Here is a 457,331-nt window from a genome sequence, read left to right as displayed (position 1 = left end):
CAAACTCGGGTGCGTCTCTAACTACGGAGATTCGCCTGGTGCAGATGGCCGGTCCCGGTCAGCCGCTTCCGGTCACGCCGGATCCGGCCATCTGCTCCGACAGACTCGTGGCACTAGTATTAGTTCCTGAATCTGCAATTTCATCAAACCAAAGCCCCCCAAGTAGACTTACTGGAGTTTCTGCCGCGACAAGCGCGGTCGAAGGGTAAGTCATTTGAAAACGTTCTAGGAGGAACCTGTGGCAAAGGCAAAGTTCGAGCGGACTAAGCCGCACGTTAACATCGGCACCATTGGTCACGTTGACCACGGTAAGACGACGTTGACGGCCGCGATTTCCAAGGTGCTGTACGACAAGTACCCGGCCCTCAACGAGCAGCGCGACTTCGCGTCGATTGACTCTGCTCCCGAAGAGCGCCAGCGCGGCATTACCATCAACATTTCCCACGTTGAGTACCAGACCGAGAAGCGCCACTACGCACACGTAGACGCTCCGGGTCACGCTGACTACATCAAGAACATGATCACCGGTGCTGCACAGATGGACGGTGCAATCCTCGTGGTTGCCGCCACTGACGGCCCGATGGCTCAGACCCGCGAGCACGTCCTGCTCGCCCGCCAGGTTGGTGTTCCCTACCTGCTGGTCGCGCTGAACAAGTCGGACATGGTTGAGGACGAAGAGCTCCTCGACCTCGTCGAAATGGAAGTTCGCGAGCTGCTTTCGGCTCAGGGCTTCGATGGCGATGAAGCTCCGGTTGTACGCGTTTCCGGCCTGAAGGCTCTCGAAGGCGACCCGGTGTGGGTCAAGTCCGTCGAGGACCTCATGGAAGCTGTCGACGAGTCCGTTCCGGACCCCGTACGTGACCGTGACAAGCCGTTCCTGATGCCGATCGAAGATGTCTTCACGATCACCGGCCGTGGCACCGTTGTTACGGGCCGCGCCGAGCGTGGAACCCTCGCCATCAACTCCGAGGTCGAGATCGTCGGCATCCGCCCGGTCCAGAAGACCACGGTTACCGGTATCGAGATGTTCCACAAGCAGCTCGACGAAGCATGGGCCGGCGAGAACTGTGGCCTCCTGCTCCGCGGTCTGAAGCGCGACGATGTCGAGCGTGGCCAGGTTGTCGTCAAGCCGGGTTCCATCACCCCGCACACCGACTTCGAGGCTAACGTCTACATCCTCTCCAAGGACGAAGGCGGACGTCACAACCCGTTCTACTCCAACTACCGCCCGCAGTTCTACTTCCGCACCACGGACGTAACCGGCGTTATCACCCTGCCGGAAGGCACGGAAATGGTTATGCCCGGCGACAACACTGAGATGACCGTTGCGCTCATCCAGCCCATCGCCATGGAAGAGGGCCTCGGCTTCGCTATCCGCGAAGGCGGCCGCACCGTTGGTTCGGGACGCGTTACCAAGATCCTCAAGTAATACTTGCTGATCTGTGTTTAGATCCCTGATCGGTTCAGCCGTCTGACGGCCTCCGTGAAGTAAAGAACAGCCCCGCTGCATTAGCAGCGGGGCTGTTCTTTTTTGTGCCGCCTCACTGCCGCAGGACCAACGCCCCTTTCGGCGCCCGGCGTCGGGGCCCACGATGGTGTGATGAACGTAGTGGTCAGGACTGCCAGTGGTGAGTTGCGCGGCAGCACCGCCGCGGGCGTGCACTCCTTTCTCGGGGTCCCCTACGCCGCGCCGCCTTTCGGCGCGAACCGGCTGCAGCCGCCGCAGCCGGCCGAGCCGTGGTCCGGCGTCCGGAACGCCACGATGCTGGGGCCGGAGCCCCCGCAGGTGGCGCCTCCGCCCACCGGCGGTACGGTCACCGGTGCCGCGGAAGACTGGGCGGACGTCAGCTCCGCCTTCGCCGCGGTGGATCGCGCCGCCCCGTCTGAGGACTGCCTGAACCTCAACGTCTGGACGCCCGATCCCGGCGCCGCGAAGCTCCCGGTGATGGTGTGGATCCAGGGCGGCATGTTCGAACTGAGCTCGACGGCGGCCTACGACGGCAGCCGCTTCGCCCGGGACGGGGTGGTCTGTGTTGTCATCAACTGGCGTCCCGGCGCGGAGGGATTCCTCTACCTCGACGACGGCATCGCCAACCTGGGCCTGCTCGACCAGGTCGCGGCGCTCCAGTGGGTCCAGGCGAACATCGCCGCCTTCGGCGGGGACCCCGGCAATGTCACGGTGTTCGGCGAGTCCGCCGGGGCGATGAGCATCGGCATGCTGCTGGCGATGCCCCTGGCCGAGGGGCTGTTCACCCGGGCCATCCTGCAGAGCGGCGCAGCCCACCAGGTCACGCCGGCCGGGGACGCGTTGCGCATCGCCGGGTACCTGGCCGGCAGGCTCGGGGTGCCCGCCACCCGTGAGGCGATCGCCGCCGTCGGAGTCCAACGGCTCCTCGAGGCGCAGACGGCGCTCAAGACCGTGTTGCTCGCCGACCCGGACCCGGAACGGTGGGGTCAGGCCGTCGTGGCGAGCACCATGCCGTGGCAGCCGGTCATCGACGGCGACATCCTGCCGGGCCCGCCGATCGAGCGCATCACGGCGGGAACCGGGGGAGAGGTGGACGTCATCATCGGCACCAATACCGATGACTGGCGGCTGTGGCTGGTGGCCAGCGGTGCGATGGCCCGTATTACCATCGACATCCTGTCCGGTCCGGTCCGTGCCTACGGCTATCAGTCCCTGGCGGCCTACGGGCTGCAGGCCGAACAGGCCCTGTCCGCCTACCGGATGCGATACCCCGAAGCGACGCCCGGTGATCTGCTGGCCGCTGTCCAGACGGACTGGTGGATGCGGATCCCCGCCATACGGCTTGCTGACGCCCACGCCGCCGCCCATGCGGGCGGGGGCACGTACATGTACGAGTTCGACTGGGCGGCGCCGGGCCTCGGCGCGGTCCACGCCGTCGAAGTTCCCTTTGTCTTCGACACAGCTGCCCCGGACGCCCCGCTCTTCGGGCCGTTGCTGGGAAACGATCCGCCGCAGGACCTCGCGCGCAGCATGCACGCCGCGTGGGTTTCCTTCGCAGGCACCGGGGACCCTGGCTGGCCACGGTATGACCTTCGACGGCGGGCCACCATGCGGTTCGGCGCTGTCTCCCGGGTTGTGGAGGATCCCCGGCCGTGGGAGCGCGCCCTGTGGGAAGGCATCCGCTGACACAGGTCCGGTGATCGCTGCAGAGGCCGCCCGGCACCGGGCAGCGAGCCGGGGGCCATGGTTGACCAGGGCCGGGCGCTGATATCGTTGCTTCCAAACGAAGGGAGCTCACAATGGGCTGGTTTATTTTCCTGTTGGTGGTCGTTGCCGTCGTCGCCGGCGTCTTCTGGGCCAAGAAGCACTTCCGCCACGAGATTGAGCGGGCCAAGCGCATCAACCGGGCCAACAAGAACCAGTAGCCCGCAGGCTCAGGCCCTGCGTGCCCGGCTGAGGGCCTGGTACCAGTAATAGGAATCCTTGGGCGTGCGTTCCTGGGTGTCGAAATCCACATGGACCAGGCCGAACCGCTGCGAGTACCCGGCGGCCCATTCGAAGTTGTCCATGAGGGTCCAGACGTAGTAGCCCAGCAGTTCAACGTCCTCAGCGATCCCGCCGGGAGCCGTGGCGTCCAGGGCATGACCCAGATGGGACGCGATGTAGTTGATCCGGTCGGCATCGGCAAGGGGACCGGACACATGGTCCGGCTCGGGGAAGCTGGCCCCGCTTTCCGTGATGTACAGCGGTGGCAGCGCAGCCCCGTACCTGTCTTTCAGCTCCCGGAGCAACGGGCCCAGATGGTCCGGCGCCACGGGCCAGCCAAAACCCGTGGTGGTGTATTCCGGGAACGCAGCCATATGGAACGGCATCTTGAGCATCGCCTCGGCACTGCCCACGGGGCTGTCGCCCGAACCGCGTCCGGTGGCGACTTTGACGGGGTAGTAGTAGTTCAGCCCGTAGAAGTCCAGGGGCTGGTGGATGGTCCGCAGATCGGCGTCGGAGATTTTCCCCAGCGACCGGAACCACGGCCTGGCGACGAGCGGAACCGTGGGGTACCGGCCCAGGAGGATCGGGTCCGCGTAGACGCGGTTCAGGGTCAGGTCGAAAATGCCGGCCAGGAATTTGTCCGACATGGAGCGGGTTGCGGGCCGTACCGGGGAATGCAGGTTGGTGACGCCCACGGCCCCCGTGACCGCCTCCGCACGCAACGCCTGCACTGCGAGGCCGTGGGCGAGGAGCTGGTGATGAACGGCCGGCAGGGCGTCGAAGAGCAGGTCATGGCCCGGGGCGTGGACGCCGAGGGCGTAGCCGTTGAGGGTGACCGACACCGGTTCGTTGAGGGTGACCCACTGGGCCACGCGGTCGCCGAAGCGCCGGCCGGCCGCCGCGCTGTACTCGGCGAAGCGTTCCGCCGTGGAACGGTTCAGCCAGCCGCCGCGGTGTTCCAGCGGCAGGGGGGTGTCCCAATGGTAGAGGGTGGCCATCGGGGAGATGCCGGCCCCGAGCAGCTGGTCGATGAGCCGGTCGTAGAAATCCAGTCCCTGGTTGTTGAACGGTCCGGTGCCGTCGGGCTGGATCCGCGGCCAGGAGATGGAGAAGCGGTAGGAGTCGATGCCGAGGGTGCGCATCAGCTCGACGTCCTCCGTGGTGCGGTTGTAGTGGTCGCAGGCCACCGCGGGGGAGTGGCCGTCCTGGATGCTGCCGGGTTTTTCGACAAAGGCGTCCCAGCCGGAAGGCCCGCGGCCGCCGGCGGCGAGGGACCCTTCAATCTGGAATGCGGCGGAGGCCACGCCCAGCTGGAAATCCGGGCGCAGGCGCGCGGCCAGGGCCTGAACTGCTACGGAATCCTGCACAGACATGACCCCATCATCCCCACGCTGTCCGCGGAAGGCAATGATCGGAACGCCGGTTCCGCCGTCGTCCGGGCCCCGGCGTGCACTCCGTACGGGTGCCGGGACCACCCGCGACCGGCCGCTGATTGGCTTATGCCCGTTAATTCCGGCATACTAGATGAGTTGTTCAAGCGCTCTTTCGCGTCCCGATCCGGATAATGCCGGGTGTCAGGGTCCAGGTAGGAGCCCAAACATAACCCACTCCCCATGGAACTGCGGTCGAGTACGCGTGCACAGCGCGACACGCCCGACCGCGGGGGTCGGTTACGCCGGCAGGTTGAGGAACCCGGATTCATCCGGATTCAGCTTGTGCGGCGGGTGGTAGTTAAGACTTCAAATGCTTCGGCAGCCACACAACGCGTAAGTAAACAGGGCAGCCCCAAACAGGGGAAGCACAGACTGAAAGAGAGTCAGGCGACATGGCGGGACAAAAAATCCGCATCCGGCTGAAGTCATATGACCACGAGGTCATTGACGTTTCAGCACGGAAGATCGTTGAGACGGTCACGCGCGCAGGCGCCACGGTAGTAGGCCCTGTGCCGCTGCCGACGGAGAAGAACATCTACTGCGTCATCCGCTCTCCGCACAAGTACAAGGACAGTCGTGAGCACTTCGAAATGCGTACTCACAAGCGTCTGATCGACATCATCGACCCCACGCCCAAGGCTGTTGATTCGCTGATGCGTCTCGACCTGCCGGCCGACGTGAACATCGAAATCAAGCTGTAGGGAGGTGCTGAGAGACTATGACCGCAACCCGTAACGTAAAGGGCCTGCTGGGCACGAAGCTCGGCATGACCCAGGTCTGGGACGAGAACAACAAGCTCATCCCCGTCACTGTGGTCCAGGCTGACTCGAACGTCATCACGCAGCTGCGCAATGCAGACACTGATGGCTATGTCGCCGTTCAGATCGGCTACGGCCAGATCGATCCCCGCAAGGTCACCAAGCCGCTGGCTGGTCACTTTGAAAAGGCAGGCGTCACGCCTCGCCGCCACGTCGTAGAACTGCGCACTGCAGATGCTGACTCTTACGAGCTGGGCCAGGAGCTCTCCGTAGAGCTCTTCGAAGCCGGCCAGAAGATCGACGTCGTTGGCACCACCAAGGGTAAGGGCTTCGCCGGTGTTATGAAGCGTCACGGCTTCCACGGCGTTGGAGCTTCCCACGGTGCCCACAAGAACCACCGTAAGCCCGGTTCAATCGGTGGCGCATCCACCCCGAGCCGCGTCTTCAAGGGCATGAAAATGGCCGGCCGCATGGGCGCCGTTCGTCACACCACGCTGAACCTCACGGTCCACGCGGTTGACGTCGAGAAGTCGCTGCTCCTGATCAAGGGCGCCGTCCCCGGCGCCCGCGGCCAGGTCGTACTCGTACGCACCGCCGTGAAGGGAGCCTAGTTCAATGACTAGCACTGTCAAGGTTGACCTGCCTGCAGAGATCTTCGACGTACAGACCAACGTGCCGCTGCTGCACCAGGTCGTCGTTGCACAGCTCGCTGCTGCTCGCCAGGGTACCCACAAGACCAAGACCCGCGCCGAAGTTTCCGGTGCAGGTCGCAAGCCGTTCAAGCAGAAGGGCACCGGCCGCGCCCGTCAGGGTTCAATCCGTGCTCCTCACATGACCGGTGGTGGCGTTGTCCACGGCCCCACGCCGCGTGACTACAGCCAGCGCACCCCCAAGAAGATGATTGCTGCTGCACTGCGCGGCGCTCTCTCTGACCGCGCCCGTAACGGCCGCATCCACGTTGTCGCTGAACTGGTAGCCGGCACCAAGCCGTCCTCCAGCGCCGCACTGGCAACTCTGCGAGGTGTCTCCGAGCGCAAGAACCTGCTCGTCGTCATCGAGCGCGCCAACGATGTTGCTGCACTCTCCGTGCGCAACCTCACGGATGTTCACGTTCTGTACGCAGACCAGCTGAACACCTACGACGTTCTCGTTTCCGATGACGTTGTCTTCACCAAGGCTGCCTACGAAGCATTCGTTGCTGACCGGGCAGTGGCAAAGAACCAGGAGGATGCCAAGTGAGTGCAGCCACCCTCAAGGATCCGCGCGACGTCGTGCTTGCACCCGTCGTCTCGGAAAAGAGCTACGGCCTGATCGACGAGGGCAAGTACACCTTCCTGGTGGACCCCCGCTCGAACAAGACCGAGATCAAGCTGGCCGTGGAGAAAATCTTCTCCGTCAAGGTCGACTCGATCAACACCATCAACCGTGCCGGTAAGCGCAAGCGCACCAAATTCGGATGGGGTACCCGCAAGAACACCAAGCGTGCAATTGTGAGCCTCAAAGAAGGCACTATCGACATCTTCGGCGGTCCGCTCTCGTAGCGGAGACCACTTTAACGAGGAAATAAATTATGGGAATCCGTAAATATAAGCCGACTACCCCGGGCCGTCGCGGCTCGAGCGTAGCGGACTTCACTGAAATCACGCGGTCGACGCCGGAAAAGTCGTTGGTACGTCCCCTCCCGAAAAAGGGTGGCCGTAACAACACCGGTAAGATCACGACCCGTCACAAGGGTGGTGGCCACAAGCGCCAGTACCGTCTGATCGACTTCCGTCGTCACGACAAGGACGGCGTCAACGCCCGCGTTGCCGAAATCGAGTACGATCCGAACCGCACGGCTCGCATCGCCCTCCTGCACTACGTTGATGGCACCAAGCGTTACATCATCGCCCCGAACAAGCTGGCCCAGGGTGACACGGTAGAGGCAGGTGCCGACGCTGACATCAAGCCCGGCAACAACCTTCCGCTGCGCAACATCCCGGTCGGTACCGTAATCCACGCAGTTGAACTGCGTCCGGGTGGCGGCGCCAAGATGGGCCGCTCCGCCGGCGCATCGATCCAGCTCGTTGCCAAGGAAGGCCGTTTCGCCCAGCTGCGTCTGCCCTCCGGTGAAATCCGCAACGTTGACGTGCGCTGCCGCGCAACCGTCGGCGAGGTCGGCAACGCCGAGCAGTCGAACATCAACTGGGGCAAGGCCGGCCGTATGCGGTGGAAGGGCGTTCGCCCGACCGTCCGTGGTGTCGCCATGAACCCGGTGGACCACCCCCACGGTGGTGGCGAGGGCAAGACGTCCGGTGGACGTCACCCCGTCAACCCGAACGGTAAGCGCGAAGGCCGCACCCGCCGTCCCAACAAAGAGAGCGACAAGCTTATTGTTCGTCGCCGTCGTACTGGCAAGAACAAGCGATAGGAGCCTGGACACATGCCACGCAGCCTGAAAAAAGGTCCTTTCGTTGACCAGCACCTCTTTGTGAAGGTAGCCAGGGAAAACGAAAAGGGCACCAAGAACGTCATCAAGACCTGGTCCCGCCGTTCGATGATCGTCCCCGACATGCTCGGCCACACGATCGCCGTACACGACGGACGCAAGCACATCCCCGTGTTTGTCACTGAGTCGATGGTCGGGCACAAGCTCGGCGAATTCGCTCCCACGCGGACATTCCGCGGCCATGTCAAGGACGACCGTAAGGGCAAGCGCCGCTAGGCGCCTGCACTTACGTCAAAGACGAGAGAAGGAAAGCAATGGAAGCCAAGGCAATTGCGCGTCACATCCGCGTAACGCCTATGAAGGCCCGGCGCGTCGTCAACCTTGTTCGTGGTAAGCAAGCGAATGAGGCTCTGGCAATTCTGAAGTTTGCCCCGCAGGCAGCTTCGGAGCCGGTTTTCAAGGTAGTTCAGTCGGCAATCTCCAACGCCCGGGTCCTCGCGGACCGCGACGGCGTGGCGTTTGACGAAGGTGACCTCATCATCAGCGAAGCGTTTGTTGATGAAGGCCCGACCATGAAGCGGTTCCAGCCGCGTGCCCAGGGTCGTGCATTTCAGATCAAGAAGCGCACGAGCCACATCACCGTGGTAGTCGCTACCCCGGAGAAAGAGGAGGCTCGCTAAGTGGGACAGAAAGTTAACCCGCACGGGTTCCGACTCGGCATCACCACCGATCACGTATCGCACTGGTTTGCTGACAGCACCAAGGCCGGCCAGCGGTACAAGGACTTCGTTCGCGAAGACATCCGCATCCGCCAGCTCATGTCCACGGGCATGGAGCGCGCCGGCATCGCCAAGGTTGAAATCGAGCGCACCCGCGACCGCGTCCGTGTGGATATCCACACGGCACGTCCGGGCATCGTCATCGGCCGCCGCGGCGCAGAAGCAGACCGCATCCGCGGCGAGCTCGAAAAGCTCACCGGCAAGCAGGTTCAGCTGAACATCCTCGAGGTCAAGAACCCCGAGATGGAAGCACAGCTTGTTGCCCAGGGCGTTGCTGAGCAGCTGACTTCCCGCGTGGCGTTCCGCCGTGCGATGAAGAAGGCCATGCAGTCCGCACAGCGTGCAGGTGCCAAGGGCATCCGTATCGCTTGCTCGGGTCGACTGGGCGGCGCAGAAATGTCCCGCTCGGAGTTCTACCGCGAAGGCCGTGTGCCCCTGCACACCCTCCGCGCGAACATCGACTACGGCTTCTACGAAGCCAAGACCACCTTCGGCCGCATCGGCGTGAAGGTCTGGATCTACAAGGGTGACGTCACCGCCAAGGAACTGGCTCAGCAGGCAGCTGCTGCTCCGTCCCGCGGCCGTGGTGCCAGCGACCGCCCGGGCCGCCCGGGTGGCGCTGACCGTGGTGACCGCCGTCGTCGTAACGACCGCCCGGCAGCCGACGCAGCACCTGCTGCTGAAGCACCGGCAGCTGAGGCAGCTGCTGCCGCTCCGGCACAGGCTGTAGAAGGAGGACAGGCTTAAATGCTTATCCCACGTCGAGTCAAGCACCGTAAGCAGCACCACCCGGGTCGTTCCGGCGCTGCCACGGGCGGCACCCAGGTCTCCTTCGGTGAATGGGGTATCCAGGCTCTGAGCCCGGCATACGTCACGAACCGTCAGATCGAATCTGCCCGTATCGCGATGACCCGCCACATCAAGCGTGGCGGCAAGGTCTGGATCAACATCTACCCGGACCGTCCGCTGACGAAGAAGCCTGCCGAAACCCGCATGGGTTCCGGTAAGGGTTCTCCGGAATGGTGGGTCTCAAACGTCAAGCCGGGCCGGGTTCTCTTCGAACTCTCCGGTGTCAGTGAAGAGGTAGCTCGCGAGGCCCTGCGCCTGGCAATCCACAAGCTGCCGTTGAAGGCACGCATTGTGCGTCGCGAAGGTGGTGAGTAGAAATGGCAGTAGGATCCAAGGAACTTGCATCCGCACAGCTGGACGGTTTCGACAACGAGCGTCTCGTTGAAGAACTCCGCAAGGCCAAGGAAGAGCTGTTCAACCTGCGTTTCCAGTCCGCCACCGGTCAGCTGGAGAACCACGGTCGTCTGCGCGCGGTAAAGAAGGACATCGCCCGCATCTACACCGTTCTCCGTGAGCGCGAACTGGGCATTCGTGCCGAGGTTGCCGCACCGGTTGTGGAAGCCAAGGAAGAGAAGAAGTCCAAGAAGGCTGCAACCAAGAAGGCCGAAAAGGCTGAGACGGTTGACACCGAGGAGGATGCCAAGTGAGTGAAAAGGACGAGAACGTGACGGAAACTGTTTCCGACGCAGCCAAGGCTGACGAGCGCGGTTACCGTAAGACGAAGCGCGGCTACGTCGTCTCGGACAAGATGGAAAAGACCATCGTTGTCCAGGTCGAAGACCGCGTGAAGCACGCCCTCTACGGCAAGGTCATCCGCCGCAACACGAAGATCAAGGCTCACGACGAAGAGAACAGCGCCGGCATCGGCGACCTCGTTCTCCTCGCCGAGACCCGCCCGCTCTCCGCTACCAAGCGGTGGCGCCTGGTGGAGATCCTCGAGAAGGCCAAGTAACACCTGCAGCCTCCCCGCCAGGGGACCTGCGCCGAAACCCCCGTTCCCTCCTGGGAGCGGGGGTTTCTCCGTTCCCGGGGTATGGGCCAGCTGTGATATGGGGATATGCCCAAAACGTGCTAAGATTTTGAGTTTGTATGGCGCTATCTGTGCGCTGTCATCAAACCTCGTAAACAATCGTGCCACGGCATAGTGCCCCCTTGCGCCCCGACTCGTCGGGATCCGGTTGGGAAGCAAATGTTTTTGGCACGGGAGTTTAGGCCTGGTCTGGCAAAATCCAGGCAGGTCAAGAGACACCCCGATCAACCGTTCCGCAAGGCTCATTCCGTAGGAAGAATTTCGGTCTGAGAACCAGCGCGACGCAAGGAGTAAATAGTGATTCAGCAGGAGTCGCGACTCAAGGTCGCCGACAACACGGGTGCTAAGGAAATCCTTACCATTCGCGTTCTCGGTGGATCTGGCCGTCGCTACGCAGGCATTGGCGACGTCATCGTCGCTACCGTCAAGGACGCAATTCCGGGCGGCAACGTAAAGAAGGGCGACGTCGTCAAGGCTGTCATCGTCCGTACCAAGAAGGAACGCCGCCGTGCGGATGGTTCCTACATCAAGTTTGACGAGAACGCAGCTGTGATCCTGAAGAACGACGGTGACCCCCGCGGTACCCGTATCTTCGGACCGGTTGGTCGTGAACTTCGCGATAAGAAGTTCATGAAGATCGTTTCTCTGGCTCCGGAGGTGCTTTAGTCCATGGCTAAGATCAAAAAGGGTGACCTCGTTCAGGTCATCACTGGCGCCAAGGCTGAACGCGGCGGCGACAAGGGCAAGCAGGGCAAGGTTCTGCGCGTATTCCCCGAGACCAACCGCGTGCTGGTCGAAGGTATCAACCGCGTAACCAAGCACACCAAGGTCGGTCAGTCGCAGCGCGGCACCAAGACCGGTGGCATCGAAGTCGTCGAGGCTACGATCCACATCTCCAACGTGGCTCTGGTTGACCCGTCCACCAAGAAGCCCACCCGCGTCGGTTTCCGCACCGAGACCGTTGAGCGCGATGGCGTGAAGCGCGAAGTGCGCGTCCGCGTGGCCAAGAGCTCAGGGAAGGACATCTAATGACTGAGACTCTCGAGACTCCGGCAAGCAAGATCGTTCCTCGTCTGAAGACCAAGTACGCGGATTCCATCAAGAGCTCGCTCGTTGAGGAATTCAAGTACGAGAACGTCAACCAGGTTCCCCGTCTGGTCAAGGTCGTTGTGAACATGGGTGTTGGAGATGCCGCCAAGGACTCCAAGCTGATCGACGGCGCTGTCCGCGATCTGACCCTGATCACCGGCCAGAAGCCGCAGGTAACCAAGGCCCGCAAGTCGATCGCACAGTTCAAGCTGCGCGAAGGCATGCCGATCGGTGCACACGCAACTCTGCGTGGGGACCGCATGTGGGAATTCCTGGACCGTCTGGTCACGCTGGCTCTGCCGCGTATCCGCGACTTCCGGGGCCTCAGCGGCAAGCAGTTCGACGGCAACGGCAACTACACCTTCGGTCTGACCGAGCAGGTTATGTTCCACGAGATCGACCAGGATTCCATCGACCGCGTTCGCGGCATGGACATCACCGTCGTGACCACTGCCAAGACCGACGACGAAGGCCGCGCGCTGCTCAAGGCGCTTGGCTTCCCGTTCAAGACCGAAGATTAATCTAGCTACGTAAAAGGTCCGCCCGCGCTGGTTCCGAGCTTTGCTCGGGAGAGCAGCACGGCGGAAACCGTTATGAGGAAGGGCAAGAGCCCACCATGACAATGACAGATCCCGTCGCAGACATGCTTACGCGTCTGCGCAACGCAAACTCGGCATACCACGATTCCGTGTCTATGCCGTACAGCAAGCTCAAGGCACGCGTTGCCGACATCCTGAAGGCCGAAGGTTACATCGCCTCCTGGAAAGAAGAAGACGCTGAGGTTGGCAAGAAGCTGACCCTCGAGCTCAAGTTCGGTCCGAACCGCGAGCGTTCCATCGCTGGCGTTCGTCGTATTTCCAAGCCGGGACTGCGCGTTTACGCAAAGTCCACCAACCTGCCGCACGTGCTCGGTGGCCTGGGTGTCGCAATCCTGTCCACCTCTTCCGGCCTCTTGACTGACAAGCAGGCCGGCAAGAAGGGCGTGGGCGGCGAAGTCCTCGCTTACGTCTGGTAACGGGAAAGGAAGAGAATAATGTCACGTATTGGACGTCTCCCCATCACCGTTCCTGCCGGCGTTGAGGTCAAGGTTGACGGCTCTGTCGTCAGCGTCAAGGGTTCCAAAGGCGAGCTGAGCCACACTGTGGCCAGCCCGATCGAGGTTTCCCTGGAAGATGGCACCCTGACTGTCGCCCGCCCGAACGACGAGCGCGCCTCACGTTCGCTGCACGGCCTGACCCGCACCCTGATCGCCAACATGATCCAGGGTGTCACCGCAGGCTACGAGAAGAAGCTTGAAATTGTCGGTACCGGTTACCGCGTTCAGGCCAAGGGTGCTGACCTGGAGTTCGCTCTGGGCTACAGCCACCCGGTCAACATCACGGCACCGAACGGCATCACCTTTGCAGTAGAGACCCCGACCAAGCTCTCTGTTTCAGGTATCTCCAAGCAGCAGGTCGGCGAGGTTGCTGCCAACATTCGCAAGCTGCGGAAGCCGGACCCCTACAAGGGCAAGGGCATCCGTTACGCAGGCGAAGTCATCCGCCGCAAGGTCGGAAAGGCTGGTAAGTAACCATGGCGATCGCAATTAACAAGAAGCGTACGAACAAGAGCAAGTCTGCCCAGCGCAGCCGCCGTCAGCTTCGTATCCGCAAGCGCATCTCCGGCACGGCTGTACGTCCTCGTCTGGTCGTCAACCGTTCCGCACGCCACGTATTCGTCCAGGTTGTCGATGACACCAAGGGCCTGACCGTGGCAAGCGCCTCCACTTTGGAAGCCGACCTTCGTGCATTCGACGGTGACAAGACTGCCAAGGCCAAGCGCGTTGGCGAACTCGTCGCCGAGCGTGCCAAGGCTGCCGGTATCGAAGCAGTTGTCTTCGACCGCGGTGGTAACAAGTACCACGGCCGGATCGCCGCCGTCGCTGACGGCGCACGTGAAGGTGGGCTGGCACTGTGACCGAAAATAACGAAAAGGACATTCAGGTGACTGAAGCTGTAGCTGCTCCGGCAACTGAGACCGCTGCGCCTGCTACCACTGACGACCGCCGTGGTGGCGCTCGTCGTGGCGAGCGTGGCGACCGCGGCCAGGGCCGTGGCGACCGTGGTGGCCGTGGTGGCCGCGACGGTGGCCGCGAAGCCGAAAAGAGCCAGTTCGTAGAGCGCGTCGTAACCATCAACCGCGTTTCCAAGGTCGTCAAGGGTGGTCGTCGCTTCAGCTTCACCGCCCTCGTCGTCGTCGGTGACGGCAACGGTATGGTCGGCGTCGGCTACGGCAAGGCTAAGGAAGTTCCTGCTGCCATCGCGAAGGGCGTTGAAGAGGCCAAGAAGTCCTTCTTCCGCGTTCCCCGCATCGGCAGCACCATCCCTCACCGCGTTCAGGGTGAAGCCGCCGCAGGCGTTGTTATGCTGCGTCCGGCTTCCGCCGGTACCGGTGTTATCGCCGGCGGTCCGGTCCGTGCAGTACTGGAGTGCGTGGGTATCCACGACATCCTCTCCAAGTCGCTCGGTTCCTCGAACGCCATCAACATCGTTCACGCGACCGTTGATGCGCTGAAGCGCCTCGAAGAGCCGGCAGCAGTGGCAGCACGCCGCGGCCTGCCGCTCGACGAGATCGCCCCGCCGGCAATGGTGAAGGCTCTCTTGAACCAGAAGGCAGGTGTCTGAGTCATGGCTAAGAACGTGCTTGTCTCCGACGCAAAGTTGGAGATCACTCAGCTCAAGTCCGCCATTGGCGGCAAGCAGAACCAGCGCGACACCCTGCGGTCCCTCGGCCTGAAGCGGGTCGGACACACCGTTGTCCGCACCGCCGACGCCGTGACCGTTGGAATGCTCAACACGGTTCCGCACCTGGTAAAGGTAGAGGAGGCGAAGTAAATGGCAGAGAAGAAAACCGCCGAAAAGGCACAGGGCGCCACTGCTGAGAAGCAGAACGCACTGAAGGTTCACCACCTGCGTCCCGCCCCGGGTGCCAAGACCGCCAAGACCCGTGTTGGTCGTGGTGAAGGTTCCAAGGGTAAGACCGCCGGTCGCGGTACCAAGGGTACGAAGGCCCGCTACCAGATCAAGGCTGGCTTTGCCGGCGGCCAGCTGCCGCTGCACATGCGCCTGCCGAAGCTGCGCGGCTTCAAGAACCCGTTCCGGGTTGAGTTCCAGGTTGTAAACCTGGACAAGCTCAACGAGCTGTTCCCGGAAGGTGGCGCAGTCACCGTGGAGAACCTGGTCGAAAAGGGTGCCGTTCGCAAGAACCAGCCCGTCAAGGTGCTGGGCACCGGCGACATCACCGTCAAGGTTGACGTCACCGCCCACGCATTCTCGGCCAGCGCCGCAGAAAAGATTGCTGCAGCAGGCGGAAGCACCACCGCCCTCTAAGGAGGCGGCGGGGCAGATGCCCGTTGTGAAACTCCCGGTAACCGGGGCTTCGGCCCCGGTTACCGGGAGTTTTTCTGTTTTTCCGGCCCTGCGATTGTTCGCAGGGCGCGTCCACCCGTTAGACTCGGTTGTTGGGTTTATTTGACCTATCTCACACGACTTTACTTAATACTCAGGAGGACGCTTGCTTAGCGCATTTGGCCGGGCCTTTCGCACGCCTGATCTGCGACGCAAGTTGTTGTTCACGCTGGGAATCATCACAATCTTCCGCTTGGGTGCTTTCATCCCCTCGCCTGGTGTGAGCTACCAGAATGTCCAGCAATGCTTGCAGACCGGTGAGACCTCGGGCGGTATCTACCAGCTCGTCAACCTGTTCAGCGGCGGTGCTTTGCTGCAGGTGTCCGTTTTCGCCCTGGGCATCATGCCGTACATCACGGCCAGCATCATCGTGCAGCTGCTCCGGGTGGTCATTCCCCGGTTCCAGCAGCTCTACGAGGAGGGCGCTGCGGGCCAGTCGAAGCTGACGCAGTACACCCGTTACCTCACGATCGCCCTAGGCCTGCTGAACGCCACAACCCTGGTTTCGCTGGCGCGCTCCGGCCAGCTGCTGCCGAACTGCCAGCTGCCGATCATCCCGGACGACAGCATCGTCACCACGATCCTCATCATCATCACGCTGACCGCCGGCACCGGCCTCATCATGTGGATGGGTGAGCTCGTGACCGAAAAGGGTGTCGGCAACGGTATGTCGCTGCTCATCTTCACGTCGATCGTTTCCAGCTTCCCCGGCTCGCTCGGTGCCATCTGGACCTCGCAGGGCCCGGGCACCTTCTTTATGGTCCTCGTCATCGGCCTGCTGACCGTGGCCGCGGTGGTCTTCGTGGAGCAGTCCCAGCGCCGCATCCCGGTCCAGTACGCCAAGCGCATGATCGGCCGCCGCACCGTGGGCGGCACCAGCACGTACATCCCGATCAAGGTGAACATGGCCGGCGTCGTGCCCGTCATCTTCGCGTCGTCGATGCTGTACCTGCCGGGCCTCATCTCGCAGTTCAACCAGCCCCAGCCCGGCGAGCCGATTGCACCCTGGGTGGAGTGGATCAACAACAACCTGGTCCGCGGCGACCAGCCGATCTACATGGTGCTCTACTTCGCCATGATTGTGTTCTTCACGTACTTCTATGTTGCGATCACTTTCAACCCTGAAGAAGTTTCTGACAACATGAAGAAGTACGGCGGCTTCATTCCGGGTATCCGTGCCGGCAAGCCGACCGCGGACTACCTGCAGTATGTGCTCTCCCGGATCACGCTCCCCGGCGCCATTTACCTGGCATTTGTGGCACTGATCCCGCTGGTCGCCCTGGTCCTGATCAACGCCAACCAGAACTTCCCGTTCGGTGGCACCTCGATCCTGATCATGGTCGGCGTAGGTTTGGAGACCGTCAAGCAGATTGATGCGCAGCTACAGCAGCGTCACTACGAAGGGCTTTTGCGATGACGAGAATGTTGATTATCGGACCTCCCGGATCCGGCAAGGGAACGCAGGCGGAGCGCATTTCTGAGCGCCTCGGCGTCGTTGCGATCTCCACGGGGGATATCTTCCGCGCCAACGTCAAAGGTGAGACGCCGCTTGGCCTCGAAGCCAAGAAGTACATGGATGCGGGCGACTTCGTCCCAGACAGCGTGACCAACAAGATGGTCCGCGACCGCCTCAGCGAGGACGACGTCGAGAACGGCTTCCTGCTGGACGGTTACCCGCGCACCACCGCGCAGGTGGACTACCTCGACGGGATCCTCGCCGACGGCGACCAGAAGCTCGACGTCGTCCTGCAGCTCACGGCCGACGACGAGGAACTGGTGGCCCGCCTGCTGGGCCGGGCCAAGGAAACCGGGCGCACTGACGACAACGAAGCCGTCATCCGGCACCGCCTTGACCTGTACCACGGCCAGACGGAAGCCGTGGTGGCCAAGTACGCCGACCGTGGCATCCTGACCCGGGTGGACGGCATCGGCGGCATCGACGAGGTCACCGACCGCGTCATGCAGGCCATCAAAGAGGCCCAGTCGGCCTGACCGGCCCGCGAACTTCGAGGCTCCTCCCGGAACACCGGGAGGAGCCTCAGCCGTTTGGCCGTCCGTCTCCCACGGCGGCACAGCCCCATTGAAAGGAAGTTGCGGATGGCATTCGGCCAGCCACGCATCGAATATAAAACGAACGCCCAGATGCGCTCCATGCATGAGGCCGGGCTCGTCCTCAGCCGCGCCCTTGACGCCGCCGTTGCGGCCGCCGCGCCGGGGAAGACCACCAAGGACCTCGACGCCGTTTTCGCCGCCGTGCTCAAGGACGCCGGCGCCACGTCCAATTTCCTCGGCTACCACGGTTTCCCCGCCACCATCTGCACCTCGGTCAACGAGGAAGTGGTGCACGGGATCCCCGGCAGCCGCGTCCTGCAGGACGGTGACATCCTCTCCATCGACGGCGGCGCCATCCTGGACGGCTGGCACTCCGACTCTGCCCGCACCGTGATCGTGGGCACCGCGGACCCTGAAGACCAGCGGCTCTCCGACGTCACCGAGGCGGCCATGTGGCACGGGATCGCCGCCCTGGCGACCGGGAAGTTCGTCGGCGACATCGGCAACGCCGTGGACGACTACGTCTCCTCCGTGCCCGGAAAGGCCCTGGGCATCCTCGAGGACTACGTGGGCCACGGGATCGGCTCCGAGATGCACATGGCCCCGGATGTGCCGAACTACCGCACCAACCACCGCGGTCCCAAGATCCGGCCCGGGCTCTGCCTGGCCATCGAACCGATGCTGGTCCGCGGGAGCATCGAAACAGCCGTGCTGGACGACGACTGGACCGTTGTGACCACGGACAGCAAACGGTCCTGCCAGTGGGAGCACTCCGTCGCGGTCCACGAGAAGGGCATCTGGGTGCTGTCCGCCCCGGACGGGGGAGCGGCGAAACTGGCCCCGCTCGGCGTCGTGCCCGTCCCGATTCCCTAAGGCCCCAACGCGGCGCACCCACCGCGGCGCGACAGCCGAGGTTCCGGAAGGCGCACAATGGACCCATGACTGCAATTACGGACGTTCCGGGACTGAGGGTGGGCCATGCCGGCCGGGCCGGCGACGGCTGGCTGACCGGGGTGACCGTGGTGCTGCCTCCAGCCGGGACGGTGGGGTCCGTAGATGTCCGGGGCGGCGGTCCGGGGACGCACGAGACCGACGCCCTTGATCCGACCACCCTGACCCATACCGTGGACGCCGTGGTGCTCACCGGGGGAAGCGCCTTCGGCCTCGCCGCCGCCCACGGCGCCCAGCAGTGGTGCGAGGAAAACGGCCGGGGCTTCGCCGTTGCCGGCGGAGTGGTCCCGATCGTTCCGGCCGCGGCGATCTTCGACCTCGGCCGCGGCGGCGACTTCGCCGCCCGCCCCGACGCGGCCATGGGCTACGCGGCCACGGCGGACGCCGCCGCCCGCAAGATCCAGCACGACGTCGAACGCGGCAACGTAGGCGCCGGTACCGGAGCCCTCATCGGCCGAGGAAAATACAAAGGGGGAGTAGGCACAGCCTCCATCACCCTGGAAAACATCTCCGGCGAGGGCTCTGTTGTTGTAGGAGCGCTAGCAGTAGTCAACGCGCTGGGACTGCCCTTCGGCACATCGAGCAAGCGGACGGAACCCGGCAGCGTGCGTCTAAGCGACGAAGGAGCGAGCACGCAGAGGGTTGCGGCTGCTGGCTCGGGAGGCGAGGCTAAAGTCGCAGACGACGGCGCCGGCGCTACGGCGCCGCCCGCGCTCAACACGACCCTCGTCGTCGTCGCCACGAACGCCATCCTGGACAAGGCCGAATGTAAACGCACGGCATCGGCCGCCCACGCAGGCCTGGCCCGGGCGCTGGATCCCAGCCACACCCTGGCGGACGGGGACACCGTCTTCTGCCTCGCCACCGGAGCGCTTGCGCTGGACCGCAGCAGCGAGGCCGCCCGGCAGGTGAGTCTCATCACCCTGCAGAGCGCGGCAGCCGACGTCGTGCGCCTCGCCATCCTTGACGGGATCGGCTGCGCGGAGTCCGTGAGCACGCCGGCGGGCGAATTTGGTGCATACGGCCGCTGAGTGCGCTACGATTGCTGGATTTAACATTCGGCCCGTAATGGCGTAGTGTTGTCTGTTGGTTGTCTGCCCTGTTGTGCCCTTTTGTGGCCGGGAGGCTTCAGCCAATCAATCAAAAAACGTCCGCGGTCATTTTCGGTGCAAGCCGGAGGGCTGCGGCAAACGACAGTTAGCGGAGGGTATGGCCAAGAAGGACGGGGTCATTGAGATCGAGGGCGTTGTGACTGAGGCGCTGCCCAATGCGATGTTTCGCGTTGAGCTCACCAACAAGCACATCGTTCTGGCACACATCTCTGGAAAGATGCGCCAGCACTACATCAGGATTCTCCCTGAGGACCGGGTAGTGGTGGAGCTGAGCCCGTACGACCTGACACGTGGTCGTATCGTCTACCGCTACAAATAAGCACTGGGCGGCCAGAGCAACAGCCGAAGGCCGGTCCAGCTGACCAACTGCAACACGCAAAGGAATGCCATGAAGGTCAAGCCGAGCGTCAAGCAGATCTGCGAAAAGTGCAAAGTGATCCGCCGTAATGGCCGGGTCATGGTGATCTGCGAGAACCCGCGCCACAAGCAGCGCCAGGGCTAATTTCCCTTTCGGGAAATCCTGGGTTGCTAACCCACGCAAGTAAATAAAGGCAGCACAAGCTGATCTGGGACATTGAGCACTAACGAGTCCGGACAGCTAACCCCCGGTCGGAGGCTGGGGCCGTACGGAACGTGCGGGTGTACTGCCTACGACCTCCGGTTTATTCAAGGAGCACTGCCACTATGGCTCGTCTCGCTGGCGTAGACATTCCCCGCGAAAAGCGGCTGGAAATTGCGCTTACTTACATCTACGGCGTGGGCAAGACCCGTGCACACGAAACCCTGGCTGCCACCGGCATCAGCGCGGACGTTCGGGTCAAGGACCTGTCCGACGCCGAGCTCGTCCAGCTGCGTGACTACATTGAAGGCAACTACAAGGTTGAGGGTGACCTTCGCCGCGAAGTAGCAGCAGATATCCGCCGCAAGGTTGAAATCGGCAGCTACGAAGGTATTCGCCACCGTAAGGGCCTGCCCGTACGCGGTCAGCGCACGAAGACCAACGCGCGTACCCGCAAGGGCCCCAAGCGCACCGTCGCAGGCAAGAAGAAGACGCGCTAGTCCCTGAGGGACTAACTCGGCTTCCCCCGATAACTTTCTGTAGGAGAAAAAATGCCCCCGAAGACTCGTGGCGCGGTTCGCAAGCCGCGTAAGAAGGACAAGAAGAATATCGCGCTGGGCCAGGCGCACATCAAGAGCACCTTTAACAACACCATCGTTTCCATCACGGACCCGAACGGTGCTGTCATCTCCTGGGCTTCGTCCGGTGAGGTTGGTTTCAAGGGCTCACGTAAGTCCACCCCGTTCGCAGCCCAGATGGCCGCCGAAGCCGCCGCAAAGCGTGCACAGGAGCACGGCATGCGCAAGGTTGACGTGTTCGTCAAGGGACCGGGTTCCGGACGCGAAACGGCTATCCGTTCGCTGCAGGCCGCTGGCCTCGAGGTTGGGTCCATCCAGGATGTCACCCCCAGCGCCCACAACGGCTGCCGTCCGCCGAAGCGCCGCCGCGTCTAAGGCTTTCCAACGCACCGGTGCTTGCCCGGACCCTTACCGGTCCGGGCAAGCCCGGCCGCGTTAAGTCTTCAGACCGATCTTTCCACCACCTGTGTTGCGTCATATAGCGGATGCTCGCCGAAAGGAAACCTAAGTGCTCATTGCACAGCGCCCCACCCTCTCCGAAGAGGTCGTCTCCGACAACCGCTCCCGTTTCATTATTGAACCGCTGGAGCCCGGTTTCGGTTACACCCTCGGAAACTCCCTCCGCCGTACCCTGCTCTCCTCCATCCCCGGTGCCTCTGTCACGAGCATCCGGATCGATGGCGTGCTGCACGAGTTCACCACGGTTCCGGGTGTCAAGGAAGATGTCACTGAGATCATCCTGAACATCAAGAACCTGTCGGTTTCCTCCGAGCACGATGAGCCGGTTGTTGCTTACCTGCGCAAGCAGGGCCCGGGAGTCGTCACCGCCGCGGACATCGCTCCGCCGGCCGGCGTCGAATTCCACAACCCGGATCTGCACATTGCCACGCTGAACTCGAAGGGCAAGTTCGAACTCGAACTGACCATCGAGCGCGGCCGCGGCTACGTTTCGGCAGCTCAGAACAAGTCCGGCGACTCCGAGATCGGCCGCATTCCGGTCGACTCGATCTACTCGCCGGTCCTGAAGGTTACTTTCCGCGTGGAAGCTACCCGTGTTGAGCAGCGCACCGACTTCGACAAGCTCATTGTCGACGTCGAGACCAAGCAGGCCATCGCCCCGCGCGATGCCGTTGCTTCGGCAGGTACCACCCTGGTGGAACTGTTCGGTCTGGCCCGCGAGCTGAACACCGCAGCTGAAGGTATCGAGATTGGCCCGTCGCCGACGGACGCTGCCCTGGCAGCGGACATGGCCCTGCCGATCGAGGATCTGGACCTCACCGTCCGGTCCTACAACTGCCTCAAGCGTGAGGGCATCCACACCGTGGGTGAACTCGTGGCCCGCTCCGAGGCCGACCTCATGGACATCCGTAACTTCGGTGCGAAGTCCATCGATGAGGTCAAGGCAAAGCTGGTTGAACTGGGCCTGTCCCTCAAGGACTCGCCTCCCGGTTTTGACCTCGCAGCACGCGCCGCAGCAATTGAAGAGGACGACGCCGCTTTCAGCGACGACGAGCTCTAACAAACAGATCTTGGCCAGCGGGCTGATGCACCACGGTGTGCGCAGCCCAACGGCTTCCATATGAGGAGAAACTATTATGCCTACCCCCGCTAAGGGTCCGCGCCTCGGAGGCGGAGCGGCTCACGAGCGTCTTATGCTCGCGAACCTGTCCGCCGCACTGTTCGAGCACAAGCGGATCACCACCACGGTGACCAAGGCCAAGCGACTGAAGCCGTACGCCGAGCGTCTGGTGACTTTCGCCAAGCGTGGCGACCTGGCTTCCCGCCGTCGTGTGCTCGGCCTGATCAGCAACAAGGGCGTCGTCCACGAGCTGTTCACCGACATTGCCCAGGCAGTGGAGAACCGCAACGGCGGCTACACCCGTATCACCAAGATCGGCAACCGCAAGGGCGACAACGCCCCCATGGCTGTCATCGAACTGGTCCTTGAGCCGGTTTCCGCCAAGCAGGCAGTTGTAGCCGAGGCTACCTCCGCTGCCAAGCGCGATGCTGACAAGAAGGACGCCGAGAAGGCAGAAGCCGCTCCGGTTGAGACCGAAGCCGCTGAAACCGAAGAGGCTCCGGCGGCTGAAGCTGCCGAGACCGAGAACGAAGCAGCAGCTACCGAAGAGGCCCCGGCCGCCGAGGAAGCAGACGCCAAGTCCGAGAAGGACGCGAAGTAATTCGCTGATTTCTTCGCATAGACTTAAGTCTATGAACCACCAGAAACCCGCGGTCCCCGTTACAGGGGGCGGCGGGTTTCTGCGTATCCGGCTGGATCTTGCCTACGACGGCGGACCTTTCAACGGGTGGGCCGTCCAGCCCGGCCGGCGTACCGTCCAGGGCACGTTGGAAGAGGCTTTGGCGCTGCTTATCCGCCGGCCCGTCAGGGTCACCGTGGCCGGACGGACCGACGCCGGTGTGCACGCCCGCGGGCAGGTGGTCCACGTGGACCTCACCGAGGCGGAGTGGCTGGGACTGAACCGCGGCGTGGAGCTGGATCCTTCGGTGGCGCTGCTGCGGCGTCTCCGCGGCGCGCTCAGCCGGGGGCTCGGAGACCTCACCGGGGCCATTGAAGTCCACCGCGTCGCCATCGCACCTGTTGGCTTCGATGCCCGGTTCTCCGCGCTCTGGCGCCGCTACAGCTACCGGATCGCGGACGGCCAGGCCCGCTGGGACCCGCTGGGCCGCACCTCAACGCTGTGGCACAAGGACCAGCTGGACGTCGGGCTCCTCAACGAGGGCGCGTCGCAGCTGCTGGGACTCCAGGATTTCCGCTCCTACTGCAAGCCGCGGGAAGGCGCCACCACCATCCGGGAGCTGCAGCGCTTCGAGTTTGCCCGCGGCGCCGACGGCGTCCTGGTGGCCACGGTCCAAGCCGATGCGTTCTGCCACAACATGGTCCGCTCCCTGGTCGGATCGGCGCTGTACGTCGGTGCCGGCGTCGAGAAACCCGGCTGGCTGCACGAACGGCTGCTCGCCCGGCAACGGGACGCCCGGTCCGTGCTGGCCGCCCCGCACCCGCTGGTGCTGGAGGAGGTGGCCTACCCGTCGGCCAGCGGGCTGCTGGCCAGGGCCGAGCTGACGCGCGCGCGGCGCGAGTAACCCGGGCGCCGGTAACCCGGGTGCGAGTAGCGCCGTCCGGGCCGGAGGCCTAGAACGACGGCGGCCCCGCCTCCGCGGGCAGCTCCACGGTGAAAGTACTTCCCCGGCCCGGACGCGAACTGCAGGAAATCGACCCGCCATGCCGTTCCACGATCGCCTTGGTGATGGACAGGCCCAGCCCGGCCCCGGGAATTGAGCCCTCACGGACCGCCGGGCTGCGGAAGAACCGGGTGAAGACCCGTGCGGCGTCGGCCGCCGTCATCCCCATGCCGTCATCCGCCACGTGCAGCAGCACCCGTTCGCCGGCCGTGCTGGCGGAGACACGCACGGTGCCGCCGACGGGGGAATACTTGATGGCGTTGGAGACGAGGTTGTCGAGGGCCTGGCCGATCCGCAGGGGATCAACGTGCGCCCAGAGCGGGGCGGGAAGGTCCATGGAGAGCGCAACCCGGGAGGCCTGGGCGTGCGCCTGCGCCGAGCCCAGGGTGGCTTCGACCAGGCTGGACAGGTCGGTCCGGCGCGGATGGACGTGCACCGTTGAGTTGGCGGACATCAACAGGTCTGAGACGAGGGCCAGCAGCCGCTCAGCGTTGCGCTGAGCCACCTCGATCCGGCGCACCGTGGTGGTGGAGAGCTCCGCAGGGTCGCTGAGAGCCAGGTCCAGGTTGCCGATGATCGAGGTCAACGGGGTCCGGAACTCGTGGGAGACGGTGGACACGACGTCGTCCTTGACCGCCAGGGCATCGACCAGACCGGTGACCTCGTTGAAGACAACCACGGCGCCCCGGAAGCCGCCGGCGTCGTCCCGCAGCGGCCGCGCGCCCGTCGACACCACGCGGCTCCCAGGCGCCTCGCCGAAGCGCACGAGGTAGTCCGCGAAGGACTCGCCGGACGCGGCCCGCCGGATGGGACGCCGGTCGAGGGGGAGCGGGGTGGCCTGATCCTGCCCGGTCAGCAGGAGCCGGGCCTCTCCGGCCTCGTGCGCGGCGCCGGCGGGGGCCGCAGACTCTTCGAGGGCCGACTGCCAGCTGTTGGTCAGCAGGCGCCGGCCGGCGGCGTCGACCGCAACAATTCCGACGTCGACAGTGTCCAGGATGGTGTTGAGCAGACGTTCGCGTTCCCGGCTGTCCGCGAGCAGCGCCTGCAGCTCCGCTTCCTTGGCACCGGTCCGGCGCTGTTCCTCGCACAGCCGTGCCCTGGCACGGATCAGCGCGAAACAAACGGAAAGGGTGATGCCCGCCGCGAGCACCACGGCGGCGGTCAGGCCCGGGGCATCGAGAAGGCCCGTCCAGCTGGCAGCCGCCAGCCCGGCTGCAGCTGCCATCCCTGCGCCCGCCAGCAGCAGCGGGAGGTGGCGCACCACCCACGCGCGCGGACCCAGGGCGTTGCCGAAACCGTCCGCACTCCGGACCAGCCGCTGTTCACTCACTGAAGCCGCGCTCCCTTCCTGCTTCAGTTTTACACGTGTTGTCACACAAACTTGACACAAAGTTGAGTATTCTGGCTTCTGTTACTGCGCCGTAACCGGGTTTTATCCCCGGCCTAGGTATTCTGACAATGCCGGGTGGGGGCCGGGCGATGATCCCTGCCGGCGCATCCGCGTTGGGAGTGGAGCAGGACCAGATGTGAGGGGGGCCATGACCGATCTTGGAGTCGCCGTCGTCGTTGAAGACGATGTGGACGTTCGCAACCTTGTCGAAGCCGTGCTGAGCCAGGCGGGATTCGAAGTCCATTCGGCCGGGGAAGGCCGCGAAGGGGTGGACACAGTCCGGCGCCTGGAGGCCAACGTGGTCACCCTGGACGTGGGGCTCCCTGACATCGACGGCTTCGAAGTCCTCCGCCGAATCCGCCAGTTCAGCGATGCCTATGTGGTGATGTTGACAGCACGCACTGACGAACTGGACACGCTCACGGCGCTGCACACCGGGGCCGATGATTTTATGACGAAGCCGTTCCGTCCCCGCGAGCTGCGCGCCCGGGTGGCTGCCATGATGCGGCGCCCCCGCCAGGACGCCATCAGCGGAGTTGCGCAGCCGGGGGCTGCCGCGGAGTCCGCTGCCCCGCCGCGGGACGCCGTGCTCCGCCACAACGGTCTGGCCTTGGACCCGGACAGCCGCACCGTGGCGGTGGACGGTGCGCCTGTCAGCCTGACCCGCAGCGAGTTCGACCTGCTGCATGCCCTGCTCAAGGGCGCCGGAGCGGTCCGGTCCAAGTCGGACCTGGTCCGCGTGGTGCGGGGCGAGTACTACCGGGCGGATGCTTACATCGGCGAATCCGACGAACGTGCCGTGGAAGTGCATATCGGAAACCTGCGGCGGAAGCTGCGCGAGGATCCCCTGCAGCCCCGCTGGCTGCAGACCATCCGCGGTGTGGGATACCGGCTCGCCCCGGAGCGGGACTAGCTCTCCCAGAGAATGTAGCTGTATTGCAGCTCGTCCACCGTTTCGCTGCCGCTCTCGGCCACCTCGCCCAGGAGGGTGCCGGCCCGGTCCATGTCGCCGCCGCGGACTGCCGCCTCCAGCTCCCCGGCAAGCCGGGCGAGTTGCACGCCGCCCACCATGGCGGAGGACGTTTTGAGGCTCAGCACGGCCTCGAGGGAGCCTGCCTGGTCCCGGCGGTCCAGCGCCGACGCCAGCGCGTTGTAGCGCTGGTCCCACATCCTGGCGTAGTCCCGGGCGAACCCCCTGGCCACCGACGGGCTTTCCAGCTGCACGCCCAGGTCCTGCAGCGCCGCGGGGTCCACAAGCGGCGCTGCCTCAGGGACGGCAAGCCCTGATCCGCCGGCGGCTGCGGGGGCGAAAGTGATGTTGGCGTCGCCGCCGTCTGGGGCACTGAGAAAGGACATGCGACCACGGTACTTCCTGCTTCGGCCCAGACCCCGCACTCCGGGTGATCCTGCGGAAAACTTGTGGCATTCCGGCGACGGCGGCGCTACGGGCCGCTGAAGGTCTCGATCGCGTTGATCACGGCGGGGCCCAGGATGGCGATGAAGAGCACCGGGAAGATGAAGAAAAGCAACGGGAACAGGATGGTGACAGGCAGCTTCATGGCCTTTTCCTCGGCCCGCTGCCGGCGCTTAACCCGCATGACTTTCGCCTGGATCCGGAGTACCCGGCTGATGGCGATGCCGTAGGTGTCCGCCTGGACCACCGCCTGGACGAAGCTGCGCAGCTCCGGGATGTTGGTCCGCTCGGACAACGCCAGGTACGACTCGCGGCGGCTCCGGCCCACCTGCATGTCCTGCAGCGTCCGCACGAGTTCCTCGGCGAGGGGGCCTTTGCCGTTCTCGCCCGCGCGGGCCATGGCTCCTTCGAAACCCAGGCCCGCCTCCACGGAGATGAGCATCTGGTCGAGGGTGTTGGCGAGTTCCAGCTGCATGGTTTTCTGCCGTTCCTGGCCCTTGCTGTACAAGAGCAGGTCCGGGATGAAATAGCCCAGGAGTACTACAAAAACGCCCACCAGCTTGATGATCGGCGTTGGGCCGCTGGAACTGATGTAGAAGCCGAGCAAGGCGCCCAGCAGCCCCAGCAGCGGCTTGGCCGCGAGCACCCGTCCCAGCGGGAGGGAGACGGGACGTCCTGCGAGGGACAGCAGCTTGTCGAGCCTGCGCACGTACCCGGCGGGCGTCAGCCGGTAGCCGATCCGCTCCAGCAGCCTGCTCTGGTTCTGCTCCGTATGCCCGGCGGTGTCCGCGCCGAGCGCCAGCATGGTGCGGATGGCCCGCTGGGAGGGACGGTCGACGGACAGCAGCGACCACACCAGGTATCCCAGCGGAACGGAGACCAGCAGCACGGAAAGCAGGACAAGGGAGTTCACGGCCGCCTCAGAACTTCAGGTCGATGATCTTGCGCATCCACAAGCCGCCGATCGTCATCAGGATGACGGACGCCACCATCATGCCCCAGCCCAGCGGGTGGGTGAACATCACGTTCATGTAGCCGGGGTTGACCAGCATCAGCATGACCACGATCCCGATGGGCATGGCCATGAGGATGTAGGCGGAGAACTTGCCCTCCGCGGCGAGGGACTTGATGTGGCCCTTGATTTCGCTACGCTCGCGGATGGTTTCGTTCACCTGGTCCAGCACCTCGGCCAGGTTTCCGCCCACTTCGCGGTTGATCTGGATGGCCTGGGCAATCCAGACGAAGTCCTCGTTCCGCATCCGCTCCGCCGTGTCGTTGAGGGAGGACTGCAGGTCCCGGCCCAGGCTGGTTTCCGTGACCACGCGGCGCATCTCTTCCGACGTCGGGCTCAGCGATTCGGTGGCGGCGGCGTCGATGGCCCGCAGGATGCTATGCCCGGCGCGCAGGCCGCCGGCCAGTAGCTGGAGGGTATCGCCGAGCTGCTGGTCAAAGGTGTTCCGGCGTTTGCCGGCCAGGAAGCCGAGCACCAGGTGCCCCGCCAACGGGGACAGTAGCACGAAGAGAACCGCCAGCAGCGGGCCGGCCACCACCAGGCCGGCCAGCGCTCCCACCAGGGCGCCGGCCAGCACCAGGACGAAAAAATCGGCCTGGCTCATCCGCAGCCCGGCGTTTTCCAGGGTTTCCCGGTTGAAGAGCCGGACTTTGCGTTGGGAGAAGAAGCCGTCCACCAGGTTCACGGCGGAGCCGGCGAACCGGGTCAGCTGGGAGTCGGGCTGGTCCTGGACTGGCCTGCGCCGGTCCAGCGGCACGCCGGTTCCGCCCGCGGCCAGCAGGGCGTAGCCCAGCAACAGCACCGCCATGAACAGCAGCCCGACTCCGAGAGGCAACAGGGTCATCCGGCGCTCACACCCGTCCGGCGGCGGTCAGCGGGGCGGCAAACACGGCGGGGGAGACGTAAATGCCCAGATCCTCGAAGCGGTCAATGAATCGGGGGCGGATGCCGGTGGGAACCGGTTTGCCCAGGAATCGGCCGTGGGGGTCGACGCCGGCCGAGTAGTCGAAGACGAACGCGTCCTGGAGCGTCACGATGTCCCCTTCCATGCCCTGGACCTCCGTTACGTGGGTGATCCGGCGGGTGCCGTCGCGGAGCCGGGAAATCTGGACGATCAGGTTCACGGCAGAGGCGATCTGTTCCCGGATGGCCCGCAGCGGCAGGTCCATGCCGGCCATCAGCACCAGGGTTTCCAGGCGGGCGACGGCGTCGCGGGGCGAGTTCGAGTGGACCGTCGAGAGGGACCCGTCGTGGCCGGTGTTCATGGCCTGGAGCATGTCCAGGGATTCGCCGCCGCGGACCTCGCCCACCACGATCCGGTCGGGGCGCATACGCAAGGAGTTGCGGAGCAGTTCCCGGATGGTCACTTCGCCCTTGCCCTCGGTGTTGGGCGGGCGGCTCTCGAGCCGGACCACGTGGCGCTGCTGGATCTGCAGTTCCACGGCGTCCTCGATGGTCACGATCCGCTCGTCGTCGGGCAGGAAGGAGGAAAGCACGTTGAGCAGGGTGGTCTTGCCGGTGCCGGTGCCGCCGGAAACGATGATGTTCAGCTTCGCCTTCACGCAGGCGTTCAGCAGTTCGGCCATCTCCGGTGTGAGGGTGCCGAATTCGATGAGGTTCCGCACGGTCAGCGGCACCTTGCTGAACTTCCTGATGGTCAGCGAGGACCCGCCCACGGCGAGCGGGGGGATGACGGCGTTGACGCGGGAACCGTCCTCGAGGCGCGCGTCGACCAGCGGGGAGGACTCGTCAATCCGGCGGCCCACTTTGGAAACAATCCGCTCGATCACCTTGCGCAGGTGGTCTTCGGAGCTGAAGCGCGATTCGGTCAGCGTCAGCTTGCCGTGCCGCTCCACGTAGATCTGGTCCATGCAGTTGACCATGATTTCCGTGACGGCGGGATCGTCCAGGAGGCGCTGCAGGGGGCCGTAGCCCAGCACGTCGTCGGCGACATCCTGGACGAGGCGGGAACGTTCCTCGGCGGAGAGCGGCACCTGTTCGGCGTCGATGATCCGGATCAGTTCCTCCCTCGCGGAGGTGCGCAGCTCGTCCTCCTTGACGGCGGAATCGTTGAACCGGGTGCCCATCCGCTCGAACAGCGCGGTCGCGGCGCGCTCCTTGAGCGCTGCGAACACGTCCACCGGCTGCTGGGCCCTGGACCGGTACCCCTCAGCCGGTTCGCTCACTGCGGCAGCAGCTGTGGCGGGCTTCCGGAGTTCGACGACGGCGGCGGGTGGCGCCGTCGTCTCCGCCCGGGAGGGTGGCTGGGTCCGCTCGGACTGCGGCATGGACGCGGCGGCCGGGGGCTGGGTGCCCTCGGCCGTGCGGAGCCGTTCGGAGAGCTTCACTTAGACCACCACCCTGCGGTGCAGCTTCTTTTGCGCCGTGGCGCGCCAGGCAGGATCGAACCGTGACACCAGCTGCTTGAGTCCCTTGACGGCAGGGTCCTTGCGTCCGTCCTGCAGGACCGGGATGCCGCGGTTGGTGGAGAACGCGACCGCTTTGGAGCGGGGGATGCTGACGTCCACGGGTGCGCCGATGGTGGCCTCCACGTCCTGGACGCTGAGGCCGGACTTGGCGTCGGCCATGTTCAGGACCACATGCCGGGTCTCCGGGAGCAGGTCCAGCCGGCGGAGGATGCCCAGGCCCGAGCGCAGCCCGCGGATACTCGGGACGTCCATGGCGGTGACCCAGACGACGTCGGTGCACCGTTCCATGGCGGCCAGCCCCACCTCGGGCAGGCCGGGGGCGGTGTCCACTACGACGTACTGGAACTGTTCCGCGAGTTGTTCCAGGAGGCGGGAGACCTGCTGCGGAGTGATGTCGTCGGCCTCCTCCGGGCTGCGCGGCGCGCAGAGGGCGTAAATGTTGCTGGGGTGCACGGTCAGGAACGCCTTGAGGACCAGGGAGTCGTGGCTGGCGGCGGCCGAGACCGCGTCCGTCACGGTGTGCTCGGGATTGAGGTACAGACCCGACGCCACATCACCGAACTGCAGATCCAGGTCGACGATGACCACCCCCATCGGCGCCACCTTGCCCAGCCCGATGGCGATGTTGGTGGCGATGGTGGTTTTGCCCACCCCGCCCTTGGGGGAGAAGACCCCCACCACCAGTCCCTTGGACCCCTCGGCGTGGGGGACGGCGGTGGTCCGGTTCCGGCTCGCATACGACTGGCAGGCCCGCTCCAGCAGCATCCGGATCTGGGCCGGATCCGACTCCGGGCTGAGGATGTCCCGGATGCCCGCGCGCATGGCGAGCAGGACAAAGTCGGGGTCCGGGTCGCCCACCAGGACCACACTGAGCTCCGGCAGCTGCACATCGAAGACCACGGCGAGCCGCAGGGCGTCCTCCACCGGGATGTCCGGTCCCAGGATGAGCACCTCGGGGCGCTCCTGGTTGAGGTTCGCGAACAGCTCGCCGGGGTCCGCCGGATTGACGAACGCAAAGGTCTGCAGCCCGCCCGGAAGCCCGCCGGCCAGGGCCTGCCGGACGCGGGAGTCGAAGTCGGTGTTCGGGGTGATCAGCACAAAGCGGCTCACTTGTAGACCTCCGGTTTCGTCATGATTCCTGGCCGGCCGCTGTCCGTCGCGTTGAGCGGTTCCTTGCTCAGCCAGAGGCTTGCGAATTCTGCGGCGTAGATGATCTTGGTGGCATCCACGTCGTTGACCGCCACCGTCAGCATGAGGGACCCGGTGGGGAGGGACATGTCCTCAGCCGGAGGCGCTGAGCCGTTCGCTGACGGCTGCGGTGTCGGTGAGGGTGATGGAGCCCGCTGCACGGCGGTCACGAGGACTTTGTGGATGGAAAGCTGGGTTGTCTGTTTTTCAGGCTTGGCCTCGAGGCCCCCGTCCTTCAAGTTAATGAAGATTCCGACGCGGTCGCCCGGAGCTATCCTGCCGCCGACCACGCGCTGGGGTTCGAGCTGGAAAGAAACCTCCTGCAGCCCCTTGGGTACCTCCACGGCGCCGCTGGCTTTGAGCTCTTCCGGGGCGATCAGCCGCTCGGCGACGAGCTGCTCGCCCGGGAGCAGTTCGACGGCGGTGACCTTGCCGGCGGAGTCGTCGAGGTTTTTCAGCGCTGATTTGGTGACAGCTTTGCCGGGAAGCTCTTCACTGGCCACAAACGTTTTCAGCGCCTCCACCGGGGTGCCCGCAGGCACGGCTTTCTTCACCACGAGGACGGCGACCGGGTCCAGTCCCTGCACGGCCCTCGTGTCGGCACCCTGTGCGTAGCTGACCACAAGGAGGGCTCCGACGATGGCGAGCACCAAGGCCGCGATTCCTGCCAATAAGCGTGACTTCAAAAAACTGCTCCTGAACCGGTGGGGGTGGACTGCTGGCTGAAACGTGTCACTTGGTAAGGCGGACGATGGTGGCACCGTTTTCGTCAACCGGCCCCAGGGAGAACCCATCAGCCAGGGACACGTATTTGATGAAGCTCCCGATAAATCCGCGGCAGTTCCCGTCGCAGGCCACCGAGGCGGGGACGTGGGCGGTGGTGTTTTGGAACGAGTTCGGCAATTTGTTGTCGCCGCTGAAACTCCAGCCCTTGACCTTGAACGCGGCGAAGGAGATGAGGCCGTAGATGGCTCCGGCCCCGGTGCCGGTCACCCTGTCGAAGACCGGCAGGAAGACAACAACATCGCGGCCGGCCGTAATTTCCGCGGCCCAGTTGCTTAGGGTTGTTTGGCATGAGCCCGGGGCGCTGTTGCCGGGATCGCTGCCGCCTTCCGCGACGGCAAGATCAATCAGGGCCCCGCAGATTCCGGGATCGCTGGTCAGCCAGCCGAAGCCGCCTTCAACCGCGGCGCCGGAAGGTCCGTACATGCAGTCCGCGTTGGCGTTGCTGCCGTGGTTCTGCAGGCGCTGGAGGGTGCCGTCGACGTGGCTTTTTACCTGGCAGATCGAGAAGGCAACAGGAAATGCCGTCGGGCCCGACTTCGGGCTGCCCCACGTGACCGTGGATGCGGCGGTGACCTCAGCGGTATTGACGCCCAGTGCGCGCGCGAAGAAGAGCGAAACCTGGTTGGGTTCTTTGCCGGCCTCCTGGGCGCCGGCGGTGACTGTGACTGTGCGGGCTGTCTTGTCCAGTGCGAGGGAGGAGATGTTGCTGATGCCGTCGCCGGCGTTGCTGCTGGCCAGGCCGCGCGCCAGCGTGGACGAAGCGGAACAGTCGGCGTCGTTCACGTCCTTGGCGCACTTCTGCGCGACGGCGATGGCCGCGGCGTCGGAGCCGTTGCGCAGCTGCGTCCGCTCGGCATAGAGCATTCCGACGTCCACCGCGATGGCGGCGAAGCCCAGCAGCGCCACCATGAGGATGGCCACGAGGACGCTGATGCCGCCGCGCTCGCCGTCCTGCCGGGCGGGCGACTTTCTCAACCGCCGCACAGCATCACCCCCCGGCCTTCCATGGCAAACGGCCCGGCGATTCCGGTCATGGTGGACAGGTTGTAGGTGATTCTGAGGGTCATCTGGGCGCCGGCGGTGCAGTTGGTGGGGCTAAGAATGATGCTGGCATCTGTCAGCGCGGGGTTGAGCCCGCTGGCCGCGGTTTTCACTGCGGTGCGGGCGGCGGTGGCGTTGTTGTTGATTGCCATGACGCGGACGCCTTCGCGGGCCGCGCTGGAGAGTGTGACCTGGGCGTTGTAGGCCCGGCCGAACTCCATGATGCCCAGCAGCAGCATCACCAAGACCGGTGCCAGAAGGGCGAACTCCACGGCGACGGCGCCCCGTTCCGTTGTTTTGGACATGGGGACCGCCTTCCATGAGGTTGCTGGTTGCTGGCACCGAAGCAGTCAGGGCTGGGAAAGGCCGGAGCCAATCCCCACCCTGACTTTCGAATGGTCGGCTAGCGCTAAACGCAGCCACCCTTGCCGTCGGCGCCGCCGGTGGCCGAGAAGGTCTTGCCACCCTGCACTGAACACGCCACGTCCTGAAAGGTCTTGTTGATGTTGGAGCCGAGCAGCGTTACGGCGACGATGATCACGACGGCGATGAGCGAGACCATGATGCCGTATTCGACGGCGGTGGCGCCGCGCTGGTCGCGGCGAAGGCGGGTTGCGAGGTTGGAGAAAAAGGAACGCATGGGTGACTCCTGAGCGAGTTGGGAGGCTGGCCCTGCACCAGCACTGAGAGGAACTTAGCAACGGGCGACACGCCGAGGAATCGACCTTGACGCATCCTGTGCCAAGGCTTCCCAAACTGCACGTTTCCTGTACATTCCCTGCGCAGATTCTGCGCTCGGCCCCGCAACGGACTGCCCGCGACGCGGACGGCAACCTGCCGCGGACGCAGGAGGACCCCCTCGGCTCTGGGGTCCAAGGGGGTCCGGTCTGGAGGGCAGTCCCTGAGCACGGACTGCGGGCTACTTGCTGGCGAAGACTTCCATGATGCTCAGTACCGACGGTCCGAGGACCACGATGAAGAGTGTGGGAAGAATGAAGAAGATGAGCGGGAACAACATCTTCACGGGCATTTTCATGGCGTGCTCCTCGGCCCGCTGGCGACGCTTGACGCGCATATCTCTCGCTTGTGACTCCAGTACCTTGGCGATGGCGATGCCATAGGCGTCGGCTTGGACCACCGCCCGGACGAAGGACCTCAGATCGGGCACATCAACCCGCTGGGCCATAGCCACATATGCTTCCTTGCGGGAGCGCCCCACCTGGATGTCCTGCAGGGTTCTGATCAGCTCATCCGCGAGCGGCCCCCTGCCGTTCTGGCCCGCTCGTGCCATGGCTGACTCAAAGCCGAGACCTGCCTGCACGGAAATCAACATCTGGTCCAGGGCATTGGGGAGTTCGAGCTTGATGGCCTGGCGGCGCTTCTGTGCATAGTTCCGGACAAGTATGTCGGGCAGGAAGTAGGCCAGCGCCGTTACGCACACCATCAGCAGCACCTTGGGGGGCGTGGGCCCTGAGGCGACAATCAAGATACCCATCACGGCTCCGGCGAAGGCCAGCAGGGGTTTCACCATCACCACCCGGGCCAATGGCCAATCCTTGGGACGGCCGGCACCGGCGAGCTGCCTGTCCAGCCAAACCGCATAGCCCTGGGGCATCGCCTTCCTGGACAATGCTGCGAGCTGCTCATTGGCCGTGAGGGTGGACTCGCCGCCGCCGGGACGTCTACCCAGGTTCGACTGGACGTTCCTCAGCCCCGCACGATCTCCCGTGAACGCGAGCCACGTCATGACCGAGACGGGAAGGATGACCGCCAGAATGGCAGCGTAGGCAATAGTTTGCACGGTTCTCTCCTTCTCAGAATTTCGGCTTGATGATGCGAGTGAGCCAGAATCCGCCACCGGTGAGGAGCACCAAAGCGGCCGCGATCATCAGATAGCCCGGGAGCGTGGCGAGGAAGACCTGCTGATAGAGCGGGTTGAAGAGGGCGAGGCCGGTAAACATCACGAGGGGAAGGGCCATGAGCACGATCGCAGACATCTTCCCCTCCGCACTGAGCGCCCGGATCTGGCCGCGGATCTGGTTTCGATCCCTAATGGTTTCGCCCACATGGTCGAGCACCTGGGCCAGGTCACCGCCCACTTCCCGGTGAATATCAATAGCGCGCGCAATGGCGCCGAAGTCCTCGTTGCCTGTCCGGCGGGCGACGTCGCTCAACGCATCGCCGAGGTCCCGCCCGATCCGGGTCTCATTGACCACCCGGTTCAGCTCCTCTGCCATCGGCGCCTCATTTTCCTGGGCCGCCGCATCGACCGAACGCAGCAGACTGTGACCGGCCCGAAGGCCGCCTGCGACCATCTGCAGGGTATCGGGGACCTGTTCATCGAATTTCTTCCGCCGCCGCGCGACCAACAAATTCAGGAACACGATGAGGCCAACGGGAGTGAGGACCACGGCGACGACGGCCAAGCCCGGGCCGCCCAGGAGGAACCCCAAGACGGCGGCGACGAAGGTCACGGCCCCGGCCATGAGCAGATAGTCACCCGGCTGCTTCTTGAGGCCGGCCTCCTCAAGCTTCTCCCGGCTGAGGGGGCCGGAGCCCTTGCGACGGATCCCCTTGTTCAGGGTCTGCACGGCCTGGTCCGTGAGCTTCGTCAGGTTCGACGAGTGGATCTCCGCGACGTCAGGACGACGGCGGGAGAGCTCCACCTGCCGGGATCTGAAAACGATGGCGACAGTAATGGCCAATGCTGCGTAGACCAGCAGCAGTCCGGCCACGAAAGCCAGGGGTGAAAGTTCCGGAAGCACCGCTACCGCCCCCTGACGGGCTGTGCGGCGCCGAACACAGCCGGGGAAATGGCGATCCCAAGTGCGGCAAAACGATCCGTGAACCGCGGGCGGACGCCGGTGGGTACAGGTTTGCCGAGAAAGCGTCCGTTCTCGTCGACTCCTGCCGAATAGTCGAAGACGAAGGCGTCCTGCAGCGTGACGATGTCTCCTTCCATGCCCTGGACCTCCGTGATGTGGGTGACGCGTCGAGTGCCGTCACGGAGCCGGGAAATGTGGACAATGACGTTCACTGCGGAGGCGACCTGCTCGCGGACGGCCCGGAGCGGAAGGTCCATGCCTGCCATCAGCACCAGCGTTTCGAGCCGGGCAATGGCATCGCGCGGCGAGTTGGCATGCACCGTGGAGATGGATCCGTCGTGGCCGGTGTTCATGGCCTGCAGCATGTCCAGACACTCGCCGCCGCGGACCTCGCCGACGACGATCCGGTCCGGCCGCATGCGCAGCGAGTTGCGTACCAGATCACGGATGGAGACTTCGCCCTTGCCTTCGATGTTCTGTGGACGGCTCTCCAGCCGGACCACGTGGTCCTGCTGGAGCTGGAGCTCCACGGCATCCTCGATGGTGACAATCCGGTCCGTGGCGGGGATGAAGGAGGAGAGCACGTTCAAGAGGGTTGTCTTGCCCGTGCCGGTTCCGCCGGAAACGATGATGTTCATCCTTGCCAGTACGCAGGCTTGAAGCAGTTCGGCCATCTCGGGGGAGAGGCTGCCCATGCTGATCAGATTTTGGACTGTTAGTGGATCCCGGCCGAATTTTCGGATCGTTAACGCGGGACCATTCACCGCGAGGGGCGGAATGATGGCGTTAACGCGTGAACCGTCGGCCAGGCGGGCGTCCACGAGGGGCGAGGACTCATCGATGCGACGTCCTATGCGTGACACGATCCGTTCGATGACCCGGCGCAGCGCTTCGTCCGAGGTGAACTTCGTATCCGTCCGGTGGAGTTGCCCGGCACGCTCAACATAAATCTGGTCGAAGCGGTTGACCATGACCTCCGTGACGGCCGGATCATCCAGGAACCGCTGAATCGGCCCGTGCCCCAGGACGTCATCCGTGATTTCGCGGATCAGGCGTTGTCTCTCCAGCGCCGTGAGGGGGATTTGTTCCTCCTCAAGGACCATCTTGAGCTCGTCCTTGACCGACTGATGGAGTTCTGCCTCCTCGATCGAGGAGTCAGTGATCCGGCCGCCAAGCCGCTCGAAGAGTGCTTGACTGGCGCGTTCCTTGAGGGCGTTGAGCGCTTCGCTGGCAACAGACGCTGTCTGCTGGACCTCGACGGCGTCAGTCTGCAGTTCAGCTGCCTCCTTGGCCTCCAGGATCCGGCCAAGGGTTGCCGGCGCTGGCTGGAGCTGGGAAGCGTCTGGCTCGGCCGGTGCCTTGTCCATGGATGGGGCGGGCCCGGCCCCTCCGCGCAATTGCTGGAGTCGGTCTGTGAGGCTCACTGGAATACCGCCCTTCTGTGCAGCTGCTTGTGAGGTCTGGCTTCCCACTCGGGTTTGAACCGGTCGACCAGGCGGCGAAGACCCTTTGCAGCAGAGTCCCGGGTGCCCTCCTGGAGCACGGGAACGCCCTTGTTCGTGGAAAACGGGAGGCTCTTGGAGCGTGGCAACACCACATCCACGGGCGCCCCGATGGTGGCTTCCACGTCCTTCAAGCTCAGTCCGGCGCGCCGGTCGGCCATGTTCAGGACGATGTGGCGCTGCTCCGGAACCAGCGCGAGCTCCTCCAGGATCTGGAGGCCTGCCCGCAGCCCCCTGATGCTGGGGACGTCCATGCCGCAGATCCACACCGCGTCCGTGGCCTGTTCCAGCGTGGCCAGGACGTGCTCGCCGAGACCGGGGGCGGTGTCCACCACGATGTAGCGGAACTCTCGCCGGAGCTGCTCCAAAAGGTGCGAAACCTGCGCGGCCGTGATCCGGTCCATCTCCACGGGGGAGCGCGGGGCGCACAAGGCGTAGATGCCGGCCGGGTGGACCGTCAAATAGGTCTTGAGGACCATCGAGTCCTGGCTGGCGGCGCCGAGTACCGCGTCGGTGAGGGTGAACTCCGGTTCCAGCAGCAGGCCACTGGCAACGTCGCCGAACTGGAGGTCGAGATCGACGATGACAACACTCATAGGGGCTGCCTTACCCAGTCCGACAGCGAGGTTGGTGGCTACCGTCGTCTTGCCGACGCCCCCCTTGGGCGACATCACTGCGATGATCCGGCCACCCCCGCCGTTGTCCACATGCTCCGAGGCCTGGGGTGCCAGACCTCTCCTGCGACCTGCAGCCGCGAGGCTGGCCCGTTCCAGCATGACGCGGATGGTGTCCGGGTCGGCGCCCGGGTCCAAGAGGTCGCGGACGCCGGCCCGCATCGCCTGGAGTACGGTTTCCGGGGTGGACGGCGCGGCAAGGATGACGCTTATCTCGGGGTACTGAAGGTCCACCACCGAGGCGAGTTTCAGCGAACCGTCGACGGAGATGCCGGGACCAAGGATCAGGACCTCGGGCGGTTCGCCCACCATTTGGCGGAGGACGTCCCCGGGGCCGTCAGGAAGACGGTCGCTGTGGAACACCTGCAGTGAGCCGTGCATGCCGGCTGTGGCGAGTCGGACCAGCCGTTCAAAATCCGCATTGGGCGTGATGAGTACGTAGCGGCTCATCGGAACAACCTTGTGGTGTCTACGTAGGATGCCCCGGCTTCCACTGCGTCACCGGGCTCCTTGGAAAGGTAGACCCTGCCGAACTCCGCGGCGAAGACAATCCGTTCGGCGTCGGCCGAGTTCCTGGCGATGGTGATGAGGTAGGTTTCGTCGGTTTGGGCCTTGGAAGCCGTCGTGGACGATACTTGGCTGGTTCCCGACGCCGTGGCGGAGTCGCCGGTCTGCGCTGCAGTACCGTTGCTGAACTGTGCCGCTGTCACCAGTACCTTGTGGAAACTCAGCTGCGTCTTGCTCGACTTCGCACCGGTCTTGCCGTCGGTGGCCTCTTCCAAGGACAGGAAGACGCCCACAGTGTCGCCGGCGTTCACTTTGCCTCCGGCCACGCGTTCAATTGGCAACTTCAGTGTGAGCTCCTGCAGCCCGGCGGGAACCTGGACACGTGACGGGCCGAGGAATGACTTCTCTTCGACCATCCGGGTGGATAGCAGTTGTTCGCCCGGCACCAGCGCTACCGCTGCAACTTTGGACCCCAGGGTCGCCAGGTCCGTGACGTTGTTCTCGGCCAGCGCCACCTTTGGGACGGACTTCTTGATGACCGAGGACGCGATCTCTTCAGCCGGAGCTCCAGCCGGTATGGCTTTCTGCACCACGTAAATTGTTTCTGTTTCCGTGCCGGCCATTGCGCGCTTATCCGCGTTCTGAACGTATGAGACGAGTAACACGGTTCCGATAATTGCCACAAGTAATGCGGCGATGCCTCCCAGCAGGCGTGTTTTCATTTCCTTACCCCTTTGAAATTACCTATTTGATAAGCCGAATATTTACGGATCCCAGGTCCGCTCCGGTCCCCCCGGTCCCACCGGCGGAATCAATGGATTCAAATTTCACAAACTGACCGATGATGCCCCGGCAACTTCCGGTGCATGCGTTGGCGGGATCTCCCACCCAGGGCATCGTTTCCCGGAAGACCTCCGGCGATCCGCCGCCCGAAAACGCCCAGCCGATGAGCCGGAAGGTGGCATAGCCCCGGATGTGGAACCAGCCGCCATGGCCCGTTCCCCCGGCGTCGTCGTAGACCGGGAAGGTGGCCTCCACTGTGCCGCCGGCCGCGATCGTGTCCTTCCATGCCGTGACCGTCGCGTCGCAGGCACCGGGGTAGTTCGCGCCGGTGTCGGTTGGAACAGTGTCATCGGCGTCGGTCGCGGCCAGGCAGGGACCGCCCGTGTGGTCAAGCCAGCCGAAGCCGCCGGGGATGACATGGCCCGCGGTGGAGGTGCACGTGCCGCTGCCTGGCTTGTACTTGATCAACTGGATATCGCCGGTGACTTCGGCCCCCGAGAGGTCGTACTGGCAGTCCGAGATGGCCAGCGGGAAAGCGGTGGCACCGCCAATCGGCTCGATCACCGCGGTGGCACGTGCACCCACCGTCACCGGTGGGGCATTCAGCGCGCTGGCGAATATCTTGGTAAGGAAACCTGCGCCGCTGGTTCCATTGAGGGTGGACGTCACCACGGTCACCTCGTTGGGGACGGACAAATCCACCGAATCGACGGTCGTGGCGCCGTCGTTGGAATTTCCGCCGGTCATGTCCTGGGCCCAGAGGATGGCCTTCGCCGAGCACTCGGTGGGTGTGCTGTGGCACTGCTGTGCGGCTGCCATTGCTCCGGCGTCGGCTGCGTTCTGCAACTGCGCGCGTTCGGCGTAAATCTGGCCAACGTCAACAGCCATCGCGCCGGTGCCAAGCAGGACCAACATCATCGCGGCGACCAGGACGCCAGTTGCGCCGCGTTCTTTGTCGATGCCGTGCTTCAGCCGCCGCATCGCATTGCCCCTTCGCCCTCGAGGTTCAGGCTCGCGCCGAACAAGCCGGTCAGGGCGTCGGCTGTGTACGTAACGGTGACGGCAGCGTTGCCGGGAGCTCCGCCGCAGACACCGGTGAAATTGAAACCGAAGGATGCGGCATCGAGTCCTGGCGCCCCCGCAACGCCGGCGGCGATGGCCGCGCCCTGGTCATGCTCTACCGCCATGGTTCGCGCCGCCTCCCGGGCGGCTTGGGTGACCGAAATCTGAAGGTTATACAGGTGCGAGAATTCGACGATCCCGCCGACCAGGAGCAGCAGGATGGGAGCCACGAGACCAAATTCGACGGCAGCGGCCCCCCGCTCGCGCCCTTCAACGCCCGCGCGGGGCGCCCTTGATTTGCTGCGCTTCATTGGATCCCCCCAGGGATAGATGCAGCTGATGATTAAGCAATGTGCCGCGCCCGCGAGATACGGACGCGGCACATTTGGTGTTGCAGAGACCTGTTGCGTGAGCTGCTGCGGCTAGTTGCGCCAAGCGCGGACGTTGTCGCCCAGTTCTGCAAACCAAGCGCTCAGCTGGTTGCCAAAGATCGTCGCGCCGCCGATAACAGCGAAGGCGATGAAAGCAACCAGCAGCGAGTATTCCGTCGCGGTGGCGCCCTTTTCGGACGCGAGCTTGTCCTTGACGCCGGCAACAAATGCGAGCATTGAAACCATGAGACCAGTCATGTGAATTTGTCCTTTTCCAGAGTATTGAATGTGAAACGAAATTCCAGCAATTCCCCTTTGCTTATTCGCTGGAGTTCCGTTGGCACAACAGTGGCACGGCAATTAACGGCACAGCAATGCATCGGGTTACTCGAGTTTCAGGCAGCAAATTGAGGGCATTACCTAGGCCCATTTCAATGTGTACTCAGTTGGATGCGGCGGCGCAGCGGCAACTACTTGTTTTGATACGCACGCTTACTAATGCGGCCAGAGGTGCAGTAGTGACTGGAGTTACGGAAGTAGCAGGATGATGGCGAGTCCGGCTGCCAGCATCGAGGGCCCGTAGGCCACCTCGTGGGGCTTGTTTCCGCGGTTTTTCACAATCAGGACGGTGGAGGCGATGCCGCCCGCCACGAACGCCAGGGCACCGCCATAGAACAGCTGCGACCAGCCTAGGTAGCCTAAGTACAGTCCAAGTGGTGCCGCGAGCTTCACGTCACCCATTCCGAGGCCGTTTCTGCTGGTCAAGGCCAAAACCAGGTAAAAAAAGAACAATATTACGGACCCGGCGGCTCCGCGCAGCATGTCGCCGGCAGCTCCCGCGGTCAGCGCGGCGAAGCCCAGGAGGGCCAAGCCCGCCCCGAACAAGGGTCCAACAAGCCGGTTCGGCAGTAAATGGTGCACCATGTCGATGCGCGCCAAGGGAACAGCGAGTATGCCCAGTAATACGTAGGCGGGGAGTTCCGCAGTCGCGCCGAAGCGCCACGCCAGCAGGGCCGAGAGGATAAAGGTGGCCGCCGCCGTCGTGATCCCCGAGCGCCAGGAGGCGCCGCCGGCCAGCCGCGGAAGGGCCCGCCGGACGAGGGAATCGGCGATGAGCCCCAGGCACATGCCGGCCAGTCCGATCCCGGCAATAAACAACGGCGAGGCGGAACCTGCGGCGGCTGTGTCGAACACGGTTCCTCCAAGGATGCGGCGGGCCGGGGCGGGCTGGATGCATCCGGACACCCCATTTTGACCCAGTGACACGTCTTCCGCTATTCTTGGTAGTCGTTGTGCGTGTCCTTCTCGATGATGCGTGCCCGCTTGGGAATCCGGTTGCAGGATAACTACCCAACGTGCACATTCGAGACTTCAGGATGACTGGTTACATAGAGCCCTCACCTCTGTTCCGGTAGCGCATAGATAGTAGGTGCACCTTCGTGTGACGCCTAAAACAAGAACGCCAGAACAAGAACGAGGCAAACACCGTGCGTACGTACACCCCGAAGCCCGGCGATATCAACCGCCAGTGGCACGTCATTGACGCCACCGACGTTGTCCTTGGTCGTCTTGCCAGCCAGACCGCAATCCTGCTGCGCGGCAAGCACAAGGCCACCTTTGCGTCCCACATGGACATGGGCGACTTCGTCATCATCATCAACGCTGAAAAGGTTGCCCTCACCGGCGCCAAGCTGGAGCAGAAGCGCGCATACCGCCACTCCGGCTACCCGGGCGGCCTGACCTCCGTCAACTACGCGGAGCTGCTGGAATCCAACCCGGTCCGCGCCGTGGAGAAGGCCATCAAGGGCATGCTCCCGAAGAACTCCCTCGCTGCACAGCAGCTGGGCAAGCTCAAGGTTTACAAGGGTGCAGAGCACCCCCACGCCGCCCAGCAGCCCAAGACTTTCGAAATCACCCAGGTCGCCCAGTAGTCCTGGCCACCAACCAACTTTTAATCAAGGAGAATCGTGGCTCAGAACGAAGAACTGACCACCGAAGCCGTTGAGGCTGAGGAAAACCTGACCAGCTACACCTCGGAAAGCGGTGCTGCAGAAGCAGCTGCGCCGAAGAAGGAACGCCCGGCACTGACCGTCGCCGGCGCTGCAGTTGGCCGTCGTAAGGAAGCTGTTGCACGCGTTCGCGTTGTACCGGGCTCCGGCAAGTGGACCATCAATGGCCGCGAACTGGCCAACTACTTCCCGAACAAGCTGCACCAGCAGGACGTCAACGAGCCCTTCAAGATCCTTGATCTCGAAGGCGCCTACGACGTTATCGCCCGTATCCACGGTGGCGGCATCTCCGGCCAGGCCGGCGCTCTGCGCCTCGGCATCGCCCGTTCGCTGAACGAGATCGACGTCGACAACAACCGCGCCACCCTGAAGAAGGCCGGTTACCTGCGCCGCGACGCACGCGTCATCGAGCGTAAGAAGGCTGGTCTCAAGAAGGCCCGCAAGGCTCAGCAGTACTCCAAGCGCTAACAGCGCTTACCAAGCGCTAATCCCGCTTTCGAAAGCCCGTTCCGCCCTTTGTGGCGGGGCGGGCTTTCGCCGTTTAACCAGCGGCGACGCCGGCATGCGGGCGTCGCAGCGGGCGGTCCGGCGGATTCGAGACCGGATACGGCCGCTCGATCGTCTAAACTTGGTCCGATGTCTAGATTATTTGGAACAGATGGTGTCCGGGGCCTGGCAAACGGCCTGCTGACGGCAGAGCTGGCGTTGCAGTTGGCTCAGGCCGCCGCCGTCGTGCTTGGCCATGAGCGCAATACCAACGGAACGCGGCCGCGTGCCGTTGTTGCGCGCGACCCGCGCGCCAGCGGTGAGTTCATCGCTGCTGCCGTGGAGGCGGGGCTCTCAAGCTCCGGGATCGACGTCTATGACGCCGGCGTGCTCCCGACCCCGGCAGCCGCCTACCTGGTGGCGGATCTGGATGCCGACTTCGGCGTGATGATCTCCGCATCGCACAACCCCGCCCCGGACAACGGCATCAAGTTCTTTGCCCGTGGCGGCCAGAAACTCCCGGACGCTGTGGAAGACGCCATCGAGGAGCAGCTCAGCAAGGAGCCCTTCCGCCCGGTCGGGGGAGATGTGGGCCGGATCCAGCGCTTCTCCGACGCCGAGGACCGCTACATCGTCCATCTGCTCGGCACCCTCCCGCACCGCCTGGACGGAATCAAGGTGGTGCTGGACTGCGCCCACGGCGCGGCGAGCGGCTGTTCCCCTCGGGTCTTCAAGGACGCTGGCGCTGAAGTGATTCTCATCGGAGCGGAACCCGACGGCTTGAACATCAACGACGGCGTGGGGTCCACCCATCTGGGGCCGCTGAAGCAGGCGGTCCTGGAGCACGGGGCCGATCTGGGGATTGCGCACGACGGCGACGCGGACCGCTGCCTGGCAGTGGACCACGAGGGCCGCGAAGTGGACGGCGACGAGATCATGGCCATCCTTGCCGTGGCGCTCAAGGCGTCAGGCAAGCTCAACGACGACGTCCTCGTCGCTACGGTCATGAGTAACCTTGGACTCAAGATCGCACTCCGCGAGGCCGGCATCAGCCTGCGGGAAACCGGCGTCGGTGACCGGTACGTCCTGGAGGGGATGCGCGAAGGCGGCTTCAACCTCGGCGGCGAGCAGTCCGGACACGTGATCTTCGCAGACCACGCCACAACGGGCGACGGCGTCCTCACCGGCCTGCAGCTTGCCGCTCAGGTGGCGCTCACCGGCCGCCCGCTGAAGGACCTGGCCACGGTGATGACGAAGCTCCCGCAGGTCCTGATCAACGTCAAGGGCGTGGACCGCACCCGCGTTAAGGGCGACGAGACCGTTGCGGCGGCCGTAGCCGCCGCCGAGGCAGAACTCGGCGACACCGGCCGCGTGCTCCTGCGCCCCTCCGGTACAGAACCGGTGGTTCGCGTCATGGTGGAAGCAGCGTCCCAGGAGACCGCCCAGAACGTAGCCGAACGCCTGGCGCAGGTGGTCCGGACCGAGTTGGCACTGGAGCTTGTGGCCGACTGAGCCGGCCTACAGACAAAAACAGCAATGGCGCGTCCCGACGGGGCGCGCCATTGCTGTTGCCGGTTCAGGGCACTACCGGTACGCCGGAGCCGCCTCAAGGCCGAAGTATTGCTCGAGGGTTGCGATTCCCCGCGTCTTCATCTCACCCGCCGCCTCCACGCCGACATAGCGCAGGTGCCAGGGCTCGTAAAAGTAACCCGTGATGTCGTGAAGCATCCACGGGTAGCGCACCACGAAGCCGAACCGGTGGCCATTGGCCTTCGCCCAGACCGCCGCGGGTTGATCGGCGAAGCAGGGCTGGAAGCTGCAGGCCCCTCCGCCGTCGCCGATGTCGAACGACCAGCCGGTCTGGTGCTCTGAGTAGCCCGGCCGGGCTGACGCCGTATCGGCTGCCGCCTGTCCGCGGGAGTTCACATAGCCGTTGTACGTGGAGGTCTGGGTAGCGAAGGACCGGTAACCGCTGGCCAGCGTCATGGTGACGCCGGCTCCGGCTGCGGCCGCGAACATCTTCTCCGCCGCGGCCGCCGTCGTGCTGTTGAGCAGCGCAGCCTCACCGGACGTGGCCACGCGTACGCGTGGCCGGACGAGGTTGGCCGGTACGTAGGCGGCAGGGCTCAACGGACGGTGTTTGTTCACCACCACCCATGGGCTCGCGGGGTCGGTCAGTGAGTGCCGGGGTTTGGCTGTGGAGCGTGCCGGCGGTGTTGCCCCGGGAGCGGGGGCCGAGGGGCTGGCCGACGGGGACCCAGCCGGCGTTGCGGTGGCAGTGGCCGCGTCAGTGGCCGTGGCGGACGGCGTTGCGGTGACGGGCGTCGCCGTCGCGGCCGGTGAGGCTGCCGCAGCCGCGGACGGGGTGGGCCGGGCGGCTTCCGGGGCGCAGGCGCTCAGCGCGGCGAGGCCCGACCCTGCCAGCAGCAGGCGGCTGAAGGCCCGCCTGCTGGCGGTGGGATTGACCGGCTCCGGTGCCTCCGGATGCTCCGCTGACCCGTCGTGGCACACGTGTGCTAGACCTTGCGCAGCAGCATGCGGCGGATGGAGTGATCGGCGTCCTTCGTGAGGACCAGCTGCGCCCGGCCGCGGGTGGGAAGCACGTTCTCCTCGAGGTTGGGTTCGTTGATGCGTTTCCAGATCTCGCGGGCCGTCTCTTCCGCCTCGGCGTCCGAGAGCGTGGCATAGCGGTGGAAATAGGACTCCGGCTGGGCGAACGCCGTGGTGCGGAGCTTGCGGAAGCGGTCCACGTACCACTCCTCGATGTAGGACGTTTTGGCATCAACATAGATGGAAAAATCGAAGAAGTCACTCAATGCCAGGCCCTGCCGGCCGTCATGCCGCGGGCGGGCCGGCGCCAGGACGTTCAGCCCCTCGACGATCAGCACGTCGGGGCGGCGCACCACCACTTCCTTGCCCGGGACGATGTCATAGGTCACGTGGGAGTACCAGGGCGCCCGGACTTCCTCGGCGCCGCCTTTGATTTCGCTCACAAAACGCAGCAGCGAGCGGCGGTCGTAGGACTCGGGGAATCCCTTGCGCTCCAGCAGCTGCCGCCGCTTGAGCTCCGCCAGCGGGTACAGGAAACCGTCCGTGGTGATGAGCTCAACATTCGGCGTCCCGGGCCACCGGCGGAGCATCTCGCGGAGCACGCGGGCGATGGTGGACTTGCCCACGGCCACCGAGCCGGCGACGCCGATCACAAACGGTGTGCGCTGGGTCTGCTCGCCCAGGAAGGTGGTGGTTGCCGCATGGAGCTGGCCTGCCGCCTCGACATACAGGTGCAGCAACCGGGACAGGGGCAGGTAGACCTCGCGGATTTCCTTCATATCAAGGGGATCGCCGAGGCCGCGGAGACGGAGTACGTCCTCCTGGTTGAGGGGCTGCTCCATCTGGGCAGCGAGCCGGGACCAGGTCTGCCGGTCCAGCTCCACGAACGGGGAGCCGCCGTCGCCGTTCGCTTCATTGCGTTGCAAAGTCACCCTAGAGATTCTGCCCTCCGCCGGGCCGAGAGCGAAATGGGGGTGCCCCGCCCTGCCCCCGTTGGTGCGGGGGACGGCGCGTTATGAACGCGGATTCGACGTCGGCAGCCGGGGAAACCCGCTACGCTTGTGTCCATGTGTGGAATCGTTGGATATGTGGGCCACTCCGCTGGCCGGGTAAATACTGGACACAATGCCCTGGACGTTGTCCTTGAAGGACTGCGGCGACTGGAGTACCGGGGCTACGACTCTGCGGGTATCGCAGTGGTTGCCGACGGAACCATTTCGTCCCGCAAGAAGTCGGGCAAACTGAGCAACCTGATTGCCGAGCTCGAGGCCCACCCCCTGCCGGAAGCGCTGACCGGCATCGGCCACACCCGCTGGGCCACCCACGGCGGCCCGACGGACCAGAACGCCCACCCGCATCTCGCCGATGAGGGCAAGCTGGCCGTCATCCACAACGGCATCATCGAAAACTTCGCCGAGCTCAAACTGGAACTCACCCGCAAGGGCGTGACCTTCCTGTCCGAAACCGACACCGAGGTCGCCGCCGCGCTGCTGGCCGACATCTACCGCAACCAGCTCGGGGGCGACTCCGCCAACGGCGGCCTCACCAAGGCCATGCAGCTCGCCTGCCAGCGCCTCGAAGGCGCCTTCACCCTCCTCGCCGTGCACGCGGACCAGCCCGACGTCGTCGTGGCCGCCCGCCGCAACTCCCCGCTGGTCGTCGGCCTCGGTGACGGCGAGAACTTCCTCGGCTCCGACGTCTCCGGCTTCATCGACTACACCCGCCGCGCGGTCGAACTCGGCCAGGACCAGATCGTGACGATCACCGCCGACACCGTGGAGATCACGGACTTCTACGGCGCCCCGGCCGAAGGCAAGGAATACCACGTCAACTGGGACCCCGCCTCCGCGGAAAAGGGCGGCTTCCCGTCCTTTATGGAAAAGGAAATCCACGACCAGCCCGACGCCGTCCTGCAGACGCTGCTGGGCCGCTCGGACATCAACGGCCGCCTGACCCTCGACGAGCTCCGGATTGATCCGGAACTGCTCAAGAGCGTCACCAAGATCATCGTCCTCGCCTGCGGAACCTCCGCCTACGCCGGACAGGTCGCCAAGTACGCGATCGAGCGCTGGTGCCGGATCCCCACCGAGGTGGAGCTCTCCCACGAATTCCGCTACCGCGACCCGATCGTGGACGAGAACACCCTGATCGTCTCGATCTCCCAGTCCGGCGAGACCATGGACACCCTGATGGCCGTCCGGTACGCCAAGGAACAGGGCGCCAAGACGGTCTCCATCTGCAACACCAACGGCTCCACCATCCCGCGCGAATCCGATGCGGTGCTCTACACCCACGCCGGCCCGGAAATCGCCGTCGCCTCCACCAAGGCCTTCCTGGCGCAGATCACCGCCGCCTACCTCCTGGGCCTCTACCTGGCGCAGCTGCGCGGCAACAAGTTCCAGGGCGAGATCAAGGACATCCTCGCGGACCTCAACAAGATCCCCGCCAAGATCCAGCAGGTTCTCGACAACGAAGAGCAGATCAAGGAACTCGGCCGGTCCATGGCCGACGCCAAGTCCGTACTGTTCCTGGGCCGCCACGTCGGCTTCCCGGTGGCCATGGAGGGCGCGCTCAAGCTCAAGGAGCTTGCCTACATCCACGCCGAGGGCTTCGCCGCCGGTGAACTCAAGCACGGCCCGATTGCCCTGATCGAGGAGGGCCAGCCCGTCTTCGTGGTGGTTCCCTCACCCCGTGGCCGCGACTCGCTGCACGCCAAGGTTGTCTCCAACATCCAGGAAGTCCGGGCGCGCGGCGCCCGGACGATCGTCATCGCGGAGGAGGGGGACGAAGCCGTCAAGGCCTACGCCGAGCACGTCTTCTACATCCCCGAGACCCCGACGCTGCTGGCTCCGCTGCTCAGCACGGTCCCGCTGCAGATCTTTGCCCTCGCCCTGGCGTCCGCCAAGGGCTACGACGTGGACCAGCCTCGCAACCTGGCCAAGAGCGTGACCGTAGAATAACGCCATGATCGTTGGCATTGGCGTAGACGTCGTAGACATTGACCGGTTCGGCCGGCAGCTGGAGCGCACCCCCGGGCTGCGCGACCGGCTGTTCGTCCCCGCGGAACGCGAACTGAACACGCGCTCCCTGGCTGCCCGGTTCGCCGCCAAGGAGGCCGTTGCGAAAGTCCTCGGCGCCCCGGCGGGCATGAACTGGCAGGACTGCTGGATCGGTCTTGACGAAAACGGGCCCACCGTCCAAGTCAAAGGCACGGTGCTGGCCGTGGCGGAGTCGAAGGGCGTCAAGCGCTGGCACCTGTCGATGAGCCACGACGGCGGCATCGCCACCGCGACGGTCATCGCCGAGGGCTGAACGCCCCTGCCTGACCAGAACCGGACATCCCGCAGCGACTGCACCGCGAATGGACTGAAACCATGATCAGCGCCTACACCGGAACCCAGATACGAGAGGCTGAAAAGCCTTTTCTGGACACTGGTATGGGCGCTGTTCTCATGCAGCGGGCAGCTTACGGGCTGGCCAACGCCGTGGTCCGCGAACTGCGGGCCCGCGGGGTGGGTCTCTACGGCGCCAGCGTCACGGTCCTCGCCGGCAAGGGCAACAACGGCGGGGACGGGCTTTTCGCGGCCGCCATGCTGGCCCGCCGCGGCATGCGGACGACGGCGGTCCTCACCGCGGGGGAGGCCCACCCTGACGGTCTCGCGGCCCTGTCAAAGGCCGGTGGACGGGTGATCCGCCTGACGCCGAACACCGTGGCCGCCACGGCGGCGGCCGCCGCGCAGGCCAGTGTCGTCATTGACGCGGTGCTGGGTACGGGCGCGCAGGGCGGCCTGCGGGGCCCCGCGGCGGAGCTGATCGAGGCGCTGGAACGCTCCCGGCCCGGATTCGTGGTGGCCTGCGACGTTCCCAGCGGCGTGGACTCCGACACCGGAGAAGCGCATTCCCCTGTCCTCCGCGCGGACCTGACTGTGACGTTCGGGGCGGCCAAGGCGGGCCAGCTGGCCGACCCGGGCGCGGACTTCGCCGGCCGCGTCCATGTCATTCCGATCGGCATCAAGGCCGCCCTCCCGGAGCCGGCCCTGCGCCGCTACGAGGCGGCGGATCTGCCGTTGCTGCTCCCGCGCCCCGGACGGCGCTCCCACAAATACTCCCGCGGCGTCCTGGGCGTGGTGGCCGGCTCACAGCGGTACCCCGGCGCGGCGGTCCTCGCCTGCCGCGGCGCGCTGGCGGCCGGCGTGGGCATGGTGCGCTACCTTGGCCCCCCGGACGTCGCCGACCTGGTCCGTCAGTCCTGCCCCGAAGTCGTGTGCGGCACCGGCAGTCCCGCGGACACCCACGTCCAGGCCTGGCTCCTCGGCCCGGGGATTGATGAAGAGGCCCACGAGCAGCTGGAGCGCGTCCGCGGCGCCGCAGCCACCGGGCTGCCGGTGGCCGCCGACGCCGGGGCGCTCCCCGCCCTGCCCCGCGCCCTCGCCCCGCAGTTCGTGCTCACCCCGCACGCCGGCGAACTCGCTGCGTTGCTGGCACGGTACGGCGCGGATCCCGGCCGCGACGGCGTGGAAAACGCCACGCTCGCTGCCGCCCGGCAGGCCAGCGGGCTGACCGGAGCCACCGTCCTGCTCAAGGGCGCCACCACGCTTGTGGCCTCTCCCTCGGGGGCGGTCTTCAGCCAGGCCGAGGCCACCCCCTGGCTGGCCACGGCCGGCAGCGGGGACGTCCTGGCCGGGATCCTGGGAGCTCTGCTCGCGCAGCTGGCCGGGAGCCCCGAAACCCAAGCGTCGTCCCTCGGCGTCGGCGGTGCTGACCGCTGGGCCGGCATCGCGGCGCTGGCCGCCAGCGTCCATGGCCGGGCCGGAAGCCTCGCCTCGGGCGGCGGGCCGATATCGGCGTCGGACGTGGCAAAATCCGTGCGGGAGGTTATGACGACGCTGTAACAAATCCAGGCGTTTAGTGCGCCGAATCAATTAGTAACCCTACTTACAAGTAGTCTGTCTAGAGAATTTTCGCCACGCACGAGGAGTACACATGGAAGTCTGGCCCGGAACGGCTTACCCGCTGGGAGCCACTTTTGACGGCACCGGCACCAATTTTGCGCTGTTCAGCGAGCGTGCCGAGCGCGTGGAGCTGTGCCTCCTCGCCGATGACATGAGCGAAACGCGGATCGAGCTGACCGAAGTGGACGGCTACGTGTGGCACTGCTACCTGCCGCAGGTCCAGCCCGGCCAGAAGTACGGCTACCGGGTCCACGGCCCGTACGAGCCGGAGAACGGCAACCGCTTCAACCCGAACAAGCTGCTGATGGACCCCTACGCCAAGGCCGTCCAGGGCCAGATCGACTGGGACCCGGCGCTGTTCACCTATGAATTCGGCGACCCCGACTCCCGGAACGACGCCGACTCGGCGCCCCACACCATGCACGGCGTGGTGATCAACCCCTTCTTCGAGTGGGACGGCGACCGCCAGCTGCGGATCCCCTACCACCAGTCCGTCATCTACGAGGCCCACGTCAAGGGCCTGACCGAGCTGCACCCGGAGGTCCCCGAAGAGCAGCGCGGCACGTATGCCGGCGTCGCGCACCCGGCCGTGATCGAGCACATGAAGAAGCTTGGCGTCACGGCGATCGAGCTCATGCCGGTCCACCAGTTCGTCAACGACGGCACGCTCCAGGAGAAGGGCCTCAACAACTACTGGGGCTACAACACCATCGGTTTCTTCGCCCCGCAGAACACCTACAGCTCCTCCGGCGACGTGGGACACCAGGTCCAGGAGTTCAAGGCGATGGTCCGCGACCTGCACCGGGCCGGCATCGAAGTGATCCTGGACGTGGTCTACAACCACACCGCCGAAGGCAACCACCTTGGGCCCACCCTGTCCTTCAAGGGCATCGACAACCAGGCGTACTACCGGCTGGTCGACGACGACATGAAGCACTACATGGACTACACCGGCACCGGAAACTCCCTCAACGTCCGGCACCCGCACTCCCTCCAGCTGCTGATGGACTCCTTGCGGTACTGGGTCACGGAGATGCACGTCGACGGCTTCCGCTTCGACCTCGCCTCCACACTGGCCCGCGAGTTCTACGACGTGGACAAGCTCTCCACCTTCTTCGAACTCATCCAGCAGGACCCGATCGTCTCCCAGGTCAAGCTGATTGCCGAGCCATGGGACATCGGCCCGGGCGGCTACCAGGTGGGCAACTTCCCGCCGCAGTGGACCGAGTGGAACGGCAAGTACCGCGACACGGTCCGCGACTTCTGGCGCGGCGAGCCCTCCACCCTGGGCGAATTCGCCTCCCGCCTGACCGGCTCCGCGGACCTGTACGAAAGCTCCGCGCGCCGCCCGGTGGCCTCGATCAACTTCGTCACCGCCCACGACGGCTTCACCATGCGCGACCTGGTCTCGTACAACGAGAAGCACAACGACGCCAATGGTGAGGGCAACAACGACGGCGAATCGCACAACCGGTCGTGGAACTGCGGTGAGGAGGGGGACACGGACAACGACCAGGTCCTGACCCTCCGCGCCCGCCAGCAGCGCAATTTCATCGCCACCCTGCTGCTCTCGCAGGGCGTCCCGATGCTGCTGCACGGTGACGAACTGGGCCGCACCCAGCAGGGCAACAACAATACCTACTGCCAGGACTCCGAACTGAGCTGGATCCACTGGGAGGCAATGGACCAGCCGCTGGTGGAGTTCACCGCATTCGTCAACAAGATCCGCCGCGACCACCCCATTTTCCGGCGCAGCCGCTTCTTCGACGGACGCCCCGTGCGCCGCGGTGAGGGCGAGAAGCTGCCGGACATTGTCTGGCTGAAAACGGACGGCACCGAAATGCTGCCGGAGGACTGGGGCAGCGGCTTCGGGCGCACTATCGGCGTGTTCTACAACGGCCACGGCATCCAGGAGCAGGACTCCCGCGGCCGCCGGATCACCGACGACAGCTTCGTGCTCGCCTTCAACGCCCACGACGACGACGTGGACTTCGCCCTGCCGGCCGAGGAGTACTCAAAGTTCTGGGACGTCCTGGTGGACACCGCGGACCAGGCTAACACCGAGGAACCGCTGAAGGCCGGATCAGTGCTGAAACTGGCCGCCAAGTCCATGGTGGTGCTCCGGACCCACTCCGGCCCCGAGGTGGAAGTGGACTACTCCGCTGCCGCATCACTGGCCTCCATGGCCGAGCACGAGGACGCAGTCGAGGAAATGGTGGAGGCCCAGGACGAGGCCGCCGAAGCCGTCTCGAAGGCTGCCGCCAAATGAGGACCCCGGTCTCCACTTACCGGCTGCAGATCCGGCCCGGCTTCACCCTCCAGGATGCTGCCGAGACCGTGCCCTACCTGAAGTCGCTCGGCGTGGACTGGATCTACCTCTCCCCGATCCTCACCGCGGAGGAGGGCTCGGACCACGGCTATGACGTGACCGACCCCTCCGCGATCGACCCGGACCGCGGCGGCCCCGAGGGCCTGGCCGCCGCGTCCCGGGCAGCCCGGGAAGCCGGTATGGGCGTGCTCGTCGACATCGTGCCCAACCATGTCGGCGTCGCCACCCCCGTCCAGAACCCGTGGTGGTGGTCGCTGCTCAAGGAAGGGCAGCAGTCCCGCTATGCCCAGGCGTTCGACGTCGACTGGGACTTCGGCGGCGGCCGGATCCGGATCCCCGTGCTGGGATCCGACTCCGACGTCGACGCGCTGGAAATCAAGGACGGAGAGCTGCGGTACTACGACCACCGCTTCCCGCTGGCCGAGGGAACCTATACCGCAGGTGAGCCCACTGCGGACGACCCCCGTGCGGTCCACGACCGGCAGCACTACGAGCTGGTGGGCTGGCGCCGGGCCGACAACGAGCTGAACTACCGCCGGTTCTTCGCCGTCAACAGCCTGGCCGGCATCCGGGTGGAGCTCCCCGAGGTCTTCGACGAAGCCCACGCCGAGATTGTCCGCTGGTTCCGCGAAGGCCTGGTGGACGGACTCCGGATCGACCACCCGGACGGCCTGGCGGACCCGGAGGGTTACCTGCGCCGGCTCCGCGAGGTCACGGGCGGCAGCTACCTGCTGATCGAAAAGATCCTCGAACCCGGTGAGGTCCTGCCGGAGAGCTTCGACTGCGAAGGCACCACCGGCTACGACGCCCTCGCGGACGTGGACCGGCTCTTCGTCGACCCTTCCGGGCAGGAAGCCTTGGACGCCCTCGACGCCGAGTTGCGCGGCGGCCAGGCGGCGGACTACGAGGACATGATCCGCGGCACCAAACGCCGGATCACCGACGGGATCCTCCACTCCGAGATGCTCCGGCTGGCGCGGCTGGTGCCGTCCGGCACGGGACTCGCGGTGGAGGCGTCCGCCGATGCCCTCTCCGAGATCATCGCTGCCTTCCCGGTATACCGCAGCTACCTGCCCGAGGGTGCGGACGTGCTGAAGGAAGCGTGCGAACTAGCCGTCCGGCGCCGTCCGGAGCTGTCCGACGCCGTCGGGCTGTTGCTGCCGCTGCTCCTCGACGCCGGCCCGGAGCCGGGCGCCGAGCTGGGGCGCCGCTTCCAGCAGACCTCCGGCATGGTCATGGCCAAGGGTGTGGAGGACACCGCGTTCTTCCGCTACACCAGGCTGGGCACCCTGACCGAGGTCGGGGCCGACCCCACCGAGTTCTCCGTGTCGCCGGAGGAATTCCACCACCGGATGACGCGCCGCCAGGCCGAGATCCCGCTGTCCATGACCACGCTGAGCACCCACGACACCAAACGCAGCGAGGACACCCGCGCCCGGATCTCCGTCCTCGCGGAGGCGGAGGGGGAGTGGAAGGCCTCCCTGGCCCGGCTGCAGGAGCTGGCGCCGCTGCCCGACGGGCCGCTCGCCAACCTGCTGTGGCAGGCCATCGCCGGCGCCTGGCCGGCGGACCGTGACCGGCTGCAGTCGTATGCGCAGAAGGCCGCCCGCGAGGCCGGCAACTCCACCGACTGGCTGGACCCGGACGCCGCCTTCGAGGAGAAGCTGGCCGCCGCCGTCGACGCGGCCTTCGACAACGCTGAGGTCCGCGCGGAACTGGAGTCCCTTGTGGAACTCCTGGCGCCGTATGGTGCCGTCAATTCGCTCGGGGCCAAACTGGTGCAGCTGACCATGCCGGGAGTCCCGGATGTCTACCAGGGCACAGAGTTTTGGGACCGCTCGCTGACCGATCCGGACAACCGGCGGCCGTTCGACTTCGGTGCCCGGCGCACGGCCCTGGCCGCGCTCGACGCCGGCGACCGCCCGGCGTCGTACACCGACGAGGCGGCGAAGCTCCTGGTCACCTCGCGGGCCCTGCGCCTGCGCCGCGACCGCCCGGAGCTGTTCGCGGGCTACCGGCCCGTCCCGGCAACCGGCGCGGCTGCCGGGCACCTCGTCGGCTTTGACCGCGAGAGTGCCGCCGGCCCGGGTGCCGTCACGCTCGCCACCCGGCTGCCCCGCGGACTGGAGCAGCAGGGCGGCTGGCGGGACACCGCCGTCGAACTGCCCGTGAACATGACGGACCAGCTGACGGGGACCACCTTCGACGCCGGAACGGTCCGGGTTGCCGACATCCTGCGCGACTATCCGGTGGCGCTGCTGGTGCCCACCTCCTGACCGCACCGACTGACGTACCGACACATTCGGGGAACGGAAGAATGCCATGACCTTGCCTGCACACGGATCCGAACGCTTCGACGTCTGGGCGCCGGACGCCCGGGCCGTCACCCTGCTCGCCGACGGCCGGGAGTACCCGATGCACCAGGCTGACGGTCCGGCGCGGCCGGACGGCACAACACGTCCGGACGGCGCCGGCTGGTGGACCGCCGCGGACGCCCCCGCCGCCGGGGACGTCGACTACGGCTACCTGATCGACGGGGACACCACACCGCTGCCGGACCCCCGGTCCCGGCGGCAGCCGGCGGGAGTCCACTCGCTGTCGCGGACGTTCGACGCCGGCAGCCACGAGTGGTCGGACGGTCAGTGGCAGGGCCGCGGGCTGCAGGGAGCGGTGATCTACGAGCTGCACGTGGGGACGTTCACCCCCGAGGGGACGCTTGACGCGGCCGCCGGGAAGCTGGACTACCTGGTGGACCTCGGCGTCGATTTCGTGGAGCTGCTGCCGGTGAACGGCTTCAACGGCACCCACAACTGGGGCTACGACGGTGTCCTCTGGTACGCCGTACACGAAGGCTACGGCGGACCCGCCGCCTACCAGCGCTTCGTGGACGCGGCCCATGCCGCCGGGCTGGGCGTCATCCAGGACGTGGTCTACAACCACCTTGGACCCAGCGGGAACTACCTTCCGCGCTTCGGGCCGTACCTGAAATCGGGGGAGGGCAACACCTGGGGTGACTCGGTGAACCTCGATGGCCCCGGCTCAGACGTCGTGCGCGCCTACATCCTCGAGAACGCCGCCATGTGGCTGCGGGACTACCACGTGGACGGGCTCCGGCTCGACGCCGTGCATGCCTTCAAGGACGAGCGGGCCGTGCACCTGCTGGAGGAGTTCGGTGCGCTCGCGGACGGAATCTCCGCCGAAACCGGCCGCCCCGCCACGATGATCGCCGAATCGGACCTCAACGACCCGCGGCTGCTCTACCCGCGGGACGTCAACGGCTACGGGCTGGCGGGGCAGTGGAGCGACGACTTCCACCACGCGGTCCACGTCAACGTCAGCGGCGAGGCCACGGGCTACTACGCCGACTTCGAATCTCTCGAGGCCCTGGCCAAGGTCCTGGTTGACGGGTTCTTCCATGACGGCAGCTACTCCAGCTTCCGCGGCCGGCACCACGGCCGGCCCATCAACACGGCCGCGGTCCACCCGGCGGCGCTGGTGGTGTGCAGCCAGAACCATGACCAGATCGGCAACCGGGCCACCGGCGACCGGCTGTCCCAGTCGCTGGGGTACGGGCAGCTGGCGCTCGCCGCCGTCGCCACCCTGACCTCGCCGTTCACGCCGATGCTGTTCATGGGCGAGGAATACGGCGCCACCACGCCGTGGCAGTTCTTCACCTCGCATCCGGAGCCGGAACTCGGCAAGGCCACCGCGGAGGGCCGGATCAAGGAGTTCGAACGGATGGGCTGGGACCCCGCCGTCGTGCCGGACCCGCAGGACCCGGAAACCTTCGTCCGCTCCCGGCTCAACTGGGCCGAAGCCGCCGACGGCGACCACGCCCGCCTGCTGGAGCTGTACCGCCGGCTGATCGCGCTGCGCCGTACGACGCCTGAGCTGTCCGGCCTGGGCTTCGAGGACACCGCCGTGGCGTTCAGCGAGGCCGACCGCTGGCTCCGCCTGCGCCGCGGCAGCGTGGAGGTCGCGATGAACTTCTCCGCCGAACCGCGTGTGCTGGCCGTGGCCGGTGCCTCGATCGCGCTTGCCACCGACGACGCCGTGCGCCTGGACAGCGGCCGACTGGACCTGCCTGGCCACAGTGCCGCCATCATCTCGAAGTAAAGACAGGACGTTACGAAATGACTTATGTTGCAGCAGATACCCGCTATGACTCCATGCCCTACCGCCGCGTCGGACGCAGCGGGCTGAAGCTCCCCGCCATTTCGCTGGGCCTCTGGCACAACTTCGGCGACGACAAGCCCTTCGAAACCCAGCGCGCCATCCTGCGCCGCGCCTTCGACCTGGGCGTCAACCACTTCGACCTGGCCAACAACTACGGGCCGCTTGCCGGTTCCGCTGAGACCAACTTCGGCCGGCACCTCCGCGACGACTTCGCCCCCTACCGCGGCGAACTCATCATCTCCACCAAGGCCGGCTACAACATGTGGCCGGGCCCGTTCGGCGAATGGGGCTCCAGGAAGTACCTGCTGGCCAGCCTGGACCAGTCACTGAACCGGATGGGCCTGGACTACGTGGACATCTTCTACAGCCACCGCCCGGACCCGGAAACGCCGATGGAAGAGACCATGGGTGCCCTGGACCAGGCCGTCCGCTCCGGGAAGGCCCTGTACGCCGGGATCTCCTCCTACACGCCGGAGCAGACCCTAGAGGCCGCCCGGATCCTCAAGGAACTCGGCACCCCGCTGCTGATCCACCAGCCCAGCTACTCCATGCTGAACCGCTGGACCGAAAACGGCAGCCCCAACCTCTACGAGGTGCTGGAACAGGTGGGAGCGGGCTCCATCGCGTTCTCGCCGCTGGCGCAGGGCATGCTGACCGACCGCTACCTGGACGGGATCCCGGCCGATTCCCGCGCCGCGCAGGAGAAATCCCTGGACGGGGACAGCCTCACCGAGGACAAGCTGGACCGCGTGCGGGGCCTGCACCGGATCGCCGAAAGCCGGGGGCAGTCCCTAGCGCAGATGGCCATCGCGTGGATCCTGCGGGAGCAGGGCAAGGGCAGCTCCGTGACCTCCGCTCTGGTGGGCGCATCCAGCGTCGGCCAGCTCGAGGACACGCTGTCCGCGATCGACAACCTCCACTTCACCGCCGAGGAGCTGACAGCGATCGACGAGTTCGCCGTCGAGTCCGACATCAACCTGTGGGCCCAGAAGTAGCCGGCCCCGCCTCCCGGTAATACAGGCGGCGCGGCGGTCCGGGAACAACCCGGGCCCCCGCGCCGTTGACTAGAATGCTAATGGCGCCGTACGGCGCCGTGCCCGCTGCCGCCGTCGTGCATCAGAGCTCTTCCGCGCCGGGCATCAGAAGTTGTCCCCAAAGGAGTTCCGTGTCTTCACATCCGATTCGTGTTGCAATCGTCGGCGTAGGTAACTGTGCCACTTCGCTGGTCCAGGGCGTTGAGTACTACCGGGACGCCGATCCCCAGGCCACGATCCCGGGCCTGATGCACGTGGAGTTCGGCCAGTACCACGTCAACGACGTCCAGTTCGTTGCCGCATTCGACGTCGACGCCAAGAAGGTGGGCCAGGACCTGTCCGCCGCCATCCTGGCCAGCGAAAACAACACCATCAAGATCGCAGACGTCCCGCCGACCGGTGTGACCGTCCAGCGCGGCCCCACCCTCGACGGGCTCGGCAAGTACTACCTCGAGACCATCGAGCAGGCCCCGGAGGAGCCGGTCGACGTCGTCCAGGCCCTCAAGGACGCCAAGGTTGACGTGATGGTCTGCTACCTGCCGGTCGGCTCGCAGGAAGCTGCGGAGTACTACGCCCAGTGCGCCATCGACGCCGGCGTGGGCTTCGTCAACGCGCTCCCGGTCTTCATCGCCGGCACCAAGGCGTGGGCGGACAAGTTCACCGCCGCCGGTGTCCCGATCGTGGGCGATGACATCAAGAGCCAGATCGGCGCCACCATCACGCACCGCGTTATGGCCAAACTGTTCGAGGACCGCGGCGTGACCCTGGACCGCACGTACCAGCTGAACGTCGGCGGCAACATGGACTTCAAGAACATGCTGGAACGCGACCGCCTTGAGTCCAAGAAGATCTCCAAGACCCAGGCCGTGACGTCCAACGTGGAGGCCCATCTGGCCGCCAAGGACGTCCACATCGGCCCGTCGGACTACGTCCAGTGGCTTGACGACCGCAAGTGGGCGTTCGTCCGCCTCGAAGGCCGCAACTTCGGCGACGCCCCGGTGTCGCTGGAATACAAGCTGGAAGTTTGGGACTCGCCCAACTCAGCCGGTGTGATCATCGACGCCATCCGCGCCGCCAAGATCGGCCTGGACCGCGGCATCGGCGGCCCGCTGCTCTCCGCCTCGAGCTACTTCATGAAGTCCCCGCCGGAGCAGTTCAACGACGACCTCGCCCGCGAAAAGGTCGAGGCCTTCATCCGCGGAGACCTGGAGCGCTAAACCCGCCCTCCCCCCGGTTGCCCTATCACTTACGGTCCCCAAACCCCCGGTTTGACCGCCGTAAGTGATAGGGCAACCGGCGTTTAACGGGTGCGGAGGGCCGCCCGGACCCGTTGGACCGCGCCGCGGAAGTCATCTGCCAGATCGTCGGCATTGAACTTAAGTAGCGCCAGCCCGCAGCATTGAAGGTCTCGTCGCGGCGGTTGTCGCGAGACTGCTGTTCGCGCGTCAGGTGGTGGCCGCCGTTGTACTGGATCGCGATCCGCTGGCTGCGGTAGCCGAGGTCGGCTGCGGGGGAGTGCGGGTCGCCCGGCACCATCCGGAGTTGCAGCTCGGGCTCCGGCAGCCCGGCTGCGATCAGCGCGAGGCGCAGGAGCCGGGACCCGCCCAGCGTCGCGGCCCGCGCCTCATAGACGGTGAACGGGGCTGAGGTGAGATGGGGCGGCAGCGCTGCTGGGGGTCGCATGCGGGCCATTCTTATCCGAACGCCGGATCCCCGCTCCCGTTATCCACAGGCGCCCGTTGCGCTATCACTTTTGGTGCCCATCGGCCGGGAATGGCAACCAAAAGTGATAGCGCAACGGGTCTAGAAGAGGCCGATGGGGTTGCCCTCGGCGTCGACGTCCATACGCATCGCGGCCGGGACCTTCGGGAGCCCCGGCATGGTCATGACCGCGCCGGTGAGGGCCACGATGAAGCCGGCGCCGGTCTTGGGAATGAGGTCGCGGACGTGCACCGTGAACCCCTTCGGGGCGCCGAGCTTGGTTGCGTCGTCGCTGAAGGAATACTGGGTCTTCGCCATGCAGACCGGGAACCCGGACCAGCCGTTCTTCACGATCTCCGCGAGCCGTTTGAGCGCCGGGACGGAGAAATCGACGCCGTCGGCGCCGTAGATCTCCTGCACAATCGTCCGGACCTTGTCCTCCACCGACATCTCCAGCGGGTAGAGGTGCCGGAAGGTGTGCGGCGCGTCGATGGCCGCGGCGACCTTCGCCGCGAGGTCATCGCCGCCGTCGCCGCCGCCCCCGCGGCCCCAGACGTCGGCCACGGCAGCCTGGACGCCCTCGGCGGCGCACCAGTCCAGCAGCCAGTCGAGCTCCTCCTGGGTGTCCGTGGCGAACTTGTTGACGGCCACCACCGGTGTGATGCCAAACTTCTCCACGTTGCGGACATGGCGCTGAAGATTGACGACGCCGGCGGCCAGCGCATCCAGGTTGGGTTCCTTAAGCTGGTCCTTGGCGACGCCGCCGTGCATCTTCAAGGCCCGGATGGTCGCCACAACGACGACGGCGGACGGAGCCACGTCGGCGACGCGGGACTTGATGTCCATGTACTTTTCCGCACCCAGGTCGGCGCCGAAGCCGGCCTCCGTGACGACGATGTCCGCCAGGCTGCGGGCCGTCTGGGTGGCGATCAGGGAGTTGCAGCCGTGCGCGATGTTGGCGAACGGCCCGCCGTGGACCAGGGCCGGCGTCCCGGCAATGGTCTGCACCAGGTTCGGTTTGACGGCGTCCTTGAGCAGCATGGTCAGCGCGCCCTGGACACCCAGCTGGGCGACTGTGACGGGCTTCCGGTCGTAGGTGTAGCCGAACGTGATCCGGCCCAGCCGGTCCCGCAGGTCAGCGAGGTCCGTGGCGAGGCAAAACACCGCCATGATCTCCGAGGCCACGGTGATGTCGAAGCCGTCCTGCCGCGGGATGCCCTGGGTCGGCCCGCCCAGGCCGATCACCACTTCCCGCAGGGACCGGTCGTTCATGTCCAGCACCCGTTTGAAGGTCATCCGCCGCGGATCGATGTTCAGCTCGTTGCCCTGGTAGATGTGGTTGTCCACGAGGGCCATCAGGGCGTTGTTCGCCGAGGTGACGGCGTGGAAATCCCCGGTGAAATGCAGGTTGATCTCGTCCATCGGCAGCACCTGGGAATAGCCGCCGCCCGTGGCGCCGCCCTTCATGCCCAGGATCGGACCCAGCGACGGTTCACGCAGCGCGATCATGACCTTGTGACCGGCGCGGGCCAAGGAGTCCGCCAGCCCCACTGTTGTGGTGGACTTGCCTTCGCCGGCGGGCGTGGGCGACATCGCCGAGACCAGAACCACCTTACCGGGGGCACGCGGCGGGCCGCCCGCCGTGGTGCCTGTGAGCTTTGCCGGATCGATTTTCGCCTTGTACCGGCCGTGGAAATCCAGGGCCTCGGCATTGATCCCGGCCGCGGCGGCAATCTCCTCGATCGGCCGCATGGTGGCCCGCTGCGCGATCTCCAGGTCGCTCAGCGGAGCTGTCCCGGGGCCCGGGGATGTGGCGGTTCCAGGGATCGTGGTTTCAGACATCGTTGTCCTTTGGCTCGTGGCGTCGGTGGGTGTTCCGGCCGGTGGGTGCAGGCGGTGGTTACCGGCCTACGGTTCCGGGCTGGGGCGTGTGGCCCACCGGAATGGTCAGGTTTCCAAAATACTGGCTTAAGGCGGTGTGGTAGCTCTCCAGCGTGATCGCGGCGGTGCGTTGCCAGCCGAACTCCTGCGCGTGCAGGGAGGCGGCGCGGCCCATGTCCTCACGGGTTGCCGGGTCGTCGTAGAGGGCCTCGAGCGCGTCGGCCCAGTCGGCCGCCTTGTGGCCCTCCACGAGCAGGCCGGTCCGGCCGTCGTAGATGGCACGGGACAGCCCGCCCACCTTGGTGGCCACCACCGGCGTTCCGCAGGCCTGGGCTTCCAGCGCCACGAGTCCGAAGGATTCGCTGAAGGACGGCATCACCACGACGTCGGCCGAACGGTACCAGCCGGCCAGTTCCGGTGCGCTGACCGGCGGATGGTGCGTGACGACGTCGTCCAGTCCGGCGGCGCTGATCAGCGACTTCAGGTCAAAGTCCTTGGATCCGCTGATCGCGCCGACGATGGTGAGCTGCAGGTCGATGTCCGGGCGCCGGGCCCGCAGCAGGGCGGCGGCCTTGACCAGGATCTGCGGTCCCTTGAGGCGCTGGATCCGGCCGGCGAACAACAGATGGAAGCGGCCCGGCGGGACCCCGTGGGCGGCCCGGGCCCGGCTGCGGAACGCCGGCGTGAAGATGTCCAGGTCCACGCCCGGCGGGGCGACGTCAATCTTGTCGTTGTCCGCGTTGTAGTGCGAGACCAATTCCGCCGCCTCGGTGCCCGTGTTGGCGATCAGCCGGGTGGCGCCGTCGACAATCCGATGTTCACCGTCCTCGCGGCGCCGCGGTTCCGGCTGCTCACCGGAGACCAGCAGCAGGTTCTTCACCTTGGCCATGGTGTGCATCGTGTGGACGAGCGGCAGGCCCCACAGTCCGGCGAGCTCCAGCCCGGCCACGCCGGAAACCCAGTAGTGCGAATGGATCACGTCGTAGCGCCCGTGCGGCTGGAGCTGCCGGATCCGGTCGATCTCGGCCACCATGCTGTGCAGCAGTTCCGGCAGTTCCTCCTTGGGCAGCTTCCGGGGCGGTCCGGCCAGGACGTTGTGCACGCAGACCCCGGGGGCGGGATGTTCGACGGCGGCCTGCGCGGCGGACGTGGACCGGGTGAAGATCTCCACTTCGACGCCGGTCTGGGCCAGGGCCGCGGCGAGGGCACGGATGTAGACGTTCATGCCGCCGGCGTCCCCGGAACCGGGCTGCTCCATGGGCGAGGTGTGCAGGGAGAGGAAGGCGACGCGGCGGATCAGCGACATTCTTCTCCTCCTCCCTGGAACCGGCCCTGCCAAGGCACGTCCGGATGAACACTGCCGGAACTGCATTTCGGTAAAACACTACTCCTGAAGTTCCCGCGGGTTCACCGGCCGGCGGGCGGCGCCGGTCACAGGGCCGGGCATACTGCTAACGTGACGGCTGTGAGCACCAGCGACAAGACAGCATCCGCGGCCCCGGGCTGGGTCATCCGGCCGGCCACCGGCACGGACTGGCCGGCAATCTGGGAGATCCTGGAGCCCGTCGTCCGGGCAGGGGAGACCTTCACCTGGGACCGGGACACCACCGAGCAGCAGGCCCGCGAACGGTGGTTCAAGCAGCCCCCGGGCCAGACGTTCGTAGCGGCAGGCCGGGGGGAACTCGAAGGAGTCATCCTGGGCACCGGCGAGCTGCACGCGAACCAGGGCGGCGGCGGAAGCCACGTCGCCAATGCCGGGTACATGGTCCACCCGGCGCACGGAGGCAAGGGCGTGGCCCGCGCGCTCTGTGCCTATTCACTCGACGCTGCACGGGCGGCCGGATTCCGGGCCATGCAGTTCAACGCCGTGGTGGAAAGCAACGTCCGGGCCGTCGCGGCCTGGCAGTCCATGGGCTTCGAGGTGCTCGCCACCATCCCTGAGGCATTCCTGCACCCGCGCCTGGGCTACGTGGGTCTGCACGTGATGCACCGCGAGCTGTAGGAGAGCGTGCCGACCCTCAGTGGACGTAGGGTCGGTCCGGTTCGGTGGTGGGAGTGATGGTGGCAGCCGTCATGAGCACCGAACCGGCATCAGCGTCGTCCGGGTTAGGCCCGAATCCGCCGGTCACGGTGACCCAGTTCCCTGGCTTGTGGTCTGCCTGCCAGCCGGGCTGGCGGACGGGAACGCCCACCGGCTGGGCATCAACCGTGCAGCAGTTGACCACAAAGCGCGTCACATAGAAGACGTTGGCCGGGTCCTTCTGATCCGCGGTGATGAACCCGGTGACCGTGGCGGTCTTTCCAGCGAAATAGTCCTCCCCGGGACTGTAGCGGAGCAGCGACGCCCAGTCCCTGACGTTGAACCCGCTGGGCTCCTCCTTGAGAAGCTGGCTGGTCTGGTACTTCCCCAGCGTGCCCGAGACGTTCAGGTCGCGCTTCTTGGCGGCGTCGGCAGTCAGCGTTGAGGGCGGCAGGAGCAGCAGTCCGACGACGGCGGCGATCACCGTGAGGAGGCTGCCGGCGGCCCGCAGCCGGCCCGGCGTCGGCATATGCGAGCCCGGATGCGGGTCCGGATGCCCGCTGTGCTCCGCGGGCTTCAGGACAAAGCCCACCACCGAGACCACGGCTGCGATGACCGTCATTGTGACGGTGAACGGAACGTAGCGCGGGTGGATGTACAGCTCCAGCTTGCCGGTGACTGTCAGCCAGAGTGTGGCGGCTATTCCGATGAGGCTCAGCATCACACCGTGCCGCCCCGTGAACCCCCTAAGCAGCAGCAAGGTTAACCCCCCACCCGAGGACGGCAGCGCAGAGCGCGATGATGGCGGTCAATTGCACCAGGGTTCGGCCCGTGAAGGTGGTTCGCAGCAGGGCGAGCATCTTCACATCGATCATCGGCCCCAGCACCAGAAACGCGACGATCGCGCCGGGCAGGAAGGTGGCTCCAAAGGAGAGAATGAAAAAGGCGTCCACGGTGGAGCAGATTGAGACCACGAAGGCCAGCAGCATCAGGGCAAGCACCGACCACCAGGGGTCGCTGCCCAAGGTGACCAGAACGTTCCGCGGTACACCCACCTGGATGATCCCGGCCAGGCCCGCGCCAATGAACAGTGCAGGCATCATCGTGTTTGTTTCGCGCTGGAACAGGTCGACGCTTTGCCGCAGCTTCCCGTGCGGCCGGTGGTGGGAACCGTCGCGGTGCAGGCTGCCTCGAACCGGGCGGTGAGCAGGCGGTGCGGTTCGCGGTGGCGGCTGTAGATCCAGCCGATGAGGTTCGCGATCAGAAATCCGCCCGCGATCCGCCAGAAGAGAATGCCGTTGTCCCACCCGAACGCCTGCTGGGTGGTGATGATGGTGACGGGGTTCAGAATGGGCGCTGCGAACAGGAAGGTCATGGATTCACCTACGCTCAGCCCTTTGAGCATCAGTCCCCGGGCCATGGGCACGTTTCCGCATTCGCAGACCGGCATCAGCATTCCCAGCAGCGACAGAACCATCCGGCGCAGGACCGGGCGGGCAGGGAGCCAGCGAAACAGGACATCCGGCGGCAACCAGACCTGCACGAGGATCGAGACCAGGATCCCCAGGAACACAAAGGGCAGAGACTCGATCACCACGCTGATGGACAGCGTAAAGAAATCCTGGACGGCGCCCTCGATCCCCGCCGTCGACCACGGGACAAGCGTTCGGGAGAAAAACACGACGACGGCGACCAGGCAAAGCACCAGTAGCAAGGAAAGCCGGCGGTACACGGCCTCCGAGCGGCGTGCCCTCCCGATTGCCTGCAGTTCTGTGTCGGGCTCAGACGCAACAGGTGACGGTGTGCTCTCCGGACCCGGCTGCCCCATGCAGCGAGGCTAACGGCAGGACAGGTATCAGGGCAAGGAACCTCTCTCCCTGTGCACGCGCCCCTTGCGACGGCGGGTGAGCGGAGCAACTGGTTGTCAATTTACCCAAGACATTTTCTTCCGTGGCGAATAGGCTGAGCCCTTGGGGGCCGAGCGAGGGAGACTTGGATGCCCGGGAGCAGTCATCCGCCTGTGCCGCACGACATGCGGCGGCCATCACGGCGGCCTGCAATCCGGCGCCGGGTGCCCGGTTGGCTCTTGGCCGTGCTGCTGCTGGTTCCGTTGCTGGTCATTGGCGGGTGCACTCTGACCCGGGGCAGCGGCGAGCCTTCATCAGCGGAGCAACCGCCGTCGGAGTTCGTCACCGCCGCCGGCCGAGGCCTCGTCCTCGAGGGCCAGACGACGAGGCTGAAAGCGGTGAACTTCTCGAACCAATACCACCGGGACCAGGACGGCGCCGAGCTTCTTAGTTCTCAGCACCATTCGGAGACGGACTTCGAGCGCGCGAAAGCAATCGGATTCAACAGCATCCGGTTTGCCTTTGACGGGGACTGGTACGTCGACTCCCCGGACGTTTTCTTCGAGTGGATGGACCAGAACGTGGCGTGGGCCCGGCAGCACGATCTGCGCCTGATCCTGGATTTACATACCCCGATCGGCGGCTTCTGGCTGGACCGCACCAGCGACGCGGTCAGTTTCGACCTTTGGTCCGATCCCCGGCTGCAGCAGCAGAACGCAGACCTGTGGCGCGACATCGCCGCCCGGTACAAAGATGAACCGGCCATCGCGGCCTACGACCTGCTCAATGAGCCGGTGACCACAGACGCGACAGGGGAACAGTGGCAGCAGCTGGCGCGGCAGCTGGTGGCCGCGGTGCGGTCCGAGGACCGGAACCACCTTTTGGTGGTTGGCGGGATCTACGGGGTCAACGGGCGTTACGGTACAGCGGGAATCGATCAGCACTTTCTTGTTGACGACAACAACGTGGTCTACGACTTCCACTTTTACGAGCCGAACGAGTACACGCACCAATACGCGTCCTGGATCGAAGGCCCGGTTAAGGACGGCGGCCGCTATCCCGATCCCAACGAGATCCTTTCGACCGGCGAGCGGGTTCTGCTGCCGCAAAGCCGCATTGCAACAACGTTTCTGCCGACCGGCACGTCAGGCTGGGCAGCGTATGACAGCGGCATCATAGAGATCGAGGACAGTAGCGCGGTAGCAGCGGTCCCCCTGCTCACCGCCCAGGGCGGGATGCGCGGAACGGCCGGGTTCGATGCGATCACGGTGACGGAATACGGTCCCGACGGCACCGAAATCCGGCAGATCATCAACGACCAGCTGGACAGCAATGCGACGCTGGACTGGCATCAATGGCAGTCCGGCGGGGACCCGGCGGCTTTGCCGGAGTTCGCGCGGGAGACGGCCGGGTATCAGGACGGCGGCAGCCTGTCCATCAGCGATGCCGCTGACGCCGAGACGATCGCCGGGTGGAGCAACGACGGCCACCTGTTTAAGGTGGTGCCCGGAAACAAGTACCGCATCCAGGGTTACATGCGGGGTGAGGACATTGCCCCCTCAACCGGTGAGGCCCCGCGGATCGGTCTCCAGCTGGACGTGTACGCCGAGTCTCCCGGAGCAGCCGGAAACGGGTTCCTCGAACGCGACAAAGACTATTTGGCCCACAAGATGGCGGAACAACTGCAGTTCGGCATCGACAATAACGTACCGATGTCGGTCATGGAGTTCGGCCTTGTCCGGCAGGCATTTGAAATGGAGGGCAAGGGCGGAGACCAGTGGGTCACCGACGTGCTCGACCTCCTGGATGAGAACGGCCTGAGCTTCGCGTACTGGGAATACCACGGCACCCAGATGGGGCTGTACCTCAGCGGCACAGGCTTGCCGGGCGAACCCAATATAACGCTCCAGGAGACGCTCGCCCGCGGCCTGCGCTGAGCTGCCACCGGGAGTGTTAGGAATTGGCTGAGGTTGTGTCGCTGTCGCTGCGCCAGAGATGCAGGAGTTCCGGGAAGGCGGCCTCGTAGCCTGCGAGGAGCTTCGCCGCGAGCACGTCCGAATCGACCAGGGGGTGACGGGCGAAGGCGGCGAGGGCCGCCTCGCGCCGCCGCGACCCGGCCGCCGGCCCGGTGGCCTGACCTGTGGCCTGAACGACCAGGCGTTCAACGTCCTTGACCCGCTGCATCAAGGCCAGCTGTCCGGGGGCCGGGCGGTCCTGCGGCAGCGGCGCCACGCCGTCGGGCGTCACCTTGGAGGGGACCTCGACGACGGCGTCCGCCGGCAGCCCCGGGATGGCCGGGGCGCCGTCGGCTGTGATGTTGGGGGTGTTCAGGATCAGCTCCGCCGGGCCACCCCCGGAGAGGGCGCGCATGACTGCGAGGGCGACGCGCTCATAGCCGCCCCCGGCCAGGTCCGCCTCATCCCGGCGCTCGCCGGCGGGGCGCGCCTCCGCGAGGTAGCCCTCTTCACGCGAGCGGCGTGCCGCGTCCCAGAGCGGATAGGCTTGCCGCCCCGCCGCGGCGAGCCGCGGATAGAGCTCGGTCTGCTGCCGGTCGATGGACTCGCCGCGGGTGGTGGGGGAAGACCGGATGCCAGCCAGGGCATGCGCAGTCTCGTAGTAGTAATAGAGGTACTCGTTGGGCAGGCAGCCCAGGCCCGCCACGAAGGACTGCGGAAACAGCCGGCCCTCCTCGAAGCCGGACAATGCGTCCGAGTCCGCCAGCAGCCCGGGGAGCATGTCCCGGCCGCCGGACTCCAGGCGGTACAGCCAGCCGAGATGGTTTAGCCCGTAGTAGCCCACGCCGTCGAGCCGGCCCACAGGCAGCACGACGCCGGCAGCGTGCGCCGCCCGGTACACCAGCCCGCCGGCGGAATCGCAAATGCCCACCACCTGGCGGCCGAGCACCGGGACCAGGGCTTCGGTGACCATTCCGGCCGGGTTCGTGAAGTTCAGCAGCCAGGCGTCCGGGCAGTGGCGCCGCATTTGGGTGGCCAGGTCCAGCATGCGGGGGATGGACCGCAACGCGTAGGAGATGCCGCCGGCACCTGTTGTTTCCTGGCCCAGGAGCCCCAGGTCCAGGGCCACCCGCTCATCGGCGGTGCGGCCGGCTGTCCCGCCGGGGCGGATCGCGGCAAATACCACGTCCGTCCCGGTCAGCGCTTCGGCCAGGGATGTGGTGGCCCGGACCGCGGGCGCGGCGGCGCCGGGCGGTTGCAACGCCGCGAACGAGCCCAGGACGGCCTCGATCGCGGCGAGGCGGCCGGGATCGACGTCGTACAGCACCAGTTCCCGGACCAGCCCGGCGTAGGGGCCCGCACAGAGCGCCCGGTAGACCAGCGGTACCCGGAATCCGCCGCCTCCGGCAATCATCAGCCGCATGCAGACAGTCTATTCACAGTGCCCTGTTCCGGCCCGTTTAACGCCTTTCCTGCGGTACCGGGACGGCGTAGTGTGCCATACATGGACGCGATACCGACGCGGCGTTTTGATCCGCTTTCCGCCGTCCGGACTCCGGCGGCCGGGGGCTTCGATTTGCTGCTGACGGGCACCGTTTTCCAGGACATCATCTTCACCGGCCTGCCGCACGCCCCGGTCGCGGGCACCGAGATCTGGAGCGACGGGATGGGCAGCTGCCCGGGAGGGGTGGCCAACCAGGCCATCGCGGCGGCACGGCTCGGGCTGCACACCGGGCTGGCGGCCGCGTTCGGCGATGACGGCTACGGCGACTACAACTGGAAGATCCTCTCCGCGCAGGAACACGTGGACCTGTCCCTGTCCCGGCGGGTGCCGGGCTGGCACTCGCCGGTCACCGTGTCCCTGAGCGTGGAGCACGACCGGTCCATGGTGACGCACGGCCACCCGGCCCCGGTGAGCTCCAGTGAACTGATCGGCTGTCCTCCTCCGGCGCTCGCCGCCGTCGCCGAGCTCGGCGAGGAACTGGAACCGTGGGCGCTCGACGCGTATAAGGCAGGGGTGCGGCTGTTCGGCGACGTCGGGTGGGATCCCACCGGTGTATGGTCCTCCACCCGGCTGGACAACCTGCAGTACTTCCACGCCTTTATGCCGAACCAGCACGAAGCCATGGCCTTCACCGGGAACGACAACCCCTGGGCTGCCCTCTACGCCCTGGCGGACAGGGTGCCGGTTGCCGTCGTGACCCTCGGGTCGCAGGGGGCCATGGCCGTGGACTCTGAATCGGGCGAAGAGGAGTGGGTGCCGTCGCTGCCGGTGTCCGCCTTCGATCCCACCGGCGCGGGGGACTGCTTCGGCGCCGCGTTCATCGTCGGCTGCCTGGCGGGTTGGCCGCTGGGCGACCGGCTGCGGTTCGCGAACCTCTGCGCGGCGCTGGCCGTGCAGGAAGTCGGCGGCTCGCTGGCCGCGCCCGGCTGGGGGGACATCGCGGACTGGTGGCAGCGGGCCAACGCCCGCAAGGAACGGCAGAGCAGCCAGTGGCTCCGGCGTTACAGCTTCCTGGAGGACATCATCCGTGATGTGCCGCAGGAGGCGCAGCGGCGGGCGACGGCGACCATCGCGCACCTGTCGGATGCGTAAGTAGGCGGGGCTCCCGCGCTGGACATGTCCTCCGTGCGGGGCAGGGAATGGACATAGTGGCGTTGTGCTCAGTCGTGGGCGCGACCACTGAGCATGTCCCTCTGCGGAGTGGCGCGACCACTGAGCATGTCCCCCGGGAGCAGGCCGGAGCCGCCGCGGTGGCCCGAATTAAGCCGCATGCGCCGCCACCCCTAGAATCGTTAAGTGACTTACCCAGCAGCAACAGGTGACTTCCGGCCCGCTCCGGACGCGCCGTCAGCGTACGCCGAGGAACGCTCGGCAGTGATCGACCTCGAAGCCATCCGGCACAATGTCCGACGGCTGGCGGCCGTGGCATCACCGGCCCAGGTGATGGCGGTGGTCAAGGCCGACGCCTACGGCCACGGTGCCGTTCCCGTAGCGCGCGCGGCACTCAGCGCCGGCGCCAACTGGCTGGGCACCGCCCACATCACCGAGGCCCTGGCCCTGCGCGCCGCCGGCATTGAAGCGCCCCTTCTGGCCTGGCTGCACACCCCGGAGAGCAACTTCGCCGCCGCCGTGGCTGCAGGCATCGACATCGGCTGCTCGGGCTGGGAACTGGAACGCATCGTTGCGGCCGCCCGTGAGCAGGAACGCCCGGCCCGAGTTCACCTCAAAGTGGACACCGGACTGGGCCGCAACGGCGCCACCCTGGACGCCTGGGACGGCCTCGTCGGCGAAGCCATGGAATACCAGGACCAGGGGCTGCTGCGGGTGGTGGGCGTCTTCTCCCACCTGGCCGTCGCCGACGAACCCGAGCGCCCGGAAACCGACGAGCAGCTGGACGCCTTCCGCGAAGCCCTCGCCATCGCCCAGGACGCCGGGGTGGATCCCGAGGTGCGGCACCTCGCCAACACGCCGGCCACCCTGTCCCGGCCCGACACCCACTTCGACCTGGTCCGCGTGGGGCTGGGACTCTACGGCCTGTCGCCGTTCGAGGGGCAGAGCTCGGCGGAGCTGGGCCTGCAACCCGCCATGACGGTCCGCACCGTCGTTTCGCACTGCAAGGATGTCCCTGCCGGCCAGGGCGTCTCCTACGGGCTGAACTACCGCACAGGCAACACGAGCACGCTGGGGCTGATCCCGCTGGGCTACGCCGACGGCGTGCCGCGGATCGCCACCGGAGGACCGGTCCGTGTGGCGGGCGTCAACTACCCCGTGGTGGGTCGCATCGCCATGGACCAGATGGTGATCGACCTCGGCCGGCTCAACGTTTCGGCCGGCGGGCCCAGTGTCCTCGGCGCGGAGGCCATTCTGTTTGGCAACGGCGACGACGGCGGGCCCACCGCAGAGGACTGGGCCCGGGCAGCCGGCACCAACAACTATGAGATCGTGACCAGGATCAGCCCGCGGGTGCCGCGCCGCTACATCAACGAAGTGCCCGCCAGCGACGGGTCCCGGCCGTGAGCCAGGCGGCCTGGGAGCGGACCCTGGATGTCCGGACCGCGGACGAGACCCACGCCCTGGCGGCCGGTCTGGGCGCCCAGCTGCAGGCCGGGGACCTGCTGGTCCTCACCGGTGAGCTGGGAGCGGGGAAGACCACTTTCGTCCAGGGCCTCGGGGAGGGCCTGGGTGTCCGGGCCGGCATCATCTCGCCGACCTTTGTGCTGGTCCGCATCCACCCGAACCTGCCCGAAGGTCCCCGGCCCGGCGGCCCGGACCTGGTGCACGTGGATGCCTACCGGCTGGGTTCGGCCTCGGAAATCGATGACATCGACCTGGAAAACACCATGGACAGCGCCGTGACCGTGGTGGAGTGGGGCCGCGGACGCGTGGAGCACCTGAGCGAGAGCCGGCTGGAGGTGGACCTGCTCCGCAGCCTGGGTGGCAGCACCCCCGATCCGGAAGCCGCGGCTTCGGGCACCGCGGCCCATGAAGCCGCCGCTCCTGGGGCGGCCCGCCCGGAAAACAGCGTGGACACCCCGGCGGCACCGACTCCCGAGGTGCTAAATTTCGACACCGACGACGACGACGAGCCCCGCACGATCGTGATCCGCGGCTTCGGTCCCCGCTGGGTGGACCCGCCCGTCCTTCCTGCGCCCGCGCCGCCGTCGCCCGCTGTGCCCGCGCCGCCGTCGTCCGCCGCGTCCGCTGCGCCCGTGCCCGCCGCGTCAGATGAAACCGCGCCGCCCCTGCCCCGCTCCCTGGAAGGGAACTGATGCTGATCCTTGCCATCGACACCTCGGCCGTGGCCAGCGCCGCGCTGGTCTCCGATGACACCATGGAATCCCTCGTGGGCAGCTTCTCCACCGAGGACACCCGGAGCCACGCGGAGGTCCTGGCACCGGGAATCGAGGCGCTCCTCGCAGACTCCGGCCTGACCGGGGCCGACGTCGACGCTGTGGTCACCGGGGTGGGGCCCGGCCCGTTCACCGGGCTGCGCTCGGGCATCGTCACCGCCCGCACGCTCGCCTTCGTCTGGGGCAAGCCCCTCTACGGACTCATGAGCCTGGACGCCATCGCCCTGGAAGTGGCGGAGTCCACCGACGCGGCGCCGGAGTTCATCGTCGCCACGGACGCGCGGCGCAAAGAGGTCTACTGGGCCCGGTATGCCCTCAGCGCCGGCCAGCTGCCGCGGCTGCTGGACGGCCCGCACGTGGGCTTCGCCGCGGACCTCCCCGAACTTCCGGTCTACGGCGCCGGCGCCGGGCTCTACGCCGACGTCGTTAACGCCGTCCCGGGTTTCAGTTCCCGCCAGCCGGAGGCACTCTCGCTGGGCCAGTTCGCCCTCGCCCGGCTCGACACGGGGGAGCAGCTGCTCGACTCCACTCCGCTGTACCTGCGGGAGTCCGACGCCCAGGTGCCCGGCCCGCGGAAGAGGGCGCTGTGAACGCCGGGTCCGCAGGACGGCACGCAGGACAGAACGAAGGACAAAGCCCAGGACAAAATGCCGGACAGGACACCGGCCCGGCACAGTTGCCCGGCGGGGTGACCCTGCGGGACATGACTGCCGCGGATATCCCCGCCGTGCATGACCTGGAGCGCAGGCTGTTCCCGGTGGACGCCTGGCCGCTGCACATGTTCTCCGCCGAACTGGCGCAGGCCGCGACGCGGCACTACGTCGTGGCCGAACTGGCCGGACGGATCGTGGGCTACGCAGGGCTGATGTGCATCCGGCCCATCGCGGACGTCCAGACCATAGCCGTCGTCCCGGAACAGGAAGGCAAGGGGATCGGCTCGGCGCTGCTCACCGAACTCATCCGGGAAAGCCAGCTGCGCCGGGCCGACGACGTGCTCCTGGAAGTCCGCGCCGACAATCCCCGCGCCCAGCAGCTTTACCGCCGCTACGGGTTCGAACAGATCCACGTCCGGCCCCGGTACTACCGCGACGGCGTCGACGCGCTGATCATGCGGCTCCGGCTCGGCGCTCCCGAACCAGACACGACGCCCACGGAAGCAGGCCGCCCATGAACAGCCCACAGCACGACGGGCCGCTGGTCCTCGGCATCGAATCCTCGTGTGACGAGACCGGCGTCGGCATTGTCCGCGGAACGCAGCTGCTGACCAACACCGTGTCCTCCTCCATGGACGAACACGTCCGGTTCGGCGGCGTGATTCCCGAGATCGCCTCCCGGGCACACCTGGACGCCTTTGTCCCCACCCTCCGCGAAGCCCTGGCCGAGGCCGGTGTGACGCTGGAGGACGTTGACGCCATCGCCGTCACGTCGGGGCCGGGACTCGCCGGAGCCCTGATGGTTGGGGTGTGCGCGGCCAAGGCGCTCGCCGTCGCCACGGGCAAACCGCTCTACGCCATCAACCACCTCGTCGCGCACGTCGGCGTCGGGCTGCTTCAGACGGACGACGGCGGCCCGCAGGCCTTTGCGGCGAACGCGAACGCTTTGCCGGAAAACCTGGGCGCCCTGCTGGTCTCCGGCGGGCACACCGAAATCCTGCGGATCCGGAACATCACCGCGGACGTGGAGCTGCTCGGGTCCACGATCGACGACGCCGCCGGCGAAGCCTACGACAAGGTGGCGCGGCTCCTGGGCCTGGGCTACCCGGGCGGGCCCGCCATCGACAAGCTGGCACGCACCGGAAACGCCGAGGCCATCCGCTTCCCGCGCGGCCTGAGCCAGCCCAAATACATGGGGACCGTGGAGCAGCCCGGCCCGCACCGCTACGACTGGTCCTTCAGCGGACTCAAGACCGCCGTCGCCCGCTGCGTGGAGCAGTTCGAGGCCCGCGGCGAGGCGGTGCCGGTGGCGGACATCGCCGCGGCGTTCCAGGAAGCCGTGGTGGACATCATTACGTCCAAAGCGGTGCTGGCCTGCCGGGAGAACGGCATCACCGAACTCCTGCTGGGCGGCGGCGTGGCGGCGAATTCACGGCTGCGCCAGCTCACGGAACAGCGCTGCAGCGCCGCCGGCATCCGGCTGACCGTCCCGCCGCTGGCCCTGTGCACCGACAACGGCGCCATGGTGGCGGCCCTCGGCGCCCAGCTGGTGATGGCCGGGATCGCGCCGAGCGGCATCGGCTTCGCGCCGGACTCCTCGATGCCGGTCACCACCGTCTCGGCCTGAGGCCTTGCGAAGCGACGGCCGGGACTAGGACTAGGCTTCGGGGCCCTTGCGCATCTGCTTGACCAGGTCCAGTACGACGGCGCGCAGGTCGCCGCCGTGCTCGGCCGCCACTCGCCGCTGCCGCTGGTATCCGGCGCCGCGCTCGACGATCTTCAGGACGTCGGCCAGCTCCGCGGTGCAGCCCAGTTTCACGGCGACGGGTTCAAGACGGGCCACGGTCTCACGGATGTGGTCGGTAACCAGCTGCTCGTTGCCCGCGGCGTCGAGGATGATGATGGCGTCCAGGCCGTAGCGGGCCGCGCGCCATTTATTCTCCTGGACATGCCAGGGCGGCATGGTGGGGATGGTGCCGCCGTTGTCCAGGGTGGTGGAAAACTCGTCGACGAGGCACTGCGTCAGGGCGGCGATGGCGCCGACTTCCTCGAGCGTGGCCAAGCCGTCGCAGATGCGCATCTCGATGGTGCCGAAGTGCGGGACCGGCCGGATGTCCCAGCGGATCTCCGAGAGCGAATCGATCACACCGGTGGTGAACATGTCCTGGGCGTACGCCTCGAAGTCCTCCCAGCTGGAGAACTGGAAGGGCAGCCCGGCGGTGGGCAGCTGCTGGAACATCAGCGCCCGCTGGGAGGCGTACCCGGTGTCCTCGCCGCCCCAGAACGGGCTGGAAGCGGAGAGCGCCTGGAACTGCGGGAAGTAGTTCACCAGCCCGTCCAGCACGGGGAGGACCTTGTCGCGGCTGTCCAGGCCGACGTGCACGTGGACGCCGTAAATCACCATCTGGCGGCCCCACCACTGCGTGCGGTCAATGAGTTTGGCGTAGCGTTCCTTGTCGGTCACCGGCTGCAGCTGCGGCGGGCTGAACGGGTGGCTGCCGGCGCAGAAGATTTCGACGCCCATGGGATCAGTGACGTCCCGCACGGCGGCGAGGGAACTGCTCAGGTCCGCTTTGGCCTCGGCCACGGTGTTGCAGATGCCGGTGACCAGTTCCACCGTGTTCAGCAGCAGCTCCTGCTTGATGTGCGGGTGCTCGTCGTCCTCGTTCAGCTCGGGATGCTTCGCGGCGACACCGCGGAGAACCTCCTTGGCCACAGACGCCAGCTCCCCTGTTTCGGCGTCCACCAGGGCGAGTTCCCATTCCACACCAAGAGTTGATTGCCTGGATGAAGCGAAATCAATCTTCATGTGGTCCCTTCATTGTTTAGCTGTCCTTTTGCCTGCCCCGACCTGCAACGTCACGGGCGGAGTCGCCGGACAGTTGGCGAGGCAACAGTGGTCCAAGTCTAGTGCAGGGGTAACATCGAGCTGGTGGCCAGATTGCAGAGAACACGTGAAAGTGTTCACAAAAGTATTCGGACCGCAGCGGTACTGACGGTAATTCTGGGGCTTGTCCCCGGCATCGCCTCCTGCTCCGGGCCTCCGACGCCGGACCCCTCGGGAAGTTCCGCGGCTCCCACCCAGACCGGACCCGCCCGGCAGCCGGCGAACCCGCCGGCGCCGTCCGCCCGCGGAACCGCCACCCCGGGCGCCACGCCGGGCGCCTCATCCTCCGCCGCAACCCGGCCGCTTGGCTGGGGGCCCCAGCAGCGGGACGCGGACGCCGCGGCCAAAGCTGTCGCCGCGATGACCCCCGAGGAACGGGCGGGGCAGGTGCTGTTGCCGTTCTACACCGGACTCGACCACAACGCCCACGCCGCGGTCATCGAACGCCTGCACCTGGCCGGTTCCATCATCATGGGCGACAACGTCCCGGGCACGCCGGATGGCAAAGTGGACACCGCGGCCATGGACAGCGTGACCGGCCGGCTCCAGGCCGCGGCCCGCGCCGGCGGCCGCACCTGGCCGGGCCTGATCGGCGTGGACCAGGAAGGCGGAGTGGTGGCCCGGCTGCGGGCGCCGCTGACCGAATGGCCCGCCCCCATGAGTTACGGCGCGGCAGGCAGCGGACCGCTGGCCGCCGACGCCGGCCGGGCCATGGCCTCTGAACTGGCCGCCCTCGGCTTCAACACCAACTTCGCCCCGACCACCGACGTCACCATGGGCCCGGCCGACCCGACCATCGGCGCCCGGTCCATGTCCGGGAACGCCAAGCAGGCGTCCGGCTTCGGCGTTGCCTTCTCCCAGGGGATGCTGGCCGCCGGGCTGCTGCCGGCCGCGAAGCACTTTCCGGGCCACGGCTCGGTGACTGTGGATTCCCATGCGAGGCTGCCCGTCCAGGGCGCCAGCCTCGCCCAGCTCCGCGCGAAGGACCTGCTGCCCTTCCAGGCCGCGATCGACGCCGGACTGCCGATGGTCATGGCCGGCCACATCGCCGTGCCGGCACTCGAACCGGGCGTCCCGGCGTCGGTGTCCAAGCCGGCCTACGCGGAACTGCGCAGGATGGGGTTCGACGGCGTGGCCGTCACCGACGCTCTCAACATGGGCGCGATCCAGAAACAGTATCCCCACGACTCCGCCGCGCCGCTGGCCCTCGCCGCGGGGGCCGACCTGCTGCTGATGCCTTCGAACGTGGAGTCGGCCCACGCCGCCATCATCCGCGCCCTGAACAGCGGCGACCTGCCGCCCGAACGGCTCGCCGAAGCGGCGCAGCGCGTCGTCACCATGATGATCTGGCGGGGCCGCGCCGGCGTAAAACCTGGAACGGACCCCGGCAGCGGCGCCGAAATGTCGCATAAGGTCTCCAAAGCGGCCATTACCGTCCTGTCCGGGCCCTGCGACGGGCCGATCGTGCCGGCCAGCGTCCGCGTGACGGGCGGCTCCGCCCAGGACCGCTCACGCTTCGCCGCCGCAGCCCGGAACGCCGGGATCGGCATCGGTGAGGGCCCGCTCGTGTCCCTGATCGGCGCCGGCGGCGCACCGGCCAAGCCGGCGACGGCGGATGTCGCGGTGGCCCTGGACGCCCCGTGGCAGCTGGCAAGCTCCCTGGCCCCCGCCAAAATCGCCGTCTACGGCCGCAGCCCCGGCGCATTCGACGCGCTGGCCGCCGTCCTTGCCGGGCACGCCAAGGCGCCCGGAAAGCTGCCGGTCGCGGTCGGGTCACAGCCGCCGGGGACCGGCTGCGGCTAATCGCGGCGGGCGGTGCTGGGTGTCACGCGGGACTGGTATGTAGCGGCCCTGGCGTTTAATGGAGGGGTGCCCATCCTGAATAAAGACATGACCCTCTGCATCTCGCTCTCGGCCCGGCCGAGCAACAACGGGACGCGCTTCCACAACCACCTGTATGAACAGCTCGGCCTGAACTGGATCTACAAGGCCTTCGCCCCCACTGACCTCGCGCAGGCGATCGCGGGCGTGCGCGGCCTCGGAATCCGCGGCTGCGCCGTGTCGATGCCGTACAAGGAAGACGTCATCGCCCTCGTGGATGTGATGGACCCGTCCGCGAAAGCCATCGATTCGGTCAACACGATCGTCAACGACGGCGGCACGCTCACCGCGTACAACACCGACTACACGGCGATCGAGCAGCTGCTGCAGCGCAACGCCGTGCCCTCCACCCACTCGGTGCTGCTGAGGGGCGCCGGCGGCATGGCGAAGGCCACGGCCGCCGCCCTGCGCGACGCCGGCTTCCGGGACGTCACGGTCATCGCCCGCAACGAGGAAGCCGGACGGGCGCTGGCCGGTCTCTACGGATTCGCCTGGCGCGCCGACGTCGATCCGTCCAGCGCCGCGGACATGATCATCAACGTGACGCCTATCGGTATGGCAGGGGGTATGGCCGGGGGAGCGGAGGCCGAAGCACTGTCCTTCCCGCAGGCCGTCATCGACGCCGCGAAGGTGGTGTTCGACGTCGTGGCGCTGCCGGCCGAGACGCCCCTCATCATAGCTGGCCGGGCGGCCGGCAAGACCGTGATCACCGGCGCGGAGGTGGCGACCATCCAGGCCCTGGAGCAGTTCGTCCTGTACACCGGGATCCGGCCCAGCGATGAGCAGGTCCGGGCGGCCGAGGACTTCATGCGGGCCCAGTAGCCCTGCGGGAACCCCCGGCTCCCGCAGCCCGGACCTCTGGTGTTCGGAGAGTGGCCTAAACCGGCTCCACCGAAATGGCCACCCGCTCCTCGCCGATCCTGGTGAGGACCAGGGTGGCCGTTTTCTTGCCCTTGCCCTTCCCACCGGGGAGCAACTGCTTGCGGAGCTCCTCCGGGGTCACAGACGTGCCGCGCTTCTTGATGTCCAGCACCCCGATGCCCTGGTCCTTGACCCAGGCCTTGAGCGCCTTGACGTTGTACGGCATCACGTCCAGGACCCTGTACGCCCGGGCGAAGGGGGTGTCCCGCAGCTCCGGGGCGCAGATGTAGGCGATGTGCTCGTCCACCAGGTGCCCGCCCAGCTGGAGAGCGACGTCGGCCACCAGGCCGGCGCGGATGACGGCGCCGTCGGGCTCGTAGAGGTACCCCTCAACCGGCCCCACCGGGGCGGCCGGGCCGCCGTCGAAGTCCTCGGCGCTGGTCAGCTCCGCGGCGCCGCCGGGGCCGAGCAGCAGGGCAGCCCGCCGGATCCCCGGACGCCTCACCGCGTTGAACCACAACGCCACTTCGGTGACGTCCCCGCCCACCGACACCCACTGGGCTTCGCAGTCCTTGGGCACCGAATCGTGGGGCATGCCCGGGCCCATCTTCACGCCCACAGCCAGGCCGGCGGCAGCCAGCGACTCTACGAAGGACAGCGGCGGGGAGAAATCCTCCGGATCCCAGAGCCGCTTTGTGCCCGAGGTGGAGGTGGTCCGGCGCGCCGGGTCCAGCCAGACCCCGTCCACGCCGTCGAGCGCCACCGTCGTCGCGTCGGAATGGACCACGGTGGCGTTCCGGAACGGGATGAGGTTCATCATGGCGCACGCCGCGGTGGTCTCGTCCTTTTCCACGGCCGTGACCGTGATGTCCAGGGAAGCGAGCGCCATGGCGTCGGCGCCGAGGCCGCAGCCCAGATCCGCCACATGCCGCACGCCGGCTTCGGCGAAACGCTGGGCGTGCCGGGCCGCCACGGTGAGCCGGGTGGCCTGCTCCAAACCCGCCTGGGTGAAGATCATCTGCCGGGCGAACTCGCCGAACTTGGCCTCGGCCTTGGTCCGCAGCCGCGACTGGGTGAGGACGGCGGAGACCAGCTCGGGGGAGTGTCCGGCCTTCCGGAGGGACGCATTGAGCCTAAACGCCTCGTCCTCGCGGTAGGGGCCCAGTGACGCCAGCAGCTCCCAGCCTTCGGGGTTCAGAAGCGGGGCGATCTGGTCCTGCGGTGCGTCAGCCATGGGAACAAGCCTAGTTCAGCGCACGGTGGCGGCTGCGCGCCCGATAGGGTTGACGGCATGGAATACAGCGGCACGGCAAACAGCGGCACGGACGAAAACTACCCGGAGGGCGGCGTCGCGCAGCAGGACAGCGACGGGGAACGTCCCGCCCGGCGGGGACTCGCCCGCTACGCCCGGCCGGCGCTGGTTGCGGGCGCCGTCATCGCCGTCGTCTGTGCCGCACTCCTGGTCATCATCTTCTTCCTCGACTCCTTCAATGCCACCGTTTATTCCGTCGGCGGCAAGGACGTCACGGACGCCACGGACGAGGCGAGGGCCATCCGCGACAGCTACGCGGCCGCCCGCATCGGCGGCATCATTTTCCTGATCACGGGGATCGTGCTGGCCGCCGCCGGAGGCCTGCTGGTGTACCGGCACCGGAACGAGTCCGGCTCCGGCGACGAGGACAACGGCGAGGACGTGGACTTCGCGGACCTCGGCGGGCGGTAACAAGCCGCCGCCGCGGCCCTTCACCGGCGGACATGCCCAGTGCCCGGCGCAGCGGGTGAGCACATTACCGAAATGTCCATTGGCCGCGGCAAAGGATGAGCATGTCCCCCCGGTGCACCCCCGCAACCGGTGGACATGTTCAGTGCGTGGGGCTGCGGGTGAGCACATCTCCTTGGCCCCCGAGTCCACCGGGAGCGAATTTCTGGCACTCGCCTTGACCGAGTGCTAACTCCTTACATAGAGTCGTCATTAGCACTCTCCCTAGGAGGGTGCTAACACCTGAAGCTTCACAGCCAGGCGGCTGCCGGCACCGCGACGACGGTCTGTACGCCTTGGCACCACAGCTTTAAAGTCCACGAATTTGCTGACGAAAAGGAGAGGTCCTTGTCGGTCTCTATTAAGCCTCTTGAGGATCGTATTGTTGTCCGCCCGCTCGAAGCCGAGCAGACCACGGCTTCCGGCCTGGTTATCCCGGACTCCGCGCAGGAAAAGCCGCAGGAAGGCGAAGTTGTCGCCGTAGGCCCCGGCCGCTTTGACGACAACGGCAACCGCGTTCCGATCGACGTCACCGTTGGCGACGTCGTCATCTACTCCAAGTACGGCGGAACTGAAGTCAAGACCGGCGGCACCGAGTACCTCGTGCTGTCCGCCCGCGACGTCCTGGCGATCGTCGTAAAGTAACTCTCTTGGACCCCGCGCCGCCGATCCTTCTTTGACGGGTCAGTTGCGCGGGGTTCTGTCTTGAAAGGACAAAACCATGGCAAAGCAGCTTGCGTTTAACGACGCTGCCCGCCGGTCGCTTGAAGCCGGCATCGATAAGCTCGCCAACACGGTCAAGGTGACGCTTGGCCCGCGCGGCCGCAACGTCGTGCTGGACAAGAAGTGGGGCGCACCCACGATCACCAACGACGGCGTCACCATCGCCCGTGAAGTCGAACTGGACGACCCGTACGAGAACCTTGGTGCGCAGCTTGCCAAGGAGGTCGCCACCAAGACCAACGATGTTGCCGGGGACGGCACCACCACCGCCACCGTGCTGGCACAGGCCCTGGTCAAGGAAGGCCTCCGCAACGTTGCGGCCGGCGCCGCCCCGGGACAGATCAAGCGCGGCATCGAGGTCTCTGTCGAGGCCGTCGCCGCCCGCCTGCTCGACAACGCCCGCCCGGTCGAAGGCACCCAGGTCGCCAACGTCGCCTCCATCTCCGCCCAGAGCGACGAGGTAGGCGAACTCCTGGCCGAGGCATTCGGCAAGGTCGGCAAGGATGGTGTGATCACCATCGAGGAGTCCTCCACCACGCAGACCGAACTGGTCCTCACCGAGGGCATGCAGTTCGACAAGGGCTACCTGTCCCCGTACTTCGTCACCGACGCAGAACGCCAGGAAGCAGTCCTCGAGGACGCACTGATCCTCATCAACCAGGGCAAGATCTCCTCCGTCCAGGACTTCCTGCCGCTGCTGGAAAAGGCGCTGCAGAGCTCCAAGCCGCTCTTCATCATCGCCGAGGACGTCGACGGCGAGGCACTCTCCACGCTGATCGTCAACCGTATCCGCGGCACCCTGAACGTCGTTGCCGTCAAGGCCCCGGGCTTCGGCGACCGCCGCAAGGCCATGCTGCAGGACATCGCGACCCTCACGGGCGCACAGGTTGTCTCCCCGGAACTGGGCCTCAGCCTGGACACGGTGGGCCTGGAGGTGCTGGGCACCGCCCGGCGCATCACGGTCACCAAGGACAACACCACCATCGTTGACGGCGCCGGATCGGCAGAGGACGTCGCAGCCCGGGTTTCCCAGCTGCGCGCCGAGCTGACCCGCACCGACTCCGACTGGGACAAGGAAAAGCTGCAGGAACGCCTGGCCAAGCTGGCCGGCGGCATCGGCGTGATCAAGGTTGGCGCAGCCACCGAGGTCGAGCTGAAGGAAAAGAAGCACCGCATCGAAGATGCCGTGTCCTCCACCCGCGCCGCCCTCGAAGAAGGCATCGTGGCCGGCGGCGGCTCCGCCCTCATCCACGCCCTCAAGGCGCTCGACGAGGACCCCGCCGTCCAGGCACTCGAAGGTGACGCGGCCGCGGCTGTCGGCATCGTCCGCCGGGCACTGACCCAGCCGCTGCGCTGGATCGCCCAGAACGCCGGGTTCGACGGCTACGTCGTCGTGGCGAAGGTGGCCGAGTCGGCGCTCAACCAGGGCTTCAACGCCAAGACCGGCGAATACGAAGACCTGATCGCTGCCGGCGTTATTGACCCGGTGAAGGTGACGCGTGCGGCCCTCCGCAACGCGGCGTCCATCGCGGCACTGGTTCTCACCACGGAAACCCTCGTGGTCGAGAAGCCGGCTGAGGAAGACGAGCACGCGGGGCACCAGCACTAAGGACTCCACGTAATGAAAGGACCGGATCAGCGTCAGCTGGTCCGGTCCTTTTATTGCCGGGGCCGGCCAGACGTGGGCTGGACGGCGATGGGTCCGGTCCCGCTGTCCGCTGCATGGACAAAATTCCCGGGCTGTATAGTTGCTTCCGCTGTCTTGCGTTGTTTAAGGGGTTTGTATGTCTGGAGCGGGAACGCTCGTCTCGCCGCGCGAAACGGGCGCGCGGCACCGTTCCCGCCGGGCCACCAAGTTCAGGCCGGAAATCCAGGGCCTGCGATCACTCGCCGTGCTGATGGTGGTCACGTACCATATCTGGTTTGGCCGGGTCTCGGGCGGGGTCGATGTTTTTCTCCTGATCTCGGCGTTCCTGATGACTCTGCAGTTCATGGGCCGCTACGAGAGCGGCTCGCAGATGGCACTGATCAAACACTGGCTCCACCTCTTCCGGCGGCTCCTGCCGGCGGCGGCCCTCGTCATTCTCAGCGCACTGGCCGCCAGCTATCTGCTGCTGCCACGGACCAGTTTTCCGGACGTGGTCTCCCAAAGCTGGGCGTCGCTGTTTTACGTGGAAAACCGTGTGCTGCAGGCTGACGCCGTCGACTACTACGCGGCAGACCACGCAACGGCCAGTCCTCTGCAGCATTTCTGGTCTTTGTCCATCCAAGGGCAGGTCTTCATCCTGTGGCCGCTCATCTTCGCCGGCGCCGCCTTCCTGGCCCGCAGGTACAGGCTCCGCTACCGGGCACTTCTCAGCTATATTTTCGCCGGCATCTTCCTGGCCTCGCTGGCGTTTTCTGTCTTTTTCACGGCCACGAGCCAAACTCAGGCCTACTTTGACACCGGCTCGCGTCTCTGGGAGTTTGCGCTGGGCACGCTCCTGGCGCTGTTCCTGCCGGGCCTGGCCTTTCTGTCCCGGCCGGTGCGCGTGTTCCTCGGTTGGGCCGGCGTGCTGGCCATGCTCAGCTGCGGCTTCATCCTGGACGTGGAGGGGGCCTTCCCCGGCTTCGCGGCGCTTTGGCCCACGCTGGCCGCCGGCTGTGTCATCCTGGCCGGTCAGACGCAGAGCCGCTGGGGAGTGGACCGTCTTCTGAGCGCCGGTCCGCTGGTGAAACTGGGGGACAACTCCTATGCCCTGTACCTGTGGCACTGGCCGGTGCTGGTGCTGGCCCTGGCCTGGAGCGGCAAAGAGCAGGCGGGTTGGCTTTCGGGCAGCGTCATCATTGCCGTGTCATTGGGGCTTGCCTTCCTCACCACCCGTTTCGTCGAGAGACCGTGGCGGTCATGGGCTTGGCCGGAAGCCCGACGGCGGCGCGCGGCACTCGCCGTCGCCCTCTGCATCGCCGTGGTTGCCGCGCCCCTGACGGCGATTCAGCTGCGCCAGCACTCCCAGGCCCAGGCCGTCCTGGCGCAGGCGGAACGGAACAACCCGGGCGCTTTGGCGCTGCTGCCCGGTTTCGTCAGCCGGGCCGACAGCGACACCGCGCTGTTGCCCATCCCCGCGCTGCTGCCCAACGACTGGGCCACCCTGGGCGGGCCGTGCAGCGACGACCTGGAGCCGGTGAATGTGACGCTGCGCAGGAGCTGCGGCCAGAACGAGGCGCCCGCGGACGCCGCCAAAACGGTCCTCGTGCTGGGTGATTCACATGCCCAGCAATGGCTCGCTGCCGTTGATGCCGTGGGCAAGCAGAACGGCTGGCGGGTGTATTCGCTCCTCAAGGGCGGCTGCCGGTTCAGTGTCCAGGCGGAAAGCACCGGCTCCGACTGCCAACGGTTCAACGCGGCCGTCCGGGACGAGGTGACGGCCAATCCGCCTGATGCCATCATCACGGTGGGCACCGTGGCCGCGCCCTCCTCTCCTGCCGAACGGCTCACCCCGGGCCTTGAAGCCACCGCAGCGTACTGGAACGAGCGCGCTGTTGACGTGGTGGCCATCCGGGACAACCCGCGATTCAACTTCAACATTGCCGAATGCGTCGTGGACAAAGGTCCGGGGAGCCCGGACTGTCTTCGCGCCCAGCGCGACCTGCTCGCCGCGAAGAGCCCCCTAGCCGCCCTGGAGGGCCGGGTGCAGGGGCTGGCGGCCGTGGACATGACGGATCTGATCTGCGACGGGAAAACCTGCCCCGGGGTGGTGGGCAACACCTACGTCTACAAGGACAACAACCACCTGAGCCGAAGCTACGTCGCCTCGATGTCCTCCATATTTGGCCAGCGGCTCTTTGAGTCGACGGGCTGGAAATAGCGGGCTGGCTCAGCGCTGGGTCCGCAGCGCCATTCGCTTCAAGCGCGACGCCGCGGCATCCGGCAGCCGTTTGGTGATGAGGCGGTAGAAGATCAGGACCGAAACCGCCGCGGCCACGATGCCCAGCAGGTTCAGGGCCAGTTGGAGGGCGGAACCGGCCGCTTTCTCAAATTCTCCCAGCACCAGCGCCACAGCCACGAAACCGGCCGCGGGCACCGTGGTCACGGAGATAAAGACGCCGGTCAAGGCGGCGGACCGCCGGCTGATGACGGACAGCATTCCGGCGATGCCGGCAAGTACAGCGACAATCAGCGAGTACGGGCCCGGGTGGTAGATGAAATCCGCGGCAGAGCCCCGGTCCAGGACATCGGCAGGGAACAGGCCCAGCGGCACGGAGAGCCACGCCGTGAAGGCCGCCGCCAGCATCGCCACCGGGAATCCGACGCCGAGGGCCAGCGCCGCGCGGCGTCCCAGCTTCCATTGCTGCTGCACCAGAGCCACGGCCAGCGCAGCCAGCGGGCCGAACTCCGGGCCGACAGCCATCGCGCCGACGATCAGGATCGTGGAGTCGGTGACGATGCCGATCGCCACGAGCTGCGTTGCCAGGACCAGGAACGCCAGGAAGCTCCAGGTCAGCCGGGAGTCTTCGCCGGTCTGCCGGGACACTTCATCCCAGATCACGGCGTCGGCACCTTCGCCGGGCGCCTCCGCGGTGGCCTTGTCCGCCCGGTCGGAGAGCACAAGGTCGGGCATCGTGACCGAAATCGAGCCCTGTTCCTGGACATCGAGGGCGTGGAGCTTCTCCACCAGGGGCTCCACCGACTCCCGCGCCAGCAGGACGTGGATGACGTCCCCCGGCGGAACAACGGACGCACCCTGCTGGCGGGAAACTTCCGCAACGCCAAGCTCGCCGGTGGAACATTCCATCACGGCGTCGGACAACGTTTCCGGAACACAAATGCGCAGCTGTGCGATCACGATGCGGCCTCCTCAGACTCGTTACAGGGTAGCCTCCGGAGCTCTTGATCCAGGCCGGCGAAGCCGTCCCGGCGCCGCCGTGATTGGCCAGGCAAGTCACAGATCGGTAACATTAAGACTTTGGAATCCGGCCTGAAGGGGCTTCTTGTGTCGAACGTGCGAACCATAGCCAGTCCGCGGGCAGCGGACGCGGGTTCCCAGGCGCGCGCGAAATCAAGCTACCGTCCCGAGGTCCAGGGCCTGCGCGCCCTCGCGGTCCTGATGGTGGTGACCTACCATGTGTGGCTCGGCCGGGTCTCCGGCGGCGTCGACATCTTCCTGCTCATCTCCGCGTTCCTCATGACGCTCAGCTTCGCCCGCAAGGTGGAGGCCGGCAAACCCCTGCGCCTGGCCAGCCACTGGCTCCACCTGCTCAAGCGGCTGCTTCCCGCCGTCGTGGTGGTGATCCTCGGTGTCCTTGCCGGCACCCGGCTGATCCTGCCCCAAAGCCGCTGGCCGGACGTGCTGGACCAGGCCTGGGCCTCGCTGCTGTACCGGCAGAACTGGCTCCTGGCGGACACCGCCGTCGACTATTACGCGCAGGACCATTCAGGCGCCAGCCCGCTGCAGCACTTCTGGTCGCTGTCCATCCAGGGCCAGGTCTTCCTGCTCTGGCCGCTGGTGTTTGCCGGCGCGGCCCTGCTGAAGCGCGTCCTGCGCCGCTGGACCGCGGTGGACGAGCACGTCAGCTACGCCGCCCTGCTGGCCGCGGCGTTCGGCGCGATCTTCGTGGCCTCCTTGGTTTTCTCCATCGAGCAGACCGCCACCAACCAGGCCTACGCCTACTTCGACACCCGTACCCGGCTCTGGGAATTCGCTCTCGGGTCGCTGCTGGCGCTCGCGCTGCCGCACCTCAACCCCGGAAAAACCTTGCGGGTCATCCTCGGCTGGACCGGCCTCGCCGCGATGCTCTCCTGCGGCCTGCTGCTCACCGTGGACCGGTCCTTCCCCGGCTTCATCGCCCTCTGGCCGACGCTGGCCGCGGCTGCCATCATCGTGGCCGGGCAAAGCGGCAGCCGCTTCGGAGTGGACCGGTTCCTGACCTGGAAGCCGCTCGTGGCGCTCGGGGACAACTCCTACGCCCTGTACCTCTGGCACTGGCCGCTGCTGGTGCTGGCCCTCGCCGCGACGGGCATCACGGCCCCGAACCTGATCCAGGGTCTGGCGATTGTCGCTGCCTCGATCGTGCTGGCCGTGCTGACCACCCGCTTCGTGGAGAAGCCGCTGCGCGAATGGCACTGGCCCCAGGGCCGCGCCTGGCGCACCGCCGTCGTCATCGCGGCGTGCGGCGCACTCCTGGCCGGGCCGGTGTCCGTGTGGCAGAGCAAGATGATGGCGGACGAGGCAGCCGCCGCCGCGCAGCCGAGGGAACTGACCCCCGGCGCCGCCGCCCTGAAGCCCGAAAACGCCGGCAAGCCGACGCCGGAGGCCAAGATCATCCCGGCTCCGCTGGCCATGAAGAACGAATGGGCCGACATTGACGGGCTGTGCACGGACGGCAACGTCCCCAGCGACCCCCTTCTGGCGGGCTGCCTGCAGAACAGCCGCCCCGACAAGGTCACCAAGCGCATCGTGGTGCTCGGCGACTCCCACGCCCAGCAGTACATGGCGGCGCTTGGCCCGATCGCCCGCAGCCACGGCTGGGAAGTGGTGGCCCTCCTGAAGGGCAACTGCCGCTTCGGCGGGGAGTCCCCGGACCGCGACGCCGAGTGCAACGCCTTCAACAAGGCCAGCGCCCAGTACGTCCTGGACCACAAACCCGACGCGGTCTTCACTGTCGCCTCGCTGACGCACAAAGAGGCGCCGTTCGAAACCGAGGTGCCCCAGTACCTCGAGGGCATCAAGCCGTTCACCGATGCGGGCATGGAAGTGGTGGGCATCCGCGACAATCCGCGTTTCCACCTGAACATGCCCGAGTGCGTCCAGAAGCACGGGCCCGACGCCGCGGAGTGCAACGTGCCGCTGCAGGAGTCACTCGCCGGGTCCTCGCCCCTGGACGCCTACCGGGGGAAGGTGCCCGGGCTGCACCTGATGGACCTGAGCGACTTCATCTGCGCCGACGGGATCTGCCCGGCCGTCGTCGGGAATGTCTACGTCTACAAGGACGACAACCATCTGACGAAGACGTATGTCCAGACCATGATTCCCATGTTCGAAAAGCGGCTGCTCAAGGCCACCGGCTGGAAGTGACGCGAAGGCGTCCCCGGCCGGTGCCGTTGCTCACATTACCGCCCCGGAATATGGGGATCGCCGCCAAGGTTCTAGTATTTATTCAACACTTCTGCACAGGCCATGCCCGTAATGACGGGCTGGTCATCTGTTGCAATCCCTACCCGTGACCCCGTAACCAAGGTAAGAGGCGCACTCATGACCCAGCCCGAACACAACCCCTTCGGCTTCATCGGACTGACGTATGACGACGTCCTGCTGTTGCCCGGCCACACGGATGTCATTCCCTCCGAGGCCGACACCTCCTCCCGGATCTCCAAGCGCATTTCGGTCCAGACGCCGCTGCTGTCCGCGGCGATGGACACCGTTACCGAGTCGCGGATGGCGATTGCCATGGCACGCCAGGGCGGCCTCGGCGTGGTGCACCGGAACCTCTCCATCGCCGACCAGGCGGACCAGGTGGACCGGGTCAAGCGCAGCGAATCCGGCATGATCACCAACCCGCTGACCATCGGCCCCGAGGCCACACTGGCGGAGCTGGACGAAATCTGCTCGCACTACCGGGTTTCCGGCCTGCCGGTGGTGGACGAGGGCATGCGGCTGCTGGGCATCGTCACCAACCGCGACACCCGCTTCGTCCCCGAAGCGGACTTCCCGCTCCGCCTGGTCAGCGACGTTATGACCAAGATGCCCCTCGTCACGGGCCACGTCGGCATCAGCCGCGAGGAGGCCTCGCACAAGCTGGCCACCAACAAGATCGAGAAGCTCCCGCTCGTTGATGAGCAGGGCCGGCTCAAGGGCCTCATCACCACCAAGGACTTCACCAAGGCCGAGCAGTACCCGCTGGCCACCAAGGACGACGAGGGCCGGTTGCGGGTGGGCGCGGCCATCGGCTTCTTCGGCGACGGCTGGGAGCGGGCCATGGCCCTGATCGATGCCGGCGTGGATGCCCTCTTCGTCGACACCGCCAACGGCCACTCCCAGGGCGTCCTCGACATGATCCGCCGGCTGAAGTCCGATCCCGTGGCAGCGCACGTGGACATCATCGGCGGCCAGGCGGCAACCCGCGAAGGCGCCCAGGCGCTGATCGACGCCGGTGCCGACGGCATCAAGGTGGGCGTGGGTCCCGGCTCGATCTGCACCACCCGCGTGGTCGCCGGCGTCGGCGTCCCGCAGATCACCGCGATCTACGAATCCGCCAAGGCCGCCATTCCCGCCGGCGTGCCGCTGATTGCCGACGGCGGACTGCAGTACTCGGGGGACATCGGTAAGGCCCTGGTCGCCGGGGCGGACACCGTAATGCTCGGCTCTCTGCTGGCCGGCTGCGACGAGTCCCCGGGCGATCTGATCTTCGTCAACGGCAAGCAGTTCAAGCTGTACCGCGGGATGGGGTCCCTCGGCGCCATGCAGACCCGTGGCAAGAACACCTCCTACTCCAAGGACCGCTACTTCCAGGCCGACGTCTCCGGCGACGACAAGCTCATCCCGGAGGGCATCGAGGGCCGGGTGGCGTACCGGGGCCCGCTGGCCTCGGTGGCGTACCAGCTGGTTGGCGGCCTCCGCCAGACCATGTTCTACACCGGCGCCCCGACCGTGCCGGAGCTCAAGGCCCGCGGCAAGTTCGTCCGGATCACGCCGGCCGGGCTGAAGGAGTCCCACCCGCACGACATCCAGATGACGGTGGAGGCACCGAACTACGGTTCGCGCTAACCCGCGTTGATATGCGACACGCAGGCCATGGGGAGCTCTCCCCATGGCCTGCTCGTTTCTGTGCACGGTAGCGTCGGGTGAGAACGGCGGTCCAGGGATTTCCTGGTCCGCCGACCATTCACTCCAGGAGATTCATGCGCGGTGGGAGACAGCGGTTCGCCCGTCCCTTGGTTTGGTGTGTGCCCCTTGCTGTCAGCCTGTGCTTTGGCTTGTCAGGCTGCGGCGCCGGATCCGGAACACCCGGGGGTGAAACGATAACGTTGGATACCGCCAAATCCAAGGTCTTGGCTGTGCAGCACAGGATCATCGAAATGGTGCCGGCCGAATCGGTCGTCTCGGTGTTCGAAAACGACACGTCCAGCCTGATGCCCTGCCGGGGCGAGCAAAAGAAGTGGGTGGGGGCCGGCGAGGTCGAGCTGCGGCCGGGACTCGACCGAACGGAGTTCCTGGACGACGTCCGAGACTCCGTCGGCGGCCGCGAACGCTGGTCCGCGACGGATGGAACGGACAAGGACGGGGATCGTCGGGTGGTTCTTCTCCATGAAGACGGCACCCAGTTGCTGGTGTCCCTATGGGACGGTCCGGAGAGCCTGCGGATCGGTAGCTTCAGCGCCTGCTTCGACTTCCCGGAATACCAGTACGGAGAGAAGTACTAGCGGCCGGGGAGACAGCAAACCTGTATGCCCGCTGGCGGCCCCCGCAATTAGGCTGGAGGCATGTCTGAACTCCTGCCCGCGCGTGAGCCGAAGCGCAAACTGGCTCTGAGGCCTTACGCCCGGGCCGTGGCACAGGTGCTGCGCGTCAGCTTCCGGGCCTCGCCCGCCGCCGTCGTGATGAAGGTCCTGGGGTCGCTGATCTCGGCGCTGCTCCCGCTGGTCACCACGTACTTCGCCGCCCTCACGACGACGGCCCTCGCCGCCGCTTATGCGGGTGACGCCGCGGCGGGGCAGCAGGCGATTGTCTACGTCATCATCACCGCGGCGCTGGGTTTGTTCTGGGGCGCGTTCAGCAGTGTGGACCGGTACATCCAGCAGCTCATGAGCTTCAAGGTGGGCGCGATCGTGGGCGACCTGATGTACGAGCGGTTCCTGGCCCTCGAATTCTGGCGCTACGACGACAAAGAGACGGTGGACCTGTACGACAGGGCCAAGCGCTTCTCCGATTCCTACGCCCGCGTCCTGGACCGGATCGCCGCCATCTTCACCCAGCTGGTTTCGGTCATCCTCGCGGTCGGCGCCCTCATGCTGGTCAGCTGGTGGATCGCGGTGATCGTCCTCGTGGCGATTGTGCCCAGCGTGTACCTGCAGTTCAAGCTCTCCCGCGAGCAGATCGCGCACTGGAACACCCAGATCGATTCGCGCAGGCAGCGGCGGATGATCGAAACCAACCTCCTGCGGCCCCAGCACATCGCCGAGATGCGCCTCTACGGAATCGTCGGATACCTGATGGGGCTGCGGTCACGGCTGCGCGACGCGGACGAACGGAGGCGGCTCGATTTCCAGAAGCGTTACATTCCCAAACAGCTCGCCGCGGACGCCCTGCAGTACGGCGCGGAGGTGGTGTCACTGATCTGGGTGGTGGGGCAGATCATCGCCCGGGCGCAGCCCGTGGGGCAGTTCCTCTACGTCCAGCAGATCGTCAGCCGCGCCCTGTCCACCGCCAACAGCCTCGTCTCCTCACTGAGCTCCATCGACGAGGACCTCGCGAACCTCAAGGACTACGAGCTCTTTATGGCGATGCCCGTGCACTCCGACAACGCACCGCCCCTGCTGCAGGCACCCACCACGGTGGAGCTGCGCGACATCCGGTTCACCTACACCGGCAGCGAACTGGAGGTCATCAAGGGCATCTCCCTGACCATCCGCGAAGGCCAGCACATTGCGATCGTGGGGGAGAACGGCGCCGGCAAGTCCACCCTGATCCGGATCCTCGCGGGGCTCTACCGGCCGGACTCCGGACAGGTGCTGCTCGACGGCGTCGACCTCGCCGCCGTCGACGTCAAGTCCTGGCACCGCCATCTGGCGGTGCTCAGCCAGGAGTTCCTGAAGTATGAGTTCGCCACCGCCGCGGAGAATATTCTCTTCGGCGACGTCGAATCACCGCGCGACGACGAGCGCATCCGCCGCGCGGCGGCTGACGCGGAGGCCCTGGAGTTCATCAACAAACTGCCCAACGGCCTGGACAACCACGTCAGCAACTGGATGGAAGACCCCCGCGGGCGGAAGGGGAGCGGGTTGTCCGGCGGGCAGTGGCAGCGGCTCGCGATGGCACGGAACTTCTACCGGAACGCCTCCTTTATGGTCATGGACGAGCCCACCTCGGCCATCGACGCCCTCGCGGAACACCGGATCTTCACCCGCCTCTTCGCCGACCGCAGCAGCACCATCATCGCGATCAGCCACCGCCTCGCCACCATCGAGAAGGCCGATATCGTCTACATGCTCGAGGACGGCCGGATCGTGGAACAGGGCACCCACAAGGAGCTGGTGGCCCTGCGGGGCCGCTACTTTCGGATGTTCGAATCCCAGCTCACCGTGGACGAGACCGAAGGCCTCTGACGGGCACGAAGAATGGGCATGCCCTCCGCCGGCGACGTCCGGTGGACATAGTTGCCCTATGCCCACTCCGGGGCACAAAGAATGGGCATGCCCTCCCGGCGGGGAGGACATGCCCATTGTTGGCGGCGCCCGGTGGTACTACGAGGTGGTCACCGAGGTGTCGTCCACGAAGAAGTAGGTCTTGAGCGAGGAATCCTCCACGCCAAGGAAGCGCAGCGTGACGGACTTTCCTTTGAAGGAGGACAGGTCCAGGGTCTTCAGCACATAGCCGGTGGACTTGTTCAGATTGGAGTAGGTGGCCAGGGTGGTGGTGACGCCGCTGCTGATGGCCTGGATCTTCAGCGTGTCATAGGCGGTTCCGGTGGTGGTCTCGTCGGTCAGGGTCTTCAGGTAGAAGGACAAGGTGGAACCGGTGACGGAGGACGGGATGGAGATAGCTTGGTCGAGCGTGTACGACGTCGACGACCCCCAGCCGTTCAGGCCGGCGAAACCGCTGCCGGTGCGGGCGTTCGTTCCGGTCTCAAACGTGTCCGTCCGGTTCGAGGTCCAGGACGCCGGGCCGCTCTCGAAGCCGGGGTTCAGCAGCAGGTTTCCCGACGGCGGCGCAGTGGTGCCGCCGAGCAAACCCATGGTGGCCGTGGCATCGGAGAGGCCGGCGCCGCAACCCTTGGTGCAGCCGCCCGGCATGGCCCGGGTGCCCTGCCGGAGGGTGGACTCGACCTGGGCCGGAGTGAGGGCGGGGGACTTGGATTTCATCAGGGCCACGAGGCCGGCGACGTGCGGGGTCGCCATCGAGGTGCCCTGGTAGCCGGCGTAACCGGCGCCGCCCGGCGTCGTGGTACCTGTGTTGATCGTGGAGAGGATGCCGCCGCCGCTGACCCCGGTGTCGCCGCCGGGAGCCGTGAGGTCCACCGTGGCGCCGTAGTTGGAGTAGTAGGACAGCGCGCCGCTCGGGTTGCTGGCCGCGACGGTCACCACCGAGGCGCAGTTGGACGGGCGGAAGCCGGACGCATCCTGGTTGCTGTTGCCGGCCGCCACCACCACGGTGGTTCCCCGGGACACGGCGGCGTTGATGGCGGCCTGGTAGGTGGTGCCGCAGGCGCCGGAGCCGCCCAGGCTCATGTTGATGACCTTCGCCGGGTTGGCGTTGGCGGGGACGCCGGAGACGGTGCCGCCGGAGGCCCAGATGATGGCGTCGGCAATGTCGGACAGGGACCCGCCGCACTTGGCCAGGACCCGGACGGGGACCACCTTGGCGTTGGGCGCCACGCCGGCCACGCCGGTGGCGTTGCCCGTCACGGCGGCAACGGTGCCGGCCACGTGGGTGCCGTGCCAGGAGGAGTTGGAGGCCGCGGACTGACCGCATTCGCCGGCGGCGTACCAGTCGCCCTGATCCTGGGCGTTGGCGTCCCGGCCGTTCCCGTCGCGGGCCGCTGTGGCGTCCGAGACGAAGTCGTAGCCCGGCAGCACGTTGCTGTCCAGGTCCGGGTGCGCCGTGATGCCGGTGTCGATCACGGCGACGGTGGACCCGGAGCCGGTGGAGACATCCCAGGCGCCGGGAATGCGCATGCCGTTCGCCGCGGTGAAGTCCCACTGCTCGGCATAGCGCGTGTCGTTGGGCGTCAGCACCGCCGTCATGCGGGCATCGGGCTCGACGGCGTTGACCTGTCCGGACGCGGCGATCCCGTTCATGAAGTCCCTGGCGGCCTGGTCGGAGAGGGCCTCGTCGGAGGCGATCAGGGTTCCTCCGGTGGCCAGGGCGCGCAGCTCCTTCACGCTGACCCCCTGTTCCCGGGCCGCCTTGCCCCAGGCGTTCGCGCGACCGGTGGGGGTGGCGTTCCCCGGGGTCTTCTTGAAGCTCACGATGAACTGTGTGTACGCCTCGCCCGCGTTGACGTCCGGAGCCGGGACGGTCTCCGAGGCGACCGGTCCGGTGCCGGGGGCGGCGAGCACCGGGCTGACGGCGAGGGTCATCGTGCCAACGACGGCGGCCAGCGACAGGGCCAGGACTCGGGACTTCCTGAGTGATGCACTTCCCATGGGTTCTGCTTTCTTTAACCGGGCACTGAGGAACGCCCGGAACCGGTGTGGAGGCCGGCGGGCGAGATCCCCGGCGGGCCGAAAGTAAACGTAAAGGCATTTTCACAATTTGTAAACCATTGACAAGAAGTGTCAAGTCAGTGTGAACTATCGATTACTTTGGTCGCGCCGGTGGCCCTCCGGCCGCGTTAGCGGCGTTCAAGCCACTGCGCGTACAGTATGGGACTTTTGATCATGAGCTGGCGCGTGTAGGCAAGGCCCGCGGCCAGGCCCAAAGGCCAGGTCGCCAGCATCCCCAAGAGCGGCAGAGATCCGGGTGAGCCGCCCTTGGGCGTGAAGAACACCAGTGCACCAACACCCAGCGCGCTGGCGATCAGGATGGTCCGGATCATGACGGGGGTGGTCCGGATTCCCTGTTTCACCCGGCGGATATCCGATGGGGGTTTGGGAGGTGTGCGGGTGAACCGCTGCCCGGCCGTGAGGGCCCAGCCCAGGGCCGCGGAGACCGCACCCAGAATGGCTAGGAAAATGCCCGTTTCCGCGCTCTGGCCGACGGCTAGAGCGAGTCCGGCCTGGACCGCGCCGGATACAGACAGGACAGCGGGGTACCACCAGGCGGAGAAGACCCAGGACCTGCGCTGGGCCAAACCGAATGCCGTGCCGTCGCGGTCCACCGCTGTGTCCGTTCCCGTGATGTCCGGCGTCATGTTTTCCCCCAATGTTGTTCCGGCGCTCCGCCGGACTCCGAACCCAAATTAGCCCATCCCTGTCAGCCCTGAGATGGGTACTTCTTCCCATCGGCTCCGGCCTGAAGCACGGTGGTCCGGACGCGCGCAAGACTGGGCTCCGGGGGCACACTGCTGAAACCGAACGTGACAGCGGGCCGGATGGCGGCCAGGGCCCCGGCGTCTCCGCCGTCCCAGCCGACGCTCGCCGAGTCGATGCGGTGCAGGTCGGTGACGCCGTAGTACTCCTGCCGCCCTCCCTTCGCCGCGCCCGCGGTGCGGACCCCGTCGCTGAGCCGGGCTGCGAGCGGGCTGACGGCCCGCAGCCACCGCGGATGCACGGCCACCGGCCGGGGGACCAGCCTGGCAAAGGCGCCCAGGCTTGTCCGGGCCCCGACGGCGGCACGGATCCGCAGCGGACCGGCGTCGACTCTGAGCATGTGCCCGCTGCGGGATGCCGCGACGTCGACCACCCGGGTTTCGTCGAAGTTGTAGACCTCAGCAATGAAGTCGCCCACTTCGGCGGTCGGGGCGAGCAGGATCCGGTGGCCGGAGGGCAACGCCACCATGGCGTCGGCAAAGGCCCCGAAGGGGGACTGCTGCCAGAGGCCCACCACCACGCGCAGGCCGGACTCCGTCCCGATCCCGGCGATATGGCCGTCGAAGACCCAGCGTTTCGTCATCCGGTCAGAGTACCGCCGGCCGCGGCGCAGCCGTCACGCCGGGCCGCAGCGGAACGGCCGTCGGCCTCGCGCGCGCTCACCGGCATAACCCGCTCACAGGGATAACGCGCTCACTGGGATAGCCTAGAGCAGTGACTTACGAGATTGAGATTGGCCGAGGCAAGCGTGGGCGTCGTGCCTACTCCCTGGATGACATTGCGATCGTCCCCAACCGACGTACGCGTGACCCCAAGGATGTGTCCGTCGCCTGGCAGATCGACGCCTACAAGTTCGACATGCCGGTCATCGCCGCGCCCATGGATTCGGCCATGTCGCCGGAGACTGTCATCGCGCTGGGCCGCCTCGGCGGGCTCGGCGTCCTGGACCTCGAGGGCCTCTGGACCCGCTACGAGGATCCGCAGGCCGTGCTGGACCAGATCGGCGCGCTCCAGGACGAGACCAACAGCCCGGCCGTCACCCGCCGGATGCAGGAGCTCTACCAGGCCCCGATCCAGCCGGAGCTGATCACGTCCAGGCTCGCCGAGATCCGCGCCGCCGGTATCACCGTGGCCGGCTCCCTCACCCCGCAGCGGACCCAGGAACACTACAAGACCGTCGTGGCCGCCGGCGTCGACATCTTCGTGATCCGCGGCACCACCGTCTCGGCCGAGCACGTCTCGAAAGACCACGAGCCGCTGAACCTCAAGCAGTTCATCTACGAACTCGACGTTCCCGTGATTGTCGGCGGGGCCGCCGGCTACACCCCGGCGCTGCACCTCATGCGCACCGGCGCCGCCGGCGTGCTGGTCGGCTTCGGCGGCGGCGCCACCAGCACCACCCGCCGCGCCCTCGGCATCCACTCGCCCATGGCGTCCGCCATCTCCGACGTCGCCGCCGCCCGGCGCGACTACATGGATGAGTCCGGCGGCCGCTACGTCCACGTGATCGCCGACGGCGGCATGGGATCCTCCGGTGACATCGTCAAGGCCATCGCCATGGGGGCCGACGCCGTGATGCTGGGCAGCGCCCTCGCCCGCGCCGAGGAAGCCCCGGGCAAGGGCTGGCACTGGGGCCAGGAGGCGCACCACCTTGAGCTTCCCCGCGGCGACAGGGTCAACGTCGGCACCGTCGGGCCGCTCGAAGAGGTCCTGTTCGGGCCGGGTCACCACACCAACGGAACCTCCAATCTGATCGGTGCGCTGCGCCGTTCGATGGCGACCACCGGCTATTCGGACCTCAAGGAATTCCAGCGCGTCGACGTCGTGGTGTCGCCCTACTCCGGCAACTGATACCCCCCTGCCCATCCGGGGAAGTTGGAAGTAGTGTGGTGCACTACGAGCTTTGATCCCGATGGAGGCGTAAAATGAACAGTTTTCCCGGCGGTTCTCCCAAGACCGGTGGTGCCTTGGGGCCTGCGGAACGCGAAGCTTCACTCGCGGTACTCAGGGGCACCACGGAACCGGGCAAGGAGCTCGACATCCTGATCGTCGGTGGCGGAATCGTGGGGACAGGTGCCGCCCTGGACGCCGTCACGCGCGGCCTCAGCGTCGGGATTGTCGAGGCCAACGACTGGGCCGCGGGCACATCCTCCCGCTCGTCGAAGCTCATCCACGGCGGCCTCCGCTACCTGGAAATGCTCGACTTCGCCCTCGTCAAGGAGGCACTTCACGAACGCGGACTGATTCTCTCCGCGCTGGCCCCGCACCTCGCCCGCCCCGTCCCGTTCCTGTACCCGCTCACCAAACCCTTCCTGGAACGTCCCTACGTGGGAGCCGGCATCGCCCTCTACGACGCCATGTCCATCTCCACCGGCCAGCGCCGCGGCGTGCCGTTCCACAAGCACCTGAGCCGGCGGGGGACCCTGCGGGCGGCGCCGAGCCTCAAAGACGATGCGTTCGTCGGGTCCATCCGGTACTACGACGGACAGGTTGATGACGCCAAGTACTGCGCCAACCTGGTCCGGACCGCGGCCTACTACGGCGCCCACGCGGTGAACCAGATGTCCGTCGTCGATTTTCTCCGGGAAGGCGAACGGGTGGTGGGCGCCAAAGTGGTCAACCATGAAGACGGCTCCACCTTCAACATCAAGGCCAAGCAGGTCATCAATGCCACCGGCGTGTGGACGGACGAGACCCAGGCCATGGTCACTGACCGCGGCCAGCTCAAGGTGCGCGCCTCCAAAGGCATCCACCTTGTAGTGCCGCGGGACCGCTTCCAGTCGACAGTGGGTCTGATCCTGCGGACCGAGAAATCCGTCCTCTTCGTTATCCCCTGGGGCCGGCACTGGATCATCGGAACCACGGACACTGACTGGCACCTCGACAAGGCCCACCCTGCCGCGTCGAGCAAGGACATCGACTACATCCTTGAGCATGTGAACCAGGTCCTGAAACGCCCGCTCACCCGCGAGGACGTCGAAGGCGTCTACGCCGGGCTCCGCCCGCTGCTGGCCGGCGAAAACGACTCCACGGCCAAACTCTCCCGCGAACACGTCGTGGCACACCCGGTGCCCGGCCTCGTTGTGGTGGCCGGGGGCAAATGGACCACCTACCGGGTCATGGCCAAGGACGCCGTGGACGAGGCCACGCGCAGTATGGACGAACGCGTCCCGCCCAGCTGCACGGAATCCATTCCGCTGCTCGGCGCCAGCGGCTTCAAGGCCGCGTGGAACCGCCGGAACCGGATGGCCGAGGAGACCGGCGTCCATGTGGCGCGGATCGAGCACCTGCTCAACCGCTACGGGGCAATGGCCCCCGAGGTGCTGGCCCTCATCGCGGGGAACCCGGAGCTGGCCGAGCCGCTGCCCGGCGCCGACGACTACCTGGCGGCCGAAGCCGTTTACGCCGCCACCCATGAAGGCGCCCGCCACGTGCAGGACGTCCTGACCCGCCGGACCCGGATATCCATCGAGGCCTGGGACCGCGGTGTGTCCGCCGCACCGGTAGTCGCTAAACTGATGGGAGAAGTCCTCGGCTGGAGCGATGCCCAGCGCGAGAGCGAGATCAAGCATTACCTGGCCAGGGTCGACGCCGAACGGCTCAGCCAGGAGCAGCCGGACGACGAATCCGCCGACGCCGCACGAATGGGCGTCGAGGACATCGTTCCGCTGCGTTGACCGGCAGCGTCCGCCGGCAGCCTCCACCGGAGACTGCCGGCGGACTGACGCCACTTCGAAGGGATACCTGTTGGCGGAACCACTGGACCGGTATGACGCCGGGCTCACCACCCCCGAAATGGTGATCCTCGAGATGGACGCCACCGACAAGATTGATGCAGCCGCCCAGCTGGCGGAACGGATGCATGCCGCCGGACGCATTTCCGATCTTGACGGCTTTCTTCAGCACGTCAATGCCCGTGAACACCAACTGGCAACGGGTCTGCCAGGCGGCATCGGCCTGCCCCACGCCCGCAGCGAATTCGTCACCCGGACCTCCATCGCCGTCGGGATCACGAAATACGGCAAGGCGCTGGACTTCGGCGCCGCGGACGGCCCAGCGACGGTGGTCCTCTTGATCGGCACGCCGGCCAGTTCCTTCTCCGACCACCTCGAAGTGCTCGCCACCCTGGCCCGGTCGTTGTCCAAGGAGTCGTTCCGCGAGTCGCTCCGCCGCGCCTACGACCCCGAAGTGATCGCGGAACTCATCAATTCCAGCCTGGTCTTCTTCGACCACTAAGCTCACTCCGGCCCTGGCGCTGCAGGCCCGTTTCGCTGTTCTACACGCGGACGAAGTACGGTTAAGGGGTGCTGAAAACTGCCCTCAAACCCCGCTGGATCGCCGGACTGGTGTTCGCGATCGTCGTTTCCGGGGTGTTTGTGCTGCTCAGCCAGTGGCAGTTCGGCCGTTCCACCCAGCCGGAAGTGACGGTCGCCGCCACCACCGAAGAACCCAAACCGCTGACCACGGTGCTCCGGCCCGGGGACTTCTTCCCTGGCTCAGTCGCTGACCAGATGGTCACGGCCACCGGGACGTACGATCCGCAGAAGCAGGTCCTGGTCCCGGGACGCTTGAACGGCGGCGCCACGGGCTACTGGATCGTCTCGGCCCTGGCCGTGCAAGACGCCCCCGTCCTGACCGGAGCCGGCGCCTCGCCGCAGACCTGGATCCCGGTTGCCCGCGGCTGGGTTGCCGAGCCCGCGGACGCCGCGGCGCCGCCGTCGGGAGTCATTGAACTGACCGGACGGCTGCTGCCCTCCGAGGCCCCGCTGCCGGGGACCGACGCCGGACCCGGGCGGGCCAGCGCCGTCTCCGTTGCGGAGCTCATCAACATCTGGGACGTCAGCAGCTACCCGGGCTTCGTCACCGCGAATGCGGAGCTGTCCGGCGGCACCGACGTCAGTACCGCCGCGTCCGGCGGAGAGGTGAAGCCGCTGAACATCGGCCCGCAGCCGCCGGCGGAAAAGATCAACTGGCTCAACCTCTTCTACGCCGCCGAATGGGTGGTGTTTGCCGGCTTCGCGCTGTTCATCTGGTGGCGGCTGGTGAAGGACGACTACCGCCGCGACCTTGAGGACGCCCTCGACGAAGAGCAGGACGCCGCGGAACAGCCCGGCCCCGACCCCCTCGAACCGCACCCCACCGACCCGAAAGTGCAATCATGATCGAGCCCCAGCCGGCCATCCAGCCGCAGCAGCCCAACGCAACGGGAAACGCCCCCGGCAAAAAGCGCCGCTTCGGCGGAACCGAGGCCCAGATCCGTTCGGCGCTGAAGTTCTACAAGGTGCTCGCCTACATGACCGGCACCATGCTGCTCCTGCTCTGCGCCGAGCTGATTGCCCGGTACGCCTTCGGCCAGTACCTCTTTCTGGGCGGAACCAACGCCGTTACCGGTGAGCCCTTCGGCTTCGGGTTCGCCGACGCCGAGCCGCCCGGCGTCATCGGTGGCGTGAATCTCTCCGTTGCGGTGCTGATCGTGCACGGCTGGATGTACGTTGTGTACCTCATGTCCACCTTCCGCCTGTGGTCGCTGATGCGCTGGCCGTTCCTGAAGATGATCGTCCTGGCGCTCGGCGGCGTCGTGCCGTTCCTGTCCTTCGTGGTGGAGAAGAAGTTCCACGCCGAGGTGGAGGCCGAGCTGGCCGCGAACCCGCAGGCCCCGCAGCGCTACTGAGCCGCCGCCGGAGTGTGGCTGCCCCGCCGGTTCCGGCCGCCGTCGGGCTCCCGTGTGAGTTCGCTTACCCGGCGGCCGTTTGCGGGCCCGGACCGGCTTCTCAATGTGCAGGCGGACGGCGCCGCAAAGTAGGCTAGTGGGGTGACTACTCCCACTGCATCCCAGACGTCCCACAAGCCCGTGCTGGTTGTTGACTACGGTGCCCAGTACGCGCAGCTGATCGCCCGCCGCGTCCGGGAAGCGAACGTGTATTCGGAAGTGGTTCCGCATACCTACAGCACCGAGCAGCTCCTGGCCAAGAACCCTGCCGCCATCATCCTCTCCGGCGGACCCGCCAGCGTCTACGCCGAGGGCGCGCCCAGCGTCGGCGCGGACCTCTTCGAGGCCGGGATCCCGGTCTTCGGCATCTGCTACGGCTTCCAGGCCATGGCCAACGCCCTCGGCGGCAAGGTGGCCCAGACCGGACTGCGTGAGTACGGCGCCACCGAGACCACCACAATCGGTGAAGGCCGCTCCATCCTGGACGGCATGCCCCAGCACCAGAGCACGTGGATGAGCCACGGCGACTCCGTGCACGAAGCGCCCGAGGGCTTTGAGGTCCTCGCCACCACGGCAGGCGCCGACGTCGCCGCCTTCGCCAACGAGGAGAAGAGCCTCTACGGAGTGCAGTGGCACCCCGAGGTCAAGCACTCGGCCTACGGCCAGCAGGTCCTGGAAAACTTCCTGTTCAAGGGCGCCAAGCTGGAACCGAACTGGACCACCGGCAACATTCTCGAGGAGCAGGTGGAGCGGATCCGCCAGCAGATCGGCGATGCCCGGGTTATTTGCGGCCTGTCCGGCGGTGTTGACTCCGCCGTCGCCGCCGCCCTGGTCCAGCGCGCTGTCGGCGAGCAGCTGACGTGTGTGTTCGTGGACCACGGACTGCTGCGCGAAGGCGAAGCCGAACAGGTGGAACGCGACTTCGTGGCCGCCACCGGCGTCAAGCTCTACGTTGCCAATGAGCAGGAGCGTTTCCAGTCGGCCCTTGCCGGAGTCAGCGACCCCGAGACCAAGCGGAAGATCATCGGCCGCGAATTCATCCGCGCCTTTGAGGAAGCCGAGCTGGCCATCATCGCCGAGGCGGCCGCCCACGGCGAGAAGATCAAGTTCCTCGTGCAGGGCACGCTGTACCCCGACGTCGTCGAATCCGGCGGCGGCGAGGGCGCCGCGAACATCAAGAGCCACCACAACGTGGGCGGACTGCCGGAGGACCTGCAGTTCGAACTTGTTGAGCCGCTGCGCGCACTGTTCAAGGACGAGGTCCGCGCCGTCGGCGCCCAGCTGGGCCTGCCGCAGGAAATCGTGGGACGCCAGCCGTTCCCCGGACCGGGCCTCGGCATCCGGATCGTCGGCGAAGTCACCAAGGAGCGGCTGGACCTGCTGCGCAAGGCCGACGCCATTGCGCGGGCCGAACTGACCGCCGCCGGACTCGACAACGAGGTCTGGCAGATGCCGGTTGTGCTGCTGGCGGATGTCCGCAGTGTGGGCGTGCAGGGCGACGGCCGCACCTACGGGCATCCGATCGTGCTGCGCCCGGTCTCCTCCGAAGACGCCATGACGGCTGACTGGTCGCGGCTGCCCTACGATCTGCTGGCCAGGATCTCCAACCGCATCACCAATGAGGTGGACGGCGTGAACCGCGTGGTGCTGGACGTGACCAGCAAGCCGCCGGGAACCATCGAGTGGGAATAGTCCGCTAAGGGCGAGTGAAGTGGCCGGTCTCCTGGGGAGGCCGGCCACTTTACGTCTGTCCGGACGCCGGGCGGGACCGCGCCCGGCCGCTTTGGGCAGCGGATGTCGATCCTGCAAATTCCGGTCGAATTTGCGTCCCGCCAGTGTTGCGGAGCCGCACCGGCACCGGTTTCGGGCTACCCTCGAAAGCATGCCGGTATGGTCCAGGACGTCCCGCGCGAGCACGGTATCCGTGAGCACAGTAAACGCGAGCACAGAAAAGAAGGCTGTAGTGTCAGTTGGTCAAGGCCACCCCGAGGGCTCCGAGGAGCTCAGGAAATGGCTGGCGGGGCTCAAGCCCGTCACCGGAGCAGACACCATGCTGCGCTTCACCAAGACGCCTGAGGGCTCGATCGACCTGACCCACGCCCATCCGTCCGGGCTGGCGCAGCTGATGGCCGGCCGGCGCACCCGGCTCTCCACCCTGATCCGCGACCACCAGCAGTACATCATCGCCGCGCGGGCCTCCCGCAACCTGCGGTCCAAGATCTTCGAACTCTCCAACGACCGCGGCATCGACGCCGGCTACTTCTCAGCCGGCACAGTCGTGTGGACGTCCGCCGTCGGAGGCAAGCCCCAGCGCGTCTCCGCCCCGGTCATGCTGGCAGCTATCTCCCTCACGGCCCGGCCGGGCGAGGACGACTACGAACTGCAGCTCACCGAACAGGCCAAGATCAACCCCGCGCTGATCCGCCACCTCAAGTCCATCCACGGCATCGTCTTCGACGTCAACGCCATCACCCGCATGGCCTACAGCACCGCCCGCTTCGACCCGCAGCCGGTCCTCGAACGCCTGGGCACGCTCATCCAGCCGATCCACGGCGCCGAGGTGGAGCACAACCTGCTGGTCTCCACCTTCGCCGACTTGTCCGGGAGCCTCGAGGACCCGTGGATCAACGCTAACCATCCCCTCGTGACGGCGCTGGGCCGCGCCGCAGCCGGCGTGCCGGTGGAGGTCCCCGAACTCAAAACAGGGCGTTTCCCGAGCACTGACGAGCGGGATCCCGCCGATGAACTGCTGCTGCTCGACGCCGACACGGACCAGCAGTACGTCGTCGACGCCGTCCGCGCCGGAGACTCCCTCGTGGTCAGCAGCCCGCCGGGCACCGGCCAGACGCAGACAGCCATCAATACCATCGGCGCCCTCATCGATCAGGGCAAAACCGTCCTGGTGGTGGGGGACCGGCGCGCCAGCCTGGGCGAGATCTCCGCCGAGCTGGACACCCTCGGGTTGGACTCCACTCTCTTCCAACTGGCCGGCAACACAACTCCACTGCAGCTCAAAGGCCAGCTGGTCCGGGCCATTGTGCGCAACGAGAAGTCCCTGGAACCGCAGCTCAGCAACCTGCACACCACCCTCACCGAACACCGTCACGCCCTGCGGGACCATGTCGCTTCGCTGCACAACGTTCGTCAGCGATGGGGCTGCTCACCCTACGAGGCCATGCAGTCCCTGGCCGAGCTCACCGCCATCCAGCCCGCGCCGGCCACCACCGTCCGGCTCAAGCGCAGCGTGCTCGACAGCATCCGGGACCGCGAGGAACTGGCCGGGCGGCTGCACAGGGCGGCCGAACTGGGGAGTTTCAGCCGCGCGTCCACGACGAGCCCCTGGCATGGCGCCCGCCTCCTCACCCGCAAGGAAACCCAGGAAGCCCAGCAAGTGGCCACCTCCGTGGCCGGTAAGCTTCCGGAACTGCGCGCCCTGATGAACGGCGTCGCCGAGCACGCCGAGATCCGGCTTGGCCGCACGTTTGCCGAGTGGGGCGACCAAGTTGAGCTTCTTCTCGCCGTTCGTGGAAGCCTCGACAAATTCACCGCCGACATCTTCGACCGCCCCGTCCACGACCTCATCTCAGCCACGGCGACCTCCTCCTGGCGCCGCGAACGGAACATCGAGATGCCGTCCATGCAGCGCTCCCGCCTGCGCCGCGTGGCGAAGGAATACGTCCGCCCGGGCGTCCACATCGCCGACCTGCACAGCTCTCTCGTCCTGGTCCAGGAGCAGCGGGCCGCATGGTCGGATTACGCCACGACGCAGCGCCACCCGGCGGTCCCGTCCGGCCTGGCCGAAATCATTGCCCTGTACCGCGAGCTGGAAGCGGAACTGACCGAACTGGGCCAGGCCGTCCGGCACACCGCGGACGGCGGCGAGCTGCACACCACACCCTACGAGGAACTCAAGGAGCGGCTGGAGCGGCTGGTTGCCGACACCGCGACACTCGAGACCCTGCCGGAGCGTACCCTCTTGGTGGAGAACATGCGCGAGCACGGCCTCGGCGAACTTCTGGCCGACCTTGCCGAGCGCGAAGTGCCGGCCGGTTCCGTGGCCGCGGAGCTCGAGCTCGCCTGGTGGCAGTCCGCCCTGGAAGCCATGATCAGCGGGGACGACTACCTGGCCATGTCCGACGGCGACGCCCTGCGACAGCTCGAAGCCGAATACCGTCTCGCGGACAACGCCCACATCGCCAGCGGCGCGGCCCGCCTGCGCTGGAATCTCGCCGAACGCTGGCGGGCCGCCATCGCCGAGCACCCCCGGCAGGCGGAGCTGCTGCGCAGCCTGCTCAAGGACGGCCGGGTCACCCTGCCGGCCCTGACCGGGCAGGCCCCGGAACTGCTGCCCATGCTGGTACCGGTGTGGTCCGTCAGCCCCTATCTCCTGACGGCGGTCCTGCCGGTGGAGCAGCGGTTCGATGCGGTGGTCATCCTCGATGCCGAGGCGACGTCGCTGCAGGCAGTCCTGCCTGCCGTCGCCCGCGCCACACAAGTCATTGCCTTTGGCGACGACAGGATTGCCAGCCCGCGGACCTTCACCGTCAGTGTGGAGCGGCTTGCCGCCGGCGAGAGCTCGCACCAGGGTGTCGAGAGCGCGTACAAAGCCCTGTCCACGGTGCTGCCCGTATGGAATCTGCGGACTGTCTACCGCGCTGTCGACGAAGACCTCGTTCGGCAATTGAGCAAGGGGTTCTACGACGGCGGGCTCCGCCGGTTGCCGGAAGGCCAGTCCGCCACGGGCCTGGACCGCGCCCTGACCGTCGAATATTTGCCGGACGGCACGGGACTGCCCAGCGCCGACCACGACGGCGTCGAATCCGTGGTGGCCGAGGTGAACCGGGCGGTGGAGCTTGTCTTCGAACACGCCCGGTTGCGGCCCCGGACATCGCTGGCCGTCGTCACCGGAAGCCTCCGCCACGCGGCCCGGATCGGTGAATCCATCCGGCTGCAGCTGCCCAACCATCCGATGCTGGCCAGCTTCTTCACGGCCGGCGAGGAATCCTTCCGGGTGGTGGACCTGGACCGCGCGCAGGGCCTGGTCCGCGATCATGTGATCTTCTCCCCGGGTTACGGCCGCACCCCGCACGGGCGTGCGCTCCACAGCCTGGGCCCGCTGTCCGCGGATGGCGGACGGGCCAAGTTCGCCCTTGCCATGACGCGGGCGCGCCGGTCGCTGCACGTGCTGAGCTGCTTCCGCCCCGAAGATCTGGACGTGACCCGGCTAAGCAACGGCGCGGTGGACTTCTATGAGCTCCTGGACCGGGAAATCGCGGGCAACTCCGATCTCGGCAGCCCGGCTTCGCGGGCGGCCGCCAGCGAACAGGCACTCGGCGCGGACCCCCTGGTGGCGGACCTCGGAGACCGGCTCCGTGCCCGGGGCGCCCGGGTCTGGCACCAGTACGACGGGGCGCTGAACATGGTTGCCGCGGCCGACCCGCTGAGCACCCTGGGACAGGACGACGCCGAAATTCCCCGGCCCGTTGCGATCGAGTCCGACGGCACCGAGCACTACCGCCGGATGACCGTCCGTGAACGCAGCCGGCTCCGTCCTCAGCTTCTGGAGCGACTCGGCTGGCGTTACATGCCACTATGGACCATAGAGGTTTTCACCGATCCTTCGGCCTGCGCCGACCGGATTGGCGGCTACCTGGGCTTGGAAAAGCCGGCCGTGACGCACCGGAAGCAGGCCTCGCCGGGATTCTTCGACGACGATGTTGAGAACCTGGCCGTCAACGAAGCGCAGGCCTCCGACGGGCGGGCCCGGTCCGTATGGTCGGAGCGCGCGTTCGAGTACAGGACAGATCAGGGCAGTAAGGAGGCCGGCGGCATGAGTGCAGACGGCGGCACGCGAAACAGCGAAGACATCCACGATAACGGGAACGGCCAGAACAACGGGACCGGCCGGGATAACGAGTCGAAGCCGGCCGCGCCGGTGTCAGTCCCGGCCGGGCTGCTGCCGAACAAGGCCGCTGAAGACGATCCGCGCCGCTGGGGCGACGAGCCCGGCGGCTACGACCACGACTCCTGGCTTCAGGAACAGAAGCCGCCGCACTGGGGCTAGGGACCTCACGGGCCCGCGCCGCGGCGGAGCGGGCTTCCGCCGACAAGGACTGCCGGTAGCTCCGGACGGACCCGTCACCCGGGCGCCCTGTTATCCGGGGCCGGCCCGCACCAGGACGAAGAACAGCTTCCCTTGGGTGGATGCGCCGGCGAGGCGGCGCGTCTGATCGGCGTCGGCCGCCACGACCATCAGGCCCTCCGCTTCCCCGGAGGCCAACCATTGGCCGGCATCGCCGCCGTTCCCGGAAGTCCACAACACGGGCACCGCGGCCGCCAGCAGGCGGGACGCCGCGGGCTGGTCGAAATCGTCGCCGGTCGTCATGACCACATCGACGAGCTGTCCGGGCGAGAGCAGCCGGATGGAAGCAGGATCGGCCATCCGGAGCGGCACGGCCGCAGATCCCGGCGGGCTCCCCGCCAGAAGACCGGGTCCAAGAAGCTGGGCATCGGCAATCAACTGACCCTTGCGGAGCGCCACTGCAAGCTGCCGTCCTCGCGGGGGATCGTTGCCGCCAAAGCTGCCCGCCGGCACGAGGCCCCGCGGGATGTCCAGCATCGTCAGGTCGTCCGGGCCGAGGGTCTTCCCGGCCGGCAGGTCCCTTGCTGCAGCGAAGGCGGAGACCGTGTGAGCCGGGGCCGGCGTCAACTGCTGCACCGTGATACCGGCCGCGATGCACAGCAGCAGCGCCACCGTCAGGCGGCGGTTGCGGTCAAGCCAGCGGACCAGCCGCCGGGAAGGCCCGCCGTCGGGTAGTCGCCCCCGCGGTGAAGTGCCGGAGCCCGGTCGGCCGGGCCCACGCCCTTGGGACCGGCCGATCCTGAGCGCCGACGAGGGGCGGAGGGCGCTGCGGACCAGAACGCCACGCAGTGAGACACCGAGCGGTAAGACACTGAGCAGTGAGACACCGAGCGGTGATACACCGCGCGGTAAGAGATCACTCGGTAAGCCAAGCGGGATGTCCGGCCGGAGAATGAGCGGCGGGACGTAACGCGCAAAGGTGGTCATGGCGCGACACTACGCACCATCACTAGAGCCGCGCAGGGGCCGTCTGGGCTATGTGGAAAAGGCCTGTTGCTGCGGCGGACGGGCAGCCATCCGCTGCGGAGCCGCAACCCTGCGGAGCCGCAGCCTGGCGGAAAGTCCTAGCTGGCGGAGGCGGCGGCGGGCGCCGGAGTCGCTGCCGGGGCGGGAGCGGGGGCCGGGGAGACGGTGCTGCCCTTGGCATCACGGGAGTCGGTCCGGTAGAAGCCGGAACCCTTGAAGACGACACCAACGCTGTTGAACTTCTTGCGCAGTGTCCCCTGGCACTCGGGGCAGGACGTGAGGGAGCTGTCGGTGAACGACTGCACGATCTCGAAGGCGTGGCTGCAGTCCTTGCAGGCGTATGCATACGTGGGCACTGGAAATCCTCCTCTGGGACAAACGAGCAGGTCCCGTGCTGTCCGGTCGGGATAATCGCCGCAATGGTTCTCGGCGGAATCCGTCCCTTAGCAGTCGCAGGGCCTGAGTGCCAATTCTATCACCCCCGCCGTGCGGACCCCATGCGCTATCCCTCCAGCCGCAGCAGGCCGCTTGGGGTCAGGGCGGCCGCGACCTTCCGGTCGAAGGACTCGGCCGGGATGCTGCCGGCAGGCAGCACCTCGGCGTCATACACGACGGCGGCCGTCGGCACCGGGGGCAATAGCCCGCCGTCGGACGCCAGGGGCCGGGAGGGCAGGAGGGCGGCCAGCGCCGCCAGGAACTTGTCGTAATATCCGCCGCCCTGACCGATCCGGTTGCCGGAGAAGTCGACGGCGGTGGCCGGCAGGAAGATGCCGGTGGCGGACCGCATGACGGTTGTGTCGTGGCGTTCCCCTGCGGGCTCCTGGATCGGTGCGTACCGGCTCCGGACGGATGCTGAGGCCGGCGTCCAGTACACCCAGCTCAGCGCCAGATCGGGTTCGCAGACCGGAAGGAGGACGCGGTGCCCGGCGGCATGCAGCGCTGTCAGCAACGGCAACGTGGGCGGCTCGACGCCGACGCCGAGATAGGCGGCGAAGGTGCCGGGTTTGCCGCCGGACAGGTCGGCTGCCCAAGCGAGTCCATGCCGCGCGATGGCCTCACCGGCGCCCTCCAGCCCGGCGCGGTTCTGTGTGGCACGACCGGCCCGGTGCCCGGCCCGGATTTCCGCTTTCGTCAGCATGCTCCCTGGTTCCTCCGCCTCTTCTCGCTCCGCCGGGCGCAGCCCGGGAAAACAGACCTTTGTCGGCGGCTGAATGATTACCGAATGTTTGGTCTCTCCGTTAGATTAGTCCAGTGACTACACTCAACTCTCCCGTCCGCAAGGCCGTCATTCCCGCAGCCGGCCTCGGCACCAGGTTCCTTCCCGCCACCAAGGCCATGCCGAAGGAAATGCTTCCGGTTGTGGACAAGCCCGCCATCCAGTACGTCGTGGAGGAAGCCGTCAACGTCGGCCTCAACGACATCCTGATGATCACCGGACGCAACAAGCGCGCGCTGGAAGACCACTTCGACCGCGTTCCCGCGCTGGAAGCAACTCTTGAGGACAAGGGAGACACCGCCAAGCTGGAGTCCATCCAGGCGGCGAGCAACCTGGGGGACATCCACTACGTTCGCCAGGGCGATCCCATGGGCCTGGGCCACGCCGTACTCCGGGCCAAGCAGCACGTTGGCTACGAGCCGTTCGCCGTCCTGCTGGGCGATGACCTGATCGACGCCCGTGACGAACTGCTCAGCACCATGATCGACGTCCAGGCCAAGACCGGCGGTTCGGTGGTTGCCCTGATCGAGGTGGACCCCTCCCAGATCAGCGCCTACGGCTGCGCCGACATCCAGGCAGTCAACGGCGAAGATTACGTGCGCATCAACCACCTCGTTGAGAAGCCCGACGTCGCCGACGCCCCGTCCAACCTCGCCGTCATCGGCCGCTACGTCCTCCACCCGGCGGTCTTCGAGGTCCTGGAACACACCGCACCCGGCCGCGGCGGCGAAATCCAGCTGACGGACGCCCTCCAGGAACTGGCCGCCGGCGAAGGCGAAGGCTACGGCGTGTACGGCGTTGTGTTCCGCGGCCGCCGCTACGACACCGGCGACAAGCTCAGCTACCTCAAGGCCTGCGTGCAGCTCGCCTGCGACAGCGAGGATCTGGGTCCCGGCCTGCGGGAATGGCTGCCCGAGTTCGCCGCCAGCCTCGCACCCAGCCTGACCAAGTAAATCCCGTGGGGGGCAGCTTCAACTGGCCGGCGACTCTTGAATGCGGCGACCTTGTGCTGCGCCCCATCCGTTACCGGGACCGCAAGGAATGGACCGAGGTCCGCTCCCGCAACAGCGAGTGGCTGGCCCCCTGGGAAGCGTCCAACCCCGCCCCCGGGGGCGGCCTGCCCGATTACCGCCAGATGGTGCGCTCCCTCAAGGCCCAGGCGGCCCAGGGAACGGCGCTGCCGTTTCTGATCACTGCCTGGACCCCCGGTTTCCGGGAGCCTGTGATCGTGGGCCAGCTGACGGTGTCCTCCATCGTGTGGGGATCGGCCATGATGGCCACCCTCGGTTACTGGGTGGATAAGGACCGGGCAGGGCAGGGCATTGCCCCGACGGCGGTGGCGCTGGCCACGGACTACTGCTTCCAGACCCTTGGCCTGCACCGGATGGAAATCAACATCCGCCCGGAAAACGGGCCCAGCCTGCGGGTGGTCGAGAAACTCGGCTTCCGCGACGAGGGCTACCGGCCGCGGTTCCTGCACATCAATGGCCAGTGGGCAGATCACCGGAGCTTCGCCCTGACGTCCGAAGAAGTGCCGGAGGGGCTCCTGGCAAGGTGGCAACGGAACCGCCACGCCTGAGCGGTCAGACCCCGTCCTGACCAGCACAGATGTTATGAATACAGTCAATTGACACTTGTCCCGCGACACACCGGGGACAATGCGGCCCGGCGCCCTGCATTGCTCATACGGTTTTGATGTGGACTTCCCTCTTAGCAGCTCTGTGATCCTTGTCATTGCTGTTGCGCTCTGGATTGTGTGGGTTGCTCCCTACATTCTCCGGAACGGGCGCCACCAGCTGCAGCCCGCAGGTGATTTTGTGGCGGACCTCATTGATCCAGAAACAGCCCCGCAAGCCGGACACGTCATGAAGATGGCGGCCCAGCAGGAGAAACCCATGACCCCTACCCAGTCCACCGTGTCCGGCCCGGGAGTGTCCGGGTTCGGCCGTGGCAGTCAGCCCGCATCCACCGCTCCGGCTTTCAAAATCCGTTATGGCCGGTTGACGCTGGCGTTGGCGGGGCTCCTCTCGCTGCTGACGGGCCTCGTGTCCGCAGTCCTGCGGATCTTCGGCCCCGGTCCTCTGTGGCTGCCCGTTGTCGCTTTTCTCGGCGCCGCGTTCGCCGTCGTCCTGCTCCGCCGGCTCGCGGTCCGGGACCGCCGCCGCAAAATGAACGCCGCGTTTCGAGCGGCCATGAGCGCACCGGCACGCCCGGCCCGGTCCGTGCCGGAGCGCACGCCTCGTCTGGACCCGGCAGGGGAGCCCCGCGAACGCGCCGACAGCCCGCTCTTTGACGCCCAGGCTGACGCCGCAGAGCGCACTCCGGCACCCAAGCCCCTGACCGCCCAGGAACTGCGCCAGGCAGCCCTGGCTGAAGCCGTGGCCTCGGGAGACACCTCCGTCCGCCCCGCCGCAGATTTCCCGGCCGCCGAAGAATCCAGCTGGGAGCCGGTGGAGGTCCCCAAGCCCACCTATGTGGAGGCGCCGAAGGCCGAACGGGCCGCCCCTGAGCCGCTCGACCTGCCCGAAGCCCCGAAGGCCGTCGGGAAGCCGTCGCTCAAGCAGGGACTCCCGCAGGCTCCGGCAGGCACCACCGGGCCGGACAGCGAGCAGAAGCCCCTGGGCAAGGCGCAGAGCGCCCTGAGCAACCTGGACGACGTCCTGCAGCGGCGCCGGGCCTAAGTTTTCCGTCGGGCCCCGGGCAGCCAGACATGGCCGCCCGGGGCTTTGCTGTGTCCGGGGCGCCGCTGTCCTTCAGGTCAGTACGGGCCCCTTAGTACCGGCCCATGAGAATCCGGCTCGCTCGGGGAGACCCGGAACCGGGCGAACCCGGTAGCCTCGGGGCATGACAAGAATCTGCGTTGCCGGCGGAACCGGCCAGGTGGGCCGCGAAGTGGTGCGAAGGGCGGTCGCAGGCGGGCACAGTGTGGCAGCCCTCTGCCGGCATCCGCCGCCCGCCGGTGCCCCGGCCAGGGTCGACGGCGCGGACTACTTCCCTGCCGATGTCACCACCGGCGAAGGGCTCGCTCCGGCACTGGCGGGAGCCGACGTCGTGATCGATTGCCTGGAAGGGCGCTCCGGGAAGGATCGAAAGAACTTCGCCGACGGCGGTGCACGGCTTCTCGCCGCCGCCCAGGACGCGGACGTGTCCCGCGCGGTGATGCTGTCCATCGTCAATTGCGACCGGAGCAGCTTCGGCTACTACGCCTCGAAGGCGGCCAAAGAACACGTCTTCGAACGGTCCGGCCCGGACACTGTGGTGATCCGGGCGACGCAGTTCCACTCCCTCCTGGCGGCCATGTTCGGGGCCGGCGCGAAACTGCGGATCATTCCGACGGTCAAGGGTGCCCGGTTCCAGCCGATCGCGCCCGACGACGTCGCCGCGGCACTGCTAGAGGCCGCGCTGGAGCCGCCGGCGGGCATGCGGCACAGCGTCCGGACCATCGGCGGGCCCGAGATCCAGGACATGGAGGAGTTTGCCCGGCAGTGGAAAGCCGTCACTGGTTCCCGCGGCCGCCTGGTGCGGCTGCCGCTGCCGGGGGCCATGGGAAAGTACCTGCGCGCCGGGCTGAACCTGGTACCGGAGGAACGCCACGCCGGTGAGACATTCAGCGGCTGGCTGGCAAAGAACGCGGATAGTTTGTAGCCTAGGGACACCGGCAACGCCGTTCCTTCGGGAACGGCGTTGCTTCGGGGCTATAGCTCAGTTGGTAGAGCGCTTCGTTCGCATCGAAGAGGTCAGGAGTTCGAATCTCCTTAGCTCCACAAATTTCCAGGGTTTCAGGACCCTCGGCCCCGTGGAATTGACCAGGAACTTGTCCGGACTGATCCACGAAATGCCCGCCCGGCACGGCGCGACACCCGGTGCTATCTTCCCGCACCGCCGGTAGGTTACGATTTCCGCAACCGGGCAATGCCGGCAAAATATTGGGGGAAAATTGTACGCGAAAGTTCTTGGGGCCGTGCTCGGCCTCGGCATCATCAGCGGCGCCATCGTGGCCGCCGCACCGGCCCAGGCTGCCACTGTCGGCGGCGTGTCCGTTCCCGCTCCCGCACAGTCGCCGCCGCTTGGTATGACCACAGCCATCAGCCGGGTCGCCGTCCAGTACAACCTCGGCTCGCCCCTGGGTCCGACAGTTACCGGGATGAAGGACGGGGGCGCGTACCGGCAGTTCCAGCGCGGCTTCGTCGTCTACTCGCCGGCGACGGGCGCGCAGGTCTCCCGCGGCGCGATCCGGACCGCCTACGCCAAGCTCGGCTACGAGAAAGGCCGGATGGGCTATCCGACGTCCGGTGAGCTGCTCAGTGCCAACAAGACCATCACCTACCAGCGCTATCAGCACGGCACCATCGTTTGGAACGCCAAGGCCGGCGCCCACGCCATTTTCGGGGCCATCGGCACCAAATGGGTGGCCGCGGGCGGCGCCAACGGAAGCCTGGGGTACCCGACATCCGACGAAACCGGCCTCAATGGCCGCGGAGCGTCGCAGTCCTTCCAGGGCGGCACCGTCGTGTGGTCGTCCTTTACCGGCGCCCACATCATGAAAGGAGCCATCCGTACCGTGTGGATCAAGAACGGCGCGCAGGCCGGACAGCCGGGCTACCCCGTCACCGACGAGCAGGCTCTTCCTCTCGGAGGCGTCATCCAGTTCTTCGAAGGCGGGGCATCCATCACCTGGACCGCCAAGGGTGGAGCCGTCGTCAACCCCGGGGTGCCGCACTCGAATATCTGACAAACCGGGCACAGCATCAGGCCTAGCGGCACTCGGGAATCCCCGCAGACATCAGTATCTGCGGGGATTTCCCACGCCCGGGTAGATATGCTCCAGCGCCAAGGCACACCGGCCCCGTGGAATGCACCCACGGCTACCCAGAACCGCCGCCAGATCGCCACGGACAAAAATGTCGGCGTCTGTATGCTGTGCCCATGACGTCACCACAGATCTATGTCAGTTTTCCCGGCACGGCCCGTGAAGCACTTGGCTTCTACGCGGACGTTTTCGGCGGGGAGCTCTCTTTGTACACGTACGAGGAGTTCAGCCGCAGTGACGGCCCGCCGGATGCCATTGCTCACGGAGTGCTCAACGGCGTGGTTGCCTTGGCGGGATCGGATGCGGCAGCAGGCCAGACAACTGTCCGGTTCGAAGGCCTCATGCATTCGTTGCTGGGCACCGCCGAACCGGCAGTTCTCCACGAGTGGTTCGACAGACTCGCCGTTGGCGGCCGGGTGATCGACCCCCTGGCCGCGAAACCCTGGGGCGCCTCGGACGGTCAAGTCATGGACCGGCACGGACTTCACTGGCTCATCGGATACGAACCTGAGCCCTGAGCTATAGACGAGGGCCCGCGTCCGGGGTGGGCTTAGGCTGAGCACATGACGCCGGCACCCTCCCCGACTCCCGTCCCCGTCGAGGTCTTCGTCCACTCCGGCCCGGCCGAGTGGTGGCAGATCCTCGCCGCGCTGGGTCCCCTGGCCGTTCTGGTTGGCGCCGTCATCGCCGGATTCATCGGCTGGTCCACCCTGCAGCAGCGGGCGGTCGCGGACAACCGTGCCGAGTGGTGGAAACGGACGCAGTGGGCGCTGGACGCCGTCTATTCGGGAGACACGAAGCGGGGCACGGTGGGGCTGAAGGTCCTCTGGGTGCTTGGTGACAGCGAGCTCGCCGGCAGCGGAGAGCTCGCGGTCCTTGAAGCAGCCTGGGAGGAGCCCCTCAACGCCGCCGAAAGGCAGCTCGCCGTCGAAGGCGTGACGGCGCGCGCCCCCGGGGCCGTCGACAAGGACGAACGAACGATGGAGATCGCCGCCGCGCGGCTGCGAACACTCACCGACCGCCGCCTCGGCAAGCAAACCCCCGAATGGGTCACGGCGCTGGCAGGGGAGTAGCCCCGGATATCCTGTCCTATGACACGAGGAGAATCATGACCACCCTGAAAGAACGCCTGCACGCCGACGTCGTCAGCCACATGAAGGACCGCAACAAGATCGCCCTCACTACGGTGCGCAATGTTCTGGGCGAAATAGAAACGCGGGAGAAATCCGGCAAGACTCCGATCGTGCTGGACGACGCCCAAGTGACGGCCCTCCTCCAGAAGGAAGCAGCCAAGCGCCGCGACACCGCCCGCATCTACACCGAGGCGGGGGAGTCGGAGCGGGCCGCTGCCGAAATCGCCGAAGCCGAAATCATCGAAGCCTACCTGCCGCAGCCACTGACGGCGGCGGAAGTGGAGGCGATCGTCGACGAGGTCATCAGCTCCGTCACGGCCGACGGAACCGAACTGACCATGCGTCAACTGGGTGCGGTGATGAAGCCTGTGACCGCCAAGGTCGCCGGCCGCTTCGACGGCAAGGCCGTCAGCGAGATCGTCCGCAGCCGCATCACGCCCTAGGGACGCGGATCCGGACCGTAGCGGATATGCGCCGGCACCCGCCTGTATCCTGAGTAGGTACGCCGGTGGCAGCATCCGGCGCCGCGGAATTCCGCTGTAACCGTCAGTCTCCGATCAGCCTCCCTCGGACTCTGGGATTGGAACCCTCTTATCGCTACCGCCGTGCCGGGCCCCGCAAACATCCCTGCGCCCGCCTCCAAGCCCCCGCAGGCAGCCGCGGCCGGTGAAGTGGCCGTCGTCAGGTGGGCCGACGCCGGCCACAGCAGGACGGCTCGATGGCGGTCGGCGAACGGACGGCCCGTGCCCTCACGGATCGAAGCGGTCACCGACTCCCTGACGGCCGATGAAGCACACCGGATGGCGTCCCAGGGCATCGCGATGCTCTGGCAGGGTGACTTCCACAATGCCCGGCAGATCCTCAACGCCATGGACCGGCGGCTGGGTACCGGGAAGAAAAAGGCCGCGGACAGCCCGGCCGATGAGTTCTACCGGCACCGCCAGGCCCGCTCGCACCGCGCGCGCATGCTCGGCCTGCTGCTGATCCCGCTTGATCCGGGCCCGGTGGTGCCCCTGCGGCGTTCCCCGGACATCCAGCAGGCCGCCGAGGAAGCCTATGGGGACATCGGGGAACCTTCGGTTGTCTCCCTCCACGAGCTTGTCGGGGCAATCGGCGCCCACCAGTGGCGAAAGAACGGCGTCTACGTCGAGGCCCTGCAGGGCCGCATCCATCCGCACTACGGCACCTTCTTCCCCACCCGCAGCGAGTATGTCGACCTGGTGGCCGCCGCTCCGCTGCCTTCCGACACACTGGCGTTCGACGTCGGGACCGGCACCGGCGTGCTCGCCGCCGTTCTGGCCCGCCGTGGCGTCAAACGCGTGGTGGCCACCGACAATGAACCCCGCGCGATCGCCTGCGCCACAGAGAACTTCCGGCATCTGGGCGTTGAAGACCGGGCGGAGGCTGTCCTGGCCGACATGTTCCCGGCGGGCCGTGCGCCGCTCATCGTGTGCAACCCTCCGTGGATTCCGGCCACACCGCACTCCTCGCTGGACAACGCGGTGTACGACCCCGGCAGCCGGATGCTGTTCCGGTTCCTGAACGAGCTCTCCGGCCACCTGGAGCCACGAGGCGAGGGCTGGCTGGTCCTCTCGGATCTTGCCGAGCACCTGGGCCTGCGGACCCGTGACCAGCTGCTGGGTGCCATCGATTCCGCCGGGCTGAAAGTGCTGGAACGGCTCGACACCCGGCCAACCCACCCCAAGGCATCCGACCGGAACGATCCCTTGTTCGCGGCCCGGGCGGCCGAGGTCACCTCGCTGTGGCGGCTCGCCGTCCGCTAGCGTCCCGCTCCGCCGCCCGCATCATTGCCCTTCCCAACCCGACTTGAGAGATTCAAACTCATGAGCCTGATCCGCCTGCAAGACGTCAGCGTGCGCTTCGACAACACCCAGATCCTCCGGGAAGCGTTCTTCCGCCTCGAAGCGGGGGACCGGGTTGGCCTGATCGGCAAGAACGGATCCGGCAAAACCACCATCCTCAAGCTGGTCCTCGATCAGGTGGCACCGGACACGGGCACCGTCACCCTGGAACCGGGGACCAAGGTGGGTTACTTCTCGCAGTTCTCCGAACTCGACGGGGACGCCACGATTCTTGAAGTCCTGGACGGGCTGTTTTCGGAGATCAAGGCCGTCGAAGCCGAACTGGCCGCCATCGACGCGGCCATCGCGGCCGATCCGTCGGACGCCGAACTCGACCGGCTCATCGGCCGGCAGGCTGAGCTGTTCGCGGAGATGGAGCGGCTCGACGGCTGGGACTACCCGCGCCGCATCGACACGGTCCTCACCACCCTGGGCTTTGATGAGGCCCACCGCACGTGCGCGATCGACGCACTGTCGGGCGGCTGGCGCAACCGTGCGGCCCTCGCCAAGATCCTCCTCGAGGTCCCCGACGTGCTGCTGCTGGACGAGCCCACCAACTTCCTGGACGTGGCCGGCGTCGAATGGCTCGAAAGCTGGTTCCGGGACTTCAAGGGCGCCGCGGTCATCGTCTCGCACGACCGGAAGTTCCTCGACGCCGTCGTCACCCGGATCATCGAGGTGGAGAACTTCCACCTGCATGAGTACCCGGGCAACTTCGGCGAATACGTCGTCCAGAAGCAGTTCCGGCTCAAAACCCTGGAGCAGCAGTTCTTGCACGAATCCGAGCTCCTGGCCTTCGAAGCCGAAGGGATCGCCGATCGCCGCGAAGCGGCCAAGGCGGCCAGCCGCGGGCTGGGCAACCAGCTGGCGAAGATTAAGAAGTCCCGCACGCCCCGCCCCGTCGACCAGATCGTTACCGAGATCTACGGCGGCCTGCACGTCAAGGACGTCCTCTGCCGGGTCGAGGGACTCGGCAAGTCCTACGGCGACAAGGTGCTGTTCGACGATCTGAGCTTCGAGATCCGCCGCGGCAACCGGATCGTGGTCCTCGGCTCCAACGGCAGCGGCAAGTCCACCCTCCTGAAGGTGCTGACGGGAGAAGAGCAGGCCGACACCGGCGACGTGGCCTGGGCCAAGGGGCCCGGCTTCGTCTCCTACAACCAGATGCTGGCGGACCTCGACGACGCCGACACCGTGTCCCACGCGGTCAACGCGCTGCCCGACAGTCTGGCGTTCAGCGCCACCAGGAAGTCCGTCAACCGGTTCCTCGCGATGTTCCAGTTCTCCGAGGCGGACCTCAAGCAGAAAATCGGCAACCTGTCCGGCGGACAGAAGGCACGCGTCGCCATGGCGCAGTGCCTCCTGTCCGGCGCCTCGGTCCTGTTGCTGGATGAGCCCACCAACCACCTGGACATGTCCAGCACCCAGGTCATGGAACGCGCACTGGTGCACTTCCCGGGCGCGGTGGTGGTGGTCAGCCACGACCGGTTCTTCAGCGAAAAAATAGCCAACCGCCACCTGGTGTTTGGGGCTGACGGCGCGGCCCCCGGGGAAATCGACGTCCGGGCCGCCTAAGGGCGGTCAGCCCGGGCCTGCAGCGGACTCAAATCGACGACGGCGTCGTCCGGAGAATGCGACCGCAGCCCCTCAGCGCGCCGTCCGCGCGGGATAATGGAAGCATGACCGAACAGGACCAGGACCGCGATCCGTGGGATGAGTTCGACAGCCGCAAGCCCGCGGGACCGGACCGCGTGGAGGGCTACCCCGGGGGCGAACCCCTGGGCTTCGGCTTCCGCACCGGAGTCCGCAGCGCCAAGGTGGCCATCGGCTTCGCCATCTACGCCCTGGCGCTGGGAACCACCCTGGTGGTGATCGGATCCGTCGTCTTCATCGGCGCAGGCCAATGGCTGCTGCTGGGGCTGATGGTCCTGGCCGAGGCGGTCTTTGTGCTGGCCTTCAGCCGCCTGGTCGCGCAGGCCCGGCAGCGCCGCTGACTGCGCTCACGACGCCGGGACTCCGCCCCGCCCAGCCGACGCGGCGGGCCCGGTCGCGGGGCCTTTGCTAGAGCCAGCCCTTGTTTTTGAAGATGCCGTACATCAGGGCCGCCGTGGCGATCATCAGCCCGATTGCCATCGGGTAGCCGAAACTCCACTGCAGTTCGGGCATCGCGTCAAAGTTCATGCCGTAGATGCCGGCAACGAATGACGGCGCAAAGAGGATGGCGGCCCACGACGAGATCTTCTTGACCTGCTCGTTCTGCTCGGCGCTGGCCTCGTTCTGGCGGTTGGCCGTGAGCGTGCCGTCAAGCGTGAGGGCGTTCTGCAGGAGGTCCCGGAAGGAATCGGCCCGGGAGATAAGCCGCTCCACGTGGTCCTCGACGTCGCGGAGGTTGTGCTGGAGCTCGGAATTGACCTGGTACTTCTCGAAGCCGCGCCGCAGCAGCTCGATCATGGCCGGGAGCGGATGGATGGCGCGCTGGAACTGGATGACCTCGCGGGCCAGTTCGTAGATCCGGCGGGACACGGTGGAGTCGCCGCTGAAGAGCTGGTCCTCGATCTCGTCGATGTCGTTCTCCAGCCCCGCCACCACGGGCACGTAGTCGTCCACCACCTGGTCCATCAGCGCGTAGAGCACAGCCTCCGGGCCGTGGCACAGGAGGTCGGGGCGGCGCTCCAGCTTCCGCCGCACCTGGGCCACCCCGCCGGTCTCGGCGTGCCGGACCGTGACGACGAAGTTTTTGCCGGTGAACACGTGAAGCTCGCCGAACTCCACGGTTTCCGTCTCATCCAGGTACCGTGCCGGGCGCAGCACGGTGAAGAGATTGTCGTCGTAGCGTTCGAGCTTGGGGCGCTGGTGGGCCGAAATCGCGTCTTCCACGGCGAGCCGGTGCAGCCCGAACTCTTCTGCGACGGCGGCCATTTCGTCCTCCGTGGGCCGGTAGAGGCCGATCCACGCCATCCCGCCGTGCCGGTTCAGGGTCTCGAAGGTCTGCTCGAGGCTCTGCGGCTCGGCGGTGCGGACGCCATCCACGTAGACGGCGTTATCGATGATAGTCACGGGCTCATTATCCCGTCTTCCGCGGCCGCCGCCGCGCGGGCACCGTTGGCCACGGCCGGCGGCTGGCCCGGGAGATCACTTTGACCGGGCGGGGGTCAGGGAGCTGCCCTGGGCCAACCGGCTGATCAGGGGTTCGGTGCGGTACTGGATGTGCGTGTGGAGGGCCAGGACCGTCTCGGTGCGGATGACGCCCTTGATCCGGAGGATGGAGCGCAAGGCGGCCTGCAGGTTGTGTGTGTCGGTGGCCACCACCCGGCACCACACATCCCCGCGTCCGGAGATCTCGTGGACTTCCAGGACCTGTGCGATCAGGCGCAGGGCGCCCACTACGCCGTCGAGTTCCCGGTGGTTGACCTCGATCGTGACGAAGGCGACGACGTCGTACCCCACCGCTTCAAGGTCGATCTCGCGGCCGCCGTCGTGCAGCAAACCGGAACGCTGCATGCGCCGCACGCGGGACTGCGCGGTGTTGCGGGCAATGCCCAGGGTGTCGCTGAGTTCACCGATCTGGATCCGCGGATCCCGGATCAATTCCAACAGGATTTTCAGGTCGGTAGGGTCCAGGCTGTTCAAATCATCACTCCGGCTCACTCTGACAGTCATCGATTTACTGTTTTGATCAATTTTGCCACGCATTTCCGCCGCGACGATCAGCAGTGCCTCATTGTGGACGTATCGAATCTTCACGGGCTGGCGATTCCCCCACCACAGGGAACACGCGGCCCGCTTCCACGCAAGGGCACGGACATGACAGTCTTCAGCGAACTCCGCATGCGCCCGGCCACGGCAGAGCGCTGGGGCTGGGACGCTTCCACCACCGCACGGCTGGTGATGGCCGGCGTCGTGATTTTCACACTCCTGGTCGGCGCGAATCTCGCCACCCCGCTGTACCCGCTGCTGCAGGCCAAGCTCGGGATCACCGCGCTGGATGTCACCGTGGCCTTCTCGGCCTACGTCCTGGCGCTGGTGGGCACCCTGATCCTGGCCGGCCACTGGTCTGACCACATCGGCCGCCGCGCGGCCCTGGTGCTCGCCGTGCTGGTTGGCCTCGCGGGCGGCTCCGTCTTTGCCACTGCGGACAGCCTGCTCGCGCTGTGCGCCGGCCGGGCCCTGCAGGGCATTGCGGTGGCCCTCGCCACCGGCGCCAGTTCGGCGGCCCTGCGGGAGCTGCTGCCCAGCCGGCCCGAGTGGGCCTCGAGGTTCACCCTGCTGGCGTCCGCCGGCGGCGTGGCGGCCGGTCCTGCCATCGGGGGAGTGCTCTCGCTGCTGCCCGGTCCCACGTCCACGCCGTATTTCCTGCATTCCGTGGTCCTCGCTGCGCTGCTGGTCCCGCTGTACCTGCTCAAGGCCCGGCCGGCGATCACCTCGAACGCCGGTCCGCAGCCGCTGCGCGTATTGGCGCCGCGCCGGCCGTCGGTGTCCAGCGAAGCCCGGGGCGCCTTCTGGCTGGCGGCCTCGGTGGGGTTCCTCAGCTTCGCCGTCTTCGGCTTCTGCCTCTCCCTTGCCCCGGGCTATTTCGCCCAGATTGTCCAGGCGGATTCGCGGCCGCTGATCGGCCTGCTGGCAGGGCTGACCCTCGGGTCCTCCGCGCTCAGCCAGCTGCTCGCCGTGCGGGGACGCTTCGTGGTGCCGGTCGGACTTGCCGTGCTGGCCGCGTCGGTGCTGCTGATCGCGGCGGCTGCCCCCTGGAACAGTCCATGGCTGCTGATGATCGCGAGCATCACCGCCGGCATCGGCCAGGGCGTGTCCTTCCGGACCGTCTTCAACGATGTGGCCGGAAAGGTGGAGGCCTCGCGTCACGCGCAGATCATCAGCACCGTCTACGTCATTACGTACCTGGGCAGCGCCTTTCCCGTCATCGGGCTGGGGCTCGCCGCCGGCGTCGTCGGCCTGCAGGCTGCGGTTGCCGGGTTCGTCGTCGTGTGTGCGGTCGCGGCGGCGATCCTCGCCGGCATCACGCTGCGCGCGGCACTGCGCCGCGGCTGACGGGCCCCGGGCGTTTCTAGTCGGGCAGCGGGCCCTGGTTGCCCTGGATGTGGTCGAACACGAGGGTGGTTTCGGTGTGGCCCACCACCGGATCGGTGGCCAGATTATCCAGCACCCAGTCGCGCAGGTCCTCGGTGGTGGCCACGGCGATGTGCAGCAGATAGTCCACCGAACCTGAGGTGTGGAAGGTCGAGAGAACGGCCGGAAGTTTGGGCACCCGGGACGTAAAACGGTCAATCTGCTCGCGGTCATGGGCGCGGAGCCTGACGGCGATGAGGGCCTGCACGGAGCGGCCGATCGCGGACAGACTCAGCTTCGCCTCGAAGCCCTGGATGATCCCGCGGTCCGAGAGGGCGCGGGTGCGCATCAGGGCCGTGGACGGGGCAATCCCCACGAGTTCAGCCAGCTGCTTATTGGAGATGCGGGCATCGGCGACGAGTGCCGCGAGCAGGCGCTCGTCGATAGCGTCCAGCGGCTCGCCGGCTCCCGCTCCCGGCCGAAGATTCTTCGCACTGCTACTCACGGATCCTCCTTGAAGTGTTGTCAGTTCATCATAAACGGCACATTCCACCACTTCCATTCACGGCCCCTACAAATCTCCGAATTATTGCCAGATACTTGCGGCATTCAATGGTGAATATTCATAAGGAGCAACGTGCTTTCTCAAGATTCGCTGGCCGTCCACGCCGGCCGGACCGGCCTCACTGAACTGGGCGTGCACGCAGTGCCGATCGAACTTTCCACCACTGCGCCGCTTCCCTCCGTGCACGACGGCGGCCTCGCCTATGAGCACATGGCCACCGGCGGCACGCACATGGAGGGGCAGAGCACCGTCTACCAGCGGCTCTGGAATCCCACCGTGGCACGGTTCGAAGAAGGCGTGGCCGTCCTCGAAGACACCCCGGAGTCGGTGGCATTCGCAACCGGCATGGCGGCGCTCAGCGCGGTCCTGCTTGCCGTCGTCGCCACCGGAAAGAAGCACGTGGTCGCCGTGCGGCCGCTGTACGGCGGAAGCGACCACCTGCTGGCCTCAGGCGTGCTCGGCAACGACATGACGTTCACTGACCCGGACGGCGTCCATTCCGCGCTCCGGCCCGACACAGGCCTGGTGATCCTTGAGACGCCAGCCAACCCGAGCCTAGAACTCGTCGACATTGCCCGCGTGGCCGCCGCGGCAGACGGCGTCCCGCTGCTGGTCGACAACACCTTCGCCAGCCCGATCCTCCAGCGGCCCTTCCGCCACGGCGCGGCCATGGTCCTGCACAGCGCCACCAAATTCCTCGGCGGCCACGGGGATGCCATGGGCGGTGTGGTGGCCGCGGCACCGGAATGGACCACGAGGCTGCGCCAGATCCGGGCCGTCACCGGCGGCATCCTCACCCCCTGGCCGGCCTACCTGCTCCACCGCGGGCTGGCCACGCTCCCCGTCCGGGTGCGCGCCCAGCAGGCCGGCGCGCAGAAGGTCGCGGCGGCCCTGGCCGAACACGGGCTGGTCCGGCGCGTCTTCTACCCGGGGCTGCCCGAGTGCGATCCGCAGGGTCTGATCGGGACGCAGATGTCCGGCCCCGGTTCGCTGATCGCCTTTGAAGTGGGCACTGCCGGGCACGCGGAACGGATTCCCGGTGCGGTCAGCATGATCACGCACGCGGTCTCGCTCGGCGGCATCGACACCCTGATCCAGCACCCCGCCGGACTGACCCACCGGCCGGTGGCCGCCGAGGCCAAACCGCACGCCAGCCTGCTGCGCGTGTCGGTCGGACTGGAGGACCCGGCCGATGTGGTGGCCGACCTTGTGCAGGCCATCGAGGCTACGCGCTAGCACGGCTCGCTTTAGCCGGGTGCTCCGGCCGCAGACGCCTGAGCCGCAGCCGCCTCACCTGCGGGCGCCGGGCGGGCGGGATGCACGACGGCGGTGATCACCGCCGTCGTGCAGGCCAGTCCGATGACGGTCAACGCCAGCGCCGTCCAGCCAAGCGACTGGAACACCAGCCCGCCGGCCCAGCCGATGACGCTGGATCCGAGGTAGTAGGCGAGGTTGTAGAGGGACGCCGCCTGGGCCCGGCCGGTTGTGGCGATCACGCCGGTCCAGCCGGCGCCGATGCTGTGCGCCGCGAAGAAGCCTCCGGTGAACAGCAGCAGGCCGGCCATGATGAGTGCCAGCAGCTGGGTCAGCGTGAGTGCCAGGCCCGCCACCATCAGGACCGTTCCTGAGATCAGCACCGTGCGCCGCCCGAACCGCGCCGCCAGGCCCCCGGCCCAGCGGGAGGAGACTGTCCCGGAGAGGTAGGCCAGGAAGATCAGGCTGATGATGGTGGCCGGCAGGCCGAAGGGCTCCCCGGAGAGCCGGAAGCCCAGGTAGTTGTAGACGGCCACAAAGCCGCCCATCAGCAGGAACGCCTGGACGTAGAGGGCCAGCAGGCGCGGGTTCCGGCCGTGGCCCGCCAGCGTCCGGACTGCCCCGCGGAAGCCGCTGGCCGCCGCGGCCGTGAAGCCCCGCGCCTGCGGGACCAGGAGCAGGAACAGGGCCGCCGCGACGCCTGCCAGGACCGAGACGGCCAGGGCCGCGGCCCGCCATCCCCACAGTTCACCGACCACACCGGCCAGCAGCCGGCCGGCGAGTCCGCCCAGTGTGGTCCCCGCAACGTACGTTCCGGCCGCCAGCGCGGCGTGGGCCTTGTTTACCTCCTCGTTGAGGTAGGCGATCGCTATGGCCGGGATGCCGCCCAGGGCCATGCCTTCGAGCATCCGCAGGCCCAGGAGCATCGGGAAGCTGGTGGCGAGCGGGACCAGCAAACCCAGGACCGTGGCGGCGGAGATGCCCCACATCATGGCGCGGACGCGCCCGATCCGGTCGGCCAGGAAGGACCACGGAAGCACCGTCACGGCCAGCCCCACGGTAGCCAGCGAAATCGTCAGTGCCGCATCGGCCGCCGTGACCTGCAGATCGGCCGCCATCATGGGCAGCACCGCCTGGGTGGAATACAGCTGGGCAAAGGTGGCCACGCCGGCGAACGCCAGCCCCGCGAGAATTTTCCGGTAGGCGGCGGATCCCTTGGGATGTCCCGGCCAGACGGGAAGCCCGGCGTCGGACACCGTGCCGGTGGGCGTCATGCCGGAGCCGGGGCGGGCCGCGGTGCAGGTGCCGGCCCCGGTCCCGGCGGTGTCCGGCGGGACCGGGGCGGGGGCAGCGGGGCGGCGGGGGAGCGGAGGTCGTGGCATGTCCCCAGACTAGGCTTCCGCCGAAGATGCCTCCAATGCATGATTCTCATAGAATTCATAGCAAATGTGGAACGAATTGGAGGGCGGACCATGGACGTTGAACACAGACAGCTGGTGCAACTGCTGCCGCTGCTGCCTCTCCTGGCCGAGCTCGGGCGCACGCAGCACGTCACCGCGGCCGCCGACCTGCTCGGTGTGCCGCAGTCGACGGTGAGCCGCGGCATCGCCCGGGCCAGCAGCATCATCGGGACAGAACTGCTGATCCGTGACGGCCGCGGCGTTCGGCTGACCCCCGCCGCCAAGGCGCTCCTGCCGCACATCGAGGCCGCGCTGGGCGAGTTCCAAGCCGGGCTGGACCTCGTCCGGCACGAGTCGGAGGTGGTGCGCGGCCGGATTGCCGTCTCCTTCCAGCACACCTTTGGCGAGGCGATGCTGCCGCTGCTGATCAGCGCCTTCCGCAGCCGGCATCCCCAGCCGGCCTTCGAGCTCAGCCAGGGCGCCCGGGACGGTTGCCTGGCCGAACTCGCCGCCGGCGACGCGGACCTGGCGCTGACCGCCCCCGTGGCGGCGCCGAGCCGGCTGATCTCCTCGGCAGCGCTGTACCGGGAGCCGCTGCGGCTCGTCGTCCACCACCGGCACCCCCTGGCCAAGCGCCGCCGCGCCCGCCTTGATGAGATCCGGCAGGACCCGTTCGTGGCCATGGGCCCCGGCTACGGCATGCGCTCGCTGACCGACGCGCTGTTCCGGGAGGCGGGGTTCCGGCCCCGGATCGCCTTCGAAAGCCAGGACTCCCACACGGCCCGCGGACTCGTCTCGGCAGGACTCGGCGTGAGCATCCTCCCGCCCGGGGAGCTGGCCCCCGGGCGCCATACCCCGGCCCCATCCGGCGATCTCGGCTGGGTGGAGCTCGCCCTGGATTCGGGCCTGGCCTTCCGGGAGATCGGCCTGGCCTGGCGGGAACGCCGCGGGACAGCCGACGCCGAGCCGGACCCGGTACGGCTCTTCCGGGAGCTGGTGCTCAGCGAGGGCCCCGCACTGCTCGCCGGCTTCGTCCGCGGACGCGCGGGCACCTGAGCCAGCCCGTGCCGCGGGTTCGCCGGAAGCATGACACACAGGGACGTTCCGGCGAACCGGCAATGCTCCGGCGAATTCGGCGACCTCGGGGTGGTCGGCGGCGCGAAGGGGCAGGGCGGTGGCCGGAGGCCTCGGCGAATTCGTCAGCCCAGCAAATCCGCCATGACCTCCGCCACGGAACCGGCCCGCGCCTGCCGCCAGCCCGTCCCGGCCCAGAGGTTCAGCCGCTCCGCGTCCCCGGCGGCCGCCGCAGCCGCGCGCAGCGGAGCGGTGAGGTGGTGCACGGCGGGGTAGGCCTCGGGCGCGTCGGGATGATCCCGGACAAACTCGTTAACCAGGGCCCGGGCCCACCGCCCTGTGAAGGCCCTCGTCAGCCGGGTCTCCGTGAAACGCGGGCTGGCGAGGGCGTCTTTGTGCAGCTGCCGGGCGCCGCTCTGCTCGGTGCGCAGGAATGCGGTGCCCACCTGGGCCGCCTCGGCCCCCGCCGCGAGGACCGCGTCCAGCCCGGCCCGGTCCATCACGCCGCCGGCAGCGACCAGCGGGAGTCCGACGGCGGACCGCACCCGGGTGACCAGCTCCGCCGTCGTGCCCGGACGGAAAGCATCGTGCCGGTCGGCGTATGGCTGGAAGGCCGCGCTGTGGCCGCCGGCGCTCGCATGCTGCACCACCAGCGCATCGACGCCCTGCCCGGCGGCCTCGAGCGCCTCGGCAACAGTGGTCACAGTGGCGAGCACGGTGGAACCTGCCCGCTGCAGGGCACGCACGACGCCGGTCCCGGGCAGCCCGAACGCGAAACTGACCAGTTCCACCGGGTTCTCCCGCAGGGCGTCGATCTTCCCGTGCCAGTGGTCGTCGTCGTCGAGCCGCAGCGGCGGGACCTCCACGCCGTACCGCCGGGCGTCCGGCTGCAACCGGGCGCGGTATTCCTCAAGCTGCGCCAGCACAGCCCGGGAAGGAACCTGCTGGGCGGGATCGGGAACGAAGACATTCATGCCGAAACGTGCCCCGGCGGCGCGGGCACTGCTGATGTCCGCCTGCATGGCTGCCACGGTCTTGTAGCCCGCGGCCAGGAAACCCAGTCCGCCGGCCCCATATACGGCTGTGACGAAGTCCGGGGTGGAGGTCCCGCCCGCCATCGGCGCCGCAAAGACCCTGGTACCAAAGATGCCGTGCGACATTGCTCACTCCTGTGCGTGATTCAGTAGGCTGTTCCGGTGACCCATTCTGACATCCCCCCTGCGGCGGACACCGTCCCCTCCGTTCCTACCGGCGCCGTGATCGGCCTCGACATCGGCGGAACCAAGACCCGCGGTGTCCGGTTCGAGGACGGTGCCGTTGTGGCCGACGAGTCGGTAGGCAGCTCCAATGTCCAGAACGTCAGCCGCGAAGTGGCGGCACTCAATCTCGCCGAGCTCTTCGCCCGGATCGGCGGCGGGACCGTCTCCCGGGTCTATGCGGGAGCCGGCGGCATCGATACCGACGCCGACGCCGAGGCCCTCGCCGCCCTGATCGCGCCGCATGTGCCGGGTGCCCGGATCACCGTGGTCCATGACTCCCGGCTCCTGCTGGCCGCCGGGGGAGCAAGTACCGGCGTGGCCGTCATCGGCGGCACCGGCTCGGCCGCCTGGGGCCGGAACAGCCTCGGCGAGGAGGCCCGCGCCGGCGGCTGGGGCTATCTGCTGGGGGACGAGGGCAGCGGGTACTGGCTGGGCCGCGAGGCCGTCCGGCACAGCCTCCGCCGGATGAACCAAGGGCTGGAGCCGGACGAACTGACCACCGCCCTGCTGGCCTCCTGCGGCGTGGATGACCCCAACAAGCTGATCGCACTCTTTCACTCACCTGAGACCGGACGCCGGTACTGGGCCGAGCGGGCCCGGCTCGTGGTGGACGCCGCCGACGCCGGCCACGCCGCCAGCCGTGACCTCGTGGACCAGGCCGGCCGCGACCTCGCCGGGCTCGCGGAGCAGACGGTCCGGCAACTGCGCATCGACGGCCCGGTGATCCTCGGCAGCGGACTGGGCATGAACGTCCCGCGCCTGCAGGAGTCCTTCCGCGCCGCCCTGGCCGCCGCTGGAATCACGGACGTACGAATCCTGACGCAGGATCCCGTCTTTGGCGTCCTTCAGCTGGTGGCCGAGCAGGGCTGAACCGGCCTCCGGGCTCCGACGCCGTCCGGCCACTACGCTGGAGGGATGAGCCTGAACTTCGACACCCGTCCCGCTGCCTACGCGGTCATCATCCGCGACGGCGCCATCCTTCTGGCGTACTGGAAGCAGGGCGGCAAAGAAGGCTGGACCCTGCCGGGCGGCGGGCTGGACCTGGGCGAGCACCCGGTGGACGGCTGCCGCCGCGAAATCCATGAGGAAACCGGATACCGCGCCGAGGTCGGCACCATGCTGGGGATCGACGTCGGGCACTGGCCCGCCGAAATCCGGATCGATGGCGGAGAACGCGACTTCCAGTCCCTGAGACTGATCTACGAGGCAACCATCACCGGCGGGGAGCTGCGGCACGAGGTGGACGGCAGCACAACGCATGCGGCCTGGATCCCGCTGGGCGACGTCGCGGGGCTCAACAAGGTCTCGCTCGTCGACGTCGCGCTCCGGCTCCACCGCGAGCGGCCCCTGGACGGCAAACTTTCCTGACGGATTCCCTAGCCAGCCCGGGCGGGCGGGGCTATTCTAAAAAAGCCGCGGGGAGACTTCTGCGGAGCCGGCACAGCACACGACGGCGGAACGGGGAGGTGGAGACGATGACTGCAACAGTCCTGGGCGCAACGCGCGCCAACATCAGCCACGTCATTATTCCTGCCCCGGCACTCAGCACCAACTAGCCGCAACCGCTGCCAGGTTCCACCCGCAGCGCGGCACGTTCACCGGGGCCCATCAAAGGGTTTTCGTTGACTACTTCACTTGAACGTCCGGGCGCCAACGGCGCCACCGTCACCAGCGCCACCGTCACCAGCACCAACTTTCCCGAAGGTCCGGCCGGCTACGGCTTCACCACCGAGGTCGCCGCACGCTTCACCGCCAATCCCGTGCCGGGCGGCACCGGCGCCGGGCGGGTCGTCCGCGTGGACCGAAACCTGGTCCTCGTCGCCACCCGTGGCGCGACACTCCACCTGCCTTACCCCAACGGCGGGGAACTTCCCGCCACAGGGGACTGGGTCTGGCTGGGCGCCAACGCCGCGGGGGAGCCTGCCATAACGGGGATCCTGCCGCGCCATTCGGAACTGAGCCGCAAACGTGCCTTCGATGCCTCGTCTGAGGCGCAGGTCCTCGGCGCAAACATGGACATAGTCGGCGTCGTGGTGCCGGTGGACCGTCCGCTCACCCACAACCGGCTCGAGCGCACCCTCGTCGCGGCCTGGGACTCCGGAGCCACCCCGCTGGTCATCATCACCAAGGCAGACCTCGCGGACATAGCGGATGACGTCGTCGGCAAAGTGATCCTCCAGGCCGCCGGCGTCGAGGTGGTGACCACGTCCGCGGAGCAGGGCGACGGCCTCGATGAACTGCTGGGGCATCTCCCGCCGGGCGGCACCCTCGTGTTGCTGGGCCCCTCGGGGGCCGGAAAGTCCACCCTCATCAACGCCCTTGTCGGCACCGAGGTCCAGGGCACCGGTGCGGTCCGGGCCAGCGACGGAAGAGGCAAACACACCACCACGTCCCGCGAGCTGGTGCCCCTGCCGGGCGGCGCCGTGCTGATGGACACCCCGGGCGTGCGCGGTTTCGGATTGTTCGACGCCGACGGCGGGATGGAGGAGATGTTCGGCGATCTGGAGGAACTTGTGGGGCAGTGCCGGTTCTCCGACTGCGCGCACGGCAGCGAGCCCGGCTGCGCCGTGCAGGCCGCGATCGCGGACGGCAGGCTGGATGACCGCCGCTGGGCGAGCTACCTGAAACTCCAGCGCGAACTCGCGGCCTTGGCCCGGCGGCACGATGCGGCCGCCCGCCGCGCCTATGCGCGGGAGTGGCACCAGAAAATATCGGCCGGGGGCAAGAGCCAGCGGTCGGCCGAGCGGGACAGGTACGAGGACGCCGAAAGACAGCGCGCCAAGCGGGGCGCCAAAGGCCGGGGCGGGGCAGCCGGGGCCGGCCGGAAGGACCGCTGACCCGGCACGGCGGCAAAGGCAACGCGGGGTCGTTTGTGGTCCATCCCGAACGCTGGAATGGGCGCGAAGTGACCCCGCGTTGCCTCAGCACCCATCCACCTGAGGAGTGGCAACGAATAGGAGTGTCAGCCACAGCGCAATTGATAAGGTCCCTGACTTTGTCGGCTGCGCTGGCTAGGCTGAGTTCTACGTGCTTTACAGCAAAAAATCGGCGAGTCTATGATCAATTGGCTGGTCCGATGTTGCCTCCAACAGTTAGGTAAGCCCGGAATGGCTGAAGCCATGATCGAGTTCCAGAGCGTCACCAAGCAGTACCAGAGCGGGCAGCCTGCCGTGGATGAGCTGACCATGTCCATCGACAAAGGCGCCATTACGGTCTTTGTCGGGCCTTCGGGCTGCGGCAAGACCACGTCCCTGCGAATGATCAACCGCATGGTGGAGCCGACGTCGGGCACCATCACCGTGGGCGGCGAGGACGTCACCAGTGTGCCCGCGGCGAAGCTGCGCCGGTCCATGGGCTACGTCATGCAGTCCTCCGGGCTGATGCCGCACCGTTCCGTGCTGGACAACATCGCCACCGTCCCCCGGCTCAACGGCGTGGGCAAGGCCGAGGCGCGGAAGCGCGCGCAGGAACTGCTCGACGTCGTCGGGCTGGCCTCCGCACTGGGCAAGCGGTACCCCTCCCAGCTCTCCGGCGGCCAGCAGCAGCGCGTCGGAGTGGCCCGGGCGCTCGCCGCCGACCCGCCCGTGCTGCTGATGGATGAACCCTTCAGTGCCGTGGACCCCGTAGTCCGCGATGAACTGCAGCAGGAACTCCTCCGGCTCCAGCGGGACCTGGCCAAGACCATCGTCTTCGTCACCCACGACATTGACGAGGCCACCGTCCTCGGCGACAAGGTGGCAGTGTTCGGCCTCGGCGGCAAACTCGCCCAATACGCTACGCCGGAGGAAATCCTGCGCGCCCCGGCCAACGACTTTGTGGCGTCCTTCGTGGGCCGGGACCGCGGCTTCCGCCACCTCGCCTTCAGCCCGTCCGACGGCGTCACCGTCCACCCCGTCCAGACGATCACCCCTGCAGAACTTGAGCGTGCCGGCAATGCCTCCGGCGAGTGGCAACTGGTGGTCGACGAAACACTGCGGCCCGTCGGCTGGTCGGGCCCGGGCAAGGGGGCCGCGACTATTCCCGGCGGATCACTCTTCCGCAAGGGCGACACTCTCCGCCGCGCCCTCGACGCTGCACTGTCATCACCTTCCGGCCTCGGTGTCGCAGTGGACACGGACGGCCGCGTGGCCGGCGTCATCACCGCCGAAGAAGTGCTTGCCGTGATCGAGTCGGACCGCCATGTCCGCCAGGGCGCGATCTGATGGAATGGTTCCTGGCCAACAGCACGCAGGTCTTCAGCCTCGCGGCCCAGCACCTGGTCCTGGCCATCCTGCCGATGGTGTTCGGGGTCCTCATCGCCGTGCCGCTGGCCCAGGTCGCCCGGCAGAACCGGGGTCTCCGGTCTGTGGTCCTGACGGCGTCCTCGCTGCTGTACACCATCCCGTCCCTGGCGCTTTTTATCATCCTGCCCACCGTCCTCGGAACCCGGATCCTGGACCCGGTCAACGTGGTGGTGGCCCTTACCATCTACGCCGTGGCCCTGTTGGTCCGGGCCACCCTGGACGCGTTTGACTCGGTGGACGAGGACCTCCGGCAGGCTGCCGTGGCCATGGGGTTCAAGCCCTTCGCCCGCTTCCTGCAGATCGACCTGCCGCTGTCCCTGCCGGTGCTTTTCGCCGGGCTGCGGGTGGTCTCTGTCAGTAACATCTCGCTGGTCAGCGTCGCGGCGCTGCTGGGCATCGGCAACCTGGGCATGCTCTTCACCTCGGGCCTGCAGCGTGATTTCGTCACCGAGGTGGTGGTGGGCATCATCGCCATCCTCATCCTCGCGCTACTGATGGACGCCGTGCTGGTCCTGCTTGAGCGGCTGCTGACCCCCTGGACCCGCGCCGCCGCGTCAACCGGCGGCGCCGATTCGACTGCGGGCCAGGACAAGCCCGGCAAGGACAACGCCGGCACAGGCAAATCCGGCACCGCTGCCGCGGCGTTGCGGCTTTCCGACGCGCAGACCGCGGGCGGTGCCTCATGAGCGACGTCGTCACGGAAACCATTGCCTGGCTCACCGATCCTGCGAACTGGACCGGCAGCGCCGGAATCCCGACCCGGCTGGCCGAGCACCTGCTCTACACGGGCCTGGTGATGGCGATCGCCACGGCCATCGCTGTCCCGATCGGACTGTACGTGGGGCACACCGGCCGCGGGCGGGTGGCCGCGGTGGCCGTCGCCGGCGCCCTCCGGGCCCTGCCGACCCTGGGCCTGCTCACGCTTTTTGTCCTGCTGGCCGGCATCGGGCTGATGCCCCCTATCTGGGCCCTCGTCATCCTGACCGTTCCGCCGCTGCTGGCCGGCACCTACGCCGGCATCGCCAGCGTGGACCGGAACGTCGTCGACGCCGCACGGGCCATGGGCATGACGGAGCTGCAGGTGCTGTTCCGCGCGGAGTTCCCCAACGCGCTGCCCGTGATGTACGGCGGGTTCCGGACCGGCGTGCTCCAGGCCATCGCCACCGTCTCGGTCGTGGCCTACATCAACCTCGGCGGCCTCGGCCGGTATCTCTTCGACGGACTGGTCCTGTCCGATTTTCCCCAGATGCTGGGCGGGTCGCTGCTCATCGCCGGACTGGCCATCGCCGTCGACCTTGTCCTCGCCCTTATTCAGAGGTTGTTCCTGTCCCAGGGCGCCTCTTCACAGCCAGACCGGAGCCAGCAGGCTGCGGTTGATCTCACAGACCCCGTACCCGCGGGGACTGTTGTCCAAGGAGGTACGTCATGAAGGAAACCCGCCAACGAGCACTCGGCAGGCGCGCATTCGGCGGCCTGGCCGCCGGCGTAGGCCTGGCCATGGCACTGTCCGCCTGCGGAGGTTCATCCGATCCGCTGTCCACGGCACCGGCGACGGGCGGGGCCACCTCCGGTTCGGGCTCGGCGCTGGTGATCGGTTCCGCAGACTTCCCGGAGAGCCAGATCATCGCCGAGGTCTATGCCGGGGCACTCAACGGCGCCGGCGTCACCGCGAGCACCAAGCCGAACATCGGTTCCCGCGAGGTCTACTTCAAGGCCGTCCAGGACGGATCGGTGGACGTCATCCCGGACTACAGCGGAAACCTGCTGCTGCACGTCAGCCCGGACGCCGCCGAGGTCTCGGCAGAGGACATCTACAACGCGCTCTCAGGCAAGCTGCCCGAGGGACTGGCCGTGCTGGAGGCCTCCAAGGCCGAGAACAAGGATGCCATGGTGGTCACCAAGGCCACCGCCGAGAAACACCAGCTGAAGTCGATCGAGGACATGGCCAAGGTCTGCGGCGAATTCGTGGTGGGCGCACCGGCCACCTTCGCCGAACGCGCGTACGGCCTGCCGGGCCTCGAGAAGAACTACAACTGCGTGCCGAAGAAGCTGGAACCGTTCAGCGACGGCGGCGGGTCCGTCACGCTCAAGGCCCTGCTCTCCGACCAGGTCCAGGTGGCGGACATCTACACCACCACGCCGTCCATCGCGGACAACGACCTGGTGGTGCTGGAGGACCCGAAGAACAACTTCATCGCCCAGCAGGTCCTCCCGCTGTACAACACCGCCAAGATGACGGACAAGGCGAAGGAAGCCCTGAACGCCGTGTCCAAGGTGCTGACCACTGAGGACCTGATCAACCTCAACCGCGCCGTCAGCGGCAGCCAGAAGCAGAACCCCAAGGATGCTGCGGCCGCCTGGCTCAAGGAAAGGGGCCTGGTGCAGTAACAGCGCCACTACTGACCTTCTGACGTTCGACGGCGGCTGCCGGACTCCCCGGGTTCCCGGGGGTGCTCCGGCAGCCGCCGTCGTGCGTTTCCCGCCCGTGACGGGCGGACCCCGCTGTGAGACACATCTCAGCGGAAGTACATCCGCCATATGGCATATTTGATGGATGGCAGAATTCAAGCAGTCCACCAAGCTTCATAATGTCCTTTACGACATCCGTGGACCGATCCTTCAGGCCGCCCAGCAGATGGAGGCAGAGGGTCACCGCATCCTCAAACTGAACATCGGGAACCCCGCCCCTTTTGGGTTTGAAGCGCCGGACGCGATTCTGGTGGACATGATCCGCCACCTGCCGCATGCCCAGGGCTACAGCGATTCCCGCGGGATTTTCTCCGCCCGGACGGCAGTCTCGCAGTATTACCAGACCCGCGGCATCCAGAACATCCACGTTGATGACATTTACCTGGGCAACGGCGTCAGCGAGCTGATCACGATGTCCCTCATGGCGCTGCTGGACGACGGCGACGAGGTCCTGATCCCCACCCCCGACTACCCGCTGTGGACGGCCTCCGTGGCCCTGGCCGGCGGCCGGCCCGTGCACTACCTCTGCGACGAGGATTCCGGCTGGCAGCCTGACCTCGAGGACATGGAAGCCAAGATCACCCCGCGCACCAAGGGCATTGTGGTGATCAACCCGAACAACCCCACCGGTGCGGTGTACCCGGAGGACACGCTCAAGAAGATCGTTGCCCTGGCCGAGAAGCACGGCCTGGTCCTCTTCGCCGACGAGATCTACGAGAAGATCCTCTACGAGGACGCCGTCCATGTGAACATGGCCGCCCTGACCGGCGACGACGTCCTGTGCTTGACGTTCAGCGGCCTGTCCAAGGCCTACCGCGTGTGCGGCTACCGGGCCGGGTGGATGGCCATTTCGGGGCCGAAAAAGGACGCTGCGGACTACCTCGAGGGCATCAGCCTGCTCGCGAACATGCGCCTGTGCGCCAACGTCCCGGCCCAGCACGCGATCCAGACGGCACTTGGCGGGTACCAGAGCATCAACGACCTGATCCTGCCCGGCGGACGCCTGCTGGAGCAGCGGAACAAGGCCTACGACATGCTCAACGCCATTCCCGGGGTCAGCACCCAGCAGGCACGCGGCGCCATGTACCTCTTCCCCAAGCTCGATCCCGAGGTCTTCCACATCCGCGACGACGAGAAATTCGTCCTGGACCTGCTGCGCGAACAGAAGATCCTCGTCTCGCATGGCCGCGCCTTCAACTGGGTGCGCCCGGACCACTTCCGGATGGTCACCCTGCCCCTGGTCAAGGACCTCGAAGAGGCAATCAACCGCATGGCGGACTTCCTGAGCCGGTACAAGGGGAACTAGCCTAGGGCTCAGCAGCGCGGCACGGGCGATGGCCCGGTGGCGGAAGGGCTGCCTGAACGGGAAAGAGGCTTGTCATGGCAGACATCGTGGGATTCAAGGAGCCACCCGCCGACACCTTGAAGGTGGGCAAAGACTTTAAACTCAAGGACGCGGATGCGGACGCCACCCCCGGCTACGACGGAGACAAGGACGACGGCGAGGCGCTGCTGGCCGATCTTGATGACAACCTCACCGAGCTCCAGGAGCAGCTCTTCGCCGAGTCCCGCTTCGGGGGCACCAAGCGCGTGCTGCTCATCCTGCAGGCAATGGACACCGCCGGCAAAGGCGGGATCGTGACCCATGTCATGGGTGCCATGAACCCGCAGGGTGTCCAAATGAAGTCCTTCAAAGCGCCGACACCCGAGGAGAAGTCCTACGATTTCCTCTGGCGGATCGAGAAGGAAGTGCCGGCGGCGGGAATGGTGGGTGTTTTTGACCGGTCCCACTACGAGGACGTGCTGATCCACCGGGTCCACCGATGGGCGAGCCCCGAGGAACTGGAACGCCGGTATATCGCCATCAACGAGTTCGAGGCCCGGCAGGCGGCCGCCGGAACCAAGATCGTCAAGGTCATGTTGAACATCAGCCGGGACGAGCAGAAGGAACGGCTGCTGGCCCGCCTCGACGAGCCGGCCAAGCTCTGGAAGTACAGCAGCAACGATCTGAAGGAACGCGCGTTCTGGAGCGACTACATGGACGCTTACCAGAAGGCCTTCGAGAAGACGGCCACCGAGGCCGCCCCGTGGTACGTCGTCCCGGCGAACAAGAAGTGGTACGCCCGGATCGCTGTTCAGCAGCTGTTGCTGGACGCGCTGGAAGGCCTGAAGCTGAAGTGGCCGGTCCCGGACCTCGACGTTGCCATGGAACGGGAACTGGTGGAGCGTTCCTGACCGGGCTCCGGCTGCCTGCGGCCGGCGGGTGGCCTGCTAGCCGTCCTGCGCGGGCTGGTCCCGCGCCGCGGCCAGCCGCTTGCGGGCACCCTCGAGCCACTCCTCGCAGCGTTTGGCCAGCGCCTCGCCGCGTTCCCAGAGCGCCAGCGACTCTTCGAGGCTCGCCCCGCCGGCTTCGAGCCTGCTGACAACGCCGACGAGCTGCTCGCGGGCGTCCTCGTAGCTCAAACCCTCGATGTCGGCATTGGGCGTTGTTTCTACTGCCATGGCGTGGTGCTCCTTGCTGTGCGTCCCGCGGGACGGATCGATCGGGTGGAGTTCAGTCTTCTGCCGGTTCCTGGCCGCCGGTTGACTCCGCGGTGAACCGGCCCCCGGCCACGCGGACCGTCAGCGGGGTTCCCGACGGCGCCTGGTCGGGGTGCCGCACGACGTCCCGGCGGACCCCGGGCGCCGAGCCGGCGTCGGCGAGCTGGACCACGGCGTATCCGCGGTCCAGGGTCTTCTGCGGCGACAGGGCCCGGACCTGGGCCTTCAGGTGGACCAGCTGGTCGGCGGCCCGGACGACAGCGGCGGTGACTGCCGCCTGGGAGCGGCCCTTGAGCCGTTCGACGTCGTCGTGCCGGTGGCTGACCATAACCTCCGGGGCGGCCAGGACTGGGCGGGAGCGCAGCGACGCCAGGCGGTCAGTCTCACGCTCCACCAGCCGGGTGGCGCCGCGGCGCAGATGGTCCCGGGCCTGCCGGACTCGGACCAGTTCTTCCGCAACGTCCGGGACGATCCGCTTGGCGGCATCTGTGGGTGTGGAGGCGCGCAGGTCCGCGACATCGTCCAGGATGGGCCGGTCTGCCTCGTGGCCGATCGCACTCACCACCGGAGTCGAGGCGGCGGACACGGCCCGGATGAGCTCTTCATTGCTGAACGGCAGCAGATCCTCCAGGGCACCGCCGCCGCGGGCAATGACAATCACATCCACGTGGGGGTCCGCATCCAGCTCGCGCAGGGCAGCGATCACCTGCGCGACGGCGGTGTTGCCCTGGACTGCCACCTCGCGGACGTCGAATTCGACGGCGGGCCAGCGAAGGGCGGCGTTCCGCAGCACGTCCTTCTTGGCATCCGAATCGCGGCCGGTGATCAGGCCGATCCGGTGGGGGAGCAGGGGCAGGCGTTTTTTGCGGGCGTCGGAGAACAGCCCTTCGGCGGCGAGGGCGTGGCGCAGCCGCTCGATCCTGGCGAGCAGATCCCCCAGGCCCACCGCCCGGATGTCTTTCACGGACATGTTCAGCCGGCCAGTCTTGAGCCAGAATTCTGCCTTGATCAGGGCCACCACCCGGGAGCCGCGTTCCAGCGGGATTTCCTGCCGGTCAAGGACCTTGGTCCAGGCGGACGCCGGGAGGGAAATCTCCGCGTCGATGTCCCGCAGCGTCAGGTAGGCGTTGGTGCCCCGCCGGTTCATTTCGATGACCTGGCCCTCGACCCACGCGGACGGGGCGCGGTCGATGTGCATCTTGAGTTTTTGGGACAGCAGCTGCAGCGGCCACGGGTTGTCCGGGCTGGTTTCCGCCGCTGTGGCCGGTACGGTGGTGGCTGCCGCGACGTCCTCAGACATGCCGGGACTCCGGTGCGGAGGTGGCCTTGTGCATATGGGTGGTTGTCCTTTGCCGGGGCGGGGCTGTCAGCAGGTACACCCCTCAGCGATTGCGCGTCCAGGAGGGCCACCGGCAGACAGCTCGAACTTGTCTGTTTCAACTCTATCCATAGCTCTATCATCGGGCTCCGACTTTATTGATCCGCAGGCCGCCCCCGTAGGATGGCACTACCCAACAACCTCCTAGGAATTCTTGTGCGCACTTTTGTCTCGGCCGTAGCGGTACTCATCGGGCTTGTCCTGGCAGCTGTTGCCGTTCCGGCCATGTGGGTGGACAGGAATCTCGTCCAGGAGGATGGTTTTGTGGCGTTCACCGCGCCGCTGGGCAAGGACCCGGTATTCCAGCAGCGGCTGGCCGGAGCCGCCGTCGGCAGTCTCGGTGCGGAGCAAATCCCCGCAGCGCTTTCGGGGCTGGTGACGCCCGTCCTGGAAAGCGCGGCCCGCTCCCTGACCACCATGCCCGGCTACCCCGAAGCCTGGACCGAAACACTGCGCAAAAGCCACCGGCTGAACTTCGCGGACCCTGCGTCCCTGCCTGCCGAAGCCGACGGCGTCACCTCACTGACCTTGGACCTCGCGCCCCTCGTCGGCCTGGTGGCCAAGCAGGTGGCGGATGCCACGACACTGCCGCTGGAGGCCCCGGACCAGTTGCTGATCACCATCGGGCAGCCCGAACACCGGCAGGCCCTCGACCGGGTGGCCGCCTTCGCGCCGATGGGCTACGCCGTGGCCGTCGGTGCCCTGATCGCGTTCGCCCTGGCCTTTGTGGCCGCACGTCGGCGCTGGACGGTCCTGGCCGGCATCGGGCTGGGAACGATCGTGCTGGCCGGGGCCTGGAAGCTGGCCGCCGACGCGGTCGCGGCCGCGGTGACCGGAACGTCCAGCGGCAACGAAGTCGCAGAGATCTTCAAGAGTGAGTTTGTCGCCGCGGCCGGTTCGAGTTTCGGGCAGTGGATCCTGGCGGCGGCCATGGTGGGAGGTGTCCTGCTGGCAGCCGGACTCGTCCTGCGCGTCGTCGCCCTGCGCCGCCGCGCCTGAGGCCCCCACACCGGCGCCCCGCTCAACACCGGTAGCATTGGGGCATGACCTCCACTGCTGTTTCCATTCCGATGCCAACCGTTCCGCGCCGGCGGCGTACGCCGGAGGAAGTCCTGGCCGCAGCCCCCGTCGACGGCCCGAAGAGGGTCCTGCTCGCAGCCCCGCGCGGCTACTGCGCCGGCGTTGACCGGGCGGTCATTGCAGTGGAAAAGGCGCTGGAGCACTACGGCCCGCCGGTCTACGTCCGCAAGCAGATTGTCCACAACGTTCATGTGGTGAGTTCCCTTGAGGAAAAGGGCGCCATCTTCGTCGACGAGACGGACGAGGTCCCCGAGGGCGCCCTGGTGATCTTTTCCGCCCACGGTGTGTCGCCGGCCGTGGTCCAGTCCGCCGAGGACCGGGGGCTGCGGACCATTGACGCCACGTGCCCCCTCGTGACCAAGGTGCACAAAGAGGCGGTGCGCTTCGCGAAGGACGACTTCGACATCCTGCTGATCGGCCACGACGGCCACGAAGAAGTCGAAGGAACCGCGGGGGAGGCTCCCGAACACATCCAGATCATCAACGGCCCGCACGAGGTCGACAAGGTGACCGTCCGGGATCCGGAGAAGGTGATCTGGCTTTCCCAGACCACCCTCAGCGTGGACGAAACCATGGAAACGGTCCGCCTGCTCAAGGAACGGTTCCCCACCCTGCAGGACCCGCCCAGCGATGACATCTGCTACGCCACCACCAACCGCCAGGTGGCCATCAAGAAGATCTCACCGCAGGCCGACCTCGTGATTGTGGTCGGATCGGCCAACTCGTCGAACTCGGTCCGCCTCGTGGAGGTGGCGCTGGAATACGGTGCCAAGGCCTCCTACCGCGTGGACTTCGCCAACGAAGTGGACGAATCCTGGTTTGAGGGCGCGGCCACCGTGGGCGTGACCTCTGGCGCCTCGGTACCGGAAGTCCTGGTCAAGGACGTCCTGCGCCTGCTCGCCGACTACGGCTACGGCTCGGTCGAGGAAGTTGTCACGGCCGAGGAAGACCTGCTGTTCTCGCTGCCGAAGGAGCTTCGCGCCACGCTGAAGCAGGCCGGCGACGTGACCCGCGCCCTTGGCGGCCGCGGGACACGGCCCTCGCAGACTTCCTAGGAGTCCCCTCCGCGGCTGTTTCCTAGGCTGCGGACTCCCGGTCGGCGTCGTCGAGTGCATCATTCAGCGACTCCTTCGTCGCCCGGCCGCCGGCGCCGGCCTCCGGACCGCTTCCGGGCTGGAGTTCCGGGGCCGCTACGGACCGCGGCGTGACCTCCACGGCTGCGGGCGTCGTCAGCCCGGCCGCGTCCAGGGCGTTGAGCTTCCGGGCCGTCGGCAGCACCCGGGCTTCCAGCGTGCCCACCATGGAGTTGTAGCGGTCCACGGACGTTTTGAGGGAGGCGCCGAGCTTGGTGACGTTCTCGCCGAGTGTCCCCATCCGCTCATAGAGCTGGTGGGCGAGTTCGAAGAGTTCCCGCGCGCTGTCCGTCAGGACGTCCTGGCGCCAGGTGAAAGCGACGGACTTCAGGACCGCGAGCAGGGTGGAGGGGGACGCCAGCACGACATTCCTGGATAGGGAGTAGTCCAGCAGCGCCGGGTCCGCAGACAGTGCGGCGGCCAGGATCGACTCGGCCGGCAGGAAGCACACCACAAGTTCGGGGGAGTTGCCCGGAATGTCCCAGTATTTCTTGCTGCTCAGCGCGTCCACATGGGCCTTCAGGGCCTTGGCGTGGGCCAGCAGGTGGGTCTGCTGGCCGCCCAGCTGCGCGTGCTGCTGCCCGCCGGCGGACGCCCCCAGTTCCTGGGCCGCGAGGTAGGACGTGAGCGGAACCTTGGCATCGACCACCAGCTGCTTCCCTCCGGGCAGCTGCACGACGAGGTCGGGCCGGACATTCGTCTCCGCCGCCGAGTTGTGCTGCTGCCCGCTGTGGACCTGTTCATGGAAATCGACATGCCGCAGCATCCCGGCCGCCTCGACCACGCGGCGCAACTGGACTTCCCCCCACTGGCCCCGGGCGCTGTTGGACCGCAGGGCTGATTCCAGCGCATGCGTGGAGCGCAGGAGCTGTTCGTCGGACAGCCGGGCTTCCTGCAGCTGCTGGGCGAGCTGGCCGTACTGCTCCAAGCGGTCGCGTTCCAGCAGGGACACCTGCTGCTGGACCGCGGTGAGTTTCTCCGCCACCGGCGCCAGCGCCCGCAGGACACTGCCGTCCTGGTTCCGGGATTCGCCCAGGTCGCGGTTCTGCGCAGCCAGCAGGCGCCGCTCGGCGTCGGCTGCGGCGAACTGGGCACTGACCTCGGAGAGCCGGGCGGAGACGGCGTCGAAGTCCTGCTCTACGGCGAGAGAACGGCGGCGGAGCAACACGTAGACCACTGCGGCGCCGGCGACGGCGCCGACGAGCAGCATGAGCAGGGCAAGAATCAATGCAAAAGCTTCCATGCCTTCACTTTGGCACGCCCCGGTGACAGTTTCCGGCCGGCGCCCTGCGGACGGCGGGCCGGGCCGTCACAGGGTCCCCGGCAGCAGCGGGTAGAATTAGTACTCGTGGCTCTTACTATTGGCATCGTCGGACTGCCCAACGTCGGCAAATCAACTCTTTTCAACGCACTGACCCGCAACCAGGTGCTCGCAGCGAACTACCCGTTCGCCACGATCGAGCCCAACGTCGGTGTGGTCAACCTGCCGGACCCGCGGCTCGCCAAGCTGGCCGCCGTCTTCGGCTCCCAGCGGCTGCTGCCCGCGCCGGTGTCCTTCGTGGACATCGCCGGGATCGTGAAGGGCGCGTCGGTGGGTGAAGGCCTGGGCAACAAGTTCCTCGCCAACATCCGCGAGGCCGAGGCCATCGCCCAGGTTGTCCGCGTGTTCGATGATCCCGACGTCATCCACGTCGACGGCAAAGTGGATCCCGGCTCCGACATGGAGACCATCAACACCGAGCTGATCCTGGCCGATCTCCAGACGATCGAAAACGCCATTCCCCGGATCGAAAAAGAAGTCAAGATCAAGAAGCGGGAAGCCGCCGAGCTGGCCGCCATCAAGGCGGCCCAGGCCGTGCTTGAACGCGGCGACACCATCTTCTCCTCGATCAAGAGCGACAAGCTGGAGATGGAGCACCTCAAGGAGCTCGGTCTTCTGACCGCCAAGCCGTTCATCTACGTCTTCAACGCGGACGAAGGCATCCTCGGAAGCCCGGAGAAGCAGGCGGAGCTGCGGGCCATGGTGGCCCCGGCCGACGCGATCTTCCTCGACGCCAAGCTCGAATCCGACCTCGTCGAGCTGGACGAGGAAGAGGCCCGCGAAATGCTGGAGATGAACGGACAGGACGAATCCGGCCTCGACCAGCTGGCCCGCGTCGGGTTCCACACCCTCGGACTGCAGACCTACCTCACGGCGGGGCCCAAGGAAACCCGGGCCTGGACCATCCACCAGGGTGACACCGCACCGCAGGCCGCCGGCGTCATCCACTCCGACTTCCAGCGCGGCTTCATCAAGGCCGAAGTGGTCTCCTTCGACGACCTCATCGAGGCCGGATCCATGGCCGAGGCGAAGTCCCGCGGCAAGGTCCGCATTGAAGGCAAGGAATACGTCATGGCCGACGGCGACGTGGTCGAATTTAGGTTCAATGTGTAGGTCCTGACCTCCCAGGAACCTTTTGCGATAGCCGCCAAGAACACGTGTTCTTGGCGGCTATCGCATTCTGTCACCGGTTGCGACGTCAAAGTGAGTACGCATCTTGTCGCGCAAGGAACGACTGGCCAGTGTTCGAGGCCAGAACCGTGTGACGCTCGCTTGTCCCTTGCCGGCGACCATTGTCCCTCCCAGAGCCGACCACGGTTCGTTCCAGCTGGTCCGACAGGCCTTAATGGACTCGGGATAGGGGATCACCGTGACGTCTGACTTTGCATCACAGAAATTTGGGTCAGCAAGAGGTGACCTCCCCGAACGCGTCCGGCTGGGTGATCCCTACTCGGAAGCAAAGCGCCCGTTAGGCCACCGGCTTGCGGGCTGCTGCCCACTACCACGTTCGCGTTGGAGGAGACACCTTCGGTTAGGCAGCAGGCGCTGACTTCCCTTGAAGATGCGTTCGGTATCGGTTTTACTGTTGGCAACAGCGGCGGGAGGCACGTACTGATGGCGATTTCCGGCGCTCAGACTCAACCATAGGTGAGGCTCGGAACATGGACATGCTGAATGGCGAGGAGATCGCTGAGGCGCGGCTGGCCGACTGGCGCAAGTTGGCCCAGGGACTTCATGCCCGCTATCTGGTGGACGACTTCGGCGCCGGTGCACGGTTCGTTACTGCGGTAGGCGAGGCGGGCGATGCGCTCGGGCACCACCCGAGTGTGTCGATCGGCAAAGGCTATGTCGATCTCAAGATGGTCAGCGCCGACGCCATCTACCGCGACGACGAGGGCACCGAGCGCGTCGTCGAGTGGGTAACCCAGCAAGATATCGACCTCGCGCGACGGATCACCGAGATCGCCGCTGACCACGACATCGACGCCGACCCGGCCTCGGTCAGCGTCATCGAGCTCGGTCTCGATACGGCCCACTCCGCGACCATCGCCCCGGTGTGGGCCGCCCTGTTGACCGGGAACGCCGAGGCCCAGGGTCACGGGTCGCCCAGCGACGAGATAAGGGATGCCACAGGGCGTGTGCCAAACCTGTGGTTTGGGGACGCCGGTGAGCACGGGACCCCGAGTCAGCGGTTTCACGTCGAGATCTATGTGGCGCCCGAAGTGGCCGAGCAACGAATCGCCGCTGCCGTCGCCGCGGGCGGGACTGTCGTCGATGACAGCATCGCGCCGTCGCTCACCGTAATCGCCGACCAGGACGGTAACACCGGAGTCCTATGCGTCGCCGAGTCCCCGATGAGATCTACCTCCTGACTCTCTTCGGCTCGTTCCCGAGACAAACCTGAGGCGGAGGGCGTCGCGCACGCCGCGCTCGTCTAGGCTGAACGGCGTGGACCGCACAGACATGGATGACGCTGCAACGCTAGTGACCCTGCTGCATTATGGGAAGCGCTCCTCGTCGCTCAGAGCGCTGCTGCCGGGGTGGGACATGCTGGAGGCCGACGTCCCTTCCCGGGAACGGCTAGAGACGGCGATAGCGATCCTGGTCGGTTCCCGCCTTGCCGAGGTCGACTCTTCTTGGGGGATGCGGCTCACGGAACAGGGCGTGCAGCTCAAGCAGTCCGTGAAAGGTGCTCGGGGGATGCGGGAGATACCGGCAGCAATCAGCGATCTGCTGGTAGGACGCCAGTTGAGTCGCGCAACGCTGAGATTGCCTCACGAGGTCTTTGATGCGGCGCGCGAGGACTATCTGGACGCGGCCCAACGCAGGGCTGAGCGCCGATCGCGACATCGCTGGTGGTGGCCCGACCCATCCAGAAACCGTCCAAAAAAGCCGTCGGGCTAGGATCGTCGCGCCGCCGAGCATGCGGACGTCGTCGCGGACGAGCTGTGCCAGCTGGGTCACCCGAACACATCCGAGACGTTCACCCGCCTGGCCGACCACCTGCGCAGCGGTGTGACTAGGGCCGCGCAGGGAATTCAAAGCAGACGCGTGTTCTATGCTGCGGACAGATTGCACACCCGCGGTTGCCAAGGCGGCCTGAATCCACAGGTCCTCGACCAAGCACCGCTTGTGGCGGAGACGAAGCCTGCCTCCTTGCATAGGGAATACCGCAGCCGTGCAACCTCAGAAAACCGGCGCTAGCTGGGCTGCCTGCCGCACGTGATTTAGGATCTATCAATGACGACTCTTCAGGGCGCGGTGGTTCTGGTAGTCGGCGCCACCGGCGGGCTCGGCGCGCGCATCGCCGCTCAGTTGGAGAGTAACGGCGCCATCGTTGTCCGGTCGTCAAAGTCTGCTGGGCACGATTTGCGCGCACCCTCTGTGATCCGGGAGGTGCTGGAGGACACCAATTTGCAGCACGGACGTCTCGACGGACTAGTGGTCGCGTCCGGGGTCGTCGCCTTCGGCGCCGCATCAGACCTTGAACCCGCCACGGTGGACGAACTTTTCGCTGTGAACACGACCAGTGCGATCCAGCTCATCACCCAGAGCCAGCCCTACCTCGCGGCCTCGGCACATGACGGCCGGGAGCCATTCGTCGTGACACTGAGCGGCGTTGTCGCTGAGACACCAGCCGCCGGTCTGGCAGCATACTCGGCGTCGAAAGCCGGGCTCGCGGCCTTCGTTGTCGCAGCAGCGCGCGAGTATCGTCGCGCGGGCATCCGCATCGTGGACGCCCGCCCGGGCCACACTGGCACCGCGCTGTCCGAGCATCCGATCGCCGGGTCAGCGCCGCGGTTCGGAGCGGCGCTGGACCCGGACCTGGTTGCCGCGCGGATTATCGCCGCGATCGTCGATGGCGAGAAGGATTTGCCCAGCACTGCCTTCTAGGCTCAGCACGGGAGGCATCGAAGCCCGATGCCTCCCGATTCCGCCGGCACGGGAGTCCGCGGCGCGGCACAAATACCACGGCATGGGTTCCGCGGACGCGGCTACGTGTTCTATCAGTTGTTAGAGGATTCCGTCGCAATTATCTGAGCAAGGTCGGATGGGCGGCTCCACATAGGCCAGTGGCCGGTCGGAAGGTCGACGTACTCAACGCTCTTGAGATTGGCGGCCTCGGCGAACATGGGATGGCCAGCCTTGACCAGTTCCATTACCTGCGAACTCGGGATTGAACAGCAAACGAAGGTGGTGGGTACGTCGAAGCGTGCGTCATTTTTGAGTTGCACAACCTGTCGTAGGACAGTTCCGGGCTCGGACACTGCGCGTTCCCGGAACCGCTCAAGTACATTGCTGCTCAGGCCCTCAAGGCTGGCCTGCTCACCGAGCATCTCGAAGGGTGGCAGCGGAAGTCCCTCCATATCCTCTGGGAGGTCGGGGGCAAAGGCGACCCCGGACGTTGCTGGGCCGCTGTCAACCCAGATCACACGGCTGACCAGTTCGGGGTGCCGATCGATCACAAGGCTCACCGGAGCGTTGGCTCCGCTATGCGCCACGATGACCACTGGCCCGGAGCTGCCAGTGGCGGCCTGTTCGATTGCCGCCACCTGCTCGTCCAGTGTTCTGGTCACCCGCTCGGTATCTGTTGTGTCGAGGCCGGGCAGGGTCAGCGGGACCGCCCGGTGGCCCAGGGATGTCAGGTGCTCCAGGACGTCGTCCCATGCCCATGCTCCCAGCCAGTGGCCGGGAATCAGAAGGATCGTCTGCTTGCTTGTGTCTGTTGTCATGCCACAATCCTCGCGCGCCTCGTGAACAACGGTATGGCACTATTTATGGCATGGTTCAGGGTGGGTGGGAGACATAAAGCGGGTGGAGCGCCTCCACGCATTGTCGGAGATGCTGCGACGCAGCGGGTCTCGGGGATGCACGGCAGACCGGTTGGCCAACGAGTTCGGCGTGTCTGTGCGCACGATCAAGAGAGACATTGATGCGCTTGAGAACAGTGGGGCTCCAATCTGGTCCCGTCCCGGACCAAGCGGTGGATATGGTCTGGCCACCCAAGCTAACCTCCCGCCTGTGAGCCTCACCCCCGCTCAGGCGGTGGCTCTCCTCGCCGCGGTTTCAGCTGCCCCTGATGCGCCTTACGCTGATCTTGCCTCGGTCGCCATCAGGAAGATCATGGACGTACTAGATCCTCGTACCCGCGTAAAGGTCGATGAACTAGCACGCCGCATCTGGGTTAACACGGATCAGCCCGGAACACGGGCCGTCAGATCGGCCCTTGAGGAAGCGATGTCTGAGCAGCACGTGGTTCGCATCCGCTACGCCGCACAGGATGGCAATAAGACCACCAGGGACGTTGAACCAGTAATTTTCGCCTCAACGAACGGCCACTGGTACCTGATTGGTTGGTGCCAGCTACGCAACGGAATGCGCTGGTTTCGCATGAGCCGCATCGAGCACGCCACGGTAACAAGGGCGCGCTGCGGCACCCATGACGTTGAGGAGATCGGTATCCCACCAGCAACATCCAGATCAGTACACGTTGAAGATTGATCCATGACTCAAGCGGCAGCCTCGGCGAAGGACGCGCAACGCTTTAGCCGCCTCCGCTGTCATTCGGCCGGATGTCGTCAAGTAATTAACGATTAACTCGAGAAGCCCCGATTTCCTCATCAGGGCTCCTTCTGTGTCCGGGGGAGATTAGCGCGGAGGTCCCGCCCCGTCAATACCCCCGACGGAATTCTGCGCCCGGATCACGGCCGAATGTTGCAGCTCTGTAACGAACTTTACAGTTGGTCAACTTTCGTCGCTTCGCGCTGATTTTGAGGTTTACGCTACATCCCATGTGAGACGCACCACACTGCCGCTGGGGGAGTGTGGACGTCTGCCCGGTGCCTACGGCCTCGGTCTCAACCACACCACAGAAACAAGGAGGCGGAATGCGCTTCGGTCGTATTTCCAAAGCAGTGGGCGTGGCAGCAGCAGCTGCCCTCGCCCTCAGCGCCTGCGCTGGCACCAGCGGCGGGTCATCCCCGTCGACTGCTGCGGCAGCAAGCAAATCAGGCGGATCTGCAACAGTCGTGGAGGTGAACGCGTTCAACACGTTCAACCCCAACACGGCGGACGGCAACACCGACATCAACTCGAAGATCAGCTACGCCACCCACTCGGGGTTCTTCTACATCGACAACAAGCTTAACGTTGTACGCAACGAAAAGTTCGGCAAGATGGAAAAGGTCTCGGACAACCCGTTGACGGTCAAGTACACCATCAACGAAGGCGTGAAGTGGTCGGACGGCACTCCCGTTACCGCAGCCGACCTGGTGCTGCAGTGGGCCGCATTCTCCGGGTACTACGACGACGCGAACGCAGAGGCCAAGACCGGAACGTCCTACTTCTCCTACGCCGGCGACCCCACGGGCATCGCCCTGACGGACTTCCCGGAGCTCGGCGAAGACGGCCGCTCCATGACGTTGAAGTACTCCAAGCCGTTCGCCGACTGGGAAATCGCCATTGGCGGACCCGGAATCGACATCCCGGCCCACGTCCTGGCCAAGAAGGCCGGACTGGCGGATGCCAAGGCGTTCGTCGACCTCGTCAAGGGCATGCCCCGCGGCGATGCCAAGGCACCCAAGCCTGCCAACGCGCAGCTGAAGGCCATGGCGGACATGTGGAACACCGGCTTCGATACCAAGACCCTGCCGGCCGATCCCAACCTGTACCTCTCCAACGGCCCCTACATCGTCAAGGGTGTCAACCAGGACCAGTCCCTGACCATGGTCAAGAACAAGGACTACAACTGGGGTCCGGAAGCCAACTTGGACGAGATCACGGTCCGCTACATCGGTTCCGCTCCCGCCCAGGTTCAGGCGCTTAAGAACGGCGAAGCCGACATCATCGCACCGCAGGCTTCCGCTGACACGGTGGAGCAGCTCAAGGCCCTCGAAAGCCAGGGCGTTACGGTCGAGGTCGGAAACCAGCTCTCCTACGACCACATCGACCTCAACTACACCGGCGTATTCGCCGAGAAGAATGTCCGCGAAGCGTTCATGAAGAGCGTCCCGCGCAAGGACATCGTTGACAAGATCGTCAAGAAGCTGGACCCGGAGGCCAAGCCGCTCGACTCCCAGCTGTTCGTGCCGGACCAGGCACTGTACGCCGACTCCGTCAAGGAGAACGGCTCCTCGGCCTACCAGGATGTCGACATCGAAGGTGCAAAGAAGCTCCTCAACGGTGCCACGCCTGAAGTCCGCATCATGTACAACAAGGACAACCCCAACCGTGCCGACGCGTTCGCACTGATCAGCGAGTCCGCCACCAAGGCCGGCTTCAAGATCGTCGACGGCGGCCTGGGCAAGTCTGACTGGGGTAAGGCCCTCGGTGACGGCTCCTACGATGCCACCATCTTCGGCTGGATCAACTCGGGTGTCGGCGTCTCCGGCGTTCCGCAGATCTTCAAGTCGGGCAACGACTCCAACTTCAACCTGTTCAGCGATCCGGAAGCCGACAAGCTCATGGATGAACTGATTGTCACCACCGACAAGACCAAGCAGGATGAGCTCATCAAGCAGATCGACCAGAAGATCTGGGCTTCCGCTTACGGCCTTCCGCTGTTCCAGGCAGTCGGCGTGGACGCTTACAGCGACCGCATCACCGGCGTGAAGTACATGCCGAACCAGACCGGTGTCTGGTGGAACTTCTGGGAATGGGCACAGAAGTAGCCGACGACCGCAAGTGACACTTAGCTAGCTCAAGGCGTCGGGACCGGGCAATTTGGTCCCGACGCCTTTCTAGCGACACCCCCTCATGATGGCGGGCCCGCCCCGCCATCGCGGGAAAACGGCCAAACTCTGCGACCGGTCCGGGCAACCCCTGGCCCCGAATACCGAGGTTCTATTCCAATGGTGACCTACATAGTCCGGCGGCTTATCACCGCCGCCCTCATACTTCTTGGTGCATCCTTCCTGGTGTATCTCCTGACAGCGGCGTCAGGCGACCCCCTCGAGGAATTCCGCGCCAGCAGCGCCCCCAACAAACAGCAACTGATGGACGCCCGCACCGAGTTGCTGCAGCTGGACACCCCGGCACCCATCCGGTACTTCCACTGGCTCGGCGGTGCCGCGCAGTGCCTCATCCCGTTCGCCAATTCGTGCGACCTGGGCAAGAACATTGCGGGCCAGCCCATTACCGATGCCCTCGGGCACGCACTGATCCAGACCCTGACCCTGGTCACCGGAGCCACCGTGCTGGCCATCCTGATCGGCATCACGCTCGGCATCATCACGGCGCTGCGCCAGTACAGCACCCTGGACTACGGCGTGACCTTCATGGCCTTCCTGTTCTTCTCCCTCCCGATCTTCTGGGTTGCGGTCCTCCTGAAGGAGTTCGGCGCCATCGGGTTCAACAACTTCCTCAGGAATCCTGAGATACCCATAGCGGCAGCCCTCGCCATCGGTGCCGTCTTCGGTGTGCTGGCGGCCGTGACAGTCGGCGGCGAGATGAAACGCAGGCTGCTCCTCGGCGGCGTTGTGTTCATGTTTGCCGCGGCCGTGCTGATGTACTTCTCCGCCACCGAGTGGTTCAAGAACCCCGGGCTGGGACCGCTGGTCATCGCGATCGCCGGCGTCGGTATTGCGTTCGCCGTGACCCTGCTCTCGGCAGGCCTCAAGAACCGCAAGGCGCTGCAGTCGGCGCTGATCGCCGTCGGCGTCGGGCTGGTTGTGTACTTCGTCATCCAGCCGCTGCTCGATCAAGCGACATTCCTGATGATCGTGCTCCTCGCGATCGCCGCGGTCCTTGTAGGGATGGGCATCGGCTACCTGATGGGCGGCTACGACCGCGGCCAGTCCATGCGGGCTGCCGCGATCACCTCGTTCCTGGTCGGATTCCTGATCCTGCTGGACCGTTTTATGCAGGCATGGCCCGCGTACTTCAACAACAGCCGGGTCCGCGGCCGCCCCATCGCCACCATTGGCGCCAGCACCCCGAACATCGAGGGCGACTTCTGGACCCTGAGCCTGGACTCCTTCACGCACCTGATCCTTCCGACCATTGCACTCATCCTGATTTCGCTGGCGGGATACACCCGATTCACCCGCGCCTCGATGCTGGAAATCATGAACATGGATTACATCCGGACCGCCCGGGCCAAGGGACTGTCGGAACGGACCGTGGTGATGCGCCATGCCTTCCGCAACGCGCTGATCCCGATCGCCACGATCGTTGCCTTCGACATCGGCGCGCTGATCGGCGGCGCCGTTATCACCGAAACCGTCTTCTCCGTCCGCGGGATGGGTTTCCTGTTCCTCGACGGCATCATGCACGTCGATCCCAACCCCGTGATGGGCGTCTTCCTCTGTGTGGCCATCACGGCCATGGGTTTCAACCTCATTGCGGACCTTGCGTACTCCGCACTTGATCCACGCGTAAGGGTAAAAGCATGAGCCAGCCAAGTCAGCAGGACGAGATCATGGCAGAAGACGCGGGGCTGCCGCAGTCCGCGGCCGGCATCGAGCCGGTCCTCGACGCCAAGGGCCTGAGCCAGGGGCAGATTGTCCGGAAACGGTTCCTGGGCCACACCGGGGCCATCATCGGACTCGTCGCCTTCTCCATCATCTTTGTTATGGCATTCACCTCCGTGGGCTACTGGGGCATCCCGGGCTGGTGGAAATACAGCCACGACGAGGTCACCCCGCTGGTCAACGACGGCGTGCCCACCGCCTCGCTGTGGCCGCTGGCCTGGGGCGAGCACCCCTTCGGCCAGGACCGCATCGGCCGCGACCTCTTCGCCATGACCATGCGCGGCGCCCAGCAGTCCATCACCGTCATGGTGGTGATCGGGCTCATTGCCGGCTTTATCGGCGTCGTGGTCGGGGCCCTGTCCGGGTACTTCCGCGGCTGGACCGAAGCGGTGCTGATGCGCCTCACCGACGTCATCATCATCATCCCGGGCCTGCTGCTCGCCGCCGTGATGGCACAGATGGCCGGCCGGCGTGACTCCGGCGGCTGGTTTTCCTCCTTTGCCAGCAACAACGGCGTCCTCGCGCTGGGCATCTTCCTCGGCCTGATCACGTGGGTGGGACTCGCCCGGCTGATGCGCGGGGAGTTCCTCTCACTGCGTGAACGCGAATTCGTGGACGCGGCCCGGATCTCGGGCGCCAGCAACGCCAGGATCATCTTCAAGCACATCCTGCCCAACGCCGTCGGTGTGCTGATTGTCAACATCACGCTGACCATGTCCGCCGCAATCCTCACCGAGACGGCCCTGAGCTACCTCGGCGTCGGCGTGAAGGCTCCGGACACCTCACTGGGGTTGCTCATTTCGCAGAATCAGGAGGCCTTTGCCACGCGGCCGTGGCTGTTCTGGTACCCGGGCCTGTTCATCGTCCTGATCTGCCTGAGCATCAACTTCATCGGTGACGGCCTGCGGGACGCCTTCGATCCGCGGCAGAAGAAGTTCAACGCCAAGAAGGCCAAGGACGCCGGGCATCCGCTTGAGCCGACGCCTGTCACCGCGTTCGACGGAACCAAGGACCACTAGGTGCCCACGTCCCGCAGCGACTGCACGGCCGAGCTACCGGGCGGCCACCGTCCAGTAGCTGGCCGCCAGCAACAGTACGACGGCGGCAGCCGCCGCCCAGCGGTACGTCACCTTCACCGCGGCGGCGGCGTCACCGGCGGCAAGCTCTCCGCTTTCCACCAGGTCCTGCCAGCGGGACCGTACGATCCGCGCTGCCTGGCCGGAATCGGTGGTCTTGAGATCCCCGGGCCGCACGGACTGGCCGGGACCGTAGGTTGTTGCGGGAAGGCCCCTGAGGTCCTCCGGCTGGGCGTTGCGCCCGCCCCAGATGCCGGGCGCGGGCGCTGCCCAGGCCGCGTAGCTCTTATCGGCCGTGACCAGGGTGAGGGCAAAGCGGGTGTCGACATGCACCAGCGCTTCCCAGGGCACCACGACGGTGCGGAACGGGTTCTCCAGCGTGACCCCGCGCTGGTGGACCACGACGGCGGGCATCCAGAACAGCTGCCAGCCAAGGAACGCGATCAGCAGCAGCGGCGCCGTTCCGGCCAGGGCCTCGAGGCCGGCAGTCATGACCGTGACCACGATGCCCAGCGCGGCAACCGACCAGGACAGCCAGGCGAACCAGAAATTCGTTCGGGCCTTGAAGATTTCAACGGTACCGGCATGCGGCGTAGAGCTCATGCCCCTAATAATTCAGTATTCCGAGCCGCAGCACTAATCCCCGGTGAACCGGCGGCCCGGGTGGAAGGAAAGCCCCATCATGACTGACTTCATCACCCTCGATCCCGTTGTTGCCCCTGCTCCGGGCAGGAACGAACCCGTACTTGAGGTCCGCGGGTTGAGCGTCGACTTCGGCGTGGACAAGAAATGGGTGCCGGCAGCGATCGGTCTGAACTACGAGGTGCGTGCCGGTGAAGTTCTCGCGATCGTGGGGGAGTCCGGATCCGGCAAGAGTGCCAGTTCGATGGCCCTGCTGGGCCTGCTGCCGAGCAACAGCCGGGTGACCGGAAGCGTCAAGCTCGTCGGGCAGGAACTGCTGGGGACGAACGAGGCGAACATCCGGGCCGTCCGGGGCAAGGAAGTTGCCGTGATCTTCCAGGAGCCCATGACGGCCCTGAACCCGGTCTACACGGTGGGCGCCCAGATCGTGGAGACGGTTCGGCTGCACAGCGAAGTGTCTCCCGACGAAGCCCGGCTCCGCGCCCTGCGTATGCTCGAGCTCGTGGAGCTGCCCGACCCGGAGAAGGCCTTCCGCTCCTATCCCCACCAGCTCTCCGGCGGCCAGCGGCAGCGCGCCATGATTGCCCAGTCCCTGTCCTGTGATCCCAAGCTGCTCATCGCGGATGAGCCCACCACGGCACTCGATGTGACCGTCCAGGCGGAAATCCTGGACCTCATGCGGAACCTGCGCAACAAGCTGGACAGCGCCATCGTCCTGATCACACACGACATGGGCGTCGTGGCTGACCTGGCGGACCGGATCGCGGTGATGCGCCGCGGCGTGATCGTTGAAACCGGCACGGCCGCCCAGATCTTCCACAACCCGCAGCACGAATACACCAAGGCCCTGCTGGCGGCCGTTCCGCACCTCGGCCAGGGAGGCTCGGACACCAGCGGGGAAGTGGACGTCACCGCGGCCCTCGCTGCCGCCGCCCACGCCGAACTCACCTCCATTCCGGAGGAGCAACTCCTCCGGCGCGAACGCGAGAACGCAGCTGCCCTCGCCGCTGCAGCCGCTGCGAAGCCGCAGGGCGAGCCGGTGCTGGAGCTGACCGATGTGGCCATCGAGTACCCCAAGCAGGGCCGGGTCCCCGCGTTCCGCGCCGTGGAGGGGGCCAACCTGGTGATCTATCCAGGGCAGGTTGTCGGGCTGGTGGGGGAGTCCGGTTCGGGCAAGACCACGATCGGCCGCGCCGCCGTCGGCCTGCTGCCCGTGGCGGCCGGCACTATGAAGGTGGTCGGCCAGGACATTTCCGCGGCGAAGCGGAACGGCCGGCAGCTTCACGAGATGCGACGCCACGTCGGCATGGTCTTCCAGGACCCGTCGTCGTCGCTGAACCCGCGGCTTCCCATCGGCGAGAGCATTGGCGAGCCGATGTTCCTGGCCGGCGTGGCGAAGGGCGTCGAGCTGCAGAAGCGGATCGAAGCGCTGCTGGATCAGGTGGAGCTCCCGCGCAACTACCGCAACCGCTACCCGCATGAGCTCTCCGGCGGCCAGAAGCAGCGCGTTGGCATCGCCCGGGCGCTCTCCCTCAAGCCGAAACTGATGGTCGCCGACGAGCCCACCTCTGCGCTGGACGTGTCCGTGCAGGCAAAGGTGCTCGATCTGTTCCAGAACCTGCAGAAGGAGCTCGGCTTTGCCTGCCTCTTCGTGACCCACGACCTCGCCGTCGTCGATGTGCTGGCGGACAGGATCTGCGTGATGCAGCGCGGCCGCATCGTCGAGCAGGGCACCCGCGACCAGATCCTGCGCAACCCGCAGGAACCCTACACCCAGCGTCTCCTGGCCGCCGTGCCGCTGCCGGATCCCGAAAAACAGCGGGAACGACGCGAGTTGCGGGCGCAGTTGATGGCGGCAGATCCGAGTTAACTGGCCCTAACCGGGATCGCCGGGCGGCGAATACTACCAGCCAGTAGCGTGTGACTTGAAATACATTGCGCTTGACGCTAGCGGTCACGCTTTTGTCGGGTCACGGTTTGGCAACAGAGTTCCAACATCCGGACAGTCTGGGGTTAGGCTACTCGTGTATGTAGGCCACGTCACAGGGGATACCCCTGTGCCTGCCTGCGGGGAAACATAAGTTTTTCCCTCACGAACTCCCCCAAACTCATAGGAGGCGGAATGCGTTTTTCGCGCACTTCCAAAGCACTGGGCATGGTGGCCATCGCCGCTCTCGCCCTGACCGGATGCGGTGCCGGAGGCGGCACCTCAAACGGTGCCGACCAGGCTGCCGGCGACCCCAACAAGGTCATCACGGCTTACAGCAACGAACCGCAGAACCCCCTGATGCCCGCCAACACCGGCGAAGTCTACGGCGGCCGCGTCGTTGAGCTGCTCTTCGAGGGCCTCACCAGCTACGACCCCAGCGGCAAGTCGGTCAACGCCCTGGCCGAGTCCATCGAATCCCCGGACGGCCAGAACTACACCATCAAGGTCAAGACGGGCACCAAGTTCACCAACGGCGAGGAAGTCACCGCCAAGAGCTTCGTGGACGCCTGGAACTTTGCCGCGTTGAGCACCAACGCGCAGGGCAACAGCAGCTTCTTCGAGTCCATCGAGGGCTACGACGCCGTCAGCGCCACCAAGACGCAGAAGGGAGCGGACGGCAAAGAGACCGACGTCCCCGCCCCCACCGCCCAGACCCTCTCCGGCCTGGTCCTGAAGGACGACACCACCATTGAGGTCAAGCTGGCCCAGCCGGAAGCCGACTGGCCGCTGCGCCTGGGCTACTCGGCGTTTATGCCGCTGCCCGCCGAGGCCATCAAGGATCCGAAGAAGTACGGCGAGAACCCGGTCGGCAACGGCCCGTACAAGATGGAGAAGGAAGGCGCCTGGCAGCACGACAGCCAGATCGCCCTGGTCAAGAACCCGGACTACAAGGGTGCCCGCGAAGCCAAGAACGGCGGCGTGACCTTCAAGTTCTACACCGATCCGGCCCCGGCCTACACGGACGTCCAGGGCAACAACCTGGATGTCACGGACGTTCTGCCCACGAACGCCCTGACGACGTTCACCTCGGATTTCCCGGAGAACAACCTGAACAAGCCGTACGCCGGCAACTCCACCCTGAACATCCCGGGCTACCTGCCCGAGTTCACGGGCGAAGCAGGCCAGCTGCGCCGCCAGGCACTCTCCATGGCGATCAACCGCGACGAGATCACCAAGGTCATCTTCTCCGGTACGCGCATCCCGGCCAAGGACTTCACCTCCCCGGCCATTGACGGCTACAACGAAAACGTGGCCGGTTCCGAGGTCCTGAAGTTCGATGCCGCCAAGGCAAAGGAACTCTGGGCCAAGGCTGACGCCATCACCCCGTGGCCCGCAGACAAGACCCTGCAGCTCGCGTACAACACTGACGGCGGCAACAAGGAATGGATCGACGCCGTTGCCAACAACTTCAAGAACAACCTGGGAATCAAGGCCGAAGGCCAGCCCTTCGCCAAGTTCGCTGAAATCCTGGAGCTGCGCAGCTCGAAGGAACTGCCGGGTCTGACCCGCGCCGGCTGGCAGGCCGACTACCCGTCGCTCTACAACTTCCTGGGCCCGCTCCTGAAGACCGGCGCCAGCGCCAACTACGAGGGCTACTCGAACCCCGAGTTCGACAAGCTCCTCAACGAAGGCCTGGGCGCTCAGTCCACCGAGGACGCCAACAAGAAGTTCACCCAGGCGCAGGAGATCCTGTTCAAGGACCTCCCCAACCTGCCGCTGTGGTACAACGCACGCCAGGCTGTCTGGAGCCAGAACGTCAGCAACGTTGACTCCGGCTGGAACGGCGTTCTGCAGTACTGGGCCATCACGGCCAAGTAACTTCCTGAGTTCCTGGAACTCATTCACACATCACTAAAGCTTGGGGGTCCGGCCTTGCCGGACCCCCATATGCTTGAAACCGGCAGGAAGCTGTCCCCCATGATCTCCCTTCGTTCCACCCTCTCACCGGAGGAGCTGCTGTGATCCAGTTCATCCTCCGGCGCCTGCTGCAGGTCATTCCGGTATTCCTCGGAACCACCCTGCTCGTCTACTTCATGGTCTTCGCCCTTCCCGGCGACCCCATCCGCGCGCTCTTCGGAGACCGCCCGCCTAGCGAGGCCGTCATCGCGCAGCTGCGCCAGCAGTACAACCTGGACGAGCCGTTCTGGGTCCAGTACGGCCTGTTCCTCAAGAACCTCTTCACCTTCAACCTCGGCGTCGACTTCACCGGCCAGCCGATTGCCGACACCCTGGCCCGCGTCTTCCCGGTCACGGCCATGCTCGCGATTGAAGCCCTCATCATCCAGGGCGTGTTCGGCATCGCCTTCGGCCTGGTCGCCGGCCTGCGCAAGGGCGGCATCTTCGACAGCTCGGTCCTCGTGCTGTCCCTCGTTGTGATCGCCATTCCCACCTTCGTGCTCGGCTTCGCACTGCAGCTGCTGATCGGTGTGCAACTGGGGTGGGCCAAACCAACGGTCGGCTCGAACGTCACGTGGGGGAGCCTGATCCTTCCCGCGGTGGTCCTCGGCATGGTGTCCTTCGCCTACGTGCTGCGCCTGACGCGTGCCTCCGTTATCGAGAACATGAACGCCGACTACGTCCGCACCGCCACGGCCAAGGGCCTGGCCCGCCGCCAGGTGGTGACCACGCACGTCCTGCGCAACTCGCTGATCCCGGTGATCACATACCTCGGCGCCAGCCTGGGTGCGCTGATGGGCGGCGCGATCGTGACCGAAGCCATCTTCAACGTCCCCGGCGTTGGCCAGAAGCTCTACCAGGCCATTCTCCGAAGCGAAGGCCCCACCGTGGTCGCCATTGTGAGCGTCCTGGTGCTGGTCTTCGTGCTCGCCAACCTGTTGGTCGACCTGCTGTACGCCTGGCTTGACCCGAGGATCCGCTATGAAAACTAACCGCAAAGCCGAACACTTCGTTGCCCCGGTCGAGGAGACCCCGCTGCTGGCAACGGACGCAGTCAAAACCGACGAGGCGCCGCTGAGCCTCTGGGCAGACGCCTGGCGCAAGCTCCGCCGTCGTCCGCTTTTTATCATTTCCGCGGTCATGATCGCGCTGATTGTCATCGTTGCCGTCTTCCCGGGCCTCTTCACCCAGGTTGAGCCGGACAACGGCTGTGTGCTGGCGAACTCCAACGGCGCCCCCACCGAAGGGCACCCCCTGGGCTTCACCTTCCAGGGCTGCGACATCTATTCGCGCATCATCCACGGCACCCAGGCGTCGCTGATGGTGGGCGTATTCTCCGTGATCTCCGTGTTGATCATCGGCGTAACCCTCGGTGCGCTGGCCGGCTTCTTCGGCGGCTGGGTGGATACCGTGATCGCCCGTCTCGGCGACATCTTCTTCGCCCTGCCGATCATCCTCGGCGCCCTCGTCATCACCCAGCTTCCGCTCCTGCGCGAAAACCGCGGAGTCGGAACAGTGGTCCTGGTCCTGGTGGTGCTGGGCTGGCCGCAAATGGCCCGCATCACCCGCGGCGCCGTGATCGAGGTGCGCAACGCCGATTTCGTCACGGCCGCCCGATCACTGGGTGTCTCCCGGGTGGGATCCCTGGTCAGCCACGTGCTGCCCAACGCGCTGGCGCCGATCATTGTGCTCGCCACCATGGAGCTCGGCGTCTTCATCGTCGCCGAGGCCACGCTCTCGTTCCTCGGAATCGGCATGCCCGGCTCCGTGATGTCCTGGGGCAATGACATTTCCGCGGCGCAGGCATCCATCCGCACCAACCCGGCTGTTCTGCTCTACCCGGCAGCTGCCCTGTCCATCACCGTGTTGAGCTTCATCATGCTGGGCGATGCCCTCCGTGATGCACTCGATCCCAAGAGCCGTCAGCGATGAAGGAGGCAATCATGGCAACTTCCGACGTCACGATCCACGAGACCGGAACCACGGCCGACCGGCCACTCCTGGAAATCCGCGATCTCGCGATCTCCTTCACCACCGGCAGCGGCGAGGTCCAGGCTGTGCGCAACGCACACCTGACCATCATGCCGGGCGAGACAGTCGCCATTGTGGGCGAGTCCGGTTCCGGCAAGTCCACGACGGCGTTGGCCGCAATCGGCCTGTTGCCCGGCAACGGCCGGGTTGCCGGCGGGCAGATCCTGCTCGACGGCGAAGACATCTCGCACGCTTCCGAGAAGCGCATGATCGAACTGCGCGGCAACATCATCGGCATGGTCCCGCAGGACCCGATGTCCAACCTGAACCCGGTCTGGAAGATCGGCGACCAGGTCAAGGAGACGCTGAAGGCCAACGGCCGCCCCAGCGGTCCGGACGACGTCGCCAAGGTCCTCGCACAGGCCGGCCTGCCGGACGCCGCCCGGCGGGCGAAGCAGTACCCGCACGAGTTCTCCGGCGGCATGCGCCAGCGCGCGCTGATCGCCATCGGCCTGTCCTGCCAGCCGCGCCTGCTCATCGCCGATGAGCCGACGTCGGCCCTGGACGTGACCGTGCAGCGCCAGATCCTGGACCACCTCGAAAAGATGACCTCGGAACTGGGCACTTCCGTGCTGCTCATCACCCACGACCTCGGACTGGCTGCCGAGCGTGCCGACAAGGTTGTGGTCATGTACCGCGGCAACGTCGTCGAGGCCGGCCCGTCCCTGGAACTGCTACAGAACCCGCAGCACCCCTACACCCAGCGGCTGGTGGCCTCGGCGCCGTCGCTGGCGTCACGGCGGATCCAGGTGGCCAAGGAGCACGGTGTCGCGTCCAACGAACTGCTGGTCCCCGGTGAGGGCGTTGCGGCCAAACCGGTCATGACCGAAGACGTGCTGCAGATCCAGAACCTGAGCAAGGTCTTCAAACTGCGCGCGGGATTCGGCAAGTCCACCGACTTCACCGCCGTCGACGACGTTTCCTTCAACGTCAAGCGCGGCACGACGACGGCGATCGTGGGCGAGTCGGGTTCCGGCAAGTCCACCGTGGCGCAGATGGTCCTGAACCTGCTGGAGCCGACGTCCGGCAAGATCATCTTCGACGGCGTCGACACCTCCGCGCTGAAGCCGAAGGAGATCTTCGCTTTCCGCCGGCGGGTGCAGCCGATCTTCCAGGACCCCTACGGTTCGCTCGATCCGATGTACAACATCTACCGGACCATCGAGGAACCGCTGCGGGTCCACAAGATCGGGGACAAGGCCAGCCGGGAGAAAAAGGTCCGCGAACTGCTGGACCAGGTGTCGCTGCCGCAGTCCACCATGCAGCGGTACCCGAACGAGCTCTCGGGCGGACAGCGCCAGCGCGTGGCGATCGCACGTGCCCTGGCACTGGATCCCGAGGTCATCATCTGTGACGAGGCTGTCTCCGCCCTGGACGTCCTGGTGCAGGCGCAGGTGCTGAACCTGCTCGCCGAACTGCAGTCCAGGCTGGGCCTGACCTACCTGTTCATCACCCACGACCTTGCGGTGGTGCGGCAGATCGCCGACCACGTGTGTGTCATGGAAAAGGGCAAGCTGGTGGAAACCGGTTCCACGGATGAGGTCTTCGAAGCTCCGCAGAAGGACTACACGAAGGCACTGCTCAACGCGATCCCGGGTGCACGCCTGATGCTGCCGCCGGAAGTTGCCTGAGCCTCTGAACGGCATTGCCTGAACGGTTTTGCCTGACGGCACTGCCTGGACAGGAGCCGGTGTCCGCCCCCAGGGGCGGACACCGGCTCCTGTCAGTTAAGCAACCGGTCCGCCTGTCACCGGCGGCTCAACATCCTCGCGGCCTCAGCGGAGTGCCGCGGACTCCGCCAGCTCCGAAGCCGGGGACCGGAATCCGAGATCGTCCAGCCGGCTGGCCAGCAGCATACCCAGCACCGCATGTCCGTTGGGGTTCATGTGGACCCTATCGGCCATCGAACCGGTGAGGTCATGGCGGGTCAGCCAGTCCCCAACGCCCACAAAGGGAATGGAATGGGCGGCCGCCACCGTGCCCAGCAGGGCGTCGACCTCGGTGCGGCGGCCCCCGCCGTCGGCCGCGCCGCGGGCGAGGGTCCCCACCATCGCCAGCCGCGCCTCGGGGTAACGCTGCCGGACGCTGGCGATCAGCCGTTCGGCGTTTCTTGAGATCTGCTCGTCCGTCGCGCCGCGGGAAGCGTCGTTGCCACCGCCCTCGATGACGACGAGGGGCGGCGAGCCGTAGGGGAGCAGCCAGTCGCCGCGTTGGAGCGCGTCGATGTAGTTGCCGGTCCTGCCGCTGGACGCGACGAAGCCGGTACCGCCCCGGCCGCAGAAGTAGACGGAGTACCCCAGGTTGGCCAGTGCCCTCCGGGGCCAGGAGAACACCGGTTCGGACTGCGAGTCGCCGATCAGCACTGCTGTGGTGGCGATGTCCTCCACCACCACCTCGTCGCGGTCATTGGCAGGATTCCGGTAGATCGTGCCCGCGGGCAGGTTTTCCGGGGCGGCCGACTGGTCAAGCTTGCCGCGGGCGTTCGTGCCCGCCGCCATCGGTTCACCGGGTTCGCCGGCGGACACGGGGGCGCTCTGGCCGTAACGGCCGCTGACAGGGTCCGCGCCGGGGTTGGCCGTCCGGGGTGAGGGGGTCTGTCCGCAGCCGCCAACAAGAATGCCAACGGCAATCAATGGTGCGACCAAGCGGGACAGGGCCGAGGCTTTGCGCATTGATATCTCCGGGCTGGCTGCTGCTGTCCAAGCAATGATGGGGCATAAGGGTATGAAAATCCAGTGACTTTACTCACACGTTATGTACCGATCTGCCGCGCCTGCCGCCCCGGCGCTCCGCCGCCGTCGACGGATTTTAGGCCAACAAATGCCCTAGCGTTTAGAATGGATGAAGGTGCCCTGTGCCAAAGGGGCGTATCCGTCGTGCGTTCCGGTTGGAAATGTCGCGATACCACAGCTGACTTCACCACTGAATCGAGCAATAACGCATGTCTGAAACCACCACCAACACCGCGGTAGCCACTGCATCGCGCAGTGACCTGCGCAACGTCGCGATCGTGGCCCACGTTGACCACGGCAAGACCACCCTGGTCGACGCCATGCTCAAGCAGACCAATTCCTTTGCCGAGCACAACCACCTCGAAGACCGGGTCATGGACTCCGGCGACCTCGAGCGTGAAAAGGGCATCACCATCCTGGCCAAGAACACCACCGTGGCCTACAACGGACCGTCATCCAAGGGCGAGACCATCACCATCAACGTCATCGACACCCCCGGCCACGCCGACTTCGGTGGCGAGGTGGAGCGCGGCCTGTCCATGGTCGACGGCGTTGTCCTCCTCGTTGACGCCTCCGAGGGCCCGCTGCCCCAGACCCGCTTCGTCCTCCGCAAGGCACTCGCCGCCCACCTGCCGGTGATCCTCCTGGTTAACAAGACCGACCGCCCCGATGCGCGGATCGAAGAGGTTGTCCACGAGTCCATGGACCTGCTCCTGGGCCTGGCCTCCGACCTCGCCGACGAAGTTCCGGACCTCGACCTGGACAAGATCCTCAACGTCCCCGTCGTCTACGCCGCCGCCAAGGTTGGCCGCGCGTCCCTCGAACAGCCCGCAGACGGCACCGCCCCGGAGAACGAGGACCTGGAGCCGCTCTTCCAGGCCATCATCGAGCACATCCCGGCCCCCACGTACAACCCGAACGGTGTCCTCCAGGCGCACGTCACCAACCTGGACGCCTCCCCGTTCCTCGGCCGCCTGGCGCTGCTGCGTATCTACAACGGCACCCTCCGCAAGGGCCAGACTGTTGCCTGGGCCCGCGCCAACGGTGAACTGAAGAACGTCAAGATCACAGAACTGCTGGCCACCAAGGCGCTGGACCGCGTCCCGGCCGAATCCGCCGGCCCCGGCGAGATTGTCGCCGTCGCCGGTATCGAGGAAATCACCATCGGTGAGACCCTGACCGACGCCGAAAACCCGCAGCCGCTGCCGCTGATCACCGTTGACGATCCGGCCATCTCCATGACCATCGGTATCAACACCTCGCCGCTGGCCGGCAAGGTCAAGGGTGCCAAGGTCACGGCCCGCCAGGTCAAGGACCGCCTGGACAAGGAACTGATCGGTAACGTCTCCATCAAGGTGCTCCCCACCGAGCGCCCCGACGCCTGGGAAGTCCAGGGCCGCGGCGAGCTCGCCCTGGCCATCCTGGTCGAGCAGATGCGCCGCGAAGGCTTCGAACTGACCGTCGGCAAGCCGCAGGTTGTCACCCGGACCGTTGACGGCAAGATCCACGAGCCGATGGAACACATGACCATCGACGTGCCGGAAGAGTACCTCGGCGCCGTCACGCAGCTTATGGCCGCCCGCAAGGGCCGCATGACCAACATGGCCAACCACGGCACCGGCTGGTGCCGCATGGAGTTCATCGTTCCGGCCCGTGGCCTGATCGGTTTCCGCACCAAGTTCCTCACGGACACCCGTGGCGCCGGCATCGCAGCCTCGATCTCCGAGGGCTACGAGCCGTGGGCCGGCCCGATCGAATACCGTACCAACGGTTCGATGATCGCCGACCGCGCCGGTGTTGTGACGCCGTTCGCCATGATCAACCTGCAGGAACGCGGCTCCTTCTTCGTGAAGCCGACCTCCGAGGTGTACGAGGGCATGATCGTCGGCGAGAACTCCCGCGCCGACGACATGGACGTCAACATCACCAAGGAAAAGAAGCTCACCAACATGCGTGCCGCTTCCTCCGACACCTTCGAGAACCTGACGCCCCCGCGCGACCTGACCCTCGAAGAGTCGCTCGAATTCGCCCGCGAGGACGAGTGCGTCGAGGTCACGCCGGACGCCATCCGTATCCGCAAGGTCATCCTGGACACGAACGAGCGCGCCAAGGCCAACCGCGCCCGCGCGAAGGTCTAGGTTCCGCGTTTCGCGCTGAAGCAACGGATCCTTTGTGAATAGAAGAGCTGCCGGTACGGCAGGCGGTATTGCCGCCGCCGTGCCGGCAGCTCTTTTTGCTGCCCTCGCAGGCACCATGCTGCACGGGCAGGACATCTCGGTGGCCGGTGTCGAGGTGCCATGGGGCGCTGCCGCCGCGCTGGTGCTGCTGGGCGCCGTCGAGCTGTGGCTCGGCGCCGCGTTCCGTTCGGTACTCCCGACGGCGGCCTGCGGCGTCCTCTGCTACGCCCTGGCGGGCTGGTGGTCTACCCTCGGGGAGGGCAAGCGACTGATCATCGGTGACCTGGCCGGGAATCTCTGGATCTACGGCATCGGCGTGGTCACGCTGGTGATGCTGGCCTGGTGCCGGCGCTACCGGCCGGCCGGAGCCTAGCCGCACGGACCTCACACCCCGCCTGCGGGACATGCCCAGTCTTCGCGCTCCGCCCGGTTGGACATGCCCAGTCTTCGCGCTCCGCCCCGTTGGACATGCCCAGTTCTTGCGGCCGCGGACGGACATATTGGAACTATGTCCATCCGCTGCGCCCGCCACCGGACATGCTCGGTCCCTTCGCGGCCGCCGCCGCGGGACATGCGCACTGTCCGCATCCCGCCGGGGGACATGCCCATTGCTGGTCCGGTACCTTCGCTCCCCGGAGCGCGGAACATGTCCGACGGCGGCACTGCGCGCCGGGCATGCGCTTATGCACATAGCGCGGCCCGGCTCTGTTCCGATCGCCAGCCCCGGCGTCACGATGTCCGCATGGTCAATATCAACGCAGTGCTTTCAACCTACGACGGCGTCGCGCGCGCCAAACACCTTGCTGCCGCTGGCGTCTCGGACTTCCAACTCAAATCGGCTCTGGCCCGCGGTGCAGTCACCCGCGTGGCACGCGGCGTGTACGCAGTGCCCGACGCCGACGCCCGGCTCGTTGCGATCCGCTCGCTTCCGGCGGAGCCCGCCTGTGCCACAGCGGCGGAGTTCCACGGTCTCTGGGTGCTCGAGCCGCCCCCGCAGCCGCATATCGCGGTCACCCACAGCCGCCGCTATCCTGGATTCGTCTGTCACCGCTCCGCAGCGACGCCCACCCTGCTGGACACCGTGGTGCAAAGCCTGCGATGCCTTCCGGACCTCGATGGCCTCGTTATTGCCGAATCAGCGGTCGTGCTGAAAGGCCTGCCGCTCGCGGCCCTGCGCCAGCGGCTGGCCGGCCGCCATGACGCGAGGGAGCGGCGGATGGTGAACAGTATCGTCCCGCAATCGCAGTCCATTATTGAGTGCATGGCCCGGTATTGGCTGCGGAGGGCCGGGTTCCATGTGGAGTCACAGGTCAATATCCCCGGGATGGGGCACCTGGATCTTATGGTCGATGGCCGGCTGGGCATTGAGACGGACGGGGCGGGCTTTCATATGGACCGGACAAGCTTCGAGGAGGACCGGCGTCGGTGGAACGTCACAACCCGCCTCGGCATCCCGACGATTGTGGTCAGCTACGCGCTACTCCTGAACCGGCCCGAAGAGTTCATCGCCATGGTCCGGGACGCACTGAACAGCCTCCCCGCCGCTGCCTAGCATTGGACATGCCCTCCGGGAAGACCGGTCGCCGAAGGGTATGTCCAGTCTTCACAGTCCCTGTTGGACATGTCCACCCGCGCCCCGTCGCGACCACCGGGCATGTCCCGCGGTTGCGGCGGCGGATGGACAGAATGGCAATATGTCCGTCGGTCACCCCCAGGGGAGGGCATGCCCCATTGGGGAAGGGCGGGGCGGGACCGCTCACGGGAGGGCAGGTCCGCCGGGCTGCGCCCGCGGGGCCCTGCGCGGCGGAGGCGGCGGCACGGCCTTGGCGGCCACCACCAGTGCCAGGGGAATGACCACGTCGGACCTCCGGGTCCGTACGGTGCACTCACTGTCGGAGCGGGCCGCCAGCTCACCGAGGGCATCGGTCATCCCGCCCTCGATCCGGTACCGGACCACCACCCGGGTACCCAGGTGGGCAGCAGCCAGGAACGCTTGGGGCGGCGGCATCGGGGAACTCACCCGTTCATCCTAGGCGGGCCGGATTCAATAGTGCGGACCCGTGTGACGCCCGGCTAGGTTCGCGGGAACGGGCTGGGAGATAATAGGCTCAGAAGTCAGCAGCCGGCGCTCAGGCCGGGAGCAGTTATCCGGCGGTCGCCGGAACCAACATGGAGAGGCCAGGGACGTGACGTACGTAATCGCGCAGCCGTGTGTAGATGTCAAGGACAAGGCATGTATTGAAGAGTGCCCCGTCGATTGCATCTACGAAGGTGAGCGTTCCCTGTACATCCACCCGGACGAGTGCGTGGACTGCGGTGCCTGTGAGCCGGTCTGCCCGGTCGAAGCCATCTACTACGAGGATGACACCCCCGAGGAGTGGGCTGACTACTACAAGGCCAACGTTGAATTCTTCGACGTCCTGGGCTCTCCGGGCGGGGCGGCGAAGGTGGGCAACACGCACACGGACCACCCGATGATTGCGGCCCTCCCGCCGCAGAACCAAGAGAGCTAAGGCGGCCGCCGGTGACGTCTGCGCTGCGCAGCTTCGGCCTCAGCCTGCCCGACTACCCGTGGGAAGCCTTGGCGCCGTACCTCGCCAGGGCAGCCGAACACCCCGGAGGAGCAGCAAACCTGTCCATCGGAACTCCGGTGGACGGCACCCCCGAAGTGGTGCAGGCGGCCCTGCGCGCAGCGGCCAACGCCCCCGGGTACCCCACGGTCCACGGGACGGCCGGGCTCCGGGAGGCCATCGCGGCGTGGTTTGACCGCCGCCGCGGCGTTCCCGGGCTGGATCCGCAGGACATCATGCCCACGGTGGGCTCCAAGGAACTGGTGGCCTGGCTCCCGTTCCTGTTGGGCCTCAAGGCGGGCGACGTCGTTGTCCGCCCCACGGTCGCGTACCCCACCTATGACATCGGCGCGACGTTCGCGGGTGCGGAACACATCGCCGCGGACGACCTCGACGAGCTCGACGCCGCCACCCGCGCCCGCGTGCGCCTGGTCTGGGTCAACTCCCCGGCCAACCCCACCGGAAGCGTCCGCGACGCCGAATCGCTCCGCCGGATCGTCCGGCAGGCCCGGGAACTCGGCGCCGTGGTGGCCTCGGACGAATGCTACGCCGAACTGGGCTGGGGTGAATGGGACGTCCAGCGCGGCGGCACTCCGGTGCCCAGCATCCTGGACCCCCTGGTTGCCGAGGGCTCCCATGAGGGCCTCCTGGCCGTGTACTCGCTGAGCAAGCAGTCCAACCTGGCGGGCTACCGGGCGGCCTTCGTGGCCGGTGACGGCGCCATCATGGCGAACCTCGTCAACAGCCGCAAACACGCGGGCATGATCGTCCCTTACCCGGTCCAGGAAGCGATGCGGGTTGCCCTGGGCGACGACGCCCACGTCCAGGCGCAGAAGGACCTCTACCGCGGCCGCCGGGAACGGATCGTGCCGGCGCTGGAGCGCTTCGGCCTGACCATCCACGAATCCCGGGCCGGACTCTACCTCTGGGCCACCGCGGGCGAAGCCACGTGGGACACGGTGGGCCGGCTCGCGGACCGCGGGATCGTCGTCGGACCCGGGGTGTTCTACGGTGATGCCGGCAATGGATTCATCCGGGTCGCGCTGACGGCCACTGACGAACGGATTGACGCGGCTGCCTCCCGCCTGGCCACAGGGCCGTAACAATGCTGTGACGCGCGCCACAACGGGCGCGTTTTGGGTGGTTCCGGAGCGCCTTGGATTAGTACCACCCGGAATCTGCCGGTAGTTTTTAACTGACTATCAATGGTGGCTTTCCACAAGAAGGCAGCGCGGCCGTTGGAATCCGTCTCTAAAACAGGTTCCGTGGGCGGCTTCACCAGAAGTTGGACCAGCTTTCTACAGAGGCCCCGACGCCTCAGAGGAGACTCCATGACTGAGACCACCAGCGCAACCCTGCGCCATGCCGGCGGCGAGCTCGAACTCCCGCGCATCCAGGTTGTAGAAGGAAACGAAGGCTACGACGTTTCCAAGCTGCTGAAGCAGACCGGTGCCGTTGCCTTTGACCCCGGCTTTATGAACACCGCAGCGACCACGTCCGCCATCACGTACATCGACGGCGACGCCGGTGTCCTGCGGTACCGCGGCTATCCGATCGAGCAGCTCGCCCAGCACTCGAGCTTCCTGGAAGTTTCCTACCTGCTGATCTACGGCAACCTGCCGACGCCCACCGAGCTGGAAGCCTTTGACCAGCGGATCCGCCACCACACCCTGCTGCACGAAGAGCTGAAGGGCTTCTTCAGCGGCTTCCCGCGCGACGCCCACCCGATGCCGGTCCTGTCCTCGGCCGTGTCCGCGCTCTCCACCTTCTACCAGGACTCGCTGGATCCCTTCAACGCCGAGCAGGTTGAGGTCTCCACGTACCGGCTGCTGGCGAAGATGCCCGTGATCGCCGCCTACGCCCTGAAGAAGAGCATCGGCCAGCCCATGCTCTACCCGGACAACTCCCACAACCTCGTGGAGAACTTCCTCCGCCTGAGCTTCGGCCTGCCGGCCGAGCAGTACGAGGTGGACCCGGTGGTTGCCAAGGCGCTGGACCTGCTCCTCATCCTCCACGCCGACCACGAGCAGAACTGCTCGACCTCCACGGTCCGGCTGGTCGGTTCCTCCAACGCCAACCTCTTCGCCTCCGTGTCCGCCGGCATCAACGCCCTCTTCGGTCCCGCCCACGGCGGCGCCAACGAAGCCGTGCTGAAGATGCTGCGCCAGATCCAGGCCGACGGCACCAAGCCCGAGGACTACATGGAGAAGGTCAAGAACAAGGAAGACGGCGTCCGCCTCATGGGCTTCGGGCACCGCGTCTACAAGAACTACGACCCGCGCGCCAAGATCGTCAAGGCCACGGCCCACGAGATCCTCAGCAAGCTGGGCGGCAACGACGAACTCCTGGACATCGCCCTGCGCCTCGAAGAGAAGGCCCTGAATGATGACTACTTCATCCAGCGCAAGCTCTACCCGAACGTGGACTTCTACACCGGACTGATCTACAAGGCCATGGGCTTCCCGGAGAAGATGTTCACCGTGCTCTTCGCGATCGGCCGGCTTCCGGGCTGGATCGCCCAGTGGCGCGAAATGATCAGCGACCCCAACACCAAGATCGGCCGCCCGCGGCAGCTCTACATCGGTGAGCCGGAGCGCAACTACCCCTCTGTATAGTTCGGAAGCCCGGTAGTTCGGTATTCCTCAAGAGACAGTACGACGGACGATGTGACTATCGACGCAGGTGGGAGCGCTGCAGGCCGGTGTGGCCCCGCGCCGTTCGGGCACATCCGTGCTAAAAAAGACTAATGCCCAAATTTGTCGACGCCGCAGTGCGGCGCCAGGAAGTGGTCGAAGCGGTCTTCCGGATCGTCGCAGCAGACGGACTTGAAAGGGCCTCCCTCCGCGAGGTCGCGGACGAGGCGGAACTGGCCGTCGGATCGGTCCGGCACTACTTTGCCAGCAGTGACGAGCTCCTGACCCATTCCTTCGGGGTCGTCGTGGACCGGATCGTGGACCGGCTGGCAGCAGCGGATGACCGCCTGGCGGAGGCGCAACCCGGCACCCCGGAACACCGGCAGGGCGTGTTAACCCTGCTGGGCGAATTCCTTCCCCTGGACGAGGAACGCGCGGTGGACGCCTGCGTCTGGATGGCGTTCAAGAATGCCGCAAGGACCAAGCCCTTCCTGGCCGCGGAAGCTGACCGGAGCCACCGCGCCGTGGCCGCAATCGTCGGGCGCCTCGTGATGGACCTGTCGTCCACCGAGGGCACCGGCGCGACCATGGACCAGCAGCGGCTGGTCACCGAGGCCGAACGGCTGCTGGCCACCTTGGACGGGCTCACCATGCACGCCCTGCTGCAGCCCGAATGGATGACCGCACAGATGTGTAACGACGTGTTGGAGTCCCATCTCGCCGGGCTGGGCAGCTACGCTGGCAGCCATTAACGTGCGTTAACTTCAGGAATAGACTGGGAACGTACGTCGTGCCAAGGGAGGCAATTGGATGCACCACACAGGCGGCCCGGGCTGGCGGATCACCATGGACACCTCGGGTCCCATGCTCATTGCCCTGTACGTCCGCGACGCCGCCGGGCTGGACAGCGCCGGGCACCCGGCACTCTGCCACGCGGCACCGAAAATCCGGTCTGCGGACCACACGCACCTTGTTGCGGAGGTGGGCGGACTCGGTGCTCTCAAGACTGAATGGGAAGCCTGGTGGGAGCAGCTCCTGAAAGCGCATCCCGAGATGTCCCCGGAACTGGGTCCGCCCGGTTTCCGGAGCTTCAGCAATTCCCCCGCCCTGCGGCGGGTGCTGCAGGCGCATTTTGGCGCCGCCCTGTCCTGGGCCCGGGAACGCCGGGGCGAGTACCTGGCCCTGGAAGCGGAACGCGAAGCCGCTGGCGGCGTCCAATTGCTGCAGGACATGGTGGATGACCGTCTGCTGGAAGTGGGCCGGGCCGCCAATGCGTTCACGCTGACCATCATCGAACTGCCCCTGGCAGAGCCGCGGGCCTGGTACCTGGAGCCCGACAAAATCATCATGAGCTCGGATCTCATGTCCCAGCCGGAGCTGTTCCGCAGCTACGTGCAGCCCGTGGTGGACCTGCTGGTCTGAGCCCGCAGGACCAGGGGGCGCTCGTCCGGCCTCCCGCGTCCGCCTGGAGCAGCGTGACGCGGCTACCGGGCCGGCGCGTCGGCGACGGTGACGCGGACCTGGCCGGCCGGCACCTCGGAGGGCTGCCAGCCGTCGCGGTCCTGCCGGGACCAGGTACGGCCGTCGGCCTGGACTTCCGTGATGGACAGTGCCTTGGCGTTGGCCACGGCCCACTGGGCCACCGCCCAGGCCCGCGTTCCCTCGGCTTGCAGGACTAGCGTGCTGCCGTCCGTGGAGGCCGGAACCTCGCCGAAGGCGGCGGACAGCCGTTCCTGGACGGCAGCAGGGTCGCCGGCCTCATCGGGGGCGCGCAGCGAGCAGTCCAGGCCCGCGGCGGTCTGCCCGGTCAGGGACGAGGCGAAGGCGCGGGCCATGACCTCATGCTGGGCGTACGCGTCAGGGTACGCGGAGCGCTGGACCCGCTGAGCGGCGTCGGTAATTTCCAGCGATTGGTAGCCGGGGACTTTCGCGAGGGCATCGTAGAAGGCGTTGCTCGCGTGATACGGGTCCATCACCTGCTCCGTGGTGCCCCAGCCCTGCGAGGGACGCTGCTGGAAGAGCCCGCGGGAGTCCGGGCCGGCCTGGTCGCCATGGCCGATGTTCCGGATCTTTGACTCCTGCATGGCCGTGGCCAGTGCGATGCTGGCGGCGCGGGCGGGGAGCCCCCGGCGGACGGCGACCGCGGTAATGAGGCCGGCGTTGGCCGCCTGGTCCGTGGCGAGCTCGGCGCCGCCCCCGCCGACGGCCGTGCAGCGTTCGGTGATCAGGACTTCCGAGCGCTGCACGAACGAAACCGCCGTGTAGACCCCGCCCACCACCATGGCCAGGGTCAGCAGCAGCACAAGTCGACGGCGCAAGCTGCCTCTGCGTGCCACGTAACTACTCCCTCAGGCCCGTCAGGGCCGGTCCATGCTGTTGACGGTTGATGTCCCGCGGCCAAGATTAGTTGGCGTGCAGGGCCTCGTTGAGTTCGACGGTCTGCCCCTTCCGGGGGAGGACCTCGACTTCACCGGTGGAGGAGTTGCGGCGGAAGAGCAGGTTGGGGACACCGGAAAGCTCCACGGCCTTAACGATCTGGCTGGTGTCCTCGCCGTCGGCGTCCTTGGCGCCGACCACGCGGACCCGCGTGCCGGCCGTGACGTAGAGGCCGGCTTCGACGACGGAGTCGTCGCCGATGCTGATGCCCACGCCGGAGTTGGCGCCCAGCAGCACCCGCTCGCCGAGGGAAATCTTTTCCTTGCCGCCGCCGGACAGGGTCCCCATGATGGAGGCGCCGCCGCCGACGTCTGACCCGTCACCGGCGACGACGCCGGCAGAGATGCGGCCTTCCACCATGGACGTGCCCAGGGTTCCCGCGTTGAAGTTGACGAAGCCTTCGTGCATCACCGTGGTGCCCTCGGCGAGGTGCGCGCCGAGGCGGACCCGGTCGGCGTCGGCAATGCGGACGCCGGAGGGGATGACGTAGTCCACCATGCGGGGGAACTTGTCCACCCCGTAGACGGTGACGGCGCCGCGCTTGCGCAGCCGCGCGCGGGTCAGTTCAAAGCCCTCGACGGCGGCGGGGCCGAAGTTGGTCCACACGACGTTGGGCAGTTTGCCGAAGATGCCGTCCAGGTTGATGCTGTTGGGCTGCACCAGGCGGTGCGAGAGCAGGTGCAGGCGCAGGTAGGCGTCGGCAGTGTCGGCGGGCGCCTCGTCGAGGTGGATCTGGGCGAACACGACCTTCTGCTCGGTACCCCGGTCGGCGTCCGCGCCGGTGGCGGCAATCTCCAGCAGGGACTGGTCCGCGTTTGCCACGTCGCGGAGGTTCTGCGCCGCCGTTCCGAGGGCCGGTGCCGGGAACCAGACGTCCAGGACCGTGGCCTCACCGTTGCCGGTAGCGATGGTAGCGACGCCGTAGCCGTAGGCGGAGCGGGAGTCTGCGGGCACAGCGGAAGAAGCAGTTTCAGTCATGCCACAAGTCTATAGACGGCGCACTCGCTCCCCGAAACCGGTGACGGCCCAGCCGGCCCGCAGCAGGAGCCGTTTCTGCGTCTCCAATGGCCGCAGCCGTCGGTCCGCTGGGGCAAGCCGGCGGGCATATACAGTGGAACGGTGACTGAGCATACTGCCCCCGCCCGCCTGGACCTGCACCAGGACGTAGCCCTGCTGACCGCGGACATCATCGACATATTCAGTGTGTCGGGTGAGGAGCGCCGGCTGGCCGACGCCGTGGAGCATGCCCTCCGCTCCGTGCCGCAGCTGGAAGTGGTCCGCGACGGCGATTCGATCATTGCCCGCACCAACCTGGGCCGCACCGAGCGCGTCATCCTCGCCGGGCACCTGGACACCGTGCCGTTGCCGACCACCGAGGGCTCCCTGGGGACCGTTCCGTCCTACTGGCCGTCGGGGGCTCCCGGGGAGGGAATCCTCTACGGCCGCGGCGCCACCGACATGAAGGGCGGCGTCGCCGTCAAGCTGGCCCTGGCCGCGGGCCTGTTCGACGGCGGGGCGGAACCGGACAAGGACATCACCTTCGTCTTCTATGACCACGAGGAAGTCGAGGCCGTTAAGAGTGGACTCGGCCGGCTCGTCCGGAACCACGGCGGCCTCCTGGGCGGGGACTTCGCGATCCTGCTGGAACCTACCAACGGGACAGTGGAGGGCGGCTGCAACGGCACGATCCGCTTCGAAGCGACAACCACCGGCGAAGCCGCGCACTCCGCCCGCGCCTGGATGGGGAGCAACGCCATCCATGCCGCCGCCCCGATCCTGGCCCGGCTGGCCGCCTATGAGCCCCGGACCATCAACGTGGACGGCCTGGACTACCGGGAAAGCCTCAACGCCGTGAAGGTCAACGGCGGGACCGCCGGAAACGTCATCCCGGACCGTTGCATCGTGGAAATCAACTACCGGTTCGCCCCGGACAAGACTCCGGATGACGCCGAGCGGCACGTGCGGGAACTGCTGGAAGGCTTCGACGTCGTCCGGACCGACGCCGCCGCCGGCGCCCGGCCGGGACTCAACCACCCCGCCGCGGCGTCCTTCGTCGCCGCCGTTGGTGCCGCGCCGAAGCCGAAATACGGCTGGACCGACGTCGCGCGGTTCAGCGAACTGGGCATTCCGGCGGTGAACTTTGGGCCCGGTGACGCACTGCTGGCGCACAAGGACAATGAACACGTCGACGCCGACGCGATCCGCGACTGCCTGCGGGCGCTGCGGAGCTGGCTTACGGAGTAACCACGGAGTAGCCGCGGACTAACGCGGCACGCGAAAAAGGTCCGGAAGCCCTTGCGGGATTCCGGACCTTTTTGGCGTATTGAGCGTTTTGCGTTTTGCGGACCGCGTCGCGGGAAACTACTTGGCGGGGATCCCCGCCACCGGGACGTGCACCACGCCGCCGGCGGCCTTCTTGGAGCCGCGCTTCTCGATCCAGATCGCGAGCCGGGAGACGGAGAAGTTGATGGCGATGTAGATGGCCGCCGCCACGAAGAACACCGGGAACAGGTAGTCCGGGCCCAGGAAGTCGGCCATGATCTGCACTTTGCGGAGCAGTTCCTCGTAGGACACGATGTAGCCCAGCGAGGTGTCCTTCAGGAGCACCACAAGCTGCGCCACAAGGGAGGGCAGCATACGCCGGATCGCCTGCGGCAGTTCGATGCTCCGCCGGGACGCGAAGCTGGTCAGGCCGATCGCGAGACCCGCTTCACGCTGGCCCTTGGGCAGGGACTGGATGCCGGCGCGGATGATCTCGGCGAAGATCGCCGAGTTGTACAGCACCAGGCCGGCGACCACGGCGACGAAGGAACCGGTCGCGAACACCAGCAGCACGAAGAACATCATCAGGACCACGGGCATGCCGCGCAGGAATTCCAGCACGATCCGGGTGGGTATGCGGATCCACGCGACGTCCGAGATCCGCATGAGGCACAGCACCAGGCCCAGCGGGAACGCGATGACCGCGGCAACCGCGGCGGCGGTGAGCGTGGCGAGGATGCCGTTGCCGATCAGTACCCAGACATCGGGGATCTGGAAGACGGCCCAGCGTTCGGGTTCGAAGATGCCTTGCTGGGCAAGGATGGAGATGGCCCACCAGAGCAGGCCGGCAATCGCGACGACGCCGACGATGGAGCCGATCAGGGAGACACGGCGGGCCTTGGGGCCGGGGACGTCGTAAAGGACCGAGCTCATCGGGCGATCGCCACCTTTCGTTCAACCAGGTTGGCGAAGTAGCCAAGCGGGACGGTTATCAGCAGGTAGAAGAACGCGACGCCGACGAGGACCCACAGCACGGCGTCGCCGTTGGCGTTGGCGAGCTGACGGCCGGTGCCGAAGAGCTCCAGGACGTAGAAGGCGCCGGCCACCGAGGAGTTCTTCACCAGGGCGATGAGGATGTTGATCATGGGCGGGATCACCGTGCGCAGCGCCTGCGGGAGGATGATGAGGCTGAGGACCTGGCTGAATTTCATGCCGATGCTGCGGGCGGCCTCGGCCTGGCCGACCGGCACGCTGTTGACGCCGGAGCGCACCGCTTCGGCGATGAAGGCCGAGGTGTAGGCGCTCAGGGCGATGATGGCGGCGACCTCGAACTGCTGGAACGTCACCCCAAGCCGGGGAAGGACCACGGCGGCGAAGAAGAACGCGATGGTCAGCGGGGTGTTCCGGACGATCTCCACGTACGTCATGCTGAAGCCACGCAGGGCGGCGATGGGCGAGACACGGGCTGCTGCGAGCAGGGTGCCGAAAATCAGTGCGAAGATCCCCGAGACCACGGACAGGAAGAGGGTTCTGAGAAAACCGTCCACATAAGCGGGAAGGTTTTCAATGATGACGTCCATAGGTTCCTTAGGCTGCCTTGAGGGAAGTGGAGCGGGAGACGGGAATGGCGGTTACCGGAGGCGCGTCGGGCGCGCCCCGGCAACCGCCACACCTGACTAGTAGCGGTCGATCGCGGGAAGGGCGGGAGCGGTCTTGATGACCTCTCCGGCGGTGTCTTCCCAGGCCTTCTTGTAGGAACCGTCCTCGTCGAAAGCCTCCAACTGGTCGTTGATCCACATGCGGAACTCCGTGTCGTCCTTCTTCAGGCCGATGCCGTAGGGCTCCTTCGTGAAGGTCTCATCCGATGCCAGCTTGAACGCATCCGGCTCCTTGGCCACAAAACCGGCCAGGATGACGTTGTCAGTGGTGATCGCTTCAACCTGCTTGTTGCGCAGCGGCTCAAGGCAGGCGGAGTAGGTCGCGGCCGGAACCAAGATCGCTCCGTACTTCTCCACAATCGTCTCGGCCGGGGTGGAACCGGTCACGGAGCAGACGTTCTTGCCCTTGACGTCCTCGGGCTTGGTGATGGACGAGTTGTCCTTGTTCACCATCAGGGCTTGGCCGGCCTCGTAGTACGGTCCGGCGAAGTCGACTTCGGTCTTGCGCTTGTCGTTGATCGTGTAGGTGGCGACGATCATGTCCACCTTGCCCTGCTTGATGAACTGCTCGCGGTTGGCGGAGACCGTCTCCACCCACTCGATCTTGTCCGCGGGGATGCCCAGCTTGGCGGCGATCAGCTTGCCCATTTCGACGTCGAACCCGACCGGCTTGCCGTCCAGGCCCTTCTGGCCGAAGAGCGGCTGGTCGAACTTGGTGCCGATGACGATCTTTCCGGCGGATGAAAGCTTGGCCATGGTGGAGTCGGCAGCGAAGCTCGGCTTCTCGGCGACAGGCGGGTTGGACGTGGTGCTGCTGCCGCCGCAGGCGCTCAGGCTGAGTGCCAGAGCTGCGGATGCGGCAACCAGAAGGGATTTCCTTCGGGTCAAAAATGCCTTCATGACATTCCTTTCGTTGGACGGCCGCCTTGCGGCGGCCGGGGTGCGAACTCGGAGAGAACTCGTCAGGGAAATCAGTGGGTCAGCAGCTTGGAGAGGAAGTCCTTGGCGCGGCTGCTCTTGGGGTTGGTGAAGAACTCTTCGGGGGTGTCGTCCTCGACGATCTGGCCGCCGTCCATAAAGACCACACGGTCCGCGGCTTTGCGGGCGAAGCCCATCTCGTGGGTGACCACGATCATGGTCATGCCTTCCTTGGCCAGCTGGATCATGACGTCGAGGACTTCGTTGATCATCTCCGGGTCCAGGGCGGACGTGGGCTCATCGAAAAGCATGACCTTCGGCTTCATGGCCAGGGCGCGGGCGATCGCCACACGCTGCTGCTGTCCGCCGGAGAGCTGGGCGGGCAGCTTGGGGGCCTGGTGCCCGACGCCGACGCGCTCCAGCAGGGCCATCGCGTCCTTGTCGGCCTCGGTCTTCGAGATTCCCTTGACCTTGATGGGCCCCAGGGTGACGTTCTCGAGGATCGTTTTGTGGGCGAAGAGGTTAAACGACTGGAAGACCATGCCGACGTCGGCGCGCAGCTTGGCGAGTTCCTTGCCCTCTTCGGGCAGTTCCTTGCCGTCGATCTTGATGACGCCGTCGTCGATCGTCTCCAGACGGTTGATGGCCCGGCAAAGTGTTGACTTGCCGGAACCCGACGGTCCGATGACGACAACAACCTCGCCCTTGCGGACGTTCAGGTTGATGTCCTTCAGGACGTGCAACTGGCCGTAATGCTTATTGACGGCGTTCAGGGAGACGAGCGCGTCGCCGGGCACTTGAGTAGTCATAAGAAGAATCTAGCGAACATTGCGGCTATATGACCGCAATCACTCCGACTTCCTATAGATCGTGATTCAAGAGATACATGCAGGTCAGAGTGCCTGATGTGGCGTTTGGTAACCTGCGTTACCCGCCGGAGGTTCTGCCGGGGGCTTCCGGGCAGCGGGACCGCGCCGGACGGGCGCCGCCGGATTTCCGCGCTAACCTGTGGGCATGAGTACCGATCCGCAGCCCGCGCCAGCCGGAGAACCAGCCGCCAACACCGCCGCGAAGGCAGCCGGACAGCCCGCCGGCAAGCCCTCCGGCGAACCCCGAGACACGCCGCCCCCTGCGGGGATCCGGCACAAGGGGCCCCTTGAGCTGCGGCGCAAGGCGGCCAAGGTCACGATGTCGGACCGGACGCTGCTGGACACCAAGGGCCCGGGCCAGTTTGTCCACACGGACCCCTGGCGGGTCCTGAGGATCCAGAGCGAGTTTGTTGAAGGGTTCGGGGCGCTGGCCGACCTGGGCCCGGCGGTGAGCGTCTTCGGCTCCGCACGGACCCAACCCGGCAGCCTGAACTATGAACTCGCCGTCGAAGTGGGGCGGCAGCTCGCCGAAGCCGGGCTCGCCGTCATCACCGGCGGAGGTCCCGGCTCCATGGAGGCCGCCAACAAGGGCGCGGTGCAGGGCAACGGGGTGTCGGTGGGCCTCGGCATCGAACTGCCCTTCGAGCAGGGGATGAACCAGTGGGTGGACCTGGGGATCAACTTCCGGTACTTCTTCGCCCGCAAGACGATGTTTGTGAAGTACGCCCAGGGGTTCATCGTGCTGCCGGGCGGCCTGGGAACCTTGGATGAACTCTTCGAAGCGATGGTCCTGGTCCAGACCCGGAAGGTGACCTCCTTCCCGATCGTCCTGCTCGGGACGGCGTTCTGGAGCCCGATGGTGGAATGGATCCAGAACACGTTGGTGTCCGAGGGCATGATGTCCGAGGAGGACCTGGACCTGCTGCAGGTGGTGGACGATCCCGCGCTCGCCGTGGAGCTGGTGGTCGAAGGCGCCGCGCGGCACCGGAACCCCAACGGCAACGGCAACGGGTCCGGCGGCACGCGGGGCTGAGCGTCCACCGGCCGGAAGCGGCGTCGTCTGGCACGATGGGGGAGTGAGCTTCTTCCTGGTTTTCCTTGCGATTGCGCTGGTCGCCGTCGCCTTTTTCCTTGGTGCCGGCCGGCCGGCGAAAGCCGACCGCGGCCGCGGCGCGGCGGACGACGGCGGCCAGCGCGCCTTCGATGACGGCTTTGACCAGCCGGTCGCGAACCTCCCGCCGGTGCTGCTGCCGGCCGAGGCGGAGCCGTCCGACGTCGACCGTCTCCGTTTCGCCGTGGGCCTGCGGGGCTACCGGATGGACCAGGTGGACCAGGTGCTGGATGAGTTGCGGGACCAGCTCGCGGCCAAAGACCGGCGGATTGCGGAGCTGGGTGCCGCCCGTGTGCGCGCCCGGCACAACCCCGGGCACGCTCCGTGAGCGGTGACCACGTCCGTCCGGGGGCGCCGGAGGCGGAGCCGCGGCACACCAGCGATCCGGCAGCGCGCCGTGCCCGCGGGGACGGGGGAGCGGACCCGACCGCAGCAGCGTGGAGTGTTATCGCAGCGGCGGGCGCCCGCGCGGCGCGATGGCCGTGGTGGGTCCAGGTGGCCGCACTCTATGTTGCGGCCCGGTTCGTCAGTGCCTGCATTTTTATGGCCGCAGCCCTGCACCAGGGCGTCAACCCCTGGTTCCCGGCCAAGCCGGACTATTGGTCGTTCGTCAATATCTGGGACGCACGCTGGTACGGGGAAGCGCTGCAGAACGGCTACCCGGCGGTCCTCCCCACCGACGAGGCCGGCAACGTGCAGGAGAACGCCTGGGCCTTTTATGCGCTCTTCCCCATGCTGGGCCGGGTGGTCTCGGGGCTGACCGGGATGCCGCCGGCGGCCGCCCTGACGGGCATCGCCCTGGTGGCAGGGCTGGGTGCGGCCCTGGCCATTTACAGCCTCTTCCGGCGCAAGGCATCGCACCGCACTGCGCTCTGGGCGACGGTGTTCGTCGCTACTTTTCCGGTCTCCCCGGTGCTGCAGGTGCCGTACGCCGAGTCGCTGAACCTGCTCCTGCTGGCGTCCGCCCTGCTGCTGGTGGTGGAACGCCGGTACCTGCTGGCAATGCCCGTCGTTATCCTGATGTGCCTGTCCCGGCCCACCGGAGTCCCTTTCGCGGCGATGGTGGGGCTGCTGTTCCTCGACCGGGCGTGGCAGTCCTACTCGGCGGCCCGCGGCCCGTCAGTCGCAGCGGGAATCGGCGGTCGGGGCATCGGCGGCCACAGGACCGTGCAGTCCGGGACCGTGCCGCACAGTGCCGTGCAGTCCGGTGCCGTGCCGCACAGCGGGCCGCAGCTCTGGTCGCTGGCCGGGCTGACCGCAGTCAGCGGAATCGGCGCCCTCACGTGGCCGGCCATCGCCTGGGCCGTGACCGGTGATATCCAGGCCTACACCAAAACGGAAACCGTCTGGCGCGGCCACGACCTGGTGCCGTTCAAACCCTGGTTCGATACCGGCGTCCTGCTCTTTGGCCCGGTGCTGGGGCTGCTGGCGCCCTTCGTCTTCGTGGCACTGTTCACCTTGTTCATGTTGTGCCGCCCGGTGCGGGCGCTGGGCACGGAGCTGCGGCTGTGGTGTGCCTGCTACATGGGCTACCTGCTGCTGTTCCTGCACCCGCAGACAAGCACCTTCCGGATGCTGCTCCCGCTCTTCCCGCTGGCCCTCAGCGCGGCACTCGTCTCCCGGTCCCGCGCGTACCGCGGCACAGTGGTCCTCATGTTCCTGATGCTGCAGATCGTCTGGATTGTCTGGCTGTGGGCCTGGGCTCCACTGCCCGGCGGAGGGGACTATCCGCCGTGACGCACGGCACCTTTCGCGGCCCCCGGAGCAGCATCAGCGGGAGCAGGACGCGGCGCGACGGAAAGTCCAACGATTAGCTACAGCCGCGTTGTTACGCGATAATAGATGGTAAGCAAGGACAAGAAGCAAACTGAGTATATGGCCCTGATGGCTTCCATCACGGCCGCCGGGCGGCTTGATTGACTAAGCGGACGCAGCCCGGCCGGGCTGGTATGTCACTGGACTAATGGAGGGGATATTCCTTATGGCGGCTATGAAACCACGCACCGGCGACGGCCCGATGGAAGTTACTAAAGAGGGGCGCAGCCTGATCATGCGTGTCCCGCTCGAAGGCGGCGGGCGGCTCGTGGTCGAACTGAACTCTGCCGAAGCCACCAACTTGAAGGAATGCCTCGTCGGCGTTACCGAGTAACTGCACGGCACTCTTAGACAGAAGGGCGGGGTCCGCGACCGGATGGTTGCGGACCCCGCCCTCTTTTGTTTGTTCGGGCCCCGCCTGCCCTGCCCGTGAAAGTGCTGCCCGTGAAGGCGGTGCCGGTGGGCCATCAGGCCATGAAGGCTGCTGCTGACGGCTACTTCTTGACGGCGACCAGCAGGCCGTTTCCGGTGGGCAGCATGGCCGAGGCGAGGCGGTCGTCATCGCGGATAGATTTGCCCACCTGGCGCAGGATCACGGTGGTGGCCTCGCGTGCTGCCGGGTTGGCCACCCGGTCCTGGTCCAGGGCGTCGTTGACGATCAGCAGGCCGCCGGACTTGAGCAGGCGGACCGCCTGCTCCACGTAGCCGGGGTAATTCGGTTTGTCCGCGTCAATGAAGACCAGGTCATAGGCGCCGTCCGTCAGCCGGGGGAGCACGTCGCGGGCGCGGCCGGAAATGGTCCGCGTGCGGTTCGCCGGGCTGCCGGCCTCCTGGAACGCCTCGCGTGCGGCTTTCAGGTGCTCGACGTCGACGTCGATGGTGGTCAGTACAGCGTGAGGACCCAGGCCGCGCAGGATGCAGACGCCGGAGACGCCCGCGCCGGTGCCGATTTCGACCGCCGTTTGGGCCTTGGCCGACGCCGCGAGGACGGTCAGGACGGCCCCGACGCCCGGGCCGACGGGCGTGACGCCCAGTTCGAAGGACCGTTCGCGCGCGTGCAACAGGACCTCATCCTCGGCAGGCAGATCTTCTGCGTAGGACCAGCTCGTGGACTTATCGGCGCTCATGGAATTCGCTTTCTGGGCGGCAGGGGATTGTTTAGTCCAGCGTACTGTGTCAGGGGGTGACCGGCCGGGAGGCGCCCCCGCTGCAGCCGGGATGGCGGGCACTGCGGGACGGGGCCGGACCGCGGCTGTCCCTGGCTGCCGGGGGCGTGTGCCTGCGGCGCTGCCGGCGTCCGGTTCCGCCGTGGGCGGAAGGAGGCCGGGCGTCAGGAAATTCCCAGCTTGTGTTGAAATGATGGAGATCCGCTCATCCGCGTGGTGATCGGCGTCGAATCAAGGATGTAGGAGCTTGCACCCGCAAGCACCGTCCACGGCGTAAGCACCATCCATGAGGGGAGCGGACAATGTCGGTAGTGGCAGCTGTCCCTGCAACTGAAGAGTCCCGCCCTGCGGCGGAAGCCGAATGGGTCCGGCCCACCTGGGAGGAAGTGGTGACCAACCACTCCGCGAAGGTGTACCGGCTCGCGCACCGGCTCACGGGCAACAAGTACGATGCCGAGGACCTCACCCAGGAAGTGTTCGTCAGGGTGTTCCGCTCGCTGGAGAACTTCAAGCCCGGCACCCTGGACGGCTGGCTGCACCGGATCACCACCAACCTCTTCCTGGACCAGGCCCGGCGCAAGAGCCGGATCCGCTTCGACGCGCTGGCGGAGGACGCCGAGTCCCGCCTGCCCGGACGCGAGCCCGGCCCGGAACAGAGCTTCGAATTCAACAACCTGGACGTTGATGTGCAGGCCGCCCTGGAGGAGCTTCCCCCGGACTTCCGAGCCGCCGTCGTACTTTGTGACCTCGAGGGGCTGTCCTACGACGAGGTGGCCGTCGCCCTTGACATCAAGCTCGGGACCGTCCGCTCCAGGATCCACCGCGGACGGACCATGCTGCGGGAGAAGCTGGCGCACCGCGACCCGCGGCCGCAGCAGCCCGCCAAGACCTCGCTGAAGCCGCGGCTCAAGATGCCGCGTATCGCCGGTCTCCTCTGAACTTCGATTCTCTGAAACACGCGATGCGCCTGCTGAAACGACTGCTGCGCCGCGGCCATGACCGGCGGCGCCAGCACGTGGAGTCGTGCACGGAGTGCCGGCAGCAGCTGCGCCGGGAGCGCCAGTACCTGGAGCGCCTGCGGGGCGCTGAAGTCCCTATGGCCAGCGGTGACCTGACGGCACGCCTGCTGGCCCGCACCGAGGAACTGGCCCGGAGCGGAGAGCCCGCACCCTACACTTTGTCCGCCGCTGTGCCGGAGGCCCGTGGCTTTCGCCCGGCAATCCGGGCCACCGTGCTGGCTGCCGGGGGTACCGTGGCAGCCGCGGCCATGCTCGGCGCATCCGCCTACCTGATGGGCGGGGAGCCCGCCCCGCTGGCCGGCGGCACGCCAGCGTCAGTCTTCCTGCAGCGGGACCTTTCAGCCTCTGCCCCGGCCGCCGACGATGCAGCAGCGGGCCCGCCCGCCGGCTGGAGCCTCACCGGCGAACCGGACTTCACCCCGGACGGAGCCCTCACTGCGGCGCAGCTCGCCACCCTGCGCTCCGAAGGCTGGACATGTCCCGAGCTCCGTGAACTCGGCTACCACCTGGTCTGGGCCCGGGGCGGGGTGCTGGCCGGCATTAACATCGTGGAACTGCGCCTCACCGACGGCAGGCACTTCGCCACCATCCTCGAACAGCACGGCAGCCAGCCCCGTCCGTCCCAGCCGTCAGGTGCACCGGGCGACGCGTCGCAGGCGTCCCCGCCGGCGCCGGTCAATGTGCTCACGGGCCGTTCCGCGGCGTCGGATGGTTTTACCACCGAGGCGGTTCCGGCCGGCGGGGTCCTGTGGGTCAACCATGCCTCCCCCTTCGCTGCCATCTACCAGTCCGGCGACACCACGTTCACCTACGTCTCGGACCAGGCAGCGGAGCAGGCCGACGACGGCGTCGCCGCGTTGGTGCGCGCCGGCACCCTGCCGCCGGGCGCCGCAGGGGACGCGCCGGGCAGCGGCGCCGGGCACAGTGTCACGGCACGGCTGGAGCGCGGCATGGGCAGGATTCTGGAGCTGTTGGCCCCGTGACCGGCGGTTCCGCCGGGGCCGTGCATCGTGAGTCACGGCCGAATCGTCCCAGCTCCGGTTGAGAGGGTAATCTTCCTACAGTGCTTGGAATCAATGGACCGGAGTTCTTACTTCTGCTGATCATCGGACTTCTGGTGATCGGTCCCAGCAGGCTGCCCGAATACACGCAGAAACTTGCCAATATCGTCAAGGAAGTCCGCCGGATGGCGTCCGGGGCGCGGGAGCAGATCAAGGATGAAGTCGGCATCGATATCGATGATGTCGACTGGAAGAAGTACGATCCCCGGCAGTACGACCCGCGCAGAATCATCAAGGAAGCGCTGCTGGACGATGACACCAAGCCGGTCAGCGCCGGCGCCCCTGCCGCCGCAGCCACCGTGGCTGCAGCCACGGTGGCTGCGGACCGCCGGCCGGCCCGCGTGATGGAGCGCCTCGGGGACGGCGAACCCGCACCCTTCGATTCGGAAGCTACCTAATAGCTGCTTAGCGGGGCTGCAGGCCCAGGGGCAGGCCGCTCAGCCCGCGCGGGACCGCGGAGAGCTTCCCGGCGATGTCCAGCAGCGCCACGGCGGAAGGCGTCTCGGGACGGCCCAGCACCAGGGGAACCCCGGCGTCGCCGCCCTCCCGCAGCAGGATGTCCAGCGGGATCTGTCCCAGCAGCGGAACGTCGGTTCCCACTGTGGCGGACAGGCGTTCGGCCAGCACAGCGCCGCCGCCGCTGCCGAACAGCTCCATCCGGCCGCCGTCGGGCATTTCCAGGTAGGACATGTTTTCCACGACGCCGGCGACGCTCTGGCCGGTCTGGGTGGCGATTGCTCCTGCCCGTTCGGCCACATCCGCGGCGGCAGCCTGAGGGGTGGTCACCACCAGGATCTGCGCTTTCGGCAGGAGCTGGGCCACGGAGATGGCGATATCCCCGGTTCCGGGCGGAAGGTCCAGGAAGAGGGCGTCGAGGTCGCCGAAGTAGACATCGGTGAGGAACTGTTCCAGGGCGCGGTGCAGCATGGGCCCGCGCCAGGCGACCGGCTGGTTGCCGGTGACGAACATGCCGATGGAGATGACTTTGACGCCGTAGGCCACTGGCGGCAGGATCATGTCATCCACCCGGGTGGGGGCCTGGGTGATGCCCATCAGTGCCGGGACGGAGAAACCGTAGACGTCCGCGTCCACAATCCCCACACGCAGTCCCTGGGCGGCCAGCGCGCAGGCGAGGTTCACCGTCACGGAGGACTTGCCCACCCCGCCCTTGCCGCTCGCGACGGCATACACCTTGGTTAGCGAGCCGGGGTCGTTGAACGGTATCCCGCGCTGCCCGCCCGGACCGCGGAGCTGTTCCTTGAGGGCGTCGCGCTGCTCCTGCGTCATGACCTTCAGTTCGACGTCGACGCCGGTCACGCCGGGGACGGCGCCCAGCGCGGCCTCGCAGTCCGCGGTGATGGTGCCGCGTAGGGGGCAGCCGGCAATCGTCAGGAGCACCGCGATCCGCACCCGGCCGCCGTCGGAGATCTCCACCGTGTCCACCATGCCCAGCTCGGTGATGGGACGGCGGAGCTCGGGGTCGATCACGGTGGCCAGTGCGGTGTGGACTGCCTGCTCCAGGGCAGTAGCCGGGGAGGTGCCCTGGAGGCCGTGGTCCTGGGTGGGGTTCATGCGATGAATGCTCAGTTCTCGGGGGTTGCAGGGTGTGCCGGGGCCCCGGCGGTGTCCGGGGACGCTCCTCGACGCGTGTCCGGCGTCGTGGTGGCCCGCTTGCTGGTCTTGGGCTCGTTCCTGCCGTCGGCCTTGACCCGGGGAATCTGCTGGGTGCGGGGGTTGCGCTGCTTGTCGCGCCGTTCCTTCAGTTTTTCCTTGACCTTGTCCCGCGGCGACTCGTGCGCGCCGGCCGTGGGGTCATGGGTGCGCAGTTCCTCCTGCGCCTCCAGCATGTCCTCCAGCAGGCTGCGCAGTTCGGCCCGGACGTAGTCGCGGGTGGCGACTTCCCGCAGGGCGATCCGGAGCGAAGCGAGTTCCCGGGTGAGGTACTCGGTGTCGGAGAGGTTCCGCTCGGCACGCTGGCGGTCCTGCTCCAGGGAGACACGGTCACGGTCGTCCTGCCGGTTCTGGGCAAGGAGCAACAGGGGCGCCGCGTAGGAGGCCTGCAGCGAGAGCATCAGCGTCAGCAGGGTGAAACCGAGGGCCCGCGAATCGAACTGCCACGCCTCCGGGGCAAACGTGTTCCAGGCCAGCCAGAGCACGACGAACACCGTCATGTAGACCAGGAACTGCGGCGTGCCCATAAAACGGGCAAAGCCTTCCGTGGTCTGGCCGAACGCGTCCGGGTTGGGGGAGAACTTCGGCAGTATCCGCTGCCGGCCGCTCAGTGGGGTGTCGAGGCTTCCCTTGGACGATTTGCTGCCCGTCCGGACGTGGGGGTTCCGTGGTGCGCTGTTATCAGCCAATGCGGCCTCCAAGCTTCCTTATCGGGACATCGTCCTCGTGGGCGCGCCAGTCATCGGGCAGCAGATGATCCAGCACATCGTCAACAGTCACCGCCCCCACAAGCCGACCGTCGCTGTTGACGACGGGGAGCGAGTTGAGGTTGTAGGTGGCCAGCGTGCGGGCCACCTCGCTGATGTGGGCCTGGTCCGACACTGGTTCCAGTGTCTTGTCCACGAGGTTGCCCAGCGGTTCGGGCGGCGGGAAGCGCAGCAGCTGCTGGATGTGGACAACGCCGAGGAAACGGCCCGTGGGGGTCTCCAGCGGGGGCCGGGCAATGAAGATCGACGAGGCCAGGGCGGGAGAGAGCTCCTCGCGGCGGACATGGGCGAGGGCTTCGGCCACGGTGGCCTCCGGGGGCAGGATGACCGGAACCGGCGTCATCAGCCCGCCCGCGGTGTCCTCGTCGTATTCGAGCAGCCGGCGGACGTCCTCGGCGCCTTCTGGTTCCATCAGCTGGAGCAGTTCTTCGGCCTGGGCGCTGGGGAGCTCGGCGAGGAGGTCGGCGGCGTCGTCCGGGTCCATCTCCTCGAGCACGTCCGCGGCGCGGTTCACGTCGAGGGCGGAGAGGATCTCCACCTGGTCGCCTTCGGGCATCTCCTGGAGGACGTCGGCCAGCCGTTCGTCCTGGAGTTCGCTGGCCACCTCGAAGCGGCGCTTGTCGCTCATCTCTTGCAGGGCCTCGGCGAAGTCGGCAGGCTTCAGGTCCTCGTGGGTCGCGACAAACTGCGTGGCCGCCTGGGGCTCGGTGCGGGCGCCCTGCTGCGCGTCGGCCCAGTCAATAATCAGGGTCTCGTTGCGGCGCAGCCGGCTCAGCGGTGAGAGGGAATGGCCGCGGCGGACGAAGAGCTTGCTGACAAACCAGTCGCCGGAGCGGTGCTTGTCCATCGCGATGTCCTCGATCGTGGCGTCCCCGCTGCCGTCGGCCAGGGTGACGCGGCGGTCGAACATTTCGGCCACCACCAGGGTTTCGGCGCCGCGCTGTTCGAAGCGCCGCAGATTCACCAGCCCGGTGCAGATGACCTGCGTCTGATCGATCGAAGTGATCCGGGTCATCGGGACGAAGACCCGCTTCTTCCCGGGAACTTCGACGACGATGCCCACCACGTGCGGGGCACCGCGGGTGCCGCGGGAGAGCACAACGACATCGCGCAGCCGGCCCAGACGGTCGCCCAGTGGGTCGAAGACGTCGAGTCCGAGGAGGCGCGCAACAAACACCCGCGTAAGATTTGTGCTCACCTGTACAGGCTACCGAGTCCGCTCTCTTTTAGCTGAATTTCAGCCAGTGCCCAGCCGGATAGGTAAGAATAGGCGTATGTCAAACATTTTTGGAGCTCCCAGGGCTGGCGCCCCCAATGGCCCGGACGAGGCGCGCAGTGTCCCGAAGGGCGACACTGTTGGCTCCTACAATTCCTACCTGGATGCCCAGAAGGCGGTGGACTACCTCGCGGACCAGCAGTTCCCGGTGCAGATGGTCTCGATCGTCGGTAACGAACTGAAGATGGTGGAGCGGGTCACCGGCAGGCTCTCCTACCCCCGGGTGGCGCTCTCCGGGGCGCTGAGCGGCATGTGGTTCGGCCTGTTCGTCGGCGTGATGCTGTCCTTCTTCTCGGAGACCGGCGGGTACTTCTCGATTGTGACCTCGGTGCTGATGGGTGCGGCGTTCTTTATGCTGTTCGGCATTGTCACCTACGCCATGCAGCGGGGGAAGCGGGACTTCACCTCCACCAGCCAGGTGGTGGCGACCAACTACGACGTCGTGGTTTCCTTTGAAGCGGCCAACGAGGCGCGCAGGCTGCTCCACCAGCTGCCAATGACGCAGCATGACGCGTCGGCGTCCGCGGGGACTCCCGGCTATTCCCAGCGCGACTACCAGCATCAGCCGTACCAGCCCGGTCCCGAGCAGGGTCCCCGGCAGCCCGGCCCGGAGGGCCATGCCCCGCAGCGCCCCGCGGGCTGGAACGACCCCTACGGCCAGCGGACCCCCGAGTCCGGCGGACAGCCGGCCGGCGGATGGCAGCCCGGCAACCAGCAGCCCGGCAACCAGCCGGCGGATCCCTCCGTCCGCCCGGCCGGGTCTGCCGATGCAGATCAGGCCGTTGAAGAGCCGGCCAAGCCCAGCGGGTTCGCCTACCCGGACCTGCCCGACGGCCGCCCGCAGTACGGGGTGCGCGTCACCGATGCACCCAATGAGCCGGGCCAGGACGGCTCGCGGCACTAGCCTGCAACGCAGAAGGCCTCCGCCCGGAGTGATCCGGGCGGAGGCCTTTTTCTGTCAGCAAGCTTGTGTCAGCGGCTCGTGTCAGCAGCCGCGGTGGGGCGCGGCGCTACGGCGTCTGGCCGTCCACTTCCTGGTAGATTCCCGCCATCCAAGACTCGACGTCGTCGGCCTTGCGGGGCAGTGCCGCGCTGAGGTTGACCGGGCCGTCGGCTGTCATCAGGATGTCGTCCTCGATGCGCACGCCGATTCCGCGGTATTCCGCGGGGATGGCGAGGTCCTCGTCCTTGAAGTACAGCCCGGGTTCGATCGTGAAGACCATGCCGGGGGTGAGGACGCCGTCGAGGTACAGTTCGCGCTTGGCCTGGGCGCAGTCGTGCACGTCGAGGCCCAGGTGGTGGCTGGTGCCGTGCGGCATCCAGCGGCGGTGCTGCTGGCCCTCGGCGCTGATGGCTTCCTCCACGGAGACCGGCAGCAGGCCCCAGTCGGCCAGCCGTTCCGCCAGCACCGTGGTCGCGGCCGTGTGGATGTCGCGGAACCGGGTGCCCGGCTGCGCGGCGGCGAAACCGGCGTCGGCGGCGTCCAGCACGGCCTCGTAAACCTTGCGCTGGATGTCGGTGAACGTGCCGGTGGCCGGCAGGGTGCGGGTGATGTCCGCGGTGTAGAGCGAATCCGCCTCAACCCCGGCGTCGAGGAGCAGCAGCTCGCCGGCGTTGATTTTGCCGGTGTTCCGGGTCCAGTGCAGCACGGTGGCGTTGTTGCCGGAGGCCGCGATGGTGTCGTAGCCGAGCTCGTTGCCTTCCTCCCGGGCACGTGCGAAGAACGCGCCCTCGACGACGCGCTCGCCGCGCTGGTGGGTGAGCGCCCGCGGCAGGACCTTGACCACTTCGGTGAACCCCTGCACGGTGGCGGCGACGGCAGTTTTCATCTGCTCGATTTCCCACTCGTCCTTGAGCAGGCGCAATTCGGACAGTGCCTCGGAGAGCTTTTCGTCGAGGGCATCCAGGATGCCCAGGTCCAGGTTCTCCGGGTCCTTGGCGGTGTTGTAGCGTGCGGTGTCCACGAGGGCGTCGATGTTCTCGTCCACCTTCCGCACCAGCCGGATGGAGATCCCGCCGATTTCGGGAGCGCCGACGTTCTTGGTGATCCCGAGTTCCAGTTCGCTGATGTGCGCGGTCTCCAGGCCGAGGCGGGCCTTGAACTCGGCCAGGGTGGGACGGGCGCCGATCCAGAATTCGCCGGAGCGGGAGTCGGCGTAGAACTGTTCGGTGTCGCGGCCGGCCAGCGGACGGAAGTACAGGGTCGCGCGGTGGTGCCCGCCGTCGTCGCCCTTGCCTTCCTCGACGGGTTCCAGGATGAGCACGGCGTCGGGCTCGTGGTCCAGGCCCAGTCCGGTCAGGTGCGCGAAGCCGGAGTGCGGGCGGAAGCGGTAATCGCAGTCGTTCGAGCGGACCTTCAGCGGACCAGCGGGAATGACCAGGCGTTCGCCTTTGAACTGCTCTGAAATGGCGCGACGGCGGGTGGCGGCGTGGCCGGCCACTGCGTCGCGTTCCGGCAGCTGTTCGCTGGACGGGGCCCAGTTGCTGGCCATAAACGCCTTGAAAGCGTCGGAACTGGGCCGCTGGGAGCGGTTGTTGACGCGCTCATCGAGGGGCTGGGAAGCGGAGACTTGGGTGTTATCTGCATCGTTCACCGTCCCATAGTCTCACCAGCCGAGCGGCTTAGGCCAACAGGCCGGGGAGCTGAACCCGGGGCGCCGCCGCATCGATCTACTAGGCTGGGGAGGTGAGGATCGACCTGCATGCCCACTCGAACGTTTCCGACGGCACCCAAGCACCCGGTGCGGTGATGGCTTCGGCGGCGGAGGCGGGGCTCGACGTCGTCGCCCTGACCGACCACGACTCCACCGACGGCTGGGCCGAGGCCTCCCTGGCCGCACGCGAATACGGTGTGGCGCTGGTGCCCGGGATGGAGGTTTCCTGCCGGACGACGGAGGGGATCAGCGTGCATCTCCTGTCCTACCTGCACGACCCCGCGCACCCCGGGCTGCTGGAGGAAATCACCAAAGCCAAGGACGCGCGCTTCACCCGGGCCGAGCGGATGGTCAGCCTGCTCGCGGAGGACTACCCGCTGAGCTGGGATGATGTCATCCATCATGTGGCGCCCGGCGCCACCCTGGGCCGGCCGCACATCGCCGACGCGCTGGTCGCCGCCGGCGTGGTCGCGGACCGCACCGAGGCGTTCGAATCCATCCTGACCTCGCGGTCACGCTACTTTGTGCAGCACTACGCGCCGGACCCTGCGTCCGCCGTCGAACTGGTCCGCGCGGCCGGCGGTGTGCCGGTGTTCGCGCATCCGGTGGCGTCCGCCCGCGGGCGGATCGTGGGGGAGCGGACGTACCGGGACATGATCGACGCCGGGCTGGCCGGGCTGGAAATCTACCACCGGGACAATCCCGAGGAGGGCCGGGCGTTCCTGCGCAAGCTCGCGGACCGGCACGGCCTGCTGGTCACGGGGTCCTCCGACTACCACGGCGCGGGGAAACCAAACGTGCTGGGCGAGAACCTGACCTCACCCGAGGTGTTCGCCCGCATTGAGGAACAGGGCACCGGAACCCCCGTGGTGCGCTGACCCGCCCCGCCCCCAGTTGGGATGCGTTAGGTGGCCGGGAAAACGGTGAAGGCGGCGTGCGGGGCGAGGCGCTTGGCCATGACATCGATCGCGGGCTGGTTCTGGTCCACGCAGACGAACTTCCGGTCCAGTTTCGCGGCGACCGCGCCGAGCGTTCCCGAGCCGGCGAAGAAGTCCAGGCACCAGTCGCCGGGCCGGCTGGAGGCGGCCACGACGCGGCGGATCAGCCCCTCGGGCTTCTGCGTGGGGTAGCCGGTCTTTTCCTTGCCGGTGGGGGAGACGATGGTGTGCCACCAGACGTCGGTGGGCAGTTTGCCAAGCTCGCGTTTGGCCGGGGTTACCAGTCCGGGGGCCATGTATGGTTCACGGTCCACCTCGGCGCTGTCGAAGTGGTACTTCGTGGGGTTCTTGACGTACACGAGGATGTTGTCGTGTTTGGTGGGCCAGCGGAACTTGGCGCGGGCACCGTAGTCGTAGGCCCAGATGATCTCGTTCAGGAAGCACTCGCGGCCGAAGATGGCATCGAGCATGACCTTGGCGTAGTGCACCTCGCGGTAGTCCAGGTGGAGGTACAGGGTGCCGTCGTCCGCGAGCAGCCGCCACGCCTCGACGAGCCGGGGCTCCAGGAAGGTCCAATAGTCACTGAACGCGTCGTCGTACTTGTGCAGCGCGCCTTTGATCGTGTCGTAGGAGCGGCCTTTGAACCCGACCCGGTCGCCCACCCCGCCGGCGTTGAGCACCATTTTGGTTTCCTGGCGCTTCTGGACCCGGCCCGTGTTGAAGGGCGGGTCCACATAAATCAGTGTGAAGGCGCCGTCCGGCAGCGTCGGGAGGTACTCCGCGTTGTCCGCGTGTACCACCAGACTGCTGCCGTCCGGCGCCCAGACGGTGTCAGTCATGGAGGGGGTTAGGCCTCGGTGCTGCGGGCCGGAGCCCCGGCCTGCGGTTCGCCTGCGACCACTTCGCCGTTGCGGCGGCGCGTCCGGGTGCGGCGGCGGGCCCGGGTGGCGCGGTCAACCTCGGTCGGCGCGCTTGTGGCCGCCTTGGCCGGAGCCTCGGCAGCGGGCCCGGTGCCGGCGTCGGCCTCTGCGGGACGACGGCGGCGGTCGCCCGAGCGGCCGCTGTCCTTTCCGCCGCCGGTGCTGCCGCTGCGGCGGGTGTCGCGGCCACTGTCACGTGAGCCACCGTCCCGTGAGCCGCTTCGGCTTCCGTCGCGTCCGCCCGTGCTGCCGCCGCTGCGGGCACTGTCGCGTCCGCCGCTGCGCGCGCTGTCACGGCCGCTGTCCTGTCCGCTGGCGCGGGTGTTTTTCTTGCCGGTCTCGCCCAGGTCCTCGAGGACTTCGGCGTCGACGCCGGCCAGCACGCGCTTGTCGCGGGGCAGGCGGCCCTTGGTGCCCTCGGGGATGTCGAGTTCCTCGTAGAGGTGCGGCGAGGAGGAATACGTCTCCACCGGCTCCGGGACGCTCAGGCCCAGGGCCTTGTTGATCAGGCCCCAGCGGGGCATGTCGTCCCAGTCGACGAAGGTCACGGCCGTGCCCTTGTTGCCGGCGCGGCCGGTGCGGCCCACACGGTGCAGGTAGATCTTTTCGTCTTCGACGCACTGGTAGTTGATGACGTGCGTGACATCGTCGACGTCGATGCCGCGGGCGGCGACGTCGGTGGCGACGAGGACGTCCACCTTGTTGTTGCGGAAGGCACGGAGTGCCTGCTCGCGGGCGCCCTGGCCGAGGTCGCCGTGGATGGCTGCGGCGGCGAAGCCGCGGTCCACGAGTTCCTCCGCAACCTTGGCGGCGGTCCGCTTGGTCTTGGTGAAGATGATGGTGCGGCCGCGGCCGCGGGCCTGCAGGATGCGGGCCACAACCTCGATCTTGTCCATGCTGTGGGCACGGTAGATCAGCTGGCGGATGTCGCGCTTGGTGAGGCCTTCGTCGTCCGGGTCGGCGGCGCGGATGTGGGTCGGCTGTGTCATGTAGCGGCGGGCCATCGCGATGACCGGGCCGGGCATCGTGGCGGAGAACAGCAGCGTCTGGCGGACGGGCGGCGTGCCGGCGATGAGGGTCTCGACGTCGGGCAGGAAGCCGAGGTCCAGCATTTCGTCGGCCTCGTCCAGGATGACCATCTTGACGTTCTTCAGGACGAGGTGCTTCTGCTTGTACAGGTCGATGAGGCGGCCGGGCGTGCCGACAACAACTTCGACGCCCTTCTGAAGGGCCTCGACCTGCGGCTCGTAGGCGCGGCCGCCGTAGATCGTGGTGATGCGGGCGTTGCGCTTGCGGGCGGCGTTCTGCAGGTCGCTGGCCACCTGGACGGCCAGTTCGCGGGTGGGGACGATCACGAGGGCCTGCGGGGCGCCGGGGGCCGGGAGCTTGTCAAAGCCGGCGTCGTCCGGTCCGATGACGCGCTGCAGCGCCGGGATACCGAAGCCGAGGGTCTTGCCCGTGCCGGTCTTGGCCTGGCCGATGATGTCATGTCCGCTCAGCGCGACCGGCAGGGTCATGGCCTGGATCGGGAAGGGGTGGGTAATGCCGGCGTCGGCAAGGGACTCCACGATGTCGGCGCGGACGTTGTAGTCGGCGAAGGTCTTTTCGGCGATCTCGTGCGGCTTTTCGTCCGAGATGATGGTCTCTTCCGGCTCGATCGTTTCCGTGCCGGAATCGTCAGTCAGAAGCTGGTGCGTGTGCAATTCACTCACTAGGGGAGTTTCCTTATTCATTTTGGGCTGCGCTGCTTGCTCAACGGGGCCGGCCGGGTGGCCGTTCCGGAGCACGCTCAGGCGCGCAGGCAATTCCAGTGGAAGCCGATCGCGGGCTATCTAAATGCTGGCACTGGGGACCAGCGGGTCTATCTCAAGATCGCGTAGGGGCGGGCTTGTTGAATTCGAAAATCAAGGAAATCAACGACCGGGCATCCATATCTACCCTTCCAGTCTAGCTGTACCCGGCCCTCATTCTCGACGGACCGCGCTGACCCGCAAAAGATGCGCGGGCGGGAACGCGGCGATTATGCCTGTTCCACCAGCTCCAGCCGGACCTCGCGGGTGGCAATGTCGGAGGACAAAATCCGCACCCGGACTTGGGTGCCGGGTTCCAGTTCGCCGGGGCAGCGGGCTGTGACCGCAGGCTCGGCGATCTGCACGATCCCGGAAGGACCATTGCCGTTGCCATTGCCGGGCTTGGTGCCGCTGTTCCCGTTTTTCCCGTTCCTGTTCTTGCCGTTCCCGTTCTTGCCGTTGCCGGCGGGCTTGGAGCCGGAGATCACCACCGCGTCAAACTCCTGGCCGATGTGGTTGACCAGCAGGGCCGCCTCGACCGTGTCGAGCGAGAGGCGCTCCAGCTTGGCGGCCAGCTGGTCCGAGGCCCCCATGATGGAGGGTAGGGACGGCAGGGCCTCGCGGGCCCACGCCGGGACCTCGGTGCCGTTGCTGAGTGCCTCGCAGATCACCAGGACAAAGCGGTCGATCAGCCGGCGCAGCGGGGCAGTGGAGTGGGCGTAGGCGGCGCCGATCGCGGCCTGGATGGCGGGTTCGGGAACGGTACCGTCAAACGGCGTGTATCCGGCGCCGCGAAACAGCATCCCGGCGGAGTGCACGATCGCCAGCTGCTGCGGGTCCGTGGGATCGAGGGTGCGCAGGTATTCCCCGTAACTCATTTCGCCGTCCCAGGGCTTTCCCAGCGCGCGGGTCTGGCGGTGAAAATGCGCCAGTGAGGCCGCGTCAGGGGCCGGCATAGTGCGCAGGATGCCCACCTTGCCCTGCAGCATGATCCCTGCGGCGGCCATTCCCGTCATCAGGGAGATCTGCGCGTTCCAGTCCTCCACCGGTAGCGGCGGGGCAGCGACAATCCGGTAGCCGCCGTCGGGCAGTTGTTCGATTTCCTGTTCCGGCATGTTCAGGCTGGCGCCGCCGCGGAGCCGTTCCAGCTCCACGCGCTTGATCCCCACTTCCTTGAGCAGCTCCAGGACGGGGCCGGCGGTGCCGGCGTCGAGATCGGCCTGCACCCCCGCGTAACTGAGCTTGGCGCGGCTGCGGACCGCAGCGCGCCGGACCCGCACCCCGGACACGTCGGCGGCGGTGTCCAGCTCGAATTCCCACACAAACGCGGCACAGGTCTGGCCGGCCAGCAGGCTTCCGGCTTCCTCGCTGATAACTTCCGGGTGCAGCGGAATCCGGCCGTCAGGGGTATAGAAGGTCTGCCCGCGGCGGCGGGTCTCGGCGTCGAGGGCCCCGCCGGGTGCCACGAAGGAGGGGACGTCGGCGATCGCGTAGAAGACCTTGTAGCCCTCACTGGAACGGTCGATGAAGAGGGCCTGGTCCAGGTCGGTGGAAGACTCCGGGTCGATGGTCACGAACTCGATGTGCGTCAGGTCCAGTTCCGGCAGCTCGTGGCCGGCCACCGCTTCCTTTGCCTCCCGGAGCGCGTCCTCGGGGAACGGGCCCGGCAGCTCGAGAGTTGTACGCAGCGCGCTGAGCGCCTCGGCGAGCTGGTTTCCCTGCCGGTGGACGCTCGGGGTCAGGCGATGATGGGACACGAAAATCAGATTAGCTTCATTTGCGCCATTAGTCTTGGACCATGAGTACAACCCCGGCTGATCCCGCCCGTTACAACAGCTTCCTGCAGGATCTGCTCGGTGTGATGGCCTACGGCGAGCTGTCCGCCTTCGAGCGGCTCTCCTCCGACGCGAGGTATTCGCCGTCGCTGCACGACCGCGCGGTCCTGGGCCGGATCGCCGTGATCGAGTTCCAGCACTACGAACTGGTGCGCGCCAGGCTTGAAGCAATGGACGTGGACGTGGAGGCTGCCATGCTGCCGTTCCAGCCGTCCGTGGACCACTTCCACGAACGCACCCGCCCGGGGGACTGGTACGAATCCCTCATGAAGGCGTATGTGATCGACACCGTCTCCGCGGACTTCTACCGCGCAGTGTCCCGCTATGTCGACGCCGGGACGCGGTCCCTGGTGGAGCAGATCCAGGCTGATGAGGAGGCCACAGCAGTGCTGCGGGAGCGGCTCAAGTCCGCCCTTGCCGATGACCCGCGGCTGGCGTCACGGCTGGCGCTGTGGGCCCGGCGCCTGCTGGGGGAGGCACTGACCCAGGCGCAGCGGGTGAGTTTCGAGCACGCGTTCCTCGGCGGACTGGCCGGCGCGGACGAGGACGCGTCCAAGGAACTGGTCCGCGGGCTGATGGCGGAGCTGGCGGCCAACCACGCGCGCCGGATGACACAGCTCGGCCTGACCGGCTGAGCCTGGCCGGTTGAGTCTGCCGGGACGGTTCCCCGCGGCCCGGACCGGGACCCGCCCGGCCCTCAGTTCCCCCGCGGGCCTCAGTTGTCCGCCGCGTCGAGCGCTGCGAGCAGGGCCCGGGCGGCGCCTGCGGGATCGTCGGCCTCGGTGATGGCGCGGACCACCACGATACTGCGGGCGCCGGCCTCCACCACCTGCTCCACATTTCCGAGGTCAATGCCGCCAATCGCGAACCACGGCACCGTGCCCGCTGCCGTGCCTTCGGCCCGGGCCGCTGCCAGCGCCTCGCCAGTCGGCCCCGCATCACTCTTCCCCGCAGGGGCCTGTGGCCGGCGGACAGCGTCCGCCGCGTGGCGCACCAGCCCGAGTCCGACGGCGGCGCGCCCCGGCTTCGTGGGGGTGGCCCACACCGGCCCGACGCAGAAGTAGTCCAGGCCTCCGCGGCCGGGTGCGGCGGCAATGGCCGCTTCCACCTGCTCCGGGGTGTGGGTGGACAGTCCGATAATGGCGTCCTGGCCCAGGAACTTCCTGGCGGCCCCGAGGGGGATGTCCTTCTGGCCGATATGGAACACCGGAGCCCCGGAGAGAGAGGCGAGGTCCGCCCGGTCGTTGACCGACCACAGCCGGCCATGGCGGTGTGCCGCCTGGTGCAGGACTTCGAGGAGCTCCAGCTCCTCGGCCGCCTCCAGTGACTTGTCGCGCAGCTGGATGATGTCCACGCCGCCGGCGAATGCCGCGTCGACGAAGTCCGCGAAGTCGCCGCGGTCCTGCCTGGCGTCGGTGCAAAGGTACAGGCGGGCAGCGGTGTGGACGGCATCCTGGCTCATGCCTTCAGCCTAGTTCCTCTAAACTGGGCCAATACCGCGGGAGCCCGCCGCCGATCGCGCCACCAGCGTCCGGCACCGGCAGGCTGAGAGGGCGTCAGAGCCGACCGCTTGACCTGATCCGGTTAGTACCGGCGTAGGGAAGGATTCCTCCATGGGCACCACATCCGCCCCCGGCACGGCCGCGCGCCGGGACACCACGACGGCCGCGGGCCGCGAAGCCACGACAGCGGCTGCCGTCGCCGATGACGACGGAACCCGGAAATGTTACGAAGTTGCCGTGATCGGCGGCGGCGTCGTGGGCCACGGGATCGCCTGGGCAGCACGACGCTCCGGGCGGTCCGTCGCCCTGATCGATGACGCTCCCGGAAGCGGCGCCAGCTGGGCTGCCGCCGGCATGCTCGCCCCGGTGAGCGAACTGCACTACCAGGAGGAAGCCCTCCTGGAGCTGATGCTCGAGTCCTCCCGCCTCTGGCCGGCTTTCGCCGCCGGCATTGAGGGCGGAGCGGGGGACGCCGGGACGGCAAGCAGCGCTGTCACCGGCACCGGGTACCTCACGACGCCGACCCTCGCCGTGGGGGCCGACGCCGCCGACCGCCGGGCACTCGCGGACCTGCGCACCGTCCAGCAGGCGTCCGGCCTGACCGTGGAGCCGCTGACAGTCCGGGAAGCGCGCGTGCGCGAACCGCTCCTGAGCCCCGGTATCTCCTGCGCCTTCGACATTCCCTCCGACCACCAGGTGGACCCGCGCCGGCTGCTCGCCCGGATCGGGGAACTGCTCGCCGGGGACAGTGGCTGCCAGGTCATCAGGCGACGAGCTGAAGGACTGGTGTGGCGGGACGGGAGCGTTGCCGGCGCCACCCTCCACGGCGGCGGCTCCGTCCGGGCCACCGAAACGATTGTTGCCAACGGCCTGGGGGCGACCGCGCTCGCGGGCCTTCCGGCCGGGCTCCGCTTGCCGCTGCGGCCGGTCCACGGCGACATTCTCCGGCTCCGGGTGCCGGAGAACCTTCGCCCGCTGCTGACCTCCACCGTGCGGGGTGTGGTCCGCGGGGTACCGGTCTACATCGTGCCCCGGCAGGACGGCACTGTGGTCATCGGCGCCACGCAGCGGGAGGATGCCCCCGGTGCCAACAGCCCGGCGGGAGCGCCGCCCGGGGGAGACCCGGCCTGTGCCGCCGTGTCCGCCGGCGGGGTGTACCAGCTCCTGCGCGATGCCATGCAGCTGCTCCCCGCCGTCGCCGAACTCGAACTGCTCGAGGCCACCGCCAGGGCACGCCCCGGGACCCCCGACAACGCGCCGCTGCTGGGCCGGGTAGCGGGGCCCGGAGGGCAGGGGGACATTGCGGGGCTGATCATCGCGACCGGGTTCTTCCGCCATGGAATCCTGCTCACCCCCGCGGCCGCGGAGATCTGCCGGCATCTGCTGGACGGCACCAAAGACCCCCGCTGGTCCCGTTTCCGGCCGGACAGGTTCACCGACCGCGGCCCGCGGGAGGCAGCACCCACAAGCACCCATCACACCCCTGAGCACAGCAAGGAAACGGTATGAACATCACACTGAACGGAAGCGGGCACACGCTGCCCGACGGCGCGTCGGTGAGCACCCTGGTCAGCGGTGTCACCGGCCGGACGCTGGCCCCAAACGGCCAGGCCGTGGACGGCCGGAAACTCGGCGTCGCTGTGGCCCGCAATGCCGAGGTGGTGCCCCGCAGTCAGTGGTACGGGACCGCGCTGGCCGACGGCGACGACATCGAGCTGGTCACGGCGGTACAGGGAGGATGAAAAACGTGGAGGAATCTGAGGAGACCACACTCGCGGCGCCGGGAGTTTCGCTGGCGGCCGCGGATCCATTCACGATCGACGGCGTACAGCTGGGCTCGCGGCTCATCATGGGAACGGGCGGAGCGCCGAGTCTGGACGGCCTGGGGGCCGCGCTGCTGGCTTCGGGTACCGAACTGACCACCGTCGCGATGCGCCGTTATTCGCCCGCGGAGGCCGGATCGCTGTTTCAGCTGCTGCTGGACCATAACATCCGGGTGCTGCCCAACACGGCGGGCTGTTTCACCGCCCGGGACGCGGTGCTGACCGCCGAACTGGCCCGCGAAGCCCTCGAAACGGACTGGGTGAAGCTGGAAGTCATCGCGGACGAGCACACCTTGCTGCCGGACGCCGTCGAACTCGTGGACGCCACCGAGCAGCTCGTGGGCCGCGGGTTCAAGGTTTTTGCCTACACCAACGACGACCCCGTGCTTGCCCTGCGGCTGGAGAACCTCGGCGCCGCCGCGGTGATGCCGCTGGGGGCGCCGATCGGCACCGGCCTGGGCATCCTGAATCCGCACAACATCGAGCTGATCGTTTCGCGCGCCTCCGTGCCCGTGGTCCTCGACGCCGGAATCGGCACCGCCTCCGACGCCGCCTTGGCCATGGAGCTTGGCTGCGACGCCGTGCTGCTGGCCACGGCCGTGACCCGGGCGCAGAATCCCGCGGAGATGGGGGAAGCCTTCAAGCATGCGGTGATCGCCGGTAGGCTGGCAAAAAGGGCCGGGAGGATCCCGCGCCGGGAGCACGCGCTGGCTTCCTCGGCCATGGAGGGCCGGGCCGAATTCCTGTAGGCCGGTCCGGCGCAGCACCTGTCCGAATGAGCAAAGGGAGCCTGCCATGACGGCCACCGGGGACGTCCTCAACGACAGCCAGATCGACTCTGCCCTGGCGGAGCTGCCGGACTGGAGATACCGGCGAGGCGGTCTTGTCACGGTCTACAAAGCGCGGACGTCGGCCGCGGCGCTGGATCTGATCGCCGCCGTCGGGAGACTGGCCGAAGAACAGAACCACCACCCGGATCTGGACTGGCGCTACAGAAGAGTGTTCCTTCGCTACAGCTCCCACGACGCCGGGGACAAAGTCACCCGGCGGGATGTCGCTGCCGCAACGGCCGCCGGTGCGGCGGCCGCCGGGCTCGGCGCGACCGCCGAGCCCGGCTTAGCCGAGGGCTAGTAGCGCAGGATGGAGGTGAGCCGGGCAGTGTCGCGCGCGGCGCGGGTTTTGCCCAGGTACAGCACGGCCGCCATCGCGGCAGCCGCGCCGAGGACCATGGGCAGCACCCACGGAATCCAGGTCAGCCCGGGCTGGTAGCCCAGGCCGGCGGCGACGAAAATCATCCAGCTCACCATCCCGGCAGCGAGCGATACCCCTGCGGGGACCGCGATGCCGTACTTGGCGTGCCTCTTGTCGTTGGCCCAGACCACAAAGCCCGCGGCCACGGTCACCAGGGCAACCACAATTAGGGAAAGCATTTTCGGACTCCTTGCGGATCTGGGGACGGGGTCAACGGCGACGCTGCCCTGCGGGCGGCCGGTGGCCTTAGAGGGCGCCGAAACCGACGCGGCGTACCTCTTCGGCGCCGATTTCAACGTAACCCAGCACGTTCGCGGGAATGATGATCTGGCGGCCCTTTTCGTCCGTCAGGCGCAGCTCGGTGCCCTTGGAAATGGCCTCACCGACCACCTTGGCCACGGCATCGGCGTCCTGGGCCGACTCAAGCACGATTTCGCGGCCGATGTTCTGAATGCCGATCTTTACTTCCACAGCGAGGCCTCCCAGCCAATCAAAGTCCAACAAATATCAAAGCGTCATCTCTATTTGTAGTCTAGGTTTCCTTGGGGAAGCGTGAGATTCCGCGCCAAGCTAAACGGTAGATCAGATCGCTGGCCACATCGAGGTCAAGATTGCCGTCAGTTTCCAGCCAGTAGCGGGCGCTGACATGCGCCAGTCCGGCGAGTCCGCGGCCCAGCAGCTGGGACTCCAGCTCGGGGAGCTTAGTGTCCTCGGCGATGACCCGGGCAACGGCGTCGGCGAAGGTTTTGTTGAACGTTTCCAGCCGGGCGCTGACGTGGGGGTCGTTGACGAGGTCCGACTCGAACACCAGGCGGTGGGCCTGGTCGTCGCTGGCGATGAAGCGGAAGTAGGCTCGCATGACCGCCTGGACGCGTTCGTCGTTGTCCGTGGTGGAGTTGAGGGCCCCCAGCAGGAGCGCGGTGAGCTTGCTGAGCTGGCTGTCCAGCAGCGCCAGGTACAAGTCGCGTTTGGACGGGAAGTGCTGGTAGAGCACGGGCTTGCTCACGTGGGCGGTTTCGGCGATTTCGTCCATCGCGGCACCGTGGTAGCCGTTGGCAACAAAGACTTCCTGGGCGGCCGCGAGAAGCTGCGCCCGGCGTTCATCACGGGGCAGCCGCGCCGATCGCTGTCCGCTTCGTGCCGGCGCGTCCGGCGACTTTCCTGCGTGACTCCGCTCAACCGGTGCCTCATGAACCACTGTCGGCCTTCTTTCCCTTGCTGTTACGTCCACTTTACGTGGCGGTAATATGACCTGGCGGTATCTTCGGGCATAGATTGAAGTATGGCTTCCAAGTTCACCCCCACCGCAGCCCCCGCAACCCCGCAGACGGCGCCCGGACCGCTGGTGGAGCCCGCGGACGGCCTGAGCCCGGCAGAAGTTGAACGCTACTCCCGGCACCTCATCATTCCGGAAATCGGGGCAATCGGGCAGCGCCGCCTGAAAAACGCCAAGGTCCTGGTGATCGGCGCCGGCGGCCTCGGCTCTCCCGCGCTGTTGTATCTGGCCGCGGCCGGAGTCGGCACCCTGGGAATCATCGACGACGACACCGTGGACCTGAGCAATCTCCAGCGCCAGGTGATCCACGGCGTCGCGGATGTGGGCCGGCCCAAGATCGAGTCCGCCCGTGACGCCATTGCCGCACTGAACCCCCTGGTGGAAGTCCGGCTGCACAACGTCCGCCTTGACGCCGGCAACGCCCTGGAACTGTTCGCCGGCTACGACCTCATCCTTGACGGCGCCGACAACTTCGCCACGCGGTACCTTGTAAACGACGCCGCCGCGATCCTCGGCAAGCCCTACGTCTGGGGCTCGATCTTCCGGTTCGACGGGCAGGTCAGCGTCTTCTGGGAACAATACGGACCCACGTACCGCGACCTCTACCCTGAGGCACCGCCCGCGGGTTCCGTGCCGTCCTGCGGGGAAGGCGGCGTGTTCGGGATGCTGTGCGCTGCCGTGGGCTCACTGATGGTGACGGAGGCCGTCAAGCTGATCACCGGCGTCGGGCGGTCCCTGCTGGGCCGGGTGGCACTGTTTGACGCACTCGGCGGGACCTGGCGCGAAATCAAGGTCTCCCGGGACCCCGAGGCGGAGCGGATCACGGAACTGACCGACTATGAGGCATTCTGCGGCATCACCCCGGCCGCGGACGCTGGCACGGAACATACGGTGACGGCAACGCAGCTGGCCACGATGCTGGCCTCCCGCACTGCCGGACTCAAGGACTTCCACCTGGTCGATGTGCGGGAAACAGGGGAGTACGAGATCGTCCGGATCGACGGGGCCGTCTTGATCCCGCAGGGCCGGATCCTCGCCGGCGACGCCTGGCACGAACTCCCGCAGGACACGGACATCGTGTTCCACTGCAAGGCCGGGACCCGGTCCGCGGCCGTCCTTGCCGCCGCCCGGGCTGCGGGCTATGAGCGCGTCAGCCACCTTGAAGGCGGAATCCTGGCCTGGGTGCGGGATGTGGAGCCGGACAAACCGGTCTACTGACCGTTGGCCTGACCTGGGGCCGGGCGGGGGAGCGGCGAGCTGCTTAGGCTGAGTGCCGGCGGGTGTCATCCCCGGCATCGTGGACACCGGCATCGTGGACTACCGGGCACCCGGCGCCGGAGGCACGCTCTGCGGGCTGTTCGACCGTGATGCCGTACAACGCTTCCAGGGCGGCGACGTAGTCTTCCTGCTGGCCGTTGGCCGCGAGCTCACGGGCCCGGACCGTGGGGACGTGCAGGAGCTGCTTGACCATCCGGCGGAGCGCGAACTCTACTTCCTCGGCCGCGGCGGTGCAGCCGTGGCGGGCCCGGACCTTTTCCATTTCCGTGTCCAGTACGTTCATGGTGTGCCGGCGGAGGGCGACGATGGCCGAGTCCACCGAGCGGGACTCGCGGTCCTGTTCGAAGGCGCTGGCCGCGCCGGCCACAATGCTGTTGGCCTGGGCCAGCGATTCGGCTTGTTCCTGCGGGGCGGCCAGGCGGACGGATTCAAGCGTGAGCAGTTCGACGCCGTCGAGTCCGCCGACGGCAGGATCAAAATCGTGGGTGAGCGCCAGGTCGATGGCAATCAGCGGCTGGAGCGAGCCCGCCCGGACCCTGGCCAGTTCCGCGGCCTCGACGCGGGTGTCTGCACCGCTGCAGCCGATCATGACATCGGCGGCGGCGACGGCGGCTGGGAGCGTTTCGCCGTCCAGCGCGGTTCCGCCGCGGGTGGCGACGAATCCGGCGGCGCGGCCGGAGGAGGAATAGACAGAGACGTCCGTGCAGCCGCGTTCGCGCAGCAACGACATGGTGGCGCCGGCGTAGGCGCCGGTGCCGAAGACGACGACCTTCTTGGCGGACCAGTCGGGGTCCTCGGAGAGCTCGGTGGCGAGATCCAGGGCCACCGACACAACGGACAGGCCGCGCGCGCCAAGGGCAGTCTGGGCGCCGACGTCCTTGGCAGTTTTGGACGCCGCCTGGAACAGCCGGACCAGGCCGGAGCTGGCCGTACCCTCGTGCTGGGCCGTAATCAGGGCCCGGCGCACCTGGCCGGCGATCTCGCGTTCTCCGACGACGGCGGAGTCAAGCCCGGAGCTGACCGAGAAGAGGTGCCGGGTGACGTCCGCACCCGTGTGCGTATTGAAGGACCGAGCGACGAGTTGTTCGTTGAGCCCGGTGGAGCCGCTCAGCTGGGCGATGAGGGCCGCCCGGGCGTTGTCCACATCTTCGGTGCGGTGCGCTTCGCCGTAGATTTCGAAGCGGTTGCAGGTGGCAAGCACAATGGCACCCGCCACGGCCGGCGATCCGGCGAGGGCGGATGTGGCGAGCTCTGAAGCGCCGGTGCTCAGTTGAGCAACGGTCTCGAGGTCGATGTCGGCGTGGGTCGCCACCAGAGAAAAAAGAACCACAGCAGGACAATCATAGCTTTTTCGTACCTGCGTAGAACAACTGCCCGGCGTGTAACCGCCCACGCCGGGGTGTGATTCCCGCCACCGCTCCAGCGTCGCCCCGGCGCAGCGGGGTCGCGCTCCGGGTCGCGGCCCGTGGCCGTGACGGGGACGGTGACAGGCTGTCGTTATCTTTTGGGGCCGATTTTCGGCACAATCGAAGGCATGACTCCTAGCACCGCGGCAACCCCCGAAATCTCCGGCCTCGACGCCGGGCACCCGCTGATGGACGGCCGCACCGCGGATTCCCCGCTGATCACCGCCTACCGCGGCGGCAAGCCGTCCCGCCGTCCCGTCTGGTTCATGCGCCAGGCCGGACGTTCGCTGCCCGAATACCTCAAAGTGCGCGAGGGGGTCGCGATGCTGGATTCCTGCCTGCGGCCCGAGCTCGCCTCCGAGATCACCCTGCAGCCGGTCCGCCGCCACGACGTCGATGCCGCCATCTTTTTCTCCGACATCGTCATCCCGCTCAAGCTGGCCGGAGTCGGCGTGGACATCGTCCCCGGGGTCGGTCCCGTGCTGGACAAGCCGGTGCGCACCGCTGCCGACGTCGCCGCCCTGCCCCAGCTCACCTGGGAAGCCCTCGAACCGATCCGCGAAGCCGTCCGGCTCACTGTGGCCCAGCTCGGCAGCACCCCGCTGATCGGCTTCGCCGGCGCGCCGTTCACACTCGCGGCGTACATGGTGGAAGGAAAGCCGTCCCGCGACCACCTCGGCCCGCGCACCATGATGCACGCCGATCCCGAGACCTGGACCGCCCTGGCGAACTGGGCCGCGGACGCATCCGGCCTGTTCCTCCGCGCCCAGCTGGAAGCCGGCGCCTCCGCCGGCCAGCTCTTCGACTCCTGGGCGGGCTCCCTGGGCCTCGCCGACTACCAGCGCTTTGTCGCGCCGGCCTCAACCCGCGCCCTGGACCACGTCCGGCACCTCGGCGCCCCGCTGATCCACTTCGGCACCGGCACCTCGGAACTTCTGGTCGCCATGCGCGATGTCGGCGTCGACGTCGTCGGAGTGGACTACCGGCTGCCGCTGGACGAAGCCAACCGCCGGCTGGGCGGCACGGTCCCGCTGCAGGGCAACATCGACCCGGCCCTGCTGCCTGCGCCGTGGGAGGTCCTCGAAGCGCACGTCCGCGACGTCATCGCCGCCGGCGCTTCGGCTCCGGGACACGTGTTGAACCTCGGCCACGGGGTGCCGCCGGACACCGACCCCGACGTGCTGACGCGCGTCGTCGAACTTATCCACTCGATCTCCCCGGAGTAGCGCCATGGAGGCAGCCGGGGCCGCTGAACCCGGGACGCCGGTCGAAACAGCGCAGACAGCCGTTGTGGTGGGCGGCGGCATCTCCGGGCTGCTCGCAGCACGGACGCTGGCCCGCGCCGGCGTCCGGACCACGGTCCTGGAGGCCTCCGGTGTGTGGGGCGGCTGCGTCGGCAGCCATGTGGTGGCGGGCCTGACCCTGGACAGCGGCGCCGAATCCTTCGCCACCCGGTCCTCCGCCGTGGCGGACCTCGCCGCCGAACTGGGCCTCGCGGACAGCATCGTCGCGCCGAACCCCGGCGGCGCCTGGGTCCAGTTGCCCGACGGCCCGCGGGAGCTGCCCCGCACCGGGGTTCTCGGCATCCCGGCCAACCCCTGGGACCCGGAAGTCCGCCGCTCCCTCGGCCTGGCGGGTTCGCTCCGGGCCTCGTTCGACAAGCTGCTGCCCGCCTCGCTGGGCACCAAGGCGGGGACCACCAGCGTCTCGGCGCTGGTCCGTGCCCGGATGGGGCGGCGCGTGCTGGAACGGCTCGTGGCACCCGTCGTTGGCGGTGTCCACTCCGCGGACCCGGACGTGCTCGACGTCGACATGGTGGCACCGGGCCTCCGTGCCGGGGTCAGGGCCCGCGGGTACCTCGCTGCCGCCGTCGCCGCCCAACGCAATGGGACCCAAGGCAATGGGACCCAACTCAACACAGGCGCCCTGCCCCCTGCGCCGTCCGCCGGGCTGCAGAAGGCGGGGTCCGCCGTCGCAGGACTGCGCGGCGGGATGCACACTCTCATCTCCGCGCTGGTCGCCGAGCTGCGCAGCGAAGGCGTGACACTGCTCGGCGGGACGCGGGCCGACGCCGTGGCGCGCACCGCGGACGGCTGGCGGGTCTCCGCCGGCGGCGCGGCGCACGACGCCGGGCTGCTGGTGGTCGCTGTGGAAGGCCCGGCCGCCGTCGGGCTGCTCACGGACGCACTGCCGGACCTTGCCAGCCGGCGTCCCGAGCCAGGGCCCGATGTCAGCCTGGTCACGCTGGTGGTGGATCTGCCCCGGCTCGACGCCAGGCCGCGGGGCACCGGGGTCCTGGTGGCGCCGCAGAGCCCGGGTATCCAGGCCAAGGCCCTCACCCATGCCACCGCAAAATGGGGCTGGCTCGCCGATCAGGCCGGCCCCGGCACCCACGTTGTCCGGCTGTCCTACGGGCGCGGTGACGCCCGGCACGGCGCCCAGGCACACCCGGAGCCGCGCACCGACGCGGAGTTGTTCGACGCTGCCCTGGAGGATGCCTCCACCCTGCTGTCCGTTCCGGTCACGGCCGGCGACGTCGTGGACTGGGACGTCGTGCGCTGGGGCGGCGCCCTGCCCTTCGCTTCCCTTGGCCACAGGGGCCGTGTGGCGGAGGTCCGGAGCATCTGCGCGGCGGACGGCACCCTGTCCCTGGTGGGCGGCTGGCTGTCCGGCAACGGGCTCGCGGCGATCGTTGCTGACACGCCGAACCAGGTCCGGCAGCTGCTGTCCTGACCGGCGCGGGGTGACCGGTGTGGGGTGCCCGGACGCAGGCGCCATTCAGGGGCGCCGGATACCCGGAAACCGGGGGAACAGCAAATTTTTCCCAGTCTCTTCGGGCGGCTACGCTCGATGACCATGGTTACGCACAGGTCCCACGTCCAGAAAACGCAGGCCGGTCACCATGGGGGACTCCGGCGCGGCACGGCAGCTGCAGCGCTTGGAGTGGTACTGGCACTCTCCGCAGGCGCGCCTGCCGCACACGCTGCTACGGGCGTCTCCGCCTCGGTTCCTGCCGGTTCGGACCTGCTGTCCATTGACCTCGACGGCGTCCTGGATGGCCTGCTCAACCACTCGGAGGACCCCACGCCCTCGCCGTCCTCCCCGCAGCCCTCGCCCACGGAGGGCCCTGACGAGCCGGAGCCGAGCCGCCCGCCGAGGCACTCTCCCGCTCCCTCTCCGACGCTCACTCCGCAGCCCACCACGCCAGCGGCACCTGCGGTTCCGCAGCCCACCACGCCTGCGGCCTCCCAGCCCGCGGTGCCCACGACCAGCCAGCCGCCGGCGCAGCCCGCGACGTCGGCCCCCGTCGCTGAAGTGCCCGTCGCTGAAGTGCCGGCAGCTGAAACGCCGGCCGGTGAAGTGCCCGCCACCGAAGCGCCGGCCGGCTCAGCGCCGTCGAACACCGCCCCCGCAACGTCGTCGAGCGCCGCCGCGTCGCCGACAGCTACGGGTGGCCCCGCGACGTCGTCGGCTGACCCCCGCTCCGGCAGCACGTCGATGGAGGCCACCTCAACGCGCCAGCCCGGCGGACGTTCCCCTTTGCTGGGCCTGGGGATCGGACTCGTGGCACTGTCCTTCATCGCCGGTGCCGTGGTCCTGCGGATGCGCCGCATCTGAGCGGCGGAAAATCCCTGGCCGGCGGGCTGGCTCCTGAGCCCAACATCACATTAAGGTGGATTGATGTGAGATGAAGCACTTCTACACGCTGTAGAAGTGCTTTGTTTCGACTTAGCCAAAGGGAAGGGGCAGACTGGTATCCATGAGCCACACTTCTGCCGAAACTGTCACTAAAACCGAATCAGCGAGCGAAGAATCAGCCGAGCAGTTCTTCACGCTTTGGACGGTTTTCAAGCGCTCGTCCGAGGTCCTTCGCAGCGGTGACGCCGCCGTAGAGTACGACGCCCTCATTGCGCGGCTGGCCGACGCCGGCGTGATCCACCGCGGCAGCTACGACGTTTCTGCGATGCGGGCGGATGCGGACATCATGGTCTGGCTGCACGGCCCGCAGCCCGAGGCCCTCCAACGGGCCGTCCGGGACATCCGCCGCAGCGAACTTTTTACCGGCACCGACATCGCGTGGTCCGCCATGGGCGTGCACCGGGAGGCCGAGTTCGCCAAGAACCACACTCCGGCTTTCTCCCGCGGCGTCGAACCGGCGGAGTGGCTTTGCGTCTACCCCTTCGTGCGCTCCTACGAGTGGTACCTGCTGCCCGACGCCGAGCGCGGCGCGATGCTGCGCGACCACGGACTCCTGGGGCGGGATTTCCCCCAGGTCATCTCCAACACGGTGTCCTCGTTCGCCCTCGGCGACTGGGAATGGATCCTCGGCCTGGAAGCGCCCGAGCTTGTGGACCTCGTGGACCTGATGCGCCACCTGCGTGCCACCGAGGCCCGCCACCACGTCCGCGAGGAAATCCCGTTCTATACCGGCCGCCGTGTGAGCGCCGCCGAGATTGCAGAGGTCCTGTCATGAGCCCGCTCGATCCCCAGGAAAGTGCCACCGTTACTGCTGTCAACGAGGTGACCGAAGCCGGCCGGATGGCCCCCAAGGACTATGACGCGGTGCTCCTTGCCTCGTTCGGCGGGCCCGAGGGCCAGGACGACGTTATTCCGTTCCTGCGCAACGTCACCCGGGGCCGCGGGATCCCGGACGAACGGCTCGAGGAAGTTTCGCACCACTACCGCGCCAACGGCGGCATCAGCCCGATCAACCAGCAGAACCGGGAACTCAAAGCCGGCATCGAGGCCGAGCTCGCCGCCCGCGGGATCGTGCTGCCGGTGTTCTGGGGCAACCGCAACTGGGCCCCGTACATCCCGCAGACCCTTCAGGACATCTACGACGCCGGGCACCGCAAGGTCCTGATGATCACCACCAGTGCCTACTCCTGCTACTCCAGCTGCCGCCAGTACCGCGAGGACATCGGCATCGCGCTGACCGAGACCGGCCTGGACGGAAAGCTCGAAGTCGACAAGGTCCGCCAGTACTTCGACCACCCCGGCTTCGTGGAGCCGTTCGTCGAAGGCACCGCCGCCGGCCTCGCCGAGGTCCGCGCCAAGCTGGCTGCGGACGGCACCGCCGACGCTCCTGTGCACATCCTGTTCGCCACGCACTCCATCCCCACCCGGGACGCCGAGGCGGCGGGCCGCTCCGAGGGCGAACCCCGCCAGTTCACGGAAGACTCCGCCTACGTCGCCCAGCACCTTGCCACCGGCACCGAGGTCATCCGGCGGGTGGAGGCCGAGACCGGCGACACTGCCCCCTGGTCGCTGGTGTACCAGTCCCGCTCCGGCGCCCCGCACGTGCCGTGGCTGGAACCGGACATCAACGACGCCATCGAGGAACTCGCAGGCCAGGGCGTCAAGGGCGTTGTGATTGTGCCGCTCGGCTTCGTCAGTGACCACATGGAGGTTGTCTGGGACCTCGACACCGAGGCCCTGGAAACCTGCGCCAACCTGGGCCTCGCGGCGAGCCGGGTCCCCACACCCGGGACGCACCGGAAGTTCGTCGGCGGCATCGTGGACCTGATCTGCGAGCGGACCGCCGCCAACAACATCGCCGACCGGCCGCACCTGACCGGACTCGGCCCTTGGTACGACGTCTGCCGCCCGGGATGCTGCGCCAACTTCCGCGGCGAAAAGCCCACCATCGCCGGAGCCGACACGACTGTTGGGACGGGCCACGATCCCTACACGGCGGCCGTTGCCGGCTCCTCCGCACCGGCGGCAGGCCAGGACGTACCGTGACCGTCCGGATCGGAACCCGCGCCAGCAAACTGGCGCTGACCCAGACCCAGCAGACCGCCGACCAGCTGGCCGCCGTCGGCGGGTTCCCGGTCGAGCTGGTCCACATCCGCACCGACGGCGACGTCCTCACCGGTTCGCTGTCCCAAATGGGCGGCACCGGCGTCTTCGTCGCGGCCCTGCGCGATGCCCTGCTGCAGGACGTGTGCGACGTCGCCGTGCACTCACTCAAGGACCTGCCCACCGGTCCGGCGCTTGGACTGACACTCGCCGCGACGCCCAAACGCGTCGACGTGCGGGATGTGCTGTGCGCCCGCGACGGTCTCAAGCTAGCCGACCTGCCCGACGGCGCAACGGTGGGCACAGGTTCCCCGCGGCGCGCAGCCCAGCTGCGGGCCGCCCGTCCGGACCTGGACATCCGGGACATCCGCGGCAACGTGGACACCCGGCTTGGCCGTGTCCCCGGACTGCCGGGCAACACCACCGACGCCGTGGTGGAGGGCAAGAGCTGCGATCTCGACGCCGTTGTGCTCGCCGCTGCCGGGCTGCACCGGATCGGCCGGCTCGACGCCGTCAGCGAGTACCTGGAAACCGACGTTATGCTGCCCGCCGCCGGACAGGGTTCACTCGCGATCGAGTGCCGATCCGCCGATGCGCCGCGCAAGGCGGGATCCACCGAAGGCTCACAGGGTGTGCTGGCGCAGGCCCTCGCCGCCCTCGACGATCCCGACACCCGGCTCGCCGTCACCGCGGAGCGGGCGCTCCTGGCCCGGCTGGAGGCCGGCTGCGCCGCCCCGGTGGGCGCCTACGCCTACCGCCGCGGCAGCCTGCTGCACCTCGAAGCCGTGGTCTGCGCCGTCGACGGAACAGCCACCCTCCGGGACAAGAAGGCCACGGACGGACTCACCGAAGTGGGGGCAACCCTGCTGGGGATCGAGCTCGCCGAAGTCCTGCTGGCCCGGGGCGCCGCCGACATCGCGGACCTGGCCGCTTCCTGAACCGCGGAAAACATCAGTTCATGGGACGGCACAGCGCCCGAAACTTTGAGGCCCGAAACGACAGCGACCGCAGCGACAGTGCCCGCACCGTCGAAGATCGCAACGATCCTGTCCGCGGCGACCAGGCCGGGCAGCGCGGTATGACGGCGCCGGCCGGCGCCCGGGTCCTGGTGGCCCGTAGCCCGGACCGCGCGGGGGAGCTGGTCACAGCCCTGCGCGACGTCGGCGCCGAACCCCTGCTGCTGCCGCTCATCGATTTCGAACTCGCCAGCGACCAGCACTCCCTGGATGTGGCCTTCGACGCCCTCGGCGCCGGTGCCTACGCCTGGCTGGTGGTCAGCAGCGTGACCACAGTGCAGGCGCTGGAGGCCAAAGCCGCCGAGCGGGGCACCACCCTCAGCCGCTGGCTTCCCGGCAGCCTCCTCGTCGCCACGATCGGACCCGCGACCCGCCGTTTCCTGGAATCACGCGGAGTCGCCGTCGATCTGGCCCCCACCGGACAGCAGTCCGGCGCGGGTCTTATCGACATCTGGCCCGAGCACCAGGGCAGCGTCTTCCTGCCGCAGGCAGACATCGCCGACCCCCGGCTGCGCCGCGGGCTGGAGGCCCGGGGCGCCTTCGTCCAGGCCGTGACCGCCTACCGTACCGTGGATTATCCGGCCGACCCGGGCCGCAGCCTCGCCGCCTGCCACCCGGCAACCCAGCAGGGATCCCCAGCCCATGGGGGCAACGCAGCGCAGCGGGACAGCTCAGCGCAGCGGGACAACACAGCCGCCGTTCTCACGCCGGACCAGGCCAAGACCGAAATCGGAGCGGGCCGGCTGGACGCCGTCGTCGCCGCTTCCCCGAGTGCAGCCCGGCGCATCCACGCAGACCTCGCCCCGCTGGGCGGCTGCCGCTTCGTCGCCATCGGACGGTCGACCGCCGCCGAGGCGCAATCACTCGGCCTCAGCGTCGCCTCCACCGCCGAGGAACCCACCGCCTCCGGCTTGGTGGACGCCGTCATCCGGGCCTTGGCCAGTCAGCCCTCGCCACCCACCCAGCCCGTCGCCGGGCCCCCAGCAAAGGACACCATATGAGCTTCCCGACCCACCGCCCCCGCCGGCTACGCACCACCCCGGCCATGCGCCGGCTGACGGCCGAACACCGCCTGTCGGCCTCGGAACTCATCCTGCCCGCGTTTATCCGCGAGGGCCTGACCGAGCCGCATCCCATCGCCTCGATGCCCGGCGTGCAACAGCACACCACGGACACGCTGAAGCGCGCCGCCGCCGACGCCGTGCAGCTCGGCGTCGGCGGCATCATGCTCTTTGGAATCCCCGCCGTCCGTGACGCCGCCGGCACTGCCTCGCTGGATCCGGACGGTGTGCTGAACAAGGCCATCCGCGACGTCCGCGCCGAGGTCGGGGACGAGCTGGTGATCATGAGCGACGTCTGCCTCGATGAATTCACCGACCACGGGCACTGCGGCGTCCTGGACGCCAACGGCTACGTGGACAATGACGCCACACTGGAGATCTACGGTCAGATGGCCGTGGCCCAGGCCGAGGCCGGCGCCCACGTGCTCGGCCCGTCAGGGATGATGGACGGCCAGATTGCCGTGATCCGGCAGGCCCTCGAGGAAGCCGGCCACGCCAACACCGCCGTCCTTGCCTACGCCGCGAAATACGCCTCCGCGTTCTATGGCCCCTTCCGCGAGGCCGTCGACTCCCAGCTCACAGGCGACCGCCGTACCTACCAGATGGACGCGGCGAACCGCCGGGAAGCCATCCTCGAAGTGGAGCTGGACCTCGAGGAGGGCGCCGACATGGTCATGGTGAAACCCGCCATGAGCTACCTCGATATCCTGGCCGACGTCGCCGCCATGAGCCCCGTGCCGGTCGCCGCGTATCAGATCTCCGGTGAGTACTCGATGATCGAAGCCGCCGCAGGCAACGGCTGGATCGACCGCCGGGCCGCAATCACCGAATCCGTGCTGGGCATCAAACGGGCCGGGGCCAACATGGTCCTGACCTACTGGGCCAGCGAACTCGCCGGCTGGCTGAAGGAATCCCGATGAGCGCTGCAACAGCCCCTGACCCGGCATCCGGCGCGAACCCCACAGCTCCCGTGGGCCCGGGGCGGATCCTGCTGGGACTGAACACGTTCGGCGACGTCGGCGTCTTCCCCGACGGGCACCCCGTCCCGCACGCCCAGGTGCTGCGCCAGCTGCTGGAGCAGGCGGAACTGGCGGACGACGTCGGACTTCACGCCTTTGGCGTGGGGGAGCACCACCGCCAGGACTACGCCGTCTCGGCACCTGAGGTGTTCCTCGCCGCCGCGGCCGCCCGGACCAAACGCATCCGGCTTGGCTCGGCCGTCACGGTCCTGAGTTCCGATGACCCCATCCGGGTGTTCCAGCGGTTCTCCACCGTCGACGCCATCTCCAATGGCCGCGCCGAGGTCATGCTGGGCCGCGGCTCCTTCATCGAGTCCTTCCCGCTGTTCGGCCTCGACCTGGCAGACTACGAGGTCCTGTTCGAGGAGAAACTGGAACTCTTCGACAAGGCCCGCGCCCAGCAGCCCATCCGCTGGGAAGGGCGCACGCGCCCGGCCATCAACGGGCTGAGCGTCTATCCGCCTCTGGAGCACCACCTGCTGCCCGCCTGGATCGGCGTCGGCGGCACTCCCGAGTCCGTGTTGCGCTGCGCCGAATACGGCTACCCGATCATCTTCGCCATCATCGGCGGCCAGCCGCGGTCGTTCGCCCCGCTGGCGAACCTCTACGGCGAAGCCATGGCCAAGTACGGCCACCCCATGCAGCAGATGGCCACACATTCGCCCGGCCACATTGCGGAGACGGATGAGGAGGCGCGCGAGGAGTTCTTCCCGCACTGGCTGGCCCTTCGGAACAGGCTGGGAGCGGAACGCGGCTGGGGCCCGGGCAGCAGGGGCGAATTCGACGCCATGTGCACCCCCGAAGGAGCCCTCTACGTCGGATCGCCGGAAACAGTGGCGCAGAAGATCCTCCTGCTCAAACAGAACCTGGGGGTAGACCGATTCGACCTCAAATACAGCAACGGCACCCTGCCGCACAAGGCGATGATGCGCTCGATCGAGCTGTTCGGCACGGTGGTGGCGCCCCGGGTGGCCAGCCTGCTGGCCGCGGGCTCCACCGCTGAACCGGCCTGAACCGAACAGAACTGAAGTGGCCTGCACTGAACTGGCCTGTACTGAACCTGCCTGAACTGAACCTGAGAGAATAGGAACCATGACTTCCAGCCATCCTCGCAACGAGGAACTCTTCGACCGCGCCCGCCAGCTGATGCCGGGCGGCGTCAACTCCCCGGTCCGCGCGTTCGGCTCCGTCGGCGGGACCCCGCGTTTTATGGTGTCCGCCAAAGGCCCGTACCTGACCGACGCCGACGGCGCCGAGTATGTGGACCTGGTCTGCTCCTGGGGTCCGGCGCTGCTGGGACATGCGCACCCCGCGGTCCTTGCCGCGGTCCACGCCGCCGTCGACCGCGGGCTGTCCTTCGGGGCATCCACCCCGGATGAGGCGAACCTCGCGGCAATTGTCCAGGAACGCGTCCCCGCGGCAGAACGCGTCCGGATGGTCTCCACCGGCACCGAGGCAACCATGACCGCAGTCCGGCTGGCCCGCGGCTTCACCGGCCGGAACCTCATCATCAAGTTTGCCGGCTGCTACCACGGCCACCTGGACGGGCTCCTCGCCGCAGCGGGCTCCGGACTGGCCACCCTGGCGCTGCCGGGCTCGGCCGGCGTCACTGCTGCCACCGCCGCCGAAACCCTCGTTCTGCCCTACAACGACCTCGCGGCCGTTGAGGCTGCCTTCGCCAAGCACGGTGCGAATATCGCCGCCGTCATCACCGAGGCGGCCCCGGCCAACATGGGTGTTGTCACCCCGGGCGAAGGCTTCAATGCGGGCCTGTCCCGCATCACCCGGGAGCACGGCGCACTGCTGATCCTTGACGAGGTCCTCACGGGTTTCCGGACGGGCTACGCCGGCTACTGGGGCCTCACCGGCGGCGCTGCAGGCGCGGCCGAGCCGTGGGCACCGGACCTGCTGACCTTCGGCAAGGTTATTGGCGGCGGCATGCCGACGGCGGCCCTCGCCGGCCGCGCGGAGGTGATGGACTACCTCGCTCCGCTGGGCCCCGTCTACCAGGCCGGCACGTTGTCCGGCAACCCGGTGGCGATGGCCGCCGGCGTCGCGACCCTGACCCACGCCACCCCCGAGGTCTATTCGTTCGTGGATGCCCGCTCGCTGGAGCTCTCCGCGGCCCTGTCGTCGGCACTGGATGCGGCCGGGGTGGACCACTCCATCCAGCGTGCCGGGAACCTGTTCTCCGTGGCCTTCGGCACCTCGGCCCGCGGCGTGCACAACTACGACGACGCCCAGGCCCAGGAAGTCTTCCGCTACGCGCCGTTCTTCCACTCCATGCTGGACTCCGGGGTTTACCTGCCACCGTCGGTCTTCGAAGCCTGGTTCCTGTCCGCCGCCCACGACGACGCGGCCATGAACCGGATCTTCGACGCCCTGCCTGCCGCCGCCAAGGCCGCGGCCGCCGCGACGGCCTAGCTGCCGAGGCGGCAGAAGACACAGACGCCCGTTCCGGCGTCGTCGTTTAACTACTCAGGGCACCCGCCGCGGCGGGTGCCCTGAGTAGTTAGGCAGTCAATCGACCGGGACTAGAACGCCACGGTCACGTCACCATTGGGCCATTCCTTCTCGATGAAGGCCTTGACCTCGGGGGAGTGCAGGAGCTCGTCGAGCTTCTTGATGCGGACGTCATCCTTGGAGTCCTCGCGCCACGCCAGGAAGTTCGCGTAGGGGTTGTTCTCCACGGACTCCACGGCGAGGGCGTCCTTGGTGCTCAGGCCGGCCTTGAGGATGAAGTTGCCGTTGATCAGGGCCAGGTCCACCGAGGGGTCCTTCAGGTCGTTGATCAGCAGTTCCGGCTGGTTCTCGGAGAACTTTAGCTTCTTCGGGTTCTGCTCGTCAGTCAGCGTCAGCACCGAGGAGTCGTCCTGGATGTCCTTGACCAGCCCGGCCACCTGGAGGACCTTGAGGGCGCGGACCTGGTTGGACGGGTCATTCGTGATGGCAACCTTGGCGCCGTCCTGGATGTCCTGGATGTCCGTGACCTTCTCGGAGAACGCCGCGTAGGGCTCGATGTGCACGCCCTCGCCGTGGCCGAACGTGTAGCCCTTGGTCTTGACCTGGTCCTCGAACCAGGGCAGGTGCTGGTAGTAGTTGGCGTCAAGGGAGCCGTCGCTCAGCGCCGTGTTGGGCGTCTGGTAGTCCTCGATTTCCTTGATGTCCAGTTTGAGTCCGGCCTTCGGGGCGAGGTCCTGGTTGATGAACTCGAGGATTTTGGCCTGCGGCACGGGGCTGGCGCCGACCGTGAGTGTTGCGGGATTGGCCGGATCCAGGGCAGTGACCTGTGCGCTGGGGGTGGACGAACCACCGCAAGCCGTCAGCGCCAGGGCAGTGACAATGCCGGTGGCCAGGAGGGTGAGTGACTTACGCATTGGATGCGTTCCTTTCGAAATAGCTGGAGTCACGACGTCGGCGCCGTGATCCGCGCAGATGCAGAGGGCGGCTACCCGCTGCAGGGTGGTGGAGCAGTCTCGGCAGTCCGGCCGGGATCGGGCCGGACAGCCGGTGTCAGTGGCCGCTGGAACCGGGAGTGTCAGCGGTGGTCGAGGCCGCGGGAGATCCGCTCGCCGACCAGCTGGATGACCTGGACCAGGACAATGATCAGCACGATGGTGACGAGCATGACCGTGACGTCGAAGCGCTGGAAGCCGTAGTTGTAGGCGAGCTTGCCGAGGCCGCCGCCGCCCACCAGGCCCGCCATCGCCGAGTAGCCCACGAGGGTGACCACCGTGGTGGTGGCGGCCGCGACGAGGGCGGGAAGGGATTCGCGCAGCATCACTTTGTTGATGACCTGCATTTTGGTGGACCCCATCACCTGGGCGGCATCAATCTTGCCGTGGTGCACATCGCGCAGGCAGTTTTCCACTAGCCGGGCGAAGAACGGGATGGTGCCGATCGAGAGAGACACCGAGGCCGCGACCGGGCCAAGGCTGGTGCCGGTCAAGGCACGGGCCAACGGAATGAGCGCCACCATCAGGATGGCGAACGGGATCGAACGGGTGATGTTGACGATCACGTCGCTGAGGATGCGGTTGGTGACCGGCATCGGACGCAGCCCGCCCGGGGCGGAGACATGGAGGAACACGCCCAGCGGCAGGCCGATCAGCACGGTGAAGAAGGACGATATCCCCACCATCTGCAGTGTTTCGATAATCGCTTCGGGCAGGGCTTTGGCCAGGACGGGATTGCTGAAGATGTCGTTCATGAGTTACCTCCCTGTTCCCCGCTGGCGAGGACAGAGGCTGGAAGGGGGGAACCGGCCGCGACGGGGACCGGAGCTGCGGCGGAGGCCGCCGGCTTCGCGGCGATGCCGCGCTCGTGCAGGTACGCCAGCACGGCGTCGACGTCGGCGTTTTCCGCCAGCTGAACGCGGAGGTGTCCGAATTGCTCGCCGCCGAGGGTCTCGACGCTGCCGGCCAGGACATTGATGTCGATGTCGAAATGCCGGGCGACGCCGGTGAGGACGGGTTCCTTGGCGCTGGCGCCGGAGAAGAGGATTTCCAGCACCGGCCCGCGCTGCAGGGCACCGGGCAGCGGCTCGGAGGAGGGTAGCGGCAGGAGCGCCCGGGCAAGTTTGCTGTCCAGGTCGGCGGCCACGTCCCGCAGGGCGCCGTGTTCGACGATGCGGCCGCGGGAGAGCAGCGACACGGATTCGCAGACACGCTTCACGACGTTCATCTCGTGCGTGATGATCAGCACGGTGAGCTGCAGGCGCTTGGTGAGGTCCTGGATCAGGTCCAGGATCTCGTCCGTGGTGGCCGGGTCCAGGGCGGAGGTGGGCTCGTCGCACAGCAGCACGTCCGGGTCGGAGGCCAGGGCACGGGCGATGCCGACACGCTGGCGCTGGCCGCCGGAAAGCTGCGACGGGTAGGCATTCTCAAACCCCTCGAGTCCCACGAGCTTCAGGAGCTCGGCGACCCGGGTCCGGATTTTGTCCTTCGGGGTTTTCACGAGTTCCAGGGGATGCGCAACGTTGCCGGCCGCGGTCCGGGAGTCCATCAGGTTCGCGTGCTGGAAGACCATGCCGATGCGCCGCCGCGCCGCACGGATCTCCGAGTCCTTGACGGAGCTGAGCTCCGTTCCGTCGATGCTGACGGAGCCGGAGGTGGGGCGGTCCAGCAGGGTCAGGCAGCGCACCAGCGTCGACTTGCCGGCACCGGAATGGCCGATGATGCCGTGAATGGAGCCTTTTGGAACCGAAAGAGTGACGCCGTCGAGGGCTACCACTTCCTTCTTGCCCTGCTGGTAGACCTTGCGAAGGTCGGTAACTGTGATCATCTATCCCTTGGCGGTTGGGGTTGGGGTTGGGGTTGGGCGCGGCATAACACATGCCAGTTTCTGAAGTAAATTATCTCAGGGGCGCCTTTTAGCATCCACTTGCGCATTTAGTTCGTCACAAAGGGATAAGCGCTGCTGAAAATTCGGATTATTCTCCGACCGCCCGGGCGGCGCGACCGTGCTTCTTCGGTACGCGGAATCCCTGCGGGTAGTTCCGGGTCAGGGCGGTCCCCGGGCGGACTGTGATTTCTATCCCAACCCCGTGTGCGGCAGCAGGGGCCAGGCCGGGAACGGCGCCGGGGCTGCGCTCGTCGCGGCGGCAGTCCCCGTTGGAACCCTTCGCTGGAAGTCTCCGCTAGAAGTCCCCGCGGCTCGCGTCCTCGGGCGGCAGGACCGGCCAGTCACCTTCAATCACGGCGGCGGGTTTGGTCTTGCGCAGGTAGCTCTGGAAATCAGTGGCCTGGGCGGAAGCCCATTCGATCTGGAGCTGGTGCAGATGGCTGGCCGGCATCCGCAGCTTGGGGAACTTCCCGGCCATGGCGTCCAGCATACGCAGGGTGGCCAGGGCGTCCGCCGCCGAGGTGTGGGCGTTGTCCAGGTCCACGCCGTATTCCTCGCACAGGGCCGTGAGGGTGCGCTTGCCCTTGCGGTAGCGGTCCACCTGCTTGTTCATGATGTACGGATCCAGCACGGGGAAGCGGCTCAGTTGCGGCACGCCGTAGCGGGCCGATTCGGCGGCGAGCACGGTGAAGTCGTAGCTGGCGTTGAAGGCGATGACCGGCACGCCGGTGTCGAAAAGCTCCTGGAGAACCGCGGCGACCTCGCTTGTCACCTCTGCGGCGGGGCGGCCTTCGCTGCGGGCCCGCTCGGTGGTGACGCCATGGATGTCACTGGCCTCCGTCGGGATGTCGACCCCCGGATCGGCGAGCCATTCGTGCTCCTTGACGATCCCGCCGTCGGAGTCCACGACAGTGATGGACGCGGTGACGATCCGCGCGGCGCGGGAATTCCGGCCAGTGGTTTCAAGGTCGAAGGCTGCGCGGGGGAGGGTGTTCCAGGTGCTCATGCTTCAACGCTACCTGCTGCCACCGACGCTAATGCGCCGCCACCCCGCACCCGGACCGGTGCCACCCCGCCCGCATCCGCTGCGGCCGCAACCGGGCCGCGCACGGGCTGCCCGGCACCCGCGGACGCTAGGCTTGTGTCATGCGGATGGAGTATGTGGAGGCGGTCCTGGAGGTGGTGGCCCTGATCCCCGCAGGCTCGGCGGTCGCCTACGGCGACGTCGCTGAACTCCTCGGATCCGGCGGTGCCCGGCAGGTCGGTTCCGTGATGAGCCACCACGGCAGCTCCGTGCCTTGGTGGCGGGTCCTGAAGGCCAACGGGGACGCGCCCCCGGGTCACGAACGCGAGGCCCTTGCCCTGTACCTGGTGGAAGGAACCCCGTTGCTGGGAAGTTACACGGAATTCCTCCGCACCGGCGAGGGACGCTGGCGCGTGGACCTGATGGCCGCCCGCTGGGCGCCGGGCGACGGCGAGTTCGACCGCATCGACGCCGTTGCCGAGCGGCTGGAGCGCTCCTTGCATAAACTGTCGGCCCCCGATGATGAAATGACTGTGTGAGCATCCCCAGCCAGAACACTGACTCCGCCCCGGTAATACCAGCACAGCCCACACCCAGTTCGCCCGCAAAGGGCGGGCCGCGTGCCGCCCGGCCTGGCACCTCTGCAACCTCCGGTTCCGCGCTGCGGCTGCTGCCGCCCCGCAAGCTGCACAGCGCCGCTCCCGTGTTGTCGGCGGACCAGCTCGCCGCCGTCGACGTCCCGCACGGCTCCGGGCCCGTCCTGATCCCCGGAGCACCCGGGACCGGGAAATCGACGGTGCTGGTGGAAGCCGCCGTCCGGCGCGCGCAGCGCGACGGGCTCGATCCGGAGCGCATGCTTATCCTCGCCCCCGGACGACTCGCCGCCGACTCGCTCCGGGACCGCTTCACCGCACGGTTGGACCGCAGCCTGAGTACGACGCCGGCCCGCACCTGGGCGTCGTACGCCTTCGACTTGATCCGGCGCGCCAAGGCCGAAGGCATCCTGCCGCTGCCGCGCCCGCCGAAACTCCTGTCCGGCCCGGAGCAGGACCTGATCATCAAGGAGCTGCTCGAAGGGCACACACAGCCCGGACTTGAACTGCCATGGCCGGAGGACCTGGGCGCGGCCCTGCAGACCCGCGGCTTCCGGCAGGAAGTCCGCCAGCTCTTTGACCGGATCATCGAATCCGGGCGGACCGCCGGGGACCTCGTGGTCCTCGCCCGCCGCTGCAACCGGCCGGACTGGGTCGCCGCTGCAGCCCTGTATGCGGAGTACCGCGACGTGCTGGACCTGCGGATGCCCGAATCCTTTGACCCGGCCGGCATCATCACCGCGGCCCGGCAGATCTTCCAGGACGAACCGGACTTCCTGGCCGCCGAACGCGACAGGCTCCAACTGGTGCTGGTGGACGACATGCAGGAAGCCAACCCCGCCGTGTTCGAGCTGCTCGCGGACATCGCCGCGGGCAAGGATGTCCTCATCACTTCGTCGCCGGATACCGTGGTCCAGGGTTTCCGCGGCGCCCGTCCTGACCTCGTGGCCGAACTTCCCCGGCTGCTTGCCCCCACCGGCGGCGCCGTCGTCGAACGTCCGCTCTGGACCGCGCACCGCCACACGCCGGCCGTCGCGGACGCCTGGCTCTCCGTGGCCGGACGGATCTCCCGCCGCGCCGGCGGGCAGTCCGCGCGGCGGCTCGAACAGCCGGCTGCACCGCAAGCTGCGCAACAGCCTGCGCAGCTGCCTGCGGAGTCCGGGACCACCGGCCCCGCCAACAGCACCTCCGACAGCACCGCCGGCGGCACCTTCGACGGCGGCGCCGGCGGAGGCACCGTGGAGGCGCACCTGCTGCCGTCGCCCGTGCACGAACTGCGCTACGTGGCGCAGCGGATCCTGGAGGCGCAGCTCAACGACGGCCGCGAACTCGGTGACATCGCCGTGATCGTGCGCAACGGCAGCCAGCTCAGCCAGCTGCAGCGCTACCTCGCCGGCCAGGGCATCCCGGTCCGGATTCCCGTGGCTGAATCCGCCGTCCGAGACGAGGTCGCCGTCCGGCCCCTGCTGGATGCCTACGCCGTGGCACTGGACCCTGACGTGCTGACGCCCGAGGCCGCCGTGACGCTGCTGACCTCGCGGATCGGCGGAGCCACCGCGATCGAGCTGCGGCGCCTGCGCCAGTCCCTGCGCCGGGAGGAACTGCTGGGCGGCGGCGGCCGGACCAGTGACGTGCTCCTCGTCGAAGCCCTGCTCGAACCGGGCGCGCTGGCAACCCTGGGCATCGAGGGGCGCTCCGCGCGCCGGATCGCCCGGATGATCCACGCCGGCCGGGACGCGGCCAGGGCCCCGGGCGGCAACGCCGAAACGGTACTGTGGGCGCTCTGGAATTCCACCGGCCTGGCCGCACGGTGGACCGAGGCCGCGCTGGCCGGGGGAGCGGCCGGGGCCCGGGCGGACCGGGACCTCGATGCCATGATGGCCCTCTTCCACACCGCCGAGCGCTTCGTCGACCAGCTGCCCGGGTCCGGGCCGGAACAGTTCCTCGAGTACCTCCTCAGCCAGGAACTCCCGATGGACACCCTGGCCGCGCGGGCCCAGCTTGAGGACGCCGTGGAGCTCATGACGCCGGCCAGTGCCGCCGGCCGGGAGTGGCCCGTGGTTATCGTCCCCGGCCTGCAGGAAGGCGTGTGGCCCAACACGAGGCTCCGCGGCGAACTGCTCGGCAGCACACTGTACGCCGACGCCGTTGAACACGGTGTGGAATACGCACTGCAGCTGGATCCCCTCAGCCGGCTGCGCGAAATCCGCTATGACGAGCTGCGCAGCTTCTCCACCGCGGTGTCACGGGCACAACAGGTGCTGATCTGCACCGCCGTGTCCTCGGAGGACGAACAGCCCTCCTCGTTCCTGGACTACGTGTCGCCGCTGGGCCCTGGCCAGGACCGGCGCGGGTTCACTCCGGTGGAGCGTCCCCTCACCCTGCGCGCACTGGTCGCCGAGCTGCGCCAGTACGCCCAGCTCGACGCCGGAATCCCCGAAGCGCTGGAAGCCAGTAATGTGCTCGGTGCCCTCGCCGCCGCCGAACCGCCGGTGCCCGGCGCGCATCCCGCGAGCTGGTGGGGCCTCGCGCCGCTGTCCACCGAGGCCCCCGTCGTCCCCCCGGGCGGCACCGTCTACGTCTCGCCGTCGAAAGTGGAAACCGTGCAGAAGTCTCCGCTGGACTGGTTTGTCCAGACCGCCGGCGGCGAGGCGGCCACCGACTTCGCCCGCAGCCTGGGCACCCTGGTCCACGCCATCGCGCAGGACCTGCCGGATGCCTCCGGAACCGAATACGTGGCCGAGCTGGTCCGCCGCTGGCCGGCGCTTGGGATGAAGGACAACTGGGAAGGCAAACTGGACTTCCAGCGCGCCGAGACCATGGTCCGGAAGCTCGCCCAGTACGTGCTGGTCATGCGCAGCGAGGGCCGGTCCCTGGTGGGCGTCGAGCAGGACTTCGAAGTGAAACTTCCCGACGTCGTCCCGGCCGGAAACAGCGGCGCTGACAGCGCACCTGACTCCGACAACGGGTCCTGGCCCGCCCGCCCGGCCGTGCTCCGGGGCCAGGTCGACCGGTTGGAGATCGACGCCGAGGGCCGGCTCGTCGTCGTGGACCTCAAAACCGGCAAGCGGCAGCCGGGCAAAGCCGATCTCGACCGGCACCCGCAGCTGGGCGCCTACCAGGCGGCCGTGCTGGCCGGCGGCTTCGCCGGGCCCGACGACGGGCCGCCCCCTCTGCCCGGCGGCGCCGTCCTGGCCCAGCTCGGCACCACCACCAAAAGCCCGGGCATCCAGGCCCAGCCGCCGCTGGACCCGGCGGAGAACTGGGCCCTGGGCATGGTAGGGGACGCCGCCAGGGTTATGTCCGGGAACACCTTCGAGGCCCGGCACGATCCGTCCAAGGGAGGCCACGGCGGCCACGGCTGCCGCCTGCCGGAAGTCTGTCCGCTGTGCGTGCGGGGAAAGCAGGTCACCGAATGAGCGCCGAGCCGATTCCTCCCATGCCTCCTCCCACCGCTGTTCCCACTCCTCCTCCCGGCGCTCTTCCTTCCCCAAGGTTCACCCCCGAGGAGCTCTCCGCCATGCTGGGGGAGAAGAACAGCCCCACCGCCGAACAGTCGCACATCATTTCCTCGCCATTGTCGCCCCGGCTGGTCATTGCCGGCGCCGGCTCGGGTAAAACCGCCACCATGGCTGACCGCGTGGTGTGGCTTGTCGCCAACGGCTGGGTCCGGCCGGAGGAAGTACTCGGCGTGACTTTCACCCGGAAAGCCGCCGGCGAGCTGGCCACGCGTATCCGCGCCAAGCTGACCGCGCTGCAGCGTATTGCCGCGGCCGACACGCAGAACCAGGTGTTCCCCGCCGGGCTGCTCAGCACCGACGCGCTCGAACCCAAGGTCTCCACATACCACTCCTACGCCAGTGGGATCGTGTCCGACTACGGCCTTCGGCTCGGCGTGGAACGGGACGTCGTGCTGCTCGGCGGCGCCCAGTCCTTCCAGCTCGCGAGCGAGGTTGTGGAAGCGTTCGACGGCGACTACGAACACTTCCGCTCCGCCAAGTCCACCCTGGTCAAGGCCGTCATCCAGCACGCCGGCGAGTGCGCTGAACATCTCCAGGACCCGTCCGGGGTCCGCGGCTGGCTGCTGGACCGGGTGGCCGAGTTCGAGTCGCTGCCCTACGTCGCCACGGCCAAGAAGAACCCCAGCCAGGCCGCGGCCGAGCTCAGCGGAATGCTCCGCACCCGGGCCAGCGTCGCGGAGATGGTGGGGCGCTACACGGACGCCAAACGCGCCCGCGGCGCCCTGGACTTCGGCGACCTCGTGGCCCTCGCCGCCCGCGTCGCCGACCAGATCCCGGTGGCCGCGGAAACCGAACGCCAGAAGTACAAGGTGGTCCTGCTGGACGAGTTCCAGGACACCTCGCACGCCCAGCTGGTCCTCTTCTCCCGGCTGTTCGGTGACGGCCACGCCGTCACTGCGGTCGGGGATCCGAACCAGTCCATCTACGGGTTCCGCGGCGCCTCCGCCGGCCAGCTCTTCCACTTCGTCCGCGAATTCCCGGTCCGGCTGCCCGGCGGTGGCACCGCCGAGGACAGCGCCTCCGAAGACGGCACTGCCGACGCCGGCAACTCTGCCCGCTTTGCCGTGGCGCCCACGTCGTACCTCACCACGGCGTGGCGCAACGGCCGGAACATCCTTGCCGCCGCCAACGCCATCTCCGCACCCCTCAGCAAGGCCGCAGCCCGGACCGGACCGGCCGGCGAGCGGGACACCGCCGGGAGCGTCGAAGTTCCGCCGCTGCAACCGAGTCCGGCCGCGGTCCAGGGCCGTGTGGTGATGGGGCGCTTTGGCACCGACGAGGACGAGGCCGCGGCGATCGCGGACGACGTGTTGAAGTTCCGGGTGACTGATTTTGACGGGTCCGCAGCCGAGCCTGAGCCTCCTGCCATGGCCGTGCTGTGCCGCCGGCGCGCCCAGATGGAATGCATCCGGCGCGAATTCGAGGTGCGCGGGATTCCGTATGAGATCGTCGGCCTCGGCGGCCTCCTGGACACCCCCGAGATTGTCGACCTTGTCGCGACCCTCCGGGTGCTGGCCGATCCGGGCCGCTCGGATTCGCTGATGCGCCTGCTCGCCGGGGCGCGCTGGCGGATTGGCGCCGCGGACCTGATGGCCCTGCGGGACTGGTCCAGCTTCCTCGCCCGGCGCCGAGGCCGGTCCGGAACCATGGATGAGGACGCCGACGACGGCGGGGCCGAGGCTCCCGTGATCGAGGGCGACCTCACGGACGCCGCCAGCCTCGTCGAGGCCCTCGACTGGCTGCCACGCGAGGACTGGACCTCCGCGCACGGCCGCCAGCTCAGCCCCGAAGCTCTGGAGCGGCTCCACCGGCTCTCGGCGGAACTCCGGGAGCTGCGTGGTTACATGGGGGACGACCTCACAACACTCCTGGGTGAGGTGGAGCGGGCCATGCTTCTCGACATCGAAGTGGCCGCACGTCCCGGGACCAGCATCCATCAGGCCCGCCGCAACCTGGACGCCTTCCAAGACGCCGCCGCCGGGTTCCTGTACACGTCCCAGCGCGTTGATGTGCTGGCCTTCCTGGCCTGGCTGGAGGCGGCAGCCGCCGAGGAGAACGGTCTCGACGCCGCCGCGCCGGAAGTCAACCACGAAGCGGTGCAGCTGCTGACCGTCCACGCCTCCAAGGGCCTGGAATGGGACGTGGTTTTTGTGCCCGGGCTCAACGCCGGGGCCTTCCCCAGCAGCCGGGATTCGCGCTGGAGCAGCGGCAGCGCCGCGTTGCCCTGGCCGCTGCGCGGGGACCGCGCGGACCTGCCGCAATGGAACCTTGAACACCCGGACCAGAAAGGCTGGCTCGACGCCGAGAAGGAATTCAAGTCCGCCGTGCAGGTCCACGGCGAGGCCGAGGAACGGCGGCTGGCCTACGTGGCCTACACCCGGGCCAAACACGTGCTCTGGGTGTCCAGCGCCGCCTGGGTGGGTTCCCGCGCCGGAATGGCGGACATGTCGCCTTTCCTGGCCGAGCTCGAAGTACTCACCGCCGACGGCGCCGCTGCGATCCACCCGCTGTCCGTCAGCGAGGAATCGCTGCCGGAGGAGAGCCCGCTGACCTCGGAACTGGAGGTTGCCGGCTGGCCGTATGACCCGCTCGAAGGGCCGACCGATCCGCGCACGGGTGCGCGGCTGCGGCTGGTTCCGGGCCGGCGGGCGGCGATGCGGTCCGCGGCGGAGCGGGTGCTGGACTCTTTGGACTCCGGGGTGCTTCTGGACGCCATTGCCGATGCAGGCAGCACCGGGCCACGCCAGGGCCGCCCGCTGCGCGGGCCGGCCGGCGGCTGGGCGCTCGAGGCCGCGACCCTGCTGGAGCGCCGCTCCCGCCGGACCCTGGTACAGGATGTGCACCTGCCCGGCCACATCTCCGCGTCCACCCTGGTGGACCTCGAGGACGACGCCGGCTCCGTCGTCGCCCGGCTGCGGCGTCCGGTACCGCGGGAACCGGGGATGTCCGCCCGCAAAGGGACGGCCTTCCACGCGTGGGTGGAGGAGTACTTCGGTACTGCAGGCATGTTGGACCTCGGCGAGGCGGCGGGCTCCGATGATCACATCGACGAGGCCTACGGCCTGGACACTATGGTGGAGACCTTCCGGCAGTCCGAGTGGGCCAACCGCGCCCCGGCCCACGTCGAGGTGCCGGTGGAGACCCGGATCGGTGACGTGGTGGTCCGCGGCCGGATCGATGCCGTCTTCCGCGATGCCGACGGCGGCTGGGACCTGGTGGACTGGAAGACCGGCCGCCGTCCGTCTGCGGCCCAGCTGAAGACCAAGGCTGTCCAGCTGGCCGTCTACCGGCTGGCCTGGGCCCGGCTCAAGAACGTCCCCCTCGACCAGGTCCGGGCGGCTTTCTACTACGTGGCGGACAACCAGGTGGTCCGGCCGCACGATCTGGGCTCAGCGGAGCGGCTCGAAGAGATCGTGGCCGCGGCCCTGGGGAGGGGCTAGCGGAATTTCGCGTCGACCACCGTGAGAGCGGTGGTCGAGGTGTCTTCAGCATCCGGGCCGTCTGCCGGGGCAGGGCTGTTTTCCCGGACAACGGCGATCGACTGGGTTGAGGTGTCTTCCGGGCCGTCGTCGGAGGCACTCTCGTCGGAGGCACTGTCGTTGGAGGCGTCGTCGTCGGCGGTCGGCTCGTCGACGGGGATCGGCGTCACCTGCACGGCAGGCATTGCGCTGCTGGTGGGAACGGCGGAGAGTCCGGAGACCGTGTCCGGGGCCAGCAGGGTCACCTTGCTGACAGCCGGGACCGGCGGCTGATCCGGCGCCCTATGCGGCGCCGTGTCCGGTCCGTTGTCCCGGGATGGGCTATCGCCAGATTCCGGGGCGGGTGCAGGCTGGGGGAGGGGTTCCACGCTGATCGGCTGCCCGCCGTGTTCCGCGACGTCCTCGGCGAGCACGGTGAGCATCGATTCGGCTTCGCCGATCATTTCTTCGTTCCCGGCGGCGAGGCCCTTGACGAGGTATTGCGCCAAGGCGAATTCGGCGGAGAGCGCTGCACGCCGCAGCAGATGGGCGTCGGGCACATCGCGCCGGGCGGAGGTGTAGTGCCCTAGGACGGCATCCACAAAGTCCTGGTCGTTGGAGGCAACCAGCCAGGCCATGTCGTCAGCCGGGTCGCCGATACGCAGATCGGTCCAGCCTGTCACGGCCGTGACACGGTCGCCGTCGACCAGCAGGTTGTCCTCGTGGAGATCCCCGTGGACCACGCAGGGGTTGAAGCGCCACAGGGAGACGTCCTCGAGGGCGTGTTCCCAACGGCGGAGCAGCAGTGGCGGGATCTTGCCGGTGGTCGCGGCCTGGTCCAGTTCGTTAAGGCGGCGCTGGCGGAACTCGTTGGGAGTGTAGCTGGGCAGATCGGCGTTGCTCACCAGCGAGTGCGGCAAATCGTGGATGGCGGCGAGGGCCGCGCCGATCTCGCGGGCAACGGCGGGGGACGCGGCGCCGAGGTCCTCGACGGACCGGGTGGACCCGGCCAGGTGGGAGTAGACAAACGTGCTCAACGGTCCCTGCCGGACGGTGCCGGCAACCGTGGGCATGAGGAACGGGAGTTCGGCCCGGATGCCGGGTGCGAAGGCCCGCAGCACCAGGAATTCCGTTTCCAGCCGGGCGCTGGCCTCGGCGTGGCGCGGCGAGCGGACGCGCCAGCGCTTGCCCTCGGAATCCAGGAGGAGGGCCGAGTCGAAGTCCGCCGGATCGTCGGGCGCAGAGCTAACGGCGGTCGGGGTCAGTCCGGGGACTGCCGCGGTTGCCACAGCTGCCAGTTCGATTGGTTTTCTTCTCACTCTTCCACGGTAGATTGAGCGGCGCCCAAGACCGCGATGCACCACGGCGAGTCTGAAAGATCGGGAATAAATTGCGCCCCGGGCGACGCCGCCACGCCGGTCCGGGACCACCGTGCCCGCGGCACGTGCGGATGCCCACATACGCCGGGGAAAAATGTCATTTGTCAGCGCGAGTCAGTACGGTGGGTACATGAGTCTTGCGGAGTCACCGGCCCCCAACAGTCAGGCCCCGTCGGGCACGTCAAACTCCCCGCACGCCGGCCTGGCCGCCAACCATCTTTTGGACACCGTCCTTCCGGTGCGCCCGGCGCTGATTGACCGCGGCTCCGCCGCACGGCTCAAGCCCGGGATGCTCCAGGAGCTCCTGCACTCCGGCGCCGCACTGGCCATGGTGCTGTCCGGCCGGCAGGCCCTGGTCAACGGCAGCAGCCTGGTCCTGCTGAACGCCGCCGAACTGGCCCGGCACCTGCAGGACACACCTTACGCCCCGGAACAGCTGATTTACCTGGGCTCCGCCATGCCCGGCTCGGACCTGGAGGTGGGCACCGAACTGGTCCTTTTCCTCCTGCCGCAGCAGTTCGAAGTCCAGGCCGAGGAATTCGAAGCCCATATCGCCGGCATCCCCGATGGCGCGCAGTGGGCGGGATTCCGTGACGTCGCGGCCACGCTGAACCCCACTGATACCGCCATCTTTGTTGAAGCCAGCGCCATCGCCAACTGGCACGCCACCCACACCCACTGCCCGCGCTGCGGGACGGCCACCGTGCCGGAGGCCGGGGGCTGGGTCCGCCGCTGCCCCTCCGACGGCTCAGAGCATTACCCCCGCACCGATCCCGCCATCATTGTCACGGTGGTCGGCGCCGACGGGCGCCTGCTGCTCGGCGGCGGCGGCCCGCTCGACGCCCGCAACTATTCCACCCTCGCCGGCTTCGTCGAACCGGGGGAGTCGCTGGAACAAGCGGTGGTCCGGGAAATCGGCGAGGAAGTCGGCGTGCGCGTCACCGCCTGCCAGTACCTCGGCTCCCAGTCGTGGCCCTTCCCGGCCTCCCTGATGCTCGGCTTCACGGCCACCACCGCGGACACGGACGCCACGCCCGACGGCGTCGAAGTCACCCGGGCACGCTGGTTCAGCCGGAGCGAACTGCAGGAAGCGGTGCTCAGCGGCGAAATCGTCATTTCCAGCAGACTGTCCATCGCACGGTCCCTGATTGAGCACTGGTACGGCGGCGCCATCCAGGACCGCCCGGACAACCCGTGACGCGATCGTGACAGCACTTATCGGCACCGCCGGGCCGCGGGTCCACCACCGCGGAGCCTCCACCGGAAACCCTCGAACGGCTGAGCAGCAACAGTGAACACAGACATCTTCCAGTCCAGCGCCTTCCCGTCCGGCACGACCGGTACGTCCGGCGAGGATATGCCGGACACCGAGCCGTTGGCGCCGGACAACCGCTCCCTCGAGGAGCGCATTCTCGGGGGCCTCGACGCCGAGCAGCGTGAGGTCGCCAGCACCCTGCAGGGACCCATGTGCGTCCTTGCCGGCGCCGGAACCGGCAAGACCCGCGCCATCACGCACCGGATCGCGTACGGGGTGCACTCCGGGGTGTACAGCCCGCAGCGGCTCCTTGCCGTCACTTTCACGGCACGGGCGGCGGCCGAAATGCGCAGCCGCCTCCGCGACCTCGGCGTCGGCAACGTCCAAGCCCGCACGTTCCACGCGGCCGCATTGCGTCAGCTCCAGTTCTTCTGGCCCCAGGCCGTCGGCGGAGTCCTGCCCAATCTCCTGGACCACAAGGCCCAGATGATCGCCGAGGCCGCCCGGCGCCTGCGCCTCAGCACGGACCGCGCCTCGATCCGGGACCTGGCCTCTGAAATCGAATGGGCCAAGGTCTCCATGCTGACGCCCGCCAACTACCTGGAAAAGGCCCAGGGCCGCGGCACACCGGGCGGCTTTGACCTGACCGCCGTCGCCCGGGTCTTCCAGTCCTACGAGGACGTCAAGACCGACCGGAATGTCATCGACTTCGAGGACGTGCTGCTGATCACCGTGGGCATCCTGCAGGAAGACCCGAAGGTCGCCGCCACCGTCCGCGAGCAGTACCGCCACTTCGTCGTCGATGAATACCAGGACGTTTCGCCGCTGCAGCAGCGGCTGCTGGAACTGTGGCTCGGCGGCCGCGACGAGCTCTGCGTCGTCGGCGACGCCAGCCAGACCATCTACTCCTTCACCGGGGCCTCGCCGAAACACCTGCTCGGCTTCAAAGCCCAGTACCCCGACGCCACCGTGGTCAAGCTGATCCGCGACTACCGCTCCACGCCGCAGGTGGTGCGGCTGGCCAACGAGCTGCTGGCCGGCCGGCGCAGCGGCGGCCCGGCCGCCGACGCCTGGGCCACGCCGCTGCAGCTCGTCGCGCAGCGCCCGCCCGGCCCGGTGCCGCAGTTCACCGAATGCTCCGACGACGAGGCCGAGGCCGCCACCGTGGCGGTCAAGGTGCGTGAGCTCCTCGACGCCGGCACCCCGGCCAGCCAGATCGCCGTGCTGTTCCGCACCAACGGCCAGTCCGAAGCCTACGAACAGGCGCTGGCCTCCGCGGGGATCGGCTACCAGCTGCGCGGCGGGGAACGGTTCTTTGCCCGGAAGGAGGTCCGCGACGCCATCCTGCAGCTCCGGGCCGCCACGCGGGCCGTCGCCGAGACCGCCAGCCCCGAGCCGCTGGGCCAGCTGGTCCGCGACATCGTCGCCTCGCTTGGCTATACGGAGGCCGCCCCGCACAGTGGCGGAGCCCTCCGGGAGCGCTGGGAATCCCTCGCGGCGCTCGTCGCGCTGGCCGACGAACTCGTGATCAGCCGCGGCGGGCAGTTCGGCCTCCCGGACTTCGTCAACGAACTCCAGGAACGCTCCCTCGCCCAGCACGCCCCGACCGTCCAGGGCGTCACCCTCGCCTCGCTGCACGCCGCCAAGGGCCTCGAATGGGATGCTGTGTTCCTCGTGGGGCTCAGCGAGGGCCTGATGCCGATCTCCTTCGCGGACAGCCCGGAGTCGGTCGATGAGGAACGCCGCCTGCTGTACGTCGGGATCACCCGGGCCCGGGAACACCTCTTCCTGTCCTGGTCCACGGCGCGCACCCCGGGCGGGCGCGCCAACCGGAAGCCCTCGCGCTTCCTGGACGGGCTGCGCCCCGATTCCGTGGCCAGCTCCTCGGCCCGCGGCAAGGGACCGGCACCCCGCCGCAAGGCCGCCGTACCGGCAACCTGCCGGGTCTGCGGCACCATGCTCTCCTCCGGCGCCGAACGCAAGGTGGGCCGCTGCCACCAGTGCCCGCCCAGCTACGAGGAGCAGACCTTCGACGCGCTCCGGCAGTGGCGCAAGGATGCGGCGCTCGACGCCGACGTCCCCGCCTTTGTGGTCTTCACCGACGCCACGCTGACGGCCATTGCCGAAGCCCGGCCCGATTCCCTCGACCAACTCGCCAAACTGCCGGGTGTGGGACCGTCCAAGCTGGAAAAATACGGCGAAGCAGTCCTGGCAGTGCTGGCCGAGAGCACCACCCTCTGATGGCCGGCAGCAGGCCCGCCGCCCCCGCAGCCACGCCATTGACCACCGCCGACGGCGCCCCCGTGGAAGTGCGCCGCTCGGCCCGCCGCCGTCGGACCGTGGCCGCGTTCTGGGAGAACGGCACGGCCGTGGTCGCCATTCCGGCGTCCTTCAGCCGCGCCCAGGAACGGGAATGGGTGCACCGGATGCTCGAGAAACTCCGGCTTCAGGGGGAGCGCCGGACCCGAGGCGCGGGACGCCGCCGGCCGCGCAACGACGCCGATCTGGCGGAGCACGCCGCCGGGCTCTCCGCCAAGTATTTCGGCGGACGGGCCGTGCCGTCCTCTGTCCGCTGGGTAAGCAACCAGAACTCGCGCTGGGGTTCCGCGACGCCGTCGGATGGAACCATCAGGCTCTCCGACAAGCTTCAGCCCATGCCGCAATGGGTCATCGACTATGTGCTCCTTCACGAGCTGGCGCACCTGCTGGTGGCCGGGCACAACGCCGCGTTCTGGCGGCTGCTCGAGGCCTATCCGGACACGGCCCGCGCCAAGGCCTTCCTGGAGGGGGTTTCCTTCGCCACATCGCGCGGCCTCGCGCGGCCGGGCAGTGACAATGTCGACGACGGTCTGGACGACGACGTCGTGGACAACAAAAGCCCCGGCCGGAACTGACGTTCCGGCCGGGGCTATCCCGCTCAACAGCTAGGGCTTCGGACCCGCGCCCTCTCCGGGAGAGTCATCCGTTTCCGGTCCGCCGTCCTGTTCGCCGCGGCCCGACTGGTCTGTTGCGCCGGGCCCCTCTGTTTCATCAGGCTCCGCGGTGTCGTCCCCGGCAGTCTCCGCCTCCTCCGGCACGTCGAATCCGCCGCTCAGCAGCTTCTGCAGCGCATCGTCAACCTCGGAGTCGCTGGCCTCGGCCAGTTTCCGGCGTTCGCTGAATCCTTTCGGGTCTTCCAAGTCTTCGGCGGTCGGCAACAGGTCCGGGTGATGCCAGATCGCGTCGCGGCCATCAACACCGCGTTCATCCTTGAGCGAGGCCCACAGCGCGGCGGCCTCCCGCAGCCGGCGCGGACGCAACTCCAGCCCCACGAGGGACGAGAACGCGTGTTCGGCCGGTCCTCCGGTGGCGCGGCGGCGGCGCACGGTCTCGCGCAGCGCAGCAGCCGAGGGCAGCATCTTTTCGGTGGCGGCCCAGCTCAATTCATCCACCCAACCCTCCACCAGGGCCAAAGCGGTTTCCAGCTTCTCCAGCGCCTGCTCCTGGGCGGGCGTGCGCTGCGGCATAAAGACGCCCTGCGACAGGGCCTCCTGGATGCCCTCCGGGTTGCTCGGATCCAGTTCGCGGGCGAGCTCCTCAATCTTGGACGTATCGATGTGGATGCCGCGGGCGTACGCTTCGATCGCGCCGAGGAGGTGCCCCCGCAGCCAGGGAACCTGGACGAACAGCCGGGCATGTGCTGCTTCCCGGACGGCCAGGAACAGCCGGATATCGTTCTCGGGCAGGCTGAGGCCCTCGCCGAACTTGGCCACGTTGGAGGGCAGGAGGGCCATTTCGAGGTCGGCCAGCGGGACGCCGATGTCGGTGGAACTGACCACCTCTGCCGACAACGCGCCGATGGCCTGGCCCAGCTGCATGCCGAAGATCGCGCCGCCCATGTTCTGCAGCATTGAGGATGCCCCGCCCATCATGGACTTCATCTCTTCCGGCATCTGCTCGGTCATGGCCGCGGACAGCGCATTGGCGATGCTGTTGGCCACAGGTTCGGTCAGGCGCTTCCAGGTGCCAAGGGTTTCTTCAACCCACTCGGCCCGGGACCAGGCCCGGCCGATCAAACCGGTGGCCGGCAGGCCGGTGACCTGGTCAAGCCACAATTCGGCGAGCCTCAGGGCCTCATCCACCTCGCGGGACTGCTGCGCCGTGACGGACGGGTCGGAGCCGCTCGCTGCCACGCGCCGGGCGTTCTCGTGCGCCAGTTGCCAGTTGACGGGGCCCTCCGAAGGGGCGCTCATCATGGCCTGGACCTGGGAGAACATCTGGGCGAGGAGGTTCGGGTCGTCCGGGAGACCCGCGGCCTTCGCCAGTTCCGCAGGGTCGATGTTTCCCATGCCCTGGCCGCCCATCAGGTTCTTCAACATTTCCGCCAGCGGATCCTTGGGCTCCTCGTCGCCGTTGGACGGATTAAGTGGATTGGAGGTCATGATCCCGCCGATCTTCGGTGTGGCTGCTTCTGACGTTCACGCTACCCCGCTGCCAGCGGGCTGTCTGCTGAAACCCGGCCACGTTCGCTGTCGGCAAAGAGCCTGGCGGGCAGCCGAGCGCGTAGTGTTAGAGACTGGAATATTTGCAGGCGGCAGCCGCGGCGAAAGCGGCGGCGGCGGTGCGCCGACCAGTGGGCCCGCAGGGTTCTCGGGCGCCGGCACGGAGAGGTCCTTCATTGACGATTACGCAGGGCGAGCAGCCCGCCGGCGACCCGGCAGCCGGCAGGCCGCCGGGCAGGCGGGCACGCCTCGCCGGACCACGTTCCGCCGGGAAGCGGGACAAACGGTCATCAGCCATGCTGGTGTCGGGGCTGCTCGCACTCGGGCTCGGCGTCACCGCCCTGACCCTGCCCGTCCCATACGTCGTGGAGTCACCGGGCCCGACGTTCAATACCCTGGGCAAGGACAACGGCAAGCCGGTCATCAGCGTCACCGGCCGTGAGGCGTTCCCGGCCGAGGGCAACCTGGACCTCACCACCGTTTACGTCGACGGCGGCCCCAACGGTCCGGTGACGGTCTTCGAGGCATTCACGGCCTGGCTTAGCGGCGCCAAAGCCGTGTACCCGGAGGAACTCGTCTTCCCCACCGGTGTGACGAAAGAACAGTCCCAGCAGGAAAGCGCCGTCGCGATGACCACCTCGCAGGAGAACGCCGTGGCGTCGGCCCTCAAGGAACTGGGCATCGCGTTCGAGCAGAAAATGCAGGTCGCGGGCATCCCGGAGGGCTCCGCCTCCGCCGGGAAACTTCAGGAAAACGACGTGCTGGTCTCCGTCAACGGCAAGCCGGCGACCGCCCTGAGCGTCGTCCAGGCCGAACTGGCCGCCGGAAACGGTGCGCCGGTGGATGTCGTCGTCGAACGCGACGGCAAGAATGTGACGGCCAGCATCACGCCGTCGAAGAATCCGGCCGGCCGGTTCATCTTGGGAGTCCTGCTCCAGTACAAATTCAATTTCCCCTTCGACGTCAAGATCTCCCTCGAAAAAGTCGGCGGTCCCAGCGCGGGAATGATGTTTGCCCTGGGCATCGTGGACACTGTCACCCCGGGGGACCTGACCGGCGGCGAGCATGTTGCGGGAACCGGGACCATCACCCCGGACGGAGCCGTGGGCCCGATCGGCGGCATTAGCCAGAAGATGCACGGCGCGCGGGCAGGAGGCGCCACCCTGTTCCTTGCCCCAGCCGCAAACTGCGACGAAGTCGTCGGGAATATCCCGGACGGACTGCAGGTGGTTCGGGTCGAGAACCTTGCCGAGGCGCGGAAAGCGGTCGAACTGGCCGCGTCCGGGGCCGACACATCTGGACTTCCGGTTTGTTCCAGCAACTAGACTGGCCGCGGAACTAAGATTCGCTGCCATACGTGGCACATATGACGGCTTCGCCGCCCTGGCGGCCGGTGCCGGTGGCTGTTTCGATGCAGGGGCCCTGGGCTACCGCATCGAAGCACCGCACCTACAACTAAAAACCAGTAACTGACGACCAGCTATGAGGTACCGAGTTTGTCCCGTCCCGCCAGCACTGTCCCGCCCGGAAGGCCCCCGCAACGACGAAGCGCACTGACGCCGACGTTGATTGTTGTGGCCTTGATTGTGGTCGGCTTCATCTTCTTCGCCAATGTCTGGACGGACGTCCTCTGGTACCAGCAGTTGGGCTTCTTCGAAGTCTTCCTGACCGAGAACCTGGCCCGGATCGTCATCTTCCTGGCTGGCTTCGCCCTGATGTTCACCGCGGTTTTCTTCGCCATCCGGATCGCCTACCACTCACGCCCCGTGTATGCGCCGGACTCGGACATCCGTGACAACCTGAACCGCTACCAGGTCCAGCTTGAACCGGTCCGCCGCGTGGTGATGATCGGCCTGCCCATCCTCTTCGGCCTCTTCGCCGGAAGCGCCGCAGCCAGCCAGTGGCAGAAGGTGCTCCTGTTCCTGAACCAGGAGCCCTTCGGCCAGAACGACCCGTTGTTCGGGCTCGACATCAGCTTCTACCTGATGACCCTGCCGTTCCTGGGCTTCGTCACCGGCTTCCTGATCAGCGTCACCATCATCGCCGGAATCGCGGGCATCCTGACGCATTACCTTTACGGCAGCATCCGGATTATGGAACGCGGCATCTTCACCAGCCGTGCGGCGCAGATCCACCTCGCCGTGTGCGGTGCGGCGTTCCTGCTCCTGCTGGGCGCCAACTTCTGGCTGGACCGCTACGCCTCCGTGCAGAACAGCGGCGGCCGCTGGGCCGGTGCCCTGTACACGGACGTGAACGCCGTCATTCCCACCAAGGCCATCCTGGCCGTCGCCGCAGTCCTCGTCGCCGTGCTGTTCGTCGTCGCTGCCGTGATCGGCAAGTGGCGGCTGCCCGTCATCGGCACCGCCATGCTCGTTATCACCTCGATCCTGGCCGGCGGCGTCTACCCCTGGGTGATCCAGCAGTTCCAGGTCCGCCCGTCGGAGCAGACGCTCGAGAAGCAGTACATCGAGCGCAATATCAACATGACGCGGTCGGCCTATGGACTCGATAAGATCCAGGAAACGCGCTACAACGCCACCACCGAGACCACCACGGGCGCCCTAGCTCCTGACGCGCAAACCACGGCCAACATCCGGCTGCTGGACCCGAACCTGATCTCGGATGCGTTCTCCCAGCTCGAGCAGTACCGCCCGTACTACCAGTTCCCCAGCGCGCTGAACGTGGACCGCTACGAGATCGACGGGAAGATCCAGGACACCGTCATTGCCGTCCGCGAACTCAACCCGGACGGCCTCAGCGCCAACCAGCAGTCGTGGCTGAACCGCCACGTCGTCTACACCCACGGCTACGGCGTCGTCGCGGCCAAGGGCAACAAGTTCACCGTCGACGGCAAGCCCGAGTTCCTGCAGTCCGGCATCCCGTCCACCGGTGTGCTTGGCGATGACTCGAGCTACCAGCCGCGGATCTACTTCGGTGAAAACTCGCCGGACTACTCCATCGTCGGAGCCCCCGACGGCGCCCCGAACCGTGAGCAGGACCGTCCGGCTGCCAAGGAAGGCGACGGCGAAACGCAGTACACGTTCACCGGCGACGGCGGTCCGAACGTGGGCAACTTCTTCAACAAGGTTCTCTACGCGATCAAGTTCCAGTCCTCGGACATGCTGCTCTCTGACGGCGTGAACCCCGAATCCCAGATCCTCTACGACCGCGATCCGCGCGAACGCGTCGAAAAGGTCGCTCCGTACCTGACCGTGGACGGCAACGCCTACCCTGCCGTCGTTGACGGCCGCGTGAAGTGGATCGTGGACGGCTACACCACCAGCCCGTACTACCCGTACTCGCAGCAGGAGCAGCTCTCCGAAGCCACTGCTGACTCGCAGACAACCGCGGGCCGCACGGCTTCCCTGCCGAACACTTCCGTCAACTACATCCGCAACTCGGTCAAAGCCACTGTGGACGCCTACGACGGAAAAGTGACGCTCTATGCCTGGGATGACCAGGACCCCGTGCTGAAGGCGTGGCAGAACATCTTCCCGTCCTCGCTAAAGCCGTTCTCGGAAATGTCCGGAGCGCTTATGAGCCACGTCCGCTACCCGGAGGACCTGTTCAAGGTCCAGCGGGAACTCCTGGGCCGCTACCACGTCACCCAGCCGGACAACTTCTACACCAACAACGATGCCTGGAGCGTCCCGAACGATCCGACCGTCCAGGGTGACGTCAAGCAGCCCCCGTACTACATGTCCCTGAAGATGCCTGACCAGGACAAGCCGGCCTTCCAGCTGACATCGTCCTTCATCCCGCAGGTGGTCAACGGAAACGCCCGCAACGTGCTCTACGGCTTCCTGGCCGCGGACTCCGATGCAGGCAACCAGAAGGGCGTCAAGGCGGAGAGCTATGGCCAGCTCAGGCTCCTGCAGATCCCGCCGGAAACCAATGTTCCCGGACCCGGCCAGGCGCAGAACAAGTTCAACTCCGATCCCACCGTTTCCCAGGCGTTGAACCTGCTGCGCCAGGGTGCGTCGGCGGTGCTCAATGGCAACCTGCTGACCCTGCCGGTCGGTGGCGGTATGGCGTACGTCCAGCCCGTCTACCTGCGCTCAACGGGCGAAACGTCCTACCCGACGCTGCAGCGCGTGTTGGTGGCGTTTGGTGACAAGATCGGGTTCGCCCCGACTTTGGATGAGGCCCTCAACCAGCTGTTCGGCGGTGAGTCGGGAGCCAGTGCCGGCGACGAGGCCAACAACGGGAAGTCGCCCGCCACGCCCACGACGCCGGGCGGCACGCCGTCCGCTCCGGGCAGCACCGACGCCAAGGCGGAGCTCAAGGCGGCACTGGCCGACGCCAACGCCGCCATCCGGGCCGGCCAGGAGGCCCTCGCGAAGGGCGACTTCGCCGCCTACGGCGAGGAGCAGAAGAAGCTCAACGCGGCACTGCAGCGGGCCATCGACGCCGAAGCCAAGATCGCGGCGACGCCGGCCCCTGCTCCGGCGGCAACTCCCGCCCCGACGCCGGCGCCGACCCCGAGCAGCTGATGCGGGGCTGGTGAGACACTGCCGGCGCAGACACGGTCGAGGGCCGGGTTCACGTTCCACTGGAGCGGGAACCCGGCCTTCACCTTTCCCGCTTTGCCTTTCCCGTCCGGGGGCGGAGCGCGTGGGTCCGCGGCGCGGGGAGACGCACATCACGCCACCTGGATTTGGCCCTAAGTTCACCGGCAGGTAGAGTTGATCTTGCGACGCGGGGTGGAGCAGTTCGGTAGCTCGCTGGGCTCATAACCCAGAGGTCACAGGTTCAAATCCTGTCCCCGCAACTGAAGAGAAGGTCCGGAGTACTGGAAACAGTGCTCCGGACCTTCTGCTTTAAGTCCGCAGCGGGTGCCGCGGGCCGCGTGCAGGGAGGTGGCTTGGGCGGCACCAAAAGTAGGGTAGTGTTGATCAAGCGACGCGGGGTGGAGCAGTTCGGTAGCTCGCTGGGCTCATAACCCAGAGGTCACAGGTTCAAATCCTGTCCCCGCAACTGAAGAAGAAAAAGGAAAGGCCCGGATCTGTTGATCCGGGCCTTTGTCGTTGCCCCGGGCGGACCCCGAACACCCCCTGGAAAACGGGGTTCCGTGCCGGCGGCCCGGTATCGGGCGGGCGCAGCCCGTTAGCCGTCTTTGAGCCGCTGGTAGGTTTCCAGCGCCCGGGCCCGTGACTCGGGCAGTCCGACCACCGGGTCCGGATAGCCGGACGCTGGGCCCCCCGCCTTCCACGGTTCGTGGATCGCCTTGTCGTCCAGGTCGGCCAGCTCCGGAAGGTACTCGCGCAGGTAGCGGGCCCCGGCGTCGAACTTCTTGCTCTGGGTGACCGGGTTGAAGATCCGGAAGTACGGTGAGGCGTCGGCGCCGGATCCGGCCACCCACTGCCAGTTCGCCGGGTTGCTCGCGGCGTCGGCGTCCACCAGCGTGTCCCAGAACCAGGCCTCGCCGAGTCTCCAGTCGGCCAGCAGGTTCTTGACCAGGAAACTCGCGGCGGCCATGCGGACGCGGTTGTGCATCCAGCCGGTCCGCCACAGCTGGCGCATCCCGGCGTCCACCAAGGGATAGCCGGTCCGGCCCTGCTGCCAGGCTGTGAGTTCGGCCTCGGAGGGCGTCTGCCAGGCGAAGCGGTCAAACTCGGGACGGTAGTTGCGGGTGGCCAGTTCCGGGTTCTCGTAGAGCAGCTGCCAGCAGAACTCCCGCCAGCCGAGTTCGGAGCGGAAGATCCCGACGTCGGCCGGCGCCGCGTGTCCGTAGCGTTCCCGCAGCGCGTGCCAGATCCGGAAGGGGCTGATCTCGCCGAACCGCAGATGTGCGGAGAGCCGGCTGGTCCCCTCGACCCCGGGGGTGTCCCGGCCTGTGCCGTATTCCTCGGCCGGACCGTCGAGGAAGTCGTCCAGCCGCTTCAGTGCGCCGGCTTCCCCGGGCTGCCAGGTTTCGGCCAGGCCGGCACTCCAGTCCGGCCTGCGGGGGAGCAGGCCCCAGTCCTGGAGGGCATCGCCGGCCGGGAGCCTTCCCTCCGCGCCCACAGCGGGGCTAGGGAGGCGTTCCGGGGCGTCCAGGGGGAGCCGGGGCTCCGGTGACTCCAGGCAGGCCCGCCAGAACGGCGTGAAGACCTTGTACGGCCCGCCCGCGCCCGTGCGCACCGTCCATGGCTCAAACATCAGGTTCGCCTGGAAGCTGGCAGCCGTGAGGCCCTCGTCCGCGGCCCAGGACTTGATGCCGGCGTCCACTTCGCGTTCCGGACCTCCGTAGCGGCGGTTCCACAGCAGCGTTGAGGCTCCCGTCTTCCGGGCGAGGTCCCGGATAATACCCGCGGCCGGTCCACGGCGCAGCAGCAGGCGTGAGCCCGCCGCCTCAAGGCCGGCGGCGAGCTCCGCCAGCGAATGGTGCAGCCACCATTTTGTGGCGCCGCCGAGGGGCCGGACGCCGGGGGATGATTCGTCGAGGACATACACCACGGTCAGCGGCTGTCCCAGCGAGGCCGCTTCGCTCAGGGCCGGGTTGTCATCCAGCCGGAGATCGTCGCGAAGCCAGACAAGGGTGGAAGATGGGGTTCCCGAAGACATGGATCCACGGTACACGTGGCAGGCACGGCAAAGGCCGGGCCCCGCCGCCGTCGATCGACGGTTCAGGGGCCCGGCCTCGGCAGATCCGGTACCTCGGGTCCGGCGGAAAGCGCCGGGGGATCGCCTAGAGCTTGTCGAAGTCGGCTTCGTCGACGGTGGAGCCGGCTGCCCGGCCCTCTCCGGCGCCGATGGCTGCGGGGGAGCCTCCGGACTTCAGTGCGGCGAGCCGTGCCTCGATCTCGGTCTGTTCGCCGAGGTCCTCCAGCGAGTTGAACTGCGCGTCCAGGCTGGACGCGGCCAGCTCCTGCTGGCCGCGGACCTTCGCCTCTTCCCGGCGGATCTTTTCTTCGAAGCGGCCCACCTCGGACGTGGGATCCATGAAGTCGATGCTCTTGAGGGCATCGTGCACCTGGGACTGGGCGGCGGCAGTCTTGGACCGGGCCACCAGCTGGTTGCGCTTGCTGGTGAGCTCGTTGAGCTTGCCCTTCATCTGGTCCAGGCCGTGCTTGAGCTTGTCCACGACCTCGGTCTGCGAGGCGATGCTGGGCTCGGCGGCCTTGGCATCGTTTTCCGCGGACATCTGGCGCTGCAGGGCCACCTTGGCCAGGTTGTCGAACTTCTCCGCATCGGCAACGTCACCCTTGGACCGGTACTCGTCGGCCTTGCGGGACGCGGCGAGGGCTTTGCGGCCCCAATCCTGGGCGTTCTTGACGTCTTCGTTGTAGTCGTCCTGAAGCATGCGCAGGTTGCCGATGGTCTGCGCCACTGCGGACTCGGCCTCGGCGATGTTGTTGGTGTAGTCCCGGACCATCTGGTCCAGCATCTTCTGCGGGTCCTCCGCCTGGTCCAGCAGGGAATTGATGTTGGCCTTCGCCAGCTGCGCCATGCGGCCGAAAATGGACTGCTTCATGGTGATACCTTTCGTCCTGCTCAGTGGTTCCCACTGAATTCGGTGAACAGTGAAAATGTACTTCTTCCATCCGCCCGCGGGAGCTTCCCGCCGGCGCCTAGTCTGTAGTGTCCTGGCCCGCGTGGCGGGCAGCGGCCTCGTTAGAAGTCGCCTCCGCCGCCGAAGTCCCCGCCCCAGCCTCCGCCGGCGTCTCCGCCGCCTCCCCAGCCGCCGCCGGAATCTCCTCCGCCGCCCCAGCCGCCGCCCCCGCCGCCGCCGGAATCTCCTCCGCCGCCCCAGCCGCCGCCCCCGCCGCCGCCATGCAGGATGGAGTTGATGAGGATGCCGCCAAGGATGGCGCCGCCCAGGCCGCCGCCCCCGCCGCCGCCGAACATTCCGCCGCGCCCGTAGCCTTGGTTGGCGTATCCGCCGAAGTGGTCGACGTCGGACTGGGCCAGCTGCGCGGCCTGTGCCGCGAGTGCGTGGGCCTGCTGGGCGTACTGCAGGGCCGTGACAGGATCCGTACGGGAGATGGACAGCGCGTAGTCCAGGTTCCGCTGGGCCTCAGCCAGGCGGGTCCGGGCCTCGGTGCCCACGCCGCCGCGGCGGGCCGTGATGTAGTCCGAGGTGGCGCTGATCTGCGCCTGCGCGGACATGATGCTCTGCTGCAGGGAGGCCTGCGCACGGCGGGCCTGTTCCTGCTGGTCCCGGATGCCGGAGAGTGCCGCATCCAGCGACTGGTGCGCCGTCTCGACGCGCTCCAGGGTGGCGATGGGATCGATCTTTCCGCCGTGGATTTCCGCCTTGACCCGCGCCAGCGAGGCTTCCACGGCGGCCACCGGCCCGGTCAGCTCAGGGTGTGCCCCGGACTGGATCAGTGCCCTGGCCTGGGCCAGGTCCTGTGAGGTGTCGACGACGGCGGACTCGAGCCCGCTGCGGGCTTCGTCGAGGCTTCCGGCGACCTTTGTGATGGCTCCGATCAGCACATTTGTCTGGTGCAGGCTCTCTTCCGCCGCCCGGACGGCGACGGCGGCGAGGCTGCCTTCGCCGGCGCTGAGCTTCTCCTGGGCCGTGACGGAGGCATTCTGCACGAAGGCGAGCCGTTCCTTGGCCTGGTTGATGTTGTCGCCCACCTGTACCAGTGCGCTCTCGGCGTACTTGGCCCGCAATTCGTGGAGCGACTGCTCGGCGCTGGCGATTTTCGCTTCCGCCTCACGCGCTCCGGCGCTGACCGCGGCAAGCGCCTGCGGGGCGTTTTTCTCCAGCTCGCGGAGCGAATCGAAGTCGGCCTTCTGCTCCTGGAGGGAAGCGAGCGCGGCCTCGGAACGGCGGATGATCTCGCCGAGCCAGGTCCGCTGCTGCTCTTCGGTATCGGGGATGTGGTCATCAAGCTGCTGCTGCAGTTTGAACGACTCTGACATGTGGCCCTTGGCGTCCTCCAGTGCCTTCGTGAAGTTCCCGACGGCGGCGTCGCCGTACTGCGCCTGCGCGAAGCCAAGCTCCTGCTCGCTGGACTTGATGGCGTCGTCGGCCTCGATCAGCAGGGAACCGCTCTTGCGGCGCAGTTCCTCGACGGTGAGCCCGGCGAGCGGATCCAGCTCGGCGCTCTGCTGCCCGTGGCCTGCGCCCGCACCCACGGCGGCTTTCTTCCGGCGGTTACGGAGGTAGAGGTAGGCTCCCGCGCCGCCGGCGGCGACCACGCCGACTCCAACGAGCACGGCGCTGCCGGCGCCGCCTTCTGACGGGACCGTGCCCTTGCCGCCCCCGGCGGCGTCGCCGATGGCAGCGGCGCTATCGATGGCGGCCTGTGCGTAGTCCCCTTCGCGGAGGTTCGGGTCAACGGCGCTTTCCACGATGGTGTCGCGCTGGGAGTCCGTGATTTTGCTGTTGGCGGGCTTGCTCAGCAGGTACTGCTGCGTGTCCGTGGCGACGGTCAGGAGCATGGCGTTGGCGCCAAGGCTTGCCTTGTCCGCCACCTCAGCAGCCCAGGCATACCGGTCGGTGGGATTTTCGAACTTGTCCACGTAGACGACGTGGTAGGTCATCGCGTGGTCGGCGCCGAGCTGCTTGATGGCCTGTTCGACTTCGCCCGTCCGGTCGCCGAGGACGCCGGCGGAGTCAACGATCTTGGTGACGGGGTCGAGGTTCACCGGATCCTCGGCGAGGGCCGGAGCGGCGGGAAGCGCCAGCAGTCCGGCGACGCCGAGAACGGCGAGGAGACGTTTATAGGTAGACCGCATGTGCAACCCTTCAGCACTTCTGCGACCAGTTCGGGCCGAACCGGTCGTCACAGAATGCAGCAGCGCCCCCACGCAGATGTAAAGCCGCAGGTCGCTGTGGCAATTCCATTTGATTCTATGGTGCACCCAATTGACCGTCCACCAACGGGAATATGCCACCAGCGAAAAGCGCTGAACCAGTGGCAGCACGGCTCGCGGCGGGCCGGGACGCCACCCCATCCGGACGTTCAGCAACCTCCCAGCAAACGTGCGCTCTAGTATCAGTGAGATCGTCCATAGTTAATGAAGACACGGATGAAAGGAAGTCTTATGACTGAGAACCCAGCGCAGGGCGCGTCACCAGAGAACCGGGAGCCGGCCACGCCGAACGAGGGCGCAGCCGGACGCCCGCAGGCTGCCCCCGCGCCGGACTCACCGCAGGACACCCCCGCGCCGGACACAGGGCAGGACAGCCCGCAGGAAAATCCGACCCTTCGGCTGGACCGGGCCGCAGGCAACCCGCCCCAGCCGGTCTACCCGCAGCACCAGCCGTCCTACGGCCGGCCTCCGGCAGCGGAGACTCAGCAGTTCGGTGCCCCGCAGGAGTACGTGCACCAAGCTGGCGCGTCGGGCCAGCCCAACCAGCAGCACACCCCGGGATACGGGCAGGCAACGAACACCACCGCTTTTGGGCAGCCCCAGCAGGGCAGCGCCCAGCACGGACCTTTCCAGCACGGCCAGCCCCCTTACAGCCAGGCCCGGCACGGGGGTTTTAGCGGCAACCCGTCCGGCTCCCCGTACGCCTCCGACCCGGCCCACGCCCCGAAGCGCAAGGCTGCCTTCGGTGTCCCGACGCTCGTGGCCAGCATTCTTGCCGCCGGCCTCGTCGGCGGCGGGGTGGTCGCAGGGACCACGCAGCTGATGGACGAGCGCTCCATCACGTCCACCGGATCCAGCAACAGCAGCCAGGCCGGTCCTGTCATCGTCAATAACAGGGAGGACGTGAACGCCATCACGGCGGCGGCGGTCAAGGCCACCCCCAGCGTCGTGACCATCAAGGCCTCAAACGGCAGCGAGGGCGGCACAGGCTCCGGCATCATTCTCGACGGTGAAGGCCATGTCCTCACCAACACCCACGTCGTCACGCTGGACGGCACGGTTGCCAACGCCGCAATCGAAGTGCGCATGAGTGACGGCAAGGTCTACAGCGCCACGATTGTTGGCACGGATCCGCTCTCCGACCTCGCAGTGGTGAAAATCAAGGACGGCTCGGGGCTGGTGCCCGCGGTCCTGGGCGATTCCGGCAAGCTGAACGTCGGCGATACCGCTGTCGCGATCGGCTCGCCCCTCGGCCTCACCGGGACCGTCACCGACGGGATTGTGTCCACCCTGAACCGCACCATCAGCGTTGCCTCCTCGGCCGCCCCCAAGGAGGGGGCGGACAACTCGCAGGGTGACGACCAAGGCTTCCAGTTTGCACCGCCGGACGGCGGGCAGGGCCAGACCACCGCTGACCAGGGAAGCATCTCGATCAACGTGATCCAGACGGACGCCGCGATCAACCCAGGAAACTCCGGCGGTGCCCTGGTCAACACCAAGGGTGAGATCATCGGCGTGAATGTCGCCATCGCCTCGGCCGGCGGCGAATCCTCGAGCAGCGGCAACATCGGCGTCGGCTTCAGCATCCCGATCAACCACGCCAAGCGGGTCGCCCAGGAGATCATCAGCACCGGCAAGGCCACGCACGGCCAGTTCGGCGTGAGTGTGAAGCAGAAAACCGCCAGCGACTCGGCGTCCGGCTTCTCGGTCGGGGCCGAAGTGGCCACTGTTGAGCCCGGCTCCGCCGCGGACAAAGCCGGCGTCAAGGTGGGCGACATTGTGACGAAGTTCCAGGACCTCACCATCAGTGACCCGAACCAGCTGACGGCCGCAGTCCGCGAGCAGCCTGCCGGAGCCTCCGTCAAGGTCACCGTCATCCGCGGCGGCGAGGAGCAGCAGCTCGACGTAACCCTCGGCGCGGCCGCCGAGCAGTAACTGCGGAAAATGCAGTAACTGCCGAAAATGCAGTAACTGCGGAAACGGCGGTAGCAGCGGTCGGCGTTCCACCAGGGCCGGGCAGCACCATCAGGTGCTGCCCGGCCTTCGCCGGGCTGCCTGCGTGTGCAGTGCCGCGGTGTGGCCGGCGCTGACACAGGCCTTAACCCAAGCCGCGCGGGGGACCGCCTATATGGTTAGCTAAGAGCACCCCGGCACTCCGGGCGTTCCGTGGCCACGACCCACCCGGCTGGCTGTCCACCCGCATGGAAGGCTGCTGTAAATACAGTGGAAGAGACATTGAAGATCATCGTGCTGGTCAAGCACGTCCCTGACGCTCAGTTCGACCGGCACCTCACCGGCGAAAGCAATACGACGGACCGCTCCGAGAGCATCCTGTCCGAACTGGACGAGTACGCCCTGGAGGCCGCACTCCAGCTGATCGAGGCCCGCGGCGGGGAAGCTGCCGGCAACAAGGTCATCGCCCTGAGCATGGGACCGGCCGGTGCTGTCAACGCGGTGAAGAAGTCCCTCCAGATCGGCGCCAGCGAAGGCGTCCACCTCAGCGACGACGCCCTGGCCGGATCGGACGCCGCCGCCACCTCGCTGGCCCTGGCCGCGGCCATCCGCCACCTCGGCGCGGACACCCCCGCGGACCTCATCCTCACCGGCATGGCCTCCACCGACGGCGAGACCTCCTTGGTCCCGGCACAGCTCGCTGAGCGCCTGGACCTGCCGCAGGTTACGTTCGCGGCCTCCTTGGAGATCGACGGCGCCAAGCTCACCGCCCGCCGTGACGGCGATGCCCACGCCGATACCATCGAGGCGACACTGCCGGCCCTCGTCTCGGTCACTGACCAGATCAATAATCCCCGCTACCCGAACTTCAAGGGCATCATGGCGGCCAAGAAGAAGACCATCACCACGCTGAGCCTTGCCGACATCGGCGTCGACCCCGCGCACGTGGGACGCTCCGGGTCCTGGACCGCCGTCGAGTCCGCGGAGGCCCGCCCGGCCCGCACCGCCGGCACCATCATCACCGACGAAGGCGACGCCGGCATAAAACTGGTTGACTTCCTGGCCGCCCAGAAGCTGCTCTAAGGGGATCCGCAGACATGGCAAAAGTACTGGTATTCATTGACAACCCGGGCCAGGCGCTGAAAAAGGCCAGCCTGGAGCTGCTCACCATAGCCCGGTCCCTGGGCGAACCTGCGGTCGCGTTCAACGGCGAACTGCACGACGACGTCGCAGCCACGTTGGCGGCCTACGGCGTTCAAACGCTGTACCGGCCCTCCGTGGCGGACCTCGACGACTACCTCGTGGGCCCCAAAGCGTCCTATCTTGCCGCCGCGGTGCAGACCGCGGACGCCACGGTGGTCCTGACCGAGAACTCGGCGGAGGCCAAGGAAACCGCGGCGAGACTGGGCATCAAGCTCGGAGCCGGCGTCATCACCGACGTCGTTGCCGTGGATCCGGACGGCACGGCGCACAAGTCCGTGCTGGCCGGCTCCTACCTCACCACGGCGAGGGCCACCACTCCCGTCGCGGTCCTCACCGTCAAGTCCAACAGCGTCACTCAGGAACCGGCCGTCACCGGCACGGCGCCGGCGACGGTCACGGTGGCAGTGCCGGAGACCGCCACCGCAGCGTCGGCACGGATCACCGCCCGCAGCGACAAGGCCGCCAGCGGCCGCCCGGACCTCGCCGAGGCGCGGATCGTTGTGGCCGGCGGGCGAGGCGTCGAGGGCAATTTCGGCCCGGTGGAAGACCTTGCCGATGCCCTCGGAGCAGCCATCGGCGCTTCCCGCGCCGCGACCGACGCCGGCTGGATCGGCCATGACGCCCAGATCGGCCAGACCGGCAAGACCGTTTCGCCCCAGCTGTACATCTCGGCGGGCATCTCCGGGGCCGTCCAGCAGAAGTCCGGCATGCAGACCGCAAAGGTGATCGTGGCCGTGAACAAGGATGCCGAGTCTCCCGTATTCGAAATCGCCGACTTCGGCATCGTGGGGGATCTCTTCCAGGTCCTGCCGCAGGCCACCGAGGAAATCAAGAAGCGCAGGGGATAAGTCCTTGAACACTTCCGCCGCGCAGGCGCAAAGCCCGTTCGACCCGGAACACCACCGGGTCGAGCGGGTGCTTTGTTTCACTGCCCACCCGGACGACGTCGACTTCGGCGCCGCCGGCACGATCGCCGCCTGGACCGCCGCAGGCGTCCAGGTCAGCTACTGCATCATGACGGACGGAGACGCCGGCGGCTTCGACCCCGCGCAACGGGACGAGATCGTCCGGCTGCGGAACGAGGAACAGCGCCGTGCGGCCGCCCTGGTCGGGGTGACAGACATCCACTACCTGCATGAACGCGACGGCTACCTCGAGCCCTCGCACGGGGTGATACGCGAGGTGGTGCGGCTGATCCGGCAACTCCGGCCCGACGTCGTGCTCTCAATGCACCCCGAACGGAACTGGAACCGGATCCAGAAGAGCCACCCCGACCATCTGGCGGTGGGGGAGGCCGTGACCCGGGCGGTGTATCCGGCGCTGGAGAACCCGTTCGCGTACCCGGAGCTGGCCGAGGCCGGGCTGGAGGCCTACAAACTGCCCTGGCTGTGGCTCTTCGCCGGGCCGGAGGAACGCGAGAACCACTTCGTGGACGTCACGGACCACGTCGAGGGCAAACTCGCTGCCATCCACATCCACGTCAGCCAGCACCCCGACATCGAGGCCATGGACCGCACGGTCCGCGGGCTGATGGTCCGGACCGCGGAGCGCGGCGGGCTGCCGGCGGGCCGAAGCGCCGAGGCCTTCCACGTTGTGGAAGTCAACGGCGCGGGGACCATCGCGGGCTTCTAGTGTTGCCCCCTGCCACTCCTCTCCCATAAGCTGGAGGCTGTTTAAATCATATTTAATTGAGGAAGGCGGGCTTCAGTGACGAAGACTGCGCAGCACCCCGTGCTCGTGATCATGGGCGTCTCGGGATCCGGGAAGTCGACCGTGGCGGGCCTGCTGGCCAGCCGGCTGGGCTGGGATTTCGCGGAGGGCGATGACCTGCACCCCGCATCCAACGTGGCGAAGATGCAGGCCGGCCAGCCCCTGACCGACGAGGACCGCTGGCCCTGGCTGGAAAGCATCGCCGGATGGATCCGGGAGCACACCGGAACCGGCGCCCCCGGCGTAGTCACCTGCTCGGCGCTGAAAAAGCGTTACCGGGATGTCCTGCGCGGCGAGGGAGTGGTGTTCGTTTTCCTCGACGGCAGCAAGGACCGGATCTCGGACCGGCTGGCATCCCGGCACGGGCACTTTATGCCCCCGGCCCTGCTCGAATCCCAGTTCGAGGCGCTCGAGGCCCCCACTCCTGAAGAGAACGCCATCACGCTGAGCGTCAGCTCCGCGCCGGCGGACGAAACGCAGGAGATCATTGACCGGCTCCACCTCGACGCCGTCCGGCCTGCGGCGCCTTAGCCGCAGCGGGACAGAAACCGCGGGCCCCGCACCGTCTGAAGGTGCGGGGCCCGCAGTTGTGCTGGTGCCGGTTTTACGCGCCCAGGGGGGCCGCCGCCACGGTCGGCATGGTCGGCGACGTCGAGCCGCCGGTCGGTTCCACCGTGATGCCGAGGGCGGCTGCGCTGCCGATGCCCTCGACTACGGCCGGCTTGGACAGGGCTTCCGCATCCATCAGGCCCTGGGAGACCGGCGCCGAGCCGTCCTTCTGGATGAGCCACATCTGGTACACCTTGCCAGGCGGGGGCGCCGGGACGTCGTTCATCTCTACGACGACTGCGTCCTTGGAAGGCGAGACGGACACGGTGGCCGTGCCGCCGCCGGTGACGTCGACAGTGGCCTGCCGCACATCGCCGGCCTGCAGCACCTGGTTCAGCGGGTCGTTCAGGTTCGCCACGTAGGCTCCGACTCCGACTCCGCCCAAGGCGATGAGGGCGGCGGCGGCGACGCCGACGAGCCAGTTGCGCATGCCCTGGGGCCGGCGTCGTTCGTCCCGGCGCTTGCGGGCGGCGCCGAGTTCGTCGGTGACGGGGAGCTCCGATGCTTCCCGGACGGGCCGGGCCACGACGGGAGGTACCGCCGCCGGATCCTGAACCGGGCGCGTGGCGGGCACGGCGGCCGGGGCCTGGGCGGGCAGGGTCGCCATGATCCGGTCCAGCAGGCCGGCCGGGGGTTCTTCCTCGGCGGTGAAGCTCGTGGCCAGCGTCTCCCGGGCCTGCCGGACGCGCTCGTTAAAGGCGGCGCGTTCGGCCTGCGGAGCCGAGGCGAGGTAACCCTCGATGGCGGCACGCTCGGCGTCGTCCACGGCGTTCAGTGCGTACAGCTCAGCGAGGTCTGCCGCGCGGCCGGAGGCAAGGTCGGTGGCGATGTCGGCGGCAAAGCCGGAGGGGACGCGGCCGTTGTTGTGTGCGCTCATGTCGGTCATCTCAACTCACCCCCAGACAGGTCTTCAGTCGGATTAGTCCGTCGCGGATGCGGGACTTGATAGTGGGCACCGCAGCATTGAGCTTCTCTGCGACTTCCCGATAGGTGAGGCCGCCATAGTAGGCGAGCCGCACGGACTCCCGTTGTGTGTCGGTCAGAGTGTCCAGGCAACGGACCACGGCCTCGGCTTCCAGCCGGCTGCCGACCTCGTCGGAGACCGAGTCGTGGTCGATGTCCTGGCTGCTGGCACCGTATTTCGCTTCCCGGTCGGTGGACGATTGGGAGGACCGGACCTTGTCCACGGCCCTGCGGTGGGAGATCGTCATCAGCCACGCGAGCGGGCTCCCGGCCTCGGGATTGAACTTGGCGGCGCTTTGCCAGACCTGGAGGAAAACCTCCTGCGTAGTGTCCTCGCTGAGTTCCACGTCAATCAGTACCCGCCGGGCCATGCCGAAGACGCGCCGGGACGTGAGTTCGTAGAACTCTGCGAAGGCTGCCTGGTCGCCGCGGGCAATCTGTTCCAGCAATCCGCCGAGCCTGCGGTTCACATCAGCCGACGTGCCCGGGGGAGCGGTTACCTCGGGATTCGGGGCATTGGGAGTTTCCATCACCTTCAAGCATAAGGTGCCCGCCGCCGATCGCGGGTCATGGGAGGCTCCGCCCGCGGAACGGCCGCCTGCAGGCCCCCGGACGGGGCGCCTGTTCGCCTGCAATGCTGTCACCTGCCGCTCCTCGCTCCCTTCCCGCTCCCATGGCCTGCCGGTTTGACGGGCTTCATAAGTGATTCGGAACAGCGGTGGAACCGGATGGGCGGAGCCCCGGAAAAGTTGCGTCAGCTAGAGCTTGGCGCCGGCGAATCCGTTCTGGCGCCAGGCTTCGTAGACGGCGATCGAGGCGGCGTTCGCAAGATTCAGCGACCTCAGGGAAGGCAGCATCGGCAGCCGGACGCGGGACGTGACATGGGAGTCATTCTTGAGGTCCTCGGACAGCCCCACGGACTCCCTGCCGAACATCAACACGTCACCGGGCCGGTAGCTGATTTCCGTGTAGGAAGCCTCACCGTCGGAGGTGAAGGCGAAGACACGATCCGGTGCCAGGGCGGCCCAGGCGGCGTCGATGTCCTGATGGACGGTCACAACGGCGAGGTCGTGGTAGTCGAGGCCCGCCCGGCGCAGCTTGGCGTCGGAGAAGTCGAACCCCAGGGGCTCGACCAGATGCAGCTCCGCGCCCGTAATGGCAGCCAGCCGGATCGCGTTGCCCGTATTGCCGGGGATTTCTGGGGTGTGGAAGAGGATGCGGAACACCGTCCCATCCTAGCGAGCCTGCTAGTGCATCCCGCGCAGGAGCCGGGCGAGCACGGGAACGATGACGGTGTTGGGGGCCGGGCCGGAACCCAGGAACTGCTTGAGGCCGCGGGCCAGCCCGGCGGCGTTGACCACCTGGACGGTCTCGTGTGCGCCAGAACGGCGGTGCCGGTCGATCACCGGTTCGTGCAGGTTGCCGTCGGTGCTGTGGACCACGGTCCAGCCGGTGACGTTGAGCTCCGGAAAGATGTCCTGCATCCGGCGCACCACATGGGCCAGCTGGGGCGGGGCGATGGACCGTCCGCCGTGGGTCAGGGCACTGCCGTTCCAGGCGTAGGCGCCAGGCGGCAGCAGCATTGAGCCGATGACCGCCATGCGGTAGCCGGAGAGCACCACGTGGTCGATGTGGCTGTTGTCCGCCGGGGACTGCAGCCCGTTGATGAGCCGGGCGGCCGGGATGGCGGGGAGGACCTGGCGGGTGATGAGCTGTACGGTGCGCATTTCCCGCTGGATCCTTGCCTCCGCCCCGAAGATACCGCGCTTGCGGGGGAGCCCGTGGATCTGCTGGCGGGCCAGGTCCTGCGGGATCAGCGGCACTTCGCCGGTCCCGGCGTACTGCTCGAAAGGCGGGATATAGACCGGCGCGTCCGAGGCGGTGTTCCGGGGTGTATTGGGGCGCCGGACATTGGCGGAGGCGCGGCTGCCGGCCGCCGGGGCATCAAAGTGGGCCCCCTCGTCAGCGGGCGGTTCCGCGAAGGCGCCGCGGCCGCTGCCGTAGGAGCGGTCGTAATCCGCCCGGCTTTTGGCATCGATCAGCGTCTCATAGGCGAGGGTGACGCGCCGGAAAGCGGCAGGGTCCCCGCCGTGGTCAGGGTGCGCGGTGCGGGCGGCCCTACGGTAGGCCACCTTGATTTCCTTATCCGTCGCCGTCACGGGGATCCGAAGGACCTGGTAATGCGAGCTGTTGCCCTGCGTCAAGCAAGAATCCTTTGCGTCGATGGCGCCAGCCCGTCCTGGGCGTCGCCTGGCCAGTTTAACCGGCTAGGGGGAGAACGAGCGTACCGGCACGGAAGGTTCCCGACCGCTGGCATAATTCAGCGCATGAAGATCGCCGTTGCCGTCAACCCGCGGGCATCCTTTGGCCGCGGGTTGCACGCCGGCAACGAAGCAGCGGCGTGCTTCCGGGCCGCAGGGGCCGGGGTCCTGCTCCTGTGTGAGGACAGCTACGACGCGCTGGCGGCGTCCGTGGACAAGGCGCTGGCCTCCGGCGTGGATGCCCTCGTGATGGTGGGCGGAGACGGCATGGTCCACCTCGGGGTCAATGCGCTCGCAGGGTTGGGCATGCCCTTCGGCGCGGTCCCGCTGGGGATCGTCCCCACCGGCACCGGAAACGATATGGCGCGCTCTCTGGGAGTGCCGGTCCACGACATCCCCGGCGCCTGTGCAGCCGTGCTCGCAGCCCTGGCCGCCGGCGGGCGGATGATCGACGCCGGACGGGTGTCCTCCGGCGGGACGTCCCGCTGGTTCGCCGGTGTGGTGTCCGCCGGGTTCGACGCGGCCGTCAATGAACGGGCCAACGCCTGGCGGTGGCCCCGCGGCAAGGCGCGCTACTATCTGGCCATGCTCCGCGAACTCGCCTCGTTCCGGGCCATCAATTACACCGTTACCGCCGACGGCGGGACCTGGCGGCAGGGCGCCATGCTGATCTCCGTCGCCAACGGGCAGTCGATTGGCGGCGGAATGAAGGTCACGCCTGACGCCGTGCTCGACGACGGCTACCTGGACCTGTTCATCGTCGGCCCGCTCTCCCGGACGGGCCTGCTGAAAGTCTTTCCCCGGGTCTTTTCCGGCGGCCATCTCGGGCATCCGGCCGTGCACATCAGGCGCGTCCGCACAGTGGAACTGTCCGCCGAAAACGTGGTGGCCTACGCCGACGGGGAACGGATCGGCCCGCTGCCCCTCACCATCGAAGTGATTCCCGGAGCCATCCGCGTCCTGGCGTAGCCGCGGGCCGGACGCCGGACGGGCCTTCCGTGGCGCGGAACCGGTGAGTCTAGAATCGTGCGGAGGCCCGGGCGGTAACCCGGGCGGTAAAGCGAAGCGGCAGAGCGGAGGCGGGGCATGGGAAGCAGGCTGGAAGCCGGGATGACGGCGGCGTCGGCCGCAGGGGTTGGTTCGCGCCGCGCGCGGTCCGTGCACCGGGGGAGGCGCGCCTTCCTGGCGCTCGCAGTGTCGACGGCCCTGGCCGGCTGCAGCGTCGGTATTCCTGACCCCGCGGCCCCCAATGCGGCACCGGCGACTCCGACCCTCGCCACCCCCACCATCACACCCGGTTATGACGCCGCTGCCGTGGCCGCGAAGGACATGCCCTTCGCTGCCGGGGCGACTCTGGCGGCCGGCGTGCCCATCCAGCTTTCCGACGGGCTGCGGGAGGTGCGGGTATGGAAGCCCGGCGCGGAGAACGTGGCCGGCGCGAGCCAGTACGTCAAAGAGGATGGCTGTGTGGCATCGGCAAAGGTACGGACCAACCAGTCAGCCCTCGCCGTCGCCGGGGACGACAAAGCGTCCACGGAGGCGCTCTTCCGGTACCTGGACGCGAGCATCCTTCCCGGGTACCTGAAGCCGGCGACACTGCGCTGGGGTGGCGAACCCGGCGGGCCCGCTCCGCGCGTCGACGTGCTGGTGTTGACGGGCGGGGAGCGGGCAGGTGCCAGGGCCACCGCTGTCTACGCCCGGTTGTTCAGCAAAGCGGGCTCGTCCGTGTACCTGTCCGTTTCGTGCCCCAACGCGCGGTCGCTGGCCGCGGCGCGGGGCGACGTTGAAGCGCGGATCGCCGTCGTTCCGCCCGGCTGAGTCGGCCGTCGGGCCGACTCCGCGCTCCGGCTGACTCCTCAGTCGGCCCGGAACCCGTCGGCCCGGAACCCGTCAGTCCTGTTTTGTCCTCGAGGGCCTTGTTGGCGAGAGCCGATTCAGCGCCAGGGCCCCGACCAGCAGGCCGAAGTCCCGCAGGGCCACGTCGTAGAAATCGCCCAGGATGATGAGGTTGATGATGATTCCGAGAAGCCACACGGCCACGAGCAGCGAGCCGAAGCGCGGTTTCAGGGCAACCGCCAGGCCGGCGGCGATCTCGACGACGCCAACGACGTACATGATGGTCTGCGCCGGAAGCGGGACCACGGTGGTGACCACGGGCGCCAGGTACATGGTCCAGTCGGTGAGCAGATTGGTGAACTTGTCGAGGCCGAAGACCACCGGCGCAACGGTGAAGACTGTTCGGAGAAGCAGGAAAGCCTGCCGCTCGGGAGCCGCGGCCAGTGGCCGGGCGGGCGTGGCGATGGATGCAGGGGATTTCATCACGACTCCTTCTAAAAGTGGGTAACATGATTTTAGAAGGGCGCAGGGATTAAGCAATGAATCTTGTTTTTAGAGCTAGGCTGATTTTATGATCCGATCCCCTTGGAACCGCAGGATTGCGGCCGTCGCCTCACTGGGGGACGAGAGCCGCCGGAAGCTGTTCGATTTTGTCGCCTCGGCCGGCCGTGCCGTCAGCCGCGACGACGCCGCCGGAGCCCTCGGCCTGCCCCGCAGCACGGCGTCCTTCCAGCTGGACAGGCTGGTGCAGGATGGGCTTCTGGCCGTGGAATTCCGGAAGCTTGGCGGCAGGGGAGGGCCGGGGTCTGGCCGGCCGGCCAAGCTGTATCTGGCCGCCGTCCGGGAAGTCGCTGCCTCGGTGCCGGACCGAAACTACGATCTGGCCGCCGAACTGCTTGTCTCGGCCATCGAGGAGTCGGCGGCCGGCGGTGGTTCCGCCCGCGAAGCGCTGGTGCGGACCGCTTACGCCCGGGGGCTGGCGGCAGCCCAGGCCAGGGCCGGCGAGGCGGAACAGGATGGCGCGCGGCCGGCAGCGGCCGGCACCGACTTTGCCGGGTTCCTCGCGGCGGAGGGCTACCGTCCGGAGGACGACGGCGAGGGTGGTCTGGTGCTGCTCAACTGCCCCTTCCACCGGATCGCCGAGGGCCACACCGAGGTGGTCTGCGCCATGAACGGTGCGTTCCTGGGCGGGGCCGCGGCGGGGTGCGGCATCGATCCGGGCCGGGTGCAGGCACTCGCCATCGACGAGCTTCGCGCCCAGGGCGCCGCGCAGCCGGCGCAGTGCTGCGCCCGGATCCGGCCCTAGGGTGTGTGGCGGCGCGTCGGGGTGGGGCCGGAGGCCGCCGGCGCGGCGGGAGCCGGGGCAGGCGGTGCCGGGACTGTGGAAGCCGGAAGAGTGTCCGCCGGGGACTTGGCCCGCGGCTTCGTCCCGGTCAGCAGCACACCGGCGACCACCAACAGGCCGCCCGCGACCTGGACGATGGTGAGCGGTGTCCCCAGCACCACGGTGATCACTGCCGTGAAGACCACAATCAGGTTGAGGTAGTTCCCGGCGGTGCCCGGCGCGGTGGTCTTCAGCGCAAGGTTCCACAGGAGGTAGGCGCCCAGGGACGGGAAGACCACGATGTAGGCCAGCGACCACGCCTCGGCCTGAGTCTGGGGAAGCCGCACGTCCGCGGCGACGGCGAAGGGCGCCAGCGTCACGCCGGCGATCACCACCTGCGTCGCGGTGGCCGTAATGGCCGGAACGTCCAGCCTGCGGGCAATGATCGTGTAGCAGCCCCAGACGAGGATCGCGCCGATCATCATGACCTCACCAATATTCAGGGACAGGCTGACCACCCGCTGCAGCTCGCCCCGGGTCAACACCAGCAGGACGCCAAGAAGGCCAAGCACGATGCCGAACCAGCCCCGCCGCGTGGTCCTCTCGCCCGTCAGGACCATCGCCAGGACAACGATCAGCGCCGGGTTGGCCGCCGTGATCAGCGACGCGTTCATGGCCGAGGTGTGGCCCAGGGCGCCGTACAGCAGAAGCGTGTAGCCGCTCATGCCCAGCACACTGAGAAGGAGGAGCACCGGCCAGCGGCGCAGCACCGCGCGCCAGTCCGGCTTCTCCACGAAATGGGCCAGCAGCACCAGCGGCACGGCGGCCAGCGTCCAGCGCCAGAACGTCAGGTCCAGGGGCGTCATGGAGGCGACGGCGACCTGGGCGACTATGAAATTCCCGGACCAGAAGAGTGTGGCCAGGACGAGGTACAAGGACGCTTTCACCGCTCGAATGTACACCAATGCCGCGCCGGGACCGCGGGTAGAATTGCCCTGTGCCCGTATACCTTGACCATGCCGCCACCACCACCCTCGCCCCTGAGGCCCTGGCGGCGCTGACCCGTGAACTGGCCCGCACGGGCAACCCGTCCTCACTCCACGGATCGGGCCGCCGCGCCCGCCGCGCCGTCGAGGACGCCCGCGAGGTGCTGGCTGCCGCGGCCGGGGCGCACCCCTCCGAAGTCATCTTTACCTCGGGCGGAACCGAAGCCGACAACCTTGCCGTGAAAGGCCTCTACTGGGCCCGGCGCGCAGGGAACCCGCAGCGCACGCGCATCCTGTGCTCCGCCGTCGAACACCACGCGGTGCTGGACACTGTCGAATGGCTCGAGCGGCACGAGGGTGCCGAGGTGTCCTGGCTGCCGGTGGATGCGGACGGCGTCGTGGACCTGGCCGTGCTGGAGGCCGAGCTGTCCCGGGACCCCGCCTCGATCGCCCTGGTCACGGTGATGTGGGCCAACAACGAAGTCGGCAGCATCCAGCCCGTGCCAGAGATCGTCGAACTGGCGCACCGGGCCGGCGTCCCGGTCCACTCCGACGCCGTCCAGGCCTTCGGCTCCGTTCCCGTGGATTTCCGCGCCTCCGGGCTGGACGCCATGTCCATCTCGGGGCACAAGATCGGCGGCCCGGTCGGCGTCGGAGCGCTGATGCTGGGCCGCGACGTGAAGCTGACCCCGGTGCAGCACGGCGGGGGACAGGAACGGGACGTCCGCTCCGGGACCCTGGACACCGCCTCCATTGCAGCCTTTGCCGCGGCGGCCGAAGCCGTCGCCGCCAACCTTCCGGAGGAAGCGGCACGCATTGCTGCCCTCCGGGACACACTGATCGACGGCGTCCTGGCTGCGGTGCCCGACGCCGTACTGCGCGGGGCCCCCGGCCACGGGCGGCTGCCGGGCAACGCCCACTTCACCTTCCCCGGCTGCGAAGGCGACTCACTGTTGTTCCTGCTCGATCTGGCCGGGGTCGAATCCTCCACCGGGTCGGCCTGCACGGCGGGGGTCCCGCGGCCGTCCCACGTGCTGCTGGCCATGGGACTGGATGAGGACACGGCCCGCGGCGCCCAGCGGTTCAGCCTGGGGCATTCCTCCACCGGGGCCGACGTCGACGCGCTGCTGGCGGCGCTGCCGGGAGCCTACACCCGTGCGCGGCAGGCCGGCATGGCCGGCCACGAGTCCAGCATCCAGACCGCCGGCACCGTCGCCCGCCAGTCCGCCGCCACGGACTAGGCTTCCGGCAGGAGCCCGTCGAGCGGGACGTCCGGATCGGCCAGGGCGGCAGGGCTCACGGCGGTTTTCGCCGAGATGAGCTGCTTGATCAGCTTTTGCGGCTTGGCGGAACGCGGCCAGTTGACGCTCATGCCAGCCACTACCCGGCCGCCGCGCTGCCAGAAGGCGAGGAACTCCCTGCCCTCCAGTGAACCCCGGATGGCGGGCGGCCCCGAGACGAGTGACGGGAAGCCGGAGTACTCCATGCTGACGTCGAACTGGTCGGTGTAGAAGTAGGGGACCGTGTCCAGGGAGGCGTCCCGCCCGAGCATCGCCTTGGCTGCCACTTTGCCCCCATTGAGGGCATTGGACCAGTGTTCGCTGCGGTGGTGCTCTCCGGTGAAGGGATGCAGTGCGTTCGCGACGTCGCCGGCGGCAAAGATCCCGGGCGCCGAAGTCCGCAGCGAGGCATCCGTGAGGATGCCGTTGTCCAGTGCGATCCCCGCAGCCCCGGCCAGGGACACCTCGGGGACCACCCCGACGGCGATGACCACCAGGTCCGCGGGCAGGACCTCCCCGGCATCCGTGACCACGCCCGTGACCCGGCCCGACTGGCCGCTGATCCCGGCGGCCGAGGCGGGGAGCCGGAAGCGGACGCCGTTCGCTTCGTGCAGCGAACGGAAGAAACCGCCCAGTTCCGGCCCGATCGCGGCACCCAGCGGCACCTCCTCCAGCCCGAGCAGCGTGACGGAATTCCCGTAGGCGCTCGCCGCGGCGGCCAGCTCCATCCCGATCCAACCCGAACCGATCATCACGACGTTCCGGCCGCCGTCGGCCAGGGCGGCGCGCAGGCGGCGGCTGTCCTCCACGGTGCGGAAAGTGCTAACCCCCTCCAGGTCGCTTCCGGGCAGCGGAATGTGCCGGGGACGCGCCCCGGTGGCCAGCAGCAGCGTGGAGTAGCCCAGCGCCCGTCCGTCCGAAAGAATCACGCTGCGGGCCCCCGGATCAATCCGCGTGACGGTGGTGTCCAGCTGCAGGTCCACCCCGTTCTCCGCGTACCAGCCCGCCGGAACCACCGGCAGGGCGTCGTCGTCGGCTTTGGCCAGGAGGTAGTCCTTGGACAGCGGTGGTCGCAGGTAAGGGTGGTGCCGCTCCTCCGCCAGCAGGATCACCGGCCCGCCGTGACCTTCCGCGCGGAGGGTCTTGGCCGCGGTGGCGCCGGCCAGGCCGCCGCCCACGATCACGATGTTTTCGGAGGAGGCCACAGTGTGCTCGATTCCTGCGGCCGCCGGCACGCCCGGGGCCGCCTGTCGCGGGAATAGTATCTAAAACCGTTATTTTTGACTTTAGAATCACCCCCGCGGGCCGTCAAGGCCTTTTGGGTGAGGATTCGGCGTGGCGATAGAATGGGTCGGCCGGCATTGTGCTATTTCTGCGTCCAGCAGCCGCCCGGGCCGGCAACAGCCCCCCGAACCCCAGAGAAAGTCAGTATGCGAGTTCTTGCAGCCATGAGCGGCGGCGTCGATTCCGCCGTTGCCGCAGCCCGCGCCGTCGAGGCGGGACACGACGTCGTCGGAGTCCACCTGGCGCTGTCCAGGATGCCCGGCACCCTGCGCACCGGCAGCCGAGGCTGCTGCACCATCGAGGATTCCCGCGACGCCTGGCGGGCCTGCGACGTGCTCGGGATTCCCTACTACGTGTGGGACTTCTCGGAGCGCTTCAAGGAAGACGTGGTCCAGGACTTCATTGACGAATACGCCGCGGGACGCACCCCCAACCCGTGCATGCGCTGCAACGAACGGATCAAGTTCGCCGCGCTGCTGGAGAAGGCGATCGCCCTGGGGTTCGACGCCGTCTGCACCGGCCACTACGCCAAGGTCATCACCGATGCCGAGGGCAACCCCGAGCTGCACCGCGCGGCGGACTGGGCCAAGGACCAGAGCTACGTGCTGGGTGTGCTCACACACGAACAGCTCAAGCACTCGATGTTCCCGCTCGCGGACACGCCGTCCAAGGCCGAGGTCCGCGCCGAAGCGGAACGCCGCGGCCTGTCCGTGGCCAACAAGCCGGACAGCCATGACATCTGCTTCATCCCCGACGGCGACACCGCCGGGTGGCTGGCCGAGAAGATCGAGATGACCACCGGCGACATCGTGGACGAGTCCGGCGCCAAGGTCGGCGAGCACCCCGGGGCCAATGCGTTCACGGTCGGCCAGCGCCGCGGGTTAAAGCTCGGCACCCCGGCCGCCGACGGCAAACCGCGCTTTGTGCTGGAAATCCGGCCGAAGGAAAACAAGGTGGTGGTGGGGCCCGAGGCCCTCCTGGCCATCGACGAGATCCGCGGCATCAAGGTCTCGTGGGCGGGGCTGCCCATCGCCGAGGTGCACACCGGCGAGGAATTCGACTGCCATGCCCAGGTCCGGGCCCACGGGGACCCCGTACCCGCCACGGCCCATATGGAGGCCGGTGGCCTTGTGGTCACCCTGACCGAGCCCCTGCGCGGTGTGGCCCCCGGCCAGACTGTGGTGCTGTACCAGGGCAGCCGGGTGCTGGGCCAGGCCACCATCGACGCGGCGCGTTCGCTGCAGCGGGCCGCGCTCTAGGCCACCCGGTATGGGACGACCCCCGTCGGAGGCCGTCCCATGGCCCGTCGACAGAGGCCGCGCACCGTTGGTGCGCGGCCTCTGTCGTCGGTTCGCGCGGCCGGCCGCACAGGGCCTGGCGCCGTGCGGCGGCGTCCGGGTACCCTGCCGAAATTCGGGCAGGATTCCTGAAGATAATGATGAGTTCCGCCGGTTCGTGTAAATTTTGTGTCTCATCTCACAAGATGTAACGATTCACCTATTGGTTGTCTGGTTGAATCGAGGCATCAGGACAGCGTGCCGCCCTCCGGGTCGTTCCAAGTACGTCCGGGCGAGCACCAGTACTCATCGAACAGAAAGTTCACAGATGGCAATGAACAAAAAGGCCCTGCAGAGCGCCATCGCGCTCGCCGGGGTATCCGCCTTCGCACTGACCGCCTGCACCGGCCCCTCCGGCGGCGGAACGGCGACCGGCAGCGCGGCCGGCGGAGGCACCATTACGTACGGCACCACCGACAAGGTTGTTACCCTCGACCCGGCCGGCTCGTACGACGCCGGTTCTTTTATGGTGATGAACCAGATCTATCCGTTCCTGCTTAACGCCAAGCCGGGCACTGCTGACTCCACTCCGGACATTGCCGAGTCGGCCTCCTTCACAAGCCCCACCGAATACACCGTCAAGCTCAAGCCCGGCCTGAAGTTCGCCAACGGCCACGCACTGACGTCCTCCGACGTGAAGTTCTCGATCGACCGCGTCGTCAGCATCGCGGATGACAACGGCCCGGCCTCCCTGCTGGGCAACCTCGACTCGGTCACCGTCAAGGACGACACCACGGTGGTCTTCAAGCTCAAGGCCGGTAACGACCAGGTCTTCCCGGGTGTCCTCGCAGCCAACGCAGGGCCGATCATCGACGAAGAGGTCTTCCCGGCGGACAAGCTGATGACCGACGACGAAATCGTCAAGGGCAAGCCCTTCGCAGGTCCTTACACGATCGAGAGCTACAAGAAGAACGAGCTCGTCGGCCTCAAGGTCAACCCGGACTACCAGGGCCTCCTCGGAAAGCCCGCCAACGGCGGCGCCACAATCAAGTACTACGCCGATTCGAACAACCTCAAGCTGGACGTCCAGCAGGGCAACATTGACGTTGCCGGCCGCAGCCTGACGGCGACCGACGCCGCGGACCTCGAAAAGGACTCCAACGTCAAGGTCCACAAGGGCCCGGGCGGCGAGCTGCGCTACATCGTGTTCAACTTCGACACCATGCCGTTTGGCGCCAAGAGCGCCGACGCCGATCCCAAGAAGGCCCTTGCCGTCCGGCAGGCCATGGCGCACGTCATCGACCGTGACGCGATCGCCAGCCAGGTCTACAAGGACACCTACGTGCCGGCCTACTCCGTCGTGCCTGACGGCTTCGTCGGCGCCATCCAGCCGCTCAAGGAAATGTACGGCGACGGAAGCGGCAAGCCCAGCCTCGACAAGGCCAAGCAGGTCTTCGCTGACGCGGGCGTCACCGCTCCGGTCACCATCAAGCTCCAGTACAACCCGGACCACTACGGCAAGTCTTCGGGCGACGAGTACGCCATGGTCAAGGAACAGCTGGAGAAGACGGGCCTGTTCAAGGTCGACCTGCAGTCCACCGAGTGGGTCACGTACTCCAAGGACCGGACGGCCGATGCCTACCCGGTGTACCAGCTCGGCTGGTTCCCGGATTACTCCGACGCCGACAACTACCTCACGCCGTTCTTCGTCCCCGGCAACTTCCTGAAGAACCACTACGAAAACCCGGCCGTCACCGACCTGATCAGCAAGCAGCTGACCACGGTCGACAAGGCCGAGCGTGAAAAGGTCATCGGCGAGGCCCAGACCGCCGTCGCCAAGGACCTCTCCACGTTGCCGCTGCTGCAGGGCGCCCAGCTGATGGTCGCCGGCAAGGACGTCAAGGGCGTAGACCAGACCCTGGATGCTTCCTTCAAGACCCGCCTGGGTGTTATCTCCAAGTAGGTCCATTCCCCATCCGGTTCTGACCAGCCAACGAGGCGGGGCGCCCACACGGCGTCCCGCCTCTGGTGCTGATACAGGACAACCGATTCCGCAGCCCACGAAGCTCCCGGAAACACACATTTAGGTACCAATGACAACACTTATCGAGGCGCCGCCAACCGACGGCGAAGGCCTCCTGCCGATGAAGAAAAAATCGACCGGCGGGGGACTGGGCCGATACATCTTCATCCGGTTCTTCCTGATCTTCCCGACCATCCTCATCCTGGTCACCATGGTGTTCTTCCTGATGCGCACCACCGGCGACCCGATTACCGCTGCCCTGGGCGGCAGGCTCCCGCCGGAACAGCTCGCGGAGAGAATCACCGCCGCCGGCTACGACCGGCCCATTTTTGTCCAGTACTTCGAGTACCTGGCCCAGCTCTTTACCGGCAACTTCGGCACCACCCTTTCCGACAACCGCCCGGTTGCGGAGATGCTCGCCACGTACGGCGCAGCCACCCTGGAACTGACCATCAACGCCCTGCTGGTCGCCCTGATTGTGGGCATCCCGCTCGGACTGATCGCCGCGCACCGGCGCGACAAGGGTCCGGACGCCGGGCTGCGCGTCTTCGCGATCCTCTGCTACGCCACACCGGTCTTCTTCTCGGGCCTGCTCTTCAAGCTGACGTTCTCGGTCTGGCTCGGCTGGCTCCCGGTCGCCGGACGCGCGACGCCCGCCACCGAGCTCGCCCTGACCTCGCTGGAGGCCCCCACGGGCATTTACTGGCTGGACTCCATCCGCAGCGGCAACATGGCCGCCCTGGCCGACGTCATGGCGCACGCCGTCCTGCCTGCCCTCGCCCTCGGCCTGCTGACCGCCGGCATCTTCCTGCGCCTGGTCCGGACCAACGTGATCGGCACGCTCGGCAAGGACTACGTCGAGGCCGGCCGCTCCCGCGGTGTCAGCGAATACCGCCTCCTGACCAAGCACGCCTACAAACCGGCCCTCATTCCCATCATCACCGTGATGGGACTCCAGATCGCCGTCCTGCTGGGCGGCGCGGTGCTGACCGAGACAACGTTCGAATGGAAGGGCCTGGGCTTCCAGCTCGCGACCTACCTGACAGCCCGCGACTTCGTGGCTGTCCAGGGCATTGTGGTCCTCCTTGCCGTGATCGTGGCCGTGACCAACTTCTTCGTGGACATTGTCGCCGCGCTGATCGACCCCCGCGTGAGGTACTGATATGAGCACCACTGCCGTAATTGAACCCGCCAAGGACCCCCGGGGACCCTGGTTCCGGCGCCTGCCCGTCATCTCGCACTTCAACAAGAGCGTCGGACTGCAGCGGGCCATGCTCGTGGGAGGGCTCGTCCTCACCGCGCTCTTCCTGCTGACGGCGATCTTCGCGCCGCTGATCGCGCCCTTCGGCTTCTCCCAGATTTCCGATGCCGACGGCAACTTCCCGTCGCAGCAGGCACCGGGCGGGAAACACCTCTGGGGCACCACGGTCGGCAGCTACGACGTCTTCTCCCGGGTCGTGTGGGGGGCCCAGACGGCCGTCCTCGTGATTATCGTGGCCGTGGTCATGTCGATCTTCATCGGCGTGATCCTCGGCCTGGTCAGCGGCTACATCGGCGGCTGGCTGGATCGGACCCTCGTGGTGATCGCGGACGCCATCTACGCCTTCCCGCCCCTGCTCGTGGCCATCGTTATGGCGATCGCCATCAGCGGCGGCCGTTCCAGCCTTTGGGGCGGCATCCTTGCGGCGGCGATTTCCATCACGGTGGTCTTCATCCCGCAGTACTTCCGCGTCATTCGGGCCGAGACCATCCGGCTCAAGGCGGAACCGTTCGTGGAGTCGGCGAAGGTGGTGGGCGCCTCCAACATCCGCATCATGCGCCTCCACGTCTTCAAGAACGCCACCCGCACCCTGCCCCTGATCTTCACCCTCAACGCCTCCGAGGCCATCCTCACCCTCGCCGGCCTGGGTTTCCTGGGCTTCGGCATTGAGCCGACGTCGGCCGCGGAGTGGGGCTTCGACCTCAACAAGGCCCTCGCGGACACCACGTCCGGTATCTGGTGGACGGGTGTGTTCCCGGGCCTTGCCATTGTGCTCACCGTCCTCGGCCTGACCCTGGTCGGCGAGAGCATCAACGACCTCAACGATCCCCGCCTGCGGGGCCGCAAGAAGGCTGTCTCCGGCAAGAGCGGCCCGGATTCCACCACCGGCGCCCAGGCGGCACTCGACGCAGAAGTGAGAAGTTCATGACCATCAACATCGACAAACCCGGCACGGGCGCCGGCCCGGTCCTCGACATCGACCGCCTCAAGGTCACCTTCGCCACTGACGCCGGTGACGTGTACGCGGTCAAGGACGTCAGCCTGCAGGTCAACCCCGGCGAGGTCGTGGCGATCGTCGGCGAATCCGGATCCGGGAAGACCGTCACCGCCAAGACCATCCTCGGCCTGCTGCCGGAAACCGCCGTCAGTTCCGGCGCGGTGCTGATCAACGGCAGCAATGTCATCAGCGTCAGCCCGGCGAAGCTCCGGGAGATCCGTGGCCGCGACGTGGCCATGGTCTTCCAGGAACCGTCCACCGCCCTGAATCCGGTCTTCACCGTCGGCTGGCAGATCGCCGAAGGCATCCGCTCCCATGCCGGCCACGGAGGAGGTGCGCGGGTCAGCGCCAAGGAAGCCAAGACCCGCGCTATCGAGGCGCTCCGCAAAGTGGGCATCCCGGACCCGGAAACCCGGGTCAACTACTATCCGCACCAGTTCTCCGGCGGGCAGAAACAGCGCGTGGTTATCGCCGCGGCACTGGCCCTGAACCCGGGGCTCATTGTGGCCGACGAGCCGACCACCGCCCTGGACGTCACGGTGCAGGCAGAAATCCTCGAACTCCTGCGGGACCTCCGGGACCAGTACGGCACCTCGATCGTGCTCATCACGCACAACATGGGTGTTGTGGCCGACCTCGCCGACCGTGTTGTGGTGATGTACCGGGGCGACGTCGTCGAAGAGGCCTCCGCGCGGGTGCTGTTCGCCGAACCGAAGCAGGACTACACCAGGAAGCTTTTGGCAGCCGTCCCGCACCTGGGCCGGAATTCCGCCTCCGAAGGCATGACCGAACGGGCGCACCAGGGCGGCAAAGTCCTCGTTGAGGCCCGGAACCTGACCATCGAGTACCCCGGCCGGCTGGGAAGCCCCGCCTTCAAAGCCGTGGACGGGGTCAACTTCACCCTGTCCGAGGGGGAGGTGTTCGGCCTCGTGGGGGAGTCCGGCTCGGGCAAGACGACGATCGGGCGGGCCATCGCCGGACTCAACCGGACCACCGGCGGCAGCCTGAAAGTCCTGGGCTACGAAATGCTCAACCTGAAGGAGCGCACGTTCAAGCCGTTGCGCAAGGAGATCGGGTTCGTGTTCCAGGACCCGGCCGCGTCCTTCAACCCGCAGCTGACCATCGGGGACTGCATTGCCGAGCCCCTGATCATCCACACCAAGCCGACCCCGGCCCAGGCCCGGCAGCGGACCCGGGAACTGCTGGAAGCCGTTCAGCTGCCGGCCGCTTACGCCGACCGGTTCCCGCATGAGCTCTCCGGCGGTCAGCGGCAGCGCGCCTCCCTCGCGCGGGCGCTCATCCTGAACCCGAAGCTGCTGATCGCCGACGAGCCGACGTCGGCCCTGGACGTGTCGGTGCAGGCCGTGGTGCTGGAGCTGTTCAAGGAAATTCAGGCTGAATTTGGCTTTGCCGCCCTGTTCATCAGCCACGACCTCGCCGTCGTCGACATCCTGTCGCACTGGGTTGGGGTGCTCTACAAGGGCAAAATGGTGGAACAGGGGCTCGGGCACCAGGTGATGGGCAACCCGCAGCACGAGTACACGAAGAAGCTGATTGCCTCGCTGCCGGTACCGGATCCGGACGAACAGGCCCGGCGCCGGGAGGAATTCCGCGCCGTGCTCCACGGCTAGGCCCCTCCGGCGACTGCCCGAAGGGACATGCCCGCCGTTCGCTGCGAACGGCGGGCATGTCCCTTTGCGCACCCAGTCAAGATGCACAGGTGGGCTCGCCGGGCGGGCCCCGGACGGCGCTTAACAGCAGAAATGATTAGCGCCGGTGCCCCTAGACTGGGTCAATGACCGAGCAGAACCAGACTCATCCTGAAGCCGATTCCTATGACCCCGAGGCCAGTTCGCTGGCGGGTCAGGTGGATCCCGCGGTGATGGCGGAGCTGTTGTCGATCCGCTCCAGCATCGACAACATCGATGCCACCCTTGTCTACCTGCTCGCCGAGCGCTTCAAGGCGACCCAGAAGGTCGGATTCCTGAAGGCGACGCACAAGCTTCCCGCCGGAGACCCGGGCAGGGAGACGGCCCAGATCGCACGGCTGCGGCGCCTGGCCGCGGAGGCCCACCTGGACCCGGCGTTCGCTGAGAAGTTCCTGAATTTCATCATCGGCGAGGTCATCCGGCACCACGAGGCCATTGCCGAAGGCCACGAGGCGGCTCTGGCGGCCGATCATGAGGCCACGCAGTCCCTGCGCCCCCGGCCCGCCGGTGAAGCAGCCGGACCCGCCGGCCCGACCGTCTCCGCCACCGCCTAGCCGTGGCCGCACCTCAGGCAGCGCCGTCGGAACAGGTCACCGCCACCGCCCTGGGCACCTGGCCCGGCGAGGACCCGGTGGAGGCCGCGCGCATCATCCGCGGTGAGCTGGGCAGCCCGCACCTGCCCTTCCTTGCCGAACTGCCGGACCGGGGCGTCGGATCCGACGCGCTCGGCCGGACCGCGTCCCTGCTGGTGGATCTCTCCGTGGACGTCCAGCCCTACGGCTGGCGGATCGTGGACCGACCCGGCAAGGACGTCAGGAGGGCAAGCTCGGCACTGAGCACCGACATCAACATCCTCGCCGACGTGATCGGCGCCGAGGAAACCCCGGCGCAGGACATCAAAGTCCAGCTCCGGGGCCCGCTCAGTCTCGCCGCGGGCCTGCATCTGCACAACGGCGAGCGTGCCCTGATCGACCACGGTGCCCGGCGCGACCTCGCGGCCTCCCTGGCAGCGGGTGCCGGCGGCTACCTCAGCCGCGTGGCCGCCGCGGCGCCCGGGGCCCGCATCGTGGTCCAGATCGACGAACCGGAGATCGCCTCGGTGCTGGCCGGCACCATTCCCACATCCAGCGGCTACCGCACCCTGCGCTCCGTGCCGGGCAGGGAAGCCACCGATGCCTGGCAGCTGGTCATCGATGCCCTGCGGGCGGCCGGCGCCGTTGAGGTGGTGGTCTCCGTCCCGGAAGTGGAGGCGCCCTTCGACCGGATCCTGGCGGCCGGGGCGGACGGGATCGCCGTGCCCCTGCGCGCCCTGACCTCGCGCCAGTGGGAAACCCTCGCCGGCGCGGTGGAGGCCGGCAAGCGGCTGTGGGCCGGTGCCCTCGATGTCTCCGACGCCGCTGCTGCGCCGCCGCGGGTCGCCGACGTCGTGGAAACCGTCTGGCGGCCCTGGCGCCAGCTCGGCCTGCCAGCCTCGACCCTCAGCACCGTGCGGGTCACGCCGTCGGGCGGGCTGGCCGGGCATTCGCCGTCGTCCGCGACCGCGGTGCTGGCGCGGCTGACCCAGGTCGCCGACGGCCTCAACCAACTCGCGCTCGGCTAGGGCCGGGCCGGCACGTCGTCATTTGCCGCCTCAGCTGCGGCCTTCCCAGCGGTCCGGCCGGGCGCGGTCCGGAAGGTATCCCGGGGCCGCCTGGCCGCTGGGGTACGGTTCCAACCGGTAGTCGAAATGCCCGGCATAGACCAGGACCAGCCCCAGCTGCGGCTGGATCACTTTCACCTGGATCCTGTGCTTTCCTGCCGGGCCCTCGTCCGGAGACCACCACTGTTCGGCGTAGGCCTTGGCGTCCAGGGCGGCCGGCAGGGGGATCCGCAACGGTCCCAGGAAGAGCCGTGAGGCCTCTGAAACTCCCCGGAGCCTGCCCCCGGCGGTGATGCTGAGGTTGAGGTCCGTGACAAGCCGCCTGTACCGCCCGACGTAGTCCACCAGGCCGTGCCGGGTGCCGGAGTCATCGAAGCTGGTGGTGTCGTGGAACAACCGGGTAATTCCGGGGAAAAAGATCTCGCGCCGGGCGGTGAGGCTGGAGCGGCCGAACGGGTCCACGTGGGCGTGGTTCTCGATCCGGAACCGGATGCCCTCGCCGTACTCCGGGAAAAACGACTCCTCGCCGCTGGCCAGGCGCAGCAGCGGGCGGAGCCACTTCTGCCGGCAGCCAACCACCTCGAAGACGCCTTCGCCGACGCCGTAGTGGCCGGAACCGGGTGCCAGTGCGAAGTACTCCTGCAACTCCGGCTGCAACCGGGCAAAGTCAGCGCCGAGCGCACGCTCGTAGATTGGGGTGCTCACAGAATCCTCCTGGGTGACTGACCGGTTGGCGGGCTCCTGCCAGCATGCGGCACCGGCGGCGGTTTGTCACAGCGCCGCCGCGGGGCGCGGGGAGCGCTCCGGACACCACCGGCGCCATGCCCGGGCGCCGGTGAATACGACAAAGCCATTTCAATAGGGGAATATATACATATGAAGGCACGCATTCTGGTAGTGGACGATGACGAGGCACTGGCCGAGATGATCGGTATTGTGCTGCGCAATGACGGGTTCGAGCCCGTCTTCTGCGCTGACGGTGCGCAGGCAATGGACGTGTTCCGCTCCGCCAAGCCGGATCTCGTACTGCTGGACCTGATGCTCCCGGGCATGGACGGCATTGAAGTGTGCCGGCAGATCCGCGCCGACTCCGATGTGCCGATCGTGATGCTCACCGCCAAGGCAGACACCTCCGATGTGGTCCGCGGCCTCGAGTCCGGCGCCGATGATTACGTGCCGAAGCCGTTCAAACCGGCCGAGCTCGTCGCCCGGGTCCGGGCCCGGCTCCGGCCCGGCGACCAGAAGGCGCCGGAGACGCTGCGCATCGCCGACGTCACCATCGACGTTGCCGGCCATCTCGTCAGCCGCGGCACCGAGCGCATCTCGCTGACACCGCTGGAATTCGATTTGCTGGTGGCCCTGGCCCGCAAGCCCTGGCAGGTGTTCACCCGGGAACTCCTCCTGGAGCAGGTCTGGGGCTACCGGCATGCCGCCGACACCCGGCTGGTCAACGTCCACGTCCAGCGGCTGAGGTCGAAGATCGAACGCGACCCGGAAGCCCCCGAAGTTGTATTGACGGTCCGTGGTGTCGGCTATAAAGCAGGATCCTGATCCGTCGGACGGCCGCCCCGGAAGCGGTCCGGGTCCGGTGAAAGCCCCCGTGGACGGGGCCGCTGCCGGGATCGCCGCCCGGACGTCAGTTGATCTCCGCGAGCCGGGCCGCGCCGCGCCCGCTTCCGATGCACCTGCCGCCGGCACTCCGGTGACAGGTGCACCCGGCGCCCCCACGCCCGGCACGGCAGCGCCCGACGCTGTCGAACCCGGCACAGTCGCCCCCGACGCCGTCGAACCCGGCACAGTCGCCCCCGACGCCGTCGAACCCGGCAGAGTCGCCCCCGACGCCGTCGAACCCGGCCCAGCGACAGGGGCCCCGCGCCGGAACGGTCCGGCCGCCCGCTGGCACACCACACGCTTCCGCACCCGGCTCTGGGTGAAGCGCGCCCGGATCGTAGGCGTGCGGGTAGCGAGGCTGGTCCGGATCGGAGTCGCCGGCCTGCTCCCGGGCCTGCACTATCTGCTCCGCTCAGTGCACCGCAAGTGGCGGCGGTCATTGCAGTTCCGGACGGTGCTGACCACGCTGCTGCTGGCAATCCTGTCCTTCGCCGTGGTTGGCGCGTACCTGTCGAACCAGATCGCGAACAACCTCTTCCAGGAGCGGCTCGTCCAGGCCGAATCGGAGACGCGCTACAACGTCAAGCAGGTCCAGGACACCTTCGACGGCGCCCAGGTCACCGATCAGTCCAGCGTCATCACGCTCGTCTACGACACCCTGAACGCAGTCGAGGGCCGCGGCTCCGTGATCCAGAGGCGCTACGTCTTTGAGGCGATGCCGGACCAGACCAAGCCCCGCAACCGCTGGGTCGAGTCGCGCGCCTCGGACCAGCTCACCATCAGCGTTATCCCGCCCGAACTGCGCAAGTCCGTACAGGATTCCGGCAAGGAGCAGTTCTGGGCCTCCACGGAGTTCCCGGTAGGCACCGAGGATCGGCCCGGGATCGCCGTCGGCAACAAAGTCACCTTCAACGGCACGGTCTATGAGCTGTATTTGATCTACGACCTGAACACCGCACAACAGACGCTCGACGAGATCCAGAACGTGCTGCTGGCCGGCGGCGCCGTGCTGGCGCTGCTGATCGGCGCCGTGGCCTGGTATGTGACCCGGAACGTCGTCAGCCCGGTCAGCCACGCCGCCGTCGTGTCCGAGAAGCTCGCGGCGGGGCAACTGCAGGAACGCATGGTGGTCAAAGGCGAGGATGAGGTGGCCCGGCTCGGTGCCTCCTTCAACCACATGGCCGCCAGCCTGCAGGAACAGATCACCCAGCTGGCCACCCTGTCCCAGATGCAGCAGCGGTTCGTCTCCGACGTCTCCCATGAGCTGCGGACCCCGCTCACCACCGTGCGGATGGCCGCAGAAGTGCTCTACGACGCACGCGAGGACTTCGACCCCATCAACAAGCGTTCCGCGGAGCTGCTCTACAACCAGGTGGAGCGATTCCAGTCCCTCCTGGCCGACCTGCTGGAGATCTCCCGGTTCGACGCCGGCGTGGCAACGCTCGACGCCGAACCGGGCGATATCGTACAGCTCGTGTCGCATGTGATGGAGGGCGTCGCCCCGGTGGCCGCCGAGTACGGTTCGGCGGTGAGCCTCAATGCGCCGTCGGACAGCATTATCGTGGACATGGATGACCGCCGGATCGACAGGATCCTGCGCAACCTCATTCTGAACGCCCTGGAACACGGCGAAGGCCGCCCGGTGAACATCTCCGTGGCCGCCAATGACGACGCTGTGGCCGTCGCGGTCCGGGACCACGGCATCGGCATGACGTCCGCGGAAGCGGCACGGGTGTTCGACCGCTTCTGGCGCGCCGACCCGGCGCGTGCGCGCACCACGGGAGGCAGCGGCCTCGGACTGTCCATCGCCGCAGAGGACACCAAGCTCCATAACGGCTGGCTCCAGGCGTGGGGCAGCAGGGGCAGCGGTGCCAACTTCCGCCTCACCCTCCCGCTGCGCCAGGGCGAGTCCATCACGAAATCCCCCCTCCAGCTGGAGCCGGTCGACGTCGGACTCCACGGCGGGGGCAGCGCACGGACCATGCTGCTGCTGGACCACTCGCCGGCCCCCCGCGCCGACAGCGCGGACCAGGGCGCCGGCAGCGGGTCCGGCACGCCCGGTGCCGGCACAGCCGGTGCCGGCACAGCCGGTGCCGGCACCACGGACCCCGACACGGCGCGAACCGGAACGAAGGAGGGGTCATGAGCGGTGCCTCACGCAAGGCCACCCGCGCCGCGGCAGCGCTGCTGGCGGTGCTGCTGTTCCTGCTGACGTCGTGCGCGCAGATCCCGCGGTCGGGCCCGGTGGGGAAAAGCAAGGATGAGAGCGCGGGGAACCCCAATAACGCCCCTGTCTTCTTTCCGACCGCGCCGCGTGCCGGGGCCAGCCCGGAAGCGGTGATCGAGGACTTTTATCTCGCCGGCAGCGGCTACGAGGACGACTACGCGGTGGCACGCCAGTACCTGACGCAGGCGTCGTCGGTGACCTGGAAACCGGACCAGCGGGTGCTCGTCTTCCGCTCCGCGCGTGTGGTGCCCACCGGCGTCGAAAACGTCTTCAACTATGAACTGGACGTGTCCTATTCCGTCGACGCGGACGGGGTGGCCACCCAGCTGCCGGAAGGAACCAAGGAGAACATCCCCGCGACGCTGACCCAGGTGGACGGCGAATGGCGGATTGCGGAGCTCCCGGACGGGACGGCGATCCCGGAAGAGACCTTCAAGGTCATTTACGGCGCGTACCCGATCTACTTTTACGACCCTACCTTCACCTACGCCGTGCCAGACGTCCGATGGTTCATCAAGAAGAAAACTGTCAAGGCCATGACCAGCGCACTGCTCGGCGGTCCGGCCCCTTATCTCAAGGGCGCCGTCGTCAGTGCCTTTCCCTCGGGCATCAAGCTGGCCCGGGAATCGGTCCCTGTGGTCTCCGGTGCGGCGCAGGTTGACCTGACGGCGGAGGACCTCGTGGAGGCCTCCAACGAGGACAGGCTGCGGATGCAGACGCAGCTTGCCCTCACTTTCCGCAGCCAGCCCGATGTCATCAACGTCGAGCTCCGCGCCAATCAGGATCTTGTGCGTGTGGAGGACAACGGTTCGGTGCTCCCGCCGGTCCGGGACAAGAACGTGCCCGACCGCCAGATCGCGGTGAGCAACAACGGCCTGGTCCGGTATGAGAACAACAGGATCTCGCCGCTCCCGGACATCCGGTCCGTCGTGGCCCTGGCGCCCCGGTCTCCGGCGGAGTCCCCGGTCTCACAAGCGGCGGCCTTCCTCAACGCCCGCGGCGGCACGCTCTACTCGATCGTGCCCGGCCAGCCCGCCAGGGCGCTCAACAGCCGGGACACCCTTACCCGTCCCTCTTTCGACCGGTACGACTGGGTCTGGACAGCCGGGCCTGGAGCCAAGGGCGCGACGGAACTGATCGCCTTCCGGCCCGTCGGTGTGGCCGCAGGCGCCGGCGTTCCCAGTGTGACCGTGTCGCCGGCCTGGCTTGCCGGGCGGTCCGTCAAGGAGTTCCGGGTCTCACGTGAGGGCACCCGCGCCCTCATCATCACGGAACAGGGCGGCAAGAGCAGGGTACAGATCGCGGGCATCGTCCGGGCAGCGGACGGCACACCCAAGGACCTGACCGAGCCGATGACCCTGCTGGCGACGAACAACCCGGACCAGGGCGTGTGGGTGGACGACACCACAGTGGCCGTCATGCGGGGCTCCGCCAGCGCAACAGTGACTCCCGAACTGCTGTTCCTCACCTCGTCCCAGCCGCAGCAGCTGGCACCCTGGCCCGGACTGACGGCGCTCAGCGCAGGCAACGGCGCAGACGAAATCTACGCCCAGTCAACGGAAGGGATCTTCCAGCGGCTCGGCAACGGCTGGTCCCCGCAGATCAAGGGACCGATCGATCCGTCCTATCCGGGCTAAGGGAACCATCATGCCCGGGCGGGACTGACGGCCGTTCTCCACATGGCGTTCCCAGGGCCTCCCGCCGCGGGCCGCGCCGGGAGAACCTTGGTAGGTGGTGAGTCCCAAACAACTGCGCGACGGCGTGCCGCGGCGGGCCGCAGACCCTGACCTGTCTCCGGCGCCCACGGCTGCAGCACGGCACCGTGGCGGCTACCGGCAGCCCCTGGCACGCCTGGCGGACGCGGCCGCGGCGGCCGCGGCCGACGTCCTGGCACTCGCCGCGCCGGTGGACTGCGTCTGCTGCGGGGCCGAAGACCGCGCGCTCTGCGGCGGGTGCGAACGGCAGCTCCGGCTGCTGATGCGCGCACCGTTCCGTGCAGAAGCGCAGGCCCCTGCCCTGATGGCGGTGGACGGCTCGGTGCTCCTGCCGGTCGTGGCTGCCGGCCCCTACCGCGCGGAGTTGGCGCAGGCGGTGCTCTCCTTCAAAAAAGACGGCCAGGGGCAGCTCGCCGGGGTGTTGTCCAAAGGCCTGGCCGGGGCTATCAGGGCCGCTGTCGGGGAGTCTCCGGGACTGCTGCTCGTACCGGTCCCCACGAGCAGCAGCGCCTACCGGAGAAGGGGGTTCAGCCCGGTCCATGTGCTGCTCGGCAGGGCAGGGCTGCACCGGGCGCCGGCAGCGGGCCTGCCACCGGGCCCCTCCACCGTCCACGCCCTCCGGAAGACCGGCCTGCGAGCCCGCGCCGGACGTGCCGGGGGAGCGGGGTTGCCGGTGCTGACAGCCGGTTCCCGCTACCGTCTGCCCGGGCCGCGCGGAGCGGCGGGGGGACAGAAGGCGCTGGGCCGCGGGGACCGCGCGCAGCGGGTGCGCGGGTCCATGCGGGTCCGCCGCGGACTCTTCGCGCCGGCGCGGACAGCCGTGCCTCATCGTGGACGACGTCCTCACCACCGGTGCCACGCTGGCCGAGGCGGCCCGGGCGCTGCGTGCTGCCGGGGCGCTGGTGAGGGGCGCCGTCGTCCTGGCCGCGACACGCCCGCCGGTCGCGCTGGACATCGGCCCGGCTGACCGCGACATGGCAGGGAACCGGCCCGTCAACGAAAAAAATAAACCAAAAAAGGATGAATAAGAGGTGTCTATGAACTAACGTCGAAGATGGGTACCAAGAACAGATGTACCTGTCGATAGCGGCTCGGAAAGGGGCTCGACTGTCAGTCAGAACAGCCCCAGGAAGTGCCGCCGTCGTGTCACCGAAGTCATTTGGAGGGCACCATGGAGTTCATGATCAGCGGACGCAATTTGACGGTCTCGGACCGGTTCCGCGAGTATGCCGACGAGAAGGTCTCTAAGATCGCGTCGCTGGGGGACAAAGTCCAGAGGGTGGACGCAAAGGTTTCCAAGGAGACCAAGGCCCGGCAGACCGATGAGATGCTCACGGTTGAGCTGACTGTCCTGGGCCGTGGCCCCGTGATTCGTGCCGAAGCCAGCGCCGCAGACAAATTCGCCGCGTTTGATCTTGCGTACAACAAGCTTCTTGAACGCCTGCGCCGGGCGAAGGACCGCAAGAAGGTCCACCATGGCAGGCACACCCCCAAGTCCGTCACCGAGGCGACGGCAACCCTTGAGCCCGCGAGCACCAGCGAGCCCATCTACGAAGAGGCGAACCACTGGCTGGAACCCAAGGAGGATGCCGCCGAAAAATCGCCCTATGAGGTTGAGAACGATATCCCGGCCGGAGACTCACCCGTGCTCATCCGCCGGAAGGTCTTCCCGGCGTCGTCCCTTACGCTCGACGACGCCGTCGACAACATGGAACTCGTGGGCCACGACTTCTACCTCTTCGTAGACAAGGAGACCAAGGCTCCGTCCGTCGTGTACCGCCGCGAGGGGTGGACCTATGGAGTGATCTCCCTGGACCAGACCTGTGAGCCAGGGGCGTCAGCGCTGGAAGAGAAGATTCTCGCCTACCGTTCCGAGGATGCGCCGGCCACCGCCTAAGCTGGTGCTGACCATCCAACGAAAGGACTGACGTGCAGGAAGTGCTGAGCCTCCCGCAGGCACGGCGAATCGCACTGGCAGCCCAGGGATTAGACAAAGTACGGCCCGCCGGACCCGTCACAGCACGGGCGGTGGGCCGTACTTTTGCCCGTTTGCACCTGGTGCAGATCGACTCCGTCAATGTGTTGTCGCGGAGCCACTACCTGCCGTTCTTTTCCCGCCTGGGGAACTACGACCGCGCCATCCTCCAGCGAATGGCGGGCACCCACCCGCGCCGCATGATGGAGTACTGGGCCCACGAGGCCAGCTTCATCCGTCCGGACCTCTTCCAGGACCTGGTCCTGTGGCAGAGCCGGAAATGGGTGGGGGCACACGCCATGGACCCCGAACTGCGCAGCGGTGTCGCCGCCAGGGTGCTCGAAGCGCTCGCCGCCGGCCGCCCGATGACCGCCGCCGAACTCACAGCCCGCCTGGGCCACGTGGAGGATCGGCAGCAGGACAACTGGGGGTGGAACTGGAACGTCGTGAAGCGCGTCCTTGAACACCTCTTCGAGGCCGGTCTCATCTCGGCATCGTCCCGCACGGAATCCTTCGAACGGCGCTACACCCTTACCGCGAGGGTCCTCCCCGAACTGCCGCACGACGATCCGGGTGCTGCGGGTAACACCGACGCCGGTCAGGATCAGGCGGCCGCGCTGGTCCGCCTCATCGATGCCGCTGCCCGCGCCCACGGAATCGGCACGCTGCGGTGCTTTGCTGACTACTTCCGGACACCCCTGCGTGCGTCGGCCGTTGCTGTGGAGCACCTTCTCGACGCCGGCCGGCTGCGACCCGTCACCGTTCCTGGCTGGAACAAAACCGTCTATCGGCACGTCGAGGCCAGACTCCCGCGCACGGCCACGGGCCGGGCGCTGCTGAGCCCCTTCGACTCGCTGGTCTTCGAGCGGCGGCGCCTCGAGGACCTCTTCGGCTTCCACTACCGCATAGAGATCTACACCCCTGAGCCGAAGCGTCGGTTCGGCTACTACGTGCTGCCGTTCCTGCTGCGCGACGGAATCGTGGCCCGCGTCGACCTCAAGGCCGACCGGGCCAACGGGCTCCTCCTGGCGAGGGCGGCCCACGCGGAGCCGGGCGCTCCGGACGACACCGCCGTCGAACTCGCCGCGGAACTGCAGATCATGGCAGAGTGGCTGGAACTGGACGGGGTTATCGTTTCCCCGAAAGGGGACCTGGCGGCGGCGCTCGCGGACGCCGTGGCCAAGGCAGGAAGCGGTCTATCCGCTCTGAGGGAACAGGCGTAACCGGCCCTGCGTCTCTCCCGTAGACTAAACACGCCAGAATTCGGCAGCTTGAGACTGGGAGCAACTTCACGTGGCATCACTTATCGAAAAACTTCTCCGCACGGGTGACAAAAAAACCCTGAGGCAACTGCGGAACTATGCCGATTCCATCAATGCCCTTGAAAGCTCCTTCCAGACCTTCACCGACGCTGAACTGCGTGAGGAGACCGACCGTCTCCGCACACGCCACGCTGACGGCGAGATGCTGGATGACCTCCTGCCCGAGGCGTTCGCCGCCGTCCGCGAAGCCTCCTCCCGCACCCTGGGCATGCGCCACTTCGACGTCCAGCTGATGGGCGGCGCGGCCCTGCATCTGGGCAACATCGCCGAAATGAAGACCGGTGAAGGCAAGACGCTCGTAGCCACCGCCCCGGCCTACCTCAACGCCCTTGCCGGCAACGGTGTGCATGTCATCACGGTCAACGACTACCTTGCGGAATACCAGTCGGACCTTATGGGCCGCGTGTACCGGTTCCTTGGACTGACCAGCGGCTGCATCCTCTCCAATCAGGACCCCGCCCTGCGCCGCGAGCAGTACGCCGCCGACATCACCTACGGCACCAACAACGAATTCGGCTTCGATTACCTGCGCGACAACATGGCATGGGACAAGTCCGAACTGGTCCAGCGCGGCCACAACTTTGCCATCGTCGATGAAGTCGACTCCATCCTCATCGACGAGGCGCGGACCCCGCTCATCATCTCCGGCCCCGCCCAGGGCGACACCAACCGCTGGTACAGCGAATTCGCCAAGGTGGTCACCCGGCTCAAGCCCGAGGAAGACTACGAAGTTGACGAAAAGAAGCGGACCGTCGGCGTGCTCGAGGCAGGCATCGAAAAGGTTGAGGACTACCTCGGGATCCACAATCTCTACGAGTCCGCCAACACCCCGCTGATCGGCTTCCTGAACAACGCCATCAAGGCAAAGGAACTCTTCAAGCGGGACAAGGACTACGTCATCCTCGACGGCGAGGTGCTCATTGTTGACGAGCACACCGGCCGCATCCTTGCGGGCCGGCGCTACAACGAGGGCATGCACCAGGCGATCGAGGCCAAGGAAGGCGTCGAGATCAAGGCCGAGAACCAGACGCTGGCCACGGTCACGCTGCAGAACTACTTCCGCATGTACGACAAGCTGGCCGGCATGACGGGCACCGCCGAGACCGAAGCCGCCGAGTTCATGAGCACCTACAAGCTCGGCGTCGTTGCCATCCCCACGAACCGCGACATGCAGCGGATCGACCAGCCGGACCTCGTGTACAAAAATGAGGCCGTCAAGTTCGACGCGGTGGTCAAGGACATCGCGGAGCGGCACGCAGAGGGCCAGCCGATCCTGGTGGGCACCACCAGCGTCGAGAAGAGCGAATACCTCTCCCGGCTGCTGGCCAAGGAGGGGGTCCGTCACGAGGTCCTCAACGCGAAGAACCACGCCCGTGAAGCCGCCATCGTGGCGCAGGCGGGGCGCAAGGGTGCCGTGACCGTGGCGACCAACATGGCCGGCCGCGGTACCGACATCATGCTCGGCGGCAACGCCGAGTTCACTGCCGTCGCCGAACTCGCCAAGCGCGGGCTGGACCCGGAAGAGAACTCCGAAGAATACGAGGCGGCGTGGCCGGAGGCCTTCGAAGCCGCGAAGCAGTCCGTCAAGGACGAGCATGAGGAAGTCCTGGGCCTCGGCGGCCTCTACGTGCTGGGCACCGAACGGCACGAATCACGCCGGATCGACAACCAGCTTCGCGGCCGCTCCGGCCGTCAGGGCGACCCCGGCGAGTCCCGGTTCTATCTGTCCCTGACAGATGACCTGATGCGTCTCTTCAATTCCGGCGCGGCAGAACGGCTGATGAACAGCTCCGTCCCGGACGACGTGGCGCTTGAATCCAAGCTCGTCTCGCGCGCCATCGCCTCGGCCCAGGGCCAGGTGGAGGGGCGCAACGCCGAACAGCGCAAGAACGTCCTCAAGTACGACGACGTCCTGAACCGCCAGCGCGAAGCCATCTACGGCGACCGCCGCCGAATCCTTGAGGGCGACGACCTCCACGAGAAGGTCCAGTACTTCCTGGAAGACACGATCACGGCGTTCATCGACGAAGCCACGGCGGAGGGCACCGGCGACGACTGGGACTTCAACCTGCTCTGGTCCAACCTCAAGACCCTTTACCCCGTGAGCGTCACGCCGCGCGACCTCATCGATGAGGCCGGTGGAAAGTCACGGATCACCGTGGACTTCCTCAAGGAAGAGATCCTCTCCGACGCGCGCCTTGTCTACAAGGCCCGCGAAGACGCCATTGGCCCGGAGAGCATGCGCGAGCTCGAACGGCGCGTGGTTCTTTCGGTCATCGGCCGCAAATGGCAGGAACACCTCTATGAGATGGACTACCTGAAGGAAGGCATCGGCCTGCGCGCGATGGCACAGCGCGATCCTCTGGTGGAATACCAGCGCGAGGGCTTCATCATGTTCCAGGCCATGATGGAGGCCATCCGGGAGGAAAGCGTCGGTTTCCTGTTCAACCTTGAGGTTGAAGTGACCCCCGCCGAGGACGTGGTGGTGGCGGACGAAACCGGCCAGCACACGGAACATCACGAGCCGCAGATCCGGGCGGCGGGACTGGAAGCACCCGAAAAGCCGGCCCAGCTGCAGTACACGGCCCCCGGGGAGGACGGTTCCGCCCAGACGCGTGTCGAGGCGAAGACGTCCGGACGCTCCGGCAACCCCGCCAAGGCGGCGGCGCAGGACTCCCCGCGCCGCGCGAACAAGAAGAAGCGGCGCTAGCCGGGCGCCTGTGGGCTGCTTCGCTGACGCGAGGCCCGACAGGCACCATATGAGAGCAAATGAAAGAGGACCGGAACATGTTCCGGTCCTCTTTCATTGCTGCTGTCTCCTCCTTCAGTCGCTTCCGTCAGTCAGCCCCCAGCGTGTTTTCCGGCCACAGTGTGCGGTTGCGGTCAACCGATTTCCAGCACCGTGACCCGCCAGGCCAGCCTGCTGCGCTCCAGCCTCAAAGCGACCGCCCGAACCCGCAAATCCTCAGCCACTACGGCGCTGGCTTCATAGACATCCGCGGATACCCGGCACGCCCGGACCGAGCGGACGGAAGGATTGCGGTGCAGCCGTCCTGCGGTGGGCGACGCGCCGCACGGAACCCTGCGGGTCAGTGCTGCCCGGTGCTGCAGGGCCGCGAGGCAGCGTTCGTCAAGCCTGCGGGCCAGCTGCTGCGCCGGCCGGGTGCCCGCCAGCACCTCGATGGCGGCCTGAACCGTGCTGCGGGAAATGGCGCATATCTCCCGCTCCTCGTCGGCCGCGCCCAGCAGTTGCGGCTCAACGGAACGAGTGTTCGCGCGGTCCGCCGGAGCTGCGCTGCCCTGGACCAGGCGCAACGGCGATGACGTGGACAGGCGGGGTTCCGCGGCGGCGCGGGGGCGGGGCATGGCGCTCATGGGGCTTCCTTTGCTGTTGTGGCTGGCTGGTGCGGATCACGGTGGCGCATGGAAATGCTGATGGTTTTCGGACTCAGGACATCGGCGGAACCCGGAGTACCTGGCCGGGCCGCAGCAGATGGGGATTATCGCCGATGATGTCCCTGTTGGCCCGGTAGAGCCGTGGCCAGTCCAAGGCGATGTCGACGTCGGAAGCGTAGGGACCCAGCCGGGCCGCGGACAGGCCCCATAGCGAATCCCCCGCGCGGACTGTCACCTCAAGTCCCCGGCCGGCGGGCTGCTGGAGGCGCCGCGGCCCGCCCGCCAGCGGGCCGGGTTCGATGACCGGGGGGAGCGGGCGCCACTGCGGATGGGCAACGGCCGGGGCGCCAGCCGCCGGCGGAGAGCCCGTGGCGGCCGGAGCCGGCGCCGGTGTCCATGCGCCGGACGCAGAGGGGGAAGGGGAAGCTGCCTCCGGCGAGTGCACGGTGGATTGAAACGGCACGGTGGACTGAAACGGCACGGTGGATAGTGACGGCATGATGGATAGCGACTCAACGGGGGATGCCGTGGCGAGCGGTGCGGTGAGCAGCTGGAGTCCGACGGCGGCCAAGGCGAGCCGGCGCATAAATCCGGGGGCGAACTTCCCGGCAGCCGAGGCGGCACGTATCTTTCCTGACCGTTGCAGGAGCGCCGCGGTGATGGCAATAGCCAGCGACATGACCCACCAGACCGTCACGATCAGTCCGGCCGTGTTCGCCACGAGGCCCAGCTGGTCTTCGAACCCAAGGGACTGGCGGCGCGCCGAGGAGGACCTCAGGCGCTGGACCATGCTGCCACCCGTGCCGGCGAGGAACAGCCCCAGCAACAACCCGACGGCGGCCATGGCCGTGTCGGCTCGAAGCACTTGCCGGGGTGTGGAACCGGGGGATGCCGCTGCTCTCATTCTCTGCCTGCCTCACATCGAAGTGGCTGTCATTAGATGCTGTTTGATGTCGTTTAATACTTTTGACAGTAGTTTGATCCTGTTATGTCCCTTTGTCTATAGCGGATGGGAAAGACTGTGGTTGACCGGCGAAGACCGCCGCGCCTACGCTGACGCATGCGCTGGGATGCCCTCTTTGACGATCTTGAGACTCAACTGGCCGCCGGGGAGCGCCGGGATCTCGACGCGGAAATCACGGAGCGCACCCGGATGGAGGAGGCAGCGGTCCAGCTCGCAGACAGGCTGCGCGGCTCGCTGGGACTGATGATTACGGTCCGGCTCGCGTCCGGGTCAACGTTCGAGGGGACCCTTAGCCACGCGGGCAGCCAGGCGCTGGTGCTGGACGAACCCCGGCATCAGGTGTTGGTTCCCTACGCGTCGGCAGTCCGTTACCACGGACTTTCCCGGCTGTCCGTACCCGAGCCGTCCAAGGTCCGCCAACGGCTCGGCCTGGCCAGCGCCCTGCGCGGCCTGGCCCGGGACCGCGCAGCCCTGGCTGTCCTGATTGCGGGCGGCCCGGCGGGGGAGACGACCCTCCACGGCGTGATTGACCGGGTGGGGCGCGACTACTTCGATTTGGCGGTCACCGGAGATGGCGAGGAGCGAAGGGCGGCCAACGTCCGGCAGTTGGAGACCATTCCCTTGGCAGCGCTGGCGGGAATCAGGTCGGCCCGGACTCCGGGCACCTAGGCATCAGACCAGAGGGCCGCCAGGGCAATGGCGGGACCGCCCGCGGCACGGCCGGCTCAGAACGGCCGGTTCAGCGGGTCTTGGACTTGGCCTCTTCGATCATCCGGCTTGCTTCCGCGTACCGCTCCTCGATGTACTGCTCGAGCATCTTCTCCTCGACACGCCACTGACCGCGGCCTCCCACCTGGATGGCCTTGAGTTCACCGCTGCGTACCAGTGCGTAGGCGGCCGGGGCATTGATCTGGAGCTGCTCTGCGACATCGGCCAGGGTCAGGAATCGGGGCATAACACCATTTTGCCACCGATGGCTCCATCTGAGGCTGTTATCCACAGTTTGCACTTCTTTGTTTCCGAGGCTTCCCGTCAGGGCGCTAAGGCGCAACAATGATGATGCCCGGTCAGCGTCGGGCGGCGACTACGGGGGGAGCAGGCGCATGAGTTCGAGCACGGTGGCCGGCGGGGCGCGGCTGAAGAAGCCTTCCTGGAAAGATCCCAAGCTCCTCGTTGGCATTCTGCTCGTCCTGGCCTCCGTCGTGGGGGTTGTTTCCTTGGTCGGAGCCGCGGACCAGACCGCCGAGGCATACACCGCCCGGGAAGCGATCGCGGTGGGAGAAAAGCTGACTGTGGACAAACTGAGCCGCGTGAGGGTCCGCCTGGGCGACGTCGAGCAGCACTATCTGACGCCGTCGAACGGTCTGGGGGAAGGGCTCGTTGCCATCCAGAGAATCGGCAAGGACCAGCTGGTGCCCCGCGGGAGCTTCGGGCAGCCGGACGGCCTGGACCGCAAGCCGGTCGCCGTCACCATCGAGGAGTCGTTGCCGTCCCAGGCGGTTGCGGGCTCCCGGGTGGACGTCTGGGTGGCGCTGCCGGACACCCGGAACGGCTTCAGCCAGCCGGCCCTGCTGTTGCCCGGCGCGGAAATTGCCCAGATCACGCCCGGCAGCAGCGCCCTGGGGTCCGCCCGGTCCACCGTCGTGATGGTGCTGGTTGCGGACGAGCAGATGCCGAAGCTGCTGGGCGCGCAAGCCAACAAGGCAAAAATCTCCGTGGTCTGGAACCCGGGCGGTGCAGGCCGGTGAGCATCCCGGTCGTCACCGTCGGAGACTCGCGCGAAGACCTGGTCGGCCGGCTGGAACGGCTCCACGGACCGGTATCCGTGGTGCGCCGGTGCAACGAACTGGCGGAACTTCTGGCGGCCTGCCAAGGCGGGCTGGCCCGTGCCGCTGTTGTGGCGGAGGGCAGCGAGGAACTGACGGCGTCGCTGGTCGACCGGCTGTCCGCCGTCGGCGTTGTGGTCCTCGCGTTGACCGACAACCCGGAGGAACAGGCCCGGCTCGGGGTCATCGGTGTGGCCGCCGAACTGACCGGGGTCGACGCCGCGGCCCTCGCCGGACGCATCGAGGCCGCTGTCGCAGTGCTTGCCGGGGCGGGCCCCCGGCTCCGGCAGGGAGGCAACCCGGGGCAGGCCGCAGGCGGTCCCGCGCCCGGACCGTCAAACGGAACAGCCGCGGAGGGGCCGGAGCGGTCCGCCGAGGGGCGGATCATTGCGGTGTGGGGCCCTGCCGGTTCGCCGGGCCGGACCATGCTTGCGGCCAATATGGCGGCAGAGCTGGCAGCCGAGGGAAATGCCGTGCTGTTGGTGGATGCCGACAGCTACGGTGCCAGCGTTGCTGCCATGCTTGGTCTGCTGGACGAGGCGGCGGGGCTCGCGCAGGCCTGCCGCCTCGCGGACCAGGGTCTTCTCGATGAGGAGGCCTTGCTCAGGGTGGCGGTGCCGGTGGTCACCAAAACCGGCACTTTCCATGTGCTGACCGGAATCACCCGCGCGGACCGCTGGACTGAACTCCGCGCCGCCGCCCTATCGCTTGTCCTGGCCAGGGCGCGGCAGGTAGCTGAGGTGATCGTCATCGATACCGGATTCTGCCTTGAATCCGATGAAGAGCTGAGCTTCGACACCATGGCGCCGCGCCGGAACGCCGCGACCCTGAGGAGTCTTGAGCTGGCGGACACGGTGTTCGCTGTCGGGGCAGCCGATTCGATTGGCGTCCCGAGGCTGGTCCGTGGCCTCGCCGAGCTGGAATCGGCCGTCCCGCACGTGTCCCCGCAGGTGGTGCTAAACAAGGTCCGCCAGTCCGCCGTGGGACGCGCCCCGGAGCGGCAGCTCCGCGAAGCGTGGGAACGGTACGGCCCTGCCGTCCCTGTGTCGGGCTTCCTCCCGGCGGATCCGGTCTCGACCGATGCGGCGCTGCTGTCGGGATCCCTCCTGCTGGAGGCTGCCCCGGATTCGCCCCTACGGCGGGCGATCGCCGCACTGGTTTGTGCACCCGTCCAGCGAAATCGCGGATCCTCTGTATTTTCTTCCACAGCGAAGCGCCGACCAAAGGACTAGGCTCGCCATGAGGGTCGCAACGAAGCGGCCGTGAATTTTCTTGATGGAGGCGTTTGTCGATGTCGTCTGGGTCCAGCGTGGAGGATCAACCCGTTTCGATCGGTGCCGGAGCAGGCTACCTGAAGGACTACTACGAGCACCTGGCTGAAGAGGATGCCCGCGCCTATCCGGCGGAGCTGCTCGCCGCGCGGGCGCAGACGCACCGCGACACGGCGGCGCACCGGTTCCCGGGAACCGCCAACATCACCATCGCCGACGAGGCCGACCGCAGCGTCGTCTACATCGTCACCGACGACATGCCCTTCCTCGTGGACTCGGTCAACGCCGAACTGGTCCGGCAGAAGTCCCCCATCCGCCTGGTGATGCACCCGCTGTTCGTCGTGACCCGCAACCGCGAGAGCGGGGAACTCGTGAAGGTGGCACGGGTGCCGTCGCACCTGGGCATCTCCAGCGGCGACACAGCTGCCATGCCGAATCTCTCGCACCTGATCGCCCAGGGCGACAACGCCTCGCACATGGAATCCTGGATCGCCGTCGAAATCGACCGCGTCAACGACGCGAAGCGCGCGGCGCTGGTGGAGGGCATCGGCCGTGTGCTCGACGGCGTGCGTGCCGCCGTCGAAGACTGGCCGAAAATGCGGCACAAGGCACTGCAGATCGCGGAGGACCTCGACAAGCTGGCCAACCCCGCGCAGATCGCCGAACTCCGCCAGGCCCAGGAGCTGCTCCGCTGGCTGGATGACGGGAACTTCACATTCCTCGGTTACCGCGAGTACGACCTCAAGAACGAATCCGGCGAGGACGTCCTGGAGCCCCGGGAGGAGAGTGGCCTCGGGCTGCTGCGTGGCGGAGCCGACACCCCGCACCAGATCCAGCACCTCACCGAGGCCGGACGGCGGAAGGCCCGGGAAAAGCGCGCGCTTGTCATCACCAAGGCCAACTCCCGCTCCACCGTCCACCGCTCCGCGTACCTGGACTACATCGGCGTCAAAAGCTTCGACGCCGCCGGCAACGTCAACGGTGAACGCCGCTTCATCGGGCTCTTCGCCACCACCGCGTACGCCGGATCCGTCCGCGACATTCCGGTGGTCCGCGAAAAGGTCGCCGCCGTCCTGAGCGACGCGGGCTTCCCGCCGGACTCCCACTCCGGCAAGGATCTGCTGGGGATCCTCGAAACCTACCCGCGGGATGAGCTTTTCCAGATCGAGGTCCCTGATCTGGCCGCGATTGCCACCGGTATCCAGCGGCTGCAGGAACGCCGCCGGACCCGGCTGTTCCTCCGGCCGGACATCTATGGGCGTTTTATGTCAGCCCTCGTCTACCTTCCGCGTGACCGGTACACCACGAATGTGCGCCTGCGCATCGAGGAGGAGCTGCGCGAGACCTTCGACGCCGTGTCCATCGACTACGAGGCGCGGATGACGGAGTCCGCCCTGGCCCGGCTCTTCTTCCGGATCAGGCTTCCCAAGAATGCCGACGTCAGCAACGTCAACAGCGACGACCTCGAAAAACGCCTTGTCCGGGCGGCCCGCTCGTGGAGCGAGGGCATCGCGGAGGTTCTGCATGCCCGCGCCGAGAGCGGCGTTCAGGACGACGGCGCCAAGGAGCTTGCCGCCGTGTGGGCCGAGGCCTTCCCCGCGACTTACCGGGTCGACTATGAGGTGGAGGATGCCCTCGAGGACATCGCCCGCTTCGAGAAATACGGAGCCGCCGCGGAGCGGGCCGGCGAGACCGTGCAGGAGCAGCCCGGCGTCCACGTCTATCTGCCCCAGGGCGCCGGTGCGACGCTCGAAGAGGACGCGCGGGTCAAGCTCTACATGCTGGACCCCAAGAGCCTGAGCCAGATCCTGCCGTTCTTCCACAACCTGGGCCTGGAGGTCCTGGACGAGCGCCCGTTCGAGATCGAGACGTCGGACCACCGTGACTTCTTCCTCTACGACCTGGGCCTGAAGTACCCGGCGGGCGTGGACCCCATCAAAACCGGGCAGCTGCTCGCGGATTCCTTCGGTGCCGCAGTGTCCGGCGCCGTCGAATCCGACAGCTTCGACCGGCTGGTGCTGCGCGAGGGAATGCACTGGCGCCAGGTCGTTGTGTTGCGCGCCTACGCCAAGTACATGCGGCAGATGGGCAACACGAACTCCTACGGGTTCCTGGCCGACACGCTGCTGGCCAACCCCGATGTCAACCGCGGGCTCAGCGCCTTGTTCGAGGCCCGCTTCGATCCTTCGTTGGGCGAGGACGAGCGCCGGCTCCGGCAGAAGGAGGTCCTCGCCGGACTGGACGCGGCGATCGAACAGGTCGCAACCCTCGACGCCGACCGTGTTCTGCGCACCTTCAAGAACCTCATCCTGGCGACGCTGCGGACCAACTACTACCAGAACAAGCCGCACCTCAGTTTCAAGCTGAACCCGGCCGCTATTGACGGACTCCCGTTCCCCACTCCGATGTTTGAGATCTGGGTCTATTCGCCCCGGGTCGAGGGTGTGCACCTGCGGTTCGGCAAGGTGGCCCGCGGTGGCCTGCGCTGGTCTGACCGCCGTGAGGATTTCCGCACGGAAATCCTTGGCCTGGTCAAGGCGCAGACGGTCAAAAACGCCGTGATCGTGCCCACCGGGGCCAAGGGCGGGTTCTACGCCAAGCAGCTCCCGGACCCGGCCTCGGACCGCAGCGCCTGGATGGCGGAGGGCGTCGAAAGCTACAAGACGTTCATCCGTGGCCTGCTGGACGTCACCGACAACCTCGTCACGTCGCCGGAGGGCGAGCGGCTGGTGCCGCCGGCCGACGTCGTACGGCACGACGACGACGATTCCTACCTTGTGGTCGCGGCCGACAAGGGCACGGCGTCATTCTCCGACATCGCCAACGGCCTGGCCGCGGAGTACGGGTTCTGGCTGGGAGATGCTTTCGCGTCCGGCGGCTCGGTCGGCTACGACCACAAGGCCATGGGCATCACCGCGCGCGGTGCCTGGGAGTCGGTCAAACGCCATTTCAGCGAGCTGGACCTGGACACGCAGTCCGAGCCGTTCACGGTGGTCGGCGTTGGCGACATGTCAGGCGACGTGTTCGGCAACGGCATGCTGCTCTCGAAGCACATCCGTCTGCTCGCGGCCTTTGACCACCGGCACATCTTCCTCGACCCCACCCCGGATGAGGCCGTCTCCTTCGCCGAGCGCCAGCGTCTCTTCGAGCTGCCCCGTTCCTCCTGGGACGACTACAACAAGGACCTGATCAGCGAAGGCGGCGGCGTGTTCGCCCGCCAAGCGAAGTCCATCCCGGTTTCGGCCCAGGTCCGGTCCGCGCTGGGGCTGCCCGACGGAACCACCCGGCTCAGCCCGCCAGAACTGTTGCGCGCGATCCTGCTCGCCCCCGCCGACCTGCTCTACAACGGCGGAATCGGCACGTACGTCAAGGCCAGCACGGAAACGAACGCCGAGGTGGGCGACAAGGCCAATGACTCCATCCGCGTCGACGGACGGGAGCTGCGCGTGAAGGTGGTCGGTGAAGGCGGCAACCTGGGCATGACGCAGCGGGGCCGCATTGAGGCCGCCCTCCAGGGCGTCATCCTGAACACCGACGCGATCGACAACTCCGCCGGCGTCGACTGCTCCGACCACGAGGTCAACATCAAGATCTTCGTGGACCGGATGGTCGCGGCAGGAAAGCTGGATCCCGCGGAGCGTTCGGAGTTCCTGGCCTCGATGACCGACGAAGTCGGCCGCCTGGTGCTCGAGGACAACATTGACCAGAACATCCTGCTGCTCAATGACCGGATGCGGGTTTCCGAATGGAGCCCCAGCTACGAGCGGTTGATGGACTGGCTGGAGAAAAATGCAGGGCTGAAGCGCGATCTGGAAGCCCTGCCCACCACGGAGACGCTTCATGAGCGGCTTGAACAGGGCCAGGGCCTGACCTCGCCCGAACTGTCCGTGCTGGCCGCCTACGCCAAGATCGAACTCGCCTCGGCGCTGCGCGACAGCGACCTGGCCGACGATCCGTGGTTCCGCGATACCCTGCGGGCCTACTTCCCGCAGCAGTTGCAGGACAGGTTCGACGCCGACCTCGACACCCACCCGCTGCGGCGCGAGATCATCGCGACCGTGGTGGCGAACGACATGATCAACATGGGTGGCATCACCTTCGCATTCCGCGCCATGGAGGAGACCTCGGCCACCGAGGCCGCTGTCGCCAAGGCGTTCGTGGCGCTCCGTGAAGTCTACGAACTGGACATCATGGTCGGGGAACTCAACGAGCTGCCCGCGTCCTTCCCGACGGAACACTGGAGCACCGTCCACCTGGACATCCGCCGGCTCCTGGACCGGGCCGTGCGGTGGGTCCTGAGCCAGGGCAACGCGGCCCGGCCCATTGCCGAGATCGTGGGTGAGTTCAAGCCGCTGATGGATCCGATGCGGGCGCGCCTGCTGGAGTACCTGCGCGGCGACGACCGTGCCCGGGTGACTGAATGGCTCGAGAAGGCGCGCGGCTGGGAACTGCCCGAGGACCTGGCCCACCGCTGGGCGGAACTGTTCGAGAGCTTCGTGCTGCTGGACATCGCCAAGATTGTGCACGTCAGCCCGGAACCCGTCGAGAACATCGCACACGTCTACTACACGGTGTTCAACCGGTTCCATGCCGACTCCCTGCTTGAGCGCATCACCAAGCTGCCCAGGGAAGACCGCTGGCAGGCCCTGGCCCGCGCCGCCCTCCGTGACGATCTCTACTCGACCGTGTCGGACATGACGACGGCCGTGCTGGAGGCGACAACTCCGGGATTGCCCGCAGAGGAACGGCTCGCGGCTTGGGAAGGCCAGAATGTTGAGCAGTTGAGCCGGGCGAAGAGCATGTTTGATGAAGTGAACGCCCTCGAGGCCGATGACATGGCCTCGCTGTCGGTAGCATTGAGGCTCTTGAGGTCAATCGTCCGACGCTAGGCAACTGCCGGCGTCGCAACTGGAGGTGCAGTGGCAATCTTTACGGACCCTATCAGGGAGCACGCTGATTTCGGGCCGGGGGATGCCGAGTGGCTGCACCTCCTCGTCGGCGACTGGCAGATGGTCGCGGACCTGGCGTTCGCCGACCTGGCGCTGTGGTTTCCGCACCCCGAGTTCGGTTACGTGGCGCTGGCCCACGTCCGCCCCTCCACCACGCACACGGTGTTCCACGCCGACTTCGTGGGGGAGGGGATCCGGTCGGACCTGAAGCCGCTGGTCGACAAGGCATGGGAGAGCCGCACGATCGAGCGCTCCAACGAGACCAACTGGAGCAGCGACATGGCCCTCCGGGTCGAGGCTGTGCCGATGGTCCGCAATGGCCGGACGCTGGCCATCGTCACGACCCACATGGACCTTTCCAGCTCCCGGATGCCGTCGCGGCTTGAGCTGACCTACCGGCAGTGCGCCTACGATCTGCTGCGGATGGGGACGCTCGGGCTGTGGCCGGACTTCGCCTCACCCACGGGTTCCCGACGCGGCGCGCCCCGCGTCGGTGACGGTCTCATCAGGCTCGACGCCGAGGGTATTGTGCAGTACGCGAGCCCCAACGGGGTCTCAGCGTTCCGCCGGCTGGGCGACGGCGAGTCGCTCGAAGGCAGGAGCCTGGCCGAAGTGACCGCGGGACTGCTAAAGGACCGCCGCATGGTGGATGAGACCCTGCCGCTCGTTGTCACGGGACGCATGCCGTGGCGCAGCGAAATCGAGTCCCGCGGCGTCAGCCTGTCGCTGCGGGCGATTCCCTTACGTGACGAACAGCAGCGCTTTGGCGCTCTGGTGCTGTGCCGTGATGTCTCCGAGTTGCGGCGGCGGGAGATGGAACTCGTGACCAAGGACGCCACCATCCGCGAGATCCACCACCGGGTGAAGAACAATCTGCAGACCGTTGCTGCGCTGCTGCGGATGCAGTCACGGCGCATGGTCAGCGATGAGGCCAAGCAGGGGCTTGAGCAGGCGATGCGCAGGGTGGCCACCATTGCCCTGGTGCACGAGACGCTGTCCCAGGGCCTGACCCAGAGCGTCGACTTCGATGAGCTCATTGGCCGCCAGTTCCGGCTCTCGGCCGAGGTCGCCTCCCCGTCGCAGCAGGTGAAGACGGCGCGTTCGGGGCTCTTCGGCGAGCTGCCGAGCGATTTTGCCACCCCGCTGGCCCTGGTGATCAACGAGCTGGTGACGAACGCCGTCGAGCACGGACTGGAGGGCAGAACCGGAACCGTCTGGCTGATCGCGGACCGCTCCGAAACCGAGGACAGCGAGGAACTGCTCACCGTGACTGTGGCGGACGACGGCGTTGGCATCCCGGCGACACCGTATGTGGAGGGCCTCGGCCTGCAGATCGTGCGCACCCTGGTGATGAGCGAACTGGGCGGGACTATTCAGTGGAAGGCCAGGGAAGGCGGCGGCACGGACGTCCAGATTGTCCTGAGCCTGGCCAAACGGTAGCCGCGCGGCAGGGTTCAGCGGCGGCGATTAAACGGCGAATGGCCGCAGACTGAGGTCTGCGGCCATTGCTGTCCTGTCCCTGCAAGCGGGTCGCCTGGTGCGGCGTCAGGAATCTGGTCCTAAGAGGCGCGGCGGGCGCGGGCCGCGCGGCGCTTCAGGGCGCGGCGTTCGTCTTCGCTCATGCCGCCCCAGACGCCGGCGTCCTGGCCGGACTCCAGCGCCCACTGGAGGCACGTGTCCACAACGGGGCAACGCCGGCACACACTTTTGGCTTCCTCGATCTGCAGGAGGGCAGGGCCGGTGTTTCCTACGGGGAAGAAAAGTTCCGGGTCCTTGTCAAGGCACGCTGCGCGGTTACGCCAATCCATGCTTATCAGTCACTCCATTTCCTGGGCACTCGTTAAATGCCTTTGTGAAACTATTCACTAGAGGCTTCATAAGAAAGGGGCCCTCTGGGGCCCCCTCGGTCATCTGTTTTAAAGCGTGTCATGTTAACGCTGCGTAAACAAGGGATATCCCGCTTCAATATGCCTTGGGATCGTGAGCGATGCATCACATCAGCTGGCGGCGCCCTCACATCTAGTCGACTATGTCCGGTACTGTGCCAGTGTGTCAAGAGCCTCTGAAAACCCCTCCGAGCCCGTCCCTGCCGGGTCCGGCGTCCCCGTCCGGCCCGCCGGCATCCTGGTGATTGCGATCGTTGTGGCGCTGGAGGCGGCGGCGCTGCTGGTTGCGGCCATCTGGTACGGAAGCCAGCTGCTGAGCGGCGCCCCCGTCCTCTCCTTCTGGGGTGCGGTGTTCACCCTGGTGCTCCTGGCGGCTTTCTCCGCCTGGCTCTTTGCAGTGGCCACTTTCCTGTTCCGGGGATACCGGTGGCCGCGTGCAGGTGCGCTGGTGGCGCAGCTCTTCACGCTCACCATCGGCTTTCCCACCATGTCGGGTGGCTATCCTCTGGCGGGCCTGGCCATGCTGGTGCCGGCGGTCCTCGCCATCGTGCTGCTGTTTGACAAGCGTGTCATTGCCTTCGCATCACGCGCCGGCGGGGCGCCTCCCGCCCTGTAGCCCGCGCCTGACGGTCCTCACCCGTTGCGGACCGCCGCAGGATCAAACGCCAGCTGGACCACCCGGGAGCGCCCGTCCGAAATCACCACCGCTCGCCCCGGCGGCGGACTCTGTTCGAATTCGTACCGGACTCCAAACAGTTCTCCGTCCAGTGGTCCCCGCGGTGCGATCAGTACGCCCCGCCCCTGCGCAGCCGCGTTCTGCACCAGCGGAACACGTTGCCGGATGCCCAGGCTGTAGCCGGCTGTAAGCACCACCCGCCACCCGAGGCCGTTCAGCAGGAGCAGCCGGCTGTTGGTTTCGTGCGACTGTAGATCGAGGTCGTCCGCCAGGAGAAGCGCAGCCGGATCCAGGGCGCCCGTGAGCGCGGCGTCGTGGGTCCGTGACCAGTGCCGCTCCGGATCCGTGCCGGCCGGAGCACGCACCCAGCCGACGGCAGGGTTGAGGCCGGGGAGAGCCCGGAGCAGCGAGCTCTTCCCGGACGCGTGGCCGCCGAGGACGGCGAGGACAGCGCCCCGAGGCAGGTCAATGCCCGCCGGGAGGAGCTCGTCACCGCCGACTCCGAGCCACAGGCTGCCGGGCGGGGGAGGACGGTTAAGCGCCACGGACCGGACGTCAGCGACGGTGACCAGCCCGGGAAGGGGCTCGACCCGGAACGGCCGGGTGCCCGGCGGTACGGCCTCGTCCCGGATGGCAGCGGGCGGGGTCCCGAAGAGCTGTCCCACGTGGCCTTCAGGAGAGACAACCGGCGCAACGGGCCCAAAAACCACCACGCGGCCGGCGACGGCGTCGGTGTCGGGCAGCCGCGGCCAGCCGAGCCGGGCCTCGTCCGTCGACCCGGCCGGCAGGAAGATCCGGTTGGGAACAGCGGCGAAGAACCGTGCGGTCACCAGCTCGCGTTCACCTGACACAAGCACCGTGATCCCGGCCCTGGCACCGTCGCGCACCAGGTCCTGGACGATGTCCTCGGCCCAGGCCAGGGGCCCGGCCCGGATCGCCGACACCCACGTTCCCCAGCCGCACAGTGCGAGGACGAGAGCGGGTGCGTCTGCGGTGTGCACAGCGCCCAGGCGCCGGGTCATTTCTTCCTGGACCCGTTCCAGGACGCGCACGGCCCGGCGGAGTTCGTGCAGTCCCACAACGGCCCCCACCCTGGGCGAGGTGACCGCGGCACTGAACGCGCCGGCGGCGTCCAGCACATACAGGTGGGATTCGTCGCCGCAGCTCAGGAGCTGATCCACGATGAGCCGCAGGGCGGCGTCGCTGCCACCGGTGCTGCCCGCGATCAGTCCCAAGTGGCCGTGGGTGCCCGGAACCCACCCGAACTCCGCGACCCGTTGCTCTTCGGGGATGTCCAGGAGCCCGAGCCTGATCCGGTCGGGGCGTCCCTCCACGGGAAAGGCCGGCTGCGCGGGGAGGGGTGCTGCTACCGGCCGCCGCAGGGGGCCGCCGCCTGATGACTTCCAGAGGGCGCGTATTTCGTCGGTCAGCCGGGCCACGGCTGATGGGGACGGCGCAGCGGGTTCTTCCGCCGGGCCGATGGACCCGTCTGCCGGCCCGCGGTTGAGGAATTCCATCACCTCCATCACCCGCGGGCCGCGGACTGTCCCTTGCCCGGGAGGTGTGACGGTGGCCGTCTGAAACTCCTCCGGCTCTCCGTTTCCCCGGACCAGGAAGGCGCGCCCCGGGCGGGAGACCGGGATGTCTGCCGCCACCCGTGAATTGATGATGTCGAGGGACTCCAGGTCCGATTGGACCCTTAAGGCGATGCAGCTGGTCACGTTCGCGCGGATATCGGCGGACACGGCGCCTTGGGGACGCTGGGTTGCCATCACGAGGTGGACCCCAAGGGAGCGGCCGATGGCGGCAATCCGCATCAGCTCGGCCAGGGCAGCAGGGGCCTCGTCGACGAGCATCCTGAATTCGTCAATGATGAGGACCAGATGGGGCAGCGGCGGCCCGGACGGGTCAAGCAGCTCGTAGGCCCTGAGGTCGGCGGCCCCGAAGGCGGCCAGGAGCTCCTCCCGGCGGCGCACTTCGGCCGCCAGGGACACCAGGGTGCGCGCCACTTCGGACGTGTCGAGGTCCGTGAGGAGCCCGACGCAGTGGGCGAGGCCGGCCAGCGGCCGCAGACCGGAGCCGCCCTTGAAATCAATGAACAGCAGGTTGACCCGCCCGGGCGGGTGGGCAGCCGCCAGCGCAGCCGCGAGGGTCCGGAGGAACTCCGATTTTCCTGATCCGGTGGTGCCCGCCACCAGGAAGTGGGGACCGTCCGCCTGCAGATCCAGCTGCAGAGGACCGGGACTTCCGACGCCGACCACCACCCGAAGCCCCGGCGTGCCTGCCGAGCGGTTCCAGCGCCGGGAAATGTCCCGCGCTGAAAACGGGAGCAGCGCGCTGAGTGAGGAGGCACCCGGGATGCCCGTCCGGGGAGCCGACAGGGGTGTCCTGGCCCCAAGGCGGCGGCAGTTGCGGTCGAAGACGCCGGCCGGCACAAGATCGGGGGTGAACTCCAGCGAGGAGTGAGCGGTTGAAAGCCGTCCGGTGCGCTCCGTGAGGGTGATGGCTGTGCCGGCGTCCGGCTCGCCGGTGCAGTCGATCACCTGCCAGCCGAGGCCGGCTGCCACTGCCCGCAGTGTTCCGGATGCTGCGTCAGCAATGATCAGCACCCCGTGCTCAAAGTCCCTGCCCGGGCAGTCCGCGAGCCATTCCACGGTCGTCGCCTCCTGTGCGGAGAGAGTCGCCGTGGCCAGGAAGCGCGCCGCCAGGAGCGACGGGGCAGGCCCATGAATGAGGATCCTGGTCCGCCGTGCCGCGGGGTAGCCGGCAAGCTGCAGCACGAAGGATCTGAGCAGCCCGGCGACAGCAGGCTGCGGGCCGCGGAGGGTCGTCACGGCCGTCGCCGGGTCCAGGGTCACGGGGACCATTCCCAGCGACGGGGGCCGGAAACCCGGGTCCGGCGGTTCCAGCCGGATGTTCGCGCCGCTCTGCGCCTGTCCGAGCCGCAACCAGACAGGTCCCGGCGCCGTGGAAACCGTGCCGGGGTCGGGTGCCGCGGACAAACCCTGCAGGGACAATTGGCCTGCGGACGGTGCTGCCCGCCGTCGCCGATCCGTGTCCTCGCGGGAGGCCGCCGCGACAGCCTCCTTGAGTTCGCGGCGTTGCCGTCTGCCGGACATGACCGGCACCAGGGCCGTGACCGCGGAGACGGCGGTGAAGGCCAGGAAGATCCACATTCCGGTCACGGCGGCCAGGCCGGTTCCGATTGCCAGAGGCAGGCCCGCCGCCAGCAACAGCGCCGCCCTGTTGCTGTTCGCCGCAGGGTTGCCGACCACGAGGGGCACCGAGACATCGGTTCCGGCGGAGCACAGCGCACCGGGGGCAAGCGGCGCGCCGAAAACCAGTGACATCGACGAACCCCCGCACCGGATCAGGGCGTCGGTAGACATGGGTGCCGCCTGCACCTTCCGGCCGTCGACGGTGGTCCCGTTGGCGCTTCCGAGGTCGCGGAGGGTGACGGCGGACTCGGAGACGTCCAGTTGCGCATGTTCGCGGGATAACTCGGGGTCCGGAATGTCGATCTCGGTGCCGCCGCGTCCGATCCGGAACCGGCCCCGCCGCAGGGGAATAATCAGGCCGGCGCCCGGCCCGCTGTGCACGGCGAGCACCAGCGGTACCGCGGCCACCGCGCTGCCCGCCAGTACCGCGCCGCCCGCCATTACCGCACTGCCTGTCAGTACTGCGCCGTCCACCAGGACCGCGCCCTGGACGAGGGGGCCCTCGCCGACGGTGAAGGCAGCCACCGGGACGCGGCCCACGGTCAGTTCCCCGGTCCGGTAGCGCCGGGAGATGGCCGACTGCAGTTCTGCCCCGGGGCACTCTGGGGATACCTCGATGGCCAGTTCCAGCAGTCCGCAGGGGAGCACGGATCCCGGCGCCGGAACGAGGGAACAGTGCAGCATCATCGGCTGGGGTCCTTTCCCGCGGCGACGTTTGGATCCAACGCTAGGACCTGGCTGCAGTGACCCGCGACGGGGAAATGCCGCTATGTGGAAAGCGGTGCTGACCTCGTAGGACGATCAAATTCGGGGGCTGGCGGCGTGCCCGGCCGGGGACCCCGATTCACGGGTTCCCGCCTTGTCTCGGGTAGGCTGGACCAGCAGACAATGCACAACGTTGGGCTGCCCACATTCGAACCAGGAGATTTTGTGACCGCTGACCTTGTCATCGTAGGCTCAGGCTTTTTCGGCCTGACAATCGCAGAACAGGCCGCCACGGAGCTGGGCTTGAAGGTCGTTGTCATCGACCGCCGCCACCACATCGGCGGCAATGCTTACAGCGAGAAGGACGCGCAGACCGGCATCGAAGTGCACCGTTACGGCGCGCACCTCTTCCACACGTCGAACGAACGCGTCTGGGAGTACGTCAACCGTTTCACGACGTTCACCAACTACGTGCACAAGGTGTACGGCGTGCACAAGGGCGAGGTCTATTCCCTGCCCATCAACCTGGCGACGATCAACCAGTTCTTCCGCGCCAACCTGACGCCCGGCCAGGCACAGGAACTGATCAAGGAACAGGCCGGTGAACTCGCCGGTACCGACCCGCAGAACCTGAACGACAAGGGCATCCAGCTCATCGGCCGCCCGCTGTACGAGGCGTTCATCAAGCACTACACCGGCAAGCAGTGGCAGACGGATCCCAAGGACCTGCCCGCGGGCATCATCTCGCGCCTCCCGGTGCGCTACAACTACGACAACCGCTACTTCAACGACAAGTACGAGGGCCTGCCGACCAACGGCTACACCGCGTGGATCGAGAAGATGGCGGAACACCCGAACATCGAGGTCCGGCTGAACACGGACTTCTTTGACGAATCGCACGAGTACAGCAAGAACAAGGTTGTCGGAAACATCCCCGTGGTCTACACCGGCCCCGTGGACCGCTACTTCGATTTCGCCGAAGGCGACCTCTCCTGGCGCACCATCGACTTCGAGGAAGAAGTGCTCGACGTCGGCGATTTCCAGGGAACGTCCGTGGTCAACTACAACGACGACGACGTCGCCTACACCCGCATCATCGAGCCGCGCCACTTCCACCCGGAGCGCGACTACCAAACGGAGAAGACCGTCATCATGCGCGAATTCTCCCGCGCCGCGGAGAAGGGCGACGAGCCCTACTACCCGATCAACACCGCCTCGGACCGCGAACGCCTGCTCAAGTACCGCGACCTCGCGGCTGCCGAGAAGGACGTCCTGTTCGGCGGACGCCTCGGGACGTACAAGTACCTGGACATGCACATGGCCATCGGGTCCGCACTGACCATGTTCGACAACAAAATCCGCCCCCATTTCGAGGCCGGCGCCAAGATTGAAAGCGGAGGAGTGGACGCGTGAGCGGAAACCAGCAAGTGAAAGAGGCCGTCCCGGACGCAGCAGGCAGCGACGCCGGCTGGCAGACGGTCCAGCGCGTCATTCTCCCGGGGGAGCGGGGGCTTGAGACGCTTCCGCTGTACATGGACTCAGGAGTGGTGAGCAGCAGCTCCGACGTCTCCTCGGAATTGTCCGGGTTGGGCCGGACCAAAACTCCGATCAAGGTCCTGAACGCACCGCGGGCCGCCCACGCCGACGACGTAACGTCACGGACCAGCGCCTCAGTGCGCGCGGGCGAACGCGTCTCCTTCGGCACGTACTTCAACGCCTTCGCCGCAAGCTACTGGCGTCGCTGGACGACGGCTAAGGAGGTCCGTCTCAACGTGCGGACCGTCGGACGCGGCACGGTCAGCGTCTACCGCTCCAACGCCCGCGGTTCGCTGCAGCACGTGGAGACCAAGAGGGTCGCCGGCGACGCCCGGACGGAATTCACCTTGTCCCTGGCCCCCTTCGGCGACGGCGGCTGGTACTGGTTCGACGTGACGGCCGGAACTGACGCGATGGAGTTTGTCGGCGCGGAATGGCAGGCCAACGCGAAGCGACGGCTTACCGGTTCGATCACCCTCGAAATCACCACCCTGAACAAGACCGCGTACTGCATCAACAACCTCCGCATTCTGGGACAGCACCCCGAGGCGCTGGAGCAGGTCAAAGAGGTCATCGTCGTCGACCAGGGCACTGAGAAAGTAGCGGAAGCCGACGGTTTCGCCGAGGTCGAGAAGGCACTCGGCGGCAAGCTCCGCATCATCAACCAGAACAACCTCGGCGGATCGGGCGGCTTCGCCCGCGGCATGTACGAGGCAGTGGAAAACAACAGCGACTACGTCCTGCTGCTGGACGACGACGTCGTTATCGAACCCGAAAGCATCACCCGGCTGGGCATCTTTGCGGATTACTGCAAGAAGCCCACACTGGTGGGCGGCCACATGTTCGACCTTCACGACCGGAATGTCCTCCACACCCTCGGCGAGGTGGTCAACCCGTACATCATCGGCCCCGCCGAACCGAACTCCGACCAGGAGATGCGGCACAACTTCGCGCAGCGGAACCTGCGGGACACTCCGTGGATGCACCGGCGCGTGGACGTGGACTACAACGGCTGGTGGATGTGCATGATCCCCACCGAAGTCATCCGCGAGATCGGTCTGTCGCTGCCCGTCTTCATCAAATGGGACGACACCGAATACGGCGTCCGTGCGAAGGCCGCCGGCTTCAACACGGTCTCCCTGCCCGGCTCGGCCGTCTGGCACGTTTCCTGGATCGACAAGGACGACCTCGTGGGGTGGCAGTCATACTTCCACACCCGGAACCGGTTCATTTACGCGCTGCTGCACAGCCCGTACGAATTCGGCGGCGGCCTCCTGGAAAACTCGATCAAGCTGGACCTCAAGCACAACATTTCCATGCAGTACTACACCGTCCAGGGCCGGATCGAGGCCATGAAGGACCTGCTCCGCGGACCGGCCGGCCTGCATGACATGCTGCCGACCAAACTGCCGGAAATCCGGGCCATGGCCCAGCAGTTTTCCGAAGCGCAGTTCAAGCCGAGCTTTGACGACTTCCCGTCGGTGAGATCAACGAAGGTTCCCCGCCGCGGTAAGGGTGTCTCCGTGCCGTCCTATCTGATGCTTCTGCCGTGGGTGGCGAAGACTGTGGCCCGGCAAGTGGGTGTCCCGGTCTCGGAGTCCAGCAAGTCTCATCCTGAGACCCTCGTGGCGCATCAGGACAACAAGTGGTGGCGGGTGTCGCAGTTCGACAGTGCCTTGGTATCCAATGCCGAGGGGACCGCTGCGTCCTGGTACAAGCGGGATCCCCGCCAGGTCCGCAAACTCATGGCCGAAGGCCTGAAGGTCTACGGTGAGGTGGTGCGCAAGTGGCCCGCCCTGAAGCAGCAGTACCGCGGCGCCCTCGCCGAGATCACCTCCATGGATGCCTGGAAGAAGACGTTCGACGCCAACAGCGGGGACAGGGACGGTAGATGAGTTCCAACACCCAGGAACTGGTACAACCGGGGTTGGGCAGGGGCCTTGCCGACGTGGCCCGCTCAAGATTTCTGCTGAAGCTGCTGGTCCGCAAGGAACTCAAGGTCCGCTACAGGGGTTCAGTTTTGGGACTGCTGTGGTCCTACGTCAAGCCCGGCGTCCAGTTCATCGTCTTCTACATCGCCCTGGGCGTCTTCCTGGGACTCGAGAAGAGCCCCAGGAATCCGGACGGGCTGAGCAACTACGCGGTCTACCTGTTTTCCGGCATTGTCCTGATCAACTTCTTTACCGAGGCGCTGGGAAATGCGGCAAGGTCTATCGTGCACAACGGGAACCTGATCAAGAAGATCTACCTCCCGCGGGAGCTCTTCCCGATCGCGTCGGTGTGGGTCTCTGCGGTGCACTTCTTCCCGCAGATCGTCGTTCTGGTGATCGCCTGCGTCTTTACGGGCTGGCAGCCGGGACCGTTTGAACTGCTGGCGGCGATTGCCGGGTTCACCATCGTGGCGCTCCTGGCCACCGGCCTGGGACTGCTCTTCGGTGCCGCCAACGTGTACTACCGCGACTCGGAGAACATCGTGGACATGCTCCTGATGATCGCCACGTGGGCCTCACCTGTGTTGTATGCCTGGACCATGGTTCAGCGGCAGCTGGGTGACGTCGCCTTCGCGGTTTACCAGGCCAACCCGATCACCGTGGGCGTCGAGCTCTTCCACTACGCGTTCTGGTTCCCGACGACGAACGGGTCCTCACCCATGCCGCCCGACCTTTTCAGCCTCTGGCTTCCGGTCGGCCTGGTCATCTCGGTTCTTGTCCTGGTCCTGGGGCAAATCACTTTCCGGCGGCTTGAAGGCCGCTTCGCACAGGAGCTCTGAGTGGCCAACGCAATCGAAGTGTCCGGCATCAGCAAGCAGTTTGTCCTCCGCCACACCCGTTCCATCAAGGAGACCGTGGTATGGCTGGCCAAGGGCAGGAGGGGTGATCTCTCCAAGAAATTCCATGCCCTCAAAGACGTCTCGTTGGACGTCAAAGCGGGAGAGACCGTAGCCCTGCTCGGCTTCAACGGGTCGGGCAAATCCACGCTTCTGAAGCACATCTCGGGCGTGATGCTCCCCGATTCCGGCACCGTACGGACCCGCGGACGGGTCGCCGGCCTCATCGAAGTCGGCGCAGGCTTCCACCACGACCTCTCCGGCCGTGACAACGTCTACCTGAACGGTGCCATCCTGGGGATGACCGAGCAGGAGGTCAATGACCGTTTCGACGCGATCGTCGAGTTCGCGGAGATCGGCGAGTTCATTGACACCGAAGTCAGGTTCTACTCTTCGGGAATGTACCTGCGGCTGGCCTTCTCCGTGGCCGTCCACACCGATCCCGAGGTCTTCCTGATCGATGAAATCCTCGCAGTGGGCGACGAGCCGTTCCAGCGCAAGTGCATTGACAAGATCCAGGAGCTGGCAGAACGGGGCAAGACCCTCGTCGTCGTCAGCCACGACCTGGACCTCGTCTCCCGGATCTGCGCCCGCGGTGTCCTGCTGCAGCACGGAAATGTTTTGTTCGACGGACCGATCAGCGAGGCCGTTAGCCGGCTCCGCAGCTAATCGGCAGACCCTGCTGCTGCGCCGTCGCGGCGAAGCAGCAGCTAGTGTGGAGACAGGTCCCCTGGCCCCGCCATCAGGTATGAGAGAAAAGGCACGAGTATCGTGAAGATTGCTGTAATTGCGTTGGGTAAGATCGGCCTGCCCCTGGCCGTCCAGTTTGCGTCCAAGGGCCATGAGGTCGTCGGCGTCGACGTCAACCGGCAGGTTGTGGACCTCATCAACGCCGGCACCGAGCCGTTTCCCGGCGAAGCCCACCTGCAGGAAAAACTCTCCGAACTGGTGCCGGCAGGCAAGCTCAGGGCCACCACCGACTACGCGGATGCGGTCCCCGAAGCGGACGTCGTGGTCCTCGTTGTGCCGCTGTTCGTCGATGCCGAAGCGAACCCCGACTTCGGCTGGATGGACGCTGCCACCGCGGAACTGGCAAAGCACCTGACGCCCGGGACCCTGGTCTCCTACGAAACCACACTGCCCGTCGGAACTACCCGGAGCCGCTGGAAGCCGGCCCTGGAAGCCGCCTCCGGCCTGGTCGAAGGCCGCGACTTCCACCTGGTGTTCTCTCCCGAACGCGTCCTCACGGGCCGGGTTTTCGAAGACCTGCGCAAGTACCCCAAGCTGGTGGGCGGACTGTCCGACGCCGGGGCAGCCAAAGCCGTGGAGTTCTACCAGGCCGTGCTGGACTTCGACGAGCGGACGGACCTGGCCCGCCCGAACGGCGTGTGGGACCTTGGCTCCGCCGAGGCGTCCGAGATGGCGAAGCTGGCCGAAACCACCTACCGCGATGTGAACATTGGCCTCGCCAACCAGTTCGCCCGGTATGCCTCGACTGCCGGCATCGACATCTACCAGGTCATCGAGGCCGCCAACTCCCAGCCGTACAGCCACATCCACACCCCGGGCATCGCCGTCGGCGGTCACTGCATCCCCGTCTACCCGCGGCTCTACCTCTGGAACGATCCGGCGGCCACGGTAGTGCGCGCGGCCCGCGAAGCCAACGCAGACATGCCGGCCTACACCATCGGACTGCTCGAGGGGGCCTACGGCGACCTCGCCGGCGCCCGAGTGGTGGTACTTGGCGCTGCATACCGCGGCGGCGTCAAGGAGACGGCGTTCTCCGGCGTCTTCGACGCCGTCCGGGCACTCGAGCAGCGCGGGGCAACCGCGCTGGTCCATGACCCGCTGTACACCGACGAGGAACTCCAGAAGCTGGGCTTCCAGCCCTACCACCTGGGCGAACCGGCCGACGCGGCCGTGGTCCAGGCGGACCACGCCGAGTACCGCAAGTTGGGCCCGCAGGACCTCCCGGGTGTCCGGGTCTTCATCGATGGCCGCCGGGTGAGCCGCCCCGAGGCCTGGGACGGCGTCGAGTACCGCGTCATCGGCAAGGCCTGACCTGAGTCCGCGCGCCGAACACTTTTCCCTTTGACAGGAGATCCACGATGAATAACATTGCCCCGAGCGCTGATGTTTCGGACAGGGCCGTGCTGGGCGCCGGCACCAAGATCTGGCATCTGGCCCAGGTGCGCGAGGACGCCACGCTGGGAGAAAACTGCATCGTCGGCCGCGGTGCCTACGTCGGCACCGGTGTCCAGATTGGCGACAACACCAAGATCCAGAACTACGCGCTGGTCTACGAACCGGCCCGGCTCGGAAAGGGCGTCTTCATTGGACCCGCGGTGGTCCTGACGAACGACACCTACCCCCGGTCCATCAGCCCTGACGGATCCCTGAAGAGCGCCCACGACTGGACCCCGGTGGGCGTCACCATCGAGGACGGGGCGTCCATCGGCGCGCGGGCCGTCTGCGTGGCGCCCGTGACGATCGGACGCTGGGCGACCATCGCCGCAGGCGCCGTCGTCACCAAGGATGTACCGGCCTTCGCCCTGATGGCCGGAGTGCCCGCCAAGCGGCTCGGGTGGGTCGGCAAGGCCGGCTTCCCCCTGCGCGAGGAAGACGGGTTCTGGGTCTGCCCCGAGACAGGCGCCAAATATGTTGAGCAAGAAGAATTCCTGAAAGAGGCAGAGGACAACGCATGAGCCTGGACTTTATCCCCGCAGCCAAGCCGATCATCGGCGATGAAGAGCGGGCGGCTGTCGATGCCGTCCTCGCGTCCGGAATGCTGGCCCAGGGCAAGCAGGTGGCGGACTTTGAAACTGAGTTCTCCTCGGTGCTTGTTGATGGCCGCGCCGCCGTTGCCGTGAACTCCGGCACCTCCGGACTGCACCTCGGCCTCCTGGCCGCCGGTGTGGGCCCCGGCGACGAGGTCATCGTGCCGTCGTTCACGTTCGCCGCCACCGGCAACTCCGTCGCGCTGACCGGAGCCACTCCCGTCTTCGCCGACATCGAACTGGACCACTACACCCTGGACACGGACCACGTCGCGTCGCTCATCACCGAGAAGACCAAGGGCATCATGCCGGTGCACCTTTACGGGCACCCGTTCGACGTCGAAGGCCTCGGCCGGCTTGCCGCGGAGCGCGGCATCGACCTCTACGAGGACGCAGCCCAGGCACACGGAGCCAGCTTCAATGGCCAGAAGGTCGGCAGCTTCGGCACCTTCGCCATGTTCAGCCTGTACCCGACGAAGAACATGACCTCCGGTGAGGGCGGCATGGTCACGACGTCGGACGCCGCCGTCGAGCACCGGCTCCGGCTGCTGCGCAACCAGGGCATGGAGAAGCAGTACCAGAACGAAATCGTCGGGTTCAACGCGCGTATGACGGACCTGCACGCCGCCATCGGCCGCGTCCAGCTCACCAAGGTGCTGGGCTGGACCGCGCAGCGCCAGCAGAACGCCGCGTTCCTCGACGCCAACCTGGAGAACGTCGGAACGCCGCTGGTCAAGGCAGGGGCAGGCCACGTCTACCACCAGTACACCATCCGTGTGCCCGAGGACCGGGACGGACTGGCCAAGGCACTGCGCGAGGAATACAACATCGGCACCGGCGTGTACTACCCGGTCCCGAACCACCGCCTTCCGTCCTTCAACCGGACCGAAGACCTGCCCAACACGGAAACGGCGGCCAAGGAAGTGCTGTCCCTGCCGGTCCACCCGTCCCTGAGCCAGGACGATCTCGAGCGTATCGTCGCCGCTGTCAACGCCGTCTCCAAGGCCGGTGCCTGACATGGCGAACCTGCGCGTAGGCCTGATCGGGCTGGGGATGATGGGGCGGCACCACGCCCGCGTCCTCCGCGAGCTTCCCGGCGTCGACCTGGTGGCCGTAGCGGACGCGTACGGCGATCCGCACGGCGTAGCCGGCGGACTGACCGTGCTGTCCTCGGTGGAAGAACTTATTGCCGAGGGCCTGGACATGGCGGTCGCCGCCGTCCCCACGGGTATGCATGAGGAGGTCGGACTGGCCCTGGCCGACGCCGGCGTCCACACCCTCGTGGAGAAGCCCATCGCCGCCAGCACGGAGGCCGGGCAGCGCCTCGTGGAGGCGTTCGAGGCCAAAAACCTCGTGGGGGCCGTAGGCCACATCGAGCGTTTCAATCCTGCGCTGCAGTCCCTGCGGAAGCGGATTGAGGCGGGCGAACTCGGCGACGTGTACCAGATCGCCACCCGGCGCCAGGGCCCGTTCCCGTCACGCATCGCCGACGTCGGTGTGGTCAAGGACCTGGGCACGCACGATATCGACCTGACTGCCTGGCTCGCCCAGAGCCGCTTCGATTCAATCTTCGCCCAGGTCACCACGCGCAGCGGCCGTCCGCACGAGGACATGGTCGCAGCGACCGGGCAGCTGGAAAGCGGCGTCATCACCAACCACCTGGTGAACTGGCTTTCCCCCATGAAAGAGCGCCTGACCATCGTCACCGGCGAAAAGGGTGCCTTTGTGGCCGACACGGTCACAGCGGACCTGACGTTCTTCGAGAACGGCACCGTGGCCACCGAGTGGGAGTCCATGGCGGCTTTCCGTGGTGTTTCCGAGGGCAACATGACCCGTCTTGCCATCGCGAAACCGGAACCGCTGCGCACCGAGCACGAGGCGTTCCGCGACGCGGTCCTCGGGCTGCGCACCGACGTCGTCACCATGCGCGAGGGCCTGGACACGCTGCGCGTTGCCGAAGCCGTGCTGGAGTCCGCGCGCAGCGGGCGGATGGTCAAAGTCGCCGCCTCGTGACAGCCCCCCGTTTGAGGGTGGTGGTGGCCACCCGGCTCTTTACGCCTGAAGTGGGGGCCGCGGCCTTCCGTCTCCAGGCGCTGGTCGACGGGTTGGTGGCTGCGGGGGCGGACGTTTTGGTGGTCACCACTCGTGCCCCTGGCGGCGCCACGGCCGGCACCGTTCCCTTCAGGATCAGCCGCTGGCCCGTGCTGCGCGACGGCGGCGGCAACGTCCGCGGCTACGTCCAATACCTGAGCTTCGACGTGCCGGCCTTCTTCCGCCTGTTGCTGCAGCGGGCCGATGTGGTTGTGTCCGAACCGCCGCCCACCACCGGACTGGTGGTGGCCCTGAGCTCCTGGCTGCGCCGCCGGCCGTTCGTCTACTACGCCGCGGACGTCTGGAGTGAGGCGCTGTCCGCGACGGACGTGCCGGGCTTCGTCGTACGCCTGATGCGCAGCGTCGAGGGATTCGTCCTGCGGCGCGCCGCCTGCGTCATCGCCATTTCTGAGGCGGTGGCCGAGCAGGTGGCAAAGTTCGATGCGCCGGCGGAGCGGGTGCGGGTGGTCGCCAACGGCGTTGACACGTCAGTCTTCAATCCCCACGGCGATGCCGCTCACAGCGACCGGCCCTACTTCGCCTACACCGGAACGATTTCCGAATGGCAGGGAGCCGACGTCTTCATCCAGGCGTTGCCGCTGGTGCAGCGCAAATATCCGACGGCGGAGATCCGCTTCTTCGGGCAGGGCACCGACGAACCGGCCCTCCGGGCGCTGGCGGACGAGGTTGCTCCCGGCAGCGTGGTCTTCGGCGGCGTTGTGCCGCCCCGGGAGGCCGCAGCCTGGCTTCGCGGGGCCGTGGCGGCGCTGGTCAGCATCAAACCCGGTCAGGGCTACGACTTCGCCAAGCCGACGAAAATTTACGCGGCCGCAGGGTGCGGCGCCCGGGTCATCTTTGCCGGGCCCGGCGAGGGAGCCGCGGTGGTGGCCAACAACGGCCTCGGCGACGCTGTGGACCATAACCCGGATGACGTGGCGGCCGCCATGATCGCCGCGCTGGACAAGGAAGACACCGGTCACGGACACCGCTCGCAGTGGGTGGGGGAGAACGCCTCACTCGCCGCCGCCGGCCAGGCCGCGGCCGCGATCGTCGCGTCGCTGGCGAGGACCCAGCCATGAAAATCCTTGTGGTCACCACCTGGTTCCCCAGCCACGAGGCGCCGGCCCAGGCCCCGTTCAATCTGGAGCATGCGAAGGCAGTCCAGCTGCGGCACGATGTCAGCGTGGTGCATGTGCGGCTGGGCAGCAGGCTGCCCGCGTCCGAGGAGGCCTACGCCGGACTCCCCGTGCAGAGGGTGTCCCTCAACCCCCGCCGGCCGTGGACGGCAGTGTCCGTGCTCCGAACGCTGATGAGGGAAAGCTCGACGTCGGACGTGCTGCACACCATGGCCTTCTCCTCGGCACTCGTGGCGGCACTCCCGGCGGCCCTGACACGCAAGCCGTGGGTCCACTCCGAGCACTGGAGCGGCGTCACAAACCCGCGGAACGTCGCCGGGATGTGGCCGCGTTTCGCCTGGCTGCGCTGGGTGCTGCGTCTTCCGCACGCCGTGACAGGAGTGACGGCGGAACTCGTCGGCAAGCTACAGGCGTTCGCGCGGCCGGACGCGGCGGTGCTGGTTCCGTGCGTTGTTGCCAACGAGCGGCCGGTGAAGCCGCTGCCTTCCGGTGACCGGCTGCGCCTGGTGGCTGTCGGCGGGCTGGTTCCGGGGAAGAGGCCGCTTCTGGCCATCAGGACCATCGCAGCGCTTAAGGAAGCGGGCCACGATGTGCACCTCAACTGGGTGGGGGACGGACCCCTCCGCGGGGAAGCCGAAGAACTGATCTCCGAGTTGCAGCTGGGGGAGAACGTCACGCTGGTCGGCACGGTCCCGCCGGCCGAGGTGTTCGCGTATTTCGAGCAGGCCCATCTGTTCTTCCTCCCGACGGCCCATGAGAACTTTTTCACGTCCGCGGCGGAGGCGCTCTCGGCCGGGCGGCCCGTCGTCGTCCCGCGTGTGGGCGGCTTCACGGACTACGTGACCCCGGCGAACGGCGTCCTGGTGGATGATGCGTCCCCGGAGTCCCTGGCCGCCGCGATCCAGGCGGCCCGGTTGAACTTCGCCGGTGCCGACCCCTCGGCCATTGCCGCGCCCATCCGGGCCAGGTTCAGCCGGAGCACGGTTGGCATGCTGTTCGAGGACGTCTACGGCAGGGTGCTCGCCGGCAGCGGAGCCACCGGGAGCAGGCATGGATAAGGATGTAACCGGTGCAGCAGTCCCGGCGGTGGACGTCGTCATCGCGGTGCACAGCAGCACCCGGCCGGTGGCGAGGGCGCTCGCGTCGGTGGCCGCTGCCGGCCTCGAGCTGAACGGCCCCGACGGCGTCCGGGCCACCGTGGTGTGCCACAACATCTCCCGGGACGAGATTTCGAGCAACGTCCCGCCCGAACTGGCCTCAGCCACCAGGTTCCTGGAGCTCCGCGACGGGATACCCAGCCCGGCCGGGCCGTTCAACTACGGGCTTGAGCAGGCGGACGCTGAATTTGTGTGCATTCTTGGCAGCGACGATTCACTGGAACCCGGCGCCCTGCGCCAGTGGCTGGAGCTCGCCCGCACCCATTCCTCCGCCATGGTCGTCGCGCCCCAGCGCCATGCCGGCGGAGCGCCGGTAAGGACCCCGCCGGTCCGGGTCCGCCGGCAGTTCAAACTGGACCCGGTCAAGGACCGCCTGAGCTACCGCACAGCGCCGCTTGGCTTGCTGAGGCGCAGCGAGATCCAGCGTCTGGGCCTGGAATTCAGCGCGGATCTGCGCACGGGGGAGGACCAGATATTCTCCGCCAAGCTCTGGTTCGGCGGCGGCCGGATCGACTATGCCCGCGGGGCCGGCAAGTACGTTGTGGGCGACGACGCGCGGGACCGGGTCACGGGACAGCGGCGGGACATCGGTGAATTGTTTGCCTTTGCCCTGGAGCTCGTGGCCGATCCCTGGTTCGTCGCTCTTCCCCTGGCGCACCGTCGGGCGCTGGTCACCAAACTGCTCCGGGTCCATGTCTTCGGCGTGGTTCTCCCGCGTAGCGAACACGGCGGCTGGACGGACCCTGACCGCGCGGAATTCGCACACATGACCCGGACTCTCCTGGCCGCGGCCCCGGGGGCGGACCGGCCCCTCTCCCTGGCGGACGCCCGGCTGCTTCGCAGCATCCTTACCCCGGGTCCCTTGGCTGAGATGCTGGCGGCAGCCGCAGCGCGCCGCAGGTTCGGACGTCCGCGGACCATGATTGCGTCCAGCCCGACGGCCCAGTTCGATCCCGAGGCCCCGGTACGGTTCATGGCGGCGTCCGCGCTGCTCTAGCGGTTCCCCAGCCTTAGGCGCCCTTCCCGGGCACCGGAAAGCAGCAGGGGCGGTAGCTGACGTCCTGCCGTCAGCTACCGCCCCTCACCGGCAATGCCGGATCCTGCTACCTGGCCGACTGTGCGTTGAAGTCCAGCAGCGCGTCCACGATCTTCTCTGCGGCGTGGCCGTCGCCGTAGGGGGCAGCGTCCGTGGGCTCAGGTGCGGGCCGCTTTACGGTGTCGGCAAGGATGGACAGGTCTTCGCTGACCAGGACATTCCAGCGCGATTCGAGGGTCTCCACCCACTCCGTTTCAGGACGGATGGTGGTGCAGGGCACGCGCAGCAGGAATGCTTCCTTCTGCAGCCCGCCGGAGTCCGTGACGACGCCTTCGCTGTTCCGCACGGCGTTGACCAGTTGCGGATAGGCCAGCGGCGGGCAGGCCCGGATGCTGCCCTGCTCGAGTGTCAGTCCGTGACGTTCCGCCAGACTGACCAGGCGCGGGTGGGCCAGCAGGAGCACCGGCCGGTCCAGGGATGCCAAGGAGTCGAGGATGGCCTTGAGGCGGGCCGGTGAGTCCGTGTTGTCGGGGCGGTGGATGGTGCTGACGTAGTAGCCGCCCGGCTCCATATCCAGGGGGAGGGGCTCATTGCGCTGCTCCAGCAACGACCGGACCTGGAACAGGACATCGGTCATGACGTCGCCGACGAGTACCGTCTTGCCGGCCAGGCCCTCATTGGCCAGGTGGTCCACTGCAACCTGGGTGGGCGCCAACAGCAGGTCCGCCGCGTGGTCCGTCAGGACGCGGTTGTGCTCTTCCGGCATGCGCCGGTTGAAGGAACGCAGCCCCGCTTCGAGGTGGGCCAGCGGGATGTGCATCTTGACCGCCGCGATGGCCGCCGCCAGTGTGGAGTTGGTGTCGCCGTAGACCAGGACACAGTCCGGCTTGGCCTCTTCCAGGATTTCCTCAAGGCCTCCGAGCATCGCGCCCGTCTGTGCCCCGTGTTTGCCGGATCCCACCCCGAGGTTAAAGTCGGGGGCGGGGATACCCAGGTCCCGGAAAAAGACGTCACTCATGAGCTCGTCATAATGCTGGCCTGTGTGGGCGATGAGGTGTTCTGCCCGGCCGGAAATGGCTGATGCGATCGGTGCGAGCTTTACGAACTGTGGTCTTGCGCCGACGACGCTGAGAATACGCATGGTTCTAGCTTAGGCGAAAGCCGCGTCCGGCCAGGGCAGCTGTGATCCTGCCCACCGGGCCTGGCAGGCCAGGCCCGGTCAGCACGCGGTGACCCGGTAGAGTTTGGCCGCGCCCTGCTGGTCCACGAGTTCCACCTTGGCACCCTCGGCAGTGGCGACGTCGACGAACGCGGGGTAGGACCCGGCCTCCGGGAAGTTGAGCATGTAGAAGCGGCCGAAGTCGAGGATGTAGCGGACCTGGTCTTTCCCTGCGAGCTGGCAGGTTTCAGATCCGGCCTGCGCCGTGGTGATGTCCTTCGCGATCTTGCGCAGTTCGGCGTCGGGAGCGGGCGCAAGATGGTACTGGGTGACGTGGCGGCCGGAGATGGCGTAGGCCAGCGCCCCGCCATTAAACGGATTGACGCCGATGACGGCATCTTCCGGAACAGTCGAGCCAAGCCGGGACATGAGGGCGAATTCGTCGTTGGAAACTGCCCAGCCCGGGACGTATGAGTATGTTTCGGTGATTTTGGTGGATACGGCGGTCAGCCCGGGATCATGGACGCGTCCCACCAAGGTGTGAAAGGCAAGGGCAAGGATGGCCGCCGCTGCTACGGCGTACAGGCTTCCGGATCCCCGGAACTGTGGCAGGCCAAGACGCCGGCCGGCCGGCCGCCGCTCGGCCATGCGCCCAAGCCAGCCCCGGACCGCGGACACCAGACCGTCAGCGCCGACGCTGGCGAGGACAATCGTAAACAGGGGCACCAAGGCCGCGAGCCGGTAGGGGTCCTGGTACCAGCTGCCGGTGGTGAAGTGCCGGAAGCGGCCCTGATACATAAAGACCGCGACGATGTAGAGGGCGGCGGCGATCAGCGCGCAGGCAATCATCCAGCCGCCACGCCGCCGCAGGATGATCGTGATGATGCCCAGGAGGGCCGCCACGGAGGCGACCGTTGTGGCGCTGCCGCCAAGGAGCGTGCCTGTTGCCACGTCTTCCACCGCCTGGGCCAGCGTCCGGCTGGGCTTCCAGTTGTCGAAGCTGAGGAGCAAGGACTGCCAGACGACGAGGAAGGCTGCAGCCGCGGCGAACCCCCAGAGCACCACGAAGGCGATTGCCCGGGCGCCCGCTTTCGCCCGGATGCGGGCGCGGAGCTGGTTGAACCACGCGGCGGCAATGAGCGGGACGGAGAATGCCAGCAGCGCCGTGACGCCGTTGGGCTGCGACAGGAACAACGCCGCAACGGCAATGAGCAGGAAGGACCACAGGCTGACGTTGTCCATAAATCGTTCGCGCCCCGCGTTGAACAGCCCCACGAGGACCAGCAGCGCCAAGGGCAGCAGGCTGTAGGCAAGCGTGTTGGGATACAGCGGGCCCCACTGGAGCAATTGCAGCGGGAACATCCAAAAACCGCCGCTCAAGGCGCCGGCAAAAACAAGCGGCAGGACGCGGGGGCCGACAATGCCCCGGACCAGCATGATGCAAGCGAAGGGCCACAAGATCACGCTGACAGCCACGATCACGGCGTTCTGGCTGACGATGACGTCGTTGCTGGTCAATTGGGAAACCAGGGCAGCCAGGGAATGCCACACGGAAGGGTAGATGGCGATCCCGGCATCCGGGTTGAGCATACGGCCCAACGTCAGCGACGACGCGTTCCCGGTTTCGAGGATGTACCGGACCGCGTTGAGGTGAAAAACGTTGTCATACACCTGGGCGAAGTTTCCCGGCTTGCCGATGGCCGGCCACAGCCGGCTGACAATCAGGTAGGAGCCCGCGGCCATGCCGCCCAGGATTGCCGCCCACTGGGCGACAGGCGCCGCCGAGGCCGGTGCGACTGCGGCAACCCGGCCCCTGAAGAACCGCCGAAGCAGCAATGCCAGGCCGGTGCACACGGCTGTGACCAGTACGTAGCTGAGGATCCCCCAGTCCAGCCGGAGCAGGCCCCCCACCACGCCCGCAAGCCCGATGAGCCCGCAGGACGCCAGGGGTGCCATCGCCGCGGAGGCGAAGCCCTTGGTGCCGAGTGCCCGCGCAAGGATGAGCCCGGGGAGGAAGAGCAAGAGTGCGGCCACGGCGATAGCGGGAAACGCCTGCCACCAGTTCATTAATGCTCCTGCCCGTCCGATTTACCGACTCGAGTCTAGCAAGCCGGGCCGGTGCCCCTGAGCCCTGTGCCCCTTGAGCCCTGTGCCTCCGGCAGCGGGCGGCACCGCGGCGGGGGTGCCGTCATCAGGGCGCGGCGGGCGGTGCCCTGAAAACGCCGGTCGCGGCCCGCAGTCTCTCGTTGACGTAGTGGCGAATGATCGAATCGCCTGACAGCGAGTCCTGCATCCGTGGGGTGAGCAGCTCCCCGCTCCTGCCGGAGGCCCGGTATTCCGCCGCCAGGACCTGCAGGTGCCGAAGGTCCCTGGCCGCGCCGGCCGCCTGGATAAGGGTGGCGTCGCGCCGGCTGATGCCGGGAATGGAACCGCCGGCCAGGGACAGGACCCTTGCTGCCAGTCCGCGCCAGTACAGGCTTTCCTCGGGATCCCACAATGGGGCACGGCCGGGGGAGTCAGGTGCGTCCGCGCGCCGGAGCAAGGCGCCGATGCCGTGCACCCTCAGGATCTTGTGGGCGATGGCGCGCCGTTCCGCCGTCGACGCCTGCTGCAGCCAGTCCGCCCCAAGCAGGTGTTCCAGCCACGCGAACTCCTGCCGCAGCGGCCGGATGGAACTCGTCACGCGGGCCGGCCCGGAGTCATCGGTCTGCCGGTAGGCCGGTGCGCCGTACGGGTAGCAGATGGCACCGGAACGGAACCACAGCCGCAGGGTTGGTTCAATGTCTTCGCCGGTGGGGACGCCTTCGGTGTAGCTGAAGCCCAAGGCGAGCAGGCTCTCGCGGCGCAACAGGCCATAGGGCACACTGCGGTAGGCCAGCCCGTCGCGGAGGGGGTGGAGGACCCCGGGCTTCGACGGCCGAATTCGCGGCGACGGGAGAATGTTCCCCGCAGGAGTCCGCAGCGGTGCAATCACGGCCGCGGCAGTATGCGCCTCGGCCACCTCCCACCATGCCAGCAGTGAACCGGGTTCCAGGTAGTCATCCGAGTCCAGGAAGCTGAGGTAGGTTGCGCCGCTGCGGCCAAGGGCGTAGTTCCGGGGGCCGGCCGGTGACGCCACGCCGTCGGAATGCTTGAGGTACGTGACTCCGTCGACGCCGGGTTGAAACCCGGGGCCGGACAGGCTGTCCGCGGCAAGGTTGTGCAGCACCACCGTCACGTGCAGATCGACACCGCGGGCGGCCAGCGCAGCGCGCTGGTCAAGGACGGACGCTATTCCGCGCGCTACCGGCCGCTCCGGGTCATGGACCGGGATGACGACTTCGATGCTTTGGGTCATGGACTACTTACTCCTGAGCGAGGGTATTTGGGGAGTCCCGCGATAACCTTACTGGGTGCAAAACGAAACTCGGGATTCCGTCCACGCCGCCCGGGAAACGTCCCCCGCTGTCCGAAGCACGGAGGCTGGGGAGACACCCGACCCCCGGGTACTGCAATTTAACGATTGCGCTTTTGTGGCCCGGAACATGGTCCGGGCGGCCGGCCGGGCCGGCAAAAAATGGGACTACATGCCTCCGGAGCAGGTGCGCCCCATGGCGGCCGCGCCCGCCAACCCGGTCGTGGCCCGGGCACGCTTTGTACCCTACGTCGCCCGGAGGGCGGCAAAGCTGTGGACGACGGATGTTGTCCACGTCCACTACGCCACCAGCGCGCGGTTGCTCCGTGAACGGGGGATGCCGAAGCGCCCCTACGCCCTCACGCTGCACGGTACCGACATCCGCAAACAGTGGGCCGATCCCCACTTCCACGATGAGATCCAGCGCGCCATCGACGGCGCCGCCCACGTTTTTTATGCGAACAATGACACCGCCGACAACGCCGTGGCCGCACGGCCGGATGCCGAGTTCCTGCCTGCGCTGGTCGACGCGGCCAGCCTTCCCGCCTGGCAGCCGGACGCGCGCCCGAACATCCTGTTCGTCTCGCGCTGGGACGAGGACAAAGGGATGGAGCGGCAGTTGAGCCTCGCCCGCCAGCTCCGGCGGGCCGCAGGCCCGGATGTGAGAATCCTCGGACTCAACTGGGGACCGGGTGCCGGGCGGGCGGCCGAGGCCGGGGTGACGCTGCTGGACCGCATGTCGCAGGAGGAATACCACCGCGTGATGTCCGCTGCGCATGTCGCGGTCGGCCAGGCCACCAACAACTTCGCCACCAGCGAGTTCGAGGCCCTTTGTATGGGGCTCCCGCTCGCCGCAGTGGGGACACGCCTTCCCCGGCCGGACGACGGCTCGACGCCTCCGGTCCTGGAGGGAACAGAGGACGACGTCGTCGCGCAGGTCCTCGAAGCGCTTAACGACCCCCGGGCTTGCGCGAGCACGCTGGGCGGGTCAGCGTGGGCGCTGCCCCGCTACGACGCGGCAGCCTATGTGGACCGCCTGGAGGATCTCTACCGGGGCATCGCGAGCCGCTGAGGAATCCGCGCAGCGGATGGAACGGCGCTCACGCCACGGACGCTTACAGCGCGCGTGCCTCCGGGCGTGCCGCTTCCCCGGCGGCCGGGGAGGCCACGGCCGGGTCGTGGAGACCCGCGAGGGCGGCCTGCTGGGCGAAGTCGGGATTGGCGCGGATGACTTCCTCGAAAGTTCCCTGGGTAATCACGCTGCCGTCCTTCATAAAACAGATCCGGTCGTTGTTCCGGACGGTGGAGAGGCGGTGCGCCACCGAAATGACCGTGATCTCACCGTGCAGTTCGCTGATCGCGTTCGCAACCGCGGCTTCCGTGGACGTGTCCAATGCACTGGTGGCCTCGTCGAGCACCAGCACCAAAGGGTCCATATACAGTGCACGGGCAATGCCCAGGCGCTGACGCTGACCGCCGGACAACGCCAGGCCACGCTCGCCCACCCGGCCATGGACTCCGCCGGCGCGGGCATCTATGGTCTCAAGGAGCTGGGCGCGTTCCAAAGCGGTCCGGACGCGTTCCTCGTCGATGTCGCCACCCCAGCTCAGAGCCACATTCTGAGCAACGGAGCCGTCGAAAATCGCCACGTCCTGGGGTACGTAGCCCACCCGTTTGCGCCAGTCAGCCAGCACTTCCTCGAGCGGCACGCCGTCGAGCGTCATGCTGCCTTTCGACGGGGTCAACAAACCGAGGAAGATGTCGATCAGGGTCGATTTACCGGCTCCGGACTGTCCCACGATGCCCACGGACGAACCGATGGGGAGGCTGAGATTGATGTTGGTGACGGCCGGGGTTTCGGCACCCGGATAGGTGAACTCAACATCCTTCAGCTCAAGCAGCTTCGGTTCGTTGGTGATCGGGGTCTTGCCGAGCCTCTCGGCGTTCTCCCGGAGTACCGCGGCGTCCTTGATGTCCCGCATCACTGTCTCGGTGTAGGGCAGGGTCGACTGGACCAGGGTCAGCTGTCCCTGGACGGTGGTCAGGGCGGGCACCAGTTTGAAGCCCGCGAGGCCAAAGATGGCCACGGACGACATCGCGGCCTCCATGCCGCCGATCATGAAGCCGACCGCGCCGATCAGCAAGAAGCCGCCGATCAGGGCCATGTCGATGACGAACTTGGGGACCGCGCTCATGAACCGGATATTCGACCGCGACCGGGCGGCCCGTTCACGGCTGTGCAGGACGATGTTGCCGACTTCCTGAGCCTTGTCGCGGAGGGTAATTTCCTTCAGGGCAGCGAGCATTTCGGCCACGAGCGTGGACATGCGCATCGCAGCATCACGGTTCACCCGTCCCGCCTCATACGACTTCTTGGAGAGCCACAAGTACAGGAACGCGGCGATGATGCCGAGGTAGATGACCGTCACCAGGGCGGTCTGCCACGATGCGACCACCAGGACGATCAGGACTGACACGAAGGTCAGGGCCTGCGCCGGAAGCGTCACCGCAGGGAAAAGGACACCCGAGACGGTGTTCGCGATGCCGACGTCGATCATCCGGACGAGCTCCGTGGTGGAGCGCTTCATCCGTTCCGTCCAGGGGGCACGGATGTAGCTCTGGAAGAGAATGGAGCCAATCTCCAGCTCATAGTCCGCGAACTTGCGGGTGGAAACCCACTGGAGCCAGATGTTCAGCACGGATTTCAGGATCATCACCAGGGCCGATCCGACCAGGATCAGGAGGCTGAATTCCTGCGTTACGTCACCGAAGACCGGCAGGGTCATCGTCCCGCCCTTGAGGATCTGATTCAGGACAAGCGCAAAAACGCCCAGGGCTGCCGCATCAAGGAGCGAAAGTACCGCCGAGAGCACACCAAAGAGCAGTAGGAACCGCCTGGCGTTGGCGGGCAGGAGAGGCAGCAGCTCGCGCATCGTGCGGCGCAGGTGTTTCAAGGAGTACTCCAGGACGGCGGTGGGAAGAATCCATCCCATACTACGCGGGGTGCTGCCGCGGCCCCCGTTCCCGTCAGGCACGCGACCGTGGTGAAACGCCAGTGGATCCGCCGCGGGAGGGGCCTGACGGGCCACCCGCGGCCAAATGAGATGATGGACTCCATGAGTCAGAAGATCCGAGTCACCCAACTGTTCGACTGCGCCGACGTCGCGAAAACGCTCGTGGCCGAGGGCCGCAGGCAGGGCCAGCCGTGGAGGCTCATCCAAGGACCCTGGACGCGGGGCGGGGGCAAGGCAGCCTACTACCGGTTCCGGGCTGAACAGCTTCTGGCGTACCCGGGAACCAGCATGTGGCACGTGAACATGGGCGGGCGTGCGGTCTGGGCGCGCGGCGCCCTGTCCCGGCCCTACGCGTTGACCCTGCATGGCACCGATATCAGGGAAAACTACTGGCAGGACCAGCACCACCAGGCAATGAAAGCCGACATCGACGGCGCAGGCCACGTCTGGTACGCCACCCCGGACCTGCGCGAAAAGGCCGAACGTGCCCGGCCCGACGCGGAATACCTGCCGATCCCCGTCAACATGGCGGAGCTGCCGGCGTGGGCTCCGGCGCCCCGGCCACGGGTCATTTTCCCGTCCCGCTGGGATGCCTCCAAGGGAGGGGACACGCTGCTGCAGGTCGCGGCCGACGTCGTCGCCGCCGTCGGGGGGCCGAACGGGGCGGACATCGTCGGCCTGGATTGGGGCGACAGGGCGGCCGAGGCTGCGGAGCTGGGCGTCAGGCTCATTCCCAAGATGCCGAAGCAGCAGTTTTTGCAGGAACTCGCCCAGGCCCATGTAGCGGTGGGGCAGGTGGCCGGCATCCTGGCCACGAGTGAGCTGGAGGCCATGGGGATCGGTGTTCCGACGATTTTCGCCGACCAGGTGGACGGCTACAGCGCGGATCTTGCCACGATCAGTGTGAGCCGTTCCGACGTCGGACAGGCGGCGCGGGAGGCCCTGGCCGACCCCGTGACGACGTCGCAGAAGCTGCAGGGGCCGGAATATATCCGAGTCCATCACGGAGCCACGGGCATGATCCCGACCCTCGAGGCGGGCTACGCCAAGGTGCTGGGCAGGTCCGTATGAGCAAGCCGCACCTGCTGTACATCGCCTTCGCATTTCCGCCGAGCACCGCCTCGTCCGTGTACCGCTGCACGGCGGTGGCCAACGCCTTCGCCGAGGACGGCTGGGACGTCACGGTGCTGACCCTGGACAGCAACATCTGGTCCGAAATTTCCGGAGTTGACCAGAAGCTGGCCGACTCGGTGGATCCCCGGATCCGCATCGTCCAGGTGGACGACGGCGGATCGGAGGAACCTGCCCGCGGCGACCTTCGCCGGTTCTCCCGGCTGAGGATTGAAGCGCCCTACGTCTGGAAGGAAGTCATGCGCCGCCGGGGACGGAAGGACTTCCCGGAGGATTTCCATGGTGCGTGGCTGGCCCCCGCCAGCAAAGCGGCGCGGGATGTCCACGCCGACAAGCCGGTCGATCTGGTCATGGCGTCCGCGAGCCCCTATGTTGCGTTCGGGGTCGCCCACTCTCTCGAGGGGGTGCCCTACATCATGGACTACCGCGATGCCTGGGCCTTCAACACCATCACCGGCGCGGAAGACTTCAACACGGCGAGCCGGCGCGGAAAACTGGAAGCGCAGTTCCTGGCGGAGGCCGCCGGTTCATGGTTCGTCAACGACCAGATCAGGGATGAATACGCCGCCAGGTACCCCGAATCCGCAGCGACGATGCGGGTGGTGCCCAACGGCTTCGACCCGCAGCCGGGACACGCGCCGCCCGGAATCCGGCAGACCCAGCACCCGCGCTTCGGGTATTTGGGAACCCTGCAGTACGTCAACATGCCGATGGCCGAGTTCCTGCAGGGGTGGGGCATGGCGTTTCCCGCCCCCGAAGCCAGGGCCGAGGCAGTGTTCCGCGGGAAGCTCAGTGCTTCGGGAGCGGCCGGCGCCGAGATCCTTGAAACTTTCGGTTCCGCGTCGCAGAACGGCTTGACGTACGAAGGCCCGATTTCGAAGCGCGACGTAGCCCGCTTCTACGGCTCCGTGGACGCGCTCCTGTTGTTGCTGTCCACCGGAAAGTTCGTGACCGGAGGCAAGACCGCCGAGTATCTGGCGACCGGGCTGCCGATCGTCTCGGTCCACGATCTGGGCAACGCCGCCACCGAGCTGCTCCGCGACTATCCATTGTGGTTTCCAGCCAAGGACCTCACCCCCGGGAGCATCGCCGCAGCCCTGCAGAAATGTGCCGACGCGCTGGCTCATCCGGACAGCGCCGCGTGGGATGCCGCCTGGGAATACGGCCAGCAGTTTGCCCGCAGCGCCATCCTGGCACCCGTCATTTCCGATCTGCGGGACCTCGTGGGCCACCCGGTCCAGAGGCCGCTGGCGGAAGAAAAGAGTAACCCCTAGCTATGAAACCGACCGGAAATCTCCGCCTGGGCATCGTTGTGGGCCGCAGCCCGCACCCCCAGGCGACGCTGGACAACCTCTGGAGCCGTGCTTTGGAGTCCGTTGAACCAACGGAACGTCAGCTGAGCGTCACCGCCGCCTATGTTGCCGGCGCCGGTCCGGCCGTGGTGCGCTCCGCCCCCGGACTGGAACTGGTCCCCCTGGTGCCGGCCGGGCCGGGGCGTCTCGAGTCAGTCCTCAGTGCCCTGTCCCGCAAAGGTGGCCCGCTCGGGATCGCGGGGAGGCTGGCCAGGGATAACTGGGAATCCCGTCAGCTTGCCAAGGCCGTAGCGCGCAGTGCCGGGCTGCAGACCGCCCTGCTTGCCGCCGATGTAGTGGTGGCCGCCGACGTCGCCGCAAACCGGGCGGTTTGGCAACTCAGGTGCCGAACGGCCGCCCCACTGGTACACGGCCCGATTGCCATGATGCACGCCCTGCGCCGGATAGCGGAACGCTGAGCCGCCCGGGTCAAACGTGCCGTCTGTGGAATACTTGATGGGTGAGTCGCACTTGGATAGTCATACCTATGTACAACGAGGCCTCCGTCGTTGGCGGGGTGATCGACGGACTCCGGAAAGAATTCCCGCACGTCGTCTGCGTCGATGACGGAAGCAGCGACGGTTCGCAGGAAGTGGCCAGGCAGGCCGGCGCCGTGGTTGTCCAACACCCGGTCAACCTGGGCCAGGGCGCTGCCCTCCAGACGGGATTCGAGTTCGCGCTGCAGGATCCCGAACTGGACTGCATCGTAACGTTCGACGCCGACGGGCAGCACCGCGTTGAAGACGCCAAGGCCATGGCCGACCGCGTGCGGACCGGCGAAGCTGACCTGGTGCTCGGCTCACGGTTCCTCGACGGCCGCACAAAACTTTCCCCGGCGAAGCGGCTGGTGCTGCGGACCGCCGCGGTCCAGTCCCGCATGGCTACCGGAATGGCGCTGACCGATGCGCACAACGGGCTGCGCGCCATCGGGCCCGATGTGGCCCGCAAGATCCACCTCACCCAGAACAGGATGGCGCACGCCTCCGAGTTGATCCACCAGGTGTCCGAGATCAGCCCCCGCTGGGTGGAACACCCCGTTGAGATCATCTACACCGATTACTCAAAGGCAAAAGGCCAGTCCTTGCTGAACTCCGTCAACATCATCGCTGACCTCCTGTTTAGGTGAGAAATTGCAAATCATCGTCCAAATAGTTCTCGTCCTTGCCGTCATCGTCGTCTCCCTGGCGCTTATGCGGGGCGGTTCCAATGCCCGGCACCTGGCCATCCGCCGGATCATGCTGGTGATTTTCGCGTGTGTGGCCGCCCTGTCGATTTTCTTCCCGGAGCTGCTCACCATGCTCGCCCGTTCCCTGGGAATCGGCCGCGGCACCGATCTGGTCCTTTACGGTCTCGTCGTCAGCTTCATGGTCTTTATGGCCACCACCTACCAGCGCTTCCGGCACATGGAGACAACGCTGACGCAACTTTCCCGGCGGATCGCCATCGACGAGACCCCCCGTCCCTGGCTCAAGGATGCGCCGGGGACGTCCTCGACCGTGTTCTCGGAACGAGCCCAGGAAACTGAATGACAGAGCTCGGGACTCGTTCGGACAAACAGGAGGCCATTGCCGCCCCGCGTGACTACTCCCTGGACATCCTGAGAATCCTGAGCATTTGCGGGGTCGTCGCGATCCACCTCTTCGGGTATGTCCTGGGGCACTCCGAGCCCCAGTCCCGCAACTGGTGGCTGGCGGCCGGACTGGACATCCCCTTCATCTGGGTTGTCCCGGTCTTCGTGATGATCTCCGGCGCCCTCCTGCTGGCGCCCCGGAAGACGGCCCTGGAACCACGGACCTTCTACCGCAAACGCGCGCTAAGGCTGCTGCCCGCCCTGATCGCATGGCATCTGATCTATCTGGTCGGCGTCCGGTGGCTGATGCGCGGCGAAGACCTCTCCCCGGCCAGGGTGGTCCAGTTGCTCCTTGACGGTTCCGTCTTCACGCAGCTGTATTTTCTGTGGCTGATTCTCGGGCTCTACGCTGTTGCCCCTCTTATCTCGGCCTTCCTGCAGGACGGCGGACCGCGCCGCGCCCAGGCCCTCGCGGCCATCCTGCTGGGTGCCACGGCGCTGGTCTATATGGTCCCCGGAATCGCCGCGTCACTGGGGTTCGCCCGGCCGATCAGCCTGAACATCTTCATCCACTGGCTGCCCTACGTCGGCTACTTTGTGGCCGGCCGCGCGCTGCGGGACGTCAGGCTGAACGGCCGGGCGCTGTTCGTAGCCCTCCTGTCAGCCGCCGGCCTGGCGGCGCTGTGTCTGTGGCAGTACGGACACCGGGGACAGGCGGGGCTGCTGAACGTCGTGTCGCCGGTCAGCTACGTCTCGCTGACCGTGATGATGCTGTCCGTGGCGGTGTTTCTGTCCGCCACGTCCCTATTCCGCCGGATCACGCCGGGACGCGTCACCGGGCGGCTGCTTGTGACCCTGTCCGGCGCCTCCTTTGGAGTGTTCCTCGTCCATCTGCTGATCTTCGAGATCATCAGGCTGAACGTGCCCGCGGTCTACGACGGAAAGTCGATGGTGGCGGGTTTCGCCAGCTACGCGGTGACGCTGGCCCTGAGCTTCGCCGTCGCCGTCCTTGCCTCCCGCATCCGCTTCGTCCGGAATATTTTCTAACTGCAGGCACTCGCGCTCCGGAGCCGGTGGGCGGCGGCCGGACGTGAGGGGTGGCCTCCCCGTCTGGAATGATGGAGGCATGACAGCCTTGCCCCGACTTCTCATTATTTCGTTCTCACCGATCCGGTCTGACCCCCGCGTGCTCAAGCAGGTGGCACTCTTCAGCGGGAAGTACCACCTCATCACGTGCGGCTACGGGGCTGCACCGGAGGGCGTCGACGAACATTTTGCGTTGTCGTCGGATGCCGTCGGCTGGCCTTCGGACAGGATCGGACTGCTCGGGCGCCGCTACCGGCGCGCCTACGAAAAAATGTCCGCGGTCCAGCAGGCGCGGCGGCTGCTCGCGGGACTGTCGGTCGACGTCGTGCTCGCCAACGACCTGAACACGCTTCCGGTGGCGGTTGACCTGAAGCCGAAGTACGGGGTCCATTCCGACCTCCACGAGTTTGCGCCCAAGGAAAAGGACGACGACCTCAAATGGCGCCTGTTCGTGGCCCCGTTCATGCGGTGGCTTTGCCGGACCTACCTGCCCCAGGCCCGCTCGCTCACCACCGTGGCTCCCGGCATTGCGGCGCAGTACACCGCAGATTTCGGAGTTGCGGCGCAGGTGGTCACCAACGCGGCTCCCTTCGCGCCGGGAACGCCGCGGCCCGTCGGGGAGACCATCCGGCTGATCCACAGCGCCGCGGGCCAGCGGTACCGGAAACTGGAAAACCTGATCGAGGCGATGCGCAGCGCCCCGGCGGGCGTTGAACTGGACATGATCGTGATGCCCAATGAGCCGGACTACGTCGCCGAACTGAAGCAGGCGGCGGCTGACGTCCCGGCCGTGCATTTCCGCGAACCCGTGCCGTACGCCGAACTGGTGCAGACCCTGAGCGGCTATGACGTCTCGCTGGTGTTCCTCCCGCCGACGAACTTCAACATGGAGAACGCCCTGCCCAACAAGTTCTTCGAGGCGGTGCAGGCCCGGCTAGGAGTTGTTGTGGGACCCTCGCCCTCGATGGTGGAAATCGTCAAGGAGTACGGGTTCGGCACCGTCACTCCCGACTTTTCACCGTCCGCGCTGGCTGCGACCATCCAGTCGCTGGACCGCGGGCAGATCATGGAGTGGAAGCGGGCAGCGGACCGTGCCGCGGCACCGCTGGCGGCGGAGTCGCAGGTGAAGATCTGGGAAGCAGCGATCCGCGACCTGCTGCCCGCCGCGGAGTCCGCGGCTTCCTGAACCTCGGCTGGTGCCCGGGCCCTGGCGCCCGGGCCCTGGCGCCCGGGACCTGGCGCCCGGGCGCGCTGGCCCTCTTTAGGGCAGCGTGCCCGTCTGCGTTGCCGGCCGGTAGCCGCTGTTGCGCCCGGGTGCCCCGGCATAGAACCACAGGCTGCCGTTCCGATTCACGGCTGCCAGGTCCGGGTACCCGTCCCCGTTGAGCTTGCCCGCCCCGAGCAGGATGGAGTAGGCATTCCAACCGGAGGTGCCGATCTTCTGCCCGGCTCGGTAGCCGGGGCTGGTGCCCGAGACCTTCCCGGTTCCCGCATAGAACCAGAAGGTTCCGTCGGGACGTATCCCGGCGAGGTCGTTGATGCCGTCGCCGTCAAGATCCTCGACGCCGGCGACGGAATGGAAGCTTGACCACCCGGATCCGACCTTGACGGCGGGGGAGTACCCCTCATCGGTGGCGGACACCTTGCCGGTGCCATGGTAGAACCAGAGCGAGCCGTCCGGGCGGATGCCGGCCAGATCGTTTTTGCCGTCTTTGTCGAAGTCACGGGTCGCGATGAGCTTGCTGTAGACGTTCCAGCCCGTGCCCACCTTCCGGCCGGCGGAGTAGCCCTCACGGCCGGCGGACAGGTCCCCGGTGCCGGCATAAAACCAGAGGCCTCCGTCGGCCCTGACGGCGAGGAGATCGCTTCTGCCGTCTCCGTTGATATCGCCTGTGCCGACGAGCTTGGTGTAGGCGTGCCAGCCGGTCCCGATCTGGCGGCCGGCCGCGTAGCCGTTGGTCCCGGTTGAGGCGTAGAACCAGAGGGCACCGTTCTTGGCTACCGCCAGGAGGTCCGGCCGCCTGTCCCCGTTGAAGTCCTGAACGGACTCCACGATGGTGAAGTTGTTCCAGCTGGAGGTGCCGATGTTGACGGCCGGTTTGTACCCCGCTTCGTTCATGCCGGTGCCGGCGTAGAAGAGCAATGCGTTGTCACGACGGCGGGTCAGCAGGTCCGCCTTGCCGTCACCGTTGAGGTCGCCGGCTCCCAGTACCTCCAGGAAGTTGTTCCAGCCCGAGGTGCCGATGCGCGACGCCGGGGCGTAGCCCGGGTTTGTTGCAGAGACAGTGCCCGTTCCGTCGTAGAACCACAGGCTGCCGTCGGCTTTCGTGGCGAGCAGATCGTTGGTCGGTTTACCGCCGAAGTTCCGGACGCCGACGATGCTCGTGAACGCATTCCAGCCTGACGAGCCGATCTTGAGGGCCGGAGCGTGACCGCTCTGCGTCGTGGACACGGTACGTGTGCCGGCGAAGAACCAGAGCGTTCCGTCCTTCTTGGCCGCGACGAGGTCGTTCCTGCCGTCACCGTTGAAGTCCCTGACGCCCGCGACCTGGCTGAAGGCGCTCCAGTTGGTCGTGCCCATCTTGATGGCTGAGGCATAGCCTTGGCTGCCGGCACCAACCGTCCCTGTTCCCGCATAGAACCACATGGAGCCGTCAGGTTTGATGGCGGTGAAATCGTTCCTGCCGTCGCCGTTGAAATCCCCGACGCCGACGATGCGTGAGTAGATCCGCCAGCCGGTGCCGATCCGGACTGGGCTCGAGAAGCCGCCCTGGCCGTTGCCGGGGTAGAACCAGAGCGCACCGTCGGCGCGGATGCTCAGCAGATCGTTGCGGCCGTCGCCGTTGAAGTCATCCACCGGGGTGTTCAGGCTGGCCCCGGAGTTTGAGGCGAAGCGCCGCAGCGCCTCGTAATCGCCGTTCCAGACGTTGGAGTCACCGGCAAACGGGCCGGATTCGCTGTACTGCCAGAAGGAGTAGGCACTCCAGCTCGACGGCAGCGGGCCGGCATAGTTGCTGGCGGAACTCGGCCAGTAGGCGGTCCACAGGGGGTAATCGCCGAAGCCCGCGGCGTCGGCCATGCAGTACTTCCACCAGGACGTGTTTGTGTAGATCACCGGGAGCCGCCCGGTCAGCGCCTTCATGGTGTTTCCGAACTCACGCACCCAGTTCGCCAGCTGGCTTGGAGACCGGTCGTAGCAGCTGTTGCCCTGGTAGTACCCGTCGATTGTTTGCCCGGCGTACGGGTTGGCCTCGAAGTCGAGCACCGGTGGGAGCGTGTAACCGTCCGCCGTCCAGCCCCCTCCGTTCTGAACAAAAATCCTGGCCTGGTCCGCTCCTGACGACGCCAGCGGGTTGGCGAAGTGGTAGGCGCCCCGGATCATGCCCACCTGGCGGGCGCCTTGGTACTGGGCGGCAAAGGTAGAGCTTGTGTAGTAGTTGCCTTCTGTGGCTTTCACGTAGGCGAAGCGTGCGCCCAGGTTCCACTGTGTCTGCCAGTTGACGTCCGCCTGCCATTTGCTGACGTCCAGGCCTTTGACGCCAAACGTGGGTGACCATGTTCCCTCGGTCGCCGGCGCTGACTCGGTCCGGGCCGCGCGCCCGCCCTTGAGGCTGTGGCCCATCTCGGCGCCCGCCGGTCCGGCGGCCGCTGCCATGGCGTCCCGGTAGCTTGTGGTGGTTGGGGCGGGCGCCGGGGCCGCTTCCGTCGTGGCCGCCGGAAGGGCCGCCGTCGGAGCGGGAGCGGGAACCGCCGTCGCCGTCGAAGAGGGAACCGCCGTCGACGTCGGGGCCGGAGCGGGTGCCGACGTCGGCGCTGCGCTGCCCGCCGAGGGAGACGGCGTGGGGGCCGGCGCCGTGGCGACCGCCGGTGCCGGAAGGCCCACCACGGAAACGGTGGCCACAACCAGGGCGGCCAGGGATTTGACCAGCGAGGTGCGTCGTTTTGCCAGGGGCGGGTTCGGCTTCATGTGTCTCTCCGGAGCAACGACGCGCTCCGGAAAACACGTCATCTAGTTCACGATGACCGGTGGTCCGCTCAGCGGACACCGAAAAGTCAATATCGGTGGGTCTTGACGCGGCCACGGTAGCACCGGCATGTCAGTGATGCCAGAGTTGCCAGTGTTAACTGTGTGACTTGTGATCATTCCGTTGTGCGTCTCCGCGCCACGGAGCAACTTAGACTGGAACCCATGAAGGTATTGGTTACCGGCGGTGCCGGCTACATCGGATCCCATACGGCGCTTTGTCTCCTCGAGGAGGGGCACGACGTTGTGGTCCTCGACAACTTGATGAACTCCAACCAGGAATCCCTTCGCCGGGTGGAGGAGCTCACGGGCAGGAAAGTGGACTTCCGCGAGGTGGATTTGCTCGACGCCGCGGGTGTCGACGCAGTCTTCGCCGAGGGTGGCTTCGATGCCGTGATCCACTTCGCCGGGCTGAAGGCCGTCGGAGAATCGGTGGAAAAACCGCTCTGGTACTACCAGAACAACGTGGTGGGCACCCTGAACCTGCTGCATAGCATGGACGCCGCGGGCGTCCGCCGTCTGGTCTTCAGCTCGTCCGCCACCGTCTACGGCGCCTCGGAGGAGGTGCCGCTCATCGAGAAGGCCCCCCTGGACGCCACCAACCCGTACGGCCGCACCAAGGAACAGATCGAGGACATCCTGACCGATGTGGGTGCCGCAGACCCGCGCTGGAGCATCGCGCTGCTGCGTTATTTCAACCCGGTGGGAGCTCACGAGTCCGGCCTGATCGGCGAGGACCCCCGCGGCATCCCCAACAACCTGCTGCCGTTCGTGGCCCAGGTGGCCGTGGGGCGCCGCGAGAAGGTTATGGTGTTCGGCAATGACTACCCGACGCCGGACGGCACCGGTGTGCGCGACTACATCCATGTGATGGACCTGGCTGCCGGGCACCTGGCCGCGCTGGGCTACCTGCGCGAGAAGGCCGGGGTGTTCCGCTGGAACCTCGGTACCGGCCGCGGCTCCTCCGTGCTGGAGGTCATCGAAGCGTTCGGCAAGGCCGCCGGCCACCCCGTGCCCTACGTATTCGCCCCGCGCCGCCCCGGCGACGCGGCCGTCAGCTACGCCGATCCCTCGGCTGCGCTCGCCGACCTGGGCTGGTCCGCGCACCGCAACCTGGCGCAGATGTGCGAGGACCACTGGCGCTGGCAGAGCAGCAACCCGCAGGGCTACGCCGCGGTTCCGGAAACTTCCGGGGTAACGGCTAAGTAGCTCCGGGCGGCGTCGCCCGCCGTCGGGCGCGGCGCCGCTGCCGGCAGCTTATCCACAAACGACGGCGGGCACCCTTGCCCGCGCGCCCCGGCTCCTTTAGCTTTAACCCAATTGCAGCGCCCGGGGACAGGGCGGCAGTCATATTGGGGGCCATCGTGGAGGCTGTGCGCATTGTCGAGGACGAAGTCCGCGAGCTGATTCGCCGGCGCGGCCTCGATCCCTCGAGGCAGGCCGGTGAGGTCCGGCGCCTCGTCGAAGCGGCGGTCACGGATTACGACGAGCGGGCCCTGCTGGCGCCCCTCCCGCCCATCGGTCCGCTGGAGACCGCCCGGAGGTTTGTCTTCGACGCCGTCGCCGGGTTCGGTGCCCTGCAGCCCCTCCTCGACGACCCCGCCATCGAGGAAATCTGGCTCAACGCCCCCAATGAGGTCTACGTAGCCCGGAACGGCGAATCCGAGCTGACGTCGGTCTCGCTCACGGACCAGCAGGTCCGGGACCTCGTGGAACGGATGCTCAAGAGTTCCGGGCGCCGCCTCGACATGTCGTCCCCGTTTGTGGATGCCGCGCTACCCGACGGTTCCCGCCTCCACGTGGTGATCCCGGACGTCACGCGGCGCCACTGGGCCATCAACATCCGAAAATTCGTCGTGCGGGCGAGCCGGCTCGAACATCTCGTGGAGCTTGGCACGCTGACGCCCCAGGCTGCCAGGTTCCTCGGCGCGGCCGTGGCCAGCGGCCTGAACATCCTGGTATCCGGCGCCACCCAGGCCGGCAAAACCACAATGCTGAACTGCCTGGCCGCGAGCATCGGAACCCGCGAGCGCGTCATCACCGTCGAGGAGATCTTCGAGCTGCAGTTTCCGCTCAGGGACGTGGTGGGGCTGCAGTGCCGGCAGCCAAACCTGGAAGGCGAAGGTGAAATTCCCATGCGCCGGCTGGTCAAGGAGGCTCTGCGCATGCGCCCCGACCGGTTGGTGGTGGGAGAGGTCCGGGAAGCCGAGAGCCTGGACATGCTGATCGCTTTGAATTCAGGAATGCCGGGGATGTGCACGGTCCATGCGAATTCGGCGCACGACGCCGTCACGAAGATCTGCACCCTCCCGTTGCTGGCAGGCGAGAACATCTCCAGCGCCTTCGTGGTGCCGACGGTCGCTTCCTGCATCGATCTCGTGGTCCACTGTGCCCGGCAGGCGAGCGGACGCCGGGAGGTGACAGAGATCCTGTCGTTGGGCCGACGGGTGGAAAACGGCATCATCGAGTCCTCCATGGTCTTCGCCCTCACGGACGGACAGCTGCAGCCGAGGGCCAACTCGATGCCGTCGGCGGAGAAGTTCGCCCGTTCGGGCTACGACGTCGCAGGTATGCTGGAGCCGCGCTGATGGCGGCGATGTTCGGAATGCTCGCCGGCGCGGGTCTCCTGTTGATCTGGTGGTCTGCGTGGGAGCAGCCCGCGAAGGCAAGGCCCGGCCCGCGGCGCAACCGTCTCGAGGACCTGCTGCGGACCGCGGGCATCGAAAAGGTCAGCGCCCCGGGCCTGCTGGCAAGCTGCATCGGCGTCGGCGTGTTCACCACACTCGTGTTCTTCGCCGTCACCAGGTCATGGCCCATCGCGGGCTGTTTTGGCCTGTTCGGGGGCTGGCTTCCCATGGCCATCGTGAAATGGCGTGCGCGGAAGCGCGCCGCTGTGTTGCGCCAGCTCTGGCCCGACGTCGTCGACCACCTGCGGTCGGCCATCCGGGCCGGTCTCTCCCTGCCGGAAGCCCTCATCCAGTTGGGCGACAAGGGCCCTGACGAACTCCGCCACGTGTTCCGCGATTTTGGTTCCGACTACCGTTCGGGAGGGCAGTTTGATCCCTCGCTCACGCGGCTCAAGGACCGTCTGGCGGATCCCGTGGCCGACCGGATCGTCGAGGCGCTCCGGCTGACCAGGGAAGTGGGCGGCTCGGATCTCGGCCGGCTGTTGGGGACCCTGGCGGAATTCCTCCGGGAGAGTGCACGCACCAGAAGCGAACTGGAAGCCCGGCAGTCCTGGACCGTCAACGCCGCCCGGCTCGCGGTCGCAGCACCCTGGATCGTGTTGGTGCTGCTGGCGAGCCGGCCCGAAGCAGTCGCCGCCTACAACACCCCGCTCGGCACAGCCGTCCTGCTGGGCGGACTGGCGGTCTCCCTGATCTCCTATGCCGTTATGCTGCGCATCGGGGCTTTGCCGGAAGACGAGAGGGTGCTCCGGTGACCGGGCTTATGGCCGCCGCAGTGGCGTGTGGAGCGGTCCTTGGCGGCGGTGCCTGGTTATTGCTGGTGAGGCTGCCGTTTATGCGGCCGACGACGTTTGTTGACCGCATCGCACCGCAGTTGAAGTCCCACAACCTGGAATCCCGGCTCCTGCGCACGGTGCCGGGAAACATTACACCGTTCGGACCCCTGGAACGGATCCTGCGGCCGGTCATCGGCGATGCCGTGACATGGCTGGGGAGGCTGAATCCCGGATCCATGGCCTTGAGCCGCCGGCTGGCACGGGCCGGAACTGACAAGTCGCCGGCCGATTTCCGGGCAGAACAGCTGCTGTGGGGTGCGGGCGGTTTTGTCGCGGCGGTCGGAGCCGTTGTGCTTTTCGGCGCAGCCGGACGGTTCAGCCCCCTTCTGGCTGTTGTGCTGGTGCTCGGCACCGCGGCTGGCGGCTATATGTTCCGCGATTACCTGCTGGGCGCCCAGGTCCGGAGGCGGGAGGCACGCATGATGGCGGAGTTCCCCAGCATTGCCGAGCTTATGGCGCTCGCCGTCAGCGCCGGTGAGAGCGCCACCGGCGCGCTGGACCGGGTGTGCCGCAGCGCCCGGGGCGAGCTGTCCAAGGACTTCACCCGCGTCCTTGCGGAGACCCGGGCCGGAAAACCGCTGGTGGAAGCACTGCAGGAGTTCTCCTCACGGACGGAACTCGGACCGTTGCTCCGCTTCGTGGACGGCCTGATCGTGGCGGTGGAGCGGGGGACACCCCTCGCCGATGTGCTGCGGGCCCAGGCCCAGGACGTCCGCGATACGGCAAAGCGCGAGCTGATGGAGTCGGCCGGCAAGAAGGAAATCGGCATGATGGTGCCGGTCGTCTTCGGCGTCCTGCCACTGACGGTCGTGTTCGCCGTCTTCCCCGGCCTGGCCGCCATCAGCCTGGGGTTGTAGGACGCGGGGGCCACGGGTACCGCGCGGAAGCAGCAGTCAGTAAACCGAACCACCGACCAAAGGGAGAACCGTGAAACAGATCCTGAACCGCATGGCGCTGGTGCTGTGCACCATCAACCTCGTGCCCGGGCAGTCGCGGGCGTACGGCGCCAGCGAACGGCAGTCCGGACGGCCCGGCGATCACCGCGAGCGGGGCGATGTGCCGGGCTGGGTGATGATCACCCTGATGTCGGCCGTCCTTGTCGCCGCCCTCCTAGCCCTCGCCGGCCCGGCGCTGGAAGGACTCTTCAACCAGGCCATGGACAAGGTGGGGCAGTAACACGTGCGGGTCCCCGCCGCGCGCCGGGGCCGGCCGGACGAGCGCGGTTCGGCGGTGGTGGACTTCGTCCTCGTGGGCGGACTCCTGACGCTGTTCTTCCTCGCCATCGTCCAGCTCACCCTGGTTCTCCACGTCCGGAACACCCTGATCGACGCCGCGGCCTCGGGCGCCAGATACGGCACCCTCGCGGACCGCGGCGCCGGCGATGCCAGGGACCGGACCGCGCAGCTGATCGGGGTGGCGCTCAACCCTGAGTTCGCCACCGACGTGACCACTGGAGAAGCCACCTATCAGGGCATCCGGACCCTGGAGGTCACGGTCCGCGCGCCGTTGCCCGTCATCGGGTTGATCGGTCCCCGCGCCGTGCTGGAGGTGAAGGGGCATGCGGCCATCCAGCCCTGACGCGACGGAGCCGCGGGAACAAGGAAGCGCGGTGGTCGAATTTACATTCCTGTCCCTCCTGCTGATGGTGCCGCTGGTCTACTTCATCATCACGATGAGCCAGCTCCAGGGCGGCTCCTTCGCGGTGGTCGGCGCCGCGGACCAGGCCGCCAAGGTGTTTGTTGCCCAGCCCGACGCCGCCGGCGGGCGGGCCGCCGCCGAGCAGGCCGTCCTTGTGGCGCTCGCCGACCACGGGCACCCCGCGGCGAATGCCTGGGTCGAGACAAGTTGCGCCCCGGCGGACTGCATGGCTGCCGGCTCGGCCGTAACAGTCACCGTGCACCTGACGGTTCCGTTGCCGTTCGTTCCGTTCAGCGAGGCCCTCCACCTGAACGCCGGGCAGCTGAGCGCCTCGGCCACGCAACTGGTGGGCCGCTTCCGGTGACGGCATCCCTGCGCCCGCCGCGGAGCCCGGCAGCCCGCACCGAGGACGGGCAACTGATGGTGCTGATCATCGGCTTTGTCCTGCTTGCCCTCCTGCTGGCCACCGTCGTCACAGCCGCCTCGAGCGTCTACATCGAGCACAAGAAGCTCCTTTCGCTGGCCGACGGCGCCTCGGTGGCGGCCGCGGACAGTTTCACCCTCGGACAGTTGGAGAGTGCCGGCGGCAGCCCCACCGCCGTCCTGACCGGCGCGCGTGTGAGCGGCGCCGCCGCCGAGTTCCTGGACCGCAGCGGCGCCTTCGCACGGTTCAGCGCCCTGGCGGTCGGACCGGGGACGGGCAGCCCGGACGGTTCCACCGCAGTTGTGGTGCTCAGTGCTGCCGTCCACCCGCCCGTGGTCAGCTTCCTGGTCCCCGACGGGATCCGGATCGAGGCCAGTTCGACGGCGCGTTCCCGGCTCACGCGGTAGCCCGCCGCCGCCCGGTGGCCGCTAATGGGACCAGCCCCGCCATCAAGTCCGGGCGGCCCGCACGGATAGCGTAGGGTTAAAAAACCATGGCAAACATTGATTTTCCCGCAGAAATCCGCGCCCTGCGCGCCACCTACGCCTCCATCGAGAACGTTTCGAATGTCGAGGCGCTGAAGGAAGACATCGCCGAACTCAGCGAACGGGCCGGCGAACCCAATCTGTGGGACGACCCCGCGGCCGCCCAGGTGATCACCTCGAGGCTCTCGCACCGCCAGTCGGAGCTGGCCCGCCTGGACTCCCTCACGGCCCGGATCGACGACCTCGAAGTCCTCGTGGAGCTGGGCCAGGACGAGGACGACGCCGACTCCATGGGGGAGGCCGCCGCCGAACTCGAATCGATCCGCAAGGCGCTGAAGGACCTTGAAGTGGTGACCCTGCTGTCCGGCGAGTTCGACGAGCGCGAAGCGGTGGTCACCATCCGCGCCGGCGCCGGGGGAGTGGACGCCGCGGACTTCGCCGAGATGCTGATGCGGATGTACCTGCGCTGGGCCGAACGCCACGGCTACCCGACCACCATCATGGATACCTCCTACGCAGAAGAAGCCGGGCTGAAGTCCGCCACATTCGAGGTCAAGGCCCCCTACGCCTACGGCACGCTCAGCGTCGAGGCCGGCACGCACCGGCTGGTCCGGATCAGCCCCTTCGACAACCAGGGCCGCCGACAGACCTCGTTCGCCGCCGTCGAGGTCATCCCGCTGATCGAGCAGACGGACTCTATCGACATCCCGGACAACGAGATCCGCGTCGACGTCTTCCGGTCCTCCGGCCCGGGCGGCCAGTCCGTCAACACCACGGACTCCGCCGTGCGCCTGACCCACATCCCCACCGGCACCGTGGTGTCCATGCAGAACGAGAAGTCCCAGCTGCAGAACCGTGCCGCCGCCCTGCGTGTGCTGCAGTCCCGGCTGCTGCTGCTGAAGAAGGAACAGGAGGACGCCGAGAAGAAGGCGTTCGCCGGCGACGTCAAGGCATCCTGGGGGGACCAGATGCGTTCGTACGTCCTGAACCCCTACCAGATGGTCAAGGATCTCCGCACGGAACACGAAGTGGGCAACACCTCGGCCGTGTTCGACGGCGAAATCGACGACTTCATCGACGCCGGCATCCGCTGGCGGACCGACAACCGCAACGCGGACAAGTAAACAACAACCGCAACGCGGATAAGTAGCACCATCCGCCTCTTGCGAAACACCTGTCCCTCCGGTCTAATCCTGCGACACGCCCCCGCGGCCGGGCCGATCCGCCGGGGCCCGTGCGTATAGTCGAGAAGCCGGAGCTCTACTTCCCCCACTAGAAAGCCCGCGCACCGGCAGCAGAACTGGGCCGTACCCGTCCACGTCTGCAGGGTACTTAGGGCCATGATCCGTTTCGAAAATGTCACCAAGGTCTATGACCAGAAGGCGCGACCCGCGCTGGATGCGATCAACCTTGAGGTCGACCGTGGCGAATTCGCCTTCCTGGTCGGGGCCTCGGGCTCCGGCAAATCGACGTTCCTGCGCCTCGTCCTCAAGGAGGACCGCGCATCCTCAGGCGCCGTGTACGTGGCCGGCCAGAACGTCGCCAACATCTCCAGCTGGCGCGTGCCCCGGCTCCGCCGCGGGATCGGCGTCGTGTTCCAGGACTTCCGCCTGCTGCCGCAGAAGACCGTGTTCGCTAACGTCGCCTTCGCCATGCAGGTCATCGGCAAGAGCCGCAGCGTCATCCGCGAGACCGTGCCGGAGGTCCTCAAGACCGTCGGCCTCGAAGGCAAAGAAAACCGCCTTCCCCACGAACTCTCCGGCGGCGAGCAGCAGCGAGTGGCGATTGCCCGCGCCGTCGTCAACCGCCCGGGCATCCTGCTGGCCGATGAACCCACCGGCAACCTGGACCCCACCACCTCCATGGGCATCATGGGTGTGCTGGACAAAATCAATCAGAACGGCACCACTGTGGTCATGGCCACCCACGACGACGACATCGTCAACGAGATGCGCAAACGCGTTGTTGAACTCCGCAATGGCGTCATCATCCGGGACGAGGCGAAGGCCCTCTACACCTCCATGATTCCGGTGGTGGGACAGTCCCGCCGGCTGCGGGATGCCAGCGGGAGGGACCCCCAGCCCGTCACCACCCGGGCCGAGGCCCGCGCCGCAGCGGAGCACCAGCTGTGAGGCTCCAGTTCATCCTCGCCGAGATCGCCAGCGGCCTGCGCCGCAACCTTTCCATGGTGGTCTCCGTCATCCTGGTGACGTTCGTGTCCTTGACCTTCGTCGGCGCCGCCGGCATGCTGCAGCTGCAGATCAACCAGATGAAGGGCTACTGGTACGACAAAGTCCAGGTGGCCATCTTCCTCTGCAGTGACGGTTCGACGGCGGCAGGCTGCGCCACCGGCCCCGTCACCGCCGAGCAGCAGGAAAACCTCCGCAATGTCCTGGAATCGCCCGCAGTGGCCCAGTACGTCAACGATTTCCAGTTTGAGTCCAAGGACGACGCCTACAAGCACTTCAAGGAACAGTTCTCCAATTCACCGATCGTGGATTCGGTGACGCCGGACCAGCTCCCGGCCTCCTTCCGGATCAATATGAAGGATCCGGAGAAGTACCAGATCATCAGCGAGACCTTCTCCTCGCAGGCCGGCGTCGAAACCGTAATCGACCAGCGCCAGCTCCTGGAACGGCTCTTTTCCGTCATGAACGCCGCCTCCCTCGTGGCCGTGAGCGTTGCCGGCGTGATGATCGTCTGTGCCATCCTGCTCATCGCCACCACCATCCGGCTGTCAGCCTTCAGCCGGCGCCGGGAAACCGGGATCATGCGCCTCGTGGGGGCGTCGAAAATGGTCATCCAGCTGCCGTTCATCCTCGAGGGCGTGATTGCCGCCGTGATTGGCGCGGCGCTGGCGTCGGGAACGCTGTGGGCCGTGGCGCACTTCTTCCTCGGCGACTACCTGTCCAAGCAGTATCCTGACACCGCTTTCATCTCCGCAGGTCAGACGCTGATTCTGGTACCGGCCCTGATCGGCCTCGGTGTCCTGCTGGCAGGCGTATCATCGCTGCTGACCCTCCGTCGATACTTGCGGGTCTAGCGTGCGCAACGAAAAGGGAATGCCCATGACACCGATGCACCAGCCCGGCCCGAACCCGGGTTCGGCCCGGCTCCGCGGGGCCGGCCGCCGCAGCCGACTCGTCAGCGCCACACTGGCGCTCGTCCTGGCGGCGAGCATGGGCGCATCATCCCCGGTGGCGTTCGCTGACACCCTCGAGGACCAGCAGGCCGCCCTCCGCGACGAAGCCACCAAGGTCCAGCATTCCTTGGAATTCGTGGACTCCAGGATCGCCAAAACGGCGTCCGACCTCGTCATTTACCAGGGCAGGCTTCCCGGCGCGCAGCAGGCCCTGCTTGACGCCCAGGGCCGCGTGGCCACCGCGGTGAAGGAAGCCGAGGCCCTCGCCGCCCGCGTGGACCTGGCACAGCAGAACAAGGCCAAAATCACCCAGCAGCTCGAGACGGACCAGAAGAAGATTGCCGACACCAGGAAGCTGATCGGGCAGATCGCCACCCAGGCGTACAAGTCCGGCGGCGTGCCTTCCAACCTCTCCCTCTTCTTCGGTTCCAACGAGGGCAGCAGCCTCACGGACACCATCGACCTCGCCGACCAGGCGATGCGAAGCCAGAACGCTGCGATGGACAAACTCACCCAGCAGAACGCCACCAACGTCAACTCCCAGGCCAGGCTTGAAGCAGTGGAAGCCGAGATCACGGACCTCAAGGCGAAGGCCGACGCCGCTCTGGCACGCGAACAGGCCGCCCGCGACGAGGCGGAAGCCAAGAAGGCCCAGGTGGACAAGCTGATCGCCGACACCACCCGGCTTGAGGGGGAGCTCCAGGCCGCCAAGCCGGGAATCCAGCGCCAGCTCTCTCAGGTCAAGGCTCGTCAGGATGCTGTCGCGGCCGAAATCGTCGAACGCGACCGCAAGCTGCGCGAAGCCTGGGAAGCCGAGCAGCGCCGCATCGCCGCGGCCGCCGCAGCCGCAGCCGCGGCGGCTGCCAAGGCCCGGGGCCAGGCTGCTGCCAAGCCGGCACCGTATGTCCCCGCCCCGCCGGGACCCCCGTCAGCCTTCGGTCTGCGTAACCCGTTCAACGGCGTCCCGATCAGCTCCGGCTTCGGATGGCGTGCCACCCCGCCGGGCACCATCGACTTCTACGGCCAGGGCGGCTACATGCACACCGGCATCGACTTTGCCGCCGCCTGCGGTACGCCTGTCTACGCCGCGGCGCCCGGAACGGTGTTCTCCGCCGGCTGGGGCAACGACGGCGGCGGCAACAACGTCAAGATCTCCCACGGGGTCGTCCAGGGCAACTCGCTGACCACCGTGTACTACCACAACTCCAGCGTGACGGTCTCAGCGGGGCAGCAGGTCAGCCAGGGGCAGCTCATCGGCTACTCGGGAACCACCGGCAACTCCACGGGGTGCCACTCGCACTTCGAAACCTGGCTTAACGGCCGGGCCGTTGACCCGATGAACCTGCTCTAAACTGGAAAGAGCCCGCGCCACTCGGCTTAAGGCCCACCCATCGATCCAAGGAGTTCTACCGTGCCGAAAGAAAGTGGCCGTAAGGTAGTGGCCACCAACCGCAAGGCCCGGCATGACTACCTCATCCTCGATACATATGAGGCCGGGATCGCGCTCATGGGGACGGAAGTGAAGTCCCTCCGCGAGGGCCACGCCTCCATGGTGGACGGCTTCTGCACCTTCTACAACGACGAGCTGTGGATGGAGGGCATCCACATCCCCGAGTACCACCAGGGGAGCTGGACCAACCATGCCGCCCGCCGCCGTCGGAAACTGCTGCTGCACCGCGAAGAGCTCACCAAGATCTCGCACAAGATCCGCGAATCAGGTTTCACCATCGTCCCCCTTCAGCTGTACTTCGTGGACGGTCGTGCCAAGGTGGAGATCGGCGTCGCCCGCGGCAAGAAGGAATACGACAAGCGCCAGACCCTCCGCGAGCAGCAGGACAAGCGCGAGGCCCTGCGCGTTATGCGCGAGCGGAACCGGCGCTGACGGACTGCCGGAGGCCGCGGGAATGATTTCCCGCCGGGGTGCGTTATGCTTGATAGTCCGGGAAGGTACGGCGCAGGATCCGCAGCACAGCTGCACCAAGGTCCAGCGGCAGACCTGACCGGTTTGATAAAAAAATACGGGGATGATCGGTTTCGACGATGTTAGTCGCGACAGGTGAAGCGGGCCGAGGATGCAGAATTATCTCGTAAACGCTGTCTGCAAACCAATAAGTGCCGAATCAAAACGCACTGACTTCGCTCTTGCTGCCTAAGCAGTAAGACAGTCCGTCAGCCCGAGGTTGCTATTGCCCCGGATCCTGGCGTCATTTAGATAGCCACTGCTGTTTACCTCCGTCATCGGGGTGAACGGGACTCTTAGATGACTGGGCCCGGATCGGCCAGCTGTTTGCAGCATGGCCGGGGCCGAGAAAATCCGACGCAAACTGCGCCCGGAGAAGCCCTGACAACACGACATCGGACGGGGGTTCAATTCCCCCCATCTCCACCATCGGAGCCCCGGAAACGGTGCTCCACCCCGTAAAGTTCCACACAAAAGGCCGGAAGCCTCAGCTTCCGGCCTTTTGCTTTGCCCTGACGCTGAATCAGCGCTTCTTGATGTGGGCAACGGGGTCCGCGTGCGTCTCCGCGACGTTCTTGGACTTCTTCTCGGCCCGTTTTTCCTTGATGGTTTTCACGGGCTTCTTGACCGCGCTCCGGTGCGGCGTTTTGTCAGGCATGTGGGCGCTCCCTAACAGCGGGGGCCGGGATGGCCCCGTGCTACTAAGTTACGCCTCAGGCACCGCAACGTCCACGATGCCGACGAAGCGGCTGCCGACGCCCTCGTACTCGCTGCGGACCAGCCCGGCGCCGACGCCGGGAACCTCGTACGGGGCGTGGTGCGCGCAGCACACATAGGTGAAGTCCGGCCACCACTTCTTCGGCCGCGCCGCCTCGGAGAACCCGCAGACCGCACACGTCAGCTGGACCCAGACCGGGCGCTTGCCGGTCCGGTTGGCTTTGGACTGCACCAGCCACGCCGGCGGGTTATCCAGGAGGTCGCCCAGCTCGGCGTCGGTGAGCCGGGGCGGGATGCCGTGACGGTGGGCCATTTCCAGCGGAATATCAAGGATCTGGGCAGCAACACGGCGGGTAATCATCCTTCAACGATACGGGATGGGAGGGGACGCAATCCGCCCCCCAGGCGCGGGCGTTACGCTCGTCACAGACCTGTCAGGGCCAGCCCGAGCGCTGCCGCGGCCAGGCCTGCGGCGAGGTTGGTGGCGATGTTGAGGGCGGCGGCGCGGTAGCGCGTCTCACTCACCAGCCGCACGGTGGCGGTGGTCCAGGAGCTGAAGGTGGTCAGGCCGCCCGCCAGCCCGGTCGCCAGACCGGCCTGCCATTCAGGGCCCAGCCCCAGCCGGGCGGTCAGTCCCACGGCTGCGCCGATGATGAAGGAGCCGGCCACATTGACCGCGAGCGTCGCCCAGGGCCAGTGCGGATGGCGCCCCGGGCGGTGGGCAAACCAGGAGTCGACGGCGAAGCGCAACAGGGCGCCCGCGACGCCGAAGGCTCCCACCAGCACGGCGGTGATCATGAGGCGCCGCCGGCGAGGTCGGCCAGGGTCTTGCCGGTCTTCCATCCGGCGGCCGCGGCGCCAAGGCCCAGGACGAGAGACAGGGCAAGATAAGCCAGCCAGCTGGCATGGAAGCCGCCGCGGATCTGCTGGTCAATGGTGAACACCACCGCGGAGAAGGTCGTGAAGGAGCCCAGCAGCCCGGGGCCAAGGCCGGCGCGCAGCCAGAAGGCGGTCTTGGGCCGTGCGATCCAGACCGTGGTGAGGGCCGCGAGGGCAAAACTTCCGACGACGTTGATCACCAGGGTGGTCCAGGGGACGCTCCCCGCGGTCTCTGGGAACATCAACCCGGCCCCGTAGCGCAGCTCAGTTCCGACCAGGCCGCCGACGGCGACCGCGGCCCACGCCCGCCAGCCCGGCCGTGCAGCCGGCAATGCAGCCCGCATTCAGCGCCACTCGAGGCTGCAGCCGGCATGGACCGCGTCGCTGCGGACCCAGAGTGCGGAGGCGACTTCCGCCGCGAGGTCGAACTCGCGGCGGGACCCCCCGGCACCGATGCGCACCACCAGGGCGCCGCCGAAGGGCTTTCGGCCCAGCACCTCGACGTCGGCGTCCAGCGTGATCTCCTCGGCGGCAAGGTAGCGCAGCAGCTCGGGGTTTTCGTCGCTGATGCGGGTGATCAGGCCGGTGTGGCCGTCGTCGAGTTCGCTCATCCGGTGAGCCGCGGGCACCTGGACGGAACCGTCCGCGGACGGGATGGGATCGCCGTGCGGGTCCCGCGTCGGGTTTCCGAGTTTCGCTGCCATCCGTTCGATGAAGGTGTCCGAGACGGCATGCTCCAGGAGTTCGGCTTCGTCGTGGACCTCGTCCCAGCGGTAGCCGAGCTCCCGGACGAGGAACGTCTCAATGAGCCGGTGCCGCCGCACCATGGACAGTGCCAGCCGGACGCCGTCGGACGTCAGCGTGATGGCACTGTATGGCTGGTGGTCCACCAGGCCCTGGTCCTTGAGCTTGCGGACCATCTCGGAGACCGAGGAGTTCGCGACGCCGAGGCGCTGGGCCAGCTGCGTGGAGGTAATGGGCTTGTCCTGCCACTCCGTAAAGGAGTAGATGACCTTGACGTAGTCCTCGATCGAGGAGGAGGGCAGACTGGTCTTCACAGCCTCAAGCCTACCGTCAGGCGGCGCTGGCGGTGTCAGGCCCGGACCGCCCGCCAGCTCTGTGTCAGGTAGGGGAGCGGGAGGAGCTCCCGGGGGTCGTGGCCCAGGTGCTCGTGGAGATACCAGTCGAGGTTGCCCAGCACCTTGGCACGGGTGGCTTCGCCGGCCGCCAGGTAGTAGCTGCGGGACTTGGTCAGCTCCATGATGTCGGCGGTCCGCACCGGATCTTCCCAGCGGGTGAGGTGGCTCTCCAGCCCGGCGAATTCCGGGCCCACCGGCGGGGTGAAGTGCGGCTTGTGCACATCGCCGGCGTGCATGATGCGCGAGAGCCGGTGCACCCACGGAACGGAGGTGTCCAGCTGGTTCCAGACCAACCCCAGGACACCGTGGGGGCGAAGGATCCTGGCGATCTCCGTGCTGGCCAGGACCGGATCGCACCAGTGCCACGCCTGGGCGACCGTGACGAGGTCGAAAGCCCCGGCGGGAAGTCCCGTGTGCTCCGCGGTACCTTCGACGGCGGTGACGTCCGGGAGCGTCCTGCGCAGCTGCTCCAGCATGTCCGTGGAAGGGTCCACCGCCACCGTGTGCAGGCCGCGTCCGGCCAGCAGCGCCGTGAACTTGCCCGTTCCGGCACCCAGGTCCGCGGCATCCCTGGCACCGGCGGGGATCAGCCAGTCGGCGGAATCGGCGGGGTAGCCCGGGCGGACGCGTTCGTAGTGTTCCCCGCCGTCCCGGAAGCTCTGCCCGAGCTCCTCGCGGCGTTCCTGATGCAGTTTGGGGCCACCGCGCGCCACGTGCGATCTCCTTCGGCAGGTCCGGATGGGTACCTTTCGAATTTACCGCACGCGGCAGGGGGCCGCGGCTCCTCACCGGAGGATCAGTCCAGGGTGCAGGGGGCCGCGCCTGCCGTCCCGGGCGTGTTGGGTGCCCAGTGCGGGTAGGTGCGGGTGTCGTTGGCCGGGACCCAGCGTCCCGCGTCCACCACATAGTCCCAGCCCAGGCCGGTCTGGCGCAGCTGCTGGAGTGCGGTGAGCAGCCGTTGGGCGTCCTCCAGCCGGGAACCCAGCCCGAAGCTTGCCCGCAGCGAGCCGGAGGGCAGACCAAGCCGACGGAGCAGGGGGTGCGCGCAGAAGCGGCCATCACGCAGTCCGATGCCGTGTTCGGCCGACAGGTAGGCCGCCACCAGTCCCGCGTCGTAGCCCTCGAGGGAGAAGTTGACGACGCCGATCGGGCCGGTGCCGGCACCGACCCGCGGCCCCTGGTCTGCCGGTGCGTCGAAGGAGGCACTGTCCGAGAAGATCTGGTGGACGCTTACGCCGTCGATCCGTGCGAGGCCCTCGACAAGGTACGAGCGGATGGCGTTTTCGTGTGCGTGCCACTGGTCCACGTCCAGATCGGCGATCACCTGGGTGGCCCGGGCCAGGGTGGCGGCGCCGAGGACATTGGGGGAGCCGCCTTCGTGCCGGGCGGGTCCGGCGGTCCAGCTGACGGTGTCGATCCGGGCGTCCTGCACGGCTCCGCCGCCGGCAAGGTGCGGGGTTCCGGCGTCGAGCCAGTCCGGACGGCCCACCAGCACCCCGGCGCCGAAGGGTGCGTAGAGCTTGTGCCCGGAGAAGGCGAGGTAGTCGACGTCGTCCGCGGCGATGTCGATCCGCCGGTGCGGGGCCAGCTGGGCGGCGTCGACGACGATCCGTGCGCCGTATTCGTGGGCCAGGGCGGCGAGGGCCCGGATCGGCAGGACCTCCCCGGTGACGTTGGAGGCGCCGGTGACGGCGAGCAGGCTGACGCCGCCGTGGGCGAGTTCCCCGCGGAGGAGCTCCAGCGTACCGGCGAGCGTGGGTGCGGCGATGACGCTGCGGTGCGGCACGCTTTGCCACGGCAGGAGGTTGGCGTGGTGTTCGATGTCGAGGTAGAGCACGTCGCCGGTGTGCACGCCGTCGACGACGGGCAGGCAGCCGGCCAGCAGATTCAGGGAATCGGTGGTGTTGCGGGTGAAGATCACCGCGTCGTCCGGACGGCCGCCCACGAAATCGCGGACAATGGTGCGCGCGTTCTCGTAGACCGACGTGCTGATCTGGGACGCGTAGCCGGCCCCGCGGTGGACGCTGGCGTAGAACGGCAGGATTTCGTTGAGGTAGGCCGAAACGACGGAGAGCGCAGGGGCGGAGGCGCCGTAGTCCAGGTTCGCGTAGCGGACATGGCCGCCCTGGATCAGCGGCGCCTGGATCTCGGCGCCCGTCACCGCGGCCAGCGGCCGGCGGGCGATGGCGGACTGTGCCTCGGGACGGGCCTGGCCGGCGGCACGGAGTTCGGTGGTGGCGGGAATGGTGGCAGTCGTCATGGGACCTCGCTCGAAAAAGGACCCCACATGCCGGGGATCCGCGCTTGCCGGGTCCGTTCCGGACCGGCCAGGTCGTCACCCGGGGCACCCCGCCGCGAAAGGAGGGTTGCCGGCCAGCAAACCGGGGTTTTGCGCTGGCACTCGTGACCTGTTTCGAGCCTAGGACATTGCCGCTTCCGGCGGAAAGGAGCCGGCTGAATGTGAAGCCGTTTGTTACGCGCTGCAGGCTGTGGCGGGAGCCGCCATCCCGGCTGGTGGCCGCTTGAGGAGCTGGAAAGTTGAACAGGTCCCGGGGCATCCGGCACCCTGCCCGCGGCTGGCGCCGCATACCGTCGTGGCCGGCTCAGGCCCCTTTTCTTCGGGCTCTTCGGCGGACACACGGGCCGGTCCGGCCGGATGCCCGCTCATGGCGGTGCTCCGGCTGCCGGCCTGGACGCTGAGGCCAAAGAGCGCCTCGAGTGCTGCGGTGTAGTCGTCCTGCCGGCCCAGGGCGGCGAGTTCCCGGGCGCGGACCGTCGGGGTATGGAGCAGGCGCCGGATCAGGTGCCGGAGGGCAACGTTGACATCGTCAGCCGAGGCGCCCCGCCCGTGCTGTTTGCCGACGCGTTCCATTTCGCTGCGGAGGACCTGATGGAGGTGCTCGCGCAGGGCCACGACGGCGGTGTCCACGGCGCGGACCGCGTCCTGTTCCTCGAAGCGGCGGGCCGCCTGCCGGACCAGGGCGCGGGCGTGGCGCAGCGCCTCGGCGTCGGCCGGGGGAGCGGCGAGGTGAATTGATTCCAGCGTGATGAGCTCCACTCCCGGCAGTTCCGCCACATGGAGGTCGAAATCATGGCTGGGCGCGAGGTCGATGACGGTGAGCGGACGGTCCGCCCCCTCACGCCAACGGGCGAGGGCGGCCGCATCGATGCGGGCACCCGAACCGCTGCAGCCAATGACCAGGTCAGCCCCGGCAACGGCTGCCGGCAGTTGCCGGGCGGAGACGGCGCGGCCGCCCCGGGCCGCCACGAAGGCGTCCGCGCGGCCGGAGTGGGAGAAGACCGAGATGTCGGAATAGTGGCGGGTTCTCAGGAGCCCCGCCACACATCCGGCGTACGCGCCGGTACCGAAGAGAACGGCCGACGTCCCGGCGGTTCCGGCCTGTTTGGTCCCGGCGCCGGCAAGGTCCAGGGCAACAGCAGCGATGGATCTGCCGGCGCTGCTGAGCGCGGTCTGTGCTCCCACGTCTTTGGCCGTGCGGGACGCGGCCTGGAACAGCCTCCCCAGCCGGCCGTTGGCGGTTCCGGCGGCCTGGGCGTCTGCGAGGGCGCGGCGGACCTGCCCTGCGACTTCCCGTTCACCCACCACCACCGAATCAAGGCCCGCTGCAACGGCAAAGAGATGTTCGACGGCGGCGGCACCCCGGAGCTCCTCGAAAAGGGACGCCAGGCGGGTGCCCGGCAGCCCGGAACAGCGGACGACCGCGTCGAGGACGTCCGAGCGCGCGGCGTCGAGGCGCGCCGGGGACGGGAGCTCGCAATAGATTTCGAACCGGTTGCAGGTGGACAGGATCACGGCCGCGGAGATGCGCGTCTCGCCCGAGGCTAGATCCGAGGCAAGCCCGGAGACAAGATGCGGCGCGAGTCCCGCGGACGCGCCGTGCAGGGCGGCGGCGGATTCCGGGTCCAGGTCCCGGTATTTCGCCACGAGCACCAGCAGCACCGGGCCGGTCCCGGCCGTGCCGCGATACGAGGCATGAAGTGCGTCAGACAAGGCTGCTCTCCTCCCAAAAAGATGCCCTACCTTCGAGGCCGCCATCGGGCCGCCGTCTTGGACAGAGTTGTACAGGGAGGTTGGGGAATCCTTGGGAACCGTTGCTAGAGCAGGTCGTCAAGCCCCGGGTTGAGCCGCTTGAGGACCTCGGAGTGCAGGATGGAGTTGGTGGCCAGGGCGTTCCCGCCGAAGGGGCCGTCCTCGCCTTCCAGGGACGTGAAGCGTCCACCGGCTTCGGTGACGATCGGCACCAGTGCCGCCATGTCGTAGAGGTTCAGTTCGGGTTCGCAGGCGATGTCGACGGCGCCTTCGGCCACGAGGCAGTAGGACCAGAAGTCCCCGTAGGCGCGGGTGCGCCAGACTTCCTCGGTGAGGCCCAGGAACTCATCGAGGTTGCCGCGCTGCTTCCAGCCGCCCAGGCTGGAGTAGGACAGTGAGGCGTCCGAAAGTTCGGAAATGTTGGATACCTTCAGCCGGGTGGCGGCCGCCAGCGAGCGGCCCGTGTAGGCCCCGGCGCCCTTGGCGGCCCACCAGCGCTTGCCCAGCGCGGGGGCGCTCACGACGCCGACCACAGGCTCGCCTTCGTCGACGAGCGCGATCAGCGTGGCCCAGACAGGGACGCCGCGGACGAAGTTCTTGGTCCCGTCAATCGGGTCGATGATCCAGCGGCGGGAGCCGTGGCCGGAACTGCCGAACTCCTCGCCGAGCACGGCGTCGCGCGGACGGGAGCGGGACAGCTGGCCGCGGATGGCTTCCTCGGCTGACTTGTCGGCGTCGGTCACCGGAGTCAGGTCCGGCTTCGTTTCGATCCGAAGGTCAAGCGCCTTGAAGCGGCTCATGGTCTGGGAATCTACGGAATCTGCCAGCACATGGGCAAGGCGCAGGTCATCGTTGTAGCTTGAAGCGGGTTGACTCATGGTTCCAAACTACCGTCAAAGCGGGCGGGGGAGCGGTAGGCGGCACCGCGGCCGGCTACGAGACGGTGCCCAGTTCTTTGACGTCCTGGGCTTCCATCCGCGGGTCCGTCCCCAGCAGGCGGCGGAGGGACGCGAGCCGGGCCGGGCCCGATTCGCCCGCATGGCCGGCGGCCACCCAGGCGTCCACGCCGCAGTTGACGGCGCTGGAATCATGCTTGCAGCCCCGCTCGCAGTCGTCGGTGCCGGGTTCGAGGTCCGGGAAGGACCGCAGGATCCGGTCCGGGTCCACGTGGGCCAGTCCGAAGGAGCGGATGCCCGGGGTGTCGATGATCCAGCTGCCCGGGGGCGCATCGTTGACCTTGAGCGCCAGGGCCGAGGAGGAGGTATGGCGGCCGCGCCCGGTGACGGCGTTGACCCCGCCGGTGGCGCGCTCGGCGCCCGTGAGGGCGTTGACCATGGTGGACTTGCCGACGCCGGAATGGCCCAGCATGACCGTGACCTTGCCGTCGAGGTGGCCGCGCAGCTGTGAGACGGCGTCCTTGTCCAGCCGGGCGGACAGCCCGTCGTCCGAGCGGGCATCGATCCCGGAGGCGTCGGAGTCCGCCGTCTTGGAGATGATCACCGGGAAGGCCAGGTGCTGGTAGTTGGAGAGGAGTTCCGCGGGATCCTTGACGTCGGCTTTGGTGACGAGCAGCAGGGGCTCGATGCCGGCGTCGTACGCGGCCACGAGGGCGCGGTCGATGAACCCGGTCCTCGGCTCCGGGTTGGCGGCCGCCACCACAATGACCAGCGTGTCGGCGTTGGCGACGACGGCGCGCTCGATCGGATCCGTGTCGTCGGCGCTGCGCCGCAGGAGGGTCTTGCGGTCCTGGATCTTGACCAGCCGGGCCAGGGTGTCGGGTTCGCCGCTGACATTGCCCACCAGGGAGACAAAGTCGCCGGCAACCACGGGGTTGCGGCGCAGTTCCCGGGCGCGGGCCGCGATGATCTTGCGCTCCTCGGGGGTGCCTTCGGCGACGACGGCGGTGTAGCGTCCCCGGTCAACGGTGATGATCCGTCCGGTCACGGCGTCGTCGTAGCTGGGCCGGTCCTTGGTGCGGGGCCGGGTGCCTTTTTTGTTGGGGCGGATCCGGACGTCGGATTCGTCCCAGGAGTCAGTGCTGCGGGCCACCGGCGGCGTCCTTACCTGCGGGTGCGCCCTGGGCCAGCATGGACTCCCACAGCTGCGGGAAGTCCGGCATGGTTTTAGCCGTGGTGGCAATGTCCTCGACCTCGACGCCGGGTACGGCCAGGCCAAGGATGGCGCCCGCTGTGGCCATGCGGTGGTCGGCGTAGCTGTGGACCACGCCGCCGTGCAGCGGCGCCGGCCGGATGATGAGGCCATCGCTGGTCTCCTCGGCGTCACCGCCCAGGCGGTTGATCTCGGCCACGAGGGCGGCCAGCCGGTCCGTTTCGTGTCCGCGGAGGTGGGCGATGCCGCTTAGCCGTGACGGCCCGGTGGCGAGGGCACACAGGGCTGCGACGGTGGGGGCGAGTTCACTGGTTTCGTCGAAGTCGGCACCCTTGATTTCGGGGCCGCCGGTGACGGTCAGGGTGCCGTCCGTCAGCGTGACGGTGGCGCCCATGGTGGTGAGGATGCCGCGCCACAGATCGCCCACCTGGGTGGTCCCGGCGGGCCAGTCGGGGATGCGGACGGTGCCCCCGGTGGCCAGCGCCGCAGCCAGGAACGGGCCAGCGTTGGAGAGATCCTGCTCGATCCTGAGGTCAAAGGCGCGGATGGCGCCGGGGGAGACAATCCAGTGGTTCGGGCGGGAATCGTCCACGGCCACTCCGGCGCCGCGGAGTACGGAAACGGTCATGCTGATGTGGTCCAGGCTGGGAACGGGACCGGAGTTGTCCTTGCTCCGATGCTCCAGGTGGAGCCCATCCGTGAAGCGGGCTCCGGCCAGCAGCAGGGCGGAAACAAACTGCGAGGAGGCGCTGGCGTCGATGACGAGGTGCCCGCCCCGCACTTCGCCCGTGCCTTCGACGGCGAACGGCAGCGACGACGCCGGACCGCCGTCGGGTGCGCTGACGGCGACGCCCAGCCCGGTCAGCGCCTCGATAATGGTGCCCATGGGGCGCTTGCGCGCGTGCGGATCGCCGTCGAACAGTGACACTCCCCGCCGCAGGGCCGCGACGGGCGGCACGAACCGCATGACCGTCCCGGCCAGGCCGCAGTCGATCCCGGTCCGCGGCCCTGGGGCATCCAGCCGGATGGGCGTCACAGTCAGGTCAGGACCGAAGGCGCCGTCGCCCGGAACCTCCGTGATGGTGGCCCCAAGCTGGCGCAGTGCCTCGATCATGAGGGCGGAATCCCGGGAATGCAGCGGAGCACGCAACCTGGAAGGCCCGTCCGCGAGGGCCGCCAGCACGAGGTACCGGTTAGTCAGGGACTTCGAACCCGGGACGGTGACCGTCGCATCGACGGGCTTTCCGGCGAACGGAGCCTGCCAGAGCGGGACGGCGCCGGCCGGAGCGGGGCGGGCGGCTGCGGAGGGGGTGGTGCCTGTCATTGCTGTCTTAGGCTCCAGCGGTGTGGTCTACGGCCTTGCGTACGGCTTTGTCGGCTTTTTTCCACTGCTTGCCGGTGGTCTTCTTGACGTCCGCGGCGAGGTGGCTGGCATTCTTTTTGGCGTCTGCGGCGAGGTGCTCGGCGCGCCACGCCAGGCTGGGGCGGCCGTTTGTGTCCACGGCGGCCAGCAGCACGCCGCCGGTCAGCGAGACGTTCTTGAGCAGCTGCTTGCGGCGGGCATCGCGGCCCTCTTTGGAGGTGATGTCCGCGCTGCGCCATTCAACGTAGCCGTTGAGCGCGGAGATGACGGCCAGGACGGTGGCGGCCAGGCGGGCTGACTTGCCGAGCGCGAAAAGGACGCCGGCTCCCACCTGGGTTCCGCCGATAACGCGGGCCAGGACCTTCTCGTTGGTCTGGAACGGCAGGGACTCAGCGGCACGACGCAGCAGGGGTGAGAGCTGCGTCGCGGTGTCGTCCGCATTCTTTAGCTTGTCCATGCCAGCAAGGACAAAACTGGAGGCGAGCATGGGCCGGGCGAGAAAGCGGACAAAGGACATGAATTTCCTCCTGGATGGACGAGCCGCGGAATCAATGCGGGAGAACCGGTTCTAGTCTTGCACTTTTGTGGAATATTTGCCCGCCCGAAGGGGTTGTGGATGACAGGTCCCGGCCGCGGGTTTGCGGCCTGCCGATGAATTAATGGACGGCTGGAGGACGGCCGGACGGCAAGCCGGAGTCCAGCCGGAGGCAAGCCGGAGGCAAGCCGGACGACAAACAGGGAGGCGGAGATTTGATTCTTGTGGAGGACGCGCAGCGTACCGCGGAACCGGTGGAGTTGTGGTCTATGGCCCTGCAGGATGGCGCCGTGCCGGCGATTCCGGCCGGCCGCCGGAACGTGACAGTAGACTTGAAGGCAATGAGCACCATGGATCCGGCCGTTGCGGCCACGCACGAGGCTGCCGCCCAGGAAACAATCGTGGACGGGCAGGCACTGGACGTTGCGACCGAAACCCCGGAGGAACGCCGGGTACGGTTCGAACGCGACGCCATGCAGTACGTCGACCAGCTGTACTCCGCGGCCATGAGGATGGCCCGGAATCCCGCCGATGCCGAGGACCTGGTCCAGGAGGCGTACACGAAGGCGTTCTCCGCATTCCACCAGTACAAGCCGGGCACCAACCTCAAGGCCTGGCTGTACCGCATCCTGACGAACACCTACATCAACCTCTACCGGAAGCGGCAACGCGAGCCGCTGCAGTCGAACTCCGACACCATCGAGGACTGGCAACTGGCCCGTGCGGAGTCGCACACTTCCTCGGGGCTGCGCTCGGCCGAGGCCGAGGCGCTGGACCACCTGCCGGATTCGGACGTCAAGCGTGCGCTGCAGGCCATCCCGGAGGAGTTCCGGCTGGCGGTCTACTTCGCCGACGTCGAGGGATTCGCCTACAAGGAAATATCCGACATTATGAACACCCCGATCGGGACCGTGATGTCCCGCCTGCACCGGGGCCGGAAGATGCTGCGGGACATGCTCGCCGACTACGCCGCCGAGCGCGGGTTCAGGGCTGCAGATGCCACCGCGGCGGCCGGAAGCGACAAACAGGAGAACAGGAAATGAGCGACTGCCAGGGACTGGGCGATTGCGACGACGCCCGGATGCAACGAATCTACGAGTATCTGGACGGTGCCCTCACACACGAGGACATCTCCGAGATCAAGGACCACCTGGACGGCTGCCCCGAATGTTTTGAGCAGTACGACCTTGAATGCGTGATCCGCGTGATGGTGAAGCGTTCCTGCACCGAGGCTGCCCCTGAGAACCTCAAGAATTCAATCCTTGACCGGATCCACTCCAGCAACCCCGTCGAGGCCTGACCCGGCGGGCACCGCGCCGCGCCTCCACGCTCCAAAAAACGAATGACCCCGGAAACCGTGAGGATTCCGGGGTCATTCGCCTAAAGCCGTATTCCAAGCTTTGCTTAGGTGTTGGGGCGCTTGCCGTGGTTCGCGCCGCCACGCTTACGGTCACGACGTTTACGTGCACGCTTGCTCATAGCTGGCCTCCTTAATTTTTGGTACTCAAAAGAGCTGCCCTCAAGTCTCCCACATCAGGGCACCCGCCGCGAACCGGCAGGCGGGGTGCGGGGGAGTGGATCACTCCAGGGAATTCCGGATGGAGATTCTGGCCTGGTCCAGCACCGTCTTGACCGTCTCCAGCGTCACGGGTGTGATTGGATGCCGGCCGCCGTGGCGGCGCAGCTCCACCCGGATGTCGTCCCGGAATGCCTGCACCAGCATTTCCGCTTCCCGCAGCCGGCTGTCGCCCTCCTGGGAATAGCGCTGGCCGGCCAGTGAGGCGACTGTTGATCCGGCAGAGCGGGCTGAGGAGCGTGCGGCCTCGGCCGTGGCGGCCAGGTCAGCCCGCAGGCCGCGCATGTTGTCCTTGATGTCCTGCCGTAGATTGTCGGCGAGCCGCCGGACCGAGGCGGAAATGTCGTTTTCCACGCCGGCAAGCTCGTCCCGCCGGCTGTTGAGTTCCACGAGCCCTGCCGCAGTGATGCTGTAGTAGGTCCGCCGGCCCTCGGTGTGTGTGGCCACCAGCCCTTCCTCCTCCAGCTTGCCCAGCCGCGGATAGATGGTTCCGGCGCTGGGGGAGTACGTGCCGCCGAACCGTTCGCTGAGCGCCTTGATGAGCTCGTAGCCGTGTTTGGGACCGGTCTCCAGCAGGGCGAGGAGATACAGCCGCAGGGCGCCGTGGGCAAAGACCGGAGGCATCAGGGCCTCGTTTCGGTGTCCGCGCTCGGCTGGCCGTGGAAGACCGACGTTTTGCCCGACACGGAGTTGGTGCGCACCAGCATGAGCTGGGTGTCCGGGCCGGCGATGGTCTGTACGGCGCCGCCGGGCTGGTTGTACTTCGTGTGGTTGATGACCACCGCGCCGCTGGCGGACTTGGCGATGATGTCCACGCCGACGTCGTGCGGGACTCGGATGGTCACGTCTCCGGAGACGGAATTGGCGCCAAAGTCCTGGGTGAAACCGTGCAGGTCGAAGCTCAGGTCCCCGCTGACCGTGTTGGCGCGGATGTGGCTGAACTCTCCGGAGGCCGTGACCTCGCCCGAGACGCTTTTGGCCGTCAGCACGCCGTGGTGGTTGCGGGCGATCACCTCGCCGCTGACGGTGCTGACGGCCAGGTCCCCGGACGTGCCGTCGGCCAGGACGGAACCAGAGACCGTGTTGAGCCGGGTGTGCCCGCTGATCCCGGACACCATGCCGTCCCCGCTGACGGTGCCGGCCTCGACCTCAACGCCGGCGGGCAGGGCGATGCTGATGACCACCGAGTTGCTGCTGCTGTTGTTGACGGTATTCATCAGGTTCTTGAACCAGCCCTGCGGGCCGTGCAGCTGGTGCCGGATCTCAAGCCGTCCGTTGACCAGGCTGATGGCCAGCGGGTCGCCGGAAACCTCGGAGACCTCGATCCGGGCCACGGCCTCGTCATGCGTGACAATGTCGAATCGTCCCCGGACGATGCCGAGCTTGAGTGAACTGACGCCGTCGACGTCGATGGTCTGCGGACCGGTGACGGTCCAGTTGTTCTCTGCCGTGGGGTTCTCTGACATGGTTCCTCCGGGAACGCGATACTTGAAACGTATACTTGCGATATATCGTGACGATAAAGTCACGATATATCGCCGCCCTTGGCGGGTCAAGATATATCGCGAAGTTCCTGGCGGAGACGCTCTACTCCGGTGTGTCCATGCCCAGCCACTGGAACCAGCCGCGGTGCAGCACGAGCCATGCCATGAGGCCGTAGCCGGCCTGGCCGGGCGTGCCGCCGTTGGCGGCGAGGTCCTGGCGCCACTGCTCGTGGTTGAGCAGCGGGGAAAAGGTGTCGACGTAGAGGTGCTTGCGTCGGGTTGTGACGTCGGCGAAGGCGGTATTGAGCTCGCCGAGCCTGCGGTTCTGGGCCGGATCAAGGGAGGGCGGCGGGCCCACGACAAAAACCTCGATCTTGTTCTGCGAGGCCGAGTCCAGGATGTTTGCGAGGTTGAGCCGGCTGCGGGCGGTCGACAGCCCAAACTCGATGTCCCGGCCGGAGAGGCCGATCACCAGGCGGTTCTCGTAGTGGCTGTTGAAGCGGCGGCCGGCTTCCTCGAGCCAGCGGGAGGCCAGGCCTTCCGTTCCCTCCTGCGGGCAGGGGAGGGAATAGCATTCGAGCGTCATTCCGTCCTGCGGCGTGCGGGCCAGCACCCGGCCCAGCCAGCCCAGCGCCCGGGGGTCACCCAGGCCGGCCAGCAGTTCATCGCCCACGGCTGCGATCCGCAGCTTTCGATCTTCCACGACTACCTCTTCACTCCAGAGTGTCCATTGAAACCGCCCCCGAACGGTCTCGCTGCCGGGGGCAATGCCGGTTAAACAAGGCTGCCCGGCCGGAGTTGCGTGTTTCAATCTCCGGCCGGGCAGCGATGACCTTACTTACGTGCGAATGCCTGCTTGAGCAGTGCGTCCTGCTCGGCCGCGTGCCGCTTCATCGATCCTGCCGCGGTGGAAGCCGAGGCGGGGCGGGAAACGAGGCGGACCCGGCGGTCCAGCGCGTCCGGAAGGTTGAGGCCGATGAACGGCCACGGGCCCTGGTTGGCGGGCTCGTCCTGCGCCCAGACCACGTCGGCGTTCGGGTACTTCGCAAGTTCCGCGGCGATCTCGGCGGCGGGCAGCGGGTACAGCTGCTCGACGCGGACGATCGCCGTGGTCTTGTCGCCGGTCTTCTGCCGGGTGGACAGCAGATCGTAGTACAGGCGGCCGGAGACCAGCAGGACACGCTCGACGGCGTCGGCCTGCAGCTCCTCGTGCTCGGGGATGACCGTCCGGAAGGTGCCGGTGGTGAAGTCCTCCACGGACGAGGCGGCGGCCTTGAGGCGGAGCAGCTGCTTCGGCGTGAAGATGATGAGCGGCTTGCGCGGCCGGCTGTAGGCCTGGCGGCGCAGCAGGTGGAAGTGCGACGCCGACGTGGTGGGGTTGGCCACGATCATGTTCTCTTCGGCGCACATCTGCAGGAAGCGCTCAATGCGGGCGGAGGAGTGGTCCGGTCCCTGGCCTTCGTAGCCGTGCGGCAGCATCAGGACGAGCGAGGAGCGCTGGCCCCACTTTTGCTCGGCCGAGGAGATGAACTCGTCGATGATGGTCTGCGCGCCGTTGACGAAGTCACCGAACTGCGCTTCCCAGAGCACCAGGGCATCCGGGCGTTCCACCGAGTAGCCGTATTCGAAGCCCATGGCCGCGTATTCCGACAGCAGGGAGTCGTAGATCCACAGCTTGGCCTGGTCATCGGAGAGGTGTGCCAGGGGCAGCCACTCGTCGCCGTTGGCGCGGTCGTGGAAGACGGCGTGGCGCTGCACAAAGGTGCCGCGGCGCGAGTCCTGGCCGGCGAGCCGGACGGGGACGCCTTCCATGATGAGCGAGCCGAAGGCGGCCAGTTCGCCGAAGCCCCAGTCGATGCCGCCTTCGCGGGACATCACTTCGCGCTTCTCCAGCAGCTGCTTGAGCTTGGCGTGGACCGTAAAGCCTTCGGGGATGTCGACGTGTGCCTTGCCGATGCGCGCCAGTGTCTCGGCGGAAATTGCCGTCGACGCCGGGGCGTTGATGCCGGAATCGGACTGCTGGGCCAGGGGACGTTCCAGATCGGACACCGCGGCGGAATCCGCCTTGATGATCGGAATCGGGGAGGTCTGCGCAGCATGGGTCTCGGCGAAGACACGTTCCAGGCGTTCCTGGTAGTCGCGCAGCAGCTGCTCGGCTTCCTCCTCGGTGATGTCACCGCGGCCGATCAGGGATTCGGTGTACAGCTTGCGCACGGAGCGCTTGGCCTCGATCAGGTTGTACATGAGGGGCTGGGTCATCGAGGGGTCGTCGCCCTCGTTGTGGCCGCGGCGGCGGTAGCAGACCATGTCGATGACAACGTCCTTGTGGAACCGCTGGCGGAACTCGTAGGCGAGCTGGCCGATGCGGACCACGGCCTCAGGGTCGTCGCCGTTCACGTGGAACACCGGCGCCTGGATCATCTTGGCGACGTCCGTGGAGTAGGTGGACGAGCGTGACGAGGACGGCGCGGTGGTGAAACCGACCTGGTTGTTGACCACGATGTGGATGGTGCCGCCGGTGCGGTAGCCACGCAGCTGGGAGAGGTTGAGCGTTTCCGCCACCACACCCTGGCCGGCGAAAGCGGCGTCGCCGTGCACCATGATCGGGAGCACGGGGAAGGCTTCGCCCTGGTCGAGGCGGTCCTGCTTGGCGCGGACGATGCCTTCGAGGACGGAGTCCACGGCTTCGAGGTGCGACGGGTTGGCAGCGAGGTAGACCTTGGTCTCCTTGCCGTTGTCAGAGGTGAACGTGCCCTCGGTGCCGAGGTGGTATTTGACGTCGCCGGAGCCCTGTACGGAGCGCGGATCCTGGGTGCCTTCGAATTCCCGGAAGACCTGGGCGTAGGTCTTCCCGGCGATGTTCGTGAGCACGTTGAGCCGGCCGCGGTGGGCCATGCCGATCGCTACTTCGTCGAGTTCGTCGTCGGCCGCATCGGAGATGATGGCGTCCAGCAGCGGGATGAGGGATTCGCCGCCCTCCAGCGAGAAGCGCTTCTGGCCCACAAACTTGGTCTGCAGGAATGTCTCGAAGGCCTCGGCTGCGTTGAGCTTGGAGACGATGCGTAGCTGCTCGTCGCGGCTCGGCTTGGAGTACGGGTGCTCCAGCTGGTCCTGGAACCACTTGCGCTCTTCAGGATCCTGGATGTGCATGTATTCGATGCCCGTGGTGCGGCAGTAGGCGTCGCGGAGCACGCCGAGGATGTCGCGGAAGGCCAGCTGGGGCTTGCCGCCGAAGCCGCCGGTGGGCCACTCGCGGTCCAGGTCCCACAGCGTCAGGCCGTAGGTCAGGACGTCGAGGTCGGGGTGCTTGCGCTGGACGTACTCGAGCGGATCGGTGTCCGCCATGAGGTGGCCGCGGACGCGGTAGGCGTGGATGAGCTGCTGGATCCGGGCGACCTTGTTGATCTCGTCGGCCGGGTCCACCTGCAGGTCAGGGCTCCACCGGACAGGCTCGTAGGGGATCCGCAGGGACTCGAAGATCTCGTCGTAGAAGTTCTGCGCGCCCAGCAGGAGCTGGTGCACCAGCTTCAGGAACTCGCCGCTGCCGGCACCCTGGATGACGCGGTGGTCATAGGTGGAGGTCAGGGTGAGGACCTTGCTGATGGCGTTGTGCGCGATGATCTTCGCGCTGGCGCCTTGGAACTCGGCCGGGTAATCCAGTGCGCCGACGCCGATGATGGCGGCTTGGCCCTTGGACAGGCGGGGCACGGAGTGCACGGTTCCGATGCCGCCGGGGTTGGTCAGCGACACCGTGGTGCCGGAGTGGTCATCCGCGGTCAGCTTGCCGGCGCGGGCGCGCTTGATCAGGTCCTCGTAGGTGTGCCAGAACTCGGAGAAGTTGAGGGTCTCGGCCTTCTTGATGTTCGGGACCATCAGCAGGCGCGTGCCGTCGGGCTTGGGCATGTCAATGGCGATGCCGAAGTTCACGTGCGCCGGCTGGACCGCGACAGGCTTGCCGTCCACCTCGTCGTAGTAGACGTTCATCGAGGGGAACTGGGCAAGGGCGCGGATGACGGCGTAGCCGATCAGGTGCGTGAAGGAGACCTTGCCGCCACGGGCGCGGGCCAGGTTGGAGTTGATGACCACGCGGTTGTCGATCAGCAGCTTCGCGGGGATGGCGCGCACGCTGGTGGCGGTCGGAATCTCCAGGCTGGTGATCATGTTGGAGGCGATTGCCTTGGCCGGGCCGCGGAGGACGGAGACGACGTCTTCCTCGGGGGCGGTCGGGGCCTTGATGTTCTTGGGCAGCTGGGCCGGAATCGGCTGGGTGCCGGGGCCGGCTTCGGAAGTCTTGGCGCCGTCGCGGGCAACGGTGGCCGGGGCTTTCTTCGCGGCGGCGGGCGCGGGGGGCGCTGCAGCCGGGGCGGCGGGGGCTGCAGCCTGCGCGGCCGGCTGCTTTGCCGGCTCGGCAGCCGGAGCTACGACGGGAAGTTCGCGGGTGGCGGGGTGCGCAACAGCCGCTGCGCCCGAGGCTCCGTTGGTGGAGGAACTGTCACCGGCGTCGAAGGATTCGAACAGAGGCCACCACTTCGCGTCCACCGTGTTCTTGTCCTGCTGATAACGCTCGTACAGTTCGTCAACGAGCCACTCGTTTCCGCCAAATTCCTCTGGTAGACGGTGGCTAGGCTGCTCTGGCACTTGAATTACGCCTCTTCCATGAGTTTGATTCCCACTGGTTTCAAGGTGCCTCAGCACAACAGTTGAACCAGTCTCCGCGTCCAGTGAACCCAGACCCATGCCAGTCTAGTGACGAATATTGCCAAACCGCCAATAAGGGTGACTCAAATCATCAAGTCGGCTCAAAGCACCCGCACGGCACGTCATTTTGACCCCGGGGGGACAGCCCGCGAGGGGCCCGCATGACCTGCCGCCGCCGCGCCGGGCGGGTGCCGCGGCCGTTCGAAGCCTCGCTAGACTCACCCTGAGAACCCGTTGAGCATCGGAATGCTTATTTTTGCTTAATCTAAGGAGCAGCCGTGCGTTTCCTGACCGACCCCACCACCGACCTGACCTATTCGGACCTCTTCCTGGTGCCGTCCCGTTCCGGCGTCACCTCCCGGCTGGACGTGGACCTGACCGCCGACGACGGGACCGGTTCCGCGATCCCCCTGGTGGCCGCCAACATGACGGCGGTGACCGGCAAGCGCATGGCCGAGACCATGGCCCGGCGCGGCGGGCTGGCGGTGCTGCCGCAGGACGTGCCGCTGGACGTGATCCGCGACGTGACGGCCTGGATCAAGACCCGCCACCCCGTCCTGGAGACGCCGGTGACGCTCTCGCCCGCCAGCACGGTCATTGACGCCCTGCACCTGATGGGCAAACGTCCGCACGGGGCCATCGCGGTGGTGGACCACTCGGGTGCCGTCGCCGGCATCGTCCGGGCCTCCGACTGCGAGGGCCAGGACCGGTTCGCCTCGATCGCCTCCGTGATGCGCCACCAGCCGCTGGTGCTGGATGCGGCATCGCTGGACGTGACCTTGCCGGACGGGGCATCGCTGGACGGGGCATCGCTGGACGGGACACCGGAAAGCACGCCCGACGGCGGGTCCGGCGCCGGCCTGCGCCGCGCCTTCGACGCGATGGACGCTGCCGGAACCGACTTTGTGCCCGTGCAGCGGGACGGTGTCCTGGCCGGCGTCCTCACCCGGAAGGGCGCCCTGCGCTCCACGCTGTACCGGCCCTCGCTGGACGCTGACGGCAGGCTCAAGGTGGCGGCCGCCGTCGGGATCAACGGTGATGTCGCCGGGCGGGCGGCGGAACTCCTCGCCGCCGGGGTCAACGTCCTGGTCCTCGATACCGCGCACGGCCACCAGCAGAAAATGTTCGAAGCCCTCGCCGCCGTCAAGGGCCTCAACCCTGGCGTCCCCGTGGTGGCAGGCAACGTGGTCACCGCGGACGCGACCCGCGAACTCATCCAGGCCGGGGCGGACATCGTCAAGGTGGGTGTGGGCCCCGGCGCCATGTGCACCACCCGCATGATGACGGCCGTGGGCCGGCCGCAGTTCTCTGCCGTGCTCGAGTGCTCTGCCGCCGCACGGGCCGCCGGGGGCCGGGTCTGGGCCGACGGCGGCGTCCGCTACCCGCGCGACGTAGCGCTCGCGCTGGCGGCCGGGGCCAGCCAGGTGATGATCGGCTCCTGGTTCGCCGGCACGCACGAAAGCCCGGGGGACCTGCAGCAGGATGCCGGCGGGCGCCAGTACAAGGAAAGCTTCGGCATGGCATCCGCCCGGGCCGTGCAGAACCGCAACCAGCGCGAGGGCGCCTTCGAAAAGGACCGCAAGGCACTGTTTGAGGAAGGCATCTCCACGTCCCGGATGTTCATCGATCCGGCGCGTCCCGGCGTCGAGGACCTGCTGGACATGATCACCGCCGGGCTCCGCAGCTCCATGAGCTACGCCGGCGCCGCGGACCTGGCGCAGTTCCGGGAACGCGCCGTTGCGGGGATCCAGTCCGCGGCCGGCTATGAGGAAGGCCGCCCGGTGCCGCAAAGCTGGTGAGCGGCCGGCGTCCGCTGGCGGCCGCAGCCGGCCGCCGTCGGACGCCGCGTTTGCGGTATCACCGTGGCGGTCACGACGGCGGCTGTGCCCGGCGCTCCTGTAGACTGACATTCTTATGGACAGTAAATCTAGGTGCCGGCCTGGGGGCTGTCAGCGGGGAACGGATTCCCTTCCCGCGCAGTCCACCCGAAGAGCCGGCAAACCCCGTTCACGCGCCCATCACTCTGCGGCGGCACACCGTCACCTTGTTCTTCGGGAGAGCCGTGCCTCCCAGGAAGCCAGTGCCTGCCAGGATCAAGGGTCGGCCGCGGCCGACCACCCTCCGCCAGGCAAATTCCCCAAGCAGCCACTCCGGGCAGCCGCGAAAGCGGGCCGCTAGATGGAGTGGCTCCTTCTCGGTGCAGGCCTGCTGCTCATCCTCGGAACCGGCTTCTTCGTAGCCGTTGAATTCTCCCTCGTTGCCCTTGACCAGGCCACGGTCCAGCGGGCCGTTGATGACGGCGACACTGCCGCCGTCCCCCTGCTCAAATGCCTCAAGTCCCTGTCCACGCAGCTTTCCAGCTGCCAGCTGGGCATCACCATCACCACGCTGCTCACCGGCTACGTTATGGAACCGTCGGTCGGCCAGCTGCTCGAGGGCCCGCTGAGCGCCCTGGGGTTGCCGGACGCCGCCGTTTCCTCCGTGTCGCTGATCCTTGCGATGGCCTTCGCGACGCTCCTGTCCATGCTGATCGGCGAGCTGGTGCCGAAGAACATGGCCATTGCCCTGTCGTTCCAAGTGGGTAAGGCCCTGGCCCGCCCGCAGCTGATCTTCACTGCGATCTTCAGACCCGCCATCGTGGTGCTCAACGGCTTCTCCAACAAGGTGCTGAACATCTTCGGCCTGGAGGCCAAGGAAGAGATTTCCGGGGCACGGACTCCGGCGGAGCTCGCCTCCCTCGTCCGCCGCTCGGCGGCGATGGGAACCCTCGACGCCGGCACAGCCAACTTCATCGCCCGGACGCTCAAGTTCTCGGGCCGGACAGCAGCGGATGTAATGACGCCGCGCATCCGGGTCGAGACCATCGACGGCGACCAGCCCGTCTCCGACATTGTGGAGGCCGCACGCCGCACCGGCTATTCGAGGTTCCCGGTCATCGGCGAATCCTCGGACGACATCCGCGGTGTGGTGCACATCAAAAAGGCTATCGCCGTTCCGTCGGACCGGCGCGCCAAGCTGGAAGCCGGCGCCATCATGACCGATGTGCTCCGGGTTCCCGAAACCATTCACCTGGACGCCCTGCTGGCGGAACTGCGCGAAGGCAATCTGCAGCTGGCCGTGGTTTTGGACGAGTACGGCGGTACCGCCGGCATCGCAACCCTGGAGGACCTGGTTGAGGAAATCGTCGGAGAAGTGGCCGATGAACACGACAAGGTCCGGCCGGGCCTGCTGCAGAGCGCGTCCGGCGACTGGTACTTCCCGGGCCTGCTGCGCCCGGACGAACTCTCCGAACAGATTCCGGGCCTGACCGTGCCCGACGAGTCTGCCTACGAAACGGTGGGAGGCTACGTCATGAGCATGTTGGGCCGGATCGCCGTGGTGGGGGACACCGTGGACGTCCATGGCGGCACGCTGGCCGTCACCCGGATGGACGGGCGCAGGATCGACCGGATCTGCTTCAAGCCGGCCCGGGTGCATCATGATGAGCGCTCCAACGGCCAGGTCGGTGCAGCATGAATGACTGGTTAGGGATCTTCTGGCTCGTTGTCCTGCTGCTCGGCAACGCCTTCTTCGTTGGCGCCGAGTTTGCGGTCATGTCCGCCCGCCGGAGCCAGATCGAGCCGCTTGCCGAGGCGGGCTCCAAGCGTGCACAGACCACCCTGCGGGCGATGGAAAACGTCTCCCTTATGCTGGCCTGCGCCCAGTTGGGCATTACCGTCTGTTCGCTGCTGATCCTGCAGGTCGCGGAACCGGCCATCCACCACCTGATGGTGGTGCCGCTGGAGGCGACCGGCGTTCCGGCCGAGGTCGCGGACATTGCGGCGTTCGCCGTCGCACTGGCGCTGGTTACGTTCCTGCACGTCACCATCGGCGAGATGGTGCCGAAGAACATTTCGGTCTCCGTGGCGGACAAGGCAGCCCTGCTGCTGGCCCCGCCGCTGATGTTCATCGCGCGGGTGGTGAAGCCGGTGATTGTGGCGCTCAACTGGTCCGCGAACCACATCCTGAAACTGATGCGGATCGAGCCCAAGGACGAAGTTAACTCCTCCTTCACACTGGAGGAGGTTCAATCGATCGTGCAGGAATCCACCCGCCACGGGCTGGTGGACGACGACGCCGGACTCATCACCGGTGCGCTGGAGTTCTCCGCGCACACAGCGTCGAGCGTGATGGTCCCGTTGGACAAGCTGGTGATGATGAAACCGGCCACCACACCGGTGGAGTTCGAAAAGGCGGTGAGCCGGACCGGGTTCTCACGCTTCCCGATGCTGGACGATGACGGAATGCTCTCCGGCTACCTCCACATCAAGGACGTGCTCTCCATCCCGGACGCGGCGTACCACCAGCCGATCGCCGAAAGCCACATCCGGTCCCTGGCGAACCTGTCCATGGACGATGAAATCGAGAAAGCCATGTCCGTGATGCAGCGGACCGGATCGCACCTCGCCCGCGTGATCGGCCCGGACGGCAAAACCCAGGGCGTGCTGTTCCTCGAGGATGTCATCGAGGAACTCGTCGGCGAGATCAGGGACGCTACGCAGGCCACCGGCTACCGGAGGCTTGGCCAGGACCAGTAGCCGCGTGCAGGCTCGGAGGTGGCCCTAAATAGGAATCATTCCTATTTAGGGCTACACTCAAAGCTGTTGCTATTGCTCCCGATTCTCAATAACAGATCCGAGGTTTCCCGTGCGTCGTCCTGCTGCCCGTGCCATCGTTGCCGCATTTGCCGGCCTGAGCGTGTTCCTGACGGCCTGCGGTCCGGCGTCGGTGAGCGCCGGGGGAAGCGCCGACGACGGTCTTGTCGACGTCGTCGCCTCCACCAGTGTTTACGGGGACATCGTCGGTACCATCGGCGGCGACAAAGTGCGTGTTACTTCCATCATCAACCGGACCAGCCAGGACCCGCACTCCTACGAGGCGACCACCCAGGACAAGCTGGCGGTATCCAAGGCCGAGCTGCTGGTGGAAAACGGCGGAGGATATGACGATTTCATCCATAAACTTGCCGAAGACACGGGGCTCGACGAGGGCAACGTCCTGAATGCCGTGGAGCTGTCCGGACTGGCTCCGGAAGAGCCCGCGGGCGCGTCCGCCGATGCGTCCGCCGACGCATCCGCCTCCGCCGACGCTGACGGCCACGGCCACGAAAACGAGGGATTCAACGAGCACGTGTGGTACAGCCTGCCCGCCATGGCCCGGCTGGCTGACGCCGTCGCGGCCAAGCTGGGCGAGCTTGAACCGTCCTCCGCGGGGACATTCAGCAGCAACGCCGCGGCCTTCAAGGAGTCGCTCGGCGGCCTCGAAACCAAGCTGGCGGGCGTCAAGGCGTCCGACGGTGGGGCGCCCGTCGCTGTGACGGAACCGGTGCCGCTCTACCTGCTCGAGGCCGCCGGCCTGGACAACCGGACTCCGGATGAGTACACCGCCGCGATCGAAGAGGATACCGACGTGCCGCCTGCGGTCCTGAAGGCGACCACCGATCTTGTGAAATCGGGCAGCATCAGGCTGCTCGCCTACAACCAGCAGACCGAAGGCCCGCAGACGGTCGATGTCAAGAACGCGGCAACTGCGGCCGGCGTCCCGGTGGTGAATTTCAGCGAGACCCTTCCGGAGGGCAAGACCTACGTGGAGTGGATGACCGGGAATGTCGACAACATTGTCAAGGCGCTGGCCTAAGATTAGCGGGACAGCGTGAGCTGACCGCGCAGCGAGACAGACCCGCTGGACGGATCAGCGAACTACCAGCCAGACACCCTGCCCGGACAACCCAGCCGGACGCCCCGGCGCAGCGCGGCTTGCGCAGAATTCGAGGAAAGCCCAGTTGACACCCGTAGTGAGCCTCCGTGGTGCCTCCCTCGCGTTCGGCAAGCGCACCTTGTGGGAGGGCCTTGATCTGGACATCAACGCGGGTGAATTCTTCGCAGTCCTTGGCCCCAACGGCAGCGGCAAAACCACCTTCCTCAAGGTCCTGCTGGGCCTGCAGGAGCTGAGTTCCGGTTCGGCCACGCTTGACGGGCGGCCCGTGGAGCGGGGCAGCCGGGGGATCGGCTATGTCCCGCAGCAGAAGTCCTTCGACCCGGACACGCCGCTGCGCGCCCGCGACCTCGTGGGCCTCGGCGTCGACGGCCACCGCTGGGGCGTCCGGCTGGGCGGCGCGAAAGTTAACCGCAGGATCGATGAACTGCTCGACCTCGTGGGGGCCACCGAGTATGCGAAGGTTCCCGTGGGCCAGCTCTCCGGCGGGGAACAGCAGCGGCTGCGCGTGGCGCAGGCCCTGGCCGCCGACCCCAAGGTGCTGCTCTGCGATGAACCCCTGCTTTCCCTCGACCTGCAGCACCAGCAGGCCGTCAGTGCCCTGATCAACAAGCAGTGCCACGACCAGGACAGTGCCGTGGTCTTCGTAACGCACGAGATCAATCCGATCATGGACTACGTTGACCGGGTCCTGTACCTGGCCGGCGGGCGGTTCCGGGTGGGCCCGCCCGAGGAGGTCATGACCACGGAAGTGCTGTCCGACCTCTATGGCAGCCACGTCGAAGTGATCAACGCCAATGGCCGCCTGATCGTCGTCGGGCTTCCCGACGCCACGACGCACCACCACGAGGACGCCCACGCGGTGGCGGGGGAGATGGGCTAGATGGACCTGGACAACCTGCTCAACTCAATCTTCAACTTCGAAAACTACGGCGAACTCCTGGTGCTGGTCCAGAATTCCCTCTGGGCGGGCGCAGTCCTGGGCCTGCTGGGCGGGCTGGTTGGAACCTTCGTGATGAAGCGTGACCTGGCCTTCGCCGTCCACGGGATCTCCGAACTCTCATTTGCCGGCGCGGCCTTTGCCCTGCTGATCGGGGCGGACATCGTCCTGGGTTCCCTGGCGGGATCCGTCGTGGCGGCGCTGCTGCTGGGACTGCTGGGCGTCCGCGCCCGCGACAAGAACTCGATCATCGGCGTCATCATGCCGTTCGGGCTGGGCCTGGGAATCCTGTTCCTGTCGCTGTACGAGGGGCGGGCCGCCAACAAGTTTGGACTGCTCACCGGTCAGATTGTCTCGGTCGGCACCGTCCAGCTGCAGGTGCTGGCGGTGGCCGCCGTCGTTGTGATGATCGCCTTGGTGGCCATCTGGCGTCCGTTGAGCTTCGCAAGTGTGGACCCCGACGTGGCGTCGGCCCGCGGAGTTCCCGTGCGGGCCCTCGCCATCGGGTTCATGTTGCTGCTCGGCGTCAGCGTGGCGCTCTCCATCCAGATTGTCGGCGCCCTGCTGGTGCTGGCGCTGCTGATCACGCCTGCGGCGGCCGCGATGCGGGTGACGTCGTCGCCGCGGCTGGTGGTGATCCTGAGTGTTGTGTTCGCCGTGACGGCGACGGTGGGCGGCATTCTGCTGGCCCTCGGCGGCCGGATCCCGATCAGCCCGTACGTGACCACACTGTCCTTCCTGATCTATGTCGTGTGCCGGGTGATCGGCGGCGTTCGCGCCAAGCGCGGCCTGAACGGCAGGGTGCTGAACGAGTCGGCGGTGCCGGCGGCCTGAGGCGCCGCAGCCGGATCCTCGAGTGTGCATCACTGCAAGTATGCAGTTGTGCAAACATTGCAGTTGTGCAATTCTTGATCCATGACTGATGCCGTTGCGCTGCCCCTGCGTGAGCGCAAGAAGGCCGAGACCTGGACAGCCCTCCATGAGGCGGCCGCCTCCCTCGCCCTGCAGCACGGCGTCGAGCAGGCCACAGTAGAGGCCATCGCAGCGAACGCCGGCGTCTCTCCGCGGACGTTCTTCAACTATTTCCAGGCGAAGGAAGACGCCATCCTGGGCCTCCGTGAGCCTGTCCTGGAAGCCTCGCTGCTTGCTGAAATCTCCGTCACCGCCGACGATCTGGTGGGGCAGGTCTCGCGCCTCCTCATGACCGTTGCCTCGACCGCGCTCGGGGGCGACGACCGCGCACGCCGCCGCCAGCTGATCGCCAGGGATCCCCACTTGGGCCGCCGCCACATGGATTACATGGTCAAAGCCGAGACCCTGGTCTGCCAGGCACTCGCCGGTGTGCTGGGTCAAGAGTCCGCCTGGGCGGACGGCGTCGAAGGCTTCGGCCCCGAGGAATCCGCGCGCATGCTGGTGATGATCGCCGGCGTCCCCATCCGCTTCAAGCTCACCTCCGCCGACTTTGACCCCGTCGAGGGCATCTCCGCGGAAACCCTCCAGCCGTCGTTGGCGCTGCTCCGCCATTTACTAAGGAAACTCTCATGACCACGCAACCTGTCACCGCCACGGGACCGGCCGGGCAAAAGCAGCACATGGTGCTGATGTTCGTGGGCCTGATGCTCTCGATGCTTCTGGCGGCCCTGAACCAGACAGTGCTCAGTACGGCACTGCCCACCATCGTGGGAGAACTCCATGGCGTCAGCGACATGTTGTGGGTCATCACCGCCTATATCCTCGCCTCCACCATCACCATGCCCATCTACGGCAAACTCGGCGACCTCATGGGACGCAAAGCCCTGCTGATCGCCGCCATCATCCTGTTTATGATCGGTTCCGTCATCGGCGGCCTGGCCAACAACATGGGTGTGCTCATCACCGCCCGCGTCGTGCAGGGACTCGGCGGCGGCGGTCTGATGATCCTCTCCCAGGCGGTCATCGCCGACGTCGTGCCGCCCCGCGAACGCGGCAAATACATGGGGATGATGGGCGGGGTCTTCGCCATCGCCTCGGTCGCCGGCCCGCTGCTGGGCGGCTGGTTCACTGAAGGTCCCGGCTGGCGCTGGGTGTTCTGGATCAACATTCCCCTCGGTCTGCTGGCACTGGCCGGCGCCGTCTTTTTCGTGAAGCTGCCCAAACACCGCGGCAAACCGCGCCTGGACCTCGGAGGCATGGTGCTGCTCGCGATCGCCACGACCTGCCTCGTGCTCTTCGCGACCTGGGGCGGCGGCAAGTACGCATGGAACGATCCCATCATCCTGGGCCTGATCGCCGGCACAGTTGCCAGCGCGGTTGCCTTCGTCCTGGTGGAGCGGCGCACGGCCGAGCCGATCATTCCGCTGCACCTGTTCAAGGACCTCAACTTCAACCTCTCGACCATCGCCGGGCTGCTGATCGGCGTGGCCATGTTCGGAGCGATCGGCTACCTGCCTACGTATCTGCAGATGGCGTTCAGCGTCAACGCCACCGAATCCGGGCTGCTGATGATCCCGATGATGGGTGCCCTGCTGGTTGCCTCGGTGGTGTCCGGGCAGCTGGTCAGCCGCACCGGGCGCTACAAGTGGATGCCGATTGCCGGCGGCGTGCTGGTTGCGATCGCCCTGGTGCTGCTCTCCACCCTCAAGCCGGGAGCACCACTCTGGGAAATCTGCGCCTACCTGGCCGTGATGGGGCTGGGGTTGGGCCTGAGCATGCAGATCATGGTGCTGATCGTGCAGAACTCGTTCCCGTTGCGCGAAGTCGGCACCGCGACGGCGTCGAACAACTTCTTCCGGCAGATCGGGGCCACCCTCGGCTCAGCGGTGGTGGGAAGCCTCTTCGCGAGCCGGCTGGCCGAGCTGCTCGCCGAGCGTCTGCCGGCTGCCGGAGAGGGAGGAGGCGCGCCGGGAGGATCGAACTCACTCACTCCGGCAGTGGTCAGCCAGCTGCCGGCGCCGGTCAAGGAAGCCATCATCTCGTCCTATAACGATGCCCTGACGCCCATCTTCGTCTGGATGGTGCCGCTTGCGCTGGCGGCCGCCGTGCTGATGTGCTTCGTCAAGCAAAAGCCGCTGGCCACCGCCATTGAGCACGATGTCCTGTCCGAATCCATTTCGGAGGGCAACATCCTGATTACGGCCGACGACGCCAGCGACGCGGCCCGCGTTTCGGCCTCCGGGTCCCGGAACTAGGCGGAATTCCGGGCCGTGCACTCCGGGCACAGCCCGAAAATCTCGACGGTGTGCTCCACTGCGGTGAAGCCGTGCTCGGCAGCCGTCCGCGCGGCCCAGGACTCCACGGCGGGTGCCTCGACCTCGACGGCCTTCCCGCAGCTGCGGCACAGCAAATGGTGATGATGGCCGGTGACGGCGCAGCGCCGGTACACGGCCTCGCCGTCGGCATTCCGGAGGACGTCCACCAAACCGTCATCGGCAAGGGACTGCAGGATCCGGTAGGAGGTGGCGAGGGACACCGATGTGCCGCGCTCCTGCAGGATGCGGTGCAGCTCCTGGGTGCTGACGAAGTCGGTCAGCTCATCCAGGACCGCGCTGACTGCAACGCGCTGCTTGGTGACACGCTGCTCTTTGACCGCGGCGGGAGGCGGCGCCGTTGTCCGGCTGCCGTTGGCTGTGGCGCCCTGGGACATCGTGGAACTCGCTTCAGTGGTGGACTCGATACGGGGTGTGGCAAGGTCCAAGATTACCAGCCGGCACGTGGACACCGCTTTGCCGGAACCCTAGGCTGGCCGGATGATGCTGACCAAATTCACGCATTCCTGTGTCCGGCTGGAGAAGGACGGCAAGGCGCTGGTGTTCGATCCGGGGAACTTCTCGGAGACGGACCTGGCCCTCGCCGGCGCCGACGCCGTGCTGATCACGCACGAGCATCCCGACCACGTCGACGTTGACGCCGTCACTGCCGCCCTCCTGGCCGACGACGCGCTCCAGCTGTTCGCCCCGGCCGGGGTCGCGGCGCAACTGCGGGAGAAGGCACCGGACGCCGGGCAGCGGATCCACACGGTGGCGCCCGGCGAGGACTTTGAGACGGCCGGATTCTCCATTCGGACTTTTGGCGGACAGCATGCGGTCATCCATCCGCAGATCCCGGTGGTGGCCAATATCGGCTACTTCGTCGACGCCAACGTCTACCACCCCGGCGATTCCTTCATAATTCCCGACGGCGTGAGCGTGCGGACGCTGCTGGTGCCCATCCACGCACCCTGGAACAAGGTGGGGGAGGTGGTGGACTTCGTGATCGGTGTCCGCGCCCCGAAGGCCTTCCCGATCCACGACGCCCTGCTCAATGAGAACGGGCGCGGCCTGGTGGAGGGGCATGTGACCCGTTTCGGCGCCAGGTACGGGACCGACTACCGGCACCTGTCCAGCGGGGACACCGTTCAGGTGTAGGGGCACCCGGGCTCAGGCTGGCCAGCTCCCGGTGGCGAAGAAATCACGGATGGTCGCTTCATGCGGTGCGGGATCCAGGCCCTGGGCCTGCAGCCAGTCCGGGTTGTAGTAATTGCCGGCGTAGCGGTCACCGCCGTCGCACATCAGTGACACCACGCTGCCGCGGCGGCCCTCGGCGATCATCCCGGCGATGAGCTGCCAGACGCCCCACAGGTTGGTGCCGGTGGACGGGCCGGCGTGCAGGCCGGCGTAGTCATTGAGATGGCGCATGGCCGCCACCGAGGCCGCGTCCGGGACCGGGACCATGCGGTCGATGACGGCCGGGACAAAGCTGGGTTCCAGCCGCGCCCGGCCGATACCCTCGATCCGCGACGGCATGCTGCCGGCACCCGGGGCCGGGTGGATTGGGGCTCCGGCCCGGTGGCTCTGCAACCAGCCCGGGTAGAACGCGGAGTTCTCCGGATCCACCACTGCGAGCTCCGTGTTGTGGCGGTGGTACCGGAGATAGCGGCCGATGGTGGCACTGGTGCCGCCGGTGCCGGCGCCCACGACGATCCAGCGCGGGATCGGGTGCTCCTCGAGGGCAAGCTGCCCGAAAATTGACTCGGCGATGTTGTTGTTGCCGCGCCAGTCCGTGGCCCGCTCGGCATAGGTGAACTGGTCCATGTAGTGGCCGTTGGTGCGCCGGGCGAGGTCCCCGGCGGCTTCATAGACCTCCGAAGCGTGGTCCACCAGCAGGCACGAGCCGCCGAACTGCTCGATCAGGGCGATCTTCTCCCGGCTGGTGCTCCGGGCCATTACCGCAATGAACGGCAGCCCCAGCAGCTGGGCAAAATAGGCTTCCGAGACGGCCGTGCTGCCGCTGGAGGCCTCCACGATGGTGGTGCCTTCCGAGATCCAGCCGTTGACCAGTCCAAAAAGGAACAGTGAGCGGGCCAGCCGGTGCTTCAGGCTGCCGGTCCGGTGAGTGGACTCGTCCTTGAGGTACAGCTGGACGCCCCAGTGTTCCGGAAGCGGGACGGAGTACAAATGCGTGTCCGCGGACCGGTTGTTCTCGGCGTTGATTCTCCGGATGGCCTCGTCGGCCCAGGCCCTGTCCTGCTGTCGCTCTCTGATCACCGCACCAGCCTACCGGCGGGGGCAGGTTCCGCCTCGATAGAGTGGGCGGATGAAGACCCTCATGGATGTTGTCACCTTGAAGGACCGGCTGGACGCCGCCGGCACGGCCGGCACGCGCACGGTGCTGCTCGATGTGCGGTGGGCGCTCGGGGACCCGCACGGCCGGGAACACTACCTGGCGGAGCACCTCCCCGGCGCCGTCTTCGTGGACCTCGCCACGGAACTGGCCGGCCCGGCGGACCCCCGCCGTGGCCGCCACCCGCTTCCCACCCTGGAACAGTTTCAGGCGTCCGCGCGCGCCTGGGGCATCCGCGGCGGGGACGTTGTGGTGGCCTATGACGACAGCGGCAACCTGGCTGCCGCGAGGCTCTGGTGGATGCTCCGGAATGCGGGGATCGCCGAGGTCTACCTGCTCGACGGCGGCCTGGCCGCCTGGCGTGATGCGGGCCTCGACGTCGAAAGCGGCGAACGGCAGGCGGAACCTGGGGACATCGTGCTGACGGCAGGCACCGTGGCAGGCGGCGCCTTGACGGGGGGCGCCCCTACGGGAGGCGCCATGCCGGTGATCGACGCCGGGCAGGCTGCCTCGTGGGGCCGGCATGGGCTGTTGCTGGACGCGCGGGCGGGGGAGCGGTACCGCGGCGAGTTCGAACCTGTGGACCCGCGGGCGGGCCATATCCCGGGGGCCATGAGCGCCCCGACGACGGCGAACGTTGGTGCGGACGGCAGGTTCCTCTCCCCGGAGGCGCTGCGCCAACGCTTCACAAGTCTCGGAGTGCGCGCCGATGTGCCCACCGCTGTCTACTGCGGATCCGGCGTCACGGCGGCCCACGAAATTGCGGCCCTGGAAATCGCCGGATTCCCGGCCGCTCTCTACCCCGGGTCGTTCTCCGAATGGTCCAATAACGACTCGAACGAAGTCGTTACCGGGGCTGCGCCGTATCCGGACGAGGCCGCGACTGATCCGGATGGCGCAGGCGCCGCCATTGGCCCGGACGGTGCCACAGCCACTGGACCGGACAGGGCAGCCGCACAGTAGAGGTGCCGCTCGCTCTCCGGAAATTCCTGTCAACCGCCCGCCATGTTCGACGGGCCCCTTCGGGATCAGGAACTCTCGGGCGCAGCATCCGGCCGGACAACCCGCTCACGCGGCCGGAACCTCTGCCAGTCGGGCGCGTTTGAGGATTTTGGCGCGGTGTCGGAGTTTGCGGCGGTGGTGGTTGGTGGCGGTGGCCGGTCCGGCAATTCCCAGCGGTGGCGGCCCGGTCAGTTGGGTGCCGGGCAGTGGGGGTGCGGTGGAGTGGTAGCTGTGGCCGGTGGGGGTTTGGACTTCGATGGTGTGTCTGGGGCCTGGCCGGGGCCGGACACTCCAGCCGGTGGTTTCTTTGGTGTGGTTGCAGGCTTCGCAGAGTCCGGCGCCGTTGGCCTGGGTGGTGGGTCCGCCGCGGTGCCAGGGGATGATGTGGTCGAAGTGGCGGATCGGGGCGTCGCAGTATGGGGTGCGGCAGGTGTCGTCGCGGGCCTGGATGAGGCGGCGCAGTCCGGGCGGGAAGAGCCGGGCGCGGGAGTCCATTGCGGTGAGTTCGCCGGTGCCGGGGGCGGTGTAGAGCCGGCGGAGCCAGACATCCAGAGCGTGCCTCGTGGCAGTGCCGCTGTCCGGGCCCCCGTTGTCGGCGTCCGCCGGGTTCCCGGCTCCTGTGCCGGGCCCCTTCCCAGGGCCGGAGCCTGCGAGCAGGTCGCGGGCCGAGGTGGCGGGGACGATGCCGTGGCCGGGGAGCCGGGCGGGTTCGCTGTCGCCTTGGAGGAGGGTGCGGTCGGTCATGACGAGCTGGATTTCAATGCCGGTGATCCCGCCGGTGGTGCCGGTGATGCGTTCGACCAGGGCGTCGGCTTTGAGCTGCCCGCGGGTTCGGGGGTCTCCGGCGGCGCGGGCGGTGTCGGCGTGCCGGGTGAGGGCGGCGTGCACGGCGACGCCGGCGGAGACGGGGAGCAGGGCGGTGACGTAGCACATGGTGTCCGGGGCCGGGCGGAGGGTCACGGTCCGTTCGGCCGCGGCGTGGGCGGCGCGCTGGGTGACGGTGCGGGGGTCCCGCCGGTACGCGGCGGCCCTGGCGGCGGCAATGATTTGCCGGTCCCCGGCGCCGTCGAACGTCCCGGTGTCCGCGGCGAGTTCCTCGTCCACGGCGGCCCGGTCGGCTGCGGACAGGGTGGCGGTTTCGCGCGCGAGAAGGGTCGCGCGCCATTCGTTGAGCTGCCCGGCTTCCAGCGCAGCCAGGGTGTGGGGCATTTCGGTGACCAGGGCTTTCGCGAGGCCCAGGAGCCGGCCGCCCTTGGCCGGGGATTCGCGCCGGGCCAGGGCGATCTGCGCGCCGACCCCGGACCCGAGTTGGTCCGCGGGCATTCCGGCGTCTGCCTGTTCACGGCGCTGGACCAGATCAAAGGCGACGGACAGCCGTGCCTGCCGGGCCGACAGGGCAGACTTCTCGTCTTCCAAGTCCCGGATTTCAGCAATCAATTGCGCACCGTTCAGCTCAGCCACGTCGCCGCTCAGCGCCAGGTTGGCATCTTCCCTTTCCTGCCGTTTCCCGCGATTAGAGGCGTAGCCGCACCCCACTGCCGGCTCACCTGTGCCGGCTTGCTGAATTGCGCGGGCTTGCGGCACTGCGCCAGCCGGATGAAGTGTTCCAGCCGGTTGAAATGCGTCGGGCCCCTGCTTGCCGTCCATGATCAAACTCTACTTTTGGGCTCTGACATTTAAGGCTCTGACATTAAAGGCTCCGACAGGTATCGCCCGGCAAGGGCTTTGGGCCGGATGGTTGGTAGGCCCCCGCCCGCGGTCAAGGATCTGCGCCGGGATTGCCCTTGCAGGGGTTTGCGGGCCGCCTCTACAAGTGCCCCGCAGGCCTGTCCGCTTGCTCGGGCGGCCACACCACTTCGAAGCGTTCAAAGACGATCTCGTCGTCCTCTGACCATTCACGCCCGGCGGCGGCGGCGACCCGCGTCCAATACCGGCGGTGTTCACGCTGCCAACTTTCCAGGGTCAAGTCGTCTTCGCCCTCATCACGAGCGAAGGCGCTGTCAGCGCTCGTGAAGGGGCCGAGGCGGAGTTCTGTGCTGCGGATGATGATGCGGGGCACTCCATCACCGTCGCAGGCAATCCAATGGGATCCGATGCGGGGCACCTGGTCACCGCGGGCGATGAAGTCCGCGACGAGTTCCGCCGTTGCGCGTTTCCTTCCGCTGAGAACCAGGCCGAGGAGTTCGTTGGCGAGCCGCTTCGAATCACCAAAGTGCTCCACGGTGTATTCGGGTGACGCGGCAACAGCTTCGGGGCGCGCGGCGGCGTAAGCGTCCCACATTCGGTCAGCTGCCTGGACATCTGCGGGGGTGACTGGTTGAGACTGCACGTCACTATCGTCGCAGGCACGGAACGAAAGCCACCATTCTGATTGGCCAACTCCCGCTGCCCGGGTTAGCGTCAAGTCATGACTCCTGGACGCCCCGTACCGCCGCCCCTCGCCAAGCCGCTACCCGATCTGTCCGCGGACCCAGCGGACGCCGCGGGCACCACAGTCACCGCGGAAGCCACGGGCACGCCGGGCCCCCGCCTTGCCGCCGCCTATGGCGCCACGGCCAGCGACAGCGGCCTGGTTCCGCTGACGGTGGCCCGCCGCGCGCCGAAGGAGGACGACGTCGAGATCGCCATCGAGTTCTGCGGGCTCTGCCACTCGGACGTCCACGCCACCCGCGGTGAGTGGGGAAATCAGAACTACCCGCTGGTCCCGGGCCACGAAATCGTCGGCCGGGTCAGCCGGGTGGGCTCCGCCGTCGACGACTTCACCCTCGGTGAGCTGGTCGGCGTCGGCTGCCTGGTCGATTCCTGCCGCGAATGCGACAGCTGCCTCGACGGCTTGGAGCAGTACTGCGAAAACGGCATGACCGGGACCTACGGCGCGAAGGACCGCCGGAACGGCGACGCCATCACGCAGGGCGGCTACGCCACCTCGGTCGTCGTCGACCGCCGCTACGTGCTGCACGTCCCGGAAAGCCTTGATCCCGCCGCGGCCGCGCCGCTGCTGTGCGCCGGCGTCACCACATACTCCCCGCTGCGCCACTTCGACGTCGAGGAGGGCGACGTCGTCGGCGTCGTTGGCCTGGGCGGTCTGGGACACATGGCCGTGAAGCTGGCCAAGGCCATGGGCGCCGAGGTGAAGGTCTTCACCACGTCGGAGTCCAAATTCGCCGCCGCCCGCGAACTGGGCGCGGACGAGGTCATCCTGTCCCGGGACGAGGCCGCGATGGACGCCGCGAACCGAAGCATCGACGTCATCATTGACACCGTCGCCGCGCCGCACGACCTCAACCCGTACTTCCGCACCCTGCGCGTGGACGGGGCCCTCTTCCAGCTCGGCCTCCCCTCGGAGGACATGCCCCCGGTGAACCCCGGCGCGCTGATCCGGCGCCGCATCGCGTACGCAGGGTCGCTGATCGGCGGCATTGCCGAGACTCAGGAAATGCTGGACTTCTGCGCCGAACACGGCGTCACCGCGGACGTCGAGGTGGTCCCGGCGGACCAGCTCAACGACGCTTACGACCGCATGGTGGCCGGGGACGTGAAGTACCGTTTTGTCCTGGACACCAGTACCCTCGGAACACCCTCGGAAAGGGCAGACGCATGAGCACTCTCTTCACCCGGATCATCAACGGCGAGATCCCCGGCCGCTTCGTCTGGCGGGAGGACGACGTCGTGGCGTTCCTGACGGTGGGTCCGCTCGCCGACGGCCATACCCTCGTGGTTCCCACCGAGGAAGTGGACCGGTGGACGGACGCGTCGCCCGAGCTGCTGGCCCGCGTGATGCAGGTGGCGCAGAAGATCGGTGCCGTGCAGGTCGACGTGTTCGGCGCGGCCCGCGCCGGCCTCATCGTGGCCGGCTACGAGATCAACCACCTGCACGTGCACGTGTGGCCGTCCAACACGATGGCGGACTTCGACTTCGGCTCGGCGGACCAGCACCCGGATCCGGCGCGGCTGGACGCCAACGCGGAGAAGCTCCGTGACGGACTCCGGAAGGCCGGGCACGCGGCGCACGTTCCGGAGGCCTGAGACCGCTACGCCGGCGCCAGCGCCTTGTTCAGCACCGCGCGGATCCGCTTCTCGGAGACCGAATAGGCTGTTCCGAGTTCGACGGCGAAGAGGCTCACCCGGAGCTCCTCGATCATCCAGCGGACCTGGGTTAATTCGGCGCCGGCCCGCCGGCCCGGGAGCAACGCAGACACGGCATCGTCGTAGTCATCCTCCAGTGCCTGCACCGCGGCCATGTGCTGCGCATCGCGCTGGACGTTGGTGGGGAGCTTCTCCAGGCGCTTCTCGATCGCGGCGAGGTAGCGCGGGAGCTGGCTGAGCTGGCTGTAGCCCGTGCGTGCCACAAAACCGGGGAACACGAGCTGCTCCAGCTGGCTCTTGATGTCGTTGAGGGCACTGATCAGGGCCAGGCTGGTGGTTCCCTTGAGCGCCTTCTCGATCCGGCGGGTGCTGGCCAGGATGCGCTCCACGACGGCGGTGACGGTGAAGACCGTGTCGATCAGGTCCGCGCGGACCTTCTCGTACAGTGCAGCGAAGGACGCCTGGTCCCATGGCAGTTCGGCAGGGGTGAGCTTGTCGATGGCGGCGAGGGCGCAGTCCGCAATCAGGGCCGTGACCGAGCCGTGCGGGTTCTGGCTGAACGTCAGCTTCTCGGTGTTGTTCAGGTGCTCCAGGACGTAGCGGTCAGGTGGCGGAACCTTCAGGGCGAGCAGGCGGATGACGCCGCCGCGCATGGCCTGTTCCTGTTCGGAGCTGGTCTGGAAGAGCCGCAGGGCCACGGAGGTTCCTTCGTCCACGAGCGCGGGATAGCCGGTGACGGTGTGCCCCTTCACCGTGCCCTGGACCTGGCGCGGCAGGGTTCCGAAGGACCAGGAGGTCAGCCCCGCCTTTTCGGCGAATCCGGTGGAGGCCGCCGCCGCGGAACCTGGTGAGGTTGGTTCCGCGCCGGCACCAGCGCCCGTGGTCCGGCCTGCGGACTTGCCGTTGGACGTCCCGGCCGCTTTCCCTCCGGACCTGCCGTTCGATGCGGGTGCCGTCGTCGCGGGTGTGGCGCCCAGCGACTCGGCGATCGCCCGGCGCGTGGCCGGCGCCAGGCGTTCCTGCAATGCTGTGAGGTCCTTGCCCTCGTCCAGCACCTTGCCCCGGGAGTCCACGACGCGGAAGCTGACCCGCAGGTGCGGCGGAACGGCGTCCCAGTTCCAGGAATTCGGCGGGATGACCTGGCCGCGGAGCCGGCGCAGCACGAGCTCGAGGGAGGCCTCCAGCTCGTCGGTGGCCGGATCGAAGTCGGCCTCGAGGGCCGCGACGGCCTGCCGGGCGACGTCCGGGGCCGGCACGAAGTTCTTGCGCACCTGCTTGGGCAGCGACTTGATCAGGGCGGTGACCAGCTCCACCCGCTGGCCGGGGATCAGCCAGCGGAAGGCGGCGTCGTCGAGCTGGTTCAGGAACAGCACCGGCACCTCGGCGGTGACGCCGTCGGACGGGTTGGGCGGCGATCCGGGGGCCACGGGGTGGAACTCGTAGCTCAGCGGCAGCTCAAAGCCCTTGTGCAGCAGGGTTTGCGGGTAGGCCGAGTCGTCCAGGGCGTCGGCGTCTTCGCTGATCAGCAGCGCCTGGTCGAAATCGAGCAGTGCGGGATCCTGCTGCCGTGCTTCCTTCCACCACTTGTCGAAGTGCCGCTCGGACACAACGTTCTTGCCGATCCGGGCGTCATAGAACTCGAAGAGTGTCTCGTCGTCCACCAGGATGTCCCGGCGCCGCATGCGTGCCTCGAGCTCCTCGACCTCGTGGAGCAGCGCCCGGTTGCGGTGGAAGAACTTGTGGTGGGTCTGCCAGTCGCCCTCCACCAGGGCATGCCGGATGAACAACTCCCGGCAGAGTTCGGGGTCCACCCTGCCGTAGTTGATCCGGCGGCTCGGGATGATGGGAACGCCGTACAGCGTGACCTTCTCATGGGCCATCACCGAGCCCATCTTCTTGGACCAGTGCGGTTCGCTGTAGCTGCGCTTGACCAGGTCCGGCGCCACCTGCTCCACCCAGAGCGGATCGAACTTCGCCGCCACACGGGCCCACAGCCGGCTCGTCTCCACCAGTTCGGCGGCCATCACGAAGGTGGGGGACTTCTTGAACAGGGCCGAACCAGGGAAAATCGCGAAGCGGCTGCCGCGGGCGCCGGCGTATTCACGCTTGCGCTCATCGAGGATGCCTACGTGGCTCAGCAGGCCGGAGAGCAGGCTGATGTGGATACCCTCATGGTTGCCCACGGGATCGGCCAGGCGCTTGTTGTCCAGGCTGATGCCCAGCGGCCGGGCCAGCTGGCGCAGCTGGGCGAAGAGATCCTGCCACTCGCGGACGCGCAGGTAGTTGATGAACTCGGCGCGGCAGAGCCGGCGGAACGCCGTGGAGGACAGTTCCTGCTGCTTCTCCTGGAGGTAGTTCCAGAGGTTCAGGAAGCCGGTGAAGTCAGAATTCTCGTCCCGGAAACGCGCGTGCTTCTCCGCGGCGAGCTGCTGCTTGTCGGTCGGACGCTCGCGCGGGTCCTGGATAGTCAGTGCCGCGGCCAGGATCATGACCTCGCGGACGCATCCGCGCTTGCCGGACTCGACGATCATCCGGCCGAGCCTCGGGTCCACGGGCAGCTGGGCGAGCTGCTGCCCGACGGCGGTCAGCCCGCCGCCGTTTCTTCCCGCAGCGCCCGCCGGACGGCGGCCGGTGCGTTCGCCGCCGTCGCCCGTTTCTTCCTGCGGGCGCGCGGCGCTCAGGGCGCCCAGCTCGCGCAGGAGGGTGACGCCGTCGTTGATGGCGCGGGAGTCCGGGGGCTCCACGAACGGGAAGTTCTCCACGTCCTTCGGCCCGCGGGCCACGCCCATGGCGGTCATCTGGAGGATGACGGCGGCGAGGTTGGTGCGCAGGATTTCCGGATCGGTGAACAGCGGCCGGGACTCGAAATCCTCTTCCGAATACAGCCGGATCGCGATGCCGTCGGAGACGCGGCCGCAGCGGCCGGAGCGCTGGTTGGCCGAGGCCTGCGAGACGCGCTCGATCGGCAGGCGCTGGACCTTGGTGCGGTGTGAGTAGCGGGAGATGCGCGCTGTGCCGGTGTCAATGACGTACTTGATGCCGGGGACCGTCAGCGAGGTCTCGGCGACGTTGGTGGCGAGGACGATCCGGCGCTTGCTGCCGGGGTGGAAGACCTTGTGCTGTTCCTGCAGGCTGAGCCGGGCAAAGAGGGGGAGTACCTCGGTGCCGGCCAGCCTCCGGTTGGACTGGATCCTGCCGTTGAGGGCCTCGGCGGCGTCACGGATTTCGCGTTCGCCGGAGAAGAAGATGAGGATGTCGCCGGGCGCTTCCTGCGCGAGTTCGTCGACGGCGTCGCACACGGCGTCCAGCGGATCGCGGTCCTCCTCCAGTTCGTCCTCGGAGGCCGCCACGTCGTCGTCACCGGCGGCCCCGCCGGCTGGCTGGGACAGCGGGCGGTAGCGGATTTCGACGGGGTAGGTGCGGCCGGAAACCTCGATGATCGGCGAGGGTTCCTCTTCGCTGCCGAAGTGCCTGGCGAAACGCTGCGGGTCGATGGTGGCGGAGGTGATGATGATTTTCAGGTCCGGCCGCTGCGGCAGGATCCGCTTGAGGTATCCCAGGATGAAGTCAATGTTGAGGCTGCGCTCATGCGCCTCGTCGATGATGATGGCGTTGTATTTGCGCAGCAGTTTGTCGCGCTGGATCTCGGCCAGCAGGATGCCGTCGGTCATGAGCTTGACCTTGGTGTTGCGGCTGACCTCCCCGGTGAAGCGGACCTGGAAGCCGACTTCCTGGCCGATGTCGACGCCGAGTTCCTCCGCGATGCGCTCGGCAACCGTGCGGGCGGCCAGCCGGCGCGGCTGCGTGTGGCCGATAAGGCCGTTCTCGCCGAGGCCAAGCTCCAGGCACATCTTGGGAATCTGGGTCGTCTTACCGGAACCGGTCTCGCCGGCGATGATGGTCACCTGGTTGGCCGCGATGGCGGCCATCAGGTCCTCGCGGCGCTCGGAGACCGGCAGCTCGGCGGGGTAGGAGATATGCAGTGTCATGGCTGCACACAGTCTACTGGGAACTGTCCGCGGCGGCGGTCCGGGCAAAGATGTGCCCGGTCCCTGGCGGGGCCGGGCGGCGGGCGGCGGGTTTGTATTTTCGGTGGCGTTTCTTGGGATGCAGCGCGATCCGGCTGCAGGGCCGGCTCAGAAGATCCGGAAGGTGTAGTTGCTGCTGGGCAGGTCGAGGGCGGACCAGTAGTCCTCCGAGCGGACCGGGGGATTGTGGCCCAGCCCGTCCTTACGGAGGGCTGCGACGGTGGCGGCGACGCCGACGACGATCAGGACGATGAATGCGATTCCGATGAGTTCCATACCTCCATGGTTCTCCGGTGGCGCAGGCAAAAGAAGTGGCAGAAATGCCCAAAAAGCTATAATTTCTGCCACTGTTCTGCCAGAATGAGATCATGATCAAGTCAGTGGCAATGATCGTGGTCCCCAACTTCTCGGTCTTCGAGTTCGCGACCGCTTTCGAAGTGTTCGGCATCGACCGCTCGGCGCGCGGTAACGGCGTCCCCGCGTTTGATTTCCGGGTCTGCACACCGGTGCCGGGCGACGTCCCGATGAAGTCAGGGCTGTCTATGCACGTGAGCCTGGGGTTGGATGCCGCAGCAGACGCGGACCTGGTGATCATGACCCCCTTCGGCCGTGACGAGGACGTTCCGGAGTCCGTCCTGGACGCCCTGCGGAACGCCCACGCCCGAGGGGCCTGGGTCATGTCCATCTGCTCCGGGGCGTTTGCGCTGGCCCGGGCCGGCCTGCTGGACGGCCGCCGCTGCACCACGCACTGGCACTACTCCCAGGAGCTCGCCAGCCGGTATCCCGCTGTGATGGTGGACGAGAACGTCCTGTATGTCGAGGACAGCAGGATCATCACGAGCGCCGGCACGGCCGCCGGCATCGATGCCTGCCTGCATCTGGTCCGGGTGGAATTCGGCGCGACCGTTGCGGCTGGCATTGCCCGCGACATGGTGGTTCCGCCGCACCGCGACGGCGGCCAGGCCCAATTCATCGACCGGCCGATCCCGCAGTGCGGCTCCGAGCCCATGGAGGAATTGCTGCAGTGGATGGTGCGGCATCTGGGGGAGGACCACTCGGTCAACGAACTCGCCGCGCGCGTCCACATGTCGCCGCGGACCTTTGCCCGGCGCTTCCGTTCCGAAACGGGAGCGACCCCCGCCGCTTGGCTTAACTCACAGCGCGTGCTGCGGGCCCAGGAGCTGCTCGAGACCACGGACCTCAATATCGACGAAATCGCGCGCGAATCCGGCTTCGGCCATTCCGTGCTGCTGCGGCACCACTTCGCCAAGGTGCTGGACACGAGCCCGCAGTCCTACCGCCGCACCTTCCGCGGGCACCTTGCCGCCGCAGTCTAGGGGAGGTGCGGCTCCGGCTCCGCCGCCGCCTTGGCCGTCTCGACAAGATCCCGCCACGGTCCGGTGACGGCCTGCTCGGGCAGTGTTGCCCGGTGCTGGCCGGCCCGGATGCTGTACAGGAACCGGTCCGGCTGCCCCGTGGAGGCGCCCCGGCCTGCCCGTGGGACAGCGTCCCACGGGCAGGCCTCGATCAGCGGCTGCCAGAGGTCCGTGTCCTCCGGTGGCGTGGGCTGCACGGTCCACGTCCGTTTCATGCCGGCAATGCCGCCGCTGCGCTGGACGGTGATCTTCATGGGACTGTGATCTTCATGGCACAGTGATTTTCATCGGACTCTGATCTTCATTGGGTGTTCAAGATGGTGATTTTCATGGGACGGTGGACTTCACGGGACTCGGGTGGTCATGAGTTGGGCTTTCGCCGGGCTCCGGGGAGCTTTACCTTCACAGTTTCCCACGCGGAGCGTACGGCGTCATGCTCTTTGGAATCCGCTCCGAAGAGCTCCTTGGCGGACGCGGCGGTGGCCTTGGCGAACGCGCCGAACGTGGCGGTAGGGGACAGGGTGCCTCCCGTCAGGGTCTGATACCAGATCCGTCCCGGTGCGTCCCACGCATTGCCGCCGAGGGTCGTGGCAACCAGGTAGAACGCACGGTTGGGGATCCCGGAATTGATGTGCACCCCGCCGTTGTCGGCGCTCGTGTGGACGTAGCCGTCCATGGAGTCCGGCTGCGGGTCCTTGCCCAGCACGTCGTCGTCGTAGGCCGTTCCGGGGGCCTTCAGGGAACGCAAAGCGGTTCCTTGGACCTGGTCCGTGAACAGGCCTTCGCCGATCAGCCACCCGGCCGCGGCCGCCGGCTGCTGCTGGACAAACTGCTCAACGAGCGCCCCGAAGACATCGGACATCGATTCGTTCAGCGCGCCTGCCTGGTTGCGGTAGACCAGCCCGGCCGAGTACTGGGTGACGCCATGGGCGAGTTCGTGGCCGATCACGCTCAGTGACTTCGTGAACCGCTGGAACACCTGGCCGTCGCCGTCGCCGAAGACCATCTGCCGGCCGTCCCAGAACGCGTTGTCGTACAGGCGGCCGTAGTGCACCGTGGCCTCAAGGTGGAGGCCGTTGCCGTCGATCGAGTTCCGGTCGAAGGCTTCGGCGTAGAGACGGTGGGTGTGCCCCAGCCCGTCATAGGCCTCATCGGCGGCCGGGTCACCGGTGGGTGGTTCCCCTTCTTTGCGGACCGCGCTGCCGGGAAGCTGCTCGACGAACTTGGCGTCGTAGACCGTCCGTTCCGGCGGGGCGGGCCGGGGTTCCCGCAGCCCCGGATGGCTGCCGGGCCCGGGCACGGCGCGGGACGCCTGGAAGCTTGGGACGTGGTGCAGGGCTTCCTTCGCTGCGCGGGCGGCGTCGGAGAGCTCCGGTTCGCGGTGGGCCGCCAGACGGCGGAGCATGTACGGCGGAATGATGGAACAGTGCATGGTGAGACCCCTTTGTGCTTCGGCGGGATCCCGACGTGGTGCGGCGGCCGGCACCCAGTCCAACCGCCCGGCTGCCGGAATCCCGCTGCCGATGCAGACAGCCTACGAGCGGGCGCCGACAATTGGCAGGGTACCGCCCCTGCTTCTTCGGTCCGGTGAGCTGCGTCTTGCACGCGACCTGCATACTTCCTGTACGCCGGCTCCGGCCCGGACGTAAAATCACCCATGGAAAAATTACGGTATTCGGTGACGATCAACGCCCCCGTGCAGGTCGTGTGGACCACCATGCTGAACGATGCCACGTACCGGGAGTGGACCAGCGTGTTCAACAGTGAGTCCTCCTATGAGGGGGACTGGAACCAGGGCAGCGAAATCCGTTTCCTCGGGCCCGACGGCGACGGTTCCGTGGCGGGGATGATCGCCACGGTCGAGGAAAACAGGCCAAACGAACTGATCTCCCTGCGCTATGTGGGGCAAGTCGTCAACGGCGAGGATGACACCACCAGCGAAGAGGCGAAGGCTTTTATGGGCGCCCAGGAAAAGTACGCCTTCAGCGAGTCCGCGGGGGCAACCACCGTGGACGTGGAGCTGGACAGCGAAGATGAGTTCGTTGCCATGTTCGACGACGCCTGGCCGCTGGCCCTGAAGAAGCTCAAGGAAATCGTCGAAGCCAGGACCTGACACCGCAGCAACAAGCCGACGCCGCGTCAGGCCGGGTCAGGCGGCCCGGCGGTCGAAGGCGTCCTGCCACTCGGCATGCTCAAGGTCGGAGTCCAGCCGACGGCTGGCAGTCCACCTGGGCAGGTAGTCCGGCGTGGGCCTGACCTCTGGTCGGGTCTGGACGGGTTTGCGGTTCACCTCGGGCCGGGTCTGGGCGGGTCTGCGTCTGACCTCCGGCCGGATAGGGACGGGTTTGCGAGAGCGGACTGGCTTCGGCTTCGCCCCCGCAGCGAACGCGATCCACCACCTGATGCAGGTAACAAGTACCCAAAGGATGAGCCCGGCCAGGATGACTTGCCAGAGGGCGACCACTACCCCCAGGGCGAGCAGCACGACGATCCACATGGGGACACCATGGCATAGGCGGCACGCCCGGAAACAGGGTCTTTTTCCCTTATTTTTGGGCAAGGAAAAACCCCGCCGTCTCACTGAAACGGCGGGGTTTTGTGTGTGCCCTCGATTGGAATCGAACCAACGACCTTCTGCTCCGGAGGCAGACGCTCTATCCCCTGAGCTACGAGGGCAGTCAGGGTTCCTGCCGTTACCGGCGGGACGTCCTAGAGCTTAGCAGGAAGGTGGGCTCCAAGGGAAAATCGACACACTCAGACGCTCAGTACCCGGAAAAGGAGTCCACATGGATCCGGCGTGCCCCGGCCCGGCGGGCGGCGGCCCGGAGCGATCGGACGCTCGCGGGCGAGCCGGAGACGTACACTTCACGGCCGGCGATGTCGGGGACCAGCTCCTTCAGCGCCGCGCCGTCGATCCGGACCGCGCCGGCGTCCTGCATAAACGCCGGCGGCGACGAGCCGTCGGAAAGCCTGGCGATGGTCCGTACCCCGGCGCGTTCCAGTTCCTCGGCGTAGGCGAGTTCGCCGGCGTTGCGGGCGAGGTACAGCAGGACCACATCCCGGTCCCCGGCGGAACCGCCGGCCAGCTGCGCCAGGTAGGGCGTTATGCCGATGCCCGCCGCGATGAGCAGCACCGGCGCTTCGGGATTCCGTGGCAGGACGAAGTCCCCGCCCACGGTGGTGGCCGTCAGCTCGTCGCCGGCCTCCAGATCAAGGAGGGCGCGCTTCGCCGTGGACAGCGGACTGGCCGTTCCCACACCGATCGTGAGCTCGGCCGAGCCCGGGGGACTGGTCAGGCTGAATACCCGCCGGCGGCCTTTGTGGTCCGCCTTCCCGTGCGGCAGGTTCAGCTCGATGTACTGCCCCGGGGTGAAGCGCAGCGGACGCCCGGGTTGGAAGCTGAACTCCGTCGTCGTCGGGGTCAACGGCCGGGAGCCGCGGAAGCGGAGCAGGACGCGGCCGCGCTGCCCGGCGATGAAGGCGAGCGCGTTCCCCACCAGCAGCGCGAGCTCCGGGGAGTTGGCCACGAATCCCAGGTTGTAGGGGATGGCGAACAGCAGGCCGACGACGGCGGCCAGCGCCAGCTGCTGCCAGCGGCGCGGCGGCAGGGTGAGCGGCTCCGTCAACATAAAGCCGACGAAAAACAGCACCGGGCGCTGCGCGATGGTCTGCCACAGCGCTTCGCCAAGGGTCATGCCGGCGCGCAGCAGTTCCGCGGCCACGATGGAGACCGCCACGAGCGTGAACACTGCCCCCATCAGCAGCTTCCGGACCCGGTACAGGACCAGCAGGGCACCGGGCAGCACCAGCCAGAGCATCGCGGGGGTGGCCGCCCACCAGGTGGCAATATTGAGTCCCGTCAGCCCGGTGATGAAGGCACCGGCCGCCGCGGGATTGAAAACGTGGCGGCCACGCCAGGCCAGTGCGTACTTGGAGACCGACGCGAGCACGCAGGCCAGGGCAACCCCGGCGAGGTCCAGGTACTGCAGCCCTGCCGAGAACTGCGTCGGCCAGAAGAGGAAATAGAGCAGCAGCCCGGTGATGAGCGACGATTCAGAGTGCGGGCGCACATGGAAGAGCACCGCAATGGCGCGGTTGGACGCGTACGTCAGGCCGAGGCAGAGCGCCAGGTGGGCGATCATCTCCGGGAGCCCGAACGTCAGCCACCCGAGCAGGTTGAGGAGCAGGCTGTAGCCTGCGAGCACGGCCAGGACCCAGAGGACCAGCCGGTACATCGTGAACCGGCCCAGCGCCGTGTCCAGCCGTGAAGTTATGGGAGTGGACAGTGTGGCGGTCATGAGAACAGCACCCCTTCAAAATCGGCCGAATACTCCGCGTGGCCGTCCGAGTAGACGGTGAGCCACGAACAGTCGAACTCCTGCTGCAACGCGAACCCGTCGACGAAGAACAGGGCGGTGGCCAGCGCGTCGGCCGTCATGGCGCTCGCCGCCATGGCCCAGCTCGCGACGACGGTGCGTACCGGCGCGCCGGTGGTGCCGTCCAGCACGTGGTGCAGTCCGTCGCCCCAAGCCCGCCGGTTGGCGGCGGAAGCACAGAGGGCGCCGGTCCCGAGGCTGACGATTCCAATCGCCCGGGCCGGATCGTAGGGATGCTCGAGGCCCACGTCCACCGGCGCGGTCCCGGCGTTGAGCAGATCACCGCTCGCATCGATGAGGTGCTCTCCGACGCCGCCCTCGCGCAGCACGGCCGACAACAGATCCGCCAGTTGTCCCTTTCCGGCAGCCCCGACGTCGATCACCACCGGGGCCCGGGTGGTCAGCACCGTTCCCCGCCAGTCCAGCACCTCGTCCCAGGGCGGGGCGGCCAGCGGCGGCCCGCCGGGGCGCAGGGAGTAGCCGGCGTCGTAGCCGAGGTGTTCCAGGCTGCCGCCGATCAGCGGGGTCATGGCCCCGCCGGTGAGCCGGTAGAGGGTTTCGTAGAGCGGCCCCAGGGCCGCAGCCCCGGCGGGCAGCTCGTAGCGTCCCGGCTGCCGCGCGGCGCCGGCGATCAGCGAGTCCGGCCGGAAACGGGACCAGGCGGCGTCGTAGTCCGCCACGGTGTCCAGCAGCCGGCGGCGGTGCGCGCCGGAGAGCGGGGACGGCGTCGAGATCTCCCAGCGGGTACCGATCCCGTCGAAGCTGAAGCCCGCCCAGCCCGGATGCGGCACGTTTCCTCCTCCTGCTCCTCCTCCTGCTACTGGCAGGCTGTGACTTGCTGTTACGCCTGGGCCTCGGACTTGATCTTTTCCACGGCCTGGTTGAAGCCGCCGCTGGTCAGCGACGAACCGGCCACCTTTGAGACCTTGATCTCGTCGAGTTGCTTGCCGACGATCTGGGACTGGATGCCGCCCGCGAACTCGCCCTGGAATTTCCGGGTGTTGGGGTTGGACGGATGCTCGGTGATCTTGACGCCGGTCACGGCGCCGCCGGCCAGCGTGAGTTCTACGCCCACCGTCTCGTTGCCGTTCGGTGAGACGTAGTTTCCGTCGGCGCTGTAGGTGCCGTCCTGGTAGCTGCCGCCGCCCGTTGCGGCTGAGGGGGCGGCGGAAGATGCGGCGCCGGTGTCCTGCGGGCCGGAGGCCTGTCCCGGCGCGCATCCGGCCGCTGAACCGGCCAGGGAAAGTCCGGCGATGCCGACGATTACGCTTTTTCGGAGAGAGGTGTTCATTGAGCGGCTCTTTTCTCTGGCGACGATCGGATGGGGAGTGACTGAACGCCGGGGGCGGCCGCTGCAGACACTCCGATGACGACGTTTAATTCAGCGTAGTGGTTCACTCTGTGATCCTGCCGCTAGAACCTATGATTTTTCCGCAGGCCGTCTGCGGGGTTAAGGCAGGCGCCAAATTCCGCCACGCTGCGGGCCACCGGTAGGCTGGAACCGTGACCCCTGAAGAACTCTCCCTCGCCATATCCGCCTGCCTGAAAGACGCCGTCGCCGCCGGTGAAATCGGGCTTTCCGCATCCGACGTCCCGGATGAGGTGCGCGTTGAGCGGCCGAAGAACCGGGACCACGGCGACTGGGCCAGCAACATCGCCCTTCAGCTGGCCAAGAAGGCCGGCACCAACCCCCGGGAGTTCGCCTCGGTGCTGAGTGCCCGGCTGAAGTCCATCGACGGTGTCTCCGCCGTCGACATCGCCGGCCCTGGGTTCCTGAACATCACCGTTGACGCCGCCGCCGCCGGCGCCCTCGCCAAGGCCATCGTCGAGGCCGGGCCGGACTACGGCACCAACTCAGCGCTCGCGGGCCACACGGTCAACATGGAGTTCGTCTCCGCCAACCCCACCGGCCCGCTGCACATCGGCCACACCCGCTGGGCGGCGCTTGGCGACGCGATCGCACGCGTCCTGCGGGCCTCCGGCGCGAACGTCACGGCCGAGTACTACATCAACGACGCCGGATCGCAGATGAACGTCTTCGCCCACTCCGTGCTCTCGCGGCTCCACGGGCGCGGTGTCCCGGAGGGCGGCTACCCCGGCGAATACATCGCCGATCTTGGCCACGAGGTCCTGACACAGCATCCCGACATCCGTGAACTGACCGACGTCGCGGCTCTGCCGGTGATCCGCGGTGCGGCGTACAAGGCCCAGCTGCACGACATCAAGCGCACCCTCGCCGAGTTCGGCGTCGAATTCGACGTCTACTTCTCCGAGCAGGAACTCCACGACGCCGGGGCGATCGAGGACGCCGTCGCACGGCTCCGGGAGCAGGGCCACGTCTACGACGACGGCGGCGCAGTCTGGCTCCGCACGACGGACTTCGGTGACGACAAGGACCGCGTGATGATCCGCGCGAACGGCGAACCGACCTACTTCGCCGCGGACGCCGCCTACTACCTGTCCAAGAAGGACCGCGGCTACACCGAGAAGATCTACCTGCTGGGCGCCGACCACCACGGCTACATCAACCGGCTCAAGGCCATCGCGGCCGCCGCCGGCGACGACCCCGAGGTCAACATCGAGGTCCTGATCGGCCAGCTGGTCTCCGTCAACGGCGCCAAGCTCTCCAAGCGCGCCGGCAACATCATCGAGCTCAAGGACCTCATCTCCTGGCTCGGCAAGGATGCGGTGCGGTACTCGCTGGCGCGCTTCCCGGCCGATTCGCCGCTGACGCTGGACCCGGAACTGCTGAAGAAGCACAGCAACGAGAACCCGGTGTTCTACGTCCAGTACGCGCACGCCCGTTCCCGCGGCACGGCCCGCAACGCCGTCGCGGCCGGGGTGGAGCGCCGTGTGGACGGTAAGGACTGCTTCGAGGCGTCCCTCCTGGAGCACGCGACCGAGAACGAATTGCTGTCCCACCTGGGCAGCTACCCCTCGATCGTGGCCCGGGCCGCCGAACTGCGCGAGCCGCACCGCGTGGCCCGCCACCTCGAGGTCATCGCCGGCGCCTACCACCGCTGGTACGACGCCTGCCGAGTGGCCCCGCAGGGCGACGAGCCGATCACCGACCTCAACCGCACCCGGCTGTGGCTCAACGACGCCACGAGCCAGGTGCTGGCGAACGGACTGGAACTGCTGGGCGTCTCGGCGCCGGAACGGATGTAACCGCCATGACCACAAAACCGTCCAACCCCGCTTCTAACCCCGCTTCCAACCCTGCCGGTGCGGCCTCCCCCCTCGCGCCGGCATGGCTGCAGGTCCCCGGGGACCTGAACGCCCTGCACGAGCCGATGTGGGCGGCCGGGGTGGCCCGGGACGCTTCCGGCGAACTCGCCATTGACGGCATCCCCGTCAGCGAGCTCCAGCGCCAGTTCGGCACGCCCTTGTTCGTGATGAGCGAGAACGATTTCCGGGCCCGTGCCCGCGCCTTTTCCGACGCCTTCAACGACGCGTTCGCGGACATCTGCGGGGGAGTGGACGTCTACTATGCCGGCAAATCCTTCCTGTGCACGGCCGTGGTCCGCTGGGTGGAGGAAGAGGGCCTGCGCCTGGACACGGCATCCGGCGGGGAACTCGCCGTCGCCGCCCGCGCCGGGATCCCCGGCGCCGACGTCGCGCTGCACGGCAACAACAAGTCCGACGGCGAGATCCACCGGGCGCTGGACCTGCAGCTGGGCAGGATCGTGGTGGACAGCCTCGCGGAACTCGAGCGTGTCGCCAAGATCGCCGAAGCCCGCGGCGAAACCGCCAAGGTGATGCTGCGGCTGACCCCGGGCGTCCATGCCCACACGCACGAATTCATCGCCACGGCCCACGAGGACCAGAAGTTCGGCCTGTCCATGGCCGGGGATTCCACCGAACAGGCCGGCCTGTCCGCGGCGGAGGAGGCCGTGGCCGCGGCGTCGGCCTATGCCAGCATCGAACTGCTGGGCCTGCACTGCCATATCGGCTCGCAGATCTTCGAACCGGACGGCTTCGCCCTCGCCGCGGAAAAGCTGCTGGACTTCCTCGCCGCGATGCAGGCCAAGTACTCGATTGTGCTCCCCGAGCTGGACCTCGGCGGCGGCTACGGCATCGCCTACACACCCGTGGACACCCCGCGGCCAGCTGCCGAAATCGCCCAGGCGATGGCCGCCGTCGTCCGCTCCAAATGCGCCGCACTGGGGATCACCGCACCGCGGATATCGATCGAACCGGGCCGCGCGATCGTCGGCAGCACCACGTTCACGCTGTATGAAGTGGGCACGCTGAAGACCGTCCGGGTGGACGCCCCGGCGGCCGGCGGCGGCGATTCCGGCGCCTCCGGTGAACCGGAAGAACCTGGTACGGCAGAGAAAAACGTTACGTACCCGCGCCGGTATGTGTCGGTGGATGGCGGAATGAGCGACAACCCGCGTCCGGTGCTGTACGACGCGGATTACTCGGCAATTCTGGCCTCCCGGACGTCGGACGCGGCCCCGGAGCTGTCCCGCGTAGTGGGCAAACATTGCGAGAGCGGCGACATAGTTGTTAGAGATGTATATCTGCCCGAGGACGTGGCAGCCGGTGATCTGCTCGCTGTACCGGGTACCGGCGCCTACTGCTGGGCCCTGTCAAGCAACTACAACTATCTGGCCCGGCCGGGCGTAGTCGCTGTGCGCGACGGATCTGCCCGGCTCATTGTCCGCGGGGAAACCGAAGAAGATCTGCTCAACCGCGACATGGGAGTCTGAATGACCGAATTGCGAACCCTGAAAGTAGCCCTCCTGGGCTGTGGCAACGTCGGGGCCCAGGTTGCGCGGATTCTCCTTGACGACGCCGAGATGCTCGCGTCCCGCGCCGGCGCCCGCCTTGAGCTGGCCGGCATTGCCGTGCGCAACCTCGACGCCCCCCGGGATGTGGAACTGCCGCGCGGGCTGTTTACCACCGACGCCGAGACCCTGGTCAAGGACGCCGACCTGGTGATCGAGCTGATGGGCGGGATCGAACCCGCCCGGACCCTGATCCTGACCGCCATGCGGAACGGTGCCTGCGTGGTCACCGGCAACAAGGCGCTCGTGGCCAAGGACGGTCCCACCCTGCATGAGGAAGCGGACAAGGCCGGTGTGCAGCTGTCCTATGAGGCCGCCGTCGCCGGTGCGATCCCCATCCTGCGGCCCATCCGGGACAGCCTCTCCGGCGACCGGATCAGCCGGGTGCTCGGAATCGTCAACGGCACCACCAACTTCATCCTGGACCAGATGGATTCCACCGGGGCCCAGTTCGCCGACGCCCTGGCCGAGGCCCAGCGCCTGGGCTACGCCGAAGCCGACCCCACCGCCGACGTTGAAGGCCACGACGCCGCGTCCAAGGCCGCGATCCTTGCATCGTTGTCCTTCCACACGCGCTTTTCCCTCGACGATGTGTACTGCGAGGGCATCAGTTCCGTCACCGCCGCCGACATCGCCGCGGCGAAGGACGCCGGTTTTGTCATCAAGCTCTTGGCGATCGCCGAAAAGCTGGGGCCCGCCGCAGGCACGGAAAAAGACACGGAGACAGCCGACGGCGACACCGGTGTGTCCGTGCGGGTGCACCCGACGCTGCTGCCGCGCGAACACCCGCTGGCAGCCGTCCACGGCGCCTTCAACGCCGTCTTCGTCGAGGCTGAGAACGCCGGCGAGCTGATGTTCTACGGACAGGGCGCCGGCGGCAAACCCACCGCCTCCGCCGTGATGGGCGACCTCATCTCCGCGGCCCGCAGCATCGTCCTGGGCGGCCCCGGCCGTGCGGAGACCACCACCGGCCACGTTGTTGCGTTGCCCATCACCTCCGCGGTCACCAGCTACTACATCGGCCTGGACGTTGCCGACCAGCCCGGTGTGCTGGCAAAAATCGCCCGTCTCTTCGCCGAGCACGGGGTATCCATTGAAATCATGCGGCAGACCATCCACCGCGACGCCGATTCCAACATCGAATCAGCGGAACTGCGGATCGTGACCCACCGCGCAAGCGAGGCTGCACTGGCAGCCACCGTCGAGGCCGTCAAGGGCCTGGACGTCATCAATTCCGTTACATCCGTACTGCGGGTAGAAGGAGTCTAAGTGGCTCACCAATGGCGCGGCGTCATCCGCGAATACGCTGAACGTCTTCCCGTGACCGGGGAGACGACGGTCATCACCCTGGGGGAGGGCGGCACCCCGCTGGTTTACGCGCAGCAGCTTTCCGCGCTCACCGGCAGTGACGTGTACCTCAAGGTCGAGGGGATGAACCCGACCGGCTCGTTCAAGGACCGCGGCATGACCATGGCCATGACGGCTGCGGTTGCCGCCGGCGCCAAGGCCGTGGTGTGCGCCTCCACCGGCAACACGTCCGCCTCCGCCGCCGCGTACGCCACCGCGGCCGGGCTCAAGTGCGTGGTGCTGGTCCCCGAAGGCAAAATCTCGATGGGCAAGCTCAGCCAGGCGATCGCGCACGGCGCAACCCTGCTGCAGGTCGACGGCAACTTCGACGACTGCCTCGACATCGCCCGCAAGCTGGGGGAGTCCTACCCGGTGTTCCTGGTCAACTCGGTCAACCCGGCCCGGATCGAGGGCCAAAAGACCGGTGCCTTCGAGGTGGTCGATTCGCTCGGTGACGCACCGGACTTCCATGTGCTCCCGGTTGGCAACGCCGGCAACATCACCGCGTACTGGAAGGGTTACAAGGAATACTGCGCACCCTTCGAATCCATCACCGCCGGCACGCTCCCCGCGGTCTCCACCAGGACCCCGGTCATGTGGGGCTTCCAGGCCGCCGGCGCGGCCCCGTTCGTCGCCGGCCACCCGATCACGGAACCGGACACGATCGCGACCGCCATCCGGATCGGCAATCCCGCATCCTGGGAAACCGCCGTCGCCGCGCGTGACGAGTCCGGCGGTGTCATCGAGGCCGTGACCGACGAGGAAATCCTGTCCGCCCACCGCTGGCTGTCCGCCCGTGAGGGCGTCTTCGTGGAGCCGGGCTCCGCTGCCGGCGTCGCCGGACTGATCAAGAAGCATGCTGCCGGTGAAGTGCCGTCCGGCAAGACCATCGTCATCACGGTCACCGGCCACGGCCTGAAGGATCCGCAGTGGGCGCTCCGCACCGAGGACGGCAGCGAAGTGCAGCCGGTCAAGGTCGCGAACGACGTTGTCACCGTGGCCACAGCCCTGGGACTGGAAGAAAAATAGCAGTGGAAACCACCCTCACCATCCCGGCCGAGTCCGCCGCGGACACACCGGCGGTTCCGGCCGGGCAGCTCGTGACGGTCCGCGTGCCGGCCACCAGCGCGAATCTCGGCCCCGGATATGACAGCCTGGGCCTGGCCCTGACGCTGTTCGACACCCTGACGGTGGAAACCCTGGACAGCGGCGAGCTGGAGTTCGAGCTCAGTGGGGAAGGTGCGGAGTCCCTGCCGCGCGACGCCAGCCATCTGGTGGTCAAAGCCATCACGGAGGCCCTCCACCGTCTGGGCTTCCGCCACGAGGGCCTGCGAATCACCGCAGACAACATCAACCCGCACGGCCGGGGACTGGGTTCCTCGGCCAGTGCCGTGGTGGCCGCCGTTACCGCCGCCAATGCACTGGTCCCCGAGGCGTCGCGCCGGGACAAGGACTGGGTCCTGCAGCTGACGAGCGAGATGGAAGGCCACCCGGACAACGTCGCACCCGCGATTTTCGGCGGACTGGCGCTGTCGTGGCAGGACAGTGACCAGTACAGCAGCACGTGCGCGGAGGTCGCCGCCACGGTCATCCCTGTGGTCGCAGTTCCGGACTTTGAACTGTCCACCGAAGCGGCTCGGGCATTGCTGCCGGCCTCGGTGGGCCACCACGCCGCGGCGATGAATTCCGGCCGGGCGGCCCTGCTGATCCACGCGCTGACGCACAATCCGGAGTTCCTGCTCGCCGGCACCGAGGACTACCTGCACCAGAGCTACCGTGCCGAGGCCATGCGCCCCAGCGCGGACCTGATCGCCGCGCTGCGGCGCGCCGGCTTTGCCGCCGTCGTCTCCGGAGCCGGCCCCACCGTGCTGGTCCTTGCCAACGGAGAGGCACAGGCCGAGGCCGCCGTCGGGTTCATCGGCTCCTTCACGGCAGGCAACACGCCGGACGTGGGCTGGCGTGTGATGAAGCTGGCTGTGGACGTTGAAGGTGCTAAAGTGGAAGTGCACCGGCGGTAATCACGCAGGCGGTATGTGTAAAATGCCGTTCATAAGACCGCGATGTTGGCCTAGTTGCCTCTCTCATCTTTCACTGCGCAATATTTTCTGGTGCCACCTGCTTTTGGTCTGACGCAGGAATCCGCAGAAAAGTATCTCTGCTCCCCTGATACGTCAGCCCGCCGTTCCTTTTGTTCCGGGACGCGCCAGGTGAACGCAGTATCCGGCCGTGTCGGCCAATATCCATCCGGCAAGGCCGAAATCGCGGCTGCAGATCTGAACTGCAGCCCGGATCAAAATCATCGCGCCCAGCTCCTAGCCTGGACGCCGTCGAGGGGGAAGGATCCTTCGTGACCGAAACCACTGAGCTGTCTTCAGCTGTGGACACATCATCTTCTGCTGCCGGATCGTCAACGGCAGCACCCGCCAAGAGCAGCGGCCTCGCCGGCCTCAAGCTCGCCCAGCTCCAGGCGCTTGCCAGCCAGCTGGGGATTTCCGGCGGATCCCGGATGCGGAAGGGCGATCTGGTGACCGCCATTTCCGCCCACCGCGCCGGAACTCCCGTGAGCAAGGCTCCCGCCCGCGGCGCTGACAAGGCGACCGACAACGGCACCGTCTCCCAGTCCGCGGCTCCGGCTGCTGCACCCGCTGTAGCGCCTGCCGCCGATTCCGAGGCCCCGGCCCAGGAAAACCCGCGTGCCCGTGGACGCGGCCGCAGCCGCCGCGCCGGCAGCGACGGCGTCATCACGGCTCCCGCCGCCGAGGCAACTTCCGCTTCGGCGGAGGCTCCCGCGGCTCCCGCCGAGTCCGGCGCTGCTGAAACCGGCGCTGCCGCTGCTGGTTCTGCCGCTCAGGCTGAAGGCGGCGAACGCACCCGCCAGCCGCGCACCCGCAACCGCCGCCGCGGCGAAGTGGCCGACCAGGCCGCAGGCCAGGGGACTGGACAGGGGACCGCCCAGGGCGCGACCGCCGAGGCTCCCTCTGAGCAGGCGTCCGGCGATCAGCGCCAGGCCGAGCGCACGGAACAGCGTTCCGACCAGCGCACCGAACAGCGTTCCGACCAGCGCCAGGCTGAACAGGGCAGCGAAGACGGCCAGCGCCGCGAGAACACCCGCACCCGTGGCGGCCGCGACGAGGCTGCCGGCAGCCGCGACAACGCCCGCGACAACCGCGACAACCGCGACAACGATGACAGCGACGGCGGCAGCCGCCGGAACCGCCGCAACCGGCGCGACCGCAACGACCGTTCCGACCGCTCCGGCGGGCAGGACAGCCGCGACAACAGCTCGCGCAACGACCGCTTCCGCGACCGCAACGACCGCCGTCGGGGACGCGCCCAGGGACCGGACGTCGACGACGTCGAGGTCACCGAGGACGACGTCCTGCTGCCCGTCGCAGGCATCCTGGACGTGCTGGAGAACTACGCGTTCATCCGCACCTCCGGTTACCTGCCCGGCCCGAACGACGTCTACGTGTCCCTCGCCCAGGTCAAGAAGTACAACCTGCGCAAGGGCGACGCCGTGGTCGGCGCCATCCGTGCACCGCGTGAAGGCGAGTCCCAGCAGGGGAACCAGCAGCAGTCCGCCCGCCAGAAGTTCAACGCGCTTGTCCGCGTCACCTCGGTCAACGGCAAGACCCCCGAGGAGCTCAAGGACCGCGTCGAATTCGCGAAGCTCGTTCCGCTGTACCCCTCCGAGCGCCTGCGCCTCGAGACGGACCCGAAGAAGATCGGCCCCCGCGTCATCGACCTGGTTGCCCCGATCGGCAAGGGCCAGCGCGGCCTGATCGTGTCGCCGCCGAAGGCCGGCAAGACGCTCATCCTGCAGTCCATCGCCAACGCCATCACCACCAACAATCCTGAGGTCCACCTCATGATGGTGCTCGTTGACGAACGTCCCGAAGAGGTCACGGACATGCAGCGCACCGTCAAGGGTGAGGTCATCGCCTCCACCTTCGACCGTCCCGCCGACGACCACACCACCGTGGCCGAGCTCTCCATCGAACGCGCCAAGCGCCTCGTGGAGATGGGCATGGACGTTGTGGTGCTCCTCGACTCCATGACCCGCCTGGGCCGCGCCTACAACCTGGCGGCACCGGCCTCCGGCCGCATCCTGTCCGGTGGCGTCGACTCGGCAGCGCTGTACCCGCCGAAGCGCTTCTTCGGTGCAGCCCGCAACATCGAAAACGGCGGCTCGCTGACCATCCTGGCCACCGCGCTGGTCGAGACCGGCTCCAAGATGGACGAGGTCATCTTCGAAGAGTTCAAGGGCACCGGCAACATGGAACTGCGCCTGTCCCGCCAGCTGGCTGACAAGCGCATCTTCCCGGCCGTGGACGTCAACGCGTCCGGCACCCGCCGCGAAGAGAACCTGCTTTCCCCCGAGGAAGTCAAGATCATGTGGAAGCTGCGCCGCGTCCTCTCCGGACTCGAAACGCAGCAGAGCCTTGAACTGCTGACGAACAAGATCCGGGAGACCCAGAGCAACGTCGAGTTCCTCATGCAGGTGCAGAAGACGACGCTTGGTGCGAAGTCCGATAACGACAAGTAGCTGAGTCAAGGGGCGGGCGCCGGTTCGTTCGTGCGGTGGATGCCGCGCGGATGTTCCGCCCCCGCCCCTTCGCGTTGCTGCTGACGTACTGCGTACGTCAGCAGCAACGCTCCGACAGGCCCCATGCCACTCCCGGGGCGGAACATCCGCGCGGCAGTTACGGGGCTCGCCCACCGCGGCGCGCCGATTCCTGCGCTTGATTTAAACTGGGTGCAGAACGAAAGGTTTTGAAAATGTTTGAGTCCGTACAGGGCCTGTTGGATGAGCATGATGCTATCCAGGCTCAGCTTGGGGATCCTGCTGTCTACGCTGACCAGAAGCTTGCCCGGAAGTTGGGGCGGCGCTCGGCTCAGCTTAATGGCATCGTTGAGGCCTACCATGCCTGGCACGGGCTCCAGGATGACCTGGCTGCTGCCAAGGAAATGGCGGCCGAGGACCCTGAGTTCGCTGCGGAGGTGCCCGAGCTTGAGGCTGCGCTGGATACTGCTGCGGCGAAGCTGCGCCGGCTCCTGATTCCGCGCGACCCGGACGACGCCCGCAACGTGATCCTTGAAGTCAAGGGCGGCGAAGGCGGCGACGAGGCTGCCCTGTTCGCGGCCGACCTCCTGCGCATGTACACCCGGTACGCGGAATCCCGCGGCTGGAAGACCGAGATGATCTCAGCCAACGAATCGGACCTCGGCGGTTACAAGGATGTCCAGGTGGCCATCAAGGGCACCTCGAACGATCCTGCCGAGGGGGTCTACGCCCGGCTCAAGTTCGAAGGCGGCGTGCACCGGGTGCAGCGCGTGCCCGTGACCGAATCCCAGGGCCGTATCCACACCTCGGCCGCCGGCGTGCTGGTGCTCCCGGAAGTGGACGAGCCCGAAGAACTCGAGATCAACCAGAACGACCTGAAGATCGACGTGTACCGTTCCTCCGGCCCCGGCGGCCAGTCCGTGAACACCACCGACTCCGCCGTCCGGATCACCCACCTTCCCACCGGCATCGTGGTCGCCATGCAGAACGAGAAGTCGCAGCTGCAGAACCGCGAGGCCGGCATGCGCGTCCTCCGCGCCCGCATCCTGGCACACCAGCAGGAACAGATCGACGCCGAGAACTCGGCCCAGCGCAAGTCGCAGATCCGCACCATGGACCGCTCGGAGCGCATCCGGACCTACAACTACCCGGAAAACCGGATCGCGGACCACCGCACCGGCTACAAGGCCTACAACCTGGACCAGGTCATGAACGGCGACCTGGAGCCGGTCATCCAGTCGGCCATCGAGTTGGACGAACAGGCCCGGCTCGACGCCATCGGCGACTAGTCCGGCCGCCGTCGTGATGACAGAAGGTACCCGGCCCAGCCTCGCCGACGCGATTCGCGAGGCCACCTCCACCCTCGCCGACGCCGGAGTCCCGAGTCCCCGGATCGACGCCGAACTCCTGGCCGAGCACCTCCTCGGCGTCGGGCTCGGCCGGATGCGCGCCCTGATGCTGGGCGACACGCCGGCCCCGGAGGGGTACCAGGAACTCATCGCCGAACGGGCCCGGCGCATACCGCTGCAGCACATCACCGGCGTCGCGCATTTCCGCTACCTGGAACTGGCCGTCGGACCGGGGGTCTTCATTCCCCGGCCGGAAACGGAATCCGTGGTGCAGCTGGTCATTGACCGGCTCAAAGAAACTGGCCGGCTCCAGGGCATGGCGCATCCCAAGGTGGTGGATCTTGGCACCGGGTCCGGGGCCATCGCGGGGTCGATCGCGCACGAGGTCCCCGGCGCGGAGGTCCACGCCGTCGAGTTCAGCGAGTTTGCGCACGCCTGGGCCGCCAGGAACCTGCTGCCGCTCGGCGTCCACCTCATCCGCGGCGACCTGCGCGATGCCTTGCCAGCGCACAACGGGACGTTCGACGTCGTCGTCTCCAATCCTCCGTACATCCCCGCGGAAGCCATCCCCAACGAACCCGAGGTGGCGCTGCACGATCCGCCCGAGGCGCTGTACGGCGGGGGAGCGGACGGCATGGAACTTCCGACGGCGGCCGCCGCTTCCGCGGCCCGGCTGCTGGTCCCCGGAGGGTACTTCGTGATGGAACACGCCGAAGTCCAGGCCGGATGGATCGCCGCCATGCTGGAGCGTTCCGGGCTGTGGGACGCAGTGACCACGCACCGCGACCTCAACGGCAAGGACCGGGCCACCAGTGCCGTCCTGGCCGGGCCGGCTGCCTGAGCGTGGGCCGGGCAACCGACGAAGTGATGAAAGAATGGGCCAGTGACCACTAGCTACGATTGCACGGCAGCCGAGCAACGCGCTGCCGGACTTGAACATGCCCAGCGGGCGATCCGGGAGCACAAGTGCGTGGTCGTCCCGACCGACACCGTGTACGGGATCGCCGCCGACGCGTTTTCTCCCCTCGCCGTGACGCTGCTGCTGGCGTCGAAGGGCCGCAGCCGCAAGATGCCGCCGCCCGTCCTCATCCCCAGGCTCAACGCGCTCGACGGCCTCGCCACGGATGTCCCGGCCGAGGCGCGCCGCCTGGCCGAGGCCTTCTGGCCCGGGGGACTGACGCTGATCCTGCACGCCCAGCCCTCCCTTGACTGGGATCTCGGCGAAACCAAGGGCACCGTGGCCCTGCGGATCCCGGCCGACGACGTCGCCCAGGACCTGCTCACGCTCACCGGGCCGCTGGCCGTCTCCTCGGCGAACCGCACGGGCCAGGCGGCGGCGCAGACCGCGGCCGACGCCGAAGCCCAGCTTGCCGAGTCGGTGGAGGTCTACCTCGAAGGCGGCCCCCGCCCGGCCGAGGGTGCCGAGGCCCTGCCGTCCACCATCGTTGATGCCACCGCCGTTCCGCTGCGCGTGGTCCGCCAGGGCGCCATCAGCCTGGAGCGGCTCCGCGAAGTTGTCCCGGGCGTGTTGGGCGTGGGCGAGGAACCGTCCGCCGTCGAACCGCCCGAAACCCCAGGGACCGCCGAAAGCTCCGAGACCGCCGAAACACCCGCCGTCGACGATTCCCCGAGGAACTGACATGCAGCCCAAAGTCGCCGTCGCGGCCGTAACTTTTGACCGCCATGAGGAATTGGCCCTCCTCCTCAAGGGGCTGGCCGAACAGACGGCCCCCATCCACTCGATCGCGCTCGTGGACTCGGGCACCATCCCGGCCACGGACGTTGTCAGCGCCGGCGGGGACAACATCAACTACCTGCGCTCCGAGGCGAACCTCGGCGGAGCCGGGGGATTCGCCTACGCGATCCTGGCGGCCATGGCCAGCGGCGCGGAGTGGATCTGGATGATGGACGACGACGGCCACCCCGAGGATGAAAGCTGCCTCGCCGAACTGCTGACGGCCGCCGAGGAGCACCAGCTCGACATCGTGAGTCCGCTTGTCGCCGCCACGGCCGACCCCAACAGGCTCTCCTTCAACTTCCGGATCAACGGGCTGTTGACCAACGACCGCACCCGCTTGGCGCCCATGGGCTACCTCCCGGACATGGTGCACTTCTTCAACGGCGCCCTGATCCGCACCGAGGTCTTCTACAAGATCGGCATCCCCGACGTGAAGTTCTTCATCCGCGGCGATGAAGTCGATTTCCTCTCGCGCGTCAAGAAGGCCGGCCTCAAGTACGGCACGCTGGCCACCGTCGCCGTGCAGCACCCCGCCACGTGGACCGAGATGAAGCCGGTCTTCGGCGGCTTTATCACCCCGGTCATCCCCGAGGGGGAGTTCAAGCGGTACTGCTACTTCCGCAACCGCGGCTATCTCACCCGGAAGTACCGCAACCTGCGCTGGTTCGGGGCGGACATTGTCGGCTTCCCGTTCTACTTCCTGAAGACCCGCGATCTCAAGGGCCTGGCGCACTGGTTCCGGGCCTATTCCACCGGGTTCCGCGGAAAGGGCTTCGGCTCACCGGCCCAGCTCATGTCCACCAACAGCTAGGCCGGACATGAAAAACCTGTTTGCCGTCGTCGTCACCTACAACCGTGCCGACTTCCTGCAGAACCTGCTTGAGTCCTTCAGCCGCCTGGCCACGCGTCCGGACCGGATCGTGGTGGTGGACAATGCCAGCGACGACCACACCGCTGACGTGGTGGCCCGCGCCGTCGCCGCCGGCGGGGTGCCGATCCACTACGAACGCCTGTCCGCGAATGTGGGCGGCTCCGGCGGTTTCTCCCGCGGCGTGGAGATTGCGCTCGGCGCCGGCGCCGAGTGGCTGTGGCTGATGGACGACGACGTCGAGGTGCTCCCCGGGGCGGTCGAGGCGCTCGATAAGTTCACGCCGGACTACTCGTGCATGATCGGCCGCCGCTACGACGCCGCCGGCAAGCCGTTCTTCTGGCAGCACCACTTTGTCGAGTCCCTCGGCGTGTTCCTGCCCGTCACCGGCGACGTCTTCCGCAAATCCGACGTCTTCCGCACCAACGTCGGCAACTTCGAAGGCATGCTGATCAAGGCGTCCCTGGCCCGCACCATCGGGCTGCCGGACCCGCGGTTCTTTATCACCTGGGACGACCTGATCTACGGCTGGCTGGCGGCGCAGCAGACCCCGGTGGTCTATGTCAACGCCTTTGTCATCAAGAAGGTCCGGGCCCAGCGCCAGGTGGATCTGGGCGTGCGCCACCTCAACGATTCCTCTGACCTGAGCCGCCGCTACGTGATGCGGAACCGCGGCCATGTGGCGCAGTACCTGCGCGTCCACGGCAAGTACAACCGGTTCGGATTCGGGGCCGGTACGGCCCTGACGTATTTGAAGGAAATCGTGCGCCTGGTGCTGGTTGAACGCCGCCTGAAGGGGACCGGCGCCCTGTGGCAGGGCTGGCGCGAATCGCGCGGCATCCTCGCCGATTCCAACTGGCAGCCCATGCCCCCGGTGCCCCCGGTGGCGGCCGGGGACCAGGGCTGACCCCGGCACCGGTCCGGGCAAACCACCCCCTCGCGCACGACGCGGACCCGGGCTGCCGGCGCGATACCTATTAGTATCGTCTGAGACCCGGGTGCCGTCCGACAGTTGCACGGCGGGTAAATTTTGAAACAGGCGCATGGCCGCCGTGGTAGTGGAAGTCGGTTGCAATCTCTGTTGACTACAAAATCTGAAGCGCGCGAACCCGCCGCGGCACCGGACGAGAAGAAGCCTCCGCTCTGGATCTGGATCCAGCTGTTCCTCGACTCGATGTCGTGGGTTGTGGCAATCATCCTTGCCCTGCTGCTGCGCTACGAAATGGGCATCAGGGAAGACCAGCTTGTCAGCGCCATGATCATTATGGCCATTGCCATTGTTGTGCAGGCCGCGGCCGGCTACGCGCTGGCGTTGTACCGCGGCAGGTATCCCTTTGGCAGCTTCCAGGAGGCCAAGGCCCTCGTCTTCGTCACCGTGATTGTGGCCGCCTCCATCACCTTGAGCCTGTTGGTGCTTTACGAGGCCATCGGCATCGGCCGCAGCGTCGGGCTCATCGCGTTCCCTTTCGCCTGCCTCTTTATGGGAGCCGCCCGCTACGCCAAGCGGCTGTATGTCGAGGGCAAGAACCGCCCCGGCGAGGGCGCCCAGAACACCCTGATCTACGGTGCGGGCTTCCTGGGCAACTCCCTCCTGACACGCATGCTGCAGGACTCTGATTCACCGTATTTCCCGGTGGGCCTGATCGACGACGATCCCGGCAAGAAGCACCTGCGGCTCTCCGGCGTCCAGGTCCTGGGCCGCGGCGACGACCTGCCGGCCCTCATCCGGCGCACCCGCGCCACCGTGCTGGTGCTGGCCTTCGCCAACGTCGAGGCTGCCGTTGTCCGCCGGATCTCCGACGCCGTTGCCGGGCTGAACGTCCGGGTGCTGGTCCTGCCTCCGCTCCGGGACATGCTGGGCCGCGGCGCGCCCGAAGGTTTCTCCGATTTCCGCGATGTGGCGGTCGAGGACCTGATCGGCCGCCGCCCGGTGGATATCAAGGTCGACGAGATCGCGGGCTACATCAAGGGCAAGCGCGTCCTGGTCACCGGCGCCGGCGGCTCCATCGGCTCTGAGCTGTGCCGCCAGATCGTCCAGTTCTCTCCGGCGGAACTCATCATGCTCGACCACGACGAGACGGGGCTGCAGCATACCCAGATCTCCATCACCGGTCGGGGACTCCTCGCCGGCCGCGACACGGTGCTGGCCAGCATCCGTGACGGCGCCGCCCTGCAGGAGATCTTCCAGGACCGCCGCCCGGAGGTGGTGTTCCATGCCGCCGCCCTCAAACACGCTCCGTTGCTGCAGCAGTATCCGGTGGAGGCCTGGAAGACGAACGTCCTGGGCACCCTCAACGTGCTGCGCGCGGCCGAGCGCAGCGGCGTTTCCCACTTCGTGAATATCTCCACGGACAAGGCGGCCAACCCGACGACGGCGCTGGGCCATTCCAAACGCGTTGCCGAGAAGCTCGCTGCCTGGATGGCAGGCCAGACGGGCCGTAAATTCGTCTCCGTCAGGTTTGGCAACGTGATGGGAAGCCGCGGCTCCATGCTGCCGCTGTTCACGGAACAGATCCGCGTGGGCGGTCCGGTGACGGTGACGGACCCTGAAGTCACCCGTTTCTTCATGACCATCCCGGAGGCCTGCCAGCTGGTCATCCAGGCCGGCGCGATCGGCCGGGGCGGCGAAGTCATGATCCTGGACATGGGGGAGCCGGTCAAGATCCTGGACGTCGCCCAGCGCATGATCGCGATGTCCGGCAAGAAAGTGGACATCATCTACACCGGGCTTCGGCCCGGCGAGAAGCTCCACGAGGAACTCGTGGGTACCGGCGAGCTGGACGAACGCCCGCTCCATCCGAAGATTTCGCACACCCGGGCCCACGAGCAGGACCCCGCCGGGCTGGACCTCAATGTCTGGCTGGCCCGCTGCGAGGCCGAGCAGGGCCTGGACATCGAGTCCATCCCCGACGACGAGGCGGATGAACCGGGCGAGAGCATCAGGGCGGCGGCATCGTGATGCCCTTGATCCTCGTTGCCGGCATCACCCTGCTTGCGAGCATCCTGCTGCCGTTCGCGGTCAAGCCGTGGCTGGTCAGGATGGGCGTCGTCGACGTTCCGTCGGCCAGGTCCTCCCACAGCCGGACCACCATCCGCGGCATGGGCGTGGCCGTCTCCCTGGCCACTGCCATCGGATACGCTGCCGCCATCCTGCTGGGGGCGGTGACGGTGGACCGGTCAGTATTCCTCGTGGTTTTTGCGGTGATCGGCGCCAGTGCGGCCGTGGGATGGATCGAAGACCTCCGCGGCCTCTCCATCCGCGGCCGCGCCGCCGCGCAGCTGGGAATCGGTACGGCAGGGTCGGCGGCGCTGCTGGTCCTCACCGGTCAGTCCTTCTGGTGGCTGCCCCTGGCCGCCGTGGCCATCGCGGCCTACATCAATATTGCCAACTTCATGGACGGCATCAACGGGATTTCCAGTTTCCACGGAATCCTGACCGGCGGCGCCTATGCGGCTGCCGGTGTACTGGCCGGGCAGCCGTGGCTCACCGCCGGCGGCGCCGTGCTGGCCATGGCCTTCCTGGGGTTCCTGCCCTGGAACCTCTCCCGGGGCTCCGTGTTCCTCGGCGACGTCGGCAGCTACCTCCTCGGCGCCTCGGCTGCTGCCCTGGCGGTGGCCGGGTTCCTGAGCGGCGTCTACGTCGAGTACCTCCTGACCCCGCTCCTGGTCTACCTGGCGGACACCGGCTACACCCTGCTGCGCCGGATCAAGTCCGGCGAACGCTGGTACGCATCCCACCGGGAGCACATCTACCAGCGCCTGACCGATGTCGGCTTCTCACACCTGCAGGCGGCCGCCACGGTGTCCGCCTGCACCGCCGCCGTGATTGTCCTTGGCTTCATTGCCGCCACGGCCCCGCTGCCCGTTGTGGTGCTGTGCGCCGCCGGGAGCCTGGCCGTGCTGGCGCTCTATCTTGCCTCCCCGGACCTGATCGGGCGCTTCCGACGCCGGCAGAAGGTCACCCGGGTGCCGGCGTCGTAAGCCGCCAAGCCGCGCCGGACCCGGCCGCGGCAAGGTTATGTTCTATCTCGTGTAGAATTCAGGTGCGGGTTGACGCCCGCGACTCCTGAACAGCAGCCACCTCCTCGACGATTGGGATCCTATGACCTCCAACGCCGAACCCGGACCCGTGTCCGGCGCCGGACCCGTTGGTGTCTCAGGTCCCACAAAATCCTTGTGGCTGCGCCTGCTGGTCATCAGTTCGGCCGTTTCCGGCGGAGCGCTGCTGCTCACCGCCCTGGCGGCGCTGCTGCTCGACGGCGCGGAGGCGGCGCTTTCGTCCGTCTTCGGCGGTGCCCTGGTGATGGCCTTCTTCGCGATCAGCCTCCTGGTGGGCCACTTCGGCGGCCGGAACCATTCCTCCGGTGCCATCGGCCTGTTTGCGGCCACGTACTTCATCAAGGTCGTCGGCTTTGCCGTTGTGCTGTTCGCCATCGGCAGTCCCGAGTGGCTGAACGGACGCTGGTTCCTGGCCGGCGCCGTCGTGACCGTGGTCCTGTGGCAGGCCGCCGAGATCTATGGTTTCAGCAAGGCACGGCTCCAGCTCTACAACGACCCCGAGACCCCGGAAGGCGGCACCCATGTTTAGCCGCAAAGTCCGACCGAAAAACAAGCCCGTTGCCCCTGAAAGACGTGCCGTCACCCCCGGCGTTTCCGGCGACGGAGCCGACGGCGGATACAACGCCGGCATCGCGGTCTTCAGCTACATTATTGGCGGAATCCTCGTCTGGAGTTTGATAGGGTGGGGTCTGGATAATCTGTGGGGAACCCGCTGGATTGTGCTCGCAGGCGCCCTGCTGGGAGCCGCGGGAGGGTTCTATCTTTCTCATATGCACGGCCTCACCAGCCCGGACAATTTTGCTGGCGGGGACAATGCTGCACGTGGCCCGTCCGAGGACGAGGATCAGTAATGCCAAATAACTTCACAGGGGGAGAGGCCGGCCGCAACGCCGCCTTGCCCCTACCAACGCCCAATGATGGACACTGCAGAGAGGAAACGCGTTGATCGCGCTTGCGCTCCCGGCCCAAGATTCAGGAGAGTTCACCCCTCCTGGAATTGAAGAAATGCACCTGCCGGCAATCGTGCCGTGGGGGGCGGCCGACGGATTCTCCAAGCAGATGCTGCTGGTAATCCTTTCGGTCGTTATTATCGCCACATTCTTTCTGCTGGCTGCCCGTAAGGGCCAGCTTGTTCCCGGCAAAATGCAGTTCGCCGGCGAAGCCGCCTATGGCTTCGTCCGCAACGGCATCGCCAAGGACATCATCGGCGGCAAAGACTTCATGAAGTACGTCCCGCTGTTGTTCACCCTGTTCTTCTTTATCCTGGTGAACAACATCTACGGCGCCATTCCTCTGATCCAGCTTCCCAGCTTCTCGCACGTCGGCGGCGCCTATGTGCTCGCAGGAATCGTGTACGTCACCTGGATCGCCATCGGCGTCAAGAAGAACGGCCTGAAGTACTTCAAGCTGGCCACCGTGCCGACCGGAGTTCCGGTCTACATCCTCCCGATCGTCATTCCGATCGAGATCATCTCCAACTTCCTGGTCCGCCCCGTCACGCACAGCCTCCGTCTGTTCGCGACCATGCTGGCCGGCCACCTGATCGTGATGATCGCCGGCTCCGGCATCGAGTTCCTCGTCATGCAGGAGAACATCCTCCTGAAGGGCACGTCGGTCCTCGTCCTCGGCGGCGCGATCGCCATGTACATGCTGGAAGCGCTGATCATGGCGCTGCAGGCCTACGTGTTCACCCTGCTGACCGCCATCTACATTGAAGGCGCGCTGCACGCGGACAGCCACTAGGCACCCCACAAACTTCCCCTCACGGGGATGAAGCACACCAAACAACCTGCCACACAGATGGCATCTTGAAAGGAATAAAATGGAAGGCAATCTCAACCTCGTAGGTTACGGTCTGTCCGCAATCGGCGGTGGTATCGGTGTTGGTCTCGTGTTCGCCGCTTACATCAACGGCGTCGCACGTCAGCCGGAGGCACAGCGTGTCCTCCAGCCGATCGCATTCCTCGGCCTTGCGCTGACTGAAGCCCTCGCCATCCTCGGCCTGGTCTTCGCCTTCGTTCTCTAGTCTGAACTTTAGAACTAAGCGAACATCCAGAACCGAGTAGATAAGGACGGGTGAATTATGAATCAGCTGATCATCTCAGCCGCCACGGAGGGCACCAACCCTCTGGTTCCCAATCCCTGGGAAATGCTTGTCGTCTTCGCCGGCTTTGCTGTTCTTATGTTCATCGTGGTCAAGTACGTTGTCCCGATGTTCGAAAAGACCTTCGCAGAGCGTGCTGAGGCCATTGAAGGCGGCATCGCCAAGGCTGAAAAGGCGCAGGCAGAGGCTTCCGCTGCACTCGAAGAGTACAAGCAGCAGCTCACCGATGCCCGTGCCGAGGCAAACCGCATCCGCGAGGAAGCCCGTGCCGAAGGCGCTCAGATCCTTGCGGACCTGAAGGAGAAGGCAGCTGTAGAGTCTGCCCGCATCACGGCGCAGGCCCACGCGGCGATCCAGTCCGAGCGTCAGGCGGCCGTTGTGTCGCTCCGCACGGAGGTGGGCACCCTTGCCACCACGCTGGCTGGCCGCATTGTCGGCGAGTCGCTCGAGGACGACGCGCGTTCGGCCCGTGTGGTTGACCGCTTCCTGGCAGATCTGGAGAACCAGAACGCAGGTGCAGCTAAGTAATGGCAGGTGTATCGAGCGAATCGCTGACCGCGGCGCTGGTGGCGCTGGAAGCCAAGCTTCCTTTTGCCTCGCTGCAGTTGGCTAAGGAACTCTTCGGAATCCTGGGAACGGTGGACACCTCGGCTGGCTTGCGCCGCGCCCTGACTGACCCGTCCCGCAGCGGCGACGAAAAGTCAGCGCTTATCAAGCAGCTCTTCAGCGGGAAAGTCTCCGCGGACGCTGTGGAAATCGCGAGCGGACTGGCCGGCTCGCGCTGGGCTTCCGCCCGGGATATCGGCGATGCACTCGAGACTCTTGCCGCTTCGGTGGTCATCGCCGTTGCTGAGAACAAGTCTGCCGTCTCTGCCTCGGGAATCACCGGCCTGGAAGCGCTGGAGAACGATCTGTTCTCCTTCAACCAGGCTGTGGAGTCCAACCACGAGGTCCAGCGTGCTGTGTCCGAACCCCAGGCGAGCCCGGCTGCCAAGGTTGCCCTCGCTGAAAAGCTCGTACCCAGTGCCAGCGAGGAAGCGAAAGTCCTGATTGGACAGGCAGTGTCGCACCCGCGTGGCCTCAAGGCGACCAAGCTCGTCCGTCGCTTCGCCGAGCTTGCAGCCAAGCGCCAGCAGCGCTGGATTGCCACGGTCAGTGTCACCCGTCCGCTGACGGAAACGCAGACCAGCCGCCTGCAGGCGGGGCTGAATGCCCTTTACGGGCGGGAGCTCAAAATCAACATGAATGTTGACCCGGCACTCATCGGTGGCATCCGGATCCAGGTGGGTGACGAAGTGGTTGACGCTTCGGTTCTTGCCCGTCTGGGCCAGCTTCACCGTCAGCTTGCCTAGCAAGCCGGACAAGCACAACTTAACTGATAAAACCCCGGTCATCGTGAGCAACGATGATCACGAAAACAGGAGAGCAGGGACTGCAGATGGCCGAATTGACCATCAACGCCGACGACGTCCGTAATGCGTTGAACGAGTTCGCGGCGTCCTACGAACCCGGAAACGCAGAGCGCGTAGAGGTCGGCCGTGTAACAACCGCAGGTGACGGCATCGCCCGTGTTGAGGGCCTTCCCTCGGTCATGGCGAACGAGCTGCTTCGCTTCGAAGACGGCACGCTGGGCCTGGCCCAGAACCTCGACGTCCGCGAAATCGGCGTCATCATCCTCGGTGACTTCACCGGCATCGAAGAAGGCCAGGAAGTCCACCGCACCGGACAGGTTCTGTCCGTGCCGGTGGGCGACGCCTTCCTCGGCCGCGTCGTTGACCCGCTGGGCGAGCCCATTGATGACCTCGGCGAGATCAAGGCCGAGACCACCCGTGCACTGGAACTCCAGGCGCCCGGCGTGACCCAGCGCAAGTCGGTCCACGAGCCGATGCAGACCGGCCTCAAGGCTATCGACGCCATGATTCCGATCGGCCGCGGCCAGCGTCAGCTGATCATCGGTGACCGCCAGACCGGCAAGTCGGCAATCGCGATCGACACGATCATCAACCAGAAGGCCAACTGGGCTTCCGGGGATGTCAACAAGCAGGTGCGCTGCATCTACGTGGCCATCGGCCAGAAGGCATCCACCATCGCGGCTGTCCGTCAGACCCTTGAGGACAACGGCGCACTGGAATACACCACCATCGTGGCTTCCCCCGCCTCCGACCCCGCAGGCTTCAAGTACCTGGCACCGTACGCCGGTTCGGCAATCGGCCAGCACTGGATGTACGGCGGCAAGCACGTCCTCATCGTGTTTGATGACCTCTCCAAGCAGGCCGAGGCCTACCGTGCAGTGTCACTGCTGCTGCGCCGCCCGCCGGGCCGCGAAGCCTACCCGGGCGACGTGTTCTACTTGCACTCCCGCCTGCTGGAGCGTTGTGCCAAGCTCTCCGACGAGCTCGGTGCAGGTTCGATGACCGGCCTGCCGCTCATCGAGACCAAGGCAAACGACGTCTCCGCCTACATCCCGACCAACGTGATCTCCATCACCGATGGCCAGATCTTCCTCCAGTCGGACCTCTTCAACGCCAACCAGCGTCCGGCTGTCGACGTGGGTGTCTCCGTCTCCCGCGTCGGTGGCTCCGCCCAGGTCAAGTCCATGAAGAAGGTCTCCGGTACCTTGAAGCTGGAACTGGCCCAGTACCGCGACATGCAGGCATTCGCAATGTTCGCGTCGGACCTCGACGCCGCATCGCGCCAGCAGCTGACCCGCGGTGCACGCCTGATGGAACTGCTCAAGCAGGGCCAGTACTCACCGTTCCCGGTTGAGAACCAGGTCGTCTCCATCTGGGCCGGCACCAACGGCCACCTGGACGAGGTTCCGGTTGAAGACATCAACCGCTTCGAGACCGAGTTCCTGGAGCACCTGAAGCACAAGTCCTCCATCCTGACGACGCTGGCCCAGACCAACGTCATGAGCGATGACACTGCAGAAGCACTGAAGACCGCGATCGTGGACTTCAAGAAGGGCTTCTTCGGCGAGGGAGACAACCTCCTGGTGGGTGCGGGGCACGAAGAACACGCCCCCATCGACGAGGCACAGGTCGACCAGGAAAAAATCGTCAAGCAGAAGCGCTAGTTTCGCTGGCAGGGACTGCCGGGACCCCCGCGGGTTCCGGCAGTCCCGGCCACCGGGATCTTAGGAAAGGATAAGTATGGGAGCCCAGATCCGGGTCTACCGCCAGAAGATCAGCTCGACGACGTCGATGCGCAAGATCTTCAAGGCGATGGAACTGATCGCTACCTCGCGCATCGGGAAGGCCCGAGCACGCGTAGCAGCTTCACTGCCTTACGCAAACGCCATCACGCGTGCCGTTTCTGCTGTCGCAAGCCAGAGCGAAATCGACCACCCGCTGACCACCGAGCCGGAGCAGATCCGCCGGGCCGCCGTCCTGGTAATCACCTCGGACCGTGGCCTCGCAGGTTCGTACTCCGCGAGTGTGCTCAAGCAGGCGGAAGGCCTCAACGAGCTCCTCGTCGAGGAGGGCAAGGAAGTCAAGATGTACCTGGTCGGCCGCAAGGCGCAGGCATACTTCGACTTCCGGAACCGTCCTTACGAGCGTGTTTGGACCGGCGGCACGGACGCACCGGAGTTTGCCACCGCACAGGAAATCGGCGAGGCACTGCTGACGGACTTTGCGACGGACTACGCCGAGGGCGGCGTCGACGAGATCCATGTCGTCTACACCCGCTTCAAGTCCATGGTCACCCAGGAACCGACCGTTGTGCGTCTTCTCCCGCTTGAGGTTGTCGAGGAGCAGGCCGTGTCCGAATCGGACCTCCTGCCGCTCTACGAATTCGAGCCGGAGACGGAGCAGGTTCTCGACGCTCTGCTGCCGCGCTACATCGAGTCCCGCATCTTCGCCGCGATGCTGCAGGCAGCAGCTTCGGAACTCGCTGCCCGCCAGCGGGCAATGAAGTCCGCCGGAGACAACGCCACGGAGCTCATCAAGAAGTTCACGCGTCTGCGCAACACCGCCCGCCAGGCTGAAATTACGCAGGAGCTTTCCGAAATCGTGGCCGGTGCCGACGCGTTGAACGCGTCCTAGCCTCCCCGAGCCCGGAACCAGCTGTACCTGCACCAAAGTAAACTTAACCCCAACGCCATCTACTGAGTGAAGTGAGAGAGATGACTGCCACTGCTACCGAACACGTAGCCGCGACGACCGGTGCTACCGGCCGTATTGCACGTGTTATTGGCCCGGTTGTCGACGTCGAATTCCCGGCTGACGCAATCCCCTCGATTTACAACGCACTCACCACCGAGATTACTCTCAACGGTGAGACCAAGACGATCACCTTCGAGGTTGCGCTGCACCTCGGCGACAACGTCATTCGCGCCATCTCCCTGCAGGCAACCGACGGACTCGTCCGCGGCACCGCCGTAGTGGACTCGGGTGCCCCCATCTCCGTGCCTGTTGGCGACGTCGTCAAGGGACACATCTTCAACGTCCTCGGACAGCCGCTGGACGTGGCCGAGTCGGAACTCGAGATCACCGAGCGCTGGCCGATCCACCGCAAGGCTCCCGCCTTCGCGACGCTTGAGGGTTCCACCGAGATGATGGAAACCGGCATCAAGGTCATCGACCTTCTCACCCCGTACATCAAGGGTGGCAAGATCGGTCTGTTCGGTGGTGCCGGCGTCGGCAAGACCGTGCTGATCCAGGAAATGATCACCCGTGTTGCCCGCAACTTTGGTGGCACCTCGGTGTTCGCCGGTGTGGGCGAGCGTACCCGTGAAGGTAACGACCTCTGGGTTGAAATGGAAGAGGCAGGCGTCCTCAAGGACACCGCCCTTGTATTCGGCCAGATGGATGAGCCGCCGGGAACGCGTCTGCGCGTGGCCCTGTCCGCCCTGACCATGGCGGAGTACTTCCGCGATGTGCAGAACCAGGACGTGCTGCTCTTCATCGACAACATCTTCCGCTTCACCCAGGCAGGCTCCGAGGTTTCCACCCTCCTCGGCCGCATGCCGTCGGCCGTGGGCTACCAGCCCAACCTGGCTGACGAGATGGGACTCCTCCAGGAGCGCATCACGTCCACCAAGGGCCACTCGATCACCTCGATGCAGGCCATCTACGTCCCCGCAGATGACTACACCGACCCGGCCCCGGCCACGACCTTCGCACACCTCGACGCGACCACGGAACTTTCCCGTGAAATCGCTTCCCGTGGTCTGTACCCGGCCGTTGACCCGCTGACGTCGACCTCCCGCATCCTGGATCCGCAGTACATCGGCAACGACCACTACAACACGGCCGTCCGCGTCAAGCAGATCCTGCAGAAGAACAAGGAACTCCAGGACATCATCGCCATCCTCGGCGTTGACGAGCTTTCTGAAGAAGACAAGATCGTCGTGTCGCGTGCACGCCGCATCCAGCAGTTCCTGTCGCAGAACACCTACACCGCCAAGCAGTTCACCGGCGTCGAAGGCTCCACCGTGTCCATCAAGGACACCGTTGAAGGCTTCACCGCGATCTGCGACGGCGAGCTGGACCACATCGCAGAGCAGGCGTTCTTCAACGTCGGCGGCCTCGATGACGTCGAGCGCCAGTGGGCCAAGATCCAGGAACAGACCAAGTAATATGGCTGAGCTTGAGGTTGAGATTGTCGCAGCGGACCACTTCGTGTGGTCCGGAGCGGCCCAGATGGTCAAGGCCCGCACCAGCGATGGTGAAATCGGAATCCTGCCCGGCCACTCGCCCCTGCTGGCGATTCTGGCCGAAGGTGAACTGGCAATCCAGCCGGTGTCCGGTGACCGCATTGCTGTAGTCGTCGACGGCGGTTTCTTCTCCGTCGACAACAACCGGGTCGTCATTGTTGCTGACAACGCCCAAATGGGCGACGCGGCTACTGCGGGGATCCGCTAGCACGACCTTGATGAACGATACTGTTATTCCGTTCATCGTCCTGGCAACGATCTTTACGTTGCTGGTATTTGCACTGTGCCTTTCCGGGGTGCGCCGCTTCAATCTGCGGCGCGCCCTGGGCACGGTGGACGCCTCCATTTGCACGGCTGGTAACAGCTGGCAGATGGGGGTTTGTCGTTATCAGGACAACGACCTTGAGTGGTTCCGCCTTGCCTCGCTGAGCATGCGGCCCAAGCACACTTTCCGACGGAGCTCCCTGGAACTGATCGGCCGGCGCAAGCCCACCGAATCCGAGCTCGTCAAGGTCCAGCCCGACGCCGTGATCGTTGAACTCCGGTACGAAGGGCAGGACGTCCTCCTCGCGATGCGGTTCGACGCCTACACCGGGCTGTCCTCCTGGCTTGAAGCCGGGCCGGTCGTCGGCGTCGGCACCTGGCGCTAGCCCGGGTGGATTTCCTCGAAGACCTCCGGCTCGTGGACGGGCCGGTGCTGTGGATTGCCTGGGCTGCGGGCGCCGCGGGCGCGGCCTACCTCCTCCGGCATGCGGGCCGGCCCCGCAAGGACGCGGCCGGGCCCCGCTGGCCGGGGCTCCTCGCTACTGTCGCCCTTGTCATCCTGTCCGCCGCCGTGCTGCTCGCCGGTGCGCACTGGCTGATGATCTACGTCTTTTCCGTCTTCCCCGGCGAACTGCCGGGTGAGGTCCTTGCCTGGTCCCTTCCCGCGGTCGCGGCACTGCTGCTCTGGCTCATGCGCGTGTGGCGAACCTGGCGGACCGGTCACACGCCGTCCCTTGAACACCCAGACCGGCCCCGTCCTGCACGGACTACCGTGCTGTCCACGGGAGCCCTGCTGGGCGTCGTTATCCTCTCTGCCCTGCAGACCAACATCTACTTTGGCCTCAACCACACCGTCAGCGATCTGCTGGGCACCGCCGTGGCGCGGGTCCCGCCGCTGGAAGACGGGCTTCAACGCACCCCCGGAGCCCCTGCCGGCCTCAGCCTGGCCGGCTGGACGCCTCCGGAAGGGCTGCCCGACGGCGGTCTGCTGCGGCGCGCCGTTATCCCGGGAACCACCTCGGGCTTCCAGAGCCGCGAGGCCTACATCTACCTGCCGCCGGCCTACCGGACCAGCCCGCGCCCGGCCCTGCCCGTTCTGGTCCTGTTCGCCGGCCAGCCGGGCGCGCCGGCCGACTGGCTCACCGGCGGGGCGCTGCGCAGCCGCATGGACCGGTACGCGGCGGAACACCGCGGGGTGGCCCCGGTGGTGGTTGTGGTGGACCCCAACGGCTCCTCCTCGGGCAACACCCTCTGCATGGACAGCAGGATCGCCCGGGCCGACACCTTCCTCGCCGTGGACGTGCCTGCGTGGATCAAACGGACGCTGGACGTGAACAAGGAGCCCTCGCAGTGGGCGGCCGGCGGATTCTCTTTCGGCGCAACCTGCGCGATGCAGATGGTGACGCGGCATCCGGACATCTACAGCTCCGCGCTGGCCTTTTCCAGCGAGAAGGAACCCGCCCTGGCCAAGGAGCGCGAAAAAACCATCGCCGCCTCCTTCAACGGAGACACCGAAGCCTTCGACCGCCAGACACCGCTGCGGATTATGCAGGAGCGCCGCTTCGAGGGACACGCCATCTATTTTGGCGCCGGTGAGCGGGATCCTGAATTCATCGGCTACATGGAGATCCTGTCCCACGCCGCACGTGCCGCCGGGTTCACGGTGGAGGCACGCCCCGTTTCCGGTGCCGGGCACTCCTGGGAGGCGGCGTCCCAGGGACTGCCTGACGGGCTCGACTTCCTGGCGTCCCGCTGGGGTATCCGGCAGTGAGCCCTGCCACAACGGCACGGCCGCGGGGGACCGGGCCCGCGCCGCTCCAAGGCCTTGGCCGCAAGGGCCTGCGCCAGTCACTGGGGCATCTGCGCTCCATCCCGTTCACCCTGACAGTCCTGGCGGTTTTCCTTGTCACCGGCGCGGCCACCGGGAGCTTCCTCTCCGGGCCTCCGGAAGCGTTGTTGGACGTGGCCTCAGTGAGCGCCCCCGGGCTGAAAGTCGGGCTGTGGTGGTCGCTGTTCACGTCCCTGTTCTTTGCCACCAACCTGCTGGCCTACGGCGCGGCCGCGCTGATGATCCTGCTCCTGCTGGGTCTGGCCGAGCGGCAGCTGGGGACCCGGCGCACTGCCGTGTTCTACTTCGCCGCCCAGTTCGCGGCGGTGACCCTGTTCCTGTTGCTGACACAGCTTGCCCGTTATGCCGACGACGGCTGGCTCAGCAGAATGGTCGACGCGCGGCTGATGGGCCCGTACGCGGCGGTCCTCGCCGTCTCGCTGGCGTCCAGCGGCCTGCTGCCCACGCTGTGGCAACGCCGGCTGCGCACCGCCGTTGTCTCCATCTCCCTCATGCTGGTGCTGTATGTCGGGCACGCGGAGACCGTCGTCGGGTTAGCCGGGGCCCTGGCGGGCCTCGCAGCCGGCTGGTGGATCCAGGGCGACCGGGGCACGCTGCACCGCCACCGTTCCACGGGACGCGAGACCCGCAATCTCCTGGCCCTGACGGTCGCGATTTTCGCCGTCGGTCCCATTCTGACGGCCATGGTCCGGACCCCCACCGGGCCGCTGGCGCTGCTGCGCGACGTCGTGCTGAATCCGCTGCCCACCCTGACGCAGTTGGAACGATATTGCGGCGGCAGCATCGACGTCACGTGCCTCGAGGCCGGACGGGCCGGTTTCGCGGGGCCGCTGGGTCTCGCACTGGCCGTGGTTCCGGTGGTGCTGCTGCTCATCTGCGCCGACGGCATGCGTCACGGCCGACGGCTCGCCCTGCGGATCGCGATCACCCTCCAGCTCGCCGTCACGGTCATGGCCGCCGTCTATCTGTCGCTGTTCGCCAGGATCCACGAGTACCCCGGCCGGCCGCGCACCGGCCTGCTCGGATCCGGGGTGGTCCACATCCTGCCGCTTGTGGTGGTTCCGCTCGTGCTCGTTGTGCTGCTGGCCGCCAACCGCCGGCAGTTCCGCGTCGAGACGAGCCCCCGGGCCCGCCGGGCGCTCACCGCCGTCGTCGGCGGCACCTGGCTGGTGCTGGCCTCCTGCTACACCGCGGTCTGGCTGGCCGCCGGCGGCATGGACCGGGACGGCGGCCTGCTGGGCCTGGCCGCTGAGCTCTCCCGCCAGTACCTCCCGCTTCCCATCCCCGGCACCTACAACCGCATCTTCCAAGGCCGAAATTCCGCCGAGGCCTTCCTCTTCGCCACCTCAGGCATCATCTTCTGGGCGGTGGCCCTTGCCGCCGTCTGGCTGATTCTGCAGCGCCGGCTGCACCGCACCGATGCCGCAGCCGATGACCGCGACGCGGCCCGCAACCTGATCCGTCAGGGCGGTGACTCCCTGTCCTGGATGGCGCTGTGGGAGCCCAACCGGTACGGGTTCGCACCTGACGGCCGCGGGGGAGTGGCCTACCAGCAGCACGGCAACGTCGCGCTGACGCTGGCCGGACCCTTCGGCCCGGCGGCGTCCCGGGAGGAGACCGCAGCAGGCTTCATCCGGTATTGCGCCGAGCACGCCCTGATTCCCTGCTTCTACTCCTGCACGGACGAGCTGTGGCCGATGCTGCGGGGTCGCGGTTTCCGTCGGGTGGCGGTGGCCCAGGAAACCAGGCTGGCGGTACGTTCGCTCGAGTTCAAGGGCAAGGACTGGCAAAACGTCCGCACCGCCCTTAACCGGGCGAAAAAGACCGGCGTGCACGCGGTGTGGGGCCGCTACGCGGACTTAGCGCCCGCGCTGCGCGCCCAGCTGGTCGAGGTTTCGGAGGAGTGGGCCGCGCAGAAATCCGTCCCGGAGATGGGCTTCACCCTCGGCGGTATCGACCAGCTGGAGGACGAAGAGGTGCTCTGCTGCCTCGCGGTGGACGCGGAGGGGCAGGTCCAGGGCGTTACGAGCTGGCTGCCGGTGTACGCGGACGGGCGCCTGGTGAGCTGGACGCTGGACTTTATGCGCCGGCGCGGCGATGCCTTCCCCGGCGTTATGGAATTTCTGATCGCGTCCGCGGTGCTGGAGCTGCGGAACACGGTGGAAGTGATTTCGCTGTCCGGATCGCCGCTGGCTAAGGACACCGCGCAGGTGGCAGACGTTGCCGGCGGGGAGACCGGATCCGGCGGGCTGGCGGGAATTCTCGACGTCGTGGGGAAGGCGCTCGAACCCATCTACGGGTTCCGTTCGCTGGCAACCTTCAAATCCCGTTTCAAACCCGAGTACCGGACGTTGTACCTCTACTACCAGGACCCCCTGCACCTGCCCGCCATGGGCAGGGCGCTGAGCCGGGCCTACCTGCCGGGCTTGTCCGTGCGGCAAAGCGCCCGGCTCCTGAGGACCCTGGTGCGCTGATCCCGCGTGGCCATTCCCCGTCCGGGGCGGCTTTGACCATGATTTCGGGGCTTGGGTCCCCACTCCGCGGCGTGTCCGTGTCAATGTGCCCCCGGAGCGCATCCTCAGGGCGCCGCCGGGTGCGCTGCAAAAAAATGGTCCCCGGCACGAATGCCGGGGACCATTTCTGCGCGGAGACTGCCGCGTGGCCGTCTCCGCTGCGGGGTACTAGACCAGCGTCACGCCGGTAGCCTGGGGGCCCTTGGCGCCCTGGCCGATTTCGAACTGAACGCGGGCGTTCTCGTCGAGGGTCTTGAAGCCGCCGGTCTGGATCTCGGAGTAGTGAACGAAGACATCGCCATCGGAGTCGTCCGGGGTGATGAAGCCGAAGCCCTTTTCAGCGTTGAACCATTTGACAGTTCCCTGTGCCATGTATTTCTCCTCATTATGGATCTTGGTTAAGGCCGGCACACTTCGTGCCGGACTTGGTCACTCCGCGAGAAGAACCTGGCTGTGGGGCCGGAATATCCGGGCTTCGGCGGCAGGCGCTTCACGCTCGCAACATGTCTTGCGAGCATGAAAAACACCTACACAAAGACTGGTATAAGAATTTCATGCCATGTGCGTCAGGTCAACGGGCCCGGGGCACAATTCCATAAAATTTGTACAAAGTATCAATGAACGAATTCACTGCGCGGAATACCGCCGCCTCTTTTGCCTGTGTTGGACAGCCGCTTCCCGGCAGGGCTCCCGCTCGGACGCCACAATGGACCATGGCCACTTCCCTTATTCTGATAAATGGTCTTCCTGGCTCAGGGAAGACCACACTCAGCCGGCAACTGGGTGAGGCATTGTCTGTGCCGGTCGTTTCCAAGGACGCCCTGAAGGAAATGCTGGCCGACATCGCCAGGGGCAATGTGCCAGGCGCCAGGCTGGGGCAGATTGCGTCTGAAACCATGTGGCAGCTGGCGGCTTCGATACCCGGGACCGCCATTGTCGAATCGTGGTGGTACCGGCCACGCGACCTGGCATACGTGGCCAAAGGCATCGCGCATTCGGGCAGCCCTGCCGTGGTCGAAATCTGGTGCGAGATCGATCCTAAGCTCGCCCGGGACCGATACGAGTCGCGCAAGCGGCACGAGATTCATTCCCTGGGGCCATCGGCGGCGACGGCCTGGGCGGCCTGGACGGCACAGGCAGTTCCCCTGTCCGTCGGCCCAACCATCACGGTGGACACAGCGGAGCCCGTTGATCATGCCGGGCTCAGGGAACAGCTCGCGCTGGCCCTGGGCTGATAACGGTTCGAAGCCCGGCGCAGGGGTTTCTAGAAGAGCCGGGATTCGACGTCGTCGACGCCGCGCATGGCGTCGTAGTCGAGCGTGACGCAGTCGATGCCGCGGTCGTTTGCCAGGACCTTGGCCTGGGGCTTGATCTGCTGGGCGGCGAAGATGCCGCGGACCGGAGCCAGGAGGGGGTCGCGGTTGAGCAGTTCGAGGTAGCGCGTGAGCTGCTCGACGCCGTCGATGTCCCCGCGGCGTTTGAGTTCGATGGCCACTGTGGCGCCTTTGGCGTCCCGGGCCAGGATGTCCACCGGGCCGATGGCGGTGAAGTACTCGCGCCGGATGAGGGAGAAACCGGGGCCCAGGAGTTCGATCTGGTCGGCCAGCAGCCGCTGCAGGTCCGCCTCCACGCCGTCCTTGATGAGCCCGGGGTCCTGGCCGAGTTCATGCGAGGTGTCGTGGAGCTGTTCATGGATGTTGATGATCAGGCGGTCGTCGGTCTTGGCTGACTGGACGGTCCACTGCTCCACCACGCCGACTTCAACGTCCACCTCGTCCGGGGTGGAGACCCGCAGGGACGCCGGCGGGCTCATCCAGTTCAGCGGCTTGTAGGACCCGCCGTCGGAATGGACCAGGACGGAACCGTCGGCCTTGACCAGGAGGAGCCGGGTGGCGAGCGGGAGATGGGCTTTGAGCCGGCCGACATAATCAACGGAGCAACGGGCTATGACTAAACGCACCCGGTCAACACTACCGCCTGCGGCGGCGGCGGGCACCCGGGCTGGGGCAGAATGGAACCATGCCCCGTTCCAACCGCCCCCGCCGAGCCGTGTCAGGACGCACCGGCTCCGGCAAAGCGCCGAAGCCCGGCGCCAAAGGCGGCCCAGTGCCTGAGCTGGACCTGGAACGTGCCCGCTCGGGCTTTGCGCGCCGGGAAAGCGCACCCGACGGCGAGTGGTCGGTCCGGCCGATCACCGCCGGCCGCGCCGAAAAGACCTATATCTGCCCGGGCTGTTCCACCGCGGTGCTGCCCGGTGTGGCTCACCTCGTCGTGTGGTCCGAAGACCACCTCTTCGGTGCGGCTGCCGGGCTGGCGGAGCGGCGGCACTGGCACACCAACTGCTGGACGTCACGCAGCTACCGGTATCGCTGACGTCTCCTGCGTTTGCCGGGACGGGGCTGTTAGCCGGGGCGTATTCGCTTGCACAGGCAGAGCCGCCAATTGCTTTAGCTAAGCTGGACGCATGAGTTTTGACCCGGCGTCGTACGTCTTCAGCCAGCCTTCCGGACCCACCGCGATCCGCGCCTCCACCGTTCTCCCGGCCCGCCGGGAAAACGTGGAGCTCCGCACCGCCGACGGGCACCGGCTCGTGGGGGAGCTGGCGCTCCCTGAGTCCGGCGAGGTAAAGGCCACCCTGATCACCCTTCATCCGCTGCCGACGCACGGCGGTTTTATGGACTCGCACGTCTACCGCAAGGCCTCCTACCGGCTGCCCGCCCTCGCCGGCATCGCCGTGCTGCGCTTCAACACCCGCGGCACCGGCTCGCCGCGGGGAACCAGCGAGGGAGCGTTCGAGGAGGGCATCGGCGAACGCCTCGACGTCGAGGCGGCCGTGAAGTTCGCCGTCGACCGCGGACTGCCGAACCGCTGGCTGGTGGGCTGGTCCTTCGGCACCGAGCTCGCGCTGATGTACGGAGCGTCCGAGCCGGTGGCCTCCGAGGTGGAAGGCGCCATTCTGCTGTCCCCGCCGCTGCACCGGGCCACGGACGTGCATCTCAAGGAGTGGGCTGCCTCCGGCAAACCGCTCAAGGTCCTGGTCCCCGAGCTGGACGACTACCTCCAGCCGGCCGGGGCGAAGGAGCGCTTCGAGGTGGTGCCGCAGGCCCGCGTCGTGGGTGTGGACGGGGCGAAGCACCTGTGGGTGGGGGAGAAGTACGCCGGCCGGGTGCTCAACGAGATTGTCGAGGAGGTATTGCCGGGCGGAGCGGGCGGGGCCGGTACCGAACTGCCGCAGTCCTGGGACGGCCCGGTCGCTACAGCCCACGCCTGAGAGATTCCGCTACGGAAAAGGACAGCCGCTACGTGGATCCACGCAGCGGCTGTCCTTTTCCGTGGCGGCAAATGTCAGTGGTTGTCCTGGCGGACGATGAAGATCTCCTTGACCAGCAGCATGATGGCGGCAGCGGTGGGGATCGCGATGAGCGCGCCGAGCACGCCGAGCAGGCTGCCACCGGCGATCACCGAGATGACGGCGACGGCGCCCGGCACAGCGACAGCCTTCTGCATGATGCGCGGGGAGATGAAATACGCCTCGAACTGCAGGTAGGCGAAGTAGCAGACGGCGTAGACCACGGCCGTCTGCCAGCCCGCGGTGAGCGCGATCAGCGTGACGATGACGCCGGCGATCAGGCCGCCCACCAGGGGAATGAACGCCAGCAGGGCCACCACGAAGGCCAGCAGGACCGCGAACGGGACGCCGACAATCGACATCACGATGAACGCGAAGGTCGCGTTAACCAGCGCGACGACCGCCTGGCCGATCACGTAATTGCCCACTGAACCGGTGATTTCCTCGGACAGGGCCTCGACCCTGGCCCGGCGGGACCGCGGGGCCAGGCGGTAGCCCCACTTCTTCATGGCCGGCAGGGCGGCCAGGAAGTAGAGGCTCAGGACCAGCACGATCAGGGCGCCGAACAGTCCGTTCGCCACGGTGGAGCCGAAGCCGACCACCCCGCCGAAGATGCCGCCCATCGCCTCGGGGTCATTGACGAACTTCTCCAGCTCCTGGGAGATGCGTTCTCGCACCCCGTACTGGTTATCGATGCTGCGGAAGAAATCGGAGTTGATGAAATCCGTGATCCAGCGCGGCGCCTCCTCGACGATCTGGGTGACCTGCTGCACGATCGTCGGGATCAGTGTGGCGAAGAAGGCGGCTACACCCAGGGCCAGGCTGGCGACGGCGATCACGATGCCGGCGGCGCGGGGGACCTTCTTCCCTTCGAGCCAGCGCACCACCGGGTCCAGGCCCAAAGCGATGAACAGCGCCGCCACGATCCAGAGAATCAGCTGCGTCGTGTTGGAGCCGATCCAGTAGACCAGCAGGGCCACGCCGACGCCGACCGTCCCCATGAAGCCGACGTAGAGGGGGTGCTGGGAGGACATCCGCGGGCCGGGGTTGCCAAAGCGGGTGCCCGCCTCCGTCTCCGGCGCCATCGGGTCGTCTTCCTGCTCCGGCGGCATCTCAAAGCGAAGCCGCGGCTGGGCTCCGGGAAGCGGCTGGCGGAGCCGGTACGCCATCGAATTCAGCATCCCGGCCAGGGCTGCGCGGCGGGGGGAGACCTGCTCCTGCGAACTTTCCCCCGTGCTGCCGGATTCCAGATTTTCTTCCGGTCCTGAGGGGGACGAGTCCGTGTGTCCAGTCACTGCGTTGAAGCCCTTTAATCTCTGTATTTCCCCTGCGGAGACGCGGCGGCGGCCCCAGTGTGATGATCACCGCAAACACTATCAGCAGGCTTGTTTTGGCGCGGTCAGGCAGCTCCGGCGGGCGGCCCGGAGGGGGCTGACAGCAGCCTCGATCTGACTCCGTGGTAACAAAACGGTTACTATTGAAGCTACGTGTCCGCTGATGATAGGTAATATTTTGCGTTTCAAGACTGCAGTTGCATTAGTGCTGCTCGGCCTCCTGACACTGCTGGCAGGAGTTGGCCAGAAGACATTCTGGGCTCCGGCCGAGACCGTGACCGCCACCGCACCCGAGGGTGCCAAGGCCGCCCCGCTGACCGTTTTTGACGAGAAGCTGCGCACCATGCGCGACGGCACCGTGACCATCACGGTCAAGGGGGAGGGCAGCTTCATGCTGGCCGCCGGCCGTCCGGACGACGTTGACGCCTGGGTCGGCAAGACCGCGCACAACACGGTCTCGGGCGTATCCGAGGACGGCAAGGCGCTGCAGTTGACGCACGCGGAGGGTGAGGCCGCTGCGCCCTCACCGGCAGGCTCCGATCTCTGGGTCAGCACGGAGAACGCCAGCGGCGAGCTGACGTACAACTGGAACGCGCCGGCCGACGGCGACTGGTCGCTGCTGCTCGCAACGGACGGCACCAAGCCGGCCCCCACCTCGATCACCATGACCTACCCGAACGACACCTCTACGCCGTGGGCCGTTCCGCTGATGGTCCTGGGCGGCCTGCTCATCCTGGCCGGCATCGCCCTGATGGTGCTCAAGCCCAAGTCCAAGTCCGGAGCACGTCCCGGCGCCGGCGGCGGTTCAACGGGTGACTCCGACGGCGGCAGCAGCTTTGCCCGCCGTGCGCAGGCCAAGGCTGCGGGCCGCAGCGAGGCCCGGAAGTCCGCCGAAGCCACGTCCGCTGTGCCCGTTGTCGGATCGCCGGAGGCTGAGGCGAAGGGTGCTGATGCGAAGGGCGCAGCCCCGACGAACACAGCCCCGACGAACACAGCCCCGACGAACATCCCCACGAACGCCGCCGAGAAGCGCTCCGGAGCGACGCAGCCGCTGACCGCGGCTCAGCGGCTGCGGCGCTCCGGAGCGGTTGTCGCCGTGCTGACGGCCACCGCCGTCGCAGGCAGCGGAGTGGCCGCGCAGGCCAGCCAAACGCCCGCCCCGTCACCGGGCGAGGCTTCGGCCAGCGCAGAGCCGGCGTCGGGCTCCCCGGTGCTGCTCGATACCCAGTTCCGCCGCATTCTGGAGCAGGTGGCCAGCGCGTCCGACGCCGGAGACGCGGCGAAGGACGCCAACAAGCTCAAGCCCCGCGTCGCCGGTCCTGAGCTCGAAGTCCGCTCGCAGAACTACAAGATCCGCTCCCGCGTCGGTTCGTACGAGCCCCGGATGCCGGTCCGCGCCACCAAGCTCCTCACCACGGTGGTCACCGAGGACCGCGCCTGGCCGCGCAAGGTCATGGCGGTGACCCAGGGCGAGGGCAATGTTGTCCCGCAGCTGCTCACCCTGACCCAGGCCTCCCCACGGGAGAACTACAAGCTGGTCCTGACCACCCCGCTCCAGCCCGGTACCACCTTCCCGGGGATCGAGCGGGACGGCACCGGGACGCTGGCGCCGACAGACAAAACCGGTCTCCTTTACAGCGGCCAGGAAGCGCTGAACGGGCTGGGTGACCGGCTGAATTCCGCCGGATCCAAGTTCAAGGACAAGCTCGCGGAGGGTAAGTCCTCGCCGTACATCGCGGACACCCTGGCCTACCAGGCCGATGTGGTGAAGTCCGGCGTCAACGGCAAATTCGCCTTCAGCCACAAACTGGTTCCGGAGAGCGTTGTGGTCTTCCGGACCGCCGACGGCGGGGCCCTGGCCCTGGGCCGCCTGAACTTCTCGTTCGACGGAACACCGAAGGCTTCCGGCGACAAGCTGACCATCGGCGACGATGCTGCGGCCCTCGCGGGCGGCAAGGAGACCAGCACCGGCATGGTGCTGAAATTCGCCGAGTCGGCGGCTGTTTACATCCCGCCGGCAGGCTCGTCGGACCCGATGAAACTTGTGGCCGCCACCCGCGGCCTCGTGGGGGCCAGCTTCAAGTAGGACCGCAGGCACCAGTGGATACAGAAAGGACCCGGCCCACTGGCCGGGTCCTTTCTGCTGCCCGGGGGCCGTTCAAGTGGCACCGGGAGGGGCCGGTATGGCTAGAGTGGAACCATGACTTCGCCAGCCTCCCGCCCGGTCCCACCTGCTGCAGCCAACCCGCTCAACCTGCGGGGCGCCGTCGACCTCTCCTCGCTCAAACAGCGGCCCGCCACGCCGGCCGCCCCGGGCCCGGGGGGAACCCCGGGATCCCCGGCTGCGGGCAACGGCGACGCGGACCATGCCGGCCGTCCGCTGCGGGTGGACATCACGGAAGCCAATTTCCAGGAACTCGTTGAGTTATCGGCCCAGGTCCCCGTCGTCGTCGCGCTCTGGGCGGCCTACTCGCCCGGTTCCGCCGAGCTGGTTGACGTCCTCGAACGGATCGTGGACAGCTACGACGGCCGAATGGTCCTCGGCGCCGCCGACGTCGAGGTCTTCCCCCAGCTCGCCCAGGCCTTCCAGGTGCAGGCCGTTCCCACCGCCGTGGCGCTCGTCAAGGGCCAGCCGGTGCCCCTGTTCCAGGGCGGAGCCGAGGAACCGCAGGTCCGCAGCCTGTTTGATGAACTGCTCAAGGTGGCCTCAGCCAACGGTGTCACCGGACGGATCGGTGCGGGCGGACCCGCCGCGGACGGTCCCGAGGCTCCGCCGCTGCCGCCTTTGCACCAGAAGGCGTATGACGCGATCGAAGCCGGGGATTACGCGGCGGCCGCGGACGCGTACCGCCAGGCCCTGCTGGAAATGCCCGCCGACGCCGAGGCGAAGGCCGGCCTGGCGCAGGTGGAGCTGATGGGCCGGCTCCAGCCGCTGTCTGCCGCGGACACCGACGCGCTGCGCCAGCTCGCCGCCGACGAGCCGGACAACCTCGAAGCCCAGCTCGGAGTGGCCGACCTGGACGTCGCCGGCGGACACGTCGAGGACGGACTGGGCCGGATCGTCGCGTTCATCGGCAGGAACTTCGGCCCGGAGCGGGAGACGGCCCGCGTCAGGCTGCTGGAACTGTTCGACGTCGTCGGCACCACCGATGACCGGGTGGCAAAGGCGCGCCAGAACCTGGCGCGGGTCCTCTTCTGATGGGGTCGGCGCTTTTCACGCCGCTGGAACTGCGCTCCCTGCACCTGCAACACCGCGGCTGGGTATCGCCGATGTGCCAGTACAGCTGCGAACCCGAAACCGGGGAAGGGGTCCCCACCGACTGGCACCTGATGCATTTGGGCTCGTTCGCCACCGGCGGGGCGGCCCTGATCCTCACCGAGGCGGCCGCCGTCAACGCCGCCGGACGGATCAGCCCGCGTGACGCCGGGCTGTACAACGACCACCAGGCGGAGGCCTGGGAACGCATCACGGCCTTTGTGCACCGTCATGGAGCCGCGGAGGCCAAGATCGGCACGCAGCTGGCGCACGCCGGCCGGAAGGCCTCTTCCTACTGGCCGTTCTCCGGCCGGAAAGGTACCGTGCCTGCCGACGACGGCGGCTGGCCCACCGTTGGCCCCGGCACCTCAGCCTTCGACGGCTACGACGCGCCGTCGGCGATGACGGAGGCCGAGATCGAGGGCGTGATCGCCGATTTCGCCACGGCGGCGGAACGGGCCGTCGGCGCCGGCTTCGACACAATCGAAATCCACGGCGCCCACGGCTACCTCCTGCACCAGTTCCAGAGCCCCCTCGTCAACGACCGCACGGACCGCTGGGGCGGCGACGAGGCCGGCCGGAACAGGCTGACCCTCGCCGTTGTGGACGCCGTACGGAACGTCATCCCCGACTCCATGCCGCTGCTGCTGCGCATCTCCGCCTCGGACTGGGCCGAGGGCGGCATCGATGCCGAAGCCTCGGTCCGGATGGCCCGGGAAGCCTCGGAACACGGCGTGGACCTCGTGGATGTCTCCAGCGGCGGCGCCGTGGCGTGGCAGCAGATCCCCGCGGGGCCCGGCTACCAGACCGGTTTCGCCGCGCGCATCCGGCGTGAAACCGGGGTCAGGACCGGCACCGTGGGGCTGCTGACCTCGGCCGGCCAGGCCGAGCATGCCGTCGCCACCGGCCAGGCCGACGGCGTCTTCATTGCCCGCGCCGCCCTCCGGGACCCGCACTGGTGGCTGCGCGCCGCGTTCGAGCTGGGCCATGAGCTGGCCTGGCCGCCGCAGTACGACCGCGCCATACCCCGCCACTCCTTCTAGCGGGCCTTCCCCCAGGCCTTCCCGGAAAGAGTACGGTCCGCCCGCAGGGGTACGCCTTGCGGACGATCCGTTTCGCGCTCCGCGGCGGTTAGTCTAACGACATGACTTTTCAGCTACCGCATCCGCCTGCCCCTGAAAACCAGCCGCCACCGCCGGTCCCGGCACTTTCCCTGCGCGGGCTGGCCAAACGCTTTGGCGGAAAAATCGCCGTCGACGGCCTCAGCCTGGACGTTCCGGCGGGTTCCTTCTTCGGGATCGTCGGCCCGAACGGCGCCGGCAAGACCACCACACTGTCGATGGCCACGGGGCTGCTGCGGCCCGACTTCGGCACGGCGTTCGTGCACGGCGTCGATGTATGGCGGCAGCCGCTGGAAGCCAAGACGCTGATGGGCATCCTGCCGGACGGCGTCCGGCTCTTTGACCGGCTGACCGGCGAGCAGCTGGTGACCTACGCAGGGCTGCTGCGCGGCATGGACAAGGACGTTGTGTCCGCACGCGTGGCGGAGCTGCTCGCGGCCCTGGACCTGACCCCCGACGCCGGCACACTGGTAGTGGACTACTCCGCCGGCATGACCAAAAAGATCGCCCTCGCCTCGGCGCTCATCCACGCGCCCCGGCTGCTGGTGCTCGACGAGCCGTTCGAATCCGTGGACCCGGTGTCCGCCGCCAACATCCGCGACATCCTGGACCGCTACGTGGCTTCCGGCGGCACGGTCATCGTCTCCAGCCACGTGATGGACCTCGTCCAGCGGATGTGCGATCACGTCGCCGTCGTCGCGGCCGGGCGGCTGCTGGCTGCCGGGACGGTGGACGAGGTCCGTGCGGGCGCGTCCCTCGAAGACCGCTTCGTCCAGCTGGTGGGCGGCCGCAACCACACGGAGGGGCTGGAATGGTTGCGCACCTTCTAAGGCTCAAGCTGACCCTGCTGCGCAACAGTGTCCGGCGCAGCCCCTGGCAGTTGGTGGGTCTCGGCATCGGTGTGCTGTATGCGCTGGGACTCGTCGGGCTCGCCATCGCCGGGCTCCTGGTGCTTCGCGGGCAGGACGCCGGGCTGGCGCAGACGGTGGTGGTGCTGGGCGGTGCCGCGGCGCTGCTGGGCTGGGCCGTTATTCCGGTTGCGGCCGCGGCCGCCGACATGACCCTGGACCCGGCCCGGTTCACCACCTTTGCCGTGTCGATGCCACAGCTGCTGACCGGACTGGCCCTCGGCGGGCTGATCGGCATCCCGGGCACGGCGACCACCCTGGTGGCGCTCGGCACCGTCGGGACCTGGTCCCGGAGCCTCCCCGCCGCGGCGGGCGCACTCGTGGGAGCGGTCCTCGGTGTGCTGAGCTGCATCGTGCTGTCCAAAGTGGTCACTACCGCCACCGCGGGGCTGGCGAGTTCCCGCCGTTTCAAGGACGCGAGCGCGGTGGTCTTCCTGATTCCCCTCGTCCTGATGGGCCCGATCGTGACCGGCATCGCCGAAGGGATTGCCGGATCCGGGGACTTCCTGACCGCGCTGGCCCGCGCACTGTCCTGGACCCCGGCGGGAGCCGCGTGGTCCCTCGGCGGCGACCTTGCCATGGGGAGCTACGGCGCCGCGGGCCTGAAGTTCCTGATCGCGCTGGCCACCCTCGCCGGGCTGGCCCTGTGCTGGAAGCTCCTGCTGCAGCGGGCGCTTGTGACGCCGCCCTATACCGGCACCTCTAAAAAGAGGGCCGGCGGGCTGGGGTTCTTCGGGCTGTTCCCTCCGACGCCCGCCGGCGCGGTCGCGGCGCGGTCCCTGAGCTACTGGCTCCGCGACCCCCGGTACTCCGGCTCTCTCGTCGTCGTCCCGCTGCTGCCGGTGCTGTTCCTGTTCCAGGCCACGCAGACGGGGTCCTACGGGCTGCTCCTCTTCCTCGGTCCGCTGACCGCGTTCCTGCTGGCCTGGTCCATCTCGACAGACGTCTCTTATGACAACACCGCCTTTGCGCTGCATCTCGCTGCGGGCGTGCGCGGGGTCCACGACAGGCTCGGCCGCGCCGTGGCATGCCTGGTCTTCGCTCTGCCGGTGGTGCTGGGGCTCAACGTCCTGCCGTTCCTGTTCGGTGCCGACTGGCAGCTCCTGCCCGGAGTGCTCGGGCTGTCCCTCGGCGTTCTGTTCAGCGGGATCGGGCTGTCGTCCGTGGTCTCGGCACGCTACACCGTCGCGGTGCCGCTCCCCGGAGACAGCCCCTTCAAGAAGCCGCCCGGCAATGTTGCGCAAACCCTGGCCGTGCAGTTCGGCGGCATGGGAGTGCTCCTGGTGCTGGTCATCCCCGAAGCGGCACTGCTGGTGGCACAATTCGTCACCGGCAGCGCCCTGCCGGGCTGGATCAATCTGGTGCTGGGCCCGGTCCTGGGGCTCGCGTTGCTGGCTGCCGGGGTCCGGCTGGGCGGCAAGTGGCTCGATGCCCGCGGGCCGGAACTGCTGGCCCAGCTGGCCGTCAACCGCTGACGCGGGCGCTGCGGACCGGACTGGGATAACCTGCCGTTAGGCACGTCCGGTAACGGGTGCGGCAAAGCAGCGGCGAAGTTAAGGCGAAGGTCAACGCAAGGGTAAAGGCAGGGCCATGGAAGTCGTCATTCTGTCCGGCAGTAAGCCGATCGCGGCGCTCGCGGCGGACGCGATCGAGAAACTGCTCCGGCGCAAACCCGACGCCGTCCTGGGCCTCGCCACCGGTTCGTCACCGCTGCCGGTCTACAACGAGCTGGTGCTGCGGCACGAACGGGACGGCCTGGACTTCAGCCAGGTGCGGGCCTTTGCCCTGGACGAATATGTGGGGCTGCCCGCGGGCCACCCGGAGTCCTACCGCGAGGTGATCCGGCGTGAATTCACCGAACGCGTCAACATCGACCCAGCAAACGTCCACGGCCCGGACGGCTCGGCCGCGGACATCCCCGCAGCCTGCCAGGCCTATGAGGACGCCATCCGCGGCGCCGGGGGAGTGGACCTGCAACTGCTGGGAGTGGGCACCGACGGCCACATCGGATTCAACGAGCCCGGCTCATCCCTGGCCTCGCGGACCCGGATCAAGACCCTGATCGAGCAGACACGCCGGGACAACGCCCGGTTTTTCGGGAGCCTGTCCCATGTTCCGCACCACGTCGTGACACAGGGACTGGGAACCATCCTGGAGGCCCGGCATGTGATCCTCATTGCCACCGGTGCGCAGAAGGCCCGGGCGGTCCGCGACCTCGTGGAAGGGCCGGTTGCCGCCATCTGCGCGGCCTCCGTCCTGCAGCTGCATCCGCACGCCACGATCCTGGTCGATGAGGCGGCGGCGTCGTCGCTGAGGCTCGCCGATTATTACCGCCACAGCTATGAGAACAAGCCGTCGTGGCAGGGGCTGTAGGGCCTTTTCCGAGCTGGACCGGCGCCCAGCCGGCACACTGCCCCCGCCCTGCCGGCGCCGTTCCGTCCGATCCAGCGGCTAAGATGGGTCTCATGAACAGCATGACCGATCCTCTCGAAAACGACCCGATGCGCGAGCTCTCCGGAGCGGGGACGTCCACGGCCACTATCGAGCGCGAGGAACTGCGCCAGGAAGTGGAACCGGGCGACCGGGAACGCTTCTCGCACTACGTGCGCAAGGAAAAGATCATGGAATCCGCGCTGTCCGGTGAACCCGTCATCGCGCTGTGCGGCAAGGTCTGGACGCCGGGCCGCGATCCGAAGAAGTTCCCGGTCTGCCCCGAATGCAAAGAGGTCTACGACGGCCTCCGCCCGGGCAACGACGGCGGCAAGGGCTCCGGCGACAAGTAGCGCGGCCCAGGCACGGCGGGGACGCAAGAGCCCCGCACGTTCCGCGCTCAGTCGCGCCGCCATGCCCCCGGGAGTGCTGTTCTCCCGATGAATGATGCCCGGCCCCTGCTGGCCGGTGGCAACTCACGGTTCATCCGAAAAAGATTGGTGTTTTTGTGCTTAATTGGGTTTCCCCGTCAGCGGCGGCCGTACGCGGAATGGAGGGCACCTAGGTGACAGAGACACTCTTTGGCGGACCTGTGCTGCCCCCCGCATATCCGGAGCGGGCAGCGTGGGGCACCGCGCCGAAACTCCGTGCCTGGCAGCAGGAAGCCCTCGACAGCTACTTCACCAACCATCCCCGGGATTTCCTGGCGGTCGCCACGCCCGGCGCCGGCAAGACCACCTTTGCGCTGCGGGTGGCCTCCATGCTGATCGAGGCCAACATCGTCAACCGCGTCACCATCGTGGCGCCCACGGACCACCTGAAGCGGCAGTGGGCCGATGCTGCCGCCAGGGTGGGCATCGCCATCGATCCGAACTTTAAAAATGCCGACGGCCAGCACGGCCGCGGCTTCATCGGCGTCGCCGTCACCTATGCGCAGGTGGCCAGCAAACCAATGCTGCACCGGGCCAAGACCGAGGCCGCCCGCACGCTGGTCATCCTCGACGAAATCCACCACGGCGGCGAGGCCCTATCGTGGGGGGACGGGCTCCGCGAGGCCTTTGAACCTGCGGCGCGCCGGCTCTCCCTGACGGGTACGCCGTTCCGGTCCGACACCTCACCGATTCCGTTCGTCGAATACGCCGAGGACAGGGACGGGATCAGGCGCTCCAAGGCCGACTACACCTACGGCTACGGCAAGGCGCTCCGGGACCACGTGGTCCGTCCCGTGATGTTTATGGCCTACTCCGGCCAGATGCGCTGGCGCACCAGCGCCGGCGAGGAGATGGCGGCCTCACTCGGCGAAGCTGCCGTCACCAAGGACGTCACGTCCCAGGCCTGGCGGACCGCGCTGAACCCGGCGGGCGAATGGATTCCCGCGGTGCTTGCCGGTGCTGACAAGCGCCTCAGCGAGGTGCGCCGGACCGTTCCCGACGCCGGCGGGCTGGTCATCGCGACCGACCACGAGGACGCGCGCGCCTACGCCGGACAGCTGAAGAGGATCACGGGCGAGTCGCCCACGGTGATCCTCTCCGACGACGCGAAGGCCTCCAGCAAGATCGAGGAGTTCACCGCCAGCGAGAAGCGCTGGATGGTGGCCGTGCGGATGGTGTCCGAAGGTGTTGACGTTCCCCGGCTCTCCGTCGGCGTCTACGCCACCTCCACGGCCACGCCGCTGTTCTTCGCCCAGGCCGTCGGGCGCTTTGTGCGCGCCCGGAAACGCGGCGAGACGGCATCGGTGTTCCTGCCGTCCGTGCCGCAGCTGATGGCGCTGGCGAACTCCATGGAGGCCGAGCGCGACCATGCCCTGGACCGCCCGGAGAAGGAGGACGGCGACGGCCTCTTCAATCCGGAGGACTCGCTGATGGACGAGGCGAACCGCGAGGAGAAAGCCTCCGATTCGCTGACCAAGGGTAAGTTCGAGGCCCTGGATTCGCAGGCCTCCTTTGACCGTGTGCTGTTCGACGGCGGCGAGTTCGGCACCGGCGGCGAGGTGGGCTCGGAGGACGAGCTCGACTTCCTCGGGATTCCCGGACTGCTCGACGCCGAACAGGTCGGCACGCTGCTGCGCCAGCGCCAGCACGAGCAGCTGAACCGCAAGAACGCGCGCGCCCCGCAGGGTGCCGCTGCCGCTGCCGCCATGCCGGCGGTGCCGGACCACCGCATGCTGATGGACCTGCGCACCGAACTGGCCAAGAACGTCGCCGCCTGGTCCGCGCGTACGGGCACGCCGCACGGCGTCATCCACACGAAGCTCAGGACGGTCTGCGGCGGCCCGGCCGTGGCGCAGGCCAACGAGGAACAGCTGCAGACCCGGCTGCGGAAGCTCCAGGACTGGTTCATCGGCCGGAAGTAGCGGCCGCAGGCACACATCAGCGGCCACGAAGAACCAGGCACGAACCAGGCACGAAAAAGGACCGGGATTTCCCGGTCCTTTTTTTGACAGCTCTTCGCGGCTGCAGGTGCGACGCTACTGGCCGCCGGCGCCGCAGAGTGCGCTGAGGTTCTGGCCGGCAGCGGTGTAGGACGCCTGCAGCTCCTCCAGCTTGGCGGAGTCCGGGTTCTCCTGGGCCGACGCGTCCAGGTATTCGATGATGGAGTGCAGCGGAGCCTGGATCTCTCCGGACGCGGCGGCCTCGATGGGGCGGAGCCGGTTGGCCAGGCGGATCATGCCGGCCTTGTCCGCAGCGGACGTGGGTCCCGCGCCGACGGTCTGGATCCGGGCGCAGGATTCCTCGGTGGTGTCTTGCGGGGCCGAGCAGCCGGCGGCACCGAGCAGGGCCCCGGCGGCGATCAGGACGGTAAGGGTCTTCCTCATGATGTACTCCGGGGTTCTTACGGGTCAGACGATATTGGCAAGGATTTCGAGTCTACTGTGTGGTGCGGATGTTGCGGCCAGGGTCCGGCTTGAGGCCGACACAAACCGACGCCGGCACCAACCGGACGCCGACACCAACCGGGCGTCACTCGGCCGGGCAGGTCCAGGCGCCGCTCAGGCGATGTCCACTCCGCCGAGTTCCATTTCGGCAATGGCGTCGTCGAGGTCCTCGGCCACCCCGACGGTGAGATCCCGCAGCACAGTCACGGAGTACCCGGCCTGCACCCCGTCCAGCGCGGTCGCCCTGACGCAATGGTCAGTGGCGATTCCAACCACCACCACGTCCTCGACGTCGTGGCTCTGCAGCCAGTCGTCCAGGCCGATCGCGTCCTCGCCCGCGGCGAAATCACCGGCAAGGGCCTCGCCGTCGCCAGTGCCGTCAGTGGCGGTGCCACCCGTGGCGCCCCCGGCAGCCGGCATGGCGCCGGGCTTCCGGTCGCCGGTGGGCACGGCGTCGTCCGGGGCAAGCAGCCCCTCGAAGCCCGAGTAGGCCGCGGTGAACTGGCCCTTGCGGAAGTAGGCCTGGATGTATTCGGTGTCGAGGTCCGGGTGGAGCTCGGCGCCGCGGGTTCCGGCGACGCAGTGCTTTGGCCAGCTGTCGACAAAGTCCGGGTCGTCGGAGAAGTGCGCGCCCGGGGAGATATGCCAGTCCTGGGTCGCCACGATGTGGTCAAACTGTCCGTGGTGGGCATCGACGTATTCGCTGATGGCGCCGGCGAGCTCCGCCCCGCCTTCGACGGGCAGGGAGCCTCCTTCGCAGAAATCATTCTGGACGTCGACGATGATCAGGGCGCGGGACATCAGTTCTCCTCGTAGATGGTGGGGATGGCTGCTTCGCCGCGCTGCAGCCGGTTCACAACAGCGGGAAGCTCTTTCATGGTGTCCGCGTGGCGCTGGCGCGCGCGCAGCACACCCTCCGCACCGGTCCAGCCGGGCAGGAGTTCGCCGTTCTTGACGAACTGCTGCAGCAGGGGACGGTCGTTGCCGTCGTCCTCCGGGCGGTGCCCGATTCCGACAATCTCCTGGGTGGCCGTGCCGCGCTCGTTAAGCTTGCGCAGCGCGTACTTGCGCCCTCCCTTGCTGGTCTTGTTCTTGGCGGCCTTGGCCACGGGTTCGAATTCGCCGTCCTCGCCGGTGCGGCTGACCAGCTTGTAGACCATGCTGGCCGTCGGGGCGCCGGACCCGGTCACCAGCGAGGTGCCGACGCCGTAGGAATCCACCGGCGCGGACTGCAGGGCGGCGATGGCGAACTCGTCCAGGTCGGAGGTGACGATGATGCGGGTCCGCTCGTTGCCCAGGTCGTCCAGGAGCTGCCGGACCCACTGCGCCTGCGCCACGAGGTCGCCGGAGTCGAGGCGCACCGCACCGAGTTTGTCGCCAGCCAGTTCGACGGCGGTGCGGACAGCCGCTTCGACGTCGTACGTGTCCACCAGCAGGGCCGTGCCCGCGCCCATCGAGGCGATCTGCGCTTCGAAGGCCTCGCGCTCGGAGTCGTGCAGGAGGGTGAAGGAATGCGCGGCCGTGCCCACGGTCTTGAGCCCGTAGCGCAGGCCCGACTCCAGGTTCGAGGTGCTGTCGAAGCCGGCGATGATGGCGGCGCGGGCGGCGGCGACGGCGGACTCCTCCTGGGTGCGGCGGGAACCCATCTCCACGCAGGGGCGGCTGCCGGCCGCGGTGATCATGCGGGAGGCCGCCGACGCGATCGCGCTGTCGTGGTTAAGGATCGAGAGGATGTAGGTCTCTAGGATGCAGGCCTCGGCGAACGTGGATTCGACGATCAGGATGGGGGAGTTCGGGAAGTACGCTTCGCCCTCGGCGTAGCCCCAGATGTCGCCGGAGAAGGAGAACCCGGCCAAGTACTCCAGGGTTTCCTCGTTGACCACGTTGGTGCGGCGGAGGAAATCGATTTCGACGTCGCCGAACCGGAAGTCCGCGAGGCCCTCCAGTAGCCGGCCAGTGCCGCCCACAATGCCGTAACGGCGCCCGTCCGGCAGCCGCCGGGCGAAGGCCTCGAACACGGACCTGCGGTGGGCGGCGCCGGAATGCAGCGCGGCCTGCAGCATGGTCAGCTCGTAATGGTCGGTGTACAGGGACGTGCGGGGACGGTCCCAGCCAGCTGAGGTACTCACGAATTCACTCTAGTCCCCACCGGCTCCCACGTCTCGCTTCGCTTCGCCGCGGGGCCCTCGCCGGCGTGGGCCCACCCACCGGCTCCCACGTCTCGCTTCGCTTCGCCGCGGGGCCCTCGCCGGCGTGGGCCCATCCTCCCCATAGAATGGACAGATGACCCTTAGCGTTGCGCTCGGCCCTGACACCCAGGAGAGCACCCAGACCGGAACAGCGACGTCGACCGATGTCCTTTCTGCCCCTGACATCCCGTGGAACCTGGTGATCTGGAACGATCCGGTGAACCTGATGAGCTATGTGAGCTACGTGTTCCGCAGCTACTTCGGCTACTCCGAGGCCAAGGCCAACAAGCTCATGCTGGAGGTCCACAAAAAGGGCCGCTCCATCGTGGCGCACGGCAGCAAGGAGCAGGTGGAGCAGCACGCGGTCGCGATGCATGGCTACGGTCTCTGGGCCACGGTGGAACAGGCCACCGGCGGCTCCGGCGGCGGCAAGGGATCGGGCAAGGGCAAGGGAAAACGTGGCTAAGGCATTCAAATACGGCATCAAGGGCATCACCGGCTACCTGGAACCGGCCGAGCGGGAACTGCTGCGCAGCCTCTTCGACGACGTTGTGTCCATGCTGGAGCCCGAGGAACGCGCCAACCAGGACCCCCTCGCCGCGCTGGTGGGACTCGACGCCGAGGCCCGCGAACCCTCGGACCGGGCCCTGCGCCGGCTGCTTCCCAGCGTCTCGAAGAACGACGCCGCCGCCTCGCTGGAGTTCCGCCGGTACACCGAGCGGTCCCTGCGGGAGAGCAAAATCGGCGCGCTGAAAGCCGCCTCCCTCGGACTGGACAAGGACGACCTGGTCCTGACCCCCGACGACGCTCGGCACTGGTCCATGGCGCTCAACGATGTCCGGCTGGTGCTGGCCGAACGGCTGGACATCCGTGACGACGAGGACGCCGGGCACGTGCACCTCATGCAGGACTGGTCCCAGGCTGAAGACGTCGAAAGCTACCTGGCCCTCGTGTACAACTTCACCACCTGGCTCCAGGAATCCCTGGTCCAGGCCATGCTGGCCTCGCTGGAGACACGCGGCTGAGCTGGGTACGGCGTGTGACCGATCCGACATGAGTCCGACAACACAATGTAATGGCCGCACCCGTGGCTAAGCCCTATCCTCGAATAATCATGACTTCAGCATCGAGCATGGATCCGGCAGCGGCAGCTGTTGCGGACTCCCCAGCGAGCACCACCGCCAGCAGCCAGACCGCCAGCCAGATGGGCTCGCGTCCTATCGGTGTGTTTGATTCCGGCGTCGGCGGACTCACCGTCGCCCGGTCCATCATCGACCAGCTGCCCAACGAATCCATCCTCTATGTCGGCGACACCGCCCACGGCCCCTACGGGCCGCTCCCCATCGCCGAGGTCCGGGCCAACGCCCTGGGCGTGATGGACGAACTGGTCGATTCCGGCGTGAAGCTGCTGACCATCGCTTGCAACTCGGCATCCGCCGCCGTACTGCGCGACGCCCGCGAACGCTACACCGCCCGCTACGGGATCCCCGTCATCGAAGTGATCCAGCCGGCCGTGCGCCGCGCCGTCGCCGCTACCCGCACCGGCCGCGTCGGTGTCATCGGAACCTCCGCCACCGTCGGCTCCCGCGCCTACGAGGACACCTTTGCCGCCGCCCCGGACCTGCACATCACCTCCGTGGCCTGCCCGGCATTCGTGCCCTATGTCGAGGCCGGCATCACCACGGGACCGGAACTGCTCGCCGTCGCCCGCGAATACCTGGAACCGCTCAAGGCCGCCGGCGTGGACACCGTGGTGCTGGGCTGCACCCACTATCCGCTGCTCACCGGCGTCATCTCCTATGTCATGGGCGAGGACGTCACCCTTGTCTCCAGCGCCGAGGAAACGGCCAAGGACGTCTACCGGGCCCTGGCCTCCCGCGGCCTGGAACGGACCGATGCGGCGGAGCCGTCCCACAACTTCATCGCTACGGGGGACGCGGCGCAGTTCGAGCACCTTGCCCGCCGCTTCCTTGGACCCGAGGTCCTCAGCGTCCGCCACGTGGACCACGTCGCGGCCCAGTACCCCACGGGCAGCCTCGCCAGGATCACGCCGGAAATGATCGCCGCCGCCCAGGCCGGCGCGGGCCGTCCCCGGATCTCCAACTTCGTGGGCGGAGCCGCGGGCGGGGGAAACCTCCTGTGAAGCTGACCATCGTGGGCTGTACCGGATCGTTTCCGGGTCCGGGCTCGCCGGCGTCGTGCTACCTGCTGACCGCCAACGACGGCGAGCGGGACTGGAAGATCGTCCTGGACCTCGGCAGCGGGGCGCTCGGCGCCATCCAGCGCTACACGGATCTCGAGGACATTGACGCGATCTTCCTCACCCACCTGCACCCGGATCACTGCATGGACCTGTGCGGCCTCCACGTCGCCGTGCGCTGGAAGCCGGGCGGCTGGGGACGGGGCAGGATTCCGGTGTGGGGGCCCGCCGCCACCGCCGACCGGATGGCCACGGCCTACGGCCTGGAACTGGACCCCGGGATGCACGAGGAATTCGACTTCAGCAACTGGTCCGAACGCAAGCCCGTGACCATGGGCCCGTTCACGGTCACCCCGTACGCCGTCAACCACCCGGTGGAGGAGGCCTACGCGCTCCGTGTGGAGGTCACCGAACCGGACAAGGACGGCACCCCCGTCACCCGGGTGCTCAGCTATTCGGGGGACACCGACTCCTGCAACGGGCTGGAAGACGCCGCCCGCGACGCCGACCTGTTCCTCTGCGAGGCGGCCTTCGAAGAGGGCCGCGACGACGGCATCAAGGACGTGCACCTGACCGGAAAGCGGGCGGGGGAGGCCGCCGTTGCTGCCGGTGCCCGGCGGCTGCTGCTGACCCACATCCCCGTGTGGACGTCCCCCACCACGGTCATGGCGGAAGCCAAGGGGGTCTTCGGCCAGCACGTGGCTGTGGCCGTGGCAGGTGTGCACTACACGGTCTGACGGACAGTCTGATCAACGTCCTGATCAAGGCCCTGACGCACGCTGCCCCCGGCCCCTCACCGAAAACGCGCACCGCGCGGCGGTCCCTGCCCGGGTCGATAAGCTAAAGGCATGACTTCCGATGCCCTTACCGCCCCCATCCTCCGCGCCGACGGCCGCACGCCCGATCAGCTCCGCCCGATCAGCATCACCCGCGGCTGGTCCAAGCAGGCCGAGGGATCGGCCCTGATCGAGTTCGGCAACACCCGGGTGCTGTGCACGGCGTCCCTCACCGAAGGCGTGCCGCGCTGGCTCAAGGGCGAAGGCCGCGGCTGGGTCACGGCCGAATACGCCATGCTGCCGCGCGCCACCAACACCCGCTCCGACCGCGAGTCCGTCAAGGGCAAGATCGGCGGCCGCACCCATGAGATCTCCCGGCTGATCGGCCGCTCGCTGCGGTCCATCATCGACACCAAGGCCCTGGGCGAGATCACCATCGTGCTGGACTGTGACGTCCTGCAGGCCGACGGCGGAACCCGCACCGCCGCCATCACGGGCGCCTACGTGGCGCTCGCCGAGGCCATCCGCTTTGCCCGCGAGAACAAAATGCTTGCCCGCAACGCCCAGCCGCTGACCGACACGATCGCCGCCGTCTCCGTCGGCATCATCGACGGCGTTCCCATGCTGGACCTGCCGTACGTCGAGGATGTCCGTGCCGAGACCGACATGAACGTTGTGGTCACCGGGTCCGGCAAGTTCGTCGAGGTCCAGGGCACCGCCGAAGGCGCCCCCTTCGACCGTGATGAACTTAACAAGCTTCTGGACCTCGCGCTCATGGGCACCGAGCAGCTGGCCGCCATCCAGCGCGAGACCCTGGCGGAAGCACCGTGACAGAAGGCGCAGCACAACACGGCCCAACCCAGGACAACAACAGTCCGAGGCTGGTTCTTGCGACGCACAACCAGGGCAAGCTCCGGGAACTCCGTGAACTGCTGCGCGGGCAGGTGCCGGGCCTCGACGTCGACACGCAGGTGGTGGACGCCGGCGCCGTCGGTGCCCCCGACGTCGCCGAGACCGGCGTGACTTTCGCCGAGAACTCGCTGCTCAAGGCGCGTGCGGTGGCGCAGGCCACCGGGCTGGTGGCGATCGCGGACGACTCCGGGCTCGCCGTCGACGTGCTGGGCGGGGCGCCCGGGATCTTCTCGGCCCGCTGGGCGGGCCGGCACGGGGACGACGCCGCCAACCTGCAACTGCTGCTGGACCAGTTGGCCGACGTGCCGGATGAGTTCCGGGGCGCCGCGTTCGTCTGTGCCGCGGCGCTGGCCGTGCCCGGCTCCGGCCCAGGGCCTGCCCCGGAGGAGGGCCGGGAGGTGGTGGAGTACGGTCAGCTCGAGGGGACCCTGCTGCGCGAACCGCGCGGTGCCGGGGGCTTCGGCTACGATCCCGTGCTGCAGCCCAGCGGGCTGGACCGCAGCTGCGCCGAACTGAGCGCCGAGGAGAAGAACGCCATCAGCCACCGGGGGCACGCTTTCCGGGCGCTGCTCCCGGCGATCGTGGAGGCGTTGTCCGGGCGGTAGCCGCTGCCGCCGTCCAGGGCGCCTTTGGGCACGATTTCGGCCCTTCAGCCTTGGGTCCCCGGCGTGTCCGTGTCAAAGTGCCCCCGGACCGCCGCCGTCTTGGCCGATAACGGACAGATAAGCAAGGAAGGCGCCCCACATCGTGGGGCGCCTTCCTTGTGCCTGTTGGTCCGGCCAACTCGACCGGGCTGGAATTACGGAGTCTTGCGTTCCTCTTCGGGCTCGTGCTCCTCGATGAATTCCTCGACGACGTCCGTGCCGTACTTCTCGGCCTGGCGCTTGGCGATGAAACCGCGGGCCACCTCAACGCCGATGGGGATCACGGAGACCAGGACGATCACGATGAAGATGATGTCCAGGTTTTCCCGGACCCACGGGAACGTGTCGCCCAGGAGGTAGCCGAGGAGGGTCACGCCGCCGCCCCACAGCACGGCGCCGACGACGTTGTAGAAGAAGAACTTCCGCTTGTCCATCTGGGCCACGCCCACAATGACCGGAACAAAGGTCCGGATGATCGGCACGAAACGGGCCAGGATCAGGGCCTTGCCGCCGTGCTTCTCGAAGAACGCGTGGGCGCTGTCGACGTTTTCGCGCTTGAACAGCCTGGAATTGGGCTTGTTGAAGATGGCCGGACCGGCCTTGGATCCGATCAGGTAGCCCACCTGGTTTCCGATGATCGCCGCGGCGATGATCAGCGCCACGAAACCCCAGATGTTGACCTTGATGGTCCCGGTGGCCACCAGCAGCCCGGCCGTGAAGAGCATCGAGTCGCCCGGGAGGAAGAAGCCCACCAGCAGGCCGGTTTCGGCGAAGATGATGCCGCAGACCAGCAGCACAACCCACGGCGCCAAGGCGGGGTCGGCCAGGAAGACTTGGGGGTTCAGCCAGTCGGGCAGGAAGGAGGCCAGCTGCGGCTGGACCGGTCCCGCGCCGCCGATCGTGGACACGGCAAAGTCACTCAAAGCTAGAAGGTTCACCTGTTAAGGGTACTTGACAGCCGCCGTCGGGCGGTTCCGACTGTCGGTGCGCCCGGGGAACCCGGAGCTTTTGCGCCCCCGGTTCCGCATGCGGTTCAGCCCGGTTTCCGCGGTCCGCGGCCGGCCGTGGCGCGGTGCTGCCCGGACCGGCCGGAATCCGACGGTAAAGTTGGACCGTGGGTTTGGACTTTACGGCGATCGACTTTGAGACCGCGAACGGCTTCCGGGGATCACCCTGCGCTGTGGGGCTCACGAAAGTGCGCGGCGGCGTTGTGGTCGAGGAAGCGTCCTGGCTCATGCGGCCGCCGGAAAACCACGACCGCTTCGACCACCACAACGTCCGGATCCACGGCATCCGGCCCGAACAGGTGGCCGGGCTGCCCCGCTTCGGTGAACTGTTCCCGGAGATCGGCGCCTTCATCGGCGACGACATCCTGGCCGCCCACAACGCCGCCTTCGACCTTGGCGTGATCCGCTCCGCCCTCGAGGTCTCCGGCCTCGCCGGACCCGCCTACGACTACGTCTGCACGGTGATGCTGTCCCGCCGCTGCTATTCGCTGGTGTCCAATTCCTTGCCGTACGCGGCCGAGGAAGCCGGGGTCCCGCTGGTCAACCACCACGACGCCGCCGAGGACGCGCGTGCGTGCGCCGGGATCCTGATCGATATCGCGGCGCGCAACGGCGCCGGCAGCATCGCCGAGCTTCACCTGTCCCTGGGCCTGGCCGTGTCCCGCCAGCCGGCGTTCGACCCGGTGCGCGATCCGCTCTCCAAAGCCAGCCAGTCAGCGCTGGAAGCGCTCGCCGGGGGAGCGGGTGCCGTTGCTCCGGTCCGGGCCTACCAGCCGGGCTGGCCCGAGGAAGGCGCCAACCCGCTGCCGAACGCCTTCGCCGATCCCGGACACCCGCTGTTCGGCCAGACCGTGGTGTTCACCGGAGAACTCGCCATACCGCGGCCCGAGGCCAAGATCCGTTCCGCCGAGTTCGGCGCGAGGCCCGAGAGCCGGGTTACGGCCCGCACCACCGTCCTGGTGGTGGGCGACGGGTTCGTGGCCGCCGACCTGCGCTCCGGCCGCCTCACCGGCAAAGCCCGGCGCGTGCTGGAGCTGCATGAGCGGGGCCGGCGGATCGAGGTCCTCTCCGAAGGGGAATTCCTGCAGATGGTGGGCGGCCACGTCCCCTCCGCCGCGATCGCCTGAGTCTCCCGCTGGGGCGGGCGGGGGTCATACGGCGCAACAAACATTCCGCCCGGGCCCGGCCTGCTCCTAGCCTTGAACGATGAGCAGACTGACCTCGGCACCCTCCGGGACTCCGGCCCCCGCACCTGCCCGGACGAGCGGAATCGACTGGCGGGCGGTCTTCGCATTTCCGAACCCGGTCAACGAGTACGCCGCCCGCGTCACCGCCGGACTGGTGGTGCTGTTGTCCGCGGTGACGCTGCTGCCAGGCTTCGGCTGGGGCCTGGCCGCGATTGCCGCGGGGTTCTGGCTGCGGGTCCTGTTCGGCCCGCGGATCTCGCCCCTCGCCCTGCTGTCCGTCAAGGTCCTGACGCCGCGCCTGGGGAAGACCCGGCTGGTCCCGGGACCGCCGAAGCGTTTCGCGCAGGGCATTGGGGCAGCCATGTCCACCACCGCCGCGGTTCTGCTGGCCGTGGGGCTGGCGCCGGCGGCCTGGACCCTGCTCGCGGTCCTGATTGTGGCCGCGGCCCTCGAAGCGTTCGCGGGCTTCTGCCTGGGCTGTGTTATTTTCGGCTTCCTGCAGCGTCGCGGCCTGATCCCCGAGGACGTCTGCGAGGCCTGCAACAACATTTCGCTCCGCCGCGCCTAGCGCGCTGCGAGCAACAGCAGTGCCGGCCGGCGTCCGCCGGCTACCAACACCGCCGTGTGCGGGGTCAGGCGCCCGTGACGGCTGCCAGCTGGGCGGCCATGCCCCGGATGACCTCGGGAGCCTCCAGCACCTCGAGCCACTCCGCCGGCAGGCAGGCCTCGCCGTAGAACGTGCCCAGGATGTTGCCGGCAATCGATGCGGTGGAGTCGCTGTCCCCGCTGTGGTTCACAGCGACGGAAAGTGCCGCGCGGAAGTGGGCCTCCGGGTGTCCGGCAGCCGCCGTCGGCTCCGGTACCGTGGCCAGTACCGCGTACAGCGCGACGGCGAGTGCCTCCTCCGCCACCCAGCCCTCGCCGAGTTCCCGGTTCAGTTCCTCGGGGCCCAGCAGGTCCCCCGTGGCACCCAGCCGCAGGGCCGACTCGAGCCGCGCGAGCAGATCGGCGTCGGGCTCTTCATCCTTGCGCAGGTGGCCAGCGTCCAGTCCCCCGAGCGCGGATTCCGCCGCTTCGCGCAGCCCCTGGCCGCCGGCCAGGGCATGGATAATGAGGCTGAAGACGCCGGAGCTCTGCCGGGCCGCGGGATGCCCGTGGGTCAGGGAGGCCGCGTCGGCGCTGAGCTTGTAGACGGCTTCGGCGGGGATGTACGGGACCAGGCCGAAGGGGGCCGACCGCATGACAGTGCCGCAGCCCTTCGAGTCCGGATTGACCGGACGGTAGAAGGTTCCCATCTCGCCGGTGGCCAGCCCGCTCAGGCAGGCGTTGCCCGGGGCGCGTCGGTTTTTGAGGACCTCGTGGGAATCGATCCAGCGGGGCGGCTGGAACGGCGCCGCGTCCGGAACCGGCACACCCTGGGTGGCGAGCCAGCGCAGGTACGCGAGCCACAGGCACGCGTTCGTGTCCGCGGCCACGCCCGAGTTGGCCCACTCCAGCGCCTCCAGCAGCGCGTCGACGGTGTAGAGCGTCAGCTGCGTGTCGTCGGAAAAGTGGCTGCCGCCGTCGAGCGCTGAAAAGTCCTGCAGACCGTCCGGGCCGTACGTCGCACGGATCGTGGCGATGTCGTCGAATTCGACGGCGTATCCCAGCGAATCACCCAGGGCGCCGCCCAGCAGGCAGCCGTGGATCCGGGATTCGCGGGAGGGGGCTGACCACAGTGCGGGGGTGATGACGGGCTCGTTGCTCATGACTTAGAATTTTACCCCGGCCCCCCGTCGGGGCGGGTGCCACAAGTCAACACCGGGACAGCAGGCGAGCAATGCGTGTACCAGCATGGCGGAAAACCGGATCCACCCCCGACTACAGGTTCTCACTCGCCAATGAAACGACGTTCCTGGCCTGGATCCGGACATCGCTGGCCCTGATCGTGGGGGCCCTGGGCATCGACCAGCTGTTCCCGGACATCGCCCCCGCCCCGCTGCGGGTCGCCCTGTGCGTTGCCCTGGCGATCATCGGCGCCGTCCTCGCCATCGTGGCGTACCGGCGCTGGGGGCAGATGGAAGAGGCCATGCGCAACAACCGCGAGCTGCCGTTTTCCGGCGTCATGCTGGTGATGACCGTCGGTGTTGCTGCCGCGGCCTTTGTCCTTGCCGTGCTGCTCCTGGCCGCGCGGTGAGCGCCGAGGCCGTGCGGGACCCCGGGCTGCAGCCGGAACGGACCGAGCTTTCCTGGGGCCGGACGCTGCTGGCCCTCTTCGCGGCCGACCTGCTGATCTGGCGCAGCTGGGCGATCGCGGCCACGCAGCCTGCCGCAGCAGACCCTGACTATGTCCGGTGGGCGGGGACCGCGACCACGGACTATCTGGGGGTCTGTGCCCTGGCGGCGATGGTCGCCACGGCCGTGCTGGGTCTCTGCGTCCTGGCCCGGCTGCGGCAACTCCGGCATTCCTCATACGCCCCGCCGGCCTCCCTGATGCGCTGGGCCGCCGCCGGCATCATCGTGCTGGGCGCCAGCGCCGTCGCCGCTATTGCGCTGGGACGCTGAGCCAGGGTCCAGCGAACGTCCAGACTCCGCTGGCAGACTGCTGGCTGACCCCAAGCAAAGGAACTCCCGACCATGACCACGCCTGCGACAGCCCACCAGCCGTACGCTGCCCCTGACGATCCTCAGCGACCTGGGCTGCCGGGCCGGATGTCCGCCGAGGCGGTCGGGACGTTCTTCGTGGTGGTCGCCGGCCTGGGCGTGCCGCTGTTCACCATTCCGCAGTCAAACCCGCTCTCCGCGTCCCTGGCCGCCGGTCTGGCGGTCACCGCGGCGATGCTGGCCTTCGGGTACGTCTCCGGCGGCCACTTCAATCCCGCTGTCACGGCGGCTCACGCCGTTGCCGGCCGCATCAGGCCTGCGGACGCGGCGGCCTACGCGGGAGCACAGCTGGTGGGCGCCGTACTGGGCGCGGTGACGCTTTTCGCGATCCTGCAGACCGTCCCGAACATCGCCGACACCAGGACGGCCTTTGACACGGTGGCCGCCGGCTTCGGCGAAAATTCGGTCATCCAGGTCCCGCTGGTGGGTGTGTTCCTGATTGAGGTGCTCGGCGCCGCCCTGCTGGTGGCCGTGTTCCTGGGCACCACAGCGGACCGGAACCCGTCCCGGCTCGCGGCGCCCTTCGCCGTCGGCCTGACCATGGCGGTGCTGCTGCAGTTCGGCCAGGCCCCCGGCAACACCCCGTTCAACCCGGCGCGCGCCACGGCGTCCGCGCTGTTCAGCAGCCCGGACGTGCTGGGACAGCTGTGGCTCTTCTGGGTGGCCCCGCTGCTGGGTGCGGCCGTTGCGGGACTCGTGTTCCGGGCGTTTGCGCACAGCACCCGGTCCGGCGCGGCGACCGGCGTTGAGACCGCTGCAGCGGAGGCGGCGGGCGACGACGACACGGACGGAGAGGATGCGCGGCCGGCCGAGACAGGCGGAGCGCCGGAGTCCGACGCCGGGATGCCGACCGCACCGTCGCCGGTTCCCGCCGAGGTCAAGACGGCCGACGACGAGGCCCGCGACTTCTTCGACAAGCGCGGGAAGTAGCCGCCGCCCGTACCACCCCGCACCACGCCGAAGGGCTCTGACGGAGCGGTGGCACAATCCTGTCGGTGGCAGCCGATACCGTAGGACCATGCGGTTATTGCACACCTCGGACTGGCATTTGGGCCGGTCGTTCCACGGCGTCGGGATGCTCGACGCCCAGCGCGCGTTCATCGATCAACTGGTCTCCTTCGTCCGGGACGAGTCCGTTGACGTGGTCCTGATCGCCGGCGACGTCTACGACCGCGCCCTGCCGGGGGTCGACGTTGTTCGGCTGCTGGACGACGCGCTGGTGGGCCTGACCGGCGCCGGCGCGCAGGTGGTGCTGACCAGCGGCAACCACGACTCCGCCATCCGGCTCGGCTTCGCCTCCCGGCTGCTGGAACGCGGGGGAGTGCACCTGCGCACGCGGCTCACCGAGCTGGACCAGCCCGTGCTGCACCCGCTCGACCCCGCCGATCCCGACGCCGGCCCGGCGCTCGCCATCTACGGCATCCCCTGGCTGGAACCACGCCTCGTAGCCGAACAGCTCGGCGTCGAAACGGCCAGCCACTTCGAGGTGACCCGCGCCGCCACCGCTCGGATCCGGGAGGACCTGCGGGTCCGTTCCGCCGCCCGGACCGTGCATTCCGTGGTCCTCGCGCACACCTTCGCCAGCGGCGGGATCAGTTCGGACAGCGAACGGGACCTCAGCATCGGCGGCGTCGGCGCTGTCCCGCTGGATCTCTTCGACGGCTTCGGATACACGGCGCTGGGCCACCTGCACGGCCGGCAGGAGCTCTCGCCCTCGGTCCGCTACTCCGGGTCGCCCCTCGCCTACTCCTTCTCCGAAGCGCAGCACAAAAAAGGCAGCTGGCTGGTGGACGTCGATGCGGACGGCATCGGAGCGGTCCGTGAAGTGCCGTGGGAAGCGCCCCGGACCCTGGCCGTGCTGCGCGGCAAACTGGAGGACCTGCTCTCGGCCGAGGAATTCGTGTGGGCGGAAACCGCCTATTGCCAGATCACCCTGACCGACGCGCAGCGCCCGGCCCGGGCCATGGAACGGCTGCGCTCGCGGTTCCCCGACACTCTCGTGCTGGGTTTCGATCCGGAAGGTGCCGGCGCCGCCCCCACAACCAGCTACAGCGGCAGGCTGGCCGAGGCCGAGGACGATCTGTCCGTCTGCTGCGGCTTCCTGGAGCACGTCCGCGGCCGGGCAGCCGACGACGCCGAGGCAGCTGTCCTTGCCGAGGCCCTGGAAACCGTGCGCCTGGAAGGGGTATCCCTGTGAGGATTCACCGTCTCGAGATCTCCGCCTTCGGACCTTTCGCCGCGACCGAACACATCGATTTCGACCGGCTGAGCGCGCACGGGCTGTTCCTGCTGAACGGCGCCACCGGCGCGGGCAAGACCAGCGTCCTGGACGCCATCTGCTTCGCCCTCTACGGCTCGGTGCCCGGGGCGCGTCAGGACGGAAAACGGCTGCGAAGCGATCACGCCGAGGCCAGCGCGGAACCCCGGGTCACGTGCGAGTTCTCGGCCCGCGGGCGGCACTTCGAAGTCTCCCGCTCGCCCGCCTGGGACAAACCCAGCGCCCGCGGGAAGAACGGTTTCACCGTGCAGCAGGCCAACACCGTGCTGCGCGAACGCGTCAACGGCGAATGGACCGAAAAGTCCGGCCGCAACGACGAGGCCGGCGCCGAAATCGCCGACGTGCTCGGCATGAACCGGGAGCAGTTCACCCGCGTCGTGATGCTGCCGCAGGGCGATTTCGCGGCCTTCCTGCGGTCCAAGGCCGCCGACCGCCTCGAGCTGCTGCAGAGCCTCTTCGGCACCCGGCGCTTCGAGGCCGTGGAACAGGAACTCGGCCGGAAGGCGCAGGCTGCCCGCACCGAGGTTGCCAGCCTCAACGGCCAGCTCGAGCTCCTGCTCGTCCAGGCGGAAGCTGAAACAGCCGCGCTAGGACTCGACCCGGCCGATGCCCCGGACCGGGCGGAGCCGGACGCCTTCCTCACCTGGCTGGGGGCCGCTGCCGCCACCGTTGCGGAGCAGCGGCGGACGGCCGCGGTGGAGGCAGAGGGTCTGCGCGCCGGCCACGTGGCCGCACGGGACGCCGCGGCGGCGCGTGCCGCCCGCCAGGCCAAGCTCGCCGCGGCCGAACGCCGGCGAGCCGAGGCTGAAGCGGCTGCGCCCGCGGTCGCTGCCAAGATCGAACAGCTGGGCCTCCACCGCAAGGCCGAAGTCCTCGACGGACAACTGCAGGCTGCCGACAATGCCCGGGCGGCGGAGGAAGTGGCCACGGCCGCCATGGCCGCCGCCGTCGAGGAGCTGCGCACGGCTGCGCTCACCGACTCCGAACTTGCCGCGCTGGGTGACCGGACCGCGGACGGCGGACCGGGCCGGTGGTCCGGTGAAGTACTGCGGTCCGCTCTGGGGGAGCTGCGCTCCCTGCGCGCGGTGCTGGAGGAGCGGTTGCCCGATGAGGCCAGGCTGGCCGGATTGCGGAGCCGCAGCACGCAGCTTCGCCTGGGCCTGGACCGGTTGGAAGACGAACGGACCTCCGGGAACGCCGCCCTGCTGGTCCTGCGCCAGGAATCAGCGGACCTGCTCGCCGGACTGCGGCCGCTCGAAGAGCTCGCCGCCGAGCTGCAGCTGCGGACGAAGGAAGCGGCCGCCGCCGAGGAACTGCTGGTCCTGGTCCGGCGCTTCGCCGAGGCCGGAAAGGACTGCGGAGCCGTCGCCGAACGCCATGGCCGCGCCCGGGAGGAGTATCAGGACCGGCGCCAGCGCTGGCTTGACCTCCGCGAGGAGCGGCTGGCCAATGCCGCGGCCGAACTCGCTTCCCAGCTGCAGCCTGGAGTCCCGTGCGCGGTCTGCGGCAGCCCCGAGCATCCCGTCCCCGCCCCGGCCGCTGCGTCCGCCCTGGACATGGCCGAGGCCGAACAATCCGCGCAGCTCGCCTGCGAGGCTGCGGAGGCCGCCCTCGCGGTGCTCGAACGTGAACTCTCCGAGGCCCAGCAGGTGGTCGCCGTACTGGCCGCCCAGGGCGGCGACACCGCCCCCGACGATGCGGCCCGGGAAGCCGCCCTCGCCGCCGAGCGCGCCGCCGAAGCCCGCCGCGCGGCGGCGGATCTTGCCGTCAACCGCGTGCGGCACACCGAACTGGACGAGGAGATCGCCGACGCCGGGCGGGCCCTGGCGGACGCGGCATCAAACATCACCCAAACCGAATCCACGCTCGCAGAGGTCCGGGAGCAGGCTGATTCCCTGGACGAGGCCCTGGACAATCTCCGGGCGGGCCACCCGGTCCTGGCCCGCCGCATCACGGCGCTGGACGGCACTGCTGCCGTGCTGGAACGTGCCGACGCGGCGGGGACACGGCTGGAACAGGCCGCAGCCCGGGCCGCCGAGACCCGGCAGCAGCTGGAGCTGGCGCTTCCGGGAACCGGCTTCGAATCCGCCGACGCTGCCCGGGCCGTCCTGCTTTCCGCCCCGGACGCCGCGGCACTGGAAGCCGCCGTCCGCGCCGGACAGGACGAAGCAGCCCGGATAGGGGAACTCTTTGCCAGCGAGGAACTCCTCCTGGCGGCGCACGAGCTGGAAACGGAGGGCCCCCTCCGCGAAGAGCTGGTGGAACAGCTCCGCGCTGACGCGGCCGCTGCGGATCGAGCGGCCCGGGACGCCGCACTCGCGGCCGGCCTCGCCGAAAAGTCGGTGCGGACCCTGGATGACATTGCCGCGAACTTTTCCCGGCTCGCGGAGGACGGACGCGAACCGCGCGAACGGGCGAACCTGCTGGCCGCGGTCGCCGACACTGCCCGCGGCGCAGGGGACAACAACTACCGGATGAGCCTGAACAGCTATGTGCTTGCCGCGCGGCTCGAACAGGTGGCCGTCGCCGCCTCGGAACGCCTGATCGGGATGAGCGACGGCCGCTACATCCTGCAGCACACGGACGCCCGGGCCGCCCGCGGCGCGAAGTCCGGCCTCGGCCTGGAAGTCGTGGACCAGTGGACGGGCCAGCGGCGGGACACGGCAACGCTGTCCGGCGGTGAGTCCTTTATGGCCTCGCTGGCCCTGGCGCTCGGACTGGCGGATGTGGTGCAGCAGGAAACCGGCGGAGTGGACATCGAGACGCTGTTCGTGGACGAAGGCTTCGGCAGCCTCGACGAACAAGCCCTCGAACAGGTCATGGACGCCCTCGAAGGGCTCCGGGACGGCGGACGGGTGGTGGGCCTGGTGAGCCACGTGGGCGAAATGAAGCAGCGCATCAGCACCCAGCTACAGGTGGTCAAGGGACGGAACGGTTCCACCCTGCACATCTCCGACGACACCCCGGGCTGACAGGGCTCCGCGGGCCCGGTCGCCGGGGCCGCCCGGGCCCGCGCTGGCCCGCCCTTGCCCGCGCATACGGCTTGGGTTCCGGGTACAATTGGGGAGTTACCGGGTCGCGCGCATCGGGAGGAGGGACGATGCGCACCATTGAACGAACCCGGAATCATGACTCTCTCAACGACTTCCCAGGCGCCCGGCACTTCCGCGCCCGCGTCCCCTGCGCCCCTCGCCCCTGACACCACGGCCCCTGACACCACGGCCTCGGTCCCCGGGCCAGCCACGGCGCCGGTACCGGGCACCGGCGCCGCACCGCCGGTACCGCGCACCGGCGGGCGGTTCTCCCGTTTGCCACTGCTGGCCGGCACGAGTTTCATCCCGATCGGGCTCTTCGCCCGGCTCCCGCTCGCCATGCTCACAGTCGGGGCCCTCACCCTTGCCACGGCCGTCACCGGATCCTATGCAGTGGGCGGGGTGGTGGCCGGAGCTGTGGGCATCGGCTCCGCCCTCGGAGCCCCCGTGTTCGGCGCGTTGGCGGACCGGCTGGGCCAGCGCCCGGTGCTCCTGCTCGCCGCTGTTTTCAACACCGTCGCCGTCATCGCGCTGATCCTGGCCGCCTATCTGGTCCCCGGCGGACAGGACCTGGCGGCCGCTGGCCCGGTCCTGGCCGCCGCCTTCGTGGCCGGTGCCAGCTGCCCGCAGGTGGGCTCCCTGGCCCGTGTCCGGTGGATGGCGCTGACCTCACGAGGGGGACGTGACGCGAACGCCGCGGACCTGGACACGGCCCTGTCCTACGAAAGCACCGCCGACGAGCTGACGTTCGTCCTGGGCCCGGCCCTGGTGGGCATCCTCGCCAGCCTCATCGCCCCGTGGCTGCCGCTCGCCCTGGCCGCGGCCTTGACCATCACCCTGGTCCCGGCCTTCGCGGTGCATGCAACGCATCACGCCGTGGTCCGGACGCCGGCGCCGACGGCGGCCAGCACGGCGCAGAAGAAGCAGCTCCGGGCGTCCCTGACCGCCGGGCAGCGCGCCGGTGCCTTTGCCGCCGTCGGACTCCCGGTGCTGGCGATGGTCTGCATGGGCACATTCTTCGGCTCCACGCAGACCGCGTTGAGCTCCTTTTCCGCGACCTTCGCCACGTCCGAGCTCGCGGGCCTGCTCTATGCGGTGATGGGTCTGAGCTCCGCCGCGGCGGCCTTGTCCGTGGCGTACTGGCCCCAGCGGTTCACGGCGAACGCCCGCTGGCTGGCGTGCGCGGCGCTGATGGCCGGCCTGGCGCTGCTGCTGTTGCTGCCCTCGACGGCGCTGCCCATGATCCTTGTGCTCCTGGTCCTGGGACTGCCGGTGGGCCCGCTGATGGTCACGGTCTTTGCGATCGGCGGACTGGTGGCTCCGGCCGGCAAACTTGGCACGGTCATGACGGCGCTGGCCAGCGGCATCGTCGCCGGCACCGCGATCGGCTCCTCCATCGCAGGGCAGCTGGCGCAGCACCAGGGCTACTCCGCAGCCTTCCTGGTCCCGGTGTGCGCCGCGGCGGCGCTGTTCCTCCTGGGCGCGGCAGCCGCCGTCGTGCTCCGGCAGCGCAAGAAGACAGCGGCGGCCGCCGCCTAGGCCCGGGGTCAGCCCAGCTGGCTCTCGATGCGTTCCGCCGCCGCGGCAAGGGCCGCCGCGACCTCCCGGGGGTCCTGCGCGGCCCGGATGTAGACGACGGCGAGAGCCGCCGGCCGCCCGCCCGGAACCCGGATCGGTACCGCGAGGGAGGAAACGCCGGAGATGACTTCGTCGTGGCTGTCCGCATAACCGCGGAGCCGGGCCTCGGCGGCTTCGGCCCGGTAGGGGATGCCGGGCGCGGCGGCCGTCCATTCCTGTTCCGACATGGCCGACTGGATCGCGATGCCGGGGGCGCCGGCGCTGATCGGGTGCCGGGAACCGGGATGCTGGACCACCGTGGCCCCGGTGTGCCGCGGATCCACGGTCACCAGGGTGACGCATTCCTCGTGGTCCCAGACGGCAACAAAGGCACTCATGGTCAGCGTGTTGGCGAGCTGGGTGAGCTCCGGCAGGGCCGCCGTCTGCAGGTTCCGCGAAACTCCCCGGGCCAGGACCGCAAGGCCCGGTCCGGGCTGGACCCGGCCGCCGTCGTCGCGCACCAACAGTGAGTGGTCTTCCAGGGTGCGGAGGATGCGGTAGGCAACCGATCGGTGCACACCCATCGCGTCGGCGAGTTCGGCGATGGTGAGCGGGTGCTGGGCGTCGGCCAGGATTTCCAGGGCGCGGATGCCGCGCGACAACGTCTGGGACGGGGAGGCCTGCGCGCTGCCGGCGGTCGGGGTCATTGGTCCATCCTAAGGGCGGGCGGCGGTGAATCCGGGATGCAGCCGGGCGGCCCTTGTGCACCGCCGCACGGTGCGCTAGCGTTCTATATAAGAATCTTCTGTTCGATTATAGAACAAAGTATTCTTGCGGTAAATCCCAGCACCAGCCACCAGCCGCAAGGGATCAATGATGATTGCCACCCCCCGCGCCGGGCCTCCGGGCCGCACCGCCGCCGCGCGTGCCCACCACTTCCGCGGCAGCCTGGGGCGGTTCGCCACCGGCGTCGCGATCGTGACTTTCGACGGCGTCACCAAGCGCCACGGCATCACCGTCAATTCCTTCACCTCGGTATCAATGGACCCGCCCCTGGTGCTTGTCGGCATCGCCCGGACCGCGAAGGCGCACGACGAGCTGGCCGGCCGGCCGTTTGCCGTCAACATCCTGGGCGCGGAACAGCGGCAGCTCGCGCTGCACTTCGCCGGACGCCCCGGCCCCGAGCCGCTCTGGGTCGAGGGCGAAACGGCCCCGCGGCTCTCCAATGTGCTCGCCTATTTTGAATGCAAGCCCTGGGCGGCGTACGACGGCGGCGACCACACGCTCTACATCGGCGAGGTGGTGGACTTCAACTACCGCAACGGCGACGCGCTGGCCTACGCCAACAGCGCGTTCACCACCATCCCGGAAAGCCAGCTGGGCATGGAAGACCTGCTCTGACCTTCCACAGCACTGACCCTCCGAAGCACTGACCCTCCGCAGCACTGGGCCTTGGCCCCGACGACTCAGCTCAAGGACAACTCAGCTCAACGGCAACTCAGCTCAACGACGACTGGAGAAGCGATCATGGGTATCCGCACCGGACAGCAGTACCTCGACAAGCTCAACCGCATGCGGCCCCACGTGATGATCGACGGCGAGGTGGTCAGCGAGGAGATCGCGGAGCACCCCGCGTTCCGCAACGTGGCCCGCTCCTACGCCAAGCTCTTCGACATGCAGCACCACCCCCGCTACCAGGACGCGCTGACCTACACCTCGCCCAGCACCGGGGACCTGGTGAACGCCTCCTTCCTGGTGCCGACCACCGTGGAGGACCTTGAGCGCCGGCGCCGTGCCATCTCCACCTGGGCCGAGTCCTCCAACGGCTTCCTGGGCCGGTCCGGCGACTACATGAACTCCTCGCTCACCGCCCTCAGCACGGCCCGGACGTGGCTTTCCCAGGCAGACCCCACGTTCGGCGAAAACATCCGCAACTACTACGAATGGGCCCGGGAAAACGATGTCCTCGCCACACACACCCTGATCCCGCCGCAGGCCAACCGCTCCGTCTCCGGCTCCGAACAGCTCGGCGGCCAGCTCTCGGCGCGGATTGTCGAGGAACGCGACGACGGCATCGTCATCCGCGGCGCCCGCATGCTGGCCACCATCGCGCCGATCGCCGACGAGCTGCTGGTCTTCCCCTCAACCGTGCTCCGCGGCACTCCGGACGATGCCCCGTACTCGTACGCCTTCGCCATTCCCAATGACACCCCGGGCCTGCGGTACCTCTGCCGCACGTCGCTGTACAACGGCGGCAGCACCCACGACGAGCCGCTGGCCTCCCGCTACGAGGAAATGGACGCCGTCGCGGTCTTCGACGATGTCTTCGTTCCGAGTGAGCGCATTTTTATGCTCGGCAACCCGCAGCTGTGCAACGGCTTCTATTCCGAAACCGGCGCCGGCGCCCTGATGACACACCAGGTGGTCACCCGGACCATTGCCAAGAGCGAGTTCTACCTGGGCCTGGCCTCCGAACTCGCTGAGTCGATCGGCATCGACGGGTTCCAGCACATCCAGGAGGACATCGCCGAACTGATTGTGGACGTCGAAATCGGCAAGGCGCTGGTCCGGGCCTCCGAGGCGGATGCTGAGCTCAACGAGGCCGGCGTGATGCTGCCGAAGTGGTCCACGCTCAACGCCGCCCGCAACTGGTACCCGAAAGTGGCCCAGCGCTTCCCGCAGATCATCCGGAAGTTTTCCGCCTCCGGGCTCATGGCCCTTCCCGGCGAGGCGGACGTGAACAGCAGCGCCCGGGCCGACATTGACATGTATCTGCAGGGCAAGTCCCTGACCGGTCCCGAGCGTGTCCGGCTGTTCAAGCTGGCCTTCGACGCCTCGGTCTCCGGCTTCTCCGGCCGGCAGTCGCTCTACGAGTACTTCTTCTTCGGTGATCCGGTCCGGATGGCCGGGGCAATGGTGAACGGTTACGACCGGGAGCCCGTCCGGGCCAGGGTCCGGGAGTTCCTGCACCGTGCCGACTGAACCCGTGCCAACTGAACCGCGCCCCCGGCGCGAGTGGGCTGAACCGTGCGGGCGCGGGCCGCCGGCGCGGGCCGACGCCTAATTCGGCACGCGAAGCTTTTTCCAAAAGATGTGTGCCCTATCACACATTTCATAGTATGATGCTGAATACTAACTGACCGTTCGATCAGTAAATCCAGAGGCAATCAGTTATTCACTTCGCACCCATCCCCGGGCAGGATTTCTGCCCCCAGCAACGGAGTTTCAATGACCGCAACTTCAAGTGTCGATTCTGAGGCAGGCCCCAGCAGCAAGCATGAGGAACGCAAGGTTCTCGCAGGCACGCTGGTCGGGACCACCATTGAGTGGTACGACTTCTTCATCTTCGCCCAGCTGACGGCAACGCTGCTGTCACCGCTCTTCCTCGCACCGCTGAACGCCTCCAACCCGGGCCTGGCACAGATCCTTTCCTTTGCCCTCATCGGCATCAGCTTCCTGTTCCGCCCGCTCGGCGCCATCGTCGCCGGCCACCTGGGTGACCGCCTCGGCCGCAAGGCCATGCTGGTCTTCACCCTCATCATGATGGGCGCGGCCACGGCACTGATTGGTATGCTGCCCACCTACGCCCAGATCGGCGTCTGGGCTCCGATCCTGCTGATCCTGCTCCGCATCATCCAGGGCTTCTCCGCCGGCGGCGAATGGGGCGGCGCCGCCCTGATGGCCGTCGAGCACGCTCCCAAGAGCAAGCGCGGCCTGTTCGGCGCGTACCCGCAGATCGGCGTTCCAGTCGGCATGATCCTCGCCACCGGCCTGCTGTACTTCCTCAACACCAGCATGTCCAAGGAAGACTTCGCCGCCTGGGGCTGGCGTGTGCCGTTCCTGCTTTCCATCGTGCTGATCATCGTCGGCTACCTCATCCGCCGCGCGGTTGCTGAAAGCCCCGTCTTCAAGGAAATGCAGGAACGCAAGGAACAGAGCAAGGCTCCGCTCGGCGAGCTCATCCGCAAGCACAAGAAGGCCGTCCTCTACTCGACGATGATCTTCATCGGCAACAACGCTGCCGGCTACCTGCTGATCGCCTTCTTCATCTCCTACGCCACCAAGTCCCTGAAGATGCCCGTCGCGGAGATCCTGCTGGCCACCACGCTGGCATCCTTCGGCTGGCTGATCTTCACCCTGGTGGGCGGCTGGCTGTCGGACAAGATCGGCCGCGTCAAGACGTTCCTGCTGGGCTACGGCATCGTCTTCGCCTGGATGATCCCGATGTTCGCGCTCATCGACACCAAGAACATCCTGCTCTACGGCGTCGCGCTGTTCGTCCTGACCATCGGCCTGGGCCTGTCCTACGGCCCGATGTCCGCGATGTACGCCGAGATGTTCCCCCCGAACGTGCGCTACTCCGGCATCTCGATCGGCTACGCCTTCGGTGCCATCCTGGGCGGCGCCTTTGCTGCCACGATCGCTGAGGCGCTGCTGCAGGGCACCGGCTGGACCGGTTCCATCGGTATCTACATCATGATCCTCTGCGTTATCTCCGCGGTCGGCGTCCTGCTGGCTGGAGAAACCAGGGGCCGCCCGCTCGGCGTCAGCCACGGCGCTACGGATGTAGCGGCAAGGCACTAGCACCAAGCAATCCGGAAGGGGCGCGGGCCGCAAGGTCCGCGCCCCTCTGTCGTTTAACCCAACGCGGGGTCACTCCGCGCCCCATTCGGCGGCCCGGGATGGGCGTGATCTGACTGTAAGGATTGCGGCGCTGTTCAGGCGGGCCGGGCAGCCAGCAGCCGGACGACGTCGTCGTCCCGCACCTGCCCGAAAGAGCGGTAATAGCTGCCGACGGCGCGGAACTGGCCGGGGATAAAGAGGCTGAAGACGGCGTCGGCCAGCTGCTGCAGGGGCGTCTGGGCCTCCAGCGACGCGACAGGGACCGCGACGACGACGGCTGCCGCACCGGCCGCCCGCACGGCCTCGACGGCGGCCCGCATGCTCGCTCCGGTGGCCATCCCGTCGTCGGCAACGATGGCCGTTCTGCCGTGCAGGGCCAGCCGGGGGCCCGGATACGTTCCGGCGCGGCGCTTCAGTTCCGACCTCTCGAGGCGCTCCACCGCATCCAGCGCGGACTGTTGGATCCCCAGCTCCAGAAGCTGGTCCACAAAAGGCCGGTTCAGGACACGCACCACCCCGCTGTCGACGGCAGCCAGCGCACCGAAGGCCGTCTCCCCATGTCCCGGAATCCCCAGCTTCCGGACCGGAATCACGTCCCAGGGAAGCCGGAGCGCTGCGGCTGCCGCGGCGGCAACCGGAACGCCGCCGCGGGCGAGACCCAGCAGAACGGTGTCCGGGCGCCCGCGGAACTGGGGGAGGGCGGCGGCAAGGAGCCTGCCGGCCTGCCCGCGGTCACTGAAGCGCATGCCCATAACAGCCCTCTTCCGGTAACGCACCCTGACGCACCTGTCGCGGCCAGCCTACGTCCGTCGGGGGAGCCGCGCGAGACTCGGTCGGGTTAAACAAACGCGGGGTCAGCTCCGGTCCACCGGAGTGGTGCGGATGGGCTGGAAGTGACCCCGCGTTGGTTGGGGGAGTCCGGGGGACTGGGATTAGACGGCCAGGAAGCTGACAGCCCCCTGCTTGAACGCGCGGCTGGTGATGGCGTTGGTGTGGTTCCGGCCCGGCAGGACGAGCTGTTCCACCATGGCCCCGGCCTTGGCGCCGAGCGCGGCGAGTTCCGGCATGGAGGCGGCCCGCTCGTCCTTCTCGCCGGCCACGAGCAGCATCGGAACGTGCGGCACGGCCTCGGCGGGATCGAACGGCTCGCTCTTGACGGCTTCCACGAGGGAAAGCAGCGAGAAGATGTTGTTGCTGGGCAGCATCTGCGCCATCTTCAGCAGCCCGGCGGTGGACGCGTCGGCGATCGGGGTGCCGTCGGCCAGGTAGCGCTGGGCGGCAACGAGGTCGAAGTCTGCCAGCGGATCGGCGACGTTGGGCCCGCCCAGGACCAGCCGGTGCACCAGTTCATGCTGCGTGGCGCCGAACTCCCACGCGAGCCGGGAACCGAGCGAATAGCCGATCAGGTCCAGCCCGCTGGAAGGGTCACCGTCGCGCAGCGGCCGGGCTCCGGCGTCGAACGCGATTTGCAGCAGGTCCGCGCGGATCCGGCTGGGGGTGTACGAATCCATATCCTCGGGGGCGCCGCTGCGGCCGTGGCCGGGCAGATCCACTGTGATGACGCGGCGGCCGGCCTCCAGCAGGGCGCTGATCCAGCCGGTGTCCTCCCAGTTGAGCTTCGCGGAGGAGGAAAATCCGTGCAGCAGCAGCACCGGACGCAGCCCGGCGTCGGAGTCCGGCTCATGCACCCCGACATACAGCTGGGGGTCGGTGCCCTCGACGGTGTGCGAATGCTGTTCGCCGGTGTGTCTGCCGCTCATGGTGTCAGTCCTCATCAAGTACGGCGCTCAGGCGGACCCGGCGCTTTGGTGCCTCTTCCTTCGGGACCGTGCCCACGATGCCGGCGGTGTTGTCCGGCACCTCAAACACAATCAGGGGCTCGCCGACATTGATTTTGTCACCGGGCCCGCCGTGGATACGCACCACCTTACCTGCCTGCGGGCTGGGCAATTCAACGGCGGATTTGGTGGTCTCGACCTCGACGAGGGGCTGGTTGCGCTCCACCTGGTCGCCCGGGGCCACGAGCCATTCCAGTACGGTCGCTTCGATCAGGCCCTCTCCGAGGTCCGGGAGCGGGAAGGAAATTTCAGCCACGTTTGTACTCCAATACTCGCTGGATCCCGAAGAGGATCCGGTCAATGTTCGGGATGTATTCATCTTCCAGGTCCCCCGAAGGGTACGGCACGTCAAAGCCGGTGACGCGCTCCACGGGCGCCTTGAGCGTGTCAAAGCAGCTCTGGGTGATCAGCTGTGCCACCTCGGCGCCCAGCCCGGACGTCAGCGGCGCCTCATGGACGACGACGGCGCGGCGCGTCTTGCGCACGGACGCGGCCAGCGCCTCGGCGTCGATCGGCTTGAGCCAGCGCAGGTCCAGGACCTCGATGTCGATCCCGTCCTCGGCGGCGAGCTCGGCCACTTGGAGGCAGCGCGCCACCATGGCGCCCCATGCGACAAGAGTGAGGTGGCGGCCTTCGCGCATGACCTTCGCGCCGGTGGGGTCGCCGCCGTCCGCATCGCAGTGCGCAAGGTCGACGTCGCCCTTCTGCCAGTACCGCGACTTCGGCTCCATAAAAATCACCGGGTCCGGCCGCGTGGCGGCGTATTTGAGCAGGTGGTAGGCCTCGTGCGGGTTCGACGGCGAGACCACCTTGAGCCCGGGAACGTGCGCGAAGAGTGCCTCGAGGCTCTCCCCGTGGTGTTCGGGGGCGCGGATGCCGCCGAAACTGGGAACGCGCAGTGTGATGGGCATCGGCATGGTGCCGCGGCTGCGGTAGTTCATCCGGGCAATCTGGCAGACGATCTGGTTGATTGCGGGGTAGGCGAAGCCGTCGAACTGGACCTCGGGGATGGGGTGGAACCCGGCCATCGCCAGGCCCACGGACATGCCGAGGATGCCGGATTCCGCCAGCGGGGTGTCGAAAACGCGCTGCTCGCCGTGCTTGGCCTGCAGGCCGTCGGTGATGCGGAAAACGCCGCCGAGCCGGCCGCAGTCCTCACCGAAGATGACGGCCTGCGGGTTCTCGGCGAGCACCTCGTCGAGGGCCCGGTTGAGCGCCTGCTGCATGGACATCACTGTGGTGGTTGCGGCAGTGGTCGTTGCGGCGGCGCTTCGGGCCGGGCCCGCGGCAGCTGCGCCTTCGAGAATCGAGTTAGACATGTTCGGACTCCTCGCGCCAGTTGGCGGCCTGGGCCTGCAGGGCAGGGGTGGTTTCCTGGAAGACCAGGTCAAACATTTCGGTGCCGGGGCGGGATCCCAGGGCCTGGATGCCGGTGCGGATCTGTTCCTCCTCGGCCTTGGCCGCGGCGAGGGCCTCGGCGAAGAACGCCTCGTCGGCGATGCCGTCGGCGAGCAGCCGCTGCCGGAACCGTTCCAGCGGGTCGGCGCCGGCGCCGTCGCGCTCCTCGTCGAGCGAGCGGTAGCGCCCCGGATCGTCGGACGTGGAGTGCGGGCCGCGGCGGTACGTCATGGCCTCGATGAGCACGGGGCCGTTCCCGGCCCGGGCGTGCGCGAAGGCGCGGCGGGTGGCCTCGACGACGGCGACGACGTCGTCGCCGTCGATCTGCAGGGCAGGCATGCCGTAGCCGGCGGCGCGGGCGGCGACGGAGCCGCCGGCCACCTGGCGTTCGGTGGGCACCGAGATGGCCCAGCCGTTGTTCTGGACGAAGAAGACCACGGGGGCCTTCATCACGGCGGCGAAGTTCAGGGCCTCGTGGACGTCGCCCTGGGAGGAGGCGCCATCGCCGAAGTACGTGAGCGCGACGCCGAGCTTGCCGTCGGCGGTGCCGGCAAGTGTCTGGCCGTGTGCCCAGCCGACGGCGTGCAGTACCGAGCCGGCCACCACGGCCTGGATCGGGGCGAGCCGGGATTCCATGGGGTTGTAGAGGCCGCCGTGCCAGGTGGCCTTGTGGGTGGACATGTAGGCCACCATGTCCACGCCCATGGTGCGGGCGACGCCCATCTCGCGGTAGGTGGGAAAGACGAAGTCCCGGGTGGTGTCGACGGCGTAGCCGCTGCCCACCTGGGCGGCCTCCTGGCCGAGCTCGGGCGCGTAGCCGGGGATGATGCCCTGGCGCTGCCAGGCGATGGCCGAGGTGTCGAGGTGGCGGACGGCCACCATCAGCGAATAGAGCTCGCGGAGCTGGGCGGGAGTGAGCGGTTCGGCACCGGCGCCGGAAGCCACGGGAAGCGTGTCCATGGCTGTGACCCTAGTCACCACGGAGGCGGTGGGCAATCAGCCGGAAAACAGCTGACCAGACTGCACAATACTGTCATCAGGACTCGTGTCCGGCTTTACAGTTTGTGCAGTCTGGTCAGGTAGTGCGTTGTGGACCTGTTACTTCCCGACGTCGACGGGGTCGGCCTGGTCGGCCTGCTGGGCCTCCTCGGCCGGCGCCGCGCTGCGGTTGCGGGTGAGCCGCGCGCCGATCCAGCAGGCGGCGGCGATGCCGGCGACCAGGGCCATGGTGCTGAAGAGCTGCTTGCTGCTGTCCGGGCTGCTGAAACCGACGGCGAAGATCAGGGCCAGGAGGACCAGGCCGAAGATGGTCAGTCCCGGAAAACCCTTCATCCGCAGCGGCAGGACAGTGCCCTCACGGTCCGCGCGGCGGCGGAGGATCAGCTGGGACACCAGGGCGGAGCCCCAGACCATCAGGCACGTCGAGCCGACCAGCTGGAACAGGGCCGGAAGGATCTTCTCCGGGAAGGCCAGCTCCAGCACGGCGGCCAGGAAGCCGAACGCCACGGACACGGCGACGGCGAGCACCGGCACGCGCGTTTTGTTGATCTTCGACAGGAACCGGGGAGCCTCGCCGCGTTCGGACAGTGAGAAGACCATCCGGGAGGCGCCGTACAGGTTCGCGTTCAGGGCCGAGAGGAGCGCGACGACGGCCACCAGCGTGATGGCGGCGCCGGCGCCGGGGATACCGGCCACGTTGAGGACGCCGGCAAAGGGTGAGGCCAGTTCTTCCGATGTGGAGGGAAGGACCGCGGCGATGACGAATACCGAGCCGATGTAGAAGACCAGGATCCGCCAGACGACGGTGCGGATCGCCTGGCCCACGCTGTGCTGGGGGTTCTCGGTTTCGGCGGCGGCCACGCTGACAATCTCGGTGCCGCCGAACGCGAAGATCACCACGAAGAGCGCGGTGGCGATGCCGCCCAGCCCGGCGGGAGCGAAGTCGGCGGTGAAGTTGGAGAGGCCGGGGGACTCGACGTCCGGCAGCCAGCCCAGCAGCAGTGCCGTGCCGATGCCGAGGAACAGCAGGATGGCAGCGACCTTGAGGATGGCAAACCAGAACTCGAACTCGCCGAAGTTTTTCACCCCGGCCAGGTTGATTGCCGTGAACACGGCCATAAAGATCAGGGACAGGGCCCAGACCGGAACCACCGGCCACACGGTGAACAGCAGGGCGGCGGCGCCGAGGGCCTCGGCGGCGATCACCACCACCAGCTGCAGCCACCAGAGCCATCCGACGGTGGCTCCCGCGGTCCGGCCCATGGCTTTTGCCGCGTAGACGGAGAACGCTCCGCTGTTGGGGTTGGCGGCGGCCATTTCGCCGAGGGCCCACATGACCAGGATGATCAGGGTTCCCGCGACCAGGTAGGAGATCAGGACGGCGGGTCCGGCGGCCTGGACGCCCGCCCCCGAGCCCAGGAACAGGCCGGCGCCGATGGCGCTGCCGAGTCCCATCATGGTGAGTTGGCGTGGCTTCATGCTGTGGCCAAGTTTCAGGCCGGGGCGCTCCGCGGTGGACTTCATTGTCATACTGGCGAACCTTCGTGTGGTTTGGATCTTAAGTCCTTATGGGACCTATTGAATTTTACGCTCCGGAGCGGTGTCCGGGCGCGCCAGCCGTGAGAGCATAGTGACAGTTTGTTAGCCAAGGCCGGACTATCAGTAGCGGTTTGTGATGCCACGGCGTCAGCAGGAGGAAGATTTGATGGACATTGATGGCCTGGACGCAAAAATTGTCCGATTCTTCA

422 protein-coding genes, 4 tRNA genes, 1 other RNA gene and 2 riboswitches (1 of these 429 running past the window's edge) are annotated in these 457,331 nt (G+C 67.3%); of the genes, 287 read left to right on the top strand and 140 right to left on the bottom strand.

The features are described 5' to 3' along the window. The first annotated feature begins 238 nt into the window (after positions 1–238). The 3 genes from tuf to FS787_RS18110 all read left to right on the top strand — a co-directional run bounded on the left by tuf (position 239) and on the right by FS787_RS18110 (position 3,393). Positions 239–1,429 (top strand): elongation factor Tu, encoded by a 1,191-nt coding sequence (tuf, locus tag FS787_RS05490; protein ID WP_144671224.1) that lies wholly within the window; start codon positions 239–241, stop codon positions 1,427–1,429. Between the two features lie 171 nt (positions 1,430–1,600). Continuing rightward, positions 1,601–3,154 carry a carboxylesterase/lipase family protein gene (locus FS787_RS05485; protein WP_144671223.1) on the top strand — a complete coding sequence of 518 codons (1,554 nt, stop codon included), beginning with the start codon at positions 1,601–1,603 and terminating at the stop codon, positions 3,152–3,154. A gap of 113 nt (positions 3,155–3,267) precedes the next feature. Next, positions 3,268–3,393: a hypothetical protein gene (locus FS787_RS18110; RefSeq protein WP_260982408.1), complete on the top strand. Its 126-nt coding sequence runs from the start codon at positions 3,268–3,270 to the stop codon at positions 3,391–3,393. Between the two features lie 9 nt (positions 3,394–3,402). Here FS787_RS18110 and FS787_RS05480 read toward each other — a convergent pair whose 3' ends face one another. Then, a complete protein-coding gene (locus FS787_RS05480; protein WP_144671222.1) occupies positions 3,403–4,830 on the bottom strand; it encodes a GH1 family beta-glucosidase in 1,428 nt (475 codons plus the stop codon). Positions 4,831–5,282: 452 nt separating this feature from the next. On the opposite strand from FS787_RS05480, the gene rpsJ reads away from it, so the two are divergent. The 31 genes from rpsJ to FS787_RS05325 all read left to right on the top strand — a co-directional run bounded on the left by rpsJ (position 5,283) and on the right by FS787_RS05325 (position 23,623). Further along, on the top strand, positions 5,283–5,591 hold the full coding sequence (gene rpsJ / locus FS787_RS05475; protein WP_038464699.1) for a 30S ribosomal protein S10: 309 nt from the start codon (positions 5,283–5,285) through the stop codon (positions 5,589–5,591). A gap of 17 nt (positions 5,592–5,608) precedes the next feature. Beyond that, a complete protein-coding gene (gene rplC / locus FS787_RS05470) occupies positions 5,609–6,259 on the top strand; it encodes a 50S ribosomal protein L3 (RefSeq protein WP_024366134.1) in 651 nt (216 codons plus the stop codon). 4 nt (positions 6,260–6,263) lie between these two features. Beyond that, the gene (rplD, locus tag FS787_RS05465; protein ID WP_056425230.1) at positions 6,264–6,887 is read left to right on the top strand and encodes a 50S ribosomal protein L4; all 624 of its coding nucleotides are present in this window, start codon (positions 6,264–6,266) and stop codon (positions 6,885–6,887) included. Beyond that, entirely contained in the window at positions 6,884–7,189 is a 306-nt protein-coding gene (rplW, locus tag FS787_RS05460; RefSeq protein WP_056425233.1) for a 50S ribosomal protein L23, read from the top strand. The genes rplD and rplW overlap by 4 nt, the downstream gene beginning before the upstream one ends. A 29-nt stretch (positions 7,190–7,218) precedes the next feature. Beyond that, complete coding sequence (gene rplB, locus FS787_RS05455) at positions 7,219–8,058, top strand: 50S ribosomal protein L2 (protein WP_024366131.1); 840 nt, start codon at positions 7,219–7,221, stop codon at positions 8,056–8,058. A 12-nt stretch (positions 8,059–8,070) separates the two neighbouring features. After that, complete coding sequence (gene rpsS, locus FS787_RS05450) at positions 8,071–8,352, top strand: 30S ribosomal protein S19 (RefSeq protein ID WP_018773666.1); 282 nt, start codon at positions 8,071–8,073, stop codon at positions 8,350–8,352. A 38-nt stretch (positions 8,353–8,390) separates the two neighbouring features. After that, positions 8,391–8,756: a 50S ribosomal protein L22 gene (gene rplV / locus FS787_RS05445; RefSeq protein WP_003803798.1), complete on the top strand. Its 366-nt coding sequence runs from the start codon at positions 8,391–8,393 to the stop codon at positions 8,754–8,756. Then, positions 8,757–9,602 carry a 30S ribosomal protein S3 gene (rpsC, locus tag FS787_RS05440; RefSeq protein WP_056425234.1) on the top strand — a complete coding sequence of 282 codons (846 nt, stop codon included), beginning with the start codon at positions 8,757–8,759 and terminating at the stop codon, positions 9,600–9,602. Beyond that, on the top strand, positions 9,603–10,019 hold the full coding sequence (gene rplP, locus FS787_RS05435) for a 50S ribosomal protein L16 (RefSeq protein ID WP_018773668.1): 417 nt from the start codon (positions 9,603–9,605) through the stop codon (positions 10,017–10,019). Positions 10,020–10,021: 2 nt separating this feature from the next. Next, complete coding sequence (gene rpmC / locus FS787_RS18230) at positions 10,022–10,351, top strand: 50S ribosomal protein L29 (RefSeq protein WP_056425235.1); 330 nt, start codon at positions 10,022–10,024, stop codon at positions 10,349–10,351. Then, positions 10,348–10,656, top strand: a complete 309-nt coding sequence (rpsQ, locus tag FS787_RS05425) for a 30S ribosomal protein S17 (RefSeq protein ID WP_056425236.1) — start codon at positions 10,348–10,350, stop codon at positions 10,654–10,656. The genes rpmC and rpsQ overlap by 4 nt, the downstream gene beginning before the upstream one ends. 375 nt (positions 10,657–11,031) lie before the next feature. After that, positions 11,032–11,400 carry a 50S ribosomal protein L14 gene (gene rplN / locus FS787_RS05420; protein WP_003803789.1) on the top strand — a complete coding sequence of 123 codons (369 nt, stop codon included), beginning with the start codon at positions 11,032–11,034 and terminating at the stop codon, positions 11,398–11,400. 3 nt (positions 11,401–11,403) lie between these two features. Beyond that, positions 11,404–11,763 carry a 50S ribosomal protein L24 gene (gene rplX / locus FS787_RS05415; RefSeq protein WP_056425237.1) on the top strand — a complete coding sequence of 120 codons (360 nt, stop codon included), beginning with the start codon at positions 11,404–11,406 and terminating at the stop codon, positions 11,761–11,763. Further along, entirely contained in the window at positions 11,763–12,344 is a 582-nt protein-coding gene (gene rplE, locus FS787_RS05410) for a 50S ribosomal protein L5 (RefSeq protein WP_056425240.1), read from the top strand. Before rplX ends, rplE begins: the two co-directional genes overlap by 1 nt. 95 nt (positions 12,345–12,439) lie before the next feature. After that, complete coding sequence (gene rpsH / locus FS787_RS05405; protein WP_056425243.1) at positions 12,440–12,838, top strand: 30S ribosomal protein S8; 399 nt, start codon at positions 12,440–12,442, stop codon at positions 12,836–12,838. 18 nt (positions 12,839–12,856) lie between these two features. Continuing rightward, on the top strand, positions 12,857–13,393 hold the full coding sequence (gene rplF, locus FS787_RS05400; protein WP_144671221.1) for a 50S ribosomal protein L6: 537 nt from the start codon (positions 12,857–12,859) through the stop codon (positions 13,391–13,393). Between the two features lie 2 nt (positions 13,394–13,395). Continuing rightward, a complete protein-coding gene (rplR, locus tag FS787_RS05395; RefSeq protein ID WP_018773674.1) occupies positions 13,396–13,779 on the top strand; it encodes a 50S ribosomal protein L18 in 384 nt (127 codons plus the stop codon). Positions 13,780–13,805: 26 nt separating this feature from the next. Beyond that, a complete protein-coding gene (gene rpsE, locus FS787_RS05390; RefSeq protein ID WP_173403037.1) occupies positions 13,806–14,486 on the top strand; it encodes a 30S ribosomal protein S5 in 681 nt (226 codons plus the stop codon). Positions 14,487–14,489: 3 nt separating this feature from the next. Next, entirely contained in the window at positions 14,490–14,696 is a 207-nt protein-coding gene (gene rpmD / locus FS787_RS05385; RefSeq protein WP_144671220.1) for a 50S ribosomal protein L30, read from the top strand. Further along, positions 14,697–15,191, top strand: a complete 495-nt coding sequence (gene rplO / locus FS787_RS05380) for a 50S ribosomal protein L15 (RefSeq protein WP_144671219.1) — start codon at positions 14,697–14,699, stop codon at positions 15,189–15,191. It begins immediately after the preceding gene. A gap of 184 nt (positions 15,192–15,375) precedes the next feature. Then, the gene (gene secY, locus FS787_RS05375) at positions 15,376–16,686 is read left to right on the top strand and encodes a preprotein translocase subunit SecY (RefSeq protein ID WP_144671218.1); all 1,311 of its coding nucleotides are present in this window, start codon (positions 15,376–15,378) and stop codon (positions 16,684–16,686) included. Between the two features lie 5 nt (positions 16,687–16,691). Further along, positions 16,692–17,261, top strand: a complete 570-nt coding sequence (locus FS787_RS05370) for an adenylate kinase (RefSeq protein ID WP_186329134.1) — start codon at positions 16,692–16,694, stop codon at positions 17,259–17,261. Between the two features lie 105 nt (positions 17,262–17,366). After that, entirely contained in the window at positions 17,367–18,194 is an 828-nt protein-coding gene (gene map, locus FS787_RS05365; protein WP_144671216.1) for a type I methionyl aminopeptidase, read from the top strand. Between the two features lie 65 nt (positions 18,195–18,259). Next, positions 18,260–19,303: a P1 family peptidase gene (locus FS787_RS05360; RefSeq protein ID WP_144671215.1), complete on the top strand. Its 1,044-nt coding sequence runs from the start codon at positions 18,260–18,262 to the stop codon at positions 19,301–19,303. Between the two features lie 178 nt (positions 19,304–19,481). Beyond that, positions 19,482–19,703, top strand: a complete 222-nt coding sequence (infA, locus tag FS787_RS05355) for a translation initiation factor IF-1 (protein WP_009358723.1) — start codon at positions 19,482–19,484, stop codon at positions 19,701–19,703. 69 nt (positions 19,704–19,772) lie between these two features. Next, complete coding sequence (rpmJ, locus tag FS787_RS05350; RefSeq protein ID WP_009358722.1) at positions 19,773–19,886, top strand: 50S ribosomal protein L36; 114 nt, start codon at positions 19,773–19,775, stop codon at positions 19,884–19,886. 182 nt (positions 19,887–20,068) lie between these two features. Continuing rightward, positions 20,069–20,443: a 30S ribosomal protein S13 gene (gene rpsM, locus FS787_RS05345; protein ID WP_024366110.1), complete on the top strand. Its 375-nt coding sequence runs from the start codon at positions 20,069–20,071 to the stop codon at positions 20,441–20,443. A 51-nt stretch (positions 20,444–20,494) separates the two neighbouring features. Beyond that, a complete protein-coding gene (rpsK, locus tag FS787_RS05340; RefSeq protein ID WP_018773682.1) occupies positions 20,495–20,896 on the top strand; it encodes a 30S ribosomal protein S11 in 402 nt (133 codons plus the stop codon). 133 nt (positions 20,897–21,029) lie between these two features. Next, entirely contained in the window at positions 21,030–22,040 is a 1,011-nt protein-coding gene (locus tag FS787_RS05335; RefSeq protein ID WP_024366109.1) for a DNA-directed RNA polymerase subunit alpha, read from the top strand. 76 nt (positions 22,041–22,116) lie between these two features. Next, positions 22,117–22,701, top strand: a complete 585-nt coding sequence (rplQ, locus tag FS787_RS05330) for a 50S ribosomal protein L17 (protein ID WP_144671214.1) — start codon at positions 22,117–22,119, stop codon at positions 22,699–22,701. A 31-nt stretch (positions 22,702–22,732) separates the two neighbouring features. Further along, positions 22,733–23,623, top strand: a complete 891-nt coding sequence (locus FS787_RS05325; protein ID WP_144671213.1) for a tRNA pseudouridine(38-40) synthase TruA — start codon at positions 22,733–22,735, stop codon at positions 23,621–23,623. A 49-nt stretch (positions 23,624–23,672) separates the two neighbouring features. Here the strand turns inward: FS787_RS05325 and FS787_RS05320 are convergent, their stop codons facing one another. Beyond that, complete coding sequence (locus FS787_RS05320; RefSeq protein WP_260982407.1) at positions 23,673–25,052, bottom strand: cell wall metabolism sensor histidine kinase WalK; 1,380 nt, start codon at positions 25,050–25,052, stop codon at positions 23,673–23,675. A 208-nt stretch (positions 25,053–25,260) separates the two neighbouring features. On the opposite strand from FS787_RS05320, the gene FS787_RS05315 reads away from it, so the two are divergent. Continuing rightward, positions 25,261–26,025 (top strand): response regulator transcription factor, encoded by a 765-nt coding sequence (locus tag FS787_RS05315; protein ID WP_144671212.1) that lies wholly within the window; start codon positions 25,261–25,263, stop codon positions 26,023–26,025. On the opposite strand, the gene FS787_RS05310 is transcribed toward FS787_RS05315, so the two are convergent. The 18 genes from FS787_RS05310 to FS787_RS05225 all read right to left on the bottom strand — a co-directional run bounded on the left by FS787_RS05310 (position 26,022) and on the right by FS787_RS05225 (position 41,900). Further along, complete coding sequence (locus FS787_RS05310; RefSeq protein WP_260982406.1) at positions 26,022–26,468, bottom strand: Hpt domain-containing protein; 447 nt, start codon at positions 26,466–26,468, stop codon at positions 26,022–26,024. The two genes, FS787_RS05315 and FS787_RS05310, sit on opposite strands and share 4 nt — an antisense overlap. A gap of 86 nt (positions 26,469–26,554) precedes the next feature. Continuing rightward, positions 26,555–27,439: a type II secretion system F family protein gene (locus FS787_RS05305; RefSeq protein ID WP_144671211.1), complete on the bottom strand. Its 885-nt coding sequence runs from the start codon at positions 27,437–27,439 to the stop codon at positions 26,555–26,557. Between the two features lie 7 nt (positions 27,440–27,446). Beyond that, positions 27,447–28,382, bottom strand: a complete 936-nt coding sequence (locus FS787_RS05300) for a type II secretion system F family protein (protein WP_144671210.1) — start codon at positions 28,380–28,382, stop codon at positions 27,447–27,449. A gap of 7 nt (positions 28,383–28,389) precedes the next feature. After that, a complete protein-coding gene (locus tag FS787_RS05295) occupies positions 28,390–29,826 on the bottom strand; it encodes a CpaF family protein (RefSeq protein ID WP_395940327.1) in 1,437 nt (478 codons plus the stop codon). A 60-nt stretch (positions 29,827–29,886) separates the two neighbouring features. Next, positions 29,887–31,077, bottom strand: coding sequence for an AAA family ATPase (locus FS787_RS05290; RefSeq protein ID WP_144671208.1), 1,191 nt, complete (start codon positions 31,075–31,077; stop codon positions 29,887–29,889). Beyond that, complete coding sequence (locus tag FS787_RS05285; protein WP_260982405.1) at positions 31,074–31,826, bottom strand: Flp pilus assembly protein CpaB; 753 nt, start codon at positions 31,824–31,826, stop codon at positions 31,074–31,076. Before FS787_RS05285 ends, FS787_RS05290 begins: the two co-directional genes overlap by 4 nt. 61 nt (positions 31,827–31,887) lie before the next feature. After that, positions 31,888–32,925: a Tad domain-containing protein gene (locus FS787_RS05280; RefSeq protein ID WP_144671206.1), complete on the bottom strand. Its 1,038-nt coding sequence runs from the start codon at positions 32,923–32,925 to the stop codon at positions 31,888–31,890. After that, positions 32,913–33,287, bottom strand: coding sequence for a TadE/TadG family type IV pilus assembly protein (locus FS787_RS05275; RefSeq protein WP_144671205.1), 375 nt, complete (start codon positions 33,285–33,287; stop codon positions 32,913–32,915). The genes FS787_RS05280 and FS787_RS05275 overlap by 13 nt, the downstream gene beginning before the upstream one ends. 104 nt (positions 33,288–33,391) lie before the next feature. Continuing rightward, positions 33,392–33,622 carry a Flp family type IVb pilin gene (locus FS787_RS05270; protein ID WP_144671204.1) on the bottom strand — a complete coding sequence of 77 codons (231 nt, stop codon included), beginning with the start codon at positions 33,620–33,622 and terminating at the stop codon, positions 33,392–33,394. Between the two features lie 279 nt (positions 33,623–33,901). Beyond that, positions 33,902–34,783 (bottom strand): type II secretion system F family protein, encoded by an 882-nt coding sequence (locus tag FS787_RS05265; RefSeq protein WP_144671203.1) that lies wholly within the window; start codon positions 34,781–34,783, stop codon positions 33,902–33,904. A 13-nt stretch (positions 34,784–34,796) separates the two neighbouring features. After that, on the bottom strand, positions 34,797–35,747 hold the full coding sequence (locus FS787_RS05260) for a type II secretion system F family protein (RefSeq protein ID WP_144671202.1): 951 nt from the start codon (positions 35,745–35,747) through the stop codon (positions 34,797–34,799). Positions 35,748–35,749: 2 nt separating this feature from the next. After that, positions 35,750–37,174, bottom strand: coding sequence for a CpaF family protein (locus FS787_RS05255; protein WP_260982404.1), 1,425 nt, complete (start codon positions 37,172–37,174; stop codon positions 35,750–35,752). Between the two features lie 53 nt (positions 37,175–37,227). Continuing rightward, complete coding sequence (locus tag FS787_RS05250) at positions 37,228–38,433, bottom strand: AAA family ATPase (RefSeq protein ID WP_144671200.1); 1,206 nt, start codon at positions 38,431–38,433, stop codon at positions 37,228–37,230. Further along, positions 38,430–39,080, bottom strand: coding sequence for an RcpC/CpaB family pilus assembly protein (locus tag FS787_RS05245; RefSeq protein ID WP_260982403.1), 651 nt, complete (start codon positions 39,078–39,080; stop codon positions 38,430–38,432). Before FS787_RS05245 ends, FS787_RS05250 begins: the two co-directional genes overlap by 4 nt. 154 nt (positions 39,081–39,234) lie before the next feature. Beyond that, a complete protein-coding gene (locus FS787_RS05240) occupies positions 39,235–40,254 on the bottom strand; it encodes a pilus assembly protein TadG-related protein (protein ID WP_144671198.1) in 1,020 nt (339 codons plus the stop codon). Beyond that, the gene (locus FS787_RS05235; protein WP_144671197.1) at positions 40,242–40,646 is read right to left on the bottom strand and encodes a TadE/TadG family type IV pilus assembly protein; all 405 of its coding nucleotides are present in this window, start codon (positions 40,644–40,646) and stop codon (positions 40,242–40,244) included. Before FS787_RS05235 ends, FS787_RS05240 begins: the two co-directional genes overlap by 13 nt. A 111-nt stretch (positions 40,647–40,757) precedes the next feature. Further along, the gene (locus tag FS787_RS05230; RefSeq protein WP_260982402.1) at positions 40,758–40,952 is read right to left on the bottom strand and encodes a Flp family type IVb pilin; all 195 of its coding nucleotides are present in this window, start codon (positions 40,950–40,952) and stop codon (positions 40,758–40,760) included. 282 nt (positions 40,953–41,234) lie between these two features. Then, a complete protein-coding gene (locus FS787_RS05225) occupies positions 41,235–41,900 on the bottom strand; it encodes an A24 family peptidase (protein ID WP_260982401.1) in 666 nt (221 codons plus the stop codon). A gap of 293 nt (positions 41,901–42,193) precedes the next feature. Between FS787_RS05225 and rplM the strand changes: the two genes are divergently transcribed. From rplM to glmM, 3 genes are all read left to right on the top strand, one after another. After that, positions 42,194–42,637 (top strand): 50S ribosomal protein L13, encoded by a 444-nt coding sequence (gene rplM / locus FS787_RS05220; protein WP_056425332.1) that lies wholly within the window; start codon positions 42,194–42,196, stop codon positions 42,635–42,637. A 36-nt stretch (positions 42,638–42,673) separates the two neighbouring features. Beyond that, the gene (gene rpsI / locus FS787_RS05215; protein ID WP_056425334.1) at positions 42,674–43,183 is read left to right on the top strand and encodes a 30S ribosomal protein S9; all 510 of its coding nucleotides are present in this window, start codon (positions 42,674–42,676) and stop codon (positions 43,181–43,183) included. Between the two features lie 168 nt (positions 43,184–43,351). Beyond that, positions 43,352–44,713: a phosphoglucosamine mutase gene (gene glmM / locus FS787_RS05210; protein ID WP_144671195.1), complete on the top strand. Its 1,362-nt coding sequence runs from the start codon at positions 43,352–43,354 to the stop codon at positions 44,711–44,713. A 72-nt stretch (positions 44,714–44,785) separates the two neighbouring features. On the opposite strand, the gene FS787_RS05205 is transcribed toward glmM, so the two are convergent. Continuing rightward, a complete protein-coding gene (locus tag FS787_RS05205) occupies positions 44,786–45,712 on the bottom strand; it encodes a D-alanyl-D-alanine carboxypeptidase family protein (RefSeq protein ID WP_144671194.1) in 927 nt (308 codons plus the stop codon). 5 nt (positions 45,713–45,717) lie between these two features. After that, on the bottom strand, positions 45,718–46,683 hold the full coding sequence (gene coaA / locus FS787_RS05200) for a type I pantothenate kinase (protein WP_144671193.1): 966 nt from the start codon (positions 46,681–46,683) through the stop codon (positions 45,718–45,720). Positions 46,684–46,818: 135 nt separating this feature from the next. Between coaA and glmS the strand changes: the two genes are divergently transcribed. From glmS to FS787_RS05160, 8 genes are all read left to right on the top strand, one after another. After that, positions 46,819–48,711, top strand: coding sequence for a glutamine--fructose-6-phosphate transaminase (isomerizing) (glmS, locus tag FS787_RS05195; protein ID WP_144671192.1), 1,893 nt, complete (start codon positions 46,819–46,821; stop codon positions 48,709–48,711). Positions 48,712–48,715: 4 nt separating this feature from the next. Further along, entirely contained in the window at positions 48,716–49,063 is a 348-nt protein-coding gene (locus FS787_RS05190; protein WP_056425346.1) for a holo-ACP synthase, read from the top strand. Positions 49,064–49,125: 62 nt separating this feature from the next. Continuing rightward, positions 49,126–50,643: an NAD(P)H-hydrate epimerase gene (locus FS787_RS05185; RefSeq protein WP_144671191.1), complete on the top strand. Its 1,518-nt coding sequence runs from the start codon at positions 49,126–49,128 to the stop codon at positions 50,641–50,643. A 91-nt stretch (positions 50,644–50,734) separates the two neighbouring features. After that, positions 50,735–52,972 carry a glycogen debranching protein GlgX gene (gene glgX / locus FS787_RS05180; RefSeq protein ID WP_144671190.1) on the top strand — a complete coding sequence of 746 codons (2,238 nt, stop codon included), beginning with the start codon at positions 50,735–50,737 and terminating at the stop codon, positions 52,970–52,972. Next, positions 52,969–55,308: a malto-oligosyltrehalose synthase gene (treY, locus tag FS787_RS05175; protein ID WP_144671189.1), complete on the top strand. Its 2,340-nt coding sequence runs from the start codon at positions 52,969–52,971 to the stop codon at positions 55,306–55,308. The genes glgX and treY overlap by 4 nt, the downstream gene beginning before the upstream one ends. 46 nt (positions 55,309–55,354) lie before the next feature. Continuing rightward, positions 55,355–57,148, top strand: a complete 1,794-nt coding sequence (treZ, locus tag FS787_RS05170; protein ID WP_144671188.1) for a malto-oligosyltrehalose trehalohydrolase — start codon at positions 55,355–55,357, stop codon at positions 57,146–57,148. A gap of 17 nt (positions 57,149–57,165) precedes the next feature. Continuing rightward, positions 57,166–58,203 carry an L-glyceraldehyde 3-phosphate reductase gene (gene mgrA / locus FS787_RS05165; protein WP_144671187.1) on the top strand — a complete coding sequence of 346 codons (1,038 nt, stop codon included), beginning with the start codon at positions 57,166–57,168 and terminating at the stop codon, positions 58,201–58,203. A gap of 170 nt (positions 58,204–58,373) precedes the next feature. Next, a complete protein-coding gene (locus FS787_RS05160) occupies positions 58,374–59,459 on the top strand; it encodes an inositol-3-phosphate synthase (RefSeq protein WP_144671186.1) in 1,086 nt (361 codons plus the stop codon). Positions 59,460–59,484: 25 nt separating this feature from the next. Here FS787_RS05160 and FS787_RS05155 read toward each other — a convergent pair whose 3' ends face one another. The 3 genes from FS787_RS05155 to mshA form a co-directional block, all read right to left on the bottom strand. After that, positions 59,485–59,925, bottom strand: coding sequence for a hypothetical protein (locus FS787_RS05155; protein WP_395940315.1), 441 nt, complete (start codon positions 59,923–59,925; stop codon positions 59,485–59,487). A 120-nt stretch (positions 59,926–60,045) separates the two neighbouring features. Further along, entirely contained in the window at positions 60,046–61,785 is a 1,740-nt protein-coding gene (locus FS787_RS05150) for a formate--tetrahydrofolate ligase (protein ID WP_144671185.1), read from the bottom strand. 58 nt (positions 61,786–61,843) lie between these two features. Then, positions 61,844–63,130 carry a D-inositol-3-phosphate glycosyltransferase gene (gene mshA, locus FS787_RS05145; protein WP_144671184.1) on the bottom strand — a complete coding sequence of 429 codons (1,287 nt, stop codon included), beginning with the start codon at positions 63,128–63,130 and terminating at the stop codon, positions 61,844–61,846. Positions 63,131–63,280: 150 nt separating this feature from the next. Here mshA and FS787_RS05140 point away from each other — a divergent pair, with 150 nt between their 5' ends. Then, positions 63,281–63,826 (top strand): GNAT family N-acetyltransferase, encoded by a 546-nt coding sequence (locus tag FS787_RS05140; RefSeq protein WP_260982400.1) that lies wholly within the window; start codon positions 63,281–63,283, stop codon positions 63,824–63,826. A 16-nt stretch (positions 63,827–63,842) separates the two neighbouring features. Here FS787_RS05140 and FS787_RS05135 read toward each other — a convergent pair whose 3' ends face one another. Genes FS787_RS05135 through FS787_RS05130 form a run of 3 tightly spaced genes read right to left on the bottom strand, consistent with a single transcriptional unit; the run spans position 63,843 to position 65,672 of the window. Then, positions 63,843–64,565 carry a TIGR03943 family putative permease subunit gene (locus FS787_RS05135; RefSeq protein WP_144671183.1) on the bottom strand — a complete coding sequence of 241 codons (723 nt, stop codon included), beginning with the start codon at positions 64,563–64,565 and terminating at the stop codon, positions 63,843–63,845. A gap of 25 nt (positions 64,566–64,590) precedes the next feature. After that, the gene (locus FS787_RS18100) at positions 64,591–64,947 is read right to left on the bottom strand and encodes a permease (RefSeq protein ID WP_260982399.1); all 357 of its coding nucleotides are present in this window, start codon (positions 64,945–64,947) and stop codon (positions 64,591–64,593) included. Next, positions 64,944–65,672, bottom strand: coding sequence for a permease (locus tag FS787_RS05130; protein WP_260982398.1), 729 nt, complete (start codon positions 65,670–65,672; stop codon positions 64,944–64,946). The genes FS787_RS18100 and FS787_RS05130 overlap by 4 nt, the downstream gene beginning before the upstream one ends. A gap of 264 nt (positions 65,673–65,936) precedes the next feature. Between FS787_RS05130 and FS787_RS05125 the strand changes: the two genes are divergently transcribed. After that, positions 65,937–67,628, top strand: coding sequence for a glycoside hydrolase family 5 protein (locus FS787_RS05125; protein WP_186329095.1), 1,692 nt, complete (start codon positions 65,937–65,939; stop codon positions 67,626–67,628). Positions 67,629–67,644: 16 nt separating this feature from the next. Here the strand turns inward: FS787_RS05125 and FS787_RS05120 are convergent, their stop codons facing one another. After that, positions 67,645–69,069 (bottom strand): 6-phospho-beta-glucosidase, encoded by a 1,425-nt coding sequence (locus tag FS787_RS05120; RefSeq protein WP_144671181.1) that lies wholly within the window; start codon positions 69,067–69,069, stop codon positions 67,645–67,647. An 81-nt stretch (positions 69,070–69,150) separates the two neighbouring features. Here FS787_RS05120 and FS787_RS05115 point away from each other — a divergent pair, with 81 nt between their 5' ends. From FS787_RS05115 to tsaD, 6 genes are all read left to right on the top strand, one after another. Then, entirely contained in the window at positions 69,151–70,242 is a 1,092-nt protein-coding gene (locus FS787_RS05115; protein WP_144671180.1) for a PfkB family carbohydrate kinase, read from the top strand. A gap of 204 nt (positions 70,243–70,446) precedes the next feature. Then, complete coding sequence (gene alr / locus FS787_RS05110; protein ID WP_144671179.1) at positions 70,447–71,667, top strand: alanine racemase; 1,221 nt, start codon at positions 70,447–70,449, stop codon at positions 71,665–71,667. Further along, positions 71,664–72,419, top strand: coding sequence for a tRNA (adenosine(37)-N6)-threonylcarbamoyltransferase complex ATPase subunit type 1 TsaE (tsaE, locus tag FS787_RS05105; RefSeq protein WP_144671178.1), 756 nt, complete (start codon positions 71,664–71,666; stop codon positions 72,417–72,419). The genes alr and tsaE overlap by 4 nt, the downstream gene beginning before the upstream one ends. Then, positions 72,419–73,090 carry a tRNA (adenosine(37)-N6)-threonylcarbamoyltransferase complex dimerization subunit type 1 TsaB gene (tsaB, locus tag FS787_RS05100; RefSeq protein ID WP_144671177.1) on the top strand — a complete coding sequence of 224 codons (672 nt, stop codon included), beginning with the start codon at positions 72,419–72,421 and terminating at the stop codon, positions 73,088–73,090. Before tsaE ends, tsaB begins: the two co-directional genes overlap by 1 nt. Positions 73,091–73,203: 113 nt before the next feature. After that, entirely contained in the window at positions 73,204–73,671 is a 468-nt protein-coding gene (gene rimI / locus FS787_RS05095) for a ribosomal protein S18-alanine N-acetyltransferase (protein WP_144671176.1), read from the top strand. Beyond that, positions 73,668–74,780, top strand: a complete 1,113-nt coding sequence (tsaD, locus tag FS787_RS05090) for a tRNA (adenosine(37)-N6)-threonylcarbamoyltransferase complex transferase subunit TsaD (protein ID WP_144671175.1) — start codon at positions 73,668–73,670, stop codon at positions 74,778–74,780. The genes rimI and tsaD overlap by 4 nt, the downstream gene beginning before the upstream one ends. Positions 74,781–74,810: 30 nt before the next feature. Here tsaD and FS787_RS05085 read toward each other — a convergent pair whose 3' ends face one another. Continuing rightward, positions 74,811–75,962 (bottom strand): glutamate--cysteine ligase, encoded by a 1,152-nt coding sequence (locus FS787_RS05085; RefSeq protein ID WP_144671174.1) that lies wholly within the window; start codon positions 75,960–75,962, stop codon positions 74,811–74,813. 123 nt (positions 75,963–76,085) lie between these two features. Between FS787_RS05085 and FS787_RS05080 the strand changes: the two genes are divergently transcribed. Then, positions 76,086–77,843: a glycoside hydrolase family 3 N-terminal domain-containing protein gene (locus FS787_RS05080; RefSeq protein WP_313959638.1), complete on the top strand. Its 1,758-nt coding sequence runs from the start codon at positions 76,086–76,088 to the stop codon at positions 77,841–77,843. Positions 77,844–77,909: 66 nt separating this feature from the next. Next, positions 77,910–78,743: a shikimate 5-dehydrogenase gene (locus FS787_RS05075; RefSeq protein ID WP_260982397.1), complete on the top strand. Its 834-nt coding sequence runs from the start codon at positions 77,910–77,912 to the stop codon at positions 78,741–78,743. A gap of 55 nt (positions 78,744–78,798) precedes the next feature. Here FS787_RS05075 and FS787_RS05070 read toward each other — a convergent pair whose 3' ends face one another. Next, positions 78,799–80,016: a class I SAM-dependent methyltransferase gene (locus FS787_RS05070; protein ID WP_144671173.1), complete on the bottom strand. Its 1,218-nt coding sequence runs from the start codon at positions 80,014–80,016 to the stop codon at positions 78,799–78,801. A gap of 57 nt (positions 80,017–80,073) precedes the next feature. Between FS787_RS05070 and FS787_RS05065 the strand changes: the two genes are divergently transcribed. The 4 genes from FS787_RS05065 to FS787_RS05050 all read left to right on the top strand — a co-directional run bounded on the left by FS787_RS05065 (position 80,074) and on the right by FS787_RS05050 (position 85,112). Further along, positions 80,074–80,505, top strand: a complete 432-nt coding sequence (locus FS787_RS05065; RefSeq protein WP_186329094.1) for a hypothetical protein — start codon at positions 80,074–80,076, stop codon at positions 80,503–80,505. 384 nt (positions 80,506–80,889) lie between these two features. Then, the gene (groES, locus tag FS787_RS05060) at positions 80,890–81,186 is read left to right on the top strand and encodes a co-chaperone GroES (RefSeq protein WP_024367421.1); all 297 of its coding nucleotides are present in this window, start codon (positions 80,890–80,892) and stop codon (positions 81,184–81,186) included. Positions 81,187–81,262: 76 nt separating this feature from the next. Beyond that, positions 81,263–82,873, top strand: a complete 1,611-nt coding sequence (groL, locus tag FS787_RS05055) for a chaperonin GroEL (protein ID WP_144671172.1) — start codon at positions 81,263–81,265, stop codon at positions 82,871–82,873. Between the two features lie 175 nt (positions 82,874–83,048). Then, positions 83,049–85,112 (top strand): acyltransferase family protein, encoded by a 2,064-nt coding sequence (locus FS787_RS05050; protein WP_144671171.1) that lies wholly within the window; start codon positions 83,049–83,051, stop codon positions 85,110–85,112. A 9-nt stretch (positions 85,113–85,121) separates the two neighbouring features. On the opposite strand, the gene FS787_RS05045 is transcribed toward FS787_RS05050, so the two are convergent. Then, on the bottom strand, positions 85,122–86,090 hold the full coding sequence (locus FS787_RS05045) for a DUF389 domain-containing protein (protein ID WP_260982396.1): 969 nt from the start codon (positions 86,088–86,090) through the stop codon (positions 85,122–85,124). A gap of 156 nt (positions 86,091–86,246) precedes the next feature. Between FS787_RS05045 and FS787_RS05040 the strand changes: the two genes are divergently transcribed. The 4 genes from FS787_RS05040 to FS787_RS05025 all read left to right on the top strand — a co-directional run bounded on the left by FS787_RS05040 (position 86,247) and on the right by FS787_RS05025 (position 92,566). After that, positions 86,247–88,319, top strand: coding sequence for an acyltransferase family protein (locus FS787_RS05040; RefSeq protein ID WP_395940326.1), 2,073 nt, complete (start codon positions 86,247–86,249; stop codon positions 88,317–88,319). A gap of 177 nt (positions 88,320–88,496) precedes the next feature. Beyond that, positions 88,497–90,008 carry an IMP dehydrogenase gene (gene guaB, locus FS787_RS05035; RefSeq protein WP_144671170.1) on the top strand — a complete coding sequence of 504 codons (1,512 nt, stop codon included), beginning with the start codon at positions 88,497–88,499 and terminating at the stop codon, positions 90,006–90,008. Between the two features lie 290 nt (positions 90,009–90,298). Then, positions 90,299–90,664 carry a hypothetical protein gene (locus tag FS787_RS05030; RefSeq protein ID WP_260982395.1) on the top strand — a complete coding sequence of 122 codons (366 nt, stop codon included), beginning with the start codon at positions 90,299–90,301 and terminating at the stop codon, positions 90,662–90,664. A 60-nt stretch (positions 90,665–90,724) separates the two neighbouring features. Continuing rightward, positions 90,725–92,566 carry an ABC transporter ATP-binding protein gene (locus FS787_RS05025; protein WP_144671169.1) on the top strand — a complete coding sequence of 614 codons (1,842 nt, stop codon included), beginning with the start codon at positions 90,725–90,727 and terminating at the stop codon, positions 92,564–92,566. Between the two features lie 138 nt (positions 92,567–92,704). Here FS787_RS05025 and FS787_RS05020 read toward each other — a convergent pair whose 3' ends face one another. From FS787_RS05020 to FS787_RS05010, 3 genes are all read right to left on the bottom strand, one after another. After that, complete coding sequence (locus tag FS787_RS05020) at positions 92,705–94,606, bottom strand: S8 family peptidase (protein WP_144671168.1); 1,902 nt, start codon at positions 94,604–94,606, stop codon at positions 92,705–92,707. Between the two features lie 188 nt (positions 94,607–94,794). Beyond that, positions 94,795–95,313 (bottom strand): hypothetical protein, encoded by a 519-nt coding sequence (locus FS787_RS05015; RefSeq protein ID WP_144671167.1) that lies wholly within the window; start codon positions 95,311–95,313, stop codon positions 94,795–94,797. A gap of 62 nt (positions 95,314–95,375) precedes the next feature. Further along, entirely contained in the window at positions 95,376–96,014 is a 639-nt protein-coding gene (locus FS787_RS05010) for a hypothetical protein (RefSeq protein WP_144671166.1), read from the bottom strand. A 131-nt stretch (positions 96,015–96,145) separates the two neighbouring features. Here FS787_RS05010 and FS787_RS05005 point away from each other — a divergent pair, with 131 nt between their 5' ends. The 7 genes from FS787_RS05005 to FS787_RS04975 all read left to right on the top strand — a co-directional run bounded on the left by FS787_RS05005 (position 96,146) and on the right by FS787_RS04975 (position 107,205). Then, positions 96,146–97,282: a GuaB3 family IMP dehydrogenase-related protein gene (locus FS787_RS05005; protein ID WP_144671165.1), complete on the top strand. Its 1,137-nt coding sequence runs from the start codon at positions 96,146–96,148 to the stop codon at positions 97,280–97,282. Between the two features lie 74 nt (positions 97,283–97,356). Next, complete coding sequence (locus tag FS787_RS05000; protein ID WP_144671164.1) at positions 97,357–99,108, top strand: glycerol-3-phosphate dehydrogenase/oxidase; 1,752 nt, start codon at positions 97,357–97,359, stop codon at positions 99,106–99,108. A gap of 70 nt (positions 99,109–99,178) precedes the next feature. Beyond that, complete coding sequence (locus FS787_RS04995; protein WP_144671163.1) at positions 99,179–99,667, top strand: PTS sugar transporter subunit IIA; 489 nt, start codon at positions 99,179–99,181, stop codon at positions 99,665–99,667. Positions 99,668–99,735: 68 nt separating this feature from the next. After that, on the top strand, positions 99,736–100,593 hold the full coding sequence (locus tag FS787_RS04990; protein WP_144671162.1) for an SURF1 family protein: 858 nt from the start codon (positions 99,736–99,738) through the stop codon (positions 100,591–100,593). Further along, positions 100,590–101,102 carry a DUF3817 domain-containing protein gene (locus FS787_RS04985; RefSeq protein WP_144671161.1) on the top strand — a complete coding sequence of 171 codons (513 nt, stop codon included), beginning with the start codon at positions 100,590–100,592 and terminating at the stop codon, positions 101,100–101,102. Before FS787_RS04990 ends, FS787_RS04985 begins: the two co-directional genes overlap by 4 nt. 141 nt (positions 101,103–101,243) lie before the next feature. Continuing rightward, complete coding sequence (gene guaA / locus FS787_RS04980; RefSeq protein ID WP_144671160.1) at positions 101,244–102,833, top strand: glutamine-hydrolyzing GMP synthase; 1,590 nt, start codon at positions 101,244–101,246, stop codon at positions 102,831–102,833. A gap of 271 nt (positions 102,834–103,104) precedes the next feature. Further along, positions 103,105–107,205, top strand: a complete 4,101-nt coding sequence (locus FS787_RS04975) for an AAA family ATPase (protein WP_186329093.1) — start codon at positions 103,105–103,107, stop codon at positions 107,203–107,205. A 90-nt stretch (positions 107,206–107,295) separates the two neighbouring features. Here the strand turns inward: FS787_RS04975 and cpaB are convergent, their stop codons facing one another. From cpaB to FS787_RS04960, 3 genes are all read right to left on the bottom strand, one after another. Further along, a complete protein-coding gene (cpaB, locus tag FS787_RS04970) occupies positions 107,296–107,895 on the bottom strand; it encodes a Flp pilus assembly protein CpaB (RefSeq protein WP_260982394.1) in 600 nt (199 codons plus the stop codon). Positions 107,896–108,347: 452 nt separating this feature from the next. Further along, on the bottom strand, positions 108,348–108,605 hold the full coding sequence (locus tag FS787_RS04965) for an FmdB family zinc ribbon protein (protein WP_144671157.1): 258 nt from the start codon (positions 108,603–108,605) through the stop codon (positions 108,348–108,350). Positions 108,606–108,751: 146 nt separating this feature from the next. After that, complete coding sequence (locus FS787_RS04960) at positions 108,752–109,387, bottom strand: 5-formyltetrahydrofolate cyclo-ligase (protein ID WP_144671156.1); 636 nt, start codon at positions 109,385–109,387, stop codon at positions 108,752–108,754. 113 nt (positions 109,388–109,500) lie between these two features. Here FS787_RS04960 and galU point away from each other — a divergent pair, with 113 nt between their 5' ends. The 12 genes from galU (at position 109,501) to FS787_RS04900 (ending at position 119,264) form a co-directional block, all read left to right on the top strand. Continuing rightward, complete coding sequence (galU, locus tag FS787_RS04955) at positions 109,501–110,418, top strand: UTP--glucose-1-phosphate uridylyltransferase GalU (protein WP_144671155.1); 918 nt, start codon at positions 109,501–109,503, stop codon at positions 110,416–110,418. Positions 110,419–110,423: 5 nt separating this feature from the next. Next, complete coding sequence (locus FS787_RS04950; protein WP_144671154.1) at positions 110,424–111,044, top strand: GNAT family N-acetyltransferase; 621 nt, start codon at positions 110,424–110,426, stop codon at positions 111,042–111,044. A gap of 316 nt (positions 111,045–111,360) precedes the next feature. Then, on the top strand, positions 111,361–112,146 hold the full coding sequence (locus FS787_RS04945; protein WP_313959637.1) for a hypothetical protein: 786 nt from the start codon (positions 111,361–111,363) through the stop codon (positions 112,144–112,146). A 163-nt stretch (positions 112,147–112,309) separates the two neighbouring features. Continuing rightward, positions 112,310–113,110, top strand: coding sequence for an SDR family oxidoreductase (locus FS787_RS04940; protein WP_144671153.1), 801 nt, complete (start codon positions 112,310–112,312; stop codon positions 113,108–113,110). A 46-nt stretch (positions 113,111–113,156) separates the two neighbouring features. Beyond that, positions 113,157–113,229, top strand: a tRNA-Ala gene (locus tag FS787_RS04935). A gap of 173 nt (positions 113,230–113,402) precedes the next feature. Continuing rightward, a complete protein-coding gene (locus tag FS787_RS04930) occupies positions 113,403–114,197 on the top strand; it encodes an LGFP repeat-containing protein (protein WP_144671152.1) in 795 nt (264 codons plus the stop codon). A 194-nt stretch (positions 114,198–114,391) separates the two neighbouring features. Further along, positions 114,392–114,793 (top strand): VOC family protein, encoded by a 402-nt coding sequence (locus FS787_RS04925; RefSeq protein WP_144671151.1) that lies wholly within the window; start codon positions 114,392–114,394, stop codon positions 114,791–114,793. Between the two features lie 45 nt (positions 114,794–114,838). Next, the gene (locus tag FS787_RS04920; RefSeq protein ID WP_144671150.1) at positions 114,839–115,348 is read left to right on the top strand and encodes a hypothetical protein; all 510 of its coding nucleotides are present in this window, start codon (positions 114,839–114,841) and stop codon (positions 115,346–115,348) included. A gap of 35 nt (positions 115,349–115,383) precedes the next feature. Beyond that, a complete protein-coding gene (locus FS787_RS04915; protein ID WP_144671149.1) occupies positions 115,384–115,851 on the top strand; it encodes a GatB/YqeY domain-containing protein in 468 nt (155 codons plus the stop codon). 300 nt (positions 115,852–116,151) lie between these two features. Then, positions 116,152–117,192, top strand: a complete 1,041-nt coding sequence (locus tag FS787_RS04910) for a class I SAM-dependent methyltransferase (protein WP_260982393.1) — start codon at positions 116,152–116,154, stop codon at positions 117,190–117,192. Between the two features lie 60 nt (positions 117,193–117,252). Continuing rightward, positions 117,253–118,845, top strand: a complete 1,593-nt coding sequence (locus FS787_RS04905; RefSeq protein WP_144671148.1) for an ABC-F family ATP-binding cassette domain-containing protein — start codon at positions 117,253–117,255, stop codon at positions 118,843–118,845. 104 nt (positions 118,846–118,949) lie between these two features. Beyond that, entirely contained in the window at positions 118,950–119,264 is a 315-nt protein-coding gene (locus FS787_RS04900) for a hypothetical protein (RefSeq protein ID WP_144671147.1), read from the top strand. A gap of 67 nt (positions 119,265–119,331) precedes the next feature. Here the strand turns inward: FS787_RS04900 and corA are convergent, their stop codons facing one another. Next, positions 119,332–120,327, bottom strand: coding sequence for a magnesium/cobalt transporter CorA (gene corA / locus FS787_RS04895; protein WP_144671146.1), 996 nt, complete (start codon positions 120,325–120,327; stop codon positions 119,332–119,334). A 75-nt stretch (positions 120,328–120,402) separates the two neighbouring features. Further along, positions 120,403–120,930, bottom strand: a complete 528-nt coding sequence (locus tag FS787_RS04890; protein ID WP_144671145.1) for an Lrp/AsnC family transcriptional regulator — start codon at positions 120,928–120,930, stop codon at positions 120,403–120,405. 144 nt (positions 120,931–121,074) lie between these two features. On the opposite strand from FS787_RS04890, the gene FS787_RS04885 reads away from it, so the two are divergent. Next, the gene (locus FS787_RS04885) at positions 121,075–122,313 is read left to right on the top strand and encodes an MFS transporter (protein ID WP_144671144.1); all 1,239 of its coding nucleotides are present in this window, start codon (positions 121,075–121,077) and stop codon (positions 122,311–122,313) included. Between the two features lie 16 nt (positions 122,314–122,329). Here the strand turns inward: FS787_RS04885 and FS787_RS04880 are convergent, their stop codons facing one another. Next, a complete protein-coding gene (locus FS787_RS04880) occupies positions 122,330–122,836 on the bottom strand; it encodes an Lrp/AsnC family transcriptional regulator (protein WP_056425512.1) in 507 nt (168 codons plus the stop codon). A gap of 132 nt (positions 122,837–122,968) precedes the next feature. Here FS787_RS04880 and FS787_RS04875 point away from each other — a divergent pair, with 132 nt between their 5' ends. Further along, positions 122,969–124,132: a PLP-dependent aspartate aminotransferase family protein gene (locus FS787_RS04875; protein WP_260982392.1), complete on the top strand. Its 1,164-nt coding sequence runs from the start codon at positions 122,969–122,971 to the stop codon at positions 124,130–124,132. 11 nt (positions 124,133–124,143) lie between these two features. Here the strand turns inward: FS787_RS04875 and FS787_RS04870 are convergent, their stop codons facing one another. Beyond that, positions 124,144–125,424 (bottom strand): MFS transporter, encoded by a 1,281-nt coding sequence (locus FS787_RS04870; protein ID WP_144671970.1) that lies wholly within the window; start codon positions 125,422–125,424, stop codon positions 124,144–124,146. A gap of 198 nt (positions 125,425–125,622) precedes the next feature. Between FS787_RS04870 and FS787_RS04865 the strand changes: the two genes are divergently transcribed. Further along, entirely contained in the window at positions 125,623–126,606 is a 984-nt protein-coding gene (locus tag FS787_RS04865; protein ID WP_144671142.1) for a LysR family transcriptional regulator, read from the top strand. 143 nt (positions 126,607–126,749) lie between these two features. Here the strand turns inward: FS787_RS04865 and FS787_RS04860 are convergent, their stop codons facing one another. Continuing rightward, positions 126,750–127,784: a nitronate monooxygenase gene (locus tag FS787_RS04860; RefSeq protein ID WP_144671141.1), complete on the bottom strand. Its 1,035-nt coding sequence runs from the start codon at positions 127,782–127,784 to the stop codon at positions 126,750–126,752. Between the two features lie 36 nt (positions 127,785–127,820). Here FS787_RS04860 and FS787_RS04855 point away from each other — a divergent pair, with 36 nt between their 5' ends. From FS787_RS04855 to FS787_RS04815, 9 genes are all read left to right on the top strand, one after another. Continuing rightward, positions 127,821–128,753 carry an N-acetylglucosamine kinase gene (locus FS787_RS04855; protein ID WP_144671140.1) on the top strand — a complete coding sequence of 311 codons (933 nt, stop codon included), beginning with the start codon at positions 127,821–127,823 and terminating at the stop codon, positions 128,751–128,753. Between the two features lie 45 nt (positions 128,754–128,798). Further along, a complete protein-coding gene (locus FS787_RS04850; protein WP_144671139.1) occupies positions 128,799–129,251 on the top strand; it encodes an NUDIX hydrolase in 453 nt (150 codons plus the stop codon). Between the two features lie 254 nt (positions 129,252–129,505). Beyond that, positions 129,506–130,720, top strand: coding sequence for a ribosome small subunit-dependent GTPase A (gene rsgA / locus FS787_RS04845; protein WP_144671138.1), 1,215 nt, complete (start codon positions 129,506–129,508; stop codon positions 130,718–130,720). A 270-nt stretch (positions 130,721–130,990) separates the two neighbouring features. Next, positions 130,991–132,085, top strand: a complete 1,095-nt coding sequence (locus tag FS787_RS04840) for an ABC transporter ATP-binding protein (RefSeq protein WP_144671137.1) — start codon at positions 130,991–130,993, stop codon at positions 132,083–132,085. Next, the gene (locus FS787_RS04835; RefSeq protein ID WP_144671136.1) at positions 132,085–132,852 is read left to right on the top strand and encodes an ABC transporter permease; all 768 of its coding nucleotides are present in this window, start codon (positions 132,085–132,087) and stop codon (positions 132,850–132,852) included. The genes FS787_RS04840 and FS787_RS04835 overlap by 1 nt, the downstream gene beginning before the upstream one ends. Beyond that, the gene (locus FS787_RS04830; RefSeq protein ID WP_144671135.1) at positions 132,849–133,595 is read left to right on the top strand and encodes an ABC transporter permease; all 747 of its coding nucleotides are present in this window, start codon (positions 132,849–132,851) and stop codon (positions 133,593–133,595) included. Before FS787_RS04835 ends, FS787_RS04830 begins: the two co-directional genes overlap by 4 nt. Beyond that, on the top strand, positions 133,592–134,554 hold the full coding sequence (locus FS787_RS04825; RefSeq protein ID WP_144671134.1) for an ABC transporter substrate-binding protein: 963 nt from the start codon (positions 133,592–133,594) through the stop codon (positions 134,552–134,554). The genes FS787_RS04830 and FS787_RS04825 overlap by 4 nt, the downstream gene beginning before the upstream one ends. A 166-nt stretch (positions 134,555–134,720) precedes the next feature. Then, complete coding sequence (locus tag FS787_RS04820; protein ID WP_144671133.1) at positions 134,721–135,941, top strand: pyridoxal phosphate-dependent aminotransferase; 1,221 nt, start codon at positions 134,721–134,723, stop codon at positions 135,939–135,941. Positions 135,942–136,015: 74 nt separating this feature from the next. Beyond that, a complete protein-coding gene (locus FS787_RS04815) occupies positions 136,016–136,870 on the top strand; it encodes a polyphosphate kinase 2 family protein (protein ID WP_144671132.1) in 855 nt (284 codons plus the stop codon). 36 nt (positions 136,871–136,906) lie between these two features. Here the strand turns inward: FS787_RS04815 and FS787_RS04810 are convergent, their stop codons facing one another. Both FS787_RS04810 and xseA read right to left on the bottom strand, forming a co-directional pair. Then, a complete protein-coding gene (locus FS787_RS04810) occupies positions 136,907–137,137 on the bottom strand; it encodes an exodeoxyribonuclease VII small subunit (protein ID WP_144671131.1) in 231 nt (76 codons plus the stop codon). A 52-nt stretch (positions 137,138–137,189) separates the two neighbouring features. Next, positions 137,190–138,476, bottom strand: coding sequence for an exodeoxyribonuclease VII large subunit (gene xseA / locus FS787_RS04805; RefSeq protein ID WP_144671130.1), 1,287 nt, complete (start codon positions 138,474–138,476; stop codon positions 137,190–137,192). Between the two features lie 234 nt (positions 138,477–138,710). Here xseA and FS787_RS04800 point away from each other — a divergent pair, with 234 nt between their 5' ends. Together FS787_RS04800 and FS787_RS04795 are read left to right on the top strand one after the other, a co-directional pair. Continuing rightward, the gene (locus FS787_RS04800) at positions 138,711–139,553 is read left to right on the top strand and encodes a hypothetical protein (RefSeq protein ID WP_144671129.1); all 843 of its coding nucleotides are present in this window, start codon (positions 138,711–138,713) and stop codon (positions 139,551–139,553) included. A gap of 44 nt (positions 139,554–139,597) precedes the next feature. Continuing rightward, positions 139,598–140,689 carry a 4-hydroxy-3-methylbut-2-enyl diphosphate reductase gene (locus FS787_RS04795; protein WP_144671128.1) on the top strand — a complete coding sequence of 364 codons (1,092 nt, stop codon included), beginning with the start codon at positions 139,598–139,600 and terminating at the stop codon, positions 140,687–140,689. A 22-nt stretch (positions 140,690–140,711) separates the two neighbouring features. Here the strand turns inward: FS787_RS04795 and FS787_RS04790 are convergent, their stop codons facing one another. Then, positions 140,712–142,010, bottom strand: a complete 1,299-nt coding sequence (locus tag FS787_RS04790) for a DNA recombination protein RmuC (RefSeq protein WP_144671127.1) — start codon at positions 142,008–142,010, stop codon at positions 140,712–140,714. Between the two features lie 105 nt (positions 142,011–142,115). On the opposite strand from FS787_RS04790, the gene ychF reads away from it, so the two are divergent. The 4 genes from ychF to FS787_RS04770 all read left to right on the top strand — a co-directional run bounded on the left by ychF (position 142,116) and on the right by FS787_RS04770 (position 145,982). After that, positions 142,116–143,201, top strand: a complete 1,086-nt coding sequence (gene ychF / locus FS787_RS04785) for a redox-regulated ATPase YchF (protein ID WP_144671126.1) — start codon at positions 142,116–142,118, stop codon at positions 143,199–143,201. A 548-nt stretch (positions 143,202–143,749) separates the two neighbouring features. Beyond that, on the top strand, positions 143,750–144,460 hold the full coding sequence (locus tag FS787_RS04780) for a 4a-hydroxytetrahydrobiopterin dehydratase (protein ID WP_144671125.1): 711 nt from the start codon (positions 143,750–143,752) through the stop codon (positions 144,458–144,460). Positions 144,461–144,536: 76 nt separating this feature from the next. After that, complete coding sequence (locus FS787_RS04775; protein ID WP_144671124.1) at positions 144,537–144,992, top strand: hypothetical protein; 456 nt, start codon at positions 144,537–144,539, stop codon at positions 144,990–144,992. Between the two features lie 336 nt (positions 144,993–145,328). Continuing rightward, positions 145,329–145,982 carry an SDR family oxidoreductase gene (locus FS787_RS04770; RefSeq protein WP_144671123.1) on the top strand — a complete coding sequence of 218 codons (654 nt, stop codon included), beginning with the start codon at positions 145,329–145,331 and terminating at the stop codon, positions 145,980–145,982. A gap of 113 nt (positions 145,983–146,095) precedes the next feature. Here the strand turns inward: FS787_RS04770 and FS787_RS04765 are convergent, their stop codons facing one another. Continuing rightward, positions 146,096–146,821, bottom strand: coding sequence for an alpha/beta fold hydrolase (locus tag FS787_RS04765; protein WP_144671122.1), 726 nt, complete (start codon positions 146,819–146,821; stop codon positions 146,096–146,098). A gap of 73 nt (positions 146,822–146,894) precedes the next feature. Between FS787_RS04765 and FS787_RS04760 the strand changes: the two genes are divergently transcribed. From FS787_RS04760 to FS787_RS04745, 4 genes are all read left to right on the top strand, one after another. After that, positions 146,895–147,590, top strand: a complete 696-nt coding sequence (locus tag FS787_RS04760) for a YafY family protein (protein ID WP_144671968.1) — start codon at positions 146,895–146,897, stop codon at positions 147,588–147,590. A gap of 386 nt (positions 147,591–147,976) precedes the next feature. Then, positions 147,977–149,758: an ABC transporter family substrate-binding protein gene (locus FS787_RS04755; protein WP_144671121.1), complete on the top strand. Its 1,782-nt coding sequence runs from the start codon at positions 147,977–147,979 to the stop codon at positions 149,756–149,758. A 180-nt stretch (positions 149,759–149,938) separates the two neighbouring features. Continuing rightward, on the top strand, positions 149,939–151,480 hold the full coding sequence (locus FS787_RS04750; protein ID WP_144671120.1) for an ABC transporter permease: 1,542 nt from the start codon (positions 149,939–149,941) through the stop codon (positions 151,478–151,480). Further along, the gene (locus tag FS787_RS04745; protein ID WP_395940314.1) at positions 151,477–152,577 is read left to right on the top strand and encodes an ABC transporter permease; all 1,101 of its coding nucleotides are present in this window, start codon (positions 151,477–151,479) and stop codon (positions 152,575–152,577) included. The genes FS787_RS04750 and FS787_RS04745 overlap by 4 nt, the downstream gene beginning before the upstream one ends. Before the next feature lie 33 nt (positions 152,578–152,610). Here FS787_RS04745 and FS787_RS04740 read toward each other — a convergent pair whose 3' ends face one another. Further along, positions 152,611–153,237: a PH domain-containing protein gene (locus FS787_RS04740; protein WP_144671119.1), complete on the bottom strand. Its 627-nt coding sequence runs from the start codon at positions 153,235–153,237 to the stop codon at positions 152,611–152,613. A gap of 79 nt (positions 153,238–153,316) precedes the next feature. Here FS787_RS04740 and FS787_RS04735 point away from each other — a divergent pair, with 79 nt between their 5' ends. The 5 genes from FS787_RS04735 (at position 153,317) to FS787_RS04715 (ending at position 160,824) form a co-directional block, all read left to right on the top strand. Then, positions 153,317–155,146 (top strand): ABC transporter ATP-binding protein, encoded by a 1,830-nt coding sequence (locus tag FS787_RS04735; RefSeq protein WP_144671118.1) that lies wholly within the window; start codon positions 153,317–153,319, stop codon positions 155,144–155,146. Positions 155,147–155,398: 252 nt separating this feature from the next. Further along, complete coding sequence (locus FS787_RS04730; protein ID WP_144671117.1) at positions 155,399–157,084, top strand: ABC transporter substrate-binding protein; 1,686 nt, start codon at positions 155,399–155,401, stop codon at positions 157,082–157,084. 140 nt (positions 157,085–157,224) lie between these two features. Next, positions 157,225–158,154, top strand: a complete 930-nt coding sequence (locus FS787_RS04725; RefSeq protein ID WP_144671116.1) for an ABC transporter permease — start codon at positions 157,225–157,227, stop codon at positions 158,152–158,154. Continuing rightward, positions 158,144–159,094: an ABC transporter permease gene (locus FS787_RS04720; protein ID WP_144671115.1), complete on the top strand. Its 951-nt coding sequence runs from the start codon at positions 158,144–158,146 to the stop codon at positions 159,092–159,094. Before FS787_RS04725 ends, FS787_RS04720 begins: the two co-directional genes overlap by 11 nt. 11 nt (positions 159,095–159,105) lie before the next feature. Beyond that, a complete protein-coding gene (locus FS787_RS04715) occupies positions 159,106–160,824 on the top strand; it encodes an ABC transporter ATP-binding protein (RefSeq protein WP_144671114.1) in 1,719 nt (572 codons plus the stop codon). A gap of 144 nt (positions 160,825–160,968) precedes the next feature. On the opposite strand, the gene FS787_RS04710 is transcribed toward FS787_RS04715, so the two are convergent. Continuing rightward, complete coding sequence (locus tag FS787_RS04710; RefSeq protein ID WP_144671113.1) at positions 160,969–161,865, bottom strand: SGNH/GDSL hydrolase family protein; 897 nt, start codon at positions 161,863–161,865, stop codon at positions 160,969–160,971. Between the two features lie 269 nt (positions 161,866–162,134). Between FS787_RS04710 and typA the strand changes: the two genes are divergently transcribed. The 3 genes from typA to FS787_RS04695 all read left to right on the top strand — a co-directional run bounded on the left by typA (position 162,135) and on the right by FS787_RS04695 (position 165,654). Next, the gene (typA, locus tag FS787_RS04705; protein ID WP_144671112.1) at positions 162,135–164,063 is read left to right on the top strand and encodes a translational GTPase TypA; all 1,929 of its coding nucleotides are present in this window, start codon (positions 162,135–162,137) and stop codon (positions 164,061–164,063) included. A 34-nt stretch (positions 164,064–164,097) separates the two neighbouring features. Next, complete coding sequence (locus tag FS787_RS04700; protein WP_260982391.1) at positions 164,098–164,475, top strand: hypothetical protein; 378 nt, start codon at positions 164,098–164,100, stop codon at positions 164,473–164,475. Positions 164,476–164,844: 369 nt separating this feature from the next. Further along, the gene (locus FS787_RS04695; RefSeq protein ID WP_144671111.1) at positions 164,845–165,654 is read left to right on the top strand and encodes a type IV toxin-antitoxin system AbiEi family antitoxin domain-containing protein; all 810 of its coding nucleotides are present in this window, start codon (positions 164,845–164,847) and stop codon (positions 165,652–165,654) included. Positions 165,655–165,858: 204 nt separating this feature from the next. Here FS787_RS04695 and FS787_RS04690 read toward each other — a convergent pair whose 3' ends face one another. Continuing rightward, complete coding sequence (locus FS787_RS04690) at positions 165,859–166,110, bottom strand: hypothetical protein (protein ID WP_144671962.1); 252 nt, start codon at positions 166,108–166,110, stop codon at positions 165,859–165,861. A gap of 178 nt (positions 166,111–166,288) precedes the next feature. Here FS787_RS04690 and fdxA point away from each other — a divergent pair, with 178 nt between their 5' ends. From fdxA to FS787_RS04665, 5 genes are all read left to right on the top strand, one after another. Next, on the top strand, positions 166,289–166,615 hold the full coding sequence (gene fdxA, locus FS787_RS04685) for a ferredoxin (RefSeq protein WP_056425597.1): 327 nt from the start codon (positions 166,289–166,291) through the stop codon (positions 166,613–166,615). An 11-nt stretch (positions 166,616–166,626) separates the two neighbouring features. Beyond that, positions 166,627–167,775 (top strand): succinyldiaminopimelate transaminase, encoded by a 1,149-nt coding sequence (gene dapC / locus FS787_RS04680; protein WP_144671110.1) that lies wholly within the window; start codon positions 166,627–166,629, stop codon positions 167,773–167,775. A gap of 228 nt (positions 167,776–168,003) precedes the next feature. After that, positions 168,004–169,287 carry a citrate synthase gene (locus tag FS787_RS04675; RefSeq protein ID WP_144671109.1) on the top strand — a complete coding sequence of 428 codons (1,284 nt, stop codon included), beginning with the start codon at positions 168,004–168,006 and terminating at the stop codon, positions 169,285–169,287. A 131-nt stretch (positions 169,288–169,418) separates the two neighbouring features. Beyond that, positions 169,419–170,057 carry a TetR/AcrR family transcriptional regulator gene (locus tag FS787_RS04670; protein ID WP_144671108.1) on the top strand — a complete coding sequence of 213 codons (639 nt, stop codon included), beginning with the start codon at positions 169,419–169,421 and terminating at the stop codon, positions 170,055–170,057. Between the two features lie 58 nt (positions 170,058–170,115). Continuing rightward, positions 170,116–170,727 carry a hypothetical protein gene (locus FS787_RS04665; RefSeq protein ID WP_144671107.1) on the top strand — a complete coding sequence of 204 codons (612 nt, stop codon included), beginning with the start codon at positions 170,116–170,118 and terminating at the stop codon, positions 170,725–170,727. Positions 170,728–170,789: 62 nt separating this feature from the next. Here FS787_RS04665 and FS787_RS04660 read toward each other — a convergent pair whose 3' ends face one another. Next, positions 170,790–171,587: a hypothetical protein gene (locus FS787_RS04660; RefSeq protein WP_144671960.1), complete on the bottom strand. Its 798-nt coding sequence runs from the start codon at positions 171,585–171,587 to the stop codon at positions 170,790–170,792. Between the two features lie 121 nt (positions 171,588–171,708). Next, entirely contained in the window at positions 171,709–172,719 is a 1,011-nt protein-coding gene (gene dapD / locus FS787_RS04655) for a 2,3,4,5-tetrahydropyridine-2,6-dicarboxylate N-succinyltransferase (protein WP_144671106.1), read from the bottom strand. A 141-nt stretch (positions 172,720–172,860) separates the two neighbouring features. Here dapD and dapE point away from each other — a divergent pair, with 141 nt between their 5' ends. Then, entirely contained in the window at positions 172,861–173,985 is a 1,125-nt protein-coding gene (gene dapE / locus FS787_RS04650; RefSeq protein ID WP_144671105.1) for a succinyl-diaminopimelate desuccinylase, read from the top strand. A gap of 117 nt (positions 173,986–174,102) precedes the next feature. Here the strand turns inward: dapE and FS787_RS04645 are convergent, their stop codons facing one another. From FS787_RS04645 to FS787_RS04630, 4 genes are all read right to left on the bottom strand, one after another. Continuing rightward, the gene (locus FS787_RS04645; protein WP_144671104.1) at positions 174,103–174,936 is read right to left on the bottom strand and encodes an amino acid ABC transporter permease; all 834 of its coding nucleotides are present in this window, start codon (positions 174,934–174,936) and stop codon (positions 174,103–174,105) included. Next, positions 174,933–175,583 (bottom strand): amino acid ABC transporter permease, encoded by a 651-nt coding sequence (locus FS787_RS04640; RefSeq protein ID WP_144671103.1) that lies wholly within the window; start codon positions 175,581–175,583, stop codon positions 174,933–174,935. Before FS787_RS04640 ends, FS787_RS04645 begins: the two co-directional genes overlap by 4 nt. A 96-nt stretch (positions 175,584–175,679) precedes the next feature. After that, on the bottom strand, positions 175,680–176,561 hold the full coding sequence (locus FS787_RS04635) for a glutamate ABC transporter substrate-binding protein (protein WP_144671102.1): 882 nt from the start codon (positions 176,559–176,561) through the stop codon (positions 175,680–175,682). 71 nt (positions 176,562–176,632) lie between these two features. Beyond that, positions 176,633–177,388: an amino acid ABC transporter ATP-binding protein gene (locus tag FS787_RS04630; RefSeq protein WP_144671101.1), complete on the bottom strand. Its 756-nt coding sequence runs from the start codon at positions 177,386–177,388 to the stop codon at positions 176,633–176,635. A 205-nt stretch (positions 177,389–177,593) separates the two neighbouring features. Here FS787_RS04630 and FS787_RS04625 point away from each other — a divergent pair, with 205 nt between their 5' ends. The 4 genes from FS787_RS04625 (at position 177,594) to FS787_RS04610 (ending at position 180,708) form a co-directional block, all read left to right on the top strand. Continuing rightward, positions 177,594–178,481, top strand: a complete 888-nt coding sequence (locus tag FS787_RS04625; protein ID WP_260982389.1) for a TIGR00730 family Rossman fold protein — start codon at positions 177,594–177,596, stop codon at positions 178,479–178,481. Positions 178,482–178,524: 43 nt separating this feature from the next. Beyond that, complete coding sequence (locus FS787_RS04620; protein WP_144671100.1) at positions 178,525–178,887, top strand: DivIVA domain-containing protein; 363 nt, start codon at positions 178,525–178,527, stop codon at positions 178,885–178,887. 119 nt (positions 178,888–179,006) lie between these two features. Next, a complete protein-coding gene (locus tag FS787_RS04615; protein WP_144671956.1) occupies positions 179,007–180,296 on the top strand; it encodes a hypothetical protein in 1,290 nt (429 codons plus the stop codon). A gap of 244 nt (positions 180,297–180,540) precedes the next feature. Continuing rightward, complete coding sequence (locus tag FS787_RS04610) at positions 180,541–180,708, top strand: DUF3117 domain-containing protein (protein ID WP_069949162.1); 168 nt, start codon at positions 180,541–180,543, stop codon at positions 180,706–180,708. Between the two features lie 160 nt (positions 180,709–180,868). Here FS787_RS04610 and FS787_RS04605 read toward each other — a convergent pair whose 3' ends face one another. After that, positions 180,869–181,501: an O-methyltransferase gene (locus tag FS787_RS04605; protein WP_144671099.1), complete on the bottom strand. Its 633-nt coding sequence runs from the start codon at positions 181,499–181,501 to the stop codon at positions 180,869–180,871. A 341-nt stretch (positions 181,502–181,842) separates the two neighbouring features. On the opposite strand from FS787_RS04605, the gene sigE reads away from it, so the two are divergent. From sigE to FS787_RS04590, 3 genes are all read left to right on the top strand, one after another. Next, positions 181,843–182,478 carry an RNA polymerase sigma factor SigE gene (gene sigE / locus FS787_RS04600; protein ID WP_144671098.1) on the top strand — a complete coding sequence of 212 codons (636 nt, stop codon included), beginning with the start codon at positions 181,843–181,845 and terminating at the stop codon, positions 182,476–182,478. Between the two features lie 23 nt (positions 182,479–182,501). Beyond that, a complete protein-coding gene (locus FS787_RS04595) occupies positions 182,502–183,542 on the top strand; it encodes an anti-sigma factor (RefSeq protein WP_260982388.1) in 1,041 nt (346 codons plus the stop codon). 80 nt (positions 183,543–183,622) lie between these two features. Next, on the top strand, positions 183,623–184,018 hold the full coding sequence (locus FS787_RS04590) for a Sec-independent protein translocase TatB (protein WP_144671097.1): 396 nt from the start codon (positions 183,623–183,625) through the stop codon (positions 184,016–184,018). Positions 184,019–184,025: 7 nt separating this feature from the next. Here FS787_RS04590 and FS787_RS04585 read toward each other — a convergent pair whose 3' ends face one another. From FS787_RS04585 to FS787_RS04575, 3 genes are read right to left on the bottom strand one after another with little or no spacing between them, the layout of a single operon-like run. Continuing rightward, entirely contained in the window at positions 184,026–185,192 is a 1,167-nt protein-coding gene (locus tag FS787_RS04585) for an Mrp/NBP35 family ATP-binding protein (protein ID WP_144671096.1), read from the bottom strand. Between the two features lie 11 nt (positions 185,193–185,203). Then, positions 185,204–185,992 carry a DUF1003 domain-containing protein gene (locus tag FS787_RS04580; RefSeq protein WP_144671095.1) on the bottom strand — a complete coding sequence of 263 codons (789 nt, stop codon included), beginning with the start codon at positions 185,990–185,992 and terminating at the stop codon, positions 185,204–185,206. Beyond that, positions 185,973–187,256, bottom strand: a complete 1,284-nt coding sequence (locus FS787_RS04575; protein WP_144671094.1) for a magnesium transporter MgtE N-terminal domain-containing protein — start codon at positions 187,254–187,256, stop codon at positions 185,973–185,975. The genes FS787_RS04580 and FS787_RS04575 overlap by 20 nt, the downstream gene beginning before the upstream one ends. Before the next feature lie 76 nt (positions 187,257–187,332). Here FS787_RS04575 and FS787_RS04570 point away from each other — a divergent pair, with 76 nt between their 5' ends. Further along, a complete protein-coding gene (locus FS787_RS04570; RefSeq protein WP_186329090.1) occupies positions 187,333–188,238 on the top strand; it encodes a general stress protein in 906 nt (301 codons plus the stop codon). A gap of 106 nt (positions 188,239–188,344) precedes the next feature. Here the strand turns inward: FS787_RS04570 and FS787_RS04565 are convergent, their stop codons facing one another. Beyond that, the gene (locus FS787_RS04565) at positions 188,345–189,928 is read right to left on the bottom strand and encodes an aminopeptidase P family protein (protein WP_144671092.1); all 1,584 of its coding nucleotides are present in this window, start codon (positions 189,926–189,928) and stop codon (positions 188,345–188,347) included. A gap of 92 nt (positions 189,929–190,020) precedes the next feature. Between FS787_RS04565 and FS787_RS04560 the strand changes: the two genes are divergently transcribed. Beyond that, complete coding sequence (locus FS787_RS04560; RefSeq protein WP_144671091.1) at positions 190,021–190,866, top strand: PHP domain-containing protein; 846 nt, start codon at positions 190,021–190,023, stop codon at positions 190,864–190,866. 26 nt (positions 190,867–190,892) lie between these two features. On the opposite strand, the gene FS787_RS04555 is transcribed toward FS787_RS04560, so the two are convergent. From FS787_RS04555 to FS787_RS04545, 3 genes are all read right to left on the bottom strand, one after another. Beyond that, on the bottom strand, positions 190,893–191,765 hold the full coding sequence (locus tag FS787_RS04555) for a site-specific DNA-methyltransferase (protein ID WP_144671090.1): 873 nt from the start codon (positions 191,763–191,765) through the stop codon (positions 190,893–190,895). An 8-nt stretch (positions 191,766–191,773) separates the two neighbouring features. After that, entirely contained in the window at positions 191,774–193,558 is a 1,785-nt protein-coding gene (locus tag FS787_RS04550) for a DEAD/DEAH box helicase (RefSeq protein WP_144671089.1), read from the bottom strand. Between the two features lie 308 nt (positions 193,559–193,866). Beyond that, positions 193,867–195,393 (bottom strand): RNB domain-containing ribonuclease, encoded by a 1,527-nt coding sequence (locus FS787_RS04545; RefSeq protein ID WP_144671088.1) that lies wholly within the window; start codon positions 195,391–195,393, stop codon positions 193,867–193,869. A gap of 41 nt (positions 195,394–195,434) precedes the next feature. Between FS787_RS04545 and FS787_RS04540 the strand changes: the two genes are divergently transcribed. Next, positions 195,435–196,106, top strand: coding sequence for a ferritin-like fold-containing protein (locus FS787_RS04540; protein WP_144671087.1), 672 nt, complete (start codon positions 195,435–195,437; stop codon positions 196,104–196,106). An 80-nt stretch (positions 196,107–196,186) separates the two neighbouring features. Here the strand turns inward: FS787_RS04540 and thiE are convergent, their stop codons facing one another. Beyond that, a complete protein-coding gene (gene thiE / locus FS787_RS04535; protein ID WP_144671086.1) occupies positions 196,187–196,933 on the bottom strand; it encodes a thiamine phosphate synthase in 747 nt (248 codons plus the stop codon). A 26-nt stretch (positions 196,934–196,959) separates the two neighbouring features. Then, a riboswitch (TPP riboswitch) is annotated at positions 196,960–197,090 on the top strand. Here thiE and thiO point away from each other — a divergent pair. From thiO to FS787_RS04515, 4 genes are all read left to right on the top strand, one after another. Further along, positions 197,085–198,482 carry a glycine oxidase ThiO gene (thiO, locus tag FS787_RS04530; RefSeq protein ID WP_144671085.1) on the top strand — a complete coding sequence of 466 codons (1,398 nt, stop codon included), beginning with the start codon at positions 197,085–197,087 and terminating at the stop codon, positions 198,480–198,482. It overlaps the preceding riboswitch by 6 nt. Further along, the gene (thiS, locus tag FS787_RS04525; RefSeq protein ID WP_144671084.1) at positions 198,479–198,715 is read left to right on the top strand and encodes a sulfur carrier protein ThiS; all 237 of its coding nucleotides are present in this window, start codon (positions 198,479–198,481) and stop codon (positions 198,713–198,715) included. Before thiO ends, thiS begins: the two co-directional genes overlap by 4 nt. Before the next feature lie 50 nt (positions 198,716–198,765). Next, positions 198,766–199,545, top strand: a complete 780-nt coding sequence (locus FS787_RS04520) for a thiazole synthase (protein WP_144671952.1) — start codon at positions 198,766–198,768, stop codon at positions 199,543–199,545. Between the two features lie 46 nt (positions 199,546–199,591). Then, positions 199,592–199,927 (top strand): 4a-hydroxytetrahydrobiopterin dehydratase, encoded by a 336-nt coding sequence (locus FS787_RS04515; protein WP_144671083.1) that lies wholly within the window; start codon positions 199,592–199,594, stop codon positions 199,925–199,927. Here FS787_RS04515 and FS787_RS04510 read toward each other — a convergent pair. The 3 genes from FS787_RS04510 to FS787_RS04500 form a co-directional block, all read right to left on the bottom strand. Next, positions 199,924–200,226: a hypothetical protein gene (locus tag FS787_RS04510; protein ID WP_144671082.1), complete on the bottom strand. Its 303-nt coding sequence runs from the start codon at positions 200,224–200,226 to the stop codon at positions 199,924–199,926. The genes FS787_RS04515 and FS787_RS04510 overlap by 4 nt on opposite strands. Positions 200,227–200,293: 67 nt before the next feature. Continuing rightward, on the bottom strand, positions 200,294–200,518 hold the full coding sequence (locus FS787_RS04505; protein WP_144671081.1) for a DUF3107 domain-containing protein: 225 nt from the start codon (positions 200,516–200,518) through the stop codon (positions 200,294–200,296). Between the two features lie 61 nt (positions 200,519–200,579). Further along, positions 200,580–201,245, bottom strand: coding sequence for a TetR/AcrR family transcriptional regulator (locus FS787_RS04500; RefSeq protein WP_144671080.1), 666 nt, complete (start codon positions 201,243–201,245; stop codon positions 200,580–200,582). Between the two features lie 84 nt (positions 201,246–201,329). Between FS787_RS04500 and moeB the strand changes: the two genes are divergently transcribed. Then, positions 201,330–202,541: a molybdopterin-synthase adenylyltransferase MoeB gene (gene moeB, locus FS787_RS04495; RefSeq protein ID WP_144671079.1), complete on the top strand. Its 1,212-nt coding sequence runs from the start codon at positions 201,330–201,332 to the stop codon at positions 202,539–202,541. 43 nt (positions 202,542–202,584) lie between these two features. Here moeB and FS787_RS04490 read toward each other — a convergent pair whose 3' ends face one another. Continuing rightward, on the bottom strand, positions 202,585–203,931 hold the full coding sequence (locus FS787_RS04490) for a glutamyl-tRNA reductase (RefSeq protein WP_144671078.1): 1,347 nt from the start codon (positions 203,929–203,931) through the stop codon (positions 202,585–202,587). Positions 203,932–204,135: 204 nt separating this feature from the next. On the opposite strand from FS787_RS04490, the gene hemE reads away from it, so the two are divergent. From hemE to hemL, 10 genes are all read left to right on the top strand, one after another. Then, positions 204,136–205,233 (top strand): uroporphyrinogen decarboxylase, encoded by a 1,098-nt coding sequence (gene hemE / locus FS787_RS04485; RefSeq protein WP_144671077.1) that lies wholly within the window; start codon positions 204,136–204,138, stop codon positions 205,231–205,233. A 4-nt stretch (positions 205,234–205,237) separates the two neighbouring features. Beyond that, a complete protein-coding gene (gene hemG, locus FS787_RS04480; RefSeq protein WP_144671076.1) occupies positions 205,238–206,740 on the top strand; it encodes a protoporphyrinogen oxidase in 1,503 nt (500 codons plus the stop codon). Positions 206,741–206,863: 123 nt separating this feature from the next. Next, positions 206,864–207,625 (top strand): hypothetical protein, encoded by a 762-nt coding sequence (locus tag FS787_RS04475; protein ID WP_144671075.1) that lies wholly within the window; start codon positions 206,864–206,866, stop codon positions 207,623–207,625. A gap of 142 nt (positions 207,626–207,767) precedes the next feature. Further along, positions 207,768–208,481, top strand: a complete 714-nt coding sequence (gene hemQ, locus FS787_RS04470; protein ID WP_144671074.1) for a hydrogen peroxide-dependent heme synthase — start codon at positions 207,768–207,770, stop codon at positions 208,479–208,481. Continuing rightward, positions 208,478–209,752 (top strand): ferrochelatase, encoded by a 1,275-nt coding sequence (locus tag FS787_RS04465; protein ID WP_144671073.1) that lies wholly within the window; start codon positions 208,478–208,480, stop codon positions 209,750–209,752. Before hemQ ends, FS787_RS04465 begins: the two co-directional genes overlap by 4 nt. Next, complete coding sequence (gene hemC, locus FS787_RS04460; protein WP_144671072.1) at positions 209,749–210,747, top strand: hydroxymethylbilane synthase; 999 nt, start codon at positions 209,749–209,751, stop codon at positions 210,745–210,747. The genes FS787_RS04465 and hemC overlap by 4 nt, the downstream gene beginning before the upstream one ends. Positions 210,748–210,887: 140 nt before the next feature. After that, positions 210,888–211,826, top strand: a complete 939-nt coding sequence (locus tag FS787_RS04455; RefSeq protein WP_144671950.1) for a uroporphyrinogen-III synthase — start codon at positions 210,888–210,890, stop codon at positions 211,824–211,826. Next, on the top strand, positions 211,823–212,806 hold the full coding sequence (gene hemB / locus FS787_RS04450) for a porphobilinogen synthase (protein ID WP_144671071.1): 984 nt from the start codon (positions 211,823–211,825) through the stop codon (positions 212,804–212,806). Before FS787_RS04455 ends, hemB begins: the two co-directional genes overlap by 4 nt. After that, complete coding sequence (locus FS787_RS04445) at positions 212,803–213,918, top strand: LLM class flavin-dependent oxidoreductase (protein WP_144671070.1); 1,116 nt, start codon at positions 212,803–212,805, stop codon at positions 213,916–213,918. The genes hemB and FS787_RS04445 overlap by 4 nt, the downstream gene beginning before the upstream one ends. 79 nt (positions 213,919–213,997) lie before the next feature. After that, a complete protein-coding gene (gene hemL, locus FS787_RS04440; RefSeq protein ID WP_144671069.1) occupies positions 213,998–215,329 on the top strand; it encodes a glutamate-1-semialdehyde 2,1-aminomutase in 1,332 nt (443 codons plus the stop codon). A 110-nt stretch (positions 215,330–215,439) separates the two neighbouring features. On the opposite strand, the gene FS787_RS04435 is transcribed toward hemL, so the two are convergent. The 4 genes from FS787_RS04435 to FS787_RS04420 all read right to left on the bottom strand — a co-directional run bounded on the left by FS787_RS04435 (position 215,440) and on the right by FS787_RS04420 (position 219,254). Beyond that, a complete protein-coding gene (locus FS787_RS04435) occupies positions 215,440–216,282 on the bottom strand; it encodes a MetQ/NlpA family ABC transporter substrate-binding protein (protein WP_144671068.1) in 843 nt (280 codons plus the stop codon). Positions 216,283–216,443: 161 nt separating this feature from the next. Next, positions 216,444–217,115 carry a methionine ABC transporter permease gene (locus tag FS787_RS04430; RefSeq protein ID WP_144671067.1) on the bottom strand — a complete coding sequence of 224 codons (672 nt, stop codon included), beginning with the start codon at positions 217,113–217,115 and terminating at the stop codon, positions 216,444–216,446. Then, positions 217,112–218,188 (bottom strand): methionine ABC transporter ATP-binding protein, encoded by a 1,077-nt coding sequence (locus FS787_RS04425; protein WP_144671066.1) that lies wholly within the window; start codon positions 218,186–218,188, stop codon positions 217,112–217,114. Before FS787_RS04425 ends, FS787_RS04430 begins: the two co-directional genes overlap by 4 nt. A gap of 355 nt (positions 218,189–218,543) precedes the next feature. After that, positions 218,544–219,254: a 3'-5' exonuclease gene (locus FS787_RS04420; protein ID WP_144671065.1), complete on the bottom strand. Its 711-nt coding sequence runs from the start codon at positions 219,252–219,254 to the stop codon at positions 218,544–218,546. A 140-nt stretch (positions 219,255–219,394) separates the two neighbouring features. Between FS787_RS04420 and FS787_RS04415 the strand changes: the two genes are divergently transcribed. From FS787_RS04415 to FS787_RS04405, 3 genes are all read left to right on the top strand, one after another. Further along, entirely contained in the window at positions 219,395–219,811 is a 417-nt protein-coding gene (locus tag FS787_RS04415) for an MGMT family protein (protein WP_144671064.1), read from the top strand. A 122-nt stretch (positions 219,812–219,933) separates the two neighbouring features. Beyond that, positions 219,934–223,284 carry an ATP-dependent DNA helicase gene (locus tag FS787_RS04410; protein ID WP_144671948.1) on the top strand — a complete coding sequence of 1,117 codons (3,351 nt, stop codon included), beginning with the start codon at positions 219,934–219,936 and terminating at the stop codon, positions 223,282–223,284. Positions 223,285–223,304: 20 nt separating this feature from the next. After that, positions 223,305–226,826: an ATP-dependent DNA helicase gene (locus FS787_RS04405; protein WP_144671063.1), complete on the top strand. Its 3,522-nt coding sequence runs from the start codon at positions 223,305–223,307 to the stop codon at positions 226,824–226,826. Here the strand turns inward: FS787_RS04405 and FS787_RS04400 are convergent. Continuing rightward, entirely contained in the window at positions 226,823–228,163 is a 1,341-nt protein-coding gene (locus FS787_RS04400) for a macrolide 2'-phosphotransferase (protein WP_144671062.1), read from the bottom strand. The genes FS787_RS04405 and FS787_RS04400 overlap by 4 nt on opposite strands. A 190-nt stretch (positions 228,164–228,353) precedes the next feature. Here FS787_RS04400 and nudC point away from each other — a divergent pair, with 190 nt between their 5' ends. The 3 genes from nudC to FS787_RS04385 all read left to right on the top strand — a co-directional run bounded on the left by nudC (position 228,354) and on the right by FS787_RS04385 (position 232,372). Next, the gene (gene nudC, locus FS787_RS04395; RefSeq protein WP_144671061.1) at positions 228,354–229,421 is read left to right on the top strand and encodes an NAD(+) diphosphatase; all 1,068 of its coding nucleotides are present in this window, start codon (positions 228,354–228,356) and stop codon (positions 229,419–229,421) included. Between the two features lie 159 nt (positions 229,422–229,580). Continuing rightward, on the top strand, positions 229,581–231,719 hold the full coding sequence (locus FS787_RS04390) for an ATP-dependent helicase (protein WP_144671946.1): 2,139 nt from the start codon (positions 229,581–229,583) through the stop codon (positions 231,717–231,719). After that, positions 231,719–232,372: a M48 family metallopeptidase gene (locus tag FS787_RS04385; protein ID WP_144671060.1), complete on the top strand. Its 654-nt coding sequence runs from the start codon at positions 231,719–231,721 to the stop codon at positions 232,370–232,372. The genes FS787_RS04390 and FS787_RS04385 overlap by 1 nt, the downstream gene beginning before the upstream one ends. A gap of 30 nt (positions 232,373–232,402) precedes the next feature. On the opposite strand, the gene FS787_RS04380 is transcribed toward FS787_RS04385, so the two are convergent. Next, positions 232,403–233,899 carry a zinc-dependent metalloprotease gene (locus FS787_RS04380; RefSeq protein ID WP_144671059.1) on the bottom strand — a complete coding sequence of 499 codons (1,497 nt, stop codon included), beginning with the start codon at positions 233,897–233,899 and terminating at the stop codon, positions 232,403–232,405. 236 nt (positions 233,900–234,135) lie between these two features. On the opposite strand from FS787_RS04380, the gene FS787_RS04375 reads away from it, so the two are divergent. From FS787_RS04375 to FS787_RS04360, 4 genes are all read left to right on the top strand, one after another. Further along, a complete protein-coding gene (locus FS787_RS04375; RefSeq protein WP_260982387.1) occupies positions 234,136–235,284 on the top strand; it encodes a PDZ domain-containing protein in 1,149 nt (382 codons plus the stop codon). A gap of 171 nt (positions 235,285–235,455) precedes the next feature. Further along, positions 235,456–238,452, top strand: coding sequence for a UPF0182 family protein (locus FS787_RS04370; RefSeq protein ID WP_186329089.1), 2,997 nt, complete (start codon positions 235,456–235,458; stop codon positions 238,450–238,452). 204 nt (positions 238,453–238,656) lie between these two features. Next, positions 238,657–238,730: transfer RNA gene (locus FS787_RS04365), tRNA-Met, on the top strand. A 132-nt stretch (positions 238,731–238,862) separates the two neighbouring features. Continuing rightward, positions 238,863–238,936: transfer RNA gene (locus FS787_RS04360), tRNA-Met, on the top strand. A gap of 129 nt (positions 238,937–239,065) precedes the next feature. On the opposite strand, the gene FS787_RS04355 is transcribed toward FS787_RS04360, so the two are convergent. The 3 genes from FS787_RS04355 to FS787_RS04345 form a co-directional block, all read right to left on the bottom strand. After that, positions 239,066–240,505, bottom strand: a complete 1,440-nt coding sequence (locus tag FS787_RS04355; RefSeq protein ID WP_144671057.1) for a deoxyribodipyrimidine photo-lyase — start codon at positions 240,503–240,505, stop codon at positions 239,066–239,068. Between the two features lie 124 nt (positions 240,506–240,629). Further along, on the bottom strand, positions 240,630–241,415 hold the full coding sequence (locus tag FS787_RS04350; RefSeq protein WP_144671056.1) for a PspA/IM30 family protein: 786 nt from the start codon (positions 241,413–241,415) through the stop codon (positions 240,630–240,632). Between the two features lie 140 nt (positions 241,416–241,555). Then, positions 241,556–243,634, bottom strand: coding sequence for a TPM domain-containing protein (locus FS787_RS04345; protein ID WP_186329088.1), 2,079 nt, complete (start codon positions 243,632–243,634; stop codon positions 241,556–241,558). 309 nt (positions 243,635–243,943) lie between these two features. Between FS787_RS04345 and FS787_RS04340 the strand changes: the two genes are divergently transcribed. The 5 genes from FS787_RS04340 (at position 243,944) to FS787_RS04320 (ending at position 249,109) form a co-directional block, all read left to right on the top strand. Next, complete coding sequence (locus tag FS787_RS04340) at positions 243,944–245,647, top strand: S1C family serine protease (protein WP_144671054.1); 1,704 nt, start codon at positions 243,944–243,946, stop codon at positions 245,645–245,647. Between the two features lie 288 nt (positions 245,648–245,935). Continuing rightward, positions 245,936–246,748 carry an electron transfer flavoprotein subunit beta/FixA family protein gene (locus FS787_RS04335; RefSeq protein WP_395940313.1) on the top strand — a complete coding sequence of 271 codons (813 nt, stop codon included), beginning with the start codon at positions 245,936–245,938 and terminating at the stop codon, positions 246,746–246,748. 14 nt (positions 246,749–246,762) lie between these two features. Continuing rightward, positions 246,763–247,716, top strand: a complete 954-nt coding sequence (locus tag FS787_RS04330) for an electron transfer flavoprotein subunit alpha/FixB family protein (RefSeq protein ID WP_144671053.1) — start codon at positions 246,763–246,765, stop codon at positions 247,714–247,716. A 4-nt stretch (positions 247,717–247,720) separates the two neighbouring features. Continuing rightward, entirely contained in the window at positions 247,721–248,500 is a 780-nt protein-coding gene (locus FS787_RS04325; RefSeq protein ID WP_260982386.1) for a PIG-L deacetylase family protein, read from the top strand. 75 nt (positions 248,501–248,575) lie between these two features. Continuing rightward, positions 248,576–249,109 (top strand): gluconokinase, encoded by a 534-nt coding sequence (locus tag FS787_RS04320; RefSeq protein WP_144671051.1) that lies wholly within the window; start codon positions 248,576–248,578, stop codon positions 249,107–249,109. Positions 249,110–249,182: 73 nt separating this feature from the next. On the opposite strand, the gene FS787_RS04315 is transcribed toward FS787_RS04320, so the two are convergent. The 4 genes from FS787_RS04315 to FS787_RS04300 form a co-directional block, all read right to left on the bottom strand. Further along, entirely contained in the window at positions 249,183–250,073 is an 891-nt protein-coding gene (locus tag FS787_RS04315; RefSeq protein WP_395940312.1) for an anti-sigma factor domain-containing protein, read from the bottom strand. Position 250,074: 1 nt separating this feature from the next. After that, positions 250,075–250,680: an ECF RNA polymerase sigma factor SigK gene (sigK, locus tag FS787_RS04310; RefSeq protein WP_144671049.1), complete on the bottom strand. Its 606-nt coding sequence runs from the start codon at positions 250,678–250,680 to the stop codon at positions 250,075–250,077. Between the two features lie 228 nt (positions 250,681–250,908). Continuing rightward, the gene (locus FS787_RS04305; protein WP_144671048.1) at positions 250,909–251,376 is read right to left on the bottom strand and encodes a tRNA (cytidine(34)-2'-O)-methyltransferase; all 468 of its coding nucleotides are present in this window, start codon (positions 251,374–251,376) and stop codon (positions 250,909–250,911) included. Positions 251,377–251,397: 21 nt separating this feature from the next. Further along, a complete protein-coding gene (locus FS787_RS04300) occupies positions 251,398–252,354 on the bottom strand; it encodes a J domain-containing protein (protein WP_144671047.1) in 957 nt (318 codons plus the stop codon). 123 nt (positions 252,355–252,477) lie between these two features. On the opposite strand from FS787_RS04300, the gene FS787_RS04295 reads away from it, so the two are divergent. Beyond that, on the top strand, positions 252,478–253,380 hold the full coding sequence (locus FS787_RS04295; protein WP_144671046.1) for a diacylglycerol kinase family protein: 903 nt from the start codon (positions 252,478–252,480) through the stop codon (positions 253,378–253,380). Positions 253,381–253,497: 117 nt separating this feature from the next. After that, positions 253,498–254,229: a hypothetical protein gene (locus tag FS787_RS04290; protein ID WP_260982385.1), complete on the top strand. Its 732-nt coding sequence runs from the start codon at positions 253,498–253,500 to the stop codon at positions 254,227–254,229. A gap of 72 nt (positions 254,230–254,301) precedes the next feature. Here the strand turns inward: FS787_RS04290 and FS787_RS04285 are convergent, their stop codons facing one another. Beyond that, positions 254,302–254,730: a hypothetical protein gene (locus tag FS787_RS04285; protein WP_144671045.1), complete on the bottom strand. Its 429-nt coding sequence runs from the start codon at positions 254,728–254,730 to the stop codon at positions 254,302–254,304. Positions 254,731–254,818: 88 nt separating this feature from the next. Between FS787_RS04285 and FS787_RS04280 the strand changes: the two genes are divergently transcribed. Beyond that, positions 254,819–255,553 carry a transcriptional regulator gene (locus FS787_RS04280; RefSeq protein WP_144671044.1) on the top strand — a complete coding sequence of 245 codons (735 nt, stop codon included), beginning with the start codon at positions 254,819–254,821 and terminating at the stop codon, positions 255,551–255,553. Here FS787_RS04280 and FS787_RS04275 read toward each other — a convergent pair. After that, on the bottom strand, positions 255,550–256,518 hold the full coding sequence (locus FS787_RS04275) for a DMT family transporter (RefSeq protein ID WP_144671043.1): 969 nt from the start codon (positions 256,516–256,518) through the stop codon (positions 255,550–255,552). The two genes, FS787_RS04280 and FS787_RS04275, sit on opposite strands and share 4 nt — an antisense overlap. A 50-nt stretch (positions 256,519–256,568) precedes the next feature. Here FS787_RS04275 and FS787_RS04270 point away from each other — a divergent pair, with 50 nt between their 5' ends. Beyond that, the gene (locus FS787_RS04270; protein WP_144671042.1) at positions 256,569–257,798 is read left to right on the top strand and encodes a cysteine desulfurase family protein; all 1,230 of its coding nucleotides are present in this window, start codon (positions 256,569–256,571) and stop codon (positions 257,796–257,798) included. Here FS787_RS04270 and FS787_RS04265 read toward each other — a convergent pair. Next, on the bottom strand, positions 257,795–259,042 hold the full coding sequence (locus tag FS787_RS04265; protein WP_144671041.1) for an NAD(P)/FAD-dependent oxidoreductase: 1,248 nt from the start codon (positions 259,040–259,042) through the stop codon (positions 257,795–257,797). The genes FS787_RS04270 and FS787_RS04265 overlap by 4 nt on opposite strands. Positions 259,043–259,267: 225 nt before the next feature. Here FS787_RS04265 and mnmA point away from each other — a divergent pair, with 225 nt between their 5' ends. From mnmA to FS787_RS04230, 7 genes are all read left to right on the top strand, one after another. Continuing rightward, positions 259,268–260,380 carry a tRNA 2-thiouridine(34) synthase MnmA gene (gene mnmA, locus FS787_RS04260; protein WP_144671040.1) on the top strand — a complete coding sequence of 371 codons (1,113 nt, stop codon included), beginning with the start codon at positions 259,268–259,270 and terminating at the stop codon, positions 260,378–260,380. 346 nt (positions 260,381–260,726) lie between these two features. Further along, positions 260,727–262,361, top strand: a complete 1,635-nt coding sequence (locus FS787_RS04255; RefSeq protein ID WP_144671039.1) for an ABC transporter substrate-binding protein — start codon at positions 260,727–260,729, stop codon at positions 262,359–262,361. A gap of 130 nt (positions 262,362–262,491) precedes the next feature. Further along, on the top strand, positions 262,492–263,583 hold the full coding sequence (locus tag FS787_RS04250; protein ID WP_144671038.1) for an ABC transporter permease: 1,092 nt from the start codon (positions 262,492–262,494) through the stop codon (positions 263,581–263,583). Position 263,584: 1 nt separating this feature from the next. Further along, positions 263,585–264,610 (top strand): ABC transporter permease, encoded by a 1,026-nt coding sequence (locus FS787_RS04245; RefSeq protein WP_144671037.1) that lies wholly within the window; start codon positions 263,585–263,587, stop codon positions 264,608–264,610. Then, a complete protein-coding gene (locus FS787_RS04240; protein WP_144671036.1) occupies positions 264,607–266,310 on the top strand; it encodes an ABC transporter ATP-binding protein in 1,704 nt (567 codons plus the stop codon). The genes FS787_RS04245 and FS787_RS04240 overlap by 4 nt, the downstream gene beginning before the upstream one ends. A gap of 164 nt (positions 266,311–266,474) precedes the next feature. Continuing rightward, positions 266,475–266,942, top strand: a complete 468-nt coding sequence (locus FS787_RS04235; protein ID WP_260982384.1) for a chorismate mutase — start codon at positions 266,475–266,477, stop codon at positions 266,940–266,942. 2 nt (positions 266,943–266,944) lie between these two features. Further along, a complete protein-coding gene (locus FS787_RS04230) occupies positions 266,945–267,988 on the top strand; it encodes a hypothetical protein (RefSeq protein WP_144671035.1) in 1,044 nt (347 codons plus the stop codon). 30 nt (positions 267,989–268,018) lie between these two features. Here the strand turns inward: FS787_RS04230 and FS787_RS04225 are convergent, their stop codons facing one another. Further along, positions 268,019–268,732, bottom strand: a complete 714-nt coding sequence (locus tag FS787_RS04225; RefSeq protein ID WP_144671034.1) for a DUF4166 domain-containing protein — start codon at positions 268,730–268,732, stop codon at positions 268,019–268,021. Positions 268,733–268,903: 171 nt separating this feature from the next. On the opposite strand from FS787_RS04225, the gene mtrA reads away from it, so the two are divergent. The 7 genes from mtrA (at position 268,904) to secA (ending at position 279,587) form a co-directional block, all read left to right on the top strand. Next, on the top strand, positions 268,904–269,578 hold the full coding sequence (gene mtrA / locus FS787_RS04220) for an MtrAB system response regulator MtrA (protein WP_056425831.1): 675 nt from the start codon (positions 268,904–268,906) through the stop codon (positions 269,576–269,578). Between the two features lie 379 nt (positions 269,579–269,957). After that, positions 269,958–271,784 carry an MtrAB system histidine kinase MtrB gene (gene mtrB / locus FS787_RS04215; RefSeq protein ID WP_260982470.1) on the top strand — a complete coding sequence of 609 codons (1,827 nt, stop codon included), beginning with the start codon at positions 269,958–269,960 and terminating at the stop codon, positions 271,782–271,784. Further along, positions 271,781–273,502: an LpqB family beta-propeller domain-containing protein gene (locus FS787_RS04210; protein WP_144671033.1), complete on the top strand. Its 1,722-nt coding sequence runs from the start codon at positions 271,781–271,783 to the stop codon at positions 273,500–273,502. Before mtrB ends, FS787_RS04210 begins: the two co-directional genes overlap by 4 nt. A 908-nt stretch (positions 273,503–274,410) precedes the next feature. Beyond that, positions 274,411–274,608: a hypothetical protein gene (locus FS787_RS18095; RefSeq protein ID WP_260982383.1), complete on the top strand. Its 198-nt coding sequence runs from the start codon at positions 274,411–274,413 to the stop codon at positions 274,606–274,608. A 143-nt stretch (positions 274,609–274,751) separates the two neighbouring features. Beyond that, on the top strand, positions 274,752–275,477 hold the full coding sequence (hpf, locus tag FS787_RS04200; protein WP_144671032.1) for a ribosome hibernation-promoting factor, HPF/YfiA family: 726 nt from the start codon (positions 274,752–274,754) through the stop codon (positions 275,475–275,477). 32 nt (positions 275,478–275,509) lie between these two features. After that, positions 275,510–276,778 carry a winged helix-turn-helix domain-containing protein gene (locus FS787_RS04195; protein WP_144671031.1) on the top strand — a complete coding sequence of 423 codons (1,269 nt, stop codon included), beginning with the start codon at positions 275,510–275,512 and terminating at the stop codon, positions 276,776–276,778. A 70-nt stretch (positions 276,779–276,848) separates the two neighbouring features. Beyond that, complete coding sequence (secA, locus tag FS787_RS04190; RefSeq protein ID WP_144671030.1) at positions 276,849–279,587, top strand: preprotein translocase subunit SecA; 2,739 nt, start codon at positions 276,849–276,851, stop codon at positions 279,585–279,587. Between the two features lie 173 nt (positions 279,588–279,760). Here secA and FS787_RS04185 read toward each other — a convergent pair whose 3' ends face one another. Continuing rightward, positions 279,761–280,252: an Rv3235 family protein gene (locus tag FS787_RS04185; RefSeq protein ID WP_144671029.1), complete on the bottom strand. Its 492-nt coding sequence runs from the start codon at positions 280,250–280,252 to the stop codon at positions 279,761–279,763. 73 nt (positions 280,253–280,325) lie between these two features. After that, positions 280,326–281,138: a LysM peptidoglycan-binding domain-containing protein gene (locus tag FS787_RS04180; protein ID WP_186329087.1), complete on the bottom strand. Its 813-nt coding sequence runs from the start codon at positions 281,136–281,138 to the stop codon at positions 280,326–280,328. A gap of 195 nt (positions 281,139–281,333) precedes the next feature. On the opposite strand from FS787_RS04180, the gene FS787_RS04175 reads away from it, so the two are divergent. Continuing rightward, positions 281,334–281,906, top strand: coding sequence for a hypothetical protein (locus FS787_RS04175; RefSeq protein ID WP_144671027.1), 573 nt, complete (start codon positions 281,334–281,336; stop codon positions 281,904–281,906). Between the two features lie 70 nt (positions 281,907–281,976). On the opposite strand, the gene FS787_RS04170 is transcribed toward FS787_RS04175, so the two are convergent. Then, a complete protein-coding gene (locus tag FS787_RS04170; protein ID WP_056425852.1) occupies positions 281,977–282,192 on the bottom strand; it encodes a helix-turn-helix domain-containing protein in 216 nt (71 codons plus the stop codon). Positions 282,193–282,340: 148 nt separating this feature from the next. Here FS787_RS04170 and FS787_RS04165 point away from each other — a divergent pair, with 148 nt between their 5' ends. The 4 genes from FS787_RS04165 to FS787_RS04150 are packed head-to-tail and all read left to right on the top strand — an operon-like array spanning position 282,341 to position 290,723. Next, positions 282,341–282,985 carry a hypothetical protein gene (locus FS787_RS04165; RefSeq protein ID WP_144671026.1) on the top strand — a complete coding sequence of 215 codons (645 nt, stop codon included), beginning with the start codon at positions 282,341–282,343 and terminating at the stop codon, positions 282,983–282,985. After that, positions 282,982–284,295, top strand: a complete 1,314-nt coding sequence (locus tag FS787_RS04160) for a P-loop NTPase (RefSeq protein ID WP_144671025.1) — start codon at positions 282,982–282,984, stop codon at positions 284,293–284,295. The genes FS787_RS04165 and FS787_RS04160 overlap by 4 nt, the downstream gene beginning before the upstream one ends. A 59-nt stretch (positions 284,296–284,354) precedes the next feature. Next, the gene (locus FS787_RS04155) at positions 284,355–289,223 is read left to right on the top strand and encodes an NAD-glutamate dehydrogenase (RefSeq protein ID WP_144671024.1); all 4,869 of its coding nucleotides are present in this window, start codon (positions 284,355–284,357) and stop codon (positions 289,221–289,223) included. 30 nt (positions 289,224–289,253) lie between these two features. Next, on the top strand, positions 289,254–290,723 hold the full coding sequence (locus FS787_RS04150; protein WP_144671023.1) for a sensor histidine kinase: 1,470 nt from the start codon (positions 289,254–289,256) through the stop codon (positions 290,721–290,723). Between the two features lie 119 nt (positions 290,724–290,842). Here FS787_RS04150 and FS787_RS04145 read toward each other — a convergent pair whose 3' ends face one another. Then, positions 290,843–291,091 (bottom strand): WhiB family transcriptional regulator, encoded by a 249-nt coding sequence (locus tag FS787_RS04145; RefSeq protein ID WP_003804966.1) that lies wholly within the window; start codon positions 291,089–291,091, stop codon positions 290,843–290,845. Positions 291,092–291,332: 241 nt separating this feature from the next. On the opposite strand from FS787_RS04145, the gene FS787_RS04140 reads away from it, so the two are divergent. Beyond that, complete coding sequence (locus FS787_RS04140; protein ID WP_260982382.1) at positions 291,333–291,785, top strand: hypothetical protein; 453 nt, start codon at positions 291,333–291,335, stop codon at positions 291,783–291,785. A gap of 17 nt (positions 291,786–291,802) precedes the next feature. On the opposite strand, the gene FS787_RS04135 is transcribed toward FS787_RS04140, so the two are convergent. After that, a complete protein-coding gene (locus tag FS787_RS04135; RefSeq protein WP_144671022.1) occupies positions 291,803–295,750 on the bottom strand; it encodes an FtsK/SpoIIIE domain-containing protein in 3,948 nt (1,315 codons plus the stop codon). A gap of 243 nt (positions 295,751–295,993) precedes the next feature. On the opposite strand from FS787_RS04135, the gene glf reads away from it, so the two are divergent. The 11 genes from glf to FS787_RS04080 all read left to right on the top strand — a co-directional run bounded on the left by glf (position 295,994) and on the right by FS787_RS04080 (position 308,289). Next, positions 295,994–297,181 carry a UDP-galactopyranose mutase gene (gene glf / locus FS787_RS04130; RefSeq protein ID WP_144671021.1) on the top strand — a complete coding sequence of 396 codons (1,188 nt, stop codon included), beginning with the start codon at positions 295,994–295,996 and terminating at the stop codon, positions 297,179–297,181. Next, positions 297,178–299,199, top strand: coding sequence for a glycosyltransferase (locus tag FS787_RS04125; RefSeq protein ID WP_395940311.1), 2,022 nt, complete (start codon positions 297,178–297,180; stop codon positions 299,197–299,199). The genes glf and FS787_RS04125 overlap by 4 nt, the downstream gene beginning before the upstream one ends. Further along, positions 299,196–300,074, top strand: coding sequence for an ABC transporter permease (locus FS787_RS04120; RefSeq protein ID WP_144671020.1), 879 nt, complete (start codon positions 299,196–299,198; stop codon positions 300,072–300,074). The genes FS787_RS04125 and FS787_RS04120 overlap by 4 nt, the downstream gene beginning before the upstream one ends. Then, a complete protein-coding gene (locus tag FS787_RS04115; protein ID WP_144671019.1) occupies positions 300,075–300,800 on the top strand; it encodes an ABC transporter ATP-binding protein in 726 nt (241 codons plus the stop codon). Between the two features lie 102 nt (positions 300,801–300,902). Beyond that, positions 300,903–302,192: a nucleotide sugar dehydrogenase gene (locus FS787_RS04110; protein WP_144671018.1), complete on the top strand. Its 1,290-nt coding sequence runs from the start codon at positions 300,903–300,905 to the stop codon at positions 302,190–302,192. A 47-nt stretch (positions 302,193–302,239) separates the two neighbouring features. Continuing rightward, entirely contained in the window at positions 302,240–302,836 is a 597-nt protein-coding gene (locus tag FS787_RS04105) for an acyltransferase (RefSeq protein ID WP_144671017.1), read from the top strand. After that, positions 302,833–303,924 (top strand): DegT/DnrJ/EryC1/StrS aminotransferase family protein, encoded by a 1,092-nt coding sequence (locus FS787_RS04100; protein ID WP_144671016.1) that lies wholly within the window; start codon positions 302,833–302,835, stop codon positions 303,922–303,924. Before FS787_RS04105 ends, FS787_RS04100 begins: the two co-directional genes overlap by 4 nt. A gap of 1 nt (position 303,925) precedes the next feature. Then, positions 303,926–304,921: a Gfo/Idh/MocA family protein gene (locus FS787_RS04095; protein WP_144671015.1), complete on the top strand. Its 996-nt coding sequence runs from the start codon at positions 303,926–303,928 to the stop codon at positions 304,919–304,921. After that, on the top strand, positions 304,918–306,078 hold the full coding sequence (locus FS787_RS04090) for a glycosyltransferase family 4 protein (protein WP_144671014.1): 1,161 nt from the start codon (positions 304,918–304,920) through the stop codon (positions 306,076–306,078). Before FS787_RS04095 ends, FS787_RS04090 begins: the two co-directional genes overlap by 4 nt. After that, the gene (locus tag FS787_RS04085) at positions 306,075–307,193 is read left to right on the top strand and encodes a glycosyltransferase family 4 protein (protein ID WP_144671013.1); all 1,119 of its coding nucleotides are present in this window, start codon (positions 306,075–306,077) and stop codon (positions 307,191–307,193) included. Before FS787_RS04090 ends, FS787_RS04085 begins: the two co-directional genes overlap by 4 nt. Next, the gene (locus FS787_RS04080; RefSeq protein ID WP_144671012.1) at positions 307,186–308,289 is read left to right on the top strand and encodes a glycosyltransferase family 2 protein; all 1,104 of its coding nucleotides are present in this window, start codon (positions 307,186–307,188) and stop codon (positions 308,287–308,289) included. The genes FS787_RS04085 and FS787_RS04080 overlap by 8 nt, the downstream gene beginning before the upstream one ends. A gap of 106 nt (positions 308,290–308,395) precedes the next feature. Here FS787_RS04080 and wecB read toward each other — a convergent pair whose 3' ends face one another. The 3 genes from wecB to FS787_RS04065 all read right to left on the bottom strand — a co-directional run bounded on the left by wecB (position 308,396) and on the right by FS787_RS04065 (position 312,824). Then, on the bottom strand, positions 308,396–309,469 hold the full coding sequence (gene wecB, locus FS787_RS04075; RefSeq protein WP_144671011.1) for a non-hydrolyzing UDP-N-acetylglucosamine 2-epimerase: 1,074 nt from the start codon (positions 309,467–309,469) through the stop codon (positions 308,396–308,398). 78 nt (positions 309,470–309,547) lie between these two features. Then, the gene (locus tag FS787_RS04070; protein ID WP_144671010.1) at positions 309,548–311,554 is read right to left on the bottom strand and encodes a DUF6541 family protein; all 2,007 of its coding nucleotides are present in this window, start codon (positions 311,552–311,554) and stop codon (positions 309,548–309,550) included. Between the two features lie 124 nt (positions 311,555–311,678). Next, positions 311,679–312,824, bottom strand: a complete 1,146-nt coding sequence (locus FS787_RS04065) for a glycosyltransferase family A protein (protein ID WP_144671009.1) — start codon at positions 312,822–312,824, stop codon at positions 311,679–311,681. Between the two features lie 229 nt (positions 312,825–313,053). Here FS787_RS04065 and FS787_RS04060 point away from each other — a divergent pair, with 229 nt between their 5' ends. Beyond that, a complete protein-coding gene (locus tag FS787_RS04060; protein ID WP_222124041.1) occupies positions 313,054–313,953 on the top strand; it encodes a hypothetical protein in 900 nt (299 codons plus the stop codon). A 43-nt stretch (positions 313,954–313,996) separates the two neighbouring features. On the opposite strand, the gene FS787_RS04055 is transcribed toward FS787_RS04060, so the two are convergent. Beyond that, complete coding sequence (locus tag FS787_RS04055) at positions 313,997–315,874, bottom strand: ABC transporter ATP-binding protein (RefSeq protein ID WP_260982381.1); 1,878 nt, start codon at positions 315,872–315,874, stop codon at positions 313,997–313,999. 123 nt (positions 315,875–315,997) lie between these two features. Between FS787_RS04055 and FS787_RS04050 the strand changes: the two genes are divergently transcribed. From FS787_RS04050 to FS787_RS04020, 7 genes are all read left to right on the top strand, one after another. After that, entirely contained in the window at positions 315,998–316,966 is a 969-nt protein-coding gene (locus tag FS787_RS04050) for a glycosyltransferase family 4 protein (RefSeq protein ID WP_144671008.1), read from the top strand. Further along, entirely contained in the window at positions 316,963–318,300 is a 1,338-nt protein-coding gene (locus FS787_RS04045) for a glycosyltransferase (protein ID WP_144671007.1), read from the top strand. The genes FS787_RS04050 and FS787_RS04045 overlap by 4 nt, the downstream gene beginning before the upstream one ends. Positions 318,301–318,302: 2 nt before the next feature. After that, the gene (locus FS787_RS04040) at positions 318,303–318,797 is read left to right on the top strand and encodes a hypothetical protein (RefSeq protein ID WP_144671006.1); all 495 of its coding nucleotides are present in this window, start codon (positions 318,303–318,305) and stop codon (positions 318,795–318,797) included. 68 nt (positions 318,798–318,865) lie between these two features. Then, positions 318,866–319,504, top strand: a complete 639-nt coding sequence (locus tag FS787_RS04035) for a glycosyltransferase family 2 protein (protein ID WP_144671005.1) — start codon at positions 318,866–318,868, stop codon at positions 319,502–319,504. A 4-nt stretch (positions 319,505–319,508) separates the two neighbouring features. Then, the gene (locus FS787_RS04030) at positions 319,509–319,907 is read left to right on the top strand and encodes a DUF2304 domain-containing protein (protein ID WP_144671004.1); all 399 of its coding nucleotides are present in this window, start codon (positions 319,509–319,511) and stop codon (positions 319,905–319,907) included. Then, positions 319,904–320,995 carry an acyltransferase gene (locus FS787_RS04025; protein WP_144671003.1) on the top strand — a complete coding sequence of 364 codons (1,092 nt, stop codon included), beginning with the start codon at positions 319,904–319,906 and terminating at the stop codon, positions 320,993–320,995. The genes FS787_RS04030 and FS787_RS04025 overlap by 4 nt, the downstream gene beginning before the upstream one ends. A 79-nt stretch (positions 320,996–321,074) precedes the next feature. Then, entirely contained in the window at positions 321,075–322,220 is a 1,146-nt protein-coding gene (locus FS787_RS04020) for a glycosyltransferase family 4 protein (protein ID WP_144671002.1), read from the top strand. A 75-nt stretch (positions 322,221–322,295) separates the two neighbouring features. Here FS787_RS04020 and FS787_RS04015 read toward each other — a convergent pair whose 3' ends face one another. Then, positions 322,296–325,001: a GH25 family lysozyme gene (locus FS787_RS04015; RefSeq protein ID WP_144671001.1), complete on the bottom strand. Its 2,706-nt coding sequence runs from the start codon at positions 324,999–325,001 to the stop codon at positions 322,296–322,298. 222 nt (positions 325,002–325,223) lie between these two features. On the opposite strand from FS787_RS04015, the gene galE reads away from it, so the two are divergent. The 14 genes from galE (at position 325,224) to ssrA (ending at position 336,659) form a co-directional block, all read left to right on the top strand. Beyond that, positions 325,224–326,267, top strand: coding sequence for a UDP-glucose 4-epimerase GalE (galE, locus tag FS787_RS04010; protein ID WP_144671000.1), 1,044 nt, complete (start codon positions 325,224–325,226; stop codon positions 326,265–326,267). A gap of 155 nt (positions 326,268–326,422) precedes the next feature. Continuing rightward, positions 326,423–327,646: a CpaF family protein gene (locus FS787_RS04005; protein ID WP_144670999.1), complete on the top strand. Its 1,224-nt coding sequence runs from the start codon at positions 326,423–326,425 to the stop codon at positions 327,644–327,646. After that, on the top strand, positions 327,646–328,500 hold the full coding sequence (locus FS787_RS04000) for a type II secretion system F family protein (protein WP_144670998.1): 855 nt from the start codon (positions 327,646–327,648) through the stop codon (positions 328,498–328,500). Before FS787_RS04005 ends, FS787_RS04000 begins: the two co-directional genes overlap by 1 nt. An 8-nt stretch (positions 328,501–328,508) precedes the next feature. Continuing rightward, entirely contained in the window at positions 328,509–329,438 is a 930-nt protein-coding gene (locus FS787_RS03995; RefSeq protein ID WP_395940325.1) for a type II secretion system F family protein, read from the top strand. 70 nt (positions 329,439–329,508) lie between these two features. Continuing rightward, the gene (locus tag FS787_RS03990) at positions 329,509–329,757 is read left to right on the top strand and encodes a hypothetical protein (RefSeq protein WP_260982380.1); all 249 of its coding nucleotides are present in this window, start codon (positions 329,509–329,511) and stop codon (positions 329,755–329,757) included. 3 nt (positions 329,758–329,760) lie between these two features. Continuing rightward, positions 329,761–330,159, top strand: a complete 399-nt coding sequence (locus tag FS787_RS03985; protein ID WP_144670996.1) for a TadE/TadG family type IV pilus assembly protein — start codon at positions 329,761–329,763, stop codon at positions 330,157–330,159. 31 nt (positions 330,160–330,190) lie between these two features. Further along, on the top strand, positions 330,191–330,583 hold the full coding sequence (locus tag FS787_RS03980) for a hypothetical protein (RefSeq protein ID WP_313959635.1): 393 nt from the start codon (positions 330,191–330,193) through the stop codon (positions 330,581–330,583). A gap of 56 nt (positions 330,584–330,639) precedes the next feature. Further along, positions 330,640–331,050 (top strand): pilus assembly protein TadG-related protein, encoded by a 411-nt coding sequence (locus tag FS787_RS03975; protein ID WP_144671928.1) that lies wholly within the window; start codon positions 330,640–330,642, stop codon positions 331,048–331,050. 86 nt (positions 331,051–331,136) lie between these two features. After that, positions 331,137–332,252 carry a peptide chain release factor 2 gene (gene prfB / locus FS787_RS03970; protein ID WP_144670994.1) on the top strand — a complete coding sequence of 372 codons (1,116 nt, stop codon included), beginning with the start codon at positions 331,137–331,139 and terminating at the stop codon, positions 332,250–332,252. A gap of 216 nt (positions 332,253–332,468) precedes the next feature. Beyond that, positions 332,469–333,260: a cell division ATP-binding protein FtsE gene (gene ftsE / locus FS787_RS03965; protein ID WP_144670993.1), complete on the top strand. Its 792-nt coding sequence runs from the start codon at positions 332,469–332,471 to the stop codon at positions 333,258–333,260. After that, the gene (ftsX, locus tag FS787_RS03960; RefSeq protein WP_144670992.1) at positions 333,257–334,171 is read left to right on the top strand and encodes a permease-like cell division protein FtsX; all 915 of its coding nucleotides are present in this window, start codon (positions 333,257–333,259) and stop codon (positions 334,169–334,171) included. Before ftsE ends, ftsX begins: the two co-directional genes overlap by 4 nt. 34 nt (positions 334,172–334,205) lie before the next feature. Next, positions 334,206–335,621 carry a M23 family metallopeptidase gene (locus tag FS787_RS03955; protein WP_260982469.1) on the top strand — a complete coding sequence of 472 codons (1,416 nt, stop codon included), beginning with the start codon at positions 334,206–334,208 and terminating at the stop codon, positions 335,619–335,621. A gap of 60 nt (positions 335,622–335,681) precedes the next feature. Continuing rightward, on the top strand, positions 335,682–336,152 hold the full coding sequence (gene smpB / locus FS787_RS03950; RefSeq protein ID WP_144670990.1) for an SsrA-binding protein SmpB: 471 nt from the start codon (positions 335,682–335,684) through the stop codon (positions 336,150–336,152). Positions 336,153–336,290: 138 nt separating this feature from the next. After that, positions 336,291–336,659, top strand: a transfer-messenger RNA (tmRNA) gene (gene ssrA, locus FS787_RS03945). Positions 336,660–336,753: 94 nt separating this feature from the next. Here the strand turns inward: ssrA and FS787_RS18090 are convergent. The 12 genes from FS787_RS18090 to FS787_RS03890 all read right to left on the bottom strand — a co-directional run bounded on the left by FS787_RS18090 (position 336,754) and on the right by FS787_RS03890 (position 347,005). Next, on the bottom strand, positions 336,754–336,888 hold the full coding sequence (locus tag FS787_RS18090; RefSeq protein ID WP_260982379.1) for a hypothetical protein: 135 nt from the start codon (positions 336,886–336,888) through the stop codon (positions 336,754–336,756). A gap of 48 nt (positions 336,889–336,936) precedes the next feature. Continuing rightward, positions 336,937–337,308 (bottom strand): hypothetical protein, encoded by a 372-nt coding sequence (locus FS787_RS03940; RefSeq protein WP_144670989.1) that lies wholly within the window; start codon positions 337,306–337,308, stop codon positions 336,937–336,939. 62 nt (positions 337,309–337,370) lie between these two features. Continuing rightward, positions 337,371–337,745: a CrcB family protein gene (locus tag FS787_RS03935; protein WP_144670988.1), complete on the bottom strand. Its 375-nt coding sequence runs from the start codon at positions 337,743–337,745 to the stop codon at positions 337,371–337,373. Further along, the gene (locus FS787_RS03930) at positions 337,742–338,170 is read right to left on the bottom strand and encodes a CrcB family protein (protein WP_144670987.1); all 429 of its coding nucleotides are present in this window, start codon (positions 338,168–338,170) and stop codon (positions 337,742–337,744) included. Before FS787_RS03930 ends, FS787_RS03935 begins: the two co-directional genes overlap by 4 nt. Beyond that, positions 338,171–338,884 carry a metal-dependent transcriptional regulator gene (locus tag FS787_RS03925; protein ID WP_144670986.1) on the bottom strand — a complete coding sequence of 238 codons (714 nt, stop codon included), beginning with the start codon at positions 338,882–338,884 and terminating at the stop codon, positions 338,171–338,173. A 35-nt stretch (positions 338,885–338,919) separates the two neighbouring features. Next, positions 338,920–339,678, bottom strand: a complete 759-nt coding sequence (locus FS787_RS03920; RefSeq protein ID WP_144670985.1) for a class I SAM-dependent methyltransferase — start codon at positions 339,676–339,678, stop codon at positions 338,920–338,922. Between the two features lie 83 nt (positions 339,679–339,761). Next, positions 339,762–341,225: an aminotransferase class V-fold PLP-dependent enzyme gene (locus FS787_RS03915; RefSeq protein WP_144670984.1), complete on the bottom strand. Its 1,464-nt coding sequence runs from the start codon at positions 341,223–341,225 to the stop codon at positions 339,762–339,764. Between the two features lie 35 nt (positions 341,226–341,260). Then, positions 341,261–341,374: riboswitch (SAM riboswitch) on the bottom strand. 64 nt (positions 341,375–341,438) lie between these two features. After that, positions 341,439–342,977 carry a glutamyl-tRNA reductase gene (locus FS787_RS03910; RefSeq protein ID WP_260982378.1) on the bottom strand — a complete coding sequence of 513 codons (1,539 nt, stop codon included), beginning with the start codon at positions 342,975–342,977 and terminating at the stop codon, positions 341,439–341,441. 104 nt (positions 342,978–343,081) lie between these two features. Next, positions 343,082–343,894 (bottom strand): histidinol-phosphatase, encoded by an 813-nt coding sequence (hisN, locus tag FS787_RS03905; RefSeq protein ID WP_056425973.1) that lies wholly within the window; start codon positions 343,892–343,894, stop codon positions 343,082–343,084. Positions 343,895–343,949: 55 nt separating this feature from the next. Further along, a complete protein-coding gene (locus tag FS787_RS03900) occupies positions 343,950–345,065 on the bottom strand; it encodes a ribosome small subunit-dependent GTPase A (RefSeq protein WP_144670982.1) in 1,116 nt (371 codons plus the stop codon). Next, positions 345,049–346,449 carry a 3-phosphoshikimate 1-carboxyvinyltransferase gene (gene aroA, locus FS787_RS03895; protein WP_144670981.1) on the bottom strand — a complete coding sequence of 467 codons (1,401 nt, stop codon included), beginning with the start codon at positions 346,447–346,449 and terminating at the stop codon, positions 345,049–345,051. Before aroA ends, FS787_RS03900 begins: the two co-directional genes overlap by 17 nt. Before the next feature lie 7 nt (positions 346,450–346,456). Next, positions 346,457–347,005, bottom strand: coding sequence for a DoxX family protein (locus FS787_RS03890; protein WP_144670980.1), 549 nt, complete (start codon positions 347,003–347,005; stop codon positions 346,457–346,459). Positions 347,006–347,364: 359 nt separating this feature from the next. Here FS787_RS03890 and FS787_RS03885 point away from each other — a divergent pair, with 359 nt between their 5' ends. Both FS787_RS03885 and rsrA read left to right on the top strand, forming a co-directional pair. After that, positions 347,365–348,066 carry a sigma-70 family RNA polymerase sigma factor gene (locus FS787_RS03885; RefSeq protein ID WP_395940310.1) on the top strand — a complete coding sequence of 234 codons (702 nt, stop codon included), beginning with the start codon at positions 347,365–347,367 and terminating at the stop codon, positions 348,064–348,066. After that, a complete protein-coding gene (rsrA, locus tag FS787_RS03880; protein ID WP_056425983.1) occupies positions 348,063–348,323 on the top strand; it encodes a mycothiol system anti-sigma-R factor in 261 nt (86 codons plus the stop codon). The genes FS787_RS03885 and rsrA overlap by 4 nt, the downstream gene beginning before the upstream one ends. 104 nt (positions 348,324–348,427) lie before the next feature. On the opposite strand, the gene FS787_RS18260 is transcribed toward rsrA, so the two are convergent. From FS787_RS18260 to FS787_RS03860, 5 genes are all read right to left on the bottom strand, one after another. Further along, positions 348,428–348,502, bottom strand: a complete 75-nt coding sequence (locus tag FS787_RS18260) for a 50S ribosomal protein bL37 (RefSeq protein ID WP_369299106.1) — start codon at positions 348,500–348,502, stop codon at positions 348,428–348,430. 100 nt (positions 348,503–348,602) lie between these two features. Continuing rightward, complete coding sequence (locus tag FS787_RS03875; protein ID WP_144670978.1) at positions 348,603–349,223, bottom strand: PadR family transcriptional regulator; 621 nt, start codon at positions 349,221–349,223, stop codon at positions 348,603–348,605. Continuing rightward, on the bottom strand, positions 349,223–350,065 hold the full coding sequence (locus FS787_RS03870) for a DUF4097 family beta strand repeat-containing protein (protein WP_144670977.1): 843 nt from the start codon (positions 350,063–350,065) through the stop codon (positions 349,223–349,225). The genes FS787_RS03875 and FS787_RS03870 overlap by 1 nt, the downstream gene beginning before the upstream one ends. 121 nt (positions 350,066–350,186) lie before the next feature. Continuing rightward, on the bottom strand, positions 350,187–350,786 hold the full coding sequence (locus FS787_RS03865) for a GDSL-type esterase/lipase family protein (RefSeq protein WP_144670976.1): 600 nt from the start codon (positions 350,784–350,786) through the stop codon (positions 350,187–350,189). A 131-nt stretch (positions 350,787–350,917) separates the two neighbouring features. After that, positions 350,918–354,721, bottom strand: a complete 3,804-nt coding sequence (locus FS787_RS03860) for a multifunctional oxoglutarate decarboxylase/oxoglutarate dehydrogenase thiamine pyrophosphate-binding subunit/dihydrolipoyllysine-residue succinyltransferase subunit (RefSeq protein ID WP_144670975.1) — start codon at positions 354,719–354,721, stop codon at positions 350,918–350,920. A gap of 338 nt (positions 354,722–355,059) precedes the next feature. Here FS787_RS03860 and FS787_RS03855 point away from each other — a divergent pair, with 338 nt between their 5' ends. The 8 genes from FS787_RS03855 to FS787_RS03820 all read left to right on the top strand — a co-directional run bounded on the left by FS787_RS03855 (position 355,060) and on the right by FS787_RS03820 (position 364,642). Then, positions 355,060–356,580 (top strand): GuaB1 family IMP dehydrogenase-related protein, encoded by a 1,521-nt coding sequence (locus FS787_RS03855; RefSeq protein ID WP_144670974.1) that lies wholly within the window; start codon positions 355,060–355,062, stop codon positions 356,578–356,580. 379 nt (positions 356,581–356,959) lie between these two features. Continuing rightward, the gene (locus FS787_RS03850; RefSeq protein ID WP_144670973.1) at positions 356,960–358,297 is read left to right on the top strand and encodes a hemolysin family protein; all 1,338 of its coding nucleotides are present in this window, start codon (positions 356,960–356,962) and stop codon (positions 358,295–358,297) included. Then, the gene (locus FS787_RS03845) at positions 358,294–359,358 is read left to right on the top strand and encodes a hemolysin family protein (RefSeq protein ID WP_144670972.1); all 1,065 of its coding nucleotides are present in this window, start codon (positions 358,294–358,296) and stop codon (positions 359,356–359,358) included. Before FS787_RS03850 ends, FS787_RS03845 begins: the two co-directional genes overlap by 4 nt. Before the next feature lie 109 nt (positions 359,359–359,467). Then, positions 359,468–360,457 (top strand): metal ABC transporter solute-binding protein, Zn/Mn family, encoded by a 990-nt coding sequence (locus tag FS787_RS03840; protein ID WP_144670971.1) that lies wholly within the window; start codon positions 359,468–359,470, stop codon positions 360,455–360,457. Positions 360,458–360,602: 145 nt separating this feature from the next. After that, entirely contained in the window at positions 360,603–361,418 is an 816-nt protein-coding gene (locus tag FS787_RS03835) for a metal ABC transporter ATP-binding protein (protein ID WP_186329086.1), read from the top strand. Beyond that, complete coding sequence (locus FS787_RS03830) at positions 361,419–362,309, top strand: metal ABC transporter permease (RefSeq protein WP_144670970.1); 891 nt, start codon at positions 361,419–361,421, stop codon at positions 362,307–362,309. 81 nt (positions 362,310–362,390) lie between these two features. After that, positions 362,391–363,020: a TetR/AcrR family transcriptional regulator gene (locus FS787_RS03825; RefSeq protein WP_144670969.1), complete on the top strand. Its 630-nt coding sequence runs from the start codon at positions 362,391–362,393 to the stop codon at positions 363,018–363,020. Next, complete coding sequence (locus tag FS787_RS03820) at positions 363,017–364,642, top strand: MDR family MFS transporter (protein ID WP_144670968.1); 1,626 nt, start codon at positions 363,017–363,019, stop codon at positions 364,640–364,642. Before FS787_RS03825 ends, FS787_RS03820 begins: the two co-directional genes overlap by 4 nt. Here the strand turns inward: FS787_RS03820 and FS787_RS03815 are convergent. Further along, entirely contained in the window at positions 364,639–365,097 is a 459-nt protein-coding gene (locus FS787_RS03815; protein WP_144671923.1) for a Fur family transcriptional regulator, read from the bottom strand. The two genes, FS787_RS03820 and FS787_RS03815, sit on opposite strands and share 4 nt — an antisense overlap. Positions 365,098–365,200: 103 nt before the next feature. Between FS787_RS03815 and FS787_RS03810 the strand changes: the two genes are divergently transcribed. Next, positions 365,201–365,857 carry an MBL fold metallo-hydrolase gene (locus FS787_RS03810; RefSeq protein ID WP_144670967.1) on the top strand — a complete coding sequence of 219 codons (657 nt, stop codon included), beginning with the start codon at positions 365,201–365,203 and terminating at the stop codon, positions 365,855–365,857. A gap of 12 nt (positions 365,858–365,869) precedes the next feature. Here FS787_RS03810 and FS787_RS03805 read toward each other — a convergent pair whose 3' ends face one another. Beyond that, on the bottom strand, positions 365,870–366,976 hold the full coding sequence (locus FS787_RS03805) for a PLP-dependent cysteine synthase family protein (RefSeq protein WP_144670966.1): 1,107 nt from the start codon (positions 366,974–366,976) through the stop codon (positions 365,870–365,872). Positions 366,977–367,025: 49 nt separating this feature from the next. Between FS787_RS03805 and FS787_RS03800 the strand changes: the two genes are divergently transcribed. Beyond that, positions 367,026–368,015, top strand: a complete 990-nt coding sequence (locus tag FS787_RS03800; RefSeq protein WP_144670965.1) for a sulfurtransferase — start codon at positions 367,026–367,028, stop codon at positions 368,013–368,015. 105 nt (positions 368,016–368,120) lie between these two features. On the opposite strand, the gene FS787_RS03795 is transcribed toward FS787_RS03800, so the two are convergent. Together FS787_RS03795 and FS787_RS03790 are read right to left on the bottom strand one after the other, a co-directional pair. Then, the gene (locus FS787_RS03795) at positions 368,121–369,533 is read right to left on the bottom strand and encodes a DUF222 domain-containing protein (RefSeq protein ID WP_395940324.1); all 1,413 of its coding nucleotides are present in this window, start codon (positions 369,531–369,533) and stop codon (positions 368,121–368,123) included. Between the two features lie 328 nt (positions 369,534–369,861). Further along, positions 369,862–370,335 (bottom strand): ASCH domain-containing protein, encoded by a 474-nt coding sequence (locus FS787_RS03790; protein ID WP_144671921.1) that lies wholly within the window; start codon positions 370,333–370,335, stop codon positions 369,862–369,864. A gap of 126 nt (positions 370,336–370,461) precedes the next feature. Here FS787_RS03790 and FS787_RS03785 point away from each other — a divergent pair, with 126 nt between their 5' ends. Then, complete coding sequence (locus FS787_RS03785) at positions 370,462–371,655, top strand: NAD(P)-dependent alcohol dehydrogenase (RefSeq protein ID WP_144670963.1); 1,194 nt, start codon at positions 370,462–370,464, stop codon at positions 371,653–371,655. Then, positions 371,652–372,080, top strand: coding sequence for an HIT family protein (locus tag FS787_RS03780; protein WP_144670962.1), 429 nt, complete (start codon positions 371,652–371,654; stop codon positions 372,078–372,080). The genes FS787_RS03785 and FS787_RS03780 overlap by 4 nt, the downstream gene beginning before the upstream one ends. Before the next feature lie 5 nt (positions 372,081–372,085). Here the strand turns inward: FS787_RS03780 and hrpA are convergent, their stop codons facing one another. Further along, positions 372,086–376,129, bottom strand: coding sequence for an ATP-dependent RNA helicase HrpA (hrpA, locus tag FS787_RS03775; protein WP_144670961.1), 4,044 nt, complete (start codon positions 376,127–376,129; stop codon positions 372,086–372,088). Positions 376,130–376,276: 147 nt separating this feature from the next. Next, positions 376,277–376,444 (bottom strand): hypothetical protein, encoded by a 168-nt coding sequence (locus FS787_RS17955; RefSeq protein ID WP_186329085.1) that lies wholly within the window; start codon positions 376,442–376,444, stop codon positions 376,277–376,279. Between the two features lie 92 nt (positions 376,445–376,536). On the opposite strand from FS787_RS17955, the gene FS787_RS03770 reads away from it, so the two are divergent. After that, positions 376,537–377,505, top strand: a complete 969-nt coding sequence (locus FS787_RS03770; protein WP_144670960.1) for a GlxA family transcriptional regulator — start codon at positions 376,537–376,539, stop codon at positions 377,503–377,505. Here the strand turns inward: FS787_RS03770 and FS787_RS03765 are convergent. Both FS787_RS03765 and FS787_RS03760 read right to left on the bottom strand, forming a co-directional pair. After that, complete coding sequence (locus tag FS787_RS03765; protein ID WP_144670959.1) at positions 377,502–377,798, bottom strand: protealysin inhibitor emfourin; 297 nt, start codon at positions 377,796–377,798, stop codon at positions 377,502–377,504. The two genes, FS787_RS03770 and FS787_RS03765, sit on opposite strands and share 4 nt — an antisense overlap. 107 nt (positions 377,799–377,905) lie before the next feature. After that, on the bottom strand, positions 377,906–378,976 hold the full coding sequence (locus FS787_RS03760; protein ID WP_144670958.1) for a M4 family metallopeptidase: 1,071 nt from the start codon (positions 378,974–378,976) through the stop codon (positions 377,906–377,908). Positions 378,977–379,201: 225 nt separating this feature from the next. Here FS787_RS03760 and FS787_RS03755 point away from each other — a divergent pair, with 225 nt between their 5' ends. Next, the gene (locus FS787_RS03755; protein ID WP_144670957.1) at positions 379,202–379,657 is read left to right on the top strand and encodes an SRPBCC domain-containing protein; all 456 of its coding nucleotides are present in this window, start codon (positions 379,202–379,204) and stop codon (positions 379,655–379,657) included. Between the two features lie 490 nt (positions 379,658–380,147). Here FS787_RS03755 and FS787_RS03750 read toward each other — a convergent pair. The 4 genes from FS787_RS03750 to FS787_RS03735 all read right to left on the bottom strand — a co-directional run bounded on the left by FS787_RS03750 (position 380,148) and on the right by FS787_RS03735 (position 383,211). Then, positions 380,148–380,220: transfer RNA gene (locus FS787_RS03750), tRNA-Arg, on the bottom strand. An 86-nt stretch (positions 380,221–380,306) separates the two neighbouring features. Continuing rightward, entirely contained in the window at positions 380,307–381,842 is a 1,536-nt protein-coding gene (locus FS787_RS03745) for an FAD-dependent oxidoreductase (protein ID WP_144670956.1), read from the bottom strand. Beyond that, entirely contained in the window at positions 381,839–382,711 is an 873-nt protein-coding gene (locus FS787_RS03740) for an FAD:protein FMN transferase (protein WP_144670955.1), read from the bottom strand. Before FS787_RS03740 ends, FS787_RS03745 begins: the two co-directional genes overlap by 4 nt. 50 nt (positions 382,712–382,761) lie before the next feature. Beyond that, positions 382,762–383,211, bottom strand: coding sequence for an FMN-binding protein (locus tag FS787_RS03735; protein WP_144670954.1), 450 nt, complete (start codon positions 383,209–383,211; stop codon positions 382,762–382,764). 212 nt (positions 383,212–383,423) lie between these two features. On the opposite strand from FS787_RS03735, the gene argS reads away from it, so the two are divergent. From argS to FS787_RS03605, 26 genes are all read left to right on the top strand, one after another. Further along, positions 383,424–385,088 carry an arginine--tRNA ligase gene (gene argS / locus FS787_RS03730; RefSeq protein WP_144670953.1) on the top strand — a complete coding sequence of 555 codons (1,665 nt, stop codon included), beginning with the start codon at positions 383,424–383,426 and terminating at the stop codon, positions 385,086–385,088. A gap of 5 nt (positions 385,089–385,093) precedes the next feature. Further along, entirely contained in the window at positions 385,094–386,635 is a 1,542-nt protein-coding gene (locus tag FS787_RS03725) for a diaminopimelate decarboxylase (protein ID WP_144670952.1), read from the top strand. Then, positions 386,636–387,982, top strand: a complete 1,347-nt coding sequence (locus FS787_RS03720) for a homoserine dehydrogenase (protein ID WP_144670951.1) — start codon at positions 386,636–386,638, stop codon at positions 387,980–387,982. It begins immediately after the preceding gene. Next, complete coding sequence (thrC, locus tag FS787_RS03715; protein ID WP_144670950.1) at positions 387,983–389,089, top strand: threonine synthase; 1,107 nt, start codon at positions 387,983–387,985, stop codon at positions 389,087–389,089. Positions 389,090–389,091: 2 nt separating this feature from the next. Further along, positions 389,092–390,078 (top strand): homoserine kinase, encoded by a 987-nt coding sequence (gene thrB / locus FS787_RS03710; protein ID WP_260982377.1) that lies wholly within the window; start codon positions 389,092–389,094, stop codon positions 390,076–390,078. A gap of 329 nt (positions 390,079–390,407) precedes the next feature. Next, entirely contained in the window at positions 390,408–392,606 is a 2,199-nt protein-coding gene (gene rho / locus FS787_RS03705; protein WP_144670949.1) for a transcription termination factor Rho, read from the top strand. Between the two features lie 233 nt (positions 392,607–392,839). Beyond that, positions 392,840–393,913: a peptide chain release factor 1 gene (gene prfA, locus FS787_RS03700; protein WP_144670948.1), complete on the top strand. Its 1,074-nt coding sequence runs from the start codon at positions 392,840–392,842 to the stop codon at positions 393,911–393,913. A 16-nt stretch (positions 393,914–393,929) separates the two neighbouring features. Beyond that, on the top strand, positions 393,930–394,814 hold the full coding sequence (prmC, locus tag FS787_RS03695) for a peptide chain release factor N(5)-glutamine methyltransferase (RefSeq protein ID WP_144670947.1): 885 nt from the start codon (positions 393,930–393,932) through the stop codon (positions 394,812–394,814). A 42-nt stretch (positions 394,815–394,856) separates the two neighbouring features. Then, entirely contained in the window at positions 394,857–395,612 is a 756-nt protein-coding gene (locus FS787_RS03690; RefSeq protein ID WP_260982376.1) for an L-threonylcarbamoyladenylate synthase, read from the top strand. 1 nt (position 395,613) lies between these two features. After that, the gene (locus FS787_RS03685; RefSeq protein ID WP_144670946.1) at positions 395,614–396,522 is read left to right on the top strand and encodes a glycosyltransferase; all 909 of its coding nucleotides are present in this window, start codon (positions 395,614–395,616) and stop codon (positions 396,520–396,522) included. Positions 396,523–396,529: 7 nt separating this feature from the next. After that, the gene (locus FS787_RS03680; protein ID WP_144670945.1) at positions 396,530–397,486 is read left to right on the top strand and encodes a glycosyltransferase; all 957 of its coding nucleotides are present in this window, start codon (positions 396,530–396,532) and stop codon (positions 397,484–397,486) included. 174 nt (positions 397,487–397,660) lie between these two features. Then, complete coding sequence (locus FS787_RS03675) at positions 397,661–399,538, top strand: nucleoside-diphosphate sugar epimerase/dehydratase (protein WP_144670944.1); 1,878 nt, start codon at positions 397,661–397,663, stop codon at positions 399,536–399,538. After that, positions 399,538–400,560 carry a glycosyltransferase family 4 protein gene (locus FS787_RS03670; protein WP_260982468.1) on the top strand — a complete coding sequence of 341 codons (1,023 nt, stop codon included), beginning with the start codon at positions 399,538–399,540 and terminating at the stop codon, positions 400,558–400,560. Before FS787_RS03675 ends, FS787_RS03670 begins: the two co-directional genes overlap by 1 nt. A gap of 121 nt (positions 400,561–400,681) precedes the next feature. Continuing rightward, positions 400,682–401,167, top strand: coding sequence for a hypothetical protein (locus FS787_RS03665; protein WP_144670942.1), 486 nt, complete (start codon positions 400,682–400,684; stop codon positions 401,165–401,167). Continuing rightward, entirely contained in the window at positions 401,160–401,489 is a 330-nt protein-coding gene (locus tag FS787_RS03660; protein WP_144670941.1) for a hypothetical protein, read from the top strand. Before FS787_RS03665 ends, FS787_RS03660 begins: the two co-directional genes overlap by 8 nt. 91 nt (positions 401,490–401,580) lie before the next feature. Beyond that, a complete protein-coding gene (atpB, locus tag FS787_RS03655; RefSeq protein WP_144670940.1) occupies positions 401,581–402,381 on the top strand; it encodes a F0F1 ATP synthase subunit A in 801 nt (266 codons plus the stop codon). Between the two features lie 79 nt (positions 402,382–402,460). After that, positions 402,461–402,664: an ATP synthase F0 subunit C gene (gene atpE, locus FS787_RS03650; RefSeq protein ID WP_009356484.1), complete on the top strand. Its 204-nt coding sequence runs from the start codon at positions 402,461–402,463 to the stop codon at positions 402,662–402,664. Positions 402,665–402,721: 57 nt separating this feature from the next. After that, positions 402,722–403,270 carry a F0F1 ATP synthase subunit B gene (locus tag FS787_RS03645; protein ID WP_144670939.1) on the top strand — a complete coding sequence of 183 codons (549 nt, stop codon included), beginning with the start codon at positions 402,722–402,724 and terminating at the stop codon, positions 403,268–403,270. After that, complete coding sequence (locus tag FS787_RS03640) at positions 403,270–404,094, top strand: F0F1 ATP synthase subunit delta (RefSeq protein WP_144670938.1); 825 nt, start codon at positions 403,270–403,272, stop codon at positions 404,092–404,094. The genes FS787_RS03645 and FS787_RS03640 overlap by 1 nt, the downstream gene beginning before the upstream one ends. Before the next feature lie 86 nt (positions 404,095–404,180). Next, positions 404,181–405,818, top strand: coding sequence for a F0F1 ATP synthase subunit alpha (atpA, locus tag FS787_RS03635; protein WP_144670937.1), 1,638 nt, complete (start codon positions 404,181–404,183; stop codon positions 405,816–405,818). A 76-nt stretch (positions 405,819–405,894) separates the two neighbouring features. Further along, a complete protein-coding gene (locus FS787_RS03630) occupies positions 405,895–406,788 on the top strand; it encodes a F0F1 ATP synthase subunit gamma (protein ID WP_144670936.1) in 894 nt (297 codons plus the stop codon). An 80-nt stretch (positions 406,789–406,868) separates the two neighbouring features. Beyond that, on the top strand, positions 406,869–408,323 hold the full coding sequence (atpD, locus tag FS787_RS03625) for a F0F1 ATP synthase subunit beta (protein WP_056426125.1): 1,455 nt from the start codon (positions 406,869–406,871) through the stop codon (positions 408,321–408,323). 1 nt (position 408,324) lies between these two features. Next, positions 408,325–408,609, top strand: coding sequence for a F0F1 ATP synthase subunit epsilon (locus tag FS787_RS03620; RefSeq protein ID WP_144670935.1), 285 nt, complete (start codon positions 408,325–408,327; stop codon positions 408,607–408,609). 10 nt (positions 408,610–408,619) lie between these two features. After that, complete coding sequence (locus FS787_RS03615; RefSeq protein ID WP_144670934.1) at positions 408,620–409,051, top strand: DUF2550 domain-containing protein; 432 nt, start codon at positions 408,620–408,622, stop codon at positions 409,049–409,051. Positions 409,052–409,056: 5 nt separating this feature from the next. Continuing rightward, on the top strand, positions 409,057–410,436 hold the full coding sequence (locus tag FS787_RS03610) for an esterase family protein (protein WP_144670933.1): 1,380 nt from the start codon (positions 409,057–409,059) through the stop codon (positions 410,434–410,436). Further along, positions 410,433–412,988, top strand: a complete 2,556-nt coding sequence (locus FS787_RS03605; protein WP_144670932.1) for a bifunctional lysylphosphatidylglycerol flippase/synthetase MprF — start codon at positions 410,433–410,435, stop codon at positions 412,986–412,988. Before FS787_RS03610 ends, FS787_RS03605 begins: the two co-directional genes overlap by 4 nt. Positions 412,989–413,195: 207 nt before the next feature. Here FS787_RS03605 and FS787_RS03600 read toward each other — a convergent pair whose 3' ends face one another. Next, positions 413,196–413,399 carry a cold-shock protein gene (locus tag FS787_RS03600; RefSeq protein WP_024365900.1) on the bottom strand — a complete coding sequence of 68 codons (204 nt, stop codon included), beginning with the start codon at positions 413,397–413,399 and terminating at the stop codon, positions 413,196–413,198. A 245-nt stretch (positions 413,400–413,644) separates the two neighbouring features. Here FS787_RS03600 and FS787_RS03595 point away from each other — a divergent pair, with 245 nt between their 5' ends. Further along, complete coding sequence (locus FS787_RS03595) at positions 413,645–414,262, top strand: AAA family ATPase (RefSeq protein WP_144670931.1); 618 nt, start codon at positions 413,645–413,647, stop codon at positions 414,260–414,262. Between the two features lie 29 nt (positions 414,263–414,291). Here FS787_RS03595 and nucS read toward each other — a convergent pair whose 3' ends face one another. Further along, positions 414,292–414,987, bottom strand: a complete 696-nt coding sequence (nucS, locus tag FS787_RS03590) for an endonuclease NucS (RefSeq protein ID WP_144670930.1) — start codon at positions 414,985–414,987, stop codon at positions 414,292–414,294. 59 nt (positions 414,988–415,046) lie between these two features. Between nucS and FS787_RS03585 the strand changes: the two genes are divergently transcribed. Together FS787_RS03585 and FS787_RS03580 are read left to right on the top strand one after the other, a co-directional pair. Continuing rightward, positions 415,047–415,400 carry an ATP/GTP-binding protein gene (locus FS787_RS03585; protein ID WP_144670929.1) on the top strand — a complete coding sequence of 118 codons (354 nt, stop codon included), beginning with the start codon at positions 415,047–415,049 and terminating at the stop codon, positions 415,398–415,400. 91 nt (positions 415,401–415,491) lie between these two features. Beyond that, positions 415,492–416,298, top strand: a complete 807-nt coding sequence (locus FS787_RS03580) for an alpha/beta hydrolase (RefSeq protein ID WP_144670928.1) — start codon at positions 415,492–415,494, stop codon at positions 416,296–416,298. Positions 416,299–416,372: 74 nt separating this feature from the next. Here the strand turns inward: FS787_RS03580 and FS787_RS03575 are convergent, their stop codons facing one another. Then, positions 416,373–417,557 carry an AI-2E family transporter gene (locus tag FS787_RS03575; RefSeq protein WP_144671917.1) on the bottom strand — a complete coding sequence of 395 codons (1,185 nt, stop codon included), beginning with the start codon at positions 417,555–417,557 and terminating at the stop codon, positions 416,373–416,375. A 316-nt stretch (positions 417,558–417,873) separates the two neighbouring features. Here FS787_RS03575 and FS787_RS03570 point away from each other — a divergent pair, with 316 nt between their 5' ends. The 8 genes from FS787_RS03570 to FS787_RS03535 all read left to right on the top strand — a co-directional run bounded on the left by FS787_RS03570 (position 417,874) and on the right by FS787_RS03535 (position 427,778). After that, positions 417,874–419,796 carry a hypothetical protein gene (locus FS787_RS03570; protein ID WP_260982375.1) on the top strand — a complete coding sequence of 641 codons (1,923 nt, stop codon included), beginning with the start codon at positions 417,874–417,876 and terminating at the stop codon, positions 419,794–419,796. 114 nt (positions 419,797–419,910) lie between these two features. Continuing rightward, positions 419,911–420,909: a tetratricopeptide repeat protein gene (locus tag FS787_RS03565; protein WP_144670926.1), complete on the top strand. Its 999-nt coding sequence runs from the start codon at positions 419,911–419,913 to the stop codon at positions 420,907–420,909. Next, positions 420,909–422,009: an NADH:flavin oxidoreductase/NADH oxidase gene (locus FS787_RS03560; RefSeq protein ID WP_144670925.1), complete on the top strand. Its 1,101-nt coding sequence runs from the start codon at positions 420,909–420,911 to the stop codon at positions 422,007–422,009. Before FS787_RS03565 ends, FS787_RS03560 begins: the two co-directional genes overlap by 1 nt. A 101-nt stretch (positions 422,010–422,110) precedes the next feature. Then, positions 422,111–422,917, top strand: a complete 807-nt coding sequence (locus tag FS787_RS03555; protein ID WP_144670924.1) for an ABC transporter ATP-binding protein — start codon at positions 422,111–422,113, stop codon at positions 422,915–422,917. Beyond that, a complete protein-coding gene (locus tag FS787_RS03550) occupies positions 422,899–424,470 on the top strand; it encodes a transporter (RefSeq protein WP_144670923.1) in 1,572 nt (523 codons plus the stop codon). The genes FS787_RS03555 and FS787_RS03550 overlap by 19 nt, the downstream gene beginning before the upstream one ends. Before the next feature lie 115 nt (positions 424,471–424,585). Next, complete coding sequence (gene nagB / locus FS787_RS03545; protein WP_144670922.1) at positions 424,586–425,368, top strand: glucosamine-6-phosphate deaminase; 783 nt, start codon at positions 424,586–424,588, stop codon at positions 425,366–425,368. A gap of 101 nt (positions 425,369–425,469) precedes the next feature. Continuing rightward, a complete protein-coding gene (locus tag FS787_RS03540; RefSeq protein WP_395940323.1) occupies positions 425,470–425,778 on the top strand; it encodes a DUF3039 domain-containing protein in 309 nt (102 codons plus the stop codon). 212 nt (positions 425,779–425,990) lie between these two features. Next, entirely contained in the window at positions 425,991–427,778 is a 1,788-nt protein-coding gene (locus FS787_RS03535) for a DEAD/DEAH box helicase (RefSeq protein WP_144670920.1), read from the top strand. A 114-nt stretch (positions 427,779–427,892) separates the two neighbouring features. On the opposite strand, the gene FS787_RS03530 is transcribed toward FS787_RS03535, so the two are convergent. The 3 genes from FS787_RS03530 to FS787_RS03520 all read right to left on the bottom strand — a co-directional run bounded on the left by FS787_RS03530 (position 427,893) and on the right by FS787_RS03520 (position 430,429). Beyond that, positions 427,893–428,240 carry a hypothetical protein gene (locus tag FS787_RS03530; protein WP_144670919.1) on the bottom strand — a complete coding sequence of 116 codons (348 nt, stop codon included), beginning with the start codon at positions 428,238–428,240 and terminating at the stop codon, positions 427,893–427,895. A 174-nt stretch (positions 428,241–428,414) separates the two neighbouring features. Further along, entirely contained in the window at positions 428,415–429,101 is a 687-nt protein-coding gene (locus tag FS787_RS03525; RefSeq protein ID WP_144670918.1) for an isochorismatase family protein, read from the bottom strand. Continuing rightward, a complete protein-coding gene (locus FS787_RS03520; protein ID WP_260982374.1) occupies positions 429,101–430,429 on the bottom strand; it encodes a nicotinate phosphoribosyltransferase in 1,329 nt (442 codons plus the stop codon). The genes FS787_RS03525 and FS787_RS03520 overlap by 1 nt, the downstream gene beginning before the upstream one ends. A gap of 154 nt (positions 430,430–430,583) precedes the next feature. Here FS787_RS03520 and clpS point away from each other — a divergent pair, with 154 nt between their 5' ends. The 6 genes from clpS to rdgB all read left to right on the top strand — a co-directional run bounded on the left by clpS (position 430,584) and on the right by rdgB (position 434,982). Next, entirely contained in the window at positions 430,584–430,955 is a 372-nt protein-coding gene (clpS, locus tag FS787_RS03515; protein ID WP_144670917.1) for an ATP-dependent Clp protease adapter ClpS, read from the top strand. Beyond that, positions 430,948–431,514, top strand: a complete 567-nt coding sequence (locus FS787_RS03510) for a DUF2017 domain-containing protein (RefSeq protein ID WP_144670916.1) — start codon at positions 430,948–430,950, stop codon at positions 431,512–431,514. The genes clpS and FS787_RS03510 overlap by 8 nt, the downstream gene beginning before the upstream one ends. Positions 431,515–431,621: 107 nt before the next feature. Further along, positions 431,622–432,632 (top strand): glutamate racemase, encoded by a 1,011-nt coding sequence (murI, locus tag FS787_RS03505; RefSeq protein WP_395940322.1) that lies wholly within the window; start codon positions 431,622–431,624, stop codon positions 432,630–432,632. Beyond that, the gene (locus tag FS787_RS03500; RefSeq protein WP_144670914.1) at positions 432,629–433,426 is read left to right on the top strand and encodes an MBL fold metallo-hydrolase; all 798 of its coding nucleotides are present in this window, start codon (positions 432,629–432,631) and stop codon (positions 433,424–433,426) included. The genes murI and FS787_RS03500 overlap by 4 nt, the downstream gene beginning before the upstream one ends. A 111-nt stretch (positions 433,427–433,537) precedes the next feature. Beyond that, the gene (rph, locus tag FS787_RS03495; RefSeq protein ID WP_144670913.1) at positions 433,538–434,296 is read left to right on the top strand and encodes a ribonuclease PH; all 759 of its coding nucleotides are present in this window, start codon (positions 433,538–433,540) and stop codon (positions 434,294–434,296) included. Continuing rightward, on the top strand, positions 434,293–434,982 hold the full coding sequence (gene rdgB / locus FS787_RS03490; RefSeq protein ID WP_144670912.1) for an RdgB/HAM1 family non-canonical purine NTP pyrophosphatase: 690 nt from the start codon (positions 434,293–434,295) through the stop codon (positions 434,980–434,982). Before rph ends, rdgB begins: the two co-directional genes overlap by 4 nt. 194 nt (positions 434,983–435,176) lie before the next feature. Here the strand turns inward: rdgB and FS787_RS03485 are convergent, their stop codons facing one another. Continuing rightward, on the bottom strand, positions 435,177–435,944 hold the full coding sequence (locus tag FS787_RS03485) for a VTT domain-containing protein (RefSeq protein ID WP_144671913.1): 768 nt from the start codon (positions 435,942–435,944) through the stop codon (positions 435,177–435,179). A gap of 191 nt (positions 435,945–436,135) precedes the next feature. Between FS787_RS03485 and FS787_RS03480 the strand changes: the two genes are divergently transcribed. Together FS787_RS03480 and FS787_RS03475 are read left to right on the top strand one after the other, a co-directional pair. Further along, a complete protein-coding gene (locus FS787_RS03480) occupies positions 436,136–437,155 on the top strand; it encodes an exonuclease domain-containing protein (RefSeq protein WP_144670911.1) in 1,020 nt (339 codons plus the stop codon). Between the two features lie 79 nt (positions 437,156–437,234). Continuing rightward, positions 437,235–437,783 carry a DUF4395 domain-containing protein gene (locus tag FS787_RS03475; protein WP_186329084.1) on the top strand — a complete coding sequence of 183 codons (549 nt, stop codon included), beginning with the start codon at positions 437,235–437,237 and terminating at the stop codon, positions 437,781–437,783. 64 nt (positions 437,784–437,847) lie between these two features. On the opposite strand, the gene FS787_RS03470 is transcribed toward FS787_RS03475, so the two are convergent. Further along, positions 437,848–438,963: an ADP-ribosylglycohydrolase family protein gene (locus tag FS787_RS03470; protein ID WP_144670910.1), complete on the bottom strand. Its 1,116-nt coding sequence runs from the start codon at positions 438,961–438,963 to the stop codon at positions 437,848–437,850. A 71-nt stretch (positions 438,964–439,034) separates the two neighbouring features. Here FS787_RS03470 and FS787_RS03465 point away from each other — a divergent pair, with 71 nt between their 5' ends. The 6 genes from FS787_RS03465 to FS787_RS03440 all read left to right on the top strand — a co-directional run bounded on the left by FS787_RS03465 (position 439,035) and on the right by FS787_RS03440 (position 446,707). Beyond that, positions 439,035–439,391, top strand: a complete 357-nt coding sequence (locus tag FS787_RS03465; RefSeq protein ID WP_144670909.1) for a YidH family protein — start codon at positions 439,035–439,037, stop codon at positions 439,389–439,391. Next, entirely contained in the window at positions 439,388–439,759 is a 372-nt protein-coding gene (locus tag FS787_RS03460) for a DUF202 domain-containing protein (RefSeq protein ID WP_144670908.1), read from the top strand. The genes FS787_RS03465 and FS787_RS03460 overlap by 4 nt, the downstream gene beginning before the upstream one ends. Positions 439,760–439,831: 72 nt before the next feature. Further along, the gene (locus tag FS787_RS03455) at positions 439,832–440,788 is read left to right on the top strand and encodes an MIP/aquaporin family protein (protein WP_144670907.1); all 957 of its coding nucleotides are present in this window, start codon (positions 439,832–439,834) and stop codon (positions 440,786–440,788) included. An 88-nt stretch (positions 440,789–440,876) separates the two neighbouring features. Then, positions 440,877–442,055 (top strand): exonuclease SbcCD subunit D, encoded by a 1,179-nt coding sequence (locus FS787_RS03450; protein WP_144670906.1) that lies wholly within the window; start codon positions 440,877–440,879, stop codon positions 442,053–442,055. Further along, positions 442,052–445,108 carry an AAA family ATPase gene (locus FS787_RS03445; RefSeq protein ID WP_144670905.1) on the top strand — a complete coding sequence of 1,019 codons (3,057 nt, stop codon included), beginning with the start codon at positions 442,052–442,054 and terminating at the stop codon, positions 445,106–445,108. The genes FS787_RS03450 and FS787_RS03445 overlap by 4 nt, the downstream gene beginning before the upstream one ends. 156 nt (positions 445,109–445,264) lie before the next feature. Further along, complete coding sequence (locus FS787_RS03440) at positions 445,265–446,707, top strand: MFS transporter (RefSeq protein WP_144670904.1); 1,443 nt, start codon at positions 445,265–445,267, stop codon at positions 446,705–446,707. 8 nt (positions 446,708–446,715) lie between these two features. Here FS787_RS03440 and FS787_RS03435 read toward each other — a convergent pair whose 3' ends face one another. Beyond that, positions 446,716–447,432 (bottom strand): IclR family transcriptional regulator, encoded by a 717-nt coding sequence (locus FS787_RS03435; protein ID WP_144670903.1) that lies wholly within the window; start codon positions 447,430–447,432, stop codon positions 446,716–446,718. Between the two features lie 166 nt (positions 447,433–447,598). Here FS787_RS03435 and FS787_RS03430 point away from each other — a divergent pair, with 166 nt between their 5' ends. The 3 genes from FS787_RS03430 (at position 447,599) to FS787_RS03420 (ending at position 451,309) form a co-directional block, all read left to right on the top strand. Continuing rightward, a complete protein-coding gene (locus FS787_RS03430; protein ID WP_222124040.1) occupies positions 447,599–448,126 on the top strand; it encodes a flavin reductase family protein in 528 nt (175 codons plus the stop codon). Between the two features lie 126 nt (positions 448,127–448,252). Further along, on the top strand, positions 448,253–449,707 hold the full coding sequence (gene hpaB / locus FS787_RS03425) for a 4-hydroxyphenylacetate 3-monooxygenase, oxygenase component (protein ID WP_144670902.1): 1,455 nt from the start codon (positions 448,253–448,255) through the stop codon (positions 449,705–449,707). 246 nt (positions 449,708–449,953) lie between these two features. Further along, on the top strand, positions 449,954–451,309 hold the full coding sequence (locus tag FS787_RS03420) for an MFS transporter (RefSeq protein WP_144670901.1): 1,356 nt from the start codon (positions 449,954–449,956) through the stop codon (positions 451,307–451,309). Between the two features lie 134 nt (positions 451,310–451,443). Here FS787_RS03420 and FS787_RS03415 read toward each other — a convergent pair whose 3' ends face one another. The 6 genes from FS787_RS03415 to FS787_RS03390 all read right to left on the bottom strand — a co-directional run bounded on the left by FS787_RS03415 (position 451,444) and on the right by FS787_RS03390 (position 457,113). Continuing rightward, positions 451,444–452,100 (bottom strand): phosphoribosyltransferase, encoded by a 657-nt coding sequence (locus tag FS787_RS03415; protein ID WP_144670900.1) that lies wholly within the window; start codon positions 452,098–452,100, stop codon positions 451,444–451,446. 180 nt (positions 452,101–452,280) lie between these two features. Then, a complete protein-coding gene (locus FS787_RS03410) occupies positions 452,281–453,108 on the bottom strand; it encodes an alpha/beta fold hydrolase (RefSeq protein WP_144670899.1) in 828 nt (275 codons plus the stop codon). 4 nt (positions 453,109–453,112) lie between these two features. Next, positions 453,113–453,442: a biotin/lipoyl-containing protein gene (locus FS787_RS03405; protein WP_056426240.1), complete on the bottom strand. Its 330-nt coding sequence runs from the start codon at positions 453,440–453,442 to the stop codon at positions 453,113–453,115. Further along, a complete protein-coding gene (locus FS787_RS03400) occupies positions 453,435–454,505 on the bottom strand; it encodes an alpha-ketoacid dehydrogenase subunit beta (RefSeq protein ID WP_144670898.1) in 1,071 nt (356 codons plus the stop codon). Before FS787_RS03400 ends, FS787_RS03405 begins: the two co-directional genes overlap by 8 nt. Further along, positions 454,498–455,544 (bottom strand): thiamine pyrophosphate-dependent enzyme, encoded by a 1,047-nt coding sequence (locus FS787_RS03395; protein WP_144670897.1) that lies wholly within the window; start codon positions 455,542–455,544, stop codon positions 454,498–454,500. The genes FS787_RS03400 and FS787_RS03395 overlap by 8 nt, the downstream gene beginning before the upstream one ends. A 138-nt stretch (positions 455,545–455,682) precedes the next feature. Further along, positions 455,683–457,113: an amino acid permease gene (locus FS787_RS03390; protein ID WP_144670896.1), complete on the bottom strand. Its 1,431-nt coding sequence runs from the start codon at positions 457,111–457,113 to the stop codon at positions 455,683–455,685. A 175-nt stretch (positions 457,114–457,288) separates the two neighbouring features. On the opposite strand from FS787_RS03390, the gene FS787_RS03385 reads away from it, so the two are divergent. Next, positions 457,289–457,331, top strand: partial view of an Lrp/AsnC family transcriptional regulator gene (locus FS787_RS03385; RefSeq protein ID WP_144670895.1) — the 5' end (the start) only. The gene runs 431 nt beyond the window's last position; 43 of the gene's 474 nt are visible here — the first part of the coding sequence; it begins with the start codon at positions 457,289–457,291; its stop codon lies beyond the right edge, outside the window.

It is taken from the genome of Arthrobacter sp. U41 (assembly GCF_007679325.1).
Lineage (GTDB): Bacteria > Actinomycetota > Actinomycetes > Actinomycetales > Micrococcaceae > Arthrobacter.
The sequence above is the reverse complement of the archived record's forward strand: the minus strand, read 5'-3'. Positions and strand labels throughout refer to the sequence as shown.

Excerpts from the sequence above, each read along its gene's own strand:
- FS787_RS05485 (WP_144671223.1), top strand. The coding sequence starts at position 1,601 with ATGAACGTAGTGGTCAGGACTGCCAGTGGTGAGTTGCGCGGCAGCACC.
- FS787_RS18110 (WP_260982408.1), top strand. The coding sequence starts at position 3,268 with ATGGGCTGGTTTATTTTCCTGTTGGTGGTCGTTGCCGTCGTCGCCGGC.
- FS787_RS05480 (WP_144671222.1), bottom strand. The coding sequence starts at position 4,830 with ATGTCTGTGCAGGATTCCGTAGCAGTTCAGGCCCTGGCCGCGCGCCTG.
- rpsJ (WP_038464699.1), top strand. The coding sequence starts at position 5,283 with ATGGCGGGACAAAAAATCCGCATCCGGCTGAAGTCATATGACCACGAG.
- rplC (WP_024366134.1), top strand. The coding sequence starts at position 5,609 with ATGACCGCAACCCGTAACGTAAAGGGCCTGCTGGGCACGAAGCTCGGC.
- rplD (WP_056425230.1), top strand. The coding sequence starts at position 6,264 with ATGACTAGCACTGTCAAGGTTGACCTGCCTGCAGAGATCTTCGACGTA.
- rplB (WP_024366131.1), top strand. The coding sequence starts at position 7,219 with ATGGGAATCCGTAAATATAAGCCGACTACCCCGGGCCGTCGCGGCTCG.
- rpsS (WP_018773666.1), top strand. The coding sequence starts at position 8,071 with ATGCCACGCAGCCTGAAAAAAGGTCCTTTCGTTGACCAGCACCTCTTT.
- rplV (WP_003803798.1), top strand. The coding sequence starts at position 8,391 with ATGGAAGCCAAGGCAATTGCGCGTCACATCCGCGTAACGCCTATGAAG.
- rplP (WP_018773668.1), top strand. The coding sequence starts at position 9,603 with ATGCTTATCCCACGTCGAGTCAAGCACCGTAAGCAGCACCACCCGGGT.
- rpmC (WP_056425235.1), top strand. The coding sequence starts at position 10,022 with ATGGCAGTAGGATCCAAGGAACTTGCATCCGCACAGCTGGACGGTTTC.
- rplX (WP_056425237.1), top strand. The coding sequence starts at position 11,404 with ATGGCTAAGATCAAAAAGGGTGACCTCGTTCAGGTCATCACTGGCGCC.
- rplE (WP_056425240.1), top strand. The coding sequence starts at position 11,763 with ATGACTGAGACTCTCGAGACTCCGGCAAGCAAGATCGTTCCTCGTCTG.
- rpsH (WP_056425243.1), top strand. The coding sequence starts at position 12,440 with ATGACAATGACAGATCCCGTCGCAGACATGCTTACGCGTCTGCGCAAC.
- rplF (WP_144671221.1), top strand. The coding sequence starts at position 12,857 with ATGTCACGTATTGGACGTCTCCCCATCACCGTTCCTGCCGGCGTTGAG.
- rplR (WP_018773674.1), top strand. The coding sequence starts at position 13,396 with ATGGCGATCGCAATTAACAAGAAGCGTACGAACAAGAGCAAGTCTGCC.
- rpmD (WP_144671220.1), top strand. The coding sequence starts at position 14,490 with ATGGCTAAGAACGTGCTTGTCTCCGACGCAAAGTTGGAGATCACTCAG.
- rplO (WP_144671219.1), top strand. The coding sequence starts at position 14,697 with ATGGCAGAGAAGAAAACCGCCGAAAAGGCACAGGGCGCCACTGCTGAG.
- FS787_RS05370 (WP_186329134.1), top strand. The coding sequence starts at position 16,692 with ATGTTGATTATCGGACCTCCCGGATCCGGCAAGGGAACGCAGGCGGAG.
- map (WP_144671216.1), top strand. The coding sequence starts at position 17,367 with ATGGCATTCGGCCAGCCACGCATCGAATATAAAACGAACGCCCAGATG.
- FS787_RS05360 (WP_144671215.1), top strand. The coding sequence starts at position 18,260 with ATGACTGCAATTACGGACGTTCCGGGACTGAGGGTGGGCCATGCCGGC.
- infA (WP_009358723.1), top strand. The coding sequence starts at position 19,482 with ATGGCCAAGAAGGACGGGGTCATTGAGATCGAGGGCGTTGTGACTGAG.
- rpmJ (WP_009358722.1), top strand. The coding sequence starts at position 19,773 with ATGAAGGTCAAGCCGAGCGTCAAGCAGATCTGCGAAAAGTGCAAAGTG.
- rpsM (WP_024366110.1), top strand. The coding sequence starts at position 20,069 with ATGGCTCGTCTCGCTGGCGTAGACATTCCCCGCGAAAAGCGGCTGGAA.
- rpsK (WP_018773682.1), top strand. The coding sequence starts at position 20,495 with ATGCCCCCGAAGACTCGTGGCGCGGTTCGCAAGCCGCGTAAGAAGGAC.
- rplQ (WP_144671214.1), top strand. The coding sequence starts at position 22,117 with ATGCCTACCCCCGCTAAGGGTCCGCGCCTCGGAGGCGGAGCGGCTCAC.
- FS787_RS05325 (WP_144671213.1), top strand. The coding sequence starts at position 22,733 with ATGAACCACCAGAAACCCGCGGTCCCCGTTACAGGGGGCGGCGGGTTT.
- FS787_RS05315 (WP_144671212.1), top strand. The coding sequence starts at position 25,261 with ATGACCGATCTTGGAGTCGCCGTCGTCGTTGAAGACGATGTGGACGTT.
- FS787_RS05310 (WP_260982406.1), bottom strand. The coding sequence starts at position 26,468 with ATGTCCTTTCTCAGTGCCCCAGACGGCGGCGACGCCAACATCACTTTC.
- FS787_RS05300 (WP_144671210.1), bottom strand. The coding sequence starts at position 28,382 with ATGACCCTGTTGCCTCTCGGAGTCGGGCTGCTGTTCATGGCGGTGCTG.
- FS787_RS05295 (WP_395940327.1), bottom strand. The coding sequence starts at position 29,826 with ATGCCGCAGTCCGAGCGGACCCAGCCACCCTCCCGGGCGGAGACGACG.
- FS787_RS05275 (WP_144671205.1), bottom strand. The coding sequence starts at position 33,287 with ATGTCCAAAACAACGGAACGGGGCGCCGTCGCCGTGGAGTTCGCCCTT.
- FS787_RS05270 (WP_144671204.1), bottom strand. The coding sequence starts at position 33,622 with ATGCGTTCCTTTTTCTCCAACCTCGCAACCCGCCTTCGCCGCGACCAG.
- FS787_RS05255 (WP_260982404.1), bottom strand. The coding sequence starts at position 37,174 with ATGGACAAGGCACCGGCCGAGCCAGACGCTTCCCAGCTCCAGCCAGCG.
- FS787_RS05250 (WP_144671200.1), bottom strand. The coding sequence starts at position 38,433 with ATGAGCCGCTACGTACTCATCACGCCCAATGCGGATTTTGAACGGCTG.
- FS787_RS05240 (WP_144671198.1), bottom strand. The coding sequence starts at position 40,254 with ATGCGGCGGCTGAAGCACGGCATCGACAAAGAACGCGGCGCAACTGGC.
- FS787_RS05235 (WP_144671197.1), bottom strand. The coding sequence starts at position 40,646 with ATGAAGCGCAGCAAATCAAGGGCGCCCCGCGCGGGCGTTGAAGGGCGC.
- FS787_RS05230 (WP_260982402.1), bottom strand. The coding sequence starts at position 40,952 with ATGGTTTCAATGCTCGCATTTGTTGCCGGCGTCAAGGACAAGCTCGCG.
- glmM (WP_144671195.1), top strand. The coding sequence starts at position 43,352 with ATGTCTAGATTATTTGGAACAGATGGTGTCCGGGGCCTGGCAAACGGC.
- glmS (WP_144671192.1), top strand. The coding sequence starts at position 46,819 with ATGTGTGGAATCGTTGGATATGTGGGCCACTCCGCTGGCCGGGTAAAT.
- FS787_RS05190 (WP_056425346.1), top strand. The coding sequence starts at position 48,716 with ATGATCGTTGGCATTGGCGTAGACGTCGTAGACATTGACCGGTTCGGC.
- FS787_RS05185 (WP_144671191.1), top strand. The coding sequence starts at position 49,126 with ATGATCAGCGCCTACACCGGAACCCAGATACGAGAGGCTGAAAAGCCT.
- glgX (WP_144671190.1), top strand. The coding sequence starts at position 50,735 with ATGGAAGTCTGGCCCGGAACGGCTTACCCGCTGGGAGCCACTTTTGAC.
- treY (WP_144671189.1), top strand. The coding sequence starts at position 52,969 with ATGAGGACCCCGGTCTCCACTTACCGGCTGCAGATCCGGCCCGGCTTC.
- treZ (WP_144671188.1), top strand. The coding sequence starts at position 55,355 with ATGACCTTGCCTGCACACGGATCCGAACGCTTCGACGTCTGGGCGCCG.
- mgrA (WP_144671187.1), top strand. The coding sequence starts at position 57,166 with ATGACTTATGTTGCAGCAGATACCCGCTATGACTCCATGCCCTACCGC.
- FS787_RS05155 (WP_395940315.1), bottom strand. The coding sequence starts at position 59,925 with ATGCGACCCCCAGCAGCGCTGCCGCCCCATCTCACCTCAGCCCCGTTC.
- FS787_RS05150 (WP_144671185.1), bottom strand. The coding sequence starts at position 61,785 with ATGTCTGAAACCACGATCCCTGGAACCGCCACATCCCCGGGCCCCGGG.
- mshA (WP_144671184.1), bottom strand. The coding sequence starts at position 63,130 with ATGTCGCTGATCCGCCGCGTCGCCTTCCTCTCCCTGCACACCTCGCCC.
- FS787_RS05135 (WP_144671183.1), bottom strand. The coding sequence starts at position 64,565 with ATGCTGAGCCTCATCGGAATAGCCGCCACACTCTGGCTGACAGTCACC.
- FS787_RS18100 (WP_260982399.1), bottom strand. The coding sequence starts at position 64,947 with ATGATGCCTGCACTGTTCATTGGCGCGGGCCTGGCCGGGATCATCCAG.
- FS787_RS05130 (WP_260982398.1), bottom strand. The coding sequence starts at position 65,672 with ATGGGGCAGCCGGGTCCGGAGAGCACACCGTCACCTGTTGCGTCTGAG.
- FS787_RS05120 (WP_144671181.1), bottom strand. The coding sequence starts at position 69,069 with ATGCGGCTGATGATTGCCGGAGGCGGCGGATTCCGGGTACCGCTGGTC.
- FS787_RS05115 (WP_144671180.1), top strand. The coding sequence starts at position 69,151 with ATGGACGCGATACCGACGCGGCGTTTTGATCCGCTTTCCGCCGTCCGG.
- tsaB (WP_144671177.1), top strand. The coding sequence starts at position 72,419 with ATGCTGATCCTTGCCATCGACACCTCGGCCGTGGCCAGCGCCGCGCTG.
- rimI (WP_144671176.1), top strand. The coding sequence starts at position 73,204 with ATGACTGCCGCGGATATCCCCGCCGTGCATGACCTGGAGCGCAGGCTG.
- tsaD (WP_144671175.1), top strand. The coding sequence starts at position 73,668 with ATGAACAGCCCACAGCACGACGGGCCGCTGGTCCTCGGCATCGAATCC.
- FS787_RS05085 (WP_144671174.1), bottom strand. The coding sequence starts at position 75,962 with ATGAAGATTGATTTCGCTTCATCCAGGCAATCAACTCTTGGTGTGGAA.
- FS787_RS05070 (WP_144671173.1), bottom strand. The coding sequence starts at position 80,016 with ATGGCTGACGCACCGCAGGACCAGATCGCCCCGCTTCTGAACCCCGAA.
- FS787_RS05065 (WP_186329094.1), top strand. The coding sequence starts at position 80,074 with ATGGAATACAGCGGCACGGCAAACAGCGGCACGGACGAAAACTACCCG.
- groL (WP_144671172.1), top strand. The coding sequence starts at position 81,263 with ATGGCAAAGCAGCTTGCGTTTAACGACGCTGCCCGCCGGTCGCTTGAA.
- FS787_RS05050 (WP_144671171.1), top strand. The coding sequence starts at position 83,049 with ATGTCTGGAGCGGGAACGCTCGTCTCGCCGCGCGAAACGGGCGCGCGG.
- guaB (WP_144671170.1), top strand. The coding sequence starts at position 88,497 with ATGACCCAGCCCGAACACAACCCCTTCGGCTTCATCGGACTGACGTAT.
- FS787_RS05025 (WP_144671169.1), top strand. The coding sequence starts at position 90,725 with ATGTCTGAACTCCTGCCCGCGCGTGAGCCGAAGCGCAAACTGGCTCTG.
- FS787_RS05020 (WP_144671168.1), bottom strand. The coding sequence starts at position 94,606 with ATGGGAAGTGCATCACTCAGGAAGTCCCGAGTCCTGGCCCTGTCGCTG.
- FS787_RS05015 (WP_144671167.1), bottom strand. The coding sequence starts at position 95,313 with ATGACGCCGGACATCACGGGAACGGACACAGCGGTGGACCGCGACGGC.
- FS787_RS05010 (WP_144671166.1), bottom strand. The coding sequence starts at position 96,014 with ATGACGAAACGCTGGGTCTTCGACGGCCATATCGCCGGGATCGGGACG.
- FS787_RS05000 (WP_144671164.1), top strand. The coding sequence starts at position 97,357 with ATGAACAGTTTTCCCGGCGGTTCTCCCAAGACCGGTGGTGCCTTGGGG.
- FS787_RS04985 (WP_144671161.1), top strand. The coding sequence starts at position 100,590 with ATGATCGAGCCCCAGCCGGCCATCCAGCCGCAGCAGCCCAACGCAACG.
- FS787_RS04960 (WP_144671156.1), bottom strand. The coding sequence starts at position 109,387 with ATGCTGACGAAAGCGGAAATCCGGGCCGGGCACCGGGCCGGTCGTGCC.
- FS787_RS04945 (WP_313959637.1), top strand. The coding sequence starts at position 111,361 with ATGACCCCTACCCAGTCCACCGTGTCCGGCCCGGGAGTGTCCGGGTTC.
- FS787_RS04940 (WP_144671153.1), top strand. The coding sequence starts at position 112,310 with ATGACAAGAATCTGCGTTGCCGGCGGAACCGGCCAGGTGGGCCGCGAA.
- FS787_RS04925 (WP_144671151.1), top strand. The coding sequence starts at position 114,392 with ATGACGTCACCACAGATCTATGTCAGTTTTCCCGGCACGGCCCGTGAA.
- FS787_RS04920 (WP_144671150.1), top strand. The coding sequence starts at position 114,839 with ATGACGCCGGCACCCTCCCCGACTCCCGTCCCCGTCGAGGTCTTCGTC.
- FS787_RS04915 (WP_144671149.1), top strand. The coding sequence starts at position 115,384 with ATGACCACCCTGAAAGAACGCCTGCACGCCGACGTCGTCAGCCACATG.
- FS787_RS04905 (WP_144671148.1), top strand. The coding sequence starts at position 117,253 with ATGAGCCTGATCCGCCTGCAAGACGTCAGCGTGCGCTTCGACAACACC.
- FS787_RS04900 (WP_144671147.1), top strand. The coding sequence starts at position 118,950 with ATGACCGAACAGGACCAGGACCGCGATCCGTGGGATGAGTTCGACAGC.
- FS787_RS04890 (WP_144671145.1), bottom strand. The coding sequence starts at position 120,930 with ATGACTGTCAGAGTGAGCCGGAGTGATGATTTGAACAGCCTGGACCCT.
- FS787_RS04885 (WP_144671144.1), top strand. The coding sequence starts at position 121,075 with ATGACAGTCTTCAGCGAACTCCGCATGCGCCCGGCCACGGCAGAGCGC.
- FS787_RS04870 (WP_144671970.1), bottom strand. The coding sequence starts at position 125,424 with ATGACGCCCACCGGCACGGTGTCCGACGCCGGGCTTCCCGTCTGGCCG.
- FS787_RS04865 (WP_144671142.1), top strand. The coding sequence starts at position 125,623 with ATGGACGTTGAACACAGACAGCTGGTGCAACTGCTGCCGCTGCTGCCT.
- FS787_RS04860 (WP_144671141.1), bottom strand. The coding sequence starts at position 127,784 with ATGTCGCACGGCATCTTTGGTACCAGGGTCTTTGCGGCGCCGATGGCG.
- FS787_RS04850 (WP_144671139.1), top strand. The coding sequence starts at position 128,799 with ATGAGCCTGAACTTCGACACCCGTCCCGCTGCCTACGCGGTCATCATC.
- FS787_RS04840 (WP_144671137.1), top strand. The coding sequence starts at position 130,991 with ATGGCTGAAGCCATGATCGAGTTCCAGAGCGTCACCAAGCAGTACCAG.
- FS787_RS04835 (WP_144671136.1), top strand. The coding sequence starts at position 132,085 with ATGGAATGGTTCCTGGCCAACAGCACGCAGGTCTTCAGCCTCGCGGCC.
- FS787_RS04830 (WP_144671135.1), top strand. The coding sequence starts at position 132,849 with ATGAGCGACGTCGTCACGGAAACCATTGCCTGGCTCACCGATCCTGCG.
- FS787_RS04825 (WP_144671134.1), top strand. The coding sequence starts at position 133,592 with ATGAAGGAAACCCGCCAACGAGCACTCGGCAGGCGCGCATTCGGCGGC.
- FS787_RS04820 (WP_144671133.1), top strand. The coding sequence starts at position 134,721 with ATGGCAGAATTCAAGCAGTCCACCAAGCTTCATAATGTCCTTTACGAC.
- FS787_RS04815 (WP_144671132.1), top strand. The coding sequence starts at position 136,016 with ATGGCAGACATCGTGGGATTCAAGGAGCCACCCGCCGACACCTTGAAG.
- FS787_RS04810 (WP_144671131.1), bottom strand. The coding sequence starts at position 137,137 with ATGGCAGTAGAAACAACGCCCAATGCCGACATCGAGGGTTTGAGCTAC.
- xseA (WP_144671130.1), bottom strand. The coding sequence starts at position 138,476 with ATGTCTGAGGACGTCGCGGCAGCCACCACCGTACCGGCCACAGCGGCG.
- FS787_RS04795 (WP_144671128.1), top strand. The coding sequence starts at position 139,598 with ATGACCTCCACTGCTGTTTCCATTCCGATGCCAACCGTTCCGCGCCGG.
- FS787_RS04790 (WP_144671127.1), bottom strand. The coding sequence starts at position 142,010 with ATGGAAGCTTTTGCATTGATTCTTGCCCTGCTCATGCTGCTCGTCGGC.
- FS787_RS04780 (WP_144671125.1), top strand. The coding sequence starts at position 143,750 with ATGGACATGCTGAATGGCGAGGAGATCGCTGAGGCGCGGCTGGCCGAC.
- FS787_RS04770 (WP_144671123.1), top strand. The coding sequence starts at position 145,329 with ATGACGACTCTTCAGGGCGCGGTGGTTCTGGTAGTCGGCGCCACCGGC.
- FS787_RS04765 (WP_144671122.1), bottom strand. The coding sequence starts at position 146,821 with ATGACAACAGACACAAGCAAGCAGACGATCCTTCTGATTCCCGGCCAC.
- FS787_RS04755 (WP_144671121.1), top strand. The coding sequence starts at position 147,977 with ATGCGCTTCGGTCGTATTTCCAAAGCAGTGGGCGTGGCAGCAGCAGCT.
- FS787_RS04750 (WP_144671120.1), top strand. The coding sequence starts at position 149,939 with ATGGTGACCTACATAGTCCGGCGGCTTATCACCGCCGCCCTCATACTT.
- FS787_RS04745 (WP_395940314.1), top strand. The coding sequence starts at position 151,477 with ATGAGCCAGCCAAGTCAGCAGGACGAGATCATGGCAGAAGACGCGGGG.
- FS787_RS04740 (WP_144671119.1), bottom strand. The coding sequence starts at position 153,237 with ATGAGCTCTACGCCGCATGCCGGTACCGTTGAAATCTTCAAGGCCCGA.
- FS787_RS04735 (WP_144671118.1), top strand. The coding sequence starts at position 153,317 with ATGACTGACTTCATCACCCTCGATCCCGTTGTTGCCCCTGCTCCGGGC.
- FS787_RS04730 (WP_144671117.1), top strand. The coding sequence starts at position 155,399 with ATGCGTTTTTCGCGCACTTCCAAAGCACTGGGCATGGTGGCCATCGCC.
- FS787_RS04720 (WP_144671115.1), top strand. The coding sequence starts at position 158,144 with ATGAAAACTAACCGCAAAGCCGAACACTTCGTTGCCCCGGTCGAGGAG.
- FS787_RS04715 (WP_144671114.1), top strand. The coding sequence starts at position 159,106 with ATGGCAACTTCCGACGTCACGATCCACGAGACCGGAACCACGGCCGAC.
- FS787_RS04710 (WP_144671113.1), bottom strand. The coding sequence starts at position 161,865 with ATGCGCAAAGCCTCGGCCCTGTCCCGCTTGGTCGCACCATTGATTGCC.
- typA (WP_144671112.1), top strand. The coding sequence starts at position 162,135 with ATGTCTGAAACCACCACCAACACCGCGGTAGCCACTGCATCGCGCAGT.
- FS787_RS04695 (WP_144671111.1), top strand. The coding sequence starts at position 164,845 with ATGGTCAATATCAACGCAGTGCTTTCAACCTACGACGGCGTCGCGCGC.
- FS787_RS04690 (WP_144671962.1), bottom strand. The coding sequence starts at position 166,110 with ATGCCGCCGCCCCAAGCGTTCCTGGCTGCTGCCCACCTGGGTACCCGG.
- FS787_RS04675 (WP_144671109.1), top strand. The coding sequence starts at position 168,004 with ATGACTGAGACCACCAGCGCAACCCTGCGCCATGCCGGCGGCGAGCTC.
- FS787_RS04670 (WP_144671108.1), top strand. The coding sequence starts at position 169,419 with ATGCCCAAATTTGTCGACGCCGCAGTGCGGCGCCAGGAAGTGGTCGAA.
- FS787_RS04665 (WP_144671107.1), top strand. The coding sequence starts at position 170,116 with ATGCACCACACAGGCGGCCCGGGCTGGCGGATCACCATGGACACCTCG.
- FS787_RS04660 (WP_144671960.1), bottom strand. The coding sequence starts at position 171,587 with ATGGTGGTGGGCGGGGTCTACACGGCGGTTTCGTTCGTGCAGCGCTCG.
- dapD (WP_144671106.1), bottom strand. The coding sequence starts at position 172,719 with ATGACTGAAACTGCTTCTTCCGCTGTGCCCGCAGACTCCCGCTCCGCC.
- FS787_RS04645 (WP_144671104.1), bottom strand. The coding sequence starts at position 174,936 with ATGAGCTCGGTCCTTTACGACGTCCCCGGCCCCAAGGCCCGCCGTGTC.
- FS787_RS04640 (WP_144671103.1), bottom strand. The coding sequence starts at position 175,583 with ATGGACGTCATCATTGAAAACCTTCCCGCTTATGTGGACGGTTTTCTC.
- FS787_RS04635 (WP_144671102.1), bottom strand. The coding sequence starts at position 176,561 with ATGAAGGCATTTTTGACCCGAAGGAAATCCCTTCTGGTTGCCGCATCC.
- FS787_RS04630 (WP_144671101.1), bottom strand. The coding sequence starts at position 177,388 with ATGACTACTCAAGTGCCCGGCGACGCGCTCGTCTCCCTGAACGCCGTC.
- FS787_RS04625 (WP_260982389.1), top strand. The coding sequence starts at position 177,594 with ATGAGTACCGATCCGCAGCCCGCGCCAGCCGGAGAACCAGCCGCCAAC.
- FS787_RS04610 (WP_069949162.1), top strand. The coding sequence starts at position 180,541 with ATGGCGGCTATGAAACCACGCACCGGCGACGGCCCGATGGAAGTTACT.
- FS787_RS04605 (WP_144671099.1), bottom strand. The coding sequence starts at position 181,501 with ATGAGCGCCGATAAGTCCACGAGCTGGTCCTACGCAGAAGATCTGCCT.
- sigE (WP_144671098.1), top strand. The coding sequence starts at position 181,843 with ATGTCGGTAGTGGCAGCTGTCCCTGCAACTGAAGAGTCCCGCCCTGCG.
- FS787_RS04595 (WP_260982388.1), top strand. The coding sequence starts at position 182,502 with ATGCGCCTGCTGAAACGACTGCTGCGCCGCGGCCATGACCGGCGGCGC.
- FS787_RS04585 (WP_144671096.1), bottom strand. The coding sequence starts at position 185,192 with ATGAACCCCACCCAGGACCACGGCCTCCAGGGCACCTCCCCGGCTACT.
- FS787_RS04570 (WP_186329090.1), top strand. The coding sequence starts at position 187,333 with ATGTCAAACATTTTTGGAGCTCCCAGGGCTGGCGCCCCCAATGGCCCG.
- FS787_RS04555 (WP_144671090.1), bottom strand. The coding sequence starts at position 191,765 with ATGACTGACACCGTCTGGGCGCCGGACGGCAGCAGTCTGGTGGTACAC.
- FS787_RS04540 (WP_144671087.1), top strand. The coding sequence starts at position 195,435 with ATGAGTACAACCCCGGCTGATCCCGCCCGTTACAACAGCTTCCTGCAG.
- thiE (WP_144671086.1), bottom strand. The coding sequence starts at position 196,933 with ATGAGCCAGGATGCCGTCCACACCGCTGCCCGCCTGTACCTTTGCACC.
- thiO (WP_144671085.1), top strand. The coding sequence starts at position 197,085 with ATGGGCACCACATCCGCCCCCGGCACGGCCGCGCGCCGGGACACCACG.
- thiS (WP_144671084.1), top strand. The coding sequence starts at position 198,479 with ATGAACATCACACTGAACGGAAGCGGGCACACGCTGCCCGACGGCGCG.
- FS787_RS04515 (WP_144671083.1), top strand. The coding sequence starts at position 199,592 with ATGACGGCCACCGGGGACGTCCTCAACGACAGCCAGATCGACTCTGCC.
- FS787_RS04510 (WP_144671082.1), bottom strand. The coding sequence starts at position 200,226 with ATGCTTTCCCTAATTGTGGTTGCCCTGGTGACCGTGGCCGCGGGCTTT.
- moeB (WP_144671079.1), top strand. The coding sequence starts at position 201,330 with ATGGCTTCCAAGTTCACCCCCACCGCAGCCCCCGCAACCCCGCAGACG.
- hemE (WP_144671077.1), top strand. The coding sequence starts at position 204,136 with ATGACTCCTAGCACCGCGGCAACCCCCGAAATCTCCGGCCTCGACGCC.
- hemG (WP_144671076.1), top strand. The coding sequence starts at position 205,238 with ATGGAGGCAGCCGGGGCCGCTGAACCCGGGACGCCGGTCGAAACAGCG.
- FS787_RS04475 (WP_144671075.1), top strand. The coding sequence starts at position 206,864 with ATGGTTACGCACAGGTCCCACGTCCAGAAAACGCAGGCCGGTCACCAT.
- hemQ (WP_144671074.1), top strand. The coding sequence starts at position 207,768 with ATGAGCCACACTTCTGCCGAAACTGTCACTAAAACCGAATCAGCGAGC.
- FS787_RS04465 (WP_144671073.1), top strand. The coding sequence starts at position 208,478 with ATGAGCCCGCTCGATCCCCAGGAAAGTGCCACCGTTACTGCTGTCAAC.
- FS787_RS04455 (WP_144671950.1), top strand. The coding sequence starts at position 210,888 with ATGACGGCGCCGGCCGGCGCCCGGGTCCTGGTGGCCCGTAGCCCGGAC.
- hemB (WP_144671071.1), top strand. The coding sequence starts at position 211,823 with ATGAGCTTCCCGACCCACCGCCCCCGCCGGCTACGCACCACCCCGGCC.
- FS787_RS04445 (WP_144671070.1), top strand. The coding sequence starts at position 212,803 with ATGAGCGCTGCAACAGCCCCTGACCCGGCATCCGGCGCGAACCCCACA.
- hemL (WP_144671069.1), top strand. The coding sequence starts at position 213,998 with ATGACTTCCAGCCATCCTCGCAACGAGGAACTCTTCGACCGCGCCCGC.
- FS787_RS04435 (WP_144671068.1), bottom strand. The coding sequence starts at position 216,282 with ATGCGTAAGTCACTCACCCTCCTGGCCACCGGCATTGTCACTGCCCTG.
- FS787_RS04430 (WP_144671067.1), bottom strand. The coding sequence starts at position 217,115 with ATGAACGACATCTTCAGCAATCCCGTCCTGGCCAAAGCCCTGCCCGAA.
- FS787_RS04425 (WP_144671066.1), bottom strand. The coding sequence starts at position 218,188 with ATGATCACAGTTACCGACCTTCGCAAGGTCTACCAGCAGGGCAAGAAG.
- FS787_RS04420 (WP_144671065.1), bottom strand. The coding sequence starts at position 219,254 with ATGAGCACCTGGAACACCCTCCCCCGCGCAGCCTTCGACCTTGAAACC.
- FS787_RS04415 (WP_144671064.1), top strand. The coding sequence starts at position 219,395 with ATGCGGATGGAGTATGTGGAGGCGGTCCTGGAGGTGGTGGCCCTGATC.
- FS787_RS04405 (WP_144671063.1), top strand. The coding sequence starts at position 223,305 with ATGCCTCCTCCCACCGCTGTTCCCACTCCTCCTCCCGGCGCTCTTCCT.
- nudC (WP_144671061.1), top strand. The coding sequence starts at position 228,354 with ATGAGTCTTGCGGAGTCACCGGCCCCCAACAGTCAGGCCCCGTCGGGC.
- FS787_RS04390 (WP_144671946.1), top strand. The coding sequence starts at position 229,581 with ATGCCGGACACCGAGCCGTTGGCGCCGGACAACCGCTCCCTCGAGGAG.
- FS787_RS04385 (WP_144671060.1), top strand. The coding sequence starts at position 231,719 with ATGGCCGGCAGCAGGCCCGCCGCCCCCGCAGCCACGCCATTGACCACC.
- FS787_RS04380 (WP_144671059.1), bottom strand. The coding sequence starts at position 233,899 with ATGACCTCCAATCCACTTAATCCGTCCAACGGCGACGAGGAGCCCAAG.
- FS787_RS04355 (WP_144671057.1), bottom strand. The coding sequence starts at position 240,505 with ATGTCTTCGGGAACCCCATCTTCCACCCTTGTCTGGCTTCGCGACGAT.
- FS787_RS04350 (WP_144671056.1), bottom strand. The coding sequence starts at position 241,415 with ATGAAGCAGTCCATTTTCGGCCGCATGGCGCAGCTGGCGAAGGCCAAC.
- FS787_RS04345 (WP_186329088.1), bottom strand. The coding sequence starts at position 243,634 with ATGCGGTCTACCTATAAACGTCTCCTCGCCGTTCTCGGCGTCGCCGGA.
- FS787_RS04340 (WP_144671054.1), top strand. The coding sequence starts at position 243,944 with ATGACTGAGAACCCAGCGCAGGGCGCGTCACCAGAGAACCGGGAGCCG.
- FS787_RS04330 (WP_144671053.1), top strand. The coding sequence starts at position 246,763 with ATGGCAAAAGTACTGGTATTCATTGACAACCCGGGCCAGGCGCTGAAA.
- FS787_RS04315 (WP_395940312.1), bottom strand. The coding sequence starts at position 250,073 with ATGACCGACATGAGCGCACACAACAACGGCCGCGTCCCCTCCGGCTTT.
- sigK (WP_144671049.1), bottom strand. The coding sequence starts at position 250,680 with ATGGAAACTCCCAATGCCCCGAATCCCGAGGTAACCGCTCCCCCGGGC.
- FS787_RS04295 (WP_144671046.1), top strand. The coding sequence starts at position 252,478 with ATGAAGATCGCCGTTGCCGTCAACCCGCGGGCATCCTTTGGCCGCGGG.
- FS787_RS04290 (WP_260982385.1), top strand. The coding sequence starts at position 253,498 with ATGGGAAGCAGGCTGGAAGCCGGGATGACGGCGGCGTCGGCCGCAGGG.
- FS787_RS04285 (WP_144671045.1), bottom strand. The coding sequence starts at position 254,730 with ATGAAATCCCCTGCATCCATCGCCACGCCCGCCCGGCCACTGGCCGCG.
- FS787_RS04280 (WP_144671044.1), top strand. The coding sequence starts at position 254,819 with ATGATCCGATCCCCTTGGAACCGCAGGATTGCGGCCGTCGCCTCACTG.
- mnmA (WP_144671040.1), top strand. The coding sequence starts at position 259,268 with ATGCGAGTTCTTGCAGCCATGAGCGGCGGCGTCGATTCCGCCGTTGCC.
- FS787_RS04255 (WP_144671039.1), top strand. The coding sequence starts at position 260,727 with ATGGCAATGAACAAAAAGGCCCTGCAGAGCGCCATCGCGCTCGCCGGG.
- FS787_RS04250 (WP_144671038.1), top strand. The coding sequence starts at position 262,492 with ATGACAACACTTATCGAGGCGCCGCCAACCGACGGCGAAGGCCTCCTG.
- FS787_RS04245 (WP_144671037.1), top strand. The coding sequence starts at position 263,585 with ATGAGCACCACTGCCGTAATTGAACCCGCCAAGGACCCCCGGGGACCC.
- FS787_RS04240 (WP_144671036.1), top strand. The coding sequence starts at position 264,607 with ATGACCATCAACATCGACAAACCCGGCACGGGCGCCGGCCCGGTCCTC.
- FS787_RS04235 (WP_260982384.1), top strand. The coding sequence starts at position 266,475 with ATGACCGAGCAGAACCAGACTCATCCTGAAGCCGATTCCTATGACCCC.
- mtrA (WP_056425831.1), top strand. The coding sequence starts at position 268,904 with ATGAAGGCACGCATTCTGGTAGTGGACGATGACGAGGCACTGGCCGAG.
- FS787_RS04210 (WP_144671033.1), top strand. The coding sequence starts at position 271,781 with ATGAGCGGTGCCTCACGCAAGGCCACCCGCGCCGCGGCAGCGCTGCTG.
- hpf (WP_144671032.1), top strand. The coding sequence starts at position 274,752 with ATGGAGTTCATGATCAGCGGACGCAATTTGACGGTCTCGGACCGGTTC.
- FS787_RS04185 (WP_144671029.1), bottom strand. The coding sequence starts at position 280,252 with ATGAGCGCCATGCCCCGCCCCCGCGCCGCCGCGGAACCCCGCCTGTCC.
- FS787_RS04175 (WP_144671027.1), top strand. The coding sequence starts at position 281,334 with ATGCGCTGGGATGCCCTCTTTGACGATCTTGAGACTCAACTGGCCGCC.
- FS787_RS04170 (WP_056425852.1), bottom strand. The coding sequence starts at position 282,192 with ATGCCCCGATTCCTGACCCTGGCCGATGTCGCAGAGCAGCTCCAGATC.
- FS787_RS04165 (WP_144671026.1), top strand. The coding sequence starts at position 282,341 with ATGAGTTCGAGCACGGTGGCCGGCGGGGCGCGGCTGAAGAAGCCTTCC.
- FS787_RS04155 (WP_144671024.1), top strand. The coding sequence starts at position 284,355 with ATGTCGTCTGGGTCCAGCGTGGAGGATCAACCCGTTTCGATCGGTGCC.
- FS787_RS04145 (WP_003804966.1), bottom strand. The coding sequence starts at position 291,091 with ATGGATTGGCGTAACCGCGCAGCGTGCCTTGACAAGGACCCGGAACTT.
- FS787_RS04135 (WP_144671022.1), bottom strand. The coding sequence starts at position 295,750 with ATGATGCTGCACTGTTCCCTCGTTCCGGCGCCGGGATCCGTGCTCCCC.
- FS787_RS04120 (WP_144671020.1), top strand. The coding sequence starts at position 299,196 with ATGAGTTCCAACACCCAGGAACTGGTACAACCGGGGTTGGGCAGGGGC.
- FS787_RS04105 (WP_144671017.1), top strand. The coding sequence starts at position 302,240 with ATGAATAACATTGCCCCGAGCGCTGATGTTTCGGACAGGGCCGTGCTG.
- FS787_RS04100 (WP_144671016.1), top strand. The coding sequence starts at position 302,833 with ATGAGCCTGGACTTTATCCCCGCAGCCAAGCCGATCATCGGCGATGAA.
- FS787_RS04095 (WP_144671015.1), top strand. The coding sequence starts at position 303,926 with ATGGCGAACCTGCGCGTAGGCCTGATCGGGCTGGGGATGATGGGGCGG.
- FS787_RS04085 (WP_144671013.1), top strand. The coding sequence starts at position 306,075 with ATGAAAATCCTTGTGGTCACCACCTGGTTCCCCAGCCACGAGGCGCCG.
- FS787_RS04080 (WP_144671012.1), top strand. The coding sequence starts at position 307,186 with ATGGATAAGGATGTAACCGGTGCAGCAGTCCCGGCGGTGGACGTCGTC.
- wecB (WP_144671011.1), bottom strand. The coding sequence starts at position 309,469 with ATGCGTATTCTCAGCGTCGTCGGCGCAAGACCACAGTTCGTAAAGCTC.
- FS787_RS04070 (WP_144671010.1), bottom strand. The coding sequence starts at position 311,554 with ATGAACTGGTGGCAGGCGTTTCCCGCTATCGCCGTGGCCGCACTCTTG.
- FS787_RS04065 (WP_144671009.1), bottom strand. The coding sequence starts at position 312,824 with ATGACCCAAAGCATCGAAGTCGTCATCCCGGTCCATGACCCGGAGCGG.
- FS787_RS04060 (WP_222124041.1), top strand. The coding sequence starts at position 313,054 with ATGCCTCCGGAGCAGGTGCGCCCCATGGCGGCCGCGCCCGCCAACCCG.
- FS787_RS04055 (WP_260982381.1), bottom strand. The coding sequence starts at position 315,874 with ATGGGATGGATTCTTCCCACCGCCGTCCTGGAGTACTCCTTGAAACAC.
- FS787_RS04050 (WP_144671008.1), top strand. The coding sequence starts at position 315,998 with ATGAGTCAGAAGATCCGAGTCACCCAACTGTTCGACTGCGCCGACGTC.
- FS787_RS04045 (WP_144671007.1), top strand. The coding sequence starts at position 316,963 with ATGAGCAAGCCGCACCTGCTGTACATCGCCTTCGCATTTCCGCCGAGC.
- FS787_RS04040 (WP_144671006.1), top strand. The coding sequence starts at position 318,303 with ATGAAACCGACCGGAAATCTCCGCCTGGGCATCGTTGTGGGCCGCAGC.
- FS787_RS04035 (WP_144671005.1), top strand. The coding sequence starts at position 318,866 with ATGTACAACGAGGCCTCCGTCGTTGGCGGGGTGATCGACGGACTCCGG.
- FS787_RS04025 (WP_144671003.1), top strand. The coding sequence starts at position 319,904 with ATGACAGAGCTCGGGACTCGTTCGGACAAACAGGAGGCCATTGCCGCC.
- FS787_RS04020 (WP_144671002.1), top strand. The coding sequence starts at position 321,075 with ATGACAGCCTTGCCCCGACTTCTCATTATTTCGTTCTCACCGATCCGG.
- FS787_RS04015 (WP_144671001.1), bottom strand. The coding sequence starts at position 325,001 with ATGAAGCCGAACCCGCCCCTGGCAAAACGACGCACCTCGCTGGTCAAA.
- galE (WP_144671000.1), top strand. The coding sequence starts at position 325,224 with ATGAAGGTATTGGTTACCGGCGGTGCCGGCTACATCGGATCCCATACG.
- FS787_RS04000 (WP_144670998.1), top strand. The coding sequence starts at position 327,646 with ATGGCGGCGATGTTCGGAATGCTCGCCGGCGCGGGTCTCCTGTTGATC.
- FS787_RS03995 (WP_395940325.1), top strand. The coding sequence starts at position 328,509 with ATGGCCGCCGCAGTGGCGTGTGGAGCGGTCCTTGGCGGCGGTGCCTGG.
- FS787_RS03975 (WP_144671928.1), top strand. The coding sequence starts at position 330,640 with ATGGTGCTGATCATCGGCTTTGTCCTGCTTGCCCTCCTGCTGGCCACC.
- prfB (WP_144670994.1), top strand. The coding sequence starts at position 331,137 with ATGGCAAACATTGATTTTCCCGCAGAAATCCGCGCCCTGCGCGCCACC.
- ftsE (WP_144670993.1), top strand. The coding sequence starts at position 332,469 with ATGATCCGTTTCGAAAATGTCACCAAGGTCTATGACCAGAAGGCGCGA.
- FS787_RS03955 (WP_260982469.1), top strand. The coding sequence starts at position 334,206 with ATGCACCAGCCCGGCCCGAACCCGGGTTCGGCCCGGCTCCGCGGGGCC.
- FS787_RS18090 (WP_260982379.1), bottom strand. The coding sequence starts at position 336,888 with ATGCCTGACAAAACGCCGCACCGGAGCGCGGTCAAGAAGCCCGTGAAA.
- FS787_RS03940 (WP_144670989.1), bottom strand. The coding sequence starts at position 337,308 with ATGATTACCCGCCGTGTTGCTGCCCAGATCCTTGATATTCCGCTGGAA.
- FS787_RS03935 (WP_144670988.1), bottom strand. The coding sequence starts at position 337,745 with ATGATCACCGCCGTGCTGGTGGGAGCCTTCGGCGTCGCGGGCGCCCTG.
- FS787_RS03930 (WP_144670987.1), bottom strand. The coding sequence starts at position 338,170 with ATGCGGGCTGCATTGCCGGCTGCACGGCCGGGCTGGCGGGCGTGGGCC.
- FS787_RS03915 (WP_144670984.1), bottom strand. The coding sequence starts at position 341,225 with ATGACGACTGCCACCATTCCCGCCACCACCGAACTCCGTGCCGCCGGC.
- hisN (WP_056425973.1), bottom strand. The coding sequence starts at position 343,894 with ATGAGTCAACCCGCTTCAAGCTACAACGATGACCTGCGCCTTGCCCAT.
- aroA (WP_144670981.1), bottom strand. The coding sequence starts at position 346,449 with ATGACAGGCACCACCCCCTCCGCAGCCGCCCGCCCCGCTCCGGCCGGC.
- FS787_RS03890 (WP_144670980.1), bottom strand. The coding sequence starts at position 347,005 with ATGTCCTTTGTCCGCTTTCTCGCCCGGCCCATGCTCGCCTCCAGTTTT.
- FS787_RS03885 (WP_395940310.1), top strand. The coding sequence starts at position 347,365 with ATGAGCACCATGGATCCGGCCGTTGCGGCCACGCACGAGGCTGCCGCC.
- rsrA (WP_056425983.1), top strand. The coding sequence starts at position 348,063 with ATGAGCGACTGCCAGGGACTGGGCGATTGCGACGACGCCCGGATGCAA.
- FS787_RS03875 (WP_144670978.1), bottom strand. The coding sequence starts at position 349,223 with ATGCCTCCGGTCTTTGCCCACGGCGCCCTGCGGCTGTATCTCCTCGCC.
- FS787_RS03870 (WP_144670977.1), bottom strand. The coding sequence starts at position 350,065 with ATGTCAGAGAACCCCACGGCAGAGAACAACTGGACCGTCACCGGTCCG.
- FS787_RS03850 (WP_144670973.1), top strand. The coding sequence starts at position 356,960 with ATGGAGTGGCTCCTTCTCGGTGCAGGCCTGCTGCTCATCCTCGGAACC.
- FS787_RS03845 (WP_144670972.1), top strand. The coding sequence starts at position 358,294 with ATGAATGACTGGTTAGGGATCTTCTGGCTCGTTGTCCTGCTGCTCGGC.
- FS787_RS03830 (WP_144670970.1), top strand. The coding sequence starts at position 361,419 with ATGGACCTGGACAACCTGCTCAACTCAATCTTCAACTTCGAAAACTAC.
- FS787_RS03825 (WP_144670969.1), top strand. The coding sequence starts at position 362,391 with ATGACTGATGCCGTTGCGCTGCCCCTGCGTGAGCGCAAGAAGGCCGAG.
- FS787_RS03820 (WP_144670968.1), top strand. The coding sequence starts at position 363,017 with ATGACCACGCAACCTGTCACCGCCACGGGACCGGCCGGGCAAAAGCAG.
- FS787_RS03815 (WP_144671923.1), bottom strand. The coding sequence starts at position 365,097 with ATGTCCCAGGGCGCCACAGCCAACGGCAGCCGGACAACGGCGCCGCCT.
- FS787_RS03810 (WP_144670967.1), top strand. The coding sequence starts at position 365,201 with ATGATGCTGACCAAATTCACGCATTCCTGTGTCCGGCTGGAGAAGGAC.
- FS787_RS03800 (WP_144670965.1), top strand. The coding sequence starts at position 367,026 with ATGAAGACCCTCATGGATGTTGTCACCTTGAAGGACCGGCTGGACGCC.
- FS787_RS03790 (WP_144671921.1), bottom strand. The coding sequence starts at position 370,335 with ATGTGGGACGCTTACGCCGCCGCGCGCCCCGAAGCTGTTGCCGCGTCA.
- FS787_RS03785 (WP_144670963.1), top strand. The coding sequence starts at position 370,462 with ATGACTCCTGGACGCCCCGTACCGCCGCCCCTCGCCAAGCCGCTACCC.
- FS787_RS03780 (WP_144670962.1), top strand. The coding sequence starts at position 371,652 with ATGAGCACTCTCTTCACCCGGATCATCAACGGCGAGATCCCCGGCCGC.
- hrpA (WP_144670961.1), bottom strand. The coding sequence starts at position 376,129 with ATGACACTGCATATCTCCTACCCCGCCGAGCTGCCGGTCTCCGAGCGC.
- FS787_RS17955 (WP_186329085.1), bottom strand. The coding sequence starts at position 376,444 with ATGGAACTCATCGGAATCGCATTCATCGTCCTGATCGTCGTCGGCGTC.
- FS787_RS03770 (WP_144670960.1), top strand. The coding sequence starts at position 376,537 with ATGATCAAGTCAGTGGCAATGATCGTGGTCCCCAACTTCTCGGTCTTC.
- FS787_RS03765 (WP_144670959.1), bottom strand. The coding sequence starts at position 377,798 with ATGAAGATCACCGTCCAGCGCAGCGGCGGCATTGCCGGCATGAAACGG.
- FS787_RS03760 (WP_144670958.1), bottom strand. The coding sequence starts at position 378,976 with ATGCACTGTTCCATCATTCCGCCGTACATGCTCCGCCGTCTGGCGGCC.
- FS787_RS03755 (WP_144670957.1), top strand. The coding sequence starts at position 379,202 with ATGGAAAAATTACGGTATTCGGTGACGATCAACGCCCCCGTGCAGGTC.
- FS787_RS03745 (WP_144670956.1), bottom strand. The coding sequence starts at position 381,842 with ATGACCGCCACACTGTCCACTCCCATAACTTCACGGCTGGACACGGCG.
- FS787_RS03735 (WP_144670954.1), bottom strand. The coding sequence starts at position 383,211 with ATGAACACCTCTCTCCGAAAAAGCGTAATCGTCGGCATCGCCGGACTT.
- FS787_RS03725 (WP_144670952.1), top strand. The coding sequence starts at position 385,094 with ATGACCACAAAACCGTCCAACCCCGCTTCTAACCCCGCTTCCAACCCT.
- FS787_RS03720 (WP_144670951.1), top strand. The coding sequence starts at position 386,636 with ATGACCGAATTGCGAACCCTGAAAGTAGCCCTCCTGGGCTGTGGCAAC.
- prfA (WP_144670948.1), top strand. The coding sequence starts at position 392,840 with ATGTTTGAGTCCGTACAGGGCCTGTTGGATGAGCATGATGCTATCCAG.
- prmC (WP_144670947.1), top strand. The coding sequence starts at position 393,930 with ATGACAGAAGGTACCCGGCCCAGCCTCGCCGACGCGATTCGCGAGGCC.
- FS787_RS03685 (WP_144670946.1), top strand. The coding sequence starts at position 395,614 with ATGCAGCCCAAAGTCGCCGTCGCGGCCGTAACTTTTGACCGCCATGAG.
- FS787_RS03680 (WP_144670945.1), top strand. The coding sequence starts at position 396,530 with ATGAAAAACCTGTTTGCCGTCGTCGTCACCTACAACCGTGCCGACTTC.
- FS787_RS03670 (WP_260982468.1), top strand. The coding sequence starts at position 399,538 with ATGCCCTTGATCCTCGTTGCCGGCATCACCCTGCTTGCGAGCATCCTG.
- FS787_RS03665 (WP_144670942.1), top strand. The coding sequence starts at position 400,682 with ATGACCTCCAACGCCGAACCCGGACCCGTGTCCGGCGCCGGACCCGTT.
- FS787_RS03660 (WP_144670941.1), top strand. The coding sequence starts at position 401,160 with ATGTTTAGCCGCAAAGTCCGACCGAAAAACAAGCCCGTTGCCCCTGAA.
- atpE (WP_009356484.1), top strand. The coding sequence starts at position 402,461 with ATGGAAGGCAATCTCAACCTCGTAGGTTACGGTCTGTCCGCAATCGGC.
- FS787_RS03645 (WP_144670939.1), top strand. The coding sequence starts at position 402,722 with ATGAATCAGCTGATCATCTCAGCCGCCACGGAGGGCACCAACCCTCTG.
- FS787_RS03640 (WP_144670938.1), top strand. The coding sequence starts at position 403,270 with ATGGCAGGTGTATCGAGCGAATCGCTGACCGCGGCGCTGGTGGCGCTG.
- atpA (WP_144670937.1), top strand. The coding sequence starts at position 404,181 with ATGGCCGAATTGACCATCAACGCCGACGACGTCCGTAATGCGTTGAAC.
- FS787_RS03630 (WP_144670936.1), top strand. The coding sequence starts at position 405,895 with ATGGGAGCCCAGATCCGGGTCTACCGCCAGAAGATCAGCTCGACGACG.
- atpD (WP_056426125.1), top strand. The coding sequence starts at position 406,869 with ATGACTGCCACTGCTACCGAACACGTAGCCGCGACGACCGGTGCTACC.
- FS787_RS03620 (WP_144670935.1), top strand. The coding sequence starts at position 408,325 with ATGGCTGAGCTTGAGGTTGAGATTGTCGCAGCGGACCACTTCGTGTGG.
- FS787_RS03615 (WP_144670934.1), top strand. The coding sequence starts at position 408,620 with ATGAACGATACTGTTATTCCGTTCATCGTCCTGGCAACGATCTTTACG.
- FS787_RS03600 (WP_024365900.1), bottom strand. The coding sequence starts at position 413,399 with ATGGCACAGGGAACTGTCAAATGGTTCAACGCTGAAAAGGGCTTCGGC.
- FS787_RS03595 (WP_144670931.1), top strand. The coding sequence starts at position 413,645 with ATGAACGAATTCACTGCGCGGAATACCGCCGCCTCTTTTGCCTGTGTT.
- FS787_RS03585 (WP_144670929.1), top strand. The coding sequence starts at position 415,047 with ATGCCCCGTTCCAACCGCCCCCGCCGAGCCGTGTCAGGACGCACCGGC.
- FS787_RS03580 (WP_144670928.1), top strand. The coding sequence starts at position 415,492 with ATGAGTTTTGACCCGGCGTCGTACGTCTTCAGCCAGCCTTCCGGACCC.
- FS787_RS03575 (WP_144671917.1), bottom strand. The coding sequence starts at position 417,557 with ATGCTGAATTCGATGGCGTACCGGCTCCGCCAGCCGCTTCCCGGAGCC.
- FS787_RS03570 (WP_260982375.1), top strand. The coding sequence starts at position 417,874 with ATGATAGGTAATATTTTGCGTTTCAAGACTGCAGTTGCATTAGTGCTG.
- FS787_RS03565 (WP_144670926.1), top strand. The coding sequence starts at position 419,911 with ATGACTTCGCCAGCCTCCCGCCCGGTCCCACCTGCTGCAGCCAACCCG.
- FS787_RS03560 (WP_144670925.1), top strand. The coding sequence starts at position 420,909 with ATGGGGTCGGCGCTTTTCACGCCGCTGGAACTGCGCTCCCTGCACCTG.
- FS787_RS03555 (WP_144670924.1), top strand. The coding sequence starts at position 422,111 with ATGACTTTTCAGCTACCGCATCCGCCTGCCCCTGAAAACCAGCCGCCA.
- FS787_RS03550 (WP_144670923.1), top strand. The coding sequence starts at position 422,899 with ATGGTTGCGCACCTTCTAAGGCTCAAGCTGACCCTGCTGCGCAACAGT.
- nagB (WP_144670922.1), top strand. The coding sequence starts at position 424,586 with ATGGAAGTCGTCATTCTGTCCGGCAGTAAGCCGATCGCGGCGCTCGCG.
- FS787_RS03540 (WP_395940323.1), top strand. The coding sequence starts at position 425,470 with ATGACCGATCCTCTCGAAAACGACCCGATGCGCGAGCTCTCCGGAGCG.
- FS787_RS03530 (WP_144670919.1), bottom strand. The coding sequence starts at position 428,240 with ATGAGGAAGACCCTTACCGTCCTGATCGCCGCCGGGGCCCTGCTCGGT.
- FS787_RS03525 (WP_144670918.1), bottom strand. The coding sequence starts at position 429,101 with ATGTCCCGCGCCCTGATCATCGTCGACGTCCAGAATGATTTCTGCGAA.
- clpS (WP_144670917.1), top strand. The coding sequence starts at position 430,584 with ATGACCCTTAGCGTTGCGCTCGGCCCTGACACCCAGGAGAGCACCCAG.
- murI (WP_395940322.1), top strand. The coding sequence starts at position 431,622 with ATGGATCCGGCAGCGGCAGCTGTTGCGGACTCCCCAGCGAGCACCACC.
- rph (WP_144670913.1), top strand. The coding sequence starts at position 433,538 with ATGACTTCCGATGCCCTTACCGCCCCCATCCTCCGCGCCGACGGCCGC.
- FS787_RS03475 (WP_186329084.1), top strand. The coding sequence starts at position 437,235 with ATGAGCAGACTGACCTCGGCACCCTCCGGGACTCCGGCCCCCGCACCT.
- FS787_RS03470 (WP_144670910.1), bottom strand. The coding sequence starts at position 438,963 with ATGAGCAACGAGCCCGTCATCACCCCCGCACTGTGGTCAGCCCCCTCC.
- FS787_RS03465 (WP_144670909.1), top strand. The coding sequence starts at position 439,035 with ATGCGTGTACCAGCATGGCGGAAAACCGGATCCACCCCCGACTACAGG.
- FS787_RS03455 (WP_144670907.1), top strand. The coding sequence starts at position 439,832 with ATGACCACGCCTGCGACAGCCCACCAGCCGTACGCTGCCCCTGACGAT.
- FS787_RS03450 (WP_144670906.1), top strand. The coding sequence starts at position 440,877 with ATGCGGTTATTGCACACCTCGGACTGGCATTTGGGCCGGTCGTTCCAC.
- FS787_RS03440 (WP_144670904.1), top strand. The coding sequence starts at position 445,265 with ATGACTCTCTCAACGACTTCCCAGGCGCCCGGCACTTCCGCGCCCGCG.
- FS787_RS03435 (WP_144670903.1), bottom strand. The coding sequence starts at position 447,432 with ATGACCCCGACCGCCGGCAGCGCGCAGGCCTCCCCGTCCCAGACGTTG.
- FS787_RS03430 (WP_222124040.1), top strand. The coding sequence starts at position 447,599 with ATGATGATTGCCACCCCCCGCGCCGGGCCTCCGGGCCGCACCGCCGCC.
- hpaB (WP_144670902.1), top strand. The coding sequence starts at position 448,253 with ATGGGTATCCGCACCGGACAGCAGTACCTCGACAAGCTCAACCGCATG.
- FS787_RS03420 (WP_144670901.1), top strand. The coding sequence starts at position 449,954 with ATGACCGCAACTTCAAGTGTCGATTCTGAGGCAGGCCCCAGCAGCAAG.
- FS787_RS03415 (WP_144670900.1), bottom strand. The coding sequence starts at position 452,100 with ATGGGCATGCGCTTCAGTGACCGCGGGCAGGCCGGCAGGCTCCTTGCC.
- FS787_RS03410 (WP_144670899.1), bottom strand. The coding sequence starts at position 453,108 with ATGAGCGGCAGACACACCGGCGAACAGCATTCGCACACCGTCGAGGGC.
- FS787_RS03400 (WP_144670898.1), bottom strand. The coding sequence starts at position 454,505 with ATGTCTAACTCGATTCTCGAAGGCGCAGCTGCCGCGGGCCCGGCCCGA.
- FS787_RS03395 (WP_144670897.1), bottom strand. The coding sequence starts at position 455,544 with ATGGACACGCTTCCCGTGGCTTCCGGCGCCGGTGCCGAACCGCTCACT.
- FS787_RS03390 (WP_144670896.1), bottom strand. The coding sequence starts at position 457,113 with ATGACAATGAAGTCCACCGCGGAGCGCCCCGGCCTGAAACTTGGCCAC.